Genomic DNA, 451285 nt, shown 5'->3' with positions numbered 1-451285 from the left:
ACCGTGCGAGGGCATGGACCAAGCTCAACCGGCCCTCTGTCGCCAGCACTCGGCTGACGCCGCCCAGTCCTTCGAAGCAGTCAAGCTGCCCGCGGTGTCGCTGCCGATGGTCGTGCAGGTCATCGTCCTGCCGCTGGTGCTCGAAGCCGTTGAGGCCGAAGCGCTGCCGGCAGCGTCTGCGCCTGAAGCACGTCCGCCCCCGGACCCCATCTTCCTTTCCACACTCAGACTCCGCGTCTGACCCCCCGTCGACTGACCGGCGCTGGTGCGGCTTGCCCGCTCGCCAGCGAACGCATCGTTCGTCTTCGGAGTTTCCATGTTCACGACACACATTCGCGCGGTCGCTCTGGCCGCGGCAATGCTGCCGGCACTGACGGTCTCAGCACCTCTCACGCTCCCCCAGGCGCTCGACTTGGCCGTTCAACGCTCCGAAGCGACGCGGTCGGCCCGCGCCAGCGTGACCAGCGCCTCAGAGGCAGCGCGCGCCGCCGGCCAACTGCCGGACCCGACCCTGCGTGTCGGTGTCGACAACCTTCCGGTCACGGGCGGTGACCGGCTCAGCACCACCCGCGACTCCATGACGATGAAGCGCATCGGCATCGGTCAGGAGTGGGTATCGGCTGAGAAGCGTGCCGCCCGACGGGCGGCTGCCGATGCGATGGTCAGCCGCGAGTCCGTGGCGGTCCAAGCTGCCGCGGCCGACGTGCGACTGCAGACGGCGCTCGCTTATGTCGATGCGTACTTCGCCGGCGAGACTCTGAAGCTCGCCACGGTGGCTGAACACCATTTACACGAGGAGTTGGAGGCCTCCAAAGCTCGTTTGTCCTCATCCGCCGGGAGCAGCCAGGAAGTGTTGGCCACCACCAGCGCACGCGGTATCGCCGAAGACGAGTCTGCCGAAGTAAGGCAGCAGCAGAGAGCCGCCCGTATCGTGCTTGAGCGCTGGGTCGGCGTTCAGGCTGAAGACCTGGCGGCTCCAGTGGAGCTGCCCGGACCCGACGAACAAGCCTACGTGGCCAATCACCCGATGGTCTTGGCTGTTGATTTCCATCCAGAAGTGATCCACTGACCCCGCTGATTTCCATTTAAAACTGACCCACGCAAGAACCCTAACCTGCTGCTTTGAGTGGCAGGGAGCAGTAGGAGTGATTGACGTGGCGACACTGAGTGTCATCAGGCGGTGGGCCCTGCGCGAGCAGCTGTCCATCCGCGAGATAGCCCGACGCACCGGCCTGTCTCGCAACACCATCAGGAAGTACCTTCGGGCCGGTACGGTCGAGCCCCGGTACGCGAAGCGCGCGAGCCCGAGCAAGCTCGACTCGTATGCCGACAAACTCTCGGGCTGGCTCAAGGCCGAGGCGACCAAGTCGCGCAAGCAGCGGCGAACGTTGAAGCAGATGCACGCCGACCTCGTCGTGCTCGGCTACGCGGGTTCCTACAACCGCGTCGCTGCCTTCGCCAGAGCTTGGACCGCGCAGCGGCACGAGGTCGAGCAGACCACTGGACGCGGCACCTTCGTGCCCCTGACCTTCGGCGCGGGTGAGGCCTTCCAGTTCGACTGGAGCGAGGACTGGGCCGTCATTGCCGGCGAGCGCACCAAGCTGCAGGTTGCGCACTTCAAGCTCAGCCACAGCCGGGCGTTCCTGCTGCGGGCCTACCCGCTGCAGACCCACGAGATGCTGTTCGACGCGCACAACCACGCCTTCGAGGTGCTGGGCGGCGTCCCGCGCCGCGGCATCTACGACAACATGCGCACCGCCGTCGACAAGGTTCGACGCGGCAAGGAGCGCGACATCAACGCGCGCTTCCAGGCCATGGTCAGCCACTACCTGTTCGAGGCCGAGTTCTGCAACCCCGCCTCCGGTTGGGAGAAGGGCCAGGTCGAGAAGAACGTGCGCGACGCTCGGCACAGGCTGTGGCAACCGACGCCTGCGTTCCCGACGCTGGACGCCTTGAACGACTGGCTCGAGCAACGCTGCAAGGCGCTGTGGGCCGAGATCAGCCACGGCAGGCTGCCCGGCACCGTTGCCGACGTGTGGGCGCAAGAGAAGGCGTTCCTGATGGAGCGGCCTCGCGCCTTCGACGGCTTCGTCGAGCACACCAAGCGTGTCTCGCCGACATGCCTCGTGCACTTTGAGCGCAACCGCTACAGCGTGCCGGCGTCGTATGCCAACCGCCCGGTGAGCCTGCGGGCCTATGCCGACCGGCTCGTGGTCGCGGCCGAGGGCCAGATCGTGTGCGAGCACGTTCGCATCATCGACCGGCGCCACGACACGAGCGGCCAGACCGTCTACGACTGGCGCCACTACCTGGCGGTGCTGCAGAGGAAGCCGGGAGCGCTGCGCAACGGCGCGCCGTTCGCCGAGCTGCCCGAGGGCTTCCGGCGGCTGCAAGGCTCGTTGCTCAGACAACCCGGCGGCGACCGGGAGATGGTGGAGATCCTGGCGCTGGTGCTGCACCATGACGAGCAGGCCGTGCTCGCCGCGGTGGAGCTGGCGCTGGAAGCCGGCGTGCCGACGAAGACGCATGTGCTCAACGTGCTTCACCGGCTGCTCGACGGCAAGCCGCCCGCGCCGCCGGTGACCGCGCCGCAGGCTCTGCGCCTGGTCAACGAGCCGCAGGCCAACGTGCTGCGCTACGACGCGCTGCGGGGCAAGGCCCAGGCCGCTGTGCACGCCTACGCGGCCAAGGAGAACTGCCATGCGTCATGACCCTGCGAGCGCGGCGATCGTGATCATGCTGCGCGAACTCAAGATGCACGGCATGGCGCACGCGGTAGCGGAACTGGCCGAACAAGGTGCACCCGCCTTCGAAGACGCGCAGCCGGTCCTGTCGCAGCTGCTCAAGGCGGAGACGGCGGAGCGCGAGGTGCGCTCGGTGGCCTACCAGTTGAAGCTGGCGCGCTTGCCCGTCTACCGCGACCTCGCAGGCTTCGACTTCGGGCAGAGCGAGGTCAACGAAGCACTGGTGCGTCAGCTGCACCGATGCGAGTTCCTAGAGGATGCGCAGAACGTGGTGCTCGTCGGCGGGCCGGGCACGGGCAAGACGCACCTGGCCACTGCGCTCGGGGTGCAGGCCGTCGAGCATCATCATCGGCGCGTAAGGTTCTTCTCCACGGTCGAGCTGGTCAATGCGCTGGAGCTCGAGAAGGCCACGGGCAAGGCCGGTCAGATCGCGCACCGGTTGATGTACGCCGACCTGGTCATCCTCGACGAGCTGGGCTACCTGCCGTTCAGCGCGTCAGGCGGGGCGTTGCTGTTCCATCTGCTGTCCAAGCTCTACGAGCGGACCAGCGTGGTGATAACGACCAACCTGAGCTTCAGCGAGTGGGCCAGCGTGTTCGGCGATGCGAAGATGACGACGGCGCTGCTGGACCGGCTCACGCATCATTGCCACATCCTGGAGACCGGCAACGACAGCTACCGCTTCAAGAACAGTTCAGCCCAACCAACCCAACCCAAGAAGGAGTCCAAGACCAAGAAGTTATCCACAACGTGAGCCCGCGGGGCTCAAATACGGGTGGGTCACTATTGAATGGAAAAGGCGGGTCAGGATTACGTGGAACTCAACACACTGGAAGCGCAGGAGGGGCGGCTGTTCTCGCCGTTGGCGTTCACAAAGACCTACGCGATGGCCGCAGCCGCGGGCCTCTCGGTGACGCTGGTGCCCGTCCTGATGGGCTACTTCATCCGCGGCCACATTCCGCATGAGACAGCCAATCCGGTCAACCGAGTTCTCGTCGCCATCTACCGGCCGGTGCTGGACGCCTTGCTGCGCTTCCCGAAGGCAACGCTCGTGGTCGCCGCAGCGCTGCTCGCCCTGACAGCGCTTCCAGTGATGCGACTGGGAGGCGAGTTCATGCCGGCGCTCGACGAAGGAGACTTGCTGTACATGCCGTCGGCACTGCCGGGATTGTCGGTGTCAAAGGCGTCGCAGCTGCTCCAGCAGACCGACCGGCTCATCAAGACGGTGCCGGAGGTCGAGCGCGTCTTTGGCAAGGCTGGCCGGGCGGACACTGCGACGGACCCTGCGCCGCTGGAGATGTTCGAGACGACCATCCAGTTCAAGCCTCGCGAGCAGTGGCGGCCGGGTATGACCCCGGACAAGCTCGTCGAGGAGCTTGACCGCGTCGTCAAGGTCCCCGGCCTGTCCAACATCTGGGTCCCGCCCATCCGCAACCGCATCGACATGCTGGCCACCGGCATCAAGAGTCCAGTGGGCATCAAGGTGGCCGGCGCCGACCTTGCCACCATCGACCGGTTGACCACGCAGATTGAAGCGGCGGTTAAGAGCGTGCGTGGCGTGTCGTCCGCGCTCGCCGAGCGGCTGACGGGCGGCCGATACATCGACGTCGACGTGGACCGTCTGGCTGCCGCGCGCTATGGACTGTCGGTTGCGGACGTCCAGTCCGTGGTCTCCACGGCCATCGGCGGTGACAACGTGACGGAGGTCATCCAAGGCCGAGAGCGGTACCCGGTCAATGTCCGCTATCCCCGCGAGATTCGCGACTCGCTAGAGCGACTGCGTCAGCTCCCCTTCGTCACCGAGAAGGGTGCGACTGTCCTGCTGCAGGATGTGGCGCGAGTGTCTATCGAAGACGGACCGCCGATGCTTCGCAGCGAGAACGCCCGGCTGTCCGGCTGGGTCTATGTGGACGTTCGCGGAAGAGACCTCCGCTCGGTAGTAACCGACATGCAGACTGCCGTGGCCAAGCAGGTGGCGATGCCACCCGGCTACGCCGTGTCGTGGTCAGGTCAGTTTGAGTATCTTGAGCGAGCAACGCAGAGACTGAAGCTGGTCGTTCCGGTGACGCTTGCGGTCATCTTTGCTCTGCTCTATCTGCTGTTCCGCTCGTTCGGCGATGCCGCGCTCGTGATGGCGGCTGTTCCGTTTTCGCTGGTCGGAGGCTTCTGGCTCATCTGGGCGTTGGGGCACTCCATGTCTGTTGCGACCGCGGTCGGCTTCATCGCATTGGCTGGTGTGGCCGCTGAGTTCGGCGTCGTCATGCTCATCTACCTGAAGAACGCGTTGGCGCGGCGCCTGGCCTTGGGTGAACCCGACAACGACGAGACGCTGTTGGCGGCCATTCGCGAAGGCGCGGTACTGCGGGTGCGCCCGAAAGCGATGACCGTCGCTGTGGTGATGGCAGGCCTCCTGCCCATCATGTGGGGCAGCGGCACCGGCTCCGAAATCATGACTCGCATTGCTGCGCCGATGGTGGGCGGCATGGTCACGGCGCCGCTCCTGTCCATGCTGGTCATCCCGGCCGCTTGGTACCTCTCGCGCTGCCGGTCTGGTGCGGGGCGAGTGCGTGCAGCGCTCGCGGCGCACACCGCCAGCGCGTAGGGCCATTGCCGACCGAGGGGCCTGGTTGAGGCTGAGCGTCGTAGCCTCAGGTCATGTCAATGCGAACGACACCGCCTCTCGCTCGGCGGAATGAAGCTCGACCGATGCGGCTGCGCGTAAGCCTTTATCGGTATCTCTTCTACGGCTGGCTCTTCCGGGATGCCGACGCTAGCACTGAACTTGAGCGTGCCAGCGCGTTGCGCCACAACCGAGACCAGTCCAGGTGGCTGCCCGTCTACCTTTTGCGGTGGAGCGTCATTGGTGGCGTGCTGGCAGGGTTGGAGACCCAGGCCAGGCCACTCAACGCGATGCCAGTGCTCTCAGCGGCGTTGGCTCTGGCTTTCATCTTCGTGGTCATGTACCTAATGCTGACAACGATTTTCTGGGCCTTCCTTCAGGGACGGGGTCGAACCGGCAACGACTGACAGCTAGCTCATCCATTCATCCTCGGACACTTCGACGAAACGCGAAGCGTCGCGCGGCTGCCGCCCCATCTTGGTGCTTGGGGTTCGAAAGTTCATTCGGTGGAAGTACTGTAGTTGTATCCAGTAGTTGCGCTCAAAGCGGGCGCGGGAGAGGCACCGAATACTGCTCAGGTTTAAGAAATACCGCGAGCACGCTCATTGGTGCCGGGTCCGAAACGCAGGCTCCCCTTTTATGGGGTCAGACGGCGACCCTCCTTCGCAATTGCCTGAAGCAATGTTGTTCGCCGGCGTACAGACGACGTCGGACGACGGCATCAGGCTATTGCTTCCGCACTCAGCTTGAGTGTGCGAATCGCAGCAGCACCGCCAATGGCAACCGCTCTCAAACTCGACAGGCCGCAAGTCTTCTTCCACGTGAAGGACATGACGAGCGAACGCGCCGCGGAGGCTGTTTTGAGCGCGCTCAAGAATCTGGACGTTGGCGCCACCGTACGAATCGATTTGTCGCTGCGCAGGGTCGAAATCGACTCCGAGACCGCGGAGCCTGCGGCCTTGCGGGAGGCCATCAGCAAGGTTGGATACAGCTCGGTACGGCAGTGGCCCTCCGACTGCGCGTACCTCTGGGCCTAGGCACAGACGCTTCGCTGGACCGAACCACACTGTCCTAAGAAAGCCGATATGGCGAACCAATGCGCACGTGCAACCGCGGCAGGGGAACCTACTGCGAGGCAGCCATGACTTTGATTTGCACCGCGCCAGTAGCGGGACTTTCGGGGGACTTACGCTGCTGCGCCGAGTCCGATTGGGTTGAGCGCTGTCGCGCAAGCATTGGGGAGCGAGAGCCGCTCCTTGATGCGGCAGATGTTCTGGACTTGGCGTTGACCCTTTGGGACCTGCCCCGCTGCCGGCGCCTCTTGCCGGAACTTGCTGCCCGTCTTCTGTTGGCCGACCAATTGGGCCGGATGGGGTTGGCCGACTCCGCTGGTTGACCGCGCACTGCCGCGGTGCGTTCAAGCATGAAACACGCGACCACCGACTGTCCGCTACCGCACAGACACCCGTCCAGTCATTTGATAGTTTGGTTGGCGGCCAGGGCAGCACCGCACTCGCAGAAGCCCGGCTTCGCCATAGGCGTCCAAACCAAATGTTGCATTCATTTCTCTCAAACAACCGCACCGAACTCATCGAGCGATGTCGTGGAAAGGTCTGGAAGCGGCTCCGAAGACATGCGACGGACCGGCAACTCCGGAACGGCGTCCCACTCTTCCTTGACCAGCTCATACGAACCCTCGTCGCAGAGGACTCTGGGGATGCTCAACTGAGCCTTCAGGTCTCGGGGCCTTCTGGAGGGGACGTGCTAGCTCCATCCGAAATCGGCGTCGGCGCCATAGCTCACGGCAAAGCGCTGCTCGAACTCGGCTTTTCGGTCGACCAGGTGGTCCACGACTACGGTGACCTTTGTCAGGCAATCACTGAACTCGCAGAACAGCGAGATGCACCCTTTCGAGTGGACGAGTTCCGCACGCTCAACCGCTGTCTGGACAACGCGATAGCAGATGCGGTTTCCAAGTTCAGTTCACAGCGAGACTCTGCGGTCGCTGAGAAACTGGCGACCGAGGCAAACGAGCGGCTGGCCTTCCTGGTTCACGAGATTCGCAACTCGCTGCAGACGGCCAACTTGGCCGTGCGCGCCACGGAGCTCGGCGGTTTGACGTTGGCAGGCGCAACGGGCTCGGTGCTGAAGCGAAGCCTTGCATCGATGCGCGCTCTGGTAGACGCATCGCTCGGTGAGGTACGCGCGCGCAGCACCGCTCCAATTCCTCGCACCGTCTTTTCGCTCGCCAATTTCACCATCGACGCAGGGACTGCGGCACAGCTCGAAGCCGACGTCCGTGGGTGCGCACTTATCGTCGCTACCGTCGACCCTGTGCTGCGCATTGAGGCAAATCGAGACCTGTTGCTTGGTGCGTTGGGCAATCTCTTGAGCAACGCCTTCAAGTTCACGCACCGGAATACCGCGGTGCACCTGGTGGCCTACGACATTGACGACCGCATCTATATCGAGGTCGAAGACCGCTGCGGCGGGCTTGCCTCGAATCACGCCGACACCATGTTCTTGCCATTTATCCAGCTCGGCACAGACCGCACTGGACTCGGACTCGGGCTGTCGATTGCACGACAGAACGTCGAATCGATGGGAGGAGCGCTCTCGGTCAAAGACCTTCCTGAGCTGGGCTGTGTCTTCACCATCGCTTTCCCGAGTTCGACGACCGAGCGTCGAAGCGACTACGGACATCTCGCCTGAGGCGAAACGCGCCGAACCCCCGTCGTCGCAGAGGGCAATGGTCAACCCCTCTGCTAAGTGGAAGAATATGCGGCGTCGGGCAGTCCGCGTAGCCGGTTAGCCGTCCACTCGACACTCTGAAGGCGCGCACCGCTCAATGCCGCTGCGTGACTAGCCCGGGATTTGTACCCGCCCACGGGACCAAGTGTCCATGGTGACGCTCAATTCGGCATCCTTGGTCATTTGCAGGTCCGCGAACTCCATGCTGCCTGGAACTTGCGTGGCACCGGGGTGCAGCGTTTCCGCGTCGTCTGCGGTGATTCGGTGCCGAGAGATGCGCAACTTTCCTGTTACCTCATCACGGATGAACCAAAGCCAGATTTCATTGCGGCTAAGCATCAGCTGCGTCTGGTCATTCGCAAGCGCTCTGCCGGACGATGCCGGTTCTGATTGGGGGGACTGCGGGCAACGGAACTGCATCCCACAGAATAGGGCGGCGCGCGCCCGATGTTCCGTGCGCTGGAGTACATAGCCTCCTGCATCGAACCCCCAGATGGAGAAGCGCGGCGACAAGACGGTCATGCGGAATGCGGTAGGGTTCGTTATGCCTGCGCAGGGCGTGCGGGCCCTTCCAGCAAGGTAGGTCACCGTGGAAAACGACGCAACTTCGAATCGGGCAGGCCGCCAGCGGCCCCCTAAGGCCGCCGTGGGCGCAACCCGGAGCGTTCTCGATAGGGAACTGACTGCTCCGCCCGAACTGACCGATGCTGAAGTCGTGCAGCTTCAGATTCGCGTGATTGCGTTGGAGAACCTAGTCATCGCGCTACTTGCCAACTCGCCCGAAGCGACGCGCGCCCAAGCAAGGGAGCTTGCCGACTACATTTCGCCGAGGCCCGGGTTTACGCAGCACCGGTTGACGCTCCATGCGGCGACCCAGATGACGCATCTGGTGGACCGAGCCCGCCACCTGCTTGAACTCACGCCGGGTAGCGGAAGCGGTCCCGATTGATTGCTTCCGGGCGTCCCAAGATAGAGCATCTCTTTTGGTTGGGCCGCTCAAGGTTCCAGTCGAATTTTCGGGGCACTCGCAGTGGCTAGCGCATTCCACTGCGGGACACAGCCTTGGGCGGGAAGCCGTCGACCCCGACAACTCCCACGTGCTGGTCGAAACTCGCCTGCATCTCAATCACCAGGTGGGCGCGCTCATCGAATCCAAGAATCGCCTCCAAAGCAGGTAGCACGATATGCCGTTCAACCTGGCACATAGATTGGACTGCTACAGCGAGCGCTTCCAGGCTTGCCGAGAACTGGTCTATGGATTTGAGCGCGACGAGGGTGGACGCAAGCGCTAGACCCACACCGCCGTAGGCCCCGAGCACTTGGTCGAGTGTCTTCGATGGTCCCAGCTGTCGTAGCACGGAGCTCGTTCCGTGCTCCACACTGCGTAGGTGCGCGGCCAGCACATCGGTAAGGTCGGACACGCAGGCATCGCGGGCAGCGCCGCTTTCGAGATGCCCGAGCGCAGTCAATGAACACGCGAGGTAAGCGTGGCGCTCGGCGAACAAATCGGCGAGTTCATGGGCCATGACGGTACTGCGACGTAGCACTGGTTGCGGGAATATCATGTGTACTACGACGTGTGAACCGTAGGAAAAGTTGTCTTCTCCGTGTAGGACTGGGTCCTTGTTTGCGAGTGGCACATGCTGCTGCCCCTCATGCCGTCCTGTTGACGCACGCGGGCTCTTTACCCTGTGCGAACTAGCGTAGGATTTTCCGCATGGCCTACCTTTTTGAGACCGCAGAGCAGCCTGGCATCTTTGTCGCAAGAGTTGGTGGCGAACGGCACGAACACATTGGCGAAAATTTCAGCGAGCTTTGGGAGTTCTGGTCGAGTGTTGCGGCAGCGATGAAGCAAAGTGGACTTCATCGCTTGCTTGCAGTCATCTCGGCGAGAGGGACGCTCCGAAGCCTTGATGTGCCCACGTTCTATCGGCGCTTGGGAGAAATGGGCTTCATGGCGAACATGCGCTTGGCCGTGGTCTTCGACGTGCCGGAACATGACAGGCCAGTTTTGCGACTCGGCGTCGCCGCCGCGGTGCAAGACGGATGGACGATTCGTCAGTTTTTGTCGGAAGCCGACGCAATGGAGTGGCTGTGAAGCAGGACCAAGTTCGAACGGAGCGGGCGGCGGCCAGCGTCCCTGGGCTCACCCTTGGCCAATGTCGCAAGGGAACTGATGACGGCACCCGAACTGACCGATGCTGAAGCTGTGCAGCTTCAGATTCGTGTGCTTGCACTGGAGAACCTAGTCATCGCGCTCCTTGCCAACTCGCCCGAATCGACGCGCGACCACGCGAAGAAGCTTGCCGACTACATTTCGCCAAGACCCGGTTTCACGCAGCACCGATTGACGCTCCACGCGGCGACCCAGATGTCGCATCTGGTGGACCGAGCCCGCCATTTGCGTGAACTCACGCCAGGAAACGGATGAGGTTCGGTGGATTGCTTCAAGGTGCTTTTGCGGGGGCCCAGGTTAACCTAGCAAGCGCGTAGCTCAGCTATGTTGCCTGGGACGCGCGTGCGAGGCCCGAGCAGTACTGAACCAAGTCGTCGATTTCCGTAGATTTGTCGAACACGGCTCGGGCGCCCAGTTGGTCGCACCAGCGACGGACATCGGCGGTTGCCGCATTGCTCAGCACAACGAAGTGGACATCGGGCCGAAGTTTGACCGCCCTTTGAAGAACCATCAGGCCGTTGCCTCGCTTCAAGAAGATGTCCACGATTGCCACGTCGCAGTGGTTTCCGTCGCGGGCCAACCAATCCAGCGCACTGGATTCATCCTCTGCCACGTCGACGACCGTCACGGGCGCCAACTCTTCCAGAAGTTCGGTCACTTGGGTCCGAAGCAAGGGGCTGTCTTCAACCAGAAACGCACTTATCCTTCGAGCGGGCATGGGTCAGAAGCGGGGCTGCGTTGACGAGGGATGTCGTCTCTGCGCAGTCAATTCTGCCCCACGTTGGTGCTTCGCGCCGGGACTGGGCGTCTGTTCCGTCTCAGAACGGTCGTCGTGTCTGATACGCTGACGGCACGATGCAAACCTCCATCTCCCGCCTTGAGCCTTCTCCTTCTCAAGCCGCGGACGCCAAAGCCGAGACCGAGCGCAAGGAAGCCGTCGCGGAAGCGATTTCCACTGACCTCGCTCCGGCCAGCGCCATCGCTGTCCTGGCCAAGGCCGAGACGCCACCTGACGCTCTGGATGCGGCACTGAAGCCGGTTGCAGCAGGCGTGACTGGCGCCGATGACGACAGCAAGGTCAGAGTTCAGCTGATGTTCCCAGACGGCTCTTTGTTGCCTGTCGAACTGGACCGAGCCGCTGGTGAAGCGCTGGCTGCGGGTCTAACAGAGGTCTTGAGTGAGCTGCCCCTTGCGGCAGTCGCAGAGAGCAGGGACAAGTCCTAGCGGTCCTTGAGCCCACTGCGTCCGCACTGGGCGTTACCGGTGCCGCCGAATTTCTGGTGCGCTTGCGGGAGCAGTCGTCTCACGACGACCCGAAGTGGGCCGTCTTTCAAGTCTCCTTGCTTACTTCCAGGCGCTCTGCAACCTCTTGCCAGCCAGCTCCTGAGCTTGCTTCGCCTCGGGAACTACGGCCGCCATGCCGAAGAATTCGTGTGTGGTTCCCGCGTACAGTTTGTGCTCGACCTTCACGCCCGCCTTCTTCAATGCGGTCTCCAACAAATCGGCGTCGCTGCGGAGCGGGTCAATCTGTGCATTGATGAGGGTCACCGGCGGCAGCCCCTTCAGATTGGCGTGCACGAGGTCGATGCGCGGGTCTTTCTTGTCGGCGTCGTTGCGCAAGGCGTGTTTGGCAAACCATTCCATCATTGGCTTGTTCAAGGGCTTGGCTGACGCGCTGTCGACATAGGAGGGCGTTGCCAGGTCAGTGGCTTGCGCAATCGGGTACACCGCGACCACGTGCGCAGGCTTTGCGAGATTCTGGTCGCGCGCCGCCATGGCTGTCGCGATGGCGAGATTTCCACCTGCGCTCTCGCCGGCAAGGGCCATCCGTTTCGGGTCGCCATTGAAACTGGCCGCGTTCTGCGCCGCCCACTTGTAGGTCGCAAGGGCATCGTCGTGCTGAGCTGGGAACTTCGCCTCCGGTGCGAGGCGGTAGTCCACCGAGACGACGACCGCATTTGACTGCTTCGCGAGCCCGCGAGCGCCGCCGTCGTACACATCCTTGTTGGCAATCACCCAGCCTCCGCCGTGGAAATAGACCACAACCGGGAACGGGCCCGCACCCTGAGGCGTGTAAATGCGGACGGGCAGCTGTCCAGCTGGGCCTGCAATCTCGATGTCCTTGCTCATGACGCCCGGCACCAGGGCGGTCGGGCTGGTGTCTCTGCCACGCTTCTTTAGAACGGCCATCACAGCATCCGTCGGCGTCGGCTGTTTGCGCGCCTCAGCGGGTTCAAGTGTTTCGATGGGCTTGCCATTCAACGTGCCAAGGGTGTCGAGAACCTCCTGCATGTCACGGCCAGCCTTGTACTTGGTACCGGTCTCCGGTCTCACGGCATCAGCGGCTTGTGCGCGCGAGACAAGGGTGGAAGCGGCAAGCGCAACTGCGCCAAGAAGGAAAGCGGAGCGAAGAGTGCGTGAAACTGACACGTGTGGACCCAAGTGGTTGAAGTGAGCCCAGCATGGCGGTCTGGCACGCCTGCAGTCACAGGAGAGGCGGTCGAACAGTCGTCGGACAACGGCGCGAGGCGGCTCGCAGGCAAACTGGCTCAAATGGACTACTCAACCATCAAGCTCGTTCACCAGGCAGCGGTCGCGCTCTCACTGACCGGCTTTCTTGCGAGGGGAACCGCATCGCTTTCGGGGGCAGCATGGGTGCAGCATCGACCTGCTAGGACACTCCCGCACATCATCGACACGGTCTTGCTCGCCTCCGCAATCACTCTCGCATGGAAGGCAGGTCTGAACCCCGTCGATGTGCCTTGGCTACTCGCCAAACTTCTTGGCTTGGTGGGCTACGTCGTTCTCGGAACGGTCGCGTTGAAAGCGCGGTACTGTTGGAGGACACGCGCGAAGGCGTTTGCGGGTGCGCTCGCGATAGCCGCATGGATAGTTTCTGTCGCCATCACGAAGAGCCCGTGGGGCTTCTTGTCCCCGATAGCCGGGTGAGCCGCTGTTCACCGCCGTTTTGCGTGCGGTGGTACGTCGATGAGCCAAAGCCAGGTTTCATCGCGCCTAAGCATGGGCCGCCCTTCGGACATTCCCAACCGCACCACCGGGCGCTGCCCCTTCTGATTGCCGACAAGCGAACTGCATCACTTCCAGCCCGCTTGCAGGCATTTTTCTAGTTCGGTGGGCCCCTCTATCGTCTAATTTGGAGACGCAGCCTGAACAGGCTGATGCGTTCCGCTTCGAGACGCCTTCTTGGGCGGAAAGCCGTCGATGCCGACAACCCCCACATGCTCGTCGAACATCTCCTGCATCTCAAATGCGAGGTGGATGCGGTCCTCGAATCCAAGGAACGACTCCAAAGCCGGTAGCACGATGAGTCGTTCTACCTGACACATGGATTGAACAGCTACAGCGAGCCTTTCCAGGTTCGACACGAAGTTGTCAGTGGAGTTGAGCGAGATGAGAGTATTGGCAAGCGCTAGGCCCACACCGCCATAGGCTCCGACAACTTGGTCGAGTGTTTTCGAGGGCCCGAACCAGCGCAGCACGGACGTCGTCCCATGCTCCACACTGCGCAGGTGCGCGGCCATCACACTGGTAAGGTCAGACATACACGCATCGCGGGCAGGTCCGCTTTCCAGATGCCCGAGCGCCGTCAGTGAGCACGCAAGGTAAGCGTGCCGCTCGGCGAACAAATCGGCGAGTTCGTAGGCCATGACTGGACTGCGCGGTATCACTGGTAGAGGCGATGTTGCATGTACTGCGACGTAGTAGAGCGTAGGAAATGACGTGGTCCCGGTGTAAGACCGACTTCCAAAAGGCGCCAACGTCGACATGCTCATGACGAACTGACTGGACCGGGCATGCCGCCAGGAGGCGACCTCCGTCAGCGCCCGCTGTTTTCTGGAAGAACAGCCGGAAACGCGAACTCTCGACCCACGACTGGCCTCGCGTATAAGTAGTTCTCGCGAGCGCGTTCAGACAGGTCGTCGAGGGGAACGTGACCTTCCGCGGCGCAAGGAAATAAGAGCGCCTTGCCGGGGTTAAACAGCGAAACAAACCTGATGATGTGAGAGCAGTGCAATTGACCTCCGCGGCAGTGGTTCGTTAGAACTTAACGTTGAGCACCGGGGCCTGGTTGGCATGTACCGACGGCGCGAACGAACATCGGGGTGCTCAACGCTGCGGCCGACCGAGGCGCCCGCTCAGAGGGTCGACTCCGAACACAAACTTCTGGTCCGCGACGAAGGTAAGACCTCCTGAGCAGGTGTACTTCGTCATCGCGTCGATGACAGGTTGTCGGTAAGCCGCGGGACCCGACAGAATTTCAACCGACTTCACTTCGCCGTCGACGAAGTGAGCTCGCGCCTTAACCGTCGCGGGCTTCCCGGGACGCATCAGGTCTGGGTTTAGGTCAGGCGAAACCATCTCGCATTTCTTGCCTTTGAATCCGGGCGGCGCTTGAACTGTCCGGCGTGGGTCGGATGGTGAAGAGCTCGCGCAGGCGGTCAGGACGAAGGCGACCGACATTGCCATCAGCTGCAGCGCTCTGAACGAATCAGTCCTGGCAGCCTTCCCGGAGTCAGATTGCGGCGGAGGGTTCATTGACGACTCGTGCCAAGAGCTGGTGAGCTGCCTAGCCCTCAGCCCCGAGCCTGAAGATACGACTCCACTCGGCTCGCTCGGTCGCCAACCGCCGATACCGCGGACTGAAGCTGTTCCTTCGTGACTGCGAACTTCTTGCACCAGTCGGCCACCTCGTAGCTCTCAGCGAGGTTGATTCGCGTCCTGTCTTGTCCACCGGATTTGGCCTTGTCATCTGACATGCTGGCTCCACGTTTTGACGTGACCTGATGTTGCGCTCGGCGCTTGCGATGCCTCGCCAGATGACAGCGCGCAGGACTGCCAGTTGCGTCCGACAACTCCTGTTAGTGCGACCCTCCGAGACCCTCTTGGGTGTCTGAATGGGCAGGCCAGCTGAGCTCGCCACGAATCACGGCCTCGACAGCGGCGAATGGTTCACGCCCACCATGGCGTTCGAATGCGCTGGCCGCCGCCACCCGAGCTCGACTCGAATCGCACCTGGTCTCGAACTTGAACAGGCTTGCGAACAAGGTGCACCACACCAGTCGGCGCTGGTCCGCAGCGAGTGGGGGTGCGGTCGAGTTCATGGGAATAATTTACCAAATCGAAGCCAGTTCGAGCATCGACCTTGAGCGCCGTCAAGATGTCAGCGGATTCCTACGTGAGGACATCTCGGAGCTGTCACATCAAGCGCGTAGAACAGCAAGTGTGTTTCGGCGCCCGGTTCGCGAGGTGTCCCATGGTGCGAGAGATTGACGAGCGAAATCGTTGGTGCGAGGCCTTCGCATCGCTCCTCGTCGAGGAGACGAAGGTCGGGAAGGCGGATGCGCTATTCCTGGCTGAGCAAGCGCGCGTGTGCAGTCCGTCTTTGCCGCCTTCGTATGCTGTGAAGTTGGCCTTGATGAGCCCCCACTTTTCGTCGAGGCGAGTTGTCGCCGGACGCTGGTGGGGCAGCCGACGGGGGCCTCACGACTTCCCAGGTGACGAGTCTTACGTCGGCTGGTGACGTAGGGCTTTCTGAGCTCGGGGAGGGGCGCCGGACCCGTAATCGCGGACAGTCGACTGGTGAGCCAGTAGCCCCAGGGCTGCTGCGCTTCTATAAGAAATTATTGTGGATTCTTATAATTATAAGAATCGTGAATAATTTTCTATAACGGCGCCTACGCTGAGAAGCGCTTTCAACTAGCGTTGCGCATACGCTGCCGCCGTCCGCCGTACTCGCAAGAGCTCCCCGGCTTCAAGCGCCTGAAGAGGCGTGCGCGGCTCCCCTGACGGGCCGATGTAGACGCCTTCCGTTGGTACAGGCCACGTGGGTACTTCGCCAGCCCTTGCCCGAGCAGTGGGCGAGCCGGCGAGTGGCGCTGAGAGCGAAGCTTTCGGCTTCGTGAAGAACAACCACTTGCTGCCTCCCGGTAGGTCGCCCAAGAGTGCGATGACGCTCTCAAGCTCTCGTCGGTCATAGCGGGTGTCCAGGTAGAAAGCTGGATACGCGCTTACGCCGCCGACCTCGATGCGGAAGAGATGATGAGACGCTACCGCCCTGCTTGCAGTCTCACGCGTCCAATCCATGCGCTGCAGGAATGCGTCGGTCGTCAGCAGCTCACCAGACTTGATGAGGGCGTCGAACGTGCACTGCACGAGGTTCTGAGGGGCAGTCACGGCTTTGCCAGGAGTTCTTGGCGACGCGCGTCGATGAGCTTCTGAGCTCGGTCGAATACCTCACAGGCAGGACGCGACTCCCCACCGATTTGATATTCCTGCCAAGCCTGTTCGCCGCGCGCCAAGAACTTCGCTTGCATACGCCGGTAGTTCACCGCGCAGCGGACGGCTTGCTCGACGAAGGCGCTGACGGTTTCTGCCTCACCCAGCACCGATTCGAGCTCAGCTCGAAACTCTGGCTCGACATGCACGGCCGGAAGGCTGACGGATTTCATAGCCAACAACGTAGCACAAACGTCACTCGCAGTGGTACCGCTGCGCCGCCGACGGGTGGGCCAAAGAAGCGCAGTCATCGACCTCTCGTTGCCGGACGAGCGCCACGTAGCCCTTTGCGCCGATGAAAGCGTCTCGCAACTGCTAGTCACGCGGCCGAGGCCGAGCTTTCTTTAGGGCGAACGGTCTAGCTGGCCGCCAGGCCTCACCGGTGCTAGCTTTCCAGGGTTTCTGGGGGCCAATTGCCTAGTAAGACCCACCCGAGCGCACTCGAACGCCACTGACAATGGCGGGGCAACAGGACGCCCGCCAGGTCCGCAATTTTTGCTGCGTTGCGCGTGCGTGGGCCCCAGAAGGCAAGCGACTTGTCGCCCAAGTCGCCGGAACTAAGCGGCTCGCTGGGTGAGTAATGAACTATGTTTTGCAGCGCCTCCCCTCGGCCAAAGAATCCCCCACTCTGAACCGCCGGTGGTAAGCGACCTTTTCCGGTGGGCCAGCCGAGGCACTAGCTACGGTGCGGGTTGTGAGCGGTTCCAGTCAACAACTCTGTTTCGGGCGCACACGCGACGAACGCCGCGGACGCCGCGGGCACGCCCGCCCCTCATTGGGAGCGTCGGGGCACTCGCTCCTCAGAACCGCGCGTAGAAGAGGACCACCGTGAGCGTCACCACCATCGCTGCGAAGATCGCGGCCTCCAGGTAGTTGTTGATCCGTTCCGAACGGAGGTACTCAGCGAGCGACTCATCGGCCGCTGACCTTTCTTCGTCAAGGAATGAATCGAAGCTGGCGCGTGAAGGCTGGGTAGCCGTAGGGTTTTGCATGGCGGGCCTCACAAACACGCTGCCGACTGCGGGAGGCGCCGGACATCGCTCGGGGCAAGGTAGCAAGGGACTTGGGCAAGGTCCGTGCGGTGCCGAACGCAGGCCGAAAAGATTGTGCAGCGCTGCCCGCGCGACGCGGGCGTCTGGCGCCGCCGACGGGAACGCCGCCCCGGATCAGTAGGCTTGCTGCGCGGCGTCGCCGGCGCTGGCCGTGCCGCCTGGCGCTGGCGATCGGCGCGAGACGCTGCTGGCGAACACATTGCGAATCGCCTCTGACAGTTCGGCCTGGTCGAACGGCTTCGCCAGCCGCAATGCCATCGGATCGACGCAATCGGGCAGTTCGCCGAAGCCGGTAGCCAGGATCACCGGAATGCGGGGATGATTGCGCCGCAGCCGTTCGATGAGTTCGCCGCCCGTCATGTGCGGCATGACCTGGTCGGTGATCACCATCGCCACGCCGGGGTCTCCCGCGATCAGTTCCAGCGCCCGATGGGCGGAGGTCGCACGGAGGACGTCGTGCCCGAGGTCCTCGAGCATCGCGACGGTGCCCTCCAGCACGAGCGCGTCGTCGTCCACTGCGACGATGCGCAGTGAACGCTCGGCGTCGGCAGGCGGCGCTGGCGTGGCGTTCGCTTCCGCCACGTCGGCGCCTGCGAGTACCACGGGCAACCAGAGTTCGCCGGTGGTACCGCTGCCCTCGCCGCTTCGCAGGGCGAAGTGGCCACCCGACTGAGCGGCCAGACCGTGCACCATCGGCAGGCCCAGACCGGTTCCCTTGCCGACGCCCTTCGTCGTGAAAAAGGGCTCGGTGGCACGCGCCAGCGTCGCCGGGCTCATCCCCGCCCCCGTGTCCGCGATGGACAGGCAGACATACGTCCCCAACGCCAACTTGGCCGTGCCCTTGTTCAGTTCGTCCAGTCGCGCGCCTACGCGCAGGGTGCCGCCTTGCGGCATGGCGTCGCGCGCATTCACGGCTAGGTTCAGGACCGCCAGCTCGAGTTGATGGGGGTCCACGAACACCGGTTGCAGCCCGGGCTGAAAATCGAGTTCGATGCGGATCGTCGGGCCAAGCGAACGTTCGAGCAGATCCCGCATGCCGTCGACCAGCCCCGGCACGTCCACCGCGACCGGGGCGAGTTGCTGCCGCCGGGCGAACGCCAGCATGCGCTTGGTGAGCGTCACGCCACGCTTTGCGCCCTGCACCGCGTTGTCGATCAGGTGCTGCGACCTCTCGTCGGCCTTCATCCGCCGTTTGAGCAATTCCAGGCTGCTGAGCACCACCATCAGCAGGTTGTTGAAGTCGTGTGCCACGCCTCCGGTCAGCTGACCGATGGCGTCCAGCTTCTGGGACTGGAACAGCGCTTCGCGCGCGCGCTCGAGCGCGAGCTGCGACTCGCGCTTCTCGGTCACGTCCCGAGTCACCTTGGCGAAGCCGCTCAGCTGTCCCTGCGCGTTGAAGATCGGATCGATCACCACGTTGGCCCAGAACTGGCTGCCGTCCTTGCGGACGCGCCAACCCTCGCTCTCGAACCGCCCTTCGGCCGCGGCGATACGCAGCGCCGCCGCGGGGAGTTCTGCAACGCGGTCTTCTTCGCGGTAAAAGTGGGAGAAGTGGGTGCCGATGATCTCCTGCGGCGCATAGCCCTTGATGCGCTGCGCGCCGGCGTTCCAGCTCTTGACGACGCCGTCCGTCGTGAGCATGAAGATCGCGTAGTCGGTCACGCTCTGCACGAGCAGCTTGAATTGCTCCTCGCTGTCGCGCAGCGCTTCTTCGGCCGCGCGGCGCTCGGTCAGGTCGCGCGTGACCTTGGCAAAGCCCAGCAAGGTGCCGTCCCCCGCGCGGATCGGGTCGACCACCACCTGGGCCCAGAACCGCTCGCCGCTTTTGCGCATGCGCCACGTGTCCGCCTTGAAGCGACCCTCGTTGACAGCGACGCGCAAGGTGCAGTTCGGTCCGTCGGCGCGCACGTCATCGGGCACATACAGCAAAGAGAAGTGGCGGCCGATGATCTCGTGTTCCGCATAGCCCGTCAGACGCTGCGCACCCGAATTCCAACTGACGACGAACCCGTCGGGGTCGATCATGTAGATCGCATAGTCGGTCACCGCATCGACCAACAGGCGGTACCGCTCCTCAGGGCTGAACGCTTTCAGGTGGTCATGCATCTGAACTCAATCTAGCGGACCGCATCGAGGGACCTCGTAGGACAGCGCGACACACTCGTACGGACGAGCGCGGCAACCGCCCGTGTGTTAAACCCCTCAGGATGAAACTGAGTGCCTTCATCGGGGCAAACCGCGATGCGATCGTCAACGAATGGGAGGCGTTCGCCCGAGCGCTGCCCGCAGGTCGGTCCATGACCAACCTGGCGCTGCGCGACCATTGCCGGGAGATCCTTACCGCGATCGCTCTGGACATGGAAACGAGCCAGACCCGCGAGCAGCAATCGAGCAAGTCGAAGGACGTGGCGCCGGCTGTCGGGACGCACGAGAGCGCCGCGGAGTCGCACGGCACGCTGCGGCATCTCGCCGGCTTCGACCTCGTGCAATTGGTCGCCGAGTTCAGAGCCCTGCGGGCAAGCGTCCTGTCGCTGTGGGAGCGCTCTGCGGAAACGAGCGTGCCGGGTGCGGCCATTCAGGAATCACGCGATTCAACGAGGGGCTCGACCAGGCACTGGCCGAATCCGTCGAGAGCTACTCGGCAGACCTCGCGGACTCCCGCGACCTGTTCGTCGGAGTGCTCGGTCACGATCTCAGGGGCCCGCTCTCCGTCATCACGATGTCCAATCTGCTGCTCGACAAGCCGAACCTGTCGGAGCCGGCTCGGGCCAGGGCGGTAGCGCGCAGCGCCCGCGCAGCGAAGGAGATGAATCGGCTCATCGCCGATCTGCTGGACTACACGCGAAGCCGGCTTGGTGAGGGCATCCCTCTCGAGCTGGCCGCATGCGACCTGGCGGCGGTGTGCCACGAAGCGCTGGACGCGATTCAGGCGAGTCATCCCGAGGTTCAATTCAAGTTCGAGACGTCCGGCGATTTGCGCGCGCAGGCGGACGGCCCCAAGCTGGGCCAGGCGCTGACCAATCTCCTGGGAAACGCGGTACAGCATGGCGATCGAGGAGGGGCGATCACGCTGGGCGTTGCCGACGAAGGGGACGCGATCGTGATCGAAGTGAGCAACCAGGGCGACCCCATACCACCCACCGCGCTCGAATCCATCTTCGAACCGATGACCCGCGCTCCGAGCAGCTCCGACAAGCTCAGCGCGCGGTCCCGGTCCAGCATGGGCCTCGGCCTCTTCATCGCGCGCGAGATCGTCGTCGGGCACCACGGATCGATCACCGTGGATTCCAGCCCCTCGCGAACGAGCTTCGCGATCAGGCTGCCGCGCTGGAAGAAGCCTTGAACCCCAGGGCGAAAGCCATTCTGTCCAACCTGTGCAGGTGAATGGGCGCGGTAGACCGCGAAAGCGCGGGCGGTCGGCGCCCGCCCTGCGTCTACGGAACAACAGGCGGGAGCAGGCGGTTGCCTCGCGCGTCGTTCATCGGGTTCGACACTTGAAGGGCGCCAGCCGCAAAAGATTGCTCTGACTGCGTGCGCTACCGAACAGACACGGTGGCGGCGACGGAGGATGAGTGTCGTACGGTGGCATGCGTTCTGGCGATCCTTCGGTCCGGTGCGCAATCGACGTGATCGGACCAACGCAGGCGTACGATAAGCGGAACAAGTAGTCGGGACATCAGGCCATCCATGCAGAGCGAAGAGACCGACGGCATCGCAGCCTACCTGAGCGGGTTGGCCGCGGACAGAAGTTCAGCCCAGCCAGTGGCGGAAGCGGTGGAACTGACACTCCGTTCGATCGAGCAAGTGCTGACCCCGATCGTGGGCGCGCTGGGCGTGGCCGCGCTCTACAAACGTTCGGTTCACCTGAGCCGGAGCGCTTACGGCTGGTTGCCCGACTCTCCCTCGGGCCCGGCCACGTCCATGGATGCCGGCCCGTTGGTCGCGGCACTCGCGCAGCAGAGCGCGGCCGACGCCGCGCTTGCCGGTGCGCGATTGCTGAGGAATTTCCACGATCTCTTGGTCACTTTGATCGGCCCCTCGCTGACGGAGCGCCTGCTTCGTTCGGTCTGGGTCAACTTTATGAGCGGCCCATCCGCGCAGGACAACACGCAATGACCAGCAAGGCGATCATCAACCGCTTGGCCACGGGTGTGCCCGGCCTCGACGAGATTCTGGGCGGCGGTTTGCCCGAGTTTTCGTTCAACCTGATCGCCGGGCAGCCCGGCTGCGGCAAGACGACCCTGGCCCACCAGATCATGTTCGCGCTGGCCAGCACCGAGCGACCCGCCCTGTACTTCACCGTGCTCGGAGAGCCCCCGCTGAAGATGCTGCGATACCAGCAGCAGTTCGAATTCTTCGATGCCGAGAAGATCGGCCAGGCGGTTCGATTCGTGAACCTCTCGGAAGAAGCGATGGCCGGCGATCTGGACCGCGTCCTGCAGCGGATCGTCGACGAAGTGACGGCGCACGGACCGGCGCTGGTGTTCGTAGACTCGTTCCGCTCCGTGGTGCTCGCGAGCGAGACCGTCGCCGGCAACCCGCACAACCGCCTGCAGCATTTCGTCCAGCAACTGGGCCTGCTCATGACAAGCTGGCAGGCCACGACGTTCCTGATCGGCGAATATTTCACCGAAACGGATGCGAACCCGGTGTTCACGGTCTGCGACGGCCTGATCTGGCTGCGCCAGAGCGTTCAGCGCAACTCCATGGTGCGCAAGATGGAAATCATGAAGATGCGCGGGCAACCGACCCTGCAGGGCCTGCACACCTTTCGAATCGATGCGGGCGGGGTCGAGGTGTTCGCACCGGCGACCGTTGCGGTCGGCACGCGCGCCCACGCCGGTGCGCCGCAGTCGGCCCCGCGGCTGCTGATGGGCGTGCCCGGCCTCGATGACATGCTCGGCGGTGGGTTGCCTCGCGGCTACTCGCTGCTGATCGCGGGGCCCTCGGGATCGGGAAAGAGCGTGCTGGCGGCCTCCTTCCTCGCGGAAGGCGCACGCAATGGCGAGACCAGCGTCATCGCTGCCTTCGAGCAGCATCCGAATCGCTCGCGCAGTCGCATCGTCGCGGACTTGATTGCCGAGGGCAAAGTGGGCCTGGTGGAGAGCCGATGCGCGGACTTGTCCATCGACGAGACCGTCCACATGCTGATGCGCGAGATCACTCGGCTCGGGGCGACCCGCGTGGTGATCGATTCGCTGTCAGGCTTTGAACTGGCGCTTGCACCCACGTTCCGCGAAGACTTCCGGGAATCACTGTCGAGCATGGTGACGGCGCTGGCCGGCATCGGCGTGACCGTCGTGATGACTTCCGAACTGGAAGACCGCTATACCGACTTGCGATTCAGCCCCTATGGCACGGCGTTCATGACGGACGCGATCATCGTGCAACGCTACATCGAGGTCGACAGCCGTTTGCGCCGCGTGATGGCGGTGGTCAAGGTGCGCGCGAGCGGACACTCGGATCAGTTGCGCGAGTTCGTGATCGACGATCAGGGCATTCGCATCGGCGAGATGCTGACCGACCAGGAGGGCTTGTTGGGCGGCAGGCCTACCCGAAAGACCGCGGACCAGGCGGTCCCCGCCGTCACACCCGTCACCCCGCTGTCGGCTGACTGACACGCCACCGTGGACAAGACGACCGAACTGCCCGAGGAACCGCCGGCGCCGTCGCAAGGGGGCCCGACTGACCTGAATGGTCCGGTTGCGACGATGCGTGCAGTGCTGGTGCAGTTGCTGCAGGAGGTGGTCAGGGCCGAGAGCCGACTGGACCGCAGCCAGGCAGACCAGCTCATGGAAGCCAACCAGAGCCTGATCGTGAGCGCGCTCGACGCCCAGACGAAAGCGGAAGCGGCCCATCGCGCGCTGGAGGCCGCTTCCCGGGCAAGCCGCCTCGACCCACTGACCGGGCTGCCCAATCGGATGCTGCTGTTGGACCGCTTCGAAGGCGCCATCGCGAATGCGAAGCGACATGGGCAACGTGTGGCGCTCTTGTTCCTCGATCTCGACGCGTTCAGGAAGATCAACGCGACCCTCGGCCACGGGGCCGGAGATCTCGTGCTCAAGCTCGCGGCCGATGGCCTGAAGTCCATCGTTCGCGAGACGGACACGGTAAGCCGTCACGGTGGCGATGAGTTCCTGATCCTTCTGGCGGAAGTCGCGCAGCCCGAAGATGCGGCGCAGGTCGCCAGCAAGGTGAACGCGGTCCTGGCTGCTCGAGGCTTGACCATCGGCGCCGCCGGTTTGACGGCGAGCATCGGGATCAGCGTGTATCCCGAGGACGGTGCAGACCCCAAGGGGTTGATCGAGTGCGCAGATGCGGCGATGAACCGGGCCAAGCAGCGGGGTTCCGGTGGATACGTCTTTCATGCACCGCATCCCGCGTCAGGTTCGTCACCGTCGACCCGGGCGGGCGATCTCTCGAACGATCGACCAACCCAGGACGAACTGTCGGTGCTCGCGCATGACCAGCGAAACTTGCAGCTCCGCGAGGCCAACGAAGCGCTGGTCCTGGCAGCGCTCGGCGCCCATGAGCTTCTCGCTGCCGCTGAAGCGTCGAGAGTCCGACAGGCCGAACTGTTGAACATGGTTGCAGGTGAGTTGAGCGACCCTTTCGCGCCGATTCGGCTCGCCGCGGCAACGCTGGGCATGTCAGGGACGGAAAGCGTGCTTCTTGCGCGCGTTCAGGAGGTCGTCGAGGCCCAGGCAGACAAGCTCTCGCGGATGGTCAGACAGGTGCTGGACCCCCGGGACAAAGCGGGAAGCGACGGGCCCTTGCCTTGACGTGATCGACCCCGGCGCGACCCGGGTTCAAGGACTACCCCGGGGCGCGGGGCCGGCCGCAGGATGGTCTCAGCGCCGCTTCTTCCGCTCCAGCTCCTCGATCAGCGCGCGCGCCTCGTCGCCTTCCGGGATCGGGCGCCCGCTGTCGCGCCAGGCCACGGCCTCCTTGAAGCCGGCTTCCTGCGCGAAGCGGCGGAACCACAGGCCCTCCGGGTTGTGGCGGGTGATGCCGTCGAACACGGTGGCCATCGTCTGGGCCTGCTCGAGGCCCATCGTCAGCATCACCTGGTTGACGACCATCTTGTGCATGGCCAGGTGGCTGCTGGGCACCCCGGCGATGCGTTCGGCCAGTTCGAACGTGCGCGCGTCCAGTTCCGCACCGGGTACCGAGAAGTTCGCCAACCCCCATTCGGCCGCCTGCCGGCCGTCGATCAGGTCGCCGGTGAACATCATCTGCTTCGCGCGGACCGGGCCGAGGCGGAAGGTCCACATTGCCGTGGTCGGGCAGCCCCACACCCGCGTGGGCATGTAGCCGATGCGCGCGTCGTTGGCCATCACGAGGAGGTCGCAGCACAACGCGATGTCGCTGCCGCCCGCGGCCGCGGCGCCGTGCACCTTGGCGATCGTCGGCTTGGCGCTGCGCCACAGGCTCATGAAGTCCTCGGTGAACCGCTTCATCTGGGCATAGTCCACCATCGGATCCCAGGGGTAGCGCTCCTGCTGGCAAGGGTGGTCGCGATCCTGCTCCGCGTACAGGCCGAGGTCGTAACCGCCGCAGAAGCCCTTGCCGGCGCCCTCGACGACGATGACGTGGACCTCGGCCTGCGCGTTGGCCCACTCGACGGCGGCGCGGATCTCGCGCGGCATCTCCTCGTTGATGGCGTTAAGTCGCTCGGGGCGGTTGAGCAGCAGTCGCGCGATGCGCGGGCTGCGTGCGTCCTGCTCGATCGTCAGCGTGGAAAAGCTGGGCATTGCGGGCCTCCCGTTCCTGTGAAGGCCTCACTCTATGCGCTCGGGCGCCGCGCACGCGGTCAACGCCCCGCGACCGCCCGTCGCGGGGTCAGCGCTGCGGGGCCGATGCCGGCATCGGTCCGGACTGCGCGCCGGGCTTGGCCGGCTTCTTGGTCGCGACGCCAGCGCGCGAGGCGGCTGCGTCGACCGGCGGCTTCGCGGCCTTGTTGCCCGCGGCGGCCGACGACGCGGCATTGCCGGCCGATGCCGCGGATGCGGCCGAGGCCGCGGCCATCGGCTGCTGCGCGTGGACGACGGTGACGGGAGCGAGCGCGAGCGCGATGCCTGCGGAAAGCGCGCGCAGTGAAGCGATTCCGGTGCGCGAGAGAGGGTGGTTCATGACGGTCTCCTGGGTGGGGTGATGGCCCCTACATTGACCGCACGCGGCGGCGACGGGGATCGGGCGCTTCGTCGCGGCCGCGTCGGAAGGCGCACCCGCGGCAGGTAGGTGCGCGCCTACCCGCCCCGCACCGCGTCGAACGCTTCGCGGACCTTGCGAGCCAGCGTGTCGATCTCGAACGGCTTGGCAACTAGCGACATGCCGCGTTCCAGGTAGCCGACGCGGTCAGTTCGCCACAGGCATGGCCCCCTACTGGTGCAGCATCACGTTCAGCTGGTCCACCACCCCGGCCCAGTCGGCGTCCTCGCGGATCTCGTCGCGCAGGAAGCGCGCCTGCGCGTCGGTCCAGAACGGCGCGTCGGCGAGCCGCGCGTCGTTGGGCAGGCCACGGTGCGCGTCGACGAACGCCTGGATGTCGTGCTCCTCGTTCGGCAGACCGAGCTGCGCGAACAGGTCGGCCACGCTGTGATTCGTGAGGTCCATCGTCGACTCCGTGGGTGACGTTGCAGGAGCGATCATCGTGATGACGGCGCGCGAAACGCGCAGCCGGACGGTGCCGGGTGACGCCAGAGGTGCCGTCCTACGCATCCGACCGAGGCCCGCGGCAGCCGGGGGGGTCCCATCGGGTTGACCCCGTTGACCCACCCGACGCTCTGCGTGAGACTTGGAATTGAGTTCTGACAGACGGAACAGCCGTCGCCCACCTCGTCTACGGGAGATCCCATGAAATCGACATTGATCCGGCTGACCGCGATGGTCTCGCTGCTCGTGGCCGGCGGCGTGGCCGTGGCCCAGGACATCCAGGAGCGCACGATCCGTTTCGGCCACCTGAACAACCCCGACCACCCCACCAGCACCGGCGTCAAGAAGTTCGCCGAGATCGTCGCGGCCAAGAGCGGCGGCAAGATCACGGTCAAGGAGTACCCCAGCAGCCAGCTCGGCAACGAGCTGCAGCAGCAGTCGGCGCTGCAGGGCGGCGTGCAGGAGATGCTCACGGCATCGACCACGTCGCTGACCGGCATCGTCAAGGAATTCGGCCTGTTCGACTTCCCGTTCCTGTTCAGCAACGCGAAGCAGGCCGACGCGATGGTCGACGGCCCGCTCGGCAAGATGCTCAGCGCGAAGCTCGCCGAGAAGGGCGTCGTCGTGCTCGGCTTCTTCGACCTCGGCTTTCGCAACGTCACCAACAGCAAGCGGCCGATCACCAAGGGCGAAGACCTGGAGGGCCTGAAGCTGCGCGTGATCCCGAATCCGGTGTTCCTCGAGACCTTCAAGACCTTCAAGGCCAACCCGCTGCCGATGCCCTTCGCCGAGCTCTACAACGCGCTCGAAAGCAAGGCCGTCGACGGGCAGGAGAACCCGTACTCGGTGATCCTGTCGAGCAAGTTCTACGAAGTGAACAAGTTCGTCAGCGGCACGAACCACGTCTACGCGACCAACCCGATCCAGGTCAGCAAGAAATTCTGGGACAAGCTCACGCCGGTCGAGCACAAGCTGCTGCAGGAGGCCGCGATCGAGGCGCAGAACTACCAGCGCGGCGTCAGCCGCGAGGCCGCCGGCAAGGCGCTGACCGAGTTGAAGGCGAAAGGCATGGTCTACAACGACATCGCCCCGGCCGAGATGGACCGCATGCGCGCCGCCGTCAAGCCGGTGCATGACAAGTTCGCCGCCTCGTACGAGCCGGCGGTGATGACGCTGTTCAGGAGCGAGCTGGAGCGCGTCTCCAAGCTCTGACCCGCGATGCCGTTGCTGGGGCGGGCCGCGGTGGCCATGTGGTGGGACATGGCGCCAGCACACCGTGCCGAGTTCGAGGACTGGCACGCGCACGAGCATTTCCCGGAGCGCCTGGCCATCCCCGGCTTCCGGCGCGGCTCGCGCTGGGCCAGCGCCGACGGCGCCGACGGCTTCTTCGTGATGTACGAACTCGAGTCGTACGAGACGCTGACCTCGCCGGCCTACTTCGCGCGGCTCAACAACCCGACGCCCTGGTCGCAGAAGCTGATGCCGCACCACAGCCGGATGGTGCGCAGCCAATGCCACGTGCTCGACAGCCACGGCGGCGGCCTGGCCGGTGCGCTGCTGACGGTCCGCCTGTCGCCGCAGCCCGGGCGTGCCGACGCCTTGCGGCTGCACTTGCAGGCCGTGCTGCGCGACTTGCCGCAGCGCCCCGGCATGACGGGGGCGCACCTGCTCCACACGCACACGCCGACCGCCGCCGCCACGACCGAACAGAAGATCCGCGGCGGCGCCGACGACGTGGCGGACTGGATCGTGCTGGTGAGCGGCTACGACGTCCCCGCGCTGCAAGCGATGGCCGATGACGCGCTCGGCGCGCCGCAGCTCGGCGCGGCAGGCGCGGCAGGCGCAGCGGGGGGTCCGGTCCCGGGTCTCTATCGCCTGTCGAGCTCGCTGACCCCGGCCGATCTTTGAGGGGTTCTCCGGCCTCAGTGCCGGACGCCCGCGTCCTGCGGCTCGCCCCGCTCGCCGACGAACGCCACCAGCGGTGCCAGCGCGGTCTGGATGCGCGCCATCTGCGCCTCGGTCGTCAAGTCACCCAGCACCTGCTGGAAGCGCGGCTCCAGTGCGCCGGAGACGATGTACTGCCAGCGGTAGGCGCGCAGCGTGTTGGACTCGACCGCCCCGGCGTGCATCGCGTCGACATGTGCGGTGCGGCAGAAGTACGCCGCGTCGGCCTTCGCCTGCACCTGCAGCAGGCCATCGACACCGCCGACCAGTTCGACCAGTTCGCCGACCGCGGCGTCGCGCGCTTCGGGCGCGAGCGTCGCGTCCTCGCGCCGCCATTCCAGCTCGTCCAGGATCGCGTGCTGCGATTCCTCCTTCCAGTGGAACAGGAACACGTCCTTGAACAGGTCGGACAGGCCGACCGCGCCGTCGATGCTGGCGCGGTAGTGCGCCTGCGAGAACAGCTCGATGTGGCAGGTCAGCGCCAGCACCGCCCAGCTGCACTTGCCGAGCACGAACGCGGCGACCGCGTTGCCGTCGAGCTCGAAGCGGTAGCCCGCCGGCATGGCCTCGGCCGCGAGCCGCTCGATGCGGCGGAACAGCTCCTGGTGCTTCAGCTCCTCGTCCGTCAGCCGGATCAGCGCCTCGAACGCGACCTGGTCGCCGAAGCCGTGGGTGCGGCTCACGTCGAGCATCTTCACGCCGATGTAGCGCTCGATCATGCCGAACATGTTGGCGTAGGTGCGGCCCTGCACCTGGCCGTAGAACAGGCGCTGCGCCGGCCTTAGGAACGACAGCTGGTGCGCGAGCGACAGGCCGTCGGGCAGGAACTTGTGGTCGAGGTCGAAGTGGCGGCCGCGGATCACGTCGCGGTCGATGTCCCAGCGGATGCGCTTGGAGGTATCGATGCAGCGGGCGTAACGCGCGCTGTCGGTGGGAAGCGTGGCGGTTTGCATGGTGGTGGTCCTGCGGATGCACGTCGGATCGACGTGTCCGAAGCATCGGCGCCAGCCGCCTCGCGCGCCTGAGACGACAGTCCCAGGGCGGCGCCCGGCGAGCGGGGCAGCCGCCCCAGACGCCTAGGGCCGGCCCAGGCCGGCGGTACGCGCCAACACGATCGCCTGCGGCCGGTTCTCGACCGCCAGCTTCGCGAAGATGCTGGTGATGTGGTTGCGCACCGTCTTGTCCGACAGGCCGAGCACCGCGCCGATCTGCGCGTTGTCCCGGCCCTGCGCGATCAGTTCCAGCAGCTCGCGTTCGCGCGGCGTCAGTCCGGCCAGGCGCTGCGACGGCGGCGCCGGCAGGTCCGCCGCGGCGCCCATGAACTGCGCCACTTCCTCGGTCCAGCGCTGCCAGGCCGGCTCGTGCTCGAGCATCAGGTGGTTGCGCGAATCGAGCGGCACGAAACGCGCCTGCGCGATCGCACCGGCCAGCAATCGCCCCTCGGCGAATGGCACGCGCAGGTCGCCGGTGGCATGCAGCACGAGCGTCGGGCAGGTCACGGCAGGCAGGTCCGCGGTGACGTCGATCTCGTACATGGTGGACAGCAGGCGCGCCGCGTTGGCGGGCGACGCAGAGATGCGCTCCAGCTCGTTGAACCAGCGGTGCTGCTCGGCCGTGCCGTCGGGCACGAACTGGCTGGTGAAGAACTGGCGGAACGAGGCGTCGTCGCCGCCCCAGCCGTGCTCGATCAGCTGGATCACCGCGGCGTCGAGCGCGGCGGGCGCGGACTCGTCTCCGCGTCGGCGTCGCCCGCGCGCGTACCCGCCGTGCAGGATCAGGTGCGAGACACGCTCCGGGTGCCGCACCGCGTAGGCCACCGCCACCGGCGCGCCCTGCGACAGGCCGAGCAGCGCGACGCGCGCGTGCCCGCTGGCGTCGATCACGGCGCCGAGGTCGCGCACCCAGGCCTCGAACGACAGGTCGGCCACGTTCCAGTCGGACAGGCCGTTTCCGCGCTGGTCGTAGCGCAGCAGCGTGAAGCGCTGCGCGAGCCAGGTCAACAGGTGCCCCCAGACGGGACTGGCGAGGTCGAACTCGAGGTGCGACATCCAGGTGCCGACCTTCACCAGCGCCGGCCCGCTGCCGCTCGTGGCCCAGGCGATGCGCACCCCGTCGGCGGCGGTGGCGAAGCGGATCGACTGGCGCAGCGGCGGCATGGCCCGGCCATTGTCGCGCGCGCCGCCCGGCGACGCGCGCGCCGATGTAGCCGTCGATCGCGATCCAGTCGACCAGTCCGTCGCCGGGATACGCGTCCTCGGCGCGCGCATTGGGGGCATCGTCGTGGTTGACGGCCCAGATCCACTGGACGGTTCGCGCATCGCGCCGGTCGTCGGCGGTGCCGGGGGTGCCGTCCGGGCCGGCGTTCGCGGGATGTCAGCCGCCGCTCAGCGCGAGCACGAGGGCGACGAAATCGTCGGGCCGCAGCCCGTGGTCGAGCGCGCGCACGCTGCGCCCGTTGACGAAGATGCGCATGTTCGGCCGCAGCTGACCTTGCTCGTCGACGACGCGGAAGCGCAGGCCCGGGTACTGGTGCTCCAGGTCGGCGAACAGCGCCGTCAGCGTGTCGCCCACCGCGGCCACATGCGAGACCCCCGTGTACGAACGCAGCGCGCCCGGGACGAGCACCTTCATGCCACTTCAGCCACTTCCACCGCGTAGATCTCCGGCAGGTGGCGGGCGATGTTCGACCAGCGCGCGCCCTCGTCGTGGCCGATCCACAGCTCGCCGCTGGTGGTGCCCAGGTAGAGCGCCGGGGTCGGGCGCGCATCGACCGTCATCGCCTGGCGCTTCGTCGTCCACCACGCCTGGCTCTGCGGCAGGCCGGCATCGAGCCGCTGCCAGGTGCGGCCGGCGTTGCGCGTGACGTAGGCGGCGGGGCGCCCGGCGGGGCTGGTGCGCGGCCAGACGTCGGTGCCGTCCATCGGAAAGACCCAGGCGGTGTCGGCGTCGTGCGGGTGCACCACCATCGGAAAGCCGATGTCGCCGACGCGCTTGGGCATCTTCGCGCCGATGCGCTGCCAGGTGTCGCCCGGCCGGTCGAGCCGGTAGATGCCGCAGTGGTTCTGCTGGTACAGGCGATCCGGCCGCGACGGGCACAGCCGCACGCAGTGCGGGTCGTGGAAGGTCAGCGTGGTCGGGTCGAAGCCCTCGACGACCTGCATCCCGTCGACCAGCGCCGACCAGCTGCGGCCGGCGTCGCGCGACTCGTGCACGCCACCACTGGACATCGCGAACAGCAGGTGTGCCGGGTCGCGCGGGTCGACGATGATCGAATGCAGCTTCGGCCCGTCGGGCGTGCCGTCCTGCGCCGAGCCCATCCACTCGCGGAACTGCGGGTCGTCGTTGACCGAGGGCAGCGGCGCCCAGCTGACGCCGCCGTCCTCGGAGCGGAACAGGCCTTGCGGCGAGGTGCCGGCGTACCAGGTGTCGGGCTCGTCGGCATGACCCGGCGCGAGCCAGAAGGTGTGGTCGACCGAGCGCGCCGGCAGGCCGGGCGGGTTCGCGAACGCGGGCGGCTGGCGCGCCTCCTTCCAGGTGCGGCCGAGGTCGGTGGAACGGAAGATCGTCGGCCCGAGGTGGCCGGTCTTCGCGGCGGCCAGCAGGGTGCGGCGGTCGCGCGGGTCCAGCACCACGTGGCTGATGGTGTGGCCGAGGAAGTGCGGGCCGTCGGCCACCCAGGTCTTGCGTCGCGCGTCGCCGTGGAACAGCCACGCGCCCTTGCGGGTGGCCACGAGCACGACCGGTCGGGTCGTCTTCGAGGCCGCCTTCTTCGTGGCGGCGCGGACGGGGGTGGATGCTGGGCTCATGGGGTTCCTCGACTGTGGGCGCGCAAAGGCGTGTCGATCACGACGATCGGCCGCGACCGTTCTCGACACACGCGGAAAAGCATACCCATTCCGCGCCCCCGAACTGGCTAGACTGTGCCCACCCACCCGAGGAGACCGCATGAAAATCAGGTTCGTGATCGCCGGCCAGTTCCTGATCACCGCGGCGGCGCTGTTCGCCGCCGGCACGGCGAGCGCCGCCGACAACGGGTGGCGCAACTGCGCCCAGGAAGGCCAGACCTGCGACGTGCGCGGACGGGCGGTCGTGCGCTACGGCGACCAGGGGCGCTGGAACACGCGCACCGTCAGCGGCCCGGTGGCATGCAACAACGACACCTTCGGCGACCCGGCGCCCGAGCGGCGCAAGCGCTGCCTGGTGCGCGGCGGCAACAGCCAGCCGCCCGGAAACGGCGGCGGCAATGCCGGCTGGCGGCGCTGCGCCGACGAGGGCCAGGTCTGCCGCGTCGGCGGCCGGGCGCAGGTGCGATACGGCACCGCCGGGCGCTACGTCTACCGTGACGTGGTGCGCGAAGTGCGCTGCGACACGCGCAGCTTCGGCCGCGATCCGTTCGACGGGCGGCGCAAGTCCTGCGACATCCGGCGCTGAGGCCGGCGGCGGCGACCCGGCGCCCGGCGCGTCGGCTTCGTCACGCCCGGATGCAAGCGCGTGCTTCAGTCGGCGCCGGTCGCGCCGAAATCCCGTCATCACCACGACGGATCAACCGATGTCCACGACCTACCGCACGCGCCTCGCCGCCCTCCGCGACCCTGTGGGCGTGCTGCGTCAGCTCGAGAACAAGCACATCGGCATGGACTCGTCCGAGTACCTGACGTCCGCACGCCGCATCACCGAAGCGCTGCGCGAGATGGGCGTGTTCGAGCTGGTGATCATCAAGCGCAGCCGGATGGCGGTGATCGCCGACCTGGCCGACAACGTGCTCATCGAACAAGGCATCGACCACCTCGCCGGCGACAGCGACTTCCGGCGCGACGCCCGCGAGGCCGCCGCGCTGGTCATCGCGAAGGCGCAGTACGCGCCCAGGCCGCAATGAAGTTCCGCGCCTGCGCGCCGACCTCGGCCGCGCCGGCGCCCGCCTTGTAAAGCTGCCCGCCGATGCCGAAGCCGGTCGCGCCCGCCGCGACCCACTCGGCCATGCTGTCCGGCGTGACGCCACCGACCGGCCACAGCGGTGTGCCGGGCGGCAGCACCGACCCCAGCGCCTTCAACCCCTTCGGCCCCCAGACCTCGGCCGGGAACAGCTTCAGCGCATTCGCGCCGGCGCGCAGCGCGGCGAACGCCTCGCTCGCGGTGCCGATGCCGGGCGCGCACCACATCCCCAGTTGCGCCGCGCGCGCAATCACCGCCGGGTCGGTGTTCGGCGCGACCATCATCCGCCCGCCAGCCGCATGCACCGCGTCGACATCGGCCACGCTGAGCATCGTGCCGCCGCCGATGGTCGCATCGGCCGGCGCATTCCGCGCCAGCGTCTCGATGCAGGCGAGCGCGCCGGGCCGGTTCAGCGGCACCTCGACGAGGCGGAAGCCGGCCTCGAACAACGCGGCGCCCACCGCCTCGGCCGAGTCGGGCGTGAGCCCGCGCAGGATCGCGACGAGCGGCAGGGTGTCGGTCTTCATGGGGCTCGGTTCCAGGTGCAGGCGGGCGCGCGCAGCGCCGCCAGCGCCGCGAGGTAGACAGTGCGCGGCTCCAGCCGCACGACTTCGACGCCGAACGCCGCGCCCGCGGTGACGTAATGCTCGGCAAGTGCGGGGCTGCCGATCAGCGTGATGCGCGGCGGCAACTGGCCGCCGTGGCGCAGGCGCAGCCCCTGCCACTCGGCGCCGATCAGCAGACCGCTCAGGTACGAGCGCGCGTGGGCTGCCGGCATCGCGCCGCTGACCACGCGCGCGCGGCAGCCGAACAGCGCGTTCGACAGCACCGCGCCGGCCATCGCCGCGCGCAAGCCGGCGTCGAACGCCGCCGGCACCGCGGGCGCGTCCGCGGCGCCGCTCGCCGCGGCCAGCGTGCCGTGCTGGGTCAGCAGCGCGAAAAGCTCGCCGGTCATGAAGGTCGCGAACGCCGCGATCGCGCCGTGCTGCAGACGCACCCACTTGCTGTGGGTGCCCGGGAGGACGCACCAGCCGTCACCCCGGTCCGGGTCGTCGCCGAGCGCGAGCACGCCCAGCAACTGGGTCTCTTCGCCGCGCATCACGTCGACGGCCGTCGGGTCGCGTTCGCAGTAGCCCGGCACGATGACTGCGTCCGACACGCCGGGCACCGGCACCAGGTGCTCGCGCAGCCGGGTCAGCGGCACCGCGAGGTCGAGGTACGGCGCCTCGACCCAGCCGCTGGCGCTGCCGACCATGCCGGACAGGATCGCCGGGAGCGGCGTGTCGGCGACCCCGAGCGCGGCGCGCATCGCCTGCAGCGCGGCATCGAAGCGGCCGCGTGCGGCGAGCATGCCGTCCCCATCCTCGTACTCGGCCAGGCAGCGGCCGGCGGCGTCGAGCAGGTAGCCGCGCCGGTTGGTCGTGCCCCAGTCGATGCCGACCAGCGCCGGGGGGCCGAGCAACGCGGACTCGGTGAAGTGGGAGGCAGCGGACATCAGGGCGCCAAGTGTGGCATGCCACCCCCAGCGTGCGCGTCGCGATGCGCTGGACGCCGTCCGGACGCTGAACTATGTTGGTCATTCCGGGATGCTGCTCGAGGCACGGCCCCGGCGCGCCAGCGCGCGAACCCGAAGGCCTCGATCAAGGGGCGAACCATGGCGATCGACGAAGCGAAGCTGAACGAGTTCATGGGCAATTTCGTGCGCGACATGGGGGCGGTGGCGCACGCCGCGACGGTCGTCGTCGGCGATCAGCTCGGCCTCTACAAGGCACTGGCACGCGACCCGATGACCCCGGAGCAACTCGCCGCGGCCACCGAGACCGACCCCCGCTACGTGCGCGAATGGCTGTGCGCGCAGGCCGCCGGCGGCTATGCGCAGTACGACGCCGCGACCGAGCGCTTCTCGCTCACGCCCGAGCAGGCGTTCGCGCTCGCGCAGGAGGACAGCCCGGCCTTCATCCCCGGCGCATTCCAGGCCGCGATGGCGATGTTCCACGCGGTGCCCAAATTGATCGACGCGTTCCGCAGCGGCGACGGCATCGGCTGGCACGAGCAGCACCCGTCGCTGTTCGTCGGCACCGAGCGCTTCTTCCGGCCCGGCTATGTCGCGAACCTCGTGTCGCAGTGGCTGCCGTCGCTCGACGGCGTGGTCGCGCAGTTGGAGCGCGGGGCCCGCGTGGCCGATGTCGGCTGCGGCCACGGCGCGTCGACGCTGATCATGGCGCAGAGCTACCCGAACTCGACCTTCGTCGGCTACGACTACCACGAGCCGTCGATCCGCTACGCGCGTCTTGCTGCGGTGAAGGCGGGCGTGGCCGACCGGGTCGACTTCCAGATCGCGCGCGCCCAGGACTACCCGGGGCGGGACTTCGACCTGGTCGCGGTGTTCGACTGCCTGCACGACATGGGCGACCCGGTCGGCGCGTCGCGCCACGTGCGCCAGTCGCTGAAGCCCGACGGCACCTGGATGATCGTCGAGCCGTTCGCGAACGACCGCGTCGAGGACAACCTGAACCCGGTCGGGCGCATCTTCTATTCCGCCTCCACCTGCATCTGCACACCCGCGTCACGCTCGCAGGAAGTCGGCCTGTGCCTGGGCGCGCAGGCCGGCGAGGCGCGGCTGCGCGACGTGGTCAAGAAAGGCGGTTTCGCCCACTTCCGGCGCGCCGCGCAGACGCCGTTCAACCTCGTGTTCGAGGCACGCGCCGGCTGACGGCCGGCGCCCGGAGCGCGGGCGCCGCCGCGTCGTATTTCGCGACCAGTTCCTTCGCGACCGCCGCCTCCGGCTGCATGCGCGTGCCGCCGAGCCAGAACGCGCTGGCCCGGCCCCGGCCATCGCGCTCCAGCCGAACCGGCTCGCCGTGGCTGCCGAAGCCGCCGGCCAGCGTGATCGTGCCGCGGCCGGGCGCGTCGATGCCCAACTCGGTCGCATCGAGCAGCGGGTTGGGCAGCGCCGGGTTCGCGACCAGCACCTTGCCGTCGACCGGCAGCAGGTCGACTGCGCCCCACAGGCTCCACCAGCGCCCGGTCCACGGCGCCGCGCGGCGCGACGGCGCGCCGTGCTGCCGGTAGGCGCGCAGGATGTGCAGCGCGCCGTCGACCCAGCCGTGCGAGGCGCCATCGGCCGCGTTGGTCAGCACCGACACCGTCAACCCCTGGGATGGCACGCACGCGGTGCGCGTGATCGTGCCCTGGAAGCCCCCCGTGTGGCCGTGCCATTCCCAATCGGCGAGCGTGCCGCTGATGGTGCCGAGGCCGTACCAGCGGTCGAGGCTGGAATGCGCGTCGCGCCACTGGCGGCGCCACATCTCGCGCCGGCTCGCGACGGACAGCACGCTGCGCGACGCGTCCGGCGCCAGGCTGCCGAAGAAGCGCGCCAGGTCGCCGGCCGTCCCGACGAAGCCGGTGGCGGCGGCGAGCGCGCGGGTGTCGTTGTCGCCCGGGATCACGACGCGGCGGCCCAGCGGCCACTTGGCGCTGTGGCCGCGCGCGAACGGCACGCCGGCGGCCAGCGGCGCGTCCGGCACGGTCTCGCGCAATCCGGAGGCCGCGACGATCTCGCGCGCGATCCACTCGGCGTAGCGCTCGCCGGTGATCGCCTCGATCGCCAGCCCCACCAGCGCGTAGCCGTGGTTCGAGTACTTCAGCCGCGTGTTCGGATCGATCACCGGGCCGTGGGCCAGGTCGGCACGGACGCCGGCCTCGTCCAGGAACGGGCGGCGGTCGGCCCACTGCCCCGCATCGGCGCCGTCGCGCACCAGGCCCGCGGCGTGCGAGAGCAGCTGCGCGAGCGTCGCAGAAGCGACCTGCGGGTGCAGGCCGGGCACGAACCGGCCGACCGGGTCGTCGAGCCGCAACCGGCCCTGCTCGCGCAGCTTCAGCACGGCCGCGGCGGTGAAGCTCTTGGAATGCGACGCGACGCGGAAGCGGTGGCGCGGCGTCAGCGCCTCGCCGCGTGCCAGGTCGGCGTGGCCGAACGCGGCCTCGAGCACGAGCCTGCCGCGGTACGCGACCGCGATCGCGCAGCCCGGCTGTTCGGTCAGGCGCATCTGGTGCGCCAGCCAGCGCGGGATGTAGTCGAGCGCCGAGGCGAACCAGCGGTCCATGCTCACCCCGCCCTTCTGAAATCGATGAAGCCGCGCGCCGCGTCGACGCCGACCAGCTCGACCTTCGGCTTGTCGCCGACATCCAGCCCCTCGAAGCCCTGCACCACCCGTCCCTCGGCCACCGGCCGCGTGGTCCGCACCCAGGTGCCCTTGGCCGACACGCCGGTGACGATCGCGGAGAACGTCTCGCCGATGCGCGGCGCGAGCAGCAGCGCGGCCGCCGACTTGCGCACCTGGCGCTCGACCTTGTTCGCGTTGTCCTCCTGCGCGGTGCAGTGCGCGGCGAGCTCGATCAGCTCCTCGTCGCCGTAGGGCGGCGGCTCGCCCTTCAGCGCCGCCTTCAGCAGCCGCTGCGTGATCAGGTCAGGGTAGCGGCGGTTCGGCGCGGTCGAGTGGGTGTAGTCGTTGACCGCCAGGCCGAAGTGGCCGGGTGCCCGGTGGCCGGGCCGCGACAGCATGTACTCGCCGGAGCCGAGCAGCTTGACGATGGTCAGCGACAGCTCCGCGAAGCGCTCCGGCGCGGCCAGCCGCCGCCGCGTCAGGAATGCATCCAGCGCGAGCGGGCTCGGCTCGGCCGGCAGCTCCTCGCCATGGCCGGCGGCGATCTCGCGGATGCGCTGCCAGCGCGCCGGCTCGCGCAGGAAGCGCCGCAGCGACGGGAAGCCGCGTGCGTCGAGGAAGCGTGCGGTCACGCCGTTGGCCGCGATCATGAAGCCGGCGATCAGCTCCTTCGCGCGGTTGCCTTCGTCGGCGCGCAGGTCGGTCAGCACGCCGTCGCTGTCGAACACCGGCCGCGCCTCGGGCGTGTTCAGCCCGAGCGCGCCGTGGCGCCGCCGCAATTCCTTGAGCGCCTGGCCGGCGCGGTCCTGCGCGCGCAGCTGCTCCTCGAGGCCGGGCAACGCGGCGACCTTGGGCGGCACCGGCGCCTCGCCGTCGAGCCAGGCCGCGACTGCGTTGTAGGTCAGCTGCGCGCGGTTGCGCACCACGGCGCGGTAGACCTGCGGGTCGGTCGGCGCGCCCTCGCCCGCGCCGCTGACGACACCGATCTCGATCACGACCGCCGCCCGGTCCTCGTGCTCGTTCAGCGAGCTCAGGTCGGTCGACAGCCGCAGCGGCAGCATCGGGAACACGCCGGCCGCCGTGTAGACCGAGGTGGTGTTGGTGCGCGCATGCCTGTCGATCGCATCGCCGGGGCGCACCAGCGCGTCGACGTCGGCGATCGCCACCAGCATGCGCTGCACGCCGCCGGTCTCGGGCAAGGCGACGGTGAGCTGGTCCAGGTCGCGCGAGTCGTCGTTGTCGATCGAGCACCAGAGCAGCTCGCGCAAGTCGCGCAGGGCCGGGCCGGGCGCGGCGGGCGCATCGTCCAGCGCTTCGGCCTCCTGCCGCGCGGCGGCCGGGAAGTCGGGCTGCAGGCCGCGCTGGCGCATGGCCTCGCGGGCCAGGTTCAGGAGTGAGTCCATGGGCGTGAGGTGCGATTCGGAGCGGCGATTGTGGAACACCAGCGCGCGCCCGGTGCGTGCCGCCGCGCGGCGCTACAGTGGCCGCAGCATTCCAGGAGGATCCCGATGCTGACGATCACCGTCGCGCAACTGAACTACACCGTCGGCGACATCGAGGGCAACGCGCAGAAGATGATCGCCGCCGCGCGGCAGGCCGCGCAGGCCGGTGCCGAGTTGGTCGTGTTCACCGAGCTCGGCCTGACCGGCTACTACCCGGCCGACCTGCTCGAGGAGCCGGGCTTCATGCAGCGCGTCGACGACAGCCTGGGCACGCTCCTCGACGCCTCGCGCGAGCTGCCCGCGCTGCACTGGGTCATCGGCGCGCCGCAGGGCCGCGAGGGCGCCGGCAAGCAGCTGCAGAACGCGCTGCTGGTGCTGTGCAACGGCGCGGTCGTGCGCCGCTACGCGAAGCAGCTGCTGCCGACCTACAACGTGTTCGACGAGCACCGCCACTTCGAGCCCGGCCCGGACGTGGCGCGCGTGCTGCGCATCGGCCACACCCAGGTCGGCCTGCTGATCTGCGAGGACGGCTGGAACGACGCCGGCCTGGCCTACGCGGTGAACCCGTTCGCGCGCCTGGCCGACGCCGCGCCGGACCTGGTGGTCTCGATCAACGCCAGCCCGTCGGAAGTCGGCAAGCGCGAGCAGCGCCACCAGGTCTTCGGCGCCGCGAGCCGGCGCCACGGCCTGCCGCTGCTGTACGTGAACCAGGTCGGCGGGCAGGACCAGATCGTGTTCGACGGCGCGTCGTTCGCCGTCGAACCGGAGCGCGGCGTGACCTTCGAGGCGCACCGCTTCGTCGAGGACGTGACCACGCTGCGATTCGACCAGGGCCGCTTCCTCGCCCGCGACGGCGGCGCGCTGCCGCCGGTCGACCCGCACGGCCTGCCGACGATGGCGTTCTACCGCGCGCAGATCGTGCTCGGCCTGCGCGACTACGCGCGGCGCTGCGGCTTCCGGCAGGCAGTGGTCGGCTCGTCCGGCGGGATCGACAGCGCGCTGACGCTGGCGCTCGCGGTCGAGGCGCTCGGTGCGGACAACGTCGCCGCCGTCACGATGCCGTCGGTCTGGTCGTCGACCGGCTCGGTCGACGATTCGGTCGTGCTGTGCCGCCACCTCGGCATCCCGCTCGCGACCCACCCGATCGCGGCGCTGGTCGACGACTACGCGCAGCAGTTCGAGGCCTCGTTCGGCCAGACGCTCACCGGCCTGCCGCTGGAGAACCTGCAGGCGCGCATCCGCGGCACGGTGCTGATGGAACACTCGAACGCGTTCGGCCACCTGCTGCTGACGACCGGCAACAAGTCGGAGCTGTCGGTCGGCTACTGCACGCTGTACGGCGACACCAACGGCGGCCTCGGGCTGCTCGGCGACCTGTACAAGACGGAGGTGTTCGCGCTGGCGCGCCATGTCAACGAGGCCGCGGGCCGCGAGCTGATCCCGGCCGCGATCATCGACAAGCCGCCGTCGGCCGAACTCGCGCCTGGCCAGCGCGACACCGACAGCCTGCCGCCCTACCCGGTGCTCGACGAGATCCTGAAGCTGCTGATCGAAGGCCGGCGCCTGGCGCGCGCCGAGTACGACGCGGCCTATGCGTTCGTCACCGAGCTGCGCGCGCGGCCCGAGGGCGAGGCGCTGGTGCAGCGCGTCCGCGCGATGATCGCGCGCAACGAATACAAGCGCCGGCAGGCGCCGCCGATCATCCGCGTGCGCTCGCGCGCCTTCGGAGTCGGCCGGCAGATGCCGATCGCGGCGAAGTTCGTCTGACGCATGAACGGCGCCACGCAGCCCGATGTCGCGGTCCTGGTCGGCCGCTTCCAGCCCTTCCACAACGCCCACCTCGCGCTGCTGCGGCGCGCGCTCGCGGTGGCGCCGCAGGCGATCGTCGTGATCGGCTCGGCGCACCAGGCGCGCACGCCGAAGAACCCGTTCACGTGGACCGAGCGTGCCGAGATGATCCGCCTCGCGCTGACCGACGACGAGCGTGCGCGCGTGCGCTTCCTGCCGGTGCGCGATTACTACGACCAGGCGCGCTGGTTGCGCGTGGTCAGCGCCGAGATCGACGCGCTGACCGGCGGCCACCACGCGAATGTGGCGCTGGTCGGCCACCTGAAGGATGCGACCAGCGAGTACCTGCGCGGCTTCGCCGGCTGGCCGTTCGTGCCGGTCGAGCGCCTGCCGGGTGCCGGCGGCACCGAGCTGCGTGACACGCTGTTCGCCGCCGAGCCGGACCGGCTCGACGCGACGCTGGCCGCGCTGGTCGACCAGGCGCCGGCGAGCACGCTCGAGTTCGTGCGCGCCTGGGCCGGGCTGCCGTTCATCGCCACGCTGCGGCACGAGTGGCAGATGCTGGTCGAATACCACGCGGCGTGGCGCGGCACGCCCTACCCGCCGGTGTTCGTGACGGTCGACGCGGTCGTGCGCTGCGCCGGCCACGTGCTGCTGATCCGCCGCGGCGCACCGCCCGGCGAAGGCCTGTATGCAGTGCCCGGCGGCTTCATCGATCAGCGCGAGACGGCGTATCAGTCGGCGCTGCGCGAGCTCGCCGAGGAGACGCACCTGGCGCTGCTCGGCGACACGATGCAGCGCTGCCTGCAGGCGACCGCGGTGTTCGACCACCCCGACCGCAGCCTGCGCGGCCGCACCATCACCCATGCGCACTTCTTCGACCTGGGCGACCGCGAGCTGCCCGAGGTGCGCGGCGGCGACGACGCCCGCTCGGCCGAGTGGCTGCCGATCGAGGCGGTCATGGCGCTCGAAGACCGCTTCCACGACGACCACTTCCACATGCTCGACCACTTCCTGCAGCTGACCACCGAAGGCCTCGTGCGCTGACGGCGCGGCGGCACCGCCCACGAATGCGGGTCTTTGCAGTGCGGCCCCGGCACTGCAGAATCCGGGGCCCACGATGGACGCCCCGCGTTTCCCCACCACCAAGATCCAGCCGCCGCGCTCGCGCGCCGTGCGGGTGGATCGGCCGCTGCTGGACGCCACCGTCACCGAGGCGCTGCTCGACTGCCGCCTCGTCCTGCTGCAGGCCCCCGGCGGCTTCGGCAAGACCTCGACGCTGGCCGCGCAGCTGGCGCGACTGCCGGCCGGCACCGCGCTGGCCTGGGTCTCGATGGACGAGGACGACGATCCGCGCCGCCTGCTCGCCTGCCTGGCCGCCGCGCTCGAGCCGCACGACCTGCCGTGGCGCACCTCGCCCGAGGCGCTGGTCGCGCAGCTGGTCGACGACGGCGTGACGCTGCGCCGCGCCGTCGCCGAACTCGTGAACGCGCTGGCCGGCGCCGAGGCCCCGCGCGGCGTGATCGTGCTCGACGACCTGCACCGCGTCGCGCTGGCACCGACCCACGCGATGCTCGACGCGCTGATCGCCCGGCTGCCGCCGAAGTGGACGCTGGTGCTGTCGACCCGCGTCGTGCCGCCGCTGGCGCTGGCGCGGATGCGCGTGGCCGGCGAGCTGGCCGAGTTCACCCAGGACGACTTGCGCTTCAATGCCGGCGAAGCCGCGGCGCTGGCCGGTGCCGAGGCGAGCGCCGCGGCGCGCGAGCGGGTCGACGAGCTGTTCGAGCGCACCCAGGGCTGGCCGGCCGGTCTGCAGCTGTGCCTGGCCGCGATGCGCACCCGGCCCGGCGCGGCCGGCGGGTTGGCCGCGGACAGCGGCGCGCGCATGGACCGCCACCTGTTCGAGTACCTCGCGACCGAGGTGCTCGACGACATGCCCGCCGCCCTGCACGACTTCCTGGTGCGCTGCTCGGTGCTGCCTGAACTGACCGCGGCGCGCGCCGCCGCCGTCAGCGGCGATGCGCGCGCCGCCGAGCGCCTCGACGAGATCGAGGCGCGCGGCCTGTTCGTCACCGCACTCGAAGCGCACGAGCGAACGCTGGTGCTGCACGACCTGTTCCGCGACGCGCTGCACGAGCGGCTGCGCCGCCGCTTCGCCGACGAGCTGCCGCAGTTGCTGAAGCGTGCCGCCGCCGGCGAGACCGATCCGCTGCGCCGCGTCGGCTACCTGCTGCGCGCCGACGACTGGGCCGGTGCCGAGGCCGCGCTGGTCGCGGCCGCGCCCGAACTGTTCCTGGGTGGCGGCGGCGGCGAGGTCCAGCGGCTGGTCGCGCAGTTCGAGCCGGAGTGGCGCAACGCGTCGCCGCGGCTGCTGCGGCTGGCCGGCATCGCCGCGTGCCTGCGCTGGCAGTGGACCGAGATGGCTCGTTGCATGGAGGACGCCGCGCAGGCCGCGGAGGCGGCCGGTGACACCGCCGAACGGCAGCTCGCACAGGCCTATCTGGCGCTGGCCGTCTACCCGCTCGGTCGCAACGCGCAGAGCGAGACGCTGATCGCGCAACTGCGCGATCCGGCGCAGCCGCCGTTGAACGCGGTGGCGCGCCGCGTGATGCTGATGGCCGATGCGAACCAGCGCTTCCGGCGCGGCGAGCACGCGGAGCTGCCGGGCGTGTTCGCCGAGGTGATGGATTCGCTCGAGGCCGGCGCGGGCCTGTACGACTGGTGGGAGTGCGTGCCCGCGAACAGCTGGGCCACGGTGCGCGGCATGCGGCTGCAGATCCTGCGCTACGTGCGCGGCGCGCTGGCGCGGCTCGGCGACCGCGCGCTGCCGATGCGCGGCGAGGTGCAGATCAAGCGCGCGCTGGCCGAGCTGTGGTCGGGCCGGCTCGACAACGCCGCCCGCGAAGCCGAGCGCGCCGAGGCCGACATGCACTGGCTCGCCTGCTCGGCCGAAATGGAGATCAGCGTCGAGCTGTTTCGCGTGATCGAGGCCGGCTTCCGCGGCCGCCGCGACGAGGTCGCGCGCCGGCTCGACACGCTGTTCGTCCGCGAGGATTCGAGCACCGAGGAGCGCCGCAGCCTGTGGCTGCACCAGGTCGCGATCTACGGCGTGCGCGTCACCGACGCGATCGACGGCGACCCCGCGACGCTGCGCCGCTGGGCCGCGCACCTGCTCGAACGCCCGCTCGAGGACCCGTCCAGCGACAGCGCTCGCGCGGTCGCCACGCGCGCCCGCTACGCCGCGGCCCAGGGCCGCTGGGCCGACGCGATGCCGCTGTTCGACCACCTGCTGCCGCGCGCCGACCACATGGACGTGAACGGCCAGGCGATCGAACTGCGGCTGCGCTGCGCACACGCCCGCCTGCGCTGTGACCGCCTCGACGACGCCGCCGACGCCGCGCGCCCCGCGCTGCAGCGCATGCGCGACGAGGACGAGCGCGGTCACGCGCTGATGTGCGGCGTCGCGGTGCTCGCCGCGCTGGCCGAGGCGCCGTGGGAGGCGCGCCTGGCGCCCGAGCTGCAGGACGAGTTGCGCGCCGTCGCGCGCCTGGCGGCCGAGCTGCGCGTGGAATCGACAGCGGTCATGCCCGCGGACTGCGCGAAACAGCCGTCCGCGGCGGCGGCGTCCGCCGACAGCCGCGACGATGGCCTGCTCAGCAGCCGGGAGCGCGAAGTCCTCGAACGCATCGCCGCCGGCGACAGCAACAAGTTGATCGCCCGCGCACTGGACATCAGCCCGCACACCGTGAAAAGGCATGTCGCGAACATCCTCGACAAGCTGGGGCTGGAGTCGCGCGGGCAGGCGAGTGCGTGGTTGCGCGAGCACGCGTGACGCTGCCGAGGGCCGACTCAGGCGAAGACGCCAGCGGCGCAAGCAGCCGCAGCGCGCCAGTGGCCGGCGACGAACACCGTGGTCTCTGCCGGGCGCCCGGCGGCCGAAAGGCTGAACGACATCACGTCGACACCGAGCTTGGCAACCTCGGTTGACGCTGCGCGACGGCAGCGAGAACAGGCACCGAGAGAGCGGCGGCAACCGCGATAGGTGATGCCTGTGGAGCGGTGGCGAACAGACGCCACCCTCCCGCCCCGCAAACTGATCGAGGTCAAAGTGTGTCGGCATCGGGCGCAGCATAGTTCCCGCAGAGGACACAACCATGAAGATCAAGGTTCTGGGATCGGGCTGCAGCAAGTGCCAAAGCACCGTCGGCATCATCGAGCGCACCGCCCGAGATGCAGGTGTGGAAGTCGAGATCGTCAAGGTCGAGAATCCTGACGAGATCAGGGCCTATGGTGCGCATGCCACACCGGCCGTCGTCATCGCAGACCAGGTCGTCCACAGCGGCGGCATTCCGTCGCATGAGGACGTGAAGTCCTGGCTCAAGCCCACCAGCGTCGGCTGCATCGACCACCCCACCCGACATCTCTTCTTCACCGGCAAGGGCGGCGTGGGGAAGACCTCGCTATCAACAGCCGTGGCGCTGACGCTGGCCGACTGCGGCAAGAAGGTGTTGCTCGTCAGCACCGATGCCGCGTCCAACCTGGACGAGATGCTCGGCATCGAACTGCGCAACACGCCGGTCCCCGTGCCCGGCGCACCCGGCCTGTCGGTGCTCAACATCGACCCCGACAACGCGGCCGAGTCGTACCGCCAGCGCGTGCTGGCGCAGATGGGCGCGGACGCGACCGCTGAGGAACTTTCGACGGTTCGAGAGCAGCTGTCGGGTGCGTGCACGACCGAGATTGCCTCGTTCGACGAGTTCTCGTCCCTGCTCGCCGACGGCGCGCAAGCCTGGGACCACATCGTCTTCGACACAGCGCCGACGGGGCACACCCTGCGCCTGCTCAGCCTGCCCAAGGCATGGACCGGCTTCTTGGACGGCAACGACCGCGGTGCCTCGTGTCTCGGGCCGCACTCGGGCCTGAAGATGCAGGAGGTTCGGTTCAAGGCCGCGCTGGACGCGCTGAGTGACCCCGCGAAGACCACAGTCGTCCTGGTGACCCGGCCTGAGCGCGGCGCCATTGCAGAGGCGGCGCGCACGTCTGTTGAATTGCGCGAGCTGGGCCTGAACAACCAGCGCCTGGCGATCAACGGCGTGTTCCACGCCGGTGACCGCAGCGACGCCGTGGCTCGTGCGATCGAGGACCTGGGGCAGCAGGCACTGAAGGATCTGCCCGCATCGTTGAGCGCGCTCCCGCAAGACAGGGTCCCGTTGCGCCCCTTCGACACGGTCGGGTTGCCGGCTTTGCGCGCCCTGCTGGTTCCCGGAGCCGGACCCGCGGCACTTCGGACGAAACCGCACGACGGGGATTTCGAGGCTCTTCCGGGACTCGCGACGCTGGCTGATGACCTGGCCGCGGCCGGTCATGGCCTGATCATGGTGATGGGCAAGGGCGGTGTCGGCAAGACCACCGTCGCCGCAGCCCTTGCAGTCGGCCTCGTGCAGCGCGGCAAGACCGTGCACTTGAGCACGACCGATCCGGCAGCGCACCTGATGAGCACGCTGGACGGTGACCTGCCAGGCCTGAAGTTGAGCCGCATTGACCCCAAGGTCGAGACGCAGTGCTACATCGACAAGATCATGGACGTTCGGTCCCCCCAGCTCGACGCGCAGGAGCGGGCCTTGTTGCTGGAGGATCTGCAATCGCCCTGCACCGAAGAGGTGGCGGTCTTCCACGCGTTCTCGCGCATCGTCAGCGAGGGTCGCAGTGCCTTTGTCGTGCTGGACACTGCGCCCACCGGACACTCGATGCTGTTGATGGACGCGACCGGCGCCTACCACCGGCAGACGACGCGCGAGTTCGAAGGCCATGGTGCGGCGCGCGTCGTCACGCCGCTGATGCGACTCCAGGATTCGACGTACACGAAGATCATCCTGGTCACCTTGCCTGAGGTGACGCCGGTGTCGCAAGCCGCTGCGTTGCAGGACGACTTGCGGCGCGCCGGCATCGAGCCGTATGCCTGGGTGCTCAACAAGAGCGTGCTGGCGGCGAGAACGCGCGATCCGTTGCTGCAGGCCAGGCTGGCAGGTGAACGCAAGCAGATCGCGCGCATGTCAGCAGGTCTCGCCCAGCGTCTCTACACGTTGCCGTGGTTGTCGGTACCACCAATCGGTCTTGCAGAGTTGTCGAAGCTGGTGTGCACGCCAATGCCCGCGGCCGCCGCAGCTGCCTGAATAACGGCTCAAACCGGAGGTTCACCATGTACGGATTCACCACCATGCTCACGGGCGTTTCGTTCGACGAGGCCATCTTGAAGACCACGTCCGCGCTGAAGGCAGAGGGCTTCGGCATCCTGAGCGACATCGACGTCCAGCACGCGATGAAGGAGAAGCTCGGCAAAGACATGCCGCCTTACCGGATCCTCGGGGCCTGCAACCCACCGCTCGCATACCAGGCCGTTACTGCCGTGCCCGACATCGGCCTCCTGCTGCCGTGCAACGTGATCGTCCGCGAAGAGGCGCCGGGCCGGGTCGTCGTCGGATTTCTCGATCCGCAGATCATGGTGAACTTGGTCGGCAAGCCGGAAGTCCGGTCGGTGGCCGATGCTGCCGAGCAGCGTCTGCGTCGGGTCTGCGAGGGCCTGGGCGGCAGTGCGACCGAGACCACCTGAGCGAGTTCGGCATTCGCGTAGTCGGCCGGGTCCGGATGGTGCGCCACGCGGACCGATAGGGACTGGCATGCCCCGGATCTTGGACACGCTTTGACGGAGGGAGCACTGTCAGGTCACGGGACGTTCGGGACGACGCCACAGCGGTATATCCAGGATCGTCGATCGGAAGAGGCGGTGAGAGTCCTCCAGTCGGACCAACAATCGTCCATTGCGGATGTGCGCTGGCGTGCGGCTTTTCCGATCACACATGACGGAACTGATGCGCGTCGGCTCCAGACCACGCCGGGCGCACTTGAAGCATCGCAAGGAGCCGCCCTTCGAGGCTGGTGCATCAGAAGCTGTGCCGGAGCCCCGCCTCATAGCCACTGGACGTGCCACCCGCTTTCGGCGCAGCCGAGCCGCCGGGTACGGCGAAGGTGGCGGCCCCCTTGTTGCTGATGCGAGACGCGGTCGCGTACAACGCGGAGCGCTTGGACAGGTTGTACACGTAGCCGAGCCCCCATTGGGTCGCGTCCGCCGTGCCGATGTTCGTTGCGCCGACACGGCCGTCGAGGTCGGCTTTCAGGTATGACAGCTTCAGGTCGCCGAGACCGATCGGGACCACCGCCACCAGCAGCATGTTCGTCTGGCGCGGGCTGCCGAGGCTGAACCGGCGCCACGCCGCGCTGAGCTTGACGACGCCGAAGTCGTACGAGGCGCCGAGCGTCGCGTCCTTGAACTTGTCCGCCACGGTCGCGCTGTTCTCCGTCTGCGTCAACGCAGCGCTGACGACGATCGCGCCCGACGCGTAACCGAGCCGCGCGCCCATGACCTTGTGCGTGCCGCTCGCCGCGACGGCGCCTTCGCCGGCAGCCACCATCAAGCCGCCCTCGATGCCCGCCGCATTGGCCGGCAGGATGTACTGGATCGAGTTGCTGGACCGCACCGTGGTGTTGGCAGCGCTGCCGAAGGCGGACCGGATCGGCCCGGCGGGGCTGGCGCTGACCAGATTGTTCGATCCCGCGACGCCGACATAGCTGAACGGATCGAAGCGCGTCCAGCCGACATAGGACGGGACGAAATCGCGGCCCGCTCGCAATTCGCCGAGCGTCCGGCTGGCGAGGCTCAAGGTCGCCCGCCGGTCGAAGAACTGATTGCCGCCCACGTTGCTGCCGGTATCGAGCAGCATGCCCGATTCCAGATGGAAGCCGGCGCTGAGTCCGTCCCCCAGGTCCTCGATGCCGCGAAAGCCGATGCGGCTGGTCGAGTTGCTGCCGCTGACGAGCGAACTCATCGCCGCGGCGCCCTCGTTGTGCACGCTGCGCGCCGCCAGATCGGCAATGCCGAACATCGTGACCGAAGACTGCGCCCGCGCCGACCCGGCGAGCGCGCCGAGGGCGGTGACGGCAAGGGACACGGCCAGGCGTGTGAACGGGCGATCGATCATGAGCTGTCTCCAGTTGAGTTGTTATCGGAACGGCGTTCCCGGCACGACCGCGGGATCATTCCGCCGTGAGCTTGGCCTTCTGCACGACGCCCTTCCACTTCACGAGCTCGCTTGCGACCAGCGTGCGCAGTTGTTCGGGCGTGCTGGTCGAGACATCGGCGCCGTGGTCCTCCATGCGCTTGATCACTTCCTTGTCGCTGAGGACCTGGTTGAGCGCCTTGTTCAGCTGGTCCACCACCGCCTTCGGCGTCTTGGCCGGCGCGAAGATGGCGTACCACTGCGTCACATCGACGCCATCGACGCCGGCCTCCTTGAGGGTGGGCACGTCCGGCAGGCTGGCCACGCGCTTGGGCCCCGCAACGGCCAGGGCCTTGAGCTTGCCGTTCTTGATGAACGGGTACGCCGTGAACAGGCTCGGGAACATGAACTGCGTCTGGCCGCCGATCGTGTCGCTGATTGCAGGCGCCGCGCCTTTGTACGGAACGCCGAGCATGACGACGCCGGCGTTCAGCTTGAAGAGCTCGGCCGCGAAGTGCGGCGCCGTGCCGTTGCCGGCCGACGCATAGGTGTACCGGTCGGGCTTCGCCTTGAGTTGGGCAACCAGGTCCTTCACATCCTTCACGCCGACTGCGGCATTCGCGACCATCAGCGTCGGCGAGTAGCCGACGAGCCCGATGGGCTCGAAGTCGTTCACCGGGTCGTACTTCAGCTTCTGCAACGCCGGATTCATGCCGTGCGTCGCGATGTAGCCGAGCATCAGCGTGTGGCCGTCGGGCGTGGCGCGGGCGACGAACTCGCTGGCGATCGACCCGTTGGCGCCGGCACGGTTGTCGATGATGATCGTCTGGCCGAGCAGCGGGCCGAGCTTCTGGGCGATGGTCCGCGCCATCGCGTCGTTGCCGCCGCCCGCAGCGGTCGGAACGACGATGGTGATCGTCTTGGTCGGAAAGGCCGCCAGCGCGGCCGGCGCCGTGAGAGCGGTGATCCCTGCGGCGAGCGCGGGGGCAATGAGTTGCTGCAGGTTCATGGTGTCTCCGTGGGTCGGTCTTGAGAAAACGTAGTCGGGGATATGCAGTTCCCCTTGGAAGATCTTTCGGGCGGTGCGGACCAGCGAGGCCGTGCGGATGGTCGCGGTCTCGCCGCTGCCCTCGAGCTCGACTTCGACGTCGATCTGCCCGGCGGGATGCAGCACCACGATCGCGCGCTTGCCGCTCCCGGGCCCGGGGCTGCTCGCCACCGTCCCCGGCAGGGCGAATGCGCTGGCGACGCCGATCGCGCCGGTCGCCGCATGGGAGGCATGGCATCGCCGGGGCGTGAAGTAGCGCGAGGTGATGCTGTCGCTGCCGTAGCCGTCGCTGACCAGCACCGGCTTCGGGATCACGCTGGCCGAGACGTCGCCCAGGCCCATGCGCTCGCCGGCCAGCAGCCGCAGCGCCTCGAGCCTGACGAGCAGCGCGGTGTTCGCGTCCAGCTCCGCGGGCGTCTCGGCGCCGGTGACACCCAGGTCCGCGGCCCTGACGATCATCAGCGGCATCGCCGCGTCGATGCAGGTGACCGCCGTGCCGTCGATCAGGTCGATGCGCTGGCCGGTCGGGAAGACGCTGCCGGTGACGGCGCCCCACGCGTCGAGGAAGTTGAGGCGGATCGGTGCGGCCGTGCCCGCAACGCCATCGATGCGCGCATCCCCGTCGTAGGTGATGCGCCGACCCGGCGTGTTCACCGTCACGTCGATCCGCGAGCGGGTGTTGACGTTGAACACCCGCGCCGTGGTGGTGCCCTCCGTCGCCTCGACCAGCCCCTGCTCGATGGCGAACGGCAGCACGCCCGACAGCATGTTGCCGCAATTGGGTCGCGTGTCGACCGAGCGCTGGCCGACGCCCACTTGCGCGAACAGGTAGTCCAGGTCGCAGCCTTCCTGAGCCGAGCGGGAGACGATCGCCACCTTGCTGTTGAGCGTGCTGCCGCCACCCACGCCGTCGAGCTGCAACGGGTCGGACGCGCCCACGGCGCCGATCAGCACCTCGTCGCGCGTGGCGTCGTCCTCGGGCAGCCATTCCCGCAGGAAGAACGGACCGCGCGATGTTCCGGCGCGCATCAGGACACAGGGCAGGCTCTTGTTCATGGACGGGATCATCGCGGCCAGATACTTGCCTGTGAATTGCGTAATTGGGATCGATTGATGCACACTGTCGATCACTCCGAGGGAGCGAGATGTCATGGCGATCAACTTCGATCTGAACGACCTGCAGGCCTTTCGGGCGGTGGCCGAGAGCAGCAACTTCCGCAAGGCGGCGGAGGCGATCCATATCTCGCAGCCCGCCTTCAGCCGGCGCATCGAGAAGCTGGAGCAGGCGCTGGGCGTGCGTCTGCTCGATCGCACGACGCGACGCGTCAGCCTCACCGCCGTCGGACGCGAGTTCGACCGCAAGGTGCAGACCCTGCTCGACGATCTGGACAACACCCTGCTCGGCATCCGGGGCATCGCCGCGACGCGCATGGGCGAAGTGACGATCGCTTGCGTGCCGTCGACCGTCTACTACTATCTGTCGCAGGTGATCTCGCGCCATCACGAGCGCTACCCGAAGATCCGCATCAAGGTCTTCGATGCGAGCGCGAACGAGGTGCTCTCGGCGGTGGCGCGCAGCGAGGCCGACTTCGGCCTCAACTTCATCGGCAGCCAGGAACCGGACATCGAGTTCAAGCCGCTGCTCGAGGAGCGGTTCGTCGCCGCCTGCCGGCGTGACCACCCGCTCGCGAAGAAGCGGCGCGTCTCGTGGACGGAACTCGCCGAGTACGACTACATCTCGGTCGGCAAGTCGTCGGGCAACCGGCTGCTGCTCGACCAGGCGCTGTCCGGTCTGGCCAACGGCCCGCAGATCCTGTTCGAGGCCCAGCACGTGACGACGTTGCTCGGGCTGGTGGAAGCGGGCCTGGGCGTCGCGGCGGTGCCCTCGATGGCCATGCCGGCGGCCGACCATCCGCTGCTGGTCAGCGTGCCGCTGGTCGATCCGGTCATCACGAGGCGGATCGGACTGATCCGCCGCAAGGGGCGATCGCTCTCGCCTGCCGCACTCCAGATCTACGAGTTCTTCACCGAGATGAAAGGCCAGCGGCGCGTGCGACCTCAGTGAAGTGCGCTGACCGGCAGCGTGCCGGCCGGTGCCGGGACCATGCCCGCGCCGTCTTCTTCGAGCGCCTCCTCGGTGCGGCCGTAGTCGACGCCGAGTTCACGCTGCAGGGTCTCGCGGTCGCAGGCGTTTTCCCAGATCGACACCACGATGCAGGCCACCGCATTGCTGATCGTGCTGGTCAGCGCCCGGGCCTCGGACATGAAGCGGTCGATGCCGACGATCAGCGCGACGCCGGCCACCGGCAGGTCCGGCATCACGGTCAGCGTGGCGACCAGCGCGACGAAGCCGCTGCCGGTCACGCCTGCCGCGCCCTTCGAGGTCAGCAGCATCACGCCGAGCATCGAGAAGATCTGCGCCCACGACAGCGTGATGTCGCAGGCCTGGGCGATGAACATCGAGGCCAGCGTGAGGTAGATCGCGGTGCCGTCCAGGTTGAATGAATAGCCCGTCGGCAGGACCAGTCCGACGACGCCCTTCTTGCACCCGAGACGCTCCAGCTTCACGAGCAGGCGCGGCAGCACCGGCTCGCTCGACGAGGTGCCGAGCACGACCAGAAGTTCCTCGCGGATGTAGCGCATCAGCTGCCACAGCTTGAAGCCATGCATGCGCGCCAGCAGGCCCAGCACCACCGCGACGAAGAAGATGCACGCCACGTAGAACGTGCCGATCAGCAGGCCCAGCGAACCGATCGACTTGATCCCGTAGCGGCCGACGGTGAACGCCATCGCGCCGAAGGCGCCGAGCGGGGCCAGCTTCATGATGAAGCCGAACGCGGCGAACAGCATGTGCGAGAAGCCGTCGATGCTGTCGAGCACGGGGCGTGCAGCCTGGCCGATGCGCGTCAGACCGAAGCCGCACAGCACCGCGAGCAGCAGCACGGGCAGCACCTCGCCCTCGGCGAAGGCGCCGAAGAACGAGTGGGGAATGATGTGCAGCGCGAACTCGGTGAAGCCCTGCGGCGCCTTGTTGCCGAACTTGGCGGCCACCGACGCGTCCAGGTGCGCCGGGTCGATGTGCATGCCGTGGCCCGGCTGCAGCAGCATCACCGCCGCCAGGCCGGTGAAAAGCGCCAGGATCGTCAGCACGTAGAACAGACCCATCGACTTCAGCAACGTCTTGCCGATCTCCTTCGAGTCGTTCAGCGACGTGATGCCGCTGACGATCGTGCAGAACACGATCGGCGCGATCATCATCTTGACGAGCTTGACGAAGCCGTCGCCGAGCGGCTTCAGCGCCGCGCCGAACTCGGGCCAGTAGTGCCCGACGGTGATCCCGATCGCCAGCCCGATCAGGACCTGGACGTAGAGGTGTTTGAGGTGTTTCATGGCGTTGTCTCCTGCGGCGAATGGCGTGCGACGGCGAGCCGGTCTGTGCCGGCCTGATGCCTCTCGGCGGCGTGGGTGGGCTAGCGCAACTTGCTCAGCACCCGGTCCACCATCACGCCGGACTGGCCGAGGTAGTTGGACGGATCACAGAGCCTGGCGAGCGCGGCGCGGTCGAGGTGCTTGTTGATCTCGGGGTGCTCGCACAGCAGGTCGAGCAAGGGCCGCTTTTCCTTCACGGCCACGCGGCAGATGTCGTAGACCAGGTCGTGCGCGTACTCGCGGCCGATGAAGTTGCCCAGGCCCATCATCACGGCCTCGCTCATCACCAGCCCACCGGTCATGTCGATGTTGGCGCGCATCTGCGCTTCGTCGACCTCCAGCCCGTCGAGCACGAAGCGCGTCTGCTTCAGCGCGCCGGCCATCAGGCAGAACGCCTCCGGCAGGACGATCCACTCGATCTCCCACGGGCCGGTGCTGCGCTCGTGGTCGGCGATCATCGCGTCCATCAACGCCGCCGCGTGCTGGCGCACCACGGACACCTGCGCGTGGATGTAGCAACTGCTGATCGGGTTGCGTTTCTGCGGCATCGTGCTGCTCGAGCCGCGGCCGTGCGCGAACGGCTCGAAGACCTCGCCGACCTCGGTCTGCATCATCAGCTTCACGTCCATGCTGAATTTGCCGAGCGTGCCGCCGACCAGGCCGAGGAAGCAGCCGACCTCGGCGATGTTGTCGCGGATCGTGTGCCAGGCGATGTCGGGCTGGCCGAGGCCGAGTTCCGCCATCAGCCCGGCCTGCGTTTCCATGGCCCCGGTGGCGAGCGACGCGAGCGTGCCGGCCGCGCCGGCGAACTCACCCACCAGCACGCGTGGACGCAGCTGCTCCAGTCGCGTGCGGTGCCGCTCGATCGCCGACAGCAGCCCGGCCATCTTGTAGCCGAAGGTCACGGGGATGGCCTGCTGCAGGTTGCTGCGGCCGATCATCGGCGTCAACCGGTGCTTGCGCGCCAGGTCGGCCATGGTCTTCGAGATGGCGGACAGGTCGGCATCGACGAGCGCGAGGGCCTCGCGGATCTGCAGCACGGTCGCGGTGTCGGTGATGTCCTGCGTGGTCGCGCCCCAGTGCACGTATTCACCGAGCTTGTCGCGGCACAGGGCGTTGAGCTGCGAGACGACGCCGAGGATCGGGTAGCCGATGCGCTCGGTTTGCGCGCGCAGTTTCACCATGTCGATCTGGTCGAGATGGCAGTGGCTGATGATCTCGTCGGCCGCCTCTTGAGGAATCAGCCCGAGCCGCCCCTGCACCTTGGCGAGCGCGCGTTCGATGTCGATGTACTTGCGGGTGCGGTTCTCGTCGGACCAGACTTCGCGCATCGCATCGCTGCTGAAGATGCCCTGGAAGATCGTCGAATCGATGATGGTGGATGCCATGCTTGTCTCCGTTGCTTGAAGTGGGTACGAATCAGTGGCCGCTGCGCATCAGGATGCGTTCGGCCTGCAGCACGACCGGCCGATCGACCATGCGGCCGTCGAGCCGGGCCGCGCCGGGTGAGGCGGCTTCCGCCGCGAGCACGCGCCGGGCCCATTCGATGGCCGACGCGCTCGGTTGCAAGGCGCGATGGATCGGGGCGACCTGCTTCGGGTGGATGCACAGCTTCGCGCCGAAGCCGAAGCGGCGCGCCTGCGCCAGGTCGGCCAGCAGCCGCGCCTCGTCGTCGAGTTGTGGCGTCACACCGGCCACCGGCGCAGCCAGCCCGGCCGCGCGCGATGCGACGGCGATGCGGCCCGCCGCGTAGGCCAGGCCCTCGTCGCCGGTGCCGACGTCGAGATCGAGGTCGAGCGCGAAGTCGAGCGTTCCGTACACGAGGCGGGTGACCCCGCTGGCGGCGGCGATCTGCTCGACGGCCGCGACGCCGCGCGCGGTCTCGATCAACGCCAGCACATCGGCATCCGGCAACGCGCCGCGAACCGCTGCGATCTGTGCCGGCGCTTCGGCCTTCGGCAGCATGACTCGCGTTCCGCCGGCGTGCAGCAGCGCGCGCAGGTCCATCACGCACCAATTGCTCGCGATGTCGTTGATGCGCACGACGACGCGGCCGCGCGCTTCCGGTGCCATGCCGGCCAGGTGGGCGGCAACCGCTTCACGCGCGCTCGACTTGTCGTCGGCGGCCACGGCGTCCTCCAGGTCCATCACCACGGCATCGGCCGCGCTCTCGAGCGCCTTCGGGAAGCGCTCGGGCCGATTGCCGGGAACGAACAGGTAGGTGCGGGCGACGGGAGCCTTCATGTCAGACCGCTCCGGCTGCGTGCAGCGCCCGGATCGCCGCGGCGTCGAGCCCGAGTTCCGCCAGCAGCGCGTCGGTGTGTTCCCCGAGCGCGGGCACCGGGTCCATGCGCGGCCCCTCGTCCCAGGTGCCGGGCGGCAACATCGCCGGCAGCGCGCCGGCCGGCGAGCCGACTTCGCGCCAGCGACCGCGCGCCTTCAGCTGCGGATGCGCCCAGACCTCGTGCATCGTGTTGACCCGCGCGTTCGCGATCTGGGCGGCCTCGAGCCGCTCGACCACCTGCGGCGCCGTCAGGGACGCGAAGGCCTCGGTGATCAGCGCCTTGAGCGCATCGCGGTTGGCGACGCGCCTGGCATTGCCGGTGAAGCGCGGGTCGGTCGCCACGCCAGGCTGCTGCAGCACCAGCTCGCAGAACTTCAGCCACTCGCGTTCGTTCTGGAGACCCATCATCACCGTGCCGTCGCCACCGGTCTGGAACGGCCCGTAGGGGTAGATCGTCGCGTGGCTGGCGCCGGTGCGCGGCGGCGGCGGCGCGCCGTCGAAGGCGTAGTAGAGCGGGTAGCTCGTCCACTCGGCCAGCGATTCGAGCATCGAGATGTCGATGTGCTGGCCTCTGCCCGTCTGGCCGCGCTGCAGCAGCGCGGCCAGGATGTTGGTGTAGGCGTACATGCCCGCGGCGATGTCGGCGATCGACGGGCCGGCCTTGCTGGGTTCGTCCGGCGTGCCGGTGACGGACACGAAGCCGGCCTCGCTCTGGATCAGCAGGTCGTAGGCCTTCTTGTCGCGGTACGGGCCATCGCCGCCGTAGCCGGAGATGTCGCAGACGATGATCCCCGGCTTCTTCGCGGCGAGCGCCTCGTAGCCGAGCCCGAGCCGCGCGGCCGCGCCAGGGGCGAGGTTCTGCACCACCACGTCGGCCTTCTCGAGCACCAGGCGTTCGAGCACCTTGGCGGCCTCGGGGTGCTTGACGTCGAGCGTCAGGCTCTCCTTGGAGCGGTTGGTCCAGACGAAGTGCGAGGCCAGGCCGCGCACCCGCGAGTCGTAGGCGCGTGCGAAGTCGCCGGCGCCCGGCCGCTCTATCTTGATGACGCGGGCGCCGAGGTCGGCGAGCTGCCGGGTCGCGAACGGCGCGGCGATGGCGTGTTCGAGGGTGACGACCGTGAGGCCCTTGAGGGGTTGCATGCGGGTCGCTCCTTCAACGCAGGGTGGCGGTGGCGTCCATCGTCAGCCACCCTTCATGGTCCTGCGCCCACAGGCGCACGGTCTTGCCGTCGGGCTGCAGCGCGCCGTTGACGCGCAACGGATGCGGATCGAAGGTGGGCCGGACGGCCTTGAACCGGAAGCTCGCCACCTCGGCCTGCGGCAGCTCGCGGCGCAGCAGGTCCATCAGCAGCGTGGCGATCAGCGGGCCGTGGACGATCAGGCCCGGGTAGCCCTCGACCTCGGTCACGTACTTGCGGTCGTAGTGGATGCGGTGGCCGTTGAACGTGAGCGCCGAGTAGCGGAACAGCAGCACGTCGTCCGGCACGATCTCGCGCTGCCACGGCGCGTTCGCATCGGCCTTCTGCGGCGGCGGGGTGACGTCACCGGGTCGCTGCGCCTCGCGATAGACGATGTCGTGGAACTCGACCAGCGCCGGCTCGGCGGCGCCGTTGGTGCGCACCTCATGACGGACCTTGACGAACACCAGTTGGCCGGTGCGCCCATCCTTGGTCGTCACATCGTCGATCGTGGACGTGCGCACCATCCGGTCCCCGATCCGGATCGGGGAGCGGAACTCGAACTGGCTGCCGGCCCACATGCGCCGCGGCAACGGCACCGGCGGGAGGAAGCCGCCGCGCTTGGCGTGGCCGTCCGGGCCGATGTGCGATTGCCGATGCAACGGCAGGAAGTACAGCCAATGCCACAGGGGTGGGAGCGTGCTGCCCGTGGCGAGCGTGGCGGGCGGATGATCGAGCGTCGCGGTGAGCGCCATCGCGGGCGTCGGGTAGGCGGCATCCTCGACCGTCTCGCTGCGACCAATCCATTCGGTCAACGGGCTTTCTGCGTTGTGCATGGTGTCTCCTGCTGGTGCCTTGAGGCGGCAACTCATGACACGCAGTTTGACCAGCCCATGCCCAACATGGAATTGCAAGATTCGAAATGATTGATGCGTACGGAGCATCATTGGCACGACCAGTGGCCGGGCGGGAACTCGACGCCCTCCTGCCGCGCGCGGGTCTAGCGAATCAGCATTGACACGGAAAGCCGAGGCGATCTCGTCACCGGTGTTCCGATCACGGATTGCAGGCGACCGCTTGCCGGCGCGTCAATCACCACGCGGCCAATAGCGCTGCGGCTCGACATTCCAGGCCTCCACGAGTTCTCTTCTTATGCGCTCGTACTCGTAGCAATTCAGTTCGTAGTGGTTGCCCCACGGGTCCGTCAGATTAAAAGCCCAGCACAGATCGAAATCGACGATGTGATGCAGCTCCAGTGGCTGTCCCGACGGGTTCCTGATCTCCCCGGGCAGCGAGCGGCCGAAGGCGATGAACGCATCGGCATCGAGACTGAATGCGATCCCTTGAGTCTGCGGGACCATGGGATGGTGTTCGGTGGCCTCGAACAACGCGAGCATGGTCGCGCCACCATCCGCGGAGATTTGCAATGGACCGCCTGCGACGCGGTTGGCCCAGAAGTCAAATCTGCCGACGGGTTTCAAAGCCGAGATGCTGGGCATACCAACTCGCCGCCTCAGCCCGATTGGGCACTCGAACGTGGACATGGTCGAGCCTTCCCATTCTGAATTTCGACGCGCCCATCGATGGTCCCTCTCGTTCAATCGTCAAGCACGCGTGCAGCATAAGCCGTGTGTGCTGTCCTGACAGACAGCGGGGACGGTACGCGCGCGCTCGAATGGCCGCACTCGCCGCAGTAGCGACGTCTCGCAGACTGCATGACGCCGCACAACAGCGAATGGATCCCGGCCGGCTACTGCAGCTGGACCTTGATGCCGTCGTCCAGCACCGTGATGTCGCCGATCTCGTAGGTCTTCCCTCCAAAGCTCAGTTCCTCGGACGTGAACGTGCGAAGAACTTGACCGTGCAGCAACTCCTGGGCGACCAGGCCGCCGACCTGCCGCAGCCGCTCGGCGTCCGCGCCGCTGACACCCTGCAGCTCCAGGCGCTCGGCTTTGGGCTGCTCCAGGCGCAAGGCGCGCATTGCGACGTCGTAACGCAACGCACTGCTTAGCTCCACGGTCCCACGGACCAGGCCCGCACGCAGCAGCGGACTGGCAATCGACACACGGGCCGTGATGGCCGCGCGGTTGGCCGAGGCGTTCAGTCCGAGTTGAGGGTCGCTGAGTCCCACGGTGATGATCTGAGCGTACCGCTGCGACAGCGGAAACCGCGTCGCGATCGTGGCCTGCAGTTCGGAACGCGTGGCCGTGTACTCGCTGTTCCAGAAATTGAATCCGGCCTGAGCTCGCCAAGGCAGCGTGGCGCCGAGAACGGCCACGAAGAGGCGGCGGCGGGAACAGTGCGGCATGTGGGTGCAACGGGGGATCGGCAGGCCGTCATTGTGCGTGCGGCGCCCCGACGCGAGCTAACGACTGAATGCGGGCGCGCCATCGTCAACGGGGTCCAGTCCCTTCAATCGCCCGATCACGTCGCTCACCACGGCCATGTTGTCGCGACCGAGCAACCGGCTGGACCGCAGCATCTGGTCGCGCTCCAGCTCGCGCATGCGCCACTCCAGTTCCCCTACCAGCGTCATGACTTCGGTGTAGACCTTGGGCTCCTTGAGCGACGCCAGTTCGGTCATCAGGTGCTTGGGATCCTGGGCATCGAGACCGGTGCTCGAGAAGGAAGTCTGGATTCGCACCAGGCGATTCACTCCCGAAGAGAGGACCTCCCGAAGTTCGCCATCTGCAGTGGTCAATCGCTCGTCGATCCATTCGCGCATGCTGCGAAAGCGTGACAGCGTCGCGGCCAGGCGCTCGATCCTCGGAATCGCGTCCTCCAGAGGGACCGCTTCGCTCAGTTCGACTTCTTCGTCTTCGTGCAGACGTGCGGCGGTGGCCACCGCCTGCAGCAAGACCTCGCTGAATTCCCCTGGAACGAGACGCTCCGCCATGCGCGCCCGAGCCAGCGGCGACTTTCCGGATTCCACCAGCGCCATCAGCCATTCGGCTGCTGCCAGGATCTGGCCGTCCAACGCGAACGAATGTCCTGCCACGCTGCGGGGATAGCCGAATCCGTTCAATCGCTCGTGGTGCAGCAATACGGCGGCGGCGACGGAGCGGCCCGCGCCGACCATGTCGCACAGGACACGGTGCCCGACCAGCGGATGCGTCACGATGTGGCGCCATCCTTCAGACGTGAGACGTGAACCTTTGCTGAGATAGTCGGGTGAAATGTAGAGCTCGCCGACGTCGTGGACGAGTCCGGCGGTCGCCAGCATGCGGTGGCGGTCGACCTGGTCCGGCAACAGTCGGCGCGCCAGCGCGAGCGCCAGGATCGCGACCCCGACAAAGTGGTCCAGGCGAGCCTGCTGAAACTGCGACTGCACCGTCAGCAGCGATTGCATGGGAAGCGACAGTGCCAGTGATGCGACCGATGCCGAAACCGTGCGCCCACGGCTCGACGCGCAGAGCGCATTCAGGAGCGGGTGGGCCGCCAGAAGCCGCTCCGCGACAGGCTCGAAACTCGCCGGAATGACGCCGTCGACGACCTGAACGCAATCCTCCAGCGGGAGGCGCAACTTGTGCGCCAGGAGCCGTTCGCGCGTGTTCTCGTCGAGCCGCGCCCCCTTGGCCAACAGTTTCATGCCGTTTCCCGAGACGATGTCTTCGGTGACCACGACGTCGTGGGTCTTCGACGTCGCGAGGACATGGCTCAGGTAGTGAGGATTGACGGTGTCGGCTGGGTTCTCTTTCATTGCAATGGGCAGATTGAGACGGTCATCCACCCTGTGCTTTCGGCCCTTGGTCCTCACCCTTGAGAGAATTATGATTGCAGCTGATCACTAATGACGCGCCACTGGGGAAGCCGCGCCTTTCGTCACGCTCGACCCCGTCACCGCCGCTCAGGCGGGTACGACACGGAGACAACCTCGTAGACGAGTTCAGCATCCGCGTCTTCCACCGCGCTCGGCACGACGGCCCGGAAGGTGTAACGACGCAGCACCATCCGCGAGACGTCGAGCAGCCGTGCAACGAGGATCGCGTCGTCCGCGGGCGCAAGGGCGCCCCGTGCTGCCTGAAGCGACTGGTGATCGCGCATATTAGTGGTGTGCACGGCGCAAGACCTCGCGCCGCCCAGTGCGCACAGCGCGCCCTCCTCCACGTGGCCATGCAGCGGCGAGGTCCACCCGAAGGCGTCGGTCACGCCCTTGTAGATGCTGCCGCGCAGGAACGCGACAGTGGCCTGCGTGTTGTCGAACAGGTAGAGCGGTGCATAGGTCTTGGGCTGGTCGCGGCCGGCCAGCGGCTCCGAGATCATCCAGGCCTTCCACCTGAGCCCGTGCAATCCATCGATCAAATGGCGCTTGGCCACCACGCGCTCGCGCACGGCCTCCATGGGATGGCTGGGATCGAGAGTGAAGCTGTACTGAAGCAGGTCCATGCCTCGCAGGCTAGGTGAGCGGTGCCGTCAGGTCCAGCGAGAACATCCGGGCTCAGCATTGAGATAAGCTCAATGCTGAGCCCGGTCACCCCGCCATGTCCCACCTGATTCACCCTTCCCTCCGTTCGTTCGTGGCACTGGCCCAAGGCGGCACGCTGAGCAGCGCGGGCGAAACGGTCAGCCGAACCCCTTCCGCGGTGAGCCTGCAGATCGCAGCGCTGGAACACCGCCTGGGACGAAAGCTGTTCGTCCGGGGGCTCGCGGCATGCGGCTCTCGGACGAAGGCCAGGCGCTCCTGGGGCATGCGAAGGTGCTGCTGGCCACGGCGCAGGCAGCCGAGGCGGACCTGGGGACCAAGGCGTTGTCGGGCCACGTGCGCTTCGGCATGCCCCAGGACTTCGCGTCGTCGAAGCTGGCCAGTACGCTCCAGCGCTACCGCCGGGCCCATCCTGGCGTGGGCGTCACGGCCGTCATCGAGCGAAACGCGACCATCCTGACGCTGGCGCGACGCGGCGAGCTCGACCTGGCCCTCGTGATCTCGCGACGTGCGCCTGCCCGCGCGACGATGTCGGTGGAGCGCCCGTCACACTGGTACGCCCGACGCGGCTTTGAGTGGCATCCGCCAAGCCCGCTGCCCTTGGTGCTGCTTGACGGGCCGTGCATCTATCGGGACGGCGCGCTGACCGCCCTCGAAAGCGCTGGCATCGCCTGGACGGTCGCCTTCAGTACCGCGAGCGTGACGGCGATGTGGGCGGCCGTCGCGGCCGGCGTCGGCGTCACGGCCCGCATGGACCTCGGCGCGCCGCGAACCGCCCGGCAGGTCGATGAGGATCTCGGACTGCCGGCACTGCGCAGCACGGTTCTGTCGGTAACGCGCCCCGATCCGCGGGCCTCGGAGCCCGTGAAAGCCTTGGAAGCGCTGGTGAAAGCCGCGCTGGGCGGCCTGGCCGAGGGCGGTGCGTCCCGACGGCGTCGCTAAGTGCAGCATGCGCCGGGTCGCGGCACATGCGTGCCTCTTGATTCTGCGCAGTTCGTCGCGTGTGCGCGTCATCTAGAAGACGCGGTAGCGGCGCACTGCATCGCTGGCGCCATTCGTCGGTCACCAGGATTTGAGCATGCAGATCCCTCTCACCATTGACCAATTCTTTGGCGTCATCCGTCACTACAACATTGCCGTCTGGCCCACGCAAGTCTTGCTCCTGGCGATCGCGCTCCTCGCTTTCTACTTGGCAGTCCGACCGCATCGCCACTCCGGTGTCGTCATTTCGGCCATCCTCGGTTTCCTGTGGCTGTGGACCGGTCTTGGATACCACCTGGCGTTCTTTGCGGCCATCAACCCTCTTGCCTACGTTTTCGCTGCCCCGTCAGTAATCGGTGCGAGCGTGTTCATTCGGCAAGGCGTCATTCAGCGGCGACTTCGGTTCCGCGCCACTGGCGGGGCGTGGTCAATGCTCGGAATGGGCTTGATCGTGTTCGCCCTGGCCGTGTATCCGGCGTGGTCCATTGTTGCCGGCCATCGCTACCCTGAACTGCCGACATTTGGCCTGCCTTGCCCCACCGCATTGTTTACCGTTGGGATGCTCTCCCTCCTCACTGCTCCGTACCCGCGCGCGCCTCTCGCCGTACCTTGTCGCATGGTGTTTTGTGGGGGCACAAGCGGCGCTCTTCTTCGATGTTCCTCCGGATCTGACACTCCTCGCCGCCGCCGCAGTCGGCATTGCTCTGATCTTGCGGGCTCGTCCACTCCTCACCGGGCCTGCGGAACCGCCTTCATTCAGAAGGAGCGCGGCAGGCCAAGCAGGTGCTCGGCCACGAAGCTCAGGATCAGGTTGGTCGAGATCGGTGCGACCTGGTACAGGCGGGTCTCGCGAAACTTGCGCTCGACATCGTATTCGCAGGCGAAGCCGAACCCGCCGTGAAACTGGATCGCGGCATTGGCCGCCTCCCAACTCGCCTTGGCGGCCAGGTACTTGGCCATGTTGGCCTCGGCCCCGCAGGGCTGGTGCGCGTCGAACAGGTCGCAGGCCTGCCAACGCATCAGGTTGGCGGCCTCCACCTCGATGTAGGCCTCGGCGATCGGGAATTGCACGCCCTGATTCTGGCCGATCGGCCGGCCGAACACGACGCGGTCCTTGACATAAGCCGACACCCGGTCGATGAACCAGTGGCCGTCACCGATGCACTCCGCGGCGATCAGGGTGCGCTCGGCGTTCAGCCCGTCCAGCAGGTACCGGAACCCCAGGCCTTCCTCGCCGATCAGGTTCTCCGCCGGGATCTCGAGGTTCTCGAAGAAGAGTTCGTTGGTCTCGTGGTTGACCATGTTCGGGATCGGCCGCACCGTCAGCCCCTGGCCGACCGCGTCGCGCAGATCGACCATGAAGATCGACAGGCCCTCCGTCTTCTTCCGCACCTCGGCCAACGGTGTCGTGCGCGCGAGCAGGATCATGAAGTCGGAGTGCTGCACCCGCGAGATCCACACCTTCTGGCCGTTGACGACATAGCGGTCCCCGCGGCGCACGGCGCTGGTCTTGATCCGGGTGGTGTCGGTCCCGGTCGTGGGCTCGGTCACGCCCATCGATTGCAGCCGCCACTCGCCGCTGGCGATCTTCGGCAGGTACAGGTCCTTCTGGGCCGGGGAGCCGTGGCGCAACAGCGTGCCCATGTTGTACATCTGACCGTGGCAGGCGCCGGCATTGCCGCCGCAGCGGTTGATCTCCTCCATCACCACGCTCGCTTCGGACAGCCCCAGCCCGGAGCCGCCGTAGGCGGTCGGGATCATCGCGGCGAGCCAGCCGGCCTGGGTCAGCGCAGCGACGAAGGCCTCCGGGTAGGCACGCCGGGCGTCGACGTCGCGGTGGTACGCATCCGGGAAGTCGGCGCACAGGCCGCGGATGGCGTCGCGGATTTCCGGGTGTCTCTCGGGGGTGGTTCGCATGGCGTGGCGGTTCGGGCAGAAGTGATGTCGGCTTGGGCGCGAGCATGCGGGAGTCTTGCGGCCGAGGGAAGCTCAATCAGGCACAGGGGGGTTCGTACAATTCGAAGCGGCCCGCGGCGTGCCCCTCGACGCCGTTCCACGGACTGTCCGCATGCTCCCAGACATCGACTCCCTCGCGTTGTTCGTCCGCGCCGCGGAACTCCGCAGCCTCACGAAGGCGGCCGAAGCGTCGCACATCGGCCTGGCCGCCGCGAGCCGGCGCATGGCCCTGCTGGAACACCGGTTCAAGACCGCGCTGCTCGAGCGCTCGCCGCGCGGTGTCGAGCTGACGCCCGCCGGCGCGTCGCTGCTGGTGCATGCCAAGGCGCTGCTGATGCGCATGAACCAGATGCAGGCCGAGATGAACGACCATGCGACCGGCAAGCGCGGCGCCCTGCGCATCCTCGCCAACACTTCGGCGATGACGGAGTTCCTGCCCGACGACCTGGCCGACTACTCGCGCATCCATCCCGACGTGCGGCTGGTGGTGGAGGAGCGCTGGAGCGCGGAGATCGTCAAGGCGGTCCTGTCGGCCGACGCCGACATCGGCATCGTCGTCGAGGGTCTGCGCACCGAGGGGCTCGACATCCACCCGTACCGCAGCGACCGGATCTCCGCGGTGATGCCGGCCGATCACGCGCTGGCGGCGAACGCATCGATGCGCTTCGTCGACGTGCTCGAGCACGACGTCGTCGCGCTGGAGAGCGGCTCGTCGATGATGCGGCTGCTGGCCGAACAGGCCGTCGTCGCGGAGCGGACGCTGCAGCTGCGCATCCAGGTCCGCAGCTTCGAGGCCGTGTGCCGCATGGTGCAGGCCGGCCGCGGCATCGGTCTGCTGCCCCATCAGGCGGCACTGACGCTCGGCCAGGCGATGGGGCTGGTGGTGCGGCAGCTGCCGGAGGAATGGGCCGAGCGGCAGATGCTGATCTGCGTGCGCAAGGACCGCGCGGCCAACAGCTCGGTCGAGACCCTGCTGCAGCATCTGCGTTCGAGCGCGCCGGCCGCGGCCTGACGGCCGGACGGTCAGGCGCGCATGCGCCCGGACGCCGCAGGCGCCGCGTCGATCTCGCGCGCGCGGAGCCAGACCGGGCGGTCGACCATCTTCCCGTCGACCGCCACCGCGGCGCCACGGGCCGACGCCATGGCCTCGATGACGCGCCGCGCCCAGTCCCGCTCGCCGATCGAGGGCGCGAGTTCCTCGTGAACCCACGGGACCTGGCGCGGGTGGATGCACAGCCGCGCCTTCATCCCCAGCCGCCGGGCGCGGCGGGTGTCCTCGCGCACGCGCGCCTCGTCGTCGATCGCCGGCGTCACGCCGTCGATCGGCGCGGGCCGGCCGGCCAGGCGGCTGGCGAGCACCAGGCGCGAGCGGAAGTGGAGCAGCCCGTCGTCCTCGCCCTCGATGCCGAGGTCGGCCTGGAAGTCGATCGAGCCGAAGGCCAGGCGGCGCACGGCCGGTGACCGGGCGAGCACCTCGCACCGCGCGATGCCTTGCGCCGTCTCGATCAGCGGGATCAGCCCCAGGCCATGGTCCCCGCACCGGTCGAGCAGCGCGGCCGGCAGCTCCTCCGCCTTGGGCAGCACGAACCCGGCGAGCCCGGGCCGGCCCGCCAGCGCCAACTCATGCGGGAACCAGTCGCTGTCCGCGGCGTTGCAGCGGACCCAGACAGGGCGCTCGGCGCGCAGCCAGTCGGCGACGGCCGCGCGTGCGGTGTCGCGCCGCTCGGGCGGCACCGCGTCCTCGAGGTCGAGGATCACATCGTCGGCCGGGCTGGCCCAGGCCTTGTCGAAGCGCTCGGGGCGGTCGCCGGGCACGAACAGATAGCTGCGCGGTGCAGCGATCGGGGGGGAGAAGGGCTCGGGCATGCGGTCGATCGTCCCATGCGATGCGCGCGATATGGAATTCGAGAAAGGCGATCGCGGCCTTCGAAACCGCCACCCCTGGTGCAAACCCGAAGCTCGAATTTGGACAAGTCCGGCTTGCCCAGATTCCGATGGCCGCAAGCGCGAGCGTTTTGAAAAATGCGCTCCACGTCGAGGCGACCGTCCCGGGTCACCGATCCTGTCCACACACAAGGAGACTCCGAATGAAGAAGCTGATCCGCGCGAGCGCCCTCGGCCTGGGCCTGCTGGCTGCCGCCGCGTTGGCCCACGCGCAGGGCAAGCCGGCCGAGCTGAAGATCGGCATGACGACGTTCCTGTCCGGGCCAGCCGCCGTGTTCGGCATCCCGGGCAAGGCCGCCGCGGAGATCGTGATCGACGACATCAACGCGGCCGGCGGGGTGGGCGGCGCCAAGCTCAAGCCGGTGATCATCGACGAGGGCATCGGCGGCGACAAGCTGCTGTCGGAGTACCGCCGCGTGGTGCAGGAGGAAGGCGTCAAGGTCACGCTCGCGTCGATCTCGAGCGGCAACTGCAATGCGCTGGCGCCGGTGGCCGAGGACCTGAAGGTGCTCAACGTGATGTGGGACTGCGGTACCGAGAAGGTGCTCGAGAACCGCCGCTTCAAGTACGTCGTCCGCACCCAGGCGAACGCCACGTCGGAGATGGTCGCCACCGTGCTGCACCTGCTGCGGACCAAGCCCAACTTCAAGACCATCGCCGTCGTGAACCAGGACTACGCCTGGGGCCGCGACTCCTGGGAGATCTTCATCAGCACGCTGCGCGCGATGAAGCCGGACGTGCAGGTGGTCGCCGAGATGTTCCCGAAGTTCGGCGCGACCGACTTCAGCTCCGAGATCAGCCGCCTGCAGGCGCTCTCGCCGGACGTGATCCTCAGCACGTCGTGGGGCGGCGAGCTCGACACGCTGATCCGGCAGTCCGCGCAGCGCGGCCTCATCCGCACCTCCACCTGGGTGCTGCCGCTCGCCGAGAGCTCGCTCGAGCGCGTCGGCAAGGCGCTGCCGGACGGCGTGCTCGTGGGCATGCGCGGCGACCACTACTTCCTGCACCCCGAGCTGAAGGACGACGCCAAGCACAAGGCCTTCGTGGAGAAGTACCGCGCGAAGACCGGCCAGTACCCGATCTACTCGGCCTACCACGCGGCTGCCGCGATCCAGGCCGTGGCCGATGCCTACAACGCGGCCCTCAAGGCCGGCGGCGGCAACTGGCCGAGCACCGAACAGGTGGCCGACGCGATGCGCAGCCTGAAGTTCCGCGCAATGACCCGCCCGGTGCAGATGCGCGAGGACGGCCAGGGCCTGGAGGACCAGATGCTCGGCGTCACCAAGCTGACCGCCGCCTACCCGTTCCCGGTCATCCAGGGCCTGACGATCTACCCGGGCGAGATGGTCCAGAACCCGGTGGGCACCAAGTCGCCCGACTGGGTCAAGACGCTCAAGGTCGACCTGCTGAAGGACGCGCGGATCAAGACGTTCTGACCGACCGAAGATGAACGCCTCCCTGTTCCTCCTCGCGCTGCTGGACGGCACCACCCAGGCGGCCCTGCTGTTCCTGGTGGCGTTGGGCCTGACGCTGATCTTCGGCGTGATGCGCATCCTGAATGTCGCCCACGGCAGCTTCTATGCCTTCGGCGGGTACGCGGCCGCCAAGGTCAGCGCACTGCTCGCGAACGGGGAGTCGATCCCGCTGGCGTTGCTGGCGCTCCTGCTGGGCGCGCTGGCGATGGGCGTGCTGCTGGGCGTGATCATCGAGACCGGTCTGATCCGCCGCATCCTGACCATCGACCCGGTCATGCAGCTGCTCGCGACCTTCGCCGTCTTCATGATCATGGAAGACCTGCAGCGCATGCTCTGGGGCGCCAGCCCGGTGTCGGTGACCCACGCGGTCGATGCGATGGGGACGATCAAGGTCGGCAGCGTCACCTACACCGCCTACCAGCTGCTGTTGCTGCCGGTGGCCGCGATCGCCGTGTTCTTCGGGCTGCGCTGGTCGCTGGGCCACACCCGCTTCGGCCGCCAGATCATGGCCGTGACCCACCACGGCGAGGTCGCCAGTGCGATGGGCATCAACGCCCGTCGCATCGGGCTGATCACCTTCTGCCTCGGGGCGGTGATGGGCACGCTCGGCGGGGCGCTCGCCTCGCCGACCACGGCGCTGGTGCCCGGCATCGGTGGCGACATGATGGTGCTCTCGTTCGCGGTGGTCGCGGTGGCCGGGCTCGGGCAGATCACCGGCACGGCGATCGCGGCGCTGCTGATCGGCATGGGCAAGGCGTTCGCGGTCTACCTGCTGCCCGAACTCGACGTGCTGGTGCCCTACCTGATCATGCTGCTGGTGCTGCTGTGGCGACCCCAGGGCCTGTTCGCCGTCGCCGAAGCGCGGAGGGTGTGATGCTGGTGCGCCTGTCTCCCGCAATGATCGCCGGCCTCTCGCTGGTGCTCGGACTGCTGTTCCCGTGGCTGAAGACGCCGCTCATCATCGGGCTGTCCTACGGCTTCGCGGCGCTCGGCGTGGGCATCCTGATCCGCGCCGGGCAGGTGTCGTTCGGCCACGCCGGCTTCACCTGCCTGTCGGGCTACGCGCTCGTCGCGATCTCGCGAACCTGGCCGCAGGTGGACGGCGCCCTGCTGCTGGCTGCGGGGGCCGTGGCGGGTCTGCTCAGCGGCGCGATCGTCGGCCCGTTCATGGCGCGCTACCGCGGCATCTTCTTCGGCATGCTGAACCTCGCGCTGTCGATGGTGCTGTTCGCGGTGCTCGGCAAGTTCTACAACGTCACCGGCGGCACCGACGGACTGCGCCTCGAGCGCCCGCCGTTCTTCGGCCAGGTGCTGGAGCGGGCCGGCTACGAGACGGCGCTGCTGGTGCTGAGCGCGCTGCTCGTGGTGGCCGTGTGCATGCTGGTGCGGCGCTTCTACGCCTCGCCGACCGGGCAGGCGCTGAGCGCGATCAAGACCAACGAGGTGCGCCTCGAGTACCTGGGCATCTCCGCCCGCCGGGTCTTCTACAAGGGCTACATCGCCTCCGCCGTGCTGTGCGGCTTCTCGGGCGGCATGTTCGCTCTGGTGCAAGGCATGGTGACGCCCGAGATGGGCTACTGGGTCCGCTCCGGCGAGTACGTGTTCATCGCCGTGCTGGGCGGCACGATGCAGCCGGTGGGCGCCTTCCTCGGCGCGATCGCGTTCGAGTTCCTGAAGCTGTTCGCCGCTTCGGCGCTCACCGGCGCGTGGCAGATGGTGATCGGCACCGTGTTGCTGGCGTTGATCTTCCTCGCGCCGGCCGGCCTGGTGGCCTGGCTGGTCCGCCTCGACAAGAAGCGCCCGGCGAACTGACATGGCTGCACTGCTCCAGACACGCGGCCTCACGCTCAAGTTCGGCGGGGTCGTGGCCGCCGACGGCATCGACTTCGACCTGCAGGCCGGCGAGCGGCTCGCGGTCATCGGCGCCAACGGCGCGGGCAAGACGACCTTCATCAACATGGTCACCGGCTACATCAAGCCCTCCAGCGGCGAGATCCGCTTCGACGGGGCCGAGATCACCCGCCAGCACCCGCGTCAGATCGTGCGGCGCGGCATCGGCCGCTCGTTCCAGCTGCCGCAGCTGTTCCTGGACCACACCGTGCGCCAGAGCGTCGAACTGGCGATCGCGGCGCGCCTGGGACGGATGCGCCTGTTCCGACCGATCGAGCGCTGCGTCGATCGCGCCGAGGTGGACCACGTGCTGGACGTCGTCGGGATGGCAGCGCGGGCCGACGACCGCTGCGACGGCCTGCCCGAAGGGCACCGCAAGCTGCTCGACATCGCGATGGCGCTCGTGCTGCGACCGAAGCTGCTGATCATGGACGAGCCGACCAGCGGCGTCGCCGCCGACGAGAAGCATCCGTTGATGGCCACGATCATGAAGGCGCTGTCCGAACGCAGCGTGACCGCCATCTTCGTCGAGCACGACGTCGACATCGTCAACCAGTACGCGACCCGGGTAGCCGCCTGGATCTCCGGCCGGATCGCCGCGGACGGGCCGCCCGGCGTCGTGATGAACGACCCGGAAGTCCGCACCGTGGTGCTCGGGCATTGAGGAGCCACGCATGCTGACGCTGAACAACGTGTCCGTCGACATAGCCGGCATCCCGGTGCTGCGCCACCTGACGGTCGAGATGCGGTCCGGCGCGACCTACGCGGTCGTCGGTCGCAACGGTGCCGGCAAGACCACGCTGCTGCGCACGATCATGGGCTTCACGGCCGTGCGGGAAGGCACCGTCGAGCTCGCCGACGTGGATCTGCGTGCGCAGCCGCCGCACGCCCGCGCCGGGCTCGGTGTGGGCTACGCGCCGGAGGAGCGCGTCCTGTTCCCGACGATGACCGTGCTCGACAACCTGCGCCTGCCGTGCGAGGCGATCGGCATGACCGACGCCGAGATCCAGAAGCGCGTGGCCGAAGCGGTCGAGATCGTGCCGCAGATCGAGGAGATGCTGCCGCGGTCCGCGGCGGCCCTGTCCGGCGGGCAGGGGAAGATGGCCGCACTGGCCCGCGCGCTGATGGTCGGCACCCGCCTGGTCCTGGTCGACGAGCCGTTCCAGGGACTCGCGCCGGCACTGGCGCGCCAGTACGCCGAGGCGTTGAGCCGCATGTACCGGCTGCGGCCCGAGCTGTGCATGGTCATCACGGAATCGAACCGCGCGCTGCTCGACCGGGTCGAGTGCACGACGCTCGCGCTCGAGCGCGGCGAGCTCGCCGTCGAGCCCGGACCCGGCGGCCCGGCCCGTTCCGTGGCGGCCGCCCTCGCCTTCCATTGACCCCGCGTCCCTCCAGACAGGAACCCTCATGCGTCACGACGATCCCGTCCTCTTCCCCGCTGCCGTCGGCCGGTTCGACGGGCTGCCGCTGTACCGCCACCTGATCGCCAACCAGTGGGTGGGCGGCGGCGGTGCGCCACTGACCGTGCTGGCGCCCGCCACCGCGACGCGGTTCGCCTACCTGTCGAGCGGCGGGGCGGCCGAGATCGACCGGGCCGTCGCCGCCGCGCGCGCCGCCCTGGCCGGCGACTGGGGTCGCACCACGGCCACCGACCGCGGCCGGCTGATGATGCGGTTCGCGGCGCTCGTGCTGGACCACGTCGAGCGGCTGGCATGGCTCGAGGCGCACGACACCGGCAAGCCGATCTCGCAGGCCCGCGCCGACATGCGCGCGGTGGCGCGCTACTTCGAGTTCTACGGCGGCGCCGCCGACAAGGTGCACGGCGAGGTGATCCCGTACCTCGACGGCTACAACGTCACCATGGTCCGCGAGCCGCTCGGCGTCACCGCGCACATCACACCGTGGAACTATCCGGCGCAGATGTTCGGCCGCACGATCGCCCCGGCGCTGGCGATGGGCAATGCCGCCGTGCTGAAGCCGGCCGAGGAGGCGTGCGTCGTCTGCCTCGAGCTGGGGCGGCTGGCCATCGAGGCCGGCTTTCCGCCCGGTGCGCTGAACATCGTCACCGGGCTGGGCGAGCAGGCCGGCGCGGCGCTCACGCGCCATCCGGGCATCAACTTCGTCTCCTTCACCGGCTCGCCGGAGGTGGGCAGGCTGGTGCAGGAGGCGGCGGCGATCCACCACGTGCCGGTCGTGCTCGAGCTCGGTGGCAAGTCGCCCCAGGTGGTGTTCGCCGATGCCGACCTGGAGGCCGCCGCGGCGGCGGTGTGCAAGGCGATCACGCAGAACGCCGGGCAGACCTGCTCGGCGGGCAGCCGCGTGGTGGTCGAGCGCTCGATCTTCGAGCCGTTCATGGCACTCGTCGCACAGCGCTTCGCCGACCTGCAGATCGGCCGGCCCGAGGACGATGCCGACCTCGGACCGGTGATCAACGAGGTCCAGCAGCGGCGCATCCTCGGCTTCATCGACAACGCGGTGAAGGACGGCGTACCGGTGCTGGCCCAGGTCCGCCCGGCAGCCGAGCTGGCGCACGGGTTCTTCGTGCCGCCGACCGTCTTCGGGCCGGTCGCGATCGACCACCCGGTGGCCTGCCAGGAGATCTTCGGTCCGGTGCTCGCGGCGCAGGTGTTCGACAGCGAGGACGTGGCCGTCGCGATCGCCAACGGCACGGAGTTCGGGCTCGTGGCGGGCGTGTGGACGCGCGATGGCGCGCGCCAGCAGCGACTGGCCAAGCGCATCGTCTCCGGCCAGGTCTTCATCAACTGCTACGGCGCCGGAGGCGGCGTCGAACTGCCGTTCGGCGGCACCAAGCGCAGCGGCCACGGCCGCGAGAAGGGCCTGATGGCGCTCGAGGAACTGAGCACCACCAAGACCGTCGTCAACTACCACGGCTGATGCGGGCGCACGTCCCGCGACACCCGCGACTCCACGAGGAACCCACCATGAATCAGCTCCAAGGCAAGGTCGCCATCGTCACCGGCGGCGCCGCCGGCTTCGGCGAAGGCATCGTGCGCCTGTTCGTGAATGAAGGCGCGCGCGTCGTCATCGCCGACCTCGACACCGCGAAGGGCCAGGCGCTGGCCGGCGCGCTCGGCGCGGCAACTCACTTCTTCCGCTGCGACGTCTCCAGCCGCGCCGACATCGACGCGCTGGTCGAGGCCTGCGTCGGCACCTTCGGCGCACCGGACATCGTCGTCAACAACGCCGGCACCACGCACGACAACCAGCCGATGCTGCAGGTCGACGAGAAGACCTTCGACCGCATGTTCGCGGTCAACGTCAAGTCGATCTACCACATGGCCCACGCGGTCGTGCCGCTGATGCGCGAGCGGAAGAAGGGTGTGATCCTGAACGTCGGCTCGACGGCCGGCATCCGGCCGCGGCCCGGCCTCACCTGGTACAACGGCAGCAAGGGCGCGGTCAATCTTCTGTCGAAGTCGATGGCCGTCGAGCTCGGGCCCGATGGCATCCGCGTCAACGCGATCTGCCCGGTCATGGGCGAGACGGCCCTGCTCGAGAAGTTCATGGGCATGCCCGACACCCCCGCGAACCGCGCCCGCTTCCTGGCCACGATCCCGCTCGGCCGCCTGTGCCGGCCGGCGGACGTCGCCAACGCGGCGCTGTACCTCGCCAGCGATGCGGCCGAGTTCATCAGCGGCGTCGAGTTTCCCGTGGATGGCGCCCGCACGGTGTGATCCACTCTCCCGGCACCTCAACCTTCGACGCCCATGACCATCAAACCTCTGCAAGGCATCGTCGTCGTCGCGCTCGAGCAGGCGGTGGCAGCCCCGTATTGCTCGAGCCGCCTGGCCGATGCCGGCGCGCGGGTGATCAAGATCGAACGGCCCGAGGGCGACTTCGCCCGCGGCTACGACAAGGCGGTGCACGGCGAGTCGTCGTACTTCGTCTGGATCAACCGCGGCAAGGAGTCGGTTGCGCTCGACCTGCGGCAGGAGAACGCGAAGGCGACGCTGGCCGAGCTCGTCGCCGGCGCGGACGTGTTCATCCAGAACCTCGCGCCGGGCGCCGCCGAGCGGCTCGGCTTCGGCTCGGACAGCCTGCGTGCGCGCCACCCGCGGCTGATCACCTGCGACATTTCCGGCTACGGCGAGAGCGGCCCGCTGAAGAACCTGAAGGCCTACGACCTGCTCGTGCAGGCCGAGAGCGGCCTGGTCGCGGTCAGCGGCGCGCCCGGGCCGTGGGGCCGCATCGGCGTGTCGATCTGCGACATCACGGCCGGCATGAACGCGCTGATCGGCATCCAGCAGGCCCTGCTGCAGCTGGCCCGCACCGGCACCGGCAGCGGCATCAAGGTCTCGCTGTTCGATTCGGCGGCGGAACTGATGGCCGTGCCGTACCTGCAGGCGCGCTACGGCGACAGCGCACCCGACCGCGTCGGCCTGAAGCACCCGAGCATCGCGCCGTATGGCGCGTTCACCTGCACCGACGGCCGCGAGATCGTGCTGTCGATCCAGAACGAGCGCGAGTGGGTCAGCTTCTGCACCTCGGTGGTCCGCCTGCCCGAGCTCGCCACCGATGCGCGCTTCGACAGCAACAGCCGGCGCACCGCGAACCGGGACGACCTCGAGGCCCGCATCCAGCAGGTCTTCTCGGGGCTGACCTACGCCGAGGCGGTCGACCGCCTGACCGAGGCGCAGACGGCGTTCGGTGCGATCAATTCCGTGCACGACCTGATCCAGCATCCGCAACTGCGAACCCGTGACATGGACGTCCACGGGATGACCGTCCAGGTGCCGGCGCCACCGTACGTCACCGAGTGGGACGAGCCGACCTTCGCCCCACTGCCGGCCATCGGACAACACGCCGAGCTGCCACCGCGCCGGTCCGGCGGCTGAGTCGCTCCCGACCGCGACGCGTCGCACGCAGCGAAGCGCTGCGCCCGCAATCGCCTGCCTCGCGCAGGCTTCTCGTCGTGGGCCGCACCGCGTGGATTGGGGTTGTTCCGGACTTCGAACGGCGCATAGCCCTCTTGACCAAGTTCTGATTCCAGCCGTGGCCCTTCGATTCCTAAGCTGCGCACCCGGGACATCGACAAGGAGACAAGCAGTGAAGATCAAGGTCAATGGCAAGCGCAGCGAGGTCGAGGCGACACCCGACACGCCGCTCCTGTGGGTGCTGCGCGATCACCTCCAGCTGACGGGGACGAAATACGGCTGCGGCATTGCGCAGTGCGGCGCTTGCACCGTGCATCTCGATGGCCAGACGGTGCGCTCGTGCTCGGTCCCGCTCGCGGCGGTGGGTGGTCGCTCGGTCACCACGATCGAAGGCCTGTCGAAGGCCGGCGAGCACCCGTTGCAGAAAAGCTGGGTCAAGCTCGACGTGCCGCAGTGCGGCTACTGCCAGAGCGGCATGCTGATGAGCGCCGCGGCCCTGCTGACGCGCAAGGCCCGGCCCAGCGATGCCGACATCGACGAGGCGATGGGCTCGCAGATCTGCCGCTGTGGCACCTTCAACCGCATCCGTGCCGCGATCCACGATGCTGCGGGCCAGGCCGACCCATCGGCGCGCTTCATGGCGTGGGTCGACGACGCGGTCCCGGCGGGCCCCTGCGGCGGCGCGTGCGAACACGTCGGGAGCGTCGCATGAACGCGCTCGAACACGCCTTCCGCCTGAAGCGCCAGGCCGATGCGGCGGCCCGGCTCTCGCGTCGCACGTTCCTGAAGACGGTCGGCGGCGGCGCCGGGGCGCTGTGCATCGGATTCGGCTTCGCCGAAGCGGCGCCCCGCGAGGCCGGCACGACGCAGCTCAATGCGTTCGTCCGCATCGCCGCCGACGACGCGGTGACGATCGTCATCCCGTCGTCCGAGATGGGTCAGGGCGTTGCCTCGTCGCTCGCGATGGCGCTCGCGGACGAACTCGACTGCGACTGGAAGAAGGTCGGCTTCGAGTTCGCGCCGGTCGACGCCGGCTACAAGAACCTGATCTACGGCCTGCAGCTGACGGGCGGCTCGACGACCGTTCGCAGCTTCTGGGAGCCGATGGCGAAGACCGGCGCCGCGGCGCGCCAGATGCTCGTCGAGGCCGCGGCGCAACGCTGGAACGTGCCGACGACCGAGCTCGCGACCGCGGGCGGCGTGGTCACGCACAAGGGCTCGGGTCGCAAGGCGCGCTACGGCGAACTGGCCGCGTCGGCCGCGAAGCTGACACCGCCGGCCGAGCCGGCCATGAAGGCGCCGGCCGACCGCAAGCTTGTGGGCAAGCGGGTGCGCCGCCTCGACGCGGTGGCCAAGGTCACCGGCCGCGCGACCTACGCGATGGACGTGCAGCTGCCCGGGCTGCTGGTCGCGTCGATCGCCCTGCCGCCGGTCCATGGCGCCAAGGTCAAGGGCTTCGATGCCGCCAAGGCGATGGCGGTGCCGGGCGTGCAGAAGGTCGTGCCGTTCAGCGCCGGCGTGGCCGTGCTGGCGAAAGACTTCTGGACCGCGAAGAAGGGCCGCGACGCGCTGGTCGACGCGATCCAGTGGGACGCCGGCGACATGCGTTTCCTCAGCAGCGACGCGCTGCGCGATCGCATGGTTCGCGCCGCCGAGACGCCCGGGCTGGAAGCCGCGCCGGTCGGCGACGCCGCGAAGGTGTTCGATGCGCCCGGCGCGCGCGTGGTCGAGGCCGAGTACCACGTGCCCTACGTCGCGCACTGCTGCATGGAGCCGATGAACACGACGGCGTGGGTGCGGCCCGACGGGGTCGAGATCTGGTCGCCGACGCAGTTCCAGTTCGTCAACGCCGACCAGTGCGCGAAGGTCGGCGGCGTCAAGCCCGAGCAGGTCAGGGTCCACACGACGATGCTCGGCGGCGGCTTCGGCCGGCGCTTCGGCGTCGACTTCGTCCAGTACGCGCTCGAGGTCGCCAAGGGCGCGGGCACGCCGGTGCGCCTGGTCTATGCGCGCGAGGACGACATGCGGGCGCACTTCTACCGCCCGGCGCAGTTCGCGCGGATGCGCGCGGTGCTCGGCAGCGACGGCAGCATCCAGGCGATGCACGCGCGGCTGGTGAGCAGCTCGATCTTCGCGGCGGCCGGCTTCCCGCTCGAGAAGAGCGGGCTCGACCCGTCGGCCGTCGAAGGGATCCACGGCAACGTCTACGAGCTGCCGAACCTCGCGGTCGAGTGGGTGCGCTACGAGCCGGGGCCGCACGTCTGGTTCTGGCGCTCGGTCGGGCATTCGCAGAACGGCTTCGTGAACGAGAGCTTCGTCGACGAACTGGCCGCCGCAGTGGGGCAGGACCCGGTCGAGTTCCGCCTGCGCCACCTGAAGAACAAGCCGCGCCACGCCGCGGTGCTGCGCGCCGCCGCCGAGAAAGCCGGCTGGGGCAAGCCGCTGCCGGCAGGCCGCGCGCACGGCATCGCGCTCCACGAGTCGTTCGACACGATCGTCGCCCACGTCGCCGAGGTCTCGATCGACGGCGGCAGCATCCGCGTCCACCGCGTCAGCTCGGCGGTGGACGGCGGGCGGTACATCAGTCCGGCCACGGTCGAGGCGCAGGTCGAGAGCTCGATCGCGACCGGGCTGTCGCAGGCGCTGCACATGAAGATCACGTTCAAGGACGGGCGTGTCGAGCAGAGCAACTTCCACGACCACCCGGTGCTGCGCCTGGCCGAGATGCCGAAGGTCGACGTCGTGCTCATCGAGAGCGGGGCCAAGCCCGGCGGCATGGGCGAGCCCGCCACGCCGGGCGTGGCCCCGGCGGTGGCGAACGCCGTCGCCAAGCTGACCGGCAAGCGGCAGCGCGAGCTCCCGCTGCGCGCCTGAATCCACCCGCAAGCGAACCACAACGACAACCCCTGGAGACAACATGACGACCCTGTCACCCCGATTCGCCGCGTTCACGCTGCTGGCGCTGGCCTCTGCCGCGATGGCGCAGACCTCGGCCGACCTGCTGGCCGACGGCAGGAAGACCGACAGCGTGCTCGTGCACGGCATGGGCTACGGCGCGCAGCGCCACAGCGCGCTCGCGCAGATCAACACCGACAACGTCAAGAAGCTCGTGCCCGTGTGGACCCAGAGCCTGGGCAACAACCTGGGCCAGGAGGCGATGCCGGTGCTGTACGACGGCGTGCTCTATATCCCGACCCACGACTCGACCGTCGCAATCGACGCGCTGACGGGCAAGCAGCTGTGGAAGACCGGCCTCGAGTTCGCCGCCGACGTGTCCAAGGTCGTCTGCTGCGGGCTGGTCAACCGCGGCGTGGCCCTCTACGAAGGCAAGGTCTACCGCGGCACGCTGGATGCGCACATCCAGGCGCTCGACGCCAAGACCGGCAAGCAGGTCTGGAAGGCCAAGCTCGCCGAGTACAAGGAGGGCTACTCGGTCACGGGCGCGCCGCTGATCGTCGGTGGGGTGCTGATCACCGGCATGGCCGGCGCGGAGTACGGCACGCGCGGCTTCATCGACGGCCTCGACCCGGCCACCGGCAAGCAGCTCTGGCGCCGCTACACCACGGCCGCGCCCGGCGAGAAGGGGGGCGACAGCTGGCCCGGCGACGCGCACCTCAAGGGCGGCGGCTCGACCTGGCTGACCGGCAGCTACGACGCCGAGCAGGACCTGGTGTTCTGGGGCACCGGCAACGCCGGCCCGTGGAATGCCGCGGTGCGCAAGGGCGACAACCTCTACACCGCGTCGGTGCTGGCGATCCGGCCGAAGACCGGCGAGGTGGTGTGGCACTACCAGTTCAATCCGAACGATACCTTCGACTACGACGGCACCAACGAGATGGTGCAGGCCGACATCCGGGTGGGCGGCGAGCTGAAGAAGGTCATCCTGCATGCCAACCGCAACGGCTTCCTGTACATGCTGGACCGCACCAACGGCAAGGTGCTCGCGGCGAACACGTTCGTACCGAAGGTGAACTGGGCCTCGGGCATCGACCTGACGACCGGCCGCCCTATCGACACCGAGGTGACGACCAAGGCACGCAACGGCGAGAAGACCGAGGTCTGGCCGGGCGCGCTCGGCGCGAAGAACTGGCCACCGATGTCGTTCAGCCCGAAGACCGGTCTGGTCTACCTGAACGCCATCCACGCCGGCATGCCCTACAAGACCGTGACCCCGGAGTACAAGCAGGGCGAGTTCTACCTGGCGATCGACTTCACCGGCTTCGCCTATCCCGAGGGACCGCGCGGCTTCTTCAAGGCGATCGATCCGGTCTCGGGCAAGGAGAAGTGGTCGATCCCGCGCGACATCCCCAGCTACTCCGGCGTGCTGACCACCGCCGGGGGTCTGGTCTTCACCGGCACGATGACCGGCGAGTTCGAGGCGCGCGACGCGTCGAACGGCACGCTGCTCTGGTCGTACCGCACCGGCTCGGCCTCGATGGGCCAGCCGATCACCTGGACGCATAAGGGGCGGCAGTACATCACCGCGCTCTCCGGCATTGGCGGCGTCTACCCGCTGTTCTCGGGCGACGAGCGCCTGGCCTCCGTGCCGGCGGGCGGCGCGGTGTGGACCTTCGCGGTGCCGCAGTGATGCGGGAGGCGATCCGGCGGTCGAGCGTGGCCCTCCTCGCGGCGCTCGCGCTGGGGTGGCTGCCGGCACCGCCGGCGCGCGCCCAGGCGACCGCAGCGGCGGGCTCCGAGCGCGCGACCCCGGACACGGATCTGGCGCAGGCGGGCCGGCGCCTCTACGGCCAGAACTGCTCGCATTGCCACGGCTTCAACATGGTCAACCCCGGCACCGTGTCCTATGACCTGCGCAAGTTCCCGCTCGAAGATCCGGACCGGTTCTTCCACTCGGTGCGCGAAGGCAAGGGCAGCATGCCGGCCTGGAAGAACTCGCTGACCAGCGAGCAGATCGCGAAGATCTGGGCCTACGTCCAGACGCGGGGAACGCCGTGACGCAATGCACCCGCTGGTCCGCGCTCGTCGCGTTCTCGCTGGTCGCGGCGGGCGCGCTGGCGCAGCAGGCCGCGCCGGTCCGGGTGTGCCTGCCCGAGGACAGCGAACCGTATTCCACGCTCCAGCAGGGCCAGCCGCGCGGCCTGGACGTCGCGATCCTGCAGGCCGCGGTGCAGCGGCTCGGGCGCGCGTTCCAGCCGGTCTGGTTCGAGAGCCGCTACGACAGCCAGGGCAACGACTCGCTCGACGCGCGCGCCCTGCTCGCCGCGAACGCGTGCGATCTGGTCGCCGGCGTGCCGCTTTACGAACCGCATCTCGCACCGATGATCGCCGAGAAGGCGCGCACGCCCGACTATCCGGGGGCCCAGCCCTTGCGGCAGCGCCCGTGGCAGACCCTGGTCCCCGTGACCGGCCGCGCCCCCTACCGCGCGTCGGCGCTGACCTTGATCGCACGCGAGCCGAACGACGCCGCGGTCGCTGCGCTCGAGTCGCTTCGAGGGCGGTCGGTGGCCGTGCGCGCCGGCTCGATGGCCGCGCTCGCGCTCGCGGGTTGGCGTTCGGGCGCGCTGGCCTCGTCGATCAGGGGCTACAACCTTCGCGATGATCTGCTGGGCGCCGTCGCGGCGGGCCGCGCCGACTTCGCGCTGGTGGACATCGCCGTCTGGGACCGGTACCGGGCGGCTCACCCGCAGACCGCGCTGTCCCGCACGGCGTTCGAGCATCCGCTGAAGATCAACATCGGCGTGCTGGCACGTTCCACCGACGAGCCCTTGTTGCGTGATGTCGAGACCGCCGTAGTGGCGGCACGGGCTGCTGAAGAGATCGCCGCCATGGCGAGCGCGGCCGGTGCCACCTGGATCGCGCCGGTGGCCCCCGTCGTGCGGCCGACGCTGTCGCTGCGCGACTTCCTGTCGGCAGGCGGCTAACGTACAGGGCGAACGCGCCGCCCTCGCGCCGGTCAGGCCTTCACTTCGACCACCGGTTCGAAACCCCCGAAGATCATGCGTTTGCCGTCGAAGGGCATGGGCAGGTTGCCGGGTGCGGACGGGTCCATCCGCGGGTCTTCCATCATCTTCTTCATGCCGGCGTCGCGCGTGGCCTTGTCCGGCCATTCGACCCATGAAAAGGCCACCGTCTCTTCGGCCGTGGCCTGGACGGCGCGGCGGAAGTCGGTGACCTTCCCGTCGGGGACGTCGTCGCCCCAACCCTCGACCACCCGGATCGCGCCGAGCTCGAGAAAGATCGGGTCGAGCTGGCGCGCGTGCTCGATGAACTTCTGCTTGTTGGCGGTGGGAACCGCGATCACGAAACCATCGATGTAGGACATGTCTTCACTCCTGTGAGGTTGACCGGTCGGCGCGCCCAACTGAGGGCGCCGCACATCTCATCGACGAGCGACGGGACGCCGGATCGACATCATCCGCCCGACAGGCGGCGTGCGACCATGCGAGCTTGACCTGCACGTCCACTCCCGCTCGCGCGATCTGCCCGCGCTGCCTGCGTCCGACGCCGACCTGCCTGTGCGCGCTGGCGGCGCCCACTGCCCATGTCACCGAGGTGCTGGTGCTGCAACACCCGCAGGAACAGCGCCAGGCGAAGAACAGCGTGGCGCTGCTGCGGCTGTCGCTCGCACGCTGCGAGGTCGTGGTCGGCGAGCGCTTCACGCACGACGCGTTGCAGGCGCTGCTGTGGCGCCCCGGGCGGGACACGCGGCTGCTGTACCCCGACGTGCCCGCGGCGCCGGCGCCTGCTGCAACGGCGGCGACCGCCGGTTCGACGCCCGTGCGGCTGGTGGTGCTCGACGCCACGTGGCGCAAGAGCCTGCGGATGCTGCTCGAGCACCCGGCGCTGGCCGCGCTGCCGCGACTGTCGCTCGACACACCGGCACCCACCCGCTACCGCGCAATCCGCGCGGCACGGCGCGCCGACCAGGTCTCGACGCTGGAAGCGACCGTGCACGCCCTGGCGATGCTGGAGGGTCCGTCCTTCGACGCCGCGCCCCTGCTCGACGCGTTCGGACGCTCCGTCGCCGGCGTGGCGGCTCGACAGCCGCACGACGGGCGCCCAGTCCCGGGCGTCACACCGGGTTAACCCTCGCGGTGGGCGCTTGCAATCGCCCCAGCCGGACCGTATTATTTACCGACCGGACGGTCGAATATGTTTTGTCGGGGCACTCGCAAGCCCTTTTGACCGATTCCCGGGCGCGCCGCACACTGGCTGCCTCCCCTTCCGCTGGCAAAGGTTTTCATGGGCTATTCGTTGAACAAGCAGACGACCGTCGCGGTCATCGGTGCCGGCAGCATGGGTGCCGGCATCGCGCAGCTGGCCGCACAGTCGGGCCACGCAGTGCGCCTGCATGACGCACAGGCCGGCGCCGCCGGAGCGGCGCTGACGCGAATCGGTGCCGACCTGGATGGCGCCGTCAGGCGTGGCAAGCTCGACGCCGCCGAGCGCGATGCCGTGCACGCCCGCATCACGGTGGCCGATTCGATCGCCGCGCTCGCGGGCTGCGGGCTGGTCGTCGAGGCGATCGTCGAGAAGCTCGAGGTCAAGCGCCAGGTCTTCGCGCAGCTCGAGGCCGCGCTCGGCCCCGACGCGGTGCTCGCGACCAACACCTCGTCGATCTCGATCACTGCGGTCGCGCAGGGCCTGCAGCGGCCGCAGCGGTTGATCGGCTGGCACTTCTTCAACCCGGCCACGCGGATGAAGCTGGTGGAGGTGATCGCCGGCGTCGAGACCGACCCCGCGCTGGTGCCGGCGCTGCATGCGCTGTCGAAGGCCTGGGGCAAGACCTCGGTCGACGCGCCGAACGCGCCCGGCTTCATCGTCAACCGCGTCGCGCGGCCGTACTACGCCGAGGGGCTGCGCCTGCTGGCCGAGCGGCTCGCGCCCGCGCCGGCGATCGACCGACTGATGCGCGAGGCCGGCGGCTTCGCGCTCGGGCCGTTCGAGTTGATGGACCTGATCGGGCTGGACGTGAACCTGTCAGTGACCGAGTCGGTGTTCCAGGCCACCGCCTACGACCCGCGCTATGCGCCGCACCTGATCCAGCAGGAGCTGGTGCGCAGCGGCCGCTTCGGCCGCAAGAGCGGGCGCGGTTTCTATGCCTACGGCAAGGACGTGGCCGCGCCGGTCGTCGCGACCGTGGCGCCGGCCGACGGCAACGGCACGCTCGACGTGGCAGCCGAGGCCGGCCTGCTCGCACCGCTGGTCGAGCGCCTGCTTGGCGCCGGCGTGCACATCGTTCGCCGCACCGACCTGCCGGCCGAGACGCTGGCGATCGGCGATCTGCGCATCGCGCTGACGGACGGACGCACCGCCGCCGAGCGCTGCGACGGTGGCGCGCTGATCCTGCTCGACCTGGCGCGCGACTTCTCGACCACGACGACGCTCGGCGCCACCGCCAGCCCCGCGGCCGCCGCGTGCCTGCCGGCCCTGGCAGGGCTGCTGCAGGCCGCGAAGATCGCGCTGATCGAACTCGACGACGTGGCTGGCCTGGCGCTGATGCGCATCGTCTGCTGCCTCGCGAACGAAGGCGCCGACGTGATGACCTGGACCGGCACGACCGCGAAGGACATCGACACCTCGATGGTGCTGGGCACCGCGTACCCGGTGGGCCCGCTGGCCTGGGCCGATGCGCTCGGCGCGGCGCGCGTCGCGACCGTGCTCGCGAACCTGCAGGCGCACTACGGCGAAGTGCGTTACCGGCGTGCGCCCCGGTTGTCGCGGCTGCAGCACACCGGCGCGCGCTTCCATGGTTGAGCCGCGCGACGCTCAAGCGACCGCCGAGCATGTGCGCGACGGCATGCTCGCGAACGACCGCGCGACCAAGATGCTCGGCATGACGATCGTCGAGATCGCCCCCGGCCGCGCGACGCTGACGATGCCGGTGCGCGACGACATGCTGAACGGTCACGACATCTGCCACGGCGGCCTGATCGCCACGCTCGCCGATTCGGCGTTCGCGTTCGCCTGCAACTCGTACGACGAGCTGACCGTGGCCTCCGGCTTCGCGGTCGACTTCGTTGCGCCGGGCCGCGGCGGCGACGTGCTGACCGCGCGCTGCAGCGAGGTGACCAAGGCCGGCCGCACCGGCGTCTACGACACCGAGGTCACGAATCAGCGCGGCGAACGGGTCGCGCTGTTCCGCGGCCGCTCGTACACGATGAAGGGCAAACCGGCGGTCCCCGATCGCACCGCCGGCTGACCCACGCACAGGAGACCCATCGACATGTCAGCCCGACACCCCGCGCCCGGTGAACTCGACCGGATCGAGACGGCCAGCCGCGACGAGATCACCGCGCTGCAGCTGCAGCGCCTGAAGGCGACGCTGCAGCGCGCCTACGCGAACGTGCCGCACTACAAGCAGGCGTTCGATGCGAAGGGCGTGCACCCGGACGACCTGAAGCAGCTCGCCGACCTGGCGAAGTTCCCGTTCACGGTCAAGAAGGACCTGCGCGACAACTACCCGTTCGGCCTGTTCGCGGTGCCGCGCGAAGAGGTCGTGCGGCTGCACGCGTCGAGCGGCACCACCGGCAAGCCGACCGTGGTCGGCTACACCGCGAACGACATCTCGACCTGGGCCGACCTGGTCGCGCGCTCGATCCGCGCGGCCGGCGGGCGCAAGGGCGACATCATCCAGGTGGCGTACGGCTACGGCCTGTTCACCGGCGGCCTCGGTGCGCATTACGGCGCCGAGCGTCTCGGCTGCACGGTGATCCCGATGTCGGGCGGGCAGACCGAGAAGCAGATCCAGCTGATCCAGGACTTCCAGCCCAAGATCATCATGGTCACGCCGAGCTACATGCAGGTGATCATCGAGGAGATGACGCGCCGCGGCATCGATCCGCGCGAAAGTTCGCTGAAGATCGGCATCTTCGGCGCCGAGCCCTGGACCGAGGCGATGCGGCGCGAGATCGAGACCAAGGCCGGCATCGACGCGGTCGACATCTACGGCCTCAGCGAAGTGATGGGCCCCGGCGTGGCGAGCGAGTGCGTCGAGACCAAGGACGGCCCGGTGGTGTGGGAAGACCACTTCCTGCCCGAGATCATCGACCCGGAGACCGGAGAAGTCTTGCCCGACGGCAGCGAAGGCGAGCTCGTCTTCACCTCGCTGACAAAGGAAGCGCTGCCGATCATCCGCTACCGCACCCGCGACCTCACGCGCCTGCTGCCGCCGACCGCGCGTGCATTCCGCCGCATGGGCAAGATCGTCGGCCGCAGCGACGACATGCTGATCATCCGCGGCGTCAACGTCTTCCCGACCCAGATCGAGGAGATCGTGCTCGCGCACGCCAAGCTCTCCGGCCAGTACCAGGTGCACGTGAGCCGCGAGGGGCTGATGGACGAGGTCGAGGTGCATTGCGAGATGCAGCCGGGGGCCGACGGCGATGCGAACGAGATCGCGGTCTGGGTGCAGCACCGCGTGAAGACGCTGGTCGGCATCTCGACCAAGGTGAAGGTGCTGACGCCCGATTCGATCGAACGCACGTTGACGGGCAAAGCCCGCCGCGTCATCGACAAGCGACCCAAGTAAAGGACGACGCCATGTATACGCAAGCGATGGACACGATGGGCAAGGACGAGGCGCCGAAGGCGCTGCGTTCGGCCGAGGAACTGCAGCTGCAGGAGCGCTTCGATGCCCGCATCGACGCCGGCGACTTCATCGAGGCGAAGGACTGGATGCCCGAGCACTACCGCAAGACGCTGGTGCGGCAGATCAGCCAGCATGCGCACTCCGAGATCGTCGGCATGCTGCCGGAGGGCAACTGGATCAGCCGCGCGCCGACGCTCAAGCGCAAGGCGATCCTGCTGGCCAAGGTGCAGGACGAGGGCGGCCACGGCCTGTACCTCTACGCCGCGGCCGAGACGCTGGGCACCTCGCGCGATCAGCTGTTCGACGCGCTGCACTCCGGCAAGGCCAAGTACAGCTCGATCTTCAACTACCCGACGCTGAGCTGGGCCGACATGGGCACGATCGGCTGGCTGGTCGACGGCGCGGCGATCATGAACCAGGTGCCGATCTGCCGCTGCTCGTACGCGCCGTATGCGCGCGCGATGATCCGCATCTGCCGCGAGGAGAGCTTCCACCAGCGCCAGGGCTACGAGGCGCTGCTGACGATGATGACCCACGGCACCGAGGCGCAGAAGGCGATGGTGCAGGACGCGGTGAACCGCTGGTGGTGGCCGTCGATCATGATGTTCGGGCCGCCGGACGACCAGAGCCCGAACAGCGCGCAGTCGATGCGCTGGGGCATCAAGCGCGTCAGCAACGACGAGCTGCGCCAGAAGTTCATCGACGCCACCGTCGACCAGGCGAAGCTGCTCGGCGTCACGCTGCCGGATCCCGATCTGAAGTGGAGCGAGGCGCGCCAGTCCTACGACTACGGCGCGATCGACTGGAGCGAGTTCAAGCGCGTGCTGGCCGGCGACGGACCGTGCAACAAGGAGCGCCTCGCTGCGCGCGTCAAGGCCTGGGACGACGGCGCCTGGGTGCGCGAGGCGGCCATGGTCCACGCCAACAAGCAATCGATGAAGGAGGCCGCATGAGCGCCGATCTGCAACACGAATGGCCGCTGTGGGAAGTGTTCGTGCGCAGCAAGGCCGGCCTCGACCACAAGCACTGCGGCAGCCTGCATGCGGCCGACGCGAAGATGGCGATCCAGATGGGGCGCGATGTCTACACGCGGCGCCAGGAAGGCGTGAGCGTGTGGGTGGTGCGCTCGGACCAGATCGTCGCCAGCGATCCGGCAGACAAGGCGATGTACTTCGACCCGGCCGAGGACAAGGTCTACCGCCACCCGACCTTCTACGAGCTGCCCAAGTCGCTCGACCACATGTGAGCGCGTGCCGACCATGACCGCTTCGATCCAACTCCAGCGTGCGCCCGAGGTCCAGTACCTGCTGCGCATCGCCGACACGAACCTGATCCTCGCGCAGCGCATCGCCGAATGGTGCGGCCATGCGCCGGCGCTCGAGGAAGACATCGCGCTGTCGAACATGGCGCTCGACCTGGTCGGCCAGTCGCGCGCGCTGCTGACGCGGGCCGGCGAGCTCGAAGGCCGCGGCCACGACGAGGACCAGCTCGCCTTCCTGCGCGACGAGCGCGACTACTTCAACGCGACGCTGGTCGAATTGCCGCGCGGCGACTTCGCGTTCACCGTGCTGCGCAACCTGTTCATCGCGACCTGGTCCAAGCTGCTGTGGGAGCGGCTGCTCGATTCGAGCGATGCCGAGGTGGCCGCGATCGCCGGCAAGGCGGTGAAGGAAGTGCGCTACCACCAGCAGCACGCCGCCGACTGGGTTGTGCGGCTCGCCGACAGCACCGAGGAGGCGCGCCGCCGCGTCGACACCGCGCTCGACGAGCTTTGGCGCTACACCAGCGAACTGTTCGGCGCGGATGCGGTCGACAACCACGCGCTCGCCACGGGCCTCGGCCCGCGCTGGGCCGATCTGCACGAGCCTTGGGTCGCCGAGATCACCGCGGTGTTCGACGAAGCCGGCCTCGCATTGCCCCCCGCCTCGGGCTTCCGCCCGACCGGCACGCGCGGCGTGCACAGCGAGCACATGGGCTTCATCCTGACGGAGATGCAGTACCTGCAGCGTGCGTATCCCGGAGCCGCGTGGTGAACCTCTCCACGGCGTCGCGGGTCGAGCGCGCGTGGGAGGTGCTCTCCACCGTGCTCGACCCCGAAGTCCCCGCCGTCTCGGTACGCGACCTCGGCATCGTGCGCGACGTGATCGAACACGACGACGGGCTGGAGATCGTGCTGACGCCGACTTACTCGGGCTGCCCCGCGACCGAGGTGATCGAGGCCGACGTGCTGAAGGCGATCGCCGCGGCCGGCCTCGGCGCGGCGCGCGTCACGCTGCGCCGCGCGCCGGCCTGGACGACCGACTGGATCAGCGCGGAGGGCCGCGCGAAGATGCTGGCCTACGGCATCGCGCCGCCGTCGCCGACGCGTGACGATGGCGCCGTGCCCATCCGCTTCGTCGGTCGCCCGCGCCTGAAGCCCCTCGCCTGCCCGCGCTGCGGCAGCCACAACACCGAGCAGCTCGCCGCCTTCGGCTCCACCGCCTGCAAGGCGACCTGGCGCTGCCTCGCGTGCCTGGAACCGTTCGAACATTTCAAGCCGATCTGACAAGTCCGGCGGAGACCACCTCGATGAGCGTCATCTTCCACCCGCTGCGCGTGCGCGCGATCCTGCCCGACACGGCCGAGGCGGTCGTCGTCTCGTTCGACGTGCCGGACGAACTGCGCAATGTCTTCAGCTTCACGCAAGGGCAGTACCTGACGCTGCGCAAGGAGATCGACGGCCAGGACCTGCGCCGCTCGTACTCGATTTGCGCCGGCGTCGACGACGGCGAGCTGCGCGTCGGCGTGCGCAAGGTCAAGGGCGGCGTCTTCTCCAACTGGATCAACGAGCACCTCGCGCACGGCGACACCATCAACGTGATGGCGCCGCAGGGCCGCTTCTTCGTGCCGATGGAGCCGGGAGCGCGCCGCCACCATGTCGGCATCGCCGGCGGCAGCGGCGTGACGCCGATCCTGTCGACGATGAAGACGGTGCTGGCGCGCGAACCGCTGAGCCGCTTCTCGCTGATCTACGGCAACCGCCAGCTCAAGTCCACGATGTTCAAGGAAGAGATCGAGGACCTGAAGAACAAGTACCTGACGCGCCTGACCCTGCACCACGTGTTCTCCGACGAGCACACCGACGCGCCGCTCAACATGGGCGTGATGAACCGCGACAAGATCGGCGAGTTCCTGCGCACCGTGGTGCCGGCCGAGAGCATCGACCACGCGTTCGTCTGCGGCCCGTTCCAGATGAACGACGAGGCCGAGGCGGCGCTGCTCGCCGCCGGGGTGCCAGAGGAGCGCATCCACATCGAGCGCTTCGGGCTGGCGCCGCAAGCGCAAGCCGTCGGTGCGGTGATCCACGAGGCGAAGCCGGGCGACGCCGAGACGGCGCGCGTGACGATCATCCGCGACGGCCTGTCGCGCGAGATCAGCTTCACGAAGGACCAGCCGAGCATCCTCGACGCGGCCTCGGCGGCCGGGCTCGAAGTGCCGTTCTCGTGCACCTCGGGCGTCTGCGGCACCTGCCGCGCCAAGTGCATCTCCGGCGAGGTGCGCATGGAACGCAACTTCGCGCTCGACAAGAACGAGGTCGCGAACGGCTTCGTGCTGACCTGCCAGGCGCATCCGCTGACCCCGACCGTGACGCTGTCGTTCGACGAGCGCTGATCAAACCAGGAATCGATGATGACCACCCCCACGCTTCAAAGCTACATCGGCGGCCGCTGGCTCGGCGCCCAGGCCGCGCAGGCGCTGCGCAGCGCGATCAACGGCAAGCCGGTCTACAGCACGCACGCGGAGGCGATCGACTTCGGCGAAGCGGTCGCGCACGCGCGCCACGTCGGCCTGCCCGCGCTGATGGCACTGGACTTCCAGCAGCGCGCCGAGCGTCTGAAGGCGCTCGCCAAGTACCTGAACGAGCACAAGGAGACGCTGTACGCGATCTCGGCCCACACCGGCGCCACCCGCACCGACAGCTGGATCGACATCGAGGGCGGCAGCGGCACGCTGTTCGCGTATGCGAGCGTCGGCAGCAACGAGCTGCCCTCGGGCAACCTCGTGCACGAGGGGCCGGCTGTCCTGCTCGGCAAGACCGGCCGCTTCCAGGGCACGCACATCCTGGTGCCGCGCGGCGGCATCGCGGTGCACATCAACGCGTTCAACTTCCCGGTCTGGGGCCTGCTCGAGAAGTTCGCGCCGGCCTTCCTCGCCGGCATGCCGTGCATCGGCAAGCCCGCGACCGCGACCAGCTACCTGACCGAAGCGGCCGTGCGGCTGATCCAGCAATCGGGCATCCTGCCCGAGGGCGCGCTGCAGCTCGTGATCGGCGGCACCGGCGACCTGCTCGACCGGCTCGACGGCCGGGACGTCGTCACCTTCACCGGCTCGGCCGACACCGCCGCCAAGCTGCGCGTGCACCCGAACCTGGTGCGCCACTCGATCCCGTTCAACGCCGAGGCCGACTCGCTGAACTGCGCGATCCTCGGCGACGACGTGACGCCCGACGACGAGGAGTTCGACCTGTTCGTCAAGGAGGTGGCGCGCGAGATGACCGTCAAGGCGGGCCAGAAGTGCACCGCGATCCGGCGCGCGATCGTGCCGCGCGCGCAGCTCGATGCCGTCGCGGCGAAGCTCAGTGCGCGGCTGAAGAAAATGGTGATCGGCGACCCGTCGCGCGAGGACGTCCGGATGGGGGCGCTCGCGTCGCGCGCGCAATTCGACGACGTCTCCGAGCGGGTCGCGATGCTGCTGCAGGGCGCCGAGCTCATCCACGGCGCGCGCGACGGCTTCGCGCCACTCGGCGACGGCGTGGCCGAAGGCGCGTTCTTCGCGCCGACGCTGCTGCTCAGCCGACACCCGATGACGCACGACGCGGTGCACGACGTCGAGGCCTTCGGCCCGGTCAGCACGCTCATGCCGTACGACGGCATCGACGAGGCGATCGCACTCGCGGCCAAGGGCAAGGGCAGCCTGGTCGCGTCGCTGGTCACGAAGAGCCCGGCGATCGCCGCGCGCGTGATTCCGGCCGCTGCCGCGCTGCACGGACGCTTGCTGATCCTCGACCGCGAGGCTGCCGCCGAATCGACCGGCCACGGCTCGCCCCTGCCGCTGCTCAAGCACGGCGGCCCGGGTCGCGCCGGTGGCGGCGAAGAACTGGGCGGCATCCGCGCCGTCAAGCATTACCTGCAGCGCGCGGCGGTGCAGGGCTCGCCGACGATGCTCGCGGCGGTGACCGGCGAGCACATCCGCGGCGCGAAGGTGAACGACACGCCCACCCACCCGTTCCGCAGCCACTTCGAGGACCTGAAGATCGGCGACTCGCTGCTGACCCACCGCCGCACTGTCGGCGAGGCCGACATCGTCGCGTTCGGCGGCATCTCGGGCGACTACTTCTACATGCACTTTGACGAGATCGCCGCCAAGGAAAGCCCGTTCGGCAAGCGCATCGCGCACGGCTACTTCGTGCTCTCGGCCGCCGCCGGCCTGTTCGTCTCGCCGGCGCCCGGCCCGGTGCTCGCGAACTACGGGCTGGACACGCTGCGCTTCGTCAAGCCGGTGGGCATCGGCGACACGATCCGCGCGCGGCTCACCGCCAAGCGCAAGATCGATCGCAACAAGAAGGACGCCAATGGCGTCGGCCAGGGCGTCGTCGCGTGGGACGTCGAGGTCACGAACCAGAACGACGAGGTCGTCGCGAGCTACGACATCCTGACGCTGGTGGCGAAGCGGAGTTGAGTCGAATTACCAGCGCAATTGCTCAGCTTCCAGGCCCATCGCGGCGGCCACTTTCTCGAGCGTCGCGTTGCGCGGGTTCTTGACGCGTTCCATCTGCGCATAGGCCGCCTGCGCCACGCCGATGCGCGCTGCAAGCTCGGCCTGCGTGAGCTTGAAATGCTCACGCCACGCCGCCATCGGCGACACGCCGCGTTCGTACGCCAGATTGACGACTTCGTTCGGGACCGTGCCTTTCGTGAAACCCCCTTGCATGCGCCGGAACTGATCGTAGGGAACGACCACGAATGCGGGCTTGCCGTCCGCGCCGACAATGATCTGAAATTCAGTACGTGCGTTCATCTCGCTTCCTGACTTCTTCGATGCTGACCACGCTCACGGACCCATCGAAGTCGAAGAACACCCGGTAGTCGCCGACCCGAAGCCGATATCCAAAGGGATGGTCCTTCAGCGCCTTGACGTTCCTGGCGGTGGACAGGTCGGCTAATTCGCCGGTGACTGCGGTGCGGATCTGCTTGCCGGCATGAACATCGATCTTGCGCAATTGCCTCAGCGCCTTGGGCCGCCAGTTGATCGAGTTCACGCGTCAATCATAAGCCTTCGATACGTATTGTCAAAAGAGCGCAGCGGCGGATGTTCAACGCGCCGGCGCCGTGCCGGCCACTTCATCGTCGACCGCCTGCTGCACCGCGCGATAGAACGCGTCGCGGGCCTGGCTGGCGGTGCGGTCGGTCGCGCCGCCGCCCCAATCGGCGTTCGACGCGATCACCAGTTGGCGCTTCGGGTCGATGAAGATGCCCTGGCCGAAGATGCCGCGGGCGGCGAAGCTGCCGTCGGTGTAGGTCCACCACTGGTAGCCGTAGCCGCGCCCCGGCTGGCCGATGCCGGTGCGCTCGGTGGTCGCCTCCAGCAGCCAGCCGTCGGGCACGATGCTCTGGCCGTTGACGCGCGCGCCGTTCAGGATGAACTGCCCGAGCCGCGCAAAATCGCGCGATGCCGCCTGCAGGCAGCAGCCGCTGATCTCCTTGCCGGTGCGGCTGAGCAGCCAGGTGGCCTGCTGCTCCATGCCGGCCGGGACCCAGATCTTCTCGGACAGGTAGGTCGCCAGCGGCTTCTTCACCGCCGCGGCGAGCAGCACGCCGACCAGGTTGGTCTCGCCGGTGCTGTAGTGCCAGCGCTGGCCGGCCGGCGCCTCGCGCGGCAGGCGGCGCATGTAGCTGACGAGTGAGTCGACGCCATCTTCTGCCTTGTGGTTGTTGAAACGCGCCACATCGGAATTCGGATCGGCGTAGTCCTCGTTCCAGCGCACGCCGGAGGTCATCGTCAGCAGCTGGCGCAGGCTCACGTCGTCGTACGCCGAGCCCTTCATCTGCGGCAGGTAGTCGCTGACCTTGTCGTCCATGCTGCGGATGAAGCCGTCGCGGATCGCGGCGCCGACCAGCGTCGAGGTCACGGACTTGGCCACCGAGAAGCTCGTCCATCGCCCGTCACGGTCGAAGCCGAGGCCGTAGCGCTCCAGCCTGAGCTTACCGTCGTGCAGCACCAGCAACGCGGCGCTGCGCTGGCCGGCCATGTAGGCGTCGACATCGACCGCGAGCTTGAGCGGCGGCCCGGGCGGCAGCGGCGACGGCGACGGGCCGGCCGCCACGACGTGCGACTTGGCGAGGATCGGCAACCGGTCGAGCGCGCGGAAGCCGGCGTCACGCTGCGCCTGGCTCCAGAACAGCAGGTCGCGGTTGGTCGGCAGCGTCGCGAGCAGCGCGCGGGTTTCCTTGTCGAGACTGGCCCAGCCGGCTGCGGCCGCCACGCCCAGCGCGGCGAGCAGGCCGAGCGCGATCTTCCTGAATTTCATGCGAGCCCTTTTCGCAGCGAGGAGAAGGCCGCGTCAGCGCGGCGACACCAGCACATAGCCGCGGTTTTCGACCGTGTCGAAGGTGCGCATCCCCTTGACCAGCGTCGCGGTCGGCATCCAGACCCAGCTCGCGGCGGCCGGGTTCACGTCGAGCACGAGGAACGAGTCGGAGGCGGCGTCGTAGGCGCCGAGCGGCGAGATGTGCCCGCCGCCCTTCTGCCCGACCGCCTCGCGGCGGTAGTTGACGATGGCGTAGTCGCCAGGCCGTTTCAGGTTGGCGATCAGGTCGGCGCGGATCTCGGCGTCTGGCTTCGCGTCGTCGACGACGACCACGCGAGTGGACAGCCCGTTGGCGCGCAGCATCTCGTCGAACTGGCGCAGCTGATAGCCGAAGTCGCGCGTCGTCCTGCCGTTGATCACGACCGGTTCGCCGAGGACCTGCGCGCGGGTCTTCGCGCCCTTCGCGATCACGAGGTCAGGCGTGTAGCGCGGCACGATCGGGTCGGCGCCGGTCGGGAGATGGCGCAGATCATCGGGCCGCAGCCGGTCGTGGTCGCGCGGCAGCATGGCGCTGCGGCTACTCACCGCGTTCAGCACGATCGCCGCGCTGGTCGGGCCGCAGAACGCACCGTTGATCTGCGCCTCGAACTGGTTGGCGAGCGCCGCGAAATCGGCCTTCGCGCTCGCGCGGGACAGGCGCGCGAGGCCCTCGTCGGACGCCATCGTGACCAGCGGCGCATCGGCCGCAGGCGCAGGCGGTGACGACGGTGGAGCGGCGCAGCCGAGCGCCGATGCCAGCAGCGTCGCCGCCGCGGCGCGGCTCAGCCAACCGGCGGTCATCGGCTCAGTACCCCAGCGCCAGCCCGCTGTTGCGGCGCGGGTCGTTGGCGCCGTAGTAGCGGTTCTTGCCGACGGGCTTGCCGCCGAGCGATGGCGCGCCGACCAGGATCACCGCGAGGTGGTTCACCGGCTGCGGGTTGCCGAACTTCTGGCCCCAGCCTTCGAGGATCTTGCGGGTGTCGGGGCTGAGCGCGAAGTTGTCGACGTTGGTCGCCTCCGGCAGCCACTGCTGGTGGAACTTGGGCGCGTCGACTGCCTCCTGCGCGTTCATGCCGTAGTCGATCACGTTGATGATCGTGTGCAGCACCGCGGTGATGATGCGGCTGCCGCCCGGCGTGCCGACGACCATGACCGGCTTGCCGTCCTTGGTGACGATGGTCGGGCTCATCGACGACAGCGGGCGCTTGCCCGGGGCGATCGCATTGGCCTCGCCTTGCACCAGGCCGTACAGGTTGGGCACGCCGATCTTCGAGGTGAAGTCGTCCATCTCGTTGTTCAGCAGCACGCCGGTCTTCGCGGCGGTGACCTTGGCACCGAACCAGTCGTTCAGCGTGTAGGTCACCGAGACCGCGTTGCCCCACTTGTCGACGATCGAGTAGTGGGTGGTGTTGCTGCCTTCATGCGGCGCGACGCCGGGCTTGATGTCCTTGGACACGCCGGCCTTGTTCGGGTCGATCACGGCGCGGATCTTGGCGGCGTAGTCCTTCGACAGCAGGCGGTCGAGCGGGTTCTTCACGAAGTCGGGGTCGCCGAGGTAGCTGTTGCGGTCGACGTACGCGTGCCGCATCGCCTCGATCTGGTAGTGCACCGACTGCGCCGAACGGAAGCCGAGCTCCTTCAGCGGGTAGCCCTCGAGGATGTTCAGGATCTCGCAGATCACCACCCCGCCCGAGCTCGGCGGCGGCGCCGAGACCACGCCGTAGCCGCGGTAGTTGCACTCGACCGGCTTCAGCTCGCGGGTCTTGTACTGGTCGAGGTCGGCCTGGGTGATGATGCCTTTGCCGGCCTGGCTGCTGGCGACGATCGCGGCGCCGACCGGGCCCTTGTAGAAGCCGGCCTCGCCCTGGTCGGAGATCGCCTTCAGCGTCTGCGCCAGATCCTTCTGCACAAACTTCTGGCCGACCTGGAACGGCTCGCCGTTGTTCAGGAAGATCGCGGCGGTGGCCGGGTCCTTGCCGAAGGCGTCGGTCGCGGTGACGAACATGTCCACGTCACCCTGGTCGAGCACGAACCCGTCCTGCGCGTACTTGATCGCCGGGGCGATGACCGCGGCGCGCTTCATCGAGCCGTACTTGTTCAGCGCGAACTCCAGGCCCGAGACGGTGCCCGGCACGCCGACGGCGAGGTGGCCGACCGTGCTCAGGCCCTTGACGACGTTGCCGTCCTTGTCGAGGTACATGTTGGCGGTGGCCGCCAGCGGCGCCTTCTCGCGGAAGTCGAGGAAGGTCTTGCGGCCATCGGCCAGCTGGATCGTCATGAAGCCGCCGCCGCCGAGGTTGCCGGCCGCCGGGTAGACGACCGCCAGCGCGTAGCCGACCGCGACCGCGGCATCGACCGCGTTGCCGCCGTCTTTCAGCACGTCGACGCCGACGCGGGTGGCCAGGTGCTGCGCGGTCACGACCATGCCGTTCTCGGCCGCGACCGGCGGTTGCGAAGCCGCCTGCACATTGACAATACAGACGACCAGCGCTGCAACGAGGAGCGATCGGGCGGGCGAATCGAATTTCATGGGGCGGGTCTCGGAAAGTGGAGAGCGGCCGGCCGAGCCGACGACGGACTATAGAAGCGTCCGAGCCCCGTCACGCTGGCGTTTTCACTCGGCCGCCAGCATGGCAAACGGGGCGCACGCGCCCCGTTTCTTCAGCGCGTCCGCGAGACGCGCGCGCTTGCTCTACGATCAGGCGGGCTTCTTTCGACGGCGGGCCACCCAGCCCACCACCGCCAGACCGCCGAGCATCAGCGCATAGGTCTCTGGCTCGGGGATCGCGGGCGGGATCTCGACGCCAGCGACGGTGATGCCGTCGAATGCGAGACCCGACTCGTAGTCCTGGTCGGACCAGTTCGTCACACCGAACTCCAGCACGTAGTTACCGGCTGCGCCGATGTCGTAGGTCGACTGGATCCACCCGGTGTAGCCGCAACCGGCGGCAAAGCACTGACCTGTATCGCCGCCGAGCGGTGCCCAGAGGGGGCCACCGCCGATGATCGGCACGCTCGCCGGAGTCAACGTGGCCACCGGCACCGGCAGATCGAAACCCGGGGCGATCGTGCCGCTCGGCCGGGTGCGGGCGTTGAACAGCACCGCCGCGATCGAACCATCGGAGGCGTTCAGCAGGTTTGCGTAGCCATAGTCGGCGTAGCCCGAGCCGTCGCTGGTGACGTAGTTGAACGAGAACTTCAGCGCGTCGCCGGCGGCTGCGGCGAACACCACCGAACGCAGGCTGGAGCCGTTGGTCTCGTCGCCCAGACCATAACCGGCCTTCGCGTTCGAGTTGGCGGTGGAGACCCAGCCGTAGGCGGTCGAGCCCACGATGGGGGCGAGCGTCACGACGCCGTTGGCACCCGACGTGCCGGCCGTGCCACTGGCCGTCCAGCCGGCAGGCAGCCCGCCGTTGAAGCTTTGCGCGACGGCGCCCTGACTGGCGACCACCAACAGCGCCGCGGTGATTGTCGTTATCCATAACTGCACGATGTACTCCCTGGTTGTAGCTAAAAAGCAACCAGATTGAAGCAATCGATGTAAAAACTCACAACCCCCCGCTTGTGGGGTTTCGGGCATGGTCCCCGTTGATCACGCGAACGGCGACGGATCGAACTCGCCGGCCAGCGCGCGCCAGACCCGCGGCGGCGTCAGCGGCATCTGGATCAGCTCGGCCTTGCGGCCGTGACCGGCATGGTCGAGCGCATCGATCACCGCGTTGACGACGGCCGGCGTCGCGCCGATCGTGCCGAGTTCACCGACGCCCTTGACGCCGAGCAGGTTGGTCGTGCACGGGATCGAGGTGTCGAACTCGGTGGTGAACATCCGGCTTGCGATGTCGGCGCGCGGCATCGCGTAGTCCTGGTAGCTGGCGGTCAGGATCTGGCCCGAGTCCGGGTCGTAGACGATCTGCTCGGCCAGCGCCTGGCCGATGCCCTGCACCGCGCCGCCTTCGATCTGCCCGGCGACGATCGCCGGGCTGACGACGCGGCCGATGTCGTTGACCGAACTGTACGCGACCACGTCGACATGGCCGGTGGCCGGGTCGATCTCGACCTCGCAGACGTGGCAGCCGTTCGGCCAGGTCGGCCCGCCGACCGCGCTGGTCGAGTCGACGACGATGTGCTGCTCGGGTTGCTTCGCGGCCAGCTCGAACAGGTCGATGCCGACATCGGTGCCGACGACCTTGAAGCGCCCTTCCAGGTACTCGATGTCGGCCGGTGCCACCTCGAGCACCTCGCCGGCCAGCTGCTTGCTCTTGTCGATCGTGCGCTCCGAGGCCACGCGCACGGCCGAGCCGCCGGTGAACAGCGAGCGCGAACCGGCGCTGCCGAAGCCGTTGGCGCGGTCGGTGTCGCCCTGCACGATGCGGATGCGCTCGACCGGCACGCCGAACACGTCGACCGCGAGCTGCACGTAGCTGGTCGCGATGCCCTGCCCCATCGCCTGTGTGGCCGAGACGATCGCGATGAAGCCGTCGGCCGAGATGTCGACCGTCACGTGCTCCTCGAACACGTTGCCGCCGGTCCACTCGAGGAAGCTCGCGAGGCCCCGGCCCCGCAGCAAACCCTTGGTTTCGCTCGCAGCGCGGCGGGCCGCGAAGCCGTTCCAGTCCGCGAGCGCGAGGCCGCGGTCGAGGATCTGCTCGAAGCGGCCACTGTCGTAGGTCTGCGCCATCGCGTTCTTGTACGGCATCTGCTCGGGCGCGATCAGGTTGCGGCGGCGCAGCTCGGCGGGGTCGAGGCGCATCTCGCGCGCGGCCGCGTCGAACAGGCGCTCGGTGATGTAGATCGCCTCCGGCCGACCGGCGCCGCGGTAGGCGCCGGTCGGCGTGGTGTTGGTCATCACCGCGAGGAAGTGCAGGTCGATCGTCTCGATGGCGTAGATGCTGGTCGAGACCCACGGCCCGATCAGCAGCTGGATCGCGACGCCGACGCCCATCGCGTAAGCGCCGACGTTCGCGAGCGAGCGCACCCGCATCGCCAGCACCTTGCCTTGCGCATCGAGCGCCATCTCGGCGTGGCTGACCACGTCGCGGCCGTGCACCGCGGACAGGAACTCCTCGACCCGCTCGGCCTGCCAGCGCACCGGGCGCTTCAAGTCCTTGGCCGCGTACGCGACGACGATGTCCTCCGGGTGGATGCCGGTCTTCATGCCGAAACCGCCACCGACATCGCCGACGACGACCCGGGTGTTCTCGAGCGTGAGGCCGGGAATCGCATCGACCAGCGACCCGCGCGTGCCGGTCGGCATCTGGCTGCTCAGGCGCACGGTGAGGTGGCTCGCGGCGGCGTCGAACGCGGCGACGATGCTGCGCGGTTCCATCGGGCTCGGCGCGAGGCGCTGGTTCACCAGATCGAGCGAGACGCGGTGCGCCGCGGACGCGAAGGCCGCCTCGGTCGCGGCGATGCTGCCGTGGCGCATCTCGGCAGCGATGTTGTCGGGCGCGTCCGGGCAGATGACCGGCGCGCCGGGCGCGGTGGCGCGCACCGGGTCGACGACGGCCGGCAGTTCCTCGTAGTCGACCAGCACCGCTTCGAGCGCATCCTTCGCGGCGTCGCGCGTCTCGGCGACGACCGCGGCGACCGCCTCGCCGACGAAGCGCACCGCGTCCACCGCCAGCGCGTGGCGCGCTGCCGACGCCGGCGGCTGGCCGTTCGCGCGCTGGAAGCCGGCCGCCTTCGGCATCGGCTTGACGCCGGCCGCGACGAGTTGAGCGCCGGTGTAGACCGCGATCACGCCAGGCATGCCGGCCGCAGCCGCGGTGTCGACCGAGACGATCCGCGCATGCGCGTAGGGCGAGCGCAGGAACGCGACGTGGGCCGCGCCCTCAACCGTGACGTTGTCGGTGAACTGGCCGCGACCGACCAGCAGGCTCGCGTCCTCGACGCGCTTGACGGCCTGGCCGCTGCCGAAGCGGGTGGCGTTGCCGGTGGGGGTGCTCATCGTGACTCTCTCCGTGGGTGTTCGAGGGGTGACGCTTCGCGTGCAGGCTACAGCAACTTCATCAAGGCCATCGCCAGCAGGCTCAGCACGACGCTGCTGGCGAACGGCACGAACCACTCACGGCCGAACAGGCGAAACCGGAAGTCGCCCGGCAACCGGCCGAGGCCCAGCTTCTCGAGCCACGGGCGCAGCCCGCTGAACAGGATCAACGCAATGAAGACGACGATCAGCCAGCGGATCACGATGGCACTTTCGAATGGCGCCAGCGGATCACAACGTGTGCGTCCGGTCGCCGTGCGCAAAGCCGAGCGGCGCATCGAGGAAGTCCGCGTCGCAGCCCTTCGCGAAGCCGATCACCTTGAACAGCTCGCCCATCTCGTGCTCGGCCAGCAGCTTCTGCGCGTTCGCACGAGCGATCAGGTCCGCGCCGTCAAGCAGTTCCGTCACGCCGCAGTTGAACAGGAAGTGCGCCTGCGAGGTGTAGCCCAGGACGTGCAGCCCAGCCTCCTGGGCGGCGAGCGCGATGCCGGAGAAGTCGACGTGCGCGGTGATGTCCTTGAGGCCCACGTCGACCAGCGGGTCGGTGTCGGCCTGGTGCGCGCGGTGGCACATCAGCGTGCCGCCGGTGCGCTGCGGGTGGTAGTACTCGGCCTCGGGGAAGCCGTAGTCGATGAAGAAGGCCGCGCCGCGGGTCAGGCGCTCGGCGAGCGTGGTGATGAAGGCGCGAGCCTGCGGATGAACTTCGGTCACGGTGCCCGGGACGAACGGGCCGTCTACCGGCGGGCGCAGCGTGGTCGGGCGGTCGCTCCAGCCGAACCCGCTGTCGCGCGCCATCACGCCGCGCTCCAGCCACTGCGTGCCGTCGAAGTGCAGCAGCTGCACCGGCATCGCGTCGAGCACCTCGTTGCCGACGATCACGCCGTCGATCGCGTCGGGCAGCGCGTCGACCCAGCGCACCGTCGCGCCGTGAGCGGCGAGGCGCTCCTGCTGCCGTTCGCGCAGCGTGCCCGAGAGATCGACGATCGTGTAGCGGTCGAGCGGCTGGCCGAGGTCCGCCAGCGCCTCCAGCAACTGTGCCGCGAGCGCACCCGAGCCTGCGCCGAACTCCCAGACCTCGCGCGTCCCGCCGGCCGCCAGTGCCTGCGCGATCTGGCGGGCCAGCGCGCGGCCGAACAGTGGCGACAGTTCGGGCGCGGTGACGAAGTCGCTGCCCGACTGCGGCATCAGCCCGAACTTGCGGCCGTGGTTCGCGTAGTAGCCGAGGCCCGGCGCGTACAGCGCCAGCGCCATGAAGCGGTCGAACGGCAGCCAGCCGCCGTCGCGCGCGATGGCCGCATGGATCAGCCGGGAGAGGGGCGCCGATACACTGGCGGCTTCGAGCGCTTGCATCGCCGCATTGTAGAAACCATGACCGCAGCTTCACGACCCGTCGTCCTCGTCACCGGTGCCGCCCGGCGGCTCGGTCGCACGATGGCGCTCGATCTGGCCGCGCATGGGTTCGACGTGGCGGTGCACTACCGCGGCTCGGAGGCGGACGCACACGCCACGGTCGACGATCTGCGCGCGGCCGGCGCACGGGCGCAGGCGTTCCAGGCCGATCTGTCGGACGAGCCGGCTTGTCGCACGCTGGTGCCCGCCGTCGTCGCCCACTTCGGTCGCCTCGACGCCGTCGTCAACAGCGCATCGACCTTCGAGCACGACGATCCGGCGAGCTTCAGCGTCGCGATGATGGAAAAGCACTGGCGCGCCAACACCGCACCGGCGGTCATCCTGGCGCAGGCACTGCACGATCACCTGGCCGGCGCCGACCGGCGCGGCTGCGTCGTCAACCTCGTCGACCAGAAGCTCTGGAACCCGAACCCCGACTATTTCTCGTACACGCTGTCCAAGGCCGCGCTGCAGAGTGCGACCGTGATGCTCGCGCAGGCGCTCGCGCCGCGGCTGCGGGTGTGTGGCGTGGCGCCCGGTGTCACGCTGCTGTCGGGGCCGATGAGCGCCGACGAGTTCGCGGCGGCGCACAGGATGACGCCGCTGGAGCGCTCGTCGACGCCCGAGGACATCGCCCGCGCCGTGCGCTTCCTGATCGAATCGCCCGCGATCACCGGCACCACGCTGCTGGTCGACGGCGGCCAGCACCTGAGCGCGCAGCCGCGCGACGTGCTCTACCTCGCGAAGCACTAGCCGGACCACCGCATGCAAAGCCTGCTCAGCCACCCCAGCCTGATGGACTGCCGTCGCCTGTTCCTGCGCGACTACGAGGTCTTCATCAACATCGGCGTGCACGCGTTCGAGAAGACGAAGGAGCAGCGCGTGCTGATCAATGTCGACCTGTACGTGCCGCTCGCGCTGTCGACGCCCAAGACCGACGAGCTCGACGAGGTCGTCGACTACGACTTCATGCGCCGCAGCATCGCCGAGCGCGTCGGCCGCGGCCACATCCAGCTGCAGGAGACGCTGGTCGACGACCTGCTCGCGCTGATGCTGGCGCACCCGAAGGTGCGGGCAGCGCGCGTCTCGACCCAGAAACCCGATGTCTACCCCGACTGCGTCTCGGTCGGTTGCGAGGTCTTCGGCCTCAAGGAGAAGAACGAATGAGCGCCGTGCTCGACACGCCGACGAACAAGCTGTCGGTCGAACTGCAGAAGCTCAGCAAACGCCTGCACCGCCAGGTCGGCCAGGCGGTCGTCGACTTCAACATGATCGAGGAGGGCGACAAGGTCATGGTCTGCGTCTCGGGCGGCAAGGACAGTTACGCCCTCCTCGACATCCTGATCAACCTGCGTGCGCGCGCGCCGATCCGCTTCGACATCGTCGCCGTCAATCTCGACCAGAAGCAGCCGGGCTTCCCCGAGCACGTGCTGCCGGCGTACCTGGAATCGCTGGGCATCCCGTTCCACATCGAGAACCAGGACACCTACTCGATCGTCAAGCGCGTGATCCCCGAGGGCAAGACGATGTGCAGCCTGTGCTCGCGGCTGCGCCGCGGCATCCTGTACCGCGTGGCCGGCGAGCTGGGCGCGACCAAGATCGCACTCGGTCACCACCGTGACGACATGTTGCAGACGCTGTTCATGAACATGTTCTTCGGCGCCAAGCTCAAGGGCATGCCGGCCAAACTCGTCAGCGACGACGGCAGAAACGTCGTGATCCGCCCGCTGGCCTACGTGAACGAGCTCGATCTGGAGCGCTGGGCCGTGCACCGGCAGTTCCCGATCATCCCGTGTACGCTGTGCGGCAGCCAGGAGAACCTCCAGCGCGTGCAGACCAAGCAGATGCTGCGCGACTGGGACCGGCGCTTCCCGGGCCGGATCGAAAACATGTTCAACGCGATGGCCCACGTGGTCCCGTCGCACCTGATGGACCGGAACCTCTACCCGTTCACGACGCTCCAAGCCACGGGTGTGGCCGATGCAGCAGGCGACCGCGCTTTCGACGACGAGGAGGTTTGCGCGACGCCGGTGGCGTCGACGATCAGCTTCCGGCCGCCGATCTGACCCCTGCGCCCGCGCCCGAAGGAGCCATCCATGATCCGCTTGCTCACCGCCGCCATCGTCGCCCTGGCGCTAGGCGGTTGCGCCGCCTTCAACAACCTCAGCAACGAGGTCTCGACCTACGGCGCCTGGCCGGCCGAGCGCCAGCCCGCGACCTTCGTGTTCGAACGGCTCCCCTCTCAGCAGGCACATCCGGAACGGCGCCAGCAGCTGGAAGACGCAGCCCGTGGCGCGCTCGAGGCGGCGGGTTTCCGCGCCGCCGCCGACGCGAACGATGCGCAGTACCTCGTGCAGGTCGGCGCGCGCGTGACCAGCAACGACCCCTGGATCTACAACGACCCGCTGTTCTGGCGCGGGGCCGGGTTCCACCGCGGCCCGTGGCGCTTTAACCGAGGCTACTGGGGCCCGGGCTGGGGTTGGAACTACCCGTACGAAAGCCAGAGCTTCGAGCGCGAGGTGGCACTGTTGATCCGCGACCGCCGCACCGGACAGCTGCTCTACGAGGCACGCGCCAACAACAACGGGCCGTCGCCGTCGATCGACTACCTGCTGCCGGCGATGTTCGAAGCGGCGCTGAAGGACTTTCCGAACGTCAGCCCGGCGCCGCGCAGCGTCACGACGCAGATCTCGAAGAAGCCGCCGGCCTGAGCGGCGCCCGCTACGGCGCGGCGGCCGGCTCGGCGGCCGTGGCGATCGCCCGCAGGTCGCCCTGCCAGCCGGCAAGCCGGCTCGCTGCCGTCTTGCGCTGTGCCGCGGTCGTTGCGTTGTGCAACGCGGCGGCGAACCCGCAGTTGAACTCGGTCAGGCGCTCGTAGTACCGGCGGTAGTTGTCGCGGGGCGAGCGCTCGAGGTGTTCGACATAGCCGCGCAGCATCGTCAGCGCCTGCTCGCGGCTCGCGCGGCCCTCCTGGGTCTGCAAGCGGCGCAGGCCTTGCAAGACCTCCTGCTGGCGGAAGCGGCGCTCGGCGAACCACAGCTCGGGGTCGAACGGCGAGCGCTTCAGGCCGTCGTCGATGCGCTCGCGTTGCGCGTCGTCGAGCCGGCCGTAGAGCATCTCGGCCCGGTCGACGACGCGCTTGCGGGCCTCGTCGGCGCGCTCGCGCGGGTCCGGCTGCAGGAAGTCGTCGCGGAACTCGGTGTTGACCTTGGCGTAGCGCTGCTCGATGTGGCGCACCTGCTGTGGCGTGATCGTCAGCATCAGCTCGGCGACCTGCGGGGCAATCTGGTCGAACGCGACGTGCGCGCGCCTGACCGCGTCGCCCTGCCACTCGCAGACGCGCGCCGGCGTGGTGTCCGCCAGCACCTCGGCCTGCGCCCGCGCGAGCAGCGCCGCGTAGTCGGGCACCTGGGTGCGGCGATTCCAGGCGAACCACTGCTTGATCGCCGCGCGCACCTTCGGCGTCTGCACGTCGTCGAGGTCGACATAGCGGTCGAGCCACCAGTAGACGAGATCGGGCGCTGTGGCGTAACCGATGCGCAGCGCACTGCAGCCTGACACCGCAGCGAGGAGGCAGCACAGCGCCACGATAATCAGCGACCTGGACCCGACCGTTCGAAAGAAACCCAACATGGCGCTCGACATCGTGATCATGGCCGCGGGCAAAGGCACCCGCATGCGCTCCAACCTGCCCAAAGTGCTGCACAACCTGGCCGGGCGCAGCCTATTGCAGCATGTTCTGCAAAACGTTGCCGCGCTGGGGGCAGACCGGATCGTGGTCGTCACGGGCCACGGCGCCGACGCGGTCGAGGCGGCGGTGGCCGCGCCGCAGGTGCAATTCGTGCGCCAGATGCCGCAGCTCGGCACCGGCCATGCCGTACAGCAGGCCGCACCGCTGCTGCACGACGCGGGCACGACGCTGATCCTGAACGGTGACGTGCCGCTGATCGAACCCGCGACCGCTGCCGCGCTGGTCGCCGCCTGCGGCGGCGAGCGCCTCGCGCTGCTGACGGTGCTGCTCGACGATCCGAGCGGCTACGGTCGCATCGTGCGCGGCGATCCGGCCGGCCGCTCCGCGACCGAAGGCGGGCGCGTGCAGGGCATCGTCGAGCACAAGGACGCGAGCCCCGCGCAGCGCCTGATCCGCGAGGTCTACACCGGCGTGATGGCCGCGCCCACCGCGGCGCTGAAGCGCTGGCTCGGCGCGCTGCGCAACGAGAACGCGCAGGGCGAGTACTACCTGCCCGACGTGGTGGCGCTGGCGGTGGCCGACGGCGTCGCCGTGGTCACCGAACGCGCCGCCGGCGAGACCGAAGTGCTGGGCGTGAACAGCCCGCTGCAACTGGCCGACCTGGAGCGCCGCTATCAGCGTCGCCAGGCCGACGCGCTGATGGAGGCCGGCGTGCGCCTGGCCGACCCGGCGCGGTTCGACCTGCGCGGCACCCTGGACTGCGGCAGCGACGTCGAGATCGACGTGAACGGCGTGTTCGAGGGCCGCGTCGTTCTCGGCGACGGCGTTCGCATCGGAGCGAACTGCGTGATCCGCAACGCGACCATCGCGGCCGGCGCGCTGATCCAGCCCTTCACCCACATTGACGGCGAAGCGCTCGGCGTGCAGGTCGGCGCGGGTGCGCAGGTGGGTCCGTTCGCGCGGCTGCGGCCGGGCGCGGTGCTGGGCGACGAGGTCCACATCGGCAACTTCGTCGAGGTCAAGAACTCGACGCTGGGCCGCGGCGCGAAGGCCAACCACCTCGCCTACCTCGGCGATGCGACAGTCGGCGCGCGGGTCAACTACGGCGCCGGCAGCATCACCGCGAACTACGACGGCGCGAACAAGCACCGCACCGTGATCGGCGACGACGTGCACGTGGGCAGCAACTGCGTGCTGGTCGCACCGGTCACGCTCGGCGCGGGCGCCACCATCGGCGGGGGCTCGACGATCTCGAAGGACGCACCGGCCGGACAGCTCACCGTGTCGCGTGCGAAGCAGCTCTCGCTGGCCGGCTGGAAGCGGCCGGTCAAGGCGCCGAAGTCGACGTAGCGGCGGTCGCCGCCGCGGTCTCGACCGCAAGGCACAGGTCGTCCCAGGCCTTGGCCTTGTCGACCGGGTTGCGCAGCAGGTAGGCCGGGTGGTAGGTCACGATCAGCGGCACGCCCTGGTAGCGGTGGACGCGCCCGCGCAGGCGCCCGACCGGCTCGCTGCTGCGCAGCAGGCTCTGCACCGCGAACGCGCCCATCGCGAGGATGATGCGCGGCTGCACCAGTTGCACCTGCCGGATCAGGAAGGACTCGCACTGCGCCAGTTCGTCCGGCGCGGGATTGCGGTTGCCGGGTGGGCGGCACTTCAGCGTGTTGGCGATGAACACCTGGCGCGCCGGCTCGGCCGCACCGCGCGTCAGCCCGATTGCGCGCAGCATGTTGTCGAGCAGCTGGCCCGACTTGCCGACGAAGGGCTCGCCCTCGCGGTCCTCCTGTTCGCCCGGCGCCTCGCCGACGATCATCCAGTGCGCCTGCTCGTGGCCGACGCCGAACACGGTCTGGCGCCGGCTGGCGCTGAGCGGGCACGCGGTGCAGGCGGCGACGGCCGCACGCAGGGCGGGCCAGTCGAGACCGGCCGCGACGCCGGATTCGGCCGCCACGCGCGGCGCTGCGGGCGGCGGTTCGCGACCCGGGACGATCGCGGGCGCGGCGTGCTCCCGGGCCTCGACGGCAGGCTGCTCCTCGGTGGCGACCTCGTCGTCGACCGGCCACCAGTCGTGCACGCCGATCTCGCGCAGCATCGCGCGTTGCCGCTCATCCCAGCGCATCGGGGCCTCCGGAGGCGGCGGGTTCCATCGCCAGGCTCATCACGATCGCATCCTCGCGGCGCCCGAACGGCGCCGGGTAATAGCCTTTGCGCAGCCCCACCTGCACGAAGCCGAGGTGCTCGTACAGCGCACGCGCATGCGTGTTGCTGGCGCGAACCTCCAGCCACAGCGAGCGGGCCGGCAGGGCCTGGCACAGCGCGACCAGCGCATCGATCATGCGCCGCGCGTACCCGCGCCCCTGCGCGGCCGGGGCGACCGTGATGTTCAGCAGGTGCATCTCGTCGACGCCGCCCATCGCGACGAAGTAGCCGAGGAGTGCGCCGTGCGCGTCGACCAGCGTGCGCGCCGGGTAGCCGGCGGCGAGCGAGTCGATGAAGTTGCCGCGGCTCCATGGGAACGCGTAGGCGGCCACCTCGATCGCCATCACCGCGTCGAGTTGCGCGATCGTCATCGGCACGAGCAGCGGGGCATCGCCGGCGATGCGGCGCGCCGGGCCGCGCCACAGCGCGCTCATCGCGCGGCCTCCAGCGCGTCTTTCGCGGCGCGCACGGCGGCGCGCTCCTCGGTGGTCTGCGCGACCTTGTCGCGCAGATACAGGGGCAGCGCCGCGGCCGCGTCGACCGCGCCGCCATCGGCCCACAGGGCCTGCGCGAGTGGCAGCATCGCGCCGGCGCGCGGCAACGCGTCGGGCGACCGGCGCGCCGTGCCCGTGGTCCAGGTCCGGCCCGCGAACGCGGTCAGCGCGTTGCCGGCCACATGCTCCGGCGCAAGCGCCTGCCAGCGCGCATCCAGCGCGTCGGGGCCGATCAACATCGGCGCGTCCAGCACGGTCCAGCGGCCGGCCGCCCACGCGTACTGCGCCGCGTAGACCTCGTTCATGCGCGCATCCATCGCGACCCAGACGCGCTGCGGGCGGTCCTCGCCCGCGCGCGCGTCCTCGGCGACCGCAAGCAGCGTGTCGACCGGCAACACCGGCTTGCCAGCGCCGAACGCGAGGCCCTGCGCGACCGAGCACGCCGTGCGCAGCCCGGTGAAGGCGCCGGGGCCGCGGCCGAACGCGATCGCATCCAGGTCCTTCAGCGCGATCCCCGCGCGTGCGAGCAGCGCCAGGATCGACGGGATCAACGTGGCCGACGCCTGCGCACCGCCCGCGCCCTCGTGCACGTGAACGCCGCCACCGGACAGGAGCGCGATGCTCAGGTGTTCGGTCGCGGTGTCGAAGGCCAGCAGGGTGGCCGTCATGCGCGGCGCCGGCCGGCCTCTGGAAGGGCGCCGCGGCGACGCGGCCGCAGGGACTTCTGGCTCATGGATCGAGTTTAGCCGCCGCGCCCGCATGCGATCATCGCGCATGCCTGTTTCCCGAGTCCGCCGTGCGTTGGCCGCGGCCACGCTCGCGCTGCTCGCGCCGCTGGCGGCGGCGGCGCCCGCAACGACCGCCGACGCACTCCCGGCCGCCGTGCTCGACGCCCTGGACCGCGCCAAGGTGCCGCGCGAGTCGGTCGTCGCGATCGTGCAGGAGGTGAGCGGCGCCCGCCCGCGCCTGGCCTGGCAGACGGAACAGCCGGTCAACCCCGCGTCGTTGATGAAGCTGCTCACGACCTTCGCGGCCCTCGACCTGCTGGGCCCGGCGTGGACCTGGAGCACCCCGGTGTGGCTGCAGGGCAGCGTGCGGGCCGGCGTGCTGGACGGCAACCTGGTGATCAAGGGCAACGGCGATCCGAAGCTCGTTGTCGAACGCCTGTGGCTGCTGCTGCGGCGCGTGCAGCAACTGGGCGTGCGCGAGATCCGGGGCGACATCGTGCTCGACCGCAGCGCCTTCTCGGTGCCCGAACAGGCCGCGGGCGACTTCGACGGCGAGGCGCTGCGGCCTTACAACGTGCGCGCCGATGCGCTGATGCTGAACTACCGCGCGGTCGTCTACACGTTCACGCCGGACCCGGCCCGCGGCATCGCGGTGGTCTCGGCCGACCCGCCGCTGGCCGGCGTGCGCCACGACGCGAGCGTGGCGCTCGCCGCCGGGCCGTGCGAGGACTGGCGCGGCGCGCTGCGGGCCGACTTCACCGACCCGCTGCATGCGCGCTTCGCCGGCAGGCTCGCGGCCGCGTGCGGCGAGAAGCGCTGGGCGGTGGCGCACGCCGAGCCGGCCCGCTTCAACGAGCGCGCGCTGCTGGGCATGTGGAAGGAACTCGGCGGCCGCATCACCGGCAGCGTGCGCGATGGGGCCGCACCCGACACAACGCCGACGTTCGAGTCGACCTCGCCGCCGCTCGCCGACATCGTGCGCGACATCAACAAGTACAGCAACAACGTGATGGCGCAACAGCTGTTCCTGACGCTGGGCCTGACGCAACGCGGCGCCGGCACGCCGGATGCGGCGCGCGACGTGCTGCGCCAGTGGGCGACCGCGCGTCTGGGCAGCGCGGCCGGCGCGCTGGTGCTCGACAACGGCTCGGGCCTGTCGCGCGAGGCGCGCGTCACCGCGGAGCTGCTGGCGCGGCTGCTGGTCACGGCCTGGGCCAGCCCGGTGATGCCGGAGCTGCTGAGTTCGCTGCCGGTCAGCGGCGTCGACGGCACGTTGAAGCGCTCGCGCGCGACGCTGGGGCGTGCGCACCTGAAGACCGGCTCGCTGCGCGACGTGGCAGGGATCGCCGGTCAGGTGCTCGCGAACTCGGGCCGGCGCTACGTCGTCGTGATGATCGCGAACCATCCGAACGCGAACGCCGCGCGGCCGGCGTTCGATGCGCTGGTGCAGTGGGCTGCCGGTGACGCGGCGTTGCCGGTCACCGCCGCCGAACCGGCGAACTGAAGGGGATGAAGACGTGCCGTTGACGGTGAACTCGAAGCCGAAGGTGCCGCTGTCGGCGAGGCTGTCGCCCATCATCCGGACCGACGTGATCGACGCGGCCGGGTGGTGTCGCTAGCGCCGCCACCGCACGCGGCGACAAGCACCGACACCAGCGCCGCACAGAGGCCGGACGCCCAGATCCGGATCTCTTTCATGGCATGCCCCCAAGGTCCCATGCGGCCTGCAAGGCAGCACCCACGGACGGGGTGTCCGTCTTGAAAGGGAAACTCTAGGGTGGCGTCAAATCACGTCGCGCTCGGGCAATCCCCGGCGCACGCCAGTTCCTCGCGCAACGCTTGAATACGCGGCGCGCGTGTGTTTCGCGCGCCGCTTCAACGTGCGATCAGAACGGATTGTTCTGCGATCGCGTCACGGCCAACGAGCCCAGTGCGTTCTGGCCCGCGGCGCCAAGGTGACGGTCGTCGGCCCACAGCCAGACGCTGTTGACCGCATCGGCGACCAGGGTGTTGGTCGTGCAGTTGGGCAGCGCGACCGCGCAGGCGGCTTGCGTCGTGTTGCTGTAGCTGGCGCCCGAGTACTTGTTGATCGTCGCCGTGTCGACCGCCAGCAGGTACTGGTCGAGCTGCACGAGGCCGATTTGGTGGCCATCGTTCAGGATGTTGGAGAGCAGCGCATCGTTGAACTTGGTCGACAGGCGCGTCAGCAGCGCCGGGTTCCCGTTGGTCGCCCCGGCGCTGCGGTCGCCGGCGAAGGGGGTCAACCCCATGTCGGGAATCGTCACGATCAGCACCTTCACGCCGAGGGCGGCGAGACGATTGACCTGGTCGGCCAGCGCGACACCGGCCGCGACCAGGTTCGCCGACAGCTGGTCCTCGCCGACGGCCGGGTATTGCTGGAACTGCGCGATCACGTCGTTCGCGCCGACCAGCAACGTGGCCATGTCACCGTTGACGAAGCCACCGCCGTTGGCGATGTGGTTGTCGATCTGCGCCGCGATGTCGGCCACCTTGGCGCCGTTGGCGGCGTAGATGCGGCTGACCGGGTCGGCCACGGTCGTGCCGCGGCACTCCGGGAACACGAGACCGTAGTTTGCCGCGAGCGACTGGATCCAGATCGGGTTCGCGCTGCAGTCGACCTGTGTCGTGCTGCCGCTGACCAGCGCATTGACCGTGTACTTGGTGCCATTGGCATTGATCACGCTCGACTCGTCGCCGAAGGCGAGCACGCGGCTCGGGTAGAAGCGCTGCACCTGCTCGCCGCCGCCACACGCCGCCAGCAATGCCGCCGAGGCCAGCAGGCCGGCGCCGAGGACGGCGCGGGCGGTTCGATTCAGGTTCAACTTCATTCGGGGCTCCGGAGGGTCAGGCGATCAGGCAAGGATGCGGGGAGATATCAGGCGGCGGCGGCCCGCGTGAGGCGGTCGCGCACGCCGTCCCATTCGGGCTCGGGCGGGGGCGTTTCGACCCAGATCAGCTGCGCGCCTTCGGCGTCGAGTTCGCGCAGCACCGAGAACAATTCATGCGCCACCTGCGCCGCCTGCGCGGGCATGCGGCGGTACCGCACGCCACGGGCCGCGGCCGGCGGCGCGCCGCGTGAATATACCGCCAGCTTCAGCGGCTCATCGCCGAGGACTTGCAAAGCCGTGTGAAGCATCGCGGACGACATCAGCCGCAGCCGGGCGTTCGGCGCGTAGTGCGCGGCCAGCGTGCCGGGGGCGCGCGGCGCATCGGCATCCGGAGCGCCCAGCGGCTCGCCGGCCGCCGCCTCGATCTGCGCGCGGGTCAGCGTGCCGGGGCGCAGCAGCACCGGATGCCCGCGCGAGCAGTCGACGATGGCGGATTCGATGCCGACCTCGGTCGCTCCGCCATCGAGCACCAGCAGATCGGCACCGAATTCCTCGACCACATGGGCCGCGAGCGTCGGGCTGACGCGGCCGAAGCGGTTCGCGCTCGGCGCCGCCACGCCCGGCACGCCCAGGCGTTCCGCGGCCTGCAGCAGTGCGTTCGCGACCGGATGCGCCGGGCAGCGCAGACCGATGCTGTCCTGGCCGCCCGCGGCGGCTTCCGCGATGTCGGCCCGGCGCGGCAGGATCAGCGTCAGCGGGCCGGGCCAGAACGCATCGATCAGGCGCCGCGCGACTGGCGGTACCGCGCTGGCGAACACGTCGATCTGCGCCGGGCCGGTCACGTGGACGATCAGCGGGTGATCGCTCGGCCGGCCCTTCGCCGCGAAGATCTTCGCGACCGCGTCGGCCCGGTCGGCGCGCGCACCGAGGCCGTAGACCGTCTCGGTCGGGAATGCGACGAGTTCGCCGTCGGCCAGCCGCGCGGCGGCGGCGTCGATGGCGCTCGCCAGCAACCCGTCCAGCAACACGCCTACCAGCCCTCGATGCCGAGACGCACCGCGGCCTCGCGCGCGACGGCGTCGGCCGCCTCGAGACTGGACGCGGTGACCGTCAGGTGGCCCATCTTGCGGCCGGAGCGGGCCTGCGACTTGCCGTACAGGTGCAGGTGCACGCCGGGCAGGGCGAGCACGGACGCCCAGTCGGGACCGGCCGGGCGCTCCCCGCCCTGGTCGTCGAACCACAGGTCGCCGAGCAGGTTGAGCATCACGCACGGCGAATGCAGGCGCGGCTCGGGCAGCGTCGCGCCGGTCATCGCGCGCACCTGCAGCTCGAACTGCGAGATGTCGCACGCGTCGATGCTGTAGTGGCCGGAGTTGTGCGGGCGAGGCGCCATCTCGTTGGCGATCAGGCTGCCGTCGCGCAACACGAAGAACTCGACACACAGCACGCCGACATAGCCGAGTTCCGTGGCGATCTGCCGCGCACTGGCCGCCGCACGCTGCTGCACGTCGGCCGGCACGGCCGCCGCCGGCACCTGCGTCACGGCGAGGACGCCGTCGCGATGCAGGTTCTGCTGGACCGGCAGATTCACCAGCGCGCCATCCGCACCGCGCGCGACGATCACGCTGATCTCGTGCGCCAGCGGCAGCATCTTCTCGAGCACGCAGGCGACGCTGCCGAGCGCCGCCCAGCCCGACGACAACTCTGCGCGCGTGCCGACGCGCACCTGGCCCTTGCCGTCGTAGCCCAGGCGCGCGGTCTTGAGGATGCCCGGCAGCAAGTCGCCGCGCACACCGACCAGCTCGCCGACGCCGGCCAGCACGGTGTACGGCGCGCAAGGCACGTTGCTGCGGGCGAAGTGGGCTTTCTCGGTTGCGCGGTCCTGACAGATCGCGACGGCCGCCGCCGCCGGCGCGACCGGGCGCCGCTCGGCCAGCCGCGCCAGCGCCTGCGCCGGCACGTTCTCGAACTCGGTCGTCACGGCCGCGCTCAGTTCGGCCAGTTCGTCGAGGCCATTCCCGTCCAGATAGTCGGCCCGGATATGGTGGTGCGACACGAGCCCGGCCGGACTGTCGGGATCCGGATCGAGCACCGCGGTCGCGTAGCCGAGCCGCTGCGCGGCGTGCACGAACATGCGGGCGAGCTGACCACCGCCCATGACGCCCAGGGTTGCGCCCGGCGCGATGAATGAAGCGCTCATTTCAGCTCGGCCGACATGGCCCGCGCGGCGTCGGTCTGGCGCGCGCGGAAGGCATCGAGCTTCGCGCGCAGCGCCGGATCCTCGTTGGCCAGCATCGCGACCGCGAACAGCGCCGCATTCGCGGCGCCGGCGATCCCGATCGCGAATGTCGCGACCGGGATGCCCTTGGGCATCTGCACGATCGAGTGCAGGGAATCGACACCCTGCAGATGCCGGCTCGCGACCGGCACGCCGAGCACCGGCACGGTGGTCTTGGCGGCCAGCATGCCGGGCAGGTGCGCGGCGCCGCCGGCGCCGGCGATGATCGCCTTCAGGCCGCGCGGCGCAGCCTGCTCGGCGTACGCGAACATCTCGTCCGGCATGCGGTGGGCCGAGACGACGCGGGCTTCGTGGGCGATGCCGAACTCGGCGAGAATCTCGGTGGCCGCGCGCAGGGTGTCCCAGTCGCTGCTGGAACCCATCACCACGCCGACCACCACGGGGGCGCTGCTCAAGGCTCGCTCCAGGTGCTGATGAACTTGAATTGTAGGCGGCGCGGCGCCATCTCCCCGCCTCGTGCCGCCGCTCCGGAACCTCCCGCCATGCAAGACATTTCGCTGCAGAACTTCGAATCCGACCTGATCACCGCCTCGATGCAGCAGCCGGTGCTGCTCGACATCTGGGCCCCGTGGTGCGGCCCGTGCAAGTCGCTCGGCCCGGTGCTGGAGAAGCTCGAGACCGACTACGGGGGCCGCTTCGTGCTGGCCAAGCTCAACTCCGACGAGCAGCCCGAGATCGCCGGCCAGCTGTCGCAGATGTTCGGCGTGCGCAGCATCCCGTTCTGCGTGCTGTTCAAGGGCGGGCAGCCGGTCGACGGCTTCGTCGGCGCGCTGCCCGAGGCGCAGGTGCGCGCCTTCCTCGACAAGCACGTGCCCAGTAGCGAGGCAGTCGCGGCGGCCGAGGACGTCGAGGAGGCGCAGGCGCTGCTGGCCGATGGCGACACCGACAGCGCGCTCGAGAAGCTGCAGGAGGCGGTCGCCGTCAACCCCGGCAACGACGCCGCCCGCTACGACTACCTGCGCGCGCTGCTCGGCGCCGGCCGCATCGAGGAAGCGCGCCGCGCCTACGAGCCGGTCGCGACCAAGGTGATGCTCGACGCGCGCCTGGCCGCCGCGGGCCGCTGGCTCGAGGCCTGCGAACAGGCCGGCGCAGCGCGCTCGCCCGACCAGCTCGCCGCCGCGATCGCCGCCAACAAGCGCGATTTCGACGCGCGCTTCGAGCTCGCGCAAGGCCACTTCGCGGCCCAGCGCCTCACCCAGGCGCTCGACGAGCTGCTCGAGATCCTGATGCGCGACAAGGCCTGGAAGGACGAACTCGCGCGCAAGACCTTCGTCGCGATCCTCGAGCTGATGACCAAGCCGGCGCCGACCAAGGCCGAGGCCGCCGCCGCGCCGAAGGGCAAGCTGGAACTGGCCGGCCAGGCGGCGGTGACGCCCGCCGACCCGGTCGTCGACGGCTATCGCCGCAAGCTCAGCATGACGCTGTTCTGACGCCGGCGCCGCGGCCCCGGGTGCGATCTCAGCCCGGGACGAACGCGGCGGCGTCCAGCGCCGCGATCAGGCGGGCCTGGTCGTTCTCGAGGTCCGACCACGCTGCGGCCCCCAGCGCATGCTGGCGTCGGGCGGCCGCCGAATCGCCCAGCGCCTCGAACACCTGCGCCAGACGGGTGTGGCCGGGAGCGCGGTCGCAGGCGCAGCCGGGCCGGTCGAGTGCCGCCGCCGCGGCGGTCGCGTCGGCGCGTGCCGAGACCGCATGCCGCGCCTGCAACCGGCACCAGGCCCGGTCGGCCAGCAGGATGCCGGCGACCGGCTCCATGCCCTGGCGCAGCGAATCGTCCAGATGCGCCTCGAACAGCGCCAGCGCTTCGTCGACGCGACCGAGCAGCGCGCACACCTGCGCGCGCAGGATCGGCTGCAGCGCGCTGAGGCTGCGCACGCCGACCATCGCGTCGAAATGGGCCGTCGATTCGGCGCCGAGCAGCAGGTGCATCTCGCTGTCGGCTCCTGGCGTGCCGCGCGCCGCCAGCTGGCGCCAGGCGGCCACGCGCAACGAGGCCATGTTCCACATCATCGCGCTCAAGGTCGCGTCGTCGCCGTCGGCGGTCGCATGGCGGCGCGCCTGCTGGTACCAGGGTTGGGCCCGGTCGTATCGGCCGGCCTCGTGGTACGCCTGCGCGATCACCAGCTTGACCCGGGCCAGCGCCGCGTGGTGGTCGGCCTCGGCCAGCGACAGCGCCTCGGAGGCACGCCGCACCAGCGCCGTCGCATCCATGGCCAGGTAGTCGAGGTGCGCGAGCCAGGCCGCGCTGAGCGCCTGCAGCGGCTTGAGCCCGCCAGCGGCGCTCAGCGCATGGGCACGCGCCAGCTTGTCACGGACGGCCGGCCCGAGATCGGTGTAGTGGCCGACCAGCGCCTCGGCCAGATGCAGCCAGGCGCTGATCGCGGTGCTGGGCTGCGGGCCGTAGCGCTCGCGCAGCGCCGCGATCTCGCGCCGCGCTTCGTCGAAATCGCCGAGCCGGGCCAGGTAGGCCGCGCGTTCGCAGCGCAGGCTGTCGGCGGCAAGGGGGTGGGACGCCTCCCTGATGTCGTTGTCGAGTCGACTCAGGAGGCGCGATTTCATGTGGTGAGCCGTTCCAGGGCTTCGCGGTAGCGGCCGGCGGTCTGTGCAATCACTGCGGCCGGCAGTGCCGGGGCCGGCGGGCGCTTGCCCCACGGTTGGCCGTCGACGCGGACCTGCTCGAGCCAGTCGCGCACGAACTGCTTGTCGTAGCTCGGCGGGTTGCTGCCTTCGGCGTAGCCCTCGACCGGCCAGAAGCGCGAGGAGTCGGGCGTCAGCACCTCGTCCATCAGCACCAGCGTGCCATCGGCGTCGAGGCCGAACTCGAACTTGGTGTCGGCGATGATCATGCCCTTGGTCAGGGCGAGCGCGGCGGCGGCGGTGTAGAGCTTGATCGCGGTGTCGCGCACCTGGTTCGCGAGGGCCGGGCCGACGATCTCGGTCATGCGCGCGAAGTCGATGTTCTCGTCGTGATCGCCCATCTCGGCCTTGGTGGCGGGCGTGAAGATCGGTGCCGGCAGCTTCGAGGCGTTCTTCAGCCCCGGCGGCAGCGCGACGCCGCAGACCGACTGGCTCTTCTGGTACTCCTGCCAGCCGCTGCCGGCCAGGTAGCCGCGCACCACCGCCTCGATCGGCAGCGGCTTGAGGCGCTTGACCAGCATCGAGCGGCCCCGCACCTGCTCGCGCTCGTCGGGCGCGACGACGCTCAGCGGATCGTCACCTGTGAGGTGGTTCGGCACGATGCCTTCGAGGTGCGCGAACCAGAACATCGCCATCGCGGTCAGCAGGGCGCCCTTGCCGGGAATGGGCTCGCCCATCACCACGTCGAACGCGCTGAGCCGGTCGGTGGCGACCATCAGCATGCGGTCGGTACCGACCGCGTAGTTGTCCCGCACCTTGCCGCGCGCCAGCAGCGGCAGCGAATGCAGACTGGTTTCGAGCAGCGGAGGCGTGGCGGTCAGGTCGTGGAGCATGGTCGGTTCGTGCCGCGAGGCACGCCTGGAAACGCGTGGAGGGGAGGCTCAAATTGTAGGGAGCCGGTCCGCGCGCCTCCGGGGGCACCGGATCATGCGCGGCCGACAGCGCCGCAACGATTTCTTTCAATATTGTTTGCATTGTCGTCGCGCGTTTCGCACACGACTGCACGCCCCAAGAACGAGACCCCGCCGGGGCGGGGTCTCGAAGGGCTCGGCGCGAAGCGCTGCGAGGTCAGACGACGGTCTGCGCCAGCTCCCCGGCCGCGTAGCGCTGCGCGACCTGCGGCAGGGTCTGCGCCTCGATCTTGCCCGCCTGCCCTTCGCAGCCGAACTCGACATAGCGCTGACGGCAGATCTTCCTGGCCGCCTCGCGGGCCGGCTTGAGGTAGTCGCGCGGGTCGAACTTCTCCGGGTTTTCGGCGAAGAACTTGCGGATCGCCGCGGTCATCGCCAGGCGCACGTCGGTGTCGATGTTGATCTTGCGCACGCCGTGCTTGATGGCCTCCTGGATCTCGGAGACGGGCACGCCGTAGGTCTCCTTCATGTTGCCGCCGTATTCGCGGATCACCGCGAGCAGGTCCTGCGGCACGCTGCTGGAGCCGTGCATCACCAGGTGCGTGTTGGGGATGCGCTTGTGGATGTCCTTGATGCGGTCGATCGCGAGGATGTCGCCGGTCGGCTTGCGGGTGAACTTGTAGGCGCCGTGGCTGGTGCCGATCGCGATCGCGAGCGCGTCGAGCTGGGTGCGCTTGACGAACTCGGCCGCCTCTTCCGGGTCGGTCAGCAGCTGGTCGCGGGTCATCGTGGCCTCGGTGCCGTGGCCGTCCTCCTTGTCGCCCTTCATCGTCTCGAGCGAACCCAGGCAGCCGAGCTCGCCCTCGACGGTGACGCCGAGCTTGTGGGCCATGTCGACGACCTTGCGGGTCACGTCGACGTTGTAGTCGAAGCTCGCGATGGTCTTGCCGTCGGCCTGCAGCGAGCCGTCCATCATCACCGAGCTGAAGCCCAGCTCGATCGCGCCCTTGCAGACCTCGGGGCTCTGGCCGTGGTCCTGGTGCATCACGAGCGGGATGTGCGGCCACTGCTCGACGGCCGCGAGGATCAGGTGCTTGATGAACGGCTCGCCGGCGTACTTGCGCGCGCCGGCGCTGGCCTGCAGGATGACCGGCGCGCCGACCTCGTCGGCCGCGGTCATGACCGCCTGCACCTGCTCCAGGTTGTTGACGTTGAAGGCCGGAATGCCGTAGCCGTTCTCGGCGGCGTGGTCCAACAGCTGACGCAACGAAACGAGCATGGCAGTCTCCTGTGAGCGATGAGTGGGGCCGGCGTGAAACTGCGCCGTAACTCGGCGAATTGTACCGAGCACCCTGCAACCGACCGCTCCGCGCGGGCTATCCGATTCGCTCGGCGTGGTAGCCCTGCCCCCGCATCGCGACCAGAATCTGCTCGATGTGAGCGACGCCGCGCGTCTGCACCACGACCTCGATCTGCGCCCGCTCCACCGACAGTGACGTGAACGCGCGCTGGTGCTGGACCTCGTCGATGTTCGCGCCGAGCTTGCCGAGCAGCGTCGCGACGTCGGCCAGCGCGCCGGGCACGTCGCGCACGTCGAAGCGCAACCGCGCGAGGCGCCCGGACTTGACCATGCCGCGCTCGATGATCTCGGCCAGTACCAGCGGCTCGATGTTGCCGCCGCACAGGATCAGCCCGACCTTGCGGCCCTTGAAACGATCGCCATGCTTCAGCAAGGCGGCCAGGCCGACGCCACCGGCCCCCTCGACCACCGTCTTTTCGATCTCGAGCAGCATCAGGATCGCCTGCTCGATGTCGTCCTCGCTGACGAGCACGATGTCGTCGACGCGCTGCTTGATCAACGGCACGGTCAGCGCGCCCGGCGACTTGACCGCGATGCCGTCGGCGATCGTCGCCTGCCCACTCTCGTGCGACTGGCCGTGCTTGGCGTTCCACGCGGCGGGGAAACGCTCGGTCTGCACGCCGACGACCTCGATGTCGGGCCGCAGCGCGCGCGCCGCGGTCGCGACGCCCGAGATCAGGCCACCGCCGCCGATCGCGACCACCAACGTGTCGATCGACGGCTGCTGCGCCAGCATCTCCAGGCCGATCGTGCCCTGCCCGGCGATCACCGCCAGGTCGTCGTACGGGTGCACCAGCGTCAGCCCGCGCGATTGAGCGAGCTGCAGGCCGTGCGCGCGGGCATCGTCGAACGTGTCACCCTCGAGCACCACGGTGGCGCCGAAGCCGCGCGTGCGTTCGACCTTCACCGCCGGCGCGAAGCGCGGCATCACGATCGTCGCCGGAATGCCCATGCGCTGCGCGTGATAGGCCACGCCCTGTGCGTGGTTGCCCGCCGAGACCGCGAGCACGCCGCTGGCGCGCTCGGCGGCCGTCAGCTGCGCCATCTTGTTGAGCGCGCCGCGTTCCTTGAACGACGCGGTGAACTGCAGGTTCTCGAACTTGAGGAACACCTCGCAGCCGGTCAGCGCGGACAGCGTGCGCGAGGGCATGCACGGGGTGTCGATCACTTCGCCGCGCAGGCGCTCGGCGGCGGCCTGGATGTCGGTGAGGGTCAGCGTCGGGGTCGAGTCGGTCGCGGTCATGCCGCATTGTGGCGCGGCCGGTTCACGCCACACACGCTGCCTGCGGTCCTACATACGCGCGGCAGCGGCCTCTGTAGCCTCGACCGCTTTTGCAGTTCGACCGAAGGAATCCCCATGATGTTTCGTCCCGCCTTTCCGCTCACGGCGCTGCTGCTCCTCGCGCCGACACTCGCACTCGCGCAGGCTCAGGCCACGATCAAGCCCGACGGCCAGTTCCGTTCCGCCTTCGGCGCGGGGGCGAGCTACGCCTCCGGCAACACCAGCGCGTCCAGCGTCAACCTCAGCGGCGACGCGGTGCGCGCCACCGCCGACAGCAAGTGGCAGCTCGGCGGCAAGGCGAACTGGGGCCGCACCGACGGCGTCACGACGGTCGAGAACCTGGCCCTGGGCACGCAGTACGACCAGGACATCACGCCCGCGTGGTTCGGCTTCGGCAAGGCCGACTTCCTGCGCGACAAGCCCGCCAATGTGTCGTCCCGCGCGTCACTGTTCGGCGGCGTCGGCCGGCACGTGGTCAAGACCGACACGCTGACCTTCGACCTCTCGGCCGGCCTCGGCTACACCGAGGACCGGTACGTCGACCCGGCGGACGTGAACGGCGGATTCCGCAGCCGCTACGGCCGCGCCGAGGCGCTGCTGGCCGAGGAATCGCGCCACCAGTGGACCGAGACGACCAGCTTCCACCAGAAGCTCTCGCTGTACCCGGCGCTGCGCAGCGGCGGCGGCTACCGCGGGGTGTTCGACTCGGGCCTGTCGGTCGCGATGACCAACGCGCTGAGCCTGACCGCCGGTCTGAACTACCGCTACAACAGCGACCCGGGTGCCGGCCTGAAGAAGGGCGACACCCTGTTCGTCACCGGCATTTCGGTTAAGCTCGACTGACCGACCCGCGTGGCGCGGGTCACGCCACCCGGCAGACCTTGAGCATGTTGGTGCCGCCCGGGTGGCCCATCGGCTCGCCGCAGGTGATCGCGTAGGTGTCGCCGGGGTTGAGCACGCCGCTCTGCACCAGCAGCGCCTCGGCCTCGGCCAGCGCCTGGTCGCGGTCGCTGAAGTTGGGCATCAGCATCGGCGTGACGTTGCGGTACAGCGCCATGCGGCGCTGGCTGCGCACCTGCGAGGTCAGGCCGTAGATCGGCACGTGGATGCGGTGCCGGCTCATCCACAGCGCGGTCGAGCCCGATTCGGTCAGCGCCAGGATCGCCTTGCAGCCCAGGTGGTAGGCGGTGAACAGCGCGCCCATCGCGATCGACTGGTCGATCCGCGCGAAGGTCTTGTTGGTGAAGCTCGCGTCGAGTGCGATCTCCTCGGCGTTCTCGGCCTCGACGCAGATGCTGGCCATCATCTCGATCGTCTCGACCGGGTACTTGCCGGCCGCGGTCTCGGCGCTGAGCATCACCGCGTCGGTGCCGTCGAGCACCGCGTTGGCGACGTCGCTGACCTCGGCGCGGGTGGGCACCGGGTTGACGATCATCGACTCCATCATCTGCGTTGCGGTGATGACCACGCGGTCCATCTCGCGCGCCATCTTGATCATGCGCTTCTGCAGTGCCGGCACCGCGGCGTTGCCGACCTCGACCGCGAGGTCGCCGCGCGCGACCATGATGCCGTCGCTCGCCTTCAGGATCTGGTCGAGCACCGGGATCGCCTCGCTGCGCTCGATCTTCGCGATCAGCTGCGGCTTGTGGCGCCACGGTTCGCCGGCCACGTTGGCGAGCTGGCGCGCCATCTCCATGTCGGTCGCAGTCTTCGGGAAGCTGACCGCGAGGTACTCGCACTGGAAGCTCATCGCGGTCTTGATGTCGTCCATGTCCTTCGCGGTCAACGCGGGCGCGGTCAGGCCGCCGCCGGCCTTGTTGATGCCCTTGTTGTTCGACAGCTCGCCGCCGACGACGACGGTGGTGTGGACCTCGTCGCCGCGGACCGCGTCGACCACGAGCTTCAGCAGGCCGTCGTTGAGCAGCAGGATGTCGCCGGCGCGCACATCGCGCGGCAGCTCCTTGTAGTCGAGACCGACGCGCTCGTTGGTGCCCAGCGCGGTGGTCGCGCCGTCGAGCACGAACGACTGGCCGACCACAAGCATCGTCTTGTCGCCGTCGAACTTGCCGACGCGGATCTTCGGCCCCTGCAGGTCGGCCATGATCGCGACCTCCTTGCCGCAGCGCTTGGCGATCTCGCGCACCAGCGTCGCGCGGTCGATGTGGTCCTGCGCCTTGCCGTGCGAGAAGTTCATCCGCACCACGTCCACACCGGCGCGGATCATGCGCTCCAGCACCTCGGGTGAGCTGGACGCGGGGCCGAGGGTGGCGACGATCTTGGTGGCGCGGGGCATGGGCGGAGTCTCCGTATTGTTCTGGTCGGCGGATTATCGGAGCGCCCGGCGGTTACCGCGCGATTACAGGCGCGGCACGCGGGAATGATTGTTATGCGGCCGCGCGCTTCTGCAGGATCTCGAACGCCGGCAGCGTCTTGCCCTCCAGCACCTCGAGGAAGGCGCCGCCGCCGGTAGAGATGTAGCCCACGTCCTTCTCGATGCCGTACTTGGCGATCGCCGCCAGCGTGTCGCCGCCGCCGGCGATGCTGAAGGCGTCGCTCTTCGCGATGGCGCGGGCGATGGCTTCGGTGCCGCCGGCAAAGGCGTCGAACTCGAACACGCCTACGGGTCCGTTCCAGACGATCGTGCCGGCCTTCATCAGTTGCTCGGCGAGGCGCTTCGCGGTCTCGGGCCCGATGTCGAGGATCAGGTCGTCGGGCGCCACGTCGGCCGCGGCCTTGACGGTCGCGACCGCGTCGGCCTTGAACTCCTTGGCCGTCACGACGTCGGTCGGGATCGGCACCGCGGCGCCGCGCGCCTGCATCGCGGCGATCACCGCCTTGGCGTCGTCGAGAAGCGTCGGCTCGGCCAGGCTCTTGCCGATCGGCAGGCCCGCGGCGAGCATGAAGGTGTTGGCGATGCCGCCGCCGACGATCAGCTGGTCGACGTTCTTGGCCAGCGCCTGCAGGATGCTCAGCTTGGTCGAGACCTTGCTGCCGGCGACGATCGCCACCAGCGGGCGCTTCGGGTTCGCCAGCGCCTTGGTGATCGCGTCGATCTCGGCCGCCAGCAGCGGGCCGGCGCAGGCGATCGGCGCGTACTGGGCGATGCCGTAGGTCGAGGCCTCGGCGCGGTGGGCGGTGCCGAAGGCGTCGTGGACGAAGATGTCGCACAGCGCGGCCATCTTGCGGGACAGACCCTCGTCGTTCTTCTTCTCGCCCGGGTTGACGCGGCAGTTCTCGAGCATCACGAGTTGGCCGGGCTTCACGTCGACGCCGTCGGTCCAATTGGAAACGACCGGGATCTCGCGGCCCATCAGCTCGCCCATGCGCCGGGCGACCGGGGCGAGCGAGTCTTCGGGCTTGAACGCGCCCTCGGTCGGGCGGCCCAGGTGCGAGGTCACCATCACCGCCGCGCCGGCCTTCACGGCGAGCTCGATGCACGGGATCGACGCGCGGATGCGGGTGTCTTCGGTGATGCGCCCCGCGTCGTCCAGCGGGACGTTCAGGTCGGCGCGGATGAAGACGCGCCGGCCGGCGGCCTTCCCCTGGGCAACGAGGTCTTCGAATCGGAGGACGTTCATGGTCGTGTGTCGGTAGTCGATGAAAGGGGTTGCGGCGCGGCTCTCACCAGCCGAGACCGATGCGCAGCGCCACCATCACCAGCGTGCCGGTGACGATGGTGCCGAGGATGCCACGGCGCCAGAAGAAGTACGCGGTCGCGGCGGGCACGGCATACAGGCGCGCGTCCCTGAAGGTCGTGATCAGGTGGCCTTGCGTCATCAGGACCTCGGGCGCGACGACCGCCGCGAGTGCGGCCAGCGGCGCGTAGCGCAGGCCCTGCTTCAGCCAGACAGGCAGCGGCAGTTCGCGATCGGGGTAGAGAAAGAAGCCGCGCGTACCGACCGTGATGACCGTCAGCCCGAGGATCGCCAGCACCGTCTCCCAGGTGCTCATGTGTTGTCCTCCACCGGCTTCGCCTCGGTCGGCGTGACGTGGTCCATCAGCAGCCCGATCGCCACGGCCGCGGCGATCGCGACGACGACGTTCAGCTTCAGCGGCAGCGCGACCGTCGCGACGGCCGCGGCACAGGCCACGCCGGCCGCGACCCAGCTCGCGCGGTCGGTCAGCAGCGAGTACATCAGCCCGAGCAGCGCCAGGATGCCGGCGAAGCCGAAGCCCCATTCGGTCGGGATCGAATCGGCCAGCAGCAGCCCGGCCAGGGTCGGGAACTGCCACGACGGCCAGTTGGTCGCGACGCCGCCCCAGAAGTAGGGCCGCTGCTCCGGTGAAGGCCGCGGCTCCGGGAAGCGCGACATGAAGACCACGTAGTTCAGGTCGGCCGTGAAGTAGCCGTGCAGCATGCGCTGCCACCTGGGGAGGTGCGCGAAGTACGGCCGCCACTGGGCACTGAAGATCACGAAGCGCAGGTTCACGCACAGCGCGATCGCCCAGACCATCCAGATGGGCGCGCCCGAGACGATCAGCGGCAGCGCCGCGAGCTGCGCGCTGCCCGCGAACACCAGCAGCGACATCAGGATGGACAGCGGCAGCGGCATGCCGCTCTTGGCCATCGCGACGCCCGTCACCAGGCCCCAGGCGGCGATGCCGAGCGACACGCCGACCATGTCGCGCGAGCCGCGCGCGAACTCCGGGTGGCGCCAGATCGGGCGCCGCAGAACTTCCTCACTCATTCGGACGATTGTCCTATGAGTGCGCGCGGGCTACTTCTTGGTGACCTGGCCGTGGCCGGAGATGGAGGACTTGACGACGGCATCGCCGCTGTACTTCACGTCACCGACGCCGGCGATCGAGACGTTCAGCGTCTTGCGCGCGTTGACGTCGGCATCGCCGCTGCCGGCCACGCTGACCGTCACGTCGTCTGCTTGCAGGTCGCGCGTGTCCACATCGCCGCTGCCCGAGATGGCGACGGACAGCTTGCCCGTGCGGCCGGCGAACGCGATGTCGCCGCTGCCCGAGATCCGGGCGGAGACTTCGTCGGCCGCCAGCTGTTTCAGGCGCACGTTGCCCGAGCCGCTGATCGAGACCGCGAGGCCCGGCGTCTTCAACGCGTCGCCGACCACGTCGCCCGAGCCGTGGATGGACAACGAACGCAACGTCACGAGGTCGATCGTCGCCGTCATCGGGGTGTTCGTCGACACGCTGGTGCCCTTCTTCACGCCGATCTCCAGCGTCGGTACGCCGCGATGGTCGACGACCCGCGTCTCGATCAGCGGCAACAGGTTGTTGTCGGCGCGCAGCTCGATGCCTTCCCGGCTGCCCTGGCGCAGCACCAGCTTCATCGACGAGCGCAGCGCGATCGCCTGGAAGCCGCTCACGACGCGCGACTCGGTTCCGGGCGTGCCCGAACCGGCGACGCGGTCGCCGCTGCCGAACCACGAGAAGCGGACGCCGTCGTCGGCGCGCGCCGGAGCGGCGGTCAGCAACAGCGCGGCAATGGCCGCCACGACCAGCGTCAGCAGGTAGCGCAGCAGCGGTGATGCAGGTGAGTTCATGGCGTCTCCGGGAGGGATCGGACAACGCGAATTTGCCGCCTTGCGCCCGTCACGTCACGCGCGGCGCGACGAACTGCACGAGCGTGCGACGGACTGCAGATCAGGAGTCGTGTGCCTTGGCGCTGGCGCGGGCACGCGGCTTGGCGGCGCCCTCGGCTTTCGCGCCCGGCTTGTCGGCGGCCGGCGCGTCGCGCCCGGCGTCCTCGGTCTCGACCACGGCGGCTTTCGCCCCGGCGACCTGCGTCACGAGCTGCGGTGGAACCGGGTCGATCTTGTTTTCTCGCATGTAGTCGTTCATGTCGCGCCAGCCGGCGAACACCGCGGCCTTCTCAGCCTTCTTGTTCAGCGCGTAGCAATCCTCGATCGCCCGACCGGCGTGGCGGCACGCGCCGCCGATCGCCTTGCCGTCGGCCTCGCGGGCGGCGGCCACCTTCTCGGGCGATTCGATCCCGAGCGCGCCGCCGAGCATGTCGCACCCCGCCAGCACGCTGCTGGCAAGGAGGATGGCGATGAGGGCACGGCGGGGCATGGCGGTGTGGTGCATACGGGTGGTGCCCGGTTTATCGGCGAGCCGAACGGGGACTTGAGCCCCGTGCCGGCGGCGAGCTCAGCCGCGTGCCGGCTGCGCGCGGCGCTGGGCCAGCAGCCAGTCGTACAGCGCCGGGTCGGCATAGGCCGGGTCCCAGGCGTTGTGGCCCACGTCGGGGTAGACCGTGAACTTCGGTCGACCGCCGGCAGCGCGCACGGCGTCGATCATCAGGCGGTCGGGCGCGATCGGCACCACGTCGTCGAGCGCACCGTGGAACGACCAGACCGACAGCCGCGCCAGCCTCGTCGCCAGGCTGGGTACGCCGCTCCCGCAGACCGGCGCGATCGCCGCGAGCCGGTCGGGGTATTCGACGGCGTAGTCCCAGGTGCCGTGGCCGCCCAGGCTCATGCCGGTCAGCAGCACGCGATCGGGGTCGATCGGCCCGCGCGCGACCAGGTCGGCGCGCAATGCCTCGATCGCGTCCGGGTCCCATTGCCGCTCTTCGGGCAGTTGCGGCGCGACCAGCACGAACGGGAAGCGGCGCCCGGCCGCCGCGTACTTCGGCGGGCCGTGGGCCTTGACCCGCGCGAGGTCGGTGCCGCGCTCGCCCGAGCCGTGCAGGAAGATCAACAGCGGCCAGCCGGCGGCCGGGCGGTCCGCGGCCTCGGGCATCCACACGAGGTAGCGCCATTCGACGGACTTGCGGATCACGCCGGTGAAGGTCCGCGTCTGCTCGCCGGCGAGCGGCGGCCCGGTCGCCGCGCAACCCGGCAGCAGCGCTGCCGCAGCGGTCATTCCGATCAGCACACGTCGTTTCGGCATCGGTCACCTCGCCGCGGTCGACGCGGGAAAGTCGATCTGCACGCGCGCCGGCGCGCGCGGCAGCGCGATGCGGTCGGCCGCGGTGGCGACCGGCCGACCGTCCACCGTGACGCGCGCGTTCGCCGGCCAGGGCCCGCGCAGCTCGATGCCGCCGGGCGGAAAGTCGCGGAGCGGCTTCAGCGCGAACGCGATCGTCGTCCGGCCCGCCGCGGTGCGGGCACGCGCCTGCCAGCCGAGTGCGCCGTACGGCGTGCGCAGGCCGTCGATCTTCAGGCCCGGGCCGGCCAGCCACGCCTGTGGCACGCCGGCCGCGAGCACCAGCGCACGCCGGCCTTCGTGCTCGTAGGCGAACAGGTCGAGCACCGAACGGATCTGGTCGGACGCGACCCAGCCGTGCGGCATGTCGCCGAGGAAGCGCGGCTCGCGCGGCTCGCGCAGGACCACCTCGGCCCACTGCTTCCAGCCGGCCGGGCGGCGATCGCGGTAGAAATAGTCCATGGCCTGCAACGCCCGCTCGCGCTGGCCGAGCCGCACCAGCGCGCCGACGTTGCGCCACTCGTAGGGCGTGTAGGCGCCGTCGCCGTGGCGGATGCCGGCGGCCTCGTTCTTCTGCCGCGCCTGGAAGTCCCGCCAGTAACGCTCGAAGGTGTTGCGCACCAGCGCGTCCGGCAGCGTGCCCAGCAGCCCGCCGGGGCTGAGCGCGACGGTGCTCGACGTCGGATCGACGTCGCCGCGGTCGGCCGCGCCGGGCAGCACGTCCATCCGGTGGAAGCTGGTGCTGGCAGCGAGCGAACTCGCGAGATCGGCGTTGAACTCGTCGCGCTGCGCGGCGATGCGCTTCGCGTCGTCGGGCAGGTTCAGCGCCTGCGCGAGTTCGACGGCGCTGCGGTAGCCGATCGACGCCCAGAAGTCGTCCCAGTACGAATACGCGGCCTTGTCGGAGTAGCCCTCGTGGCTGATCGACGGCGGCATCAGGCCGAAGTAGGCGGCACGCCCGGGCGTCCGGTTCCGCTCGGTGCGCTCGCTCTGGCGCAGCGTCTCCATGTGCCCGATCGCGGCGCGCACGTTCGGCCACAGCGCGCGCGCCGTGGCCTCGTCGTGCGTGTGGTGCCACAGGTCGGCGACCGCGAAGGCGAACTCGCCGTCGCTGTCGTTCTCGGGCACCGGGTCGGCGCCGCGGACGGTGGCGCAGCACGGCACCTTGCCGCTCTTGAACTGGAACGGCGCGAACCACTGCAGGAACGCGCGCGCCTCGGCGTCGTGCCCGAGGCGCAGCAGCGCCGCGGAGGTCAGCGCACCGTCGCGGATCCACGAGCGCGAATACGCACGCGCGCCGGGCTGCAGCGCGGGACCGCTGCGGTTGACGAGGATGTGGCCGAGGGCGGTGCGCAGCGTCGCGGCCACGTCGGCCACCTCGCCCGGGCCGGAGATGCGCACGCGATCGAGGCGCTCGCGCCATCGGGCCGCCACGCGTCGTTCCTCGGCCGCGAAGGCCGCGAGCGTCGGGGCGACGGGCCGGCCGCTGACCGGCAACGCAACGGCAATCCGACGCGATTCGCCGGGGCGCAACCGGAGCTCGTAGCGCAGCACGCCGCTCGCGAATCCCGCGTCGTCGACGACGCGCCGCTCGCTCATGCCTGAACGCTCGCCCGCGGCGCCAGGCAGCCATGCGGTCGCGCCGGCGGCCAAGGGTTCGAGTTGAACGCTGCTCGGCGCCACCAGCGGTTGGACGCGCGGTGCGTCATTGACGGACAACGCCTGCCCGTTCCACCCGATCGACTCGATCGCACTCGCCCCACCGGGATGGGCCAGGAACTGCGTCGGCGGGTTCGCCTGGAACGGCCGCCACGCGAGCGCGAGCGTCACGGTGCGCGCCGCCTTGCCGCGGTTGCGCACGGTGTAGCCCGCCAGCGCCTGCGCCGCGTCGGGCGTGCCGCTGCCGAACGCCTCGACGTCGAGCGAGAGGTCGCCGATCGTCCAGTGCACCGCGGGCATCGGCAGATCGCCGTCGCGCAGCGAGTGGCTGATCCGGGCGTCGGCCCAGCTCAGCACGCGGCCGTCGGCGACCAGGAACGGCTCCAATCCGCCGGCGCCCGGCACCGGCTCCAGCACGCCGTCCTCGCTCAGCAGCGACGCGACGCGCGCGCCGTCGACGCCGAGGACGGTCCAGTACGACTGCTCGCCCACGTAGGCACGCGGGTAGTGGCCGCGCGGCGCGTCCTTCGCGAGCTGCATGAAGAAGGCATTGGCGGTCGGCGCGTCGCGCGGCTCGATCGCGGCCAGTGCGGCGCGGCTGTCGGCCGCCGGCACGACACGCACGAAGCGCGCCTCCGATTCGGGCAGCCAATGCGCCTGCACGTCGCCGCGGGCGCGCTCGACGCGGCGCACGCGCCGCCACTGCACGCCGTCGTCGGACAGCTCGATGTCGTAGCGCGCCGGCGCCGTACCGGCCCGCCAGCGCACGGCCAGTGCGCCGAACTCGCGCGCGATGCCGTAGTCGACGCTCAGGCCGTCGGCGCGCAGCAACGCTGCTGGAATCGGCGGCGCGACGTCCGGCAGCTGCCGCAGCGTCAGGCGATCGAAGCACGCCGTGCCCTGGCCCGCGCCGCTGCCGGAGGCGATCACCAGTTCGATCGACGCGGTCTGGCGCAGCGCCTTGTCGGTGGTCGGCCCCCACGCGAACTCGATCTGCCGCTGGCGGAACTTCAACGTCTGCCACTCGTGCGGGAAGCGGAACTCCGGCCGCTGTCCCCACCAGACGTTCTCGCCGCTGGCATCGACCAGCTTGAACTGCAGCGCGTTGCGCGGCGCGTCGCCCTTCACGTCCAGGCTGAACTCGTAGCGCGCCGGGTACTCGATCGGCAACGCGCGCTGCGCACTGATGTAGCCGGTGACGTGGCCGAAGTCGAAGTCGATGCACAGCGCCTTGCCATGCGGGGCGTCGACGGCGCGCAGCGCGGCCTTCACATCGTCGGTCGCGCTGACCGTCCAGGCCGCCGGGTTCTCGAAATCGTCGAGAACGCGGTCTTGCGCGTGGGCGAGCGTCGCGGCCGCGAACGCGCCCGCCACGAACAGCGGCTTCATCATCCCTTCACGCTCCCGGCCATCAGCCCCGCCATGTAGTGCCGCTGCAGCGCGAGGAACACCACCAGCACGGGCAGAATCGTCACGACCGAGCCGGCCATCATCAGTTCGTTGTCCTGCACGTGCTCGCGCGACAGGCCGGCGAGCGCGACCGGCAGCGTGTGCAGCGAGTCGTCGGTCAGCACGATCAGCGGCCACATGAAGTCGTTCCAGCTGCCGAGGAACGAGAAGATCGCCAGCGTCGCGAGCACCGGCGTCAGCACCGGCACGACGATGGTCAGGAAGATGCGCCACTCGCTCGCGCCGTCGATGCGCGCCGCCTCGAGCAGGTCGTCCGGGATGCCGCGCGCGAACTGGCGCACCAGGAAGATGCCGAACACGCTGGCCATCATCGGCACCACCGCGCCGGCGTAGGTGTTGATCAACCCGAGCGGCTTGAGCATCAGGAACAGCGGGAGCATCGCGACCTGCCCCGGGATCACCAGCGCGCCGAGCAGCGTCTTGAAGATCGCGTCGCGGCCGCGGAACTTCAGCTTCGCGAACGCGTAGCCGGCCATCACGTTGAAGCTGACCGAGATGACGCTCGACAGCAGGGCCAGCGCGAGGCTGTTGGCGAAGTAGCGGCCCATGCCGATGCTGCCGAACAGCTGGCGGTAGTTGTCGAGCGTGATCTGCGTCGGCAGGATCGGTGTCGGCAGCGTGCTCGACGCGCCGGCCGGCATGAACGACACGGACAGCATCCACAGCAGCGGGAACAACGCGATGAAGGCCAACCCGCAGAGCAGGCCGTTCACCACCCACATCGCCCAGCGCGCGTTCATGACGTCGCCCCCGTCGGGTCGCGGTCGAAGCGCAGCAGCACCCAGCTGACCGCGAAGATCACGACGAACAGCAGGAACGCGACCGCGCTCGCATTGCCGAGGTTCCACCACCGGAAGCCTTCCTCGTACATGAAGTACAGGACGCTGACGGTGCTGCGCAGCGGTCCGCCCTGCGTCATCACGTACGGCTCGGCGAAGAGCTGGAAGTAGCCGGAGATCGTCATGATGCCGACCATCACCAGCGTCGGCGTCAGCATCGGGAATGTCAGGTCGGCGAACTGGCGCCAGGGCCCGGCACCGTCGACGCGCGCCGATTCGTACATCTCGCGCGGCACGGCCTGCAGCGCGGCCAGCAGGATGATCATGTTGTAGCCGAAGTTCTTCCACGCCGCGAACAGGATGATCGCCGGCATCGACCAGTGCGGGTTGCCGAGCCAGTCGATCGGGTCGATGCCGAGCGACGCGAGCCCCTGGTTGATCAGGCCGTAGCGCGTGTGCAGCAGGTAGCGCCAGATCACCGCGACCGCGACCACTGTGGTGACCACCGGCGCGAACAGCGCGGTGCGAAAGAACGGCTGCCACTTCGCAACCCGCGCATTCAGCAGCAGCGCCGCCGCGAGCGACAGGCCGATCGACACCGGCACGCCGACGACGACGAAGTAGAACGTGTTGCCCAGCGCCTGCCAGAACAGCGGCGTCTGCAGCAGCCGCGCGTAGTTCTGCAGGCCGACGAAGCGCAGCGTCGAGAGATCGGCGAGCGCGTAAAGGTCGAAGTCGGTCAGGCTGAGCGCCAGGCCGGCGGCGACCGGCACCGCGAAGAACACCGCGATCACGACGAGCGCGGGCGCGGCCAGCGCCCAGCCGACGGCGCCGACCTTCCTCATTTCGCAGCCACCGCGCGCGCACGCAGCCAGCGCCGCTTCTCGAGCAGCGCATCGACCCACGCATCGAGCTGCGCCGTCGCGGCCTCGGCGCTCTGCGTGCGCTGGACGACGCGCTGCGCCGTCTGCTGCATCTCCTGGAAGATGCGCTCCCACTCGGGGATCTTCGGCGCCGCGCGCACCCGCTCGAGCTGCTGCGCGAAGGCCTGCGACGGCCGGTCGTTGGCAAGCGCCGGCGCGCGCCACGCGCTGCGCCGCGGCGGCAGGTCGCCGGTGAGCGCGTGGAAGCGCTGCATCGTCTCGGGCTGGCTCAGGAACTCGATCAGCTGCCAGGCGGCCTGCTTGCGCGGGCTCCCCTTGAACAGCACCAGGCTGGAGCCGCCCGCGGTCGACACGCCCGGACCGTCCGGCCCCGGCAGCGGCGCGGTCGCCCAGTGACCCTGCACGGCGGCCGGCAGGCGCCGCCGGAACTCACCGATGTTCCACGGCCCGCTCACATAGAACGTGAACATGCCGCGCGCAAACTCGTCCCAGACGTTCGAGATCTGCGTGTCGGTCATCGCGGGCGCGAGGCCCTGGTGGAAGATGCCGGCGTAGAAGTCGAGGGCGCGGCGGAACGCCGGCTTCGAGAACGCGCCGCGCGTGTCGTCGTCCGCGAGCAAGGCACCTTGCTGCAGGGCCATCGCGAACAGCGGGTCCGGCTCGTTCAGCGGCATCAGCGCGCCGAAGGTGTTCGCGCCGCCGCGCGCCTTGATCGCCCCCATCGCGTCCGTCCACTCGGCCCAGCTCTGCGGCGGGCGCGCATGGCCGGCCGCACGCAGCAGATCGGTGCGGTAGAACAGCAGGCGCGTGTCGACGTACCAGGGCAGGCCGAACAGCTGGGCGCCGCGCGCGGTCGGCATCACGTTGGTGTCGAGGATGCCGGCGAAGTAGTCGGCGCGATCGATGCCGGCCGATGCGGCGAGCGCGTCGAGCGGTTCCAGCGCATCGAGCGCGGTGAACTCGGGCAGCCAGGTGTTGCCGAGCTGGCAGAGGTCGGGCAGCGCATCGCCGGCGTAGGCCGTCAGCAGTTTCTCGTGCGCGGCCGTCCACGGCAGCTGCTGCACGATGACCCGGATGCCGGGATGGCGGGCGTGGAATGCCGGCAGCAGCTCGGCGACGACCTCGGCCTCGCGCCCCATCGCCCAGAAGTGCAGCGGGCCTGCGGAATCGTCGCGCCGCCCGCAGCCGGCCAGGGCACCACCGAGCGCCAACGCGCCCAGGCCCTGCAGCGCAGTGCGTCGCGCGATTCGCATCTCAGGTCGGCTTGGGCTTGGACAGCCAGCCGCCGCTGAACCCGGCGCGCTCCAGGCCGCGGCGGATCGGCAGGCACTTGCGCATGTCGTCCCAGACCAGTTCGTTGCGGTAGTTGCAGATCATCGCGAGGATCGGGCCCTGGTCGATGCCCAGGTAGTCGTTCGCGATCCAGCCGAAGCCGGGATCGACCCGGCCATCGGTCAGCCGCGCCTCGGTCGCCGTGAAGCTGCGGTTGAACGAATCGAGGAAGCCGTACTTCTGGAAGATGTAGAAGCCGTAGCGGGCGTGCATCTCCTCGACCGCCGGGATCACGATCTCGGGCGCGAAGGGCAGCGACGAAACTGCTGCGGTCGGCGCGATCGTCCCGTCGTCCACCGTGTGGGCGCGCCCCGCGCCGCGTGCGGAATAGTCGAGAAAGCCGCGCATGCGGCCGTTGCGGTCGAACTGGCGCATCGTGCCCGGGCCGTCGCAGGCGGTGAAGCCCCAGACGTTGGCGCCGTACTCGAACCAGCCGTTCGGATTGGCGATCGCGTAGGCCCGCTGCGCGTAGACCGCGCGGCGCGTGTTCTCGAAGTAGTCGATGCCCCGCTGGCGCATCGTCGCGTCCTGCAGGCCGCGGAAGTCGATCCACACGTGCGAGTACTGGTGGCCGAACAGCGGCGCGAAGCTCAGGTGCTCGTAGCCCATGAAGCGGCCCCAGGTGCCGCGGTAGCTCTCGGACCAGGCGCTCCACGCGCCCTCCTCGACCGGGTGGGTCGGCGAGCCGAGCGCCAGCAGCACGACCAGCATCGCCTCGTTGTAGCCGTTCCAGTCGTGCGGGATGAAGCCCTTCTCGGGGTTCCAGCCCATGCTGATCAACTGGCCGCGGACCTGCGCCCATTTCCAGTCGATCCGCCAGTAGATCTGATCGACGCCGTCGCGGATCGCCACCTCGTCCGGGTGCTCGCCGTCGAAGAACGCCTGGGCATGCAGCATGCCGCCCATCAGCAGCGCGGTGTCGACGGTCGACAGCTCGCTCTTCGGCGCGCGCTGCCCCGTCTTCATGTCGAGGAAGTGATAGAAGAAGCCCTTGTAGCCGGTGGTGCCGCGCGCCTGCGGGCCCTGCGGCGCGTTGCGAAAGAAGCGCACCGTCGTCAGCACCCGCTCGCGGGCCTGCTCGCGCGTGACGAAACCGCGGTCCGCGCCGATCACGTAGGCCGTCAGCGCGAAGCCGATCGCGGCGATGCTGGCCGGCGACGGGCTGGGGTAGCGGTCCGGTACCATGCCGTTGGCGGCGTTGGCGGTGGACCAGAAGAAGTCGAAGGTGCGGCGCTCGATCGTCTCGAACAGCGGCGGCAGCGCGGTGCGTGCGGCGATGGCCGGCGGCTCGACCGGCTGCGCGGCGCCCGACGCCGCATCCACCGCCGTCGTGTCGTAGACCGGGCTGCGCAGGATCGGCAGCCGCGAGATGGATTCACAGCCGGCGAGCCCGCCGAGAAGGGCGGAGCCCCCCCAGGCGAGCAGTCGGCGTCGGGACAGGTCGGGCATTGAGAGAATCAGGCAGGAGTCGGGCGGACACCGGGAGATGCCCGCCCCGATCATCGCGGCCCCATGGCCGCGGGCTCCGCGTCAGAACGCGTAACGCATTGAAAGTTTCACGGTGCGCATCGGGCTCTGGATGTCGTTGGGCACGCCGAGGTGGGCATTGTCGCCGCCCAGGTAGTTTTGCGGATTGCCCGGGCCACCGCCCCACTCGTCGAAGCCCTTGTAATTCGTCGTGTTGAACAAGTTGATCACGTCGAGCCGGAAGGTCAGCTGGCCGCCGGCCAGCGGCACGTCCTTCGCGATCGTCAGGTCGAACTGACGGAAGGTCGGCGAGTCACCCGCCACCGACACGCAACCTGCCTGACCGTTGGCCGTGTCGAATCCCTTCGAGCAGTCGGTGATCCGGTAAGGCAGGCCCGAGCCGAGCGTCATCTTGCCCGAGATCAGCATGCCCCAGGGGAGGATGCGATCGGTGACCGCGGTCGCGACGATGCGGTGCCGCTCGACGTCCTTCGATGGGTTGTACCCCGAGGTCGACCGGCCATAGGTCCAGTTGAAGATGTCGTCGGTCCACTCCTTGTTGGTGGTCTTCGCGTCGGTGTAGGTGTAGGTCGCCGCGACACCCCAGCCCGAAGAACGGGTGTAGGGCTTGTCCAGCTTGAAGTAGATCGACGAGCTCTTGGTCTGGGTGATGAAGTCGCCCAGGATCACCGTGCCGTAGCCTTGCGGCCCACCCCACAGCGGATCGATGGGCGACTGGTTGCCCCAGCCGCCCTGCGGGTCACGATTGCCCCCGAACCAGTTGAACTGGTTGTAGCCGCGCACGTAGCTCACGCCGACCTCGCCGTTCCAGCCCATCAGCCCCTTGCGCAGACCGAGGCTGAACTGGTCGGTGTACGGCATCTTGTGGTCGTTCTTGATCAGCCAGATCTCGCCGTTCGGCACGCCGTTCTTCTGCAGCTCGTCGAGCATGTGGTTGGCGATGGTGCGGTCGTAGGCGCGCCCGAAGCCGCCGAACAGCACCGCGTCCTGGTCGCCGTTGATGTCGTACGAGAAGCCGATGCGCGGCTGGAACGCACCCTTGAAGGCCTTGCGGCTCGACCCGTTGGCGATGTAGTCGCGGATGTTGATGCCGCCGAGCGCGAGCGACTGGTCGTAGGTCTGCCCCGGTGCCACCGGGATGCCGGCCGGCGACGCGCCGCGCCCGGTCGAGACGCCGCCGGCTTGCGGTTCGAGCGAGAACAGCGCGGCCACGCGATCGGCCGGCGTCACGTACTTGTCGTTCAGCATGTTGGTTTCGTAGTCCCAACGAATGCCGGCGTTCAGTTCCAGCTTGTTGGTGACGGCCCAGTCGTCCTGGATGTAGATGCCGAACTGCTTGTTCTTGTAGTTCAACGTCGAGCCCGGCACGGCGAACGCTTGGTGGCACGAGGCCGTGTCGCTGACGCTCGCGATCGGTGCGCCCGAGGCGGCACCCGCCACGGTGGTGCAGTTGCGGGTGGCGGCGTCGTAGTACGGCAGGCCGGTGAGGTTGTCCAGGACGGCCTCGACGGTGTCGACGCTGTTGGGCGTGCCGGACAGGTTGAAGGTCACGTCCTTGAACTTGAAGCCGCCCTTGATCGTGTGGCGCAGGACCCCGGTGTAGGTCAGGTCTTCCTGGAAGTTCCAGGCCTTCTGCTGGCGGTTCTGCGCATCCGGCGAGCCCCCGGTCCACAGGAAATCGGACGAGCCGGCGAGCGTGTTGCTTTGCGATATCTTGTATTTCAGGAATGGTGTCGTGGCGCTGGAGTGCGGATTCCAGCGGTAGTCCTCGTAGCCGATCCGCGCTTCGTTGAAGAAGTCGCCGCGCGACCACTCGTGCTTCAGGTCGATGCGGGTTTCGTCGTTGCTGCGGGCCTTGTCGTTGCCAGGCACGCTGACCGTCGCGCTTTCGGGCACCTTGTCGGTCTCGCGGCGGATCTTGGTCGTCAGGATCAGCTTGTGTTCGTCCGACACGATGAAGTCGAGCTTGCCGAGCAGCAGGTCTTCCTTGAACTTGTCGACGGTCGAGCCCTGTTGCCCGAACAGCGACGGGAACAGGCCGGCCGAGCGGTCCTGGACCAGGTCGCTGCGCTGCGGGATCACCGAACGCGAGTCGTCGATGTTCTTGCCCTCGTAGGCGAGGAAGAAGTGCGCCACGTCCTTCTTGATCGGCCCGCCGAGGCTGAAGCCGTACTGGTACGCCGAGCTTGACTGACGGTCGACGCCCTGATCCTTGGCAATCTTCTCGAACGGCGAGTAGGCACGCCAGTTGGTGCCGGTGCGGTCGACGAACACGTCGCCGTGGTACTCATTGGTGCCCGACTTGGTGATCGCGGTGATCGCGGTGCTGCTCACCTGGTCGAACTCGGCCTTGTAGTTCGACGACAGCACCTTGTACTCGCCGATCGCCGACTGCGGGAAGGGGTTGCCGCGGGTCGAGTCGAGCCCGGACACGCCGCCGCGCAGGATGTAGTTCTTCTGGCCGACGCCGTCGATGAACACGTTGGTGTTGTCGCGGTTCTGTGCGCCGCCGCGCAGCGTGACCTGGCCCGTCTTCGGGTCGGTGTCGAGCCGCACGCCGGGCGCGAGGTCGGCGAATGCGAGGAAGTTGCGGCTGTTCTGCGGCAAGGCCTCGATCTGCTTCGAGGTGACGCTGGTGCCGACTTCCGAGGTCTTGCGGTCGATCGTCTGCGAACCGACCACGGTCACCGTGTTCAACTGAGTGGCGCCGGCGCGCGCCAGAGGCAGGTCGAGGTCGACGGTCTGGCCGACCAGTACCGTCAGGTCGATGGTCTGCGGCGCAAAGCCCGGGGCGTTGATGGTGATCTTGTAGCTGCCCGGCGCCAGCCCGACCAGCGTGTAGCTGCCGTCGGCGCGGCTCGTCGTGCGCGTGGTCTGCCCGGTCGCGACGTTGGTCGCGACGATCGCCGCGCCGCCCTGGGCCTTGGCGTCGGCGGTCACGTCGCCGCGTATGGTGGCGCTGCTGAGCTGCGCTGCGGCGGGAAGTGACATGGCGAGCATCGCTGCGACGGCGAGTGCGCGGAACTGGAATCGGGGGTCTTGTCTCATGGTCGGCCTTTGTGGTTAGAAAGCTCTGTCAGTGGAAGAAACCGTTCGGCCGTGGATCTCCGGTTCTGATGGCGGAACGGGGCGAAAGCGCTCAGGTGTCGGGTCGGGCGGTGGACTGGCGCACGACCAGGTCGGCGCGCAAGGTCTGGTGCAGCGGCACGCCGGGCGCGGCCTCCTCGATCTCGGAGGCGAGGCGTTCGAGCGCGAGCCCGCCGAGTTCGGTGATGCGGGCCCGCACGGTCGTGAGCGGCGGGTTGATGTAGCGGCTGACGGGCACGTCGTCGAAGCCCGCCAGCGCGATGTCGTCGGGCACGTTCACGCCGGCCTCGTTGAGCGCCGACAGGCAGCCGATCGCCATCATGTCGTTGCTCGCGAAGACCGCGCTCGGACGCTGCGTCAGGGCGACGACCTGGCTGCCGGCCCGAAATCCGGAGTCCTGCGTGAAGTCGCCCTGCAGCACGCGCTCGGCCATGCCGGGCAAGAGATCGGCGAGCGCGCTGCGGTAGCCGCGCAGGCGCTCCTGCGCCTCGAAGTTGCTTTCCGGGCCGGCGACGAACGCGATATCGCGGTGGCCGCGCTCGACCAGGTGGCGCACCATCGCGTAGGCGCCGCCGTGGTTGTCGACCGCGAACGACGAGTGCGCGCCGCCGGCGACGTGCGTGTTCATCAGTACCGCGGGCAGGTCGTCGGCGACGTTGCCCCACAGGAAATCGGCGCTGACGTGGGGCGACATGACCAGCAGCCCGTCGACCCGGCCGTTCATCGCGCGCAGCGCAGCCGCCGCCTCGGCCGCGTCGCCGTGCGAACTCGACACCAGCAGGTGCAGACCGCGCGCGCGGGCGGCAAGGTCGATGCCGCGGATCAGCTCGGAGAAGTACTCGCCGTGCAGGTCGGGCAACAGCGCACCGACGGTGTGGGTGCGGCGCGTGATCATGCTTTGCGCCGCGCTGGACGGTACGAAGCGCAGCTGCGCGACGACGCCCATCACGTGCGCACGGGTCGGCGCGGTCACGTTCGCGTGGCCGTTCAAGGCGCGCGAGACGGTGGCGACGGACACCCCGGCCACGCGTGCGACGTCCTTGATGGTGGTGGCCATGCGAGCGCTGCCGGTCAGTCGGTGTTGAGTACCGCGCCGTTCGAGGCGATCACGCTGGCGTAGAAGTGCGCGCTGTCCTTCAGCGTGCGCTCCTGGGTGTCGAAGTTGACGTGGACGATGCCGAAGCGCTTCGAGTAGCCGAGCGACCATTCGAGGTTGTCCAGCAGCGACCAGGCGCAGTAGCCGCGCAGGTCCACGCCTTGCTCGATCGCGTCGTGGATCGCGCGCAGGTGGGCGCGGTAGTAGCCCAGGCGCAGCGGGTCGGCGACCTTTCCGTCCATGGCCTTGGGCGGGTCGTAGAACGCGGCGCCGTTCTCGGTCACGTACTGCGGAATGTTGCCGTAGCGGTTCTTCAGCCAGACCAGGATCTCGGTCAGCCCTTGCGGATGCACTTCCCAGCCCGTGTCGGTGTAGGTCGATTGCGACTGCGGCACGACGGCGGTCTTGACCGGCCACGCCGTCTCCTCGTGGCGGATCATGTCGCGCATGTAGTAGTTGATGCCGACGAAATCGATCTTCTGCTTGATCAGCGCGTAGTCGGCGGCCGGCCACTCGGGCCAGGCCTCGCCGAAGATCTCCTTCATCTCGGGCGGGTAGCTGCCGAGGAAGACCGGGTCCAGGTACTGGCGGTTCATGTAGGCATCGGCGCGTTGCGTGGCGGCGATGTCTTCGGGCTTGTCGCTCGCCGGGTGCTTGGGCGCCAGGTTCACGACGATGCCCACTTCATGCTTGCCGACCGCGCGATACGCCTGCACCGCCTTGCCGTGCGCGCGCATCAGCTGGTGCGAGGCGATCGGCGCCTCGAAGCGGTTCTTGTGGCCGGGCGCGAGCGCGCCGTGAAGGTAGCCGCCGTCGGTGACGACCCAGGGCTCGTTCAGCGTGGCCCACTTCTTCACCCGGCCGTCGAGGCGCTGGTACATCACGCTCGCGTAGTCGGCGAACCAGTCGGCCACGTCGGGGTTGAGCCAACCGCCGCGGTCATCGAGCGCGGCGGGCAGGTCCCAGTGGTAGAGGGTGGCGAGCGGCTCGATGCCGTTCTCGAGCAGGGTGTCGACCAGGCGCTCGTAGAAACCCAAGCCGCCTTCGTTGACGCGGCCGCGGCCCTCCGGCAGCACGCGCGCCCAGGCGATGCTGAAGCGGTAGGCGGTGAGGCCGAGGCGCTTCATCAGCGCCACGTCGTCCTTCATCCGGTTGTAGTGGTCGCAGGCGACGTCGCCGGTGTCGCCGTTCTTCACCAGCCCCGGCGTCCGGACGAAACGGTGCCAGATGCTCGGCCCGGCGCCGTCGGCCAGGGGCGAGCCTTCGATCTGGTACGCCGAGGTGGCTGCGCCCCAAAGAAAGGATTGGGGAAATGCGTAGGTCTTCAACGGCGGCTCCCAGGCACGACTTTGGGGATGTAAACGTTATCACTGTCCGAAAAGGTACCAATACGGGTAATTGCGGTGCGCAAACCTTTGTTGACGATCCCAGCCCAGATGGCCGAAGGCGCAAAAAAGCCGCCTCGCGGCGGCTCGGTGCCGATGGCAAACCGGTGTCAGACGGCGGCGGGCGCCATCGCCATCAGGCGTGCGACGCGCTCCTCGGTCGACGGGTGCGTCGAGAACAGCCCGCGCAACCCGCCGGCGGACAGCGGGTTCATGATCATCATCTGCGCGGTCTCCGGGTGCCGCTCGGCCGCTTCGAGCGGAATGCCCTGGGCGTAGCGGTGGATCTTCTGCAGCGCCGCAGCGAGCGCGTGCGGGTCGCCGGAGATCTCCGCGCCGCCGCGATCGGCCTCGAACTCGCGGGCGCGGCTGATCGCCATCTGGATCAGGCTCGCCGCGATCGGCGCAAGGAACATCACCAGCAGTCCGACGATCGGGTTGTGCGCACGGCCCTCGCTGTCGCGCCCGCCGAACAGCATCGCGAAGTTGGCGAGCATGGAGATCGCGCCGGCCATCGTCGCGCTGACGGTGCTGATCAGGATGTCGCGGTGGCGCACGTGGGCCAGCTCGTGCGCCATCACGCCGCGCAGTTCGCGCTCGGACAGGACGCGCAGGATGCCGGTCGTGGCGGCGACCGCGGCATGCTCGGGGTTGCGCCCGGTCGCGAACGCGTTGGGCGCATCCTCGTTGATCAAATAGACCTTGGGCATCGGCAGCTGCGCGCGCTGCGCCAGGTCGCGCACCATGCGGTAGAACTGCGGCGCGGAGGTCTCGTCGACCTCCTGCGCGTTGTACATCTTCAGCACCAGCTTGTCGGAAAACCAGTAGCTGAAGAAGTTCATGCCAAGCGCCACGACGAGCGCCAGCATCATCCCCTGCTGCCCGCCGATCAACGAGCCGATGGCCATGAACAGGGCGGTGATCGCCGCCATCAGGACGGCGGTCTTCATCAGATTGAACATTGCGTGGTGACCTCGTCGGAAACGCTGGAGCCGCGTAGATGCGGGCAGCGTACGCGAGTTCAATGCGACGGGGACGCGAAGACCATGCCGGCGACAAGCGGCCGGCCCTGCACGAAGGCCGCAGCGACGAGCCGCTTGCCGCCGGGGCGCTGCAGTTCGGTAAGGCGCAGTGCGCCGGTGCCGCAGGCGACGACGATGCCGGCGTCGCTCACGCCGATCACTTGGCCCGGCGCGCCCGCGCCCGGCACCACGTCGCCGCGCCAGCACTTGACGGTCTCGCCATCGAGCTGCGTGCTGGCGCCGGGGAACGGGTCGAAGGCACGCAGGCGCCGCTCGATCGCGGCGGCATCGACGCGCCAGTCGATCGCGGCCTCGGTCTTGTCGATCTTGTGGGCGTAGGTGATGCCTTCGGTCGGCTGCGGCTGCGGGACCAGGCCGCCGCAGGCGGCGAGTTCGAGCGCCTCGACGACCAGGCGCCCGCCGAGCGGGGCGAGCTTGTCGTGCAGCGTGGCGGTGGTGTCGTCGGCCGCGATCGCGATCGACTCGGCGAGCAGCATCGGGCCGGTGTCGAGGCCGGCGTCCATCTGCATGATCGTGATGCCGGTGCGCACGTCGCCCGCCTCGATCGCGCGGTGGATCGGCGCGGCGCCGCGCCAGCGCGGCAGCAGCGAACCGTGGATGTTGAGCCCGCCCAGGCGCGGCACGTCGAGCACCCACTGCGGCAGGATCAGGCCGTAGGCGGCGACGACGAGGACGTCCGGGCGCGCGGCCAGCAACGCCGCGCGGCCATGCTCGGCTTCATCGGCAAACTTGCCGTCGAGCCGCAGGCTGCGCGGTTGCGCCACCGGGATGCCCTGCGCCGTCGCGAAGGCTTTCACCGGTGACGGGTGCAGCTTCAGCCCGCGCCCGGCGGGCCGGTCGGGCTGGGTCAGCACCAGCACGATCTCGAAGCCGGCCGCATGCAGCTGCGCCAGCGCGACCGCCGCAAACTCGGGCGTGCCGGCGAACGCGACCCTCATTCCTCGCGCGCCTTCTTGAGCATCTTGGTCTTGATGCGGTCGCGCTTGAGCTGGCTCAGGTACTCGACGAAGACCTTGCCCATCAGGTGATCCATCTCGTGCTGCACGCAGATCGCGAGCAGCCCGTCGGCCTCGAATTCCTGGGTCTTGCCGTCGCGGTCGAGCGCCCGGACCGTCACACGGGCGTGGCGCTTGACCTTGTCGTAGACCAGCGGCACCGACAGGCAGCCTTCGTCCGCGAAGGTCATCTCCTCGCTCCGCGCAATCAGCTCGGGGTTGATCAGCACGCGCGGATCGTCGCGCGCGTCGGAGGTGTCCATCACGATCACGCGCTCGTGCACGTCGACTTGCGTGGCGGCCAGGCCCACGCCGTCGGCGGCATACATGCTCTCCAGCATGTCGTCGACCAGTCGCCGGATGCGGTCGTCGACCTGGGCGACGGGTTTGGCCACCGTGTGCAAGCGTGGATCGGGGTAGCGGAGGATGTTCAGGCTGGCCATCTGGAATTGGTTTCAGTGCCGTAGTCGGCCAAGGTGTGGAACGGGCGCAACACTCGTGATCCGTGACAGGTCTCACACGACGCGCCAGACGAGGTCACTTTCGTTGCGATATCAAGGGTTTAGGGGCAGAATCTGTGAAACTGATTGAGGATTTTCGCCGAACTGTGGTTTGCCCGGCGAAGCCTGCGGACACAACCCCATCGCGCGGGCGACGATGCCGTGCATCTCCTGAGAGACCCACATGACCCGTCGTGATCGATCTGTTTCTCGTGCTCGCCGCGCCACCGGTGCCGTGTCCATCGGCGCGATGCTGGGTCTGGTCTTCGGCGCCGCGACGGTCCAGGCGGCTGATTATCCGATCACTTCACAGCAGCGCGGCACCGCGCAGAAGGTCGCGCAGGACGGCGTGCCGCTGTCCGAACTGGCGCCCAATGCGCCCGACTCCCACACCGTGAAGCGCGGCGACACGCTCTGGGACATCTCCAAGATCTTCCTCAGGAGTCCATGGCGCTGGCCCGAGCTGTGGGGCATGAACCTCGACCAGATCCGCAATCCGCACCTGATCTACCCCGGCCAGGTGCTGGTCCTGGACAAGACCGGCGGCCGTGCGCGCCTGCGCATGGGCCAGGCGGTGGGCGGCGGCACCGACAAGCTGTCGCCGCGCGTGCGCTCGTCCGACATCGGTGCCGACGCGCTCGCGTCGATCCCGTTCGGCCTGATCGAGCCGTTCCTGAACGAGGCGGTGATCTTCCAGGGCAACGAGCTCGAACAGGCGCCGCGCATCGTCGCGACGCAGGAAAACCGCGTCATCCTGGGCCGCGGGGACACCGCCTACGTGCGCGGCGACCTGAGCAACGGCACCGACTACCGGATTTTCCGCAGCCCGAAGCCACTGCTCGATCCGACCACCAAGGAACTGCTCGGCTACGAGGCCGTCTATGTCGGCGGTGCCGAGTACACGCGCCAGGGTGAGACCCGGGTCGACGCCGCCGGCAAGTCCGAGATCGTGCCGGCCACGTTCACCGTGACCAGCGTGCGCTATGAAGCCGGCGTGGGCGACCGCCTGGCGGTCGTGCCGCCGCGCGAGTACACCAACTACGCACCGCACGCGCCCCAGGGCCCGATGGAAGGCCGGATCGTCTCGCTTTACGGCGAGGCGCTCACCGCCGGCCAGAACCAGATCGTCTCGCTGAACAAGGGCGCGAAGGACGGCATGGAACGCGGCCACGTGCTGGCGCTGGTGCGCAACGGCTCCCGCGTCGTCGACACCACCGACCCGACCAAGCCGACAATCAAGCTGCCGGACGAGCGCCACGGGCTGCTGTTCGTGTTCCGCGTGTTTGACCGCATGTCGTACGCGCTGATCCTGTCGGTCAAGGAACCGGTGTCGCCCGGCGACCGCTTCACGCAACCCTGACCCGGCCCATTTCCCCGCCGGCTCCCGCCGGCCTCTCGCGTGATCGACCCCGAAGAACTTGGCGCCTGGCTGCGCCTGCTGGAGACGCCCGGCGTCGGGCGCGAGTCGGTACGCCGCCTGCTCGCGGCGTTCGGCTCGCCGCAGGCGGTGATCGCCGCGGACGCCGACGCACGACGCGCGGTGGTCGGTGCGGCGCAGGCGAACGCGCTCGTTGACGAACCGGAAGGGCTCGCGGCACTTCACGCGGCGACCCTGGCCTGGTTGCAGCAGGTCGACGCGGCAGCGCCGCGCAGCGTGATCCCGCTGGACGACGCGCGCTATCCCGCGGCACTGCTGAACTCGCCCGATCCGCCGTTGATGCTTTACGCCCAAGGCCGCGTCGAACTGCTCCAGGCCGACTCGATCGCCATCGTCGGCAGCCGCCACCCGACCGCGCAGGGCGCCGCCAATGCCGCCGACTTCGCGCGCGAGCTCAGCCGCGCGGGCTTGACCATCGTCTCGGGCATGGCGCTCGGTGTCGATGCAGCCGCACATGCTGGCGCGCTCGACGGCGCCGCGAGCACCATCGCGGTCGTGGGCACCGGTCTCGACCGGGTCTACCCCCGCCGCCATCTCGCACTGGCGCACCGGATCGCGCAGCACGGCCTGATCGTCAGCGAATACGCACTCGGCGCGCCGCCGCTGGCGACGCATTTTCCGCAGCGCAACCGGATCATCGCCGGCCTGAGCCGCGGCACGCTGGTGGTGGAGGCGGCGGTCCAGTCGGGCTCGCTGATCACCGCGCGGCTCGCCAACGAGGCCGGGCGCGAGGTGTTCGCCATTCCCGGCTCGATTCATTCGCCGCAGGCGCGCGGCTGTCACGTTCTGCTGCGCCAGGGCGCGAAGCTGGTCGAGACGGCGCAGGATGTGCTCGAGGAGCTGCGCCCGACGGTGGCGCGCGACGCGCCGGCGGCGGCCGTGGAGTCTCCATCGGACACCGATCCGTTGCTCGACGCGCTCGGCTTCGACCCGGTCACGCTCGACGCCCTTGCCGCTCGCACGGGTCTCGGCGCCGCGGCGCTCAGCGCGCGGCTGCTCGGGCTCGAGCTGGACGGCGTCGTGGCCCGCCTGCCCGGTCAGCTGTTCCAACGTGTGGCAGGCCGCTGACGGCGCTTGGCAGAACCGCGCGGACAGACCCACTGGGGTATAGTGAATCCATGTTCGATGTGCTCGTGTACCTGTACGAAAACTACTGGCGTCCCGATGCGTGCCCGGACCACGATCAGCTGACCCGCAAGCTGTCGTCGGTCGGTTTCGAATCGGACGAGATCCAGGAGGCGCTGTCGTGGCTCGACGGCGTGGCCACGGCCGCCGAGGCGTACGTCGGCGAACAGGGCGCGCACAGCATCCGCGTGTACTCGCCGGCCGAGCAGGATCACCTCGGGGAGCCGTCCATCGGCTTCATCAGCTTCCTCGAATCCGCGGGCGTGCTGCCGCCGCCGATGCGCGAAATGGTGATCGACCGCGCCAGCGCCATTCCGGGCGGTCCGATCGACCTGGAAGACCTGAAGATCATCGTGCTGATGGTCTTCTGGAGCCTGGGCGAGGAGCCCGACGCGCTGATCCTCGACGAACTGTTCGTCGACGAAGAAGACCGGTTGATCCACTAGCAGAAGCGGCTGAAGCCGCGACGGGCGGCACGGCCAAGCCGGCCGCCGCCCTTCCCGCAGGATTCAGTTCAGCAGGCGCGACGGATCCCCGTCGATCTTGGCCAGCGCGCTGCGCGTGGCTTTCACGGTCAGCGATTCGTCCTGCGCCGGCACCAGCAGCCCGGCCTGCAGGAACGCCGCGAGGCGATTCTGCTGGAACAGCACGCCCCGACCCTGCGGCGAGACAAAGAGCGTCAGCTGGCGCCGCATGCCCTGCCACGCCAACTGCATCGGCTCGTTGCGGTTGCGGTAGTCGAGCATGTACCAGCTGCCGACCTGCAGCTCGCGCGCCCACGCGACCATGGCCGGGGTCGGCATCGAGCCGCCCTCGGCGACCACTTCCAGCTCGGACGATTCGTGACCCGAGAGATCGTGGACCATCGCCTCGTCGATCTCCAGGTCGTCGGCCTCGGGGAGCAGTTCCTCGAGCGTGTCGAGCCGGGCCATCAGTTCCTCGAGCCGCTCGTGCGGGATCGCCGCGGTCTTGGCGGTGAACGCGGCGGCCAGCGAGTTGTTGAGTTGCTGGATGTGCTCGTCCTGCTTGCCGGCCGGCACGCCGGCGTTGTCCATGCCGTCACGCAGCGTCTTCAGCAGCGGTGGCAGGCGCCGGATGACCTCGGCGCGCTCTTCGCGCGAGACCTTGGCGCTGGCCGACCAGATCAGGTCGGCGGCGGCGCGCTTCATGTCCCGGGTCGCGTCGCTCTGGTTGCCATGCTTGACGGCGGCCATCGCGAGCACGTCGGCCCAGACGTGGAACAGGAACTCGCGCACGCCTTCCTGCACCGGCACCTCGTTGAGCATCTTGCGCAACTCGATCGTGTACTGGATCGCGAGCGTCTCGCGCTGCTCGACCTGCTGCGCCAGCGATACGCCCTTGCGCGAGGCCTCGTTCTCGTTCTTGAAGTAGTGCTCGAGGAATTTCTCGAACTCGACCAGCACGGTCTGGAACACGCGCCGGCCGGTGTCAGGGTAGGCCTCGACGACCTGCACGACGCGCTTGATTTCCTTCTCGATCACGTCGCCCACCGCGCGGCTGGTCGCGTCGAAGCCCATCACGCACGAGCCCATGCGGTCGATCAGCCGGCGCGCCGGGTGATCGATCGTCGCGAAGAAATCCGGCTCGCTGACGGCCACCCGCAGCACCGGCATCTGCAGTCGCGCGAACCACACCCGCACGGCCGGCGGGATGCGCTCTTCGGTCAGGATGCTCTGGAACAGCAGCGCGACGATCTCGATCGTCGCCCGCTCGACCGGCGTGGTCGCGGCCTGCTTCAGCGCCTGCTTGCGCTGGTTCAGCTCCTCGAGCAGCGCCGGCGTGCTGACGTGTCCGGCAATGGTGGCCGCGTGCTCCGCCGTGGCCATGCGCCGCGCGACCGCCTGCTGCGCGTCGTTGATCGCGTTCTTCAGCCGCGGCGCGGTCATCACCGGCCTGTCCTGCTGCGTCACACCGAAGCCCGGCAGTTGCCGCGCCACCAGGCGGTTCAGGCGCCCGAGCACCTGTTCGGCATGGCCGGCGGCGTTGGACAGCGCACCCGCCCGCGTCATCATGCGCGTCTCTTCGTTCACTTCGCCGCCGCCTGAGGCCACGAACCCGCCACTGCCGCCGCCGGTGGCCACCGGCGGCGCGCCGCCGAAACCCGTCATCGCCGAGTTGCGCGAGCGGCGGATGAACGGGCGCAGGTCGATGTCGGGCAGCACGTGGCGCTCGAGCAGGAAACGGTTGGTCTCGTGGTACGCCTCTTCGGTGAACAAGGTGAATTCCTCGTGGATCAGCCCCTGCAGCAGGCGCCACAAGTCCAGACCGAGGCCGGCCGAGCGCCACGACGCCGTCGCGACGCGCGCGATCACGTGGGGACGGATCACGTCGTTCGTGTCCATTTCCTCACGGCGTTCGAGCACGTTCATGCGCGAGCGCAGGTCGCTGAACTCCCAGGACGCGCGGTCCATCATCGCCAGCGCGAGCTTGGAGGTGATGATCTCGTGCTCGATCGTGTCGTCATCGACCAGGCTGAGCTTGGCCTGGCGACTGGCCGACAGCGGCAGCTCACCGGGGTGGGTTGCCGAGACGAGGCCGGAGCGCCGGGCACCGCCGAGCATCACACTCATGCCTTGCAGCCACAGCGGTGCGGACTTCGGGAAATCGGGAATCAGCTCGCGCCGCCGCATCACGACAGAGGGTTCGGCGACCTGGCTCAGCAGCACGCGTGAGCCCTGGTCGACCGCCTGAACCAGCCCGGGCAGGCCGGCAATCAGCGACTCGAGATACGCGCGCCTCGCCTGTCGGGCCAATGCCGTCGGGTTGGCGGGGGTCGGCATGGGTGCGGCGAATCCTGACTGAAAGTGACGGTGGGACTCTACACCACCGCCCCGGCGTTGGGATCGTCGGGATCGAGCTCTTTGGCCGGTCCGGCCTTGACCAGATCCTCGCGCTTGACGCCCAGCCACATCGCGATCGCCGCCGCGACGAACACCGACGAGTAGATGCCGAAAAGGATGCCAATCGTCAACGCGATCGCGAAACCATGAAGCGTCGGGCCCCCGAAGATCAGCATCGACAGCACCATCATCTGCGTGCTGCCGTGCGTGATGATGGTGCGGCTCATCGTGCTGGTGATCGCGTGGTCGATCACCTCGTGCGTGTTCATCTTGCGGAAGCGCCGGAAGGCCTCGCGAATCCGGTCGAAGATCACCACCGATTCATTGACGGAGTAGCCCAGCACCGCCAGCACCGCGGCCAGCACCGTCAGGTTGAATTCCCACTGGAAGAACGCGAAGAAGCCGAGGATGATGACCACGTCGTGCAGGTTGGCGATGATCGCCGCGACCGCGAACTTCCACTCGAAGCGGATCGCGAGGTAGATCATGATCCCGACGACCACCGCGAGCAGCGCATAGGCGCCGTTGACCGCGAGCTCGCGTCCGACCTGCGGGCCGACGAACTCGACGCTGCGCTGCTGCACCGGCTCGGCGGCACCGGCGGAACACGCCGGGCGGCTGACGCTCTCGCCCTTGTCGGTCGTGGTCTGGCGGACGCTGACGGTGCCACCCTCGGCCTTGCACAACGTGTCGAACACGGTCGTCGCGACCTCGGTCTGCTTCATGCCCGGCGTGATCGGCAGCCGGATGATCACGTCGCGCGAGCTGCCGAAGTTCTGCACCTGCGACTCGCCCAGGTTGAGCTTGTCGACGTTGGCCCGGATCTTCTCGACATCGGCCACCTGCGCGTAGCTCGCCTGCGTGACGATGCCGCCGGTGAACTCGATCGAGAAGTGCAGCCCGCGCGTGACCAGGAAGAACACCGCCAACGCGAACGTGACCGCCGAGATGATGTTGAAGACCAGCGCATGCCGCATGAACGGGATGTCGCGACGGATTCTGAAGAACTCCATGATGGATCCTTGTGCTGAGGTGTCGGGCCGGCGCGGGTCAGGTCTTGACCGCGGGCACGTCCGGCTGCGGCTTCCAGACCTGGCCGATCGACACGCTCTTGAGCTTCTTCTGGCGGCCGTACCAGAGGTTCACCAGGCCGCGCGAGAACACGACCGACGAGAACATCGAGGTCACGATGCCCAGGCAGTGCACGACCGCGAAGCCGCGCACCGGACCGGAGCCGAACGCGAGCAGCGCCAGACCGGCGATCAGCGTCGTGACGTTCGAGTCCAGGATCGTCGCCCAGGCGCGCTCGTAGCCGGTGTGGATCGCCACCTGCGGCGACGCGCCCGCGCGCAATTCCTCGCGCACGCGCTCGTTGATCAGCACGTTCGAGTCGATCGCCATGCCCAGCGTCAGCGCGATCGCGGCGATGCCGGGCAGCGACAGCGTCGCCTGCAGCATCGACAGCAGCGCCAGCAGCAGCAGCAGGTTGAAGCCCAGCGCCAGCGTCGAGACGATGCCGAAGAACTGGTAGTACACGCACATGAACAGCGCGATCGCCGCGAAGCCGTACAGCACGCTCTGGAAGCCCTTGGCGATGTTGTCGGCGCCCAGACTCGGGCCGATGGTCTTCTCCTCGATGATGTCCATCGGCGCGGCCAGCGAGCCGGCGCGCAGCAGCAGCGCGGTGTCATTGGCCTCGCCGGCGGTCATGCGGCCGGAGATCTGGAAGTTCGAGCCGAGTTCGCCGCGGATCACCGGCGCGGTCACGACCTCGCCCTTGCCTTTCTCGAACAACAGGATCGCCATGCGCTTGCCGATGTTGTCGCGCGAGGTGTCCTTCATGATGCGCGCGCCCTTCGCGTCGACCGTCAGGTTGACGACCGGCTCGTGCGTCTGGCCGTCGAAGCCGGGTTGCGCGTCGGTGAGGTTCTCGCCGGTCAGCACCACCTGGCGCTTGACGATCAGCGGGCTGCCGTCGCGGTCGGTGAAGCGCTCGGTCCCGAACGGCACCGGGCCGGCGCCGCGTGCGGCCACCTGCGCCTCGGCACTGTCGTCGACCATGCGCAGCTCCAGCGTCGCGGTGCGGCCGATGATGTCCTTGGCCTTGGCCGTGTCCTGCACGCCCGGCAGCTGCACGACCACGCGGTCGGCGCCCTGCTGCTGGATCACCGGCTCGGCCACGCCCAGTTCGTTGACCCGGTTGTGCAGGGTCGTGATGTTCTGGGTGATCGCGGTGTCTTGAACCCGCTTCGCCGCCTCGGGCTTCAGGCTGCCGGCGAGCCGGATGTCGGTGCCGTCCGGCGTCTCGGTCCACTGCAGGTCGGGCAGTTGGTCCTGCAGCAGGTTGCGCGCGGCGGTCATCGTCTCGCGGTCGCGGAAGCGCACGTCGACGTTGTTGCCGTCGCGGGTGATGCCGGCGTGGCGCAGGTTCTTGTCGCGCAGCAGCGTGCGGATGTCGCCGCTCAGCGCCTCGGCCTTCTTGGTCAGCGCCGACTTCATGTCGACCTGCATCAGGAAATAGACGCCGCCGCGCAGGTCGAGGCCGAGGAACATCGGCAGCGCGTGCAGCGAGGTCAGCCAGCCCGGCGAGCGCGACAGCAGGTTGAGCGCGACGATGTAGCTCGGGTTTGCCGGGTCGGGATTGAGCGCGGCGTTGAGCGCGTCCTTGGCCTTGCGCTGCGCATCCAGGTCACCGAAGCGGGCCTTGACCGAGTTGCCCTCGAATTGCACGAAGTCGGGCTTCAACTCGGCCTTGGCCAGGATCTCGGACACGCGCGGCGCCATCGAGCCGTCGAGCTTCAGCGTGGCCTTGCCGCTGCTGACCTGCACGGCCGGCGCTTCGCCGAAGAAGTTCGGCAGCGTGTAGATCAGGCCGACGAGCAGCGCGACGACCAGCAGCGCGTATTTCCAGGCGGGGTAGCGATTCATCGAAGTTCCTTCAGCGGCGCGGGTCGCGCCACGATGGCGACGGCCGCGCAGCGCCGGGGTGGGCTGCCTGCGAGCGAGCCGCGCGAGAGCGAGCGGGCGTTGGCCGCGCGGACGCGGCGGGTCTTACTTGGTGGCGACGGTGCCCTTGGGCAGCACCTGCACGACGGCGCCGCGCTGCACCTGGATCTCGACGCCGTTGGCGATCTCGACGGTCAGATAGCTCTCGCCGATCTTGGCGATCTTGCCGAGCATGCCGCCGGAGGTGACGACCTCGTCGCCCTTGGCGAGCGCATCGATCATCGCCTTGGCTTCCTTCTGGCGCTTCATCTGCGGCCGGATCATCACGAAGTACAGCACCACGAACATCAGCACCAGCGGCAGCATGCTGCCCAGGCTGCCGAACGGCGAGTCGGCAGCGGCGGCGGGCGCGGCTTGGGCAAAGGCTTCGGAAATGAACACTTGGAAATCCTCTTGTGGAGCCCGGCACGACGCCGGAAGCGAAACCCGTCGATTGTAAGACGCGCCCTCCGGGCGCTGTGCAATGCCCTGACAGGGCGCCGCGGGCGCCTCAGCCCGGCGCCGGCACCAGCCGCAGCCGGGTGATCTCGGACGGAGCGCCGAAGCGCTTCGGCGGCCCCCAGTAGCCGGTGCCGCGGCTGGTGTAGACCCACAGCCGCCGCCACCGGTGCAGCCCGGCGGTGAACGGCTGCTGGAAGCGCACGAACAGGTTCCACGGCAGGAACTGGCCGCCGTGGGTGTGGCCGGAGAGCTGCAGCTGGAAGCCGGCGCGCTCGGCCGCCTCGGCGCTGCGCGGCTGATGGGCGAGCAGCAGCTTCGCACCCGCGCCGGCCGGCGCGCCGGCGAGCGCCGCCTGCGGATCGCTGCGCTCGGCTTCGTCGAAGTGGTGCGCGCCGAAGTCGGTGACGCCGGCGACGACCAGCACCGCCCCCGCGTGCTGCAGCACCACGTGCTCGTTCATGAGCACGCGCAAGCCCAGCCGTCGCAATTCCGCCACCCAGGCCGGTGCGCCCGAGTAGTACTCGTGGTTGCCCGTGACGAAGAAGGTGCCGTGCGTGGAGGTGAGCGATGCCAGCGGTGCAACATGACCCGCGAGTTCGCGCACCGAGCCGTCAACCAGGTCGCCGGTCACCGCGACCATGTCGGCACCGATCGCGTTGACGGCCGCGACGATGCGGCCCAGGTAGGCGCGCTTGATCGTCGGCCCGACGTGGATGTCGCTGATCTGCGCGATCGTGAAGCCGTGCAGCGCGGCCGGCAGCCCCGCGATCGGCACGTCGACCGAGACGACCGCCGCCGTGCGCCGCGCGTTGACGAAGCCCCAGGCGCTGGCGGCCAGGCCGAGCAGCGGCACCGCCACGGCGCTCCAGAGCGCGAGCGCGGACGGGTCCAACGCGGCCGGCGCGGCCAGGCCGACGAGCGCAGCGACCAGCAGCAGCACGTCGCGGGCCAGCGTCAGCACGAACAGCGACGAGAACAGCCCCATCGCCAACGCGCCCGCCCAGGCCAGCCGGTCGGACCAGGGCGGGCGCACGCGTCGGGCCAGCAGCGCCATCGGCATCAGGGCCGCCGACGCGACGAGCAGCGCGACGAAGGCCGGCGTCCCCGGTCCGGACGGCAGGTCGGGCACAACGCGCCAGCCCACATAGGCGTGGACCAGCGCGGAAATCAGGAACAGCGACATCGGCAGCGGCCGGCGCGTGACCGGCGAAGAAGTGTCGCCCTCATCTGGATGCGAAACGCGCCGGCGCAAGGGCCGGCGCGCCGTCACGGCAGCCGCGTGATGCGCGTCGGGACGGGTGACCGCTCCGGCGCGCCCTTCAGGTAGGCGATCAGCGCGTCCAGATCCTGCCCCCCGCCGGTGCGGGCGGTGCCGCGCGTCAACACGGTGAACGCGTCACCGCCTTCGGCCAGGAAGCTGTTGACGGTGATCCGGTAGTCGCGGTCGGGCACGATGGCCTCGCCATTCAAGCGCATGTCGCGCACGCGCTCGCCGGCCGGAGCATCCGACTGCCAGGTGTAGGTGAATCCGGCGGAGGGCTGCAACCAGGTCGCCTCCTGTGCGCCGGGGCGCTGTTGCGACTCGAGCAGCGCCTTCAGCTGCGCGCCGGTCAGCGTCATCACGACCAGGCTGTTGCCGAACGGCTGCATCGTGAAGATCTGGCCGAAGGTCGCGGTGCAGGGCGGCGCGCCCTTGCAGTCGAGGTCGCTGCGGATGCCGCCCGGGTTCATCAGCGCGATCTGCGCGCCGCCGTCCGCCGGTGCCTGCGTGGCGGCGAGCTGCGAGTCGGCGATCAGGCGTCCGGCCGGGCTGTCCGCGCGCCCGCCGCGCGGGAAGCTGCCGCCGATCAGGCCGACCGGCTGGGCCGCCTTGGGCGCGACGACCGCGGCGTATTTCGCGACCAACTCGGCGATCGCCGGGTCGGGCCGCGCGCTGCGCAGCACGTCGCCGTACGGCTCGGGCAGCGCCGCCGCCAGACGCTCGCGCAGCGCGGGATCGGTCTGGTCGTTCAGCACCGGCAGGTTGATGGTGCGGGTCTGCGACGGGATCACCTTCTTGCTCTTCGGATCGAGCACCACGTCGACCACCGAGAGACCGCGGCCGTAGGACGTGCCCTGGATGATCACGCGGCCGTCGATGACGCAGCGGTAGCCCTGGTGGGTGTGGGCCGAGAAGATCACGTCCACGTCCCTGGTCACGCGCTTGGCGATCGCGAAGATCGGGCCGTGCGCATCGGGGCAGCTGGCATCGTTCCAGTCGCCGCGCTGGCTCGGCGGGCCGAGCTCGCCGCCCTCGTGGATCGTCATCACGATCGCCTTCACGCCTTGCGCCTTCAGATGACGCGCGGCGCGGTTGATCGCTTCGGCCTCGTCGATGAAGCGCAGGCCGGCCACGCCGGACGGCGTCACCAGGGTCGGCGTGTTGCGCGTGACTGCGCCGATGATGCCGACACGGATGCCGTCGATCTCGCGGATCAACGAAGGCGCGAACAGCGTGTGCCCGTGGCCGTCGAACACGTTGGCCGACAGGTACGGGAAGCGTGCGCCGGTGTACGGCGCCAGCGTGCACGAGGTCGCGACCGCGTCCGGCTGCGGCGGCGGGCAGCCGCCGTTCGCGATGCGCTTGAGCTCGGCCGCGCCGGCGTCGAACTCGTGATTGCCGACCGTCGACGCATCGAGCCCGATCGCGTTCATCACCTCGATCGTCGACTCGTGCCGGAACAGCGTCGACACCAGCGGCGCCGCGCCGATCAGGTCGCCGCCGGAGATCATCAGGCTGTGCGGGGCGCCGGCCCGCAGCGCCTTGACCAGCCCGCCCACGGCCGCGGCGCCGCCGACCGGCACGCGCAGCGGCCTGCCGCCTTGCGGGTCGGCCAGCGTGAGGGTGAGGTTCGCGGGCTCGAGGTTGCCGTGGAAGTCGTTGATGCCGATGAGCCGCAGCGCGACCGGTTCGGCGGCTTGCACCAGCGTGCTGGAAGCGACGGCGACCCATCCGCCGAGGAGCGCTCTGCCGAGCAACGAGCGAAGCGGGTTTGGAATGCAGAACGGTTTCATGGCCGTCATTGTCCGTATTCGATCCAGCGGATGAAACAAGTGCGCCGGCCCGTCGTGCGCTTCACCAGCAGGCTGTCCCGTGGGCCAGGGCCGGAACGCCGAGATGTCGGGCCAGCGTCTGGCCAAGGTCGGCGAAGGTGGACCGCACGCCGAGATCGCGGCCGCGCGGCGCGGCGGGGCCGGCGAACAGCATCGGCACGTGCTCGCGGGTGTGGTCGCTGCCGGGCCAGGTCGGATCGCAGCCGTGGTCGGCGCTGAGCGCGAGCAGGTCGCCGGGGCCGAGTTCGGCGAGCAGGCGCGGCAGGAAGGCGTCGAAGGCTTCGAGCGCGTCGGCGTAGCCGGCCACGTCGCGGCGGTGGCCGAACAGCATGTCGAAGTCGACCAGGTTCGAGAACACCAGGCCGCCGTCGGCGCATTCCCGCCAGGCCTCCAGTGTCTGCGCGCAGAGCTCGGCATTGCCGTCGCCCGTGCGGCTGCGGGTGATGCCGCGCGCCGCGAAGATGTCGCTGATCTTGCCGATGCCGTGGACCTCGCGGCCGGCGTGTTTCAACACGTCGAGCAGTGTCGGCGCGGGCGGCGGCGTGGTGTAGTCGTGGCGGTGCGCCGTGCGGCGGTAGCGGCCGTTCTCGCCGACGAACGGCCGCGCGATCACGCGCGCGATGTTGGCCTCGTCGAAGATCGTCTTGGCCTGCGTGCAGATGGCATAGAGCCGGTCGAGGCCGAAGTGCGTCTCGTGCGCAGCGACCTGGAACACGCTGTCGCTGCTGGTGTAGCAGATCGGCCAACCGGTGCGCCGGTGCTCGTCGCCGAGCCGCTCGATGATCTCGGTGCCGCTCGCATGGCAGTTGCCGAGCGCGCCGCCCAGCCCGCAGGCCGTGAGCCAGCGCTGCATCAGCGCCGGTGGAAAGACCGATGCGGCCGGATCGTCGGTCTTGGGGAAGTAGCCCCAGTCGAACGCCACCGGGCAACCCATCAGCTCCCAGTGACCGCTCGGCGTGTCCTTGCCGAGACTGACTTCGGCGGCGGCGCCGAATGCGCCGTCCGGCTCGGCCCGGCGCTCGACACCGGCTGGCCACTGCCCGCCGGCGGCCCGCGCCGCTTGCGGCAGGCCGAGCCGCGCGAGGTTCGGCAGCCGCAGCGGCCGACCGTTCGCGACGCACCACTGCGCGATGTGGCCGAAGGTGTCGGCGCCGACATCGCCGAAGCGCGGCGCATCCGGCGCCGCGCCGAGGCCGAACGAATCGAGCACGATGACGAGGGCCCGGCTCATGCGGCGGTCTCCGAGGTGATGCGTTCGAGGACCGCCGGCCGAAGCGCCGGCGCCGTCTCGACGATGTCGATCAGCGCCGACAGGCGCGCGGCCGCGGCCTGCGCCGACGCGGTGTCGGCGGCATGAACGATGGCCAGCGGCTCGCCCGCCTCGACGCGGCTGCCGAGCGACAACACACCGCTCACGCCGACCCGGTGGTCGACGCGGTCGCCGACGAGCCGCCGCCCGCCTCCCAGCTCGACCACCAGCACACCGATGTCCCGGGTCGCCATCGCGCCGAGCCAGCCGGCCCGTGGCGCCAGCACCTCCTGCTGCGCCGGCGCGGTCGGCAAGTACGCCGCAGGCCGCTCGACGAGGTCGGCGGGCCCGCCGAGTGCCGCGACCATGCGCGCGAAACGGTCGAGCGCACGGCCGCCGGCGAGCGCGGCGTCCACCAGCGCGAGTGCCGCGTCTTCGTCAGCGGCGAGGCGGCCGATCAGCAGCAGTTCGGCACTGAGGGCGCGTGTCACGGCGAGCAGGCGCGGCTCGCGCCGCCGGCCGTGCAGGAAGTCGATCGCCTCGTGCACTTCCAACGCGTTGCCGCCGCTGGTGCCGAGCACTTCGTTCATGTCGGTGATCAGCGCATGCGTGCGCAAGCCTGACGCGCCCGCCACGCGCACCAGCGACTGCGCAAGTGCGCGCGCCGTCGGCAGGTCGGCCGCGAACGCGCCGTTGCCGACCTTCACGTCCATCACCAGCCCCTGCAGTCCCGCCGCGAGCTTCTTCGACAGCACGCTCGCGGTGATCAGCGGGATCGACTCGACCGTCGCGGTCACGTCGCGGATCGCGTACAGGCGCCGATCGGCGGGCGCGAGCGCGGCCGTCGCGCCGACGATCGCGCAGCCGGCGGCGCGCAACGCGGCGCGCAGCTCGTCGGTCGACGGCGTGCTGCGGTAGCCGGGAATCGCCTCGAGCTTGTCGAGCGTGCCGCCGGTGTGGCCGAGGCCGCGGCCCGAGATCATCGGCACCACGCCACCGCAGGCGGCCACGATCGGCGCGAGCAGCAGGCTGACCTTGTCGCCGACGCCGCCGGTCGAGTGCTTGTCGAGCACCGGGCCGCCGAGCTGGGCACCGGCCCAGTCGAGCACGTCGCCGGACCGCGCCATCGCGCCGGTCAGCGTGGCCGTCTCGGCCGGGTCGAAGCCGCGCAGCAGGATCGCCATCGCCAGCGCGGCCGCCTGCGCGTCGCTCCACGAGCCGTCGACCAGGCCGCGCACGAAGGCGTCGATCTGGGGCGCGCCGAGCGCGTGGCCGTCGCGCTTCAGGCGGATGATTTCCTGCGCGAGCATGGCCGAAGGCTCAGTAGCTGCCCGGGGCCGCCGGCGGCCCCGCGGCCGCATGGCCCGCGAGCACCGCCTCGATATCGTTCAGCAGGCTGCTCGCGCCGATGCGCAGGCGCGGCGGCGTCAGCGCCGCGATGCCCAGCGCCTGCTCGACGAGGCCGAAATACAGCGCCGCCTCGGCGACCGTGCGGATGCCGCCCGAGGCCTTGAAACCCACCCGGTGGGCAGCGCGCGGGTCGGCGGCGATCGTGGCCAGCATCGCGCGCGCGGCGGCAGGCGTCGCGCTGACCGGCGTCTTGCCGGTGCTGGTCTTCAGGAAGTCGGCGCCGGCGTCGAGGGCGAGCTGCGCCGCGCGGCGGATCAGCGCCTCGTCGACCAGCACGCCGGTCTCGAGGATCACCTTCAAGGCCAGGCCCGGACAGGCGGCGCGCACCGCGTCGAGCAGCGCGCTCACCGCGCGCTCGTCGCCCTGCTGCAGCCGCGCGAAGGGCAGCACCACATCGACCTCCTGCGCACCGGCATCGACGATCTCGCGGGTGTCGGCCACGGCGCGCGCCCGGTCGGCGCCGCCGTCTGGGAAGTTCGCGACCGCAGCGACCGCGATGTTCGCGGGCAACTCGCGCCGCGCCAGCGCCGCGAAGCGCGGCCACACGCACACGGCCGCCACGTGGCCGTGCGGGCCGCGGGCGCGCGCGCACACCTTGACGACGTCGGCCTCGGTGTCGCCGTCGTTCAGCGTCGTGAGGTCCAGGCACGCCAGCGCCAGGCGCGCGCTGGCGATCGGGTCGAACGGGACAGGGGTCATGGGCAAGGTCGGTTCAGATCAAAGTTCGATGGCCGCGATGATGTCGGCCAGCAGGTCGCCGACCACGTCGCTCGCGGCCAGCGCCTGCGACAAGGTGTGGGCGTGGCTCAAGGACTCGTCCGACAGGCCGGCGCCCATGTTCGTCAGCAGCGAGAGTGCCAGCACCCGCATGCCCGCGTGGCGCGCGAGGATGGTCTCGGGCACGGTGCTCATGCCGACCGCGTCGGCGCCGATCTGGCGGAAGAAGCGGATCTCGGCAGGCGTCTCGAACTGCGGGCCGAGCGTCCACGCGTACACGCCCTCGTGCAGCGTCAGGTTCTGGCGGTCGGCCACCGCATGCGCCGTCTTGCGCAGCGCCGGATCGTACGCATCGAGCATGCTGACGAAACGCTCCGAGCCGCCGGCGCCGACCAGCGGCGAGCGCTGCGGCAGGTTGATGTGGTCGGCGAGCACCATCAGGCTGCCGGGGATCATCTCGGCGCGCAGGCTGCCGGCGGCGTTGGTCTGCACCAGCACCTCGCAGCCGAGTTCACGCAGCGTGTGCAGCGGGCTGCGCATGCCGGTGACTTCGCCGCTCTCGTACGCGTGCTTGCGCCCGCTCATCACCGCGACCTCGTGCGGGCCGATCCTGCCGAGCCAGAGTTCGCCGGAGTGGCCCTGCACGGTGGCCTGCGGAAAGCCGTCGAGCTGGTCGTAGCGGATGCGGCGCGCGTCGCGCACCTGTGCGGTCAGCCCACCCCACCCCGAGCCGAGCACGACGGCGATGCGCGGGCGGGCGCCGGGCGCGAGCGCGCGCACCTGGCGAGCGGCGTCGGACGACCTCGTCATGACGAAGGGTTCTCCGGCCCGAAGCTGTCGGGCAGCAGCTGCGCCAGCGTGAACTGCGCGCGCAGCGCGTGCCGGTCACCGACCAGCACCGGCGTGTCGGGCGCCGCGAACTCGCGCAGCTTCTGGCGGCAGCCCCCGCAGGGCGTGACCAGCCCCGCGCCATCGCCGACCACGGCGAGCGCGCGCACCCGCGTGCTGCCGGCCAGCACCATCGCGCTGAACGCGCCGGCCTCGGCACACACGCCCTGCGGGTACGCCGCGTTCTCGACGTTGCAGCCGGCGTGCACCCGGCCCTGGTCGTCGAGCACCGCCGCGCCGACCGCGAAATGCGAGTACGGCGCGTAGGCACGGGCCTGTGCGGCGCGCGCGGCGTCGAGCAGGCGTTGTCGGTCCAGGTCGTTCAGCATGGTGTCGTCTTCATCGGTCAGCGTTCCTTCACGTAGGGCACGCCGAGGGCTTTGGGCGCGGTCGTGCGGCCGATGAATCCGGCCAGCAGGATCACGGTCAGCAGGTACGGCAGCGCCTGCACCGCCTGCACCGGCACCTCGCCGATACCCGGCAGGCTCACGCCCTGCAGGCGGATCGCCGCGGCATCGAGAAAGCCGAACAGCAGGCAGGCCAGCAATGCCGGCACCGGCCGCCAATGGCCGAAAATCAGCGCGGCCAGCGCCATGAAGCCGCGGCCCGCCGTCATGTTCGGCGCGAACGACGCGTTCTGCGCCAGCACCAGGTAGCTGCCGGCCAGCCCGCACAGCATGCCGTTGAGCGTCAGCGCCGCGTAGCGCAGCCGGATCACCGACACGCCGGCCGCATCGACCATGTGCGGGTTCTCGCCGACCGCACGCAGCCGAAGGCCGAAGCGGGTGCGGTAGACCAGCCACCAGACGCCGCCGACCAACGCGAGCGTCAGGTAGACGAGCAGGTTGTGACTCAGCAGGCCTTCGCCGAGCGCCGGTCCGAGCGCGGCCGATGCGCCCGGCCACAACGCGTGCAGCCGCACCGTGTCGGCCACCGGCGGCGTCTGTCCGCCCTGGTGGAACCAGGCGATGCCGAGGACCACGGTCAGGCCGGCCGCGATGATGTCGATCGCCATCCCGGAGACGACCTGGTCGCCGCGGTGGCTGACGCATGCGAACCCGTGCAGCCACGACAGCGCGACCGCCACGCCCATCGCGAGCAGCAGCGCGATCACGGTCGAGCCGAACGCCGCGCCCCCCGCCGCCGCGGCGAACGCGGCGAACAGCATCTTGCCTTCGAGGCCGATGTCGACGACGCCCGAGCGCTCGGCGAGCAGACCGGCGAGCGCGCACAGGATCAGCGGCGTCGCGACCCGCAGCGTCGACGCGATCAGCGCACCGATCAGCGCCTCATCCATTCGCGGCCTCCGTCGAGGCCGCGGCGGCCGGCGCGCGCTGCGCGCCCAGGTGCACCACGCGGGCGACCGCCGGCGCGACCACGTACGCCATCGCGCCCGAGAACAGCACGATGAAGCCCTGCAGCGTGACGACCATGTCGCGGCTGAACCCGGGCACCTCGAACGCGACCTCGGCCCCGCCCTGGAACAGCGCGCCGAACAGCAGGCTCGCGAGCACGATGCCGAACGGATGGTTGCGCCCCATCACGGCCACGGCGATGCCGGTGAAGCCGGCGCCGCCGACGAAGTCGAGCAACAGCTTGCCGTTGACGCCGGCGATCTCGTTCATGCCGACCATGCCGGCCAACGCGCCGGACAGCGCCATCGCGAGGATGATCTGGCGCGTCGGGCGGATCCCGGCATATGCCGCCGCGCTCGCGCTGGCGCCGACGGCGCGCAGCCGGTAGCCTGCGCGGCTCTTCCACAGGAACGCCCAGACGCCGACCGCGGCCAGCAGCGCCAGCAGCAGGCTCAGGTTCAGCGGCGACGACGGCCAGGCGATGCCGAACCACGCGAGCGCCTCGTGCATGCCCGGCAGGTGCGCGGCCGGCCCGAACGGCACGCTCTCGACCGACATGCCGCCGGGCGCCTTCAACCGGTTGACCAGCAGGTAGACGAGCAGCGTGCTGGCGAGGAAGTTGAACATGATCGTGGTGATCACGACATGGCTGCCGCGGTAGGCCTGCAGGTAACCGGGCACGGCCGCCCACACCATGCCGAACAGCGCGCCGCCGGCCAGCATCAGCGGCAGCAGCACCGGTGCGGGCAGCTTGTCCGCGAGCCACAGCGCGACCAGCCCGGTGCCCAGGCCGCCGAGCGTGGCCTGCCCCTCGGCGCCGATGTTGAACAGGCCGCCATGCGACGCGAGCGCGACCGCGAGGCCGGTGAAGATGAAGCTGGTCGTGTAGTACAGCGTGTACGACAGGCCGCGCTCGCTGCCGAACGCACCCTTCACCAGCATCGTCATCACCTGCGCCGGGCTCTGTCCGATCAGCGCGACGACCAGCGCCGCAACGAGGAGCGCGATCGCCAGGTTGACGATCGGCAGCAGCACGACGTCGGCCCAACGCGGCAGGGCCCGCGCGCTCATGCCGCGACGCCTTCGGTCTCGACCATCAGCAGGCCGACCTTCGCCTCGGTGCACTCCGCGATCGGCAGCTCGCCCGTGATGCGGCCCTCGTTCATCACCAGCACCCGGTCGGCGAGCGCGAGGATCTCGTCGAGCTCGCTCGACACCACCAGCAGCGCGCAGCCCGCGTCGCGCAACGCGCGCAGCTGGGCGTGGATGAACTCGATCGCGCCGATGTCGACGCCGCGGGTCGGCTGGCCGACCAGCAGCACGCGCGGCCCCTGCCCGATCTCGCGCGCGAGCACGAGCTTCTGCTGGTTGCCGCCGCTGAACTTGGAACTCGCCAGCGCCGGGTTGCGCGGGCGCACGTCGAAGCGCTGCATCAGCGCCGCGGTCGCGTCGCGCATGCGGCGGTGAAGCATCCAGCCGCGCGGGCTGCTGTAGGCCGGCCGTTCCTCGTAGCCGAGCACGGCCGATTCCCACGCGCCGAAGCTCATCACCATCGCACGCGCATGCCGGTCTTCGGGCACGTGGGCGATGCCGAGCGCGCGCGCCGTGCGCGGGTCGAGCCAGCGTGCCGGGCCGAACGATTCGCCCGCCACCGTCAGGCGGCCTTCCTGCGGCGCGCGCAGGCCGGCGAGCACTTCCAGCAGCTCGCTCTGGCCGTTGCCCGCGACACCGGCGACGCCGACGATCTCGCCGGCGCGCAAGCGGATGCTGACGCCGCGCAAGCGTTCGACCTGCAGCGCGTCGCGCACCGTCAGGCCGACCGCTTCGAGCGCCACGGCGCCGGGGGCGCCCTTCGCATCGCCTTGCCGGCCCATGTGGACCTGGCGGCCGACCATCGCCTCCGCTAGACCCTGGATCGACGCGTCGGCGATGTCGGTCTCGTGCACGACGCGGCCGCCACGCATCACGGTGACGCGGTCGCACAGGCGCATCACTTCCTTGAGCTTGTGGGTGATCAGGATGATCGTCGTGCCCCGGTCGCGCAGCCGCGCCAGCACCTTGAACAGCGCCTCGGTCTCCTGCGGCGTCAGCACCGCGGTGGGCTCGTCGAGGATCAGGATCTTCGCGCCGCGGTACAGCGCCTTCAGGATTTCGAGCCGTTGCCGGTCGCCGACCGAGAGGTCGCCGACGATCGCGTCGAGTTCGACGCGCAGCCCGGTCGACGTCATCAGCGCCTCGAGCCCGGCGCGCACCACCGCGTCGGAGCGCTTGAGCAAGACATGCGGCTCGGCGCCGAGCATCACGTTGTCGATCGCGCTCAGCGTCTCGACGAGCATGAAGTGCTGGTGCACCATGCCCAGGCCGAGCGCGATCGCCTCGAACGCGTTGCGAATGCGCACCGGCGCGCCGTCGACCTCGATGTGGCCGCTGTCGGCACCGTAGAAGCCATACAGCACCGACATCAGCGTGCTCTTGCCCGCGCCGTTCTCGCCGACCAGCCCGTGAACGGTGCCGGCGCGCACGTTCAGCGTCACGTCGGCATTCGCCTGCACACTGCCGAAGCGCTTGTCGATGCCGACCATGCGGACCGCGAGCGGTGCCGGGGCGTTCGGGGCGTCGCTCATGAGGGTACGGTGCCAGTCGATTCGCGCATCAGCAATTGCGCCGGCAGGACCACTTCGCGTCCGGGCGACGGGCCGGCGCCGATGCGGTCGATCAAGGCCTGCGCTGCGGCTTCGCCGAGCGCGCGGATCGGGTGGCCGACAGTCGTCAGCGCCGGGTAGGCATAGGCGCCCAGGTCGATGCCGTCGAAACCGATCACCGACAGGGCACCCGGCACCGAAACGCCGCGCTCCGCCGCGGCGCGCAGCGCACCGATCGCGAGCAGGTCGTTGCTGGCGAAGATCGCGGTGACCGCATCGCGCGCGAGCAGCTCCGAGGCGAGCGCGTGACCGGCGGCGGCGTTGAACTCGCCTTCGAGCAACCAGCCGGGTTCGGGTGCGATCCGCGCCGCCGCCAGCGCAGCGCGCCAGCCCGCCGTGCGCGCGCGACTGACCGCAAATTCCGACGGGCCCGACAGGCACGCGATGCGCCGGTGGCCGAGCCCCAGCAGGTGCTCGACCGCGAGCCGCGCGCCGCCTTCGTGGTCGACCCGCACCAGATCGGCGCCCAGGCCCGGCACGTCGCGGTCGACGACGACCGTGGGCACGCGCATCGGCGCGAGGCGCCGCACCAGCGCGGCCGCGTCGCCGGCCGCGGCGGCCATCAGCAGGCCGTCGACCCGCCGCTCGAGCAGGGTCTGCAGGTAGCGCGACTGGCGCTGCGGATCGTCGTCCGAGTTGCACAGGAACACCGAGTAGTCGGTGCGGCGGCAGCAGTCCTCGATGCCGCGCGTCAGCTCGGCAAAGAACGGGTTCGTGATGTTGGGCACCAGCACGCCGAGGATGCAGGTCTCGCTCATCTTCAGCGCACGTGCCACGGCGCTGGGTGCATAGCCCATCTCGGCCACCGCGCGCTCGACCCGCTCGCGTGCCGAGTCGCTGACGCGGCGCGTGCCGTTCAGCACATGCGAGACGGTCGTGAACGACACGCCCGCGCGCGCCGCGACGTGCTTGATCGTGCTCACGCCGGGCCCTTTCGCGTCGGTTCAGCCGTTGCTCAGAACTTGCAGGCGTTGTCTGCCATGTAGTCGGCGACCTTCACCTTGCCGCCGATGATGTCGGCCTTGGCGGCTTCGACCTTCTTCTTCATGTCGACGCTGACGAGCTTGGCGTTGTTCTCGTCCATCGCGTAGTCGACGCCGCCTTCCTTCAGGCCGAGCACCGTGACGCCTGGCTTGAAGGCCTTGGCGGCCTCGTAGACGGCGACGTCGACGCGCTTGAGCATCGAGGTCAGCATCGTGCCGGGCTGGATGTGGTTCTGGTTGCTGTCGACGCCGATCGCGAGCTTGCCGGCGTCCTTGGCGGCCTGGTAGACACCGATGCCGGTGCCGCCCGCCGCGGCGAAGACCACGTCGGCGCCCTTGCCGAACTGCGCCTTCGCGAGTTCGCCGCCACGCGCCGGGTCGGCCCAGGCGGCGCCGGTGGTGCCGGTCATGTTCGAGAACACCTCCGCCTTCGGGTTCGCGAACTTGGCGCCCTGCTCGTAGCCGCACTGGAACTTGCGGATCAGCGGGATGTCCATGCCGCCGACGAAGCCGACCTTGCCGGTCTTGCTCGCCGTGGCGGCCATCACGCCGACCAGGAAGCTGCCTTCCTGCTCCTTGAACACGACCGACTGGACATTCGGCAGTTGCACCACCATGTCGATCAGCGCGAACTGCAGCTTCGGGAATTCCTTGGCGATCTTCTCGATCGCCGCGGCCTGGCCGAAGCCGATGCCGATGATCGGGCTCGCGCCGCGTTCCGCCATGCGGCGCAACGCCTGCTCGCGCTGGGTCTCGTTGGCGATCTCGAATTCGAGGTAGGGCTTGCCGGTCTCCTTCTTCCACTTCTCGATGCCGCGGTAGGCCGCCTCGTTGAAGGACTTGTCGAACTTGCCGCCCATGTCGTAGACGACGGCGGGCTCGGCGCGCGCGGTGGTGGCACACGCGGCCAGGGCGAGGGCCAGGAATCCGAGGCGGTGGGTGGGGGTCATGGTCTGTGCTCGCTGACGTGGGCTGCGGGTCGAGGGCTCGAACAGGAATTCTGCACCGTCACAAGGCGCAAACGTTTGCAAGACCCACTCTAAGCAGAAAGTGGGCCTGTCCGGAGAGAACTTTCCCGCGCGAGCGTTGCGGCATCATGATGGCTCGAATCCTGCGAAAGCCCGGCGATCGCCCCCAAGCACCTGCACCGATGCCGCCCTCCTCCTTCCAGACCCTGCCCAAGGCACTGCTGCATGAACACCTGGACGGTGGCCTGCGCCCGGCCACCCTACTCGACCTGGCGCACGCGCGCGGCCTGCCGGTGCCCACCGACGCGCCCGACGCGCTGGCGGAGTGGATGCACGCGAATGCCAACTCCGGCAGCCTCGAACGCTACCTGCGCGGCTTCGCGCTGACGGTCGCGGCGATGGCCTCGGCCGACGCCTGCGAGCGCGTCGCATTCGAGGCCGCCGAGGATGCGCGGCTGGATGGCTGCGTGCTCGCCGAGTTCCGCATGGCCCCGCTGCTGCTCGAACCACTGGGGCTCGCGGGCGAGGCGGTGGTCGAGGCGCTGGTGGCCGGACTGCGCCGCAGCGCGTTGCCGTGCGGCCTGATCGTCTGCGCGATGCGCACCGATTCGCCGGCCGAGACGCTGCGCGCCGCCGGTCTGGCCGCGCGGTACTCGCAACAGCGCGCGGGGCGCGGCGTGATCGGCTTCGACCTCGCGGGTGCCGAGCGCGGCTTCCCGCCGTCCGACCACGCCGCCGCGTTCGCGCACGCGCGCGACGCCGGACTGGGGCTGACCTGCCACGCCGGCGAGGCCGACGTCGGCGCGCGCGTGCTCGAAGCCGCGACGCTCGGCGCGACCCGCATCGGCCACGGCGTGCACCTCATGAGCGGCGCGACAGCCGCCGAAACCGCGGCCTGGGTGGACGCGGCGCGCACCCTCGGCCTGCATTTCGAGGTCTGCCCGAGCAGCAACGTGCACACCGGCGCTTACCCGTCGCTCGCGGCGCACCCGATCAAGGCGATGGTCGAGGCCGGGCTGTCGGTCTCGTGCTCGACGGACAACCGGTTGATGTCGGGCGTGACGCTGAGCGGCGAGCTGGCGGCGATCCACGACCAGCCGGGGCTGAGCACCGCGCAGCTGGCCGGGATGATGCGCAGCGCGGTGGTCGCGTCGTTCCTGCCCGCCGACGTGCGCGCGACCGCGATGCGCGAGATGCGCCGCTGGGACGAACTGCCTAGCGCGTGACGCCGCGGCGCGCGCTCACCGCGCGCGCCAAGCCCCGCAGCACCGGCACCGTCTGCTCGAAGCCGAGGCAGGCGTCGGTGATCGAGACGCCGCGCTGCAGCGGCACGCCGCGCGTCAGGTCCTGCCGGCCTTCGGCGAGGTGGCTCTCGATCATCACGCCGACGATGCGGCGCTCGCCACCGGCGATCTGCGCAGCGACATCGGCCGCGACCTCGATCTGCCGTCGGTATTGCTTGCTGCTGTTGCCATGCGAGGTGTCGATCATCACCTGCTCGCGCAGGCCCGCGGCGCGCAGCACCGCGCAACTCGCGGCGACGCTGGCGGCGTCGAAATTCGGCGCCTGGCCGCCGCGCAGGATCAGGTGGCAGTCGTCATTGCCGCGGGTCTCGAAGATCGCGGCCATGCCCATCTTGGTCATGCCCATGAAGGCGTGCGAGGCGCGCGCCGCGAGGATCGCGTCGGCCGCGATGCGGATGCTGCCGTCGGTGCCGTTCTTGAAGCCGACCGGGCAGCTCAGCCCGGAGGCGAGCTGGCGGTGGCTCTGGCTCTCGGTGGTGCGCGCACCGATCGCGCCCCACGCGATCAGCTCGGCGATGTACTGCGGGCTGAGCAGGTCGAGGAACTCGGTCGCGGTGGGCAGGCCGAGCGTCGTCAGTTCGAGCAAGAGGCGACGCGCCCGCTCGAGGCCCTCGTTGATCGTGAAGCTGCCGTCCAGGTGCGGGTCGTTGATGTAGCCCTTCCAACCCACCGTCGTGCGCGGCTTCTCGAAATAGGTGCGCATCACGATCAACAGGTCGCGCTGCAAGTCGTCGGCGACAGCCTTCAGGCGCTGGCCGTACTCGATCGCCTGGTCGTGGTCGTGGATCGAGCAGGGGCCGACGACCACGACCAGCCGATCGTCGCGCGCATGCAGCACGTCGGCGATCGCGCGGCGGCTGCGCTCGACCAGCGTCAGCGTGTCGTCGCGCACCGGCACCCGCTCCTGCAGCAGCGCCGGCGTGATCAGCGGGCGCACCGCGCCGATGCGCACGTCGTCGATGCGGGTGGTGTCGAGCGTGCTGTCGCGGGCGCCGACCTCGCGGTCGTGGGTGTGGTCGTCGGGGGTGGTCATGGGGTCATGTTCGGGCTTGAGTCGGATGCGGGAGTTTCTACGATTGCGCCGGCGTGCAGGCATCCGACAGGTCGGTGCGGGCAAAGGCGCGTGCGGGCAGGCCGCAGCGCTTCGCTGAGGCGGTCAACGTTGCGCGTTGACTCCCCTGCGGTGCTCGGTCTCGTGGCCCGTCGCAGAACTCTCTGCGCGAACTGCGTTCGCTCCGTTCAGACAACCGCGACGAGTCAGACCGCGAAGCGCGCGTTCACGGTCGGAGACCGGCGTCAGGAAGTTCGAGACACCACAGCGATCCCCTTGAACTGCCCCGCCGCGGGCGTGGCCGCCACCGGCTTCGGGTAACGCTCGGGCAGGAAGCGGTGCAGCAGCTCGGCCTCGCGCATCCGCGCCAGCGCGACGTTGGCGATCTTGATGTGGCCATAGCCGCGCATGCTGAGCGGCAGCGCGGCGATCTGGATCGCGCTGGGCACCCGATCGGCGCTGAGGTTCGCGGCCAGTTCGTCGACACGGCGCTCGAACTGCGTGACCAGGTCGCGCTCCATGCGGCGTTCTTCGGTGTGGCCGAAGATGTCGAACACGCTGCCGCGCAGCGCCTTGCCTTTGGCGAGCCATTTCATCGCCGGCAACATCCACGCGCCGAGCGCGATCTTCTTCGGCGGCTGGCCGTTCTTCGGTCGCGCGAGCAGCGGCGGCGCCATGTGGAATTCGAGCTTGAGGTCGCCTTCGAACTGGTCGGCGAGCTGGCGCTGGAAGCCGCCGTCGGTGTACAGGCGCGCGACTTCGTACTCGTCCTTGTAGGTCATCAGCTTCGTGAGGCTGCGGGCGACGGCGCGGGCAAACGGCAGCGTTGCATCGTGGCCGGCGCAGCCCTGCTCGGCCCGCTGCGCGCGCCGCACCGTTGCCTCGAAGCGCCGCGCCCACGCGGCGTTCTGGTAGCCGGTGAGGTGCTGGACGCCTCGGGCGATCAGGCCTTCCAGCGATTCGTCTTCGGACTTGGCCGGCGCGTCGTCGCGCAGCGCCGCCGGATTGCCGGCCGCCATCCGCCCGAGCGCGAACGACAGCAGGTTGCTCTCGACCGCGACGCCGTTCAGCTCGATCGCGCGCTGCATCGCCGCCAGGCTGATCGGCACCAGGCCGCGCTGCCAGGCGTAGCCCATCGCGAGGATGTTGGCGGTCACGGTGTCGCCGAGGAACTCCTCGGCCAGCGACTGGGCATCGAAGGTCTCGACGAACTCGTCGCCCGCCGCGAAGCGCATCTTGGCGAGCAGCAGCTCGGTCTTCAGGTCGGCGTCGGGGTTCTTCAGCGACTCGGCGACCGGGATCTCGTGGACGTTGGTGACAATGCGGGTGCGGCCGTGGCGCACGGTCTGCAGCGCCTCGGGCGACGCGCCGACGACCATGTCGCAAGCGAGCACCGCGTCGGCCTGCTGGGTGTCGATGCGCACCTGGTTCAGGCGCTCGGGCAGGTCGGCCAGGCGTACGAAGCTGAGCACCGAGCCGCCCTTCTGGGCGAAGCCCATGAAGTCGAGCACGCTGGCCGCCTTGCCTTCCAGGTGCGCGGCCATCGCGATCACCGCGCCGACCGTGACGACGCCGGTGCCGCCGACGCCGGTGACGAGCAGGTCCCACGGCCCGTCCCACTCGTGGGCCGCCGGCAGCGGCAGCGCGCCGACGTTCGCGAGGAACGCCTCCTTGCCGGCCGACAGCGCGCCGCTCTTCTTGCGCAACTTGCCGCCGGTGACGCCGACGAAGCTCGGGCAGAAGCCTTTCTCGCAGGAGTAATCCTTGTTGCACGCGGTCTGGTCGATCTTGCGCTTGCGGCCCATCGCGGTCTCGTGCGGGAGGACCGCGACGCAGTTGCTCTGCACCGTGCAATCGCCGCAGCCTTCGCAGACCGCCTCGTTGATCAGCAGGCGCTTCGGCGGATCAACCAGTTCGCCCTTCTTGCGGCGGCGCCGCTTCTCGGCCGCGCAGGTCTGCTCGTAGATCAGCACGGTCACGCCGGCGATCTCGCGCAGGCGGCGCTGCACGGCGTCGAGCTCGGTGCGATCGTGGAACTCGGTGCTGGCGGGAAATTTGGACCTGATCTCGTCGTACTTGTCGATCGCGTCGCTGACGACAACGACCTGCTTCACGCCCTCGCTCTCGACCTGACGCGCGATCGCGTCGACGCTGATGACGCCGTCGACCGGCTGGCCGCCGGTCATCGCGACCGCGTCGTTGAAGAGGATCTTGTAGGTGATGGTCGCCTTCGCGGCCACGGCCTGGCGGATCGCGAGGTACCCCGAGTGGTAGTAGGTGCCGTCGCCGAGGTTCTGGAAGACGTGCGGCGTCTTCGTGAACATCGCGTGCGAAATCCAGTCGACGCCCTCGCCGCCCATCTGGATCAGTCCGGCGGTGTCGCGATCCATCCAGTTCGCCATGAAGTGGCAGCCGATGCCGGCGCGCGCGGTCGAGCGCTCGGGCACCTTGGTGCTCGTGTTGTGCGGGCAACCGGCGCAGAAGTACGGCACGCGCTTGACGCTGTCGGACGGGTTCGCGAGCAGCTCGGGCGGCGTGAAGTCGCGCACGTGCTGCAGGTGGTAGTCGAGCACGCTGTCGTCGGGGAAGTGCGCGGCCAGCCAGTGCGCGACCAGTTCGATCAACCGCGACGGCCGCACCTCGCCGAGCGCCGAGACCAGCGGCGCGCCGTGCGCATCGCGCTTGCCGACGATCACCGGCCGCGAGTGCGCTGGCGCGTTGTAGAACAGCTCGCGCATCTGGGTCTCGACGATCGCGCCCTTCTCCTCGATCACCAGGATCTCGCTCAGGCCCTGCGCGAAGGCGCTCATGCGGGTCTGCTCAAGCGGGAAGCTCAGGCCCACCTTGTAGAGCCGCACGCCGGCCGCAGCCAGCATCGCCGGGCTGATCTGCAACCGCCGCAGCACTTCCATCACATCGAGGTGCGCCTTGCCGCAGGTGACGATGCCGACCGTCGCCTGCGGGCTCGAGATCACCTCCCGATCGATCGAGTTGACGCGTGCGAATGCGGCGACCGCAGTGAGCTTGTCGGCCAGGCGCGATTCGATCCGCAGCGACGGCAGGTCCGGCCACCGGTAGTGCAGCCCGTCGGCCGGTGCGACGTGGCCGGTGCGCGCGCGCACCGTGTCGGCGTCGACCCAGGCATCGGCCTGCGCGAGGACCGCATCGAGGTCGACCGTGCCGGCGCTTTCGACCACTTCCGACAGCGCGGTGAACCCGACCCACGCGCCGGAGAAGCGCGACAGCGCCCAGCCGTACAGGCCGAAGCTCAGCATCTCGGCGACGTTGGCCGGCGCGACGATCGGCATCTGCCAGGCCTGGAACGCGTGGTCGCTCTGGTGCGGCATCGACGACGAGACGCAGCCGTGATCGTCGCCGGCGACCACCAGCACGCCGCCGTGCGGCGACGAGCCGTAAGCGTTGCCGTGCTTGATCGCATCGCCGGCGCGGTCCACGCCCGGGCCCTTGCCGTACCACATCGCGAACACGCCCTCGACCGTGCGCTCGGGGTCGGACTCGACCCGCTGCGTGCCCAGCACCTGGGTCGCTGCGAGTTCCTCGTTGATCGCCGGCACGAAGCGGATGCCGGATTCGGTGAACTTCTGGCCCGCTTTCCAGACCGCCTGATCGACCATCCCGAGTGGCGAGCCGCGGTAGCCGCTGATGAAGCCCTGCGTGTTCCAGCCGGCCGCCGCGTCCCGCTGGCGCTGCATCACGAGCAGGCGGACGAGCGCCTGCGTCCCGGTCAGGTAGATCGCACCGCACTCGGCCCAGAGGTTGTCCGACAGGCGGTAGTCGGGGCGTTGCACGGAGGCGTCGGGCAGGGGGGCGGCGTTCATGGCGAATTGTTGCGCCGCGACGCGAGAAGAGGTTTCTCGAATGCGCTAAGGTCAACCCCTGTTTTCAGCACAAACAAGCAGCAAGATGGCCAAGAACGACGGATCTGTTCTTCTGGACAGCTACAGCCTGAAGATCCTCTCCGAATTGCAGCGCGATTCGCGCCAGACGGTGCAGCAGTTGTCCGCCGCCGTCGGCCTGTCGCCCACGCCGTGCTGGAAACGCGTCAAGGACATGGAGGCGGCCGGCGTGATCCGCGGATACACCGCGCTGGTCGACCCGGAGAAGGTGGGCCTGCACCTGACCGTGATGGTCGAGGTCAACCTGACCCACCACAACGAGGAGCTGGTGCAGCGTTTCGAGCAGGCGATCGCGGCCAGCCCCTACATTGCGCGCTGCCAGGCCACGACCGGGCAGTCCGACTACCTGATGACCGTGCTCGCGCCCGACATCAAGCACTACGAGCGCTTCCTGCACGAGACGATCTTCAAGCTGCCCGGCGTGACCCACGTGCGTTCGAGCATCGTGCTGCGCGAGATCAAGTCGGAGATCGCGCTGCCGATCGGGCTGCCTGCCTGATTCTCGGGCTGTTTCGCCGGTCAATCCCCAGGTCTGCAGCAGATTCGTCGCGGCAACGGCCATGCCAACTTGTTGACCGGCTTCCCACTTCTTGCCGCCGGGGCTGCCCATGGGTGACGAAGCGCAGGACGATGCCGTCTCCACTGCGGACAGATGCCCATGGATCTCTCGAACGAAGCGGCCGCCGATCTTGCACTGATCGAGCACTCACTGCGCTGGACCGAGGGCTTCTCCGATTGGACGCCGCAGGCACTGAAGCAGTTGGCCGCCGGCTCGCGGCTGGCCCGGCATCCGCGCCGGGAACTGGTGGCGAGCGACGCGCTGCCCCCACGCCAGACCCTGGCCGTCGTCACAGGGCAACTGATGGTCCGCACGATCGCGAGCGAGGGCACCCGCTACGCCGTGGGCCTGGTGGGTCCAGGCACGGTGCTGGCGACCGGCCGACTGCAGCTGGGTGGCAGCCCGGCGCTGGAGTTCCACGCCCACAGCGATGCCACCACGATCCACATCCCCACGGCGCTGCTGACCGGACTGCTCGATTCCGAACCGCAGCGCTGGCGGCCGATGCTGCTGATGCTGCTGCGCCAGCAACGCGATCTGAGCGCCAGCCTGATGGACCGTGCGCTCGGCGGCACCCGGCAGCGGATCGCCGCCACCGTCGACCGGCTGGCTTCGACCTACGGCCTGTCCGAAGGCGTCGACGGCAGCCTGCGCTTGCGACTGTCCCAGGAGGACCTGGCTGACCTGCTCCAGGTTTCGCGCCAGACCGTCAACCGCGAGCTCCGCGCGCTCGCAGGCAACGGCGTCCTCGCCGCCGACTACAACTCGCTGAAGATCCTCGACCGGCCCGCCCTGCAGTTCGTGGCGCGGCACGGACGCGGCCCGGACGAGCGTCAGCGGGCAGATTTGTAGGGAAAAATTCCTATTAATCGTTTTGATCTTTTTGAATCATTTGTTCAGAATTCGACACGGCCGCTGCTCTTGCGGTCGACAGCCGAAGCGCAGCCTGCTCCAGATGCGCGGTACGAGGTGCCTGATGAACAGAACACATGGTCAAAAAGACGAACGCACGCTGATCGAACGCTCATTGCGCTGGACCGAGGGCTTTTCGCGCTGGCCCGAGCGGTGCCTCAGCGATCTCTCCACCGCAGCGCAGCTCAAGCGCTACGAACGCGGCGACCTGATCGCCAGCCCCGACGCCGAGATTCCGGTCGTTCTGGCGGTGATCTCCGGCTACATGCTCGCGCGCCGCATCGACGCGGTCGGCTCCCGCTCGTCGTTCGACGTGATCGGCCCGGGGCAGGTCGTCGAGATGACCCAGGCGCTCGGCGTCCAGGACAGTTCCTATTTCGACTATGTGGCGCACAGCGACGCGGTCATCGTCCATATCCCGGCCTCCGCGCTGATGCGCGTGCTCGAGACCGACCCCTCCCTCTGGAAGGACGCCCTGCGCATGGCATTGCGCGAGCAGCGCGAGGCCTTCGACGGTCTGATCGACCGCTTCGTCGGCGGCTTGAGGCAGCGTCTGACCGCGACGATCGACCGTCTCGCCACCCAACACGGCGTGTCGGACGGCGCCAAGCAGAGCCTGCGCCTGCGCCTGACCCAGGAAGACCTGGCGGCGATGCTCCAGGTGTCCAGGCAGAGCATCAACCGCGAGCTGCAGTCCCTGCACCGCTCCGGCGTCGTCTCGCCGGACTACAACTCGCTGACGATCCTGGACCGCGGAGCACTGCGCATGGCTGCGGGCCGCTCGGCGCACGTCAATTGATCCGACTGGCACACGCACTTGTCGCCGTGGCGATGGCGGCGGGCGGCCCGGCGTTCGCGTGGGCGCAGTCGGAATCGTCTGCGCTGACGCTCCAGCGCGCGCCCGACGTGGCCTACATCGTCCGCGGCATCGTCCAGTACACGCGCTGGTCGCAGGCGATGGTGCCGGTACGTCTGTGCCTCAGCGATGCGCTCGATGCCGCGACCGAAGCCGCCTTCACCCGCGCGGTCACCGAGCCGAGAGAAGGTGCGGTCGCGATCGCGGTGTCGAGCCGGCGCCTCATGGCCGGCACGCCGATCGACGCCGCCGAGTGCCACGTCGTGCTGGTGAACAGCACCGCGCCGATGCAGTGGCGCGGCATGCTGCTGGGCGTGCTGGACCGGCCGGTGCTGACGATCGGTTTCGACGAGGAGTTCTGTTCGCTGGGCGGCATGTTCTGCCTCGACAACTCGAGCGGCAAGCTGCAGATCCGCGCCAACCTCGATTCGATCTCGCGCAGCGGCATGCGAATCAACCCGCAACTGCTGCGGCTGACCCAGCAGCGCAACGCCGCAAAATGACCATGCGTGCGCCGACCCACGTCGCCAGCCTGGTCCGTCGCGGCCAGTGGCGGATCGCCACCTTCACGATCGCCTGCGTCGGCCTGCTGCTCGCCACCGCCGGCCTCTATGCGTCGCGCGCCTACGAAGACCGGGCGATGATGCTGGTGGCCCAGTCGCTCGCCGTGGCAGGCGAGCCGGCACTGCGCTTCGACGACCGGACGGCCATGCGTGCCCTGCTCGAGCAGATGGCCGACCGCGCGCAACTGGCCGAAGTGACCATCACCGACCGGCGCGGCCGGCAATGGATGCACTTCGAGCGGCCGGTCCGCAGTGTCGGCGGGCAAGTCGCGCGACAAGTGGCGCGGTGGCTCGTGCCCGCCGCCGCGACCACCGCCTTCGGCGACGGCGAGGACACGTTGGGCACCCTCGCCGTGCGCTCCAACGGCCGCACGTTGCTGCAGTACGCGGGTTGGTCGCTGTTGTCGCTGATCGCCTGCCTGGCCGTGCTCGCCCTGGTCGTGCGCCGCTACTCTCGCAGCGTGAGCCGCGCCCTGGTCCAGCCGATCGACGCGCTGGCCACGCTGACGCGGGAGATCCGCGAGACCCGCGCATTCGATCGCCGCGCCAGCGGCAGTTCGCTGCGCGAGATCAACGCGCTCGCCGAGGACTTCAACGCGTTCCTGGCCGAGCTCCAGTCGCACCAGGAGATGATCCGCCTGAGCCATGCCGGCCTCGAACGGGCCAACGAATCGCTGCGGGCCGCGAGCCTGCACGACCCGCTCACGCGCCTGCCGAATCGCGCCTACCTGTTCGAGCACCTCGCGAGCGTCGTCGCCGAATGCGCGCTGACCAAGCGCCGCGCCGGCCTGGCCTTCATCGACACCGACCGGTTCAAGGAGATCAACGACACCTACGGCCACGCCACCGGCGACCGGGTGCTGATCGAGCTGGCCGAGCGCCTGCGCGGGTCCATCCGCCAGTCTGACTTCATCGCCCGGGTCGGCGGCGACGAGTTCGTCGTCGTGCTGAACCCGCCCGACGCCGACGTCGACGCCGCGCACCTCACCGATCGCATCAACCGGGCGCTCGAGATCCCGATCCGATTGCCGAACGGTGACCTTCACCTGATCGGCGTCAGCATCGGCGTGGCCGTCTACCCGGACCACGCCGACTCCGTGATGACGCTGATGCAGGCCGCGGACGACGCCATGTACCGCGCGAAGAACGCCGCGCGGGTCGCCCGATCCCTGCCACGCCCCGAGTCGGCTGACCATTGACCCCTGGAGCTCACGCCATGCTTCTGCGCCGTCCCGTCCATTCCCTGAACCGCCGCCACTGGCTGGCCCTGGCCGCCAGCATCGCGACGGTCGCATCGGGTTGCGCAGCGATCCCCACCGGAAAGCTCTCGTCCGAGCAGAAGGCCGCCCTCAACACGCTCGGCTTCACCGAGGGCGCGGATGCGTGGGAGTTCGATCTGGCGGCCCGCGTGCCGTTCGCGGTCGACGCCGCGACGCTGTCGCCCGAGGTGGATGCGACGCTGACCCGGATCGCGCGGATGCTGATGAGCGTCGGCATCGACGGCCTCACGGTCGACGGCCACTCCGACAACCAGGGCACCGACGAGTACAACCAGCGCCTCTCGGAGCGCCGCGCCGAGGTCGTCGCCGAGGCGTTGATCGCCCGCGGCATGTCGCGCGAGAAGACGATCAAGCGGGCTTTCGGCGCCAGCCGGCCGGTGGCTCCGAACACGACCGAGGCCGGCCGCCGCCAGAACCGCCGCGCCGTGCTGCTGGTGCCCTTCGCCTGAGGGCCGTGCGGTTCAGGTCGGCGCGTCGGGCAGCCCGGCGACCAGACCCGAGCGTCCCATCGCGCCGAGCAGCGCGGCCTGGGACACCGGCTTGCGCAGCAGGAGCACGTCCTTCGGCACGCCACCCAGCTCGGTGATGCGCGCCGGCGCCAGATTCGACACCGCGACGATCACGCGCGGGCGCCCGGTCTCGAGCGCACAGACGTGGCGCAGCATCTCCAGGCCGTCCATGTGCGGCATCATGATGTCGGTGATGAGCACGTCCGGCACCTGCCGGCCGATCGCGACCAGCGCCGCGAAGCCATCGTCGGCCTCGTCGACGGTGGCGCCGAAGAGGACGCGCACGGCCAGCGCACGCAGCAGCGCGCGGTCCTCCGGGCTGTCGTCCACGATCAGCACGGTCAGCGCGCGCGGCGCGGCGCTCCGTGGCATCGGCGTGACCTCCCCGGTCGATTTCTCGGCGATGAACGCCAGCACGCTGGCCAGTTCGATGCGGCGGTGGTGGCCGACCGTCTTCCACGCCTTCAGGTGACCGCGGTCGACCCAGCGCTGCACGGTCGGCTTGGATACGCCGAGCAGCGCCGCCGCCTCGGTGGTCGAGACGGAAGTGCGCGCGTCGGGGGCGTTGGCGTCGTTCACAGCGGCGCAGTGTAGGGGAGGCCGGTGACCGGGGCCCGGTCAGCGGGCGGCCGGGAGCGCCTGGCCGAAGCGCTCGGCGAGAAAACCCTCGCCGTGTTCGAGCGTGAAATAGCGGAACGCCTCGGCCGCCGGCGACAGCGTCTTGCCCAGGTTGTGCACGACGTGCCAGCGCCGCACCACCGGCAGGCCTTCGACATCGGGCGTTGCGATCAGGCCGCACTGCAGTTCCAGCGCGATCGTGTGGGCCGACATGAAGCCGATCCCCATGCCCGCCATCACCGCCTGCTTGATGGCCTCGTTGCTCGTCATCTCCATCGTCGCGCGCATCTCGACACGATGCTGCTGCATGTAGGTCTCGAGCAGCGCCCGGGTTGCCGAGCCCTGCTCGCGGATGATGAACGCCTCGCCGGCGAGCGCCAACGCCTGCACGCGCCCCTGGCGCACGAACGGGTGGTCCACCGCGGTGACGACGACGTGCGGGTGCAGCGCGAACGGCTCCGCGCGCGTCGCCCACTCCTTCGGCGGCCGGCCCATGATCGCGAGGTCGACCTCGTTGCCCTGCATCATCGCGACCACCTGCTCGCGCGTGCCCACGCGCAGGCACAGCGCGACGCCGGGGTGCTCGTCGCGGAAGCGCGCGAGGAACTGCGGCAGGAAGTATTCGGCCGTGCTGACCATGCCGATCGACAACTGCCCGCCGGTCAGGCCGCGAAAGCGCGCGATCGTGTCCTCCGCATCCTTCATGACGGCCAGCACGCGGCGGGCGTACGAAAGCATGTACTCGCCGGTGGTCGTGAGGCTCACGCGTCGACCGGTTCGGTCGAACAGCGGCAGGCCGACGCTGACCTCGAGCTCCTTGACCTGCATCGAGACCGCAGGCGGCGTCAGGTGCAGCGATTCGGCCGCTCGCGCGAAGCTCAGGTGCTGCGCCACCGCCGAGAAGATGCGCAGCTGCCGCATCGTCACGTTCTTCATCTTCAGCGTTCCTTACGCGAGCGGTCAAAACACGTGACTTCCCTGACGGCGAGCCTCTTTCTACAGTCCATCCAACGCACAACCACTGGAGGACGCGGCGATGAACAAACCGATCGAAGACGGCATGATGACAGACGTCAAGAAGCGATACAGCGCTGGCGTCCTCAAATACAAGCAGATGGGCTACTGGCAGCCCGACTACGTCCCGAAGGAGACCGACCTCATTGCCCTGTTCCGCATCACGCCACAGGAAGGCGTCGATGCCGAAGAGTGCGCTGCGGCCGTGGCCGGCGAATCGTCCACCGCCACCTGGACGGTGGTGTGGACCGACCGCCTGACCGCCTGCGACCTGTACCGCGCCAAGGCCTTCCGCGTCGACGCGGTGCCCAACACCGGCGTGGGCACAAAGACCGAGGCGCAGTACTTCGCCTACATCGCGTATGACATCGACCTGTTCGAAGGCGGCTCGATCGCGAACCTGACGGCGTCGATCATCGGCAACGTCTTCGGCTTCAAGGCGGTGAAGGCGCTGCGTCTGGAAGACATGCGCATTCCGGTGGCCTACCTGAAGACGTTTCAGGGCCCGGCAACAGGCGTCATTGTCGAGCGCGAGCGCCTCGACAAATTCGGCCGCCCGCTGCTCGGCGCGACGACCAAGCCCAAGCTCGGCCTGTCGGGCCGCAACTACGGCCGTGTCGTCTACGAAGGCCTGAAGGGCGGCCTCGATTTCATGAAGGACGACGAGAACATCAACTCGCAGCCCTTCATGCACTGGCGTGATCGCTTCCTCTACTGCATGGAAGCCGTCAACAAGGCGAGCGCGGCCAGCGGCGAGGTCAAGGGCCACTACCTGAACGTCACCGCAGGCACGATGGAGGAGATGTACGCACGCGCCGAGTTTGCGAAGAGCCTGGGCTCGGTGATCATCATGATCGACCTGGTGATCGGCTACACCGCGATCCAGAGCATGGCGCTGTGGGCGCGCAAGAACGACATGATTCTTCACCTGCACCGCGCGGGCAACAGCACCTACTCGCGGCAGAAGAACCACGGCATGAACTTCCGCGTGATCTGCAAGTGGATGCGCATGGCAGGCGTGGACCACATCCACGCCGGCACGGTGGTCGGGAAGCTCGAGGGCGACCCGGCGATGATCCGCGGCTTCTACGACACCTTGCTCGACACGCACACCCCGGTCCAACTGGAGAAGGGTTTGTTCTTCGAGCAGCACTGGGCCTCGCTGAACAAGGTGATGCCGGTCGCTTCGGGTGGCATCCACGCCGGCCAGATGCACCAGCTGCTGACCTACCTCGGCGACGACGTGGTGCTGCAGTTCGGTGGCGGCACGATCGGCCACCCGCAGGGCATCCAGGCCGGTGCGACGGCGAATCGCGTGGCGCTCGAAACCATGGTGATGGCGCGCAACGAAGGCCGAGACATCTGGAACGAGGGCCCGCAGATCCTGAAGGACGCCGCCAAGTGGTGCTCGCCACTGAAGGCGGCGATCGATACCTGGGGCGACATCAGTTTCAACTACGAATCCACCGACACGGCCGACTTCGTGCCGACGCCGTCGATGTCGACCTGAAAGGAGACCACACCATGATGACCAACCACGGCAACCGCGTGACGCAGGGCCAGTTCTCGTACCTGCCCGACCTGACCGACGCGCAGATCAGCAAGCAGATCGAGTACGCGCTGAAGAACAACTACGCGGTCGGCGTCGAATACACCGACGACCCGCACCCGCGCAACACGTATTGGGAGATGTTCGGCAACCCGATGTTCGACCTGAAGGATCCCGCCGGCATCCTGATGGAGATCAACAGCTGCCGCAAGACGTTCCCGAACCACTACGTTCGCGTCACGGCCTTCGATTCGACGCAGGGGGTGGAATCGCCGCGCATGTCGTTCATCGTCAACCGACCGCCGAAAGAGCCGGGCTTCGGTCTGGCGCGCCAGGAGGGCGACGGCCGGCAGGTGCATTACCGCATCTCGTCCTACGCGACCGACAAGCCCGAAGGCGAGCGTTACTAGATCGTCTGCCGACGAAGGAGCCGCGACGTGAATGCGATGTCCCAGGAAGGCCAGGCCACGTCGACCGCAGTCACCGTGAGCGATGTTCTTGCGCAAAGCCAGGTCGAAGCGGTGATGGACGAACTCGATACGGACCTGATCGGCCTCGCGCCGGTCAAGGCCCGCGTCCGCGACATCGCGGCGCTGCTCGTGATCGACAAGTTGCGTCTGAACCTCGGGCTTGCAGCCGCGGGCGGCAATGTCGCCCCGTCGTTGCACATGAGCTTCACGGGCAACCCGGGCACCGGCAAGACGACGGTGGCGATGCGCATGGCAGAGATCCTTCATCGGCTCGGCTACGTGCGCAAGGGCCATGTCGTGAGCGTGACACGTGACGACCTGGTCGGCCAGTACATCGGCCACACCGCGCCCAAGACCAAGGAAGTGCTGAAGAGGGCGATGGGCGGTGTGCTCTTCATCGACGAGGCGTATTACCTGTATCGCCCCGAGAACGAACGCGACTACGGGCAGGAGGCGATCGAGATCCTGCTGCAAGTCATGGAGAACCAGCGCGACGATCTGGTCGTCATCGTCGCCGGTTACAAGGACCGCATGGACACCTTCTTCAAGTCCAACCCCGGCTTGTCCTCGCGCATTGCGCATCACCTGGACTTTCCCGATTACGCCGAAGACGAGTTGGTGCAGATCGCCGACCGCATGCTGACCGGCATGAACTACAGCTTCGGCGACGGCGCGCGCGAGGCCTTCGCAGCTTATCTCGAACGCCGCATCGCGCAGCCGCACTTTGCGAACGCCCGCAGCGTGCGCAACGCGCTCGATCGCTCGCGCTTGCGCCAGGCGAGCCGCCTCTTCGTCGACCGCGAGCGCAGGCTGACGCGCGACGACCTGACGACGCTGCTGCCGGCCGACATTCTCGCGAGCCGTGTCTTCCAGGCCGCGTCCACGAACAAGGAATGAGGTAGAAATCACATGCATCTCGGACGCACCACGCTGTCGAAATTCCTGATCCAGCAACTGAAGAACGTCGAGGGCGCCAACGACCTCGGCGCGCTGCTGGTCGACGTCGCCGCCGCCGTCAAGGCGATCGCCGCGATGACCGCGAAGGGCGCGCTCGGCGGCTTCCTCGGCGAGCTCGACAACCGCAACGTCCAGGGCGAGACGCAGAAGAAGCTCGACGTGCTCGCCAACGAAGCCGTCATCCGCAGCTGCGAGTGGGGCGGGCTGGTGGCCGGCATGGCCTCGGAAGAACTCGACGAGCCGCACGCGATTCCCGGCGAGTACGCGCGCGGCCGCTACCTGCTGGTGTTCGACCCGCTCGACGGCTCGTCGAACACCGACGTGAACGTCTCGGTCGGCACCATCTTCTCGGTGCTGCGCCACGACGCGACCGCCGCGCCGGCGACGGCCGATTTCCTGCAGCTCGGCCGCACGCAGGTGGCCGCCGGCTACGCGATCTACGGCCCGGCGACGATGCTGGTGCTCAGCGTGGGCACCGGCACCCACGGCTTCACGCTCGACCGCGAGATCGGCAACTTCATACTCACCCACCCGCACCTGACGATCCCGGCACAGACCAGCGAGTTCGCGATCAACACCAGCAACGCCCGCTTCTGGGAGGCGCCGGTCAAGCGCTACGTGGCCGAGTGCCAGGACGGCCGCAGCGGCGAGCGCGGGCGCGACTTCAACATGCGCTGGATCGCCTCGATGGTGGCCGAGGTGCACCGCATCCTGATGCGCGGCGGCGTCTTCATGTACCCGCGCGACACCAAGGACGCGAGCAAGCCCGGCCGCCTGCGCCTGCTGTACGAGGCCAACCCGATCGCGATGCTGATCGAGCAGGCCGGCGGCGCCGCCTCGACCGGCCGCGGCCGGTTGCTCGACCTGCAGCCCGAGGGGCTGCACCAGCGCGTGCCGGTGATCCTCGGCTCGCGCGAGGAAGTCGAGCGCATCGACCGCTACCACGCCGAATTCGACGCCGGCACCGACCGCCCGTTCGCCTCGCCCCTGTTCAACGAGCGCTCGCTGTTCGGCGCGCTGGCCTGAAGACCGTCCCATGAGCACACGCCACCCCATCATCGCCGTGACCGGTTCGTCCGGTGCCGGCACCACGACCGTGATGAAGAGCTTCACGCACATCTTCCGCCGCGAAAAGATCCGCGCGCAGGTGCTCGAAGGCGATTCGTTCCACCGCTACGACCGCGCCGAGATGCGCGAGCGCGTGCGCCGCGCCGATGCCGGCGAAGGGCCGCAGATCAGCCACTTCGGGCCCGAGTCCAACCTGCTCGACACCCTCGCCGAGGTCTTCCAGGGCTACGGCGAGAGCGGCACCGGCCAGGTCCGGCGCTACATCCACGACGCCGGCGAGGCCAAGGAACTCGGCGGCGAGCCCGGCACCTTCACGCCGTGGCAACCGATGATCGACGGCAGCGACCTGCTGTTCTACGAGGGCCTGCACGGAGGCTTCGAGCACGGGACGACCGACGTGGCGCGGCATGTCGACCTGCTCGTCGGCGTGGTGCCGGTCATCAATCTCGAGTGGATCCAGAAGCTGCACCGCGACCAGAACCTGCGCGGCTACAGCCCCGAGGCGGTGACTGACACGATCCTGCGCCGCATGCCCGACTACGTGAACCACATCTGCCCGCAGTTCAGCCGCACCCATGTCAACTTCCAGCGCGTGCCGACGGTCGACACCTCGAACCCGTTCATCGCCAAGGACATCCCGAGTGCGGACGAGAGCCTGGTCGTGATCCGCTTCGCCAACCCGAAGGGCATCGACTTCTCTTACCTGCTCGGCATGCTGCACGATTCGTTCATGTCCCGACCCAACAACCTCGTCGTGCCCGGCGGGAAGATGGGGCTGGCGATGCAGCTGATCTTCACGCCGATGATCCTGCGCCTGATGGACCAGAAGCGCCGCGCCGCCTGACCTGAGAGACCCCCGAGATGACCACGACTGACAACCAGTTGCGCCGCCGCATGGCCGACGCGCTCCGCGTGCTCGCCGCCGACGCCGTCGAACACGCCAGGAGCGGCCACCCCGGCGCGCCGATGGGCATGGCCGAGATGGCCGAGGTGGTGTGGAGCCGCCACCTGCGCCACAACCCGGCCGACCCGCACTGGGCCGACCGCGACCGCTTCGTGCTGTCGAACGGTCACGCGTCGATGCTGCTGTACGCGTTGCTGCACCTGAGCGGCTACCCGCTCGCCATGGACGACATCAAGCGCTTTCGCAAGCTGCACAGCCTGACCCCGGGCCACCCCGAGGTCGACGTGACCCCCGGCGTCGAGACCACCACCGGCCCGCTCGGCCAGGGCCTGGCGAACGCGGTCGGCATGGCGCTGGCGGAGAAGCAGCTTGCGGCCGAGTTCAACCGGCCCGGCCACGCGATCGTCGATCACCTGACCTGGGTCTTCCTCGGCGACGGCTGCCTGATGGAAGGCGTCAGCCACGAAGCCTGCTCGCTCGCCGGCACGCTGCGGCTGAGCAAGTTGATCGCGCTGTACGACGACAACGGCATCTCGATCGACGGCAAGGTCGAAGGCTGGTTCACCGACGACACGCCGGCGCGCTTTCGCGCCTACGGCTGGAATGTGATCGCGATGGTCGACGGCCACGACGCCGACGCGGTCGACGCGGCGGTCCGGCAGGCGCGCGCACAGGCCGGGTCGCCGGACGGCCGCCCGACGCTGATCTGCTGCCGCACCACGATCGGCCGCGGTGCACCGCACAAGGCGGGCAGCGCGGACGTGCACGGCGCCGCGCTCGGCGCCGACGAACTCGCCGCGATGCGCGCACAGCTCGGCTGGTCGCATCCGCCGTTCGAGATCCCGGCCGAGCTGAGTGCCGCATGGGACGCCCGCGCCGCCGGCAAGGCGCTGCAGGCCGGCTGGGCCGACCGCTTCGCCGCATATGCACGCGCGCACCCGGAGCTCGGCGCCGAGTTCCTGCGCCGCATGCAGGGCGACCTGCCGCCCGGCTTCGAAGCGCAGCTCGCGCAGGTCCTGCCGCGCCTGGCCGCCGACGCCCAGGCGGTCGCCACGCGACGCGCCTCGCAGCTCGCGCTGAACGCGTTCGCGCCGGGCTTGCCGGAGCTGTTCGGCGGCTCGGCCGACCTGACCGGATCGAACCTCACCGACTTCACCGGTCACGTCGCCGCGGGCCGCGACCGCCTCGGCAACCACCTGAGCTACGGCGTGCGCGAGTTCGGCATGGCGGCAATCATGAACGGCATCGCGCTGCACGGCGGACTGATCCCGTATGCGGGCACCTTCCTGACCTTCAGCGATTACAGCCGCAACGCGATCCGCATGGCTGCGCTGATGAAGCGCCGCGTGATCCACGTCTTCACCCACGACAGCATCGGCCTGGGCGAGGACGGGCCGACCCACCAGTCGGTCGAACACGTGCCGTCGCTGCGCATCATTCCGAACCTCGACGTCTGGCGGCCCGCCGACACGCTCGAGACCGCGGTGGCGTGGGCCAGTGCACTCCAGCGGCGCGACGGCCCGAGCGTGCTCGCGCTCTCGCGCCAGACGCTGCCGGTCGCCGCCCAGGCACAACACGCGGCCGGGATCGCACGCGGCGGCTATGTCCTCAGCGACCGACAGGGCGCGCGCGCCGTGCTGATCGCGACCGGCTCCGAACTCGCGCTCGCCGTGCAGGCGCAGGCGCAGCTCGAGGCGCGCGGCGTGCCGGTACGCGTGGTCTCGATGCCGAGCACCACGGTGTTCGATCGGCAAAGCGCAAGCTACCGCAACGCGGTGCTGCCGATCCCGCTGCCCGCGATTGCCGTCGAGGCTGCGCACCCCGATTTCTGGCGCAAGTACGTCGGCCGCTCCGGCGCGGTGATCGGCATCGCGAGCTTCGGCGAGTCGGCCCCCGCCGCCGACCTGTATCGCCACTTCGGCCTGACCGCCGAGCGCGTGGTCGAGGCCACGCTGCAGTGCCTCGCCGCCGCGGAGCGCGCGGGTGCCGCCTGACGTTTCCGGGAGACCCACGATGCCGCGCCTGATCCTGTTCGACCTCGACGGCACGCTGATCGACACCGCGCCCGAGCTAGCGACGGCCGTCAATGCCCTGCTGGCGCGCCTGGGCCGCCCGCCGGTGCCGCTGGCACAGGTGCGCACCTGGATCGGTCGCGGCGCGCGCGAGCTGCTGCGCCAGGCGCTGCGCCACCACGACGTCGATGGCGGCGAGTCGCCGAGCGTGGACGCGGCCTGGGCCGGCTTCGAGCGCGACTGTGCCGCCGCGTGCGGCACGCGCAGCGCACCTTATCCCGGTGTCGTGTCGACGCTCGACGCCTTGCAGGCGCAGGGCGTGCGCCTCGCGCTGATCACCAACAAGGAGAGCGTGCTGACGCAGCGCGTGCTCGCCGCGCATCGCCTCACGAGCTACTTCGACCTGATCGTCGCGGGCGACACGCTGCCGGTGCGCAAGCCCGATCCGGCGGTGCTGCGGCATGCGCTGGACACCTTCGGCGTCGAGGCGGACGACGCGCTGTTCATCGGCGACTCGGCCATCGACGTGCAGGCCGCACGCAACGCCGGCGTGCCGGTCTGGGCCGTGAGCTACGGCTACGACAGCGCCGCGCTGCGCGACGACCATGCGCCCGACCGGCTGGTCGACAGCCTCGATGCACTGCTGACGCACCCCACGCACATCACCCTTTCCTGACTCCGATCCCACTGCATTCCATGACCATCAACGTCGCCATCAATGGCTATGGCCGCATCGGCCGCAATGTGCTGCGCGCCCACTACGAGGGAGGCAAGGCCCACGACCTGCGCATCGTCGCGATCAACGACCTCGGCCAGCCCGCCACCAACGCGCACCTGACGAAGTACGACACCGCGCACGGACCGTTTCCCGGCAGCGTCGGCGTCGATGGCGACTGCATGGTCGTCGACGGCGACCGCATCCGCGTGTTCGCGCAGCGCAACCCCGCCGAGCTGCCCTGGCACGCGCTCGGCGTCGACGTGGTGCTCGAATGCACCGGGCTGTTCACCACGAAGGAGAAGGCCTCGGCGCACCTGCGCGGCGGCGCGAAGAAGGTCGTGATCTCGGCACCGGGTGGCGTCGATGTGGATGCGACCATCGTCTACGGCGTGAACCACGGCGTGCTGAACGGCAGCGACACGGTGATCAGCAACGCGAGCTGCACCACCAACTGCCTGGCGCCGCTGGTGCAGCCGCTGCACGCGGCGATCGGCGTGGTCTCGGGTTTGATGACGACGGTGCACGCCTACACCAACGACCAGGTGCTGACCGACGTGTACCACGAGGACCTGCGCCGCGCGCGCAGCGCCACCCACAGCATGATCCCGACCAAGACCGGCGCCGCCGCCGCGCTCGGCCTGGTGCTGCCCGAGCTGAAGGGCCGGCTCGACGGCCACGCGCTGCGGGTGCCGACGATCAACGTCTCGATCGTCGACCTGAGCTTCATCGCGGCCCGCGAGACCACGGTCGACGAGGTGAACCAGGTCCTGCGCGCTGCCGCCGAGGGGTCGCTGAAGGGCGTGCTCGCGTTCAGCGACGGGCCGCTCGTCAGCGTCGATTTCAACCACCACACCGCGTCCAGCATCTACGACGGCACGCTGACCAAGGTCAGCGGCCGGCTGGTCAAGGTCTCGGCCTGGTACGACAACGAATGGGGCTTCTCGAACCGCATGCTCGACACCAGCATCGCGCTGGCCCGCGCCGGGGGCCTGCAGTGAAGGTGCTGCGCTTCAGCGAGGTCACCGCCTCGGGCTTCACGCAGCAAAAGCGCGTCTTCATCCGCGCCGACCTGAACGTCCCGCTCGACGACGCGGGCCGCATCACCGAAGACACCCGCATCCGCGCGTCGATCCCGTGCATCGAGCTCGCCTTGAAGGCCGGCGCGGCGGTGATGGTGACCTCGCACCTGGGCCGCCCGACCGAGGGCGCGTTCAAGCCCGAAGACTCGCTCGCCCCGGTCGCCCAGCGCATGGGCGAGCTGATGGGCCGCGAGATCCCGGTCGTTTCCAATTGGACTGACGGCGTCGACGTGAAGCCCGGCCAACTCGTGATGCTCGAGAACTGCCGCGTCAACCCGGGCGAGAAGAAGAACGACGAGGGTCTGTCCCGCAAGATGGCCGCGCTGTGCGACATCTTCGTCCACGACGCCTTCGGCACCGCCCACCGCGCCGAGGCCTCGACCTACGGCATCGCCCAGTACGCGCCGATCGCCTGCGCCGGCCCGCTGCTGGCGGCCGAGATCGATGCGATCACCAAAGCCCTGGGCCACCCGAAGCGCCCGCTGGTGGCGATCGTCGCCGGCAGCAAGGTCTCGACCAAGCTGAGCATCCTGCAGGCGCTGGCCAAGAACGTCGACCAGCTGATCGTCGGCGGCGGCATCGCCAACACCTTCATGCTCGCCGCGGGCCTGCCGATCGGCAAGAGCCTGGCCGAGCCGACGCTGCTCGACGACGCCAAGGCGGTGATCGCCGCGATGCAGGCGCGCGGCGCCGCGGTGCCGATCCCGACCGACGTCGTGACGGCCAAGGAGTTCAAGGCCGACGCGGTCGCGACCGTCAAGGCCGCGGCCGACGTGGCGCCCGACGACCTGATCCTCGACATCGGGCCCGAGACCGCGAAGCGCCTCGCCGAGCAACTGATGAAGGCCGGCACGATCGTCTGGAACGGACCCGTAGGCGTGTTCGAGTTCGACGCGTTTGCCGGCGGTACCGAAGCCATCGCGCGTGCGATCACCAAGTCCGACGCATTCAGCATCGCCGGCGGCGGCGACACGCTGGCGGCGATCGCCAAGTACGGCATCGAGAAGGACGTGGGCTACATCTCCACCGGCGGCGGCGCCTTCCTCGAGGTGCTGGAGGGCAAGACGCTGCCGGCGTTCGAGATCCTGCGCAAGCGCGCGGCGGGTTGACGCCCGACACAAGAAATTTCAACGTACCGAGGAGACCTTCGATGGCCCTGATTTCCCTGCGTCAACTGCTCGACCACGCCGCCGAGCACCACTACGGCCTGCCCGCCTTCAACGTCAACAACATGGAGCAGATCCAGGCCATCATGCAGGCGGCCGAGGCCTGCGACAGCCCGGTGATCCTGCAGGCGAGTGCCGGCGCGCGCAAGTACGCGGGCGAGCCCTTCCTGCGCAAGCTGGTCGAGGCCGCGATCGAGCAATACCCGCAGATCCCCGTCTGCATGCACCAGGACCACGGCGCCTCGGCCGCGGTGTGCCAGCAGGCGATCCGCAGCGGCTTCTCCAGCGTGATGATGGACGGCTCGCTGCGCGAGGACCAGAAGACGCCGGCCTCGTACGAGTACAACGTCGCGGTCACCGCGCGCGTCGTCGAGATGGCGCATGCGGTCGGCGTGTCGGTCGAGGGCGAACTCGGCTGCCTCGGCTCGCTGGAGACCGGCACCGCCGGCGAGGAAGACGGCGTCGGCGCCGAAGGCACGCTCGATCATTCGCAGCTGCTGACCGACCCCGAGCAGGCCGCCGACTTCGTCGCCCGCACCGGCGTCGATGCACTGGCGATCGCGATCGGCACCAGCCACGGCGCGTACAAGTTCTCGCGCCAGCCGACCGGCGACATCCTGGACATCGCGCGAATCGCGGCGATCCATGCGCGCATCCCCGACACCCACCTCGTGATGCACGGCTCCAGCAGCGTGCCGCAGGAGTGGCTGAAGGTCATCCGCGACCACGGCGGCGACATCCGCGAGACCTACGGCGTGCCGGTCGCCGAGATCCGCGAGGGCATCCGCTTCGGCGTGCGCAAGGTCAACATCGACACCGACATCCGCCTCGCGATGACCGGCGCGATGCGCCTGGCGATGGCGCAGCGCCCCGACGAGTTCGACCCGCGCGCGTTCCTGAAAGCCGCGACGGCGGCGGCCAAGGGCATCTGCCGCGAGCGTTTCGAGGCGTTCGGCTGCGCCGGCCAGGCGAGCAAGCTGAAGCCGCGCACGCTCGATTCGATGGCCGCCGCCTACGCGAAGCTCGCACCGAGGCTCGCAGCATGACCAGCATGCGGCAGGCCACCGTGATCGCGCCGAGCCTGCTGTCGGCGAATTTCGCGCAGCTCGGCGCGGACGTGGCCGGCGTCGTCGAGGCGGGCGCCGACTGGGTGCACCTCGACGTGATGGACCATCACTACGTGCCGAACCTGACCTTCGGTCCGATGGTGTGCGAAGCGATCCGCCCGTTCGCCGGTCGCGCGCTGATCGACGTGCACTTGATGGTCGAGCCGGTCGACGCGCTGGTGATGCCGTTCGCGAAGGCCGGCGCCGGGCTGATCTCGTTCCATCCGGAGGCCAGCCTGCATGTCGACCGCACGCTGCAGCTGATCCGCGACCAGGGCTGCCAGAGCGGCCTGGTGTTCAACCCCGCGACGCCGCTGCACTGGCTCGATCACCTGCTCGACAAGATCGACTGCGTGATGCTGATGTCGGTCAACCCCGGCTTCGGCGGCCAGAGCTTCATTCCGTCTACACTGCCCAAACTGCGGCTCGTGCGCGACCGGCTGGACGCCTACGCGCGCGGCACCGGCCGGCGCATCCGCCTCGAGGTGGACGGCGGCGTCAAGCCCGACAACATCGCCAGCATCGCGCGCGCCGGCGCCGACACCTTCGTCGCCGGCTCTGCGGTGTTCGGCAGCCGCGACTGGCGCGCGACGATCGCGACCCTGCGGCACGCGGCGGAGTGCTCATGGCCGTGTTGAAGGCCCTGATCTTCGATGTCGACGGCACGCTCGCCGAGACCGAGCGCGACGGCCACCGCATCGCGTTCAACCGCGCGTTCGAGGACGCCGGCCTCGGCTGGCATTGGGACGTCGAGCACTACGGCGCGCTGCTCGCGGTCACCGGCGGCAAGGAGCGGATCGCGCACCACTGGCACGCGATCGACCCCTACGCCGCCGGTTCGCCGCAGGCGCCGGACCGCGTCCGCGCGATGCATGCCGCCAAGACCACCCACTACCTCGACTTGGTGCGCAGCGGCACCGTGGTACTGCGCCCCGGCGTGCGCCGGCTGCTGATCGAGGCCCGTGCGCGCGGCCTGCGGCTCGCGATCGCCACGACCACCACCGAAGCCAACGTGCGCGAACTGCTGACCGCGACGATCAGCCCGCTGGCCCCCGGCTGGTTCGAGGTGATCGGCGCCGGCGACGCGGTCGCGCACAAGAAGCCGGCGCCCGACATCTACGACTGGGTGCTGGAGCGGCTGCACTTGCCCGCCTCCGAGTGCCTCGCGTTCGAGGATTCCGCGCCCGGCGTCGCCGCCGCGCGGGCCGCTGGCTTGGCGACGCTGCTGACCCGCAGCGTCTACAGCGCCGGCGAGCCCATCGACGGCGCACTCGCCGACCTCGACGGCCTCGGAAGCCACCCGCAGCCGGCGCTCGGCCTGGCGCCGACCATCGATGGCTTGCGGCCATGGCGCGGCGTGGTCGACGTCAACACGCTGCGACACTGGCATGAGATGCGGCCCCACGGACCTTCACGCCAACGGCAACTCCAGCATGAACTCCGCCCCGCCCTGCGCTGAGTTGTCGGCGCTCAGCCGGCCGCCGTGCTGCTCGACGATGCCGTAGCTGATCGACAGCCCCAACCCCGTGCCTTTGCCGACCGGCTTGGTCGTGAAGAACGGGTCGAAGATGCGGGACAGGTGCAGCGCCGGGATGCCGGGACCGTTGTCGCGGAAGCGAAGCGTCGCGCTGGTGTCGGTCACCTCCGCGGTGATCCACATCGCCGGCTGCATACCCTTGACCGAGGCCGCCGCGTCGTACGCGTTCTGGATCAGGTTCATCACCACCTGCAACAGCTGTCCGGCACTCGCGCTGACGATCATCGGCGCCGTCGGCGTCCAGTGCACGTCGAACGCCGGCGCGGTGCCCTTGCGCACCCAGTGGATCGCGCGCTCGATCACGCCGTTCAGGTCGACACGCGTGCGCTCCTCGCGGTCGACGGCCGAGAAGCGCTTGAGCCCGTTGACGATGTCGGCGGTGCGTTGCGCGCCTTCGAGCGTGCCCTCGATCAGCGACGGCAGGTCGCCCATCAGGTGGTCGATGCGCAGCTGCGCGCGCAGCGCCGACAGTTCGCGTGCGGCCCCGGTCGGCAGCGCCGGCAGCTGGGCGTGGAGCGCGCCGACATACGTCTCGAGCCGTTCGCTGTAGCGCTTCAGCGCATGCACGTTGCCGAGCACGAAGCTGATCGGGTTGTTCAGCTCGTGCGCGACGCCCGCCACCAGGCGCCCGAGCGACGCCATCTTCTCGGAATGCAGCAGCTGCTGCTGGGTGCGCTTGAGCGCCTCGTGCGCCTCGCGCAGCTGGTGATACGCGCGCTTGATCTCGCCCATCGGCCGGCCGACGAACACATGGCCGACGCGACGGCCGGTGCTGTTCAGCCGCGGCGTGCAGTTCAGGTCCACCGGCACCGGCTGGCCCAGCGCATCGCGCAGGTCGATCTCGACGACGGCGCCGGCGCGCGTCGGCGCGGTGTGCTCGATCACACCGCGGATGCGCGCGCGGCTGGCGTCGTCGGCCAGCAGCGCGTAGACGCTGGTGCCGCGCAGCGCGGAGTCGCCCTGGCCGACCAGTTCGCACAGCGCGGCATTGGTCTCCTCGATCGCGCCGTGCTCGTTGCACGCGACCAGCACGTCGCTCATCGCCGACAGCAGGCTGAAGATGAACTGCTGCGACTGCTCGAGCTCAATGTTCTTCTCTTCGAGGGCGACCTCGTCGGCGACGAGCTGCGAGTAGACCTCGTCCATCTTGTGGATCACGTCCAGCCACGCGCTTTCATCCACGCCTTCGAGCGGTGGGGAGGCCGAGCCGGCGGCGGGTGAGATGCGCGGCGGCTTGGGCGTGCGCGGCGGGCTCATCGGCGACTCGTGATCAATGCACCGTGCAGACCATGCACGGGTCGAAAGATCGGACGATGTGCTGCACCGCGACCGGCGTGGTCTCGCCGGGCTGCACCGGCGCGCCTTCGAGCGCCGCCTCGAGCGCGCCGGGCGTGCCCGCGGCGTCGCGCGGCGAGAAGTTCCACGAGGTCGGCGCGACGATCTGGTAGCTGGCGATGCGGCCTTGCTCGACCAACAGCCAGTGGCCCAGCGCACCGCGCGCCGCCTCGGTCAGGCCGACTCCCGCGCCCTGCTCCGGCAGCGGCGCGACGTGGCACCACGGCTCGCCAGGCCGCAGTGCGCGCAGCCAGTCTTCCATCAGCGACACGACGCGCGCGAGTTCGAGCAGGCGCGCGAGCACCCGCGTGTACACCGTGCCGCCGCAGCGGGCGACCGCCGCGCGCACCAGCGGATTCCCGGCGGCGAGTTGACGCGCTATCGCGCCGGTCTCGACCACGTCGCCGCCCAGCCGCGGCGCCTTGTTCCAGGTGTACGCACCGGGCTTGTCCGCATCGGGCAGCGTCACGCCCTGCGCCGGATGGCGCGGGCCTCCGGCGTCGCTCAGCCAGGCGTTGTTCGCGTCCTCGCTGATGCGCGCCAGGTCGAGCGGAGCGAGCGCGCGCGCCGCCGCGTCCCACACGCCGGGCGGCGTGACGTGGCGGCCATCGGCCTGTCGGTAGGCGCCGTAGCTCAGGTAGCGGCCGGGGCCGGCGCCGAGCGCATCGAGGCCGGTGTCGGCCGCGATGGTCAGGAACAGCCGGAAGTCCCCGCCCAGCGGATCGGCGGCGTGCCAGCGCGCCAGCGTCGCCTCGTCGTCGAGCGCGTGGATGAACTCGAGCGGCGCGCCGAACAGCGTCTGCTCGAGGAAGCTGCGGAACTCGCGCACCCGTGACAGCAGCCGGATCCGCTCGGCCGACTCGACCGGCTTCGACGAGCCGCCGGGCTGCACGCTCTGGGTGTGCGGCCATTTGCCGCCGAGCGTGCCCATGATCGTGAACCAGCGCTGACGCGCCGCGATCGCCAGCCGCGCATGCTCGCCGCGCTGCGCCTCCAGGCGCCGCAGCGTCTGCGCATGCCAAGGCCGCGCCGCGTAGACCGCGCGGGTGAAGTCGGGCATGAAGAACAGATAGAAGTGCGTCAGGTGATCGGCGAGGTTCTCGGTCGCGAGCATCAGGTTGATCACGTGAGCGCCGTTCTCCGGCACCTGCACACCCGCCAGGTCGCCGAGCGCCCGCGCCGACGCGACCGACTGCGACACCGAGCAGATGCCGCAGATGCGCGGTACGTAGACCATCGCGTCGAACGGGTCCTTGCCCTGCAGGATCTGCTCGAAGCCGCGGTACATCGGCGCGTTGACCCGCGCGCTGGCGACGCGACCATCGGCGATCTCCAACTGCACCTCGAGATCGCCCTCGACACGGTTGAACGGCCCGACCAGCAGGCGCGAGGTGGTCGTCATCACTTCAGCCGCGTCCTGCGCACCGCCGGCGCGATCACCAGATGATCCGCGGTCGCGTTGCTCTTCACGCGCTTGGGCGTCGCGCTCTTCGACAGCGACGCGAGCGCGACAAACCAGGCCTTGGGCATGTCGGTCGGCAGCCCGATCGGAATGCCGGCAATCTTCGGCGTGGCGTGGAACGCGTGGCCCGGCTCCTGGAAACCCGGCTCGGTGCAACTGATGCAGGCGTAGCCGCCGCGCGTGCACGAGCCCTCGCCGTTCCACAGCCGCGTGTTGCAGTCGGCATGCGCCTGTGTGCCCTTGCAGCCCATGTTCTCCATCATGCAGCCGGCATCGGACGACTTCTCGGCGCTGGCCTTGAACTCGTAGTACTCGTTGCGGGTGCAACCGTGGTGGACGAGCTGGTCGGCGTAGAAGCGCGGGCGGTTCAGCGGGTCGAGGTCGGCCGCGGTGAACAGGCCCGCGGCCAGCGCCATCAACGTGTCGGTGACCCAGCCGGGATGGGTCGGGCAACCGGCGATGTTGATCACCGGCAGGCCGGCGCGGCCGCGGAACTCCGCGCCCAGCAGGCCGCCGATGCGGTCGTCGTCGTACTGCAGGCCGCAGGCGTCGGTCGGGTTGTGGTGGTGGCCGCCGCCGCCCGCCGTCACGCCACCCCACGCGGCGCACGCGCCGATCGCGACGACGTGCTGCGCGACCGCCGCGAGGCGCCTGACCCAGTCGATCATCGCGATGCCGGTACCGGCCAGCACATGGAAGCGCCCGGTGCCGTTCGGCCCGCGCAGCAGCGAGCCTTCGATGCACAGCGCGTCCAGGCGCAGCCGGCCGTCCAGGCACCGGTCGAGCACGTCGATCATCTCGGCGCCACTGGCCAGCGACAGCGACGGGTGCCAGACCAGCTCGATGCCGGCATCGCGCAGCGCGCCGTTGAAATCGATCGTGTCGGCGCACAGCAGCGACATGCTGCAGCCGCCGCATCCGCCCGACTGGAGCCAAAGCACATTCATTTCGCGACCTCCAGCCCGAAGCGGATCAGTTTCGCGCGCAGCCCGACGCGCGACAGGCCCAGTTCCTTGGCCGCATGCGTCTTGTTCCAGCGCAGCCGCAGCATCACCTCGCGGAGCACCGCGGCCTCGATCGCGTCGAGCCGCTCCTGCAGCGTGCCGGTCTGCGCGATCGTCAGCGCACTCCGTTCGGCGCTGGCACCGGCCTGGCCGTGCAGCACGCGGCGCGAGAACGACTGGGCGCCGATGCGCTCGCCTTCCGTCAAGGCCACCGCGCGGCCGATCTCGTTGCGCAGTTCGCGGATGTTGCCGGGCCACGGGTAGGCCATCAGACAGGGCAGCGCGTCGTCGGCGAATCGCACGCCGGGGCGGCCAAGCTCGGCGCTCACATCCGTCAGCAGGCGCTGCGCGATCGGCGCGATGTCGCCGCTGCGTTCGCGCAGCGGCGGCACCTGCAGCGTGACGCCGGCGATGCGGTAATACAGGTCTTCGCGGAAGCGGCCGGCGCGGACCTCGTCTTCCAGTTGACGATGGGTGGCAGCGATCACGCGCACGTCGACCGCGATCGCGCGCGCGGCGCCGACCGGCCGCACCTCGCCCTCCTGAAGCACCCGCAGCAGCTTGACCTGGAAGGCCGGCGAGGTCTCGCCGATCTCGTCGAGGAACACCGTGCCGCCGTGGGCGCGCTGGAACAGACCCATGTGGTCTTCGTAGGCGCCGGTGAACGCGCCGCGCTTGTGGCCGAAGAGTTCCGATTCGAGCAGCGAGTCGGTGATCGCCGCGCAGTTCTCGAGCACGAACGGCCCGGCCGCGCGCGGCGACGCGTAGTGGATCGCGCGGCCGATCAGCTCCTTGCCGGTGCCGGATTCGCCCAGCACCAGCGCCGACAGGTCGTAGCGCGCGATCCGCCGCGCCATCTCGCAGACCGCGTCGAGCGGGCTGCCGGGGGCGCGCTCGATGCGATCGAAATCGAACACCGAGCGGGCGCGCGCGAGCTTGTCGTGGCTGCGCTGGCGCAGCACCGGCGTGCCGGCGCGGAGTTCGACATCGAGCCGGTGCAGCCCACCCTGCAGGCTGCGCGCCTCGGCCGCGGTGCGCACGGTGCCCAGCAGGTGTTCGGGCACCCACGGCTTCAGGATGTACTGGTAGATGCCGGCGTCGTTGATGCCGGCGATGATGTCCTCGCTGTCCGTGTAGCCCGAGATCACGATCCGCACCGTGTCGGACCAGCGCTCGCGCACCTCCTTCAGGAATTCGACGCCGGTCAGGCCGGGCATGCGCTGGTCGCACAGGATCACGTCGACGGCGTGGCGTTCGAGCAGCGTGCGGGCCTCGTCGGCGTGGCTCGCGGTGAGGACACGGAAGTCCTCGTCCAGCGTGCGGCGCATCGCGTCCTGCGAGCGCACCTCGTCGTCGACGACGAGGACGGTGGGCAACTCCGGTGCGGCGATCACGGTCGATGGAGCGCGAGGTGGCGCGGCGTGCGCGCGTGCGGCAGCTTGCGCACGAAGTGGTAGCGCGCGACGTGGTAGCTCGGGTCGAACCCGTAGAAGTTGCGATGCATCTGCGTAAATTCTGTCGCGCGGTAGTCGGCCAGCGGCCGGGTCGCTTCATCGTGCGCGCGCTGCGTCTGCTTGGCGCGCACCCGCTCGGCCACATTCTGCGTCGCGATCGCGGCGGCGCGCAGCAGGGTTTCCCGCTCGAAGTCACGCGCGTCGGGCGTCAGGCACCGGTCGACCAGGCCGATCTCACGGGCCTGCGCGGCCGACAGCGGCATCCGGCCCTGGGTGGTGCGGCGCGCCTGCTCGGTGCCGACGCGGCGCGGGAGTACATAGGTCCAGTACTCCGACCCATACAGGTTGCCCATGTTCTTGTAATGCGGATTCAGCAGCACGGCCTCGTGCGCCCAGACCTCGTCGGCCGCGAGCGCGAGGAAGACACCGCCGGCGCCCGCGTTGCCGCGCAGCGCCGCCACCGTGATGCGGTCGGTTGCGGTCAGCAGCTCCAGCACCACGTCGTTCATCGCCTCGATGTTGCGCAGCGACGCATCGGCCGCGCTGTCGCCCGGGTCCTGCGCCGCGGCCTCGATCGCGTTCAGGTGGATGCCGTTGCTGAAGAAGTCGGCGCCGCCGAGCAGCACCAGCACCTGGGTGTCGCGCGCCTTGGCGTGGCGCAGTGCATCGCGCAGCCGTTCGCACTGGCGCGTGGACATCGCGCCGTTGTGGAACTCGAAGCGCAGCAGCCCGATGCGGGCGCGGCCGTCGGGCGCAGGCTGTTCGGCGTAGTGGAGCTCGTCCCACTCCGCCGGGTCGTCGTGATCGAGCGCGACCGCGCACTCGGGCAACGCACCGGCCTGCACGGCGAACACCTGCGTCGCCGGCAGCTTGATCGCCGTCTGCCCGCGCGCGTCGGGCGCGGCGCGCACATGGCCGATCCACACGCCGCCGTCGACGGTGCGGCGCAACAAGGCCGGGCCGCGGCGCGCGACGACATCACCCGCCGCAGCGGCGGGAACACGCGCCAGCGTCGCCGCACTCGCCGGGTGCGCGTCGAACAGGTGACAGGGCAAGCCGAAGAGCGCATCGGCCACGCCCGGGCTGCCGTCGCCGCAGCGCAGGCGGCGCAGCGCCTCGGCGGTGGTCGCGTGGGTCCAGTCGATCGCGCGTTCGGCCTGGGGCAGCGCCGGCCACGCGCGCCCGGTGGAGGCCACCAGCGCCGGACGCTCGTGGCGACGCCAGCGCACGAGCGCCTCGACGACAGCGTGCACCGCGGCGTCGGTGACCTCGCGCCGGTACAGGCTGCTCTTGGTCGCATCGCGCATCGCGAATTCGGCATGCGCCCAGACCGGGCCGGCATCGAACTCCGCGTTCGCCTGCAGCACCGTGACGCCCCAGCGCGCCTCGCCGCGCAGGATCGCCCGGTCCAGCGCGGACGGCCCGCGGTCGCCGGCGATGCCGGGGTGCACGATCAGGCACGGGCAGCGCTCCCACACCGATGCGGGGATGCGCCGCTTCAGGAACGGCGCGACGATCACGTCCGGCCCGAACCGCGCGACGGCCTCCTCGGTCACCGCATCGGCGATGTCCAGTTCCAGCGATACGACGTGGCCGCGCGTTTGCAACTCGACGAACACCCGCTGCGTCAGGCTGTTGAAGCTGTGCGCGAGCAGCAGCACGCGCAGCGGGGCGGTGTCATGCGGCATCGGTGATCTTGCGGATCAGGGCGTCGGCGCGGCGCCGGCCCTGGTACATCACGAGCTTCTCGCGCAGCGCGTCGAGCTCGGTACCGAGCGCTTCGCTGGAATCGGCACCGAGCAGGCCGCCGAGGACGGAATCGACCTCGGGGCCGAACACCGGCGCGAGTTCGCGCAGCGCAAGCGATTTGGCGGCGCGCAGGTCGACGCTGCGGGCCGGCGGCGCCGGCTGCGGCGCGGCGTCGGCTGCCTCCGCCAGCCGCGCCACCGGCACGGCCGGCTCGATCAAGCCCATCGCGACCAGCGCCTGGAGCTTCGGCTCGGCGTCGTCGCCGATGCGCTGCGCGAGCTCGTCGGACGAGACCTGCGGCGCCACCAGGATCAGCAGGGTGCGCAACAGGCGCGGCAACCCGAGCGTACGCTCGGCGACCTCGCGGACGCCCAGTTCGGTCTTGCGATAGAACAGTCGGGGCATGCGCAACGAGAGCGAAGTCAACAGATTCGTGGCAGCTGCTCCCCGCTGAGCCAGTCGACAACGCGGCGACCGCCGAAGCGGGTGTTCATCTGCACGAAGCAGTGCGGGTCGTCGCTCACGCTGCCGATGCGCACCGCGCCCGCCCCGCACGGGTGGGCGCGCATCGCGTCGAGCACGGCGTCGGCCGCTTCGGCGCCGCAGATCGCGACGAGCTTGCCTTCGTTCGCGACGTACAGCGGATCGAGCCCGAGCAGCTCGCACGCTGCCTCGACCTGCGGCCGGACCGGGATGGCCGCCTCGTCGATCAGCATGCCGCAGCGCGACTGGCGCGCGATCTCGTTCAGCGTGGTCGCCAGGCCGCCGCGGGTCGGGTCGCGCAGCACGCGCACGCCGGAGCCGCCGGCGCGCAGCATCGCCGCGACCAGCGTGTGCAGCGCGGCCGTGTCCGAGACGATCTCGGTCTCGAACTGCAGCGACTCGCGCTTCGACAGCACCGCCACGCCGTGCTCGCCGATCGAGCCCGACAGCAGGATCACGTCGCCCGGCCGCGCGTTGGCGCCGCCCACGTCGACGCCGCGCGGCACCACGCCGACCCCGGTGGTGCTGATGAATACGCCATCGCCCTTGCCCTTCTCGACCACCTTGGTGTCGCCGGTGACGACCGGCACGCCGGCCTCGCGCGCCGCCTGCGCCATCGACTGGACGATGCGCTTCAGCTCGGCGAGCGGGAAGCCTTCTTCGAGGATGAAGCTCGCGGCCAGGTAGAGCGGCGTCGCACCGTTCATCGCCACGTCGTTGAGGGTGCCGTGAACCGACAGGCAGCCGATGTCGCCGCCGGGAAAGAACAGCGGCGAGATCACATGCGCGTCGGTCGCCATCACGAGCCGGCCGGCCGTCGGGTCGAAGCCGGGCAGCGGCAGCGTCGCGCCGTCGTTGCCCTGCCGCAAGTATTCGTTGTCGAGCGCGGCGACGAACAGCTCCTCGATCAGCTGCGCCGCGGCACGTCCGCCGGCGCCGTGGTTCATGTCAATGCGGCCGTGGCGCACATCGAGCGGGCGCACGTAGTCTGTCTTCATGCGGCCACCACCGGGATGTCGCGGAAGCGGCCGTAGGCGTAGTGCGCGGCGCAGGCGCCCTCGTTCGAGACCATGCACGAGCCGACCGGGTTCTCCGGCGTGCACACGGTGCCGAAGATCTTGCAGTCGGTCGGCTTCTTGACGCCGCGCAGGATCGCCCCGCACTCGCAAGCCTTGTTGTCGGCGACCGGCGTGTAGTCGAGCGCGAAGCGGCGCTCGGCATCGAACGCGGCGAACGCCGGGCGGATTTTCAGCGCGCTGTACGGCACCTCGCCGAGGCCGCGCCATTCGAAGTTGGGGCGCAGCTCGAACACCTCGCTGCACACCGCCTGCGCCGCCGCGTTGCCCTCGCGCGTGACGGCGCGCGTGAATTCGTTCTCCACCTCCGCGCGGCCCTCGTTGACCTGGCGCACCAGCATCAGCACCGCCTGCATCACGTCGAGCGGCTCGAAGCCGGCGATCACGACCGGCTTGGCATATTCCTCGGCGAAGTGCTCGTAGGGCTGCGAGCCGATCACGATGCTCACATGCGCCGGGCCGATGAAGCCGTCGATCGGCACGGTGCCGTACTGGCGCACCTCGGGAGACTCGAGGATGTGCGTGATCGCCGACGGCGTGAGCACGTGGCAGCACAGCACGCTGAAGTTGGCCAGCTGCTCGCGCTGCGCGCTGCGGATCACCAGCGCGGTCGGCGGCGTCGTGGTCTCGAAGCCGATCGCGAAGAACACGACCTCGCGGCCCGGGTTGTCGCGCGCGATCTGCAGTGCGTCGGCGCCGGAATAGACCATGCGGATGTCGCCGCCGCGCGCTTTGGCGCGGATCATCGACAGGCCGTTCGAGGCCGGCACGCGCATCGTGTCGCCGTAGGTGCAGACGATCACGTCGCGGTCGAGCGCGAGGCGGATCGCCAGGTCGATGCGCCCGATCGGCAGCACGCAGACCGGGCAGCCCGGGCCGTGCACCATGCGCACGTTGGCCGGCAGCAGTTCCTTGATCCCGTAGCGCGAGATCGCGTGGGTGTGGCCGCCGCAGAACTCCATGAAGCTGTAGGTGCGCGCCGGGTCGACCTCGGCCGCGATGCGCTGGCCGATGCGCGCGGCGATCGCGCCGTCGCGGAACTCGTCAATGAACTTCATGGGTCGTCTCCTGCCAGGCCGCGAGTTCACCGAAGAGCGCGAGCGTGCGTTCGGCCTCGTCCGGGTCGATCATGCCGATCGCATGGCCGACGTGGACGATCACGTAGTCGCCCTCCCGGGCCTGCGGCACCAGCGCGATGCAGACCTCCTTGCGCACGCCGCCGAGGTCGACGACGGCGAGGTCCGCGCTCTTGAGCTGGACCAGTCGGGCGGGCAGGGCTAGGCACATGGCGGGGGCTCGGTGAGGGTGTGATGGGTGACGGGCTGGCCGGCCGCCGCGGCGCGGCGCAGCTGATCGGCGGCAACCCACGCCTGGCCGAGCGCCAGCCCGGCGTCGCCGCACGACACGGTGCGGGTGCGCAGCACGCGCAGGCCGGCACACTCCAGGTGCGCGGCGAGTCGCTGCGTCAGCACGCGGTTCATGAAGCAGCCGCCCCCGAGCGCGACCGCGCCGATCGCGTGCCGTCGTGCGGCCGCGATGGCCCAGCGCGCCAGACCGGCCGCCAGGTTGACGTGGAACACCGCCGACGCGTGCGCCGGGTCGGCGTCGTGCTCGTACAGGTGCGCGAACAGCGGGCGCAGGTCGAGCTGGCCGTTGGCGAGCATCGGCGTGAGTTCGGCGAGCGGCGAGACCTCGGTGGCGGCCAGCCAGTCGGTCGCGGCGCGCTCCATCGCGATCGCCGCCTCGGCCTCCCCCGACTGGCGCACGCTCAGACCGAGCACGCCGGCGGCGGCGTCGAACCAGCGGCCCGCGCTGGTCGTGGTCGGCGTGTTCAGGCGGCGCTGCAGCATCGTGTAGAGCAGGCGCGTCGCGGCGCTGCCGACGCGCGGCGCGAAGCGCGCGGCGATGGCCGCCCCTTCGCCCATCGCGAACATCGCCGCCGCCGCCATTCGCCACGGTTCGCGCGCAGCCACGTCACCGCCGGGGAGCGCCAGCGGGCTGAGGTGGCCGAGGCGCTGCCAGCGCGCGCCGTCGACGAACAGCAACTCGCCACCCCAGGCCAGGCCGTCGGTGCCGAGGCCGACGCCATCGAGCGCGAGGCCGATCAGCGGCTCGGGCCGCGCCTGCTCGGCCTGCAGCACCGCGATGTGCGCGTGGTGGTGCTGCACGCCGATCGCCGGCACGCCCAGGCGCTGCGCGATCGCGATCGCGAGCCGGGTGCTGTGGAAGTCCGGGTGCAGGTCGTGCGCGATCGCGTCGACCGGACCGAGCATCAGCAGCCCGTCGAGCGAGCGTTCGAGCGCGAGGCAGGCCGCGGGGTCGGCGAGGTCGCCGTGCGGCGCCGACCAGCGCGCGGTCGCCCCGTCGAGCCGGCACGCGGCATTCTTCAGCCACGCGCCAACCGCCAGCACGCGCACCCTTGAGGCCGCGTTCATGCAGGCTGCCCCGCGTGCTGCAGCCAGTGCAGCCACGCGTCCATGCCCTCGCCTCGCGTGGCCGAGAGCTGGATCACCTCGATGCCCGGGTTGACGCGCCGCGCCAGTTGGATGCAGCGCGCGACGTCGAAGCTCACATGCGGCAGCAGGTCGATCTTGTTCAGCACCATCAGCGACGCGGCGGCGAACATGTCCGGATACTTCAGCGGCTTGTCCTCGCCCTCGGTGACGGACAGGATCGCGACCTTGGCGGCTTCGCCCAGATCCCACAGGGCCGGACAGACGAGGTTGCCGACGTTCTCGATGAACAGCAGCTGGTCGTTGTGGTGATGGTGCGCGTGCCGGTGCGTGTGCTCGTGCGAATGCTCATGCGCATGCAGGTGCGACCACGCCTGCGCGACCATCTCGGCGTCGAGGTGGCAGCCCTTGCCGGTGTTGACCTGTACCGCGGGCGCGCCGCTGGCGCGAATGCGGTCGGCGTCGAAGCTGGTCTGCTGGTCGCCCTCGATCACCGCGACTTGCACGCCCGGCGCGCGGGCGCGCAGCGCCGCGATCGTCGCGCACAGCAGCGTCGTCTTGCCGGAGCCGGGGCTGGAGACGAGGTTCAGCGCCGTCACCCCGTGCGCGGCGAAGTGCGCGCGGTTGTCGGCGGCGATGCGGTTGTTCGCACCGAGCACGTCCTGCTCGATCGTGATCGCACGCTCCTGGCTCATGCCCGGCACCGACACGCGCGCCGCACCGGCCCCGAAATGCAGCGCCTCGTGGCGCCCCGGTTCGGCCCTGATCACCACGTCGCCGTCACCGGCCGCACATCCACACACCACGCACATGGTTCGCTCCTGAGTCCATCAATCGATCACACGCATGTCGACCACGCGCAGCTCGGTGCCGCCGGTCGCCTGCCAACGAAAGCTCCCGCATTTCGGGCACGGGTCGGCGCGGCGCTCGATCATGACGCTGCCGTTGCACTGCAGGCACCACGCAGTGGCGGGCGGCTCGTCGATCTCGACCTCGGCGCCGTCGAGGCAGGTGCCCGGGCTCATTGCCTCGATCGCGAAGCGCAGCGCCCGCACCTCGACGCCGGCGAAACGCCCGACCTCGAGCCGCAGGTGCGTGACGCGCGCGAAGCGCTCGCGCAGCGCCGCATCCTCGGCAAGCTTCAAGATGCCGCCGGCCAGGCTCATCTCATGCATGTGCCGGCTCCTCGCGGGCTGCGACGATGCGGTGTGCGACGCACGGGTCGAACGCGGCGACCAGCCAGTCGGCGGTGTCGGTCGACTGCGTCCGCGCGAGCGCGTGCGCCAGGCCGCCGGACGGGTGGAAGTTCCAGTCGGTCGGCGACAGCACACGGCAATCGGCGACGCGGTCGCCATCCAGCCGCACCCAGTGCACGAGCAGGCCGCGCGCGGTCTCGATCCACGCCAGGCCTTCGCCGGGGCCGGTCCTGCAGGCACCGCTGTCGAGCGGGATCGCGTCGGACGCGGGCGATGCGAGTCGCGCCAGATCGACCAGCCGGCTCGCCAACCGCATCCATGCACCCTGCGTGCCGGCCGCATGCGGCGCAGCGGCGCGTGACCACGCGCCGGTGTCGGCGCAGCCCAACGCTGTCGACGGCGCGGCGACGAACGCGTCGCCCGCTGCGCCGGCCAGCGAGCGCGCGAGGTGCCGTCGCGCGGCCGGTCGATCATGCAGGCGCAGCGGCGCCGCATCGAGGTGGACGCCGCGCAGCGCGATACGACCGGCGTCGAGCGCGTACGCCGTGGGCGTCGCGGTGTGCCTGCACCAATTGCCCAGCCAGGCTTCGCCGTGGGCTTGGGCTTGCGCGAGCCACGCGGCGACCGGCATCGCAAGCACTTCGCGCTCCAGCCAGACGGCGAGCGCGGCGTCGGCCGCGTTGCCGTCGTGGGCCGGCGGCAGCGCACGCAATGCACGCAGCGCGAGCGCGGCGGGCTGGCGCGCGAGCGCGGCCCAGTCGAGCGTGACGCGGCGCACGTGCTCGCGCGCAGTGTGCCAGCGGAGCTGCGCGCGCTCGTCCGTCGACAGCGGGTCGTCCCTCCCCTGCGCCGCCGCGACCGCCAGGCGCCCGGCAAGGCGGTGCGCGTGCCCACACAGCGTGAACAGCGTGCCGAGCAGGCCGGGCAGCGCGCGCGCCGACTGGCCGCGCCACAGCCGCGACAGGCCCTGCGGTCGCTCGCGCACGATGTTCGGCAGCGGCGCGCCGGCCGTCAGTTGCAGCGAGCCGGCGAGCGAGAAGCTCATGCCGCGGCGCTCCGACCGAAGAGGAACGAGCGCCGCGCCGGCGCCGTCTCGGTCATCGAAGCCGCCGCTGCGGGGGGTGGCACCGGCGCCTCGCGCAGCGACTCCAGCACCGCCTGCGCCGTGGCCCGCGCCGCCGTCTGGTCGGCAAACTCGAACATCGGCGAGAACAGCGAACACAGCGCGTAGGCGCCGATGCCGGGCTCGTGGGCGCCGATGAACTCGAAGCGCTCGCCGCCGAGCACATGAAGCCGGGTCTCGCCGATGCGGTGCGATTCGTCGGTGGCGTCGGCCGGCAGCCAGATCAAGTTCATGAACCATGGTGCCACGAGCACGCCGACGACCCCCGACTCGCCCGCCGCATCGGCCTGCGGCTCGAAGCCGACCGCCTCGACCGACAGCGCCGGGTTCAGCACCGGCACGCCGGCCATCCGCGTGCGCGCGATGTGCTCGAACGCGGCGACGAGCCGGGGCACGCGGGTGGTCATGGCGCGTCGTCCAGCACCATGAACTGGTCGGCTTCGCCGTCGCAGGTCGGGCAGCGCCAGTGCGGCGGCAGCTCGGTGAACGGCACGCCCGGCGGCACCTGCCAGACCGGGTCGCCGAGCGCCGGGTCGTAGACCCACCAGCAGATCTTGCATTCGAGCCGCCCCGCCCGCGCGAGCTTGCTGCGGTCGCCGAGGTAGCTGCCCTCGAAGCGCGGTGCGGCGTCGTTCATGAGGTGGCGGCCGCCGCATCGAGCACGCCCTCGACCCACTGCAGCACCTCGCCGAGGCGCTCGTGCGAATCGTGCAGGTCGACATCGGCCGCGCAGGCGACCTCGGGCAGGTCGACGACCTCGACGGTGTTGAGAATCACCAGGTCCTGCGAGTTGTAGTACACGACGCGCCAGCAGTTCGGCATGCGTGTGTTGGTGATGCGGCAGTTGCCGTAGCCGCGCGACAGCACGAGCACGCGGCCGGTGCCGAGCTGGTGGTCCATGAAGCTGATGTCGGGCACGTCCATCGGCAGCAGCGTCAGGTTGATGACGTGCGGCGGGTCGCCCGGCTGCCACTTGAGCCACGCGTCCTCGATCTCGGTCAGCAGCATCGGCGAGTTCATCACGCCGGGCGGCAGCGGCGCGGACAGCGGCGGGACGCGGCGCGCGAGCACGTCGTCGCGCGCGGCCTGCACCAGCCCGGCCGGGATGCGGCCGACCTCGAGGTGGTCGGACAGCAGCGCGTCGCCGTCGAACGCCATCACCCGCCAGACGCCGGCGAACACCGACTCCTGGATCCGCCATTCGACGCCGGCCGCGCCGGCGGGGCGGCGGCCTTCGGGCGCGGCGACGCGCGCGCTGACCTCGCCCTCGCCCATCACCTGGTTGATCAGCGCCAGGTCGTCGGCGTCCAGCCCGTGCAGGTCGACGCACTGCGACGCACCGCCATGGCGCACGTTGTCGAGCGCGCGCAGCACCGCGCGCAGCGCGCGGTGCGCTCCCGCGCGGGCGGCCAGGTCCTCGGGCTCGGGCAGGACCGGCGGGCGGTAGGTCTCCATGCCCTGCGGCATGTTCATGTAGTCCAGCGTCTCGTCCTCCTCGGGCTGGCTGCCGGGGCCGAGCGCGACGACGGGAATGGGAAAGGGCTTCATCGGGGCGGCTCCTTCAGTGGCAGGACGATGCGGCGCCGCCGGCCGCGACCACCGGGATGCCGATGCCGGGCAGGCGCGAGGTCGGCATCGCCAGGGCCTGCTCGATCAGCTTCAGGTAGACGTCCCAGTCGTGCATGCCGGCGACCACGGTCACGTAGCCGCCGTCGCGCCAGAACATCAGCGCGGGCCAGCGCTGCGAGCTGAAGCGGCGCGCGACCGCGTCCTCGACCTCGCGGCGCGCCACGCCGACGATGAAGGTGCCGGGGAAGCTGCGCTGCAGCTCGGGCAGCACCACGGCCACGTCCAGGCACTCCGGGAAGCGCACCGGGTCGCCGGCGAAGAACAGCACGCGGTTGCCCGGGCCGCTCTTCCACGCGTCGACGCTCTGCTCGTCGACCCACTCGGCGCCGTGCTGCTCGACCAGGCGCTCGATCAGCGCCGGCGTGGCCGAGGCCTTGGGCGGCGCGACGCTGGAGGCGAATTCGGCAGGCGCGGCCGCGCTGGCCAATGGGAGGTTCAGTTCAATGCTCATGGTGGGGTACCGAGGCGCCGGAGAGCGCGGCGAGTTGGTCGGCGCTCATCGCCGACGGAAGCGCGAAATGGAAGTCGCCGGCCGCGCCGGCCTCGCCGCGCAGCGCGGCTTGCAGCAGGTCGAGTGCGGCGTTCACGTCGGCGGCACGCGCCGGGGTGATGCGCTCGCGCGCGGAATCGATGAACACGAGCAGCCAGTCGCCCACCGCGCAGTCGCCGACCAGCGCGGTCTCGACCTCGCGGACTTCGCCGCGCCCTTCGCAGACGGCGCGGCCCGGGCTCACTTTGATGACGCGCAGCGGAATGGCGATGCACATGGTGGGCGTCTCGGTCAGGTCGGCCAGGCCGCGGGCATGAAACGCTCGTCGCCGATGCGGCACGCGAGTTCTTCGGACGGCCGCTGCCCTTCGTAGCGCTCGATCGCCAGCAGCGAGAACGTGACCGATTCGTCCTCCGTCAGCGGCTCGCGGCGCTCAACCGGCGCGGCACCCCAGCGGCGCAGCGCGTCGACGCCGAGCGCGAGCGCGTCCTCCAGCGCCGCGCGCACGACCGGGCGCAGGCTGCCGCCGTAGTCCTCCAGCTCCTGCGGCTGGCAGCCGACCAGCAGCACCTGCTCGGGGTAGCTCTCGGTCAGCTGCGCGAGCATCAGTACCTCCTGGAAACCGGTCTGGTGCAGGCTCATCTTCTTGGCGCCCATGAAGCGCGGCACGTCGTCGTTCTCGATCAGCTTCAGCGTGCCGGGGGCGAGGCCGTAGTCGATCGCGTCGAAGATCAGCAGCGCCCGCGCCGCCTGCACATGCTGAATCAGGTACAGGCCCTGCGTGCCGCCGTCGATCAGCTGCACGTGCGGCGCGAACTGGTAGCGCCGCTGCAGCGCCTCGACACAGCGCACGCCGAAGCCTTCGTCGGCCCAGAGCACGTTGCCGATGCCCAGCACGGTGATCGTTTCCGGCGTGGTCATCTGAATCGTTCCCCGCAGGCTGTCGTCGCGCCATACGCGGCTTGCCTGCAACCGTCAGCGCGAGCAAAGGCGCGTGCGGGCAGTTCCAACGAACAGCTCCGACCGTGAATGTCGCGGCAAGGGCTGCCCGCCGGGCGCGATTTGGGTGGCGGCGAGCAGCGCAGGGCCGGGGTCGGCGCGCGCCAGCGCGCCTTGTCATCTGACTCGCCGCGGTTGTCTGAACGCAGCGAACGCAGTTCGCGGAGTGAGTTCTGCGGCGCGACCCCGGACCGAGCAGCGCAGTGCAGTCGTCGCGAAGCGGCGACCGCCACCGCATGAGCGCCCGGCGGGCAGCCCTTGCCGCGACGCGCCGAAAACGAAACCGCGAAACGAAGGAAAAGCCGATTCATCTCAGTCTTTGAAAGTGCGGTGACCCGACACCATCGTGCTGACGATGCTCTGCCGTCCCATGATGTCCTCGCGGATGGCGGCGTAGATGTGCAGGATCACGAAGCACACCATCACCCACAGGCCGACGTGGTGCCAGGTGTGCACGTCCTGCGACTGGCCGAACAGCGGGATCACCCAGCCGAACAACCGGTTCGCCCACGAGCCCGCCTGCGTGCCCTCGCCGTACAGCGCGAAGCCGGTGCACAGCATGAACACCGAGTTCAGGAAGAACACGAAGAACATCGCGAAGCGCGCCAGCGGGTTGTGGCCCACGTAGCGATTGGGCCGCTTGCTGATGAACGCGTACCACTTGATCATTGAGAGCATTTCACGCCAGTACGCGCGCTGGAAGATCGGCACGCTGAAGAGCTCGCGCGCATGGTGGTTGCCGACGAAGGCCCAGTAGATGCGCCCGAGCAGCCCGACCGCGAAGATGTACGCGGCGGCGAAGTGCGCGAACCGGATGTAGCCCATCAGGTAGTTGGCGCTGGCCTCGCCGGGCTGGGTCGGGAACGGCCGGGCGATGAAGTAGCCGGTGATGGCGAGCACGACGATCGCCAGGGCGTTGATCCAGTGCCAGATGCGCACCGGCGCCTCGTACACGTAGACCGATTTGATCGACGCGGCTCGGGCGATGTCGCTGGCGTCGACATCGCGGGCCACGGGGCGGCTGGCGGGAATGGCGGAGGACATGGTCGCGGCTCCTGGTGTGTTGGACCGCTCAGGCGCGCACGAGCAGCGCGAGCCCGGCCGCGCCCAGCAGCGTGCCGAGCGGCCACACCAGCCGGTGCATCCGCTGCAGCCGCGCGCCCAGCGCGAGCCCGCCGGCGTGCAGCGCGGCCGTGGTGACGACGAAGCCGATCGCATAGGCGGCGAACCCGGCCCCCGCCGGCGCCTCCGCACCGTGCGCCAGGCCGTGCAGCAGCGCGGCCGCGGCCACCAGCGCGAGCCCGAGCGCGGGCGCCAGGCGCTGCGCGAACACCAGCATCAGCCCGCACAGCAGCACGCTCGCGGCGATGCCCTGCTCCACGAACGGCAGCTGCAGCCCCATGACGCCGAGCGCCGCGCCCGCCACCATCGCGGCGAGGAAGGTCAGCGGGCCCAGCGCGCGCTGCGACCCGCGCAGCGCCAGCATCGACCAGACGCCGACGGCGCCCATCGCCAGCAGGTGGTCGAGCGCCAGCGGGTGTTCCAGCCCGGCCAGCAGGCCGTGCGTGCCGTGGCCGGTGTGGGCCGCGGCGCTGCCGGCCAGCGCCGCGAGCGTGGCCGCCGCGCCGAGGCGGCGAAGAGTCGAGGTCTTCATGCGGTGTCTCCTGAGGAAGGGATGGCGGTCAGCGGACCTTGACGGTGGCGAGTTCCGCGCCGTCCGGGCTCATCACGTGGGTCGAGCAGGCCAGGCACGGGTCGAACGAGTGCAGCGTGCGCAGGATCTCGACCGGCTGCTCGGGGTTGGCCATCGGCGTGTTCATCAGGCTGGCCTCGAACGCGCCGATCTGGCCCTTGTTGTCGCGCGGGCTGCCGTTCCAGGTGGTCGGCACCACGCACTGGTAGTTCTCGATCCGGCCGTCCTTGATGCGGATCCAGTGGCCGAGCGTGCCGCGCGGCGCCGCGACGGTGCCCACGCCCTTGGCCTCCTTCGGCCAGGTGGCCGGGTCCCACTTGTCGACGTTGGCGGTGCTGGTGTCGCCGGCCTTGATGTTGGCGACGAGTTCGTGGAAGTCCTCCAGCATCATCTCGGCGCAGTACTGCGCTTCGAGGGCGCGCGCCAGCGTCCGGCCGATCGTCGTCGGCAGCAGTTGCTTGGCCGTGTACTTGGTCTCGGGCAGGCCCAGCGCCTTCGGGAAGTCGCTGTTGATGATGCGGGCCGAGCTCTCGATCTGCTCCTTGACGCGCTGGCAGTACTTGTGGCCCTGCAGCGCATGCGCGTAGCCGAGGATGTAGCGCGACAGCGGCCCGACCTCCATCGCGTGGCCGCGCCAGCGCGGCGACTTGATCCACGAGTACTTGGCGCTCTCGTCCAGCTCCTGGATGTTGGTGCTGGTGCCCTTGGTCTTGGCGCCGAGCACGTAGTTGGGCTCGGTGACGCCGTCCCACGGGTGCAGGCCCTTGGATTCGTCGGCGTACTTGTACCAGCTGTGCGGCACGAACTCCTGCACCTGCTCGGGGTCGCGCGGGTCGACCGGGTGGATCACGTCCCAGTTGCCGTCGAGGATCGCGCCGCCCGGCAGCTGCTGGGTCCTGGGGTCGCCCATCACCTTCTCGTAGGTGCCGTAGTCGAGCACGTTGGTGGCCGACAGGCCGCCGCCGAACAGCCAGCCGGCGTTCTTGTAGATCGTGCCGATCGCCAGCACGTCCGGCACGTAGACGTTGTTGTTGAACTCGATCATCTCCTTGATGCGCGCCTCGACGAAGTTCAGCCGCTCCATGTTGACCGGGGCGCCGGCCGCGCCGTCTTTGTCGAGGTTGATCGCGCAGGGCACGCCGCCCACCAGGTAGTTGGGGTGCGGGTTCTTGCCGCCGAAGATGGTGTGGACCTTGACCCACTCCTTCTGCAGATCGAGCGCTTCGAGGTAGTGCGTGACGGCCATCAGGTTGGCCTCGGGCGGCAGCACATAGGCCTTGTTGCCCCAGTAGCCGTTCATGAAGGGCCCCAGCTGGCCGCTCTCGACGAACTTCTTCAGCCGGTTCTGGATGTCGCGGAAGTAGCCCGGCGAGGACAGCGGGTGCGCCGGCGAGACCGTCTGCTGCAGCTCCGAGGTCTTCTTCGGGTCGGCCTTCAGTGCCGAGACCACGTCGACCCAGTCGAGCGCGTGCAGGTGGTAGAAGTGGACCGCGTGGTCGTGCTCCTGCAGCGTCTTGGCCATGATCTCGCGGATCAGGTAGGCGTTCTTCGGGATCTTGATGCCGAGCGCGTCCTCGACCGCGCGCACCGAGGTCAGCGCATGGCAGCCGGTGCACACGCCGCAGATGCGCTCGACGAAGGCCCACGCGTCGCGCGGGTCGCGGCCCTTGAGGATGACCTCGAGGCCGCGCCACATCGTGCCGGTGGAGACGGCGTTGCGGATCACGTTGTTGCTGTCGAGGTTGACCTCGCAGCGCATGTGACCCTCGATGCGCGTGACCGGGTCGACGACGATGCGCCGGCCCGAGTTGTCCATGTTGAAGCCCTGGGTGGCGTACGCGGTCATGCCTTCTGTCCTTCCTTGTTTTGCTGGGTCGCGCGCTTGATCGCCGAGACGGCGGCATGCGCGGCGGTGGCGGCGCCGACGACGGCGGCCGCGGTGCCACCGACCTCGTCGGCGTTGGCCTCGATACCGAACTGGTGGATATTGGTCAGGCGGTCGTAGAACGAGCCCTTGTCCCAGAAGCCGTCTTCCGAGCAGCCGATGCAGCCGTGGCCGGCCTGGATCGGGAAGCTGGTGCCCTCGTTCCACCGCGTGGTCGAGCAGGCGTTGTAGGCGGTCGGGCCCTTGCAGCCAACCTTGTAGAGGCAGTAGCCCTTGCGCGCCGAGTCATCGTCCCAGGCCTCGACGAACTGGCCGGCGTCGAAGTGCGGGCGGCGGTAGCACTTGTCGTGGATGCGCTGGCTGTAGAACATCTTCGGCCGGCCTTGCCGATCCAGCTCGGGGATGCGGTCGAAGGTCAGCATGTAGGTGATCACGCCGGTCATCACCTCGGCGATCGGCGGGCAGCCGGGCACCTTGATGATCGGCTTGTCGGTGATGACCTTGTGCACCGGCGTCGCCTGCGTCGGGTTCGGCTTGGCGGCCTGCACGCAGCCCCACGAGGCGCAGGAGCCCCACGAGATGATCGCCTTCGCGTCTTTCGCGACATGGCGCAGCTGGTCGATGAACGGCCGGCCGCCGATGATGCAGCTCATGCCCTCCTGGTTCAGCGGCGGATTGCCTTCGACCGCGAGGATGTAGTTGCCCTTGTACTTGGCCATGATCTCTTCGAGGATGGCCTCGGCCTGGTGGCCCGCGGCGGCCATCAGCGTGTCGTCGTAGTCGAGCGAGATCATCGACAGCACCACGTCCTTCGCGAGCGGGTGCGCGGAGCGGATGAACGACTCGGAGCAGCAGGTGCACTCCAGGCCGTGGAGCCAGAGCACCGGCGTGCGCGGCTTGGTCTCCATCGCATGCACGATGGTCGGCACGAAGTACGGTGCGAGGCCGAGCGAGGTGGCCGTCAGCGAGCAGTACTTGAGGAAGCTGCGGCGCGAGATGCCCTGGCGGCGCATGACCTCGTAGAAGGTTTCCATCGTGGCTTGTCTCCGGTTTGGTGTGTCGCCGCCGCCACGCGCGGCAGCGATGCACCCTGGAGATCACAAGAGCCGTGCCTGTCGGCCGGCCTCGACGGGAAAACCACTAGCGGCGTGCGCAAGTGGTTGATTGAACAGCGTATTTTTCGCACCGAGGACAGGCGGTCAGTGCATGCGCTGCGACAGCCGCACAGCGCGTTGCCGCCGCGAGCGCCAGACTGGCAACTCAGCTGCCGGGCGCTGCGCGGACCTCGTCGACGTCCACGATGCGGAAGACGCGCACGACCGCCGCGAGCGTGGCCGCCTGATGCTTGAGGCTCCCGGCTGCCGCAGCGCTTTGCTGGACGAGTGCCGCGTTCTGCTGAGTCGATCGATCGAGCTGCGACACCGCATCCCCGACCTGAACGATGCCGCTGGACTGCGCCGAGGCGTCCTGCGAGATCTTGCGGATCAGTTCGCTGACGCGCCGGACCTGGGCGACGATCTCGTCCATCGACGCGCCGGCGTCCCTGACCTGGTTCGAGCCCGCCTCGATCTTCGCGACGCTCGCGCCGATCAGCGTCTTGATCTCGCGCGCGGCTTCGGCCGAGCGGCCGGCAAGGCCACGTACCTCGCTCGCGACGACCGCGAACCCGCGCCCCTGTTCCCCGGCACGGGCGGCCTCGACCGCCGCGTTCAGCGCCAGGATGTTGGTCTGGAACGCGATGCTGTCGATCAGCCCGATGATCTCGGTGATCTTGCGTGACGAGGCCGCGATGTCCTGCATCGTCGTGACGACCTGCCCGACACGGTCGCCACCCTTCACGGCCGCGACCGAAGCGGTCCTCGCCAGCTCGTCCGCACTGCCCGCCGTCTGGGCGCTGCTGCTGACCGTGCCGGACAACTGCTCCATCGACGCCGCCGTCTGTTGCAGGCTGCGCGCCTGATCCTCGGTGCGCCGGTTCAGGTCCGCATTGCCGAGGGCGATTTCCGTGCTGGCCGCTTCGATCGACGCGGTGACTTGATTGACATCGCGCATGGCCTTGGCCATCTTGGCCAGCGCGAGTTGCAGCGTCCGTGCGCTGGACGACCGGACGGGGACCGTGGACGTGTCCAGGCACAGCAACTCGCCGCGATCCAGGCTGCGCACCAGGTCGGTCAGTTCCGACGATTCGTTGGCGGCGCGCCTGAGCGCGCGCGCGAGAAAGATCTCGACGCCGGTCTGGCCCACCACGTAGGTGGCGTGCATCAAGGTCTTCAGCACGCTGGGCTCGGGCGTGCAATAGACGCCGAAGTCCATCGCCTGCAAACGATCGAACACCAGGTGATGGACTGCGAACAGCGCCGCCGTGAGCACGATCGGTCGCCAGTCGCGATAGACGAGCAGCAGGCCCAGCAGCACGAAGACCCCGAAATGGAATTCGACCGTCCCCCGGCCGAGCTGGATGTGCAGCGCGACGAGCGCGACATTGCAGACGGTCAGTACCCAGCATGCCGCCATGCGACCGCGCGCCAGAGCGAAGACCGTCAGCCCGGCGAGCAGCACCGGCCCGCCCACTGCGAGCGCCAGGGGCAGCGTGGCGTGGTACCAGCCGATGGCCACCGCGGCGAGGCATGAGCCGAGCAGCGTGAGAACCATGATCAGGTCACCGAGCCGGGCGATGCCGGTCAGATCGGCGCTGGCGGTTACCCGGCCGCTGTTCGGCGCAGGAGGGGGTGCGATCGTGATGTCGCGAAGGTTCATGGCAGCGCCCTCGAGCGGGGCGAGGGCCCGCACATGGCGGCATATCGGAGGTCGATCTGCGATCTGAATCGGCCACCTGTAGCAAACGGGACACTACCCCGGATGAGGCGACCGCACCGCGGCGGTGCGTGACTTCCGCTCGGCGCAGGAATCAATCCCACCAAACAAAACGCCGTCCACAGGGACGGCGTTTGCCAATTCGTTAGTTGTTGTTTTTGTTATTGAATTTGTGGTTGCGAGGGCAGGATTTGAACCTGCGACCTTTGGGTTATGAGCCCAACGAGCTACCAGACTGCTCCACCTCGCGACTGAGCCTGTGACTATAGCACAACTGCAAACCGCGTGTGCGATTCAGAGGCCGGCGGTTTGCAGCGTCTGCAGGAAACGCGTCGCGTCCTGGAAGCCGGCGATGCGCGCGCCGGCGATCTCGCGGCCTTGGGGATCGAAGAAGATCGTACCGGGCGGGCCGAACAGGTTGAAGCGCTTCAGCAGCGCGCGGTCGTCGGCGCTGTTGGCGGTGACATCGGCCTTGAGCAGCAGCGCGCCGGCCATCCGCTGGCGCACGGCGGGGTCGACGAAGGTGAAGCGTTCCATCTCCTTGCAGGAGACACACCAGTCGGCATAAAAATCGAGCATCACCGGGCGCTTCGTGGTTTGCAAGGCGGCGTCCAGGTCGGCGACGCTGCGCACGAGGGTGAAGGCAGGCCCCTGCTCGGTTCCCGGCCCGCCCGCGCCGCGCCACTGGGCCAGCGGCTGCAGCGGGTTGGTGCCCCCGGAAGCGGCGCCGACGAGCTGCAGCAGCCCGCAGACCGCGAGCACCGCGCCGGCGGCGAGCCGCCACAGGCTGCGGGTCCAGCCGGCCACGGCCCCGTGGCGGTGGGCGACCAGCATCACCGCCGCACTGATGGCCAGCGCGCCCCACAACGCCAGGACGAGCGACGCGGGCAGGATGGACTGCACGGTCCACAGCGCGACCCCCAGCAGCATCACCCCGAAGAAGCGTTTGACGTCTTCCATCCAGCCGCCGGCCCGCGGCAGCAACGCGCCGGCCGAGGCGCCCATCAGCAGCAGCGGCACGCTCATCCCACCGGCGAGCGAGAACAGGGCGGTGCCGCCGAGCGCGACATCGCGCGTCTGGCTCAAATAGACGAGCGCGCCGGCCAGCGGGGCCGCCACGCACGGGCTGACGATGAGGGCCGACAGGCCGCCCATCGCGAACACGCCAGCGAACCGCCCGGCAGGCAGGCGCTGCGACGCGCTCGACACCCGGCCGGTGAGCCGCGCGGGCAACTGCAACTCGTAGACGCCGAACATCGACAGCGACAGCGCCACCAGCCCGGCTGCGAACAGTGCGAGCACCCAGGGCTTCTGCAACGCCGCAGCCAGCCCCTCCCCGGCCAGGCCCGCGGCCACGCCGAACGCGGTGTAGACGAGCGCCATGCCGAGCGAATAGCTGGCCGCCAGCCCGAGCCCGCGACCGCGCGAGACCTGCGCGCCGTGGCCGACGATGATCGACGACAGGATCGGCAGCATCGGCAGCACGCAGGGCGTCAGCGAGAGCAGTAGGCCGCCGACGAAGAACACGCCGACGACCGTCCAAAATCTGCCGCTGCGCAGCGCGCCGTCGATCGCCGCGTCGTCGGCGGCGTAGGCGGGAGATGCGGTCACTGCCGCTGCGGCCGCGGTGGGCGACGCACCCGCCGTGGCCAGCGCGAGGCTCTGGTCCGCCGTCATGAGCCGCGCCGAGCCGTCACCGCCGAAGCCGGCCAGGCTCACCTCGATCCCGCGCGGCTGCGGCGGATAGCACAGGCCCTTGTCCGCGCAGCCCTGGTTGGTGACGAGGAGCTGGAACCGGCCGGCCGCCTGCTGTACCGGGATCGCGATGCGCACGGTGTCGCTGTAGGTCTCGACGTTCTTCTGGAAGGTCTCGTCGAACTTGGTCTTGCCCTGCGGCAGCACCGGCTCGCCGAGCGTGGCGTTGACCGCGGCGAACTTGAACTGCTCGCGGTACAGGTAGTAGCCGGGCACAACGGTGTAGCTGACCTCGACGGTGCGCGCATCGACGGCGCGCGCCGCGAGCTTGAACGCGACTTCGGGATCCAGGAAGTCTTCTTCGGCGCGCGCCAGCTGAAGGCCGGCGAGCAAGGTCAGCGCCGTGAACAGGCGGAGCCACAAGGACAGAACGGCGACGGGTCGGTTGCGCATGGAAACCTGATTCTCAGCGATGCCTGGAAAGACCCTCGGTCGACTGCCGGGTTCCGGTCTTTCATCGCAGACGACAAAAGGGCCAGCAGATGCCGGCCCTTCGGGTGACGCGGAAGCGGGTCAGGCCTCGGCGACGGTGTCGGTCGCAGCGGGCTCCGGACGATCGACCAGCTCGACGAACGCCATCGGCGCGTTGTCGCCGACGCGGAAACCCATCTTCAGGATGCGGGTGTAGCCGCCCGGACGCGCCTTGTAGCGCGGGCCGAGTTCGTTGAACAGCTTGGTGACGATGTCGCGATCGCGGGTGCGGTCGAACGCGAGGCGACGGTTCGCCAACGTCGCTTCTTTCGCGAGCGTGATCAGCGGCTCGACGACGCGACGCAGTTCCTTGGCCTTCGGGACCGTGGTCTTGATCGCTTCGTGCTGCAGCAGCGAATTGCACATGTTGCGCAGCATCGCCTGGCGATGCTCGCTGGTGCGGTTGAGTTTGCGGAGTCCGTGACGGTGACGCATGGTGCTGTTTCCTTTTGACTAACTTATTGACCCCAGCCGTATCAGGTACTGGGGTGTGCACATGACGAGCGGCTTACCGCTTGTCCAGGCCCTGCGGGGGCCAGTTCTCGAGGCGCGCGCCGAGCGTGAGCCCGCGCGATGCCAACACTTCCTTGATTTCGTTGAGCGACTTGCGACCGAGATTCGGGGTCTTCAGCAGTTCGGTCTCGGTGCGCTGGATCAGGTCGCCGATGTAGTAGATGTTCTCGGCCTTCAGGCAGTTCGCCGAACGCACCGTCAGCTCGAGCTCGTCGACCGGGCGCAGCAGGATCGGATCGAACTGCGTGTTGCGGGCGACCGGCGCATCGGCGAACGAGCTGATCTCGCCTTCGAGCTGCGCGAACACCATCAGCTGCTCGACCAGGATCTTGGCCGAGTTGCGGATCGCTTCTTCCGGCGTGATCGCGCCGTTGGTGTTGATCTCCATCACCAGCTTGTCGAGGTCGGTACGCTGTTCGACGCGGGCTGACTCCACCGTGTAGCTCACGCGAGCGACCGGCGAGAACGACGCGTCCAGCACGATGCGGCCGATCGACTTGGTCGGCTCGTCGCCGTAGCGGCGCATCGTGCCCGGCACGTAGCCGCGGCCCTTCTCGACCTTGATCTGCATGTCGAGCTTGCCGCCATGCGACAGGTGCGCGATGACGTGCTCGGGGTTGATGATCTCCACGTCGTGCGGGGTCTGGATGTCGCCGGCCGTGACCGGGCCTTCGCCTTCCTTGCGCAGCACCAGCGTGACTTCATCGCGGTTGTGCAGGCGGAACACGACGCCCTTCAGGTTCAGCATGATGTGAACCACGTCTTCCTGCACGCCGTCGATGGCCGAGTACTCGTGCAGCACGCCGGCGATCGTCACCTCGGTGGGCGCGTAGCCGACCATCGACGACAGCAGCACGCGGCGCAGCGCGTTGCCCAGCGTGTGGCCGTAGCCGCGCTCGAACGGCTCGAGCGTGACCTTGGCGCGGTTGCCGCCGAGCGGCTCCACATTGATGGCTTTGGGTTTCAGCAGATTGGTTTGCATTGAAGTCCTGTTCGTCTCAATACCCTCGGCTCGTTACACCGATAAGGCTGACAGACACAGCGCCGGGCGAGAGAGTCGTTGCTGTGTGCCCGGCAAAACACAGCAACCAATAGCCATGAGGGAGCGCCGGCGCAAGGCCAGCACTCCGTCGTCTGCTCGCTTAACGCGAATACAGTTCGACGATCAGCGCTTCCTTGATGTCGGCGCCGAATTCGTCGCGGTCCGGCGTCTTCTTGAAGATGCCTTCGAGCTTGGCCGCGTCGACGGTCACCCAGTTCGGCATGCCCTGGCCTTCGGCAAGCTTGACCGCATCGATGATGCGCAGCTGCTTCTTCGACTTCTCGCGCACCGCGACGACGTCGCCCGGCTTGACGAGGTACGAAGCGATGTTCACCGAGGCACCGTTCACGGTGATCGACTTGTGCGACACCATCTGGCGCGCTTCAGCGCGGGTCGAGCCGAAGCCCATGCGGTAGACGACGTTGTCCAGGCGCGACTCGAGCAGCATCAGCAGGTTCGAGCCGGTGTTGCCCTTGCGGCGCTCGGCTTCGGCGAAGTAGCGGCGGAACTGACGCTCCAGGATGCCGTACATGCGCTTGACCTTCTGCTTCTCGCGCAGCTGCAGGCCGAAGTCGGACGTGCGGGTGCCCGAGGTCCGGCCGTGCTGGCCGGGCTTGCTGTCGAACTTGACCTTGTCACCGATCGGGCGGCGGGCGCTCTTCAGGAACAGGTCGGTGCCTTCACGGCGGGAAAGTTTGCCCTTGGGGCCGAGGAAACGTGCCACGTTGATGTCCTTAGTTCAATCTGACGCAGGCTGAACGTTCAGCTTGCGCGAGTCTGGCGAGTGTTGTTTTGGGCGCTCAGACGGTGGGCTTCAACTTCCGTTGGTGGAAGTGAAAAAGTCGGCGAGGCCAACAAGGCATCGCCGACGACGAAACAGGTCGACCTCAGATGCGACGGCGCTTCTGCGGACGGCAACCGTTGTGCGGCACCGGCGTCACGTCGGAGATCGAGTTGATGCGAATGCCGAGCGAGGCCAGCGCACGCACCGACGACTCCCGGCCGGGGCCGGGGCCCTTGATCCGCACGTCGAGGTTCTTGATGCCTTGGTCCTGGGCGGCGCGACCTGCCACTTCGGCCGCGACCTGCGCAGCGAAGGGCGTGCTCTTGCGCGAGCCCTTGAAACCCTGACCACCGCTCGATGCCCAGGACAGCGCGCCGCCCTGACGATCGGTGATGGTGATGATCGTGTTGTTGAACGACGCGTGAACGTGCGCGACACCGTCCGCAACGTTCTTGCGGACTTTCTTGCGCACGCGCTGGGCGGCGGTGTTGACGGGTGACTTAGCCATGTTGACCTTTACAAATCTGTAGATGCGATGAGACGGAGACCGTCAGATCACTTCTTCACGACGCCCGACTTGCGCGGGCCCTTGCGGGTGCGAGCGTTCGTCTTGGTGCGCTGGCCGCGAACCGGCAGGCCACGGCGATGGCGGAAGCCACGGTAGCAACCCAGGTCCATCAGGCGCTTGATGTTGATCGACATCTCGCGACGCAGGTCGCCTTCGATCGTCAGGCGGCCGATTTCTTCCCGGATCTTCTCGAGATCGACGTCGGTCAGGTCCTTGACCTTGCGATCGAACGGCACATTGCTGTTCGTGCAGATCTTCTGGGCCGTGGTGCGACCGATCCCATAGATCGAGGTCAGACCGATCTCGGTGTGCTTGTGGGGCGGAATGTTGATGCCAGCAATACGTGCCATGTTCGTTCTCTCTTAACCTTGACGCTGCTTGTGACGCGGATCGGTACAGATCACGCGCACCACGCCCTTGCGGCGGATGACCTTGCAATTGCGGCACATTTTCTTGACCGACGCTGCGACTTTCATTCTCTTCTCCTAAGCCTCTACTTTGCCCGGAACACGATGCGAGCGCGGCTCAGATCGTAGGGCGTCAACTCGACAGTGACCTTGTCCCCCGGCAGGATGCGGATGTAGTGCATGCGCATCTTGCCGGAGATGTGGCCGAGCACGACGTGCCCGTTTTCCAGCTTCACTCTGAACGTTGCATTGGGCAGATTCTCGAGAATCTCACCCTGCATCTGAATCACATCGTCTTTTGCCATGTACTCAATCAGCTCGCTTTGAAGTTGGCCTTCTTGAGCAGTGACTCGTACTGCTGGCTCATCACATAACTCTGCACCTGGGCCCAGAAGTCCATCGTCACGACGACGATGATCAGCAGGGACGTGCCGCCGAAATTGAACGGCACGTTGTATTTCAGGACCAGGAACTCGGGCAGCAGGCAGACCAGCGTGATGTAGATCGCGCCGGCCAGTGTCAGCCGCGACAGGATCCGGTCGATGTGGCGCGCAGTCTGGTCGCCCGGACGGATGCCCGGGATGAACGCACCGCTCTTCTTCAGGTTGTCGGCGGTCTCGCGGCTGTTGAACACCAGCGCCGTATAGAAGAAACAGAAGAACACGATCGCGGCGGCGTACAGCATCACATAGATCGGCTGACCCGGACGCAGGAGGTCGGCCACGTCCTTCAGCCAGCGGAAGCTGTCGCCGGTGGCGAACCAGCCCACCGCGGTGGCCGGCAGCAGGATGATCGACGACGCGAAGATCGGCGGGATCACGCCCGACATGTTCAGCTTCAGCGGCAGGTGGGACGACTGGCCGCCGTAGACCTTGTTGCCGACCTGGCGCTTCGCGTAGTTGACCAGGATCTTGCGTTGGCCGCGCTCGACGAACACGACCGCGAAGGTCACGCCGAACACGAGCAACGTGATGAACAGCGCCGCGACGATGCTCATCGAGCCCTGGCTCACCAGCGTGCCGAACTGGCCCAGCGCGCCGGGCAGGCCGGCCGCGATGCCCCCGAAGATCAGGATCGAGATGCCGTTGCCCAGGCCGCGCTCGGTGATCTGCTCGCCCAGCCACATCAGGAACATCGTGCCGGCCACCAGGCTCACGACCGCCGTCATGCGGAAGCCGAAGCCGGGCGAAATCACCAGGCCCGGCGAGCTCTCGAGCGCCGTGGCGATCGCGAGCGCCTGGAACAGGGCGAGGCCCAGCGTGCCGTAGCGCGTGTACTGGGTAATCTTGCGACGGCCCGATTCGCCTTCCTTCTTCAGCGCCTCGAGCGTCGGCACCACGTAGGTCATCAACTGCATGATGATCGAGGCGGAGATGTACGGCATGATGCCCAACGCGAACACGGTGAAGCGCGACAGCGCGCCGCCCGAGAACATGTTGAACAGGCTCAAGATGCCACCGGCCTGGCTGTTGAACAGCTGGCGCAGCTGGTCCGGGTCGATGCCGGGCACGGGAATGTGCGCGCCGACGCGGTAGACCACGAGCGCGAGCAGCAGGAACGTCAAGCGGCGACGCAGGTCGCCGAACTTGCCGCTCTTCGCCAGTTGATTCGCGTTGGTTGCCACTGAGGTCCTAGAGATTCAGGTCGTTGACTTCGCCGACCTTCAGGCCAGCGAGCCGCCGGCCGCTTCGATCGCCGCCTTGGCGCCTGCGGTCGCGCCGATGCCCTTGAGCACCACGGCCGACGTCAGTTCACCCGACTTGATGACTTTCACGACCTTGGCGAGTTCACCGACGAGGCCGGCCTGCTTCAGGGTCAGGATGTCGACTTCACCGACCCCGAGCTTCTGCAGGTCGGTCAGATTGATCTCGGCGTTGAACTTCAGCAGGTGCGACTTGAAGCCACGCTTCGGCAGGCGACGTTGCAGCGGCATCTGGCCGCCTTCGAAGCCGACCTTGTGGTAGCCGCCCGAACGCGACTTCTGACCCTTGTGGCCACGGCCGGCGGTCTTGCCCAGGCCGGAGCCGATGCCGCGACCGACGCGACGCTTCGCGTGCTTGGAGCCGTCTGCCGGCTTGATGGTGTTGAGTTCCATGTTCAGAGCACCTTCACCAGGTACGAGACCTTGTTGATCATGCCGCGCACCGCGGGCGTGTCTTCGAGCGTGAACTCGCTGTTGAGCTTGCGCAGCCCGAGGCCGCGCACGGTCGCACGGTGCGACTCGCGCGTGCCGGCGATGCTGCGGACCAGCTTGACGGTCAGCGTGCCCTTGGGCTCGCTCGTCGTGGTTTGCTTGTTTGCCATCGTGTTTCTCCTGCTCGAGCGGCTCAGCCGAACAGCTCTTCGACCGTCAGCCCGCGCTTGGCAGCGATCTCGGCCGGGGTGTTGGTGTTCTTCAGCGCGTCGAGCGTGGCGCGAACCAGGTTGTACGGGTTCGACGAGCCGAGGCTCTTGCAGACGATGTCGGTCACGCCCATCACCTCGAACACGGCGCGCATCGGGCCGCCGGCGATGATGCCGTCGCCAGGCTTCGCCGGTGCCATCAGCACGCGCGACGCGCCGTGCTCGCCGACCACCTTGTGCTGGATCGTGCCGTTCTTCAGCGCGACCTTGAACAGGTTGCGGCGGGCCGAGTCCATGGCCTTGGTCACGGCGACCGGCACTTCCTTGGCCTTGCCCTTGCCCATGCCGATGCGCCCATCGCCGTCGCCGACCACGGTCAGTGCGGCGAACGACAGCGTGCGGCCGCCCTTCACCACCTTGGTGACGCGGTTGACCGCGATCATCTTTTCCTTCAGACCGTCGTCACGACCTTCGTCCTGGACGCGGGGTTGAAACTTTGCCATCTTGATTCCTTAGAACTGCAGGCCGGCTTCGCGAGCGGCTTCAGCGAGCGCCTGGACGCGGCCGTGGTACGCAAAACCTGCGCGGTCGAACGCCACCTTGTCGATGCCGGCGGCTTTCGCCTTCTCGGCGATGCGCTTGCCGATGATCGTCGCGGCAGCGACGTTGCCGCCCTTGCCGGCCGTGCCCAGTTCCTTGCGGATGTCGGCTTCGGCGGTCGATGCGCTGGCCAGCACCTTGGAGCCGTCGTCGGAGATGACGCTGGCATAGATGTGCAGGTTGGTGCGGTACACCGACAGACGTGCGACGCGCTGCACGGCGATGCGTGCGCGGGTCTGGCGGGAGCGACGAACGCGCTGATCTTTTTTGTTCAGTGACATGTCATTCGCCCCTTATTTCTTCTTGGTCTCTTTGATGACGACCTTCTCGTCGACGTAGCGAATGCCCTTGCCCTTGTAGGGCTCCGGCGGACGGATCGCGCGGACCTCGGCGGCGATCTGGCCCACCACCTGACGGTCGGAACCGGAGATGACGATTTCGGTCTGGCTCGGGCACGCCACCTTCACGCCTTCGGGCATGTCCTTGGCGACCGGGTGCGAGAAACCGATCTGCAGGTTCAGCTTGCTGCCGGCGGCCGCGGCACGGAAACCGACGCCGACCAGCGACAGCTTCTTCTCGAAGCCCTTGCTGACGCCGTTGACCATGTTCGAGACCAGCGCACGCATCGTGCCCGACATCGCATCGGCCTCGACGCTGTCGTTCGCCGGGGCGAAGTTCAGCTTGCCGTTTTCGTTCTTGATTGTGACCAGGCTGTTGACGGGACGCACCAGCGTGCCCATCGCGCCCTTGACGCTGATCTGCTCAGCGGTGACCGACACGTCCACACCCTTCGGGAGCGGCAGCGGCATTTTTCCTACGCGAGACATGACCGTTACTCCTTAGGACACGTAGCAAAGGACTTCGCCGCCGATACCGGCCTGGCGCGCCTTGCGGTCCGTCATCACGCCCTTCGGCGTGGTCACGATCGCCACACCCAGACCGTTCATCACGTTCGGGATGTCGTGGCGACCCTTGTAGACGCGCAGGCCGGGACGGCTGACGCGCTCGATGTGCTCGATCACCGGCTTGCCGGCGTAGTACTTCAGGCCGATCTTCAGCTGCGGCTTGGCCGCATCGCCTTCGATCGCAAAACCGTCGATGTAGCCTTCGGCCTTCAACACCTCGGCGATCGCGGTCTTCAGCTTCGACGCCGGCATCACCACACTGACCTTCTGAACCATCTGCGCGTTGCGGATGCGGGTCAGCATGTCGGCGATAGGATCACTCATGCTCATTTGAAATATCTCCTGATCAGGTCAGATTCGATAAGCGCGGGGCTTACCAGCTGGCCTTGACGACGCCAGGGATATCACCCTTGAACGCCAGTTCGCGAATCTTGTTGCGGCCGAGACCGAACTTGCGGAAGGTGCCACGCGGGCGACCCGTCAGCTCGCAGCGGTTGCGCTGGCGCGTCGGGTAGGCGTTGCGCGGGAGCTTCTGCAGCTCGAGGCGCGCGGCGTAACGCTCTTCGTCGGACTTCTTCGCGTCGTTGGCGGTGCCCTTGAGCTCCGCATACTTCTTCGCGTACTTGGCGACGAGCTGGGTGCGCTTGAGTTCGCGCTGGATGAGGGAGGTTTTGGCCACGGGCTCGGTCCTTCAGTTCTTGAACGGGAACTTGAACGCGGTCAGAAGCGCCTTGGCCTCTTCGTCGTTCTTCGCCGTCGTGGTGATGCTGATGTTCAGGCCACGCAGCACGTCGATCTTGTCGTAGTCGACTTCAGGGAAAATGATCTGTTCCTTGACGCCGATGTTGTAGTTGCCGCGGCCGTCGAACGCACGGCCCGAGATGCCGCGGAAGTCGCGCACGCGGGGCAGCGCGATCGTCACGAAGCGGTCGAGGAACTCGTACATCTGCACGCCACGCAGGGTGACCATGCAGCCGATGGGCACGCCGTCACGGATCTTGAAGCCGGCGATCGCCTTCTTCGACTTCGTGACGACCGGCTTCTGGCCGGCGATCTTGGTCAGGTCGCTCACGGCGTGGTCCATGACCTTCTTGTCCGACACCGCTTCCGAGACGCCCATGTTCAGGGTGATCTTGGTGATGCGGGGCACCTGCATCGGCGACTTGTAGCCGAACTTCTCGACCAGTTCCGGCGAGATCTTGTCGCGGTAGATGGCCTGAAGGCGCGCGACCTTCGGAGCGGGGGAGTTGTTGCCGGTGGAGGCAGCTTGTTGCTTTGCCATGATCTTCCCTTAGGCCTTGATCTCGGCGCCGCTGGACTTGAAGACACGCACGCGCGTGACCTTGTTCGTCTTGGCATCGGTGCCGAGCTTGATGCCGACGCGATCGGCCTTGCCGGTGGCGGCGTTGAAAATCGCGACGTTCGACTGGTGGATCGACAAGGTCTTGTCGACGACGCCGCCGGTCGTGCCCTTCATCGGGTTCGGCTTGACGTGCTTCTTCACCACATTCACGCCCTCGACGACGATGCGGTCCTCGCTCTCGCGCGACAGCACGGTGCCCTGCTTGCCCTTGTCGCGGCCGGTCAACACGATGACCTGGTCGCCCTTGCGAATCTTGTTCATGGCCTGTCCTGTATATCTGGGGCGGCGCTCAGAGCACTTCGGGTGCGAGCGACACGATCTTCATGAAGCGCTCGGTGCGCAGTTCGCGCGTCACCGGCCCGAAGATGCGGGTGCCGATCGGCTCGAGCTTGGCGTTCAGCAGCACGGCGGCATTGCCGTCGAACTTGACGAGCGAGCCGTCCTGGCGACGCACACCCTTGGCGGTGCGAACGACGACGGCACTGTAGACCTCGCCCTTCTTCACGCGGCCACGCGGCGCGGCTTCCTTGATGCTGACCTTGATCACGTCGCCGATGGCGGCGTAACGGCGCTTGGAGCCGCCCAGCACCTTGATGCACATGACGGATTTCGCGCCAGTGTTGTCCGCGACGTCGAGCCGCGATTGCATTTGAATCATGTTGTCCTGTCCCCAACTTGCGGCACCACCCTGAAGTCAGTGTGAGTGCGGCAGTCTTGGGCCCGTTCGGGCAAAGAATCGTCAGATCCGAAATCACTTGCTGGTTCGTGCGAACCGCAGCCGATTTCGGCGAAGTCTTAGATTATGCAGTACTTTTGCGCACTGCGTCAATGATCTCAGGCCAGAACTTCCTTCGCCTGCTTCAGCATCGTGTCGGCGTCACTGACTTCGAACTTGCCAGGCGCCTCGACATTGAGCGTCTTGACGACGCCGTCGACGACCAGCATCGAGTAGCGGTTCGAGCGCAGACCCATTCCGCGCGCGGTCAGGTCGAGGGTCAGGCCCGTGGCCTTGGCGAAGTCGGCGCTGCCGTCGGCCATCATGCGGACCTTGCCGGCCGTGTGCTGATCGCGACCCCAGGCGCCCATCACGAAGGCGTCGTTGACGGACACGCACCAAATCTCGTCGACGCCGGCGGCCTTGAGCGCGTCGGCCTTCTCGACATAGCCCGGCACATGCTTGGCGGAGCAGGTCGGGGTGTAGGCGCCCGGGAGCGCGAACACTGCGATCTTCTTCCCCGCGGTCGACTTCTCGAGGTCGAAGGTGTTGGGGCCGAGCGAGCAGCCGTTGCCTTCGACTTCGACGAATTCCGAGAGGCTGCCTGCGGGCAGCTTGTCGCCAACTTTCAACATGTGGGGTCTCCTGAGGTGTTCTGAAAGGAAAAACGGCCGGGCGCCAGTATCAGCAATCCGACCGTTCGATGCGCGCGCGGTGGCTTAGACCACGATCGCCTTCTGGACGAGACGGGTCACGGTCCAGGCCTTGGTCTTCGAGATCGGGCGCGTTTCCGCGATCTCGACGACGTCGCCCATCTTGTACTCGTTGTTCTCGTCGTGCGCGTGGTACTTGCTCGACTTCGCGACGATCTTGCCGTACAGCTCGTGCTTGGTGCGGCGCTCGATCAGCACGGTGATGGTCTTGCTGCGCTTGTCGCTGACGACCTTGCCGACCAGCGTGCGGGTGTTCTTCGCCGGCTTGTCGGTCGCTGCGGCGGCGGTGGCTTGCTGCTCGCTCATTTCGTCGCTTCCTTCTTCTTCTGGGCCAGCACGGTCTTGGCGCGAGCGATGTCGCGACGCGTGTTGCCCAGCTGGGTGTGGTTGCTCAGGTTCTGCGTCGCCTTTTGCATGCGCAGGCCAAAGTGGGCCTTCAGCAGGTCGCCGATCTCCTTCTTGAGGCCGTCGACGTCCTTGGCACGGAGTTCAGATGCTTTCATGAATGTTCTCCTTACGCGCCGACCTGGCGCGCGACGAAGGTGCACTTCAGCGGCAGCTTGGCTGCGGCCAGGGTGAACGCTTCGCGTGCGAGCACTTCATCGACGCCGTTGATCTCGTACAGGACCTTGCCCGGCTGGATCTCGGCGACGTAGTACTCCGGATTGCCCTTGCCGTTGCCCATGCGGACTTCGGCCGGCTTCTGCGAGATCGGCTTGTCCGGGAAGATGCGGATCCAGATGCGGCCGCCGCGCTTCACGTGACGCGAGATCGCACGACGTGCGGCCTCGATCTGGCGCGCCGTCAGGCGGCCGCGCTCGGTGGCCTTCAGGCCGAAGTCGCCGAACGAGACGGCTGCGCCACGGGTGGCGACACCGGTGTTGCGGCCCTTCTGTTCCTTGCGGTATTTTCTGCGTGCGGGTTGCAGCATGCTTATTCTCCTTTGGCGTCAGGCGTCGCCGGCGCAGCGTCGGGCGCCGCAGCCTTGCGAACACGCTTGACAGCCGGTCCCTTGGGCGCGTCGCCGGCCGGTGCGGCCGGGGCTGCTGCGGCGGTGCCGGCGTCAGCCGGGCGATCGGTGCGCGGCGCGCCCCGGTCGAAACCACCACCACCACCCGGACGGCCACCACGGCCACCCGGCGCACCGCCCGGACCCCGCGGCGGGCCGCGGCGCGGGCCACGGCGATCGTCCTCGGCGCCCGGGGGCGTCACGATGCCGGGCGATTCGCCGTTGGCCAGGCGGTCGCCACGGTAGACCCAGCACTTCACGCCGATGATGCCGTAGGTCGTCTTGGCTTCGGAGAAGCCATAGTCGATGTCGGCCTTCAGGGTGTGAAGCGGCACGCGGCCTTCGCGGTACCACTCGCAACGCGCGATCTCGATGCCGTTCAGGCGGCCCGAGGACATCAGCTTGATGCCCTGGGCGCCCAGGCGCATCGCGTTCTGCATCGCACGCTTCATCGCGCGGCGGAACATGATGCGCTTCTCGAGCTGCTGCGTGATGCTGTCGGCGATCAGCTGCGCATCGACTTCAGGCTTGCGCACTTCCTCGATGTTGACAGCGACCGGCACGCCCAGGCGACGCGTCAGTTCGGCCTTCAGGTTCTCGATGTCCTCGCCCTTCTTGCCGATCACCACGCCCGGACGTGCCGAGTAAATGGTGATGCGGGCGTTCTTGGCGGGGCGCTCGATCAGGATGCGCGAGACGGCGGCGCTCTTGAGCTTGAGCTTCAGGTACTCGCGAACCTTCAGGTCTTCGGCCAGCATGGTCGCGAAGTTCTGGTTGTTCGCGTACCAACGCGAAGACCAGTTGCGCGTGACCGGCAGGCGGAACCCGGTGGGGTGAATCTTTTGTCCCATGGTCTTTGCCTTTAGTTGCCGACGGTGATGTAGATGTGCGCGGTCGGCTTGCTGATGCGGTTGCCGCGGCCCTTGGCCCGTGCGGAGAAACGCTTCAGCGTGGCGCCTTGCTCTACGAAGATCGTCTTGACCTTGAGTTCGTCGATGTCGGCACCGTCGTTGTGCTCGGCGTTCGCGATCGCGGACTCGAGACACTTCTTGATGATGCCGGCAGCGCGCTTGGGGGTGAAAGTCAGGATGTTGAGCGCCTGGTCCACCTTCTTGCCGCGGACCAGGTCGGCCACCAGCCGACCCTTGTCGGCAGACAGGCGAACACCGCGGACGATCGATTTGGTTTCCATCGTCGTCATCCTTATTTCTTGTTGGCCTTCTTGTCGGCCGGGTGCCCCTTGAACGTGCGGGTCAGCGCAAATTCACCGAGCTTGTGGCCGACCATCTGGTCGGTGATGTAGACCGGCACGTGCTGCTTGCCGTTGTGCACCGCGATCGTGATGCCGATGAAATCGGGCAGGATCGTCGAGCGGCGCGACCAGGTCTTGATCGGCTTCTTGTCCTTGATGGCAACCGCCTTCTCGACCTTCGCCTGAAGGTGATGGTCGACGAACGGGCCCTTCTTGAGTGAACGAGTCATTGCCGTTCCCCTTACTTCTTGCGACGCGCGACGATCATCGTCTGCGTACGCTTGTTGTTGCGAGTGCGGTAGCCCTTGGTCAGCGTGTTCCACGGCGACACAGGAGCCTGGCCCTCACCGGTACGACCTTCACCACCACCGTGCGGGTGATCCACCGGGTTCATGGCGACGCCACGAACCGTCGGGCGGATGCCCTTCCAGCGGATCGCGCCGGCCTTGCCGTACTGGCGCAGCTGATGCTCTTCGTTGGAAACTTCACCGATGGTCGCGCGGCAGTCGATGTGGATCTTGCGAACCTCACCCGAGCGCAGGCGGACCTGAGCGTAGATGCCTTCGCGCGCCAGCAGCGTCGCCGAAGTGCCGGCCGAACGCGCGATCTGCGCGCCCTTGCCGGGCAGCATCTCGATCGCGTGAATGATCGAGCCCACCGGGATGTTCTTGATCGGCAGCGTGTTGCCCGCCTTGATCGGCGCCTCGGCGCCGCTCATGATGGTGGCGCCCACTTCGAGACCGCGCGGGGCGATCACGTAGCGGCGCTCGCCGTCGGCGTAGCAGACCAGCGCGATGTGCGCGGTGCGGTTCGGGTCGTACTCGATGCGCTCGACCTTCGCCGGGATTGCATCCTTGTTGCGCACGAAGTCGACGACGCGATAGTGGTGCTTGTGACCACCGCCGCGATGGCGAATCGTGATGTGACCGTTGTTGTTGCGGCCCGCGTTCTGCATCTGGGGCTCGAGCAGCGATGCCTCGGGCTTGCCCTTGTACAGGTGCGGGTGCACCACCTTCACCATGCCGCGACGGCCTGGCGAGGTCGGTTTGATCTTGATGACAGGCATTACGCTGCCTCCCCGGAGAAGTTGAGCTCTTGGCCGGCCTTCAGCGACACGTACGCCTTCTTGACGTGGTCACGGCGGCCGATCGACTTGCCGAAGCGCTTGACCTTGCCCTTCTGAATCACGGTCGAGACGAACTCGACTTCGACCTTGAACATCAGTTCAACGGCGGCCTTGATCTCGGGCTTGGTGGCGTCGCGCAGCACCTTGAACAGCACCTGGTTGTGCTTCTCGGCAGCCATCGTCGCCTTTTCGGAAACGATCGGCGCCACCAGCACTTGCGCCAGACGGTCGGCCTGGTGCTTGGGCTTCGCAGCGGTAGCAGTAGTGGTTGCGTTCATGCCAGCATCTCCTTGAGTTGCTCGACAGCCGCCTTCGTCACGAGCACCTTCTTGAAGTGCACGAGCGCGAGCGGGTCGGCGTGACGCGGCTCGACGACCAGCACGTTGATCAGGTTGCGCGAGGCGAGCAGCAGGTTGTCGTCGAGCTGGTCGGTGATGACCAGCACCGAGTCCAGGCCCATCGCCTTGAACTTGGCAGCGAGATTCTTGGTCTTCGGCGAATCGACGGTCAGCGAGTCGACGACGGCCAGGCGGCCTTCGCGGGCCAGCTGGGAGAAGATGGCCGCCATGCCGGCGCGGTACATCTTCTTGTTGACCTTCTGGGTGAAGTTCTCGTCCGGGCTGTTCGGGAAGATCCGACCGCCTCCGCGCCACAGCGGCGACGAGGTCATGCCGGCGCGGGCACGGCCGGTGCCCTTCTGGCGCCACGGCTTCTTCGTCGAGTGCTTGACCATCGTGCGGTCGAGCTGGGCACGGGTGCCCTGCCGCGCGTTGGCCTGGAAGGCCACGACGATCTGGTGCACCAGCGCTTCGTTGTAGTCACGCGCGAACAGGGTGTCCGGCGCGTCGACCTTGCTGGTCGCCTGGCCTTGTTCGTTCAGGAGCTCGAGTTGCATTACTGGGCTCCCTTCTTGGCCTTGACCTTGATCGCCGGGCTCACGACCACGTGGCCGTTCTTCGCGCCAGGGACGGCGCCACGCACCAGCAGCAGCTGGCGGGCTTCGTCGATGCGGACGATGTCGAGGTTCTGGATGCTCTTGGTCACGTCACCGCGGTGGCCGGACATCTTCTTGCCCGGAAACACGCGGCCCGGGTCCTGCGCCATCGAGATCGAACCCGGCACGTTGTGCGAACGGCTGTTGCCGTGCGACGCGCGCTGCGAGCTGAAGTTGTGGCGCTTGATCGTGCCGGTGAAGCCCTTGCCGATCGAGGTGCCCTGCACGTCGACCAACTGGCCGACCGCGAACACGCCGCCCACGGCGACTTGCGCGCCCGGCTTGTATTCGGCAGCCACGTCAGCGGCGACACGGAATTCCTGCAGGATCTCGCCGGCCTCGACACCCGCCTTCGCGAAGTGGCCCGCTTCGGGCTTGGAGACACGGGAGGCCTTGCGTTCGCCGAAGGCGACCTGGATGGCGCTGTAGCCGTCGGTCTGCTCGGTCTTGACCTGGGCGACACGGTTGTTCGACACATCGAGCACCGTCACGGGAATGGCATCGCCATCGTCCGTGAAGATGCGCATCATGCCCACCTTGCGTCCCAGCAAACCGAGGCGATGGCCTGGATTGACTGTCGTCATAAAGTTTTCTCCAGCTCCCGTCGCTTGTTCACGATGAGAGCCTTTGTTCACGAGCCCGACATCGATTGGTCGGGTTGATAAGTTTTCCGTCGTCGCGCCGCCCTTGCGGGCACGCGAACGCGGAAAAGCCTGCGATTCTAGCACCAGCGGGCGAACCCGCAAGTGCCAGGCCTCGGGCGGGGCCTTCGGGACGAGCGCCGGGCCGCCCCAAGCCGGCCCGAGTCCCCTCGGGGGATCGGCTGACGTACTCGTCAGCCGAGGGGCTCACATCTCACTGCAGCTTGATCTCGACGTCGACGCCGGCCGGCAGGTCGAGCTTCATCAGCGCGTCGACCGTCTTGTCGGTCGGGTCGACGATGTCCATCAGACGCTGGTGCGTGCGGATCTCGAACTGGTCGCGCGACGACTTGTTGACGTGCGGCGAACGCAGGATGTCGAAACGCTGCATGCGGGTCGGCAGGGGCACCGGGCCCTTGACGATCGCGCCGGTGCGCTTGGCGGTGTCGACGATTTCGAGGGCCGACTGGTCGATCAACTTGTAGTCGAACGCCTTCAGGCGGATGCGGATCTTTTGCTTTTGCATGGTGGGGTCCGCCTTACTCGATGATCTTGGCAACGACGCCGGCGCCGACGGTGCGGCCGCCTTCACGGATGGCGAAGCGCAGGCCTTCTTCCATCGCGATCGGGTTGATCAGCTTCACGGTGATGCTGACGTTGTCGCCCGGCATGACCATTTCCTTGTCCTTCGGCAGCTCCACCGCGCCGGTCACGTCCGTCGTGCGGAAGTAGAACTGCGGGCGGTAGTTGTTGAAGAACGGCGTGTGGCGACCGCCCTCTTCCTTGCTCAGGACGTAGATCTCGGCCGTGAAGTGGGTGTGCGGCTTGACGCTGCCCGGCTTGCACAGCACTTGGCCGCGCTGCACGTCTTCGCGCTTGGTGCCGCGCAGCAGGATGCCGACGTTGTCGCCCGCTTGACCTTGGTCCAGCAGCTTGCGGAACATCTCGACGCCGGTGCAGGTGGTCTTCTGCGTCGGGGTGATGCCCACGATCTCGATTTCCTCGCCGACCTTGACGATGCCGCGCTCGACGCGACCGGTCACCACGGTGCCGCGGCCGGAGATCGAGAACACGTCTTCGACCGGCATCAGGAACGCGCCGTCAACGGCACGCTCGGGCGTCGGGATGTAGGTGTCGAGGGCTTCGGCCAGCTTCAGGATCGCGCCTTCGCCGAGTTCGCCCTTGTCGCCTTCCATGGCGAGCTTGGCGCTGCCGTGGATGATCGGGGTGGTGTCGCCGGGGAACTCGTACTTGTCGAGCAGCTCGCGCACTTCCATCTCGACGAGTTCGAGCAGCTCGGCGTCGTCGACCATGTCGCACTTGTTCAGGAACACGATGATGTACGGCACGCCGACCTGGCGGGCCAGCAGGATGTGCTCACGCGTTTGCGGCATCGGGCCGTCGGCGGCCGAGCACACCAGGATCGCACCGTCCATCTGGGCCGCGCCGGTGATCATGTTCTTGACATAGTCGGCGTGACCCGGGCAGTCGACGTGGGCGTAGTGCCGGTTCTTGGTCTCGTACTCGACGTGGGCGGTGTTGATCGTGATGCCGCGCGCCTTCTCTTCGGGGGCCGCGTCGATCTGGTCGTACGCCTTGGCCTCGCCGCCGAACAGCTTGCTCAGCACCGTCGTGATCGCTGCCGTCAGCGTGGTCTTGCCGTGGTCCACGTGACCGATCGTGCCCACGTTGACGTGCGGCTTGGTCCGCTCGAATTTGCCTTTTGCCATTTCAATATCTCCAGGGAGTAAAGAGCATTGCCAGTGTGGTGTTTAAGGTTTCCATCGAGGTACTGATTCGCGCGCCACTGGCAACGCGCGATGCCCCGAAGAAGACCAGCTTGAATATTTACTTGCCGCGCGCGGTGATGATCGCGTCGGCCACGTTCTTCGGAGCCTCGCTGTAGTGCTTGAACTCCATCGTGTACGTGGCACGGCCCTGCGACATCGAACGCAGCGTGGTCGAATAGCCGAACATCTCCGACAGCGGCACCTCGGCCTTGATGACCTTGCCGCCGCCGGGCATGTCGTCCATGCCCTGCACCATGCCGCGACGCGACGACAGGTCGCCCATCACGCCACCGGCGTAGTCTTCCGGCGTCTCGACTTCCACCGCCATCATCGGCTCCAGGATCACCGGGCCGGCCTTGCGGCAGCCGTCCTTGAAACCGAGCGACGCGGCCATCTTGAACGCGTTTTCGTTCGAGTCGACCTCGTGGTACGAACCGAAGGTCAGCGTGACCTTCACGTCGACCACCGGGTAGCCCGCCAGAACGCCGGCCGGCAGCGAATCTTCGACGCCCTTCTTGACCGCGGGGATGAACTCGCGCGGCACGACGCCGCCCTTGATCGCGTCGACGAACTCGAAGCCCTTGCCCGGCTCCTGCGGCTCGATCTTGAGCACGACGTGACCGTACTGGCCCTTGCCGCCCGACTGGCGCACGAACTTGCCTTCCACATCGGACACCGCCTTGCGGATCGTCTCGCGGTAGGCCACCTGCGGCTTGCCGACGTTGGCCTCGACACCGAACTCGCGCTTCATGCGGTCGACGATGATTTCGAGGTGCAGCTCGCCCATGCCGGAGATGATGGTCTGGCCCGACTCCTCGTCGGTGCGGACGCGGAACGACGGGTCTTCCTGGGCCAGGCGGCCCAGCGCGATGCCCATCTTTTCCTGGTCGGCCTTGGTCTTCGGCTCGACGGCCTGCGAGATCACCGGCTCCGGGAAGATCATCTTCTCGAGCGTGATGATCGCTTCCGGATCGCACAGCGTCTCGCCCGTCGTCACGTCCTTCAGGCCGACGCAGGCGGCGATGTCGCCGGCCAGGATTTCCTTGATTTCCTCACGCTGGTTCGCGTGCATCTGCAGGATCCGGCCGATGCGCTCCTTCTTGCCGCGGATCGGGTTGTAGACCGAATCGCCCGACTTCAGCACGCCCGAATAGACGCGCACGAAGGTGAGCTGGCCGACGTACGGGTCGGTCATCAGCTTGAACGCCAGCGCCGCGAACTTCTCGCTGTCGTCGGCGCGACGCTCGGTCGGCTTGTCGTCGTCGTCGGTGCCGGGCACGGGCGGGATGTCGATCGGCGACGGCATGAAGTCGATCACGCCATCGAGCATGCGCTGCACGCCCTTGTTCTTGAACGCGGTACCGCAGAACATCGGCTGGATCTCGGCCGCGATCGTGCGGGTGCGGATCGCGAGCTTGATCTCGGCCTCGGAGAGGTCACCCTCTTCGAGGTACTTGTTCATCAGCTCTTCGCTCGATTCGGCCGACGCCTCGAGCATGTTCTCGCGCCACTTCTTGGCTTCCTCGAGCAGCTCGGCCGGGATCTCGCGGTAGTCGAACTTCATGCCCTGCGAGGCCTCGTCCCAGATGATCGCCTTCATCTTGATCAGGTCGATCACGCCGGTGAAGTTCTCTTCCGCGCCGATGGGGATGACGATCGGCACCGGGTTGGCCTTCAGGCGAACCTTCATCTGGTCGTAGACCTTGTAGAAGTTCGCGCCGGTGCGGTCCATCTTGTTGACGAACGCCAGACGCGGCACCTTGTACTTGTTGGCCTGGCGCCAGACGGTCTCGGACTGCGGCTGCACGCCGCCCACGGCGCAGTACACCATGCACGCGCCGTCGAGCACGCGCATCGAGCGCTCGACTTCGATGGTGAAGTCGACGTGCCCCGGGGTGTCGATGATGTTGATGCGGTGCTCGGGGAAGCCCATCTCCATCCCCTTCCAGAAGCAGGTGGTGGCCGCCGACGTGATCGTGATGCCGCGCTCCTGCTCCTGCTCCATCCAGTCCATCGTGGCGGCGCCATCGTGCACTTCACCGATCTTGTGGTTCACACCGGTGTAGAACAGGATGCGCTCGGTGGTCGTGGTCTTGCCGGCGTCGATGTGAGCCGAGATACCGATGTTGCGATAGCGCTCGATGGGGGTCTTGCGGGCCATGATGGCACTCCAAATGCGTGGGCCGCTCGCGGGTTCGTACAAACCCGAGGAGCGGCCGTGTAACGGTTGAGTAGGGCTTAGAAGCGGAAGTGCGAGAACGCCTTGTTGGCTTCTGCCATGCGGTGCACTTCATCGCGCTTCTTCATCGCGCCGCCGCGGCCTTCGACAGCCTCCAGCAGCTCGTTGGCCAGGCGTTGCGCCATCGACTTCTCGCCGCGCTTGCGGGCCGATTCCTTGAGCCAGCGCATCGCGAGCGCCACGCGGCGCACCGGGCGAACTTCCACGGGAACCTGGTAGTTCGCACCGCCGACGCGGCGTGACTTCACTTCGACCATCGGCTTGATGTTGTTCAGCGCGGTGACGAAGATCTCGAGCGGGTCCTTGCCCGACTTCTTTTCGACCTGCTCGAGCGCACCGTAGATGATGCGCTCGGCGATGGCCTTCTTGCCCGATTCCATGATGACGTTCATGAACTTGGACAGATCAACCGAACCGAACTTGGGATCGGGGAGGATGTCCCGTTTGGGGACTTCGCGACGACGAGGCATTTCTCTTCCTTTGGCTTCAGTTGGCGCAGTGCTTTCGCACCCGCCGCGGACGGCACGCTGCGGCCATCCACTTACTCGGCAGGTCCGGGATTGGCCTGCCGCATGGGGGTGAAGGCTTTAAGCCTTCCTTCTTCGGGCTGGAAGGCCTTTAGGCCTTCTTCGGGCGCTTCGCGCCGTACTTGGAACGCGACTGCTTGCGGTCTTTCACGCCTTGCAGGTCGAGCGAGCCGCGCACGATGTGGTAGCGAACACCCGGCAGGTCCTTGACGCGGCCGCCGCGCACGAGCACGACGCTGTGCTCCTGCAGGTTGTGGCCTTCGCCGCCGATGTACGAGATGATCTCGAACCCGTTGGTCAGGCGAACCTTGGCGACTTTACGCAGCGCAGAGTTCGGCTTCTTCGGCGTCGTGGTGTACACGCGGGTGCACACGCCGCGTCGCTGGGGGCCGCCTTGCAGCGCCGGCGACTTGGACTTCGTGATCTCGGTCTCGCGACCGTGACGCACGAGCTGGTTGATGGTAGGCATTGGTAACTTGTTCCCGTTTGAAGTCACTGGTTTCCGGCGAACTAGCTACTGTGACCTGTCATTGGCCCAGCAAAGAGCGCAGCAGTGTCTGCCGAAAAGCCCTCGATTGTATGCCGCTCCGGCCAAGCCCGCAAGACAGACCCTTCGGCCCGGTGACAATGCAGGCATGTCCGTCCCTGCACCGGCCGCACCGACCGTCGTCCTCGACACGAATGCCGTGCTCGACTGGCTGGTTTTTCGCAACCCGGATTTCGAACCGCTGGGCGCGGCCATTGTCGCAGGCGGCGTCCGCTGGATCGCCACCCCGTGGATGCGCGAGGAACTGGCGCATGTGCTCGCCCGCGGCCATCTCGACGCCTGGAGTCCCGACCGACGGGCTGTCGAGGCGTGTTGGGAGCGGCACTGCGCGCAGCAGCCGGCCCCGGCGCCCGCCAGCCCACAGGGCAAATTCCGCTGCAGCGACCCGGACGACCAACCCTTCATCGACCTGGCGCGCACCGCCGGCGCCAGGTGGCTGGTCAGCCGCGACCGTGCGGTCCTGAAGTTGGCTCCCCGCCTGCGCGAGCACGGCGTCCTGGTGATTCCGCCGGGGGCGTGGCGCCCGCCCGTCGCAACCGACTGAAGCGGCACGGTCCATGAAAAAGGGCGACCGAAGTCGCCCTTGGGGAGTGTGCAGCGCGCCGCTTATTCGGCAGCGGCAGCGTCGGTCGCGGCATCGACCGCCGCGAGTTGCACGGCGGCCAGTTCCTCGGCCTCCTGCATCACGATGGCCTTGCGCTCGGCGTCGTCCATGGCTTCCTTGGCCTTGCGGGCGTCGTGGAAGGCCATGCCGGTGCCGGCGGGGATCAGACGACCGACGATGACGTTTTCCTTCAAGCCGCGCAGCTCGTCGCGCTTGCCCATGATGGCCGCCTCGGTGAGCACCCGCGTCGTCTCCTGGAAGGACGCCGCTGAGATGAAGCTGTCGGTCGACAGCGACGCCTTGGTGATGCCCAGCAGCACGTCGCTGTGCGTCGCCGGCAGCTTGCCCTCGGCCAGCGCCTTGTCGTTGCGCCCGAGCAGCTCGGAACGCTCGACCTGCTCGCCCAGGATGTAGCCGGTGTCACCCGGGTTGACGATCTGCACGCGGCGCAGCATCTGGCGAACGATCACCTCGATGTGCTTGTCGTTGATCTTCACGCCCTGCAGCCGGTAGACGTCCTGGACCTCGTCGACGATATAGCGCGCCAGTTCCTCGATGCCCAGCAGGCGCAGGATGTCCTGCGGATCCGCCGGCCCGTCGACGATCGACTCGCCCTTGTTGACCACCTGGCCCTCGTGGACCACGATGTTCTTTTCCTTCGGAACGAGCTCTTCGTAGACCTTGCCTTCCGGATCGGTGATCTGCAGACGGACCTTGCCTTTGGTCTCCTTGCCGAACGACACGGTGCCGGTCATCTCGGCCAGCGTGCCCTTGTCCTTCGGCGTGCGGGCCTCGAACAGCTCGGCCACCCGCGGCAGACCGCCGGTGATATCGCGCGTCTTCTGGCCTTCGACCGGGATGCGTGCCAGCACCTCGCCCGGCATCAGGTCCTGGCCGTCGCGGATCTGGATCAGCGAGCCGACCTGGAACGCGATCGTCACCGAGTGGTCGGTGCCGGGGATCTTGACCTCGTTGCCCTGAACGTCGAGCAGCTTGACCTGCGGACGCACGACCTTGGTCGCGCCGCGGCGCTTCGGGTCGATCACGACGAGCGTGGACAGGCCCGTCACTTCGTCCAGCTGCTTGGCGACCGTCAGGCCTTCCTCGACGTTCTCGAACTTCGCCTTGCCGGCGAATTCCGTGATGATCGGGCGGGTCAGCGGGTCCCAGTTGGCCAGCACCGTGCCGGCCTTGACCTGCTGGTCGGCCTTGATGCTGAGCAGCGCACCGTACGGCACCTTATGGCGCTCGCGCTCGCGACCGTGCTGGTCGGAGATGATGATCTCGCCGGAACGCGAGATCACCACCAGCTCGCCCTTGCCGTTGGTCACGTAGCGCATCGTCGCGTTGAAGCCGATGATGCCTTCGCTCTTCGCGTCGACGCTCGAGGCCACCGCCGCACGCGACGCCGCACCACCGATGTGGAACGTGCGCATCGTCAGCTGCGTGCCCGGCTCGCCGATCGACTGGGCCGCGATCACCCCGATCGCCTCGCCCATGTTGACCAGGCCGCCGCGGCCGAGGTCACGGCCGTAGCACTTGGCGCAGATGCCGAAGCGCGTCGCGCAGGTCAGCGCGGTGCGGACCTTGACCTCGTCGACGCCCGCCGCTTCCAGCGTGTCGAGGATGTCCTCGTCCATCAGCGTGCCGGCGCCGAGCAGGGTTTCCTGGGTCTCCGGGTGCTGCACCTCGATCGCGGTGACGCGGCCGAGGATGCGGTCGCGCAGCGACTCGATCACTTCGCCGCCTTCGACCAGCGCGCGCTGGTTCATGCCATTCTCGGTGCCGCAATCGTCCTCGATCACGACCAGGTCCTGCGTCACGTCGACCAGGCGGCGCGTGAGATACCCCGAGTTGGCAGTCTTCAGCGCCGTGTCCGCGAGGCCCTTGCGGGCACCGTGGGTCGAGATGAAGTACTGCAGCACGTTCAGGCCTTCACGGAAGTTCGCCGTGATCGGCGTCTCGATGATCGAGCCGTCCGGCTTGGCCATCAGCCCCCGCATGCCGGCCAGCTGGCGGATCTGCGCCGCAGAACCGCGCGCACCCGAGTCGGCCATCATGTAGATGGAGTTGAACGACTCCTGGTCCACCGTCTTGCCGTGGCGGTCGATCGTCTTCTGCTTCGACAGCTGGCTCATCATGACCTTGCCGACTTCGTCGCCGGTCTTGCCCCAGATGTCGACCACCTTGTTGTAGCGCTCGCCGGAGGTGACCAGACCCGAGACGTACTGCTGCTCGATCTCCTTCACTTCCTTCTCGGCGCGCTCGATCAGGCCGTGCTTTTCCTTCGGCACGAGCATGTCGTCGATCGCGATCGAGATGCCGGCCCGCGTGGCCAGGCGGAAGCCCGACTGCAGCAGCTTGTCGGCGAACACGACCGTGTCCTTCAGACCGCACTTGCGGAACGAGGTGTTGATCAGGCGCGAGATTTCCTTCTTCTTCAGCGCCTTGTTGATGTTGCTGAACGGCAGGCCCTTCGGCAGGATCTCCGACAGCAGCGCACGGCCGACCGTGGTGTCGACGAGCTGGGTCGACGCGGTGAATTCGCCGGTCTCCTTGTTCTTCGTGTACTCGGTCAGGCGGACGCTGATCTTCGTGGTGATCTCGACCACGTTGTTGTCGAGCGCGCGCTGCACTTCGCCGATGTCGGAGAAGATGATGCCTTCGCCCTTGGCGTTGATGCGGTCGCGCGTCGCGTAGTACAGGCCCAGCACCACGTCCTGCGACGGCACGATCGACGGCTCGCCGTTGGCCGGGAACAGGATGTTGTTCGACGCCAGCATCAGCGTGCGGGCTTCCATCTGCGCTTCGATCGACAGCGGGATGTGGACGGCCATCTGGTCGCCGTCGAAGTCGGCGTTGAAGGCTGCGCACACCAGCGGGTGCAGCTGGATCGCCTTGCCTTCGATCAGCACCGGCTCAAAGGCTTGAATGCCCAGGCGGTGCAGCGTCGGCGCGCGGTTCAGCAGGACCGGGTGCTCCTTGATGACTTCCTCGAGGATGTCCCAGACCACCGGCGTGCCGGATTCGACTTCCTTCTTCGCCGCCTTGATGGTCGTGGCGATGCCCATCGCTTCCAGGCGCGAGAAGATGAACGGCTTGAACAGCTCGAGCGCCATCAGCTTGGGCAGGCCGCACTGGTGCAGCTTGAGCGTCGGGCCGACCACGATGACCGAACGGCCCGAGTAATCGACGCGCTTGCCCAGCAGGTTCTGGCGGAACCGACCCGACTTGCCCTTGATCATGTCGGCCAGCGACTTCAGGGCACGCTTGTTCGCGCCCGTCATCGCCTTGCCGCGGCGGCCGTTGTCCAGCAGCGAGTCGACCGCTTCCTGCAGCATGCGCTTTTCGTTGCGCACGATAATTTCCGGCGCCTTCAGTTCGAGAAGGCGGGCCAGGCGGTTGTTGCGGTTGATGACGCGGCGGTACAGGTCGTTGAGGTCGGAGGTCGCGAAGCGGCCACCGTCCAGCGGCACCAGCGGGCGCAGGTCCGGCGGCAGCACGGGCAGCACTTCCATCACCATCCACTGCGGCTTGATGCCCGACTTCTTGAAGGCTTCCATCACCTTGAGGCGCTTGGAGTTCTTCTTGACCTTCAGCTCGGAGCCGGTCATGTCGTTGCGCAGCTTGTCGATCTCGACGTCGAGGTCGATCTCGGCCAGCAGCTTGTGCACACCCTCGGCGCCCATTAACGCGACGAACTCGTCACCGAACTCGGTTCGCTTCGCATCGAAGTCGTCCTCGGACATGATGCTGAACTTCTTCAGCGGGGTCATGCCCGGGTCGACGACGACATACGCCTCGAAGTACAGCACGCGCTCGATGTCGCGCAGCGTCATGTCGAGCACCAGGCCCAGGCGCGACGGCAGCGACTTCAGGAACCAGATGTGCGCGCACGGCGCGGCCAGGTCGATGTGACCCATGCGCTCGCGGCGAACCTTGGTCTGCGTCACTTCGACTCCGCACTTCTCGCAGATCACGCCACGGTGCTTCAGGCGCTTGTACTTGCCGCACAGGCACTCGTAGTCCTTGATCGGCCCGAAGATCTTGGCGCAGAACAGCCCGTCACGCTCCGGCTTGAAGGTGCGGTAGTTGATGGTCTCCGGCTTCTTGACTTCGCCGAACGACCAGGACCGAATTTTCTCGGGGGAAGCCAGGCCGATCTTGATGGCATCGAAGTGCTCATCCGGCGTGAACTGACGGAACAGATCGAGTAAACCCTTCATGTCTGTTTCCTTCCTTCTTAGTTGCGTTCGAGTTCGATGTCGATGCCAAGGGACCTGATTTCCTTGACCAAGACATTGAACGATTCCGGCATGCCGGCTTCGATGGCGTGCTCGCCCTTGACGATCGACTCGTACACCTTGGTGCGGCCATTGACGTCGTCGGACTTGACGGTGAGCATTTCCTGCAGCACGTAGGACGCGCCGTAGGCTTCGAGTGCCCACACTTCCATTTCACCGAAGCGCTGGCCGCCGAACTGGGCCTTGCCGCCGAGCGGTTGCTGCGTGACGAGCGAGTACGGGCCGGTGGAGCGCGCGTGCATCTTGTCGTCGACCAGGTGGTGCAGCTTCAGCACGTGCATGTAGCCGACCGTGACCGGGCGCTCGAACGCCTCGCCGGTGCGGCCGTCGTGCAGCGTGGCCTGCGTACGGGTTTCGGTCAGGCCCTTGGCCTTCGCGATGTCGTCCGGGTAGGCGAGCTTCAGCATCGCGCGGATCTCTTCTTCCGCGGCACCGTCGAACACCGGCGTCGCGAACGGCACGCCCTTGCTCAGGTTGCCGGCCATCTCGACGATCTCGGCATCGCTGAGGTCGTTCAGGCGCTCGCCCTTGCCGCCCGACTTGTTGTACAGCTCGTCGAGGAACTTGCGGATCTCGGCGACCTTGACCTGCTCGCGCAGCATCGTCTCGATGCGCTGGCCGATACCCTTGCCGGCCCAGCCGAGGTGAACCTCGAGCACCTGCCCGACGTTCATCCGCGACGGCACGCCGAGCGGGTTCAGCACGATGTCGCACGGCGTGCCGTCGGCCATGTACGGCATGTCTTCCACCGGCACGACCTTCGACACGACACCCTTGTTGCCGTGGCGGCCGGCCATCTTGTCGCCCGGCTGCAGGCGGCGCTTGACGGCCAGGTAGACCTTGACCATCTTCAGCACGCCGGCGGGCAGCTCGTCGCCCTGCGTCAGCTTCTTGCGCTTCTCCTCGAACGCGAGGTCGAAGCTGTGGCGCGTCTGCTCGAGCGAGTTCTTCACGCTCTCGAGCTGGCTCGCGACGGCTTCGTCGGCCGGGCGGATGTCGAACCAGTGGTACTTCTCGACGCTGGCCATGTAGGCCTTGTCGATGACCGTGCCCTTGGCGATCTTCTGCGGGCCGCCGTTGGCGGTCTGGCCCACCAGCAGCTTCTCGATCCGGTCGAACGCGTCGGCCTCGACGATGCGCAGCTGGTCGTTCAGGTCCAGGCGGTAGCGCTTCAGCTCGTCGTCGATGATCTGCTGGGCGCGCTTGTCGCGCGGGATGCCTTCACGGGTGAAGACCTGCACGTCGATCACGGTGCCGTTGGTGCCCTGGTCCACGCGCAGCGAGGTGTCCTTCACGTCGGACGCCTTCTCGCCGAAGATCGCGCGCAGCAGCTTCTCTTCCGGCGTCAGCGTGGTCTCGCCCTTGGGCGTGACCTTGCCTACCAGCGTGTCGCCCGGGTTCACCTCGGCGCCGACATACACGATGCCGGATTCGTCGAGGCGGCCGAGTTGCTGCTCGGAGAGGTTCGGGATGTCGCGGGTGATTTCTTCCGAGCCCAGCTTGGTGTCGCGTGCCATGACCACCAGCTCCTCGATGTGGATCGAGGTGTAGCGGTCGTCGGCGATCACGCGTTCGCTGATCAGGATCGAGTCTTCGAAGTTGTAGCCGTTCCAGGGCATGAAGCCGACCAGCATGTTCTGGCCCAGAGCCAGTTCGCCGATGTCGGTCGATGCGCCGTCGGCGATGATGTCCTCGGCCGACACCTTGTCACCGCGCTTGACGATCGGGCGCTGGTGGATGTTGGTGTTCTGATTGGAACGCTGGTACTTGATCAGGTTGTAGATGTCGACGCCGACTTCACCGGCGACCGTTTCCTTGTCGTTGACGCGGATCACGATGCGGTTGGTGTCGACGTAGTCCACGATGCCGCCGCGCTTGGCGGCGACGACGGTGCCCGAGTCCTTCGCGGCGACGCGTTCGACGCCGGTACCGACCAGCGCCTTTTCGGGACGCAGGGTCGGCACGGCCTGGCGCTGCATGTTGGCGCCCATCAGCGCGCGGTTCGCATCGTCGTGCTCGAGGAACGGCACGAGCGAGGCGGCCACCGAGACGATCTGTGTCGGCGCCACGTCCATGTACTGGATGCGCTCGGCCGAGGTCAGGATCGACTCGCCGTTGTCACGCGCGGAGACCAGCTCGTCAATCAGCTTGCCTTCCGCGTCGAGCGTGGCCGAGGCCTGCGCGATCACGTACTTGCCTTCTTCGATCGCCGACAGGTAGTCGATCTGCATCGTCACCTTGCCGTCGGCCACGCGCCGGTACGGGGTTTCGAGGAAGCCGTACTCGTTCAGCTGGGCGTACAGCGCCAGCGAGTTGATCAGGCCGATGTTCGGGCCTTCCGGCGTCTCGATCGGGCAGACACGACCGTAGTGGGTCGGGTGCACGTCGCGCACCTCGAAGCCGGCGCGTTCGCGGGTCAAACCGCCCGGCCCGAGGGCCGAGACACGACGCTTGTGCGTGATCTCGGAGAGCGGGTTGGTCTGGTCCATGAACTGCGACAGCTGCGATGCGCCGAAGAACTCCTTCAGCGCCGCGGAAATCGGCTTGGAGTTGATCAGGTCGTGCGGCATCAGCGCTTCGGTTTCCGCTTGACCGAGGCGTTCCTTGACGGCCTTCTCGATCCGCGCCAGGCCCGAGCGGTACTGGTTCTCGGCCAGCTCGCCGACGCAACGCACGCGGCGGTTGCCGAGGTGGTCGATGTCGTCGACCTCGCCGCGGCCGTTGCGCAGCTCGACGAGGATCTTGACGACGTCGAGGATGTCCTCGTTCGACAGCGTCATCGCGCCTTCCGGCACGTCGCGGCCGACACGGGCGTTGAACTTCATGCGGCCGACGCGCGACAGGTCGTACGTGTCCGCCGAGTAGAACAGGCGATGGAACAGGGCCTCGACCGCGTCTTCGGTCGGCGGCTCGCCGGGGCGCATCATGCGGTAGATGGCCACGCGCGCCGCCAGCTGGTCGGCGGTTTCATCCGCGGCCAGGGTCTGCGAGATGTACGCGCCTTCGTCCAGCTCGTTGGTGTACAGCGCCGGGATTTCCTTGATGCCGGCGGCGCGCAGCTTCTTCAGCAGCGTTTCGGTCAGCTCGTCGTTGGCCTTGGCCAGGATCTCGCCGGTGTCGGCGTCGACGACGTTGCGGGCCAGCATGCGGCCCATCAGGTAGTCCTCGGGGACGCTGATGAACTGCGTCTCCGACTGCTCGATCGCGCGCACATGGCGGGCAGTGATGCGCTTGTCCTTCTCGACCACGACGACACCGTTCTTGTCGGTGATGTCGAAGCGCGCCACTTCACCGCGCAGGCGGTCGGCGACGAATTCGAGCTGCGCGCCCGAGTCCATCAGGCGGAAGTTGTCGAACACGAAGAAGTTCGCGAGAATCGATTCCGGGTTCAGGCCGATCGCCTTCAGCAGGATCGTGACCGGCATCTTGCGGCGGCGGTCGACGCGGAAGTACAGGATGTCCTTCGGGTCGAACTCGAAGTCGAGCCACGAGCCGCGGTACGGGATGATCCGGGCCGAGAACAGCAGCTTGCCGCTCGAGTGCGTCTTGCCCTTGTCGTGCTCGAAGAACACGCCCGGCGAACGGTGCAGCTGCGAGACGATCACGCGCTCGGTGCCGTTGACGATGAACGAGCCGTAGTCGGTCATGAGCGGCACTTCGCCCATGTAGACCTCTTGCTCCTTGATTTCCTTGACCGTCTTGGCCTGCGGGCTCTCACGGTCATAGATGATCATCTGCAGCTTCGCGCGCACGGCAGCTGCATATGTGAGACCACGCACCTGGCACTCGCGCGTGTCGAACGCGGGCTTGGCCATGTTGAATTCGATGAACTTCATCTCCACGAACCCGTTGTGCGAGACGATCGGGAAGGCGGAGAGGAATGCGGCCTGGAGGCCTTCGGGCTTGCGCTTTTGCGGCGGTACGTCCTTCTGCAGGAAGGCGACGTACGATTCCTTCTGCATCGTCAGCAGATAGGGGACATTGAGGACACTCTCGCGTTTACCGAAGCTCTTGCGAATACGCTTGCGCTCGGTATAGCTGTAGGGGGTTGTTTGCTGCGCCATACACACTCCGTCTCAGGGAACTCGGCCCGGCCTAGGCTCCGCTCCCGTCGGCGACTGTCTTACGAACCCAGGCTCCTGCCGCAGGAGGGGGGTTCGAAGCTTGGTGGTTGGCCACTACCAACCGCTGGCGGACAACCCCGGCGTTGCACCGGAGCCCGACCAAACCCGCTCTCTGCAGTCGGATCAGAGAGCTTTTGAAAACACTTGAAAGAACCCTCGATTGTCGAGGTTCGCGCTTTCAAGTGCTCTCACAAGGGCTTACACCCCGAGAAAGCACAAAAGGCTGGGGGCCGAAAACGGCACCCAGCCCCGTGCAAAGCATCGAATTACTTGATTTCGGCCTTCGCGCCGGCGTCAACCAGCTTCTTCAGGGCGGCATCGGCGTCGGCCTTGGCCACCGCTTCCTTCACGGCCTTCGGCGCGCCGTCGACCAGGTCCTTGGCTTCCTTCAGGCCCAGGCCCGTCAGTTCGCGCACGGCCTTGATGACCGAAACCTTGTTCGCGCCGGCTTCCAGCAGCATCACGTTGAATTCGGTCTGCTCTTCGGCAGCCGCTGCGGCCGCGCCGCCACCGCCGCCGGCAGCCGGAGCCGCCATCGCAGCGGCCGACACGCCGAACTTCTCTTCGATCGCCTTGACCAGTTCGTTGAGGTCCATCACCGACATGCTGTCGAGGGCGGTCAGGAATGCGTCTTTATCGAATGCCATTTTGATTTCCAGTTCAGTAGATAGTTACAAAGATCGATCGTTCAAGGTCAGGCGGCGGGGGCTTCCGCGGCCGGCGCTTCGGCAGCGGGTGCTGCTTCGGCGGCGGGAGCCGCAGGTGCGCCTTCGGCCTTCTTCTCGGCGATGGCTGCCAGCACGCGCGCCATGCGCGAGACCGGCGATTGCATCAGGCCGAGCAGCTGGGCCAGCAGGACTTCCTTGCTCGGAATGTTCGCGAGCGACTTGACGCCCTCGGCATTCAGAGACTTGCCTGCGTAGGCGCCACCCTTGACGATCAGCTTGTCGTTGCCCTTGGCAAAGTCCGACAGGACCTTGGCCGCGGCGACAGCGTCTTCGGAAAAACCATAGATCAGCGGGCCGACCATGCTCTCCGAGGCCACCTCGAACGGCGTGCCCGCAACGGCGCGACGAGCCAGCGTGTTCTTCAAGACATGAAGATACACACCCTTCTCGCGCGCGGTCTTGCGCAGAACGTCCAAGTGAGCCACGGTGAGGCCACGGTATTCAGCCAGCGCCAGCGTCTGTGAGCGCGCCACTTGGGCTGCCACGTCGGCCACGACGGTCTGCTTCTCGCTTTTGTTGAGACTCAAGGTCTACTCCTCACATCATGTGTTCTTCGCCTGTCGCCAGGCTCCGAACACCCCAAGGTAATCAGCGAAACAACCGAACCGGAACTCGAGAATTCCTCTTCGGTGAGCCGCCATCTGCGCTGGCTTGTTGCAAGACTCGCGTCTTGCCGTCCATTAAGCGACCACAAGGATCACACCAGCGGTCTTGGATGACCTGCGCTCGCCTTGCGGTTCGCGCAGCCCACCAAACTCATTCAGACCGACGCCAGACTCGCGTCGATCGTCACTCTTCTATTACGCGGCGACAGCCGACGCGTTGATCGACGCGATGTCGACGCGCGCGCCCACACCCATCGTCGAGCTCAGCGCGACCTTGCGCAGGTAGATGCCCTTGCTCGACGCCGGCTTGGCCTTGTTCAGGGCCTCGATCAGCGCGCGCAGGTTGCCGACCAGCTTGTCGGACTCGAACGAACGGCGGCCGATCGTGGCGTGCACGATGCCGGCCTTGTCGACGCGGAACTGCACCTGGCCGGCCTTCGCGTTGCGAACCGCCTGGGCCACGTCGGGCGTCACGGTGCCGACCTTCGGGTTCGGCATCAGGCCGCGCGGGCCGAGGATCTGGCCGAGCGTACCGACGATGCGCATCGTGTCCGGCGAGGCGATCACGACGTCGAAGTTCAGGTTGCCGGCCTTGACCTGTTCGGCCAGGTCTTCCATGCCGACGACGTCCGCGCCGGCGGCGCGGGCTTCCTCAGCCTTGGCGCCCTGGGCGAACACGGCGACGCGCTTCGTCTTGCCGGTGCCGTTGGGCAGCACGACGGCGCCGCGGACGACCTGGTCGGACTTCTTCGCGTCGATGCCGAGTTGCACGGCGACGTCGATCGATTCGTCGAACTTCGCGACCGCGCATTCCTTGACGATCGCCAGGGCGTTGTCGACCGGGTACAGCTTGGTCGTCTCGACCTTGCCGACGAGTGCCTTCTGGCGCTTGGTGAGCTTGGCCATGATCAGATCACTCCTTCCACGGTGATGCCCATCGAGCGGGCGGTGCCGGCGACGGTGCGCACGGCGGCGTCGAGGTCGGCGCCGGTCAGGTCCTTGATCTTGATCTTCGCGATCTCTTCAGCCTGCGCGCGCGTGAGCTTGCCGACCTTGTCGGTGTGCGGCTTCGGCGAGCCCTTGTCGAGCTTCAGCGTCTTCTTGATCAGCACCGACGCGGGCGGGCTCTTCAGCACGAACGTGAACGACTTGTCCGCGAACGCGGTGATCACGACCGGCAGCACGAGGCCGGGTTCCATCGACGAGGTCTGGGCGTTGAACGCCTTGCAGAACTCCATGATGTTCAGGCCGCGCTGGCCCAGGGCCGGGCCGATCGGGGGCGAAGGGTTCGCCTTGCCCGCGGGGACTTGCAGCTTGATCAAGCCGACAATTTTCTTTGCCATCTCTACTCTCCAATTCGACTCGGTCGCTGACGCGGTTGAGCCGTTGAGTCAAACGCCAAGGACTGGTTACCTTGGCTCCTCCTGCCCGGATCTCGTCCCGGGCTGGCTACGGGCGAGGCTCTGGAGCGCCTCGCCAAGCTCGTCAAACCTTTTCGACCTGCGCGAAGTCGAGTTCCACCGGGGTGGCCCGACCGAAGATCGTGACCGAGACGCGAACCTTGGACTTGTCGTAGTTGACGTCCTCGACCGCACCATTGAAGTCGGTGAACGGGCCTTCCTTGATGCGCACCAGCTCGCCCACTTCCCACTGGACCTTCGGGCGCGGTTTCTCGACACCCTCTTGCATCTGGTGGACGATCTTCAGCACCTCGGCTTCCGAGATCGGCGACGGCCGGTTCTTGGCACCGCCGACGAAGCCGGTGACCTTGCTGGTGTGCTTGACTAGGTGCCAGGTGTCGTCACCCATCTCCATCTCGACCAGCACGTAGCCGGGGAAGAAACGGCGCTCGGACACGGACTTCTTGCCGTTCTTCAGCTCGACGACCTCTTCCATCGGCACCAGGATGCGGCCGAACTTGTCCTGCAACTCCGAGCGGTCGATACGCTCGCGCAGGTTGCGCTCGACGGCCTTTTCCATGCCGGAGTAGGCGTGCACGACGTACCAGCGCTTGTTCGTGGCGGGCGCGACGGTCTCGGGCGTCACGACGGCGGTGTTGAGTTCTTCGGTCATAGGATGTGTGCCTCAGCGGGCCCTCAACGCTTCCAGCCCAGGATCAGGTCGTACAGCAGCCACTCGAGCGTCTTGTCGGTCAGGAACAGGAACAGCGCCATCACGAACACGAACGCGAACACGTAGGCGGTCATCTGCAGCGCCTCCTTGCGGGTCGGCCAGACGACCTTCTTGACCTCGCGGATCGAGTCGCGGCCGTAGGCGATCAGTTCCTTGCCCGTCTCCGAGGTGAAGAAGGTGGCGACCGCGGCGGCGAGCAGCACCATCAGCGCGCCGACGCGCACCCACAGGTCCTGCCTGGCCAGCATGTAGAACACGACCACGGCGGCCACGACCAGCACGCCGGCGACGGCCAGCTTGGCCTTGTCTGCGCCGGTGGAGATCGTTTCGACTTGTGGAGGATTGGCCATGGTGTTGATTTCGATTCGTCGCGGTGGCGGCCCCAAAAGCCGTACCGCCTACTAGCAGCAAAGCCCGCCGGCCCCTTTCAGGACTTTGCGGGCTGCTGATGGATTCGCCAGCTGCTCAGTTAGCTGGCAGGGGCGGAGGGCATCGAACCCCCAACCTCTGGTTTTGGAGACCAGCGCTCTGCCAATTGAGCTACGCCCCTGTGGAACCCTCTTACTCGATGATCTTGGCAACGACGCCGGCACCGACGGTGCGGCCGCCCTCACGGATGGCGAAGCGCAGGCCTTCTTCCATCGCGATCGGGTTGATCAGCTTCACGGTGATGCTGACGTTGTCGCCCGGCATGACCATTTCCTTGTCCTTCGGCAGCTCCACCGCGCCGGTCACGTCCGTCGTGCGGAAGTAGAACTGCGGGCGGTAGTTGTTGAAGAACGGCGTGTGGCGACCGCCCTCTTCCTTGCTCAGGACGTAGATCTCGGCCGTGAAGTGGGTGTGCGGCTTGACGCTGCCCGGCTTGCACAGCACTTGGCCGCGCTGCACGTCTTCGCGCTTGGTGCCGCGCAGCAGGATGCCGACGTTGTCGCCCGCTTGACCTTGGTCCAGCAGCTTGCGGAACATCTCGACGCCGGTGCAGGTGGTCTTCTGCGTCGGGGTGATGCCCACGATCTCGATTTCCTCGCCGACCTTGACGATGCCGCGCTCGACGCGACCGGTCACCACGGTGCCGCGGCCGGAGATCGAGAACACGTCTTCGACCGGCATCAGGAACGCGCCGTCAACGGCACGCTCGGGCGTCGGGATGTAGGTGTCGAGGGCTTCGGCCAGCTTCAGGATCGCGCCTTCGCCGAGTTCGCCCTTGTCGCCTTCCATGGCGAGCTTGGCGCTGCCGTGGATGATCGGGGTGGTGTCGCCGGGGAACTCGTACTTGTCGAGCAGCTCGCGCACTTCCATCTCGACCAGCTCGAGCAGTTCGGCGTCGTCGACCATGTCGCACTTGTTCAGGAACACGATGATGTACGGCACGCCGACCTGGCGGGCCAGCAGGATGTGCTCACGCGTTTGCGGCATCGGGCCGTCGGCGGCCGAGCACACCAGGATCGCCCCGTCCATCTGGGCCGCGCCGGTGATCATGTTCTTGACGTAGTCGGCGTGCCCGGGGCAGTCGACGTGGGCGTAGTGCCGGTTCTTGGTCTCGTACTCGACGTGGGCGGTGTTGATCGTGATGCCGCGCGCCTTCTCTTCGGGGGCCGCGTCGATCTGGTCGTACGCCTTGGCCTCGCCGCCGAACAGCTTGCTCAGCACCGTCGTGATCGCTGCCGTCAGCGTGGTCTTGCCGTGGTCCACGTGACCGATCGTGCCCACGTTGACGTGCGGCTTGGTCCGCTCGAATTTGCCTTTTGCCATTTCAATATCTCCTGTTTGGTGCCCATGGCGCGGATCGAACGCGCGACCTCTCCCTTACCAAGGGAGTGCTCTACCACTGAGCCACATGGGCACTGATCACAATCAAATCAGTACAGGTTTGGCGGCCGCGGCGACCAAACCTGTGCTGACGAGACCTTGGAGCGGGAGACGGGAATCGAACCCGCGTCATCAGCTTGGAAGGCTGGGGTTCTACCATTGAACTACTCCCGCCCGGGAGCCACTCGCTTCACCTCTTCAATACACGCTCATCCTGGTGGAGGGGGCTGGATTCGAACCAGCGTACTCGTAAGAGGGCAGATTTACAGTCTGCTGCCATTAACCACTCGGCCACCCCTCCAAGACGAACCGCGGAGTATAGCAGGGAAAAATGGCGTCGCCGGGCGCCCTCTCACCAGCGGATCGCTGATCCGCGACGAGTGGAAGCCAGAAAAGCGTTCGCCCGGCTGAAGTGCCGACAGCCGATGAACGGAACGGGCGGTCGAGTGGCCGATAGCGGTGAGGGGTGATTGGCCTCCAGCACCAGGTGGGCCGCCGGCCCGAGCCGTTCCACCAGCGCGCGCTTGCGCTGCGCCGAGGCACCCCAGAGCATGAACACCGTCGGCGCGGGTTGCGCGGCGACGCGGGCGAGCAATGCATCGGTCAGCACCTCCCAACCCCGACCCGCGTGGCTGGCCGGCGCGCCGTCTTCGACCGTCAAGGCGCTGTTGAGCAGCAGCACGCCCTGACCCGACCACGGGCTCAGATCATCGACACAGCTTGACGCAGCACCGGTGTCGGCACTCACTTCCTTCAGGATGTTGCGCAGACTGGGCGGCAATTTGCGCTGCCCGGGCGCCACCGAAAACGCCAGACCCTGCGCCTGCCCGGCACCGTGGTACGGATCCTGGCCGACGATCACGACGCGCATCGCCTCGGGGGGGCCGTACTCGAGCGCACGCAACACATGCTGCGGGTAGATGACGGCCCCCTCGTGCAGACGCTGGTCGACGAACGCAGCGAGGGCGCGGCCGGCATGGCTCTGGATGAACGGATCGGTGACATCGCGCCAGGCGGCCGGCACGCGGTCGAACACCGCCTCGAGCGGCTCGCGCAGACGGTTGTCGGGCGCGGCCTCCGTGACGAACAGGCCGGCCTGCGACACGCTCAACCGAACAGCGCCGCCAGCGCTCGGCCCGGATCGGGGGCGCGCATGAACGCCTCGCCGACGAGGAACGCGTGGACGCCGGCATCGCGCATGCGCTGCACGTCGTCCTGCGCCAGGATGCCGCTTTCGGTCACCAACAGGCGTTCGGCCGGCACGCGCGGCAGCAGGTCCAGCGTGGTCTGCAACGTCACCTCGAAAGTGCGAAGGTTGCGGTTGTTGATCCCCACCAACGGCGTCTTCAGGCGCAGTGCGCGGTCGAGTTCGGCGCCGTCGTGCACCTCGACCAGCACCGCCATGCCGAGTTCGTGGGCCTGGGCTTCCAGATCCGCCATCAGCGCGTCGTCGAGGCAGGCGGCGATCAGCAGGATGCAGTCGGCGCCCATCTCGCGGGCCTCGAAGACCTGGTAGGCGTCGACCATGAAATCCTTGCGCAGGACCGGCAGGCTGCAATTCGCGCGTGCCTCGCGCAGGTAGGCCGCGCTGCCCTGGAAGAAGTTGACATCGGTGAGCACGCTCAGCGTCGCGGCGCCATGCGTCTCGTAGCGCTCGGCGATCGCGGCCGGCACGAAGTTGGCACGCAGCACGCCCTTGCTCGGGCTGGCCTTCTTGACCTCGGCGATCACGCCGGCCCGCCCGGCAGCGATCTTGCCGCGGACCGCGCCGACGAAGTCGCGCTGCCCGCCGAGTTGCTCGGCATCGCGCCGCAGCGAGGGCAGGTCGCGCTTGCGCCGCGCCAGCGAGATCTCGTCGCGCTTGACCGCGACGATCTTGTCCAGGATGTCGCTCATGCTGCCGCCAGTTCCTTCGTCCGCGCGACGAACTGATGCATCTTGGCCAGCGCCTTGCCCGTGGCCAGCGCATCGCGCGCCATCGACACCCCGGCGAGCATCGACGGGGCGACATTCGCGGCATACAGCGCGACGCCGGCGTTGAGGATCACGATGTCGCGCGCCGGACCGGGCTCGTTGTCCAGCACCGACTGCAGCAGCGCCATCGATTGCGCCGGCGTCTCGACCTTCAGCGCCCGGTTGCTCGCCATCGTCAGGCCGAAATCCTCCGGGTGGATCTCGTACTCGTGGATGCCGCCGTCCTTGTACTCGCCGACCATCGTGGCGGCGCCAAGCGACACCTCGTCCATGCCATCGCGCCCGTAGACGACCACGGCGTGCTCGGCGCCCAGCCGCTGGAGCGCGCGGACCTGGATGCCCACCAGGTCGGGGTGGAACACGCCCATCAGGATGTTCGGCGCGTCGGCCGGGTTGGTCAGCGGCCCGAGGATGTTGAAGATCGTGCGGATGCCGAGCTCCTTGCGCACCGGCGCGACGTTCTTCATCGCCGGGTGATGGTTCGGAGCGAACATGAAGCCGATGCCCGTGTCGGCGATGCACTGCGCGATGGCAGCAGGCGGCAGCGCGAGCGAGACGCCCATCGCCTCGAGCACGTCCGCGCTGCCCGACTTGCTGCTGACGCTGCGCCCGCCGTGCTTGCTGACGCGCGCACCCGCCGCGGCGGCGACGAACATGCTGCAGGTCGAGATGTTGAAGGTGTGCGAGCCGTCGCCACCGGTGCCGACGATGTCGACCAGGTGCGTGCGGTCGGCGACCTCGACCTTGGTCGAGAACTCGCGCATCACCTGCGCCGCGGCGGTGATCTCGCCGATCGTCTCCTTCTTGACCCGCAAGCCGACCAGCAGCGCCGCCATCATCACCGGCGACATCTCGCCGCTCATGATGCGCCGCACCAGCGACAGCATCTCGTCGTGGAAGATCTCGCGGTGGTCGATGGTGCGCGTCAGCGCGTCGAGGTTGTTGATCGTCATGGCCGCAACTCCAGGAAGTTCTTCAGCATCGCATGACCATGCTCGGTCAGGATCGATTCGGGGTGGAACTGCACGCCTTCGAGCGGCGTGGCGGTGCCGGCCAACGCGCGGTGACGCACGCCCATGATCTCGCCGTCCTGCGACGTGGCAGTCACGTCGAGCGACGCCGGCAGCGTCGCGCGCTCGATCACCAGCGAGTGGTAGCGGATCACCGTGAACTCGCGCGGCAGCGCGGTGTAGACGCCGCGCTCGTCGGTCGTGATCACGTCGGTCTTGCCGTGCATCTGCGTCTGCGCGCGGATCACCTTGCCGCCCAGCGCCGCGCCGATCGCCTGGTGGCCCAGGCACACGCCGAGGATCGGCAGCCGGCCGGTGAACGCCTCGATCGCGGCGATGCACACGCCTGCTTCGGCCGGCGAGCACGGGCCCGGCGAGAGCACCAGCCTGTCGGGCTTCAACGCGCCGATGCCGGCCACGTCGATCTCGTCGTTGCGCAGCACTTTCACGTCCTCGCCGAGCTCGGCGAAATACTGCACCAGGTTGAAGGTGAAGGAGTCGTAGTTGTCGATCATCAGCAGCATGGTCGACTCCGTCAGACAGGCAAGCGCCGCTGCGGCTCGGCGCGGTGCAGATAAGCGGTGAACAGGTCCCGCGGCGGCGCGGCGGCGATGCGTTTGAGCATCTGGCCGACTTCGCCGCGGTGATAGCTGCCGTGCGTGAGCACGTGGCCGAGCATCTCCTCGCGCGTCATGCGGCCATGCTGGCCGTCGGTGAACGTGAAATCGACCGCCTGCGCCAGCTGCGGCGGCGTCATCGCATCGACGAGTTCGAGGTAGCCCTGGTCGGACGCGCGCACGGCCTCGCGCAAGGCGTCGAGTTCCGGCGTGTGCGGCGTGTTGGTCGAGGCGTATCCGTGGGCCTCGCCGCGCAGGTGGGCGGCGAAGATCCGGTCGACGACGTGGATGTGGTTCAGCAGCCGGATGATCGCGTGGCGCTCGGTGGCGTGCGCCTCGGCATCCAGCTCGCCGACCACGTCGAAGAACGCCTGGTTGATCGCCGCCTTCTGGCGGAACAACGATTGCAGCAAGCTCATGTCAGAAGCCCTCCTCGACCAGCTCGGCGGCACGGATCAGCGCGCGCGCCTTGGCTTCGGTCTCGCGCCATTCCATCTCCGGGACCGAATCGGCGACGACGCCGGCGGCCGCCTGCACGTACAGCACCTGGTCCTTGACGATACCGGTGCGGATCGCGATCGCCACGTCCATGTCACCGGCGAAGCTCAGGTAGCCGCAGGCGCCGCCGTAGATGCCGCGCTTGACCGGCTCGAGCTCGTCGATGATCTCCATCGCACGGATCTTCGGCGCGCCGGTCAGGGTGCCGGCCGGGAAGGTCGCGCGCAGCACGTCGAGGTTGGTCATGCCGTCCTTCAGCAGGCCTTCGACGTTGCTGACGATGTGCATCACGTGCGAGTAGCGCTCGACCGTGAACGCCTCGGTCACCTTGACGCTGCCGGTCTTCGCGATGCGGCCGATGTCATTGCGCGCCAGGTCGATCAGCATCACGTGCTCGGCGCGCTCCTTCGGGTCGTCCTTCAGCTCGACCTCGAGTGCCTTGTCGAGCTCCGGCGTCGCGCCGCGCGGGCGGGTGCCGGCGAGCGGTCTGATCGTGACCTTGTCGCCCTCGGGCACGCGCTCGTGGCGCACCAGGATCTCGGGCGATGCGCCGACGATCTGGAAATCGCCCATGTCGTAGAAGTACATGTACGGCGACGGGTTCAGCGAGCGCAGCGCCCGGTACAGACTGAGCGGCGACTCGGTGTAGCGCTTGCGCAGCCGCTGCCCCACCTGCACCTGCATCATGTCGCCGGCCGCGATGTACTCCTTGGCGCGCAGCACCGCGGCGATGTAGGCCTCCTTGCCGAACTCGCGCTCCACGCCGTGCGCCGCGCCGCGCTTGACTGCCGGGGCGGTGACGCTGTACTTGAGCTTGTCGCCGAGGTCGGCCAGACGCCGCTTGGCGTGGTGGAAGGCTTCGGGCTCGGCCGGGTCGGCGTAGACAATCAGGTAGAGGCGGCCGGACAGGTTGTCGATCACCGCCAGCTCTTCGCACTGCAGCAGCAGGATGTCCGGGGTGTCGACGCCACCGGTCTTCTGCGTCTTCGCGAGCTTGGGCTCGATGAAGCGCACCGCGTCGTAGCCGAAGTAGCCGGCCAGCCCGCCGCAGAAGCGCGGCATGCCCGGGCGCAGCGCGACCTTGAAGCGCTGCTGGTAGGCGGCGATGAAGTCGAGCGGGTTGCCCGCATGCGTCTCGACGACCACGCCGTTCGTCACGACCTCTGTATTGAAACCGGTCGCGCGCAGCAGCGTCTTCGCCGGCAGGCCGATGAACGAGTAGCGCCCGAAACGCTCGCCACCGACCACGGATTCGAGTAGGAAGCTGTGCTTGCCGCCGCCCGAGCCGTAGGCCAGCTTGAGGTAGAGGGAGAGGGGCGTCTCGAGGTCGGCGAAGGCCTCGGCGATCAGCGGGATGCGGTTGTAGCCCTGGCTGGCCAGGCTCTTGAATTCGAGTTCGGTGATCATGATGTTCAGGGGCCTTCCACGGGCCGGGGAGGTCGGGGCCGGCGCGGCGGCCCGGGGTGGAGTCGGCGCCCGCGTGCGTCGCGAGGCAGGCTGCCGACCGCAGCGAGTGACAGGCGCGACGCGCAGCGCGTCAGCGCAAACGGCTCAGCCCCGCCAGGGCCAGGCTCCCCGGTCGATCGACCCTGCAGCAAGCATGCGTGGAGTGAACATCGCCAAAAGTGTAGCAGGGCTAAAGTCGCATGCCGGGCCGACCGATAAGCTCTCCATCACCTCCGTTGTCCGCAGGCGCTGTCGTCCGCGGACCCACCGACCATGCGCCGATTCCTTTCGCTGCTCGCCGTTGCCGGCGCCCTCGCCCTGCCGCAGGCCGGCCGGGCCCAGACCACCGACGTCGCCGGGGTCAAGTTCGCGAACACGGCCCAGGTGGCCGGCACCAGGCTGACGCTGAACGGCGCCGGCGTGCGCTTCAAGGTCGTGTTCAAGGTCTACGCCGCCGGCCTGTATCTCGCCGAGAAGGCGGCCACGCCCGAAGCGGTGCTCGCCGCACCGGGCCCGCAGCGGCTGCAGATCGTGATGCTGCGCGACATCGATGCCAACGAACTCGGCAAGCTCTTCACCAAGGGCATGGAGCAGAACGCGGCGCGGGACGAGTTCTCCAAGTCGATCGCCGGCATCCTGCGCATGAGCGACATCTTCTCGAGCCACAAGAAGCTGCTGGCCGGCGAATCGTTCGCGGTCGAGTGGGTGCCCGGCACCGGCACGGTGATCTCGGTCAACGGCAAGCCGGAAGGCGCGCCGATCAAGGAGCCCGAGTTCCACGCCGCGCTGATGAAGATCTGGCTCGGCAAGGTGCCCGCCGATCCGCAGCTGAAGGAAGCGCTGCTCGGCCGTGCGCCGACCGCGAGCGCAGGCACCAGCTACAACTGATCGAGGCGGTCGACGACGCCGTCGGCATCGACCGCGGCGACCGGCTCGCCGTGGTTGTAGCCGTAACTGACCAGCACCACCGGACAGCCCGCAGCGCGCGCGGCGCGCGCATCGTTGCTCGAGTCGCCGACCATCAGCGTGCGTGACGGCGGCAGGCCGAGCGCCTCGCAGGTCTTGCGCAGCGGCAGCGGATCGGGCTTCTTGCGCTCGAACGCATCACCGCCGAAGACCACGTCGAAGAAACCGTCGAGTCCCTTTTTGCGCAGCAGTGGCCGCGCGAACGCGGTCGGCTTGTTGGTCAGGCAGGCGAGCTTCCAGCCGCGCGCGCGCAGGCGCTCCAGCCCGTCGACCACGCCCGGGTAGACGGCCGAGTGGTCGCCGTTGACCGCGAGGTAGTGATGCTGGTACAGCGCCCAGGCCTGGTCATAAAGCACGGGCTCCGCATCCACCTCGGCCAGCGTGCTGCGGATCAGGTGCTCCGAGCCCTTGCCGACCGTGCGGCCGACGAATTCACGCGTGACCCGGCGCAGGCCCAGCTCGTCGAGCACGGTGCCGAGCACGACGACGAAGTCGCCGAGCGTGTCCACCATCGTGCCGTCGAGGTCGACGATCGCCGCGCCGAGACTGGCCTGGTTCGGGATCGCGACCCTCATCCGCGCACCGTCGCGCGGCGCAGCTGCGCGTTCAGCGCGTCGATCTGCTCCATCAGGTCGAGTGCGAGCGCGATGCCGGGGGTGTTGACCTCCAGGTCGCGCGACAGCGAGATCGCCAGCCGGGCCCGGCGCAGCGCGGCGCCCGAGAAGCGCCAGTCCTGCGGCGTCCGGCCGGTCGGCTGAAGCACGCCCTCGACGACCCAGACCTGGACCTGTTCTTCCTGCGCGCGGCAAGCGCGGGCGAGTTCCGCGAGCGTTATCGACGGGGCGTCGTCGATCAGCGTGGCGGCCAATGAGCGGCTCATGCGTGCATCCTTTCGTTCGTCATGGCGTGGCGGCGCGCGGGTCGAACCCGCCGAACGCCGCGCCGAACTCGGTGTAGGCCACCTGGGCGGCCGGGCCTTGCGCCGGGGGCAGCGCGATCGACAGCACCGCGTACAGGTCGCCCGCGGGGTTGCCGGGAATGCCGCGACCCTTCAGGCGCAGCTTGCGCCCGGCGGCGGAGCCCGGCGGGATCGTCAGCGTGACCTCGCCGTCGGGCGTGGCCACCGGCACACTGGCGCCGAGCGCGGCCTCCCACGGCGCGAGCGGCAGGTCGACGTACAGATCACGGCCGTCGACGCGGAACCGCGGATGCGGGCGGAACACGATTTCCAGGAACAGGTCGCCGGCCGGCCCGCTGCCCAGGCCCGGGCCGCCCTGTCCGGCCAGGCGCAGGTGCTGCCCCTCGCGGATGCCCTTCGGGATGTTGACGTCGAGCGTGCGCTCGCGCATCACGCCGTGGCCCTCGTCGTCGAACGCCGGCATGCGCAGCGAGATGCTGCGCTGGGCGCCGCGGAACGCGTCTTCCAGGTCGATCATGACCTTGGCGTGGTGGTCCTGCCCAGGCATCGAGGATTCGCGACGCGGCCCGCCGCGGGCGCCGCGGGCGGCGCGGCCGAACAGGGCCTCGAAGAAGTCGCTGTGGTCGGCCCCGGCGAACGGGTCGTCCGCGCCATCGCCGCGGCCGCTGAATTCGAAGCCGGTGTCCCAGCCCGGCGGCGGCTGGAAGCCCTGCGCCCCGGCACCCCCGGCGGCACGCTGGCGCTCCCACTGGCTGCCGGCGGCGTCGTAGGCGGCACGCTTCTCGGGGTCGCGCAGCACCTCGCTGGCCTCGCCGAGCTCCTTGAAGCGGGCTTCCGCATCCGGCTCCTTGCTCACATCAGGGTGGTACTTGCGGGCCAGCTTGCGGTAGGCGCTCTTGATGTCGTCGACCGACGCATCGCGGGCGACGCCGAGGGTCTTGTAGTAGTCCTTGAACTCCATGGCAGGGTCTCGCTGATCGATCAGTGGTGGTGCGCGGATGCCGCTCCATGTGCGGTCGGCGGCGTCTCGCACAAGGTCATGAACGGTTCGCGCACGACCTGCAGCGTGACGTGGCCGATCTTGAAGCGCTCGCGCAACTGGGTGGTCGCGTGCTCGAAGAAGGGGTCGTCCGGATGGCCGTCGGGCATCACCAGGTGCGCCGTCAGCGCCACGTCGGTGGTGCCGGTGGCCCAGACATGCAGGTCGTGCACGCGCGCCACGCCGGGCAGCGCCTGCAGCGCGGCGCGCACCGCGGCCAGGTCGATGTGGTGCGGCACGCCGTCGAACATCAGCCGCAGCGACTGGCGGAACAACCCCCAGGTGCCGACCACGATCACCAGCGCGATCACCAGACTGGCCGCCGGGTCGAGCCAGGTCCAGCCGGTCCACAGCGCGAGGGCCCCGACGACGACGACGCCGGCCGAAACCAGCGCATCGCTCGCCATGTGCAGGTAGGCGCCGCGGATGTTCATGTCGTCGTGGCGGCCGCGCATGAACAGCAGCGCGGTGCCCAGGTTCACGACGATGCCGACGGCCGCGACGACCATCACCGTGCCGCCCTGCAGTGCCTCGGGCGTGTGCAGCCGGCCGACCGCCTCCCAGGCGAGCGAGCCCATCGCGACCAGCAGCAGCAGCGCATTGAAGAACGCCGCGAGGATCGACGCGCGCTTCCAGCCGTAGGTGTAGCGCGCGTCGGGCCGCAGCTTGCCGGCGAGTGCGCCGCCCCAGGCCATCACGAGGCCGGCCACGTCGCTCAGGTTGTGGCCGGCGTCGGCCAGCAGCGCCAGCGAATCGACCTTCCAGCCGTAGAACGCCTCGATCGCCACGAACAGCACGTTGACGGTGATGCCGATCGCGAACGCGCGGTCGAAGTCGGCCGGCGCGTGGTGGTGGCCGTGCGCGTGGTCGTGCCCGTGTGCATGGCCCGGTTCGTCGTGATCGTGGTGGCCGTGGCCTGAATGCGCGTGCGTGTCTGCCATGTCGACAGTGTGACTCAGCCGCGGCCGCCCCGGCGCGACGATGGACGTCGCCGGCCGGCATCGCCCCGCGGTACCGCCGGGCGCAACGCCCGATGCCGTCGCAACCGGCACTCGAAGCGCCCGATGGCGGCGGGTAATCTCGCGCCATGGACCGACCCGCACTCGACGCCTTCGCCCGCCAGCACCGCCTGACATCCGCCGCAGTCGACGCGGCGCTGGCGCTCACCGGCGCCCGCCCGGATGCGACCGCGTGGCGCGCCTTCGCCACCGCGCTGCTGCATGCGGCCGGCCTCGGCGCGCTCGGTGCCGGCGTGCTGTTCTTCGTCGCCGCCAACTGGCAGGACTACGGCGTGTTCGGCCGCTTCGCGCTGCTGCAGGGGGCGCTGCTCGCGAGCATCGCCGTCGCGCTGTGGCGGGTGCCGCCGGCCCCGGTCGGCCAGGCCGCGCTGATCCTCGCGACGCTGCTGACCGGCGGGCTGCTCGCGCTGTTCGGCCAGTCCTACCAGACCGGCGCCGACGTGCACGAGCTGTTCTTCGCCTGGGCGCTGCTGGCGCTGCCGTTCGCACTGGCGGGGCGCTGCGGCGCGCTCTGGGCGGTGTGGTGGGCGGTGTTGAACATCGCGCTGGCGCTGCTGTGCGGCTGGCTCGGGCCGGACCACTTCTTCTGGCGCTTCGTCGACGGCCGCCACTTCGATCAGGCCGTGCTGCTGATGCTGCCGAGCGTGGTGAACCTGCTCGGCGCGGCGGTGTTTCTTGCGCTGCGCGGCACCGGCGCGTCGCCGGCCGCGCCGCTGTGGCTGTTGCGCGGTCTGGCGAGCGCAGCGTTCGCCTACGGCACCGCGGCGGTGATCGCGGTCGTGAGCCGGCACCACCGCCACGGCAGCCCCGACGACGCGGTCGGTGGCGCCGATGCCGCCGTCGTGCTGCTGTTCGCGGCGATCTGCGCCGGCCTGGCGTTCGCCACCTGGCGCCGCCGACGGGACGTGTTCCCGATGGCGTTGATCGCCGCCGCGTGGATCGCGATCTCGACGACCTGGCTCACGACGACGCTGCGCCTGAACGACATCGGCGCGTTCTTTCTGATGGCGGCGTGGCTGGTCGGCACCTCGACGGCAAGCGGCCTGCTGCTGATGCATTGGGTGCGCACGTGGCGTGCGACGTCCACGACTTCACCCACCGGAGTGACCGCATGATCGCCACGACGACCGAACTCCACGACGCGCTCGTCACGCGCGGGTTGACCGAGACCACGGGGCCGGTCGCCGAATCGGAGGCCAATCCGTCAACCGCGCGGCCCTGGTACATCGGCCTGCTGCTCGGCGTCAGCGGCTGGCTGGCCGGGCTGTTCCTGCTCGGCTTCGTCGGCCTGCTGTTCCGGCCCGACACACCGCCCGCCGCCGGCCTCGCCGGCGCGGTGCTGCTTGCATCGGCCTGGGGCCTGTACACGGCGGACCGTGAAGGCGCGTTCGTCGCGCAACTGGCGCTGGCGCTGTCGATCGCCGGGCAGTGCCTGCTGCTGTTCGCGTTGAATCACGGCGCGCACGGCATCGGCGGCATCGCGGCGAGCGCCTTGCTGTTGCAGGCGGTGCTCGCGCTGCTGATGCCGAACCCGCTGCACCGCGCGCTCTCGGCCTTCTTCGCGACGATCGCGTGGGCACTGACGGTGCGGTTCGCGTTGTTCGGCGAACCGGAGTTCTGGCATGGCGATCGCGAACGTGCAGTCTCGCTCGGGCCGTCGCTGATCGGCTGGGCGCTGGCCTGGCTGCCCGTCGGCGCCGGCATCGCGCTGCTGATCCGCCGCGAGGCGGGCTGGATCGCCCGCGGCCGGGCCGGCGCGCTGCGGCCGGTGCTGACGGGGCTGATCATCGGCCTCGCGTTCGCGACCCTCGCATCGCGACCGTTCGAGTCGTTCCGCTGGTGGGGCGGCGGCGAAGTCGCGCAGGGGTGGCTGGCGCTGTGGCCGCTGTTGTCGGCCGGCGCGGCGCTTGCGGCCGTCGCCGCGGCGTTCGCGCTGGGGCAGCGGGCGCTGCTCGGCGCGGGCGCGCTCGCGGCACTGCTGCACGTCTCGCACTTCTACTACGCGCTCGGCACCGGCCTGCTGCTGAAGTCGCTGCTGATGCTGGCGATGGGCGCCGCGATGCTGCTCGCGGCACGCGTGCTCGCGCCAACGGGAGAAGCCGCATGAATATGCCTCTGGTGCGGGCGTCGATCGCCCTCGGCGGGCTGCTGGTACTCGGCGCCGTGAATCTCTCGATCATCGGCAAGGAGCGGATCCGGCGCGACGGCGAGATCGTCTACCTCGAGCTCGCGCCGGTCGACCCGCGCTCGCTGATGCAAGGCGAATACATGGCGCTGCGCTTCGCGCTGACCCGCGACCTCGACCGGCTGGACACCTTCCCGCCGGCGCGCGAGGGCGAGACGCGCCTGGCGCCGGTGACGCTGGATACGCGGCGCGTCGCCCATTCCGCCAACGGCGAGGGCGGCGCCGCGCTGAACCTGCGCTACCGCATCCGCGGCGGCCAGGTGTGGCTCGGCACGAACGCGTTCTTCTTCGAGGAGGGCGCGGCCGAGCGCTACACAGGGGCGCGCTTCGGCGAGTTCCGGGTCGATCGCGCCAGCGGCGAGGCGGTGCTGGTCGGGCTTCGCGACGCCGCGCTCGCGCCGCTGTAGCGCCGGCTCAGCGCGCGAGCTGCGCGCGCATCGCGTCGATCACCGCCTTGTAGTCCGGTTGGCCGAAGATCGCACTGCCGGCGACGAAAGTGTCGGCACCGGCATCGGCCACTGCGCGGATGTTGTCGGCCTTGATGCCGCCGTCGACCTCGAGACGGATGTCGCGGCCGCTGGCCTCGATCAGCCGGCGGATCTTCTCGATCTTCTTCAACGCGCCCGGGATGAAGCTCTGCCCGCCGAAGCCCGGGTTCACGCTCATCACCAGGATCAAGTCGAGCTGGTCGATGGTCCAGTCCAGCACCTCGAGCGACGCGGCCGGGTTGAACACGAGCCCGGCGCTGCAGCCCTCGGCGCGGATCAGCTGCAGCGTGCGGTCCACATGCAGGCTGGCTTCGGGGTGGAACAGGATGTGGTCGGCGCCGGCCTTCGCGAACGCGACCGCGAGCGCATCGACCGGCTGCACCATCAGGTGCACGTCGATCGGCACCTTGGCGCCGTCGGCGCGCACCGCGTGCTTGCGCAGCGCCTCGCAGACCATCGGGCCGAAGCTCAGGTTCGGCACGTAGTGGTTGTCCATCACGTCGAAGTGGATCCAGTCGGCGCCGGCCGCGATCACCTCGCGCAGCTCGTCGCCCAGCTTCGCGAAGTCGGCAGCAAGGATGCTCGGGGAGATGCAGTAGGTGCGTGTCGACATGAGGGTCCGTCCGGTTTCGGCGGGATTCTAGGTGGCCGCATCGCGTTGCTGCCAGAATCGCCCGCATGTCGAACGACCCCTCGAAAGCCGAACTGACCAGCACGGTCAGCGTGCGCCATCTGCCCGAACAGTCGGACCCGTCGACCGGCCGAAATGCCTTCGCGTACACCGTGACGATACGTAACACCGGGGAGGTCACCGCGCAGCTGATCGCACGGCACTGGATCGTCACCGATGCGAACGGCCAGGTCGACGAGGTGCGCGGCCTCGCGGTCGTCGGCCACCAGCCGCTGCTCAAGCCCGGCGAGACCTTCGAGTACACCAGCTGGACATTGCTCGCGACGCCGCAGGGCACGATGCGCGGCACCTTCTTCTGCATGACCGAGGACGCCCACCCGTTCGACGCGCCGGTCGAAGAGTTCGGCCTGACGCTGGCGTCGGCACTCCACTGATGGCGAAAGGCAAAGGCGGCGTCTCCCACTGGGACCTCACGGCGCTGCTCAACGCGGCCGACCCGAAGGCCGGGCTCCCCGAACGCCACCTGTGGCTGATCCGCCTGCTCGAATGGCTGCGCCACGCGCCGGTCGACGCACCGCCGCGCGCCGAGGCGACCACGCCGATGCCGGTGCTGCGCCTGAAGCACCTGCTCGGCGTGCTCGACCGCCACCCCGAGCACCACGAGCGCGTCACCGGGCTGCTGCGGCGGATCTGGGCCGAGGTCGACAACGCTGCGCTGCTGGCCGATTTCGGTTTCGCCCCGCGGATGGACCTGTGGGGCGAGCTCGGCCGGCGCCTGCGCGCCCGCGTGCTGCCACTGACGCCCGCGACCACCGACCTCGGCGAACTCTTCGCGCTGCTTTTCCCCGACAAGAACGACGCCGCCTGGCTGCTCGCGATCGACAAAGGCACGCTCGAACGCCTGCGCACCTACGTCGCGCCGGTGCGCGGCACGCTGGTGTGGCGCCATCCGTTCCTCGACGCCATCGTCTTCCTCGCGAGCGCGGTGCGGGCCGCGGGCTTCTCGCCGGCGCTGCGCCAACGCATGAGCGCCGAGCTGCTGGTGAACCAGCCGTTCCGGCAGCTCGCGCGCGTGGCCGAGCAGTTCAGCGACCACGCGCAGGCCGCCGATGCCAGCAGCGAGGCCGCGCTGCTGCAGGAAGCGCAGTACCTGCGTGCGCTGCTCGACCAATGCCGGCGTTGCGCCGAGAGCGTGCACGAGCACCTCGAAGCACACGGCGTCTCGGTGGATGTCGTGTTCGAGGTCGATCAGCTGCGCGAGCGCACCCACCGCATCGACGCGTTGCTCACCTGCGTGATCAGCCCCGAGCCGGCGCGCGAGATCACGCGGCTGATCGCCCACCTGGTGCAGGTGGCCGACGACGGGCGCAGCATCCGCGGGCTGATGTCCAGCCACTACTCGCTGCTGGCGCGCAAGGTCGCCGAGCGCAGCGCCGAGACCGGGCAGCACTACATCACCCGCGACATGCCCGAGTACCGGCGCATGCTGCGCGCGGCGGCCGGCGGCGGCTCGGTGCTGGCGGCCACCACCTTCATCAAGTTCGCCGTGCTCGCGCTCGCGCTGTCGCCGTTCTGGGGCGGCTTCTGGGCCGGCGTCAACTACGCGGCCAGCTTCGTGCTGATCCAGCTGCTGCACTTCACGGTCGCGACCAAGCAGCCGGCGATGACGGCGCCGGCGATGGCCGAGAAGCTCGCCGACCTGTCGAGCGACGAGAACGTCGAGGGCTTCGTCGACGAAGTCGCGCAGCTGATCCGTTCGCAGGCCGCCGGCATCTTCGGCAACCTCGCGCTGGTGGCGCCGATCGTGCTCGCGGTGCAGCTCGGCTGGCAGGCCGCGTTCGGTGCGCCGCTGGTCGGGCACCGGGATGCGCAGCATGTGCTGGAGTCGCTGACGTTGCTGGGCCCGACCGCGCTGTTCGCCGCGTTCACCGGCGTGTTGCTGTTCGCGAGTTCGCTGATCGCGGGCTGGGTCGAGAACTGGTTCGTCTGGCACCGGCTCGACAGCGCGATCGCGTGGAACCCGCGCATCGTCGCGCGCCTGGGCGCCCGCCGCGCGGCGCGCTGGGGCGCGTACTGGCGCGCCAACATCTCGGGCTTCGCGTCGAACACGTCGCTGGGCATGATGCTCGGCGTGCTGCCGGTCGTCGCGCTGTTCTTCGGCGTGCCGCTCGAAGTGCGGCACGTCACACTGTCGACCGGCCAGGTTGCTGCGGCGGTCGGCGCCGAAGGGGTCGGCCTGATGGCGACCGCACCGTTCTGGTGGTGCGTCGCCGGCATCGCGGTGACCGGCGTGCTGAACCTGACGGTGAGCTTCCTGATGGCCTTCCGCGTCGCGCTGCGCTCGCGCGGCATCCGGCTGGTCGACCGCAGCCGGATCTACCGCGCGATCCGGGCGCGGCTCTGGCACCGGCCGCTGTCGTTCATCTGGCCCACTCGGTGATCACGTGTCGCGATCGCGCTCGCCCTTGCTGCGCCCGTGGAACATCGTCCACCAGACGATCAGCACGAGCAGCGCGACGGCGCCGAGCGCTTCGAGAAAGAGTACCCACATGCCCCACATCCTTCGCCGCCTGACGGCGTCATTGATCATCAAGCGCCTGCTGGCGCCGGCGATTCTAGGCACGCTCGTCGCCTGCTCCACGCCGCTGCCGCCGGTCGCACCGGTGCCGCGGCCGGCCGACCCGAACGTCGTGCCGACCAACCCGTTCCCGGTGCCGATGGTCAACGCGACGATCGTGCGCGCGAAGGCGCGCTGGGTGCCGGTGGACTGGGCCGAGCTGCCGGGCTTCGAGGCCGACCGCAGCAGCGAGCTCTGGCCGGCCCTGCTGCGCGGCTGCGAGCGCCCGGCGTTCGACTGGGCGGCGCTGTGCGAGCAGGCACGGGCCGCGACCACGCCGGCGTTCAGCGACGACGCGACGCGGACCTGGCTGCGGCAACGCCTGCAGCCGTACCGCGTCGAATCACTCGACAGCGCGCCCGATGGCCTGATGACGGGCTACTTCGAGCCGCTGGTCGACGCGGTGCGCAAGCCGCGCGGCGCGTTCCGCGTGCCGCTGTACGGCCCGCCGGCCGACCTGGCGACGCGCAAGCCGTACTGGACGCGCCAGCAGATCGATTCGATGCCGGCTGCCCAGGCCAGCCTGCGCGGTCGCGCGATCGCCTGGGTGGCCGACCCGCTCGATGCGCTGATCCTGCAGATCCAGGGCTCGGGGCGGCTCAACATCGTCGAGCCGAACGGGCGCAAGACGCTGGTGCGCGTGGCGTTCGCCGGCCACAACGACCACCCGTACAAGTCGGTCGGCCGCTGGCTGATCGACCAGGGCGAGCTGTCCGCCGCGCAGGCCTCGTGGCCCGGCATCAAGGCCTGGGCGCGCGCGAACCCGAAGCGCATCAACGAGATGCTGTGGGCCAATCCGCGCACCGTCTTCTTCCGCGAGGAGCCGCTGCCCGACCCGCAGGCCGGCCCGAAAGGCGCGCAGGGTGCGCCGCTGACGCCGGGACGCTCGATCGCGGTCGACCCGCTGGCGATCCCGTACGGCACGCCGGTCTGGCTCGACAGCACCGAGCCGCTGTCCACCACGCCGCTGCGCCGCCTGGCGATGGCGCAGGACACCGGCAGCGCGATCACCGGCGCGGTGCGCGCCGACTACTTTTGGGGCTGGGGCGAGACCGCCGAGAACCAGGCCGGGCGCATGAAGCAGCCGCTGCGGATGTGGGTGCTTTGGCCGAAGCCGTGACGGCGTGAAAGATTCGCGGGCAGACTGCGACCTAAGGCCTCATTTCGAAGGAGACACGTCATGACCCGCCGCCCCCTGCTCGCCCTGCTCGGCACGTTCGGCTTTGCCGCGAGCGCCGCTCGCGCGCAATCGTCGGGGCCGAAGATCGAACCGCTGCGCCTGACCGACGCCGAGTGGCAGAAGCGCCTGGCGCCCGCCGCGTACCAGGTGCTGCGCTACGAAGGCACCGAGCGCGCCGGCACCAGCCCGCTCGACCACGAGAAGCGCAAGGGCGTGTTCCATTGCGCCGGCTGCGAGCTGGCGTTGTTCTCGTCCGACACCAAGTTCGACAGCGGCACCGGCTGGCCGAGCTTCTTCGCGCCGCTGCCCGGGGCGGTCGCGACCAAGACCGATTTCAAGCTGATCGCGCCGCGCACCGAGTACCACTGCGCGCGCTGCGAAGGCCACCAGGGCCATGTGTTCGACGACGGCCCGCGGCCAACCGGCAAGCGCTACTGCAACAACGGCGTGGCCCTGAAGTTCGTGCCGGCCTGACGCAGGTCCTCGAGCCAGCGCTCGAACGCCGCGTCGCGCTCGTCCGGCGGCGTGCGCAGCAGCGCCGACGGGTGCAGCGTGACCAGCACGCGCAGGCCGTCGGCGCGCGCCAGCCACCGGCCGCGCTCCTTCATCACCGCGACCGGCCGTCCGAGCAGCGCGCGCGCCGCGGTGGCGCCGAGCGCGACGATCGCCTGCGGCGCGACCAGGGCGATCTCGCTCTCCAGCCAGTGCAGGCACGCCGCGATCTCCTGCTGCGCCGGCGTCTTGTGGATGCGCCGCTGGCCGCGCAGCTCGTACTTGAAGTGGCGCACCGCGTTGGTCAGGTAGAGCGCGTCGCGCGGCCAGCCGAGCGCCGCGAGTGCGCGGTCGAGCAGCTGGCCGGCCGGGCCGACGAACGGGCGGCCGCGCAGGTCTTCCCGGTCGCCCGGCTGTTCGCCGACCAGCATCAGCTGCGCCTGCGCCGGCCCTTCGCCGTTGACGACCTGCGTCGCCAGCGCGCCGAGCGGGCACTCGCGGCAGTGCGAAGTCGCGTCGAACAGCGCGGGCAGCGAGCCCGGCGCATGGACCTCGACCGGGCGCTGGTCGACACGCAACGCCGTGGAGGCGGCCGGCCGCCGCCTGCTCGGCTCGCTCGCGGCCTTCTCGACCATGCGGTGGCTGCGTTCGGCGGACGACGCCGACAGCGGATGGATCAACGCGGCCTCGGGCAGGTTCTTCCAATACCGGCGCGGCATTTCCTTCTCCATCATCGCGATCTTCAGGCGCGCCGGGTTGAAGATGCTCGCGTAATAGGTGAGCCACAACTGCTCCGCGGCATCGGCCGGCGGCGCGTCCTCGCGGCGCGCGCCGGGGCCGAAGACGAGTTCGGTGCCGTCCCAGCGCACGCAGCGCTCGGGCGTCAGGATCGCCCAGTGCATCTGCGCGAAGCGGCGCGCGAAGAATGGTGCGGTCGCCTCGACGATGTGGTGCGCCGGCTCGAACCACGCGACGTGCTGCACCGCGGCGCCGCCTTCGCCGGTCGACGGCAGCGGGCGGAAGCGGACGAACGCGGTCATCTTGTGCATCTCGCGCCGCACCGTGCGCGCCATCTGCTCGACCGCCATGCGGTCGGAGTCGAGTGGATCGTCGCGCAGCGCGGGCTCATGCACCAGGCGCCAGAGCAACCGGTACAGCAACCCGAAGCGGTTCGGGTCGGCATGCAGCGCGGCGCGCTCGCACAGCGGCACGAAGAACGCGGGCACGCGGACAGTCGGTGACGGCGCGGCTGACGCCGCCGACGGCGGCTCGACGGGTGCGTCGGCGAACAGGTCGCCATCGGCACGCGACCGCACCTGCCATTCGACCCGCTCCGGTGCCACGCCGTCGACCAGCAGGCCACGCGCCGCGTCGCGAAAGCCCGCGACATCGGCCTCGCCCGCGAGCACGACGACCCGCTCGGCCATCAGAACAGCGATTGCTGCTGCGGCTTCGGCCGCAACCGAGCCGCGAGGTCGGCAGCGTCCAGGCCGTGCGCGGCGCCGTGCCCCGGCAGCGTGACGAACGGCAGCACCTGGCGCAGCGGAACGTTCAGCCGCGACAGGTCGTCCATCCGCAGGGCACGCGCGCGCCGCGCCTGCAGCAGCCGCTTGACCGAGGTCACGCCCAGCCCGGGCACGCGCAGCAGCATCTCCTTCGGCGCGCGGTTCAGGTCGACCGGAAAGCGCTCGCGGTGCGCCAGTGCCCAGGCCAGCTTGGGATCGATGTCGAGTGCCAGCATGCCGTCGACGGCACCGACGATCTCGTCGTGCGCGAAGCCGTAGAAGCGCATCAGCCAGTCGGCCTGGTACAGGCGGTGTTCGCGCACCAGCGGCGGCGCGGCCAGCGGCAGGTCGCGCGAGGCGTCGGGAATCGGGCTGAAGGCCGAGTAGTAGACGCGCCTGAGGCGGTACGAGCCATACAGCGTCGCGCTGGTGCTCAGGATGCTGCGGTCGTCGGCCGCGTCGGCGCCGACGATCATCTGCGTGCTCTGTCCGGCCGGCGCGAAGCGCGGCGGCTTCGCACGCTTCGGTTGGATGGCCGGTTGCGACGCGGCGGGCTGCGGCCTGGCGGCCTCTTTGGCGTCGTCGATGTGGATGCGCAGGCGCGCCATCGAACGGCGGATCGCCGGGCCGTCCTTCTCGGGCGCCAGCGCGACCAGACCGGTGTCGGTCGGCAGTTCGATGTTGATGCTCAGGCGGTCGGCGTAACGCCCGGCGCGCGCCAGCAACTCCGGGCTGGCCTCGGGAATCGTCTTCAAATGGATGTAGCCGCGGAAGTCGTGGTCCTCGCGCAGCACCCGCGCGACCTCGACCACCTGCTCCATCGTGTAGTCCGGGCTGCGGATGATGCCGGAGCTCAGGAACAGGCCCTCGATGCAGTTGCGGCGATAGAAGTCCAACGTCAGCGCGACCACCTCATCGACCGTGAAGCGCGCGCGCGGCACGTTGCTGGTGACGCGGTTGATGCAGTACAGGCAGTCGTACAGGCAGTGGTTGGTCAGCAGGATCTTCAGCAGCGAGATGCAGCGGCCGTCCGGCGCATAGCTGTGGCAGATGCCGGCGCCCTCGGTCGAGCCGATGCCGCGGCCGCCGCGCGAATCGCGCGTGGTGGTGCCGCTGGACGCGCACGAGGCGTCGTACTTGGCGGCGTCGGCCAGGATGGCGAGTTTGCGGTCGAGTTCCAAGGCGGGTCAGGTGAAAGCTGTACGAATATACAGTTCGAGACCGACCCTTGCCGGTGCGCGGGTTCACCGCGCGCACGCCTTCAGGCGGGCACCGAGGCCGCGTCCTTCATCGTCGAGGCGAGCACGCCGTACACGTCGATCCATGCGGTCTCGACTTCCGGCGTCCACGCGGCGCCGAGGCCTTGCTGCAGGGTCTTGAGCAGCGCGTCGCCGACAACCTCGTAGTGCTCCTCCTTCACGCCGTAGCCGGCGTGGCGCTGGCCGAGCTGGCGCAGCGCGGGCAGCAGCACCTCGGGCGCATCGAGCGTCGCGACAGCCACACCGATCATCTGCATGAGCTTGGCGCCCTGTTCGACCATGTCGCCGCGGAACAGCGCTCGCAGCACCGGATCGGCCTCGAACAGGTTCGCGTAGAACAGCTCGGCCGCCTGCGGCGCGATCGGTTCGACCAGGTCGAAGCTCTCCCGCACCAGCGAGATCGTGTGGTCGTTCATCGCAAATCCTCCGAACGGTGCGTGGGGACGGTGTCGCCGCGTTGGCATGCAAGCGCGATGCCGCCCCGGCGCGGTGCGCGGAGGAAGGTGCGTCGGGCGCGTCAGCGGGCGAGGAAGTCGCGCACCAGCGCGGTGGTCGCGCGCGGGTTCTCTTCCATGATCCAGTGGCCGGAATCGGGCACGATGCCTTCGGTCACGTTGTCGGCCCCGGCGCGCATCACGGTGGCCATCATCGGCCCGAACGACTTCTCCCCGCCGACCGCGAGCACCGGCATCTTCAACCGGTCGCGCGCCAGCCAGGCCCGGTTGTCGATCGCGTCCTGGTCGAACGCCGCGAACTGCGCGAAGCCGGCGTGCATCGCGCCCGGCTGCGCGTACAGCGCGGCATAGTGGCGGCGCGCCGCTTCGCCGAAGCGCGCCGGCGTGGCCGAGAACTCGTTCCAGAACCGGTCGAGGTAGATGCGCTCGCGGCCGGCCACGAGGCGCTCCATGTCCGGCCCGCCGAAGCGGAAGTGCCACAGCAGCGGGTTCTTCAGGATCTCTTCCCACGGCCCGACGCCGGGCACCGGCGCATCGATCAGCACCAGGCGGCGCACCCGCTGCGGATTCTGGGCCGCGAACTGGAACGCGACCATGTTGCCGATGTCGTGCGCCACCACGTCGGCCTCGCGCACCCCGTACGCCTCGAGCACGCCCGCGATGTCGACCGCCTGGGTCTTCTTGTCGTAACCGCCGGCGGGACGCGCGGAGCGGCCCATGCCGCGCAGGTCGGGGACGATCACGGTGTGGTCGCGGGCCAGGTCCGCCGCCAGCGGCACCCACATGTCGCCGGTCTCGCCGTAGCCGTGCAGCAGCACGACGGCCGGGCCGCTGCCGCCCGAGCGCACATGGAGCGTGGTGCCGTTGGTCGCGACCTCGCGCAACTTGAATCCGGTCGGGAAGGTGAAGCCGGCATCCGCGGCCGACGCCGGCATGGCCAGCGTGACGAGGCAGGCGGCCCAGAGGGACAACAGGTGGCGCATCGGATGACTCCTGAGTGATGAAACTGGCGCGAAGTCTGCGCCGCACGCTCGCGCTCGACCAGCCCGGACAGGATCCAATCAGCTTCAACCAGCGGTTTAAGATGCCGCATGGCCAACCTGCAGCACCTGATCTCGTTCGTGCAGACCGCCGAGCACGGGAGCTTCTCCGCGGCCGCACGCAGCCTGGGGCTGACGCCCGCCGGCGTCAGCAAGAACGTCGCACGGCTCGAAGCCGGGCTCGGCGTGCGGCTGTTCCACCGCAGCACGCGCCGGCTGTCGCTGACCGAGAGCGGCGAGCGCTTCCTGCGCCAGGTCGATCAACCGCTCGGTGCGCTGCGCGGCGCGATGACCGGCGTGCGCGAGCGCGACGAGGCGCCGGCCGGCACCCTGAAGGTCAGCATGGGCCAGGCCTTCGGGCGCCGCTTCGTCGTGCCGCTGCTCGGCGAGTTCCTGCAGCGCTACCCGGCGATCGTGCCCGACTGGCATTTCGACAACCGCGCCGTCGACATGATCGGCGAGGGCTTCGACGCGGCGATCGGCGGCGGCTTCGAGCTCACGCCCGGCGTCGTCGCGCGCGAGCTGGCGCGGGTGCACATCGTCGCGGTCGCGTCGCCCCGGTACCTCGCCGGCCGACCGACGCCGCGCCAGCCGGAGGACCTGGCCGACTTCGACGGCATCATGCGTCGCTCGTCGCCCACCGGCCGCGTGCGGCCCTGGACGCTGCGCTCGCGCCGCGGCGTCGATCAGCCGGTGCCGTGCCGCCCGCGCATCGTGTTCAGCGACCCGGAGGCCATCGCCGAGGCCGCGTTGCTCGGCCTCGGCGTCGCGCTGCTGCCGCTGCCGTTCGCGTTCGCGGCCATCGCCGGCGGCACGCTGGTGCGATTGCTGCCCGGCTGGTACCACGATGCCGGCGCCCTCTCGCTGTACTACCCGACCCGCCGGCTGCTGCCGGCGAAGACGCGCGTGTTCGCCGAGTACCTCACCGAGCGCTTCCGCGACGCCGGGTTCGCACGGCTGGTCGACGGCCGCTGAGGCCGGCGGACGCCGCCTCGGGAAGCGACAATCCGCGTCTGACCACCAAGGAGCAGGCGATGGCCAAGGGCTACTGGATCGCGCGGGTCGACGTGAGCGACCCCGAAGGCTACAAGGCCTACGTGGCCGCGAACGCGGCGCCGCTGCAGCGCTTCGGCGCGCGCTTCCTGACGCGCGGCGGCCGCTACGAGGCCCCGGAGGGCGCAAGCCGCAGCCGCAACGTGGTGATCGAGTTCCCGTCGTACGACGCGGCGCTCGCGTGCTGGCGCTCGGCCGATTACCAGGCGGCGCTGGCGCTGCGCCAGCCGTTCTCGACCGCCGAGGTCGTGATCGTCGAAGGCTACGACGGGCCGCAGCCCTAGGCGCGCGCCCGCAGTTCGCGCACGCCCTTGCCGAGCCGGCGGCGCAGCAGGCTGCGCAGGGTCACGCCGTCCGCATAGCCGATCTGCGCGGCGATCTGGTCGACGCTCTCGCTGCCGGTGCGCAGCAGGTGCAATGCACGCTCGACCCGCAGGTCCTGGAAGTACGACAGCGGTGTCTTGCCGAGCACGGCATGCATCCGTCGCGCCAGCGTGCGTTCGCTGGCGCCGACCGCGCGGGCCGCGTCGTTCAGCGAGAAGCCGTGCGCCAGCCGATGGCGCGCCCAGCCCTCGAAGCGTTCGACCAGCGGGTCCGCATGCGCCAGGTGATCGGGGATCACGAACTCGGCCTGCGAGCCGCGCGGCTCGACGAGCAGGTAGCGCGCGGCCAGCGCGGCCAGCGCCGGGCTGCGCTGGCGCAACACGCCGAGCGCCAGGTCGAGATGCGCCATCGCCGCGCCCGCGGTCGTGAAGCCGGCCGAGTTCACCAGCATGCGGGATTCGTCGAGCGCGACCTTCGGGTAGCGCTGGCGGAACATCGGCGCGAGCCACCAGGAGGTGGTCGCGCGCTGGCCATCGAGCAGGCCGCTCTCGGCGAGCACGAAGGTGCCGGTGCACGCTGCACCGAGCACCGCAGCCCCGCCCGACCAGCGCTGCAGCAGCGTCACCGCATCGGCAACGTCGCGCCGTGCGAGGCGCGCGGCGAGCGTGTCGGGCATCTTGGCGCCAAGCGCCGGCACCAGCACGACATCAGGCGGCGGCAGCGCGTCGGCCGGCACGACCGGCACCGTGAGCCCCTGTGCGGTGTGCACGCGCCGCCGCACGCCGGCGAACGCGAACTCGATCGGCGCCGGCGCATCGGGCAGCGTGGCGGCGAGTTCGTTGGCGGTGGCGAAGGTGTCGCCCAGCGCCGCGAGGCCGAGATCGAACACGCCGTCGAGCACGAGCAGGTGCAGTCGCATGGGTCGATCGTAACGCGGGATCCGTGGCAGGAATGACATCAACCTTGTCTTTCCTGCCACTAGGCGCCGGGGCACCGTAACCCCCAGACTGCGGGCCTCGTCAACGTTCATCGAAAGGAACACACCATGGTCAAGCTCGCCCTGTTCGTCCGCCTTGAAGCCAAGCCCGGCCAGGAGGCGGCGGTGGCCGACTTCCTCGCCGGCGCGCTGCCGCTCGCGAATGCGGAAGCCGGCACCACGGCCTGGTTCGCGCTGAAGTTCGGCCCGTCGACGTTCGGCGTGTTCGATGCCTTCGCCGACGAAGCCGGCCGACAGGCGCATCTGAACGGCCCGATCGCCGCGGCGCTGATGGCGAACGCCGCAGCGCTGCTCGCCGAACCGCCGAAGATCGAGAAGATCGACCTGCTCGCCGCCAAGCTGCCGGGTTGAGCCGGCGCCGGGGCGGGGCTCAGCGGGCCAGGTCCCAGAACATCATCGCGACCGCCACCGCCATCACCGCCACCGCCCCCCAGCCGAAGAAGCGGGTCTTGCGCTTGACCGGCAGCACGCCCATCACGGTCGGGTTGCCGGCCAGGATCATCATCGCGACCATGATCGGCACCGCGACCACGCCGTTGATCACGGCGCTCCAGTAGAGCGCCTGCATCGGGTCGATCGGCGTGAAGTCCAGGCCGGTGCCGACGATGGTCGCGATGCCGATGATCGCGTAGAAGCCCTTCGCCTCGCGCCAGTGGCGCTCCAGCCCCTCCGGCCAGCCGAAGGCCTCGGCGACCGCGTAGGCGGCGGACGACGCGAGCACCGGCACCGCGAGCAGCCCGGTCGCGATGATGCCGAGCGCGAACAGCGTGAATGCGAAGTCGCCGGCCAGCGGCCGCAGCGCCTCGGCGGCCTGCGCGGCGCTCTGCACGTCGGTGACGCCGGCGCCGTGGAGCACGAGCGCCGCGGTCAGCATCACGAAGAAAGCGATGCCGTTCGAGAAGGTCATGCCGATCACCGTGTCCAGCCGCATGCGGCGCTTGGCGCGGCGCAGCGTCTCGCGGCTCTCGCCGCCGGCCTGCACGCCATGAAGGCGCATCTCCTCGACCTCCTGCGAGGCCTGCCAGAAGAACAGGTAGGGCGAGATCGTGGTGCCCAGGATCGCGACGATCATCATCCAGAACGCCGAGGTCGGAATGATCTGCGGCAGCACCAGGTCGTGCAGCACCTTGGCCCACGGAATGTTCACCGTGAAGGCCGCCGCGACATAGACGAACAGCGTCAGCGTCAGCCACTTCAGGATCGGCGCGAGCCGGCGGTACGGCACGAACACCTGCAGCAGCAGCGTGATCACGCCGAACGCCACTGCGTGGAAATGCGCCCCGCCGCCGACCATCAGTTGCAGACCCTCGCCCATCGCCGCGATGTCCGCCGCGATGTTGATCGTGTTGGCGGCCAGCAGCAGCGCGACGATCGCGAACAGGAAGAACTTCGGCGTGTGCTGGCGCAGGTTCGCGGCGATGCCCTGACCCGACTGCCGGCCGATGCGGGCGCTGACGAGCTGGATGCCGATCATGAACGGCACGGTCAGGAACACGGTCCACAAGACACCGGTGCCGAACTGCGCGCCCGCCTGGGTGTAGGTGGCGATGCCGGACGGGTCGTCGTCGGCCGCGCCGGTCACCACGCCGGGGCCGACATGGCGCAGGAAGGACGGGATGCGGCGGTGCTGGATGGGCTGGGCACGGGACATGCGAGATGATCCCATGCAGTCGCCGGCTCCCTTCATTGCCGTGCGTAAAACTGACCCATGACGACCTCGTTGCACACCCGCGCGCTCGGTATCGCCTTCACGCTCGCCCTCGGCTGCGCCGCCGCGCCGGCCGCCGAGGTGAAGCTGCGCATCCTGGAGACCACCGACCTCCACATGAACCTGCTCAGCTACGACTACTACCAGGACGCGCCGACCGACCGGTACGGCCTGGCGCGCACGATCACGCTGATCAAGGCGGCGCGCGCCGAGGTGCCGAACAGCCTGCTGTTCGACAACGGCGACCTGCTGCAGGGCAACCCGCTCGGCGACGTGGTCGCCCAGGTCGCACCGCTGCGCGACGGCCAGGTTCACCCGGCCTACAAGGTCATGAACCGGCTCGGCTACGACGCCGCCAACCTCGGCAACCACGACTTCAACTACGGCCTGCCGTTCCTGCGCCGCGCGCTCGCCGGCGCGGCGTTCCCGTACGTCAACGCCAACGTCTATCTCGACGACGCGCAGAAGAACGGCCCGGACGCGCGCCATGCGTTCGCGCCGTACGTGCTGCTCGCGCGCGAGCTGGTCGACGCGGCCGGCGCGAGGCACCCGATCACCGTCGGCGTGATCGGCTTCGTGCCGCCGCAGATCATGCAGTGGGACAAGACGAACCTGGCGGGCCGCGTCGTCGTGCGCGACATCGCCGCGACCGCGCGTCGCTACGTGCCCGAGATGCGGGCGAAGGGTGCGCAACTCGTGATCGCGATCCCGCACTCGGGTTTCGAGCGCGTTGCCGGCGGCGACCTGGCCGAGAACGAGGTGGCCCAGCTGTCGCGCATCGCCGGGATCGACGCGATCCTGTTCGGCCACTCGCACGCCGAGTTCCCGGGCCCCGACTTCGCCGGCCGACCGAATGCCGACATCGTGCGCGGCACGATCAACGGCGTGCCCGCGGTGATGCCGGGCCGCTGGGGCGACCACCTGGGCGTGATCGACCTGACGCTCGACGACGCCGGCGGCGCCTGGAAGGTGACCGCGAGCCAGGCCTCGATCCGCCCGATCTACGACAAGGCCGCGAAACGTTCGCTGGCCGCCGCCGACCCGATGGTCGAGCAGGCGATCGGCGCCGAGCACGCGCGCACGCTCGAGCACATCCGCGGCCAGGTGGCGGTCAGCAGCGCGCCGATCTACAGCTACTTCGCGCAGGTGGCCGACGACCCGTCGGTGCAGGTGGTCGCGAACGCGCAGCGCGCCTACGTGACCCGCGCGATCCAGGGCACCGCGTACGAGAAGCTGCCGGTGCTGTCGGCGGCCGCGCCGTTCAAGACCGGCGGGCGCCAGGGCTGGGGCTACTACACCGACATCCCGGCCGGCCCGCTGGCGTTCCGCAACGCGGCCGACCTGTACATGTACCCGAACACGCTGAAGGCGGTGCTGCTGACCGGCGCGCAGGTGCGCGAGTGGATCGAGATGTCGGCCGGCCAGTTCCGGCGCATCGACCCGGCCGGCCCGCCGCGGCAGGCACTGCTCGACGAAGGCTTCCGCTCGTACAACTTCGACACGCTGGACGGCGTGAGCTACCGCTTCGACCTGACCCGGCCGGCGCGCTACGACGGCAACGGCAAGTTGCTGCACCCCGAATCCCATCGCGTGCAGGACCTGCGCTTCCAGGGCGCTCCGGTGGCGCCGGAGGCGAAGTTCATCGTCGCGACCAACAACTACCGCGCGTTCGGCGGCGGCAACGTCCCCGGCCTGGACGGCAGCAACGTCGTCGTCGACTCGCCCGACGAGAACCGCCAGGTGCTGATCGACCACCTGGCGCGGATCGGCGCGGCCACGACGGGCGGGCAGGTCAACCCGAGCGCCGACGGCAACTGGTCGATCGAGCCGGTCCCGGGCGTCGCGCTGACCTTCCGCACCGGCAGCGGGGCCTTGAAGTACCTGGCGCGCCACCCGTCGATACGGCTCGTCAAGGACAACGGCGACGGCTCGGCCACGTTCGAGATCACGCCGTGAGGGCGCCTTGCATCGGTCTCCTTCTCGCGGGCCTAATGGCCGGCTGCGCGGCACCGCAGGACCGCGGCGCGACGATCGCGCAACTGACACGCCAGGCCGACGCCTGGGACCGCGCGATCGTCGCGAAGGACCGCGCCGGCATCGCCGCCAACATGTGCGACGACTTCCGCCAGATCGGCCCCGGCGGCGAGGTCGAGGACCGCGAATCGTTCATCCGCGACCTGCTGGCACCCGAACTGCAGATCGACCCGTACACGGTCGAGGACTTCGACGTCCGTCTGTACGGCGACACGGCGCTGCTCAGCGGCACGACCCGCATGACCGGCCGCTATGCCGACAAGCCGTTCGCGAGCCACTACCGCTACATCGACGTCTATGTGCGCAGCGGCGGGCGCTGGAAAGTCTGCAGCGTGCAGACGACGCGGATCGCGAAGTGAGCCGCGCGCTGCTCAGCCCGCGCGGCGGAAGGTCAGGTTGATACGCTGCCGCCCCAGCAAGGGATGTTCGCCGTCGGCCAGCGCCAGCACGCCGTGGAAGCGCAGCCGCGAGGGGCCGCCCCAGACGACGACATCGCCGTGGCGCAGCGACAGGCGCTGGGCGCGGTCGGTGCGCTTCAACCCGCCGAACAGGAACACCGCCGGCAGGCCGAGCGACACCGACACGATCGGCGCGCCGTGGTCGCGCTCGTCCCGGTCCTGGTGCAACGACAGCTTGGTGCCGGGCACGTAGCGGTTGATCAGGCAGGCGTCGGGCGTGAAGCCGGCGAAGCCCGCGGCCGCGGCCGCCTCGCGGGCAAGTCGCATGAACGAGTCGGGCATCGGCGGCCACGGCACGCCACGATCCCGGTCGACCGCGTCGTAGCGGTAGCCGCGCCGGTCGCTGAGCCAGCCGAGCGCGCCGCAATTGGTCATCGCAACCGACATGCGCAATCCGCCCGGGGTGACGAGATGGCGCAGCGGCGCGGCAGCGATCACCGCCGTCACGTCCGCCAGCAACCCGCCCTGGACCGCACGGGCGAAGGCGCGCAACACGACCGCGCCGTCCGCGATCGGCTCGGTCGCCGGCTCGACATCGTCTTGTGCATCGAACAGATCGAAGGTCATGACGCCATTGAAGCATCGACGAAACGCCTCGCGATGTAACCCGACGTTTCCAGCGCCGCGCTAGGGATTGCGACCGGTCGACCCACGGCGAACACTGCGCCGGCTCGACGCACGCGTTCACACCGTCCAGGAGTTGCCGCATGAACCACCCGCCCCGATCCGCCGCGTTCACCCTGACCGGCCTCGCCTTCGCCTTGCTGTGCGCGCTGCCGGCCCGCGCCGTGCCGGTGACGCCGGGCGCGGGACCCGTCGCGCTCCCGGGCACCACGGTCGCCGTCGATCCGTCCCTCGCCGGCACCGTGCTGGCGGATGTGCAGTCGCACTGGGTGTCGGCGATCGATCCGTTGTACGGGTTCCCGGGTGCCGAAGGCGAACTGTTCTCGCGGGTCGTGCGCCAGACCGGCAGCGGCACGCTCGATTTCTACTGGCGCATCACCGTCGAGCCGCCGTCGTACCCGAACTTCGTGCCGACGTCGCTCGCGATCACCGGTCTCTCGCTCGCGAACTTCCTGACCGGCGCGAGCTTCGACGCGAACTACCGCACCGACGGGCTCGGCACCACGGCCCCGTCCGGTGCGTTCTCGACCGATGCCGGCAGCTTCAGCTACACCTTCAGCAACCTGAGTTTCGGGCCGGGCTCGCAGAGCTATTTCCTGCTGCTGCACTCGGCCGCCACGAGCTACGACGCCTCGGCGCTCGCGACGCTCGGCGTCACCACAGTCGCGACCTTCGCGCCGACCGCGCCGATCCCCGAGCCGCAGACCTGGGCGCTGATGGCCGCCGGCCTGGTCGCACTCGGCGTCGTGCGCCGGCGCACCGCGACGCGCGGCTGACGCCATCTGCGCCGGTCAGGCACCGGCCAGCGCCCGCCCCGCGCCGGTGCGCCGCTCGAGCGCCCGGCTCCCCAGTGCGACCGCGAGGCCGGCGAGCGTCAGCAGGGCCGCGACCCAGCCGAGCGCCGCGAGGCCCGGGCCGTGGTCGATCACCAGCCCGCCGACCCAGGCGCCGAGCGCGTTGCCGAGGTTGAACGCCGCGATGTTCAGGCTCGACGCCAGGTTCTGGCCTGCACCGGCTGCGCTGTCGAGCACCCGCATCTGCAGCGGCGCGACCGTCGCGAACGAGGCGATGCCGAGCAAACCGACGAACGCGATCGCCGTCACCGCGTGGCCGATCACGAACTGCATGCTGCCGAGCACCAGCGCCATCGCAACCAGGGTGCCGAGCACCGCCTGCCTCGGCCCGCGGTCGGCCAGCTTGCCGCCGAGCAGGTTGCCGATCGCCAGGCCCCCACCGAACAGCAGCAGGACCGGCGACACCGCGCCCTCCGACAAGCCGGTGAGCCGCGTCAGCAGCGGCTGGATGTAGGTGTAGACCGCGAACAGCCCGGCGAAGCCGAGCACCGTCATCGCCAGGCCGAGCCAGACCTGCGGCCGGGCCAGCACCGCGAGTTCGTCGCGCAGCAGCGTCGGCTGCTCGGGCGCGCCGCGCGGCACGAACGCGGCGAGCACCGCGAACGCGATCACGCCGATCACCGTGACGGCCCAGAAGGTCGAGCGCCAGCCGTAGTGCAGCCCCAGCCACGCGCCGGCCGGTACGCCGAGCAGCGTCGCCGCGGTCAAGCCGGTGAACATGATCGCGATCGCCGAGGCGCGCTTGTTCGGCGGCACCAGCCCGGTCGCGACGACCGAGCCGACGCCGAAGAAGGTGCCGTGCGCGAGCGAGGTCAGCACGCGCGCAGCCATCAGCGCCTCGTAGGTCGGCGCCAGGGCGCAGGCCGCGTTGCCCAGCACGAAGATCGCCATCAGCGCGAGCAGCACGGTCTTGCGCGGCAGCCGGCGGGTCGCGAGCGTCAGCACCGGCGCGCCGACGGCGACGCCGAGCGCATAGCCCGAGATCAGCAGGCCGGCGCCGGCGATGGAGGTGTGGAGGTCCGTCGAGACCTGCAGCAGCAGGCCCATGATGACGAATTCGGTGACGCCTATTCCGAAGGCACCGGCGGTGAGGGCGAGGAGTGCGATGGGCATGATGGGCCATACTTTGGGGCGCCCGCCTCGTGATGACTAGAATGCCCGCAGGACTTGCATCTGTGATTCCAATTCATCAATGCCGCGCCTCGACCTGAACCGCTCCGGCGAGATGGACGCCTTCGTCCAGGTGGTCGAGCGCGGCGGCTTTTCGGCGGCGGCGCGGCACCTGTGCATGACGCCGTCGGCCATCAGCAAGCTGATCGCGCGGCTCGAAGCGCGCCTGGCCACGCGGCTGCTGCACCGTTCGACCCGCAAGCTGACGCTCACGCCCGAGGGCCGCGAGTTCTACGAGCGCAGCACGCGCGTGCTCGCGGACATGGACGAGGCCGAGCGCCACGCCTCGGCCGGCGCCGCGCCGCGCGGGCGGGTCAGCGTCAACGCCAGCGTGTCGTTCGGCCAGCACGTGCTGATCCCGCTGGTGCCGCAGCTGCTGGCGCTGCACCCCGAAATCACGCTGGACATCGTGCTGACCGACCGCGTTGTGGACCTGATGGACGAGCGCACCGACATCGCAATCCGCTGGGGCCGGCTGCCGGCCTCCGACCTGATTGCGCGGCGCATCGGCGAGACCGGGCAGGCGATCGTCGCGTCGCCCGCGTACCTCGCACGCTGCGGCACGCCAAAGGTGCCGGCCGACCTCGAACCGCACAACCGGCTCGGCTCGAACTACCGGCGCCAGGTGCCAGACTGGCCGCTGCGCGTCGATGGCCGGCTGATCGCGGTGCCGCTCGTCGGCAACGTGCGCGCCGGCGATGGCGAGACACTGCGCCGGCTGGTGCTGGAAGGCGTCGGCATCGGGCGGCTCTCGCTGTACCACATCCGCGCCGATCTCGAGGCGGGCCGGCTGGTGCCGTTGCTCGAGGCCTTCAACCCGGGCGACGTCGAGCCGATCCACGCGGTCTGCCTCGGCAAGGCCGGCCGGCTGCCGGCGCGCGTGCGTGCGGTGCTCGACTTCCTGGTCGCGAACGCGGGCGTGGAGGAGCCCGCGATCAGGCGCGGACGCGGCTCCGCAGGTGGGTCAGCGGCAGCGCGGCGCCGGCCTTGACCTCGCCGAGCGAGAAACTGGTGTGCAGATCCTTCACGTGCGGCAGGTGCAGCAGCGTGTCGCGCGAGAACTTCGAGAACGCGTCGAGGTCGGTCGCCATGACCTGCAGTTCGAAGGTGCCCGAGCCGGAGATGTAGTGGCACGCGATCACCTCGGGGATGCGGCGGATCTTCTCCTCGAGCTCGCGGGTCGATGCGGCGTTGTTGCGGTCGGCGTCGATGCGCACGAACGCGAGCACGCCCAGGCCGATCTTGCGGCGATCGATCTCGGCCCGGTAGCCGGTGATGAAGCCCTGGTCCTCCAGCCACTTCACGCGGCGCCAGGTCGGCGCGGCGGACAGGCCGACCCGCGCCGCAAGCTCGGTGTTCGACAGCCGCGCGTCGTGCTGCAACTCGTGCAGGATCAGCAGGTCGTAGCGGTCGAGGTCGGCACCGTGTGCCTCGGCCGCCGGCGTCTCCAGGGCCGGAGGGGACTTACCCGAAGTCGGCCTTTTCAGCGCCATTTGCTTTCCCTTTGTCCAATCACCGCAAGATTATTGCTTGAACACCCCATTTCAGGACAAAGATAGAAAAGACACGCCGCCAGCGATTCCCTAAACTGTGCCTCGCGCACCCCGTCGCCACGAGCGGCGGCGCGTGCGCCCGAACGAACCCCGTCACTGCTGGAGTATCGAGAAGATGAACGCACCGCTGCCCGAGTCGATCCGCAAGGCCATCGAGACCGTGTCCCTCGACGACAAGTACGCCCTCGAGAACGGCCGGGCCTTGATGAGCGGGGTGCAGGCGCTGGTGCGCCTGCCGATGCTGCAGAAGAAGCGGGACGCGTTCGCCGGGCTGAACACCGGCGGCTTCATCAGCGGCTACCGCGGCTCGCCACTCGGCGGCTACGACCAGGCCCTGTGGCAGGCCAAGAAGCACCTGGCGGCGCAGAACATCCAGTTCGTGCCCGGCGTCAACGAGGAACTCGCGGCCACCGCCGTCTGGGGCTCGCAGCAGCTCGACCTGTACCCGCAGAGCAAGAAGTTCGACGGCGTGTTCGGCATCTGGTACGGCAAGGGCCCCGGCGTGGACCGCTGCTCCGACGTCTTCAAGCACGCCAACATGGCCGGCACCTCGAAGCACGGCGGCGTGATCGCGCTGGCCGGCGACGACCACATCGCGAAGAGTTCGACCGCGGCGCATCAAAGCGACCACATCTTCAAGGCCTGCGGCCTGCCGGTGTTCTTCCCTTCCAGCGTGCAGGACATCCTCGACATGGGCCTGCACGCCTTCGCGATGAGCCGCTTCGCCGGCGTGTGGTCGGGCATGAAGACGATCCAGGAGATCGTCGAATCGACCGCCAGCGTGTTCGTCGACCCGGACCGGGTCGACATCGTGCTGCCCGAGGACTTCCCGATGCCCGAGGGCGGCCTGCACATCCGCTGGCCGGACGCGCCGCTGGAGCAGGAAGCGCGGCTGATGGACCACAAGTGGTATGCGGCCCTCGCTTACGTGCGTGCGAACAAGCTGAACCACAACGTGATCAGCGGCCCGAACGACCGCTTCGGCCTGATTGCCAGCGGCAAGGCCTACAACGACACGCGCCAGGCGCTGCACGACCTGGGCCTGGACGACGCCGAGTGCAGGCGGCTGGGGATCCGGCTGCACAAGGTCAACGTGGTGTGGCCGCTGGAGGCGACGATCACGCGCGACTTCGCGCAGGGGCTGCAGGAGATCCTGGTCGTCGAGGAGAAGCGCCAGGTCATCGAGTACCAGCTGAAGGAAGAGCTCTACGGCTGGCGCCCCGACGTGCGCCCGAACGTGCTCGGCAAGTTCGACGAGGCCGAGGGCGACGACTCCGGCGGCGAATGGAGCCGCCCGAACCCGAGCCAGAACTGGCTGCTGCGCGCGCAGGCCGACCTGACGCCCGCGATCATCGGCAAGGCGATCGCCAAGCGCCTGAAGAAGCTCGGCGTCGACAGCGACACCGCCGCGCGCATGGACGCCCGCATCGCACTGATCGAGGCCAAGGAGCGCTCGATGGTCGTGCAGGCGATCGACACCAGCGACCGCACGCCCTTCTTCTGCAGCGGTTGCCCGCACAACACCAGCACCCGCGTGCCCGAAGGCTCGCGCGCCGTGGCCGGCATCGGCTGCCACTACATGACGGTGTGGATGGACCGCAGCACGACCACGTTCAGCCAGATGGGCGGCGAAGGCGTGTCGTGGGTCGGCCAGTCGGCATTCACGACCGACAAGCATGTGTTCGCGAACCTCGGCGACGGCACCTACTACCACTCGGGGCTGCTCGCGGTGCGGCAGTCGATCGCGGCCAAGGTCAACATCACCTACAAGATCCTGTTCAACGACGCGGTCGCGATGACCGGCGGCCAGCCGGTCGACGGCACGCTGAAGGTGCCCGAGATGACCCGCGAGCTCGACGCCGAAGGCGCGGTCAAGATCGTCGTCGTCACCGACGAGCCCGAGAAGTACGAGGAAGGCGACATCAAGGCGCGCCTCGCGAAAGGCGTGACGGTGCACCACCGCGACGACCTCGACGCGATCCAGAAGCAGCTGCGCGAGATCGAGGGCTGCACGATCATCATCTACGACCAGACCTGCGCGACCGAGAAGCGCCGCCGCCGCAAGCGCGGCACGCTGGTCGATCCGGCCAAGCGCGTCATCATCAACGAGCTGGTCTGCGAGGGCTGCGGCGACTGCTCGGTGCAGTCGAACTGCCTGTCCGTCGAGCCGGTCGAGACCGAGTTCGGCCGCAAGCGCCGCATCAACCAGAACACCTGCAACAAGGACTACTCCTGCGTGAAGGGCTTCTGTCCGAGCTTCATCACCGTCGAGGGCGGGCAACTCAAAGGGAAGAAGAAGGACACGTCGCGGCCGAACCCGTTCGCGCTGCCGCCGCTGCCCGAGCCCGCGCTGCCGCTGGCCGAGACGCCGTGGGGCATCGTCGTCGCCGGCGTCGGCGGCACCGGCGTGATCACGATCGGCCAGCTGCTCGGCATGGCCGCGCACCTCGAGGGCAAGGGCATCGTCACGCAGGACGCGGCCGGCCTGGCGCAGAAGGGCGGCGCGACCTGGAGCCACATCCAGATCGCGAACCGCGCCGAGGCGATCCTGACCACCAAGGTCGGGACCGCCGAGGCCGACCTGGTGATCGGCTGCGACCCGATCGTCACCGCGAACAAGAGCACGCTGGTGGTGATGCGCGAAGGCCGCACGTATGTCGCGATGAACACCCACGGCACGCCGACCGCGGCGTTCGTGACCAACCCGAACTGGCAGTTCCCGGCCGCGAACTGCGACGCCGCGGTGGCGAACGCGGCCGGCGGCAATGTCGGCACGCTGGACGCCGATGCGCTCGCGGTGCAGCTGGTCGGCGACTCGCTGTACACGAATCCGCTGATGCTCGGCTACGCGTGGCAGAAGGGCAAGGTCCCGCTGTCGCACGCCGCGATGATGCGGGCGATCGAACTGAACAACGTCCAGGTCGAGAACAACAAGCTGGCGTTCGAGTGGGGCCGGCGCGCGGCGCACGATCTCGCAGCGGTGCAAGCGCTGCTCAAGCCCACCAACGTGATCGAGTTCGTCAAGAAGACCACCAACCTCGACGACATGGTCACGAAGCGCGTCGAGTTCCTGACGGCCTACCAGAACGCCGCGTACGCCCAGCAGTACAAGGCCTTCGTCGAGAAGGTCCGCGCCGCGGAAGCACCGCTGAACACGAAGAGGCTGAGCGAGGCCGTCGCCCGCTACCTGTTCAAGCTGATGGCCTACAAGGACGAGTACGAGGTCGCGCGCCTGCAGAGCGACCCGGCCTTCCTCGCGAAGATCGCCGCGCAGTTCGAAGGCGACTACACGCTGAACTACCACCTCGCGCCGCCGCTGACCGCGAAGAAGAACGCGGCCGGCGAATTGCAGAAGTCGAAGTTCGGCCCGGCCATGCTGACCGGCTTCAAGTGGCTCGCGAAGCTGAAGGGACTGCGCGGTACCGCGTTCGATGTGTTCGGGCGCACCGAGGAGCGCAAGACCGAGCGCGCGCTGATCGACGAGTACAAGGCGTCGATCGACGAGTTGCTCGGCTCGCTGAACGCCGGCAACCTCGCACTCGCCACCGAGATCGCGCGCATTCCCGAAGACATCCGCGGCTACGGCCACGTGAAGGAGCGCCACCTCGCAGCCGCGCGCCCGAAGTGGGCCGCGCTGATGACCGAATGGCGCGCCGGCCGGCAGCAGCGCGCCGCTTGAGCGCGCCCGCGGCACTGGGCGCGCTGGTGCTCTGCGGCGCCGCGTCCGCGGCGTTCGCGCAGGCGTCGGCGCCGGCTGCCGCCGCGCCGACCTGGACGCTCGATCCCACGCACACGTTCGTCCATTGGGAGGTCGTGCACATGGGCACCTCGACCATCCGCGGCCGCTTCGACAAGGCGGCCGGCAGCGTGCAGTTCGATCCGAAGGCGCAGCAGCTCGATGTGAGCATCGCGGTCGACACCGCCTCGGTCAGCAGCGGCGTGCCGATCCTGGATGCGCTGCTGAAGGGCCCGTCGATGCTCGACACCGCGGCGAACCCCCAGGCCTTTTTCGTTGCCCGCGGCGCGACCTTCGACGGCGACCGGCCGCGCGAACTGCGCGGCGAGTTCACGCTGCGCGGCGTCAGCCAGCCCCTGACGCTGCGCGCGCTGCGCTGGAACTGCGGCCTGAACCCGCTGTTCCGCCGCACCGTCTGCGGCGGCGACTTCGAAGCGCAGATCGTGCGCAGCAGCTTCGGCATCACGCACAGCCTGCCGTTCGTCGCCGACACCGTGCGGCTGGTCGTGCAGGTCGAGGCGATCTCCCCCTGATCAGCGTGGCCAGCGCCGGGCCGCTCCCAAGCGGCACGCACCCGCCCGGCGGGTGGTGCGGTACCCCGCGCCGGGTGCTCCGTCTGCCACCCCCGGCTTGCGGGGCGGACTATCCCTAGCCTGCCGCGCAGCGTCGGCGGCTATAACCGCACACCGGCCCGCCGAGGCCAGTGCACGCGCGTTCGCGCGTCGGCGACAACAACCCGCAGGAGACTTTCAGAATGAACTTCCGCCTTTCAAGGACGTCAGCCATGTTCGTCGCGCTGGGCCTGGCCCCCGCCCTGGCGCTGGCCGCCGGCGTCGCCGTCCGCTTCGACGTGTCCGACCCGGCCGCCAGCCCGTTCCCGAGCGACCGCTTCACGCAGCCCGACTTCACGAACAACACGCTCAAGCGCGTGGCGCTGCCGAAGCCGAACTGCGCGGTGCGCGTGTCCGACTGCGCCGACATCGATGTGATCAACACGCTCGACGGCTTCAACACCCAGCCGCGCATCACGATCCCGTTCACCGGCAACATCGACATCGCCTCGGTCAACAGCAACACCGTCTACCTCGTGAACCTGGGCGACACACTCAGTGGCGCCGGCGCGGGCCGTAAGGTCGGCATCAACCAGATCCAGTGGGACAGTGCCGCGAAGACGCTGGTGGTCGAATCCGACGAGCTGCTCGAAGAGCATTCGCGCTACCTGCTGGTCGTCACCAACGGCGTGCGCGATGCCGCCGGCGACCCGATCGAGGCCGGCGACTTCGGCCGTTTCCGCCACGACCTGAACTTCGGCCAGACCAAGGACCGCGCGCTCGCCGACTACCGCAAGACGCTGCTCGATGCCGGGAACGCCTCGGGCGCGCCGCGCCAGCAGGCCGTCGCGCTCAGCGTGTTCACGACCCAGAGCATCAGCGCCGATCTGCTGAAGATCCGTGCCCAGATCCAGGCCGCAACGCCGGCGCGCGCGAACTTCATGATCGGCAACGGCGGCGCGGTGCGCGCCGTGTTTCCGGTCGCGGGGCTGCAGGGCATCCAGTGGCAGCAGCAGACCGGCACCGCACCGTCGTTCACCGCGTCCTTCGTGCCGACGCCGGCGCTGCAGGTCTATCCCGGCGCGGTCGCGAGCGTGGCGTTCGCCAAGTTCCGCTCGGCCGACTACACCAACGCCGCGAAGGTGATCCCGGTCACCGGCACGATGACCGGGGTGCCGCAGCCGCAGGGCGTCAACGACCTGGTCATGGAAGTGTTCCTGCCGAGCGGTCCGCGCCCGGCCGGCGGCTGGCCGGTCGCGATCTTCGGGCATGGGTTCACCGACAGCATGTATGGCGCGCCTTGGACCGTCGCGTCGACCTTCGCGCACTACGGCATCGCCACCGTCGCGATCAGCGTCGCCGGCCATGGCGGCGGCGCGCAGGGCGTGCTGAACGTGTTGCCGACCGGCGGCGCGCCGGTGGTCGTGCCCTCGGGCGGGCGCGGCATCGACCAGGACGGCAACGGCAAGATCGACTCGACCGAAGGCGTCGGCGCGGTCGGGGCGCTGTCGATCGTCTCCAGCCGCGACGGCCTGCGCCAGACCGTGGCCGACCTGATGCAGCTCGTGCGGCAGATCCAGGTCGGCGTCGACGTCGACGGCGACGGCGCGGCCGATCTCGATGCGAACCGCATCTACTACGCCGGCCAGTCGTTCGGCGGCATCTACGGCACGATCTTCCTCGGCGTCGAAGGTGCGGTGAAGGCCGGCGTGCCGAACGTGCCGGGCGGCTCGATCACCGAGGTCGCACGACTCGGCGCGTTCCGCGTGCTGACCGGCCTGGCGCTCGCGACGCGCCAGCCGCAGCTGCTGAACCTGGCGCCGACCGCACAGCTGCCGGTGCCGTACAACTTCAACGAGAACATCCCGCTGCGCAACCTGGCGCCGTCGATCAACGCGGTGCCGGGCGCCAGTGCGATCCAGGAGGTGCTGGAGCGCAACGAGTGGGTGCAGCAGGCCGGCAACCCGGTCTCCTACGCCGCGGCGATCCGCAAGCAGCCTTACGCCGGCAACGGGCCGAAGCCGGTGATCCTGCAATTCGCCAAGGGTGACGGCACGGTGCCCAACCCGACGACGACCGCGATCGTCCGCGCCGGCGCGCTGGCCGACCGCACGCTGCTGTTCCGCAACGACCTGGCCTATGCGGCGACCGGCGGCGCGATCCCGAAGAACCCGCACACCTTCCTGACGAACATCGGCTCGGCGGCCGGTGCGCCGTTCGCGGTGGCGGCGCAGACGCAGATCGCGCTGTTCTTCCAGTCCTTCGGCACGCTGACGATCGACCCGGACGGTGCGAGCCCGATCTTCGAGATGCCGATCGTGCCGCCGCTGCCGGAGACGCTGAACTACCTGCCGTAAGCGGCGGGCACGCACCGGTCCGTCGGTGGCCGGTGCAGCCTGTCGCACCGCCGGCGCAGGCCATCGCAGCGCGGTCGCCCGCGGCCGGCGGGCCGCCTACAGTGCGGGCCATTGCACCCTTGCGCCCCGGCCCGCTCCCATGTCCGATTTCGCCACCACCGTCGCCAGCACCTGGAAGACCGTCTCCGCCACCGCGGTCCGGCTGTTCCACCAATACGGCAACTGGCTGGTCGGCATCAGCTGGTGGCGCTTCGGCGCCTTCGCGCTGCTGCTGCTGATCCTGACCAGCATCCTGCAGAAGCTGCCGCCGTTCCGCACCTCGTGGAGCGAGATCGTCGAGGACATCCCGACGGTCACGGTGCCGCCGATCCCGCCGATCCCGCCGATCAAGGTGCCGAAGATCCGCATCGAAGCCCCGACCACGCCGTCCAGTCCGGCCAGCGGCGGCCAGGACGACGACGTGCTGATCTCGATCGACGGCAAGGGCGTGCGGATCACGTCGCGCAGCGCACCGGCGGCGGCATCGGCGCCCGCTTCGGGCGCGGCGAGCGCGGCCAGCCCGGCCCCGGACCCGGCGTCGGCGGCATCGACCGCCGCCGATGCCGGCAGCTCGATCCAGATCGCGCTGCCCGGTGCGACCCGCGAGACGATCCGCGAGGCGGTGCGGGCCGCCCGCGAGGCGGCGCGCGAGGCCACCCAGGAGGCGCGCCAGCAGGCCGAAGAGGCCCGCCGCGAAGCCCAGGAGGCGATCGAGGAGGCGCAACGCGATGCCGAGGAGGCGCGCCGCGAAGCCCAGGAGGCGCGCAAGGTCAAGCGCACCCGGGTCGTCCACCTCGGCGATTCGCTGACCGACCTGGCGTTCTTCTGGATCGTCGCGTCGGCGCTGCTGAAGGTCACCTACAAGGGCCGCATGCAGGCCGAGGTCAAGGCCGCCGAGGCGACCGAGACCGCCGAGTCCGAGCAATTGAAGCGCCAGGTCGTCGAGGCGCGGATGGCGGCGATGCAGGCGCAGGTCGAGCCGCACTTCCTGTTCAACACGCTGGCCAGCATCGACCACCTGATCGAGACCGACCCGCCGCGCGCCAGCCAGATGCAGAAGAACCTGATCGCGCTGCTGCGGGCCTCGATGCCGACAATGCGCGAGAACCACCCGGCCGCGCACAACCTCGGCCGCGAGATGGCGGTGATCCGGCCCTACCTCGAGATCCTGAAGGTGCGCATGGAGGACCGGTTGCAGACCGAGATCGCGGTGCCGGACGGATTGCTGTCGGCCGACTTCCCGTCGATGATGATCCAGAGCCTGGTCGAGAACGCGATCAAGCACGGCCTCGAGCCGAAGGCCGAAGGCGGCAAGCTCACCGTGCGCGCCGAGATCGTCCACGGCAAGCTCGCGGTGACGGTGGCGGACACCGGCCTGGGCTTCGGCCGCGCCGCGACCGCCGGCACCGGCGTGGGCCTGAACAACATCCGCGAGCGGCTGCAACTGCTGTACGGCAGCAAGGCCTCGATGACGGTCGCCGAGAACAACCCGAGCGGCACCGTCGTGACGCTGACGGTGCCGTACCAGGCCCAGACCCGTGAAGGAGAGTCCGCATGATGCTCACGCTGTTGGTGCTCCTGATCGTCGCGTTCGTGATTCCGCTGGCGGTCCTGCTGCCGCTGGCGATCGCCGCGGTGCTCGTGGTGGCCGTGCTGCTGGTCGTGGCCGGCGTGCTCGCGACGGTGTTCTCGCCGCTGATCCTGCTGGCGCTGTGCATCTGGCTGCTCGTGAAGCTAGTGCGCGGCAGCCCGCGCAGCCGCACCCCGGCGGGCGCTACGATGGCTGGATGAACACCACGCCGATCCCTTCACCGACGCGCGCCCCGCGTGCGCTGATCGCCGACGACGAGCGCCTGATGCGCGAGCAGCTGCGCGCGCGCCTGGCCGAGGTCTGGCCCGAACTCGAGATCGTCGCCGAGGCCAAGAACGGGCTGGAAGCGGTGTCGATGACCGAGTCGGAGCACCCCGACCTGGTGTTTCTCGACATCCGCATGCCGGGCATGACCGGCGTCGAGGCGGCGCGGGCCATCGCGCAGTTGCCGGTCGACGAGGAGGCCGAGGGCTGGCCCGGCTGCGAGATCGTCTTCATCACCGCGTACGACCAGTACGCGATCGAGGCGTTCGAGCAGGGCGTGGTCGACTATGTGCTCAAGCCCGCCGAGCGCGAGCGCCTGACGGTCACGGTCGAGCGCATCCGCAAGCGTCTGGCCCAGCGCGCCAGCGGCAACCCCGCCACCGACGATCCGCCGCCGGCGATGCAGCAGCTGCTGCAGAAGCTGGCCGCGAAGATGGACCCGGCGAAGGCGCCGACGCTGCGCTGGATCCAGGCGACGGTCGGCCAGAACATCCAGATGATCCCCGTCGACGAGGTGCTGTTCTTCATCTCCGACGAGAAGTACACCCGCGTGCAGACCGCGACGATCGAAGCGCTGATCCGCAAGCCGATCAAGGAACTGATCGAGGAGCTGGACGCCGACATGTTCTGGCAGATCCACCGCTCGACGCTGGTCAACACCAAATTCATTGCCGGCGTCAGCCGCGACCTGCGCGGGCGTCAGCTGGTCGCGGTGAAGGGGCACCCCGAGAAGCTCGAGGTGAGTCGCAGCTTCACCGGGCTGTTCAAGGGGATGTAGCGGGCCGCAGGGCCGCCGCGATGCACCCCTGCGCGACCCAGTAGGTCGCGAGGATCCACAACGACGCCAGCGGCAGCGCCGACGCGAACTTGTTGATCGCGAGCAGGCTGTCGGAGACCATGAACAGCGCCCCGCCGAGCGCGGCCGAGCGCGCGAGCGCCGCATCGGCCGAGCCCCGCGCGACACTGCTGCGCCACCACGCGCCCGCCTGCGCCGCCATCGTCGCCAGGCACACGACGTAGGCCACGACCGGCGCGCGCAAGGCGGTCGGGATGCCCGGCCACAGCGGCGTGAGGATCAGCGCCGCGACGCCGCCGTACACCGCGAACACCACCGGTCGCGCCCCGAGCCGCAGCGGCACGCAGAACGCCGCGATGTAGGCCAGGTGCGCGAGCAGGAAGGCGACCAGGCCAGGCAGGAAGCCCTCCTTCGGCCACAGCAGGGCCACGTCGCCCGCGAGCGACAGCACCAGCCCGACGAGCACGAGCCGGCGCTGCTTCGGCGCGTCGGTCCCGCGCGGCCAGGCGTACGCGATGACCAGGGCGGTCGTCAGCGGCTTCAGCACGAACAGCCAGGACGGCGGCAGCGTGCCCAGCGCCGCGAGGATCGCGCCGATGCCGCTCGCGAGCGCGAGCCCCGCCAGCGCCGGCAGCGCTCGCGCCGGCGTCATGCGCGGGCCTTCGCCGGCAGCTTCGTTCGTCGTCCTCATCACGTTCGGGTCTCCTCGCGCCGGGATTGTGCGTCCGTCGCGCGGGCCCCGATCCTGCTGCTTGGGAGGTGACCCCGGTTCCATGGGTGCGGGTGGTCGCAGACGGTGACAAGCGCGACCTGCGTGGTCGGTTGTGTAACCGGCGCGCGCCAGGATTCAAGCTCTTCGAAAGCAGTTGAAACGATGAATTCACCTCAAGACACGATGCTGCGCCGCTTCGGTGTCGCACTGACCTGGCGCCGGACCAGCGCACTGCTCGGCACCGCGGTATTGCTCAGCGCCTGCGGCGGCGGCAGCACCAGCGATCCGGGCAGCACCGACAGCACGCTCGCCGCCGGCACGACCGACCAGGAAGCGCTGAAGAAGCGTGCACCGGCGCCGTCTCCCGCGCCGGCACCCGCCCCCGGCCCCGCTCCCGCTCCGGCGATGACGACCGCCGATGCGGTGCGCCTCGCGGCCCAGGCGAGTTTCGGCCCGACCGAGGCGCTGGTCGCGTCGATCAGGAGCCAGGGCGCGCAGGGGTGGCTCACCGCGCAGCTGGCCTCGAGCGCATCCCGCTACAGCGGCGGCAACGGCGGCGAGGTGCACCAGTACACCGGCAGCGGCGACTTCTGCGACGGCAAGGGCAGCAACTGCTGGCGCGACTGGTCGTCGACCGAGCCGCTGCTCTGGGACTTCTACCGCAACGCGGTCAACCAGCCCGACCAGCTGCGCCAGCGCGTCGCGTTCGCGTTGCAGCAGATCGTGGTGGTCAACAACCTCGAGGTCAGCGGCACCTACGGCTTCCGCCTGTACTACAACAACCTGCTCGACAACGCCTTCGGCAACTACCGCCAGGTGCTCAGGAAGGTCGCGCTGTCGCCGGTGATGGGCGACTTCCTGAACAACGCGAACAACGACAAGGCCGCGCCGAACGAGAACTTCGCGCGCGAGCTGCTGCAGCTGTTCAGCGTCGGCACCTGCGAGCTGAACGCCGACGGCAGCCTCAAGGGCGGCGTGTGCACCGCCACCTACGGCAACGACACGGTGCGCTCGTATGCCTACGCGATGACCGGCTGGACCTACCCGGCCGGCGGCGCCACGCCGTGGGGCTGCTGGCCCAAGGGCCTGAACTGCCGCTACTACGGCGGCGACATGGTGCCGGTCGCGACCTTCCACGACACGGCCGAGCGCAAGCTGCTGTCCGGCATCACCGTCGCCGCCGGCACGGCCGCCGCGCCCGCGCTCGAAGCGGTGCTCGACAGCCTGATGGCGCACCCCAACATCGGCCCGTTCATCGGCAAGCAGCTGATCCAGCACCTCGTCGCGAGCAACCCGTCGCCGGCCTACGTGGGCCGCGTCGCCGCAGCGTTCAACGCCGGCAAGTACGGCAGCGTCGGGACCGGCGTGAAGGGCGACCTTGCCGCCACCGTCAGCGCCGTGCTGCTCGACGCCGAAGCGCGCAGCGCGACCCCCGCCCGCAACGCCGGTCGCCTGCGCGAGCCGGCGCTGATGTTCGCGGGCGTGCTGCGCGCGCTGAACGGCCAGACCGACGGTCATGCGCTGAGCTGGTGGTGGGGCGCCAGCCTGCGCCAGCACGTGTTCCGCCCGCCGTCGGTGTTCAATTTCTACCCGCCGGATTACCCGGTGCCCGGCACCGCGCTGGTCGGTCCGGAGTTCGGCGTCCACAGCGCCAACGCCGCGCTCGAGCGCCTGAACTACCTGACCTATCTGCTCGACTGGGGCGGCTCGCCACCGGAGGCGGACGTGCCGAACGCGGTCGGCAACAAGGTCGATCTCAGCGCCTTCACGACCGGCGCGGCCGACGCCGCGGGGCTGGTCGACCGGCTCTCGGTGCTCGCCACCGGCGCGCCGCTGCCGGCCGCGCCGCGCGACAAGGTGATCGCCGCCGTCGCCTGGTGGACCGATCAGAACGACCCGACGAACTGGAAGACGAACCGGGTGAAGGCCGCCGCCTACCTCGTGTTCGGCTCGCCCAACTACCAGGTGCTGCGCTGAGATGAAGACCACCTCCACGACCCCGACCCCGACCCCGACCCGCCGCCGCTGGCTGCTCGGCAGCGGCGCCACGCTCGCCAGCGCGCTTGGCGCCGGCACGCTCGCCAACCTGATGCACGCGCGCCCGGCCTACGCCGCCGACTACAAGGCGCTGGTCTGCATCTTCCTGTACGGCGGCAACGACGGCATGAACATGATCGTGCCGACCGACACCGCCCGCTACGACCAGTACGCGACGGTCCGCAAGGGCCTGGCGATCCCGAAGGCCAGCCTGGTGCCGCTGGCCGGCGTGAACTACGGGCTGCATCCGGCGATGTCCGCGCTCGCTGCCGCGTGGAGCGCCGGGCGCCTGGCGCCGGTGTTCAACGTCGGCCCGCTGGTGCAGCCGCTGACCAAGGCCCAGTACCGGGCCGCGGCGGCCAACTCCGAGGTGCTGCCGGACAGCCTGTTCTCGCACTCCGACCAGCAGATCCTGTGGGAATCCGGCACCGGCGACGCGCTGGCCCGCACCGGCTGGGGCGGGCGCGCGTCGGAGACGCTGGCCACGGTCAACCCGGTGATCTCGGTCGCCGGCAGCGCGCGCTTCGGCCTGTCGACCTTGCAGACGCCGCTGGTGCTGCCCGGCCCGGGATCGACCTTCGGCGCCTACGGCCTGCAACCCGGCGACACCTGGGCGCCGCAGCTCGCCCGCAAGGCCGCGATCGACGCGCTCTACGCCGCGCCGCAGGACGTCGCGCTGGCCGACGCCTACACCGCAGCCCAGCGCGATGCGTTCGCGATGTCGGCGCGGCTCGGCGCGCTGGTCAAGACCAAGCCCGGCGACCCGGACGCGATCGCCGCGATCGACACCGCCTTCGCGCCGATCACCGCGGCCGGCAAGATCACCAGCGGCCTGGGCAACCAGCTCTACCAGCTTGCCAAGCTGATCGCCGGCAACGCCACCGTGCAGGGCAACCGGCAGCTCTTCTTCGCGTCGATGGGCGGCTTCGACACCCACGGCAACCAGCTCGTCACCGGCAGCCCGCTGGAAGGCGACCACGCCCGGCTGCTGAAGGAACTGGGCGACGCGCTGGCCGCCTTCAACGCCGCGCTGACCAACCTGGGCCTGGCCAACGCGGTCACGACCTTCACGCAGAGCGATTTCGGCCGCACGTTCGCGCCGAACAACAGCACCGGCACCGACCACGCCTGGGGCAACCAGCACCTGGTGATGGGCGGGGCGGTCAAGGGCGGGCTGACCTACGGCAGCTATCCGGAACTGGTGCTCGGCGGGCCGAACGACGTCGGCCAGGAGGCGTGGGAGCTGCAGGGCCGCTGGATCCCGACCACCGCGGTCGACCAGTACGCCGCCACGCTGCTCGGCTGGTTCGGCGCCACCGACGCCCAGCTGGACACGGTGCTGCCGAATCTGAAGAACTTCGGGACGGTCCGGCGGCTCGCGTTCCTGTGAGTCCGCCGGCGCCCGACACCGAAATAGTTAACGGATGAATTCACATTTCCCTCAAGCGCCCGGGGGTCCGGCCGAAGACGGTTGACCGCGAGCTGCCATCGCCCCTGACGGCCGGCTCGCGGACGGCGCTCGACGCGCCGCGACTGCAACCGGGCACCAGGCGATGACTTCTTTCCCCCAGGGCAACGATCCAGCGAGCGCCATGCCGGGCACCGCCGTGCCCTCGATCAGCGCGGTGCACGGCCGCCGCCAGGCCGTCCTGCTCGCGCTGGCGCTGGTCCCGATGGTCGCGCTCTGGTGGTCCCCGGTGCGTTTGCCCGACGTCTGGGGCGGTCTGACCTACACCCAGTGGCACACCCTGCTTGAGCTCAGCTCGATGCTGGTCTGCGGGGCGATCACCGCGGTCGCGTGGAACGCCCGCGAGCTCGAGGTGCCGCGCAGCGTCAACGTGCTCGGCAGCGCCTGCGGGGGCGCGCTGCTGCTCGACCTGGCCCACACGCTGTCGTTCCCCGGCATGCCCGATCTGGCCGGCCTCAACGACGCAACCCGCGCGGCTGCGCTGTTCATGGGCGGCCGGCTGCTGATCGCGGCAGCGATGCTGTGCGTCGCGGCGCTGCCCTGGCGCGCCGACGACCAGCCGCGCTGGACGCGCCACGCACCGCTGGCGGTCGTGGCCTATGTGCTGATCGTGCTCGGCTGGGTGTTCGGCTGGCGCGAGAGCCTGCCGGCGCTGGTGATCGAAGGCCAGTCGCTGACCTTCCTGAAGCATGCCGGCGAGGGCGTGCTGGTCGCGATGTTCCTCATGGCCGCGGCGCTCCTGGTGCGTCGCACCAGGGCCGCTGCGCCGCCACCGTTCGACGTGCCCTCGCTGCTGTGCGCCGCCGCGCTGATGGCCATCGGCGAAGTGGTGTTCACGATGTTCACGCGGCTGAGCGACCTCGCGCTGGTCGCGGGCCACCTCTACAAGGTCGCGGGCTTCTGGATGGTCTACCGCACCATCGTCGCCGACAGCATCCGCTCGCCCTACCAGCGCCTGCTCGACTCGCGCCACCGCCTGCGCCACAGCGAGGAAGAGTTGCGCACGATCACCGACAACATCCCGGCGATGGTCGCGTTCGTCGACAACGAGCAGCGCTACCAGTTCGTCAACCGCAACTACCAGCGCTGGCTCGGCAAGTCGCCCGAGCAGATGCTCGGCCGCACCGCGCTCGAAATCTTCGGCGAGGAGCACTACAACATCCTGCGGCCGCACATCGAGCGCGCGCTCGCGGGCCAGACTTTCGCGATCGACCACCGGGTGACCGGCACAGAGCTGTTGCGAGGCCGTTGGTTCAACATCATGTACATGCCGAAGGTGCGCGCCGACGGCGGCGTCAGCGGCGTCTACATCCTGACCAGCGACGTGACCGACGTGATGGTCGCCGAGCGCCGCGCGCTGTTCCTGGCCGAGCACGACGAGCTGACGACGCTGCCGAACCGGGCGACCTTCCAGTTCGCGGTCGGCAAGGCGCTCGACCACAGCACGCGCGATTCGAGCCAGTTCGCGGTGATCTTCGTCGACGTCGACCGTTTCAAGGTCATCAACGACACGCTGGGCCATGCCGCCGGCGATCACCTGCTGCAGGAACTCGCGAGCCGCATGAAGCACGTGGTGCGCGGCCGCGACCTCGTCGCCCGCATGGGTGGCGACGAGATGTGCCTGTTGCTGCACGACGTGCGCGACGCGTCCCATGCGGCGGAGATCGCCGAGCGCATCCTGGGCGCGCTGCGCGTGCCGGTGGAACTGCGCAGCGGCATCCAGCACCACGTCACCGTGTCGGCCGGCATCGCGGTGTTCCCGCAGGACGGGACCGATGTCGAGACGCTGCTGCGCCACGCCGACATCGCGATGTACCGCGCCAAGGCCGCGGGCCGCGACGGCTTCGCGCTGTTCGGCGCGCACGACGGCGGGCCGGCCGAAGCGCGCCTGACCCTCGAACTCGAACTGCGCACCGCGATCGACCTCGGCCAGCTCGTGCTGCACTACCAGCCCCGCGTCGACGTGATCACCGGCCGCCCTGCCGGCATGGAAGCGCTGGTGCGCTGGCAGCACCCGGAGCGCGGCCTGCTGGCACCCGGGCACTTCATCGACATCGCCGAAGAGACCGGCCTGATCGTGCCGATGGGCGCGTGGGTGATGCGCCAGGCCGCCGCCGCGCTGCGCCGGCTGCACGAGTCCGGCGCGACAGGCCTCACGATGTCGGTCAACGTCAGCGCGCGCCAGTTCAAGAACCCGCGGCTGGTCGACGAGGTCGCCGAGATGCTGGCAATCGCCGGCTGCGCGCCGCACCAGATCGAGCTCGAACTGACCGAGAGCGCGGTGATGGACCAGCCCGACGCGGCCGAGGCAACGATGCGCCGGCTCAAGGCGATCGGCGTGCGGCTGGCGATGGACGACTTCGGCACCGGCTACTCGTCGCTGGCGGCGCTCAAGCGCTTCCCGGTCGACTGCGTGAAGATCGATCGCTCGTTCGTCAACGACATCCCCGCCGACAGCGACGACGCCGCGCTGACCCGCGCCATCATCGCGATGGGCCACTCGCTCGGCCTGCATGTCGTCGCCGAGGGCGTCGAGCGGCGCGACCAGCTCGACTTCCTGCGGCGCGAGGGCTGCGACGAATACCAGGGCTACCTGTTCGGCAAACCGATGCCCGAAGCGGCGCTGGCCTCGCTGCTGGCCCAGACGATGCGCCCCGCCCTGGTGGCGGTGAGCTGAGGCCCCGACGATGAGCCGCGCCGCCACCCTCCGCCGCTGGTGCCTTGGCTTGGGCTGGTGTGCAGCGCTGACGCTGGCAAGCGCCACGTTCGTTCCGGCGCGCGCGCAGTCGTTCGACAGCGTGACCGCCCGGATCCTCGCGCTGGAGGACAGCGGCCGCGGGCGCCCGTTCGAAGCCGCCCAGGCGCTCGAAGCGTTGCTGCCGGCGACCGCCCCGCACAGTGAGCAGCGCCTGGAGCTGTTGACCGTCCAGGGCCTCGTGCTGGCCGCCGGGGCGCCCGGCGACAGCATCGAACCCGCGGCCACCCGGCTCGAGGCCTGGGCCGGCGAGCCGGGCGCCCCGAATGCCGCCGCGGCCGGCGTCGCGGCGAAGCTGGTGCGCGCCCGCTCGATGGCGCGCGACGGCAACCTGCAGCGCGCCGACGCGATGATGCAGGACGTGATGGCCACGCTGCCGACGATGCTGCTGCCGCGCGAACGCTTCCGCTACGTCTTCACCCACGGCTACATCAAGGACCACGCCGGCCAGCTCGAAGCGGCAGTGCGGATGCATCACGAAGTGCTCGCGATCGCCGACACGCAGGACGATCCGTGGCGGCAGGCCGAGGCGCGCAGCGCGCTCGCGTACAGCTACTTCGGCGCCAAGCAGTTCGAACGGGCGCGCGCGATCGGCGACGAGGCGGTGGCGATCGCCGAGAAGGCCGACGATCCGGTGTCGCTCGGTCGTGCCCTGACCGTCGTCGGCATCGTGCTCGACAGCCTGGGCGACCAGCTCGGCGAACGCCGCTCGTTCGAGGCCGCGATCGTCGCGGCACGCCGCGCCGGCGCCAAGGCCGACGAAGCGCGCTACCTCGCGAACCTGGCCGACTTCTTCCTGAAGAACGGCGAGTACCGGATCGCCCTGGCCCGCGCCGAAGCGGCGCTGCCGCTGGCCCGCGATCTCAAGGACGCCAACGTCGAGATGGTCGCGCTGGCCAACATGGGGCTGGCGCACATCGCGCTTCAGCACCTCGAGCTCGGCAAGCGCTATGTGCGCGACGCGATCGCGATCGACGAGGGGCGCGGCTCGCTGACCGGGGTGACGGACACGCTGAACGAACTCGGCACCTACCTCGAGAAGGCCGGCGACCTCGCGGGCGCTGCCAGCGCCTACCACCAGCACCGCCGGCTGGCGACGACGTTGCTGCGCGACGACCAGCAGAAGTCCATCCTCGCGATGCAGGAGCAGTACGACGCCGACCGGCGCAGCCGTGAACTGGCCTTGCTGAACCGCGAGAACGAGATCAAGGCCGAGCAGTTGCACCGGCGCGATCTGCAGCAACACCTGTGGTGGCTGCTGGCGGCGGCGTTCGTGATGTCGTTCGCGGTCGTCGGGCTGCTGTACCGCCGCGTGCGCCAGACCAACCGGCAACTCACGACCAGCAATGAGATGCTCAAGGTGCAGGGCGAGCGCGATCCGCTCACCGGGCTGGCCAACCGCCGTCACTTCCAGAGCGTCATGCGGCAGCTCGCCGACGACGGCAAGCTGACCGGCACCGTGTACCTGGTCGACATCGATCACTTCAAGCACGTCAACGACCGCCACGGCCACAGCGCCGGCGACGCGGTGCTGGTCGAGGTCGCGAAGCGCCTGCGCGAGACGCTGCGCGAGGAGGACCTGATCGTGCGCTGGGGCGGCGAGGAGTTCCTCGTCGTCGTGCAGGCACTCGCGCCGGACCAGGTCGACACGCTGGCGCAGCGCATGCTCGGCGCGCTCGACCGCACGCCGGTGGCCTGCGAGAAACAGCGCATCGCGGTGACGGCTTCGATCGGCTACGCGACGTTCCCGATCGGCCCGGCCCAGGTGCGCGTGACCTGGGAGCGCGCCATCAACCTCGTCGACACCGCCATGTACCTGGCCAAGGCCCACGGCCGCAACCGGGCCTACGGCGTCCGCCTGCTCCATGCGCGCGACGAAGCGTCGATCGAGGCGATCACGCGCTCGCTGGAAACTGCCTGGCGCGACGGCCAGGTGGCGCTCACGCTGCTCCAAGGGCGCACCCCACTGGCGGTGGCGGCATGAAGCCGCGCCTGGCCCTGTACGCGTGCGCGCTGGCGCTGGCAGCGACGGCACTGCCCGCCGCGGCGAATGCGCCCGGCGCGGCGAAGACCACGGTGGCCACGCCCAAGGTTGATCCGGTGGCGCAGCGCATCGACGCGATCGTCACCGCCGGCTACGAACGCCCCGCCCAGGCGATCGCGACGCTCGAGGCGATGCGTCGCGACCCGGGGCTCTCGGCTGCGGCCGACCAGCGCGCGGTGCTGCTGGGCATGGGACTGGTCGAGGCGCAGACGGGCCATGCGGCGCGCGCGAGCACGATCGCCGAACAGCTTCTCGCCAGCGCTGTCGAGGACCCGCAGGGCCGCTGGATGGCGGCATCGAACCTCGTGCGCGCCGCGTTGGCGGAGAACGCCGGGCAGTTGGACGTCGCCGCGGCGCTGGCGCAATCGGCGCTGCCGGCACTGCACGCCGGTTGCCCCGGCGGGCCGCCGGCGGCGAGCACGCCCGCGCCGGAGTGCGACTACCGCGCCGCCTGGCGCGTCCTCGCCATCCTCGAAGGCCGCGCGCTCAGCCAGGGCCTGTCCGTCACCGTCCAAAGCATGGCCCAGAGCGCGCTGGAGCTCGCCGAATGGGCCGGCGATGCGCGCCGCCGCATCGCCAACCTCGGCTCGCTGGCCCTGGCGGCACAGGCACGGGGCGAACGCGAACGGGCGCAGCAACTGGTTCAGCAGGCCCGGCGGCTCGCCACCGACAGCGACGACCAGTCGCTGCAGGCGCGGGTCAGCAATGTCGAGGCCCGCCTGGCGAACATGCAGGGCGACCGCCGCGCGGGCCTGCGGCACTTCGAGGAGGCGCTGGCGCTGGCCATGCTGGCCCAGGCGCCGCGCCTGGAAGCCACGCTTCTGAACAACCTCAGCGACGCTTACGCGCGGCTGGACCGCCCGGCCGATGCGCTGCGCGCGGCCGACCGGGCGCTGATCATCGTGCGTCGGCACAACGACGTGCGCGCCGAGCGCGTGCTGCTCAACAACGCCGGCATCGCGAAGATCGGCCTCGGGCGCCTGGCCGAGGGCAAGCGCGACCTGGCCGAATTGCTCGAGCTCTGGCAGCGCAGCGGCGAGACCGGCCGCCAGGTCGGCACGCTGCAGGAGTTCGGCGAGGCCCTCGCCGCCGCGGGCGATGCGCGGGGCGCACTCGAGCTCTACCACCGCGAACGCGCCCTGAGTGCCGAAGTGATGAGCGCGAACCGCAGCATCGCGCTGAAGGAGATGCAGAGCCGCAACGATGCCGATGCGCGCCAGCGCGACATCGAACTGCTGGCCCGCGACAACGCGCTGAAGACCGAGGCGCTCGCCAGCCGCGACCTGCAGCAGCGCATCTGGTGGCTGCTCGCGGCGGTGATGCTGCTGGCGATCGTGCTGGTCGTGATCCTGTACCGGCGCGTGCGCGACACGCATGCCCGCCTCGCCGCGAGCCACGTGCAACTGCAGGCGCAGAGCGAACGCGACCCGCTGACCAACCTCGCGAACCGGCGCCACTTCCATGCCGTGATGTCCCGGCTGTGCAGCAGCGGCGGCTTCGACGGCGCACTGCTGCTGGTGGACATCGACCACTTCAAGCGCGTCAACGACGTGAGCGGCCATGCCGCCGGTGACCAGGTGCTCATCGAGGTCGCGCGGCGCCTGAACGAAGCGGTGCGCAGCGACGACCTGGTGGTGCGCTGGGGCGGCGAGGAGTTCCTGATCCTCGCGCCGCGCGCGGCCCCCGAGCAGGCCGAGCAGATGGCAGCGCGGGTGCTGCGCATCATCGGGCAGACGCCGGTGACGGTCGGCGCCCAGGCGCTGCGCGTGACGGCCTCGATCGGCTACGCGCGCTTCCCGCTGCCGCCATACGGCGCCGAGGTCCCGTGGGAGCAGGCGGTCAACCTGGCCGACATGGCGCTCTACACCGCGAAGAACCAGGGCCGCAACCGCGCGGTCGGCATCGCGTCGTCGACCGCGGCGACACGCGAGGCGCTGCACGACATCGAGTCCGACTTCGACCGCGCCTGGCGCGACGGCCGGGTGACGCTGCTGCAGACACCCGGGCCTGACCTGCGCGAGAACCTGCACGCCGCCTGACCTGCGCCGACCGCGTCAACGCAGCGGCGCCTCGGCAGCCGCCTTCTGCGCCCGCGCAGCAGCGGCCGCGCGCAAGGCCTTCAGCTTCTCGCGCGGATCTTCCTTCGCGGTGACCTCGTCGAGCTTCATCTCCTTGACGAAGCGGCTCTGCACGCCGGCGATGAACTCGCGCCCGCGCTTGCGCCGCCGCAGCACGCTCACGCCCAGCGTGGTGCGCGCGCGTGTGATGCCCACGTACATCAGCCGGCGTTCCTCCTCCAGCCGCTCGGCGGTCATGTCGTCGTCCTCGCTGCGGAACGGCAGCAGGCCTTCGTTGACGCCGGCCAGCACGACATGCGGCCATTCCAGTCCCTTGGCCGCATGCAGCGTCGACAGCGTGACGACGTTCTGGTCGTCGCCGCGCTCGGCCAGGCTGATGATCACCGAGATCGTCTGCGCGACCTCGAGCACGCTCTTCTTCTCGCTCTCGATGGCCAAGCCGCCATCGTTCTCCAGCTCGCCGCCGCAGCGCTTGGCGATCCAGTCGACGAAGTCGAGCACGTTGCTCCAGCGCGCGGCGGCGAGCTTCTCGCTGTCCTCGCCGTCGTGCAGGTGCTTCTCGTAGTCGAGGTCCTTGAGCCAGCCGGACAGCAGCACCTTCGCGTCCTCGGCACCGGTGGTCTGGCGGGCGCGGAACTCGAAGTCGTTCACGTAGCGGCCGAACTCGTGCAGCGAGCCGAGCGCGCGGCCGCTCAGCACCGAACCGAGGCTCTCGGCGAACAGCGCCTCGTACAGGCTGGTCTTCCACTTGCCGGCGAATTCGCCGAGCGCGGCGAGCGTCTGGTGGCCGATGCCGCGCTTGGGCGTCGTCACCGCGCGCAGGAACGCGGGGTCGTCGTCGTTGTTGACGATCAGGCGCAGCCAGGCGCACAGGTCCTTGATCTCGGCGCGGTCGAAGAAACTCTGCCCGCCCGAGACCTTGTACGGGATGCCGGCCTTGCGCAGCGCCTTCTCGAACACGCGCGCCTGGTGGTTGGCGCGGTACAGCACCGCGAAGTCCTTGAACTCGACGGTGCCGGCCGCCTGCAGGGCCTGGAAGCGCGCGACGACCCGCTCGGCCTCGTGCTCCTCGTTGTCGCACTCGATCACGCGCACCGGTTCGCCGTCGCCGAACGCGCTCCACAGCTTCTTCTCGAACAGCTTCGGGTTGTTCCCGATCACCATGTTCGCGGCGCGCAGGATGTGGCCCGTCGAGCGATAGTTCTGTTCGAGCGCGATGACCTTCAGGCTGGGATAGTCCTGCGGCAGGCGCTTCAGGTTGTCGATCGTCGCACCGCGCCAGCCGTAGATGCTCTGGTCGTCGTCGCCCACGGCGGTGAACATGGCCCGCTCGCCGGCCAGCGACTTCAGCATCTCGTACTGGATCGCGTTGGTGTCCTGGTACTCGTCGACCAGCAGGTAGCGCAGCGTGTCCTGCCATTTGGCGCGCACCTCGGCGTCGCGCTGCAGCAGGCGGTGCGGCAGGCCGATCAGGTCGTCGAAGTCGACCGCCTGGTAGGCGGCGAGCCGCTCCTCGTAGCGCTGCATCACGCGCTGCGCGACCTGCTCGTCGGCGTTCGCCGGTTCCACGGTGCCGCTGTGCAGGCCCTCGTTCTTCCACAGGCTGATCGTCCACTGCCAGCGGCGCGCGAGGGCGTTGTCGCTGCTCGCGCCGGCTTCCTTCAGGATGCCGAGCACGTCGTCGCTGTCGAGGATGCTGAACTGCTGCTTCAACCCGAGCTTGTCGTACTCGCTGCGCAGGATGCGCACGCCCAGCGAATGGAACGTGCTGACGACCAGGTGCTTGGCCGCGCGCGGGCCGATCAACGCCTTCGCGCGCTCGCGCATCTCCTGCGCCGCCTTGTTGGTGAACGTGATCGCGGCGATCTGGCCCGGCGCGTAGCCGGCCTGCAGCAGCCGCGCGATCTTGTGCGTGATCACGCGCGTCTTGCCCGAGCCGGCACCCGCGAGCACGAGGCAGGGTCCGCCCAGGTGGTGGACGGCGTCGAGCTGTGCAGGGTTGAGGGGGTCGGGGGCGGAGGACACGTCGTCGGTGGGGGCGGAAGGGCGCCATCATAGCTATCGCTCCCCGCGCAAATCGCTTGCGATACTCGCCGGAACATGCAAGCGATCCTGACCGTCACGATCCCGTTTTTCGCGCTGGTGTTGCTGGGCTTCGTGGCGGCGCAGCGGCGGCTGCTGCCCGAGGCCGCGATACCCGGTCTCAACGCCTACGTGCTGTACTTCGCGCTGCCCTGCATGCTGTTTCGCTTCGGCGCGAGCATGCCGTTCGCGCGGCTGATCGACCCGGCGCTGATCGCGGTCTACGCGTTGTGTGCGCTGGGGATCGTCGGCCTCACGGTCGCGCTGACGCTGCGCCGCGTGGGCTTGAAGAACGGCGCGTTCGGCGCCCTGGTCGCGGCGTTCCCGAACAGCGGCTTCATGGGTGTGCCGCTGCTCGTCGCACTGTTCGGCGACGCGGCGTCGGGCCCGGTCATCGGCACCCTGCTGGTCGACCTGTTCCTCACCAGCACGCTGTGCCTGGCACTCGCGCAGGCGCACGGACACGGCGCGCGGGGCGATGCCGCGTGGCCGGTGGTTGCCCTGCGCGCCATGCGCGGCGCGGCGACCAACCCGCAACCCTGGGCCATCGCGCTGGGGGCGCTGGCGGCGGCGACGTCGCTGCAGTTGCCCGCGGCCGCCGCGCAGGTCGTGAAGATGCTCGCCGATTCGGCGTCACCGGTGGCGCTGTTCACGATCGGCGCCGTGCTCTGGCGGGCAGGTCAGCACGCCCACAGCCGCACGCCGCTGGGCGACTACCTGCCGGCGGCGCTGATCAAGCTGCTGGTGCATCCGCTGCTGGTGGGCGCCGTCGGTCTGGGCCTGCGGGCGACGGGCGTCGATGTGCCGGCGTTCGGCCTGACCATCCTGGTGCTCGCGGCGGCGCTGCCGAGCGCCAGCAACGTCTCGCTGCTGGCCGAGCGCTACGGTGCCGACAACGGCCGCGTGGCGCGGATCATCATGGCCTCGACCGTGCTTGCGTTCGCGAGCTTCACGCTGGTGGCGTGGCTGCTGCATCCGGCGGCAGCCACTTGAGCAGGGCCGCGTAAAGATCGTCGGGTCGAAACGGCTTGATCACGAAATCGTCCATGCCGGCTTCGCGGCAGTCCTGTCGGCTCGCGTCGAACAGGTCCGCGGTCATCGCCAGGATAGGCCGGGTCGTCCACCCGGGGCAGGCACGCAGTGCGCGGGTCGCGGCCAGGCCGTCCATCACCGGCATGTGCACGTCCATCAGGATCAGGTCGTAGCGGCCGTCGCGGGCCAGTTCCACCGCTTCGCCACCGTTGCCGGCCGTGTCGACCGTGCAGCCCACGGCCTCCAGCAACTCCTGCACGACGATCTGGTTGACCTCGTTGTCCTCGGCCACCAGGATGCGTGCGCCACGGTGCCGGTCCAGCAGGGCGCGCCGAGGGTCCGCGATGTTCCTGCGGTCGGCGTCTCCGACGTCGTGGCGGATCGGGGGTCTGTCGTCGAACGCGTCCATGCTGCCACCGTGTGCGGCTCCGGAATGCCCGGGCTTGGTCGCGTTACTTTGTCACTTCTGATACACGAGATCAATAACCACCTCACTCGCCAGGCGGCGAGCGAGGATGGCGAGCCTTACTTGCCGTTCTCAGCGAACGCGAGGCGAACGGCCTGGTGAGCCTTCAGCCGCTCTGCCGCTCCCGGCAGCTTGCGCTTCACATCGCGCTTGGCGCGATGGACGTTGTCGCGGAGAACATGAAGTCGTGCTCGATTGCGTTGTGCCTGGATGGCCATGCGATTCTCCGTTGGTGGGGTCGCAGGGTAACGCATGCGGGTCGTTTGCGCGCGCCCACGAAAAAGCCCGCTCGACGCACTGCGCCGGCGGGCTTCTGATCAAGGCGGGAATTACTTGCCGCGGAACTTGCGGATCGCCGCGATCTGCGCTGCCATGGCCGCGAACTCGCCTTGCGCTTTCGCGAAGTCGATGTCGCTCTTGGCGTTCTTCATCGCGTCCTCGGCCAGGCGCTTGGCTTCGTTCGCCTTGGCTTCGTCGAGGTCGTGGCCGCGGATCGCGGTGTCGGCCAGCACGGTCACCGTGCCGGGCTGCACCTCGAGGATGCCGCCGGCGACGAACACGAATTCTTCCTCGCCATTGTCGGCACGCTCGATGCGCACCGCGCCCGGCTTGATGCGGGTGATCAACGGCGTGTGGCGCGGCAGGATGCCGAGCTCGCCGCCCTCGCCCGGCAGCGCGACGAACTTCGCCTCGCCTTCGAAGATGCTGCCTTCGGCGGAGACGACACTGACTTGCAGGGTGGCCATCGTGATGCTCCGATCAGTTGATCTTCTTGGCCTTCTCGATGGCCTCGTCGATGGTGCCGACCATGTAGAACGCCTGCTCCGGCAGCGAATCGCACTCGCCGGCGACGATCATCTTGAAGCCGCGGATGGTTTCCTTCAGCGGGACGTACTTGCCCGGCGAGCCGGTGAAGACCTCGGCAACGTGGAACGGCTGGCTCAGGAAGCGCTGGATCTTGCGCGCGCGGGCCACGGCCAGCTTGTCTTCCGGCGACAGCTCGTCCATGCCGAGCACGGCGATGATGTCGCGCAGTTCCTTGTAGCGCTGCAGCGTGCCCTGCACCGCGCGGGCGGTGTTGTAGTGGTCTTCGCCGACGACGTTCGGGTCGAGCTGGCGCGAAGTCGAATCGAGCGGGTCCACGGCCGGGTAGATGCCGAGCGAGGCGATGTCGCGCGAGAGCACGACGGTCGAGTCCAAGTGGGCGAAGGTCGTGGCAGGCGACGGGTCGGTCAGGTCGTCCGCCGGCACGTAGACGGCCTGGATCGAGGTGATCGAGCCGACCTTGGTCGACGTGATGCGCTCCTGCAGGCGTCCCATTTCCTCGGCCAGCGTCGGCTGGTAGCCTACCGCGGAAGGCATCCGGCCCAGCAGCGCCGACACTTCGGTACCGGCCAGCGTGTAGCGGTAGATGTTGTCGACGAAGAACAGCACGTCCTTGCCTTCGTCACGGAACGACTCGGCGATCGTCAGGCCGGTCAGCGCGACGCGCAGGCGGTTGCCCGGCGGCTCGTTCATCTGGCCGTAGACCATCGCGACCTTCGACTCGGGCAGGTTCTCGAGGTCGACGACCTTCGAATCGGCCATCTCGTGATAGAAGTCGTTGCCCTCGCGGGTGCGCTCGCCGACACCGGCGAACACCGACAGGCCGCTGTGCGCCTTCGCGATGTTGTTGATCAGCTCCATCATGTTGACGGTCTTGCCGACGCCGGCACCACCGAACAGGCCGACCTTGCCGCCCTTGGCGAACGGGCAGATCAGGTCGATCACCTTGATGCCGGTCTCGAGCAGGTCTTGCGACGGGCTCAGCTCGTCGTACGCCGGCGGCTTGCGGTGGATCGACATCGTCAGCTCTTGCGAGACCGGACCGCGCTCGTCGATCGGGCGACCGAGCACGTCCATGATGCGACCGAGCGTCGCGCGACCGACCGGCACCGAAATCGGCTTGCCGGTGTTCGTCACCATCAGGCCGCGGCGCAGGCCGTCGGACGAGCCGAGCGCAATGGTGCGCACCACGCCATCGCCGAGTTGCTGCTGGACTTCGAGGGTCAGCTCGCCGCCGTCCATCTTCAGCGCGTCATAGATGTGCGGCATCGCGTTGCGCGGGAATTCGACGTCCACGACAGCGCCGATGCACTGGACGATCTTGCCTTGGGTTTGCACGTCAGCCATGATTTTTCCTTTGACTCAATTCGGGATGCTCAAACCGCCGCTGCACCAGCGACGATTTCGGACAGTTCTTTGGTGATCGCGGCCTGGCGCGTGCGGTTGTAGATCAGCTTGAGTTCGCCGATCAGGTTGCCCGCGTTGTCGGTCGCCGCCTTCATCGCGACCATGCGCGCCGAGTGCTCCGAGGCCATGTTCTCGGCCAGGGCCTGGAACACGAGCGCCTCGGTGTAGCGCAGCAGCAGTTCGTCGATCACCGTGGCCGCGTCGGGCTCGTAGATGTAGTCCCAGCCGTGCGTCTGGCCGTCGGCGTTCTTGTCGACGGCCAGGCTCTCGGCCGAGAGCGGCAGCAGTTGCACGACCACCGGCTCCTGCTTGATCGTGTTGATGAACTTGGTGTAGCTGAGGTACACGGCCGACAGCTTGCCCTCGGCATACGCGTCGAGCAGCACCTTGACGGGGCCGATCAGCTTCTCGAGCGTCGGCTTGTCGCCGAGCTGCGTGGCATGCGAGACGACACGCGCGCCGATGCGGTTCAGGAAGCCGTAGCCCTTGTTGCCGATCGCGACCGCTTCGATCTTCTGGCCGGCCGCTTCGAGTTCCTTGAACTTGTTGGTGACCGCGCGCAGCACGTTGGTGTTCAAGCCTCCGCACAGGCCCTTGTCGGTCGTGACGAGGATCATGCCCGCGGTCTTCGCGGACTCGTTCTTCACCATGAACGGGTGCTTGTACTCGGGCGTGGCGGTCGACAGGTTGGCCGCCAGGCTGCGAATCTTCTCGGCGTACGGGCGCGCCGCGCGCATGCGGTCCTGCGCCTTGCGCATCTTGGCGACCGAGACCATTTCCATGGCCTTGGTGATCTTCTTCGTGTTCTCGAAGCTCTTGATCTTGCCGCGGATTTCTTTGCCTGCTGCCATGACGGCTCCTAGTTAGATCAGGCGAAGGACTTCTTGAACGCAGCGATCGCGCCGGACAGCTCGGCCTCGGCATCCTTGTCGAGCGCCTTGGTGTCCTCGATCTTCTTCAGCATCGCGGCGTGGCTGGTCTTCAGGTGCGTGTGCAGGCCGTGCTCGAACGCGAGGATCTTCTTGACGTCGATGTCGTCCATGAAGCCCTTGTTTACCGCGAACAGCGTCGCGCCCATCAAGCTGATCGGCTGCGGCGAGTACTGGTTCTGCTTCAGCAGCTCGGTCACGCGGGCACCGCGGTCGAGTTGCTTGCGGGTCGCTTCGTCGAGGTCGGAGGCGAACTGCGCGAACGCGGCCAGCTCGCGGTACTGCGCCAGGTCGGTACGGATGCCGCCCGACTGGCCCTTGATGATCTTGGTCTGCGCCGACGAGCCGACGCGCGACACCGAGATGCCCGCGTTGATCGCCGGGCGGATGCCGGCGTTGAACAGCGAGGTCTCCAGGAAGATCTGGCCGTCGGTGATCGAGATCACGTTGGTCGGGACGAACGCGGACACGTCACCGGCTTGCGTCTCGATGATCGGCAGCGCGGTCAGCGAGCCGGTCTTGCCCTTGACGGCACCGTTGGTGAACGCTTCGACATAGTCGGCGTTCACGCGCGCGGCGCGCTCGAGCAGGCGCGAGTGGAGGTAGAACACATCGCCCGGGTACGCTTCACGGCCCGGCGGGCGGCGCAGCAGCAGCGAGACCTGGCGGTAGGCGACGGCCTGCTTGGACAGGTCGTCGTACACGATCAGCGCGTCTTCGCCGCGATCGCGGAAGTACTCGCCCATCGTGCAGCCCGAGTAGGCCGACACGTACTGCATCGCGGCCGATTCGGCGGCCGACGCGGCGACCACGATGGTGTATTCCATCGCGCCGTTGGCTTCGAGCGCGCGCACCACGTTCTTGATCGACGAGGCCTTCTGGCCGATCGCGACGTAGATGCAGGTCATGTTCTGACCCTTCTGGTTGATGATCGCGTCGATCGCCACGGCGGTCTTGCCGGTCTGACGGTCGCCGATGATCAGCTCGCGCTGGCCGCGACCGATCGGCACCATCGAGTCGATGGACTTCAGGCCGGTCTGCATCGGCTGGTCGACCGACTTGCGGGCGATCACGCCCGGCGCGATCTTCTCGATCGGCATCTGCATCTTGGCGCCGACCGGGCCCTTGCCGTCGATCGGCTGGCCCAGCGCGTTGACGACGCGGCCCTTCAGCTCGGGGCCGACCGGCACTTCGAGGATGCGGCCCGTGCACTTGACCACGTCGCCTTCGGAGATGTGCTCGTACTCGCCCAGAATCACGGCGCCGACCGAGTCACGCTCGAGGTTCAGCGCCAGGCCGAAGGTCGGCGAGCCATCGGGTGCCGGCGCGAACTCCAGCATTTCGCCCTGCATCACGTCGGACAGGCCGTGGACGCGGCAGATGCCGTCGGTCACGGACACCACGGTGCCCTGGTTGCGAATGTCGGTCGCCGCGCCGAGACCCTCGATGCGGCTCTTGATCAGTTCGGAAATTTCTGCGGGATTCAGGTTCATTGCTCTCTCCGGTGGACGTCGCTCACAGGCCTCAGGCCGTGAGCGCCGCCTTCATTTGTTCGAGGCGTGCCTTCACCGAGGTGTCGAGCACTTCGTCGCCGACGACGACACGGATGCCGCCGATCAGATCGGGTTGCACCTGCACGGTGGCGTTGAGCTTGCGCTTGAAGCGCGTCTCCAGCGAGGCGATCACGTCGGCCAGCTGTGCCGGCTCGATCGGGAAGGCGCTGTAGACGACCGCGTCCGACACGCCCGAGCGTTCGCTCACCAGCGCGTGGAACTGCGCGGCGATCTCGGGCAGCACGCTCAAGCGGCCGTTGTCGATCACGGTGCGCAGCAGGTTCTTCGATGCGTCCGACAGCGGCACATTCGCCACACCGGTGATCACGTCGAACACCTGCTGCGCGCCCGATTTCGGCGCGTCGGCGAACTGGCGCAGCTGCGGATTCGCGGCGACCTGCGCGAGTGCGTCGAGCTGGGCGCTCGCCTGCTTCAGATCGCCCTTCTCGGCGACCTGGAACAGCGCTTCGGCATACGGCCGGGCAAGGGTTGCAAGCTCGGCCATCGTTCAGAGCTCGGTCTTGAGTTGCGACAGGAGCGCGGCATGGACGGTCGGGTCGACCTCCTTGCGCAGGATCTGCTCGGCACCCTTGACGGCCAGCGCGGCGACCTGATCACGCAGCGTTTCGCGTGCCTTGATCGACTCTTGCTCGGCCTCGGCCTTGGCCGACGCGATGATCTTCGCGCCCTCTTCGGTCGCACGGCCCTTGGCCTCTTCGATCATCGACTGAGCCAGGCGCTCGGCATCGGCCAGGCGTTGCGCGGCGTCCTTGCGGGCGCTCGACAGCTGCTCTTCGACACGCTTGTTGGCGTTGGTCAACTCGGCCTTGGCCTTGTCGGCGGCCGACAGGCCGTCGGCGATTTTCTTCGCGCGCTCGTCGAGTGCCTTGACGATCGGCGGCCACACGAATTTCATCGTGAAGCCGACGAGGATCAGGAACACGATCATTTGCACGATCAGCGTTGCGTTGATGCTCACGTTCTTGCCTTTATGGGAAGAAAGGGGGATTGCGAAGCGCCGGTCACGCGGCGCCGCAATGGCTTACTTCGGCAGGTTGGCGATCTGCGCCAGGAACGGGTTGGCGGTGGCGAACCACAGCGCGATACCGGTGCCGATGATGAACGCGGCGTCGATCAAGCCGGCCAGCAGGAACATCTTGGTCTGCAGCTCGTTCATCAGTTCGGGTTGGCGGGCAGCCGACTCGAGGTACTTGCTGCCCATGATGCCGATGCCGATACAGGCGCCGACGGCACCCAGACCAATGATCAGGCCAGCGGCGAGGGCAACAAAGCTAATGACTTCCATGATGACTCCAGTTGAGGTTTGTTAGAAAGGAAAAATGAAATCTCGAGAAATGAGATGCCGCGGGAAAAACCGTTTCAAGGCTCAGTGATGGTCGTGCGCCTGGCCGACATACACCAGCGTCAACATCATGAACACGAACGCCTGGAGCGTGATGATCAGGATGTGGAAGATCGCCCAGACCGAACCGGCGACGATGTGGCCGATGGTCAGCAGGATGCCGGTGGCGCTGAGCGCGAAGGCACCGCCCATCAGGGCGATCAGCATGAAGATCAATTCGCCGGCGTACATGTTGCCGAACAGCCGCATGCCGTGCGAGACGGTCTTGGCGACGAACTCGATGATCTGCATCAGGAAGTTCACCGGATACAGGAACCACTTGTCGCCGAACGGCGCCGAGAACAGTTCGTGGATCCAGCCGCCCGCGCCCTTGATCTTGACGTTGTAGATCAGGCAGACGATCAGCACGCCGAGCGACAGGCCCATCGTGATCGACAGGTCGGCGGTCGGCACGACGCGCAGGTGCGACAGGCCGAACACATGCTCGCCGATCCACGGCAGCAGGTCGACCGGCAGCAGGTCCATCGCGTTCAGCAGGAAGATCCAGACGAACACCGTGAGGGCCAGCGGCGCGACCAGCTTGCGGCTCTGCGCGTTGTGGACGATGCCCTTGGCCTGGCTGTCGACCATCTCGACCAGCAGCTCGACGGCCGCCTGGAAGCGGCCCGGCACGCCCGACGTGGCCTTGCGTGCGGCCAGCCACAGGAGCCAGCAGCCGATCACGCCGATCACGATCGTGAAGAACATCGAATCCAGGTTGACGACCGAGAAATCGGCCACACCATGCTGGTGCTGGTTCTGCAGGTGCTGCAGGTGGTGAATGATGTATTCACCTGCGGTGGGGGCATGCGCCGCGCCTTCTTTCGCCACTGCCTCTGCTGCCATCTTGTTGCTACGCCTTGTTGTCCGCACGCCGGCCACGCCACAGCAGCGCGACCCAGTTGACCTTGATGCACACGACCATCGTGACCAGCAGCGCCGGCCAACTCAGGTTCGGTACAACCCTCACGGCGATCGCCAACATCGCGATCGCCACCCCGATCTTCAGCATCTCCCAGAACATGAAACCCGCGGCCATGGCCATCGGGTTTCGCGCTCTCTTCGTCATCCCCCGCGCCAGCAAGGCACTCGGCAAGACGACAGCGGCCGCGCCGTACAGCGCCGACCAGGCCGTCACGCCTTGGCGGGTGAGTACCCAGGCGACTGCGGCACACACCAGCCCCACCACGGCCTGGGCCGCCACGACCCGCCAGGGCGATGACGACGGGTTGGACTTTCTCCAGGCCTCGGCCTCTTCTCGGGACCAGGGCTTGAATGCCGCCGCGGGCGCTTCATCGCCCCAGTCTTCGCCGGGGTCGACGGCCTTGCCATGCGCACCAGCCGTACCGATCGAGTTCATCATGGTCCAACAGGGTGCGCGCGCAGCAAAGCCTCGGAATTATATGGGGAAACCACCGAGGCTCCAGACTGCCCCACCACACCACGAGGACTTGACGGGTCAGGGCAATTGAAGGTAGCGCGCCGCGAGCGCCTGCAACGACGCTGCGGAGGCGGCCGCATCGAAATCGGCGCCCAGTTCCTGGCTCAGGATCGCGGCCACGGCGTCGGCCAGCGCGGCCGCGCGCCGCGCGTCGAGGAACAGCAACCGGCAGCGCCGGGCGAGCACGTCCTCCACGCTGCGCGCCATTTCGACCCGCGCGGCGAAGCGCACCATCGCAACGCTGAGACCGCCGCCTTCGTCGCGCCACAGCCAGTCGTCGGCACCCGGCAGTGCGCGCAGTGCCGCGAGATCGGCACCGTACTCGTGCTCGCCCGGCGCCTGCGTCAAGGTCTCGCCGGCACCGGCGGGTGCGCCCGCGAGCCGGAGGTGCTCGGTGATGCCCGCGCGACGTTGCGGCAACAGGCCGGCGGCCATGCAATGGCTCAGCACGTCTTCCGCCATCGCCCGGTAGGTCGTCCACTTGCCGCCGGTGACCGTGACGAGGCCGGACGGGTCGACGAGGACCGTGTGCTCGCGCGACAGCGCCTTGGTCTGCGTGTGGCCATCCTCGTCCTGCGGGGGGCGCACGAGCGGCCGCAGCCCGACCCAGACCGACAGCACGTCGGCGCGCGTCGGTTGCTTGCTGAGGTACTTGCCCGCCTCGCGCAGGATGAATTCGACCTCGTCCTTGAACGGCGCCGGTTCGGCGACCACGTCGTCGCGCGGCGTGTCGGTCGTGCCGAGCACGGTCTTGCCGAGCCACGGCACCGCGAACAGCACGCGACCGTCGTCGGTCTTCGGGATCAGCAGCGCGTGGTCGGTCGGCAGGAACGTGCGGTCGACGACCAGGTGCACGCCCTGGCTGGGCGCGACCATCGGCGGACGCTGCGCGGCGCCGTCGTCGGTGTCCATGTCGCGAACCGCGTCGACCCAGACGCCGGTCGCGTTGATCACGCACTTCGCGCGCAGCGCGAAGCGCTCGCCGGTCTCGGCGTCCTGCGCGACCAGGCCGCGAACCTTGCCGTCCTCGCGCCGCACTGCTGCGCAACGCACGTGATTGACGACACAGGCGCCGCGCGACACGGCGGTGCGCGCCAGCGCAACCGCGAGCCGCGCGTCGTCGAACTGGCCGTCCCAGTACTTGACACCGCCCGACAGGCCGCGCGTGCGCACGGTCGGCACCAGCGCCTTGACCTGCGCGGTGGACAGCAACTGCGTGCTGCCCAGGCCGCGGCTGCCGGCCAGTGCGTCGTAGGCCTTCAGCCCGACGCCGTAGAAGCCGCGCTCCCACCAGGTGTACCCGGGCATCACGAACGCGAGCGGCTGCGCCAAGTGCGGCGCGTTGGCCAACAGCGTGGAGCGCTCGTGCAGCGCCTCGCGCACCAGCGCGACGTTGCCCTGCGCCAGGTAGCGCACCCCGCCGTGGACCAGCTTGGTGCTGCGCGACGAGGTGCCCTGCGCGAAATCGCTGGCCTCGACCAGCACGACGCGCCAGCCGCGCGCGGCGGCATCGAGCGCGACACCGAGCCCGGTCGCGCCACCGCCGATCACCGCGACGTCCCAGGCCTCGTCGGCACGCAGCCGGGCGAGTTGCTCGTCGCGGTTCATCCGCGCACCCCGCGCCTCATCGGGCGAAGTTGACCGGCAGCCCCGGCACGTCCACGTCGAGCGCGAGTACGCACCCGGCATAGGGCTGCTCGATCAGTTCGGCCGCGGGACGGTTCTCGCGCGCGGTCGTGATGTAGAGCGTCTTCAGGTCGGGCCCGCCGAAGCACGGCATGGTCGGGCACCGGACCGGCAATTTCACCTCGCCGATCAGTTCGCCATCGGGCGACAGGCGCACCAGCCGCTGGCCCTCGAACATCGCAGCCCAATAGCAGCCTTCCGAATCCATCGCCGCGCCGTCCGGCCGACCGCCGTAGGTGGCGAGGTCCTGGCCCGGCTGCTTCGGCGCAAAGCTCGCGAACACCCGCTGCCGGCTCAGGCCCCCGGTCTGCGGATCGAAGTCGGCGGCGAAGATCGTGTGGCTGGTCGTGTCGCTCCAGTGGATCGTGCGCCCGTTGGGGCTCCAGGCGAGGCCATTGCCGACCGTCAGGCCCTCGGCCTTCCGGCTGAGCTGACCGTTCGCGAAGCAGTTGAGCGTGGCGCGCGGGGGCTGGCGCGGCTCGTAGATCGTGCTGACCCAGAACCGGCCCTGCGCGTCGCACTTGCCGTCGTTGAAACGCTCGACGCTCGGGTCGTACGGCGGTTCGGCGGCGCGCTTGCGCTCGCCGGTCGCCGGGTCGAAGCGCCAGAGTCCGTCGCGCATGGCCAGCAGCAACCGGCCGTCGACCATCGGCGCGAAACTGGACACCTCGGTGTCGAACGCCCAGTGGCGCAGCTCGCCGCTGCGCGGGTCGAAGCGTTGCAGCCGGCGGCCGGGAATGTCCGCGTAGTAGAGCACCTGTTCGCGCGGGTGCCAGACCGGTGATTCGCCGAGCACGGCAGCCGATGCAACCGCCACGCGCACCTCGCCGTGCGCCAGATTGCCCATCGTCATCAGACCACCGCGACCTCGAGTTTCATCGAGACGTCCAGGCTCTCGCCCGGCGCGACGGTGCGCAGGCCGTGTGCCGCCGGGTCGGCCATGTGGATCGCATTGGAGACGTGGCTCACCGGCTCGACGCAGAAGTAGTCGCGGTCCTGCGGCGTGAACACCACCAGGCGGTTCAGCGAGGACGTCAGCTGCAGCGAGAACTTCTCGTCGCGAATGCGCGCCGGGCCCTTCCAGCCGTCGAAGCAGTTGTCGAAATCGAGGTGCGACACGTCGCTGTCGATGCCGGGCTGCGCGACCTTGCGCACCGGCAGCTGGTTCGCGTCCGCATCCCAGCGGTCGGTCAGCTCGATGTGCAGGCGGCTGCGCGAGCGCTTGTTGAAGTACGGGTGCCAGCCCAGGCCGACGGGTTGCGCGATCTCGCCGGTGTTGGTGAACACCATCTCGACGCTCATCGATTGCGGCGTCAACGTGAAGTACTGAGTCGCCTCGAACGGGAAGGGCCAGTCGGCGTCACCGGGGTGCACGAGCCTGATCACCACCTCGAGCACGCTGCTGGAGACGATCTCCCACGGCCGCTGCCATCCCATGCCGTGCACCGAGTGCGGGCTGTCGTCGAAATTCGGCTGAGTCGTGTAGTCGTGCCCCTTCCAGCGGAACTTGCGGAACGCGAGGCGGTTCGAGTACGGCACCAGCGGGTAGCAAGCCGATGGCCGCGATGCCTGCAGCGCGTCGGGCTCGGTCGAGCGCAGGATCGGCGTGTCCCGGTGCCACAGCCCGGCGATGCAGCCGCCCAGGTCCGGGCGCAGCGCCAGGCGCAACGCGCCGGCATGGAGTTCGAACGATGGCTTGGGTTTTCCCGTCATGGCGGTTCCGGTGGTGGTGGCACGGCAGGAGTCGCGCCGACACGGCGCGCATCCGCCACGCGCCGATCCTACGCCGCCCCGTGCTCCGGACGAACCCGCGGTGCCTCAGTCCAGCTCCACCTTCAGGTAATGCGCGCCGGGAATCGGGTTGAAGTAGTAAGGCGCGCATTCCTCGAAGCCCAGGCTGGCGTAGAGCTCGCGGGCCGATTCCATCTCGTCGAGCGTGTCGAGCAGCATCGTCGAATACCCGGCGCGGCGCGCCTCGTCGAGCAGCGCCTCGGCCAGCGTGCGACCGAGGCCGAAGCGCCGGAACGCCGGGCGCACATACAGCCGCTTCATTTCGCAGGCGTTCGCATGGTCCACGTCGTCGAGGCCGCGCAGCGCGCCGCATGCCGCGAGCGCGCCATCGACATAGGCCAGCAGCAGTTGCCCGGACGGCGGCGCGTAGGCGCCCGGCAACGCGGCGAGTTCCTCGTCGAAGTTCTGGAAGCACAGGTCGATCGCGAGGCTGGCCGCGTACTCGCGCAGGATCTCGCGCGCCGGCTCGAGCCACGGCGACGCGGCGGCGTGGATCAACTCGATGCGGGGCGGTTCGTCTTCCATGCGGGAACGATCATGCCATCGACCCGGCGCCGTTCAGCCGGCCAGGCTGACGACCCAGGCCACACCGCCGGCACACAGCCCGACCAACAGCGCGGCGAGCAACCGGGTTGCGGCGTTGTCGCGCGCCGCCGGCGCGGCCACCGTCAGTTGCTTGTCGCCGTGCAGCATCGGTCGCACGAGGTCGCGGCGCTTGGCCAGCAGGTAATAGAGGATCGCGGCGATGTGCAGCACCACCATCGCGATGATCAGCCACTGCCCGTAGCCCTTGTGCCAGCGCGTCAGCGCCAGGCTGGTCTCGCCCGTCACGAAGCGGATCAGCGGGCCGGTGTTCGAGATCTCGTCGTCCGCGAACAGGCCCGTGGCGACCTGCGCCGCCAGCAGCGCGAGCAGGCCGAACACCGAGAACGCGCCGACCGGGTTGTGCCCCACCTCATGGTGCTCCTCGGGCCGGCCCCCGCCCCGCAGATAGCGCAGCGTGGTGGCCGGCGGATAGGCGAAGGTCGCGAACCGCGACCAGTGCCCCCCCACGATTCCCCACAGCAACCGGAACGCGAGCAGCGTGAACACCACGTAGCCGAGCCGGAAGTGCCAGACCATCGCGTTGCCGCCGATCCAGGCGCTGCCGATCGAGGCGAACACGCAGACCGCGAGGAGCCAGTGGAAGATGCGGGTGGGAAGATCCCAGACGCGCACGGTGGAAAGCGGCAGGCTGGCCAACGGGTCGACAGCGGTCATGGCGCGAAGATACCCGCAATCGCCGCCGCGGCAAATGCACCTCGGGGATTCCCGAGGTCGGGAATTCGCCCGCACCCCGCTGCGTACACTCGCCAGCGCCGGGTCATGGGGGGACCGCAGTGTCCCGGCGCCCCACCCGACCCACCACCGCCACCGGCGAGGAGAACCGACCGCATGAAACGCTTTGTCCCGACACTGCTGATGACCGGCGCCGCGCTGCTGGGCAGCGCCATCGCCCTGCCCGCCGCCGCCCAGTTCGCCAAGCCCGAAGACGCGATCAAGTACCGCAAGGCCGCCTTCACGGTGATGGGCACGCACTTCGGCCGCGTGGCCGCGATGGCGAACGGCCGCATCCCGTTCGACGCGAAGGCCGCGGCGGACAACGCCGAGATCGCGACCGTGATGTCCAAGCTGCCGTATGCCGGCTTCGTCCCCGGCACGGACAAGGGCGACACCAAGGCGGAGCCGAAGATCTGGACCGAGATGGACAAGTTCAACGCCGCTGCCACGAAGATGCAGGAAGAAATGGCCAAGCTGAACGTCGCGGCCAAGGGCGGCAACCTCGACGCGATCAAGGCCGCGGTCGGTGAGACGGGCAAGAGCTGCAAGGCCTGCCACGACAACTACCGCAAGGAATAGGCCGTATCGGACGCCACGGGCCTGCGTCGCGGAAGCGGCGCAGGCTTTACTTTTTGGGCCCGCCCGCGGGCCGAGGCAGGCCCCGGCCTTCCGCTAAACTCGCGCGCTGACCCGATCTGCGGTCGAGAACAACGTGCTGCCGCGACCCGTGGATCGACTCCCCGACGCAGCGATCGCGTCGGCCGCGAGCGGCCGACGCCCGATACCGAATCCGTGGCCGACACCCTCATGACAGTCTTCCGTCCTCGCTTCCCCGCCGCCCCTGGCCGTCGGCTCCTCGCCCGCCTGCTCTGCGGCCTCGCGCTCGCAGCGGGTCTCGCGCATGCTGCCGACGATCCGCAGAACGGCAGCGGCAGCTTCGGCACGCCAGGCTATTCGGGCTCGACGCAGCAGGGCGGCGCCCTGCAAGGACAGGGGCAAGGGTTGCCACTGGGAATGCCGAGCATCACAGGAGGCTCGCGCGCTTCCATCGGCTCGGCATTCGATTTCCGCGATCTGTATCGCCAATCGACACGCCCTGAACTGACGGTGCGTCGAACCGACCTGCCGCCGCCGAAGCCGGGCGAATTCCAGAAGTTCGTTGAAGGCGCGACCGGTCGACTGCTGCCTCTGTTCGGCACCAGCTTCTTCGCCGACGCGACCGACCCGTCGACACCCCTGGACAACGTGCCGGTGTCGGCCGACTACACCGTCGGGCCCGGGGACGAAGTCCTGATTCGCGCGTGGGGCTCGATCGACGTCGACTACCGCAGCACCGTCGATCGCAATGGCCTGCTCAACCTGCCGAAAGTCGGCAGCTTCAACGTCACCGGCGTGAAAGCCGCGGACCTCGAGAAGCACCTGCGCACCCAGATCGGACGGCTGTACACCAACTTCGACCTGAGCGCGTCGCTGGGACAGCTGCGCGGCGTCAAGGTGTTCGTCGTCGGCCCTGCTCAGCAGCCCGGCGTCTTCACGTTGGCGAGCCAGTCGACCTTGCTGTCGGCGGTCGTGATGGCGGGCGGCCCGGCGCCGAACGGCTCGATGCGCAAGGTGCTGCTGCGACGCGACGGCAAGGTGATCTCGGAACTCGACATCTACGAGTTCCTGGTGCAAGGGGACAAGTCCAAGGACATGCAGCTCGTTGCGGGTGACGTGGTCGTGTTCCAGCCGGCCGGCGCCCGGGTCGCGCTCAATGGCGCGCTCGACACGCCCGCGATCTACGAATTGAAGACGCCGCAGGAGCCGGTGCGCGAAGTGCTCCGCTACGCGGGAGGCACACCGACGTTGGCGAACCCCAATCGCGCGCAACTCGAGCGGATCGATGTGGCACAGCGCGCGGCCCGTTTTGTCGAGGAGTTCAAGCTCGACGGCGCAGGCCTGCTGAAGCAGCTGCGCGACGGCGACGTGCTGACCCTGTTGCCCATCTCGCCCCAGTTTGCGAATGCGGTGACCTTGCGCGGTCACGTGGCGCAACCGCTGCGCTACCCCTTCACGCCTGGCATGCGCATCCGCGACCTGATCCCGGACCGCGACGCGCTCATATCCCCCGACTTCTACCGCCGCAAGAACCTGCTGGTGCAGATCGTCGACGAGGACGTCGATCTGCGGCCCAACGACACGCGCTACCGCAACGGGCGCCCCGTGCTGGACGCCAACAATCGACCGCTGCAGAGCGGTCCCAGGATGAACGAGACGAATTCGGGCGGTCTGGCCGGAACCGCCGCTGCAGCAGCCGGCGGCGCGAACAACAACGCGTCGAACCGCAACGATGGCACGAGCGGAAACGCCCGGGACGATCAAGCCGCCGGCAACGTCCCATCGATGGACAACTCGGGCATGCAGCGCAGCCGCGCCGAGCGCCAGCGGCGGGCCGACGACCTGGCGATCGTCGCTGCGTCGAAACGCGCGCCGACGCCGCTCTTCGACGAATTGAACTGGGACTACGCAGTGATCGAGCGGCTCGACACCCGCACACTGAGCACCCAGGTCATCCCGTTCAACCTCGGCAAGGCGGTGCTTCAGGGCGACGACGCGAGCAACGTCGAGCTGATGGCCGGCGACGTGGTCACGGTCTACAGCCAGAAGGACATCCGCGTGCCGGTATCGCGCCAGACGCGCCTGGTCTCGCTCGAAGGCGAAGTCTCGTCCCCCGGCGTCTACCAATTGCAGCCGGGGGACACACTGCAAAGCCTCATCGCGCGCGCCGGCGGCTTCACCCCGCAAGCCTACCTCTACGGTCTTGAATTCAGCCGCGAGGAGACGCGGCTGCGCCAACGCGAAAACCTGACGGCGGCGATCGCCAGGCTGGAGGCGCTGTCGGCCGTACAGGCGGCGCGCGACGCGGCCAACCGGCGCGACGATGCGCAAGGCGCGGCAACCACCGCGGCAGTCAGCAATGCCGCCACGCAGGCGCAACTCGGCCGGCTGCGGAATGTGCAGCCCAACGGGCGCATCGCCCTCGAGCTGTCAGCCGAAGCCTCGACGCTGGCCGAACTGCCCGCCGTTCCTCTGGAAGCGGGTGATCGCATCACCGTGCCGGCGCGCCCGGGCTTTGTGACGGTCGCCGGCGCGGTCGTCAACAGCAATGCGTTCCTGTGGAAGCCAGGCCGGACCGCCGGGGAATACCTGAAGCTGGCCGGCGCCGACGAGGCCGCGGAGCCTGCCAACATGTTCATCCTGCGCGCCGATGGCACCGTGAGCCATGCGAACGACAACCGCGGCTTCTGGGGCCGAAACAAGCTGGAGTCGCAGGTCATGCAACCGGGCGACGCGTTGATCGTCCCGAATCAGCTCGACTTCGAGACCTGGGGTCGCGCGTTCGTGCGCAACATGAAGGACTTCGCGCAAATCTTCACAGGATTCGGGCTGGGGCTCGCCGCGATCCATTCGCTTTGACACAGGGCACTCCATGACGGGGACGACCTGCGACCCGACGCCCAGGCCGCCGGCGTCGACTGCAACGGCGGAGACCTCGGCCCCAGCGTCAGCCTGACCTATCGGCTGGTCTGGCTCGGCCAAGACAAGCGCGCGATCGCGAACGTGACGATCATCACCACGGTGGCGGCGCTACGCGGCGCTACCGCATGGTCACGCGCGATCCCCGCAGGACGAGGCCGCACGCGCGGCCCTGGCTCGCGCGTGGCGCTGGCGCAGTTGACGAGGCGCGCGAAGCGCCACTGTCGCCCTCAGCCCCCGCCCAGCACCCGCGCGAACACCGCGCTGTCGACATTGCCGCCTGTGAGCGGCAGCCCGATGCATCGACCGGCCCAGCGCTCGCGCTGCAGTAGCGCGGCGGCGAGCGATGCGGCTCCCGCGCCTTCGGCGACGTTGTGGGTGTCGGCGAACAGCACGCGCATCGCGTCCGCCACCTGCCCGTCGGTGACTGCCACCACGTCGTCGACTTCGCGGCGGATGATCGCCAGCGCCTGCTCGTCGGGCACGCGGCAGGCCATGCCGTCGGCGAGGTCGGTCGTGACCGGCGCCTCGATCGCGCGGCCCGCAAGAAACGACTGCTGGTACGCGGTCGCATGCGCCGAAACCACGCCGATGATCCTGGTCTTCACGCCCGCATGAGCGCGCGCCAAGGCGCAGGCGCAGATGCCCGAGCCCTGGCCGATCGGCACGAACACGACCTCGGGCTCGACCGCATCGAAGAACTCCAGCCAGTAGCTCGCGACACCGCGCACCAGGTCGTCGTGGTACGACGGCACCATGTGCAACCCGCGGTCGCGAGCGAGTGCCGCCGCATGCTCGCGCGCGGCCTGGAAATCGTCACCGTGCTCGATCAACTCGACGCCGAGCGCGCGCATCGCGGCGTTCTTCTCGACCGAGTTGCCGCGCGGCACGACGATGGTCGCTTGCAGGCCGTGGCGGCGCGCCGCGAAGCCGACCGACTGGCCGTGGTTGCCGCGCGTCGCACTGACGACGCCGCGCAACTGCGGCTCGCGGCGCCGCAGCGCGTCGAAGTAGACCAGCCCGCCGCGCAGCTTGAATGCACCGACGGCGGTGTGGTTCTCGTGCTTGACCCAGGCCTGCGCGCCGAGGCGCTGGTCGAGCAGGGGCCAGCGCTGCTGCGGCGTCGGCGGCATGGCGTCGCGGACGAGGCGGCGGGCGCGGTCGAGGGGATGGCGGTCGTCGTTCATCGTCAGGCGTTCAGGCGGGGTGAGCGGAGGGTGACGGCGCCGCGCGGCGTGTCCAGTTCGACGCAGAGCGGGGCCGCCTCGGCGGACCCGTCGGGGATGACCGCGCGCGGCAGCCATGCGGACAGCGTCGCCGGCCAGCCCGACACGCTCAGCGACCGCAGCACCACGCCGCTCGATGGCAACGCGTCGGTCGGGTGCGCGTCGCCCCACGCGATCAGCGCCGGCACCGCACCTTCGCGCGGGCGCCGGCCGTCGGTGCGCACGCTGATCCTCCAGCGCAGCAGGCCCTGCGGCGTCATGCGCTCGGCGTCCGTCAACTCGCCGCATTCGATGTCGCAGGCACGCAGCGCATCGCGGGTGGCGATGATGTCTTCGCAGCGCATGACCCAGTGCACGAGCTGGGGTCCGGCGCTGGCCAGCGAGCGCTGCAGCGCCGCATCGTCCAGATCGAACCAGCGCGCATGTCCCGTCGGCGCCGGCGCCTCCACGTCGATCGCGATGATCTCGGCATAGGCGCGCGCAAACGTTGCGGAGCCGATGGTGAACACGCGGTTGTGGGTGGCCATGAAGGCGTGCCGTCCGCCGGCCTCGGGCCGCACGCCCAACGTGGCCTCGCACCAGGCCACGCCCTCGGCCAGCGTGCGCGCGGCGATCACGAGGTGGTCGAGCGCGAGCGTCATCGCGTCGCCCGCGCTTACAACGTCAGCTCGCCGTGAATGCAGTCGACGCTGTGCCCGCCGACCCAGACCTGCCCGTCGACACGCTCGATGAACAGGCGGCCGCGGCGCTGCAGGCAGCTGCCCTGCGCGGCCACGTAGCGCTCGGGTGCGGCGCCGCTGGCGATCAACCACTGCGCCAAGCTCGCGTTCAGGCTGCCCGTGACCGGGTCTTCATAGCCCGGCCCTTCGCCGATCAGCGCGCGCACCTCGAACTGCGCGTCGTGGCCAGGCGCATGGGCGCCGACGACGCCGAGCTTGATGCCCTTCAGCGCCGGCCAGTCCGGCCGCAGCGCCAGCACCGCGTCGGCCGAGCCCAAGCGGATCGCGCTCCAGCCTGGGCCGTTGTCGACCCACTGGTGATCGACCACCTCCTCGCCTCGCAGGCCCAATGCCGTGGCGACGCGCGCCAGCAGTTCGTCCTCCAGCGGGCCGCTGCGCACACACGCCGGCGCCGCGAACGCGAGCCGCGCGCCGCCACGCCGCACGCGGATCAGGCCGGCACTGCACTGCTGCACGACCTCGGCGGCAGCGCGCGCCCTGCCACCGGCGGCGAGCCAGGCATGGCAGCTCCCCAGGGTCGGGTGGCCGGCGAAAGGCAGCTCGCGCTGCGGCGTGAAGATGCGCACGCGGTAGTCGGCGGCCGGATCGGTCGGCGGCAGCAGGAAGGTGGTTTCGCTGAGGTTGGTCCAGCGCGCGAACGCGGCCATCTGCGCATCGGTCAGCGCGTTGGCGTCGTGGACGACCGCGAGCGGGTTGCCGAGCAGCGCGGTGTCGGTGAACACATCCAGCTGCGTGAAGCGAAGCGTGCTCATCGGTCGCCCTTCAACGCCCGCGCCAGCAGCGCCACGCCGCGCTCGATCTCCGCCGGCGACACCGTGACGAACGACAGCCGCAACGTGTTCGGCTTCGGGTCGGCGGCGAAGAACGCGGCGCCGGGCACATAGGCCATGCCGAGGTCGACCGCCTTCGGCAGCAGCGCGGTGGCGTCGACGCCGGCGGGCAATTCGACCCAGAAGAACATCCCCCCGCTCGGCACGTTCCAGCGGCAGCCGGGCGGCAGATGCGCCTCGAGCGCCGCGCGCATCGCATCGCGCTGCTGCTTGTAGCGCGCGCGGATCGTCGGCACGTGGTCGCGCAGGAAGCCGTCGCGGATCACTTCGTGCACGACGCGCTGGTTGAAGCCGGGCGTGTGCAGGTCGGCCGCCTGCTTGGCCTGCAGCAGCTTCGGCATCATCGCCGGCGGCGCGATCACGTAGCCGAGCCGCAGGCCCGGCGCCAGCACCTTCGAGAACGAGCCGAGGTAGACCGTCCCCTCGGGCCAGCGCGACGCGAGCGAGGGCGGCGGCTCGGCGTCGAACCACAGGTCGCCGTACGGGTTGTCCTCGACGATGGGCAGCCCGATCGCGCGGGCCGCGTCGACCAGCGCGGCGCGCCGCGCCTCGCCCATGCAGCGACCGCTCGGGTTCTGGAAGTTCGGCAGCATGTACAGGAAGCGGGCGCCCTTCGCGACGGCCAGGCCGGCGGCCAGCGGGCCGTCGTCGTCGCAGGGTACCGTCACAACCTCGGGTTCGTAGGGTGCGAACGCCTGCAATGCGCCGAGGTAGGTCGGCGACTCGACGGCCACCGTGCTGCCGGCGTCGATCAGCACCTTGCCGACCAGGTCGAGGCCCTGCTGCGAGCCGGTCGTGATCAGCACCTGCGACGCATCGACGCGAAGACCCTGCGCCGCCATCTGCGTGGCGACCCATTCGCGCAGCGGCCCGTAGCCTTCGCTCGCGGCGTACTGCAACGCCTCGCGCGGGCTGTCGCGCAGCACGCGGGCGCTGGCCTCGCGCATCGCGTCGATCGGGAAGCTGTCCGGCGACGGCAGGCCGCCGGCCAGCGAGATGATCCCCGGCCGCTCCGTGACCTTCAGGATCTCGCGGATCACCGACGGGTTCATGCGCTCGGCGCGGCGTGCGAGCTGCCAGGGATTGGAAGAAGGGATCGTCATCACGGAATCCGGGGTTGGAGCGATGGGGAATGAGCCGGCATCTTCTTGCCGACGAACACGACGGCGATCACCGCCAGCGAGAACATCACGGTCACGGCGTCGAGCGTCTCGCCGAGCACCGGCACCGCGAACAGCAGCGCCAGGAACGGCTGCACCAGCTGCACCTGGCTGACGCGCACGGTGCCGCCGAGCGCCAGGCCGCGGTACCACGCGAAGAAGCCGAGCCACATCGAGAACAGCGTGACGTAGGTGAAGCCGCCCCACGCGCTGGCCCGCACCGGCGCCGTCGGCCAGGTCGCGAGCATCGCGGGCAAGGTGAGCGGCAGGCTGAGCACCAGCACCCAGCAGATCACCTGTTCGGCCGGCAGCTCGCCCGCGACACGCGCGCCGGACACGTAGCCCACCGCGGTGAAGAACACCGCCAGCAGCAGCAGCCCGTCCGCGGCGCTGACGTGCCCGGCGCCGCGGTACGTGGCGAACGCGAGCACCATCGCACAGCCCAGGCCGGCGCAGATCCAGAACCCGTTCGACGGGCGCTGGCGGAACCACAGGGCCGCGCCGACCGCGGTCGCCAGCGGCATCAGCCCGGTGACGACCGCCGCGTGCATCGCGTCGACCTGGCGCAGTGCCAGGCTCAGGAACAGCGGGAACCCGACCACCGTGCCGAGCGCCGACGTGAACAGCGCCGGCAGGTGGCGGCGCTGCACGCGTGGCGCGCCCGTGATCCAGAGGTAGCCGATGCTCAGCAGGCCCGCGACGGCGGCGCGGCCGGCGGTCACGAACAGCGGCGGCAGTTGAGGGTCGGCCGCCGGGCCGACGGCCAGGCGGGTCATCGGCAGCGTCATCGCGAAGATCACGACACCCAGCAGGCCGAGCCACAGGCCCCGGGTTTCGTCGTGCGCGGTGGTCGTGCCCATGCCGGCAGTCTACGTCCACACACCAGCACAGAACCAGTACACTTTGGGATACGTCTAGCGCATCTGTATCGGACCTGCCGGCGGCACAAGCCCCATGAACGACGCCGTCACCCTGTCGCTCCCGCTCACGCGCGCGGCCGATACCACGCTGACCGAGCAGCTGGCTGCCCGGTTCATCGAGCGCATCCGGCAACGCCTGCTCCCCCCGGGGCGCGGCTGCCCTCGGTGCGCGAATGCGCCCGTCGCCACCAGGTCAGCCCGCACACCGTGGTCGCCGCCTACGACCAGTTGCTGGCGCTCGGGCTGGTCGAGGCCCGCAAGCAACGGGGGTTCTTCGTGCGGGAATCGACGGTCGCGCGCGCCTCGAGCGTGACCGCACCGTCCGCCGGGCGGGCGCCGGCGATGCCGCTGCCGGTCAGCGCGACGGCGCTGATCCGCGGCATGTTCCAGCCGCCCGGCGCGCGCCCGATGCCAGGCCTGGGCACCCTGCCGGCCGATTGGCTCGACCTGCCGCTGCTGACCGCGGCGCTGCGCAAGGTCAGCAGCAGCGCGCAACTCGGCGCGGTGTCGCTGCAGTATGGCGAGCCGGCCGGCGAATTGCGATTGCGCACAGCCCTGTCGGCCAAGCTCGCGGATTTCGGCGTCACCGCCTCGCCGCAGCAGATCGTCACGACGATCGGCGCCACCCACGCGCTCGACGTGCTGACCCGCACGCTGCTGCGCGCCGGCGACAGCGTGCTCGTCGACGAACCCGGGTGGTCGGTCGAATACGCGCGCCTGGCGGCCCTCGGGATGCGCGTGCTGCCGGTGCCCCGCGGCGACGACGGGCCGGACCTGGTCGCGATGCAGCACCTGATCGACGCGCAGAAGCCGGCGCAGCGGCCCCGGCTGTACGTCACCGTCTCGGTGCTGAACAACCCGACCGGTGCCTCGCTGTCGCTGCAGGCCGCACACCGGGTGCTGCAACTCGCGCAGGCCAACGACCTCCACATCGTCGAGGACGACACCTACGCGCACCTGGCGCCGGCGCACCTGCCGCGCCTGGCCGCCCTCGACGCGCTGGAGCGCACGGTCTATGTCTCGGGCTTCTCGAAGATCCTGGTGCCGAACTGGCGCGTCGGCTTCATCGCAGCCCCGCATGCGCTGGTCGACCGGCTGATCGACACCAAGCTGCTGACCACACTGACCACACCCGGCCTCACCGAACTGGCGCTGGCGCACTGCCTGGAACAGGGCGGCCTGCGCCGCCACACCGAGCGCGTCGCCGACAAGCTCGCCCAGGCGCGCGAACGGGCAATCGCGCTGGTCGAGGCCCACGGTTGCAGCTTCGCGGCGCCACCGCGCGGCCTGTTCGGCTGGGTCGATGTCGGCACCGACACCGAGCGCCTGGCGCAGGTGTTGCTGGACGACTGGTTGATCGCTCCCGGAGCGCTGTTCCACGCCACGCATCGCCCGACGACCCTGATGCGCATCAACTTCGCCACGTCCCACGACCCGCGCTTCTGGCGCGCGCTGGACGCCGCGCGTCGCTGATCCGCCGGCGCGGGTGACCGGTTACATCGCAAGGTCAAAGTCGACGCGAAGTTGCGCGTAAGCAGGGGTTACAGGTGAAAATACCGTCGTGATCAAAGGTGAACTCTTCGATTCGACCATTCCGTTCGGCGAACCCGAACTGTTGAAGGCGAGCTCGTACCAGCGCTACCTCGAGGAACTCGACGCCGACTCGGTGCCGGGCAGCCCCGCGACGCGCCTGTCCCAGCTGAGTTCGTCGCTGCAAGCCGACCTCTGGCGGCATGAACAGCGTACCGGCAGTTACGAGATCGTGGAGGTGATGGCGGCGTGCCTGCGGCACTCGTCCCGCGTCACGGTCCACCTGCAATGCGGCGCCCGGGTGGTGCCATTGACGGTCTTCCCGTACGAGCGCCTCGTGCACTGCCCGATCGACCTGGACGAACTCGTCGAGCGCCACCTGCAGCACCTGCACGTGATGCATCTCGAGCCGGCCACCCTCCGGCCGCCCGGCGATCCGGTGCGCGAGTTGATCGGCGAGCCGCGCCTGTACCGATCGTTGGCCCCGCTGCTGTGGGTGCTCGCGCTGCGCGGCCCGCGTCGCGACCTGCTGCCGGAGATCGCCGGGCCCGCGGTCTACCGGGTCTCGCCGGCGCTCGACCTGGACACCGCGCCGATCAGCGGCAGCCTGCGAGCGGCGATCGAGCGCCTGCGCCTGCAGGCAATGCCCCTCAGCGCCATCGCGGCGTGGCCGGCCTTCGACCGCGAGCGCGCGGCGCGCATGCTCAACGCGCTGTACCTGCAGGCCGGGCTGATCGTCAGCCGCTCGCACCCCGACGCGGTGCGCGAGAGCTGGTTCGGCGGCTGACCGTACCGGGCGCGCTCAGCGCGCGCCGAGTTCTTCCCACCGCTCCATCGCGGCCAGCAGCTCGTCGTCGATCGCCGCAACGCGCGTCTGCGCCTTCATCGCGCGGTCGGCCTCCTTGGCGTAGGACTCGGGCTGAGCGAGGAACGTCGCCAGCTCCTTCTGCTCGGCCTCCAGCGCCTCGATGCGCTTGGGCAGTTCGTCGAGTTCGCGCTGTTCCTTGTAGCTGAGCTTGCGCGCCTTGGCGGCCGGCGCAGCGGGCGCGGGCGCGGCCGGCCTGGCGGCGGGCGGGGTGTCCTTGGCGCGGGCGGCACGGGCGGCCTGCTCGCGGATCGCGTTGGCGCGGTCGCGCTGGATCTTCCAGTCCTCGTAGCCACCTTCGTACTCGCGCCAGCGACCCGGCGCCTCGTCGCCTTCCCAGACGATCGTGCTGGTCACGACGTTGTCGAGGAAGCGGCGGTCGTGGCTGACGAGGAAGACCGTGCCCTTGTACGACTGCAGCAGCTCCTCCAGCAATTCGAGGGTGTCGATGTCGAGGTCGTTGGTCGGCTCGTCGAGCACCAGCACGTTGGCGGGCAGCGCGAACAGGCGGGCCAGCAGCACGCGGTTGCGCTCGCCGCCGCTGAGCGTGCGCACCGGCGAGTTGGCGCGCTCGGGGGAGAACAGGAAGTCGTTCAGGTAGCTCATCACGTGCTTGCGCTGGCCGGCGAACTCGACCCACTCGCTGCCCGGGCTGATCGTGTCGGCCAGTGTCGCGTCCAGGTTCAGCGTGCTGCGCATCTGGTCGAAGTACGCGACCTCGAGCTTGCTGCCCTGGCGGATCTTGCCGCTGTCGGGCTGCAGCTCGCCGAGGATCAGCTTCAGCAGCGTCGTCTTGCCGGCGCCGTTCGGGCCGATCAGGCCGACCTTGTCGCCGCGCAGGATCGTGGCGCTGAAGTCCTTCACGATGACCTTCTCCCCGAAGCGCAACGACACCTCCTTGAGTTCGGCGACGATCTTGCCGCTGGGCGCGCCGGAGTCGACTTCCAGGCGCACCTGGCCGAGCGAATCGCGGCGCTTCTGGCGCTGGTCGCGCAGCACCTCCAGGCGCTGGATGCGCGCGACGCTGCGCGTGCGGCGGGCCTCGACGCCCTTGCGGATCCAGACCTCTTCGGCGGCGAGCAGCTTGTCGGCCCGCGCATTGGCGAGCGCGTCGGACGCGAGCTGCTCTTCCTTCATGCGCTCGTAGGCCGTGAAGTTGCCGGGGTAGCTGCGGATGATGCCGCGGTCGAGCTCGATGATCCGCGTGGCCACGCCGTCGAGGAACGCGCGATCGTGGGTGATCAGCATCACGGCGCCCTTGAAACCGCGCAGCAGCTCTTCGAGCCAGGCGATCGAATCGAGGTCCAGGTGGTTGGTCGGCTCGTCGAGCAGCAGCACGTCGGGCACCGCGACCAGCGCCTGCGCCAGCGCCACGCGCTTCTTCATGCCGCCCGAGAGCTCGCTGATCTCGCGTGTGCCGTCGAGGTGGAGCTGGTGCAGCGTGGTGTCGACCCGCTGCTCCCAGTTCCATGCATCGAGCGCCTCGATGCGGGTCTGCAGCGCGTCGAGATCGACGCCGTCGGCGTGTTCCTCGTAGGCCTGGCGCGCATCACGCGCCTCGGCCACGCCCTCGCTGACCGCCTCGTAGACGCTGTGCCCGGGCTCGAAAGTCGGCTCCTGCGGCACGTAGCAGATGCGCACGCCCTGTGTCATCTGAAGCAGCCCGTCGTCGAGCTTCTCCAGCCCGGCGATGATCTTCAGCATCGACGACTTGCCGGCGCCGTTGCGACCGATCAGGCCGAGCCGCTCGCCGATCTCGAGCGAGAACGCCGCGTTGTCGAGCAGGGCCACGTGGCCGAAGGCGAGGTGGGCGTTGGAGAGGGAAAGAATGGCCATGGGGTCACGCGTGTGCCGCCGCGCATCACGCGCGCACGACTCTCAGGGAAAACGCGGATTATCCCCGTGACTCAGTTCTTCAGCGCGGACTCCAGCGCATCGACGAACATCTTCGCCACGTCGAACCCGCTCTGCTGCGTGATTTCCTGGAAGCCGGTCGGGCTCGTGACGTTGATCTCGGTCAGGCAATCGCCGATCACGTCGAGGCCGACCAGCAGCAGCCCGCGCTTCGCGAGCACCGGACCGATGGCCTCGGCGATCTCGCGGTCGCGGGCGCTCAGCGGCTGCGCGACGCCCTTGCCGCCGACCGCCAGGTTGCCGCGGATCTCGCTGCCCTGCGGGATGCGCGCGAGCGCGTGCGGCACCGGCACGCCGTCGATCACGAGGATGCGCTTGTCGCCCTTGACGATCTCGGTCAGGTACTTCTGCACCATCACGGTCTCGGCGCCGCCCTTGTTCAGCGTCTCGGTGATGCTGCCGAGGTTCAGGCCGTCGGGCCCGACACGGAAGATGCCCATGCCGCCCATGCCGTCGAGCGGCTTCAGGATGATGTCCCGGTGCTCGGCGTGGAAGCGCTTGATGTCCGCTTCGCTGCGCGTCACCAGCGTGGGCCCGATGAACTGCGGGAACTCGAGGATCGCGAGCTTCTCGGGGTGGTCGCGCAGCGCGCGCGGGCTGTTGAACACACGCGCGCCCTCACGCTCGGCCTGGCCGAGCAGGTGGGTGGCGTAGAAGTATTCGCTGTCGAACGGCGGGTCCTTGCGCATCACAACCGCGTCGACATCGGCGAGCGCGGTCACCTGCGGCTCGCCCTGCGGCTTGAACCAGTCGTAGGCGTCACCGGTGAGCGTGAACGCCCGCAGCGGCGCGCTGACCCGGCCGCCGCGCTGCCACATCACGTCCTGCGGCTCGCAAGCGAGCAGTTCATGGCCGCGCGACGCGGCCTCGCGCATCATCGCGAAGGTCGAGTCCTTGTAGGTCTTGAAGGTGTCGAGCGGATCGGCGACGAAGAGCAGTTTCATGATCGGAGACGGGAGGCGCGGGGCCGCCACTGTTGCACAAAAAGCGCCAGCGCGCCGGCGACGACGCCCCAGAACGCCGAGCCGATGCCGGCCAGGCTCACGCCGCTGAGCGTCACGAGGAAGGTGATCAGCGCGGCCTCGCGGTACGCGTCGTCGGCGAGCGCCACCGCCAGCCCGCCGCCGATGCTGCCGAGCAGCGCCAATCCCGCGATCGCGACGACGAGTTCGCGCGGGAACGCGGTCAGCACGCCCGTCACCGCGGCACCGAACAGGCCGACGATGCAGTACAGCACGCCGCACGCGACTGCGGCCATGTAGCGTCTGTCCGGGTCGGGATGCGCCTCGCGGCCCATGCAGATCGCCGCGGTGATCGCCGAAAGGTTCAACGCAAAGGCACCGAACGGCGCGAGCACCAGTGTCGCCACGCCGGTCAGCGTGATGATCTTCGAGATCGGCATGTCGTATTTCGCGGCCCGGATCGCCGCGACGCCCGGCAGGTTCTGCGAGGCCATCGTCACGACGAACAGCGGCAGCGCCAGGCTCACCGTCGCGCGCCACGTGAATTCGGGGCTCGTGAACACCGGCAAGGTCAGTCCCCACTGCACGCCGCCCAGATGCAGCCGGCCTTCGACCGCGGCATAGCCGATCCCGACCAGCAGCACCACCGGCACCGCGTAGCGCGCCCACAGGCGGCGCCCGACCAGGTAGGCCAGCAGCATCGCCAGCACGAGGCCGAAGGCCGATTTCAGCGCGACGAACGCATCGAGCCCGAAGCGCGTCAGCACGCCGGCGAGCAACGCGCTGGCGATCGGCATCGGGATGCGGCCCAGCAGCTTCTCGAACCAGCCGGTCACGCCGAACAGCGTGATCAGCGCCGCGCAGGCGATGAATGCCGCGGTCGCCTCCGCCATGCCGAAGCCGCCGGCGACACCCGCCGTCGCGAGCACCGCCGCGCCCGGCGTGCTCCACGCCACCATCACCGGCTGGCGCAGCCACAGCGACGGCAGCGCGGTGCACAGCCCCATGCCCAGGCCGAGCGCCCACATCCACGAACTGATCTGCGCCGGTGTGGCACCGAGCGCGGTCGCGGCCGAGAACACGATCGCGACCGAACTGGTGAAGCCGACGAGCACCGCGACGAAACCGGCCGTCGCCGCCGAGAGGGAGAGATCTTGGAGAGGCGAGCGCATCGGAAGGAGGATAGCGTCGGCCCGAACGGCCGGATCGTGGCGCCGCGCGGCGCCGCCGCCGGGTCAGATCTCGACCTTGGACCCCAGCTCCACCACCCGGTTGGTCGGCAGGCTCAGGAAGTCGGCCGCGGCGGCGGCGTTGCGGTGCATGCTGGCGAAGAGCTTCTCGCGCCAGTCGGCCATGCCGCCGCCGATCGTCGGCATCACGATGTCGCGCGACAGGAAGTACGAGGTGTCCATCTCGTCGATCACGCAGCCGCGACGCTCCAGCAACGCCAGCGCCTCGGGCACGTCCGGCTCGTTCTTGAAGCCGAAGTTCAGCGTGACCTGCCAGCAGTCGTGGCCGAGCGCTTCCATCTCGCAGCGCTTGTCGAAGCCGATCCACGGCACCTCGTGCTGCTTGACGGTGACGAACAGGTTGGTCTCGTGCAGCACCTTGTTGTGCTTGAGGTTGTGCAGCAGCGCATTCGGCGTGATGCCCTGGTCGCTGACCAGGAACACCGCGGTGCCCTGCACGCGGGTCGGCGGGCTCACGAACACCGCCTCGAGGAAACTCTTCAGGTCGATCGCGTCCTCGCGCAGCCGGGCCGACATGAGCTTGCGGCCCTGCTTCCAGGTCATCATCAGCGTGAACATCACGCCGCCGATCGCGACCGGGAACCAGCCGCCGTCGAACACCTTGACCACGTTGGCGCTGAAGTAGACGAAGTCGACGATGAAGAAAAAGAAGGTCGCGCCGAAACACAGCGACCACGGGTACTTCCAGCCGTAGCGGATCACGAAGAAGGTCATCGTGGTCGTGATCAGCATGTCGATCGTCACGGCAATGCCGTAGGCCGCGGCCAGCTTAGTGGTCGAGCCGAACACCACGACCGCGATCACGATGCAGACGTACAGGCTCCAGTTGATGAACGGCACGTAGATCTGGCCGGCCTCGCGAACGGAGGTGTGCAGGATGCGCAGCCGCGGCAGGTAGCCGAGCTGCGTGGCCTGCTTGGTGACCGAGAACGCCGCGGTGATCAGCGCCTGCGACGCGATGACCGTGGCGCAGGTGGCCAGCACGATCAGCGGGAACAGCGCCCACTCGGGCGCCATCTCGAAGAACGGGTTCTTCACGCGACTGGGGTGCTCGAGCAGCATCGCGCCCTGGCCAAAGTAGTTCAGGACCAGTGCCGGCATCGCCAGGCTGAACCAGGCCAGGCGGATCGGGCGCTTGCCGAAGTGGCCCATGTCGGCGTACAGCGCCTCGGCGCCGGTCACGCACAGCACGACCGAGCCCAGCGCGATGAACGCGACGCCCGGGTTGCCGACCAGGAAGATCAGCGCGTAGTGCGGGCTCAGCGCCCACAGGATCGCCGGGTTCTCGGCGATGTGGATCACGCCGAGCAGCGCCAGCACCAGGAACCACGTCACCATCACCGGGCCGAACATCTTGCCGACGCTGGCGGTGCCGTGGCGCTGCACCATGAACAGAGCCGTCAGCACCATCAGCGTGATGGGGATGACGTACTTGTGCAGCGCCGGCGCCGCCACCTCGAGGCCTTCGACCGCCGAGAGCACCGAGATCGCCGGGGTGATCACGCCGTCGCCGAAGAAGATCGCGGTGCCGAAGATGCCCAGCAGCAGCAGCTTGCGGCGCAGCGCCGGCCGACCGCGCACTGCCGTCGAAGCGAGCGCCAGCATCGCGATCAGGCCGCCCTCGCCGTTGTTGTCGGCGCGCAGGATCAACGCCACGTACTTGATCGAGACGACGACGGTCAGGGTCCAGAACACCAGCGACAGCACGCCGTAGATGTTCTCGGCGGTCAGGATCACGTGGCCGTGCGCGAACACCTCCTTCAGCGCGTAAAGCGGGCTGGTGCCGATGTCGCCGTAGACGACCCCGATGGCGGCGAGCATGAGCCCGGCCATGCCGGACTTGTGGGACGAGGAAGAGGAGCTCAAGCGGACTGCCGGAAATTCTTGTCGGGTGATTGTGCGCCCACGGCAGCGCCCAAAACGTCACGGGCCGTCGTCAGATCTGTACCTTGGTGCCGAGCTCGACCACCCGGTTCGGGGGCAGGTTCAGGAAGTCCGCGGCCGATGCGGCATTGCGGTGCATGCTGGCATACAGCTTCTCGCGCCAGGGGGCCATGCCGGCGCCCAGCGACGGAACGATCGTCGCGCGCGAGAGGAAGTACGAGGTCGTCATCGGGTCCAGCTCGAAGCCGTGGCCCTGCAGCAGCTCGAGCGCGGCAGGCACGTCGACGTCGTTCTTGAACCCGAAGTTCAGCGTGACCTCCCAGCAGCCCTTGCACAGCTGGCGCGCGCGCGCCCGTTCCGCGAACGGCACCCATGGCACGTCGTGGGTGTGCACGGTGACGAACAGGTTGAGTTCGTGCAGCACGTTGTTGTGCTTCAGGTTGTGCAGCAGCGCGGTGGGCGTCAGGTCGGCGACCGCGTTCATGAACACCGCGGCACCGGGTGCGCGCATCGGCGGGTCGGACAGCACGCTTTTCAGGAAGGGCTGGAGTTCGATCGCGTCGGCGCGCAGGCTGGCCGACAGCAGCTCGCGGCCGCGCGCCCAGGTGACCATGCCGGTGAAGATCAGCGTGCCGATCACCAGCGGGAACCAGCCGCCCTGCACGATCTTCAGCAGGTTGGCCGAGAAGAAGACCACGTCGATCGCGAAGAAGAAGCCTGTGGCCAGCAGTGCCGGCAGCAGGCTGAATTTCCAGGCGTAGCGCAGCACGTAGAACGTCAGCAGCGTGGTGATCAGCATCGTGCCCGTCACCGCGATGCCGTAGGCCGCGCCGAGCGCGGTCGAGGAGCCGAAGCCGTGCACCGCGGCGATGACCGCGACCAGCAGCGCCGCGTTGACGGCCGGCACGTAGATCTGCCCGGCCTCCTTGGCGGAGGTGTGGACGATGCGCATGCGCGGCAGGAAGCCGAGTTGGATCGCCTGCTTGGTCATCGAGAACGCGCCCGAGATCACGGCCTGCGAGGCGATCACCGTCGCGGCGGTCGCCAGCAGCACCATCGGCACCAGTGCCCAGCCCGGGAACATGCGGAAGAACGGGTTCTCGATGGCCGTCGGGTGCGCGAGCAGCAGCGCGCCCTGGCCGAAGTAGTTGAGCGCCAGCGCCGGGAGCACGAAGGCGAACCAGGACAGCCGCACCGGTCCGGCGCCGAAGTGGCCCATGTCGGCGTACAGCGCCTCGGCACCCGTCAGTGCGAGCACGACCGAGCCGAGCGCGATGAACGCCAGCCAGCGGTGATGCAGCGCAAACGCCAGCGCTTCGAGCGGATTCAGGGCCGCGAGGATCGCCGGCGCCTCGAGCAGGTGGAAGAGACCCATGCCGGCCAGCACCGCGAACCACACGACCATCACCGGCCCGAACACCTTGCCGATGCCGGCGGTACCGTGCTTTTGGAGCAGGAACAGCGCGATCAGCACCGCCACCGCGATCTCCTCGACATACGGCGTCAGCCACGGCGTCGCGAGCTTCAGCCCCTCGATCGCCGAGAGCACCGAGATCGCCGGCGTGATCACGCCGTCGCCGTAGAACAGCGCGGCGCCGAACACGCCGATCAGCAGCAGCCCGGCACGCAGGCGCGGCCGGTCGGACACGGACGAGGCGGCCAGCGACAGGAGGGCCATGATGCCGCCTTCGCCGTGGTTGTCGGCGCGCATGATCAGGGTCACGTACTTCAGCGTGACGACCACCATCAGCGACCAGAAGATCAGCGAGACGATGCCCGTCAGGTTGGCCGGCGTCAGCGCCAGGCCGTTGGCGGGGTCGAACACCGTCTGCATCACGTACAGCGGGCTCGTGCCGATGTCACCGTAGACAACGCCGAGTGCGCCGAGGGTCAGCGCCGCGGTGCGCGCCGGGCCGGGTTTGCTTTTCACGGGATGGGGCCGCGGCGGCGCGACGGACTTACTCGTAGACCTCGGCGTTCGGGTCGGTCGCTTCGAGCTCGTAACTGGCGGCCACCATGGCCAGGCGCGCGATCACGCCGTACATGTAGAAGCGGTTCGGCGCGCTCGCGCCGGGCTTGGCGCCGGGCTTGGGCAACTGGTTGTGCTCGGCGAACGCGAGCGGCGCGAAGTGCGCGCCCGGGGCGTTCAGGTTCTCGTCGATGCCGCGCTCGGCATTGACGCGGTAGAAGCCGCCGACCACGTAGCGGTCGATCATGTAGACGACCGGCTCGGCGACCGCGTCGTTGACGCGCTCGTAGGTCGGCACGCCTTCCTGCAGGATGACCTCGTGGACCTCGCGGCCGTCCTTGCCGACGCTCATCTTGTTGCGCGTGCGGCGCGACAGGTCGGCCAGGTCCTTCGGATCGCGCACGGTCATGATGCCCATGCCGTAGGTGCCGGCGTCGGCCTTGACGATGATGAACGGCTTCTCCTGGATGCCGTATTCCTTGTACTTGCGGCGCACCTTGCCGAGCAGCGCCTCGGCGTTGGTCATCAGGCATTCGTCGCCGGTGCCGTCCTCGAAGTTGACCTCGCCGCACTTGGTGTACATCGGGTTGATCAGCCACGGGTCCATGCCCAGGAGCTTGGCGAACTTCTTCGCGACCTCCTCATAGGCGTGGAAGTGGTTGGTCTTGCGCCGCATCGCCCAACCGGCATGCAGCGGCGGCAGCAGATACTGCTCGTGCAGGTTCTCCAGCACCTTCGGCACGCCGGCCGAGAGGTCGTTGTTGAGCAGGATCGTGCACGGGTCGAAGTTCTTCAGGCCGAGCCGGCCCCGGGTGCGCAGCAGCGGCTCGAGCGTCAGCGTGCTGCCGTCCGGCAGCGCGAGCTCGGTGGGCTGGGTGATGGTCTCGTCGAGCGTTCCCAGGCGCACGTTGAGGCCGGCCATGTGGAAGATCTGCATGAGCCGCTGCACGTTCGCGAGGTAGAACGTGTTGCGGGTGTGCTTCTCGGGGATCAGCAGCAGGTTCTTGGCTTCGGGGCAGATCTTCTCGATCGCGGCCATCGCGGCCTGCACGGCCAGCGGCAGCATCTCGACCGTCAGGTTGTTGAAGCCCCCGGGGAACAGGTTGGTGTCGACCGGCGCCAGCTTGAAGCCGGCGTTGCGCACGTCGACCGAGGTGTAGAACGGCGGCGTGTGCTCCATCCACTCGAGCCGGAACCAGCGCTCGATCGCGGGCAGCGACTCGAGGATGCGCTGCTCGAGTTCGTTGATCGGGCCGTTCAGGGCGGTGATGAGGTGGGGAACCATGGTGGGATTCTAGGCATCTGGGGGCGCCCATCGCGCCACGCAACCCGCGGCGCCAACGAAAAAGGGCCGCCTCGCGGCGGCCCCCGGTCACGCGCGACGCGCGTCAGTTGTGGTACGCGGTCTCGCCGTGGGCGCTGATGTCCAGGCCCTCGCGCTCGTCTTCCTCGTTGACACGCAGGCCGATGACCTTGTCGACGATGAAGTAGGCGACGATCGACACGACACCCGACCAGACGACGGTCAGCAGCACCGCCTTCAGCTGGATCCAGACCTGCGCGCCGATCGCGTTGGAGGTGACCGAGGCCGTGACCCAGTCGCCCACCAGCCCCGGGCCGCCGAGCGATTGCGCATTGAACACGCCGGTCAGCAGCGCGCCGACGATGCCGCCGACACCGTGCACGCCGAACACGTCGAGCGAGTCGTCCGCGCCCAGCATCTTCTTCAGGCCCGTGACACCCCACAGGCAGGCGAAGCCGGCGATGAAGCCGACGACGATCGCGCCCATCAGGCCGACGTTGCCGGCCGCCGGCGTGATCGCGACCAGACCGGCGACCGCACCCGAGGCCGCACCCAGCATCGAGGCCTTGCCCTTCATCAGCATTTCGCCGAGGCACCAGGCCAGCACCGCCGCGGAGGTGGCGCTGAAGGTGTTCATGAAGGCCAGGACGGCGCTGTTGCCGGCTTCGAGCGCCGAGCCGGCGTTGAAGCCGAACCAGCCGACCCACAGCAGCGAAGCACCGACCATCGTCAGCGTCAGCGAGTGCGGCGTGAACGCCTCCTTGCCGTAGCCGACGCGCTTGCCGATCATGTACGCACCGACCAGACCGGCGACGGCCGCGTTGATGTGCACGACCGTGCCGCCTGCGAAGTCGAGCGCGCCCATCTGCCACAGGTAGCCGGCCTTCGCGTTCATCGCGTCGACGACTTCCTTGCCGGTGTACGCGTCCGGGCCCATCCAGAACCAGACCATGTGCGCGATCGGCGCATAGCTGAAGGTGAACCACAACACCATGAACGCGAGCACCGCGGAGAACTTCGCGCGCTCTGCGAACGCTCCGACGATCAGGCAGCAGGTGATGCCGGCGAAGGTCGCCTGGAAGGCGGTGAACAGCATTTCAGGGATGTAGACGCCCTTGCTGAACGTCGCCCCCATCGCGAACGTACCGGTCGCAGGATCGAACAGCCCCTTCAGGAACAGCCGGTCGAAGCCGCCGATGAACGCGTTGCCTTCGGTGAACGCCAGGCTGTAGCCGTACACGCACCACAGCACGACGATCATCGAGAACGTGACCATCACCTGCATCAGCACCGACAGCATGTTCTTGCTGCGCACCAGGCCGCCGTAGAACAGCGCCAGGCCCGGCACCGTCATCATGATGACGAGCAGCGTGGCGACGATCATCCAGGCCACGTCGCCCTTGTTGGCGACCGGGGTCGAGGCGGCGGCGGCCGGGGCCGAAGCCGCATCCGCGCCGGAGGCAGCCGCCGCAGGCGCTGCGGCCGAGGCGGCCTCGGGGGCGGCGGCGGACGCAGCCGCAGGCGCCGAAGCGGCATCCTGCGCCAGCGTGACGCCGGACAGGCCCAGGGCGGCGAAGCCCAGGACCATCGAAGCAATGAGTTTTCTCATGGTTGTAGTTGTCCTGTGCTTCAGAGAGCGTCTTTGCCGGTCTCGCCGGTGCGGATGCGGACCACCTGCTCGAGCGCCGACACGAATACCTTGCCGTCGCCGATCTTGCCGGTGCGCGCCGCGCCTTCGATCGCCTCGATGACCCGGTCGACGATCGCGTCGTCGACGGCGGCCTCGATCTTCACCTTCGGCAGGAAATCGACGACGTACTCCGCGCCGCGGTACAGCTCGGTGTGGCCCTTCTGGCGGCCGAAGCCCTTGACTTCGGTCACCGTGATGCCCTGGACGCCGATGGCGCTGAGGGCTTCGCGGACTTCGTCAAGCTTGAACGGCTTGACGATGGCGGTCACCATCTTCATGGTCGAACCTCTTTCTGATCGGAGAGTGAAAGCAACGGCGGCGCAGCGGCCGCCGACCGGATTACAGGGACTTGGTCAGGGTCGCGATGAAGCGGACCTTGTTGATGTCACCGTAGAAGTCCTTCTTGTTCGCACCGACGACGGCACCGGAGATCGACACGCCCGAGCCGGCGAACTTGCTCAGGTCATAGGTCACGCCGACCTTGTAGTCGTAGTAGTTCGGCACCGAGACGTTGTTGCGCAGGTCGCTCGAGTAGCGCGTGTAGCCGACGTGGGTGTTCAGCGTCAGCGCGTCGACGAGCGGGAAGTTGGCCGACAGGTCGATGTAGCCGGTGTTGCGGCCGCTGTAGGTGCCGCCGCCCCAGCCGAAGTAGTCCTTCGACACCGTGTGGGAGTACTTCAGCGTGGCCGGGCCATAGCTCAGAGCGCCGTAGATCTCGGTCGTGTTGAAGTCGACCGTCTTGTCCTTCTGCGGGTAGTAGTACTGCAGGATGCCCACGTCGTAGGTGAACTCCTTGGTGATCTCGCCCTTGTAGCCGGCGTAGAAGTCCATCTCGACACCCGCGTTCGTGAAGCCGATGCTCGAGTTCCAGTTGCCGATGTAGAAGCCGTTGGCCGACCAGTCGAAACCGCCCTGGACAGCCGGCTTGTTGTTGCCCTGGTCCTGGCCGCGGTACTTGTAGTTGCTGGTCAGGCTGATGTTGGCGGTCAGCGGGAACGGCGCCGCCGGGTCTTCGGCATAGGCCGCGCCGGTCAGGGTCGTGGCGATCGCGAGAAAGAGAATCGACTTGGTCATCGTGGAGCTCCGTTGGGGGTTTTCTGAAGGGATGCCCCGGTTTTGCACGATGTGTGCCAGCGGCCTTGCAGCTCGTTACGGCTGGGCGGACCCGATGGCTGACCTTCTCGTGGGGCTTTTCCGCACCAAAGAGATGCATCCGACTCGACCGCACCAATTCCGCGCATTGGCTGCAGTCGAATGCATGAAAGTGCACGGCTCGCACGCACTTGACACGTCAAAAGCCCGACCTGCGACATTTCGCACCGCGGCGGGAACGGCGAGAACGCGCAACCCGATAGCTTGCCCGGGTCGCATTCCGGGTCCGCCCATGTCCCTGTCCGTCATCCACAGCCGCGCGCTGCACGCCCTCGATGCGGCCGAAGTCACCGTCGAAGTGCACCTGGCCAACGGCTTGCCCAGCTTCACGCTTGTCGGGCTCGCGGACACCGAGGTCAAGGAAGCGCGAGAACGCGTGCGGGCGGCGATCCAGAACAGCGGGCTCGATTTCCCGACCAACAAGCGGATCACTGTCAATCTGGCCCCGGCCGACCTGCCCAAGGAATCCGGCCGCTTCGACCTGCCGATCGCGCTCGGCATCCTCGCCGCCAGCGGGCAGATCGACCCGGCGCGACTCGGCGGCTTCGAGTTCGCCGGCGAACTCTCGCTCGGCGGCGAACTCCGCCCGGTGCGCGGCGCGCTCGCGATGGCGCTTGCGCTGCAGCGTCACCGCGCCGGACCCATGCGTGCGCTCGTGCTGCCGCAGGCGAGCGCGCGCGAGGCGGCGCTGGTGGACGGCCTGGTGATCCACGGCGCCGGGCACCTGCTCGAGGTCGTCGCCGCGATGCGCCCGGCGGGCGACGCGGCGCCGGTCCCGTTGCCACTCGTCGTGGCCAGCCCGCAGCCCACCATTGCGGCCGGCCCCGACCTCCGGGACGTGAAGGGGCAGGCCGGTGCCAAACGTGCGCTCGAGGTCGCCGCGGCGGGCTCGCACAGCGTGTTGATGGTCGGATCGCCCGGCACGGGCAAGTCGATGCTGGCGCAGCGCTTCGCCGGCTTGCTGCCGCCGCTGCCGCATGCACAGGCGCTGGAATCGGCAGCCGTGCTGAGCCTGGCAGGGGCGTTCGCACCCGAACGTTGGGGCCGGCGCGTGCTGCGCACCCCGCACCACACCGCGTCGGCCGCGGCGCTGGCCGGGGGCGGCTCGCCGCCGCGGCCGGGCGAGATCTCGCTCGCGCACCACGGGGTGCTGTTCCTCGACGAGTTGACGGAATTTCGCCGCGGCGCGCTGGAAGCGTTGCGCGAGCCGCTCGAGACCGGGCGCATCGTGATCTCGCGCGCCGCGCGCCAGGCGGAGTTCCCGGCGCGCTTCCAGTTGCTCGCGGCGATGAATCCCTGTCCTTGCGGGCATCTGGGCAGTGCGCTGAACAGCTGCCGCTGCACGCCCGATGCGATCGCGCGCTATCAGGGCAAGTTGAGCGGCCCGCTGCTCGACCGCATCGACATCCAGGTCGAGGTGCCCGCCGTCGCGCCCGAGGCGCTGGCCGCCGCGCCCGACGGCGAGCCGAGCGCCGCGATCGCCGTGCGCGTGCAGGTGGCGCGCGCGCGTGCCCTGGCACGCCAGGGCTGCGTCAACGCCGACCTCGCCGGCGCAGCCCTCGACGCGCACACCGCGCTCGACGAGGCCACCGCTTCGTTCCTCCGCAGTGCCGCGGCGCGCCTCGGCTGGTCGGCGCGCGGCTTTCACCGCGTGCTGCGCGTGGCGCGCAGCGTCGCCGACCTGGCGGCCAGCGAGTCGATCGGCATCGCCCACCTCGCCGAGGCGATCCAGTACCGGCGCGTGCTGGGCGCCGGTTGAACGCTCAGGTCGCCTTCAGGAACCCCAGGTCGCGCGGGAAGTTGCGCAGGTTCGGGAACACCGTGTCGAGCTGCGCGTCGCTGGCGCCGAACCACTTGCCCAGCGTGCTGCCGATCGTGTCCACCGACGTGACCGGCAAGTAGGCGTTGTTGGCCGAGTCGTTCAGGTTGAGACCGAACTGCGGGAAGCGTCCGAAGATCTCGCCGCCGTTGACCGCACCGCCGCTGACGAAGTGGTGGCTGCCCCAGCCGTGGTCCGTGCCGTCGCCGTTGCTGGTCAGCGTGCGGCCGAAGTCGGACGCGGTGAACAGCGTGACGCTGTTGCGCATGTCGCCACCGGCGAGCCCGGCGAGCGCGCCGTCGAAGTAACCGAGCGCGTGCGACAGGCGCGCCAGCAGGTCGGCCTGGTTGGCGTTCTGGCCGTCGTGGGTGTCGAAGCCGCCCATCGAAACGAAGAACACCTGCCGCTTGGCGCCCAGGCCGCTGCGCGCGCCGATGATTCGCGCGACGGTCTGGAGCTGCTGCGCCAGGCTGTTGTTCGCGAGGTTGTTGGTCGACGGTTGCACGTACTGGGTCGGTGCCGTCACGGTCGATGCGTTGTACGCGACCTGGAATGCCGCCTGCGCGTCGACCGAGCGCTTGACGATCGCGCCGTACTCGTTCGCGAACAGGTGCTGGTTGCTCGCGGTGACGATGCTCTTCAGCGTCGCGGCCGCCGTGCTCGAGCCGAACAGGTTGCCGCTGAGCCCGCCGATCTGCGTCGCGCCGCCGCTGCCGACCTGGTACTGGAACACCGTCTCGCCCGCCGAGAAGACGGCGTTGCCGGACACCGAGATGCTGGTGAACACCGTGTTCGCGTTGCTGCTCGCGACCAGGTCGCCGAGGTGGCCGCCCCAGCCGATCTTCACGCCCTCGGGGCCGAGCGCCTGCCAGGTCGATTGCTGGTCGTTGTGCGAGCCCAGCGCCTTGGGCCGCGGCAGCACATTGGCCACGTACTCGGCGCGGGTCAGCGGCTGCACCAGCGGGCCGGCGTTGGCCAGGATCGCGAGGCGGCCCGCGCCGAACAGCGTCGCGACCTCGGGCATGCTCGGGTGCAGCGCGAAAGTCAGCGGGCTGTTCTCCGCGGTGCCGGCGATGCCGGCGGTGAACTTGGGCACGATCGCGCGCACGCCGCCGAGGCGGTCCGGCGAGGCGAGCGGCGCGGTCGCGACCGGCGCGGTGCCCGGCGCCTTCAGCGCGATCGACTCCGGCGCGACCGAGCGCATGCGCGTGTACTCGTTGAACGACGCCGCGTCGGTGCGCAGCACCATGTGCGACGAGTCGTTGCCGCCGTACAGGAACAGGCAGACGATGGCCTTGTAGTCGGTCGTCTGCGCGACCGCGGTGTTCAGGCTGGCCAGGTTGAGCGCGAACGGCGCCGCGAACGGGCCGACCGCACCCGACACGACCGAGGCGGTGCGCAGGAAGCGGCGCCGGGAGGCGTCGAGGCGCGAAGTCTTGAAGATCGTCATGGCGTGTGTCCTCGTCGTCACTTCTGGATCAGGTAGTCGGGCGAGGCCAGCGACAGGTACACCGCGAGGTAGACGCGGTCGCGCTTGGCGGCGTCGATGTTGGCCTGGTTGGTCGGGGGCTGCGACGGATCCGGCGCGCTCGCGCCGGCCGGCGTCGGGTAGACGGGTGCCGGGATCGTGCGGCTCGTCACGGCCGCGGTGATCTGCGCGCGCAGCGCGTCGGGCAGCGTGCCGGAGAACAGCAGCAGGTTCATGCGCTCGACCAGGTCGGCGGGCGTCGCGGCCAGCGCAAGCTCGGCCGTGTAGTCCTGCTGGATGTCACGGTTCGCGTCGACCGTGACGAGACTGCGCATGTAGTTCATGTAGCCCGCGACCGACACGTCGTGAACGATCTGGAACTCTGGCGCGACCAGGCCCGCATCGGCGATCGGCTTGCTCGACGGCACGTAGCCCGGGCGGTAGAAGTTGAACACCGTCGGCGCGAACATCACCGTCTGGTTCAGCCGCGTGGCCGGGTCGTCGGTGTTGCCGATGCCGCTGTAGCGGCCCGACCTCGACGTTGCCTTGAACGCGCGCATGAAGTTCGCCAGCCGGATCACCGGCTCGCGCACCTTGCCGGCGCTTGGCGCGGTGTTCGCGGTGCGCGCCTCGGCGTCGAGCAGGATCGCCTTCCACACCGCCTTCATGTCGCCGCGCTGGCCGCTGCCGTTGTCGTTGAACGCGGCCGCAACGCGCGCCACGTAGGCCGGGCTCGGGTTGCTGGTGACCAGCCGCTGGATCAGCTGCTTGCCGATGAACGGGCCGACGTTGGGGTGGTTGAACAGCGTGTCGAGCGCGATCTTCAGGTCGCCGACGGTGTTCGCCGTCGTCAGCGTCTGCGCCGGGATCGTGACGCCGAGGAAGTTCTTCGCGCTGATCGAATGGAAGTTGGTGTTGGCAGCGTACTGGTTGTAGTCCTGCATCGGGCGCCAGTCGCGCTCGAGGTCGGCGTCGTTGCCGAAGAAGCGGCGGCTGGTGCGGTCGCTCGTCAGCGAACCGGCGTACCAGCTCCAGCCGGTGAAGACCTGCGACAGGCCCTCGAGGTCGGCCGACACGTAGGCCGCGACTGGTTTCCCGTCGGCGCCGAGCACCGGCGTGCCGTCGGCGTTCAGCTTGTACTGGCCGATCGTGAACAGCTGGGTGATCTCGCGCGCGAAGTTCAGGTCGGGCACGCGGCCGGTGGCCGGGTCTTCCTTCTGGTTCTTCAGGTGCGACAGGTAGACGCCCATCATCGGGTGCAGCGCGACGGCTTCGAGCAGATCGCGGAAGTTGCCGAAGGCCTTCTCGCCGAGCATGTCGTAGTACGACGCCACGCCGCGCGGCTGGCTGCGCAGCGTGCTGTCGGTGAACGAGATCACGAAGACCTGCGACAGCGCGAACGCAGCGCGCTGTCGCAGCTGGTCGTCGCCGGCGATCGCCTGGCTCCAGTACGAGTCGAAGAAGTTGGTCTGGCTGATGGTGCCGCCGGTGGCCGCGAGGTCGGCCGCGGCCTGGTTCATCGTCAGGCGATGCGAGACCTGTGGCTTCGCGAACTGCTCGTCGATCCAGGCGGCGTAGCTCATCGTCTGCAGCCGCGTGATCTCGGCCGGCGTCGGGCCGTAGGTCGCCTGGGTCAGGAAGCGCGCGGCGGCGAGCGGCGCGTTCGTCGGGCCGGCGGCCGCGGGACTGGCGGTCGGGCCGGCATCGGCTTCGCCGGAACCGCCACTGCCGCCGCCGCAAGCGGCGAGGCCGAGGAGCAGGGCCGCGGCGATCGCCACGCGGCCCGAACGGGCATGAAACACCTGGATCGTCTGCACACGCACCCCCGAAGTTGGTCTTTTCGGGGAGGATCGAACGCAGGGCATGTGCCCGGCGCAGCGCTGCCGGGGACCGTCAGGTCTGCCTTCAGGTCGTGAACGATTTGGCAGTCAGCGTGAAGCCAATCGTCGGATCAACGACATTAGTCGGACATGTTGCGAAGGAATGCTTCTGGCCGTAAGCAGGCGCAACCGCCCCGCGCGCCAGGCACGCGCACGGGTCAGAGCAACGCAGACAGCGAGCGACGCACCAGATCCGTGTCCAGCGCGCTGCGGCGCGCCCAGTCCGCCAGCTGGTCTTCGCCGATCTTGCCGACATTGAAGTACGTCGCCTCGGGGTGGGCCAGGTAGAACCCGCTGACGCTGGCCGCCGGCGTCATCGCCAGGCTTTCGGTCAGGCCCATGCCGATCTCGGCGCAGCCCAGCACGCGGAACATCTCGGCCTTGACGGTGTGGTCCGGGCACGCCGGGTAGCCGGGCGCCGGGCGGATGCCGCGGTACTTCTCGGCGATCAGTTCGGGCGTCGTCAGCTGTTCCTCGGGCGCGTAGCCCCAGAACTCGGTCCGCACGCGCTGGTGCAGCCGCTCGGCGAAAGCCTCGGCGAGGCGGTCGGCGATCGCCTTGAACATGATCGAGCTGTAGTCGTCGAGGTCGGCGAGGAACTGCCGGTCCTTCTTCTCGGCGCCGATGCCGGAGGTGACCGCGAACAGGCCGATGTGGTCGGCCACACCGGAACCCTTCGGCGCGATGAAGTCGGCAAGGCAGCGGTTGGGGCGCATCACCCCGTCGACCACCGGACGCACGCTCTGCATCCGCAGGCCGCGCCAGGTCATCAGCACCTCGCTGCGGGTGGCGTCGGTGTAGATCTCGATGTCGTCGTCGTTGACCGTGTTGGCCGGGTACAGGCCGATCACGCCGTTCGCGGTCAGCCAGCGGCCCTCGACCGCGCGGCGCAGCAGGCGCTGGCCGTCGCTGAGCACCCGGCGCGCCGACTCGCCGACGATCTCGTCGTTCAGGATCGCCGGGTACGGGCCGGCCAGGTCCCAGGTCTGGAAGAACGGACCCCAGTCGATGCTCTGCGCGATTTCAGCCAGATCGTAGTTCTTGAACACGCGGCGCCCGGTGAACTTCGGCACCGCCGGCACGAAGCTCGACCAGTCGATCGGCGTCTTGTTCGCGCGCGCCTGCGCCAGCGTGACCAGCGGCGTCGCCTTCTTGTTGGCATGCTGCTCGCGCACCCGCACGTAGTCGGCGTTCAGCTCGTCGATGTAGGCCTTGGCGCGGTCGTCGCTGAGCAGGTCGGAGCAGACGCTGACCGAGCGGCTCGCGTCCGGGACGTAGACGACCGGGCCCTCGTAGTGCGGCGAGATCTTCACCGCCGTGTGCACGCGGCTGGTGGTTGCGCCGCCGATCAGCAGCGGGATCTTCTTGATGCGGAAGTAGTCGTCGCGCTGCATCTCGCCGGCGACGTGCTGCATCTCCTCGAGGCTCGGCGTGATCAGGCCCGACAGGCCGATGATGTCCGCGCCCTCGACCTTGGCGCGCGCCAGGATGTCCTGGCACGCGACCATCACGCCCATGTTGACGACCTCGAAGTTGTTGCACTGGAGCACGACGGTGACGATGTTCTTGCCGATGTCGTGCACGTCGCCCTTGACGGTCGCGATCACGATCTTGCCCTTGGCCTTGGCCTCGCCGCCCGCCTCGACGTGCAGGCGCTTCTCTTCCTCGATGTAGGGCAGCAGGTGGGCGACCGCCTGCTTCATCACGCGCGCGCTCTTGACCACCTGCGGCAGGAACATCTTGCCCTGGCCGAACAGGTCGCCGACGATGTTCATGCCGTCCATCAGCGGCCCTTCGATCACGTGCAGCGGCCGGCCGCCCTGCGCGAGCACGCGCTGGTAGACCTCCTCGGTGTCCTGCGTGATGAAGTCGTTGATGCCATGCACCAGCGCGTGGCTCAGGCGCTCATCGACCGGCTTGGCGCGCCAGGCGAGGCGCTGGCTGTCGTCCTTGGCGGCGCCCTTCGCGTTCTCGGCCACCTCGACCAAGCGCTCGCCGGCGTCCTCGCGACGGTTCAGCACCACGTCCTCGACGCGCTCGCGCAGCTCGGGCTCCAGGTCGTCGTAGACGCCCATCATCCCGGCGTTGACGATGCCCATGTCCATGCCGGCCTGGATCGCGTGGTACAGGAACACGGTGTGGATCGCCTCGCGCACCGGGTCGTTGCCGCGGAAGCTGAAGCTCACGTTCGAGACGCCGCCCGAGACCTTCGCACCCGGCAGGTTCTGCTTGATCCAGCGGGTCGCGTTGATGAAGTCGACCGCGTAGTTGTTGTGCTCCTCGATGCCGGTGGCGATCGCGAAGATGTTCGGATCGAAGATGATGTCCTCGGGCGGGAAGCCCACCTCGTCGACCAGCATCCTGTACGCCCGCTCGCAGATCTCGGTCTTGCGCTCAAAGGTGTCCGCCTGGCCCTTCTCGTCGAACGCCATCACGACCGCCGCAGCGCCGTAGCGCTTGACGAGCTTGGCCTGGTGCTTGAACTGCGCCTCGCCCTCCTTCAGCGAGATCGAGTTGACGATGCCCTTGCCCTGGATGCACTTCAGGCCGGCCTCGATCACCTCCCATTTCGACGAGTCGACCATGATCGGAACGCGCGCGATCTCGGGCTCGCCGGCGATCAGGTTCAGGAAGCGCACCATCGCGGCCTTGCTGTCGAGCATGGCCTCGTCCATGTTGATGTCGATGACCTGCGCGCCGTTCTCGACCTGCTGGCGCGCCACGCTCAGCGCCTGCTCGAACTCGCCGTTCAGGATCATCCGCGCGAAGGCCTTCGAGCCGGTCACGTTGGTCCGCTCGCCGACGTTGACGAAGAGCGACCCTTCGCCGATCAGCACCGGCTCCAGGCCGGACAGTTTCATCGGGGGGACAGTGATCTTGGACATCGCGGGAGAGCTCGAATGAGGCCCGCGCTGCTCACCGCGGACCGTGAAAGGTCGGGTGAGCGCCGTTGTACCAGCGGCTTGCGCCACCGTGCCCGAGCCTGGCAGTCGTCGATCGACTGTCGCAACGCTCCTCGGGCGAGTCGGGATTCTAGGTCAGGCCGTCTCGGCTTCCAGCGCCAGTTCGCCGAACAACGTGCCTTTGTGCCCGCAACGCGGCTGGTACTTCCCGACCTTCTGCGCGATCGACGCGATATGCGCGGGCGTCGTGCCGCAGCAGCCGCCGGCGATGTTCAGGAAGCCCGCCTTCGCGAACTCCTCGAGCAGGCTGCCGGTGATCTCGGGCGTCTCGTCGAAGCCGGTCTCGCTCATCGGATTGGGCAGGCCGGCGTTCGGGTAGCAGCTGACGAAGGTGCCGCCGGCAATCCGCGACAGCTCCTCGATGTAGGGCCGCATCAGCGTCGCGCCGAGCGCGCAGTTCAGGCCGATCGCGAGCGGCCTGGCGTGGCGCACGCTGTGCCAGAACGCGCTGACGGTTTGGCCGGACAGGATGCGGCCCGAGGCATCGGTGACCGTGCCCGAGATGATCACGGGCAGGCGCTCGCCGGTGTCTTCCATCAGTTCGTCGAGCGCGAAGATCGCGGCCTTCGCGTTCAGCGTATCGAAGATCGTCTCGACCAGGAACAGGTCGCAGCCGCCTTCGAGCAAGCCACTGGCCTGCTCGTAGTACGCGGCCTTCAGTTCGTCGAAGGTGACGTTGCGCGCCGCCGGGTCGTTCACGTCAGGGCTGATGCTGGCGGTCCTGGGCGTGGGCCCGAGCGCGCCGGCGACGAAGCGCGGCTTGTCGGCGCTGCTGAACTTGTCGCAGGCCTGGCGCGCGAGCTTCGCGGCGGCCACGTTCATCTCGCGGGCGTAGGCGCCCAGACCGTAGTCGTCCTGCGCGACGGTGGTCGCGCCGAAGGTGTTGGTCTCGATGATGTCGGCACCGGCCGCGAGGTACTGCTCGTGGATCTCGAGGATCACCTCGGGCTTGCTGAGCTGCAACATGTCGTTGTTGCCCTTCAGGTCCTTCGGGTGATCGGCGAAGCGCGCGCCGCGGTAGTCGGCCTCGCCGAGCTTGTAGCGCTGGATCATCGTGCCCATCGCGCCGTCGAGCACGGCGATGCGCTGCTTGAGAATCTCGGGCAGTTGCGCACCGCGGGTGAAGTTCGAGCTGTTCATTGGGGTATTGTAGAAAGCATGTCAAGCCCACGCCGCACGCCAGCATGAAGCACCTGGAGCCCCGCGCCACCTGGGCTTACCTGCACACCCACCCGGACGCGCTGTTCGTCGACGTGCGCATGGAGATCGAGCACCTGTACGTCGGCCATCCGCCGGGTGTGGTGCACATCCCGTGGTACGAGTACCCGGAGATGCACGTCGATCCTGCGCGCTTTGCGTCGCTGGTCGAGCGCGAGGCCGGAGACAAATCGCGACCGATCGTGCTGTTGTGCCGCTCCGGGCGGCGCACGATTCCCGCGGCTCAGGCGCTCGAAGCAGCGGGTTTCGGCGAGGTCGTCAACGTCGTGCACGGTTTCGAGGGCGAGCTCGACGAGCACTTCCAGCGCGGCAACCTCAACGGCTGGCGCTTCGACGGCCTGCCGTGGGAACAAATGTGAGCTGACGGCACCCGCCCGGCTCAGTGCAAAAAGCCCATCCCGCGCTGCTGTCGCACCTCGGGCTTCACGCGGTGCTCGGCTTCGAGCTGCGACAGGAACTCGTCGGGCCCGAAAGCCTCGCCGAGCACGTCGATCTGCCGCTTCACCGAAGCGAAGTCGCCCGGTGCGAGTGAACCCAGCTGCGCCAGGCGCCCGGCCTGCTCGCGCGTCAGCAGCGTCACGTCGCCGCCGAGCGCCTCGGCCACGAACATGCGTTCGCGCTGCGGCGCGGTGAGCGGCTTGAACTGGACCTTGAAGGTGAAGCGCCGCAGCGCCGCCTCGTCCAGCTCCTGGAACAGGTTGGTCGTGCAGATGAACACGCCGGCGAAGCGTTCCATGCCCTGCAGCATCTCGTTGACCTCGCTGACCTCGTAGTTGCGCTCGGCCAGTCTGCGGCTGCGCAGGAAGCTGTCGGCCTCGTCCAGCAGCAGCACGGCGTTCTCGGTCTGCGCCTCCTCGAACATCCTGGCCATGTTCTGCTCGGTCTCGCCGACGTACTTGCTCATGATGTCGCTGGCCTGGCGGATCATCAGCGGGCGGTCGAGCGCCTTGGCGATGTGCTCGGCCAGCGCGGTCTTGCCGGTGCCGGGCGGGCCGTAGAAGCACAGCGTGCCGTAGGTCTTGCGGCGCAGCGCCTCCACGATCTTCGGCACCTCGAAACGCGACTCGGTGTTGACGAGGTCGAGGTCGTAGTTCGTGACGACGCGCCGTGCGCCGCGCTCGCTGCTGCTGTTGCCGAGCGCCTTGTCGGCGTTGACCAGCTGGCGCTCGATCAGCGACTGCAGGTCGTGCCCCGCCTCGGGCGTGCTCGCCAGGCGCGCGAACTTGACCGCGGTGCGGATCTGCGCCGGCGTCAGCCCCTTGCGTTCGGCCAGCTTCGCTGCGAAGCCGACTTCCACGTCGACGCCCGTGAGTGCGCGCGACACCAGCAGTTCGCGCGCGCCGGGCGGCGGGCTCTTCAACTCGAGGTGGTACTGGAAGCGGCGCCGGAACGCCGGGTCGATCTGCTCGATCCGGTTGGTGACCCAGATCACCGGCACCGGGTTGGTCTCGAGGATCTGGTTGACCCAGGCCTTGCCGCTGACGCTGCCGGTCAGCGCCGCACCGTCGCCGGTGTCCATGCGCGCCATCAGCTGCGCGGCGTCGGTCGAGATCGGCGGGAACACGTCCTCGACCTCGTCGAACAGCAACGCGACGTTCTGGCTGCCCTTCAGAAAGACCTGGCTGATCTGCAGCGAGCGGTAGCGGTCGCGGCCGCTGAGCGAGTTGCCGTCGCGGTCGGCGTATTCGACCTCGTAGAGCTCGAGGCCGGCCGCCTGCGCCGCCACCTTCGCGAGCTCGGTCTTGCCGGTGCCGGGCGGGCCATACAGCAGCACGTTGACGCCGGGCTCCTTGCGCGCGACCGCGTTGGCGAGCAGCGCGGTCATCATCTTCTGGTCGACACCGACGAAATCGAAATCGGTGATCGTCAGCTCGCTGCGCTTGGCCGGCCGCGTGAACACCGCCATCAGGTCGGACGGGCCCTCGTACTTGCGCATCAGCACCGGCGGCAGCTGCTCGCTGACCTTCATCAGGTCGGCCAGGTCGGTGATGTTGTGCTCCGAAATCAGGTTCTCGACCATGCCGATGCGCTCCAGCCGCGAACCGGCGCGCAGCGCCTCGGCCACGTCGGTCTCGCTGACGCCGGCGACGCTCGCGATCGCCGCGTAGGCCTCCTGCGCGTTCGAGACCTTGAACTCGACCAGCAGCCCGCGCAGGTCTCGCTGGTAGCGCGCCAGCGTGCCGTACAGCAGCAGCGCACGCTCGGCCGGGTTGAGCTGCAACAGGCCGGCCAGCGAATCGATGTTCTTCTGGACCAGCGTCGATTCCTTCTTCAGGCTGCGGCCCAACCAGTCGGCCGTCGCGCCCAGCACGGCCAGCAGGTCCTTGGGCGCGTCCTTGATGTACTCGTCGATGTAGAAGAACAGCGTTCCCTCCTCGTACGGGCCGCGCCAGCCGCCATGGCGCAGCATGAAGGCGTCGTCGTCCAGCAGGTCGTGGCCGCGCCAGTGCTCGTTGCCCTTGCAGCGGGTCTTGAGAAAGCCGCGCAGGCGCGTCAGCACCGAGCCGGGCCAGACGAGGTGCTTGCCGGTCAGCGACAGCAGGCTGTTCCAGTCGCGCCGCAGGTTGAAGCGGCCGGCGGCGTGCATCGTCAGCGTCAGCACGAACTGCGAGCACATCCGGTCGAGCACCGGCGCGTCCTTCAGCCCCGGGGACAGCAGCAAGCGTGCATCAGCGTGGCTCTTGACCATGACACCTCCGTGGGGGCGAGTCGGTGGACCATCTTGGCGCAGAGTGCACAGCCGGGCAAGCCCCGGCAACGCACCCTCACCACCGACCATAACGCAGCGGCGCCGTTCGCGACGACACCGCCTCGCGCACCCCGCGCGCCGCCGAGGAGACCGACGGTCAGTGCAGGATCACGGGCTGCTGCATCAGCGAGGTGAAGCGCTCGATGTAGTCGTCGATCTCTTCTTCGGTCGGCTGGGTCTGGATCAGCGCCTCGACGCCTTCCTTGAAGCTCTCGGCCATCACGCCCTGCAGGAAGATCTCCTTGCGCGCGAACTTGTCGACGATCTCGTAGCCGCCGTGGCTGAGCGGCTCGGGCGCATCTGCGACGACGGGCGCAGCATCGGGCGCGACCGCAGCGGCCACGTCGAACAGCACCACGGCGTAGCTGTCGGAGTTGTAGAGCATCTGCATTCGGTGATCCTCGGGTTCGGCGAACTGACGACTTCCTGACCACTAACCTGATGATTGCAACGCAAATATCAAGCCAGCGGACGACAGGGTCGGCCCTGCGACACGCTTTCCCCTCGACCAGGGGGTCAGCTCGCGGCCCGGACCTCGATCAGCCGCAGCTCGTAACCCTCGTCGTTCGCGCCCGACTTCTGTGTCGCGCGCACCGGCAGGTCGTGCTGCTTCGGGTCGAGCCAGACCTGCACCGCGGTGTCGTAGGGCTCGCGCGGCTCGCGCACGAACTTGATGGCGTTGACCGGCGAGCCCTGCAGGTCGACCGCCTCCGGGCCGACGCAACGGAATACCCACACTCCCGCATCGCCGTGCGCGCCGGTGACGTACATCGCGACCTTCCCGCCCGGCTTCGCGAGCTGCGGCTCGGCCGCGACGATCGCCGCGAGCTGCATCATCCAGCTGAGCCGGTCCTGCGCACCGGAACGCAGCGGAAACTCGCTCGCCGAGCCCGAATAGGTGATCTTGTCGGCCTCGCGCTGGAAGTTCGCCGCGGTCGTGCCGCGCTTGAAGCGCTGGTCCGTGAAACGCACCGGCGCGATACCCGCGGCGTCGAACGCCCCGCTGCTCGCCTGCGACAGGATCGTCAGCCCGCTGAGCCTGAAATCGAGCTTCAGCTCGTACCGATCGGCCTGCGGCCGCCAGACCAGGTCGCCGGTGCCATGCAGAAGGCCGCGACTGACCTCGTAGCGCAGCGTCGCCGGCGGCGGCATGCGGGTGCGGTAATGCGGAATCTTCTCGTCATCCTGCGACGGGGTGGGTGCACTTGCCGGCGCGGTGACCGTCGTCGAGGCCGCCAGCGCGAGTTGCATGGGCGGCTCGATCGCCGGCGCCTCGATCGCGGCCTGCGCGGGCGGCGCCTCGCGCGGCCGCACGGGTGCAGCCGCCGGCAATCTCGCGACCACGGCGCGCAAAGGCGGCCGAGCGCGACCGGGCGCCGGCGACGTCATGTCCGGCTCGGTCAACGCGGGCACGGGGAGCACGGGCGGCTCGACGAGGCGAACTTGCACAACGGCTGGCGCCTGGAAACTCGGCGGCGCGTTCGACGGCCAGGCCCAATCCGCGCCACCCAGGACGGCCGCGTGCAGCAGCACGGCGGCGGCACTCAGCACGAGGACGCGCGGCGCGTGTCGCCGAAGGGCCGTGCGCGGCGGAAGAAGCGGATCGAAGTCATGCGTCGACAATAGCGCTCCTTCGAAAACCCCGCCCCGACCCGGACATCCATGAAGCTTGCGACCTACCAAGACGGTTCGCGCGACGGCCAGCTCGTCGTCGTCTCGCGCGACCTGACCCTCGCCCACTATGCCAGCGGCGTCGCGACGCGGCTGCAGCAGGTGCTGGACGATTGGAACTTTCTGTCCCCTCAGCTCGAAGAGGTGTCGCAGACGCTGAACCACGGCAAGGCGCGGCACGCGTTCCCGTTCGATCCCGCGCTGTGCATGGCGCCGCTGCCGCGCGCCTACCAGTGGGCCGACGGCTCGGCCTTCGTGAACCATGTCGAGCTGGTGCGCAAGGCGCGCGGCGCCGAGCTGCCGGAGAGCTTCTGGACCGACCCGCTCATGTACCAGGGCGGCAGCGACGACTTCGTCGGTCCGCGCGGCGACATCGTCGCGGCCAGCGTCGAGCACGGCGTCGATTTCGAGGCCGAGGTCGCGGTGATCACCGGCGATGTCGGGATGGGCACCGGCCCGGATGCGGCCCTGGAGGGCATCCGCCTGCTGATGCTCGCCAACGACGTGAGCCTGCGCCATCTCGTGCCTGCCGAACTCGCGAAAGGCTTCGGCTTCCTGCAGAGCAAGCCGGCGACGGCGTTCAGCCCGGTCGCCGTCACGCCGGACGAACTGCTCCACGCCTGGAACGGCGGTCGCGTGCACCTGAACCTCGAGAGCACCTGGAACGGCAAGCGCGTCGGCCTGTGCAGCGCCGGCGACGAGATGACTTTCCACTTCGGCCGGCTGATCGCGCACTTGTGCAAGACCCGCAACGTGCGCGCCGGCAGCATCATCGGCAGCGGCACGGTCAGCAACAAGGACTGGAGCCGCGGCTATTCGTGCATCGCGGAGAAGCGCGCGATCGAGACGATCGAGGGCGGCGCCCCGAAGACCGAGTACATGCAGTTCGGCGACACGATCCGCATCGAGATGAAGGGGCTCGACGGCCTGAGCGTGTTCGGCGCGATCGAGCAGAAGGTCGTGCCGCTCGCCTGACGGCCGGCGCGACGAGACCGACACTTCACCCGTGGACAAGGACCTCCCGCACAGTCTGAAGCTGGTCACGGTCTGGCTGCTGCTCGGCGCGGCGGTGTTCGTGGCGATCCAGTGGTGGCAGCACCGGGCGCAGCAGACGCGCTTCCAGGTCAGCGGCGGCACGCTCGAGATCCGCCGCGGCGACGACGGGCACTACCACTGGCCGGGCCGCGTGAACGGCCGGCGCGTGGACTTCCTGATCGACACCGGCGCCACCGGGACCGCGATCCCGGCGGCGTTGGCGAGCGCGCTGAAGCTCGAGCCGATCGGCAGCGTGCGCTCGAACACCGCCGGCGGCGTCGTCACCGGCAGCGTCGTGCGGGCGGACATCGAGTTGCAGGGCGGGGTCAAGGTGGAACGGCTGCACATCGTCGCGCTGCCGCGGCTGGGCGAGAGCCCGCTGCTCGGCATGGACGTGCTCGGCAAGCTGCACTGGCAGCAGCGCGACGGCGTGCTGCGCATCGAACTCGCGGACCCGCGCTGAGCCGGCCGCGCCACCCACGACCTTTCGACTCCGACCCCATGACTCGACTGATACGCACCGCCCTCGCCCTGCTGGTCGCGCCCCTGCTGTGTGCCGGCGCGCTGGCACAAGCGCCCGCGGACTGCCCGCCGGTCGCGCCGGAACCGACCCCCGACCAGCTCGCCGCCGGCGCGCGCGATGCGCGCGACCACGGCTTCCTCTGGCGGATCAGCCGGGACGGCCGCAGCTCGTGGCTGTACGGCACGCTGCATGTGGCCAAACTGGCCTGGGCCTTCCCTGGTCCGGCGCAGCGCGACGCGCTGGCGCGCAGCGACACCCTCGCGCTGGAGCTCGACCTGCTCGACCCGACGTTGCAGGCGCGGATGGCCCAGGCGCTGGCCGCGCAGCCGAAGGTGGCGCTGCCGGCCGCGTTGCAGGCGCGGCTCGACCGGCAGGCGCAGGCCGAGTGCCTGCCGCGCCAGGCGATCGCCGCGCTCGCGCCCGAGATGCAGGTCGCGGTGCTGGCCACGCTCGCCGGCCGGCGCGACGGTTTCGATGCGGCCTACGGGATCGACGCGGTGCTGGCGGGCTACGGCCGCGCCGCGAAGCTGGACATCGTCTCGCTGGAGACACCCGAGCTGCAGGTCCGCACCTTGCAGATGGGCAGCCCCGCCGAGACGGTCGAGCTCGTCGAAGGCGCGCTGGCCGAGATGGAAAGCGGCCGCGCACGCGCCGCGCTGCGGCGGATGGCCACGATCTGGGCCGACGGCGACCTGGCCGAACTGCAGCGCTACGAGAGCTGGTGCGACTGCGTCAAGACCGCGGCCGACCGCGCCTCGCTGGTCCGCCTGCTCGACGAGCGCAACCCGAAACTGGCCGATTCGATCGCGCAACTGCACGCGGTCGGCCAGCGCGTGTTCGCGGCGGTCGGCAGCCTGCACATGATCGGACCGACAGGATTACCCACATTGATGGCCCAGCGCGGGTATCGTGTGGAGCGCATCGTGTTCCCCCAGAAGCCTCAGGAGACAAGACCATGACCGACCCATCCGCGTTCACGAAACTCGTCCCGGGCTTCGATTTCCTCCAGGGCCTCGTCAAGAACGCGGGCGCCGCGCTGCCCGGCATCGGCCAGTGGGTCGCGCCGACGATCGACCCGGCGGAACTGGAAAAGCGCATCGAGGAGCTGCGCACGGTGCAGTTCTGGCTCGAACAGAACGCGCGCATGCTGGGCGCGACGATCCAGGCGCTCGAGGTCCAGAAGATGACGCTGTCCACGCTGAAGACGATGAACGTCCAGATGGAGGGCCTGCGCGATTCGCTGCAGATCCGCATGCCGACCGCCTCGCCGGCCCCGGAGCCGGCGCCCCGGCGCGCGCCGGTCGCCTCGCCGCCGCCCGAACCGGAAGCGATGGCAGTCGAGCCCGATGCCGATGCCGCGTCGGCCGCGCCGCCGGCGGCCGGCGTCGTCGATCCGCTGCAGTGGTGGGGTGCACTGACCAAGCAGTTCACCGAGCTGGCGACGACCGCGATGAAGGACACCGCGTCCGACGCCGCGCGCAAGATGGCGGGCGCCACGCTGGGCGCCGCGCTCGACAGCCCGGCGCCCGCGACGAAGACGCCCGCCGCCAGGAAGTCGGGCGCGCGCAAGACCGGCGCCCGCGCCGCCGCCAAGAAGGCCGCGGCGCGCCGTTGACCGCGCGGGCATAGCACTCATTCGCGAAAGCGGCGCGCCGGAGCGTCCGGCGCCCTGACAATCCCACCCCGATGAACCGCTTCCTCCATGGCCACGCGACGCACCCCGACTGCCGCATGGCGCTCGCGCTCGCCGCCGCCCAGATCGACGCGCAGCGCCGCGAGCCCGGCGTCGCCGCCGAGCCGACACTCGGCTGGGTCTACCTGACCGACGCGTACGCGCCGCACGCCGCGGCGCTGCTCGAGGACCTGCGCCAGCGCTGGCCCGGCGTCGAATGGGTCGGCGCCACCGGAATCGGCATCGCGGCCGGCGGCGTCGAGTACTTCGACGAGCCGGCGCTGTCGCTGATGCTCACCGACCTCGGCACCGAGCACTTCCGCGTCTTCTCCGGCGCGCGCCCGCTTGCCGGCTTCGCGGCGCACACCGCGAACGTGCACGCGGATCCCGGCACCGCCGACCTGGCCGGCCTGATCCACGACATGAGCGCGCGCACCGCCACCGGCTACCTGTTCGGCGGCCTCGCCTCCGGCCAGTCGCGCCTGCTGCACATCGCCGGCAGCGTGCTGGCGGGCGGCCTGTCGGGCGTCGCGTTCGACCGGAGCGTGCCGCTGGTCTCGCGGGTCACGCAGGGCTGCCAGCCGGTCGGGCCCCAGCGGCGCGTGACTGCGGCCGACCGCAACGTCGTCACCGAACTCGATGGCCAGCCGGCGCTCGACTGCCTGCTGCGCGATGTCGGCCTCGACGGTGCGGAGCCACGCGCCGCGCTGCCGGCACTGCGCCAGGTGCTCGTCGGCCTCGCCGACGGCGTGCCCGAGACCGCCGCCGACGACGACCTGTCCACGCGCAGCGCCTTCGACGGGTTCAGGCAGCGCGATGCCTTCGGGGCCGATACCCGCGTGCGGCATCTGATCGGGCTCGATCCCGGCCGGCGTGGCATTGCCATCGCCGACACCGCCACCGTCGGCATGCACCTCGCGTTCTGCACCCGCGGCGTCGAGGCGGCGCGGCGCGACCTGATGCGCATCTGCGCCGAGCTGCGCGAGGAGATCGAGCCGGAGGAGCTGCCGCTGCCGGCCGCGCTGGCGCTGAAGGACGCCGCCTTCGGCGAGTCGCCCGCCGACACCTCCGGCATCGCCGGCGCGATCTACGTCAGCTGCGCCGGCCGCGGCGGTGCGCACTTCGGCGCGCCATCCGCAGAACTCGCGATCGTGCGCCACGCGCTCGGCGACGTGCCGCTGGTCGGCTTCTTCGCCGCCGGGGAGATCGCCCGGCGCCATCTGTACGGCTACACCGGTGTGCTCACCGTCTTCCGGAAGGGTCCCCAATGAACGCCCCGCTGCCCGAAGCGCTCGCGATCGAGATCGACGACCGCGCCCACCGCCAGAGCGAGGTCGTCGCGGCGCTCGCCGCGGTCCTGCCGAAGCACGCATTGCTCTGGCACCGCGAGGACACCACGCCCTACGAGTGCGACGGCCTGACCGCGTACCGCGAGCAGCCGCTGGTGGTCGCGCTGCCGGAGACCGAGGCCGAAGTCGCCGCGGTGCTGCGCGAGTGCCATCGCCTGAACGTGCCGGTGGTCGCGCGCGGGGCCGGCACCGGGCTGTCCGGCGGCGCGCTGCCGCACCGGCTGGGCGTGACGCTGAGCCTGGCCAAGTTCAACAGGATCCTGAAGGTCGACCCGACCGCGCGCACCGCGCTCGTGCAGTGCGGCGTGCGCAACCTCGCGATCAGCGAGGCCGCCGCGCCCTACGGCCTGTACTACGCGCCCGACCCGAGCAGCCAGATCGCCTGCACGATCGGCGGCAACGTCGCCGAGAACTCGGGCGGCGTGCACTGCCTGAAGTACGGCCTGACGCTGCACAACGTGCTGCGGGTGCGCGGCTTCACGGTCGCCGGCGAGGCGGTCGAGTTCGGCTCCGAGGCGCTCGACTGCGCCGGCCTGGACCTGATGACCGTGCTGATCGGCAGCGAGGGCATGCTGGCGGTCACGCTCGAGGTCACCGTCAAGCTCGTGCCCAAGCCGCAACTGGCGCGCTGCATCATGGCCAGCTTCGACGACATCCGCAAGGCCGGCGACGCGGTCGCCAACGTGATCGCGGCCGGCATCATCCCGGCCGGCCTGGAGATGATGGACAAGCCGATGACCGCCGCGGTCGAGGACTTCGTCCACGCCGGCTACGACCTCGACGCCGTCGCGATCCTGCTCTGCGAGAGCGACGGCACGCCCGAAGAGGTGGCCGAGGAGATCAGCCGCATGGAGGCGGTGCTCGACGCCAGCGGCGCGACGCGGATCGAGGTCAGCGAGAGCGAGGCGCAGCGGCTCAAGTTCTGGAGCGGGCGCAAGAACGCGTTCCCCGCGACCGGGCGGCTCAGCCCCGACTACATGTGCATGGACTCGACGATCCCGCGCAACCGCCTGTCCGACATCCTGCTCGCGATCGAGGGGATGGAGAAGAAGTACGGCCTGCGCTGCCTGAATGTGTTCCACGCCGGCGACGGCAACCTGCACCCGCTGATCATGTTCGACGCGAACGACCCGGACCAGCTGCACCGCTGCGAGCTGTTCGGCGCCGACATTCTCGAATCGAGCGTCGCGATGGGCGGCACCGTGTCGGGCGAGCACGGTGTGGGCATCGAGAAACTGTCGGCGATGTGCGTGCAGTTCGCACCCGAGGAGCGCGAACAGATGCTGGCGCTGAAGCGTGCGTTCGATCCGAAGGAATTGCTGAATCCGGGCAAGGTGATCCCGTCGCTGGCGCGCTGTGCCGAGTACGGCAAGATGCACGTGCGGCGCGGGCTGCTGCCGTTCGCCGACATCCCGCGTTTCTGACCGCGCCCCGCATGGACCACAACGACCCCGCGCTCCAACGCCTGATCGACCGCGTCACGACCGCCCGCGAGGCCGGTGCACAGCTGTGCATCCGCGGTGGTGGCTCGAAGGACTTCTACGGTGAAGCGCCGCAGGGCGAGGTGCTCGACACCCGCGTGCTCGAAGGCATCTCCAGCTACGAGCCGACCGAACTCGTCGTGACCACCCGCTGCGGCACCGCACTGGCCGAACTCGAAGCGCTGCTGGCGACCAAGGGGCAGTGCCTGCCCTTCGAGCCGCCGCACTTCGGCGATCCGAACCTGAGCCCGAAGAACCGCGGCGCGACCGTCGGCGGCATGGTCGCGGCCGGGCTGTCCGGCCCGTCGCGCGCGACCGTCGGCGCGGTGCGCGACTACGTGCTCGGCGCGACGCTGCTGAACGGCAGGGGCGAGGTGCTGACCTTCGGCGGGCAGGTGATGAAGAACGTTGCCGGCTACGACGTCTCGCGGCTGCTCGCCGGCTCGCTCGGCACGCTCGGCGTGATCCTCGAGGTCTCGCTGAAGGTGATGCCGATGGCACCCGCCACGGTCACGCTGCGGCTCGAGATGGACCAGGCGACCGCGCTCGCGAAGCTCAACGACTGGGGCGGCCAGCCGATCCCGCTGAACGCCAGCGCCTGGTGGGACGGCAACCTGATCGTGCGGCTGCGCGGCGCGCTGGCCGCGGTGCAGGCGGCGCGCGTGCGGCTCGGTGGCGACATCGTCGAGCCCGAGCACGCCAGCCCGTTCTGGGCCGGCCTGCGCGACCACACCGACGAGTTCTTTACCGCCGCGCACGCGGCGGTCGACCGCGGCGCGACGCTGTGGCGCCTGTCGGTGCCGCAGACCGCGCCGCCGCTGGCGCTGACCGGCGAACTGATGATCGAGTGGGGCGGCGCGCAACGCTGGCTGTGCAGCGCGCTGCCGGCCGCCACGGTGCGCGACGCCGCGGCCCGCGTGGGCGGCCACGCGACGCTGTTCGCTGCGCGGGACAAGGCAGCCGGCGTGTTCGCGCCACTGCAATCGCCGCTGGACCGCATCCACCGCGACCTGAAGAAGTCGTTCGACCCCTCGGGCATCTTCAATCCCGGCCGGCTCTACCCCGGCCTCTGACCCGCGCAGGATTCCACCCCACCGATGCAGACCCACCTCGCTCCCCAGTTCAAAGGCACACCCGAGGGCGACGCAGCCGAGGCGATACTGCGCAAGTGCGTGCACTGCGGCTTCTGCACCGCGACCTGCCCGACCTACCAGCTCCTGGGCGACGAGCTCGACGGCCCGCGCGGGCGCATCTACCTGATGAAGCAGGTGCTGGAAGGTGTCACGCCGACCCGCAGCACCCAGCTTCATCTGGACCGCTGCCTGACTTGCCGCAACTGCGAGAGCACCTGCCCCTCGGGCGTGCAGTACGGGCAGTTGGTGGAGATCGTGCGGCCGATGGTCGACGACGTGGTCGAGCGGCCGACGCGCGAGCGCGCCGTGCGCTGGGCGCTGAAGGAAGGCCTGACCTCGCCGCTGTTCGCACCGGCGATGAAGCTCGGCCAGGCGCTGCGCCCGCTGGTGCCGGCCGCGCTGAAGAACAAGGTGCCCGCCAGGCCCGGCGCGCGCGCCCACCAGTGGCCGACGCGCACCCATCCGCGCAAGGTGTTGATGCTGATGGGCTGCGTGCAGCCGGCGATGATGCCCAACATCAACAGCGCGACCGCGCGCGTGCTCGATGCCGCCGGTATCCAGACCGTCGTGGCCGACGAGGCCGGCTGCTGCGGCGCGATCCGCACCCACCTGAACGACATCGAGGGCGGGCTGGCCGACATGCGCCGCAACATCGACGCCTGGTGGCCGCTGATCTCGGGCGGGCCGGGCTCGCTGGAGGGCGTCGAGGCGATCGTGATGAACGCATCGGGCTGCGGCGTGACGGTCAAGGAGTACGGCCACGCGCTCGCCCGCGACCCGGCCTACGCCGAGAAGGCGGCGCGCATCAGCGAACTGACGCGCGACCTGAGCGAGCTGCTGCCGGTGCTGGTGCCGGCGCTGAAGAACAAGGTGCGGCTGCGCCAGGGGCCGATGAAGCTCGCGTTCCACCCGCCGTGCACGCTGCAGCACGGCCAGCAGCTGCGCGGCGGCGTCGAGACGCACCTGCGCGCGCTCGGCTTCGACATCGACGTGGCGCCCAGCGAATCGCACCTGTGCTGCGGCTCCGCCGGCACCTACTCGGTGCTCCAGCCCGAACTCGCCTACCAGCTGCGCGACCGCAAGCTCGCCAACCTCGCGCCCCTGGAGGCCCAGGCGATCGTGTCGGCCAACATCGGCTGCATCCAGCACCTGCAGACCGGCACCGCGACGCCGGTGCGGCACTGGGTCGAGGTGCTGGACGACGCGCTGGCCTGAGCGCGCGCGCTCAGCGGGGCGCCGGCGCGGCCGGCGGCCAGAAGCAGCAGCTGGTCCAGACCAGACTGACGATCTCGCCGAGCGTGTTCTTCGCCCCGTCGCTGCTGGTCCACCAACGCGGCCCGTCGTAGAGGCTCGGCGGCACGGCGATGACGCCCACGTCGACCGCGTCGCCGAGCGCGAGCCGGTACACCTGGCGCGAACGCCGCGCATGCACCCCGAGCGTGTAGACATCGACCGCCTCGAGCCGCACGCCGTTCAGCGCCGCCCACTCGCGCACCTGCAACGCACTGAGGTAGGTGCGCTCCTGCAGCGTCTGCGGCGCGGGCACGGCGAGCACCGGCACCGCGTTGTCCGCGTCCTCGCGCAAGATCGCCGCGGCGCGCGCGGCGTAATGGCGCCAGCCGCCGACGTCCTGGTCCGGGTCGATCGGGCCGCCGGTCGTCAGCACGCGCTGATAGTGTCCGCTGCGTCGCAATGCCCGCGCCTGCTGCAGATCGGCCCGCGACAGCCAGCCTTCGACGACCAGCGTGCGGGCGCCGGGCGCGGGCGCGTGCGGCGCCAACCAGTCGTACGCGTGGCGGCCGGTCCAGAACAGGATCGCCGCGAGGGCGGCGACCATCAGCGACGCGACGGGCAGCGTCGGCAGCCAGACAGCGCGGCGGCGGAACAGCGGCACGCGAGCCGATTCAGATGCAGCGACCGCCGTCGACTTCCATCGCGACGCCGGTGATCATCGAGGCCTCGTCGCTGCACAGGAAGCATGCGGCATGGCCCATGTCCTGCGGGGTCGAGAAGCGGCCGAGCGGAATGGTCGCGAGGAACTTGGCACGCATCTCCGGCGTGTCCTCGCCCATGAAGGTCTTCAGCAGCGGCGTCTCGCCGGCGACCGGGTTGAGCGCGACCACGCGCACGCCGAACGGGGCCAGCTCGACCGCCATCGCACGCGTCGCTGTGATGACCCAGCCCTTGCTCGCGTTGTACCAGCTCAGGCGCGGCCGCGGGCTCACGCCGGCGGTGCTCGCGACGTTCAGGATCACGCCGGACTTCTGCGCCTTGAAAAGCGGCACGACGACTTTCGCCGCGAGGTAGATCGCCTTGACGTTGATCGCGAGGATGCGGTCGAAGTCGTCCTCGCCCACCTCTTCCATCGGCTGCGGCAGGTGCGAGACGCCGGCGTTGTTGACGAGGATGTCCAGGCGCCCGAAGTGCTGCTGCGCGGCGTCGACCATCGCGCTCACGTCCGCGGCCTTGGCCACGTCGACCTGCAGCGCCCGCGCGTTCGCGCCGAGCGCCGTCGCGACGCGCGCACCGCCGGCCGCGTCGCGGTCGGCGATCAGCACGCGCGCGCCCTCGGCGACGAACTTGGTCGCGATGCCCTCGCCGAAGCCGGAGCCGCCCCCGGTGACGATCGCCACCTTGCCTTCGAGTCTCATGTCGTTCCTTGTGGTTTTCAGCCGTGGTGGATCGCGACCGTCTTCAGCGTCGAGAAGCCGTACAGCGCCTCGAAGCCCTTCTCGCGGCCGTGGCCCGAGTGGCGCACGCCGCCGAACGGCAGCTCGACGCCGCCGCCGGCGCCGTAGTTGTTGATGAACACCTGGCCGCACTTCAGCGCGCGCGCCATCCGCATCTGCCGGCCGCCGTCGCGTGTCCAGACGCCCGCGACCAGGCCGAACGCGGTGCCGTTGGCGATGTGCAGCGCCTGCGCCTCGCCGTCGAACGCGATCAGCACCTGCACCGGGCCGAAGATCTCCTGCTGCGCGAGCGCATGGTCGGCCGGCACGTCGTCGAACAGCGTCGGGCGCACGTAGGCCCCGCCGCGCGGCAGGTCGGCCGGCAGTTCACCCTGCGCGGCGATGCGCAAGCCGCTGTCGCGGCCGATCGCGAGGAAGTGCTCGACGACCTGCTGCTGCCGCTTCGAGATCAGCGGCCCCATGTCGAGATCGGCCACCGCCGGGCCGATGCGCAGCGCGCGGTAGCGCTCGGCCATCCGGTCCCGCACGGCCTCGAACACCGGCCGCTCGACGAGGATGCGCGAGGCCGCCGAGCAGGTCTGCCCGGCGTTCTGCAACCCGGCGTTGACGAGGAACGGCAGCGCGGCGTCGAGGTCGGCATCGGCGAACACGACCTGCGGGCTCTTGCCGCCGAGTTCCAGCGTCACGGGCACCGCGTTCTGCGCCGCCGCCGACTGGATCAACCGCCCGGTCGCGACCGAGCCGGTGAAGGAGATGTGGTGAATGCCGGGGTGCGCGGACAGCGCCGCGCCGGCCTCTTCGCCCAGGCCCGGCACCACGTTGAGCGCACCGGCCGGCAGCCCCGCCTCCATCGCGATCCGCGCGAACGCGAGCACCGTGAGGCACGCCTCCTCGGCGGGCTTCAACACGCAGGCATTGCCCATCGCCAGCGCGGCGCCGACGCTGCGACCGACGATCTGCATCGGGTAGTTCCACGGCACGATGTGGCCGGTCACGCCATGCGGCTCGCGCAGCGTCATTGCGGTGTAGCCGTTCTGGAACGGCAGCGTCTCGCCGTGCACCTTGTCGGCTGCGCCGCCGTAGAACTCGAGGTAGCGCGCCAGCGCGATCGCGTCCGCCCGGCCCTGCTTCAGCGGCTTGCCGACATCGAGCGCCTCCAGCATCGCGAGCAGCTCGACGTTGTCGAGCACCTTGCGGCCGATCGCGGCCAGCACGCGACCGCGCTCGGCGGCGGTCAGGCGGCCCCAGTCGCCGGCCAGCGCGGCCTGCGCGGCGGTGACCGCGGCGTCGATGTCGGCCGCGCCACCGCGCGCGATCCGCGCGAGCACGCTGCCGTCGGACGGGTTCTCGAGCGCCAGCGTCTGGCCGCCTGCCGGCGCGCGCCACGCGCCGCCGACCAGCACCGTGCCGGGGTCGAACGGAATCTCGAATCTCGTCGCTGCCACGTTGTTCTCCTGCGCCACCGCGCGGTGATGGGCCATGATATTGGAATGGGCATCTTCCTTCTCCGGCGCTTCGCGACCTTCGTCGCCACGCTGTTCGCGGCGTCGATCGTCGTCTTCGCCGTCCAGGGCGTGCTGCCGGGCAACGCGGCGCAGGTGATGCTCGGCGAGTCGGCCACGCCCGAGGCGGTCGAGGCGCTGTCGAAGAAGCTCGGCCTCGACCAGCCCGCCGCGGTGCGCTACGGCCGCTGGATCGAGGGCTTCGTGACGGGCGATCTCGGCACCAGCGTCGCCTACGAGACGCCGGTCGCGCAGCTGATCGCCGAGCGGCTCGCGGTCAGCGCGCCGCTGGCGCTGATGGCGATGGCGCTGACGACCGTGATCGCGCTGACGCTCGGCATCTACGCGGCCTCGCGCCACAACCGGCTCGGCGACGTCGGCGTGATGGCCGCGAGCCAGATCGGCATCGCGATCCCGAACTTCTGGTTCGCGATCCTGCTGATCCTGGTGTTCGCGGTGAAGCTGCAGTGGTTCTCGGCCGGCGGGTTCCCGGGCTGGCGTGTCGACGATGGCGGCGGCACGTGGCCGGCCTTCAAGGCGCTGATCCTGCCGGCCGTCGCGCTCGCGGTGGTGCAGGCGGCCATCCTCGCCCGCATCACCCGCAGCGCGGTGCTCGACGTGCTGCGCGAGGACTTCGTGCGCACCGCGCGCGCCAAGGGCCTGAGCCAGCGCCAGGTCCTGTGGCGCCACGTGCTGCGCAACGCGTTCGTGCCGGTGCTGACCGTGATGGGCCTGCAGTTCGCGAACCTGCTGACCGGCACGATCGTGGTCGAGAACGTGTTCTCGCTGCCGGGACTGGGGCGGCTGATCTTCCAGGCGATCTCGAACCGCGACATCCTGGTCGTGCAGAACGTCGTGATGCTGCTGGCCGCCGCGGTGATCGTGATCAACTTCGTCGTCGACGTGCTGTACGCGGTGATCGACCCGCGGCTCAAGGTGCACTCGGCATGACGTTCCTCCAGAGGGCCCTTCGCCACAAGAGCTTCGCGATCGGCGGTCTGCTGGTCGCGATGCTGATCGCCACCGCGCTGCTGTCGTTCGTCTGGACGCCGTATTCGCCGACCGACCTCGACATCCCCAACAAGCTGCAGCCGCCGAGCGCCGCGCACTGGCTGGGCACCGACAGCCTGGGCCGCGACATCGTCACGCTGCTGATCGTCGGCAGCCGCAACTCGATCGCGGTCGGGCTGATCGCGGTCGGCATCGGCCTGTCGTTCGGCGTGGCGCTCGGGCTGCTCGCGGCCGCGCGGCGCGGCTGGGTCGAGGAGCTGGTGATGCGCTTCTCGGACTTCACGTTCGCGTTCCCGGCCCTGCTGTCGGCGATCATGCTGACCGCGGTCTACGGCCCCGGGCTGGGCACCGCGATCGTCGCGATCGGCATCTTCAACGTGCCGGTGTTCGCGCGCATCACCCGCGCCGCGGCCAACGGCGTGTGGGCGCGCGAGTTCGTGCTCGCGGCGCGCGCCTGCGGCAAGGGCGCGTGGAGCATCACGCTGCGCCACGTGCTGCCGAACATCGCGGCGATCCTGATCGTGCAGGCGACGATCCAGTTCGCGGTCGCGATCCTGGCCGAGGCCGCGCTCAGCTACCTCGGCCTGGGCACCCAGCCGCCGATGCCGAGCTGGGGCCGGATGCTCAACGAGGGCCAGAACCTGATGTACCAGTCATGGCTGCTGGCGGTCTGGCCCGGCCTGGCGATCGTGTTCTCGGTGCTCGGGCTGAACCTGATGGGCGACGGCCTGCGCGACCTGCTCGACCCGCGCCTCGCCCGCCAACGCTGACTGGGGCACCGCCCGGCGGCCCGACCGATCAGTGGATCGGCCCGGTGGGCAGGAAGTCCATCGGCACCGTCGACATGCGGCGCGCATCGTTGCCGTCGACCTCCACCCGGTCGCGGCCGCTGTGCTTGGCGTCGTACAGCGCCCGGTCGGCCCGCTCGACCACCGCGTCGAAGGTCTCGCCCGCCGCCCACTGCGCCAGCCCGACCGACACGGTGATCGGCACCTCGCCGGCGCGGGTGCGGATCTCCGACGCGGCGACGTTGTGGCGCACCGACTCGGCGACGCGCCGCCCGCGGCTCGCATCGCACTGGCGCAGCACGATCATGAACTCCTCGCCGCCGACGCGCGCCAGGCAATCGCCGTCGCGCAGACGGGCGCCGAGCAGCGTGCCGACCGCGCGCAGCACCTCGTCGCCGACGCGGTGGCCGTGGCGGTCGTTGACCTGCTTGAAGTGGTCGACATCGACCATGCACAGCGTCACCTGCTCGCGCCCGGCGTGCACGGCCTCGGCCAGCGGCTCGGCGAAGGCGGTGACGTGACGCCGGTTGAACAGCCCCGTCAGCGGATCGCGGTGCGCGGCATGGGCCGCGGCCCGCAGCGAGCTGTCGAGCGAGGCATTCTCGGTTTCGAGCGCCTGGCGGTAAACCTGCAGCTCCTGCACCAGCGTGGCGTTCTGGCGCTCGGCGGCCAGCGCCTGCAGCAACGTCCCGTGGATGCTGAAGACGCGCAGCTGCAGCGCCACCGCGCAGACCAGCGTGCCGAGCGCGAGCAGCACCATCACGCCCGGCCCCTCCCAGACCATGAAGCCGACCAGCGGCAGCACGCTGGCCGCGACCAGCACCACGCTCGCCGGCAGCGCCGCGATGTAGGTGATGGCGAGCAGCGCGGTGGCGACGAACGCGGCATAGACCACGCAGTACTGCGACAGCAGCGAGATCGAGCCGTGCAGCGCGATCGGCGCCACGCCCCAGACCGAGGAGGCCAGCAGCACGAGCGCGTCGTAGCGCCAGTCGGAGCGCGGATCGGCCGGGTCCAGCCCGGCCAGCAGGCGACGCGCGAGCACGACGCGCACGCCGAACACCGCGGCCAGGGCGAGCCACGCGAACACACGCGGCCCCAGCGGCGCCTCGTACGCGAGCCCGAACAGCAGCAATGCGAACGAGGCCAGCGACAGCCGGCCGTTGCGCATGGACATGTCCACGTAGCGCTGCAACAGCGTCAAGCGGATCGCCGGCGGCACGTCGACGACGACCGGCGAGAGCTGGCGCAACGCGGCGCGGACCGAACGGAACTCCTGCTGGTACGGCATGGCAGATGACCCGGGCGCGCCGGGTGGCGCCGGATCGGCGCCGTGCCACAGCGGGCGGTGGACGCGGATGCTAACGCGACGGCGGCCGAAGTGGCCGGCATGGACTTCGACCGCGGGCGGCGTGACTAGTGCAGTGCCCCGGGCCGGGTGCGCTCGATGGCCGCGACCGACAGGCGCATCGCGTCGGCCGTGTCGACCTCGACGCGATCGCGCCCGGCGCGCTTGGCCTGGTACAACGCGCGGTCGGCGCGCCGCAGCGCCGACTCGAAGGTCTCGTCGACCGCCCATTGCGCGACACCGATCGAGACCGTGGCCCCGACCGGGCCGGCATGGGTCTCGATCTCGACGCCGCCGACGATCAGCCGCAATGCTTCGGCCACCCGCTGCCCGCGGCCGATGTCACAGCGCCGCAGCACCGCGACGAATTCCTCGCCGCCCAGCCGGGCCAGGCAATCGGCCTCGCGCAGGCGCGATCCGAGCAGGTCGGCGACGGCCTGCAGCACCTCGTCGCCGACGGCGTGGCCGTGCGCGTCGTTGATGCGCTTGAAGTGGTCGATGTCGACGACGCACAGCGCCACCTCCTCCACGCGCCGGCGCACCGTGTCGGCCAGCGGCGCGGCGAAGGCCTCGAGGTGGCGGCGGTTGTACAGACCGGTCAGCGGATCACGGCTGGCGGCGAGGCGGGCATCGCGCAGCGAATGGCCGAGCTGTGCGTTCTCGTGCTCCAGGCGCCGCCCGTCGCCTTGGAGTTCGCGCACCAGTTGGGCATTCGCCTGCTCCGCCGCGAGCGCGCGCAGCAGCGTGCGATGGCCGGCGAGCACGCGGGTCAGCAGCGCGCCGACGCAGATCGCCGTGGTCACCGCCAGCACGCCGGAGGTCAGCGTGCGCTGCAACGCCATGAACGTGACCAGCGGCACGACGCTGGCGGTGATCAGCACCACTGTGGCCGGCAGCGCCGAGTGGTAGCTGACCGACAGCACCGCGATCACCGCGAGCGCGCCGTACAGCACGCCGGCCAGGTTGGGCGGCGAGACGTGGCCCTGCAGCACGAACGGCGCGAAGCTCCAGCTCGTCGAGGCGGCGAGCAGCAGCAGGTCGTGCGCGAGCGTGGACGGCGGGTTCGGCGAGTCGAGCCCGCGCACCATGCGCTCGGCCAGCGCAACCCGAAGCACCAGCACCACGCTGAGCACCGCGCCGGCGACCAGGCGCGCCATCAGCGGCACCTCGTGGGCCAGGCCGAACAGCAGCAGGCCGAGCGAGATCACGCCGAGGCGGCCGTTGCGGATCGAGACCTCGACATAGCGCCGCAGCAGCAGCTGGCGAACCGGGACCGGCACGTCGACGACGACCGGGGAGCGCGCACGCAGGGCTCGTCGGACGGAGCGGAAGGAATCGTTCACGGAACTCGGCGCGGCCTGCGAAAGCCGCAAGGCTCGCGATTCGCTGGCGCAGTGGCAAGTCATGGCGCCGTTTGAGCGGCACATTCACACACCGGCGTCGCGCCGCGGCCCGGGCTGCGGGGCCGCGGCACAATGCCGGCGTGCCTGCCCCCGCCCCGACCGCCGCGCCGCTGCTCGAAGTGACGAACCTGCGCGTCGGGCTCGACACGGCGCGCGGCCCGGCCGATGCGCTGCGCGGTGTCGATCTCGCGTTGGCGCACGGCGAAACGCTCGGGCTGATCGGCGAAAGCGGCTGCGGCAAGTCGATGACGGCGATGGCGATCATGGGTCTGCTGCCGGCCGGCGCGCGGGTCAGCGGCAGCATCCGCCTGCACGGGCAGGAGCTGGTCGGCGCGAGCGACACCGCGCTGTGCCGGCTGCGCGGCAACCGCATCGGGATGGTGTTCCAGGAGCCGATGACGGCGCTGAACCCCTTGCACACGATCGGCGACCAGATAGCCGAGCCGCTGCGCCTGCACGACGGCCTCGGCCGCACGGCGGCCCGAGCCGAGGCGCTGCGCCTGCTCGAACGGGTGCGGCTGCCGCAGGCCGCGCAGCGGCTCGACGCTTACCCGCATCAGCTCTCCGGCGGGCAGCGCCAACGCGTCACGATCGCGATGGCGCTGGCCTGCGGGCCCGACCTGCTGATCGCCGACGAGCCGACCACCGCGCTCGACGTGACGATCCAGGGCGAGATCCTCGACCTGATCCGCGAGCTGGTCACCGAGTCCAACATGGCGCTGCTGATGATCAGCCACGATCTCGGCGTGATGGCCCGCACCGTCGCGAACCTGCTGGTGATGTACGGCGGCACGGTGGTCGAGGCCGGGCCGACGGCCGAGGTGTTCGCGCACCTCGCGCACCCCTACACGCGCGGGCTGTTCGCGGCCCGCCCGCGGATGGGCGCCGCGCGGGTGGACGGCCGCAAGCCGCGGCTGGCGACGATCCCCGGGCGCGTGCCGGAGCTGGTCGACATGCCCGCCGGCTGCCCGTTCGCCGACCGCTGCGCCTGGGCGATCGACGCCTGCCGGGCTGCGCCGCCGCCGCCGGTCGACGTCGGGCCGGCGCACACGGCGCGCTGCATCCGCGTCGGCGAGCTGGGTGCGCCGACATGACCGAGCCGTTGCTGAGCGTCGAGAACGTCGTCAAGCGCTACCACCTGCCGCGCGAGCGGCTGCTGCAGCCGGCGCCGGTGGTCGAGGCGTTGCGCGGCGTCAGCTTCGCGGTGCAGCCGGGTCGCAGCCTCGGGATCGTCGGCGAATCGGGCTCCGGCAAGTCGACGCTGGCGCGCCTGGTGATGGCGCTCGAGGCGCCGACCGAAGGGCGCGTCACGCTGCTCGGACGCGACCTGCACGCGCTCCCGGCGACCGAGCTGCGCGCCGCGCGGCGTGATTTCCAGATGGTCTTCCAGGACCCGTATGGCTCGCTCGATCCGCGCCAGCGCGTCGGCCGCATCGTCGCCGAGCCGCTGGTCGGCGTCGACGCGACGGCAAGGCGTGCCCGAGTCGCCGAGGCGCTCGACGCGGTCGGTCTGCGCGCCACCGATGCCGACAAGTACCCGCACGAATTCAGCGGCGGCCAGCGCCAGCGCATCGCGATCGCGCGCGCGCTGATCACGCGGCCGAAGCTGATCGTCGCCGACGAGCCGGTCAGCGCGCTCGACGTCTCGGTCCAGGCGCAGGTGCTGAACCTGCTGGCCGACCTGCAGCAGCAGTTCGGCGTCACCTACCTGTTCATCAGCCACGACCTCGCGGTCGTCGACCACGTGTGCGACGACGTGGCGGTGATGCGCAGCGGCCTGATCGTCGAGTACGGGCCGACCGAGCAGGTGCTGCAGCGGCCGGCCCATGCGTACACGCGCGCCTTGCTGGCCGCGATGCCCGAGGCGGTGGACGCGCTGCCGCGTTCCGCTAGAGTCGAATCCCCCGCCCCCGGAGAGTGAGCCGATGAAGACCTCGAACCCCCGCACCACCACTGTCGCACTGCTCGCCCTCGCCGCAGCCGCGTCGCTCGCGGCGCCTGCCGCGCAGGCGCAGGCCCGCAAGGACAGCGCCGTGCTCGCGATGGTCCTCGAGCCCGCGCCCGGGCTGGACCCGACCACGGCCTCGGCCGCGGCGATCGGCGAGGTCGTGCACTACAACATCCTCGAGGGGCTGACCAAGATCAACATGGACGGCAGCATCGTCCCGCTGCTGGCCGAGAGCTGGACGATCGACCCCGACGGCAAGAGCTACACCTTCAAGCTGCGCAGGGGCGTCAAGTTCAGCGACGGCGAGGCCTTCGACGCCAGCGACGTGAAGTTCAGCTTCGAGCGCGCCAAGGCGCCGGGCTCGACCAACAAGGGCAAGAAGGCGGTGTTCGACAACATCAGCCGCATCGACACGCCCGATGCGTACACCGTGATCGTGGTGCTGAACCAGCCCGACGGCAACTTCCTGTTCCGCATGGGCGAGAACACCGCGGTGATCCTGGACCCGAAGAGCGCCGCCACCACGGCGACCAAGCCCGTCGGCACCGGCCCGTTCAAGCTCGACAACTGGGCCAAGGGGGCGTCGATCACGCTGTCGAAGAACGACGGCTTCCGCAACCCCGCGGCGATCAAGCTGAAGAAGGTCACCTTCCGCTTCATCAACGACCCGGCCGCGCAGGTCGCGGCGCTGCTGGCGGGCGACGTGGACGGCATGCCGCGCTTTGGCTCGTTCCAGAGCCTGAAGCAGTTCCAGGGCGACCCGCGCTTCACGGTCACGCCGGGCGGCACCGAGGGCAAGACGATCGTCGCCATCAACAACAAGAAGAAGCCGTTCGACGACGTGCGGGTGCGCCGCGCGATCGCCGCGGCGATCGACCGCAAGGCGGTGATCGACGGCTCGTCCGAGGGCTACGGCAAGCCGATCGGCAGCCACATGGTGCCCAGCGACGCGGGCTACATCGACCTGACCGGCGCGAACCCGTACGACCCCGAGAAGGCCAAGGCGCTGCTGAAGGAGGCAGGCGTGGCCACGCCGCTGAACGTGACGCTGACGTTGCCGCCGCCGCAGTACGCGCGGCAAGGCGGCGAGATCGTCGCGGCGCAACTGGCCAAGGTCGGCATCGTCGCGAAGATCGAGAACGTCGAGTGGGCGCAGTGGCTCAGTGGCACTTTCAAGGGCAACTTCGACCTGTCCGTGATCAGCCACGTCGAGCCGCTCGACTTCGACCGCTATGCCGACCCCAGCTACTACTGGGGCTACAACTCCAAGGCCTACAACGACCTGTTCGCCAAGTACAACAGCACCACCGACGCCAAGGGCCGCCTGAAGCTGATCGGCGACATCCAGCGCCAGCTCGCCACCGACTCGGTCAACGTCTACCTGTACCAGCTGCCGCAGTTTGCGGTCGGCAAGAAGCAGCTGAAGGGCCTGTGGAGCAGCTCGCCGGTGTTCGCGAACGACCTGGCGGCTTTGTCCTGGCAGTGAGGCGATGACGGCGCCGCACGAACTATCGGCCGTCGAACTGCTCGCCGGCTACCGCGCCGGCACGCTGTCGCCCGTGGAGGTCGTGCGCGACGTGGTCGCGCACATGCAGTCCTGGGAGCCGCACCTGCACGCGACCTACGCGTTCGAGCCCGATACGGCACTCGCGCAGGCCGAGGCCTCGCAGGCCCGCTGGCAGCGCGGCGCGCCGCAGGGCGCGCTCGACGGCGTGCCGGTGACGATCAAGGAGAACATCGCCACGCGCGGCGTGCCGGTGCCGCTGGGCACCGCCGCGACCGAGCTCGTGCCCGCCACGGCCGACGCCCCCCCGGCGGCACGCCTGCGCGAGGCCGGCGCGGTGATCCTGTGCAAGACGACCATGCCCGACTACGGGATGCTGTCGTCCGGGCTGTCGAGCTTCCACCCGCTGACCCGCAACCCCTGGGACCTGCGCAAGAACCCCGGCGGCAGCAGCGCGGGTGCAGCCGCCGCGGCCGCGGCCGGCTACGGGCCGCTGCACGTCGGCACCGACATCGGCGGCTCGGTGAGGCTGCCGGCCGGCTGGTGCGGCATCTTCACGCTCAAGCCCAGCCTCGGGCGGATCCCGATCTTCCCGCCGTATGCCGGGCGCGTCGCCGGGCCGATGACGCGCAGCGTCACCGACGCCGCCCTGATGATGGCCACGCTGAGCCTGCCCGACGCGCGCGACACGATGAGCCTGCCGTACCAGGCGATCGACTGGCGACAGCTCGACCGCGACGTCACCGGCCTGCGCATCGGCCTGCTGATGGACGCCGGCTGGGGCCTGGCCGTCGAGCCGGAGGTGCGCGCGGCGATCGAGGCCGCGGCACGCACGTTCGAGGCCGCCGGTGCGATCGTCACGCCGATCCCGGCGTTCATGACGCGCGCGATGATCGACGGCATGGACGACTTCTGGCGCACCCGTTCCTGGATGGACATCTCGGCGCTGCCCGAAGCGCGCCGCGCGAAGGTGCTGCCCTACATCACCGCGTGGGCGCGCGGCGGCGAGGGCCTGAGCGGCGAGCGTGTGTTCCGCGGCTACGGGATGATGGGCGCGATGCGCGAGGCCGCCGTGGCCGCCACGGCACCGTTCGACGTGCTGCTGTCGCCGACCGCGCCGATGCCGGCCTTCCCGGCCGAGCATGCCGGCCCGACCAACGACCCGGCGACGCCGTTCGAGCACATCGCGTTCACGCTGCCGTTCAACATGAGCGAGCAGCCCGCCGCCAGCATCAACTGCGGCTACACCGCGGCCGGGTTGCCGATCGGCCTGCAGATCGTCGGCCACCGCTTCGACGACCTCGGCGTGCTGCAGGTCGCCCGCGCCTGGGAACAGCTGCGCGCGCCGCCGCGGCCGTGGCCGGAACCGCCGGCGCGCGCCGGCTGAGCCCGATGTTCGACCTGCGCGGCATCGCCGTCAGCACCCGCTCGGCGGAGGCGCTCGCCGCGACCGAGCGCGCCCTGTGGCGGATGATGTCGTTCTACGGCACGCCGGTCGACGACCTGCTCGCCGCCCACGCCGCCGATCCCGCCTGGGCGCTGCCGCTGGTGATGCACGCCGGCTTCCTGCTGAGCCTGACCGAGCCGTCGCTGGTCCCGGAGGCGAGTGCGCTGCTCGACCGCGCCGAGCCGATGATCGCGCGCGCCAACCATCGGGAGCGCGACCACCTCGTCGCGCTGCACACGCTGCTCGCCGGCGACTTGCACGGCGCCTGCCGCGAGTGGGAAGCGCTGCTGCTGCACGAGCCGCGCGACGCGCTCGCACTGCAGTGGGCGCACCTGTTCGACTTCTATCGCGGCGACGCGGTTCAGCTGCGCCAGCGCGTGGCCCGCGTGCTGCCCGAGTGGTCGGAGGCCGACCCGCTGTACCCGTACGCCCTGGGCCAGTACGCGTTCGGCCTCGAGGAATGCCAGCTCTACGCCCAGGCCGAGGCGGCCGGCCGGCGCGCGCTCGCCGGCGGCGCCAAGGTGCCGTGGGCGATCCACGCGGTCGCGCACGTGATGGAGATGCAGGGCCGCTACCTCGAAGGCGGGGCCTGGATGGCGCAATGGCAGGGCGACTGGGCCGAAGGCAACGGCTTTTCCGGCCACCTGGGTTGGCACCAGGCGCTGTTCGCGCTCGAGGCGCTCGATCATGCCGAGGCGCTGCGCCTGTTCGATGCGCATCTGCGCGCCGATCCGGCGCAGATCACCTTGCAGCGGCTCGACGCCTCGTCGCTGCTGTGGCGGCTGCAGCTCGTCGGTGCCGATGTCGGTGCGCGCTGGGCCGCGCTGGTCGAAGGCTGGGACCTGTCCGACCACGCCGCCGGCATCTACCCGTTCAACGACCTGCACGCGATGCTCGCGCTGATCGGCGCGGGTGACCTGACGGCTGCGCAGGACTGGGCGCGCCGGGTCGCGCTGCAGGCCGAGCGCAGCGGCGGCAGCAACCGGGCCGTGGCGCGCGACGTCGGCGGCCCGCTGATGCGCGGCGTGCTCGCGCTCGCGCTCGGGCGCTTCGACGAGGCGATCGAGACGCTCTACCCGGTGCGGGCGCTTGCGAGCCGCTTCGGCGGCAGCCACGCCCAGCGCGACCTGATCGACCAGACGCTGCTCGCCGCCGCCGCGCGCGCGACCGATCGTGCGGTCGGCCGCGCCCTGCTGAACGAACGGCGTCTCGGCAAGCCCGAGACGCCCTTGACCGACCACTGGGCGCGCCGGCTCGGCCTGCGCCACGCCCGCGCCGCGTGATCGGCGCTGCCACGGAGGAACGCGATGGCCACCCTCGACGAACAGATCGCGCAGAGCCTGCGCGAGGCGCAACGCAACGGCGAGCTGCAATCGGCCGCGAGCTGGGGCAAGCCGCTGGACCTGGACGACGGCTTCGCGCAGACACCCGAGGAACTGCGCATGGGCTTCAAGGCCCTCAAGGACGCCGGCTTCGCGCCGCCCGAGGTCGAGACGATGAAGACCATCGCCGCGCTGCGCAGGCAGATCGATGCCGAGTCCGACCCCGCCGCGGCAGACGCGCTGCGCCACCGCCTCAGCGAGCTGCAGCAGCACCTGGCGCTGCGCCTCGAGAAACTGCGGCGCACCGGCAGCCTCTGAGCGCGGCGGCGCATCCCCCACAGACCGCAGACCGCCCCGCACGCGCCGCGCTGCGGCCTTAGACTGCCAGCCATGGCCATGATCCTCTGTCCTGGCTGCGGTGAAGAGAACCCGGCCAAGTTCCGACTCTGCGGGTATTGCGGTACAGCGCTGTCGGCGGCCGCGGCACCGGCACTGCCGGCGCACGAAGTGCGCAAGACGGTGACGCTCGTCTTCTCCGACCTGAAGGGCTCGACCGCGCTCGGCGAGCGCCTCGACCCGGAGGCGGTGCGCGAGGTGATCGACCGCTACTTCACCGCGATGGCCGCGGAGATCACCCGCCACGGCGGCAAGATCGAGAAGTACATCGGCGACGCGATCATGGCGGTGTTCGGCCTGCCGCGCGCGCACGAGGACGATGCCCTGCGCGCGGTACGCGCCGCCGCCGGCATGCGCGAGGCGCTGCAGCGCGTCAATGCCGATCTGCTGCGCCGCCACGGCGTCGCGCTGGCGAACCGCACCGGCGTCAACACCGGCGAGGTCGTCGCCGACGACGACCCGAACGCGGCGCAGAAGCTCGCCACCGGCGACGCCGTCAACCTCGCCGCACGGCTCGAGCAGGCCGCGCCCGAGAACGATATCTACCTCGGCGAGACGACCTACCGCCTGGTGCGCGACGCCGTCACCGTCGAGGCGGTCGAGCCGCTCGAGCTCAAGGGCAAGGCGGAACGCATCCCGGCGTACCGCCTCGTCTCCGCCCACGGCCTGATGGGCAGCGTGCGCCGCGTCGACACGCCGGTGGTCGGGCGCGACGCCGAACTGGCCGCGCTCGCCAAGGCCTGTTCGCAGGCCCGTATGACGCGATCGAGCCGTCTGGTCACGGTGATCGGCGACGCCGGGCTCGGCAAGTCGCGGCTGGTGCACGAGGCCGTCAGCCGGGCCGGCGAAGGCGCCCGCGTGCTGCGCGGCCGGTGCCTGCCCTATGGCGACGGCATCACGTTCTGGCCGCTGCGCGAAATGGTGTTCGGCGCCGCCGGCATCACGAACGACGACGCGCCGGAGGACGCGCGCGCGAAGATGCAGGCCGTCATCGGCGAGGCCGATGTGGTCGACCGCCTCGCCGCGGCGGCCGGCCTCAGCGCCAAGCCGTACCCGCTGCCCGAGTTGTACTGGGCCACAGGCAAGTTCCTCGAGACGATGGCCGGCGACGACATCGTGCTCGCGATCGTCGACGACATCCACTGGGCCGAGCCGGCGTTCCTCGACCTGCTCGAGCACCTGCTCGATTCCGACGCCAGCGCGCCCGCCCTGCTGCTCGCCACCGCGCGCCACGACCTGCTCGAGGACAAGCCCGATTGGGGCGAACGGGATCGCTCGACCCGGCTCGTGCTGAAGCCGCTCAGCGACGCCGCCTCGGCGGCGGTCGTCGTCAACCTGCTCGGCAGCGCCAACCTGCCGGAGGACGTGGTGCAGCGCATCGTCGCGGCCGCCGAGGGCAACCCGTTGTTCGTCGAGCAGATGCTGTCGATGCTGATCGACAACCGGGCGATCCGCCAGGAAGACGGCCACTGGGTGCGCGGCGAGCGCTATGCCGAGATCGCGGTGCCGCCGACGATCCAGGCGTTGCTGGAAGCACGGCTCGACCGGCTCGGGCGCGAGGAGCGCTTCACGGTCGAGCCGGCCGCGGTGATCGGCATGCAGTTCGCCGTGCCCGCGGTCACGGCGCTGGCCCCCGAGGCGACGCGCCCGCAGATCGGCGAACGCCTGCAGACGCTGGCGCGCAAACGGTTCATCGAGTCGGCGGCGACCGCCGAGGGCGAGGTGCTGTTCCGCTTCCACCATCACCTGGTGCGCGAGACGGTCTACGGCGGGCTGCTCAAGCGTGCCCGGGCGCGCCTGCACATCGACTTCGTGCGCTGGGCCGATCAGGTCAACGCCGAGCGCGGGCGCGCGCTCGAGTTCGAGGAGATCCTCGGTTACCACCTCGAGCAGGCACACCGCTACTTCGGCGAACTCGGACCGCTGGACGAGCAGGCCATCGCCACCGGTATCGATGCGGCGCGGCGCCTGACCGGCGCCGCCCGGCGCGCATTCGCGCGTGGCGACATGCATGCCGCGGTCAACCTGTATCGCCGCTCGACCGCGCTGCTGCCGGCGGACCACGCGCAGCGGCTGGCGCTGCTGCCGGAGCTCGGCGAGACGCTGATGGAGCTGGGCGATTTCGCCGAGGCGCGGGCCGTGCTCGACGAGGCGGCGGCCACCGCCGAGCAGGTCGGCAATCAGCGGGTGCGCGCCTCGGCGCGGATCGTCCGGATGCTGGTGCGCCTGTACAGCGCCGAGCCCGGCGACTGGAGCAGCATGGCGCTGCAGGTGGCCGAAGAGACCATTCCGATCCTCGAACGCGAAGGCGCCCACGACGAACTGGCGAACGCCTGGCGCCTGAGCGGCCAGGTGCACGGGATCGCGCTGCGCTATCGGCAGATCGTCGTCGCGATCGAGAAGTCGATCGCGCATGCGCGCCTCGCGGGCGACGCGCGCATGGTCGCGCGCGCCGGGCTGGCGCTGTCCACGACCGCCCTGTACGGCCCCACGCCGGTGGCGCAGGCGATCGAGCAATGCGAGGGCATCCTGTCCGGCGGGCTGACCAACCGCCAGGTCGAGGCGATCGTGATGTGCACGCTGGCCCAGCTGCACGCGATGCGCGGTGAGTTCGACCGCGCGCGCGCGCTCTACCGCCGCGGCCGGGCGATGCTGCACGACCTCGGGCAAGGCGTGAATGCCGCGTCGACCGGCATGGACGTCGGCCGCGTCGAGTGGCTGGCCGGCGACCTCGTGACGGCGGAGCGCGAGGTCCAGGCCGATCTCGACTTCCTCGCGCAACGCGGCGAGACCTATTTCCTCTCGTCGATGGCGGCGCAGCTGTCGTGCATCGTGCGCGGGCTCGGCGACGACGCGCGGGCGCTCGAACTGTCGCTGACCGCCGAACAGGCGGCCGCCGAGGACGACACGGTCTCGCACATCATGTGGCGGGTCGCGCGGGCGCCGCTGATCGCGCGCTCGGGGGACCTGGCCGAAGCCGAGGCGCTGGCGAGCCGCGCGATCGAACTCGCGCGCAGCACCGACGCACCGATCTTCCTCGCCGACGCGCTGGTCGAACTGGGCTCGGTCCTGCGCCTGGCCGACCGGGCGGAAGAAGCGCGCGCCGCGATCGACGAGGCGATCGCCCTGTACGCCGAGAAGGGCGACACCGTCTCGACGGCGCGCGCCCGGGGTGTCATCACCAGCGGCTGACGCCGTTCTCCAGTGCGTGCAGGATGAACTGCCAGTCGCCGACATCGTCCGCCGTCGGCGCGTTCTTCTTCGTGAACTCGGTGCGCGAGAAGACGCACACCGGGCTGACCGCCGTCGGGACGCCATTCGCCGGGCAGGCCGACAGCGGGCCGAGATCCCGTCCGTCGTCGTAGTGCGAGTAGCTGACCACGGCGTTGGCAATCTTGGCGCCCTTCGCGATCGTGCTCGCATCGCGGCGGAGCTCGATCGTCGCGAACGTCCGGAAGAGCTGATCGTTGTTCGGCACCTGCACGATCGCGGTGTTGGTCGTCGTGGTGTCACCCGTGGCCCCGCCGAGCGTGACCGTCACGTCCACCTGGGCGGTCGTCAGATTCTGGCCGGGCGGAACCGCCAGCTTGACCGCCGCCGTGGGCCGCAGGTTCGTCCCGCTGGGCGGCAGCACCGAGCCGCTTCCGGTGAAGAACGTCCCGCCGAAGCTCGGGATGTAGGTGGTGAAGCCGGCGAGGATCGAATCGGTGACGGTCGTCACCAGGGCGATCGCTTCACTGCCGGTACACGGTGGAGAGGGGACCTGCATACCGTTGCAAAGGATTGACGACGGCGTGCTCGAGCTGTTGCCGCTAGCGTAGTCGAAGCTCCAGCCCAGCGCGATCGCCGCATTCGCGGCCCATTGGTTGGCAGCGGCGAGCGGCGGGGCCGAGAAGATCAGGACGAACGAATTGTTGGCACCCGCCTTCATCTGCGGGAAGCTGCACGTGACCGACGATCCGGTTCCGGTGCATGCCTGGGTGCCAATCGCCTCCACGTAGGGCGCCATGGCACCGGCATCCGCGTTCAGGGCTGTCAGGTCCCCCGTCACGACCGAGGAGGCGTCGAACCGGATCGCGTTGTTCGTGTTGCCGGACGAGTTGGTGATCGACACCTTGTAGGCGGCGTAGGTCGTGAGCCCGCTGCGACTCACCGAGACGCTGGCCGGGCTGCTGGCGCTGGCGCCCACGGGCACCACGATGACCTCGAAGTTGGCATTGGCGGCGCGCGACGCGGTCGATGCGGTGCCCAACGCGGCAGCCAGGAAGGCGAACCCCAGGCATGCGCCTGAGCGTGCAAACGAGAGACGATTCCGCACGTGCCCGCGAGCGACGCGATGCGGCCCGCCCGGGCCGAAGAGACTGAACCACATGTTTTCCTCCTGTCGGCGAGACCAGTTGCTGTATACCAACAAGCATTCCGCCAAAATTGTGATCTTCGTCACATCCACGAACCCTTGTAACCAGGAATGTCCGGGGTCGACTGCGGAATTCCCCGCATTGAAAACAGGCCGGGCCGCGCCGTCGCGGATCCCGAGACATATGCACACCCGGGCCGAGACGCACTCGGTTACGGTGCCAGACGAAAGAAATGGTTGGCAATTAATCCGGTCATCAGCATGCTCAACGACCTGAAAAATCATCTCGGCAGCTCGGTCGAATCGGTGCGGCGCCTGTTCCAGCGCCCGGCGCCTGCGGCCGCCGACGAACGTCGCGGGAGCGCCCGCGACGCGCGACTGCGAGCCCGTGAGGAACATCACCGCCGGGTGCGGCTCATGCGCCGCGAGCTCTACCAGCTGATGGAGCAGCACCCGACGTCGCGCGACCTGATGCGCCACCTCGACCTGGTCGAGCGCACGTTGCGACAGGAAGGCTTCAGCGCCGTCCAGGCCCTGCCGGTGCGTGTGATCGCGCGGGCCTTGCAGCAACTCGAACAGTTGGTCTGGGACTGGACGCCCGCGGGCCTGGCGGAGTTGCGATCGCGGCTGGCCGTGATCGTGCGGACGCGCGCGGTCGATGCGCCGGCGCGTTCGGGCGCCGCACCGTCACCCGCGCCCACCGCGAAGACCGGCGAACCCGAACTCGGCGGCGCGCTGGTCGGCCCGGCGGTCGGCGACGCGACCGAGATCGACCACGCCGAATTCGCCGAGATGGAACGCAGCTGGTCCGGCCAGATGCCGGCGGACGTTCGCGACGCACTCGCCGCGGCGCGCCCGGCCTGAGCGCCGGCGGCGACGCCGTTCAGGCGTCGTTGCTGCTGTCGCGCTCCGCCATTTCGGTCTCGATCTGGCGGAACAGGTCCGGCAGCGTCTTGCCCGGCTCGTCGCGGAAGGCCCTGTCGAGCACCTGCAGCCCGACGATGCGATCGAACCGGAAATTGCGAAAGCCGGCGCGCGCCTCGCACCAGCCGGCCAGCGTCCAGACCGCGCCCCAGTAGAAGCAGCCGAGCGGGCGCACGTCACGTTCGCTGCGCTGCGACTTCAGGTCCTCGTACGCCAGCCGCACCACACGGCGCCCTTCCGCGGCCAGGCGCAGCGTCTCGAGGTGACCGCGGGTCGACGCGTCGGGCCCGGTGGGCGGGGCGTACACCGCCAGGCTTTCCGCCGCGGCCCGCGCCGCCGGCGGCAATACCGCGAGAATCTTCGACAGCGCCACCTCGGCATGCCGACCGAGCGCGACATCGAGCCGCGACTGCGCGACGCGTACCGAGGCCACCAGGGCCTGCGCCTCTTCGTTCGTGAACATCATCGGCGGCAGGTCGAACCCTGCGTGCATGCGGTAGCCGACGCCGGCCTCCCCTTCGATCGGAACGCCCTGCGTCATCAGGTCGGCGACGTCGCGATAGACCGTGCGCTCCGACACCTCAAGCCGTTCGGCCAGGAACGCGGCCGTGCTCAGGCGCCGGCCGCGGATCAGCTGGACGATCTGGAACAGCCGCTCGGCCCTACGCATCGACGGGCACGTTCGCGCGCATCGCCGCGGCGATCACGTCCATGTCGTCGGCCGACACCTTCAGCAGCCCGAAGCGGAACGCGTAGCCCCAGTTCGTCTTGCCGTCGATGAAGGCGAGCGACTCCAACAACGGGCGGATCGGCGCTTCCTGCGCGTCGAACCAGTCGACGTCACGGCGGAACGGCTGGAAGCCGCCGCCCATGTCGCCCTGGTACAGACGCTCGTCGCGCACCGTGCCGAGCGCGGTGAAGGCCTGGCAGAAGTCCTTGCCGCCGAACACCCGCACCGGAGAGTAGTAGGCGACGCGGTCGCCGGCGTGCAGGCGCTTCAGCGGCGCGCCCTTGCCGTGTCCGACCTGCATGAAGCCGAGACGGCGCCCGATCCCCACATGCTCGGCACTCGCGACAGCGATCCAGTCGGCCATGGTGACTCCTCGTGGTTGAAAGGAGTGGATGCTGCGTTGCGGCTCCTGACAACGTCGGGTCAGGAGGCTGCTCACGTGGCGACCGTCTGCCGCACCGCGCGCTCCCAGTTCGCCATCAGCTCGGCCGCGCGATCGCGCGGCAGCGTCGGGTGGAACGTGCGCTCGACCTGCCACTGCGCGGCGAGTTCGTCGAGGTTGCGGTACAGCCCGCAGGACAGGCCGGCAAGATAGGCCGCCCCGAGCGCGGTGGTCTCGATCACCTGCGGCCGCACGACGGGGATGCCGAGCAGATCGGCCTGGAACTGCATCAGCAGGTCGTTGACGCACGCCCCGCCATCGACGCGCAGCTCGGCGACCGGCGCGCCGCCGGCGGCGACCGCGTCGCGGCTCATCGCGGCGAGCAGCGCCGCGCTCTGGAACGCGATGCTCTCGAGCGCCGCGCGCGCGATGTGCGCGACCGTGCTGCCGCGGGTCAGGCCGACGATCGCGCCGCGCGCGTCGGCGTTCCAGTACGGCGCGCCCAGGCCGGTGAAGGCCGGCACGAACATCACGCCGCCGGCGTCGGGCACGCTCTCGGCCAGGCTCTGCACTTCGCCGCTGCCCTGGATCGCGCGCAGCCCGTCGCGCAGCCATTGCACGACGGCGCCGCCGATGAAGACGCTGCCTTCGAGCGCGAACTCGGGCGTCGCCGTCGGCTGCGCGGCGCTGGTGGTGATCAGGCCGTTGGTCGAGGTCTGGAACTGCGCACCGGTGTGCATCAGCATGAAGCAGCCGGTGCCGTAGGTGTTCTTCGCCAGCCCGGCCTTGAAGCAGGCCTGCCCGAACAGCGCGCTCTGCTGGTCCCCGGCGACGCCACCGATCGGGATGCTCCCGCCCAGCCACTTCGCCTGGGTGTGGCCGAACACGTGGCTCGACGGGTGCACCGCCGGCAGCACCTCGCGCGGCACGTCGAACAGCGCGAGCAGCTCGTCGTCCCAGGCGTTGTCGTGCACGTTCAGCAGCAGCGTGCGCGAGGCGTTGCTCACGTCGGTGGCGTGCACCTCACCGCCGGTGAGCTGCCACATCAGCCAGGAATCGACCGTGCCGAACGCGAGCTCGCCGCGCTGCGCGGCAGCGCGCGCACCGGGCACGTGGTCGAGCATCCATTGAAGCTTGGTGCCCGAGAAGTACGCGTCGACGATGAGGCCCGTCCTGGCGCGGAACATCGGCTCCAGACCGCGCTCGCGCAGTGCCGCGCAGGTCGGCTCGGCGCGCCGGTCCTGCCAGACGATCGCGTTGTGGATCGGCGCGCCGGTGCGCCGGTCCCACAGCAGCGTGGTCTCGCGCTGGTTGGTGATGCCGATCGAGGCGATCTGCGCGGCCTTCAAGCCCGCCTTCGCGAGCGCCTCTTGCGCGGTGGCGAGTTGCGTGGCCCAGATCTCCTTCGGATCGTGCTCGACCCAGCCCGGCTGCGGGTAGATCTGCCGGAACTCGCGCTGCGCCATCGCGACGATGCGGCCGCGCGCGTCGAACACGATGCTGCGCGAACTCGAGGTGCCCTGGTCGAGCGCCAGGATGAAGGTCTTGTCCGTCATGGAGCGTCCTCGGTGCAGGTCACGCAGTTGACGCCGGCCTGCGCCAGCAGCGCCGGAAACGGCGCCGGTGGGGCCGCGTCGGTGAACAGCATATCGACTTGGTCGAAACGCGCCAGCTCGACCATCGCCGGCCGGTTGAATTTGCTGTGGTCGGCCGCGACCCAGACCTCGCGCGAGTGCTCGAGGATCGCCCGCGCCACCTTCACCTCGCGGTAGTCGTAGTCGCGCAGCGTGCCGTCGGCCTCGATGCCCGAGATGCCGATCAGCGCGATGTCGACCTTGAACTGCTTGATGAAATCCACCGTGACCTCGCCGACGATGCCGCGGTCGCGCGAGCGCACGATGCCGCCGGCGACGATCACCTCGCAGTCCGGGTTGCCCGACAGGATCGCCGCGACGTTCAGGTTGTTCGTGATCACGCGCAGTCCCTTGTGATGCAGCAGCTCGCGCGCGATCGCCTCCGTGGTGGTGCCGATGTTGATGATCAGCGAGCAGCCCGCCGGCACCGCCGCGGCCACCGCGCGCGCGATGCACTGCTTGGCGCGCTCGTTCAGCAGTTGGCGCTGCAGGTATTCGATGTTCTCGGTGGTCGAACTCGGCACGCGCACGCCGCCGTGGAAGCGCGCGAGCAGCCCGTCATCGGACAACAGCTTTACGTCGCGCCGCACGGTCTGCAGCGTCACCGCCAGGCGCTCGGCCAGCGCCTCCACGGACATCGAGCCGCGCGCTCGCACCTCGTCGAGCAACTGGGCCTGGCGGGGATTCGGCGTCATGGCTGCAGCGTAGCCAACGCATTTTGTTGCGTCATCGCGGATTGCTCGCTTGCGCAAGGTGGTTTGATTTGCTAAAAATGGAACACAGAAAAACATAAACGAACTCAAACGAACCCCAATACCGCCTTTTGGCGGTTCGTTCGAAGACCACCGAGGAGACCCGTGACCATCGACCGCCCCTCCGGCGCGCCCCCAGGCTGGCCCGATCCTGCCCGTCCCAGGCCGCGTGATGCGGTCGACGTGCTGGTGGTCGGCGGCGGCATCAACGGGGCTGGCATCGCCCGCGACCTGGCGGGTCGCGGGCAGCACGTGCTGCTGTGCGAGGCGGATGATCTGGCCCAGCACACCTCGTCGTCGTCGACCAAGATGATCCACGGCGGCATCCGCTACCTGGAGTACTACGAGTTCGCGCTGGTGCGCAAGGCGCTGGCCGAGCGCGAGGTGCTGCTGAAGAGCGCGCCCCACATCATTCGGCCGCTGCGGCTGGTGATGCCGCACGACCCGCTGGTCAACCCGCTGCGGCCGGTCTGGATGATCCGGCTCGGCCTGTTCCTGTACGACCACCTCGCCCGGCGCGAGGTGCTGCCGGCCTCGACGACGATCGACCTGCGCCGCGGCCCGATCGGCGAGCCGCTGAAGCCCAAGTTCAGCAAGGGCTTCGTCTATTCCGACGGCTGGGTCGACGACGCGCGCCTCGTCGTGCTCAACGCCGTCGATGCGGCGGCGCGCGGCGCCGAGGTGCTCACCCGCTGGCGCTGCACGAACGCCCAGCGCACCGCCGGCGGATGGCGCGCGACGCTGCAGTCCAGCGACGGTCGCGAGCGCGCCATCACCGCGCGCGCGCTGGTCAACGCTGCCGGCCCGTGGGCGGCGCAGTTCCTGCGCGAGCATGCCCATGTCAGCGATTCGAAGTCGCTGCGGCTGGTCAAGGGCAGCCACATCGTCGTCAAGAAGCTGTTCGACCACGACCACGCCTACGTGCTGCAGAGCCCGGACCGGCGGATCATCTTCGTGATCCCGTACGAGCGCGACTTCACGCTGATCGGCACCACCGATGTCGAGCACCACGGCTCGGTCGGCACAGCGCGCATCGACGAGGCCGAGACCGCCTACCTGTGCGAGCAGGCGAGCGGCTATCTCAAGCAGACCATCACGCCCGCCGACGTGGTCTGGAGCTACTCCGGCGTGCGCCCGCTGCTCGAGGACGAAGCCGCCGATGCGTCGGCCGTGACGCGCGACTACCAGCTAGAACTGGAGACCTCGGCCGCGCCGCTGCTGACCGTGTGGGGCGGCAAGATGACGACCTTCCGCAAGCTGGCCGAGGAGGCGGGCGACCTGCTCGCCGCGCCGCTCGGCGCGACCCGCGGCGCCTGGACCCGCGGCGCGCTGCTGCCCGGCGGCGACCTGAGCGCCTGGATCGGTCCCGCCCAGCGGCCGGACACCGACATCGCGCGCTTTGCGCACGCGCTCGCCACGCGCCACCCGGAGCTTTCGGTGGCGTTGGCGGACCGGCTCGCGCACGCCTACGGTTCGCGCGTCGAGCTGCTGCTGCAGGGCGGCCTGGGCGCCGAAGTCGCACCCGATCTGTTCGAGGCCGAATTGAACTACCTGCATGCGCACGAATGGGCCCGCAGCGCCGACGACGTGCTGTGGCGCCGCAGCAAGCTCGGCCTGCACCTGACCCCCGCGCAGCGCGGCGACGTGGCCGACTGGTGCGCCGCGCACTGGCCCGACGCGATCGCACCTGCGGCCCCGACCGCTTCCCGTCCGACCCCGGAGACCGCATGGAACTGAAGCTCGAACGCGTCGAGCAAAAGGTGGGCGCCAGCACCTGGCTGTACCCGCTCGACCTGACGCTCGTGCCGCGCGCGGTCACCGTGCTGCTCGGCGCGACCCAGGCCGGCAAGACCACGCTGATGCGCGTGATGGCCGGGCTCGACGCGCCGTCGAAGGGCCGCGTGCTCGCGGACGGCGTCGACGTGACCGGCCAGCCGGTGCGCCAGCGCAATGTCGCGATGGTCTACCAGCAGTTCATCAACTACCCGTCGCTGACGGTGGCGGACAACATCGCCTCGCCGCTGAAGCTGCGCAAGGAAGCGAACGTCGACGCACGCGTCGCGGAGCTCGCCGCCAAGCTGCACATCGAGCCGTTCCTGCAGCGCCTGCCGGCCGAGCTCTCCGGCGGCCAGCAGCAGCGCGTCGCGCTCGCCCGCGCGCTGGCCAAGAACGCGCCGCTGATGCTGCTCGACGAGCCGCTCGTGAACCTGGACTACAAGCTGCGCGAGGAACTGCGCGACGAGTTGTCGCAGTTGTTCGCGACCGGCCAGTCGACCGTCGTCTACGCCACCACCGAGCCGACCGAGGCGCTGCTGCTCGGCGGCTACACCGCCGTGCTCGACGCCGGCGAGCTGCTGCAGTACGGGCCGACCGCCGAAGTCTTCCACCACCCGAAGTCGATCCGCGTGGCGCGCGCCTTCAGCGACCCGCCGATGAACCTGATCCAGGGAACCGCCAACGCCGACGGCGTCGCGTTGCCCGGCGGCGTGCAGCTCGGGCGTTCGCTGCCGGCCGGCGCGGCGGCGGCGCTGACCGTCGGCGTGCGCGCCGCCGCGTTGCGGGTGCACGGCCGCGACGGCGACATCGCGCTGCCGGGGAAGGTCGAGCTCGCCGAGATCTCGGGCAGCGACACCTTCGTGCACGTGGCCACGCCGGTCGGCGAACTCGTCGCGCAACTGACCGGCGTGCACCAGTTCGAACTCGGCGCGCAGGTCACGCTGTACCTGGCCCCGGCGCAGGCCTATGTGTTCGGCGCCGACGGCCAGCTGCTTGTCGCACCCCAGGGGATCTGACGATGGCCCGCATCGACCTCGACCTCGCCCACGCCTACAAGGCGAACCCGCAGCGCGACGAAGACTACGCGCTGCTGCCGCTGAAGATGACCTTCGACGACGGCGGCGCCTACGCGCTGCTCGGCCCGTCGGGCTGCGGCAAGACGACGCTGCTGAACATCATCTCCGGCCTCGTCAAGCCGTCGCAGGGTGGCGTCAAATTCGACGGCGTCGAGGTCACCGGCCGCACGCCGCAGCAGCGCAACATCGCGCAGGTGTTCCAGTTCCCGGTCATCTACGACACGATGACGGTGGCCGAGAACCTCGCGTTCCCGCTGCGCAACCGGAGCGCCAGCGCCGACAAGATCAAGCAGCGGGTCGGCCGCATCGCCGAGATGCTGGAGATGAGCGGCCAGCTGAACATGCGCGCCGCCGGCCTCGCGGCCGACGCGAAGCAGAAGATCTCGCTCGGCCGCGGCCTGGTGCGCGAGGACGTGAGCGCGGTGCTGTTCGACGAGCCGCTGACCGTGATCGACCCGCACCTGAAGTGGCAGCTGCGGCGCAAGCTGAAGCAGATCCACCACGAGCTGAAGCTGACGCTGGTCTACGTGACCCACGACCAGGTCGAGGCGCTGACCTTCGCCGACCAGGTCGTCGTGATGACGCGCGGGCGTGCGGTGCAGGTCGGCAGCGCGTCGGAGCTGTTCGAGCGCCCGCAGCACACCTTCGTCGGCCACTTCATCGGGTCGCCGGGGATGAACTTCCTGCCCGCGACGGTGACGCCGGGCGCGCCGGCCGGCGCCACGCTGCTTGGCGTGCGGCCGGAGTACGTGACGCTCGCCGCGCCGCAGGCCGAGGGCGCGGTGCCTGCGACCATCACGCAGGCGCAGGACATCGGCACCTACTGGCTGCTGACCGCGAAGCTGGCGGACGGCAGCGTCGTGCGGGCCCGCCTCACCGGCGCGCAGGCCGTGCCGACCGTCGGCGCCGCGGTGTGGCTGGGTGTCAGGGGCCACCACACCTGCTACTACAAGGACGAGGTACTGCTCTCATGAAGCCCGTCAACCAGAAAGCCTGGTTCCTGATCCTGCCGGTGGTGCTGTGCGTCGCTTTCTCGGCGATCCTGCCACTGATGACGGTCGTCAACTACTCGGTGCAGGACATCATCTCGCCCGAGCGTCGCGTGTTCGTCGGCACCGAATGGTTCAAGTCGGTGATGCGCGACGACGAACTGCTCGAGGCGCTGCTGCGCCAGATCGGCTTCTCGCTGTCGGTGCTGCTGGTCGAGATCCCGCTCGGCATCGCGCTCGCGCTGGCGATGCCGGCCAAGGGCTGGAAGTCGTCGGCCGTGCTGGTGCTGGTCGCGATCTCGCTGCTGATCCCGTGGAACGTGGTGGGCACCATCTGGCAGATCTACGGCCGTGCCGACATCGGCCTGATGGGCGCCACGCTCGCCAGGCTCGGCATCGACTACAGCTACACCGGCAACGCCACCCATGCGTGGCTCACGGTGCTGCTGATGGACGTGTGGCACTGGACGCCGCTGGTCGCGCTGCTGTGCTTCGCGGGGCTGCGCGCCATACCCGACGCCTACTACCAGGCCGCGAGCATCGACGGCGCCTCCAAGTTCGCGGTGTTCCGCTTCATCCAGCTGCCCAAGCTGCGCGGCGTGCTGATGATCGCGGTGCTGCTGCGCTTCATGGACAGCTTCATGATCTACACCGAGCCGTTCGTGCTGACCGGCGGCGGCCCGGGCAACGCGACGACCTTCCTGAGCCAGTACCTGACGCAGAAGGCAGTCGGCCAGTTCGACCTCGGCCCGGCGGCGGCGTTCTCGCTGATCTACTTCCTGATCATCCTGCTGCTGTGTTTCATCCTCTACAACTGGATGCAGCGCGTAGGCACCACCGACAAGTCGGAGGCCGGCCATGAATGACAACCGCTTCAAGAAGCGCACGCTGTTCCTCATCGCGTACCTGGTGTTCGCGGTGCTGCCGGTGTACTGGATGATCAACATGTCGTTCAAGACGAACGAGGAGATCCTCAGCGTCTTCTCGATCTGGCCGCGCGCATTCACCTGGGACAACTACAAGGTCATCTTCACCGACGCCTCGTGGTACTCGGGCTACATCAACTCGATCATCTACGTCGCGATCAACACGGTGATCTCGCTGACCGTCGCGCTGCCCGCGGCCTACGCGTTCTCGCGCTACTCGTTCATCGGCGACAAGCACGTGTTCTTCTGGCTGCTGACCAACCGCATGACGCCGCCGGCCGTGTTCCTGCTGCCTTTCTTCCAGCTCTACACCACGCTCGGGATGATGGACACGCACATCGCGGTGGCGCTCGCGCACCTGCTGTTCAACGTGCCGCTGGCGGTGTGGATCCTGGAAGGCTTCATGAGCGGCATCCCGCGCGAGATCGACGAGACCGCCTACATCGACGGCTACTCGTTCCCGCGCTTCTTCCTGACCATCTTCATCCCGCTGATCAAGGCCGGCGTCGGCGTGGCGGCGTTCTTCTGCTTCATGTTCAGCTGGGTCGAGCTGCTGATGGCGCGCACGCTGACCAGCGTCAACGCCAAGCCGATCGTCGCGGTGATGACGCGCACCGTCAGCGCCTCCGGCATGGACTGGGGCGTGCTCGCCGCGGCCGGGGTGCTGACGATCGTGCCGGGCGCAATCGTGATCTGGTTTGTTCGCCACTACATCGCAAAAGGCTTTGCGATGGGTCGCGTCTGAGGAGGCACCGAGATGTTCGAGTGGATGGCCTGGACCACACCGGTCGCGGTGTTCTTCTGCAGCATCGTGCTGATGCTGATCGGCATGACGGTGTGGGAGCTCAAGTCGCCGACGGTCGAGCGCAAGGGCTGGCTGCCGATCACGACGACGCGCGGCGATCGCCTGTTCATCGGACTGCTGACCGCCGCGTGGGTCAACCTCGCGTTCGTCGCGGTCAGCGAAAAGATGATCGTGTGGTTCGGGCTCGGGAGCGAGCCGTCGATCTGGATCAGCTTCGGCATCTCGATGGCGCTGCTCGCGCTGATCATGCGCAAGGGATAGGGCTTGTTTTCAAAGGCACTCGGTCATCACTTCCCGGCCGATGTGTCACCTCAACCAACGGGAAGCGACCTTCAGGAGACCTAGACATGAAACTGCGCTTGAATGCTGTGGCCCTGGCCGCCGCCGCTCTGGCCATCGGCCAGAGCGCGTGGGCCGACGAAGCGGCTGCGAAGAAGTGGATCGACGCCGAGTTCCAGCCGTCGACCCTGTCCAAGGACCAGCAGATGGCCGAGATGAAGTGGTTCATCGACGCCGCCAAGAAGCTGCAGGCCAAGGGCGTGAAGGAGATCTCGGTCGTCTCCGAGACGATCACCACCCACGAGTACGAATCGAAGACGCTGGCCAAGGCCTTCGAGGAGATCACCGGCATCAAGGTCAAGCACGACCTGATCCAGGAAGGTGACGTGGTCGAGAAGCTGCAGACCTCGATGCAATCCGGCAAGTCGATCTACGACGGCTGGATCAGCGACTCCGACCTGATCGGCACGCACTACCGCTACGGCAAGATCATGTCGCTGACCGACTACATGGCCGGCACCGGCAAGGAGTGGACAAACCCCGGCCTCGACCTGAAGGACTTCATCGGCACCAGCTTCACGACCGCACCGGACAAGAAGCTCTACCAGCTGCCCGACCAGCAGTTCGCGAACCTGTACTGGTTCCGCGCCGACCTGTTCGCGCGCCCCGACCTGAAGGAGAAGTTCAAGGCCAAGTACGGCTACGACCTGGGCGTGCCGCTGAACTGGAGCGCCTACGAGGACATCGCCGCATTCTTCAGCGAGGACGTGAAGACGATCGACGGCAAGCCCGTCTACGGCCACATGGACTACGGCAAGAAGGACCCCTCGCTGGGCTGGCGCTTCACCGACGCGTGGCTGTCGATGGCCGGCACCGCCGACGTGGGCATCCCGAACGGCATGCCGGTCGACGAATGGGGCATCCGCGTCGGTGCCGACAAGTGCACGCCGGTCGGCGCCTCGGTCTCGCGCGGTGGCGCGACCAACTCGCCGGCGGCCGTCTACGCGCTGACCAAGTACGTCGACTGGATGAAGAAGTACGCCCCGAAGGAAGCCACCGGCATGACCTTCGGCGAGGCCGGCCCGGTACCCGCGCAAGGCCAGATCGCGCAGCAGATCTTCTGGTACACCGCGTTCACCGCCGACATGATCAAGGCCGGCCTGCCGGTCGTGAATGCCGACGGCACGCCGAAGTGGCGCATGGCGCCCGGCCCGAACGGCCCTTACTGGAAGCAGGGCATGCAGAACGGCTACCAGGACGTCGGCTCGTGGACCTTCTTCAAGGACCACGACGCCAACAAGACCGCCGCCGCCTGGCTCTACGCGCAGTTCGTGACCGCGAAGACCACCTCGCTGAAGAAGACGATCGTCGGCCTGACGCCGATCCGCGAGAGCGACATCCAGAGCAAGGCGATGACCGACATGGCGCCCAAGCTCGGCGGGCTGGTCGAGTTCTACCGCAGCCCGGCGCGCGTGGCCTGGACGCCGACCGGCACCAACGTGCCCGACTACCCGAAGCTCGCGCAGCTGTGGTGGAAGAACGTGGCGGTGGCGGTGACCGGCGAGAAGACCCCGCAGGCCGCGATGGACAACCTGGCCGAGGAGATGGACCAGGTGATGGCACGCCTCGAACGCGCCGGCATGGCCCACTGCGCGCCCAAGCTGAACCCGAAGGGCGACCCGGCCAAGTACCTGTCCGACAAGGGCGCGCCGTGGAAGAAGCTGGCGAACGAGAAGCCCAAGGGCGAGACCATCGCCTACGACACGCTGCTGAACGCGTGGAAGGCGGGCAAGGTGCGCTGATCGCTCAGCGGTGATCGGGGCCGCGAGCCGCGGTCCCGAAAACGGAAACGCCCTCGGTGCGATTCGCGCCGAGGGCGTTTTTCTTCGGTCGCCGCTCGCGCGTCAGGCCGAGGCCTTGACCCGCTTGCGTGCTGGCGTCGGCGGCGACGCCGGCCACGAACGCATCGCCATCTCGACGCTGCCCAGCAAGCTCTCGCGGCTCGCGCCGTCCTTGGCCTGCATCGACATGCCCTGGTAGACGGTCGCGTAGAAGCTCGCGAGCGCACCGGCGTCGGTGCCCGCCGGCAGTTCCCCTTCGTCGATGCCGCGCTGGATCCGCGCCTGCATCGCCGCGACGCCAAGCGCCCGGCGCTTCACCAGCGCCTTCTGGATGTGCTCGGCGGCGACCGAGCAATTGGTCGTGGCCATCACCATCATGCAGCCGAGCGGGTGGCAGTCCTGCGTGAGTTCGGCGGCCGCCTCTTCCAGCAGCCGCTGGACCGCGCGGCGCGCGGTCGGCTCCTCGTCGAGCGCACGTTGGCCGAAGCCGCCGGGGCCGTTGCCGTAGCGCTCGATCGCCTCCATGAACAGGTGCGCCTTGTCGCCGAACGCGGTGTAAAGGCTGGGCGGCGTGATGCCCATCGCGGCGGTCAGGTCGCTGATCGACGCCGCCTCGTAGCCGTGTTCCCAGAACACGTGCATCGCCTTGTCGAGCGCGGTGTCGCGATCGAACGACAGCGGTCGGCCGCGCGGTTTGGCGGGGGCTGCCGCGCAGCCCGCCGTTGTCTCTGGAGTATTTTTCATAACGATCGCTAAGAAATAGCTTGACGCGCCCTTGTGCGATGGCTACATTGTGCCACATGCCGTAGCGTTCACTACGAAATATTCGACCCCGGCCCCAGGCCTCCAGTTCCCCACGACCAGCACCGCCGAAACGCGTTTCGGCGAGTCGGGGCGAAGCCTTGCCGGGTCTCGGACGAACGTGGGACCGCCCATCGGAAAAGCAATCGGAACATCGAGGGAAATCATCATGTCGAACGACAAGCACACCACCCCGCCGACCCGCCGCAGCCTCTGGGTCGCCGGGACCGCGCTGACGGCGCTCACCGCCATCGCCACCGCCGTCTTCAGCCTGCGCACGACGAGCGCCGAGGCCTCGCCGGCAACGGCCGCACCGGTCATCGCGGTCTCGGTCGCCACCGTCGTGAAGAGCGACGTCGCGACCTGGGACGAGTTCTCGGGGCGGCTCGAGGCGGTCGAGCGGGTCGACATCCGCTCGCGCGTCGCCGGCACCGTGCAGGCGGTGCACTTTCGCGAAGGCGCGCTGGTCCGCAAGGGCGACCTGTTGCTGACGATCGACCCGGCCCCGTACGCCGCGGAGGTCGAGCGCGCAGAGGCCCAGGTCGCGGCCGCGCAGGCCCGGCAGTCGTACACGAAGAGCGAGTACGAGCGCGCGCAGCGCCTGCTCGACGAGCGCGCGATCGCCCAGCGCGAGGCCGACGAGCGCATCAACGCGCAGCGCGAGGCCGACGCCAACCTGCGCGCCGCGCAGGCCGCGTTGCAGAGTGCGCGCCTGAGCCTGGGCTACACGCAGGTGCGCGCGCCGGTCGCGGGTCGGGTCGGGCGCCTGGAGATCACGGTGGGCAACCTGGTCGCCGCCGGGCCCGGTGCGCCGGTGCTCACGACGCTGGTGTCGGTCAGCCCGATCTACGCCAGCTTCGACGCCGACGAGCAGATCGTCGCCCGCGCATTGAAGGATTTGCCGCCGGGCTCCAGCGCCCGCGCGCAACTCGAAAAGATCCCCGTGCAGATGGGCACCGCCGGCACGGCCGACACGCCGTACAGCGGCCAGCTGCAGCTCGTCGACAACCAGGTCGACGCGAAGAGCGGCACGGTTCGCGTGCGCGCGGTGTTCGACAACGCCGACGGCAGCCTGATGCCGGGCCAGTTCGCAAAGCTGCGGATGGGCCAGGTCAAGCGCAACGAGGCGCTGCTGGTCAACGAGCGCGCGGTCGGCACCGACCAGAACAAGAAGTACGTGATGGTCGTCGGCAACGACAACAAGGCGGCGTACCGCGAAGTCACGCTCGGCTCGCACGTCGACGGCCTGCGTATCGTGACCTCCGGCCTGCAGCCGCAGGAGCGGGTGATCGTCAACGGGCTGCAGCGGGTGCGGCCGGGCGCGCTGGTCGCGCCGCAGGCGGTCGAGATGCAGACCCGGGCCGACGCACCGCGCGAAGCCGCTCCACGTTCCTGAGAACAAGGCTCGTCATGAACCTCTCCAAATTCTTCATCGACCGGCCGATCTTCGCCGGCGTGCTGTCGCTGCTGATCTTCCTCGGCGGCCTGATCGCGGTGCGCGGGCTGCCGATCTCCGAGTACCCCGATGTCGTGCCGCCCTCGATCGTCGTGCGTGCCACCTACCCGGGCGCGAACCCGAAGGTGATCGCCGAGACCGTCGCCACGCCGATCGAGGAGCAGATCAACGGCGTCGAGGGCATGCTCTACATGAGCAGCCAGGCGACGACCGACGGCCTGATGACGCTGACCGTCACCTTCAAGCTCGGCACCGACCCCGACAAGGCGCAGCAGCTGGTGCAGAACCGCGTCGCGCGCGCCGAGGCGCGCCTGCCCGAGGAAGTACGGCGCCTGGGCATCACCACCGTCAAGAGCAGCGTCGACCTGACGATGGTCGTGCACCTGCTGTCGCCGAACGGCCGCTACGACATGACCTACCTGCGCAACTACGCGGTGCTGAACGTCAAGGACCGCCTCGCGCGCGTGCCCGGCGTCGGCGACGTGCAGCTGTTCGGCTCGGGCGACTACTCGATGCGCGTGTGGCTCGATCCGCAGAAGGTCGCGAACCGCGGCCTGTCGGCGAGCGACGTGGTCACCGCCATCCGGCAGCAGAACATCCAGGCCGCCGCCGGCGTGATCGGCGCGTCGCCGGGGCTGCAGGGCATCGACGTGCAGCTCTCGGTCAACGCGCAGGGCCGGCTGCAGAACGAGGAGGAGTTCGGCGAGATCATCGTCAAGACCGGCGCGGACGGCGCGGTGACCCGTCTGCGCGACATCGCCCGCATCGAGCTCGGCGCGGCCGACTACTCGCTGCGCTCGCTGCTCGACAACAAGGACGCGGTGGCGGTGCCGATCTTCGCCGCGCCGGGCAGCAACGCGATCGCGATCAGCAACGGCGTGCGCGCGACGATGGAGGACGTCAAGAAGGCGATGCCCGAGGGCGTGAGCTACGAGATCGTCTACGACCCGACGCAGTTCGTGCGTGCGTCCATCGAGTCGGTGGTGCACACGCTGCTCGAGGCGATCGCGCTCGTCGTGCTGGTCGTGATCCTGTTCCTGCAGACCTGGCGCGCCTCGATCATCCCGCTGCTGGCCGTGCCCGTCGCTGTCGTCGGCACCTTCGCGGTGATGAGCGTCTTCGGCTTCTCGATCAACGCGCTGAGCCTGTTCGGGCTGGTGCTGGCGATCGGCATCGTCGTCGACGACGCGATCGTGGTGGTCGAGAACGTCGAGCGCAACATCGAGGGCGGCCTGACGCCGCGCGAGGCCACCTACCGCGCGATGCGCGAGGTCTCGGGCCCGATCATCGCGATCGCGCTGGTGCTGATCGCGGTGTTCGTGCCGCTCGCGTTCATCAGCGGGCTGACCGGCCAGTTCTACCGCCAGTTCGCGCTGACGATCGCGATCTCGACCGTGATCTCGGCGATCAACTCGCTGACGCTGTCGCCTGCGCTGGCCGCGTTGCTGCTGAAGAGCCACGACGCGCCGAAGGACGCGCTGACCCGCGGCATGGACCGCGTGCTCGGCCGCTTCTTCCGTGCGTTCAACCGCGTGTTCCAGCGCGGATCGAGCGCCTACAGCGGCGGCGTGAAAACCGCGATCTCGCGCAAGGCACTCATGCTCGGGGTCTACGCGGTGCTGGCGATCGCGACCGTCGGCGTGTTCAAGCTGGTGCCGCACGGCTTCGTGCCGGCGCAGGACAAGCAGTATCTGATCGGCTTCGCGCAGCTGCCCGACGGCGCGACGCTGGATCGCACCGAGGAGGTCATCCGCCGCATGAACGGCATCGTGACGAAGCAGGCCGGCGTCGAGCACGCGATCGCGTTCCCGGGCCTGTCGATCAACGGCTTCACGAACAGCTCGAACTCGGGCATCGTGTTCGTCTCGCTGAAGGACTTCGACCAGCGCAAGACCAAGGACCTGTCGGCCGGCGCGATCGCGCAGAGCCTGAACGGCCAGTTCGGCCAGATCCAGGACGCGTTCATCGCGATCTTCCCGCCGCCGCCGGTGCAGGGGCTGGGCACGACCGGCGGCTTCAAGCTGCAGCTCGAAGACCGCGCGTCGCTCGGCTTCGACGCGCTCGACGCCGCGCAGAAGGCCTTCATGGCCAAGGCCTACCAGACCCCCGAGCTGGCCGGCATGTTCTCGAGCTGGCAGGTCAACGTGCCGCAGCTCTACGCCGACATCGACCGCACCAAGGCGCGCCAGCTCGGCGTCGCGGTGACCGACATCTTCGACACGATGCAGATCTACCTTGGCAGCCTGTACGCGAACGACTTCAACAAGTTCGGCCGCACGTACTCGGTGCGGGTGCAGGCCGATGCGGCGTACCGCGCGCGGGCCGAGGACATCGGCGCGCTGAAGGTGCGTTCGTCGACCGGCGAGATGGTGCCGCTGTCGGCGCTGATGAAGGTCACGCCGACCTTCGGCCCGGAACGCGCGATGCGCTACAACGGCTTCCTGACCGCCGACATCAACGGCGGCCCGGCCCCGGGCTTCTCGTCCGGCGAGGCGCAGGACGCCGTCAAGCGCATCGCCGCCGAGACGCTTCCGCCCGGCATCTCGTACGAGTGGACCGACCTGACCTACCAGGAGATCCTCGCCGGCAACTCGGCCTCGTTCGTGTTCGCGGTCGCGATCCTGCTGGTGTTCCTGGTGCTCGCGGCGCAGTACGAGAGCCTGACGCTGCCGCTGGCGATCCTGCTGATCGTGCCGATGGGCCTGCTCGCCGCGATGACCGGCGTGTGGCTGACCGACGGCGACAACAACGTGTTCACGCAGATCGGCCTGATGGTGCTGGTGGGGCTGAGCGCGAAGAACGCGATCCTGATCGTCGAGTTCGCCCGCGAGCTGGAGTTCGCGGGGCGCACGCCGGTGCAGGCCGCGATCGAGGCGAGTCGCCTGCGCCTGCGGCCGATCCTGATGACCTCGATGGCCTTCGTGATGGGCGTGCTGCCGCTGGTGCTCGCCACCGGCGCCGGCGCCGAGATGCGCCAGGCGATGGGCATCGCGGTGTTCGCCGGAATGATCGGCGTGACCGCGTTCGGCATCTTCCTGACGCCGGTGTTCTACGTGCTGGTGCGCCGCATGACGCGCAACCGGCCGCTGAAGCTGCACGGCGACGTGCCGCACGTGGACGCCGCGCACGCCATCGGCGGCGGTGGCGGCGGCGCGAGCCACCCGCTGACGCCCCAACCGGCCGCGCCGTTGCGCCTGCCGGAATGAACCTGGAAGGACACGACATGAACAAGACTTTCTTCCCGACCCGCTGGACCCTCGCGACGCTCCTGGCCGCGCTGGTGCTCGCCGGCTGCGCGTCGGCGCCGATCGTCGAGCCGGTCGCGCCGCCGGCCGCACCCGCCGCCTTCAAGGAACTCGACGGTCGCTGGGTCGCGATCCAGCCGGCCGAGGCGCAGCCGCGCGGCGACTGGTGGAAGGCTTTCGCCGACCCGCTGCTCGACGACCTGATCGCGCGCGCCGAGCGCGGCAACACCAGCCTGCAACTCGCCGCGGCGCGCCTCGCGCAGGCCCGCGCGCTGGTGAGAGCGGCCGATGCGGACCGGCTGCCGCAGGTCGGCGTCGGCGCCGGGGTGAACCGCGGCAGCGCGAGCCCGGCCTTCGGCACGACCGCACCTTCCACCGTGATCAACGCCGGCGCCAGCATCTCGTACGAGCCCGACCTGTTCGGCCGCCTCGCGAAGGCGAGCCAGGCCGCGACGCTCGACGCGCAAGCGCGCGAAGCGCTGGTGCAGAGCGCGCGGCTGCTGGTGCAGTCCGAGGTCGCACAGGCCTACTTCGGCCTGCGCGCGCTCGACGCCGAACGCGCGCTTGTGCGCCAGACCGTCGGCGCCTACCGCGACACGCTGCGCCTGACCGAGCGCCGCTTCGCGGCCGGCGACGTGGCCGAGCTCGATCTCGCGCGCGTGCAGACCGAGGTCGCGGCCACCGAGTCGCAGGCGCTCGCGCTCGACCGCCGCCGCGCCGAGCTGGAGCACGCATTGGCCGTGCTGGTCGGCGAGGTGCCGAGCGCCTTGAACGTCACCGAGGCCGACTGGGCCGGCGCGCTGCCGCAAGTGCCCCCTGGCGTGCCGGGCACCGTGCTCGCGCGCCGGCCCGACGTGGCCGCGGCGCAGCGCGCGATGCAGGCGGCGCAGACGCGCGTCGGCGTCGCGCAGGCCGCGTGGTTCCCGGACGTGTCGCTGACGGCGTCCGGCGGCTTCGCGTCGACCGACCTCGGCGACCTGTTCAAGTGGTCGGCGCGCGCCTGGGGCGTCGGCGCGCTGCTGTCGCTGCCGGTGTTCGACGGCGGCCGCCGCGAGGCCGGCGTGCGCGGCGCGAACGCAGCGTGGGACGCGGCCGCGGCCGGCTACCGCGAGCAGGTGCTGGTCGCGTTCCGCGAGGTCGAGGACCAGCTGTCCGCGCTGCGGTTGCTGGCCGACCAGGCCGCCGCGCAGACGCAGGCCGTCGACGCCGCGAGCCGCGCGACGGTGCTGTCGACCTCGCGCTACCGCAACGGCTACGTCAGCCAGCTCGAACTGCTCGACGCGCGCCGCAGCGAGCTCGCGAACCGGCGGCAGGCGCTGCAGGTGCGCGCCGCGCAGTACCAATCCACGATCGGCCTGATCCGTGCGCTCGGCGGCGGCTGGGAGGCGACAGGCGCGCGCAAGGGCTGAGCGACACTGGCGGGATGACCGCCGCACCGTTGTTCTCCGGAATCCTTTTCGCCCTCGCGGCCGGGCTGATGTGGGGCCTGGTGTTCGTCGGCCCGCTGCTGCTGCCGGAGTACCCGGCCACGCTGCAATCGTTCGGCCGCTACCTCGCGTTCGGCCTGATCGCGCTGCCACTGGCCTGGTTCGACCGCGGCAGGCTGAAGCAGCTGGCGCGTGCCGACTGGATCGAGGCGTTGAAGCTCGCGCTGGTGGGCAACATCGTCTACTACCTGTTCCTCGCCAGCAGCATCCAGCGCGCCGGCGGACCGCTGCCGACGATGATCATCGGCACGCTGCCGGTCGTGATCGCGATCACCTCGAAGCTGCGCACCGCGCGCGCGGGCGCACGCGCCGAGGCGCCGCTGGCGTGGGGCCGGCTGCTGCCGTCGCTGCTGCTGATCGGCGCCGGCATCGCACTGGTCAATCGCGTCGAGCTCGAGCACCTGCGCGCCGACCCGAACGCCGACTTCATGCGCTATGCGATCGGCGGGCTGCTGGCGATCGGCGCGGTCGCGTGCTGGACCTGGTACCCGATCCGCAATGCCGAATGGCTGCGTGCCCACCCCGAGCGCAGCCCGCGCGGCTGGGCCACCGCGCAAGGGTTGATGACGCTGCCGCTCGCGCTCGTCGGCTACGCCGCCACGTGGCTCTGGAACGTGGCGAGCGGGGATCCGTTCCCGATGCCGTTCGGCCCTCGCGCCGCGGATTTCGTGCTGCTGATGTTCGCGATCGGGCTGTTCGCGTCGTGGCTCGGCACGCTGTGCTGGAACGAGGCCAGCCAGCGCCTGCCGCCGACGCTGTCGGGCCAGCTGATCGTGTTCGAGACGCTCGCCGCGCTCAGCTATGCGTTCCTTTTGCGCAAGAGCTGGCCACAGGCGGGCACGCTCGTCGGCGTGGCGCTGCTGATCGCCGGCGTGATCTGGGCGGTGCGCACGCAACCGGCGCAGGCGACGGTGGACGCGCATCCCAACTGACGCGGCGCCTTGTCGCGCTGCGGTCTGAGGCTCTGCGGACCTCGAGCGCTCGACCTCCTCGGGGCGTGCCGTGAACCACTCGGTCGATGTGAACGACCGGTCCGGCATGCGCGCGGACGGTTCGTCGCAAACGCCTGTCGGGAAGCAGTCGACCCGCCGAAAGTGACGCCATCGATGACATCCCGTCGTCGAGCCACCCAGGAGATTCACGATGAACGACGACCAGCAACCCACCCGCTGCACCTGCGCGAACTGCACGGGAGCGTCCTGCCGCTGCGGCTGCCAGACCCGCGCCCCGCAGGTCGCGGCCCCGCCCGCCGCCCCGGCCGCTTGCGCTTGCGGCTCGTCGTGCCCCTGCGGCGCGGCCTGCACCTGCCCGAAGGCCTGACCGTCAGGCGCCCCATGGACAGCTTTGCGCTCGCCTTCATCGGCGGCATCGTCGGCGCCGTCCTGATGGACGTCACCGAGGCCGCGATGGCCCGGGTCGGCATCGGGAGCGGCGTCCAGGTCGCCCTGGTGGGCCGCTGGGTTCTGGGCCTCGCGCGGGGACGCCTGGCCCACGCCGACATCCGGGCATCGCCCGCGCTGCCGCACGAGGCCGGTGTGGGTTGGGCGTTCCACTTCCTCATCGGCGGCGGCGGCGTGGCGCTCCTGTACCCCGGCGCGCGGCTGGTCATGGGGCTGCCTGCGTCCGATGATCCGGTCCTGGGCGGTCTGGTGTTCGGTCTGGTCACGTCGCTGTTGCCCTGGCTGGTGCTGCTGCCCGCGTTCGGCTGGGGCTGGTTCGGCCGGCGCGGCCCGCCCGGCGCCCATGCGCTGCTGGCCAGCCCGCTCTCCCACATCCCGTACGGCCTCGGCCTCGGCGTCGTCATGGCGCTCGGCACCGGATACCCATGGGCCGCGCTTGGCGGTGGATCACCCTGGCCCTAGAGTCGGATCAGCACCGCCCGTCGCAACACCGTTGCCCGCCATGCCTCCGTCTAGCCTCCCCCTCGCCCGCGCCTGGCCCGACCGGCTCAAGGTCGCACTGCCCGTGATCGGCGCTGCCATCGCGTTCTGGGCCCTGGCCTCGACGCTGCTGTACGTCCTCGTGCCCGGGCTCGAAACCTACCCGCGGCTGCTGGTGTTCCATGAATGCGTCGGCCTGACCATGATGGCGTGCGTGTTCGTGCTGCTGCGCACCCGCCGCTTCGACCGTTTCAGGCCCGCGCTGCGCTGGATGCTGATCGGGTTGATCGCCATTCCGGTCGGCTACTTCGTGGGACACCAGTTCGCGTTTCTGGCGCTGGGCGAACCGATGCGCATGGTGGGCCACCAGCAGATCAGCCTGATCCCGATTCTCTTCACCGTGCTGGCGGGCGGCATCGCCCTGAACCATTTCGCGACGAGGGAGACCCTCGCGAGGGAAGCGACGGCACGCTCCGAAGCACAGCGGCTCGCGGTCGAAGCCCAGCTGCGGCTGCTCCGCGCCCAGCTCGATCCGCACATGCTCTTCAATTCGCTCGCCAATGTGCGTTCTCTGGTGCGCGAGGACGTGGACCGCGCCGAGACGATGATCGACCAGCTCATCGTCTATCTGCGCAGCGCACTGGTCGCGTCGCAAACCGAATCGGTGGCACTCAGCCGGGAGTTCGCGCAATTGCGCGCCTACCTGGACATCATGGCCGTGCGCATGGGGCCGCGCCTGAGCTATCGCCTCGAGCTGCCCGCCGCCCTGGAGCGCAGCACGGTGCCCCCGATGCTGCTGCAGCCGCTGGTGGAAAACGCCATCAAGCATGGCCTGGAACCCAAGGTGGGCCACGGCAGCATCGAGATCGTAGCGCGCGCGCTGCCCGCAGGCATCGAAATCCGCGTGAGTGACAGCGGCCTGGGACTGCCGCCCGACGCCGACGACGACCCTTCGGCGCCCTCCAGCCGGTCGGCCCCTGGCGGCTACGGGCTGCAGCATGTGCGGGATCGTCTGCGCGTGGTCTACGGCCCTGCGGCCCGCCTCCACCTCGAACGCCGAGACCCCAGCGGCATCAACGCCGTCGTATTCATTCCGACCTGATGTGCCGCCTGCGAAGGACACCTTCATGACCCCGAGCCGAACGCCGACTGCCGTGATCGCCGAGGACGAGCCGGTTCTCGCCCGCACACTCGCGCGCCTGCTGGCCCAGGCGTGGCCGGAGCTGCGCATCGTCGGCGTCGCAGACGACGGCCTCGGGGCCACCGAACTCGCCCTGACGTCGCTGCCCGACGTGATGTTCCTCGACATCAAGATGCCTGGCCGCACCGGCATCGAGGTGGCCGAGGTCGTGGCCGACGAGTGGCCCGACGACCGCGCCGAACCCCTGTTCGTGTTCATCACCGCCTACGACAACTTCGCCATCCCGGCGTTCGAACGCGCCGCCGTCGACTACCTGCTCAAGCCCGCGACGCCCGACCGCCTGCAGCAGAGCGTGGATCGGCTGAAGGCGCGGCTGGCGCAGCGGGCGGCGTCGCCCCAGGCGGGCGACATGGCGGCGCTGATGAGGCGCGTGCAAGCCATCGCCGGGCCCGAAAGCGAATCCGGCGAACGCATCAAGGTCATACGCGCGGGCGTGGGCAACACGGTGCGAATGATTCCGCTGGCCGACGTGGTCTGCTTCGAGGCCACCGAGAAGTATGTGAACGTCGTGACCCCGACCGGCGAGGCGCTGGTGCGCATGAGCCTGCGCGAACTGATGGCCCGCATCGATTCGACCGACTTCATCCAGGTGCATCGCAGCGTGATGGTCAATTCGAGCGCGATCGTCAGCGCCACGCGCGACGAGAACGGACATTACAGCCTGAGCCTGCGCGGGCTGCAGCGGCCACTGAAGGTCAGCCGCGCCTTCGGGCACCTGTTCCGGCCGATGTAGGCGGCGTCAGCGCAGGTACGGCGCGTCCGGCAACTCGTTCGGATTGGTCTCGCCGGGCGCGAGCGGGTAGTGCTTCGCGAGCAGCGCGTCGACCGCATCGATCGCCTGGTTCAGCCCCTCCTCGAATCGGCCGGCCTTGAACGCGGCGCTCATCGTCGCGGTGATGCGCGTCCACTCGACGGCGTCGACATGACGCGCGACGCCACGGTCGGCGACGAGCTCGATCGCATGCTCGGCCAGCAGCAGGTAGATCAGCACGCCGTTGTTGTGCTCGGTGTCCCAGACGCGCAGCTTGCCGAACATCATCACGGCGCGCTCGCGGGTCGGTGCGTCGCGCTTGAGGTAGCTGATCGGCAGGCCGGCCTCGATGCAGACGCGGATCTCGCCGCTGTGGCGCCGCTCGCTCGCTGCCACGCGTTGTTCGATGCGTTGCATCGCGCCGTCGCCGAGCAGGCGCTTGGCATCGCGCGCGTCCAGCCGTTGGTGCCTGAAAGTGCGCAGCCAGTCCATCACCAGCTCCCCGAGGCGCCGCCGCCGCCGAAATCGCCACCGCCGCCCGAGCTGAAGCCGCCGCCTCCGCCGCCCGATCCGCCGCCGAAGCCACCACCACCACCGCCACCCCAGATGATCGGCCCGCTGCCGCCGCGCCGCCCGCCGCCCAGGCCCAGTCCGCCGAGCGCTGCGACGATCAGCGCAATCAGCCCGGCCCCGCCGGCGATCAGCACGCTCGCCGTGATCCACCACGCAATGCCGCCGGCCAGCGCACCGGTCGCGACCGATCCGAGCCCGCGGCCCAGCATCGCGCGCAGCACCGCACCGCCGACGATCACACCGAAGAACAGGAAGATCGCGAGGTCCTGCAGGTCGAAGCCGTTGTTGCGGCTGGCCTGGCCGCCCTGGCGAGTCGGCGCGGGCAGCGCCTCGCCGGCGATCGCCTTGTCGAGCCGGTCGATGGCGGCGTTCAGGCCGCCGGCGTAGTCGTTCTTCTGGAACGCCGGCTTGATCTGCTCGTTGATGATGCGGCCGGCGAGCACGTCCGGGATCGGGCCTTCGAGCGTCTTCGCGACCTCGATGTTGATGCGCCGGTCGTTCTTCGCGACCACGATCACCAGCCCGTCGCCGACATCGCGCCGCCCGACCTTCCAGGTGTCGGCGACACGCTGCCCGTAGGCGGCGATGTCCTCGGGCGCGGTCGTCGGCACGATCAGCACCACGACCTGCGCACCGCGCTGGGTCTCGATCAGCGCGAGCTTCTGGATCAGCGCGGTGGTCTGCGCCTCGGTGAGCGTGCCGGTCTGGTCGATCACGCGGGCGCTGAGCGGCGGCACCGGCAGCACGCCCTGCGCGTGCGCCGCGGTGGCGAACCACAGCAGCGCGCCCAGCAGCGCGGCGAGCAGGCGTCGCAGCATCTCAGCGGCTCGCGCGGATCACTTCGCGGCCGAGGCCGGCTTGCTGAAATCGACGCTCGGCGGCACCGAGATCTGCGCTTCGTTCTGGACCGTGAAGTTCGGCTTGGTCTTGTAGCCGAAGATCATCGCGGTCAGGTTGTTCGGGAAGCTGCGCGCGAGCACGTTGTATTCCTCGACCGTCTTGATGTAGCGGTTGCGCGCCACGGTGATGCGGTTCTCGGTGCCTTCGAGGGTCACGCGCAGGTCCTGGAAGGCCTGGTTGGCCTTGAGCTGCGGGTACTGCTCGGCGACGACCATCAGGCGGCTCAGCGCGCCGGTGAGTTCACCCTGCGCCTGCTGGAATTTCTGGAATGCGGCCGGGTCGTTGACCAGCTCGGGCGTGGCCTGGATGCTGGTGGCCTTGGCGCGCGCCTCGATCACCTTGGTCAGCGTGTCCTGCTCGAAGCTGGCCTCGCCCTTGACGGTGGCGACGATGTTCGGGATCAGGTCGGCGCGGCGCTGGTACTGGTTCAGCACCTCGGACCACGCGGCCTTGCTCTGCTCGTCGAGCGACTGGAACGTGTTGTAGCCGCAGCCCGAGAGCGCGAGCATCGCCAGCGCGGCCAGGCCGGCGACCAGCGCGCGACCGACGGCGAACGGGCGCGATGAGAGAGCAAGGGTCATGTTCTGTTCCTCCTGAAAGATGGCGCGGCAATCCTACCCCGCAGCCGCGAGATGCGGCCGTCCGGTTCGCTTTCAATGCTGTAGGCCGCGATGCCGTGGTTACAGTGCCGCATGACCCTGCTGAATCATGCGTTGCGCGCCGGACGCACGTCGCCCCGCGCGGCGGCCGCGGCGTCGCGAGCGGCGCTCGTGGTCGGGGGCGGCGGCGCGCTCGGGTCCGCGGTGCTCGAATCGATGCTCGCGAGCCGCCGCTTCGCGCCGGTGAAGGTATTGGCGACGCGTGCGTTGACGACGGCGATGCACGGGCTCGAGCCGGTTGTCGTCGAGTCGCTCGACGCGTCTGTCGCCGAGGGCGCGCCGATCGCCGACCTCGCGATCATCGTGTTCGATCGCGAGCGGCACGCGAACGGCCGCGAGCTGGCCTTCGCGCGACCGCAGCCGCACGACCTGCTGCCGCTCGCGCGCTGGTTGATCGCACGCAGCGTGAAGCACCTGATCGTCGTGCTGCCGCACGCGCCGGCCGGGCTGCCGGACGCGCTCAAGATCGGCCTGGCCAACCTCGACGAGCAGGCCGTCGCGGCGCTCGGCTTCGAGCACCTGGTGTTCGTTCGTTCGGCGCAGAAGCCGGGCGCCGCGCGCGCCGCGCAATGGCTGCAACGCCTGGCCGACGGCGTGCTCGCGCAGATGCAGATGATGGTCGCGGCCTCGAACCAGCCGGTGCGGGCGCGCAAGGTCGCGCAGTTCGTGGTCGAGTTGGCGGCGCGCCTGCCGGGCAGCGCGGCTGGCACGCGCGTCGCGCCGCCCGAGCTGGTGTGGCAGGCCGCGCAACTGGCGGACGCGTGCCTGCTGGTCGACGCCTGGCTGGCGCGCGGTGAGGCCCCGGCCATCGTGCTGCCCCGACGCGCGCTTTGAGATCCGGCGCGGCGCGTCTAAGCTGAGCGCCCCGACGTTCCGTTTCTGCCTGCACATGCCCGCCGCTCCCGCCACCGCCCCGCACCGCGTCCAGCTCAAGCGAACCAAGGGCTGGAAGATGCCCGAGAACACCGTCAAGATCGACCGGACCACGCGCTGGGGCAATCCGTTCACGCCGGCGGCGTGCGGTTCGGTGGCGGCGGCCGTGGCGAATCACGCGGCCTGGATGAAGGGGGCGCTCGCGGCACCCGACGGTGCCGTGCCGCCGTCGGTCGAGGAGATCCGCGGCGCACTTCGCGGCCGCCACCTCGCCTGCTGGTGCGCGCTCGACGGCCCGTGCCACGCCGACCTCATGCTGAAGATCGCGAACGGTCGATGAGCGCACCGGATGCCGGGGGCTTGCGCGCGCTGACGGCTCAGTTTCCGCGCGCGGGTCGCCTGGAAACGATCCTGCTGCGGCCCGCGCGAGGGGCGCCGATGCGGGTGGTCGACACGGTCCGGGCCCTCGCCACCCGCGGCCTCGACGGTGACCGCAGCGCGGCCCTTGCCGGCGCCTCGCCACTGGGCGGCAAGCGGCAGGTCACGCTGATCCAGGCCGAGCACCTCGCGGTGATTGCGTCGCTGGCCGGCCTGCCGCACCTCGATGCCGCGCCGCTGCGCCGCAACCTCGTGGTGAGCGGCATCAACCTGCTCGCCGCGCGCACGCTGTTCAAGGACCAGCCGCTGCATCTGCATTTCGGCATGGACGTCGTGCTCGAGATCACCGGCCCGTGCGATCCCTGCTCGCAGATGGAAGCGCGGCTCGGCCCGGGCGGCTACAACGCGATGCGCGGCCACGGCGGGGTCACGGCGCGCGTGCTGCAAGGCGGGCAGCTGCGCACCGGCGATGCGGTGCGCTGCCAACTCGCCTGAAGCGGCGACCCCCTCACTCGGTCGGCAGGAACCCCTCGATCGACAGGTAGCGCTCACCGGTGTCGTAGTTGAAGCCCAGCACCGTCGCGCCGGCGGGCAGGCTGGCGAGCTTCTGGCCGATCGCCGCGAGCGTCGCGCCCGACGAGATGCCGACCAGCATGCCCTCCTCGCGCGCCGCGCGCCGCGCCATCTCGCGCGCAGCCTCGGCCTCGACCTGGATCACACCATCGAGCAAGTCGGTGTGCAGGTTCTTCGGGATGAAGCCGGCGCCGATGCCCTGGATGGGGTGCGGGCTCGGCTTGCCACCGCTGATGACCGGCGAGGCACTCGGTTCGACGGCGAACACCTGCAGCTTCGGCCACATCGCCTTCAGCACCTTCGCGCAGCCGGTGATGTGACCGCCGGTGCCCACGCCGGTGATCAGCACGTCGATGCCGCTCGGGAAGTCGGCCGCGATCTCCTGCGCGGTGGTGCGCTCGTGGACGTCGATGTTGGCCGGGTTCTCGAACTGCTGCGGCATCCAGCTGTCGGGCGTCTGCGCGAGCAGTTCGGTGGCCCGCGCGATCGAGCCGTTCATGCCCTTCTCGCGCGGCGTCAGTTCGAACTTCGCGCCGTAGGCCAGCATCAGGCGCCGACGCTCGACGCTCATGCTGTCGGGCATCACCAGGATCAGCTTGTAGCCCTTGACGGCCGCGACCATCGCCAGACCGACGCCCGTGTTGCCCGAGGTCGGCTCGATGATCGTGCCGCCCGGCTTGAGCGCGCCCGAGGCCTCGGCGGCCTCAACCATCGCCAGCGCGATCCGGTCCTTGATCGAGCCGCCCGGGTTCGAGCGTTCGCTCTTGATGTACACGCTGTGCGTGTTGCCGAACAGGCGGTTGACGCGGATGTGCGGCGTCTTGCCGATCGTGCTCAGGATGTCGTTGGCCAGCATCGGGTTCCTCCGTGGGTTGCGCCACCAATTATGGACACGCAACGGTTTGCGACAATCCCGCCATGCCTGCACCCCTGCTGAACGACAGCTTTCTGCGCGCCTGCCTGCGCCAGCCCACCACGCACACCCCGGTCTGGCTGATGCGCCAGGCGGGGCGCTACCTGCCGGAATATCGCGCCACGCGCGCCCAGGCCGGCAGCTTCATGGGGCTGGCGACCAACACCGACTACGCGACCGAGGTCACGTTGCAGCCGCTCGAACGTTACGCCCTCGACGCCGCGATCCTGTTCAGCGACATCCTGACCGTGCCGGACGCGATGGGTCTTGGCCTGTCGTTCGCGCTCGGCGAGGGCCCGAAGTTCGCGCACCCGGTGCGCGACGAGGCCGCGGTCGCGAAGCTCGAGGTGCCGGACATGGCCAAGCTGCGCTACGTGTTCGACGCGGTCGCGTCGATCCGCAAGGCGCTGAACGGCCGCGTGCCGCTGATCGGCTTCTCCGGCAGCCCGTGGACGCTGGCCTGCTACATGGTCGAAGGCGCCGGCTCGGACGACTACCGCCTGGTCAAGACCATGCTCTACAGCCGCCCGGACCTGATGCACCGCATGCTCGAGGTCAACGCCGCCGCGGTCGCGCAGTACCTGAACGCGCAGATCGAGGCCGGCGCGCAGGCCGTGATGATCTTCGACAGCTGGGGCGGCGTGCTGGCGGACGGCGCGTTCCAGCAATTCAGCCTGGCCTACACGCGCCGCGTGCTGCAGCAGCTGAAGCGCGAGCACGACGGGCAGCGCATCCCGCACATCGTCTTCACCAAGGGCGGGGGGCTGTGGCTGGAGGACATCGCCGCCATCCAGCCGGACGTGGTCGGCCTGGACTGGACCGTGAACCTCGGGACGGCGCGCGCGCGGATCGGCGACCGGGTGGCGCTGCAGGGCAACATCGATCCGAACGTGCTGTTCGCGACGCCCGACGCGATCCGTGCCGAAGTGACCCGCACGCTGGAAAGCTACGGCCGGCCGGGCGGCCATGTGTTCAACCTCGGCCATGGCATCAGTCAGCACACGCCGCCGGAAAACGTCAGCGTGCTGGTCGACACCGTGCACGAGGTCTCGAAGCGTCAACTCGCCTCCGGCTGAACGCCGGCCGGGCGCGCACGACTGGCCCGCGTTTTTCTTTTGCCGGTAAGTGAGCGCTCAGGGCTTGACTTATCCCCAAAATCGGGCATGCGTAACAGACGCAGCATTCAGTGCTGCGACGCAACAAGAGCGTTCTGTTTCTTTACGCTAAGTCGTTGATTTCATTGACTTCGTAGTGTTGCTGCTTCAGCGGGCATTCTTTGGCGATGCCAAGCGCAGCAAGCCTTTGCGGGCATTGCCGACATGGTTACGCACAAAGTTATCCACAGCAGAAGTGGAAAGTTTGGAAAGCGCTTCAAAATCATCGACTTAACGCTACTTTGTGAACGAAAGTTGAGATTTGACCGGTAACCTGCCCTGTCAGCCGGTACCCCAGGGCGCGCGCGTGCTGGTGGCGGTCGAGGCGCCGCAGCACACCGGCCTGTCCGGCCCGCTCGACTACCTGAGCGAGCACACGCTCGCGGCCGGAACGCTGGTGCGCGTGCCCTTGGGCCGACGCGAGGTGCCGGGCATCGTGTGGGGCGACGGCTCGAGCGCCGACCCCGGCGTCAACCTGCGCCTGGTCGGCGCGGCGCTGGCGGCACTGCCGCCGCTCGGTGCTGCATGGCGCGAGCTGGTCGATTTCGCGGCAGGCTACTACCAGCGCAGCACCGGAGAGGTCGCGCTGTCTGTCCTGCCGCCCGAGCTGCGCAAGCTCGACGACGCGCAACTCGCCAACCGGATCCGCAAGCTGCACAAGGCGATGGCGGCCGCGCCGGCCGGCGCGCCCCCTACCGGCGCCCCGCCGCTGACGACCGGTCAACAGGACGTGCTCGATCGCATCGCCCAGGCCGGCGCGCAGGCCCTGCCGCCCCCGGTGCTGCTGCACGGCGTGACCGGCAGCGGCAAGACGGAGGTCTACCTCGGCGCGGCCGCGCGCGCGCTGGCCGCTGGCCGGCAGGCGCTGGTGCTGGTGCCGGAGATCAACCTGACGCCCCAACTCGAAGCGCGCTTCGCCGAACGCTTCGCCGGCCGCCACATCGTCTCGCTGCACAGCGCGCTGACGCCGGCGCAGCGGCTGCGCAGCTGGCTCGCCGCGCACCTCGGTCTGGCCGATCTGGTGCTGGGCACGCGGCTGGCGGTGTTCGCGTCGATGCCGCGGCTCGGGCTGATCGTCGTCGACGAGGAGCACGACCCGTCCTACAAGCAGCAAGAGGGCGCGCGCTACTCGGCCCGCGATCTGGCGGTCTACCGCGGCCGGCTCGAGAAGGCGACGGTCGTGCTCGGCTCGGCGACGCCGTCGCTGGAGAGCTGGCAGCGCGCCGCCGAGGGCAAGTACCTGAAGCTGGCGCTGCCGGCGCGCATCGGCGGCGGCGCGCTGCCCAAGGTGCGGCTGGTCGACATGACGCAGCAGCCCAAGCTGCACGGCGTGAACACCGCGCTGTCCGCACCGCTGGTGGCGGCGCTGCAGGACCGGCTGGCGCGCGGCGAGCAGAGCCTGGTGTTCCTGAACCGCCGCGGCTACGCGCCGGTGCTGCATTGCGGCGAATGCGGCTGGAAGAGCGGCTGCCCGCACTGCAGCGCCTGGCGCGTGTTCCACAAGCTCGACCGCACGCTGCGCTGCCACCACTGCGGCTTCACCGAGCGGGTCCCGCGTGCGTGCCCCGACTGCGGCAACCTCGACATCGCGCCGATCGGCCGCGGCACCGAGCGGCTCGAGGAGCAGCTCGCCGCACTGCTGCGCACGCCCGACGACCGGCCGGCCCGCGTCGCCCGCATCGACGCCGACAGCACGCGCCTGAAGGGCGCGCTCGAGGCGCAACTGGGCGCCGTGCACGCCGGCGACGTGGACGTGCTGGTCGGCACGCAGATGGTGACCAAGGGGCACGACTTCCGGCGCATCACGCTGGTGGCCGCGGTCAATCCGGACAGCTCGCTCTTCAGCAGCGACTTCCGCGCACCCGAGCGCCTGTTCGCGCTGCTGATGCAGGCCGGCGGCCGCGCCGGGCGCGACGCCGCGCACGCCGACCGCAGCGAGCTGTGGGTGCAGACCTGGCACCCCACCCACGCGCTGTACGGCGCGTTGCGGACGCACGATTTCGACGCGTTCGCGGCGAGCCAGCTGAAGGAGCGCGAGATGGCCGGCCTGCCGCCGTTCTCGCACCTCGCGATCCTGCGCGCCGACGCGCGCACGCCCGAGGCGGCGCGCGCGTTCCTGCATGCCGCGGCCGAACTCGCGACCACGCTGCCCGGTGCCGATCAGGTCATGGTGTACCCGCCGGTGCCGCTGGGCGTGGCGCGGGTCGCCGACGTGGAGCGCATGCAGGTGCTGATCGAGTCCGCGTCGCGGGTCGCGCTGCAGCGCTTCCTGGCGCTGTGGCTGCCCGCGCTGCACGGGCTGCGGCGCGAGCGCAAGGGCGCCGACGAGCGCATCCTGCGCTGGGCGGTCGACGTCGATCCGTCAGCGATTTGACGGCCGCATGCGGCGCGCCGGCGGGCCCGAGCCGCCGACCGGGCGCGAGACGTCGGCGAGCAGCAGCGTCGCCCGCACCAGGCCTTCGACGGCCTCGGTGAGGTCTTCCGGCGGCTCGAGCGACTCGATCTCGGCGAGCAACTCGTCGGCGTCCTCGAGGTCGTCCGGCCCGAGGTGGCGGTAGACCAGCGCGAGCGGCTCGGTCAGCGCCTTCGGGTCGAGGGCCATCAAATCGGGGAACAGCTCCAGCGCGGTCGCGAAACCGGCGACCCAGGGGTAGACGGCGTCGATCGCGCCGGCGTCGCCCGGGTCGTCTTCATCGTCGTCGTCCGCCCGGGCGGGCGTCCCGGCGTCGGCATCGTCGTCGGCCAGTTCGAACACCCACGGATCGAACCACTGGCGACGCTGGATCGCGTCGTCGAGTTCGGCATGCCGGCGCAGCACCAGCGCGTGCAGCCTGGCGGCGTCGAACTTCGCCGGCAGGGCGCGGCCATCGACATCGGTGACATGCGGCATCCAGCGCGCGACGGCGATGCGGCGCGGCTGCAGCAGCACGCCGCACAGGTAGCCGTCGACCATGCTGACATCCAGCGCCTCCAGCGGCGCGGGCACGCGATCTAGCAGCGCCTGCAGTTCGTCGAGCTCGCGCTCGGTGAGCGGCTGGGCCGAACGCGGCGTCTGGCGGGGGGGTGGGGCGGCCATGCCCGGATTGTCACCGCTGCGCGCGGCGCGGCCCGTGTGACGTTTTTCACTGCGATGCGGGGCAAAAAGCAACGTCGCCGCCCGGTCCCTCGAATTGGGGATGGTGGGTGCCGGAACGCGTCCCTAGAGTGCCCTGATTGCTGTCACACGGCGTCTTCTCCGGAAGGCACGACGCATGGTTCGAAACGCCCGGCCAAGAACACCACACCGAACAGGGCGCTGAACCGGTACCGGTCCCAACGACGTCCTTTCCGAAGGACTTCCCAGCCCACCCGCTCACGCGGGTGGGCTTTTTTTCGGGCTGGCATAGACTGTCCGGCTGTTCCGCCATCACCGCTGCGAGGAGATTCACCATGGGCGCACCCGAAGCATTCACGGCCACGACCGAGGTCGGGCACCACATCGGCGGCCGCGCGGTTGCCAGCACCTCGGGGCGCCGCCAGCCGGTCTGGAACCCGGCCACCGGCGCCGTGGCACGCCAGGTCGCGCTGGCCTCGGTCGAGGAAGTGTCGGCCGCGGTCGCCGCCGCCCAGGCCGCGTTCCCGGCCTGGGCCGACACGCCGCCGATCCGCCGCGCGCGGATCATGAACAAGTTCCTCGAGCTGCTGAACCAGCACCGCGACACTCTCGCCGCGATGATCACCGCCGAGCACGGCAAGGTCTTCACCGACGCGCAGGGCGAGGTCACGCGCGGCATCGACATCGTCGAGTTCGCGTGTGGCGTGCCGCAGCTGCTGAAGGGCGACTACACGGATCAGGTGAGCACCGGCATCGACAACTGGACGCTGCGCCAGCCGCTCGGCGTGGTTGCCGGCATCACGCCGTTCAACTTCCCGTGCATGGTCCCGATGTGGATGTACCCGGTCGCGATCGCCTGCGGCAACACCTTCATCCTGAAGCCGAGCGAGCGCGATCCGTCGTGCTCGGTGTTCATGGCCGAGCTGCTGACGCAGGCCGGCCTGCCGCCGGGCGTGTTCAACGTCGTGCAGGGCGACAAGGTCGCGGTCGATGCGCTGCTGACCCACCCCGACGTCAAGGCGCTGAGCTTCGTCGGCTCCACCCCGATCGCGCAATACATCTACGAGACCGGCGCGCACCACGGCAAGCGCGTGCAGGCGCTGGGCGGCGCGAAGAACCACATGGTCGTGATGCCGGATGCGGACATCGACCAGGCCGTCGACGCGCTGATCGGCGCGGCCTACGGCTCGGCCGGCGAGCGCTGCATGGCGATCAGCGTCGCGGTGCTGGTCGGCGACGCGGCCGACAAGGTCGTGCCGAAGCTGGCCGAACGCGCCAGGGCGCTGAAGATCAAGAACGGCATGGAACTCGATGCCGAGATGGGCCCGATCGTCACGAAGCAGGCGCTGGAGCGGATCGAGGGTTACATCGGCACCGGCGTCGAGGAAGGCGCGACGCTGGTGGTCGACGGCCGCGGCCACCAGGTCGCGGGTCACGAGCAGGGCTTCTTCACCGGCGGCACGCTGTTCGACCACGTGACGCCCGAGATGCGGATCTACAAGGAAGAGATCTTCGGCCCGGTGCTCGGCTGCGTGCGCGTGCACGACCTCAAGGAGGCGGTCGACCTGATCAACGCGCACGAGTTCGGCAACGGCGTCGCCTGCTTCACCAGCGACGGCAACGTGGCGCGCGAGTTCTCGCGCCGCATCCAGGTCGGCATGGTCGGCATCAACGTGCCGATCCCGGTGCCGATGGCCTGGCACGGCTTCGGCGGCTGGAAGCGCAGCCTGTTCGGCGACATGCACGCCTACGGCGAGGAAGGCGTGCGCTTCTACACCAAGCAGAAGTCGATCATGCAGCGCTGGCCCGCCAGCATCGGCAAGGGCGCCGAGTTCGTGATGCCGACGGCGAAGTAGTCACAGGTCTTCGTGCAGGCACAAGATGTTGCCTTCGGTGTCGAGGAACCACGCGGCCTTCTCGGCACCGAGCACGCAGACATGCTCGACGGTCTTCAACCCCGGGAAGTCGTAGTCCTCGAACACCACGCCGGCCGCCTTCAGTTCCGCGATGCTGGCTGCGATGTCGGGCACGCGGAAGCTGACGGCGGTGTGATCGGCCTTGGTGCCGCCTTCTTTCGGGAAGAGCGCCAGGGTCGCGCCGCCGCAGTCGAACGTGAACTTGCCGTCGGCCTGCGCGCCGATCGGCGTCAGGCCCAGCCGGCCCTCGTAGAACTGGCGGGCCCGGGCGAGATCCTTGACCGGCAACATCGTGGTCACGGGCGCATGTGTCAACATGGTCGTCTCCTGTCGAGTGCGAGTTCATTTTGCGCCTGCAGGGCCGCCATGAACACCATCTCCGAAGGCCTCCGATGACGCATGCCGCACCTTCCGATCTCGATTCCGCCACCGCCGGCGAACTGGCCGAGGCGGTCCGCACGCGCCGCATCACCGCGGTGGCGTTGTGCGACGCGGCAATCGCGCGGATCGAGCGCCTCGACGGGCCGATCAACGCCGTCGTCGTGCGCGACTTCGACCGCGCTCGCGCGCAGGCACTAGCCTGCGACGCCCGCATCGCCGAGGGCGACACGACCGGCGCGCTGCTCGGCGTGCCGATGACGGTCAAGGAGTCGTACAACGTCGCCGGCCTGCCGACGACCTGGGGCATCGCCGCGTTCCGCGACTTCGTGCCCACCGAGGACGCGGTGCTGGTCCGGCGCCTGAAGGCCGCCGGCGCGATCATCCTCGGCAAGACCAACGTCCCGCCGTCGCTCGGCGACTGGCAGAGCGCGAACCCGATCCACGGCGTCACCGTCAACCCGCACGATGCGACCCGCACGCCCGGCGGCTCGTCCGGCGGCGGCGCCGCGGCGCTGGCGGCCGGCATGGTGCCGCTCGAGCTCGGTTCCGACATCGGCGGCTCGATCCGCGTGCCGGCGCACTTCTGCGGCGTGTTCGGCCACAAGCCGAGCTTCGACCTGCTGCCCTCGCGCGGCCACGCGCCGCCGGGCACCGATGGCGCCGGCATCGACCTTGCGGTGTGCGGCCCGATGGCACGCCGCGCCGCCGACCTGGACCTCGCGCTGGGGGTGCTCGCCGGCCCGGACGGCGACGAGGCGAACGGCTACCGCCTCGACCTGCCCGCACCGCGCGTGCCGACGATCGACGGCATGCGCGTGCTGCTGCTCGACACGCATCCGAGCGCCCGCGCCGATGCGCCGACGCGCGAGGCGCTGCATCTCCTGGCCGGTGACCTGGTGCGCGAAGGCGCCCGCATCGAGCGGTCGAGCGCACTGCTGCCCGAACTCGCGGGCGTGCACCGCCCCTACGTGCAGATGCTGATGACGATCACGACCTACGGCGCGCCGGGCGGACGCGAGGTGATCTCGGCGCACGAGTGGTTCAACCTGGTCCAGCGCCGCGCGAAGGTCCGGCGCGAGTGGCGCGCGCTGTTCGCCGAGTTCGACGTGGTGCTCGCGCCGGTGTTCGGCACGGCCGCGTTCCCGCTCACCGACGAGCCGGTCTGGAGCAAGCGGTCGCTGCTGCTGGACGGCGAGCCGACTGCCTTCGGCGACCAGCTGGCGTGGTCCGGCATGGCGACGTTCGCCGGCCTGCCCGCGACCGCCGCGCCGATTGCCGAGAGCCCTGACGGCCTGCCGATCGGCGTGCAGATCATCGGCGCGTTCCTGCACGACCGCACGACGATCGCGCTGGCGCGGCAGATCGAGGCGCTGCGCGCCGGCTGACGCTCAGGCGCCGATCACGCCGCCATCGAGGCGGCGGATCACCACCGTGGCCGAACGCGGCCGCCCGCCGCTCGGCCACTTGGAGAACTTGTTCGGCTCGGCCGGGTCGCTGCGGTCGCTCGGCGTCTCGCCGGGGTGCTGCACGTTGATGAACATCGTCGTGCCGTCGGGCGTCAGCGTCGCACCGGTGATCTCGCAGTTGACCGGGCCGGTCAGGAAGCGCCGGGCCTCGCCGGTGCCGCGGTCGAACGCGAGCATCTGGTTGTTGCCGATGCGCGCGAACTCGCCCTTATTCAACACGCTGGCATGCGCGTCGGTCTGGATCCACAACACGCCGCGGGCGTCGAGCATCAGGCCGTCGGGGCAGCCGAAGATGTCGCCCTTGATGTTGCCCTGGGCCTCGGCACGCGCGTTGGCCGGGTCGCCGGCGAGCACCAGGTGGTCCCAGCGCATCGTGGTGGCGTCGAAATCGCCGCCGGCCGCCGCGCCCTCCTTCCAGCGGATGATCTGGCCCATCGCGTTGTCGACGCGCGGGTTCGCGGCATCGACGCCGGGCTGGCCCTTCGCGCCACGCGCGGTGTTGTTGGTGAGCGTGCAGTAGACCTCGCGCGCCTGCTGGTCGATCGCGAGCCACTCGGGGCGGTCCATCTTGGTGGCGCCGAGCAGGTCGCTCGCCTGGCGGGCCTTGATCAGCACCTCGCCCTGGTCGGCGAAGCCGTTCGCCCCCGTCAACGGGCCGGTGCCGTGCACCAGCGGCATCCAGCGGCCGGTGCCGTCGGCATCGAAGCGGGCGACGTACAGCGTGCCGTGGTCGAGCAGTTCGCGGTTCGCCTGGGCCTGCGTCAGGCCGTTGCCGGCCGGCGCGATCCGGTCGCGGCTGACGAACTTGTAGATGTACTCGAAGCGCGAATCCTCGCCCGAGTAGACGACGGCCCGGCCGTCGCGCGTGACCGCGACCCACGCCCCCTCGTGCACCGCGCGGCCGAGCGCGGTGCGCTTGACCGGCGTGCTCTTCGGGTCCATCGGGTCGACCTCGACGATCCAGCCGAAGCGGTTGAACTCGTTCGGGTGCTTCGCGGCGTCGAAGCGATCGTCATGTTCGTTCCAGCGGTAGAACGCGGTCTTGCGCAGGCCCCAGCGCTGCTGGTGCGCGTCGGGCTGCGCGTCGCCGAGCGCGAAGTAGCCGTTGAAATTCTCTTCGCCGGACAGGTAGGTGCCCCACGGCGTCTTGCCGCTGGCGCAGTTGTTGAACGTGCCGAGCGCGGTGCGGCCGGCCGGGTCGGCGGCGGTCTTCATCAGCGCGTGGCCGCCGGCCGGCCCGCCGATCGCGAACGGCGTGGTCGCGGTGATGCGCCGCGCATAGGGCGACGGCCGCACCATCGTCCAGGCGTCGCCGCGGCGCTCGACCTCGATCACCGCGATGCCGTGCGCGGCCTGCGCCTTGCGGACCTTCTCGGCCGACCAGGTGGCCATGCCGTCGGCGTGCAGCAGGCCGTCGTCGGTGTACTCGTGGTTCATCGTCAACAGCCCGCGCGTGCTGCTGCCGGCCAGCGGGAAGAAGTGGATGCCGTCGTGGTGCATGCCCATCTGCACCGCCTGGTCGGCGGCGCTGGCCGAGGCGTCCTCGCGCCACGCGGGCATCTGGCCGGGCACGCCGATCGGCTCGCCCCAGGCCGCGATCACGGTGGCGACATAGCCGTCGGGCACCGTGATCCTGTCGGCCGCGCTGGCCGGGATGCCCTTGAAGCCGAGCAACGGAGCGCCGGTGCGCGCACCGGCTGCGGCGCAGCCCGCCATCAGCGGCCCGAACGCCGCACCGGCGAAAGCGGCGAGACCGCCCTGCAGCCACACGCGCCGCGCCGGATCGGACACGTCGTGGATGCTGGGATTGGAGGCGCGGTTGCTGTCCTCCATCGTGTCGAAGTCCTTGGCCATTGCGCGCCCTGCCTTCTCAGAGTTTCTCGGTTTCGCCCGTCTTGGGCTGCCACTTCATCAGCCGTTTCTCCAGCCGGCCCACCAGCGCGTCGAGCAGCAACGCGAACACGGTCAGCACCAGGATGCCGGCCATCACGGTGTTGATGTCGAACGAGCCCTCGGCCTGCAGGATCAGGTAGCCGACGCCGCGCGACGAGCCCAGGTATTCCCCGACGACCGCGCCGACGAACGCCAGCCCGACGCTCGTGTGCAGCGAACTGAAGACCCAGCTGGTCGCGCTCGGCAGGTAGACATGGCGCAGCAGCTGGCGCTGCGACGCGCCGAGCATGCGCGCGTTCGCGAGCACGACCGGACTCACCTCCTTCACGCCCTGGTAGACGTTGAAGAAGACGATGAAGAACACCAGCGTGACGCCGAGCGCCACCTTGCTCGCGATGCCCAGACCGAACCAGACCGCGAAGATCGGCGCGAGGATCACGCGCGGCATGCTGTTCAGCGCCTTGATGTACGGGTCGGTGATCGCCGCGGCCATCGGGCTCAGCGCCAGCCACAGCCCGCAGCCCAGACCCAGCACGGTGCCGATGCCGAACGCCAGCACCGTCTCGAGCAGCGTGACGCCGAGGTGCTCGTAGATGTTGGCGTTGACGACGAACCAGTCCCAGATCCGGCCGAAGATCTTCAACGGCTCGCCGAAGAAGAACGCGGCCTGCTGGTCGTTCTCGAACACGATCGGCGGGATCAGCCCCGGCTTGGTCAGCAGGTGCCACAGCACGAAGATCAGCAGCAGCAGCCCGAGCTGCCAAAACCGAAGGTACTTCATGGCCGGCGAAGGTATTTCATGCCGCCAGCTGCTGCCGGTAGCCCTTGAGCACCTCGTCGCGCAGCACCGTCCAGATGGCCTGGTGCAGCTCGACGAAGCGCGGCGTCGCCCGCACCTCGGCCACGTCGCGCGGGCGCGGCAGATCGATCGCGAACTCGCCGATCGGGTGCGAGCCGGGCCCGGCGCTGAGGCAGACGACGCGGTCGCTCATCGCGATCGCCTCGTCCAGGTCGTGGGTGATGAACAGCACCGCCTTCTTCTTCGACGACCACAGGTCGAGCACCTCGTTTTCCATCAGCTGGCGGGTCTGCACGTCGAGCGCGGAGAACGGCTCGTCCATCAGGATGATGTCCGGGTCGAGCACCAGCGTCTGCGCCAGGCTGACGCGCTTGCGCATGCCGCCCGACAGCTGGTGCGGATAGCGGTCGCCGAAGCCGCCGAGACCGACGCGCTTCAGCCACTCGTCGGCCTGCGCCCGCGCATCGGCGGCACCGCGGAACTCGAGGCCGGCCGTCACGTTCTGCGCCGCAGTGCGCCACGGCATCAGGCTCTCGGCCTGGAACATGTAGCCGGCACGGCGGTTGATGCCATTCAGCGCCTCGCCAAACACGCTGACGCTGCCGCTGCTCGGCGCCAGCAGCCCGGCGGCGACATTCAGCAGCGTGCTCTTGCCGCAGCCGGTGGGGCCGACGACGCTGACGAATTCGCCCGCGCCGACCGTCAGCGACACGTCGCGCACGGCCGTGTAGCGCTGGCCCGGATCGTCCTTGTCCGCGAAGGTGCAGCTGACGTTGCCGAGGCGGAGCGCGGCGGTGGGTTCGGCGTGAGGCATGGCCGCCGACTGTACCAATCGCCCGGCCCGGCGCGATTCGGGAACACCACAGGCGGTTCCGGACGGGCCGAGTGCCGATTCGTCGGTTGGGGATGGCACAGGCGCCGCTTCGGGCCTACGCTCGTTCGGGCTGCGCCCCGCCGGGGTCGCCCATCCGCCGTCGTGGGAACCATGGACCTGCTGCCCCGCTTCCGCCGCACGCGCTCCTGGATCGAGGCCTACGGGCTGGACGTGGCGCTGGCCGTCACGTTGATCGTCGGGGTGGTGCTGCAGCAGCGCCTGAGCGCTTGGATCCGCGGCGCGGCGGCGCCCGCGACCATCGGTCTGGACCTCTTGCTCGGCATCCGGGGCTACCTGGGCGGACTGCTGCCGGCGGTCACGCTGGTCTTCGCGGCGCGGCCGCTGCTCGCCGCGCGCGGCCCGGCACGCTGGCTCGTGCTGGCCGCGGTGGTGCTGGGGGCCAGCGTCGCCGGCTGCGCGCTGATGCTGCTGTTCCAGGGGCTGGCGTGCGGCTGCGAGACCCCGGCGATGACCTCGTTCGCGGGCCTGGCGCGGCTGCACCAGGTGCTGGTGATCACCGCCACCGTCGCCGGCGTGCACGAGTTCGTGCGCGCCCGGCAGCGCGCGGCCGACGCACTGCATGCCGAGCAGCTCGAACGGGTCGAACTCGACGGCCGGCTCGCAGCCGGTCAACTGCAGGTGCTGCTGGCGCAGATCGAACCGCACTTCCTGTTCAACTCGCTGGCGAACCTGCGCCGCCTGCTGCGAACCGACAGCGCGGCCGGCCTCGCGATGCTGGCCGACCTGAAGCGCTACCTCGAGGTCGCGCTGCCGCGCATGCGCGCGGCGCAGTCGACGCTCGGCCGCGAGGCCGAGCTGGTGCGGGCCTTCCTCGCGGTGCACCAGGTGCGGATGGGGGCGCGGCTGCAGGTCGAGGTCGACGTGCCGGCGCCGCTCGAGACGCGGCCGATGCCGCCGATGATGCTGCTGACGCTGGTCGAGAACGCGCTCAAGCACGGCCTGAACCCGCTGCCCGAGGGCGGGGCGATCCGGCTCAGCGCCAGCGCCGCCGCGGGGCGGCTGCAGATCAGCGTCGCGGACACCGGGCGCGGGCTCGTGCCCGGCAGCGGCGGCGGCACCGGGCTGGCCAACATCCGCGGCCGGCTGCGCGCGGCCTACGGGGCGGCGGCGTCGCTGAGCCTGCAGCTCAACCAGCCGCGCGGCGTGATCGCGACCATCGTGCTGCCGGAGCTCGCCGGATGAGCCTGGCCTCGCCGCTGCTGCGCTGGGTCGGCCAGGCCGCTCGGGCGTTCGGCTGGCGCGACGCGGTGCTCGCGGCCGGGTTGTCGGTGTTCGTGCTCGCCTTCGGCAACAGCGGTGGCTACGTCCTGATCTCGTTGACCGAGGGCACGAACCCGATCTTCGATCCGGCCAAGACCTACGGCAAGACCCTGCTCACCTCGTTCATCGGCCGCACCCTGCCGCTGGTGTTCACGCTGCGCGTCGCGGAGGTGGCGATCGCCGACGGGGTGCGGCCGTGGCGCGCCTACCTGGCCGCGCTGCTGGTGACGCTGGCCTGTTCGCAGGCGGTGCTCCACCTGCCGATCGGGCGGATCAACCGGGCGGCCGAGCATGTCGGCCGGCACGCGTGGTTCCTGATCACCTACGCGTTCCAGTTCGGCACGATCGTCGTGATCTATGCGTTGTGGCGCGCGAGTCAGCGCACCCATGCGCGGGTGCGTGCCAGCGAAGCCGCCCGCGCCCAGGACCTGCAGCGGCTGCAGTCGGCCGAGTTGCTCGCGCTGCAGGCACGGGTCGACCCGCAACTGCTGTTCGACGCGCTCGGCCGCGTCGGCACCTTGCAGATCCACGACCCGCCCGCGGCCGACCGCCTGCTGACCGACCTGATCGCGCTGCTGCGCGCCATGCTGCCGCGCTGGGCCGACGCCGGCTCGACGGTCGAGCGCGAGTTCGCGGTCGTCCGCCGCTGGCTGGAGGTGACGCGCGCGCTGCGGCCCGACCTGCCGCGCGTCGCAGTGACGCGGGCGGAGCGCGCCAGCCGGGCGGCGCTCGCGCCGATGCTCGCGTTGCCGATGCTGCGCAGCATGATCGACCCGCCAGGGGCCGTGCGTTGTACCTGGCAGCTCGACGCCGAAGCCGCGGGCGGCCGTCTGCTGGTGACGCTCGCGGGCAGCGGCTGCGGCACCGACCCGGGCGCGGGCGCCCCCCTCGACCTCGGCCCGCTGCACGAGCGCCTCGCGTTGTTGCACGGCGAGGCGGCCCGGCTGTGGGTCACGGCCGCGCCACCGCTGCTGGTCCTCGACCTGCCGCTGGTCGAACGAACGGGGGCCGATTCGGCCCTCGCCGACGCCGCCTGACGTCGGCGTCCACGGGAGAGCCCATGCCCACCGCGCTGATCGCCGAAGACGAACCCCTGCTGGCCGCCGAACTGCGCGAGGAACTCGCCCGCCTGTGGCCCGAGCTGGCAATCTGCGCGGTCGCGCACGACGGCCACGCCGCGCTGCACGCGATCGAGCAGCACCGGCCCGACGTGCTGTTCCTCGACGTGCAGATGCCGGGGCCGACCGGCATCGAGGTCGCACGGGTCACCGGCGTGCGCGCCCACGTCGTCTTCATCACCGCGTTCGATCACTACGCGGTCCAGGCCTTCGAGGAAGGCGCGGTCGACTACCTGCTCAAGCCGCTCGACACCTCGCGCCTGGCCCGGGCGCTGCACCGCGTGCGCGAGCGCCTGCCCCGGCCGCCGGCCGACCTCAGCCGCCTGCTGGACCAGATCCGCCAGGGCCCGGGCACCGAGCGGCTGCGCTGGATCACGGTGCTGAACGGGCGCGAGATCCGGTTGATCACGGTCGAGGACATCTGCTACTTCCGCGCCGACAGCAAGTACGTCGCCGTCGTCACGGCGGACGGCGAGGCGCTGATCTCGACGCCGCTGCAGGACCTGGTGGCGCGCCTCGATCCGGCGACGTTCTGGCGCATCCACCGCGGCACGGTCGTCAATGTCGACGCGGTGAACAGCGTGCGGCGCGGCGTTTCCGGGCGCCTCGAGCTGCGGCTCAAGCAACGCCCGGAGACGCTGCGCGTCAGCAGCGCCTACACGCATCTGTTCAAGCACATGTAGCTGCGGCCGCGGCGGCGCGACGTTCATGCCGCCGTGCGGCCGATTGGTCGGCGCCGGCGCGGGTTCGTCGGCCGACGCTTTCCATCGCTCCGCCCGCGACGTACCTTGCCGTGGCCCACATCACGATCCCAGCGGAGGCCACCATGACGACGACCCTGATCCCGCGAACCCGAACGATCCACCCTGTTCTCCCCTCGGTACTGGCCGCGCTGACGCTGGTCGCCTGCGGCGGCGGCGGCAGCAGCGCCGACAGCGGTCCCACCGCGACCGTCAATGCCGCTGCGCGCACCGGCGAGAAGGCCTACGACCTGGTGCCGCTCGGCCCGAACGTGGTCTCGACCTGGCACGCGATCGCGATCGACACGATCAACGTGCCGTCCTCGCCGACCGGCGCGACGCCCGAGGAGCGCGTCGGCGGCCCCGACATCGCGACCGTGCAGGTCGCGGTCTACGACGCGGTGATCGCGATCGCCGGCACGCATCGCCCGTTCGCGACCACGCCGACGACGCCGGCCGCCGGCGCGTCGGCGCAGGCCGCGGTCGTCGAGGCCGCCTACCGCGTGCTGAAGGGACTGTTCCCGAGCCGCGGCGACAAGTACGAGGCCGCGCACGCCAGCGCGCTCGCCGCGATCGCCGACGGCGATGCGAAGGCCCGCGGCGTGTCGATCGGCGCCGAGGCGGCTGCCGGCGCGCTGGCGCTGCGCGCGAACGACGGCCGCAGCGTCGCGCTCGGGCCGTTCGTACCGGGCACGGCCGCGGGCGACTTCCGCGGCGTCAATCCGGTGAACCGCCAGTGGCCGTTCATCCGGCCCTTCACGTTGCGCAGCGCGGACCAGTTCCGGCCGGAGCCGCCACCGGCATTGAGCAGCGACGTGTACACCCGCGACTTCGACGAGTCGAAGGCGATGGGCGGCACCGTGAGCAGCCTTCGCACTGCCGAGCAGCTCGACCTGGCGCGCTTCCACACCGAATCACCCGCAGTCGCGCCGTACCGCAATCAGCGCCGCTTCGCGACCGTCAACGCCTCGCTGGCCGACAACGCGCGGCTGCTCGCGATCCTGAGCGTCGCCCTCGCCGATGCGACGATCGGCTGCTTCGACGCGAAATACCACTACGGGTTCTGGCGCCCGACCAGCGCGATCACGCTGGCCGACACCGACGGCAACGCCGCCACCACCGCCGACCCGGCCTGGACACCGGTCGTGCCCACGCCGAACCACCCGGAATACCCGGCCGCGCACGGGTGCGTCAGTTCCGCCACCGCCGAGTCGCTGCGCGAGTTCTACGGCACCAAGAAGCTGTCGTTCGACTGGGACAGCACGGTCGCCTCGGTGGTGCAGAAGACGCGCCACTACGACTCGACCGACGCGTTCCTGCGCGACATCGTCGACGCGCGGGTCTACGGCGGCATGCACTACCGCAACTCGGGCGAGGCCGGCGTGCAGCTCGGGCGCAAGACGGCGCAGTGGGTGATGCGGTATCACTTCGAGGCGAAGTGATCCGCGTCCGGCCCTGCTACGCCTTCGGGTACTTCGCGGCCGCCTTGCGCGCGTACTCGTTGGTGTAGATCGCCGCCAGGTCGATCTTGGCGCCGGCGATCTCCGGGTCGATGCTGGCCAGCGCGCGGCGCGCGGTCTCGGCGCCGGCCTCGGGGAACAAGCCATCGGCCGACAACGCCCCCTTCGCGGCGAGGAATGCGTCGACATACACCGCGCGGTCGCCCAGCAGGTAGCTCTCGGGCACGGCCTTGATGATGTCGCCGGCGCCGGCCTGATGGATCCAGCGATCGGCGCGCACGATGGCGTTCGCGATGGCTTGCGCGGTGGCCGGGTTCTTGTCGAGGAAGCTCTGCGGCGCGTACATGCAACCGGCCGGCATCGGCCCGCCGAAGACCCGGTCGGCCTCGGCGACGACGCGGGTGTCGGAGACGATCTTCAGGTCGCCGGAGCGGGCCAGCAGCGTGATCACCGGGTCGAGGTTGCTGATCGCGTCGATCTGCCCGGCGCGCATCGCCGCGACCGCGCCGTTGCCGGCGCCGACGCCGACGATCGCCACGTCGCCCGGCTTCAAACCGGCCTTGCCGAGCACGAAGTTCGCGAGCACGTTGGTCGACGACCCGGGGGCGGTGACGCCGAGCTTCTTGCCCTTCAACTCGGCGACGTTCTTGAAGCCCGGCATGGTCTTCGGGTTGATGCCGAGCACGATCTGCGGCGCGCGGCCCTGCAGCACGAACGCGCGCAGCCGCTGGCCCTTCACCTGCATGTTGATCGTGTGCTCGAACGCGCCGGAGACCACGTCGGCGCTGCCGCCGATCATCGCCTGCAGCGCGCGCGAGCCGCCGGCGAAGTCGGCGATGGTCACGTCCAGCCCCTCCTGCTTGAAGTAGCCGAGGCTCTCGGCGATCGTCAGCGGCAGGTAATAGAGCAAGTTCTTGCCGCCCACGGCGATCGTGATCTTGGGCTTTTCGAGGTTCTGCGCGCACACGAGCGACGGCAGCGCGATCATCGCGCTGGCGGCCGCCACGAAACTTCGGCGTTGCATCGGTGGGTTCTCCATGGTTTGAAGGGTCGAATCTAGCCGCGGCGACCGCATCGCAACAGCGGGGAAACGCACCCCGTCCGACGCCGCACGGGCGCGGCCCGTAGAATGAATTTCAATGAAGTCGCTGTCCGTGTGGTCGATCCTCGCGCTGCTCTGCACGTTCGGCCTCGGGACCGGCGCGGCCGCCCAGCCCGCCGCGGCGCCCACCGCGGCGGCCTCGGCGCCGATCTCTTTGTCGGCACGCAAGGTCTACGAGCAGGCCCGCTCGCAGCTCGTGCAGATCCGCACCGTGCTCAAGGGGCGCGCGAGCCAGACCTCGGTCGGCTCGGGCTTCCTGGTCTCGGGCGAGGGCCACATCGTCACCAACTTCCACGTCGTCGCAGAGGCGGCGCTCAAGCCCGAGCACCACGACCTGGTCTATGTCACCGCCGACGGCCGCGAGGCGCCGCTGGCGATCCTGCAACTCGACGTGCTGCACGACCTGGCGCTGCTGAAGACCGCCGACCCCGGCAAGCCGGCCGCCCCGTTCGACGCGCTCGCGTTCCGTCCCGACGCGCAGCCGCTGTCGCAGGGCGAGCGCATCTACTCGCTCGGCAACCCGCTCGACGTGGGTTTCGCGGTCACCGAGGGCACCTACAACGGGCTGGTGCGGCGCAGCTTCTATCCGCAGATCTTTTTCGGCGGTGCGCTCAGCGGCGGCATGAGCGGCGGGCCGGCGCTCGACGAACAGGGGCGCGTGATCGGCATCAACGTGGCGCGGCGCGTCGACGGCGAGCAGGTCAGCTTCCTGGTGCCGGCGAGCTTCGCGGTCGCGCTGCTGGCGCGCGGGCGCGAGGCCGTGCCGATCAAGACCGCCGCGTACGGCCTCGTGACCGACCAGCTGATGCAGCACCAGGCGCTGCTGACCGAGCGCTTCATCGCGCAGGGCTGGAAGCCGATGACCCACCCGCGCTACAAGGTGCCGGTGCCGATCGACCAGTTCATGCGCTGCTGGGGCAGCAGCGAGCCGTCCCGCACCGGCGGCCTCGACCTCGAACGCTCCGACTGCGTGATGGACACGCGCATCTTCGTCGGGGACTACACGACCGGCGCGATCGGCGTGCGCCACGAGAGCTACGACGGCAGCAAGCTCGGCACGCTGCGCTTCGCGGCGCGCTACGCCGCGAGCTTTCGCAACGAGAGCTTCACGCGGCTGCGCGCGGAACACCAGACCAAGCCGCAGTGCCGCGAGGACTATGTCGACCGGGGCGGGCTGCCGCTGCGTGCAGTGGTCTGCCTGCGTGCGTACAAGAAGCTGCCGGGGCTGTACGACCTGGCCGTGCTCGTGGCCACGCTCGACCAGGCGCAGGCCGGCGTCCAGGGTCGCTTCGATGCGCAGGGGCTGAGCTTCGCGAACGCGCAGCGGCTCGCGAAGTACTACCTCGAGGCCTACCAATGGGTGAAGTAGGCCCAGCCACGCTGGCCGTGGTCGACGTGCTCGACCGCGACGGCCACCCGCGCCAGACCTTCACGGTGCACGCGTGGCCGCTGCGCATCGGCCGCGCGCTGGACAACGACATCGTGCTGGGCGACGCGCACGTCGCGCCGCACCACCTGAGCATCGTGCCCGACACCGCGGGCCTGGCGCTGGAGGTCGCCGACACGCGCAACGGCGTCGCGCTCGGGCGCCGGCACCTGGGCCGCGGAGAGCGCGCCGCGCTCGCGACCGACGGTGCGCCGATCGAGCTGATGCTGGGTCGCACGCCGTTGCGCCTGCGCCTGTCGGGCCAGGTGGTGGCGCCCGAGGTCGCGCTGGCGCCGGAGGGGTCGCTGAATCGGCGCATCGGCAGCCTGCTGCTGGCCGCCTTGCTGCTGATCGGCGGCACGCTGTTCGCGACCTACCTCGACACCGACCCCGACGGCTTGGCGCGTGCCGCCGGCAGCGCGCTGCTCGCCGGCCTGCTCGGCGCGGCGGTGTGGTGCAGTTCCTGGGCGCTGCTGTCCAAGACCTTCACGCGCCAGGCACGCTTCGGCTGGCATCTGCGCGTGTTCCTGTATGCCAGCCTCGCCTTGATGGCGGTCGCCGTGGTGCCGGCGCTGCTCGCGTTCGCGTTCTCGTGGCCATGGCTGACCGATTTCGATTTCGTCGGCTCGATCGTCGTGATCGCCACCGCGCTGTACTTCCACTTGCTCGCGGTCGAACAGACGAAGCACCGCATGCTCAAGTGGGCCGCGGCGACCTGCGCGGTCGTCGGCGTGGCCGTCGCGTTCTGGTTCAACGTGCAGCGCACCGACCAGTTCGGCGACGAGCTCTACATGAGCCACCTGTTCCCCCCCGCATTGCGGCTGGCTCGCCCGGTGCCGGTCGAGACCTTCGTCGACGCCCTCGCGACACTGCAAACCCAGCTCGACAAGAAGGCGAAGGAACCGGCGCGCGGCGATGACGGCCCGCGCGCCGACGACGAGTGACCGTCCACCCCCAAGAACACACAGGAGACCCCATGACCACGACTTCCCCATCCGCCCCCCGCACCGTCCTCGTGACCGGCGGCGGGCGCGGCATCGGCGCCGCGACGAGCTGGCTCGCCGCCCAGCGGGGCTGGGCCGTGGCGGTGAACTACACCCACGGCACGGCCGCCGCGCAAGGGATGGTCGCGCGCATCCGCGACGCCGGCGGCACGGCGCTGGCCGTGCAGGCCGACGTCGCCGACGAGGCGCAGGTGCTGGCGATGTTCGCGGCGATCGACGCCGAGCTGCCGCCCCTGGGCGCGCTCGTCAACAACGCCGGCGTCGTCGACCTGCAGACCCGCATCGACGCCATCACGATGGAGCGCCTGCAGCGCATGTTCTCGATCAACGTGTTCGGCAGCTTCATCTGCGCGCGCGAGGCGATCAAGCGGATGTCGACCACGCACGGCGGCAGCGGCGGCAGCATCGTCAACCTGTCGTCCGCGGCGGCCCGCCTCGGCGCACCGGGGCAGTACGTCGACTACGCCGCGGCCAAGGGCGCGATCGACGTGTTCACGATGGGTCTGGCCAAGGAAGTCGCGACCGAAGGCATCCGCGTCAACGCGGTCCGGCCGGGCCTGATCGAGACCGAGATCCACGCTTCCGGCGGCACGCCCGACCGCGCCAAGCAGATGGCGCCGATGGTGCCGATGCAGCGCACCGGCAGCGCCGAGGAAGTCGCCGAGGCGATCGTCTGGCTGATGTCCGACGCGTCGAGCTACACCACCGGCAGCGTGCTCGACGTGACCGGCGGACGCTGAGACACTCCGGCGGCAACACGACTCGCGTCGGCCGCCATGAACGACACCCCGGAACGGATCGCAGCGACGATCGCTGCACTCGAGGCCCAGCGCGGCCTGCTCGGCGACGTCGTGGTCGACACCGCGCTCGCGCCGCTGCGCCACGCGCTCGCGGCGCTGCAGAACGCGACGGCGCAGCAGCTCAAGCAGGTGTCGGTGCTGTTCGTCGATGTCGTCGGCTCGACTGCGATCGGCCAGAAGCTCGCGCCCGAGGACATCCACACGGTGATGGACGGCGCGCTCGAGCGCTTCACCTCGATCGTCGAATCGCGCGGCGGTCGCGTGCTGCAATACACCGGCGACGGCATGCTCGCGGCCTTCGGCACCGACGCCTCGCTCGAGGATGACGCCGAGAGCGCGGTCCTCGCGGGTCTGGGCATCCTGGCCGAAGCCAAGGCCATGGCGCCACGCGTCCGCCGCGAGCACGGCATCCCCGATTTCGACGTGCGCGCCGGCATCCACACCGGCACCGTGCTGCTGGGCGGCGGCGTCGATGCGGAGGGCAGCATTCGCGGCTCGGTCGTCAACGTGGCGGCGCGCATGGAGCAGTCGGCGCCTGCCGGCGGGTTGCGCATCAGCCTGGCGACCTACCGTCAGGTGCTCGGCGCGCTGGACTGCGAGGAGCAGGCCCCGATCGCCGTCAAGGGCGTCGAAGCGCCGGTGCGCAGCTACCTGGTGCGTGGGGTGCGCCCGCGCGCGCAGCGCGAATCCGGTCGCGGCCTGGGCGGCGTTCGTACGCCGCTGATCGGCCGCGACCGTGAACTCGGGCGGCTGCATGCCGCCTTCCGCGTCGCGGCCGAAGGCGGCCGGCTGCAGGCCGTCACCATCGTCGGCGAGGCGGGGCTGGGCAAGACGCGGCTGCTCGCGGAATTCCGTGCCGAACTGGCCCGCGAATCGCGCGCGGTTCATCTGCTTCTCGGCCAGGCCCATCCACGCAGCGCGCTGCAACCCTACGGCATGCTGCGGGACCTGCTGCTGCGTCAGCTCGACATCGCCGATACCGACAGCGCCGATGACGCGCGCAGCCGCTTCGTCGCCGGCCTCGCGCCGCTGCTGGGCGAGGCCGGCGAAGCTCCCGCGCACCTGGTCGGACACCTGATCGGCCTCGATTTCTCCGGCAGTCCCCACATCGGGCCGCTGCTCGGGGACGCGCAGCGAATCCGCGACCAGGCCTTCGCGGTGGTGGGCCAACTGGTGCGCGGCCTTGCCCGCGGCACGGGCCGGCCGGTGGTGCTGGAGGTGCTCGACGACCTGCACTGGGCCGACGGCGGCTCGCTCGCCTGCGCCCGCTACCTGCTCCAGTCGAACCGCGACACGCCGTTGCTGTTGCTGTTCCTGACCCGCCCCGAACTGTTCGAGCAGCATCCCGACTGGGCCGACGCCGACCCGTTGCACCAGCGCCTCGACCTCGCGCCGCTCGACCGCGACGACAGCATCCGGCTGGCCGAGACACTGTTGCAGCGCATCGAGCAGGTGCCCGAGGCGCTGCGCGCGCTGATCACCACCGGCGCCGAGGGCAACCCGTTCTACATGGAGGAACTGGTCAAGATGCTGCTCGACGACGGCGTGATCGTTGCCGACGCCGAGGGCTGGCGGGTGCAGGCGGACCGGCTGCTGCGCGCAAGCGTGCCGCCGACGCTGACCGGCGTGCTGCAAGCGCGGCTCGGCGCGCTCGGCCGCGCGGAGCGTTCGGCGTTGCAGCACGCGGCCGTGATCGGGCAGGTGTTCTCCGACCAGTCCCTTGCCGCCCTCGACGCCGCCGCACCTGCGGCATTGCCCGCGTTGCTGCACAAGCAGCTGATCGTCCGGCGCGACGGGTCGGGCAGCGACGGTGGGCAGGAGTACGCGTTCAAGCACAACCTGTTGCACCAGGTCGCCTACGACTCGGTGCTCAAGGGGCCGAAGCGCGCCGGGCACCGTGCGATGGGCAGCTACTGGAGCGCCCGCGCCGAGGTGCAATCGCCGCAGGCGGTGACGCCGGCCTCGTGCCGCGCGCTGGCGGAGGTGCACTACCACCGCTGCATCGCGGACCTGCCCGAGTACGTCGGCTGGTTCGACACGCAGTTCTACAACTACCTGAATGCCTACGCGGGGCCGACCCTGCGCCCGCTCGCCGAGGGCCTGATCGGCCTGTGCGAAACCCAGTTCGGCGCCGATCATGCCGAGACCGCGAAGGCGCTGACCAACCTCGCACGGGTCTGCGTGCAGCAGGGCGACGTGGCACGCGCCGAGCCGCTGCTGCGGCGCGCGATCGCGATCCAGCAGGTCGCTCCGGGGCCGGACCATCCCGATACCGCGCGCACCGTCGCCGTGCTCGGCGGCCTGTACGTCGGCCGCGGCGATCACCGGGCCGCGGAACCGGAATTCAGGCGCGCGCTCGCCATTCGCGAGCGGGCCCTGGGCCCCGAACATGCGCTGACGGTCGGCACGCTGGACCTGCTGGCCAGCACCGTCGGCGAACTCGGGCGCAACGACGAGGCCGAGCTGCTGAGCCGGCGCGTGCTCGAGATCCGCGAGCGGCTGCTCGGCTCCGATCACCCGGACACGCTGTTCGCCCTCACCGCGCTCGGCGACGTGCTGTCGAAGAAGCAGGACCACGCTGCCGCCGAACCGCTGATCCGCCGCGCGCTGACCGCGCAGCAGCGCACCTTGCCGGCCGAACATCCGAACACCGGCTTGTCGATGTGGAACCTGGCCGAGGCGCTGCGCGGGCTCGGGCGTCTGGCCGAGGCCGAACCGCTGGCGCGCGGCAGCCTGGCCATGTGGGAGAAGACGCTGGGGCCGCAGCACGAATGGACCGCCTGGAGCCTCGGCAGCCTCGCACGCCTGCGCCTCGATCAGGGTGATGCCGCCGATGCCGAAGTGCTGGCCCGGCGGGCGCTCGAAATCCACGAGCGCGCGCTCGGCAGCGAGCACGCCACCGTGGCCGAGACGCTCGTCCTGCTCGGTCAGGCGCTGCTCGCCCGCGGTGAGCGCGCACTGGCGCGGCCGCTGCTGGAGCGCGCGCTGATGATCCAGTCGACCCGCCCCGATGCCGAGGAAGCGATCCGCCGGACCCGTGCCTTGCTGACCCGGGCACGCGTCCGAGCAAGGCGCGGTTGACCGCCACAAACGGGCTTTCCCCGCGCGCGACCGCGGGGGTCAAATGCAACTTTTTGTGAAGTTCTTGGGGTATCCAAGCCGGTAGACGAGCGTCATAGTCCGCGACATCAAACGCTACCGACGTTTGCAGAGGCGGACATGAACCACGCGAACTCGGCTGCGCGCCGGCTGGCCGGCATCACCCTCGCCATCGCAGCCGCCTGGCCGCTGCAGCCCGCGCAGGCGCAGTTTTTCACGTCCAGCGGGTCGGTCTCGACCTTCCCGACCAACTTTCCCATCAACCCGGCCGCGCCAGTGCTGGACTTCACCGGCAACACGCTGTCGGTGGGCAACGCTGCGCCGGGGAGCTTCTCCGCACTGACCGGCGCCCTGCTCAAGGCCGACATGTTGACGGTCGCCAATGCCGGCAACGGGAGCGGCACGGTGACCGTCACCGGCGCCGGCACCGTGGCGCAATTCGGCGGCACGAACAACCGCCTCGAGATCGGCAACTGGGGCACCGGCACGCTCACGGTGTCGGCCGGCGCGCTGGTCGACGCGACGCTCAATGCCGCCGCCTGCAGTACCGGCTTCTGCTACGGCTTCGTCGGCAACGGCGCCGGCTCGACCGGCACGCTGAACGTCATCGGGGCCGGCTCCGAGGTGCGCACATTGCGCAACTTCGTGGTCGGCCAGGCCGCGGTGTTCACCCAGGCCCGCGACGGCTTCGACTTCGGCACACCCGGCGGCACCACCACGGCCGCGGTCAATGTCCTCAACGGCGGCACGCTGCGCACGCAGAACGTCTCGGCCGGCGTGGGACCGTACGGCGGCAGCGCCGCGCTCGGCACCGAGCAGGCGTTCGCGACGATCGTGGTCGATGGCGCGGGCTCGCAGTGGATCGCCACGCGCAACACCATCGACAACACCGGCGCGTTCTTCGCCGCGGGAAGCGGCGCCGGCGGCCATGCCGACATCACCGTGCGCAACGGCGGCCAGCTGATCGTCGACGGCACCGGCGGCGCCAGCACCAACTTCGACAGCCTGGTGCTGGGCACGAACGGCGGGCAGGGCCAGCTGACCGTGACCGGTGTCGGCTCCGCGGTGAAAGTGCAGGGGAACAACCCGAACATCGCCATCGGCGTGAACGCCGCGAGCAGTCAAGGTGCGATGAGCGTGCTGAGCGGGGCGACCGCCTCGGCCATGTTCGTGACCGTGGGGCGCAATGGTGGCAACGGAACGCTGACGATCGACGGCGCCAACTCGACGATGACGCTCAGCGGCGTGGGAACGCCGACCAGCAACGGTGCCGCGGGCATCAACATCGCACGCGATGGCGGCACCGGCCAGGTGACAGTGAGCAACGGGGGCAGCCTGCTGATCAGCGACGGCGGCGCGGACTCGAGCACCGGCAGCGGCAGCCCGTTCATGAACATCGGCCGCGATGCCGGTTCGTTCGGCGCGATGACGATCGCGGGGCCTGGCTCGCTGGTGCAGGTCACCTCGACATCGATCGCGCCGAGCGCCGGCCTGCCGGACAACTTCAACCCCTTCGTCGCGGTCGGGCGCTTCGCCGGCGCGAGTGGCAGCCTGACCGTCAGCGGCGGCGGGCAGCTGGTGCTGCAGGGCAACGCGCTGTCGACGGTCGCGAACTCGCACGACACCACGCTGCTGATCGGCGGCCAGAACGGCGCGACCGCCGGCGGCACCGGCACGGCGACGGTGACCGGCGCGGGCTCGGCGATCCGGGTGCAAGGTGTCGACGCGTTCATCGGCGTCGGCCGCGGCGCGGGCGCCAATGGCACGCTGAACGTGACGAACCAGGGCACGGTCACCGCCACCAGCCTGCTGATCGGCGACACCGGCGGCACCGGGACCGTCACGCTCAACAACGGCACAGTGGCGCTCGCCGGCGTGAGGACCGACAACGTCAACCTCGGCGCCGGCGTCACCGTCGGGCGCGGCACGGGTGGCAGCGGCCAGCTGAACCTGAGCAACGGCTCGGTGTTCACGATCACCAATCTGGTGTCGCCGGGCGGCATGGCGGTCGGCGGCGATCAGTTCGTGGGCGGCGGCACCGGCGCCGTGTCGCTGAGCGGCGGCTCGTCGATTCAGATCCTGGGGCCGGTGCCGGGTGGCGGCGTGACCGTCGGGCGAGATGGCAACGGCACGATGACGCTGGCGGGAGGGAGTTCGCTGCTGATCGGCCCGACGCGCGGGATGTCGATGGGCTCCGAGGTCGGCGGCGTCGGTACCGTTTCCGTGACGGGCGGCTCGGCGATCGTCGCCGGCGGCATGAACCTCGGCACGGTCGCCGGCGCCTCGGGCACGCTGACGATCAGCGGCGCCGGGTCGAACGTGACGCTTTCCGGTACCGGCACCAACGGCATCCCGAGCGCTGCGTTCGCGACCGTGGGCCGCGGCGGTAACGGCACCGCGACGGTCAGCAACGGCGGAGTCTGGTCGATCTCCGACGGCGGCGGCGACACACGATCGGGCGACAGCAGCCCGGGAATGAATGTGGGTCGTGACGCGGGCTCGTTCGGCAGTCTGACGATCAGCGGCCCGGGCTCGCTGGTACAAATCGCGTCGACTTCCCTGGCCCTCCCGGCCGGCGTGCCGGACAATTTCAATCCGTTCATGGCGGTCGGTCGCTTTGCGGACGCGACCGGCCAGCTGTTGGTCTCCGGCGGCGGCCAGTTGCTGATGCAAGGCAACGCCGTTTCGACGGTGGCGGACAACCGTATCACCTACCTCGGCATCGGCGGATTCAGCGACACCGTCGGTGGCGGCTCCGGCTCGGCGACGGTCACGGGCGCCGGCTCAGCGATCGCGGTGTCCGGCAGCGACGCGTTCATCTCCGTGGGGCGCGGAGCCGGTGCGAGCGGCCAATTGACCATCAACAACGGCGGTTCGGTCAGCGCGACCAACATGAACGTCGGCCGCAGCGAGGGCTTCGGGAGCCTGACGGTCAACGCCGGCACCTTGTCCATGACCGGACAGCAGACGGGGAGTGTGCTGAGCGGCGCATCGCTGTCGATCGGTAACCGCGGCGGCACCGGCACCGCGACGATTTCGAACGGCAGCACCGTCACGATTTCCAATCCGGGCTCCGCCGGCGCCAGCCTGAATATCGGTGGCACGCCGGTGAATCCCCTCGGCACCGGCACCCTCAATGTGAGCAACTCGACGATCAACGTGATCGCACAACCGGGCCTGGCGTCGATGCGGGTCGGTCACGACGGTACCGGCACCGCGACGATCAGCGCGAGCACGGTCAACATCGGCAGCCTGACTGCGACGGCCGCCGACGGCTCGGTGATCATCGCCGGCCAGCCCGGCTCGACCGGCACGCTGACGCTGAGCGCCGGGACGGTGCTGAACACGGGCTATGTCGGCGTCGGCGCCACGCCGAGCGCGGTGGTCGGCGTGCAGAACCCCGGCGGCACCGGCCAGTTGATCCTGAACGACAGCACGGTCAACACGACGACCTTCGAGATCGGCGCGCTCGGGCTGCTGAGCGGCGATGGCGGCGTGATCAACGCGAGCGGCAACGTGATCGTCGGCGGCACGATCAGCCCGGGCAACTCGCCGGGTCGCATCACGATCAACTGCAACCTGATCACGCTGGACGGCAGCCGCCTGGTGCTCGACATCCTCGACACCGGCGCGGGCTACAGCATCGACCACCTGATCATCGGCAACGATGCGACCTTCGACCTGAGCAAGCTGCAGGTGATCTTCAACTTCCTCGGCAACACCGACCCGACGGCGTTTGCCGCCAGCGGTGGTTTCGACCTCGACAACTTCATCGAGTCGCAGAACCTGCTGACCGGCGAGATCACCGGCCTGTCGACGGTGTTCGGCGCCGGCCAGGACTGGTCCACGGTGATCGACGGCAGCCGCATCGCCGCCCAGTCCGACGTGTTCGATGTCACCAGTCTGCGGCTGAGCGCCGACGGTTCATTCGCAGTCACCACCGCGGCGATCCCCGAGCCCTCGACCTGGGCACTGATGCTCATCGGCATGGCGCTGATGGGCGTGGCGGCGCGGCGCCGCGCGCTCAACGCGGCCGGCCGCTAGCTTTCTTTGCGACGCGGCGCGGCGCCGCCTTCTTGGCTGCCGTCTTCTTGGCTGCCGCCTTCTTGGCTGCCGCCTTCGCGGGCGCCTGTCGGGTCGCCTTCTCCGTTGCGGGCGGAACCGGTTGCGTCGGCGACGCGCCATTGTTCGCACGCGCATGCGGCCGATCCCGCCGCGGCGCGCGGCCGGGCTGGACGCGCTGCACCAGGTCGAGCAGCCGGGTCGCGGTGCGCGCCAGCGCCTCGTCGCCGAAGCGCAGCACCGACAGCGCATCGCACAGCCGCGACATCAGCTCCATCTGTGACACCATCGCCTCGATCTGAGATGGCTTGACGGTGATGTTCAGCATCGCGTCGGCATATGCGCGTGCGACCTCCTCGAACACCGCGCGGCCGGCCTCGCCGGACTGGCTGAACTGGCCGTCGAGCACGCGTTCGATCAGGAGCGCTTCCGGCTGCGTGACCGCGTCCCACAGGTTCGGCGTGGTGTTGAAGCCTTGCTCGGCCGCACGCCGGCACTGCTGCGCCAGTTCGACCGCGGCGCCGAGGTTGTCCGGGCTGGCCCAGTCGGTCAATGCGTCCAGCGCCAGCCGGTTCAGCGCATGGTACGGGCTGAAGCCATCGCTGCCCGGGCTGCCCTCGCCGCTCTGGTAGGCGGCGATGGCGCGCAGCAGGCAGTCCTCCATCGCATGGCGAACGGCGTCCTTCGCGGCCTCGTCCAGACCCCCGGCGAGGAGCCGGCGCGCATGGTACGTGGCCTTGTGTTTCAGCGCGCTGCCGCGCAGCGCGGCGCGCTCGCGGTGCGGCGCCAGCGCGGGCGCGCGCACGGCGTCGGAAGCGCCGGCCCCCTGGGCAGCCTCGGCCGCCTGCTCGGCGTTGCGCACCACCGCATCGAGGCCGTCGAGGCGTTCCAGCGCCACGTCCATCAGGCGCGCCGCTTCATGCGCGCCCGGTTCGCCGGCGCGTCCGGGCACGATCTCGGCCTCGGCGCGCTGCTCACCGAGCTTGATCTCGACGTTCGCGAGCTTTTCGATGTCCTGGATCGGCACCAGGCCGGTCGTGTCCACGGCCTGCACCGCGCGCAGCAGGCACTCGCGCGCCAGCTCGTACTGGCCGAGTTCGAACCAGGTGCGGCCAAGCGCCGACTGCAGCTGCGGCAGGTACTGCCAGCTTGGCGGGCAGCGCTCGCGCAGCAGCACGTCGATCGCGGTGACCTGGCTGCGGCGTTCGGCGTCGGAGAGCTTGTCGCGGCGGCGGGACAGGTCGGCGCGGCGGCGCGCCAGCTCGTCGAGCAGTTCCTCCGGCGAGACGACGGGATCGCCGCCGGCGCCGGCCGGCGTGTCGGCGGCACGCGGCTCGGCCAGCCAGCTCGGCTCGCCGTAGGCCTGGAACGCGCCCCAGGTGATGTCCTCGGGGTGCTCGCGCCAGACGGCCTCGCGCGCCTTGAACGCGGCCTCGCCGAACGGCAGCCGGTCGAGCAGCAGGCGCTCGTAGAAGCTCTGGCCGAAGAAACGCGCCGAGTCGTCGTTGACGGCCCAGCCCGCGACGATCACGCAGCGCACCCCGATCTCGATCAGCTCGCGCGCGATGCTCGCCGCCAGCTTGTTGCCGCGCCCGCCGCCGCTGTCGATCTGGCCGAGGTGGCAGCAGTTCAGGAACACGAGATCAGGGACCGTCTCCATCGCCGCGATCTCGGCGGCGGTGATGAGCAACCCGCCCGACAGCAGCACGCCGCTGCGGTGCCGGCCGTCGACATGCGGCAGGTCGAACACGCCGTGCGCCGAGATGTGCAGGATGCGCCACGGCTGCGCGAACAGCTTGGTCAGCACGTGCGCGGCCAGCTGGTCGGGGCCGATGGCGGTCTCGACCTGGTAGCCCATGCTCGCGAGCACGCCGCCGACGGCCTCGGCCTCGGCTTGCGCGCCGGAAAGCGGCGGCGGGGCCTGCGTCGGCCGGCCTTCGAACAGCGGGAACGCGTCGGTGAAGCCGGCGACCGACGGGTTGCCGATCACCAGCGCGCGCCGCTCGATGCCCTGCCGCACCTGGTTGCGGAAGGTGCCGGTGGTGAGCTGGCGAACGACCGCGGTGCGCAGCGCGAGCGGACGCTTGTCGTCGTCGGCGCGGCCGCTCTCGTCGGCCAGCATCAGCTCCCAGGGCAGGTTGGCGGTGCAGCCGTCGACGACGAGCACGACGCGCGCGAGCTGCCTCGCCGCGTCCTTGAAGTCGTGCGGCACCATCAGCTGGAACAGCATGCGACCGAAGTCCTCGTTCCAGGTCGGGTTGTGGATCTGCTCGGCGACCAGTTGCTCGATGAGCCCGGGCTGGCGCTGCAGCGCGATCGACTCCGAGCGCGCGCGCTGGCCCACGTAGGTGAAGCGCAGCCGGTCGGCAATCGGCGCCGGCATCCGCGCCAGCAGCGGCGGCGGCGCGCCCCGCGGCGGCTGGACATCCTGCTCGCCCTGGTCCGCGTCGGCAATGATCAGGCGTGGCCAGTAGCTCGAGCTGCGCTCGTCGGACAGGCGCAGCCGCATGCCCTCGCCTTGGGTGAGCTCGCTGCGGCACACCAGCATCGCGCCGTGCTTGGTGGCGAGCGTCGCGAGTTGCGGCGCGAGCTTGCGCAGCGCGTAGACGGCGCTGATCGCCGTGTCGATGTAGAGCTCCACGATGTCGAGCCGGTCGATGTGGATCGCCAGCCCCGTGGTCTCGAAGAACTTGGCGTTGGCCTGCATCACGCCACGCACCAGCGCCTCGACCGAGGCGGCCACGGTCAGGTTGGCCGACGAGTTGAAGCCGATCAGCAGCGTGGCGAGCGGCACCTTGCGCGGCGCGTTGCCGAGCACGTCGATCACCTGCAGCAGGTAGCGCAGCGCGCCGGTGCGCACCGCGTCGGTCAGGTCGAGCGGGCTCAGCGCCCGGTCGTACGAGCCGAGGCCCGTGACGACCGCCCCGCTCAGGCTGCCGCGCCGGCGCTCGAGCTCGTTCGGCACGCGCAGCACCACCGTGGCGGTGCCGCGTGCACCGGCATACATGCCCAGGCTGTAGCGCTCGCTGAGGTCGTTGTCGAGCAGCTCGCGGTCGATCAGCGATTCGGCGCCGGCGATCGGATCGCGCTCGTAATGGCCGACCATGATCGGCTGCGAGATGAAGCGCAGGTCCATCGCCCGCACGCTGACTTCGAGTCGGCGCTTCGGACGCGGCGGCACGCGGTTGCGACGCGAGCCGCCCATCAGGCCGCGCTGCAGCGCGTCGGGGTCGTCGGCGGTCGGCGGGCCGGCGTCGTAGGTGATCGGCAGCGGCTGCTGGATCGCGCGCACCGCCGGCGGGCTGGTGCTCAGCCGCGCGGTCGAGCCGGCGCTGAGCAGGTCGGCCAGCGCCTCGAAATATTCCTTGGTCGACGGCAGGTCGCCGTGGGCCGCCGGCAGGTAGTAGTAGCGGCCGATGCCGCCGATGCGGCCCGACTCCCAGCTCACGGTGCCGTCGCCACGCGTGGTGCCGACCATCTTGAGGCGCACGCCGCCCCGACCGTCGGGCTCCTCGCGCACCCCGCAGGGCGTGTTCGGCGCGACGCCGAAGACGTAGATGCTCTTGCCCTCGTACTCGGCCGGCAGCTTCGGCGTGTCCAGGCCATCGGCGGCCCACAGCCAGCTCGCCTGGTCGAGCACGTCCTGCGCCGGCGTGCCGGCGTGGTGGTCGCCGAACCAGAGATCGGTGACCTTCTCCTTCATGGCGACCCAGGTGTCGGCCTGCTGGTAGGCGTAGTGGCCGCCGCCCCCTTCCAGCCCCTGGAACATGTCGACGAAGCCGGGCTTGGGCAGCAGCTGCAGCGCGCCGCGGAAGCCGGCGACGATGTCGAGCACCTGCTGCATGTCGTGCCGCATGTCGAGCCGCACCAGCGTGCGCAGCGTGTCGCCCTTGCCGATCACGTTCTCGACCATCGAGTGCGCGCCCTGGTTCGGCGTGCCCAGCATCACGAAGCGCGCGCCGTCGCGCGCCATCAGCGCGTCGATCACCGAACGGCGCTTGTGGATCGTCGCACGCACCACCAGCCCGCCCATGCTGTGCGCGAGCAGGCGGATCGGCTGCTGCGTCTCCTTCATCAGGCGGTCGAGGAACTCGCCGAAACGCTCGGCCAGCACGTCGAGCGGCTGGCGCCAGTCGTACGGGAACGGCTCGACGCGGTGGCTCGCGGCCAGGTGCTCGCAGACCTTGCCGTAGAACATCGCGAACAGCGATTCGGCCTCGACCGACGGCTCGCCCCAGGCGATCTTCGCGAGGCCGCCGGAAGCGATGTCCAGCGGGTCGAACCAGACCCGGTCGCGCCCGGCGGCCTGCAGGTGCGAGCCCATCACGCCCGGCAGCACGACGACGACCGGGCGGTCCGCCGCCGACGCGTCGCGACTCGGCGCGGAATTGGCGAGCGCCTGGGCGAACTCGGTCGGCGTGGGCAGGCCGCGGAAGACGGTGAGCTCCGCCGGCTCGCGCACGATCAGCCAGTCGCGCAACGCCGCGCGGGTGTCGATGTTGGCGAAGTAGCGGAAATGCGAGACATCCGCACCGCGATCGAACAGCACGCGCGCCTCGGCCTTGGGCGCGATGCCGGCGAGCATCGACGTGGTGTTGACGACGAGGTCGTTGTCCTCGTTGTCGAACAGCAGGAAGTCGGTCAGCAGCACGCCCAGGCGCCTGAGCATGTTGCCGCCCTGGATGTCGCCGGCGATCACCGCCATCTGCGTGCCGGCGCGCACCGGCGCGTCGCGCAGCAGGCGGGCCATCGGCGAGTCGGGCAGCATCGCCTCGATGCCGGGCACCACGTGCGCGTTGGTGCGGTTCTTCGCGATCTCGCAGACGACGCGCTTGAATGCGGAATAGATCGGGCTGCCGAAGAAGAACGGCACCAGGCCGATCAGGCTCAGGATGCCGCTCAGGAAGACATCGAGGTTGCCGCTCGCCAGCAGCGTGCCGGCCGCAGGGCTCGCGGCGCGCACATAGCGCTGGACGGTGATCTTGCGATCGGCGAGCACGTTGGCCAACACACGCAATTGCGCCTGCTGCTCCTTGTGCGCCTTCTTCAGTTCGCCGATGACACGGCGCGCTTCCTCGGGATCGGCATCGCCGGTGCCCTTGAACGCATAGGCGTAGTGGTCGATCAGCTTGTCGAATTCGCCCAGGCACAGCAGGTCGGCGACCAGCCCGCCGCGCGAGTGCGAGACCAGGCTGACCTGCGCGCCGCGCGGCAGCGCCTTCGCGAGATCGATCGCGTTCTCGATCGGGCTTTGCGACAGCGTGCGATGCTCGAACGCGAAGATGCCGCCGCTGAAGTGGCCGGCGAGCATGCCCCACAGGTCGCGGTCGCCGCTGCGCAGGTCGCCGAAGCTGCCGAGCGTGCTCGACGCGGTGCCGTGTACGAACACCAGCATCGGTCGCTCGGCCGCCGGGCGCGGCAGCAGCGGGTCGTTGAGATCGACTGCTTCCAGGTCGGTCGGCTTGCCGGTCGCGCCGATCCAGCGGTACAGGCCGGGCGGCTGGTCGAGCCGCTTCTCGATCGCGGCCATCAGCGCCTTGGTGCCGGCCCAGGTCACGCCGAGCTCGAGCGGGTTCGGCACGTCGAGCAGCGCATCGCGGATGATCGCGTCCGGTTCCTGGCCGACCGCGAACGCGAACACCTTGCTGATCATCCCGCCGATCGCTTCGCCGAAGCCGCGCCCCGGCGCGGCGCCGTCGGCACGCAGCTTCTCGAGCAGGATCGCGCCGTCGGCGGCAATCATCTCCGGATGGGTGAGCTGCAGCGACGCGCGCAGCCGCTCGGCGCCGGTGATCAGCGTGCTGCCATCGGCGAGTTCGAGCACGACGATCTCGCCGGGCGCGGCGTCGTGCGCCTGCGGCGCCGCGTTGACCACGTCGCGTGCCGCCGGGCCGACGTCGAATGCCGCCTGCGGAAGCAGGTAGCCGTCGGGCAGGAAGATGTCGTCGGCGCGACCGGCAGCGCGCGTGCTGCGGTTCAACAGCGGCGGGCGATCGCGATCGGCGACCTGGCCGACGAGGCGGATCGGGACGGTGCGGTCGGTGGCCACAGCGCGTCAGACCGTGAACGGCTTCTGCTTCAGGAAGGCCACCGCCCGCCCGAGCACGAACAGGTTCGGCGACTGGCTGCGCGGCATGCCGCTGCGGATGTGCGCGTGGAACGCGTTGTAGTCGCCGCGGAACGCACCCCCGTCCCAGATCTTCAGCAGCTGTTCGGTGAACGCGCCGTTGTGCTCGCCGTCCATCGAGGTCTGGTTGTCCTGGCAGCCGGAGATCAGGATCACGGCCGGGTTGAACTTGCCGACCAGCGCGGTCGCCTCGGCGGCGGCGCCGACCTGCGCGAGCGCGGCGTCGGGGTCGGTGAAGGTCTTGCGCGCCGCGGCGGCGACGTCGGCCTGCAGCTTGTCGTAGAACGCCTGATGCTCCTGGTACGTGCGGCGCGCGACGCTTTCGGGCATCAGCTTGACGCGCTGGCCGACAGGCGGCGGCGGCGGCGCCAACTCGCGCGCGACGCTGCCGCTGTGGCAGCTGTCGGACAACAGCAGGACGCGCACGCCGGCCTTGAAGCGGCTGAGTTCGAAATAGAGCTCGTCGTCGATCAGCTGGCCGTCGTAGAGGCACCAGGTCTCGTCCTTCTTGTCCGGCTCGTCGTTGTTGGTGTCGGGCACCTGGCCGCCGTGGCCGGAGTAGGTGAGGAAGAAGAAGTCGCCGGACTTCAGCGCCTTCGCGGCGCTGCGCATCGCCGCGAGCAGGTTCGCGCGCGTCGCCTTCTTGGTCAGCAGCACGGTGGCCTTCATGCCCTTCTTGCGCGCGATCGCGGCCATGTCGTTGGCATCGAACTCGCACGCGGCGAGCGGGCCGTCCCAGCCGCCGTAGGCGGCGGCGCTGACGGCGTTCAGGCCGATGTTCAACGAGAGGCCGCGCGGCTTGGTGGCAGCGGACGAACCGGACGAGGTGGCAACCATGGTGAGCCTCCGAGGCGACGAGTGCGCGGCATGATCGGCGTCGCCCCAGGACACCGGAAGCCCTAGTTCATGGGGCGCCGCGAGGCGCCGCGACCAGCACGCGCGTGTCGATCCACGTGATGCGATTCGTCCGTCGCATCACCTCGCGCACGAGGTGCGCCGTGCCGCCGGGGCCGTCGCCCTGCAACGCGCCATCCCACAGGCACACGAAGCGTAGCCGCTGTACACCGTGCGCGAGCGCGGCAGCGAGTAACCAGAGGTTGCAGCGCTCGAGCGGATCGAGCTGGCTGTTCGCGTCGGCGGGCATGACGCGCGGCGGTTCGACGAGCCGGGCGCGCACCGCGTGATAGCGCGCGAGCCAGTGGTGCAGGCCCGCTGCGCCGGCGACCGAATGGGCGATGAACGCCTCCTCGGGCTCGGGCAGCATCAACTGCAGCGGCACACGGCGCGCGAGACAGGCCTCGGCAAACAGCAGATCGCCGCCGTTCGCCCCTTGCGTCAGCGCGAGGTCTGTCGGGCCGGCGTCGAGCGCCTCGAGGGCGGCCGTGATCGCCGCCGCGGCCGCATCGACGCACGACGGCGGCAGCCGCCGCGCCACGCGCCCGGGCTCGTCGACGCGATGCCCCGAGAACAGCAGCACCTGACGTGGCACCGCACCGACCGACATGCTAGGCCGCGGCTCCGAACAGGTGCGGGAGCACCGCGCGTTGCGGCGCAGCGGTGGCCGGCGGCGTCTCGATCCAGTGGAAACGGCCGGGTGGCGCACCGGCCGCAGCCTCCGCCGCAGCGGCACGGTCGGTCGTGCCGTCGATCAGGACGACGACACGCAACGGGCGCGGCGCGCGGGCGAGCGTCCCGAGCTCGAACACGCAGCCGGCGTTGCGGGCCTGGAAACCGCGCAGGTCCATCAGCACCACGTCGCTGCGCTGCACCAGGGCCCGCAACGCGTGCTGCCAGGTCGAGTCGTGGCAATAGCATTCGTTGACGCGGTAGCGGCGGTCCGCGTCGGGGGTCGCATCGAACGCGGCCAGGCGCAGCGGCACCTCGGCCGGCGTGCGGATGAAACGCGACGCGAGATCGCCGTCGAGGAACACGAACAGGTCGTCGGCGTCCAGCGTGCGGTCGGCCAGGTCGGTGCCGGCGATCAGCACGGTGGGACCGCTGAGGCGCCAGCGCTCGATGACGTGATCGAACAGCGCCTGCACCTGCGCGTCGTGCTGGAACACGCGGAGCACCAGCAGGGTCGGCGGATGGGCCGGCGCGGCCTGCGTGCGCGTGTAGAGCGCCATGGCCAGCGGCACCCACACCAGCGGCAGCAGCATCGCGATACCGGCCACGCCGGCATGGCTCGCCACCGACAGCGCCTGCAGCAGCTGCGAAATCGCCCAGATCGAGCCGAACATCACCATCAGGTCGGACAGCTGCCTGCGCGCGTAGGCCCGCGCCAGCCCGCGTCCGAGCCGCTGCACCGGCCACCAGGCGAGCAGCCACGGCAGCAGCGCGAACAGCGCGATCACCGCCGGCGCGCCGAGCCAGCCCGGCAGGCTCGCGATCCAGGGAGAGCGCCGCTCGACGAGCAGCGCGAGCACATCGACGCCAGCCATGGAGACCCACATCAGCAGCATGAACAGCGGCAGCAGCCACGGGGCGGCCGCGCGCGTGGCGCTGTGGCCGAAGATCAACGCGACGATCGCCAGGCCCGGACCGATCTCGACCGCGAGCGCCAGCAGCAGTTCGAGCGGGCGCGGCTCGATCGAACGCCACAGCATCACCGCAAAGCAGAACAGCACCCACAACGCGAGCGCGCCCAGCAGCCGCGGCCAGGACCAGCGGTGCATCAGCCCGATCGCCGGGATCACCGGCCACAGGTGCATCAGTGCCAGCACCGCCGCCCGCTTCGGTGCGAACGGTTCGCCGGGGAAGGCGAGCAACAGCCACAGCGTCGCACTGCTCGCGGCGATCAGCACCGACATCACGCCCAGCCAGACCGTGAGCCGCGCGGCGGCGCGGCGGTTGTCCGCGAACGATGCCGCGAACGGTGGCGACCACGTCCGCGCCGCTTCCGAGTCGCCGATCGGCGCCGCGCCATCGACGGCTGCGATGGCCGGTGCGCTCATCAGCCGGCGCATCGCGCTGCGGTAGCGGCGCGCCAGCGCCCACGCGCTGGCGCACGCCAGCAGCAAGGCAGCGAGCAGGATGAACGCGATCTGGGAAGTGGAGACGAGCATGAAGGCGCGGCGGAGGGCGCGCGCATCCTGGACCGCCCCCGGCAGCGCGTCAATCCCGCGCCGGGGCACGCTGCGATCAGTTCTCTTTCGCGGGCACCGGCGCGTCGTCTCGCGTGTGGGCGAGCCAGTCGGCCAGTTCGCCGGCGAGCGCCTCGCCGGCGTCCCGGCGGATCTCGACCGGCAGCACCGTGCCGCCGTCGAACAGCAACTGCAGGCGCACGCGGTCGCGGTGCTGCGAGCTGTCCTCGACGCCGACGGCGAAGCACTCCAGCGCCGGCTCCATCGTGTCTCGCGAGCGGCGCGCACGCGCCGTGGTCTGCAGCAGCGAGATCGCCACCGCGGCGGCGAGTTCGGTGGTGATCGCGATCTCGAGCGGCGAGCGCGTGTCGCCGCTGCGCGCCTGCCCGGTCACGATGATGGCGGCGCCGTCGGCGGCCGGCTGCACGTCGTGCACCGCGGCGATCGCCACGCTCAACGGCGTCGGTTCGCTCGCGCTCATGATGGTCTGCCTTCTGATCCCATGAGCGCAATTCTTCGCGTGTCGCGCCGTGGCGGGAATCCGGCGGTGGCGCATTTGCGGGTAGGTCGCGTCCGACGGCGCGGACCGCTTGCCTCAGCGCCGCTCGACGATGACCGGCACCAGCTGCAGCGCCCCGCGCACGCGCTCGGCCACGGTGCGCGCCTCGTCGCGGCGCGGGTACGGGCCGGCCTGCAGACGGAACACCGACGCGTCGTCGAACACCGCGAGCAACGGCGACAGCCAGTCGAGTTCGGCGGCGACGCGCCGCTGGAAACCCTCGGCCCCGTCGCGGGCGCGGAAGGCGCCGAGCTGCACCCAGAACCCGCGCGCCGGCACCGTGTAGGCGCGGGCGTCCGGTGCATCGGCCACCGGCGGCAGCGGTCCGGTGCTCGCGACCGGCGTCACCGCCGCGTCGGGAACGGCCACCGCGGGCATCGGCGGCGACGCATCGGCCGCGACGGCCGCGACGCCCGCAGAGGGCGCAGCAGCCGGCGGGGGCACGTCGGCGGCCAGCACCGGTTCGCCCTCGCGACCACGCCGCCATGCCCCGGTCCGGATGTCGTCGAACGTGATCCGCTGCAGCTCCACCGGCGCGACACCACGCAACAGGTCGAGCTTCAAGGCCGCGGTGTAGCTGAGGTCGACGATGCGGGTCGAGTGGAACGGCCCGCGGTCGTTGATCCGCACGACGATCTCGCGCCCGTTGGCCGGGTTGCGGATGCGCGCATAACTCGGAATCGGCAACGTCGGGTGCGCCGCCGTCATCGCGTACATGTTGTAGATCTCGCCGCTGGCGGTGCGCCGACCGTGGAACTTGCGGCCGTACCAGGACGCCAGGCCGCGTTCGGTGAACGGCGCGTCCTGGGTGATGGGCACGTAGCTCCTGCCGAGCAGTTCGTAGGGCTTGTTCGGGCCGCCGCTGCGGATCGGCTCCAGGCGCGGCTCGGCATCGGGCACACGCGCGAGGTCGGGCGGCGGATTCGCCTCCGGGCCGTCGCGGTCGGACGGGAGCGCGGGCCGCGCCGGGACGCCGCCCGGCGAGGGCGCCGGTCGCGTGGCACAGCCCGCCAGCCAGATCGCCAGCAGCACCGCGCACCACGGGCCCACGGCGCGCCAGCGCGACCGGGCGCGATGCGGCAGGGACGTCGTCATCACGCCGGTGGGCGCCGCATCCGGAACAGCTGCTCCGGCCCGATCTCGAAGTAGTCGGCCGGTCCACCGGCACGCAGGATCGGCCGCGCCGCGGCGGTGTCGTAGACGCCGTTCTTCAACAGCGCCTTGTCGATGTGCACCGCGACGACCTCGCCGAGCGTCAGCCACGTCGGCACCGGCGTGCCGTCCACGCCCTGCAGCTGCACGATCTGCGTCACCCGGCATTCGAACGACACCGGGCTCTCGGCCACGCGCGGCACCGCGATCAACCGCGACGGTGCCGGCGTGAGGCCGGCGAGCTCGAACTCGTTGACCTCCGGCGGCACCGGCGCGCAGCTCGCGTTCATGCGCTCGGCGAGCGGCCGGGTCGCGAGGTTCCACACGAACTCGCGCGTCGCCTGGACGTTGTGCAGCGTGTCCTTCGCGCCGATGCTGGCGAAGCCGACGATCGGCGGCACGTAGTTGAAGGCGTTGAAGAAGCTGTACGGCGCCAGGTTCAGCGCACCGGTCGCGTTCATCGACGAGATCCAGCCGATCGGCCGCGGCCCGACGATCGCGTTGAACGGGTCGTGCGGCAGGCCGTGGCCCAGCCGCGGTTCGTAGAAGTGGGTGTCGGAACTCATGCGCGCACTGTAGGCGTTGTGGCGGCTCGTTGCTCGACGACCCGGTTTGGCGCGACACGGCCGACCCTTGCCGCAACCTGCGTGGCAGACTCGGAGCATGTCCATTGCCGCCCTGCACGTGCTGTCGGTCATCCCGCCGATGACGCAGCTGAACACGCCCTACCCGTCGACCGCCTACCTGACCGGCTTCCTGCGCTCGCGCGGCGTCGACGCGGTGCAGGAAGATCTCGCGCTGGCGCTCGTGCTGCAGCTGTTCTCGGTCGGCGGGCTGACGCAGTTGCGCGCGGCGATCGATGCACTGCCGGCGCGCACGCCGGGGCTCGACGCGTTCGTGGCCCAGTTCGAGCGCTATCTCGCGACGATCACGCCGACGATCGCGTTCCTGCAGGGTCGCGACCCGACGATCGGCCACCGCATCGCCGGCCGCGCCTTCCTGCCCGAGGGAATGCGTTTCGACTCGCTCGATGCCTACATCGCCGAGGACGGCGAGGACCCGCTCGCCTGGGCGTTCGGCGCGCTCGGCATGCAGGACCGCGCACGGCACCTCGCGACGCTCTACCTGAACGACATCGCCGACGTGCTGCGCGATGCGGTCGACCCGCGCTTCGAGTTCGTGCGCTATGCCGAATCGCTGGCGCAGAGCCAGCCGACCTTCGAGCCGCTCGCCGCCGCGCTCGCCGCGCCGCTGAACCTGGTCGACCGCACGCTGGTCGATCTGACACGGGACGCGCTGCAGCGCCACGCGCCGCGCGTCGTGCTGGTCTCGGTGCCGTTCCCGGGTTCGGTCTACGCGGCGTTCCGGATCGCGCAGGCGGTCAAGGCGCACGACCCGACGATCGTCACCGTGCTCGGTGGCGGCTTCGTCAACACCGAACTGCGCGAGCTGACCGAGCCGCGCGTGTTCGACCACTTCGACTACGTCACGCTCGACGCCGGCGAGCGGCCGCTGCTCGCGCTGCTCGAGCATCTGCAAGGCAGGCGCTCGTCGCAGCGACTTGTTCGCACCTTCGTGCGCGATGCCCAGACGCAAGCCGTGCGCTACGTCAACCTCGTCGAGCCCGACATCGCCTTTGCGGATGTCGGCACGCCGACCTGGGACGGCTTGCCGCTCGACCGCTACCTGTCGCTGCTCGACATGCTGAACCCGATGCACCGGCTCTGGTCCGACGGGCGCTGGAACAAGCTCACCGTCGCGCAGGGCTGCTACTGGAAGAAGTGCAGCTTCTGCGACGTGAGCCTGGACTACATCTCGCGCTACGAGGGCGCGTCGGCCGCCACACTCGTCGACCGGATCGAGGCGATCGTGCAGGAGACCGGCCAGACCGGCTTCCACTTCGTCGACGAGGCCGCGCCGCCGAAGGCGCTGAAGACGCTCGCCGCCGAGCTGCAGCGGCGGCAGCTCTCGATCTCGTGGTGGGGCAACATCCGTTTCGAGAAGTCGTTCAGTCCCGGGCTGTGCCAGCAGCTCGCGGACAGCGGCTGCATCGCCATCTCCGGCGGGCTGGAAGTGGCGTCGGACCGCTTGCTGGACCTGATGAAGAAGGGTGTGTCGGTCGAGCAGGTCGCGCGCGTGACCAAGGGCTTCTCCGACGCCGGCATCCTGGTGCACGCGTACCTGATGTACGGCTTCCCGACGCAGACTGTGCAGGACACCGTCGACGCGCTCGAGTACGTGCGCCAGTTGTTCGAGGCGGGCTGCATCCAGTCCGGGTTCTTCCACCGGTTCGCCTGCACGGTGCACTCGCCGGTGGGCCAGAACCCCTCCGACTACGGCGTGACGCTGCAGCCGCTGCCGCCGGTCAGCTTCGCGAAGAACGACATCGGCTTCATCGACCCCACCGGCACCGATCACGACGCGCTCGGCGTCGGGCTGAAGAAGGCGCTTTACAACTACATGCACGGGATCGGCCTCGACGAGGACGTGCGCCAGTGGTTCGACTTCCGGGTGCCCAAGACCAAGGTGCACAGACACAGGATCTCTCGCGCCCTGGCGCTCGCGGCAGCGTGACATCAGCCGCGCCGCCGGCTCGGGGTTGACCGCGCTGGCCGCGAGCGCCTGCATCCGCTATCTTCCTCGACAGGGTCACCGATGGCCCGACACCACGAGGAGCGTTTGACATGCAATTGGGCACCTACCTGTTTTTCGACGGCCGCTGCGAAGAGGCCGCCGCGTTCTACGAGAAGGCGATCGGCGCCGAGACCGAATACATGATGCGCTACAGCGACAGCCCGGATCCGCACCCGCCGGGCATGGTGCCGCCCGGCTTCGAGAACAAGGTGATGCACATGACGCTGAAGATCGGCGACCACTCGGTGATGGCCGCCGACGATTGCACCGGTCACCCCAGGTTCCAGGGCTTCTCGCTGTCGCTCGCGGTCAAGGACGAAGCGGAGGCCGAGCGCGTGTTCGGTGCGCTCGGCGACGGCGGCCAGGTGACGATGCCGCTGACCAAGACCTTCTTCGCGCCGAAGTTCGGCATGCTCACCGACCGCTTCGGCATCGGCTGGATGGTGATGGTCGGGGACGGTTCGTGATCAAGGCCCTGGCGCTCGTCATCGTCGCGCTGGTCGCCGGCGTGCTGATCTTCGCGACCACCAAGCCGGACACCTTCTCGGTCCAGCGATCGGCCACGATCAAGGCACCGCCGGAGAAGATCTTCGCGGTGCTGAACGACTTCCACCGCTGGACCGAGTGGTCGCCCTGGGAAAAGCTCGACCCGGCGATGAAGCGCACGCTCGGCGGCGCACCCGCCGGCAAGGGCGCGACCTACGCCTGGGAAGGCAACGGCAAGGCCGGCGCGGGACGCATGGAGATCGTCGAGTCGGCGCCGGCGCGCCAGGTCGGCATCCAGCTCGATTTCATCAAGCCGTTCGAGGGCCACAACCGCACGGACTTCACGCTGACGCCGCAGGGCGACGCGACCCAGGTGAACTGGGTGATGAGCGGGCCCGCGCCGTTCGTCTCGAAACTGATGCAGGTGTTCGTCAGCATGGACGCGATGATCGGCAAGGACTTCGAGGAAGGGCTGGCGAACCTGAAGGCGTTGACGGAGAAGTAGGGACGGGTCAGTCGACCGGCCAGGGCATCGCCTTCGGCAGCGTCATCGGCTCGGGCTCGGTGGCCGGCGCCTTGGCAGTGGGTCGCGCGTCGACCTCGCGCCACCACGGCGTCACCGCCTCGGCGCGCGCCGGCTCGACGGCCTCGCCGAGCCGCGGCATCACGAGCTGCGCGTCGAACGCCGGTGCCAGCGCGAGCAGCGTCTCTGCCGGCGCGTCCCAGTCGTGCACCGCAAGCGCAAACGTGCCCCAGTGCACCGGCAGGAACGCGCCGCCGCCGAGCAGCTTGTAGGCTTCGAGCGCGTTCTCGGGGCCGAGGTGGATGTCGCCCCACGAGGGGTGGAACGCGCCGACCTCGAGCATCACCAGGTCAAACGGGCCGAGCCGCTCGCGGATCGTCGCGTACTCGCTGGTCAGGCCGGTGTCGCCGCTGAAGAAGACCGAATGCTTCGCGGTGCGGATCGCGAGCGACGACCACAGCGTCGCGTTCCGGTCCTTCAACCCACGGCCCGAGAAGTGCTGCGATGGCGCGGCGGTGATCGTCAGCTCCGAATCCGGCAGCGTGTGCGACTCCCACCAGTCCAGCTCGGTGATGCGCTCCGGCGCGACACCGAAGGCCTCCAGGTGCGCGCCGACGCCGAGCGAGGTGACGAAGGGCACGCCCATGCGCGCGAGCTCCTGGATCGTCGGGTAGTCGAGGTGGTCGTAGTGGTCGTGCGAGACCAGCACCAGGTCGACAGGCGGCAAGGCCCGCAGCGCGATCGGCACCGGCTGGAAGCGCTTTGGCCCGGCGATGCGCGACGGCGACGCGCGCGGGCCCCAGACCGGATCGGTCAGCACGCGGTGGCCGCCGATCTCGATCAGCACGGTCGAATGGCCGAGCCAGGTCGCGCGCAGGCCGGTATCGGGCGGCTTGCGCCATCCGTCGAGCGGGTTCACGGACGGCAGCGGCGCCTTCGGCAGCCGGCGCGGGCCGCCGCAGAGGAACTCGCTCAGCGTCGGTTTGGGCGCCGCGGGGTCGCGCAGCCCGGGCGCGATCGGGTGCTGGTTGCGGAACGAATCGCCGGTCCACAACGGGGACGCGCGCATGCGTTCCAGGCGGGCGCCGTCGGGCTTCTTGCCGAGTGATTTCATGGGTCGATGAGCGGGTGCCAGGTCAGCCCGCACGATACGCCGCTCGCCGCGCACGCGCCGGGCATGGCAAGATGCAGCCATGGGACAAGGCTTCGGAATCGAATCGCACGGTGCGCATCGCCACGGCGCGCACCGCCCTCCGGCCCGCTATCTGGTCGTGATCGACGCCGGCGGCGAACAAATCGCCCGCCTGTTCGACGCGCATCGCGCGCTGGTGGCCGAGTTCGACGCGGGCACCGAAGAGGTGGCGGTGATGGCCAAGGGCCTTGCGCCGCAGAACGGCGCCGATGCGGCCGAGTGGGACCAGGCCCTGGCCAGCCACAGCGCGCGCGAGCGCGCCTCGGCCGACATCTACCTGCTGGATCTCTAGCCCGTCAGACGCGCTCGACGACGAGCGCGATGCCCTGGCCGACACCGATGCACATCGTGCACAGCGCGTAGCGGCCGTTGATCCTGTGGAGCTGGTTGATCGCCGTGGTCACCAGCCGCGCGCCGCTGGCGCCGAGCGGGTGGCCGAGCGCGATCGCGCCGCCGTTCGGGTTGACGCGCGCGTCGTCGTCGTTGAG

The 451285-nt window shown here is 69.3% G+C and carries 419 protein-coding genes, 5 tRNA genes, 6 pseudogenes and 1 riboswitch (2 of these 431 only partly in view); of the genes and pseudogenes, 172 read left to right on the top strand and 258 right to left on the bottom strand.

What is annotated here, in order from left to right; all coding sequences use genetic code 11:
- The 8 genes and pseudogenes from ACWH49_RS14020 to ACWH49_RS13985 form a co-directional block, all read left to right on the top strand.
- A protein-coding gene (locus ACWH49_RS14020) for a hypothetical protein (protein ID WP_448172008.1) crosses the window boundary here: on the top strand, positions 1–241 show its 3' portion. Its footprint begins 149 nt before the window's first position; 241 of the gene's 390 nt are visible here — the last part of the coding sequence; its start codon lies beyond the left edge, outside the window; its stop codon occupies positions 239–241.
- 75 nt (positions 242–316) lie between these two features.
- Positions 317–1069 carry a TolC family protein gene (locus ACWH49_RS14015; protein ID WP_448172007.1) on the top strand — a complete coding sequence of 251 codons (753 nt, stop codon included), beginning with the start codon at positions 317–319 and terminating at the stop codon, positions 1067–1069.
- 76 nt (positions 1070–1145) lie between these two features.
- Positions 1146–2711, top strand: a complete 1566-nt coding sequence (istA, locus tag ACWH49_RS14010; protein ID WP_448170694.1) for an IS21 family transposase — start codon at positions 1146–1148, stop codon at positions 2709–2711.
- Positions 2701–3498 (top strand): IS21-like element helper ATPase IstB, encoded by a 798-nt coding sequence (istB, locus tag ACWH49_RS14005; RefSeq protein WP_448170693.1) that lies wholly within the window; start codon positions 2701–2703, stop codon positions 3496–3498. Before istA ends, istB begins: the two co-directional genes overlap by 11 nt.
- A 69-nt stretch (positions 3499–3567) precedes the next feature.
- Positions 3568–5346 (top strand): annotated as a pseudogene (locus ACWH49_RS14000) (efflux RND transporter permease subunit); the annotation flags it as partial.
- Positions 5347–5450: 104 nt separating this feature from the next.
- The gene (locus ACWH49_RS13995) at positions 5451–5771 is read left to right on the top strand and encodes a hypothetical protein (protein ID WP_448172006.1); all 321 of its coding nucleotides are present in this window, start codon (positions 5451–5453) and stop codon (positions 5769–5771) included.
- Between the two features lie 369 nt (positions 5772–6140).
- Positions 6141–6401: a heavy-metal-associated domain-containing protein gene (locus ACWH49_RS13990; protein ID WP_448172005.1), complete on the top strand. Its 261-nt coding sequence runs from the start codon at positions 6141–6143 to the stop codon at positions 6399–6401.
- A 724-nt stretch (positions 6402–7125) separates the two neighbouring features.
- The gene (locus tag ACWH49_RS13985; protein ID WP_448172004.1) at positions 7126–8076 is read left to right on the top strand and encodes a sensor histidine kinase; all 951 of its coding nucleotides are present in this window, start codon (positions 7126–7128) and stop codon (positions 8074–8076) included.
- A 150-nt stretch (positions 8077–8226) separates the two neighbouring features.
- On the opposite strand, the gene ACWH49_RS13980 is transcribed toward ACWH49_RS13985, so the two are convergent.
- The gene (locus tag ACWH49_RS13980; protein ID WP_448172003.1) at positions 8227–8637 is read right to left on the bottom strand and encodes a hypothetical protein; all 411 of its coding nucleotides are present in this window, start codon (positions 8635–8637) and stop codon (positions 8227–8229) included.
- Between the two features lie 67 nt (positions 8638–8704).
- Between ACWH49_RS13980 and ACWH49_RS13975 the strand changes: the two genes are divergently transcribed.
- On the top strand, positions 8705–9064 hold the full coding sequence (locus tag ACWH49_RS13975) for a hypothetical protein (RefSeq protein ID WP_448172002.1): 360 nt from the start codon (positions 8705–8707) through the stop codon (positions 9062–9064).
- A gap of 85 nt (positions 9065–9149) precedes the next feature.
- On the opposite strand, the gene ACWH49_RS13970 is transcribed toward ACWH49_RS13975, so the two are convergent.
- The gene (locus ACWH49_RS13970; RefSeq protein ID WP_448172001.1) at positions 9150–9641 is read right to left on the bottom strand and encodes a hypothetical protein; all 492 of its coding nucleotides are present in this window, start codon (positions 9639–9641) and stop codon (positions 9150–9152) included.
- Positions 9642–9832: 191 nt separating this feature from the next.
- Here ACWH49_RS13970 and ACWH49_RS13965 point away from each other — a divergent pair, with 191 nt between their 5' ends.
- The gene (locus tag ACWH49_RS13965; protein WP_448172000.1) at positions 9833–10213 is read left to right on the top strand and encodes a hypothetical protein; all 381 of its coding nucleotides are present in this window, start codon (positions 9833–9835) and stop codon (positions 10211–10213) included.
- 78 nt (positions 10214–10291) lie between these two features.
- On the top strand, positions 10292–10546 hold the full coding sequence (locus ACWH49_RS13960; protein ID WP_448171999.1) for a hypothetical protein: 255 nt from the start codon (positions 10292–10294) through the stop codon (positions 10544–10546).
- A gap of 67 nt (positions 10547–10613) precedes the next feature.
- Here the strand turns inward: ACWH49_RS13960 and ACWH49_RS13955 are convergent, their stop codons facing one another.
- On the bottom strand, positions 10614–11009 hold the full coding sequence (locus ACWH49_RS13955; RefSeq protein ID WP_448171998.1) for a response regulator: 396 nt from the start codon (positions 11007–11009) through the stop codon (positions 10614–10616).
- A 137-nt stretch (positions 11010–11146) separates the two neighbouring features.
- On the opposite strand from ACWH49_RS13955, the gene ACWH49_RS13950 reads away from it, so the two are divergent.
- The gene (locus tag ACWH49_RS13950; protein WP_448171997.1) at positions 11147–11515 is read left to right on the top strand and encodes a hypothetical protein; all 369 of its coding nucleotides are present in this window, start codon (positions 11147–11149) and stop codon (positions 11513–11515) included.
- Positions 11516–11635: 120 nt separating this feature from the next.
- Here the strand turns inward: ACWH49_RS13950 and ACWH49_RS13945 are convergent, their stop codons facing one another.
- Entirely contained in the window at positions 11636–12625 is a 990-nt protein-coding gene (locus ACWH49_RS13945; protein WP_448171996.1) for an alpha/beta hydrolase, read from the bottom strand.
- A gap of 219 nt (positions 12626–12844) precedes the next feature.
- Between ACWH49_RS13945 and ACWH49_RS13940 the strand changes: the two genes are divergently transcribed.
- The gene (locus ACWH49_RS13940) at positions 12845–13240 is read left to right on the top strand and encodes a SirB2 family protein (RefSeq protein WP_448171995.1); all 396 of its coding nucleotides are present in this window, start codon (positions 12845–12847) and stop codon (positions 13238–13240) included.
- 200 nt (positions 13241–13440) lie between these two features.
- Here the strand turns inward: ACWH49_RS13940 and ACWH49_RS13935 are convergent, their stop codons facing one another.
- The 6 genes from ACWH49_RS13935 to ACWH49_RS13910 form a co-directional block, all read right to left on the bottom strand.
- Entirely contained in the window at positions 13441–13959 is a 519-nt protein-coding gene (locus ACWH49_RS13935; protein WP_448171994.1) for a hypothetical protein, read from the bottom strand.
- A gap of 460 nt (positions 13960–14419) precedes the next feature.
- A complete protein-coding gene (locus tag ACWH49_RS13930; protein ID WP_448171993.1) occupies positions 14420–14848 on the bottom strand; it encodes a hypothetical protein in 429 nt (142 codons plus the stop codon).
- Positions 14849–14886: 38 nt separating this feature from the next.
- Positions 14887–15069, bottom strand: a complete 183-nt coding sequence (locus tag ACWH49_RS13925) for a DUF3606 domain-containing protein (RefSeq protein WP_448171992.1) — start codon at positions 15067–15069, stop codon at positions 14887–14889.
- Between the two features lie 1413 nt (positions 15070–16482).
- Positions 16483–16761, bottom strand: a complete 279-nt coding sequence (locus ACWH49_RS13920; RefSeq protein WP_448171991.1) for a YlcI/YnfO family protein — start codon at positions 16759–16761, stop codon at positions 16483–16485.
- A gap of 627 nt (positions 16762–17388) precedes the next feature.
- Positions 17389–17580: a hypothetical protein gene (locus ACWH49_RS13915; RefSeq protein WP_448171990.1), complete on the bottom strand. Its 192-nt coding sequence runs from the start codon at positions 17578–17580 to the stop codon at positions 17389–17391.
- 174 nt (positions 17581–17754) lie between these two features.
- On the bottom strand, positions 17755–19746 hold the full coding sequence (locus ACWH49_RS13910; RefSeq protein WP_448171989.1) for a PAS domain S-box protein: 1992 nt from the start codon (positions 19744–19746) through the stop codon (positions 17755–17757).
- Positions 19747–19847: 101 nt separating this feature from the next.
- On the opposite strand from ACWH49_RS13910, the gene ACWH49_RS13905 reads away from it, so the two are divergent.
- The 5 genes from ACWH49_RS13905 (at position 19848) to ACWH49_RS13885 (ending at position 24422) form a co-directional block, all read left to right on the top strand.
- Positions 19848–20420 carry an RsbRD N-terminal domain-containing protein gene (locus ACWH49_RS13905; protein ID WP_448171988.1) on the top strand — a complete coding sequence of 191 codons (573 nt, stop codon included), beginning with the start codon at positions 19848–19850 and terminating at the stop codon, positions 20418–20420.
- A complete protein-coding gene (locus ACWH49_RS13900) occupies positions 20306–20983 on the top strand; it encodes a sensor histidine kinase (protein WP_448174349.1) in 678 nt (225 codons plus the stop codon). Before ACWH49_RS13905 ends, ACWH49_RS13900 begins: the two co-directional genes overlap by 115 nt.
- A gap of 344 nt (positions 20984–21327) precedes the next feature.
- Positions 21328–21756, top strand: a complete 429-nt coding sequence (locus ACWH49_RS13895; protein ID WP_448171987.1) for a hypothetical protein — start codon at positions 21328–21330, stop codon at positions 21754–21756.
- Positions 21753–23258 carry an RAD55 family ATPase gene (locus ACWH49_RS13890; protein ID WP_448171986.1) on the top strand — a complete coding sequence of 502 codons (1506 nt, stop codon included), beginning with the start codon at positions 21753–21755 and terminating at the stop codon, positions 23256–23258. Before ACWH49_RS13895 ends, ACWH49_RS13890 begins: the two co-directional genes overlap by 4 nt.
- Before the next feature lie 9 nt (positions 23259–23267).
- Positions 23268–24422, top strand: a complete 1155-nt coding sequence (locus ACWH49_RS13885) for a diguanylate cyclase domain-containing protein (protein ID WP_448171985.1) — start codon at positions 23268–23270, stop codon at positions 24420–24422.
- Positions 24423–24491: 69 nt separating this feature from the next.
- On the opposite strand, the gene ACWH49_RS13880 is transcribed toward ACWH49_RS13885, so the two are convergent.
- From ACWH49_RS13880 to ACWH49_RS13870, 3 genes are all read right to left on the bottom strand, one after another.
- Positions 24492–25394, bottom strand: a complete 903-nt coding sequence (locus ACWH49_RS13880; protein WP_448171984.1) for a crotonase/enoyl-CoA hydratase family protein — start codon at positions 25392–25394, stop codon at positions 24492–24494.
- A gap of 88 nt (positions 25395–25482) precedes the next feature.
- Positions 25483–25773 carry a hypothetical protein gene (locus tag ACWH49_RS13875; RefSeq protein ID WP_448171983.1) on the bottom strand — a complete coding sequence of 97 codons (291 nt, stop codon included), beginning with the start codon at positions 25771–25773 and terminating at the stop codon, positions 25483–25485.
- A gap of 249 nt (positions 25774–26022) precedes the next feature.
- Positions 26023–26256, bottom strand: a complete 234-nt coding sequence (locus ACWH49_RS13870) for a DUF2789 domain-containing protein (RefSeq protein ID WP_448171982.1) — start codon at positions 26254–26256, stop codon at positions 26023–26025.
- Between the two features lie 240 nt (positions 26257–26496).
- Between ACWH49_RS13870 and ACWH49_RS13865 the strand changes: the two genes are divergently transcribed.
- Positions 26497–27507: a TRAP transporter substrate-binding protein gene (locus ACWH49_RS13865; protein WP_448171981.1), complete on the top strand. Its 1011-nt coding sequence runs from the start codon at positions 26497–26499 to the stop codon at positions 27505–27507.
- 6 nt (positions 27508–27513) lie between these two features.
- Positions 27514–28203 (top strand): hypothetical protein, encoded by a 690-nt coding sequence (locus ACWH49_RS13860; RefSeq protein WP_448171980.1) that lies wholly within the window; start codon positions 27514–27516, stop codon positions 28201–28203.
- A 14-nt stretch (positions 28204–28217) separates the two neighbouring features.
- Here the strand turns inward: ACWH49_RS13860 and ACWH49_RS13855 are convergent, their stop codons facing one another.
- The 4 genes from ACWH49_RS13855 to ACWH49_RS13840 form a co-directional block, all read right to left on the bottom strand.
- Complete coding sequence (locus ACWH49_RS13855; protein ID WP_448171979.1) at positions 28218–29192, bottom strand: hypothetical protein; 975 nt, start codon at positions 29190–29192, stop codon at positions 28218–28220.
- A 123-nt stretch (positions 29193–29315) separates the two neighbouring features.
- Positions 29316–30395, bottom strand: coding sequence for an alpha/beta fold hydrolase (locus ACWH49_RS13850; RefSeq protein ID WP_448171978.1), 1080 nt, complete (start codon positions 30393–30395; stop codon positions 29316–29318).
- Between the two features lie 217 nt (positions 30396–30612).
- On the bottom strand, positions 30613–30870 hold the full coding sequence (locus ACWH49_RS13845) for a MoaD/ThiS family protein (RefSeq protein WP_448171977.1): 258 nt from the start codon (positions 30868–30870) through the stop codon (positions 30613–30615).
- Positions 30867–32045 (bottom strand): WD40/YVTN/BNR-like repeat-containing protein, encoded by a 1179-nt coding sequence (locus tag ACWH49_RS13840; protein WP_448171976.1) that lies wholly within the window; start codon positions 32043–32045, stop codon positions 30867–30869. The genes ACWH49_RS13845 and ACWH49_RS13840 overlap by 4 nt, the downstream gene beginning before the upstream one ends.
- 139 nt (positions 32046–32184) lie before the next feature.
- Here ACWH49_RS13840 and ACWH49_RS13835 point away from each other — a divergent pair, with 139 nt between their 5' ends.
- Together ACWH49_RS13835 and ACWH49_RS13830 are read left to right on the top strand one after the other, a co-directional pair.
- On the top strand, positions 32185–32670 hold the full coding sequence (locus ACWH49_RS13835; RefSeq protein ID WP_448171975.1) for a hypothetical protein: 486 nt from the start codon (positions 32185–32187) through the stop codon (positions 32668–32670).
- A gap of 118 nt (positions 32671–32788) precedes the next feature.
- Positions 32789–33115 carry a hypothetical protein gene (locus ACWH49_RS13830; protein ID WP_448171974.1) on the top strand — a complete coding sequence of 109 codons (327 nt, stop codon included), beginning with the start codon at positions 32789–32791 and terminating at the stop codon, positions 33113–33115.
- Here ACWH49_RS13830 and ACWH49_RS13825 read toward each other — a convergent pair.
- The gene (locus tag ACWH49_RS13825; RefSeq protein WP_448171973.1) at positions 33078–33698 is read right to left on the bottom strand and encodes a 2-dehydro-3-deoxy-6-phosphogalactonate aldolase; all 621 of its coding nucleotides are present in this window, start codon (positions 33696–33698) and stop codon (positions 33078–33080) included. The genes ACWH49_RS13830 and ACWH49_RS13825 overlap by 38 nt on opposite strands.
- The gene (locus ACWH49_RS13820; protein ID WP_448171972.1) at positions 33695–34666 is read right to left on the bottom strand and encodes a 2-dehydro-3-deoxygalactonokinase; all 972 of its coding nucleotides are present in this window, start codon (positions 34664–34666) and stop codon (positions 33695–33697) included. The genes ACWH49_RS13825 and ACWH49_RS13820 overlap by 4 nt, the downstream gene beginning before the upstream one ends.
- 159 nt (positions 34667–34825) lie before the next feature.
- Between ACWH49_RS13820 and ACWH49_RS13815 the strand changes: the two genes are divergently transcribed.
- Positions 34826–35884, top strand: a complete 1059-nt coding sequence (locus ACWH49_RS13815; protein ID WP_448171971.1) for a class I SAM-dependent methyltransferase — start codon at positions 34826–34828, stop codon at positions 35882–35884.
- Here the strand turns inward: ACWH49_RS13815 and ACWH49_RS13810 are convergent.
- Positions 35853–37277 (bottom strand): serine hydrolase domain-containing protein, encoded by a 1425-nt coding sequence (locus ACWH49_RS13810; protein ID WP_448171970.1) that lies wholly within the window; start codon positions 37275–37277, stop codon positions 35853–35855. The genes ACWH49_RS13815 and ACWH49_RS13810 overlap by 32 nt on opposite strands.
- Positions 37278–37279: 2 nt before the next feature.
- Positions 37280–38740 (bottom strand): RNB domain-containing ribonuclease, encoded by a 1461-nt coding sequence (locus tag ACWH49_RS13805; RefSeq protein WP_448171969.1) that lies wholly within the window; start codon positions 38738–38740, stop codon positions 37280–37282.
- A 105-nt stretch (positions 38741–38845) separates the two neighbouring features.
- Between ACWH49_RS13805 and ACWH49_RS13800 the strand changes: the two genes are divergently transcribed.
- The 5 genes from ACWH49_RS13800 (at position 38846) to ACWH49_RS13780 (ending at position 47177) form a co-directional block, all read left to right on the top strand.
- Complete coding sequence (locus tag ACWH49_RS13800) at positions 38846–40546, top strand: NAD+ synthase (RefSeq protein ID WP_448171968.1); 1701 nt, start codon at positions 38846–38848, stop codon at positions 40544–40546.
- A 3-nt stretch (positions 40547–40549) separates the two neighbouring features.
- Entirely contained in the window at positions 40550–41614 is a 1065-nt protein-coding gene (locus ACWH49_RS13795; protein WP_448171967.1) for a bifunctional nicotinamide-nucleotide adenylyltransferase/Nudix hydroxylase, read from the top strand.
- A gap of 73 nt (positions 41615–41687) precedes the next feature.
- A complete protein-coding gene (locus ACWH49_RS13790) occupies positions 41688–44399 on the top strand; it encodes a LuxR C-terminal-related transcriptional regulator (protein WP_448171966.1) in 2712 nt (903 codons plus the stop codon).
- Between the two features lie 322 nt (positions 44400–44721).
- Entirely contained in the window at positions 44722–46740 is a 2019-nt protein-coding gene (arsA, locus tag ACWH49_RS13785) for an arsenical pump-driving ATPase (protein WP_448171965.1), read from the top strand.
- Positions 46741–46766: 26 nt separating this feature from the next.
- Complete coding sequence (locus tag ACWH49_RS13780) at positions 46767–47177, top strand: DUF302 domain-containing protein (RefSeq protein WP_448171964.1); 411 nt, start codon at positions 46767–46769, stop codon at positions 47175–47177.
- A 331-nt stretch (positions 47178–47508) separates the two neighbouring features.
- On the opposite strand, the gene ACWH49_RS13775 is transcribed toward ACWH49_RS13780, so the two are convergent.
- The 3 genes and pseudogenes from ACWH49_RS13775 to ACWH49_RS13765 all read right to left on the bottom strand — a co-directional run.
- Entirely contained in the window at positions 47509–48603 is a 1095-nt protein-coding gene (locus ACWH49_RS13775) for a porin (protein ID WP_448171963.1), read from the bottom strand.
- 55 nt (positions 48604–48658) lie between these two features.
- On the bottom strand, positions 48659–49630 hold the full coding sequence (locus ACWH49_RS13770; RefSeq protein ID WP_305815375.1) for a Bug family tripartite tricarboxylate transporter substrate binding protein: 972 nt from the start codon (positions 49628–49630) through the stop codon (positions 48659–48661).
- Between the two features lie 48 nt (positions 49631–49678).
- Positions 49679–50725 (bottom strand): annotated as a pseudogene (locus ACWH49_RS13765) (4-oxalomesaconate tautomerase); the annotation flags it as partial.
- Between the two features lie 94 nt (positions 50726–50819).
- Between ACWH49_RS13765 and ACWH49_RS13760 the strand changes: the two are divergent.
- Complete coding sequence (locus tag ACWH49_RS13760) at positions 50820–51734, top strand: LysR family transcriptional regulator (protein ID WP_448171962.1); 915 nt, start codon at positions 50820–50822, stop codon at positions 51732–51734.
- On the opposite strand, the gene dctA is transcribed toward ACWH49_RS13760, so the two are convergent.
- The 9 genes from dctA to ACWH49_RS13715 all read right to left on the bottom strand — a co-directional run bounded on the left by dctA (position 51728) and on the right by ACWH49_RS13715 (position 60946).
- The gene (gene dctA / locus ACWH49_RS13755; protein WP_448171961.1) at positions 51728–53059 is read right to left on the bottom strand and encodes a C4-dicarboxylate transporter DctA; all 1332 of its coding nucleotides are present in this window, start codon (positions 53057–53059) and stop codon (positions 51728–51730) included. The genes ACWH49_RS13760 and dctA overlap by 7 nt on opposite strands.
- Before the next feature lie 80 nt (positions 53060–53139).
- Positions 53140–54486 (bottom strand): 3-carboxy-cis,cis-muconate cycloisomerase, encoded by a 1347-nt coding sequence (gene pcaB, locus ACWH49_RS13750; protein WP_448171960.1) that lies wholly within the window; start codon positions 54484–54486, stop codon positions 53140–53142.
- Positions 54487–54517: 31 nt separating this feature from the next.
- Positions 54518–55342 (bottom strand): HpcH/HpaI aldolase/citrate lyase family protein, encoded by an 825-nt coding sequence (locus ACWH49_RS13745; RefSeq protein WP_448171959.1) that lies wholly within the window; start codon positions 55340–55342, stop codon positions 54518–54520.
- Position 55343: 1 nt separating this feature from the next.
- Complete coding sequence (locus tag ACWH49_RS13740; protein ID WP_448171958.1) at positions 55344–56522, bottom strand: CaiB/BaiF CoA transferase family protein; 1179 nt, start codon at positions 56520–56522, stop codon at positions 55344–55346.
- 13 nt (positions 56523–56535) lie between these two features.
- Positions 56536–57396 (bottom strand): FAS1-like dehydratase domain-containing protein, encoded by an 861-nt coding sequence (locus ACWH49_RS13735; protein WP_448171957.1) that lies wholly within the window; start codon positions 57394–57396, stop codon positions 56536–56538.
- Between the two features lie 252 nt (positions 57397–57648).
- Positions 57649–58059, bottom strand: coding sequence for a hypothetical protein (locus ACWH49_RS13730; protein ID WP_448171956.1), 411 nt, complete (start codon positions 58057–58059; stop codon positions 57649–57651).
- A gap of 251 nt (positions 58060–58310) precedes the next feature.
- A complete protein-coding gene (locus tag ACWH49_RS13725; RefSeq protein WP_448171955.1) occupies positions 58311–58838 on the bottom strand; it encodes a DUF1439 domain-containing protein in 528 nt (175 codons plus the stop codon).
- Positions 58839–58925: 87 nt separating this feature from the next.
- Positions 58926–60290: an HD-GYP domain-containing protein gene (locus ACWH49_RS13720; RefSeq protein WP_448171954.1), complete on the bottom strand. Its 1365-nt coding sequence runs from the start codon at positions 60288–60290 to the stop codon at positions 58926–58928.
- Between the two features lie 107 nt (positions 60291–60397).
- Positions 60398–60946, bottom strand: coding sequence for a DUF4865 family protein (locus ACWH49_RS13715; protein WP_448171953.1), 549 nt, complete (start codon positions 60944–60946; stop codon positions 60398–60400).
- A 95-nt stretch (positions 60947–61041) separates the two neighbouring features.
- Here ACWH49_RS13715 and ACWH49_RS13710 point away from each other — a divergent pair.
- The 3 genes and pseudogenes from ACWH49_RS13710 to ACWH49_RS13700 all read left to right on the top strand — a co-directional run.
- Positions 61042–61188 (top strand): annotated as a pseudogene (locus ACWH49_RS13710) (LysR family transcriptional regulator); the annotation flags it as partial.
- Positions 61189–61211: 23 nt separating this feature from the next.
- A complete protein-coding gene (locus tag ACWH49_RS13705; protein ID WP_448171952.1) occupies positions 61212–61925 on the top strand; it encodes a LysR substrate-binding domain-containing protein in 714 nt (237 codons plus the stop codon).
- A gap of 136 nt (positions 61926–62061) precedes the next feature.
- Positions 62062–62589: pseudogene (locus ACWH49_RS13700) on the top strand (DUF6064 family protein); the annotation flags it as partial.
- Between the two features lie 131 nt (positions 62590–62720).
- On the opposite strand, the gene ACWH49_RS13695 reads toward ACWH49_RS13700, so the two are convergent.
- The gene (locus tag ACWH49_RS13695) at positions 62721–63881 is read right to left on the bottom strand and encodes an acyl-CoA dehydrogenase family protein (protein WP_448171951.1); all 1161 of its coding nucleotides are present in this window, start codon (positions 63879–63881) and stop codon (positions 62721–62723) included.
- Between the two features lie 151 nt (positions 63882–64032).
- On the opposite strand from ACWH49_RS13695, the gene ACWH49_RS13690 reads away from it, so the two are divergent.
- Positions 64033–64932, top strand: coding sequence for a LysR family transcriptional regulator (locus ACWH49_RS13690; RefSeq protein ID WP_448171950.1), 900 nt, complete (start codon positions 64033–64035; stop codon positions 64930–64932).
- An 11-nt stretch (positions 64933–64943) separates the two neighbouring features.
- Here ACWH49_RS13690 and ACWH49_RS13685 read toward each other — a convergent pair whose 3' ends face one another.
- Positions 64944–65786 (bottom strand): HpcH/HpaI aldolase/citrate lyase family protein, encoded by an 843-nt coding sequence (locus ACWH49_RS13685; RefSeq protein ID WP_448171949.1) that lies wholly within the window; start codon positions 65784–65786, stop codon positions 64944–64946.
- 221 nt (positions 65787–66007) lie between these two features.
- On the opposite strand from ACWH49_RS13685, the gene ACWH49_RS13680 reads away from it, so the two are divergent.
- From ACWH49_RS13680 to ACWH49_RS13620, 13 genes are all read left to right on the top strand, one after another.
- Positions 66008–67300: an ABC transporter substrate-binding protein gene (locus ACWH49_RS13680; RefSeq protein WP_448171948.1), complete on the top strand. Its 1293-nt coding sequence runs from the start codon at positions 66008–66010 to the stop codon at positions 67298–67300.
- Positions 67301–67310: 10 nt separating this feature from the next.
- Positions 67311–68213 carry a branched-chain amino acid ABC transporter permease gene (locus tag ACWH49_RS13675; protein WP_448171947.1) on the top strand — a complete coding sequence of 301 codons (903 nt, stop codon included), beginning with the start codon at positions 67311–67313 and terminating at the stop codon, positions 68211–68213.
- Complete coding sequence (locus ACWH49_RS13670; RefSeq protein WP_448171946.1) at positions 68213–69151, top strand: branched-chain amino acid ABC transporter permease; 939 nt, start codon at positions 68213–68215, stop codon at positions 69149–69151. The genes ACWH49_RS13675 and ACWH49_RS13670 overlap by 1 nt, the downstream gene beginning before the upstream one ends.
- Position 69152: 1 nt before the next feature.
- Positions 69153–69893, top strand: a complete 741-nt coding sequence (locus tag ACWH49_RS13665) for an ABC transporter ATP-binding protein (RefSeq protein ID WP_448171945.1) — start codon at positions 69153–69155, stop codon at positions 69891–69893.
- Between the two features lie 10 nt (positions 69894–69903).
- On the top strand, positions 69904–70611 hold the full coding sequence (locus tag ACWH49_RS13660; RefSeq protein ID WP_448171944.1) for an ATP-binding cassette domain-containing protein: 708 nt from the start codon (positions 69904–69906) through the stop codon (positions 70609–70611).
- A 28-nt stretch (positions 70612–70639) separates the two neighbouring features.
- Positions 70640–72127 (top strand): aldehyde dehydrogenase family protein, encoded by a 1488-nt coding sequence (locus tag ACWH49_RS13655; RefSeq protein ID WP_448171943.1) that lies wholly within the window; start codon positions 70640–70642, stop codon positions 72125–72127.
- Between the two features lie 47 nt (positions 72128–72174).
- On the top strand, positions 72175–72927 hold the full coding sequence (locus tag ACWH49_RS13650) for a glucose 1-dehydrogenase (protein WP_448171942.1): 753 nt from the start codon (positions 72175–72177) through the stop codon (positions 72925–72927).
- Positions 72928–72960: 33 nt separating this feature from the next.
- Complete coding sequence (locus ACWH49_RS13645; RefSeq protein ID WP_448171941.1) at positions 72961–74088, top strand: CaiB/BaiF CoA transferase family protein; 1128 nt, start codon at positions 72961–72963, stop codon at positions 74086–74088.
- Between the two features lie 211 nt (positions 74089–74299).
- Positions 74300–74839 carry a (2Fe-2S)-binding protein gene (locus ACWH49_RS13640; RefSeq protein ID WP_448171940.1) on the top strand — a complete coding sequence of 180 codons (540 nt, stop codon included), beginning with the start codon at positions 74300–74302 and terminating at the stop codon, positions 74837–74839.
- Positions 74836–77001, top strand: a complete 2166-nt coding sequence (locus ACWH49_RS13635) for a molybdopterin cofactor-binding domain-containing protein (RefSeq protein WP_448171939.1) — start codon at positions 74836–74838, stop codon at positions 76999–77001. Before ACWH49_RS13640 ends, ACWH49_RS13635 begins: the two co-directional genes overlap by 4 nt.
- Before the next feature lie 43 nt (positions 77002–77044).
- Entirely contained in the window at positions 77045–78715 is a 1671-nt protein-coding gene (locus tag ACWH49_RS13630) for a PQQ-dependent dehydrogenase, methanol/ethanol family (RefSeq protein WP_448171938.1), read from the top strand.
- A gap of 26 nt (positions 78716–78741) precedes the next feature.
- Entirely contained in the window at positions 78742–79083 is a 342-nt protein-coding gene (locus ACWH49_RS13625; protein ID WP_448171937.1) for a c-type cytochrome, read from the top strand.
- Complete coding sequence (locus ACWH49_RS13620; protein ID WP_448171936.1) at positions 79080–80009, top strand: substrate-binding periplasmic protein; 930 nt, start codon at positions 79080–79082, stop codon at positions 80007–80009. The genes ACWH49_RS13625 and ACWH49_RS13620 overlap by 4 nt, the downstream gene beginning before the upstream one ends.
- A 32-nt stretch (positions 80010–80041) precedes the next feature.
- Here ACWH49_RS13620 and ACWH49_RS13615 read toward each other — a convergent pair whose 3' ends face one another.
- On the bottom strand, positions 80042–80410 hold the full coding sequence (locus tag ACWH49_RS13615; RefSeq protein WP_448171935.1) for a DUF1428 domain-containing protein: 369 nt from the start codon (positions 80408–80410) through the stop codon (positions 80042–80044).
- Positions 80411–80535: 125 nt separating this feature from the next.
- Here ACWH49_RS13615 and ACWH49_RS13610 point away from each other — a divergent pair, with 125 nt between their 5' ends.
- From ACWH49_RS13610 to paaZ, 10 genes are all read left to right on the top strand, one after another.
- Complete coding sequence (locus tag ACWH49_RS13610; protein ID WP_448171934.1) at positions 80536–81174, top strand: tRNA-uridine aminocarboxypropyltransferase; 639 nt, start codon at positions 80536–80538, stop codon at positions 81172–81174.
- Between the two features lie 156 nt (positions 81175–81330).
- Positions 81331–82845, top strand: a complete 1515-nt coding sequence (locus ACWH49_RS13605; RefSeq protein ID WP_448171933.1) for a 3-hydroxyacyl-CoA dehydrogenase — start codon at positions 81331–81333, stop codon at positions 82843–82845.
- Positions 82838–83290 (top strand): hydroxyphenylacetyl-CoA thioesterase PaaI, encoded by a 453-nt coding sequence (gene paaI, locus ACWH49_RS13600; RefSeq protein WP_056460656.1) that lies wholly within the window; start codon positions 82838–82840, stop codon positions 83288–83290. Before ACWH49_RS13605 ends, paaI begins: the two co-directional genes overlap by 8 nt.
- A gap of 24 nt (positions 83291–83314) precedes the next feature.
- A complete protein-coding gene (paaK, locus tag ACWH49_RS13595) occupies positions 83315–84619 on the top strand; it encodes a phenylacetate--CoA ligase PaaK (RefSeq protein ID WP_448171932.1) in 1305 nt (434 codons plus the stop codon).
- A gap of 11 nt (positions 84620–84630) precedes the next feature.
- The gene (gene paaA / locus ACWH49_RS13590; protein WP_448171931.1) at positions 84631–85632 is read left to right on the top strand and encodes a 1,2-phenylacetyl-CoA epoxidase subunit PaaA; all 1002 of its coding nucleotides are present in this window, start codon (positions 84631–84633) and stop codon (positions 85630–85632) included.
- Entirely contained in the window at positions 85629–85925 is a 297-nt protein-coding gene (gene paaB, locus ACWH49_RS13585) for a 1,2-phenylacetyl-CoA epoxidase subunit PaaB (protein ID WP_056460646.1), read from the top strand. The genes paaA and paaB overlap by 4 nt, the downstream gene beginning before the upstream one ends.
- 13 nt (positions 85926–85938) lie before the next feature.
- Positions 85939–86712 carry a 1,2-phenylacetyl-CoA epoxidase subunit PaaC gene (gene paaC / locus ACWH49_RS13580; protein WP_448171930.1) on the top strand — a complete coding sequence of 258 codons (774 nt, stop codon included), beginning with the start codon at positions 85939–85941 and terminating at the stop codon, positions 86710–86712.
- Positions 86709–87224, top strand: a complete 516-nt coding sequence (paaD, locus tag ACWH49_RS13575) for a 1,2-phenylacetyl-CoA epoxidase subunit PaaD (protein WP_448171929.1) — start codon at positions 86709–86711, stop codon at positions 87222–87224. Before paaC ends, paaD begins: the two co-directional genes overlap by 4 nt.
- Before the next feature lie 23 nt (positions 87225–87247).
- Positions 87248–88330, top strand: a complete 1083-nt coding sequence (gene paaE, locus ACWH49_RS13570) for a 1,2-phenylacetyl-CoA epoxidase subunit PaaE (RefSeq protein WP_448171928.1) — start codon at positions 87248–87250, stop codon at positions 88328–88330.
- A gap of 18 nt (positions 88331–88348) precedes the next feature.
- Positions 88349–90397: a phenylacetic acid degradation bifunctional protein PaaZ gene (gene paaZ / locus ACWH49_RS13565; protein WP_448171927.1), complete on the top strand. Its 2049-nt coding sequence runs from the start codon at positions 88349–88351 to the stop codon at positions 90395–90397.
- Positions 90398–90403: 6 nt separating this feature from the next.
- On the opposite strand, the gene ACWH49_RS13560 is transcribed toward paaZ, so the two are convergent.
- The 9 genes from ACWH49_RS13560 to ACWH49_RS13520 all read right to left on the bottom strand — a co-directional run bounded on the left by ACWH49_RS13560 (position 90404) and on the right by ACWH49_RS13520 (position 99621).
- Positions 90404–90736 (bottom strand): helix-turn-helix domain-containing protein, encoded by a 333-nt coding sequence (locus ACWH49_RS13560; RefSeq protein ID WP_448171926.1) that lies wholly within the window; start codon positions 90734–90736, stop codon positions 90404–90406.
- Complete coding sequence (locus ACWH49_RS13555) at positions 90720–90977, bottom strand: type II toxin-antitoxin system RelE family toxin (RefSeq protein WP_448171925.1); 258 nt, start codon at positions 90975–90977, stop codon at positions 90720–90722. The genes ACWH49_RS13560 and ACWH49_RS13555 overlap by 17 nt, the downstream gene beginning before the upstream one ends.
- Before the next feature lie 54 nt (positions 90978–91031).
- Positions 91032–92246, bottom strand: a complete 1215-nt coding sequence (locus ACWH49_RS13550) for a serine hydrolase domain-containing protein (protein ID WP_448171924.1) — start codon at positions 92244–92246, stop codon at positions 91032–91034.
- Positions 92247–92279: 33 nt separating this feature from the next.
- Positions 92280–93086: a phytochelatin synthase family protein gene (locus ACWH49_RS13545; RefSeq protein WP_448171923.1), complete on the bottom strand. Its 807-nt coding sequence runs from the start codon at positions 93084–93086 to the stop codon at positions 92280–92282.
- Positions 93087–93090: 4 nt separating this feature from the next.
- Positions 93091–94815, bottom strand: coding sequence for a gamma-glutamyltransferase (gene ggt / locus ACWH49_RS13540; protein ID WP_448171922.1), 1725 nt, complete (start codon positions 94813–94815; stop codon positions 93091–93093).
- A 168-nt stretch (positions 94816–94983) separates the two neighbouring features.
- The gene (locus tag ACWH49_RS13535; RefSeq protein ID WP_448171921.1) at positions 94984–95775 is read right to left on the bottom strand and encodes an NF038132 family protein; all 792 of its coding nucleotides are present in this window, start codon (positions 95773–95775) and stop codon (positions 94984–94986) included.
- Positions 95776–95877: 102 nt separating this feature from the next.
- On the bottom strand, positions 95878–98232 hold the full coding sequence (locus ACWH49_RS13530) for a xanthine dehydrogenase family protein molybdopterin-binding subunit (protein ID WP_448171920.1): 2355 nt from the start codon (positions 98230–98232) through the stop codon (positions 95878–95880).
- 47 nt (positions 98233–98279) lie between these two features.
- The gene (locus ACWH49_RS13525; RefSeq protein ID WP_056460623.1) at positions 98280–98474 is read right to left on the bottom strand and encodes a DUF2905 domain-containing protein; all 195 of its coding nucleotides are present in this window, start codon (positions 98472–98474) and stop codon (positions 98280–98282) included.
- Positions 98475–98502: 28 nt separating this feature from the next.
- Positions 98503–99621 carry a class I SAM-dependent methyltransferase gene (locus ACWH49_RS13520; protein ID WP_448171919.1) on the bottom strand — a complete coding sequence of 373 codons (1119 nt, stop codon included), beginning with the start codon at positions 99619–99621 and terminating at the stop codon, positions 98503–98505.
- A gap of 18 nt (positions 99622–99639) precedes the next feature.
- Between ACWH49_RS13520 and ACWH49_RS13515 the strand changes: the two genes are divergently transcribed.
- The 4 genes from ACWH49_RS13515 to ACWH49_RS13500 are packed head-to-tail and all read left to right on the top strand — an operon-like array spanning position 99640 to position 102371.
- Positions 99640–100413, top strand: a complete 774-nt coding sequence (locus tag ACWH49_RS13515; RefSeq protein WP_448171918.1) for an SDR family oxidoreductase — start codon at positions 99640–99642, stop codon at positions 100411–100413.
- Positions 100414–100425: 12 nt separating this feature from the next.
- Positions 100426–100827, top strand: coding sequence for a dihydroneopterin aldolase (locus tag ACWH49_RS13510; protein ID WP_448171917.1), 402 nt, complete (start codon positions 100426–100428; stop codon positions 100825–100827).
- Positions 100824–101726: a tRNA 2-thiocytidine(32) synthetase TtcA gene (gene ttcA, locus ACWH49_RS13505; protein WP_448171916.1), complete on the top strand. Its 903-nt coding sequence runs from the start codon at positions 100824–100826 to the stop codon at positions 101724–101726. The genes ACWH49_RS13510 and ttcA overlap by 4 nt, the downstream gene beginning before the upstream one ends.
- A gap of 30 nt (positions 101727–101756) precedes the next feature.
- Entirely contained in the window at positions 101757–102371 is a 615-nt protein-coding gene (locus tag ACWH49_RS13500; RefSeq protein ID WP_448171915.1) for a DUF4136 domain-containing protein, read from the top strand.
- Positions 102372–102381: 10 nt separating this feature from the next.
- On the opposite strand, the gene ACWH49_RS13495 is transcribed toward ACWH49_RS13500, so the two are convergent.
- Complete coding sequence (locus ACWH49_RS13495) at positions 102382–103221, bottom strand: DUF6279 family lipoprotein (RefSeq protein ID WP_448171914.1); 840 nt, start codon at positions 103219–103221, stop codon at positions 102382–102384.
- A gap of 70 nt (positions 103222–103291) precedes the next feature.
- On the opposite strand from ACWH49_RS13495, the gene glmU reads away from it, so the two are divergent.
- Positions 103292–104701 (top strand): bifunctional UDP-N-acetylglucosamine diphosphorylase/glucosamine-1-phosphate N-acetyltransferase GlmU, encoded by a 1410-nt coding sequence (gene glmU / locus ACWH49_RS13490; protein WP_448171913.1) that lies wholly within the window; start codon positions 103292–103294, stop codon positions 104699–104701.
- On the opposite strand, the gene ACWH49_RS13485 is transcribed toward glmU, so the two are convergent.
- The 3 genes from ACWH49_RS13485 to tsaB are packed head-to-tail and all read right to left on the bottom strand — an operon-like array spanning position 104679 to position 106709.
- Positions 104679–105467 carry a uracil-DNA glycosylase gene (locus tag ACWH49_RS13485; RefSeq protein ID WP_448171912.1) on the bottom strand — a complete coding sequence of 263 codons (789 nt, stop codon included), beginning with the start codon at positions 105465–105467 and terminating at the stop codon, positions 104679–104681. The genes glmU and ACWH49_RS13485 overlap by 23 nt on opposite strands.
- On the bottom strand, positions 105454–105981 hold the full coding sequence (rimI, locus tag ACWH49_RS13480; RefSeq protein ID WP_448171911.1) for a ribosomal protein S18-alanine N-acetyltransferase: 528 nt from the start codon (positions 105979–105981) through the stop codon (positions 105454–105456). Before rimI ends, ACWH49_RS13485 begins: the two co-directional genes overlap by 14 nt.
- Positions 105978–106709 carry a tRNA (adenosine(37)-N6)-threonylcarbamoyltransferase complex dimerization subunit type 1 TsaB gene (gene tsaB / locus ACWH49_RS13475; protein ID WP_448171910.1) on the bottom strand — a complete coding sequence of 244 codons (732 nt, stop codon included), beginning with the start codon at positions 106707–106709 and terminating at the stop codon, positions 105978–105980. The genes rimI and tsaB overlap by 4 nt, the downstream gene beginning before the upstream one ends.
- Before the next feature lie 106 nt (positions 106710–106815).
- On the opposite strand from tsaB, the gene dacB reads away from it, so the two are divergent.
- Positions 106816–108273 (top strand): D-alanyl-D-alanine carboxypeptidase/D-alanyl-D-alanine endopeptidase, encoded by a 1458-nt coding sequence (gene dacB, locus ACWH49_RS13470; protein WP_448171909.1) that lies wholly within the window; start codon positions 106816–106818, stop codon positions 108271–108273.
- Positions 108274–108276: 3 nt separating this feature from the next.
- On the opposite strand, the pseudogene ACWH49_RS13465 reads toward dacB, so the two are convergent.
- The 5 genes and pseudogenes from ACWH49_RS13465 to purE form a co-directional block, all read right to left on the bottom strand.
- Positions 108277–108467, bottom strand: a pseudogene (locus tag ACWH49_RS13465) (hypothetical protein); the annotation flags it as partial.
- Between the two features lie 188 nt (positions 108468–108655).
- Positions 108656–109618 (bottom strand): SGNH/GDSL hydrolase family protein, encoded by a 963-nt coding sequence (locus ACWH49_RS13460; RefSeq protein WP_448171908.1) that lies wholly within the window; start codon positions 109616–109618, stop codon positions 108656–108658.
- 47 nt (positions 109619–109665) lie between these two features.
- Positions 109666–110646 carry an L-threonylcarbamoyladenylate synthase gene (locus ACWH49_RS13455; protein WP_448171907.1) on the bottom strand — a complete coding sequence of 327 codons (981 nt, stop codon included), beginning with the start codon at positions 110644–110646 and terminating at the stop codon, positions 109666–109668.
- 2 nt (positions 110647–110648) lie between these two features.
- Positions 110649–111818 carry a 5-(carboxyamino)imidazole ribonucleotide synthase gene (locus tag ACWH49_RS13450; protein WP_448171906.1) on the bottom strand — a complete coding sequence of 390 codons (1170 nt, stop codon included), beginning with the start codon at positions 111816–111818 and terminating at the stop codon, positions 110649–110651.
- Positions 111815–112279 carry a 5-(carboxyamino)imidazole ribonucleotide mutase gene (gene purE / locus ACWH49_RS13445; protein WP_056462942.1) on the bottom strand — a complete coding sequence of 155 codons (465 nt, stop codon included), beginning with the start codon at positions 112277–112279 and terminating at the stop codon, positions 111815–111817. The genes ACWH49_RS13450 and purE overlap by 4 nt, the downstream gene beginning before the upstream one ends.
- Before the next feature lie 120 nt (positions 112280–112399).
- On the opposite strand from purE, the gene ACWH49_RS13440 reads away from it, so the two are divergent.
- Positions 112400–113347 carry a tetratricopeptide repeat protein gene (locus ACWH49_RS13440; protein ID WP_448171905.1) on the top strand — a complete coding sequence of 316 codons (948 nt, stop codon included), beginning with the start codon at positions 112400–112402 and terminating at the stop codon, positions 113345–113347.
- A 28-nt stretch (positions 113348–113375) separates the two neighbouring features.
- Here ACWH49_RS13440 and ACWH49_RS13435 read toward each other — a convergent pair whose 3' ends face one another.
- The 4 genes from ACWH49_RS13435 to ACWH49_RS13420 form a co-directional block, all read right to left on the bottom strand.
- Positions 113376–114476, bottom strand: a complete 1101-nt coding sequence (locus tag ACWH49_RS13435; protein ID WP_448171904.1) for a hypothetical protein — start codon at positions 114474–114476, stop codon at positions 113376–113378.
- Positions 114473–115387 (bottom strand): phosphoribosylaminoimidazolesuccinocarboxamide synthase, encoded by a 915-nt coding sequence (locus ACWH49_RS13430; protein ID WP_448171903.1) that lies wholly within the window; start codon positions 115385–115387, stop codon positions 114473–114475. The genes ACWH49_RS13435 and ACWH49_RS13430 overlap by 4 nt, the downstream gene beginning before the upstream one ends.
- Positions 115388–115622: 235 nt before the next feature.
- Positions 115623–116684, bottom strand: a complete 1062-nt coding sequence (gene fba, locus ACWH49_RS13425) for a class II fructose-bisphosphate aldolase (protein ID WP_448171902.1) — start codon at positions 116682–116684, stop codon at positions 115623–115625.
- Between the two features lie 97 nt (positions 116685–116781).
- Positions 116782–118008, bottom strand: a complete 1227-nt coding sequence (locus ACWH49_RS13420; protein ID WP_448171901.1) for a threonine ammonia-lyase — start codon at positions 118006–118008, stop codon at positions 116782–116784.
- Positions 118009–118122: 114 nt separating this feature from the next.
- On the opposite strand from ACWH49_RS13420, the gene ACWH49_RS13415 reads away from it, so the two are divergent.
- Positions 118123–118890, top strand: a complete 768-nt coding sequence (locus ACWH49_RS13415) for a DUF481 domain-containing protein (RefSeq protein ID WP_056460558.1) — start codon at positions 118123–118125, stop codon at positions 118888–118890.
- A gap of 19 nt (positions 118891–118909) precedes the next feature.
- Here the strand turns inward: ACWH49_RS13415 and pyk are convergent, their stop codons facing one another.
- The 18 genes from pyk to def form a co-directional block, all read right to left on the bottom strand.
- Positions 118910–120340, bottom strand: a complete 1431-nt coding sequence (pyk, locus tag ACWH49_RS13410) for a pyruvate kinase (protein WP_448171900.1) — start codon at positions 120338–120340, stop codon at positions 118910–118912.
- 91 nt (positions 120341–120431) lie between these two features.
- Complete coding sequence (locus tag ACWH49_RS13405) at positions 120432–121625, bottom strand: phosphoglycerate kinase (RefSeq protein WP_448171899.1); 1194 nt, start codon at positions 121623–121625, stop codon at positions 120432–120434.
- A gap of 43 nt (positions 121626–121668) precedes the next feature.
- Positions 121669–121998, bottom strand: coding sequence for an AzlD domain-containing protein (locus ACWH49_RS13400; RefSeq protein WP_448171898.1), 330 nt, complete (start codon positions 121996–121998; stop codon positions 121669–121671).
- Positions 121995–122735 (bottom strand): AzlC family ABC transporter permease, encoded by a 741-nt coding sequence (locus ACWH49_RS13395; RefSeq protein ID WP_056472894.1) that lies wholly within the window; start codon positions 122733–122735, stop codon positions 121995–121997. Before ACWH49_RS13395 ends, ACWH49_RS13400 begins: the two co-directional genes overlap by 4 nt.
- 30 nt (positions 122736–122765) lie before the next feature.
- Positions 122766–123557, bottom strand: coding sequence for a head GIN domain-containing protein (locus ACWH49_RS13390; protein ID WP_448171897.1), 792 nt, complete (start codon positions 123555–123557; stop codon positions 122766–122768).
- A gap of 100 nt (positions 123558–123657) precedes the next feature.
- A complete protein-coding gene (locus ACWH49_RS13385) occupies positions 123658–124086 on the bottom strand; it encodes a hypothetical protein (protein ID WP_448171896.1) in 429 nt (142 codons plus the stop codon).
- 78 nt (positions 124087–124164) lie between these two features.
- Complete coding sequence (locus ACWH49_RS13380) at positions 124165–124908, bottom strand: carboxylesterase family protein (RefSeq protein ID WP_448171895.1); 744 nt, start codon at positions 124906–124908, stop codon at positions 124165–124167.
- Positions 124909–124911: 3 nt separating this feature from the next.
- Positions 124912–127992: a hypothetical protein gene (locus tag ACWH49_RS13375; protein WP_448171894.1), complete on the bottom strand. Its 3081-nt coding sequence runs from the start codon at positions 127990–127992 to the stop codon at positions 124912–124914.
- Positions 127992–128813 (bottom strand): carbohydrate ABC transporter permease, encoded by an 822-nt coding sequence (locus ACWH49_RS13370; protein ID WP_448171893.1) that lies wholly within the window; start codon positions 128811–128813, stop codon positions 127992–127994. The genes ACWH49_RS13375 and ACWH49_RS13370 overlap by 1 nt, the downstream gene beginning before the upstream one ends.
- A complete protein-coding gene (locus ACWH49_RS13365) occupies positions 128810–129697 on the bottom strand; it encodes a carbohydrate ABC transporter permease (protein WP_448171892.1) in 888 nt (295 codons plus the stop codon). The genes ACWH49_RS13370 and ACWH49_RS13365 overlap by 4 nt, the downstream gene beginning before the upstream one ends.
- The gene (locus ACWH49_RS13360; RefSeq protein ID WP_448171891.1) at positions 129694–130989 is read right to left on the bottom strand and encodes a sugar ABC transporter substrate-binding protein; all 1296 of its coding nucleotides are present in this window, start codon (positions 130987–130989) and stop codon (positions 129694–129696) included. Before ACWH49_RS13360 ends, ACWH49_RS13365 begins: the two co-directional genes overlap by 4 nt.
- Before the next feature lies 1 nt (position 130990).
- The gene (locus ACWH49_RS13355; protein WP_056472876.1) at positions 130991–132517 is read right to left on the bottom strand and encodes a glucoamylase family protein; all 1527 of its coding nucleotides are present in this window, start codon (positions 132515–132517) and stop codon (positions 130991–130993) included.
- An 81-nt stretch (positions 132518–132598) separates the two neighbouring features.
- Positions 132599–135604: a TonB-dependent receptor gene (locus ACWH49_RS13350; RefSeq protein ID WP_448171890.1), complete on the bottom strand. Its 3006-nt coding sequence runs from the start codon at positions 135602–135604 to the stop codon at positions 132599–132601.
- Between the two features lie 91 nt (positions 135605–135695).
- Entirely contained in the window at positions 135696–136700 is a 1005-nt protein-coding gene (locus tag ACWH49_RS13345) for a LacI family DNA-binding transcriptional regulator (RefSeq protein WP_448171889.1), read from the bottom strand.
- A 14-nt stretch (positions 136701–136714) separates the two neighbouring features.
- Entirely contained in the window at positions 136715–138067 is a 1353-nt protein-coding gene (locus ACWH49_RS13340; RefSeq protein ID WP_448171888.1) for a GH1 family beta-glucosidase, read from the bottom strand.
- Between the two features lie 167 nt (positions 138068–138234).
- Complete coding sequence (htpX, locus tag ACWH49_RS13335; RefSeq protein ID WP_448171887.1) at positions 138235–139086, bottom strand: zinc metalloprotease HtpX; 852 nt, start codon at positions 139084–139086, stop codon at positions 138235–138237.
- Between the two features lie 59 nt (positions 139087–139145).
- On the bottom strand, positions 139146–140105 hold the full coding sequence (gene fmt, locus ACWH49_RS13330) for a methionyl-tRNA formyltransferase (protein ID WP_448171886.1): 960 nt from the start codon (positions 140103–140105) through the stop codon (positions 139146–139148).
- On the bottom strand, positions 140102–140605 hold the full coding sequence (def, locus tag ACWH49_RS13325; RefSeq protein ID WP_448171885.1) for a peptide deformylase: 504 nt from the start codon (positions 140603–140605) through the stop codon (positions 140102–140104). The genes fmt and def overlap by 4 nt, the downstream gene beginning before the upstream one ends.
- Positions 140606–140846: 241 nt before the next feature.
- Here def and ACWH49_RS13320 point away from each other — a divergent pair, with 241 nt between their 5' ends.
- Genes ACWH49_RS13320 through ACWH49_RS13310 form a run of 3 tightly spaced genes read left to right on the top strand, consistent with a single transcriptional unit; the run spans position 140847 to position 143671 of the window.
- Positions 140847–142022 (top strand): LysM peptidoglycan-binding domain-containing protein, encoded by a 1176-nt coding sequence (locus tag ACWH49_RS13320; protein WP_448171884.1) that lies wholly within the window; start codon positions 140847–140849, stop codon positions 142020–142022.
- 42 nt (positions 142023–142064) lie between these two features.
- Positions 142065–143168: a DNA-processing protein DprA gene (dprA, locus tag ACWH49_RS13315; RefSeq protein ID WP_448174348.1), complete on the top strand. Its 1104-nt coding sequence runs from the start codon at positions 142065–142067 to the stop codon at positions 143166–143168.
- A gap of 50 nt (positions 143169–143218) precedes the next feature.
- Positions 143219–143671 (top strand): DUF494 family protein, encoded by a 453-nt coding sequence (locus ACWH49_RS13310; protein ID WP_448171883.1) that lies wholly within the window; start codon positions 143219–143221, stop codon positions 143669–143671.
- A gap of 63 nt (positions 143672–143734) precedes the next feature.
- On the opposite strand, the gene ACWH49_RS13305 is transcribed toward ACWH49_RS13310, so the two are convergent.
- The 16 genes from ACWH49_RS13305 to ACWH49_RS13230 form a co-directional block, all read right to left on the bottom strand.
- Positions 143735–146026, bottom strand: coding sequence for a DUF1631 family protein (locus tag ACWH49_RS13305; RefSeq protein WP_448171882.1), 2292 nt, complete (start codon positions 146024–146026; stop codon positions 143735–143737).
- Between the two features lie 38 nt (positions 146027–146064).
- Positions 146065–147099: a protein translocase subunit SecF gene (gene secF / locus ACWH49_RS13300; protein WP_448171881.1), complete on the bottom strand. Its 1035-nt coding sequence runs from the start codon at positions 147097–147099 to the stop codon at positions 146065–146067.
- 37 nt (positions 147100–147136) lie between these two features.
- On the bottom strand, positions 147137–149014 hold the full coding sequence (gene secD / locus ACWH49_RS13295) for a protein translocase subunit SecD (RefSeq protein WP_448171880.1): 1878 nt from the start codon (positions 149012–149014) through the stop codon (positions 147137–147139).
- Between the two features lie 123 nt (positions 149015–149137).
- Positions 149138–149473, bottom strand: a complete 336-nt coding sequence (yajC, locus tag ACWH49_RS13290) for a preprotein translocase subunit YajC (RefSeq protein ID WP_448171879.1) — start codon at positions 149471–149473, stop codon at positions 149138–149140.
- Between the two features lie 109 nt (positions 149474–149582).
- Complete coding sequence (locus ACWH49_RS13285) at positions 149583–150716, bottom strand: metallophosphoesterase (protein WP_448171878.1); 1134 nt, start codon at positions 150714–150716, stop codon at positions 149583–149585.
- Between the two features lie 83 nt (positions 150717–150799).
- Positions 150800–152596 carry a bifunctional metallophosphatase/5'-nucleotidase gene (locus tag ACWH49_RS13280; protein WP_448171877.1) on the bottom strand — a complete coding sequence of 599 codons (1797 nt, stop codon included), beginning with the start codon at positions 152594–152596 and terminating at the stop codon, positions 150800–150802.
- Positions 152597–152648: 52 nt separating this feature from the next.
- On the bottom strand, positions 152649–153857 hold the full coding sequence (locus tag ACWH49_RS13275; protein ID WP_448171876.1) for a phosphopentomutase: 1209 nt from the start codon (positions 153855–153857) through the stop codon (positions 152649–152651).
- A complete protein-coding gene (deoA, locus tag ACWH49_RS13270) occupies positions 153854–155185 on the bottom strand; it encodes a thymidine phosphorylase (protein ID WP_448171875.1) in 1332 nt (443 codons plus the stop codon). Before deoA ends, ACWH49_RS13275 begins: the two co-directional genes overlap by 4 nt.
- 10 nt (positions 155186–155195) lie before the next feature.
- Positions 155196–155984 carry a deoxyribose-phosphate aldolase gene (gene deoC / locus ACWH49_RS13265; RefSeq protein ID WP_448171874.1) on the bottom strand — a complete coding sequence of 263 codons (789 nt, stop codon included), beginning with the start codon at positions 155982–155984 and terminating at the stop codon, positions 155196–155198.
- Positions 155985–156002: 18 nt separating this feature from the next.
- A complete protein-coding gene (locus ACWH49_RS13260) occupies positions 156003–156812 on the bottom strand; it encodes a purine-nucleoside phosphorylase (protein WP_448171873.1) in 810 nt (269 codons plus the stop codon).
- Positions 156809–157240, bottom strand: a complete 432-nt coding sequence (locus ACWH49_RS13255; protein ID WP_448174347.1) for a cytidine deaminase — start codon at positions 157238–157240, stop codon at positions 156809–156811. The genes ACWH49_RS13260 and ACWH49_RS13255 overlap by 4 nt, the downstream gene beginning before the upstream one ends.
- The gene (locus tag ACWH49_RS13250) at positions 157237–158187 is read right to left on the bottom strand and encodes an ABC transporter permease (RefSeq protein ID WP_056472821.1); all 951 of its coding nucleotides are present in this window, start codon (positions 158185–158187) and stop codon (positions 157237–157239) included. Before ACWH49_RS13250 ends, ACWH49_RS13255 begins: the two co-directional genes overlap by 4 nt.
- The gene (locus tag ACWH49_RS13245) at positions 158180–159316 is read right to left on the bottom strand and encodes an ABC transporter permease (RefSeq protein ID WP_448171872.1); all 1137 of its coding nucleotides are present in this window, start codon (positions 159314–159316) and stop codon (positions 158180–158182) included. Before ACWH49_RS13245 ends, ACWH49_RS13250 begins: the two co-directional genes overlap by 8 nt.
- The gene (locus ACWH49_RS13240; RefSeq protein WP_448171871.1) at positions 159313–160869 is read right to left on the bottom strand and encodes an ABC transporter ATP-binding protein; all 1557 of its coding nucleotides are present in this window, start codon (positions 160867–160869) and stop codon (positions 159313–159315) included. Before ACWH49_RS13240 ends, ACWH49_RS13245 begins: the two co-directional genes overlap by 4 nt.
- Complete coding sequence (locus ACWH49_RS13235; RefSeq protein WP_448171870.1) at positions 160866–161870, bottom strand: LacI family DNA-binding transcriptional regulator; 1005 nt, start codon at positions 161868–161870, stop codon at positions 160866–160868. The genes ACWH49_RS13240 and ACWH49_RS13235 overlap by 4 nt, the downstream gene beginning before the upstream one ends.
- Positions 161871–161902: 32 nt before the next feature.
- Positions 161903–162880 carry a BMP family lipoprotein gene (locus ACWH49_RS13230; RefSeq protein WP_448171869.1) on the bottom strand — a complete coding sequence of 326 codons (978 nt, stop codon included), beginning with the start codon at positions 162878–162880 and terminating at the stop codon, positions 161903–161905.
- 200 nt (positions 162881–163080) lie between these two features.
- Between ACWH49_RS13230 and add the strand changes: the two genes are divergently transcribed.
- Entirely contained in the window at positions 163081–164124 is a 1044-nt protein-coding gene (gene add, locus ACWH49_RS13225) for an adenosine deaminase (protein WP_448171868.1), read from the top strand.
- On the opposite strand, the gene ACWH49_RS13220 is transcribed toward add, so the two are convergent.
- Positions 164114–165235 carry a 3-deoxy-7-phosphoheptulonate synthase gene (locus ACWH49_RS13220; protein WP_448171867.1) on the bottom strand — a complete coding sequence of 374 codons (1122 nt, stop codon included), beginning with the start codon at positions 165233–165235 and terminating at the stop codon, positions 164114–164116. The two genes, add and ACWH49_RS13220, sit on opposite strands and share 11 nt — an antisense overlap.
- Before the next feature lie 263 nt (positions 165236–165498).
- The gene (locus ACWH49_RS13215; RefSeq protein ID WP_448171866.1) at positions 165499–169092 is read right to left on the bottom strand and encodes an indolepyruvate ferredoxin oxidoreductase family protein; all 3594 of its coding nucleotides are present in this window, start codon (positions 169090–169092) and stop codon (positions 165499–165501) included.
- Positions 169093–169177: 85 nt separating this feature from the next.
- Between ACWH49_RS13215 and ACWH49_RS13210 the strand changes: the two genes are divergently transcribed.
- The 6 genes from ACWH49_RS13210 (at position 169178) to ACWH49_RS13185 (ending at position 173789) form a co-directional block, all read left to right on the top strand.
- Positions 169178–169669, top strand: coding sequence for an Lrp/AsnC family transcriptional regulator (locus ACWH49_RS13210; RefSeq protein WP_448171865.1), 492 nt, complete (start codon positions 169178–169180; stop codon positions 169667–169669).
- A gap of 159 nt (positions 169670–169828) precedes the next feature.
- Positions 169829–170581 carry a Crp/Fnr family transcriptional regulator gene (locus ACWH49_RS13205; RefSeq protein ID WP_448171864.1) on the top strand — a complete coding sequence of 251 codons (753 nt, stop codon included), beginning with the start codon at positions 169829–169831 and terminating at the stop codon, positions 170579–170581.
- 124 nt (positions 170582–170705) lie between these two features.
- Complete coding sequence (locus tag ACWH49_RS13200; RefSeq protein WP_448171863.1) at positions 170706–171440, top strand: Crp/Fnr family transcriptional regulator; 735 nt, start codon at positions 170706–170708, stop codon at positions 171438–171440.
- Positions 171437–172000: a YfiR family protein gene (locus tag ACWH49_RS13195; protein WP_448171862.1), complete on the top strand. Its 564-nt coding sequence runs from the start codon at positions 171437–171439 to the stop codon at positions 171998–172000. Before ACWH49_RS13200 ends, ACWH49_RS13195 begins: the two co-directional genes overlap by 4 nt.
- Before the next feature lie 2 nt (positions 172001–172002).
- Complete coding sequence (locus ACWH49_RS13190) at positions 172003–173259, top strand: diguanylate cyclase domain-containing protein (protein ID WP_448171861.1); 1257 nt, start codon at positions 172003–172005, stop codon at positions 173257–173259.
- Positions 173260–173276: 17 nt separating this feature from the next.
- Complete coding sequence (locus tag ACWH49_RS13185; protein ID WP_448171860.1) at positions 173277–173789, top strand: OmpA family protein; 513 nt, start codon at positions 173277–173279, stop codon at positions 173787–173789.
- 12 nt (positions 173790–173801) lie between these two features.
- Here ACWH49_RS13185 and ACWH49_RS13180 read toward each other — a convergent pair whose 3' ends face one another.
- Positions 173802–174428: a helix-turn-helix domain-containing protein gene (locus ACWH49_RS13180; protein WP_448171859.1), complete on the bottom strand. Its 627-nt coding sequence runs from the start codon at positions 174426–174428 to the stop codon at positions 173802–173804.
- A 39-nt stretch (positions 174429–174467) separates the two neighbouring features.
- Positions 174468–175403 (bottom strand): LysR family transcriptional regulator, encoded by a 936-nt coding sequence (locus ACWH49_RS13175; RefSeq protein WP_448171858.1) that lies wholly within the window; start codon positions 175401–175403, stop codon positions 174468–174470.
- A gap of 100 nt (positions 175404–175503) precedes the next feature.
- Here ACWH49_RS13175 and ACWH49_RS13170 point away from each other — a divergent pair, with 100 nt between their 5' ends.
- Genes ACWH49_RS13170 through ACWH49_RS13115 form a run of 12 tightly spaced genes read left to right on the top strand, consistent with a single transcriptional unit; the run spans position 175504 to position 187969 of the window.
- The gene (locus ACWH49_RS13170; RefSeq protein WP_448171857.1) at positions 175504–176991 is read left to right on the top strand and encodes a ribulose-1,5-bisphosphate carboxylase/oxygenase large subunit; all 1488 of its coding nucleotides are present in this window, start codon (positions 175504–175506) and stop codon (positions 176989–176991) included.
- A gap of 14 nt (positions 176992–177005) precedes the next feature.
- Positions 177006–177440 carry a ribulose bisphosphate carboxylase small subunit gene (locus ACWH49_RS13165; protein WP_448171856.1) on the top strand — a complete coding sequence of 145 codons (435 nt, stop codon included), beginning with the start codon at positions 177006–177008 and terminating at the stop codon, positions 177438–177440.
- Positions 177441–177476: 36 nt separating this feature from the next.
- Positions 177477–178397: a CbbX protein gene (cbbX, locus tag ACWH49_RS13160; protein WP_056472775.1), complete on the top strand. Its 921-nt coding sequence runs from the start codon at positions 177477–177479 to the stop codon at positions 178395–178397.
- A 12-nt stretch (positions 178398–178409) separates the two neighbouring features.
- Positions 178410–179483 carry a class 1 fructose-bisphosphatase gene (locus ACWH49_RS13155; RefSeq protein ID WP_448171855.1) on the top strand — a complete coding sequence of 358 codons (1074 nt, stop codon included), beginning with the start codon at positions 178410–178412 and terminating at the stop codon, positions 179481–179483.
- Between the two features lie 10 nt (positions 179484–179493).
- Positions 179494–180369 carry a phosphoribulokinase gene (locus ACWH49_RS13150; RefSeq protein WP_448171854.1) on the top strand — a complete coding sequence of 292 codons (876 nt, stop codon included), beginning with the start codon at positions 179494–179496 and terminating at the stop codon, positions 180367–180369.
- 17 nt (positions 180370–180386) lie between these two features.
- The gene (gene tkt, locus ACWH49_RS13145; protein WP_448171853.1) at positions 180387–182423 is read left to right on the top strand and encodes a transketolase; all 2037 of its coding nucleotides are present in this window, start codon (positions 180387–180389) and stop codon (positions 182421–182423) included.
- 19 nt (positions 182424–182442) lie between these two features.
- Positions 182443–183117: a phosphoglycolate phosphatase gene (gene gph / locus ACWH49_RS13140; protein WP_448171852.1), complete on the top strand. Its 675-nt coding sequence runs from the start codon at positions 182443–182445 to the stop codon at positions 183115–183117.
- 20 nt (positions 183118–183137) lie between these two features.
- Positions 183138–184157: a type I glyceraldehyde-3-phosphate dehydrogenase gene (gap, locus tag ACWH49_RS13135; protein WP_448171851.1), complete on the top strand. Its 1020-nt coding sequence runs from the start codon at positions 183138–183140 to the stop codon at positions 184155–184157.
- Positions 184154–185347: a phosphoglycerate kinase gene (locus ACWH49_RS13130; protein WP_448171850.1), complete on the top strand. Its 1194-nt coding sequence runs from the start codon at positions 184154–184156 to the stop codon at positions 185345–185347. Before gap ends, ACWH49_RS13130 begins: the two co-directional genes overlap by 4 nt.
- 41 nt (positions 185348–185388) lie before the next feature.
- Positions 185389–186450 (top strand): class II fructose-bisphosphate aldolase, encoded by a 1062-nt coding sequence (fba, locus tag ACWH49_RS13125; RefSeq protein ID WP_448171849.1) that lies wholly within the window; start codon positions 185389–185391, stop codon positions 186448–186450.
- Positions 186451–186455: 5 nt separating this feature from the next.
- Positions 186456–187148, top strand: coding sequence for a ribulose-phosphate 3-epimerase (gene rpe, locus ACWH49_RS13120; RefSeq protein ID WP_448174346.1), 693 nt, complete (start codon positions 186456–186458; stop codon positions 187146–187148).
- Positions 187136–187969, top strand: coding sequence for an HAD-IA family hydrolase (locus ACWH49_RS13115; protein WP_448171848.1), 834 nt, complete (start codon positions 187136–187138; stop codon positions 187967–187969). The genes rpe (ACWH49_RS13120) and ACWH49_RS13115 overlap by 13 nt, the downstream gene beginning before the upstream one ends.
- Here the strand turns inward: ACWH49_RS13115 and ACWH49_RS13110 are convergent.
- From ACWH49_RS13110 to rpsL, 60 genes are all read right to left on the bottom strand, one after another.
- On the bottom strand, positions 187922–189304 hold the full coding sequence (locus ACWH49_RS13110; protein ID WP_448171847.1) for a sensor histidine kinase: 1383 nt from the start codon (positions 189302–189304) through the stop codon (positions 187922–187924). The two genes, ACWH49_RS13115 and ACWH49_RS13110, sit on opposite strands and share 48 nt — an antisense overlap.
- 13 nt (positions 189305–189317) lie before the next feature.
- On the bottom strand, positions 189318–190784 hold the full coding sequence (locus tag ACWH49_RS13105; protein WP_448171846.1) for a nickel-dependent hydrogenase large subunit: 1467 nt from the start codon (positions 190782–190784) through the stop codon (positions 189318–189320).
- A complete protein-coding gene (locus tag ACWH49_RS13100; RefSeq protein ID WP_448171845.1) occupies positions 190784–191791 on the bottom strand; it encodes an NADH-quinone oxidoreductase subunit B family protein in 1008 nt (335 codons plus the stop codon). The genes ACWH49_RS13105 and ACWH49_RS13100 overlap by 1 nt, the downstream gene beginning before the upstream one ends.
- Positions 191788–193242: a sigma-54-dependent transcriptional regulator gene (locus tag ACWH49_RS13095; RefSeq protein ID WP_448171844.1), complete on the bottom strand. Its 1455-nt coding sequence runs from the start codon at positions 193240–193242 to the stop codon at positions 191788–191790. Before ACWH49_RS13095 ends, ACWH49_RS13100 begins: the two co-directional genes overlap by 4 nt.
- Positions 193239–194990, bottom strand: coding sequence for a hydrogenase maturation protein (locus ACWH49_RS13090; RefSeq protein WP_448171843.1), 1752 nt, complete (start codon positions 194988–194990; stop codon positions 193239–193241). The genes ACWH49_RS13095 and ACWH49_RS13090 overlap by 4 nt, the downstream gene beginning before the upstream one ends.
- Positions 194980–195456: a hypothetical protein gene (locus tag ACWH49_RS13085; protein ID WP_448171842.1), complete on the bottom strand. Its 477-nt coding sequence runs from the start codon at positions 195454–195456 to the stop codon at positions 194980–194982. The genes ACWH49_RS13090 and ACWH49_RS13085 overlap by 11 nt, the downstream gene beginning before the upstream one ends.
- A 17-nt stretch (positions 195457–195473) precedes the next feature.
- Complete coding sequence (hypE, locus tag ACWH49_RS13080) at positions 195474–196532, bottom strand: hydrogenase expression/formation protein HypE (RefSeq protein ID WP_448171841.1); 1059 nt, start codon at positions 196530–196532, stop codon at positions 195474–195476.
- Positions 196529–197668 carry a hydrogenase formation protein HypD gene (gene hypD, locus ACWH49_RS13075; protein ID WP_448171840.1) on the bottom strand — a complete coding sequence of 380 codons (1140 nt, stop codon included), beginning with the start codon at positions 197666–197668 and terminating at the stop codon, positions 196529–196531. Before hypD ends, hypE begins: the two co-directional genes overlap by 4 nt.
- A complete protein-coding gene (locus ACWH49_RS13070; protein ID WP_448171839.1) occupies positions 197655–197897 on the bottom strand; it encodes a HypC/HybG/HupF family hydrogenase formation chaperone in 243 nt (80 codons plus the stop codon). Before ACWH49_RS13070 ends, hypD begins: the two co-directional genes overlap by 14 nt.
- Complete coding sequence (locus tag ACWH49_RS13065) at positions 197888–199045, bottom strand: Kae1-like domain-containing protein (RefSeq protein ID WP_448171838.1); 1158 nt, start codon at positions 199043–199045, stop codon at positions 197888–197890. The genes ACWH49_RS13070 and ACWH49_RS13065 overlap by 10 nt, the downstream gene beginning before the upstream one ends.
- Positions 199042–199875, bottom strand: a complete 834-nt coding sequence (hypB, locus tag ACWH49_RS13060; protein ID WP_448171837.1) for a hydrogenase nickel incorporation protein HypB — start codon at positions 199873–199875, stop codon at positions 199042–199044. Before hypB ends, ACWH49_RS13065 begins: the two co-directional genes overlap by 4 nt.
- 18 nt (positions 199876–199893) lie before the next feature.
- On the bottom strand, positions 199894–200238 hold the full coding sequence (gene hypA, locus ACWH49_RS13055) for a hydrogenase maturation nickel metallochaperone HypA (RefSeq protein ID WP_448171836.1): 345 nt from the start codon (positions 200236–200238) through the stop codon (positions 199894–199896).
- Positions 200231–201304: a hypothetical protein gene (locus ACWH49_RS13050; RefSeq protein ID WP_448171835.1), complete on the bottom strand. Its 1074-nt coding sequence runs from the start codon at positions 201302–201304 to the stop codon at positions 200231–200233. The genes hypA and ACWH49_RS13050 overlap by 8 nt, the downstream gene beginning before the upstream one ends.
- A complete protein-coding gene (hybE, locus tag ACWH49_RS13045) occupies positions 201301–201789 on the bottom strand; it encodes a [NiFe]-hydrogenase assembly chaperone HybE (protein WP_448171834.1) in 489 nt (162 codons plus the stop codon). Before hybE ends, ACWH49_RS13050 begins: the two co-directional genes overlap by 4 nt.
- Positions 201786–202019, bottom strand: coding sequence for a rubredoxin (locus ACWH49_RS13040; RefSeq protein WP_448171833.1), 234 nt, complete (start codon positions 202017–202019; stop codon positions 201786–201788). The genes hybE and ACWH49_RS13040 overlap by 4 nt, the downstream gene beginning before the upstream one ends.
- Positions 202016–202930: a hydrogenase expression/formation C-terminal domain-containing protein gene (locus tag ACWH49_RS13035; protein WP_448171832.1), complete on the bottom strand. Its 915-nt coding sequence runs from the start codon at positions 202928–202930 to the stop codon at positions 202016–202018. The genes ACWH49_RS13040 and ACWH49_RS13035 overlap by 4 nt, the downstream gene beginning before the upstream one ends.
- A gap of 13 nt (positions 202931–202943) precedes the next feature.
- Entirely contained in the window at positions 202944–203462 is a 519-nt protein-coding gene (locus ACWH49_RS13030) for a hydrogenase (protein WP_448171831.1), read from the bottom strand.
- The gene (locus ACWH49_RS13025) at positions 203452–203778 is read right to left on the bottom strand and encodes a HypC/HybG/HupF family hydrogenase formation chaperone (protein ID WP_448171830.1); all 327 of its coding nucleotides are present in this window, start codon (positions 203776–203778) and stop codon (positions 203452–203454) included. Before ACWH49_RS13025 ends, ACWH49_RS13030 begins: the two co-directional genes overlap by 11 nt.
- A 14-nt stretch (positions 203779–203792) precedes the next feature.
- Positions 203793–204422 (bottom strand): HyaD/HybD family hydrogenase maturation endopeptidase, encoded by a 630-nt coding sequence (locus ACWH49_RS13020; RefSeq protein WP_448171829.1) that lies wholly within the window; start codon positions 204420–204422, stop codon positions 203793–203795.
- A gap of 390 nt (positions 204423–204812) precedes the next feature.
- Positions 204813–205544, bottom strand: coding sequence for a Ni/Fe-hydrogenase, b-type cytochrome subunit (cybH, locus tag ACWH49_RS13015; protein ID WP_448171828.1), 732 nt, complete (start codon positions 205542–205544; stop codon positions 204813–204815).
- Positions 205545–205572: 28 nt separating this feature from the next.
- Complete coding sequence (locus ACWH49_RS13010; protein WP_448171827.1) at positions 205573–206154, bottom strand: HupE/UreJ family protein; 582 nt, start codon at positions 206152–206154, stop codon at positions 205573–205575.
- A 28-nt stretch (positions 206155–206182) separates the two neighbouring features.
- Entirely contained in the window at positions 206183–208039 is a 1857-nt protein-coding gene (locus tag ACWH49_RS13005; protein ID WP_448171826.1) for a nickel-dependent hydrogenase large subunit, read from the bottom strand.
- Complete coding sequence (locus tag ACWH49_RS13000) at positions 208036–209112, bottom strand: hydrogenase small subunit (RefSeq protein ID WP_448171825.1); 1077 nt, start codon at positions 209110–209112, stop codon at positions 208036–208038. Before ACWH49_RS13000 ends, ACWH49_RS13005 begins: the two co-directional genes overlap by 4 nt.
- 226 nt (positions 209113–209338) lie before the next feature.
- Positions 209339–210835, bottom strand: a complete 1497-nt coding sequence (locus ACWH49_RS12995) for a methyl-accepting chemotaxis protein (protein WP_448171824.1) — start codon at positions 210833–210835, stop codon at positions 209339–209341.
- Positions 210836–211065: 230 nt separating this feature from the next.
- A tRNA-Met gene (locus tag ACWH49_RS12990) sits at positions 211066–211142 on the bottom strand.
- A 44-nt stretch (positions 211143–211186) separates the two neighbouring features.
- Positions 211187–213040 (bottom strand): protein-disulfide reductase DsbD, encoded by a 1854-nt coding sequence (gene dsbD / locus ACWH49_RS12985; RefSeq protein ID WP_448171823.1) that lies wholly within the window; start codon positions 213038–213040, stop codon positions 211187–211189.
- Positions 213041–213160: 120 nt separating this feature from the next.
- Positions 213161–213553, bottom strand: a complete 393-nt coding sequence (rplQ, locus tag ACWH49_RS12980; RefSeq protein WP_056473184.1) for a 50S ribosomal protein L17 — start codon at positions 213551–213553, stop codon at positions 213161–213163.
- 73 nt (positions 213554–213626) lie between these two features.
- Positions 213627–214613, bottom strand: coding sequence for a DNA-directed RNA polymerase subunit alpha (locus tag ACWH49_RS12975; RefSeq protein ID WP_056473181.1), 987 nt, complete (start codon positions 214611–214613; stop codon positions 213627–213629).
- Positions 214614–214773: 160 nt separating this feature from the next.
- Positions 214774–215397, bottom strand: a complete 624-nt coding sequence (rpsD, locus tag ACWH49_RS12970) for a 30S ribosomal protein S4 (RefSeq protein WP_056473177.1) — start codon at positions 215395–215397, stop codon at positions 214774–214776.
- A 163-nt stretch (positions 215398–215560) separates the two neighbouring features.
- On the bottom strand, positions 215561–215965 hold the full coding sequence (gene rpsK / locus ACWH49_RS12965) for a 30S ribosomal protein S11 (protein ID WP_056473174.1): 405 nt from the start codon (positions 215963–215965) through the stop codon (positions 215561–215563).
- Positions 215966–216012: 47 nt separating this feature from the next.
- Positions 216013–216375, bottom strand: a complete 363-nt coding sequence (gene rpsM, locus ACWH49_RS12960; protein WP_056473171.1) for a 30S ribosomal protein S13 — start codon at positions 216373–216375, stop codon at positions 216013–216015.
- A 12-nt stretch (positions 216376–216387) separates the two neighbouring features.
- Positions 216388–216501: a 50S ribosomal protein L36 gene (gene rpmJ, locus ACWH49_RS12955; protein WP_011830995.1), complete on the bottom strand. Its 114-nt coding sequence runs from the start codon at positions 216499–216501 to the stop codon at positions 216388–216390.
- A 17-nt stretch (positions 216502–216518) separates the two neighbouring features.
- The gene (infA, locus tag ACWH49_RS12950; RefSeq protein WP_009855680.1) at positions 216519–216737 is read right to left on the bottom strand and encodes a translation initiation factor IF-1; all 219 of its coding nucleotides are present in this window, start codon (positions 216735–216737) and stop codon (positions 216519–216521) included.
- Between the two features lie 8 nt (positions 216738–216745).
- Positions 216746–218056, bottom strand: a complete 1311-nt coding sequence (gene secY, locus ACWH49_RS12945; RefSeq protein WP_056473166.1) for a preprotein translocase subunit SecY — start codon at positions 218054–218056, stop codon at positions 216746–216748.
- A 39-nt stretch (positions 218057–218095) separates the two neighbouring features.
- Entirely contained in the window at positions 218096–218527 is a 432-nt protein-coding gene (gene rplO, locus ACWH49_RS12940) for a 50S ribosomal protein L15 (RefSeq protein ID WP_056473163.1), read from the bottom strand.
- Between the two features lie 2 nt (positions 218528–218529).
- Positions 218530–218736, bottom strand: a complete 207-nt coding sequence (gene rpmD, locus ACWH49_RS12935) for a 50S ribosomal protein L30 (RefSeq protein WP_056473160.1) — start codon at positions 218734–218736, stop codon at positions 218530–218532.
- Positions 218737–218759: 23 nt separating this feature from the next.
- The gene (gene rpsE, locus ACWH49_RS12930) at positions 218760–219278 is read right to left on the bottom strand and encodes a 30S ribosomal protein S5 (protein WP_056473156.1); all 519 of its coding nucleotides are present in this window, start codon (positions 219276–219278) and stop codon (positions 218760–218762) included.
- 9 nt (positions 219279–219287) lie between these two features.
- Positions 219288–219656, bottom strand: a complete 369-nt coding sequence (gene rplR / locus ACWH49_RS12925) for a 50S ribosomal protein L18 (RefSeq protein WP_448171822.1) — start codon at positions 219654–219656, stop codon at positions 219288–219290.
- Positions 219657–219668: 12 nt separating this feature from the next.
- Positions 219669–220202, bottom strand: a complete 534-nt coding sequence (gene rplF, locus ACWH49_RS12920; RefSeq protein ID WP_448171821.1) for a 50S ribosomal protein L6 — start codon at positions 220200–220202, stop codon at positions 219669–219671.
- A 12-nt stretch (positions 220203–220214) separates the two neighbouring features.
- A complete protein-coding gene (gene rpsH, locus ACWH49_RS12915) occupies positions 220215–220610 on the bottom strand; it encodes a 30S ribosomal protein S8 (protein WP_056473143.1) in 396 nt (131 codons plus the stop codon).
- Positions 220611–220653: 43 nt separating this feature from the next.
- Positions 220654–220959, bottom strand: a complete 306-nt coding sequence (gene rpsN, locus ACWH49_RS12910) for a 30S ribosomal protein S14 (protein WP_056473141.1) — start codon at positions 220957–220959, stop codon at positions 220654–220656.
- Positions 220960–220971: 12 nt separating this feature from the next.
- Positions 220972–221562 (bottom strand): 50S ribosomal protein L5, encoded by a 591-nt coding sequence (gene rplE, locus ACWH49_RS12905; RefSeq protein ID WP_056473138.1) that lies wholly within the window; start codon positions 221560–221562, stop codon positions 220972–220974.
- A gap of 9 nt (positions 221563–221571) precedes the next feature.
- Positions 221572–221904 carry a 50S ribosomal protein L24 gene (gene rplX / locus ACWH49_RS12900; RefSeq protein ID WP_448171820.1) on the bottom strand — a complete coding sequence of 111 codons (333 nt, stop codon included), beginning with the start codon at positions 221902–221904 and terminating at the stop codon, positions 221572–221574.
- A gap of 28 nt (positions 221905–221932) precedes the next feature.
- Positions 221933–222301, bottom strand: coding sequence for a 50S ribosomal protein L14 (gene rplN, locus ACWH49_RS12895; RefSeq protein WP_025511783.1), 369 nt, complete (start codon positions 222299–222301; stop codon positions 221933–221935).
- 176 nt (positions 222302–222477) lie between these two features.
- Complete coding sequence (locus tag ACWH49_RS12890) at positions 222478–222993, bottom strand: redoxin family protein (RefSeq protein WP_448171819.1); 516 nt, start codon at positions 222991–222993, stop codon at positions 222478–222480.
- A gap of 84 nt (positions 222994–223077) precedes the next feature.
- Positions 223078–223377: a 30S ribosomal protein S17 gene (gene rpsQ / locus ACWH49_RS12885; RefSeq protein ID WP_448171818.1), complete on the bottom strand. Its 300-nt coding sequence runs from the start codon at positions 223375–223377 to the stop codon at positions 223078–223080.
- Positions 223374–223574, bottom strand: coding sequence for a 50S ribosomal protein L29 (gene rpmC, locus ACWH49_RS12880; protein WP_056473125.1), 201 nt, complete (start codon positions 223572–223574; stop codon positions 223374–223376). Before rpmC ends, rpsQ begins: the two co-directional genes overlap by 4 nt.
- 11 nt (positions 223575–223585) lie before the next feature.
- Positions 223586–224002, bottom strand: coding sequence for a 50S ribosomal protein L16 (rplP, locus tag ACWH49_RS12875; RefSeq protein ID WP_056473123.1), 417 nt, complete (start codon positions 224000–224002; stop codon positions 223586–223588).
- Positions 224003–224004: 2 nt separating this feature from the next.
- Entirely contained in the window at positions 224005–224931 is a 927-nt protein-coding gene (gene rpsC, locus ACWH49_RS12870) for a 30S ribosomal protein S3 (protein ID WP_448171817.1), read from the bottom strand.
- 11 nt (positions 224932–224942) lie between these two features.
- Positions 224943–225272, bottom strand: coding sequence for a 50S ribosomal protein L22 (gene rplV, locus ACWH49_RS12865; RefSeq protein WP_056473197.1), 330 nt, complete (start codon positions 225270–225272; stop codon positions 224943–224945).
- Between the two features lie 11 nt (positions 225273–225283).
- Complete coding sequence (gene rpsS / locus ACWH49_RS12860; RefSeq protein ID WP_056473117.1) at positions 225284–225562, bottom strand: 30S ribosomal protein S19; 279 nt, start codon at positions 225560–225562, stop codon at positions 225284–225286.
- Between the two features lie 11 nt (positions 225563–225573).
- On the bottom strand, positions 225574–226398 hold the full coding sequence (gene rplB / locus ACWH49_RS12855; RefSeq protein WP_448171816.1) for a 50S ribosomal protein L2: 825 nt from the start codon (positions 226396–226398) through the stop codon (positions 225574–225576).
- Entirely contained in the window at positions 226398–226736 is a 339-nt protein-coding gene (gene rplW / locus ACWH49_RS12850; protein ID WP_448171815.1) for a 50S ribosomal protein L23, read from the bottom strand. Before rplW ends, rplB begins: the two co-directional genes overlap by 1 nt.
- Positions 226733–227353 carry a 50S ribosomal protein L4 gene (rplD, locus tag ACWH49_RS12845; protein WP_448171814.1) on the bottom strand — a complete coding sequence of 207 codons (621 nt, stop codon included), beginning with the start codon at positions 227351–227353 and terminating at the stop codon, positions 226733–226735. Before rplD ends, rplW begins: the two co-directional genes overlap by 4 nt.
- Positions 227353–228036, bottom strand: a complete 684-nt coding sequence (rplC, locus tag ACWH49_RS12840; RefSeq protein ID WP_056473102.1) for a 50S ribosomal protein L3 — start codon at positions 228034–228036, stop codon at positions 227353–227355. The genes rplD and rplC overlap by 1 nt, the downstream gene beginning before the upstream one ends.
- 271 nt (positions 228037–228307) lie before the next feature.
- Positions 228308–228619 carry a 30S ribosomal protein S10 gene (gene rpsJ, locus ACWH49_RS12835; protein ID WP_011831018.1) on the bottom strand — a complete coding sequence of 104 codons (312 nt, stop codon included), beginning with the start codon at positions 228617–228619 and terminating at the stop codon, positions 228308–228310.
- 13 nt (positions 228620–228632) lie between these two features.
- On the bottom strand, positions 228633–229823 hold the full coding sequence (gene tuf, locus ACWH49_RS12830) for an elongation factor Tu (protein WP_448171812.1): 1191 nt from the start codon (positions 229821–229823) through the stop codon (positions 228633–228635).
- Between the two features lie 118 nt (positions 229824–229941).
- The gene (gene fusA, locus ACWH49_RS12825) at positions 229942–232044 is read right to left on the bottom strand and encodes an elongation factor G (RefSeq protein WP_056473240.1); all 2103 of its coding nucleotides are present in this window, start codon (positions 232042–232044) and stop codon (positions 229942–229944) included.
- 77 nt (positions 232045–232121) lie between these two features.
- Entirely contained in the window at positions 232122–232592 is a 471-nt protein-coding gene (gene rpsG / locus ACWH49_RS12820; RefSeq protein WP_056473237.1) for a 30S ribosomal protein S7, read from the bottom strand.
- Between the two features lie 148 nt (positions 232593–232740).
- Positions 232741–233118: a 30S ribosomal protein S12 gene (gene rpsL / locus ACWH49_RS12815; protein ID WP_047493174.1), complete on the bottom strand. Its 378-nt coding sequence runs from the start codon at positions 233116–233118 to the stop codon at positions 232741–232743.
- A gap of 166 nt (positions 233119–233284) precedes the next feature.
- On the opposite strand from rpsL, the gene ACWH49_RS12810 reads away from it, so the two are divergent.
- Positions 233285–233740 carry a PIN domain-containing protein gene (locus ACWH49_RS12810; protein WP_448171813.1) on the top strand — a complete coding sequence of 152 codons (456 nt, stop codon included), beginning with the start codon at positions 233285–233287 and terminating at the stop codon, positions 233738–233740.
- 62 nt (positions 233741–233802) lie between these two features.
- On the opposite strand, the gene rpoC is transcribed toward ACWH49_RS12810, so the two are convergent.
- The 19 genes from rpoC to trpE all read right to left on the bottom strand — a co-directional run bounded on the left by rpoC (position 233803) and on the right by trpE (position 253009).
- Positions 233803–238026: a DNA-directed RNA polymerase subunit beta' gene (gene rpoC / locus ACWH49_RS12805; protein WP_056473225.1), complete on the bottom strand. Its 4224-nt coding sequence runs from the start codon at positions 238024–238026 to the stop codon at positions 233803–233805.
- A 17-nt stretch (positions 238027–238043) separates the two neighbouring features.
- A complete protein-coding gene (rpoB, locus tag ACWH49_RS12800; RefSeq protein WP_056473222.1) occupies positions 238044–242168 on the bottom strand; it encodes a DNA-directed RNA polymerase subunit beta in 4125 nt (1374 codons plus the stop codon).
- Positions 242169–242494: 326 nt separating this feature from the next.
- Positions 242495–242875: a 50S ribosomal protein L7/L12 gene (gene rplL, locus ACWH49_RS12795; RefSeq protein ID WP_056473218.1), complete on the bottom strand. Its 381-nt coding sequence runs from the start codon at positions 242873–242875 to the stop codon at positions 242495–242497.
- A gap of 47 nt (positions 242876–242922) precedes the next feature.
- Positions 242923–243483 carry a 50S ribosomal protein L10 gene (rplJ, locus tag ACWH49_RS12790; RefSeq protein WP_056473214.1) on the bottom strand — a complete coding sequence of 187 codons (561 nt, stop codon included), beginning with the start codon at positions 243481–243483 and terminating at the stop codon, positions 242923–242925.
- Positions 243484–243756: 273 nt separating this feature from the next.
- Positions 243757–244467 (bottom strand): 50S ribosomal protein L1, encoded by a 711-nt coding sequence (gene rplA, locus ACWH49_RS12785; protein ID WP_056473211.1) that lies wholly within the window; start codon positions 244465–244467, stop codon positions 243757–243759.
- Between the two features lie 2 nt (positions 244468–244469).
- Positions 244470–244904, bottom strand: coding sequence for a 50S ribosomal protein L11 (gene rplK / locus ACWH49_RS12780; protein ID WP_056473208.1), 435 nt, complete (start codon positions 244902–244904; stop codon positions 244470–244472).
- 142 nt (positions 244905–245046) lie between these two features.
- Complete coding sequence (nusG, locus tag ACWH49_RS12775) at positions 245047–245634, bottom strand: transcription termination/antitermination protein NusG (RefSeq protein WP_056473205.1); 588 nt, start codon at positions 245632–245634, stop codon at positions 245047–245049.
- A gap of 23 nt (positions 245635–245657) precedes the next feature.
- Complete coding sequence (gene secE / locus ACWH49_RS12770; RefSeq protein ID WP_056473203.1) at positions 245658–246044, bottom strand: preprotein translocase subunit SecE; 387 nt, start codon at positions 246042–246044, stop codon at positions 245658–245660.
- A gap of 124 nt (positions 246045–246168) precedes the next feature.
- Positions 246169–246244 (bottom strand) — tRNA-Trp (locus ACWH49_RS12765).
- A gap of 11 nt (positions 246245–246255) precedes the next feature.
- Positions 246256–247446 (bottom strand): elongation factor Tu, encoded by a 1191-nt coding sequence (tuf, locus tag ACWH49_RS12760; protein ID WP_448171812.1) that lies wholly within the window; start codon positions 247444–247446, stop codon positions 246256–246258.
- Positions 247447–247462: 16 nt separating this feature from the next.
- Positions 247463–247537 (bottom strand) — tRNA-Thr (locus tag ACWH49_RS12755).
- Between the two features lie 66 nt (positions 247538–247603).
- Positions 247604–247677, bottom strand: a tRNA-Gly gene (locus ACWH49_RS12750).
- Positions 247678–247718: 41 nt separating this feature from the next.
- A tRNA-Tyr gene (locus tag ACWH49_RS12745) sits at positions 247719–247804 on the bottom strand.
- A gap of 51 nt (positions 247805–247855) precedes the next feature.
- Positions 247856–248608, bottom strand: coding sequence for a uracil-DNA glycosylase (locus ACWH49_RS12740; RefSeq protein ID WP_448171811.1), 753 nt, complete (start codon positions 248606–248608; stop codon positions 247856–247858).
- Between the two features lie 2 nt (positions 248609–248610).
- Positions 248611–249399: an indole-3-glycerol phosphate synthase TrpC gene (gene trpC, locus ACWH49_RS12735; RefSeq protein WP_448171810.1), complete on the bottom strand. Its 789-nt coding sequence runs from the start codon at positions 249397–249399 to the stop codon at positions 248611–248613.
- Complete coding sequence (gene trpD / locus ACWH49_RS12730) at positions 249396–250430, bottom strand: anthranilate phosphoribosyltransferase (protein WP_448171809.1); 1035 nt, start codon at positions 250428–250430, stop codon at positions 249396–249398. Before trpD ends, trpC begins: the two co-directional genes overlap by 4 nt.
- Positions 250427–251011 (bottom strand): anthranilate synthase component II, encoded by a 585-nt coding sequence (locus tag ACWH49_RS12725; protein ID WP_448171808.1) that lies wholly within the window; start codon positions 251009–251011, stop codon positions 250427–250429. The genes trpD and ACWH49_RS12725 overlap by 4 nt, the downstream gene beginning before the upstream one ends.
- Positions 251012–251022: 11 nt before the next feature.
- Positions 251023–251523 (bottom strand): DinB family protein, encoded by a 501-nt coding sequence (locus ACWH49_RS12720; RefSeq protein ID WP_448171807.1) that lies wholly within the window; start codon positions 251521–251523, stop codon positions 251023–251025.
- 1 nt (position 251524) lies between these two features.
- Entirely contained in the window at positions 251525–253009 is a 1485-nt protein-coding gene (trpE, locus tag ACWH49_RS12715) for an anthranilate synthase component I (RefSeq protein WP_448171806.1), read from the bottom strand.
- 312 nt (positions 253010–253321) lie between these two features.
- On the opposite strand from trpE, the gene ACWH49_RS12710 reads away from it, so the two are divergent.
- Positions 253322–253936: a chalcone isomerase family protein gene (locus ACWH49_RS12710; RefSeq protein WP_448171805.1), complete on the top strand. Its 615-nt coding sequence runs from the start codon at positions 253322–253324 to the stop codon at positions 253934–253936.
- Here the strand turns inward: ACWH49_RS12710 and gph (ACWH49_RS12705) are convergent.
- Genes gph (ACWH49_RS12705) through ACWH49_RS12690 form a run of 4 tightly spaced genes read right to left on the bottom strand, consistent with a single transcriptional unit; the run spans position 253927 to position 256913 of the window.
- On the bottom strand, positions 253927–254589 hold the full coding sequence (gene gph, locus ACWH49_RS12705; protein WP_448171804.1) for a phosphoglycolate phosphatase: 663 nt from the start codon (positions 254587–254589) through the stop codon (positions 253927–253929). The two genes, ACWH49_RS12710 and gph (ACWH49_RS12705), sit on opposite strands and share 10 nt — an antisense overlap.
- Positions 254586–254894, bottom strand: a complete 309-nt coding sequence (locus tag ACWH49_RS12700; protein ID WP_448171803.1) for a chaperone modulator CbpM — start codon at positions 254892–254894, stop codon at positions 254586–254588. Before ACWH49_RS12700 ends, gph (ACWH49_RS12705) begins: the two co-directional genes overlap by 4 nt.
- A gap of 19 nt (positions 254895–254913) precedes the next feature.
- A complete protein-coding gene (locus ACWH49_RS12695) occupies positions 254914–255894 on the bottom strand; it encodes a DnaJ C-terminal domain-containing protein (RefSeq protein ID WP_448171802.1) in 981 nt (326 codons plus the stop codon).
- 20 nt (positions 255895–255914) lie between these two features.
- Positions 255915–256913 (bottom strand): cation diffusion facilitator family transporter, encoded by a 999-nt coding sequence (locus ACWH49_RS12690; RefSeq protein ID WP_448171801.1) that lies wholly within the window; start codon positions 256911–256913, stop codon positions 255915–255917.
- 146 nt (positions 256914–257059) lie between these two features.
- Here ACWH49_RS12690 and ACWH49_RS12685 point away from each other — a divergent pair, with 146 nt between their 5' ends.
- The 3 genes from ACWH49_RS12685 to ACWH49_RS12675 are packed head-to-tail and all read left to right on the top strand — an operon-like array spanning position 257060 to position 259583.
- On the top strand, positions 257060–258106 hold the full coding sequence (locus ACWH49_RS12685) for a DUF2157 domain-containing protein (RefSeq protein ID WP_448171800.1): 1047 nt from the start codon (positions 257060–257062) through the stop codon (positions 258104–258106).
- Complete coding sequence (locus tag ACWH49_RS12680; protein WP_448171799.1) at positions 258103–259098, top strand: DUF4401 domain-containing protein; 996 nt, start codon at positions 258103–258105, stop codon at positions 259096–259098. Before ACWH49_RS12685 ends, ACWH49_RS12680 begins: the two co-directional genes overlap by 4 nt.
- Entirely contained in the window at positions 259095–259583 is a 489-nt protein-coding gene (locus tag ACWH49_RS12675; protein ID WP_448171798.1) for a GDYXXLXY domain-containing protein, read from the top strand. The genes ACWH49_RS12680 and ACWH49_RS12675 overlap by 4 nt, the downstream gene beginning before the upstream one ends.
- Positions 259584–259590: 7 nt before the next feature.
- Here ACWH49_RS12675 and rpe (ACWH49_RS12670) read toward each other — a convergent pair whose 3' ends face one another.
- The gene (gene rpe, locus ACWH49_RS12670) at positions 259591–260277 is read right to left on the bottom strand and encodes a ribulose-phosphate 3-epimerase (RefSeq protein ID WP_448171797.1); all 687 of its coding nucleotides are present in this window, start codon (positions 260275–260277) and stop codon (positions 259591–259593) included.
- 65 nt (positions 260278–260342) lie between these two features.
- Between rpe (ACWH49_RS12670) and apaG the strand changes: the two genes are divergently transcribed.
- From apaG to msrB, 4 genes are all read left to right on the top strand, one after another.
- Positions 260343–260729, top strand: coding sequence for a Co2+/Mg2+ efflux protein ApaG (gene apaG, locus ACWH49_RS12665; RefSeq protein WP_448171796.1), 387 nt, complete (start codon positions 260343–260345; stop codon positions 260727–260729).
- Positions 260729–262735, top strand: coding sequence for a site-specific recombinase (locus ACWH49_RS12660; RefSeq protein ID WP_448171795.1), 2007 nt, complete (start codon positions 260729–260731; stop codon positions 262733–262735). The genes apaG and ACWH49_RS12660 overlap by 1 nt, the downstream gene beginning before the upstream one ends.
- Before the next feature lie 109 nt (positions 262736–262844).
- Entirely contained in the window at positions 262845–264032 is a 1188-nt protein-coding gene (gene mltA, locus ACWH49_RS12655; RefSeq protein WP_448171794.1) for a murein transglycosylase A, read from the top strand.
- Positions 264033–264092: 60 nt separating this feature from the next.
- Entirely contained in the window at positions 264093–264566 is a 474-nt protein-coding gene (gene msrB / locus ACWH49_RS12650) for a peptide-methionine (R)-S-oxide reductase MsrB (RefSeq protein ID WP_448171793.1), read from the top strand.
- Here the strand turns inward: msrB and ACWH49_RS12645 are convergent.
- The 4 genes from ACWH49_RS12645 to ACWH49_RS12630 all read right to left on the bottom strand — a co-directional run bounded on the left by ACWH49_RS12645 (position 264524) and on the right by ACWH49_RS12630 (position 268786).
- A complete protein-coding gene (locus ACWH49_RS12645; protein ID WP_448171792.1) occupies positions 264524–266011 on the bottom strand; it encodes a UdgX family uracil-DNA binding protein in 1488 nt (495 codons plus the stop codon). The genes msrB and ACWH49_RS12645 overlap by 43 nt on opposite strands.
- Complete coding sequence (locus ACWH49_RS12640) at positions 266011–267270, bottom strand: putative DNA modification/repair radical SAM protein (RefSeq protein ID WP_448171791.1); 1260 nt, start codon at positions 267268–267270, stop codon at positions 266011–266013. The genes ACWH49_RS12645 and ACWH49_RS12640 overlap by 1 nt, the downstream gene beginning before the upstream one ends.
- A gap of 80 nt (positions 267271–267350) precedes the next feature.
- A complete protein-coding gene (locus ACWH49_RS12635) occupies positions 267351–267764 on the bottom strand; it encodes a globin family protein (protein ID WP_448171790.1) in 414 nt (137 codons plus the stop codon).
- Positions 267765–267865: 101 nt separating this feature from the next.
- Positions 267866–268786 (bottom strand): alpha/beta fold hydrolase, encoded by a 921-nt coding sequence (locus ACWH49_RS12630; protein WP_448171789.1) that lies wholly within the window; start codon positions 268784–268786, stop codon positions 267866–267868.
- Between the two features lie 108 nt (positions 268787–268894).
- Here ACWH49_RS12630 and ACWH49_RS12625 point away from each other — a divergent pair, with 108 nt between their 5' ends.
- Both ACWH49_RS12625 and ACWH49_RS12620 read left to right on the top strand, forming a co-directional pair.
- Positions 268895–269818 carry a LysR substrate-binding domain-containing protein gene (locus ACWH49_RS12625; protein ID WP_448171788.1) on the top strand — a complete coding sequence of 308 codons (924 nt, stop codon included), beginning with the start codon at positions 268895–268897 and terminating at the stop codon, positions 269816–269818.
- 59 nt (positions 269819–269877) lie between these two features.
- Positions 269878–270180 carry a DUF1330 domain-containing protein gene (locus ACWH49_RS12620; protein WP_056472263.1) on the top strand — a complete coding sequence of 101 codons (303 nt, stop codon included), beginning with the start codon at positions 269878–269880 and terminating at the stop codon, positions 270178–270180.
- Here the strand turns inward: ACWH49_RS12620 and ACWH49_RS12615 are convergent.
- A complete protein-coding gene (locus ACWH49_RS12615; RefSeq protein ID WP_448171787.1) occupies positions 270177–271139 on the bottom strand; it encodes a GlxA family transcriptional regulator in 963 nt (320 codons plus the stop codon). The genes ACWH49_RS12620 and ACWH49_RS12615 overlap by 4 nt on opposite strands.
- A gap of 126 nt (positions 271140–271265) precedes the next feature.
- Between ACWH49_RS12615 and ACWH49_RS12610 the strand changes: the two genes are divergently transcribed.
- A complete protein-coding gene (locus ACWH49_RS12610) occupies positions 271266–271568 on the top strand; it encodes a putative quinol monooxygenase (RefSeq protein ID WP_448171786.1) in 303 nt (100 codons plus the stop codon).
- A 19-nt stretch (positions 271569–271587) separates the two neighbouring features.
- On the opposite strand, the gene ACWH49_RS12605 is transcribed toward ACWH49_RS12610, so the two are convergent.
- Positions 271588–272868 (bottom strand): NRAMP family divalent metal transporter, encoded by a 1281-nt coding sequence (locus tag ACWH49_RS12605; RefSeq protein WP_448171785.1) that lies wholly within the window; start codon positions 272866–272868, stop codon positions 271588–271590.
- A 57-nt stretch (positions 272869–272925) separates the two neighbouring features.
- On the opposite strand from ACWH49_RS12605, the gene ACWH49_RS12600 reads away from it, so the two are divergent.
- Positions 272926–274881: a bifunctional 2',3'-cyclic-nucleotide 2'-phosphodiesterase/3'-nucleotidase gene (locus ACWH49_RS12600; protein WP_448171784.1), complete on the top strand. Its 1956-nt coding sequence runs from the start codon at positions 272926–272928 to the stop codon at positions 274879–274881.
- Positions 274878–275318: a nuclear transport factor 2 family protein gene (locus ACWH49_RS12595; protein WP_448171783.1), complete on the top strand. Its 441-nt coding sequence runs from the start codon at positions 274878–274880 to the stop codon at positions 275316–275318. The genes ACWH49_RS12600 and ACWH49_RS12595 overlap by 4 nt, the downstream gene beginning before the upstream one ends.
- A 12-nt stretch (positions 275319–275330) precedes the next feature.
- Here ACWH49_RS12595 and alkB read toward each other — a convergent pair whose 3' ends face one another.
- The gene (gene alkB / locus ACWH49_RS12590; RefSeq protein ID WP_448171782.1) at positions 275331–275984 is read right to left on the bottom strand and encodes a DNA oxidative demethylase AlkB; all 654 of its coding nucleotides are present in this window, start codon (positions 275982–275984) and stop codon (positions 275331–275333) included.
- A gap of 140 nt (positions 275985–276124) precedes the next feature.
- Here alkB and ACWH49_RS12585 point away from each other — a divergent pair, with 140 nt between their 5' ends.
- On the top strand, positions 276125–276817 hold the full coding sequence (locus ACWH49_RS12585; protein WP_448171781.1) for a PEP-CTERM sorting domain-containing protein: 693 nt from the start codon (positions 276125–276127) through the stop codon (positions 276815–276817).
- 15 nt (positions 276818–276832) lie between these two features.
- Here the strand turns inward: ACWH49_RS12585 and ACWH49_RS12580 are convergent, their stop codons facing one another.
- The gene (locus tag ACWH49_RS12580) at positions 276833–278008 is read right to left on the bottom strand and encodes an MFS transporter (protein WP_448171780.1); all 1176 of its coding nucleotides are present in this window, start codon (positions 278006–278008) and stop codon (positions 276833–276835) included.
- A gap of 79 nt (positions 278009–278087) precedes the next feature.
- On the opposite strand from ACWH49_RS12580, the gene ACWH49_RS12575 reads away from it, so the two are divergent.
- A complete protein-coding gene (locus ACWH49_RS12575; RefSeq protein ID WP_448171779.1) occupies positions 278088–279056 on the top strand; it encodes a LysR family transcriptional regulator in 969 nt (322 codons plus the stop codon).
- On the opposite strand, the gene ACWH49_RS12570 is transcribed toward ACWH49_RS12575, so the two are convergent.
- Positions 279001–279558, bottom strand: a complete 558-nt coding sequence (locus tag ACWH49_RS12570; protein WP_448171778.1) for an Lrp/AsnC family transcriptional regulator — start codon at positions 279556–279558, stop codon at positions 279001–279003. The genes ACWH49_RS12575 and ACWH49_RS12570 overlap by 56 nt on opposite strands.
- A gap of 175 nt (positions 279559–279733) precedes the next feature.
- Between ACWH49_RS12570 and ACWH49_RS12565 the strand changes: the two genes are divergently transcribed.
- The 6 genes from ACWH49_RS12565 (at position 279734) to ACWH49_RS12540 (ending at position 288934) form a co-directional block, all read left to right on the top strand.
- On the top strand, positions 279734–283297 hold the full coding sequence (locus tag ACWH49_RS12565; protein ID WP_448171777.1) for an indolepyruvate ferredoxin oxidoreductase family protein: 3564 nt from the start codon (positions 279734–279736) through the stop codon (positions 283295–283297).
- Positions 283294–283887, top strand: coding sequence for a YceI family protein (locus ACWH49_RS12560; protein WP_448171776.1), 594 nt, complete (start codon positions 283294–283296; stop codon positions 283885–283887). Before ACWH49_RS12565 ends, ACWH49_RS12560 begins: the two co-directional genes overlap by 4 nt.
- Positions 283888–284138: 251 nt before the next feature.
- A complete protein-coding gene (locus ACWH49_RS12555) occupies positions 284139–286262 on the top strand; it encodes an Ig-like domain-containing protein (RefSeq protein ID WP_448171775.1) in 2124 nt (707 codons plus the stop codon).
- A 139-nt stretch (positions 286263–286401) separates the two neighbouring features.
- Positions 286402–287859 (top strand): histidine kinase, encoded by a 1458-nt coding sequence (locus ACWH49_RS12550; RefSeq protein ID WP_448171774.1) that lies wholly within the window; start codon positions 286402–286404, stop codon positions 287857–287859.
- Positions 287856–288092 (top strand): hypothetical protein, encoded by a 237-nt coding sequence (locus tag ACWH49_RS12545; protein WP_448171773.1) that lies wholly within the window; start codon positions 287856–287858, stop codon positions 288090–288092. Before ACWH49_RS12550 ends, ACWH49_RS12545 begins: the two co-directional genes overlap by 4 nt.
- Positions 288089–288934 carry a LytR/AlgR family response regulator transcription factor gene (locus ACWH49_RS12540; RefSeq protein ID WP_448171772.1) on the top strand — a complete coding sequence of 282 codons (846 nt, stop codon included), beginning with the start codon at positions 288089–288091 and terminating at the stop codon, positions 288932–288934. The genes ACWH49_RS12545 and ACWH49_RS12540 overlap by 4 nt, the downstream gene beginning before the upstream one ends.
- On the opposite strand, the gene ACWH49_RS12535 is transcribed toward ACWH49_RS12540, so the two are convergent.
- A complete protein-coding gene (locus tag ACWH49_RS12535) occupies positions 288921–289643 on the bottom strand; it encodes a lysoplasmalogenase (protein ID WP_448171771.1) in 723 nt (240 codons plus the stop codon). The two genes, ACWH49_RS12540 and ACWH49_RS12535, sit on opposite strands and share 14 nt — an antisense overlap.
- 183 nt (positions 289644–289826) lie before the next feature.
- Between ACWH49_RS12535 and ACWH49_RS12530 the strand changes: the two genes are divergently transcribed.
- From ACWH49_RS12530 to ACWH49_RS12510, 5 genes are all read left to right on the top strand, one after another.
- Positions 289827–291641, top strand: a complete 1815-nt coding sequence (locus ACWH49_RS12530) for a DUF1800 domain-containing protein (protein WP_448171770.1) — start codon at positions 289827–289829, stop codon at positions 291639–291641.
- A gap of 1 nt (position 291642) precedes the next feature.
- Positions 291643–293091 (top strand): DUF1501 domain-containing protein, encoded by a 1449-nt coding sequence (locus ACWH49_RS12525; protein WP_448171769.1) that lies wholly within the window; start codon positions 291643–291645, stop codon positions 293089–293091.
- Positions 293092–293254: 163 nt separating this feature from the next.
- Positions 293255–295846 (top strand): bifunctional diguanylate cyclase/phosphodiesterase, encoded by a 2592-nt coding sequence (locus ACWH49_RS12520; RefSeq protein WP_448171768.1) that lies wholly within the window; start codon positions 293255–293257, stop codon positions 295844–295846.
- A 10-nt stretch (positions 295847–295856) separates the two neighbouring features.
- Complete coding sequence (locus ACWH49_RS12515) at positions 295857–297908, top strand: diguanylate cyclase (RefSeq protein ID WP_448171767.1); 2052 nt, start codon at positions 295857–295859, stop codon at positions 297906–297908.
- Entirely contained in the window at positions 297905–300007 is a 2103-nt protein-coding gene (locus ACWH49_RS12510) for a diguanylate cyclase domain-containing protein (protein ID WP_448171766.1), read from the top strand. The genes ACWH49_RS12515 and ACWH49_RS12510 overlap by 4 nt, the downstream gene beginning before the upstream one ends.
- Positions 300008–300022: 15 nt before the next feature.
- Here the strand turns inward: ACWH49_RS12510 and ACWH49_RS12505 are convergent, their stop codons facing one another.
- Positions 300023–302071: an ATP-dependent helicase gene (locus ACWH49_RS12505; protein WP_448171765.1), complete on the bottom strand. Its 2049-nt coding sequence runs from the start codon at positions 302069–302071 to the stop codon at positions 300023–300025.
- Between the two features lie 75 nt (positions 302072–302146).
- Between ACWH49_RS12505 and ACWH49_RS12500 the strand changes: the two genes are divergently transcribed.
- Complete coding sequence (locus ACWH49_RS12500; RefSeq protein WP_448171764.1) at positions 302147–303121, top strand: AEC family transporter; 975 nt, start codon at positions 302147–302149, stop codon at positions 303119–303121.
- Here ACWH49_RS12500 and ACWH49_RS12495 read toward each other — a convergent pair.
- The 16 genes from ACWH49_RS12495 to ACWH49_RS12420 all read right to left on the bottom strand — a co-directional run bounded on the left by ACWH49_RS12495 (position 303078) and on the right by ACWH49_RS12420 (position 315920).
- Positions 303078–303569: a response regulator gene (locus ACWH49_RS12495; RefSeq protein WP_448171763.1), complete on the bottom strand. Its 492-nt coding sequence runs from the start codon at positions 303567–303569 to the stop codon at positions 303078–303080. The two genes, ACWH49_RS12500 and ACWH49_RS12495, sit on opposite strands and share 44 nt — an antisense overlap.
- A 116-nt stretch (positions 303570–303685) precedes the next feature.
- A complete protein-coding gene (locus tag ACWH49_RS12490; protein WP_157615978.1) occupies positions 303686–303844 on the bottom strand; it encodes a hypothetical protein in 159 nt (52 codons plus the stop codon).
- A gap of 111 nt (positions 303845–303955) precedes the next feature.
- Positions 303956–304372 (bottom strand): F0F1 ATP synthase subunit epsilon, encoded by a 417-nt coding sequence (locus ACWH49_RS12485; RefSeq protein ID WP_056472329.1) that lies wholly within the window; start codon positions 304370–304372, stop codon positions 303956–303958.
- Positions 304373–304385: 13 nt separating this feature from the next.
- Positions 304386–305798: a F0F1 ATP synthase subunit beta gene (atpD, locus tag ACWH49_RS12480; RefSeq protein WP_056472332.1), complete on the bottom strand. Its 1413-nt coding sequence runs from the start codon at positions 305796–305798 to the stop codon at positions 304386–304388.
- Between the two features lie 29 nt (positions 305799–305827).
- On the bottom strand, positions 305828–306709 hold the full coding sequence (gene atpG / locus ACWH49_RS12475) for a F0F1 ATP synthase subunit gamma (protein ID WP_448171762.1): 882 nt from the start codon (positions 306707–306709) through the stop codon (positions 305828–305830).
- 17 nt (positions 306710–306726) lie between these two features.
- Entirely contained in the window at positions 306727–308280 is a 1554-nt protein-coding gene (gene atpA / locus ACWH49_RS12470) for a F0F1 ATP synthase subunit alpha (protein WP_056472337.1), read from the bottom strand.
- 31 nt (positions 308281–308311) lie between these two features.
- Positions 308312–308845: a F0F1 ATP synthase subunit delta gene (locus tag ACWH49_RS12465; RefSeq protein ID WP_056472340.1), complete on the bottom strand. Its 534-nt coding sequence runs from the start codon at positions 308843–308845 to the stop codon at positions 308312–308314.
- Between the two features lie 3 nt (positions 308846–308848).
- Positions 308849–309319, bottom strand: coding sequence for a F0F1 ATP synthase subunit B (locus tag ACWH49_RS12460; RefSeq protein ID WP_056472343.1), 471 nt, complete (start codon positions 309317–309319; stop codon positions 308849–308851).
- Positions 309320–309382: 63 nt separating this feature from the next.
- Positions 309383–309646, bottom strand: coding sequence for a F0F1 ATP synthase subunit C (atpE, locus tag ACWH49_RS12455; protein ID WP_047487532.1), 264 nt, complete (start codon positions 309644–309646; stop codon positions 309383–309385).
- Between the two features lie 81 nt (positions 309647–309727).
- On the bottom strand, positions 309728–310588 hold the full coding sequence (gene atpB, locus ACWH49_RS12450) for a F0F1 ATP synthase subunit A (protein WP_448171761.1): 861 nt from the start codon (positions 310586–310588) through the stop codon (positions 309728–309730).
- Positions 310589–310595: 7 nt separating this feature from the next.
- A complete protein-coding gene (locus tag ACWH49_RS12445) occupies positions 310596–311105 on the bottom strand; it encodes an ATP synthase subunit I (protein ID WP_448171760.1) in 510 nt (169 codons plus the stop codon).
- Between the two features lie 96 nt (positions 311106–311201).
- Positions 311202–312791 carry an FAD-dependent oxidoreductase gene (locus ACWH49_RS12440; protein ID WP_448171759.1) on the bottom strand — a complete coding sequence of 530 codons (1590 nt, stop codon included), beginning with the start codon at positions 312789–312791 and terminating at the stop codon, positions 311202–311204.
- A 16-nt stretch (positions 312792–312807) separates the two neighbouring features.
- Positions 312808–313722, bottom strand: a complete 915-nt coding sequence (locus tag ACWH49_RS12435) for an SMP-30/gluconolactonase/LRE family protein (RefSeq protein ID WP_448171758.1) — start codon at positions 313720–313722, stop codon at positions 312808–312810.
- Entirely contained in the window at positions 313722–314582 is an 861-nt protein-coding gene (locus ACWH49_RS12430) for an aldose 1-epimerase (RefSeq protein WP_448171757.1), read from the bottom strand. The genes ACWH49_RS12435 and ACWH49_RS12430 overlap by 1 nt, the downstream gene beginning before the upstream one ends.
- Before the next feature lie 105 nt (positions 314583–314687).
- Positions 314688–315185, bottom strand: coding sequence for a GNAT family N-acetyltransferase (locus tag ACWH49_RS12425; RefSeq protein WP_448171756.1), 498 nt, complete (start codon positions 315183–315185; stop codon positions 314688–314690).
- A gap of 33 nt (positions 315186–315218) precedes the next feature.
- Positions 315219–315920 (bottom strand): cytochrome b/b6 domain-containing protein, encoded by a 702-nt coding sequence (locus ACWH49_RS12420; protein ID WP_448171755.1) that lies wholly within the window; start codon positions 315918–315920, stop codon positions 315219–315221.
- Positions 315921–316094: 174 nt separating this feature from the next.
- Between ACWH49_RS12420 and ACWH49_RS12415 the strand changes: the two genes are divergently transcribed.
- Both ACWH49_RS12415 and ACWH49_RS12410 read left to right on the top strand, forming a co-directional pair.
- Positions 316095–316559: a c-type cytochrome gene (locus ACWH49_RS12415; RefSeq protein WP_448171754.1), complete on the top strand. Its 465-nt coding sequence runs from the start codon at positions 316095–316097 to the stop codon at positions 316557–316559.
- 228 nt (positions 316560–316787) lie between these two features.
- A complete protein-coding gene (locus ACWH49_RS12410; protein ID WP_448171753.1) occupies positions 316788–319436 on the top strand; it encodes an SLBB domain-containing protein in 2649 nt (882 codons plus the stop codon).
- Between the two features lie 290 nt (positions 319437–319726).
- Here the strand turns inward: ACWH49_RS12410 and ACWH49_RS12405 are convergent, their stop codons facing one another.
- From ACWH49_RS12405 to ACWH49_RS12385, 5 genes are read right to left on the bottom strand one after another with little or no spacing between them, the layout of a single operon-like run.
- Positions 319727–320683 (bottom strand): threonine dehydratase, encoded by a 957-nt coding sequence (locus ACWH49_RS12405; protein WP_448171752.1) that lies wholly within the window; start codon positions 320681–320683, stop codon positions 319727–319729.
- Positions 320684–320685: 2 nt separating this feature from the next.
- Entirely contained in the window at positions 320686–321363 is a 678-nt protein-coding gene (locus ACWH49_RS12400; protein WP_448171751.1) for a VOC family protein, read from the bottom strand.
- A gap of 14 nt (positions 321364–321377) precedes the next feature.
- Positions 321378–322214, bottom strand: a complete 837-nt coding sequence (locus ACWH49_RS12395) for a PhzF family phenazine biosynthesis protein (RefSeq protein ID WP_448171750.1) — start codon at positions 322212–322214, stop codon at positions 321378–321380.
- Entirely contained in the window at positions 322211–323395 is a 1185-nt protein-coding gene (locus ACWH49_RS12390; protein ID WP_448171749.1) for an aminotransferase-like domain-containing protein, read from the bottom strand. Before ACWH49_RS12390 ends, ACWH49_RS12395 begins: the two co-directional genes overlap by 4 nt.
- Positions 323395–324312, bottom strand: a complete 918-nt coding sequence (locus ACWH49_RS12385; RefSeq protein WP_448171748.1) for a DMT family transporter — start codon at positions 324310–324312, stop codon at positions 323395–323397. The genes ACWH49_RS12390 and ACWH49_RS12385 overlap by 1 nt, the downstream gene beginning before the upstream one ends.
- Positions 324313–324406: 94 nt before the next feature.
- Here ACWH49_RS12385 and ACWH49_RS12380 point away from each other — a divergent pair.
- Both ACWH49_RS12380 and ACWH49_RS12375 read left to right on the top strand, forming a co-directional pair.
- A pseudogene (locus tag ACWH49_RS12380) lies at positions 324407–325845 on the top strand (aminotransferase-like domain-containing protein).
- 88 nt (positions 325846–325933) lie between these two features.
- Positions 325934–326689 (top strand): hypothetical protein, encoded by a 756-nt coding sequence (locus ACWH49_RS12375; protein WP_235580564.1) that lies wholly within the window; start codon positions 325934–325936, stop codon positions 326687–326689.
- 15 nt (positions 326690–326704) lie between these two features.
- Here ACWH49_RS12375 and ACWH49_RS12370 read toward each other — a convergent pair whose 3' ends face one another.
- From ACWH49_RS12370 to ACWH49_RS12330, 9 genes are all read right to left on the bottom strand, one after another.
- Positions 326705–328603: an ATP-binding cassette domain-containing protein gene (locus ACWH49_RS12370; RefSeq protein WP_448171747.1), complete on the bottom strand. Its 1899-nt coding sequence runs from the start codon at positions 328601–328603 to the stop codon at positions 326705–326707.
- 71 nt (positions 328604–328674) lie between these two features.
- Positions 328675–329625, bottom strand: a complete 951-nt coding sequence (gshB, locus tag ACWH49_RS12365; protein WP_448171746.1) for a glutathione synthase — start codon at positions 329623–329625, stop codon at positions 328675–328677.
- On the bottom strand, positions 329622–330815 hold the full coding sequence (locus ACWH49_RS12360) for a benzoate/H(+) symporter BenE family transporter (protein ID WP_448171745.1): 1194 nt from the start codon (positions 330813–330815) through the stop codon (positions 329622–329624). Before ACWH49_RS12360 ends, gshB begins: the two co-directional genes overlap by 4 nt.
- 63 nt (positions 330816–330878) lie before the next feature.
- Entirely contained in the window at positions 330879–332726 is a 1848-nt protein-coding gene (locus ACWH49_RS12355; protein ID WP_448174345.1) for a potassium transporter Kup, read from the bottom strand.
- A 103-nt stretch (positions 332727–332829) separates the two neighbouring features.
- Positions 332830–334707 (bottom strand): potassium transporter Kup, encoded by a 1878-nt coding sequence (locus ACWH49_RS12350; protein WP_448171744.1) that lies wholly within the window; start codon positions 334705–334707, stop codon positions 332830–332832.
- Between the two features lie 28 nt (positions 334708–334735).
- The gene (gene gshA / locus ACWH49_RS12345) at positions 334736–336031 is read right to left on the bottom strand and encodes a glutamate--cysteine ligase (protein WP_056472402.1); all 1296 of its coding nucleotides are present in this window, start codon (positions 336029–336031) and stop codon (positions 334736–334738) included.
- A gap of 103 nt (positions 336032–336134) precedes the next feature.
- Positions 336135–337658 carry an ammonium transporter gene (locus ACWH49_RS12340; RefSeq protein WP_448171743.1) on the bottom strand — a complete coding sequence of 508 codons (1524 nt, stop codon included), beginning with the start codon at positions 337656–337658 and terminating at the stop codon, positions 336135–336137.
- 20 nt (positions 337659–337678) lie between these two features.
- A complete protein-coding gene (locus ACWH49_RS12335; RefSeq protein ID WP_056472405.1) occupies positions 337679–338017 on the bottom strand; it encodes a P-II family nitrogen regulator in 339 nt (112 codons plus the stop codon).
- Positions 338018–338078: 61 nt separating this feature from the next.
- The gene (locus ACWH49_RS12330) at positions 338079–338813 is read right to left on the bottom strand and encodes a TorF family putative porin (RefSeq protein WP_448171742.1); all 735 of its coding nucleotides are present in this window, start codon (positions 338811–338813) and stop codon (positions 338079–338081) included.
- A 310-nt stretch (positions 338814–339123) separates the two neighbouring features.
- Between ACWH49_RS12330 and ACWH49_RS12325 the strand changes: the two genes are divergently transcribed.
- Positions 339124–340650, top strand: coding sequence for a YifB family Mg chelatase-like AAA ATPase (locus ACWH49_RS12325; RefSeq protein ID WP_448171741.1), 1527 nt, complete (start codon positions 339124–339126; stop codon positions 340648–340650).
- Between the two features lie 4 nt (positions 340651–340654).
- On the opposite strand, the gene ACWH49_RS12320 is transcribed toward ACWH49_RS12325, so the two are convergent.
- From ACWH49_RS12320 to ACWH49_RS12305, 4 genes are all read right to left on the bottom strand, one after another.
- Complete coding sequence (locus tag ACWH49_RS12320; protein WP_448171740.1) at positions 340655–342160, bottom strand: DUF1501 domain-containing protein; 1506 nt, start codon at positions 342158–342160, stop codon at positions 340655–340657.
- Positions 342161–342177: 17 nt separating this feature from the next.
- Positions 342178–343980: a DUF1800 domain-containing protein gene (locus ACWH49_RS12315; protein ID WP_448171739.1), complete on the bottom strand. Its 1803-nt coding sequence runs from the start codon at positions 343978–343980 to the stop codon at positions 342178–342180.
- Between the two features lie 236 nt (positions 343981–344216).
- Positions 344217–346943 (bottom strand): methionine synthase, encoded by a 2727-nt coding sequence (gene metH, locus ACWH49_RS12310; protein WP_448171738.1) that lies wholly within the window; start codon positions 346941–346943, stop codon positions 344217–344219.
- Positions 346944–346993: 50 nt separating this feature from the next.
- A riboswitch (S-adenosyl-L-homocysteine riboswitch) is annotated at positions 346994–347082 on the bottom strand.
- A gap of 14 nt (positions 347083–347096) precedes the next feature.
- Positions 347097–348161 (bottom strand): homocysteine S-methyltransferase family protein, encoded by a 1065-nt coding sequence (locus ACWH49_RS12305; RefSeq protein ID WP_448171737.1) that lies wholly within the window; start codon positions 348159–348161, stop codon positions 347097–347099.
- 44 nt (positions 348162–348205) lie between these two features.
- Here ACWH49_RS12305 and ACWH49_RS12300 point away from each other — a divergent pair, with 44 nt between their 5' ends.
- Positions 348206–348598, top strand: coding sequence for a rhodanese-like domain-containing protein (locus ACWH49_RS12300; protein WP_448171736.1), 393 nt, complete (start codon positions 348206–348208; stop codon positions 348596–348598).
- A gap of 20 nt (positions 348599–348618) precedes the next feature.
- On the opposite strand, the gene ACWH49_RS12295 is transcribed toward ACWH49_RS12300, so the two are convergent.
- The 3 genes from ACWH49_RS12295 to ACWH49_RS12285 all read right to left on the bottom strand — a co-directional run bounded on the left by ACWH49_RS12295 (position 348619) and on the right by ACWH49_RS12285 (position 352410).
- Positions 348619–350928 carry an ATP-binding protein gene (locus ACWH49_RS12295; RefSeq protein WP_448171735.1) on the bottom strand — a complete coding sequence of 770 codons (2310 nt, stop codon included), beginning with the start codon at positions 350926–350928 and terminating at the stop codon, positions 348619–348621.
- Between the two features lie 157 nt (positions 350929–351085).
- On the bottom strand, positions 351086–351379 hold the full coding sequence (locus ACWH49_RS12290) for a BTH_I0359 family protein (protein WP_056472422.1): 294 nt from the start codon (positions 351377–351379) through the stop codon (positions 351086–351088).
- Positions 351380–351504: 125 nt separating this feature from the next.
- Positions 351505–352410, bottom strand: coding sequence for a DUF3108 domain-containing protein (locus tag ACWH49_RS12285; RefSeq protein WP_448171734.1), 906 nt, complete (start codon positions 352408–352410; stop codon positions 351505–351507).
- A gap of 240 nt (positions 352411–352650) precedes the next feature.
- Here ACWH49_RS12285 and ACWH49_RS12280 point away from each other — a divergent pair, with 240 nt between their 5' ends.
- The 8 genes from ACWH49_RS12280 to glcF all read left to right on the top strand — a co-directional run bounded on the left by ACWH49_RS12280 (position 352651) and on the right by glcF (position 361067).
- On the top strand, positions 352651–353634 hold the full coding sequence (locus tag ACWH49_RS12280) for a fumarylacetoacetate hydrolase family protein (RefSeq protein WP_448171733.1): 984 nt from the start codon (positions 352651–352653) through the stop codon (positions 353632–353634).
- Positions 353635–353665: 31 nt separating this feature from the next.
- Entirely contained in the window at positions 353666–354157 is a 492-nt protein-coding gene (locus tag ACWH49_RS12275; RefSeq protein WP_448171732.1) for a retropepsin-like aspartic protease family protein, read from the top strand.
- Between the two features lie 38 nt (positions 354158–354195).
- Positions 354196–355176: a TraB/GumN family protein gene (locus ACWH49_RS12270; protein ID WP_448171731.1), complete on the top strand. Its 981-nt coding sequence runs from the start codon at positions 354196–354198 to the stop codon at positions 355174–355176.
- Entirely contained in the window at positions 355173–355832 is a 660-nt protein-coding gene (locus ACWH49_RS12265; protein WP_448171730.1) for a PhaM family polyhydroxyalkanoate granule multifunctional regulatory protein, read from the top strand. The genes ACWH49_RS12270 and ACWH49_RS12265 overlap by 4 nt, the downstream gene beginning before the upstream one ends.
- A 71-nt stretch (positions 355833–355903) precedes the next feature.
- On the top strand, positions 355904–357160 hold the full coding sequence (locus ACWH49_RS12260; RefSeq protein ID WP_448171729.1) for an FIST signal transduction protein: 1257 nt from the start codon (positions 355904–355906) through the stop codon (positions 357158–357160).
- Positions 357157–358662 (top strand): FAD-linked oxidase C-terminal domain-containing protein, encoded by a 1506-nt coding sequence (locus ACWH49_RS12255; protein ID WP_448171728.1) that lies wholly within the window; start codon positions 357157–357159, stop codon positions 358660–358662. Before ACWH49_RS12260 ends, ACWH49_RS12255 begins: the two co-directional genes overlap by 4 nt.
- An 11-nt stretch (positions 358663–358673) precedes the next feature.
- The gene (glcE, locus tag ACWH49_RS12250; RefSeq protein WP_448171727.1) at positions 358674–359792 is read left to right on the top strand and encodes a glycolate oxidase subunit GlcE; all 1119 of its coding nucleotides are present in this window, start codon (positions 358674–358676) and stop codon (positions 359790–359792) included.
- Positions 359793–359816: 24 nt separating this feature from the next.
- Positions 359817–361067 (top strand): glycolate oxidase subunit GlcF, encoded by a 1251-nt coding sequence (gene glcF / locus ACWH49_RS12245; RefSeq protein ID WP_448171726.1) that lies wholly within the window; start codon positions 359817–359819, stop codon positions 361065–361067.
- Between the two features lie 10 nt (positions 361068–361077).
- Here the strand turns inward: glcF and ACWH49_RS12240 are convergent, their stop codons facing one another.
- Genes ACWH49_RS12240 through ACWH49_RS12230 form a run of 3 tightly spaced genes read right to left on the bottom strand, consistent with a single transcriptional unit; the run spans position 361078 to position 363987 of the window.
- Complete coding sequence (locus ACWH49_RS12240) at positions 361078–361746, bottom strand: hypothetical protein (RefSeq protein ID WP_448171725.1); 669 nt, start codon at positions 361744–361746, stop codon at positions 361078–361080.
- Positions 361747–361756: 10 nt separating this feature from the next.
- A complete protein-coding gene (locus ACWH49_RS12235; protein WP_448171724.1) occupies positions 361757–362503 on the bottom strand; it encodes a glucose 1-dehydrogenase in 747 nt (248 codons plus the stop codon).
- A gap of 17 nt (positions 362504–362520) precedes the next feature.
- On the bottom strand, positions 362521–363987 hold the full coding sequence (locus tag ACWH49_RS12230; protein WP_448171723.1) for an aldehyde dehydrogenase family protein: 1467 nt from the start codon (positions 363985–363987) through the stop codon (positions 362521–362523).
- 45 nt (positions 363988–364032) lie between these two features.
- Here ACWH49_RS12230 and ACWH49_RS12225 point away from each other — a divergent pair, with 45 nt between their 5' ends.
- A complete protein-coding gene (locus ACWH49_RS12225; protein ID WP_448171722.1) occupies positions 364033–364995 on the top strand; it encodes an ABC transporter permease in 963 nt (320 codons plus the stop codon).
- Positions 364992–365825, top strand: coding sequence for an ABC transporter permease (locus tag ACWH49_RS12220; RefSeq protein WP_448171721.1), 834 nt, complete (start codon positions 364992–364994; stop codon positions 365823–365825). Before ACWH49_RS12225 ends, ACWH49_RS12220 begins: the two co-directional genes overlap by 4 nt.
- A 28-nt stretch (positions 365826–365853) precedes the next feature.
- Here ACWH49_RS12220 and ACWH49_RS12215 read toward each other — a convergent pair whose 3' ends face one another.
- Positions 365854–367134, bottom strand: coding sequence for a diguanylate cyclase (locus tag ACWH49_RS12215; RefSeq protein ID WP_448171720.1), 1281 nt, complete (start codon positions 367132–367134; stop codon positions 365854–365856).
- Between the two features lie 125 nt (positions 367135–367259).
- Entirely contained in the window at positions 367260–368534 is a 1275-nt protein-coding gene (locus ACWH49_RS12210) for a GGDEF domain-containing protein (protein ID WP_448171719.1), read from the bottom strand.
- A gap of 140 nt (positions 368535–368674) precedes the next feature.
- Between ACWH49_RS12210 and ACWH49_RS12205 the strand changes: the two genes are divergently transcribed.
- The 7 genes from ACWH49_RS12205 (at position 368675) to ACWH49_RS12175 (ending at position 378403) form a co-directional block, all read left to right on the top strand.
- Positions 368675–369688, top strand: coding sequence for an ABC transporter ATP-binding protein (locus tag ACWH49_RS12205; protein WP_448171718.1), 1014 nt, complete (start codon positions 368675–368677; stop codon positions 369686–369688).
- Complete coding sequence (locus ACWH49_RS12200) at positions 369685–370515, top strand: ATP-binding cassette domain-containing protein (protein WP_448171717.1); 831 nt, start codon at positions 369685–369687, stop codon at positions 370513–370515. The genes ACWH49_RS12205 and ACWH49_RS12200 overlap by 4 nt, the downstream gene beginning before the upstream one ends.
- Positions 370516–370519: 4 nt before the next feature.
- Positions 370520–372028 carry an ABC transporter substrate-binding protein gene (locus ACWH49_RS12195; RefSeq protein WP_448171716.1) on the top strand — a complete coding sequence of 503 codons (1509 nt, stop codon included), beginning with the start codon at positions 370520–370522 and terminating at the stop codon, positions 372026–372028.
- A gap of 4 nt (positions 372029–372032) precedes the next feature.
- Entirely contained in the window at positions 372033–373433 is a 1401-nt protein-coding gene (locus ACWH49_RS12190; RefSeq protein ID WP_448171715.1) for an amidase, read from the top strand.
- Positions 373403–374776, top strand: coding sequence for a tetratricopeptide repeat protein (locus ACWH49_RS12185; RefSeq protein ID WP_448171714.1), 1374 nt, complete (start codon positions 373403–373405; stop codon positions 374774–374776). The genes ACWH49_RS12190 and ACWH49_RS12185 overlap by 31 nt, the downstream gene beginning before the upstream one ends.
- A gap of 24 nt (positions 374777–374800) precedes the next feature.
- Positions 374801–375133: a DnaJ family domain-containing protein gene (locus tag ACWH49_RS12180; RefSeq protein WP_448171713.1), complete on the top strand. Its 333-nt coding sequence runs from the start codon at positions 374801–374803 to the stop codon at positions 375131–375133.
- Between the two features lie 72 nt (positions 375134–375205).
- A complete protein-coding gene (locus ACWH49_RS12175; RefSeq protein ID WP_448171712.1) occupies positions 375206–378403 on the top strand; it encodes an adenylate/guanylate cyclase domain-containing protein in 3198 nt (1065 codons plus the stop codon).
- Here ACWH49_RS12175 and ACWH49_RS12170 read toward each other — a convergent pair.
- The gene (locus ACWH49_RS12170) at positions 378390–379970 is read right to left on the bottom strand and encodes a hypothetical protein (RefSeq protein WP_448171711.1); all 1581 of its coding nucleotides are present in this window, start codon (positions 379968–379970) and stop codon (positions 378390–378392) included. The two genes, ACWH49_RS12175 and ACWH49_RS12170, sit on opposite strands and share 14 nt — an antisense overlap.
- A 15-nt stretch (positions 379971–379985) precedes the next feature.
- Here ACWH49_RS12170 and ACWH49_RS12165 point away from each other — a divergent pair, with 15 nt between their 5' ends.
- Positions 379986–380432: a hypothetical protein gene (locus ACWH49_RS12165; RefSeq protein WP_448171710.1), complete on the top strand. Its 447-nt coding sequence runs from the start codon at positions 379986–379988 to the stop codon at positions 380430–380432.
- 19 nt (positions 380433–380451) lie between these two features.
- Here ACWH49_RS12165 and ACWH49_RS12160 read toward each other — a convergent pair whose 3' ends face one another.
- From ACWH49_RS12160 to ACWH49_RS12145, 4 genes are all read right to left on the bottom strand, one after another.
- Positions 380452–381162, bottom strand: coding sequence for a helix-turn-helix transcriptional regulator (locus tag ACWH49_RS12160; RefSeq protein WP_448171709.1), 711 nt, complete (start codon positions 381160–381162; stop codon positions 380452–380454).
- Positions 381155–381586: an EVE domain-containing protein gene (locus ACWH49_RS12155; protein WP_448171708.1), complete on the bottom strand. Its 432-nt coding sequence runs from the start codon at positions 381584–381586 to the stop codon at positions 381155–381157. Before ACWH49_RS12155 ends, ACWH49_RS12160 begins: the two co-directional genes overlap by 8 nt.
- 71 nt (positions 381587–381657) lie before the next feature.
- The gene (gene glpK, locus ACWH49_RS12150) at positions 381658–383160 is read right to left on the bottom strand and encodes a glycerol kinase GlpK (RefSeq protein WP_448171707.1); all 1503 of its coding nucleotides are present in this window, start codon (positions 383158–383160) and stop codon (positions 381658–381660) included.
- Positions 383157–383933, bottom strand: a complete 777-nt coding sequence (locus ACWH49_RS12145; RefSeq protein ID WP_056472492.1) for a DeoR/GlpR family DNA-binding transcription regulator — start codon at positions 383931–383933, stop codon at positions 383157–383159. Before ACWH49_RS12145 ends, glpK begins: the two co-directional genes overlap by 4 nt.
- A 162-nt stretch (positions 383934–384095) precedes the next feature.
- Here ACWH49_RS12145 and glpD point away from each other — a divergent pair, with 162 nt between their 5' ends.
- The 7 genes from glpD to ACWH49_RS12110 all read left to right on the top strand — a co-directional run bounded on the left by glpD (position 384096) and on the right by ACWH49_RS12110 (position 391643).
- A complete protein-coding gene (gene glpD / locus ACWH49_RS12140) occupies positions 384096–385727 on the top strand; it encodes a glycerol-3-phosphate dehydrogenase (RefSeq protein ID WP_448171706.1) in 1632 nt (543 codons plus the stop codon).
- The gene (locus tag ACWH49_RS12135) at positions 385718–386782 is read left to right on the top strand and encodes an ABC transporter ATP-binding protein (protein WP_448171705.1); all 1065 of its coding nucleotides are present in this window, start codon (positions 385718–385720) and stop codon (positions 386780–386782) included. Before glpD ends, ACWH49_RS12135 begins: the two co-directional genes overlap by 10 nt.
- Positions 386783–386784: 2 nt before the next feature.
- Positions 386785–387816, top strand: coding sequence for an ABC transporter ATP-binding protein (locus ACWH49_RS12130; RefSeq protein WP_448171704.1), 1032 nt, complete (start codon positions 386785–386787; stop codon positions 387814–387816).
- On the top strand, positions 387813–388697 hold the full coding sequence (locus tag ACWH49_RS12125) for a carbohydrate ABC transporter permease (RefSeq protein ID WP_448171703.1): 885 nt from the start codon (positions 387813–387815) through the stop codon (positions 388695–388697). Before ACWH49_RS12130 ends, ACWH49_RS12125 begins: the two co-directional genes overlap by 4 nt.
- Positions 388690–389502: a carbohydrate ABC transporter permease gene (locus ACWH49_RS12120; RefSeq protein ID WP_448171702.1), complete on the top strand. Its 813-nt coding sequence runs from the start codon at positions 388690–388692 to the stop codon at positions 389500–389502. Before ACWH49_RS12125 ends, ACWH49_RS12120 begins: the two co-directional genes overlap by 8 nt.
- 12 nt (positions 389503–389514) lie before the next feature.
- Positions 389515–389823: a DUF2160 domain-containing protein gene (locus ACWH49_RS12115; RefSeq protein WP_448171701.1), complete on the top strand. Its 309-nt coding sequence runs from the start codon at positions 389515–389517 to the stop codon at positions 389821–389823.
- A gap of 86 nt (positions 389824–389909) precedes the next feature.
- A complete protein-coding gene (locus ACWH49_RS12110) occupies positions 389910–391643 on the top strand; it encodes an ABC transporter substrate-binding protein (protein WP_056472511.1) in 1734 nt (577 codons plus the stop codon).
- 102 nt (positions 391644–391745) lie between these two features.
- Here ACWH49_RS12110 and ACWH49_RS12105 read toward each other — a convergent pair whose 3' ends face one another.
- Positions 391746–392426 carry a TetR/AcrR family transcriptional regulator gene (locus tag ACWH49_RS12105; protein WP_448171700.1) on the bottom strand — a complete coding sequence of 227 codons (681 nt, stop codon included), beginning with the start codon at positions 392424–392426 and terminating at the stop codon, positions 391746–391748.
- Positions 392427–392652: 226 nt separating this feature from the next.
- On the opposite strand from ACWH49_RS12105, the gene ACWH49_RS12100 reads away from it, so the two are divergent.
- From ACWH49_RS12100 to ACWH49_RS12070, 7 genes are all read left to right on the top strand, one after another.
- Entirely contained in the window at positions 392653–393879 is a 1227-nt protein-coding gene (locus tag ACWH49_RS12100; protein ID WP_448171699.1) for an efflux RND transporter periplasmic adaptor subunit, read from the top strand.
- Between the two features lie 14 nt (positions 393880–393893).
- On the top strand, positions 393894–397145 hold the full coding sequence (locus ACWH49_RS12095) for an efflux RND transporter permease subunit (protein ID WP_448171698.1): 3252 nt from the start codon (positions 393894–393896) through the stop codon (positions 397143–397145).
- A 17-nt stretch (positions 397146–397162) separates the two neighbouring features.
- Positions 397163–398593, top strand: a complete 1431-nt coding sequence (locus tag ACWH49_RS12090) for an efflux transporter outer membrane subunit (RefSeq protein WP_448171697.1) — start codon at positions 397163–397165, stop codon at positions 398591–398593.
- Positions 398594–398622: 29 nt separating this feature from the next.
- Complete coding sequence (locus ACWH49_RS12085; protein ID WP_448174344.1) at positions 398623–399603, top strand: DMT family transporter; 981 nt, start codon at positions 398623–398625, stop codon at positions 399601–399603.
- A 174-nt stretch (positions 399604–399777) separates the two neighbouring features.
- Positions 399778–400533 (top strand): DUF2938 family protein, encoded by a 756-nt coding sequence (locus tag ACWH49_RS12080; RefSeq protein WP_448171696.1) that lies wholly within the window; start codon positions 399778–399780, stop codon positions 400531–400533.
- A gap of 40 nt (positions 400534–400573) precedes the next feature.
- A complete protein-coding gene (locus ACWH49_RS12075) occupies positions 400574–401653 on the top strand; it encodes a sensor histidine kinase (protein ID WP_448171695.1) in 1080 nt (359 codons plus the stop codon).
- Positions 401654–401678: 25 nt separating this feature from the next.
- Positions 401679–402485, top strand: coding sequence for a LytR/AlgR family response regulator transcription factor (locus ACWH49_RS12070; RefSeq protein WP_448171694.1), 807 nt, complete (start codon positions 401679–401681; stop codon positions 402483–402485).
- Positions 402486–402491: 6 nt separating this feature from the next.
- Here the strand turns inward: ACWH49_RS12070 and ACWH49_RS12065 are convergent, their stop codons facing one another.
- From ACWH49_RS12065 to ACWH49_RS12055, 3 genes are read right to left on the bottom strand one after another with little or no spacing between them, the layout of a single operon-like run.
- Entirely contained in the window at positions 402492–402995 is a 504-nt protein-coding gene (locus ACWH49_RS12065; RefSeq protein ID WP_448171693.1) for a TPM domain-containing protein, read from the bottom strand.
- The gene (locus tag ACWH49_RS12060) at positions 402995–403894 is read right to left on the bottom strand and encodes a TPM domain-containing protein (protein WP_448171692.1); all 900 of its coding nucleotides are present in this window, start codon (positions 403892–403894) and stop codon (positions 402995–402997) included. Before ACWH49_RS12060 ends, ACWH49_RS12065 begins: the two co-directional genes overlap by 1 nt.
- A gap of 18 nt (positions 403895–403912) precedes the next feature.
- Positions 403913–404557: a LemA family protein gene (locus tag ACWH49_RS12055; protein WP_448171691.1), complete on the bottom strand. Its 645-nt coding sequence runs from the start codon at positions 404555–404557 to the stop codon at positions 403913–403915.
- Between the two features lie 111 nt (positions 404558–404668).
- Between ACWH49_RS12055 and ACWH49_RS12050 the strand changes: the two genes are divergently transcribed.
- The 3 genes from ACWH49_RS12050 to ACWH49_RS12040 are packed head-to-tail and all read left to right on the top strand — an operon-like array spanning position 404669 to position 406381.
- Positions 404669–405469 carry a hypothetical protein gene (locus ACWH49_RS12050; protein WP_448171690.1) on the top strand — a complete coding sequence of 267 codons (801 nt, stop codon included), beginning with the start codon at positions 404669–404671 and terminating at the stop codon, positions 405467–405469.
- 55 nt (positions 405470–405524) lie between these two features.
- On the top strand, positions 405525–405848 hold the full coding sequence (locus tag ACWH49_RS12045; RefSeq protein ID WP_448171689.1) for a DUF4326 domain-containing protein: 324 nt from the start codon (positions 405525–405527) through the stop codon (positions 405846–405848).
- Positions 405845–406381: an MOSC domain-containing protein gene (locus ACWH49_RS12040; RefSeq protein ID WP_448171688.1), complete on the top strand. Its 537-nt coding sequence runs from the start codon at positions 405845–405847 to the stop codon at positions 406379–406381. The genes ACWH49_RS12045 and ACWH49_RS12040 overlap by 4 nt, the downstream gene beginning before the upstream one ends.
- Before the next feature lie 13 nt (positions 406382–406394).
- Here the strand turns inward: ACWH49_RS12040 and cysK are convergent, their stop codons facing one another.
- Complete coding sequence (cysK, locus tag ACWH49_RS12035; protein ID WP_448171687.1) at positions 406395–407315, bottom strand: cysteine synthase A; 921 nt, start codon at positions 407313–407315, stop codon at positions 406395–406397.
- A gap of 62 nt (positions 407316–407377) precedes the next feature.
- Here cysK and hemE point away from each other — a divergent pair, with 62 nt between their 5' ends.
- Together hemE and ACWH49_RS12025 are read left to right on the top strand one after the other, a co-directional pair.
- Entirely contained in the window at positions 407378–408448 is a 1071-nt protein-coding gene (hemE, locus tag ACWH49_RS12030; RefSeq protein WP_448171686.1) for a uroporphyrinogen decarboxylase, read from the top strand.
- Positions 408449–408788: 340 nt separating this feature from the next.
- Complete coding sequence (locus tag ACWH49_RS12025) at positions 408789–410900, top strand: primosomal protein N' (RefSeq protein ID WP_448171685.1); 2112 nt, start codon at positions 408789–408791, stop codon at positions 410898–410900.
- Here ACWH49_RS12025 and ACWH49_RS12020 read toward each other — a convergent pair.
- On the bottom strand, positions 410889–411602 hold the full coding sequence (locus ACWH49_RS12020) for a YecA/YgfB family protein (protein ID WP_448171684.1): 714 nt from the start codon (positions 411600–411602) through the stop codon (positions 410889–410891). The genes ACWH49_RS12025 and ACWH49_RS12020 overlap by 12 nt on opposite strands.
- Before the next feature lie 353 nt (positions 411603–411955).
- Between ACWH49_RS12020 and ACWH49_RS12015 the strand changes: the two genes are divergently transcribed.
- Positions 411956–413476, top strand: coding sequence for a CoA-acylating methylmalonate-semialdehyde dehydrogenase (locus ACWH49_RS12015; RefSeq protein WP_448171683.1), 1521 nt, complete (start codon positions 411956–411958; stop codon positions 413474–413476).
- Here ACWH49_RS12015 and ACWH49_RS12010 read toward each other — a convergent pair whose 3' ends face one another.
- Entirely contained in the window at positions 413477–413854 is a 378-nt protein-coding gene (locus ACWH49_RS12010; RefSeq protein ID WP_448171682.1) for a VOC family protein, read from the bottom strand. It abuts the gene before it with no gap.
- Positions 413855–413928: 74 nt separating this feature from the next.
- Here ACWH49_RS12010 and ACWH49_RS12005 point away from each other — a divergent pair, with 74 nt between their 5' ends.
- Entirely contained in the window at positions 413929–415302 is a 1374-nt protein-coding gene (locus ACWH49_RS12005) for an amidase family protein (protein WP_448171681.1), read from the top strand.
- A 3-nt stretch (positions 415303–415305) separates the two neighbouring features.
- On the opposite strand, the gene ACWH49_RS12000 is transcribed toward ACWH49_RS12005, so the two are convergent.
- Genes ACWH49_RS12000 through ACWH49_RS11990 form a run of 3 tightly spaced genes read right to left on the bottom strand, consistent with a single transcriptional unit; the run spans position 415306 to position 418889 of the window.
- Entirely contained in the window at positions 415306–417237 is a 1932-nt protein-coding gene (locus ACWH49_RS12000; RefSeq protein WP_448171680.1) for a PhoX family protein, read from the bottom strand.
- Between the two features lie 16 nt (positions 417238–417253).
- A complete protein-coding gene (locus ACWH49_RS11995) occupies positions 417254–418057 on the bottom strand; it encodes an ABC transporter permease (protein ID WP_448171679.1) in 804 nt (267 codons plus the stop codon).
- A gap of 16 nt (positions 418058–418073) precedes the next feature.
- Entirely contained in the window at positions 418074–418889 is an 816-nt protein-coding gene (locus tag ACWH49_RS11990) for an ABC transporter ATP-binding protein (protein ID WP_448171678.1), read from the bottom strand.
- Positions 418890–419060: 171 nt separating this feature from the next.
- Here ACWH49_RS11990 and ACWH49_RS11985 point away from each other — a divergent pair, with 171 nt between their 5' ends.
- The 4 genes from ACWH49_RS11985 (at position 419061) to ACWH49_RS11970 (ending at position 423530) form a co-directional block, all read left to right on the top strand.
- Positions 419061–420152, top strand: a complete 1092-nt coding sequence (locus ACWH49_RS11985) for a sensor histidine kinase (protein ID WP_448171677.1) — start codon at positions 419061–419063, stop codon at positions 420150–420152.
- The gene (locus tag ACWH49_RS11980) at positions 420149–421267 is read left to right on the top strand and encodes a sensor histidine kinase (protein ID WP_448171676.1); all 1119 of its coding nucleotides are present in this window, start codon (positions 420149–420151) and stop codon (positions 421265–421267) included. Before ACWH49_RS11985 ends, ACWH49_RS11980 begins: the two co-directional genes overlap by 4 nt.
- Before the next feature lie 23 nt (positions 421268–421290).
- A complete protein-coding gene (locus ACWH49_RS11975; protein WP_448171675.1) occupies positions 421291–422031 on the top strand; it encodes a LytR/AlgR family response regulator transcription factor in 741 nt (246 codons plus the stop codon).
- Positions 422032–422174: 143 nt separating this feature from the next.
- Positions 422175–423530: a vanadium-dependent haloperoxidase gene (locus ACWH49_RS11970; protein WP_448171674.1), complete on the top strand. Its 1356-nt coding sequence runs from the start codon at positions 422175–422177 to the stop codon at positions 423528–423530.
- Between the two features lie 16 nt (positions 423531–423546).
- On the opposite strand, the gene ACWH49_RS11965 is transcribed toward ACWH49_RS11970, so the two are convergent.
- Entirely contained in the window at positions 423547–424572 is a 1026-nt protein-coding gene (locus ACWH49_RS11965; protein WP_448171673.1) for an ABC transporter substrate-binding protein, read from the bottom strand.
- Between the two features lie 115 nt (positions 424573–424687).
- Between ACWH49_RS11965 and ACWH49_RS11960 the strand changes: the two genes are divergently transcribed.
- The 5 genes from ACWH49_RS11960 (at position 424688) to ACWH49_RS11940 (ending at position 435023) form a co-directional block, all read left to right on the top strand.
- Entirely contained in the window at positions 424688–426019 is a 1332-nt protein-coding gene (locus tag ACWH49_RS11960) for a S1C family serine protease (RefSeq protein ID WP_448171672.1), read from the top strand.
- The gene (locus tag ACWH49_RS11955) at positions 426007–427020 is read left to right on the top strand and encodes an FHA domain-containing protein (RefSeq protein WP_448171671.1); all 1014 of its coding nucleotides are present in this window, start codon (positions 426007–426009) and stop codon (positions 427018–427020) included. Before ACWH49_RS11960 ends, ACWH49_RS11955 begins: the two co-directional genes overlap by 13 nt.
- Positions 427021–427052: 32 nt before the next feature.
- A complete protein-coding gene (locus ACWH49_RS11950; RefSeq protein WP_056472577.1) occupies positions 427053–427820 on the top strand; it encodes an SDR family oxidoreductase in 768 nt (255 codons plus the stop codon).
- A 36-nt stretch (positions 427821–427856) separates the two neighbouring features.
- Positions 427857–430961: a tetratricopeptide repeat protein gene (locus ACWH49_RS11945; RefSeq protein ID WP_448171670.1), complete on the top strand. Its 3105-nt coding sequence runs from the start codon at positions 427857–427859 to the stop codon at positions 430959–430961.
- A 138-nt stretch (positions 430962–431099) separates the two neighbouring features.
- Complete coding sequence (locus tag ACWH49_RS11940; protein ID WP_448171669.1) at positions 431100–435023, top strand: PEP-CTERM sorting domain-containing protein; 3924 nt, start codon at positions 431100–431102, stop codon at positions 435021–435023.
- Here the strand turns inward: ACWH49_RS11940 and ACWH49_RS11935 are convergent.
- The 7 genes from ACWH49_RS11935 to ACWH49_RS11905 form a co-directional block, all read right to left on the bottom strand.
- Positions 435004–441090: a CHAT domain-containing protein gene (locus ACWH49_RS11935; protein WP_448171668.1), complete on the bottom strand. Its 6087-nt coding sequence runs from the start codon at positions 441088–441090 to the stop codon at positions 435004–435006. The two genes, ACWH49_RS11940 and ACWH49_RS11935, sit on opposite strands and share 20 nt — an antisense overlap.
- 6 nt (positions 441091–441096) lie before the next feature.
- Positions 441097–442005: a caspase family protein gene (locus ACWH49_RS11930; RefSeq protein WP_448171667.1), complete on the bottom strand. Its 909-nt coding sequence runs from the start codon at positions 442003–442005 to the stop codon at positions 441097–441099.
- Positions 442006–442072: 67 nt separating this feature from the next.
- Positions 442073–442672, bottom strand: coding sequence for a hypothetical protein (locus ACWH49_RS11925; RefSeq protein WP_448171666.1), 600 nt, complete (start codon positions 442670–442672; stop codon positions 442073–442075).
- A gap of 1 nt (position 442673) precedes the next feature.
- Entirely contained in the window at positions 442674–444233 is a 1560-nt protein-coding gene (locus tag ACWH49_RS11920) for a hypothetical protein (protein WP_448171665.1), read from the bottom strand.
- Positions 444234–444309: 76 nt separating this feature from the next.
- On the bottom strand, positions 444310–444732 hold the full coding sequence (locus ACWH49_RS11915; protein ID WP_448171664.1) for a hypothetical protein: 423 nt from the start codon (positions 444730–444732) through the stop codon (positions 444310–444312).
- Positions 444733–444846: 114 nt separating this feature from the next.
- Positions 444847–445905: a septal ring lytic transglycosylase RlpA family protein gene (locus tag ACWH49_RS11910; RefSeq protein WP_448171663.1), complete on the bottom strand. Its 1059-nt coding sequence runs from the start codon at positions 445903–445905 to the stop codon at positions 444847–444849.
- A complete protein-coding gene (locus tag ACWH49_RS11905) occupies positions 445905–446528 on the bottom strand; it encodes a flavin reductase family protein (protein WP_448171662.1) in 624 nt (207 codons plus the stop codon). Before ACWH49_RS11905 ends, ACWH49_RS11910 begins: the two co-directional genes overlap by 1 nt.
- Positions 446529–446625: 97 nt before the next feature.
- Here ACWH49_RS11905 and ACWH49_RS11900 point away from each other — a divergent pair, with 97 nt between their 5' ends.
- From ACWH49_RS11900 to ACWH49_RS11890, 3 genes are all read left to right on the top strand, one after another.
- Positions 446626–448536: a B12-binding domain-containing radical SAM protein gene (locus ACWH49_RS11900; RefSeq protein ID WP_448171661.1), complete on the top strand. Its 1911-nt coding sequence runs from the start codon at positions 446626–446628 to the stop codon at positions 448534–448536.
- A 110-nt stretch (positions 448537–448646) separates the two neighbouring features.
- A complete protein-coding gene (locus tag ACWH49_RS11895; protein ID WP_056472603.1) occupies positions 448647–449063 on the top strand; it encodes a VOC family protein in 417 nt (138 codons plus the stop codon).
- On the top strand, positions 449060–449587 hold the full coding sequence (locus ACWH49_RS11890) for an SRPBCC family protein (protein ID WP_448171660.1): 528 nt from the start codon (positions 449060–449062) through the stop codon (positions 449585–449587). The genes ACWH49_RS11895 and ACWH49_RS11890 overlap by 4 nt, the downstream gene beginning before the upstream one ends.
- Before the next feature lie 7 nt (positions 449588–449594).
- Here the strand turns inward: ACWH49_RS11890 and ACWH49_RS11885 are convergent, their stop codons facing one another.
- The gene (locus ACWH49_RS11885) at positions 449595–450719 is read right to left on the bottom strand and encodes an MBL fold metallo-hydrolase (protein WP_448171659.1); all 1125 of its coding nucleotides are present in this window, start codon (positions 450717–450719) and stop codon (positions 449595–449597) included.
- 79 nt (positions 450720–450798) lie between these two features.
- Between ACWH49_RS11885 and ACWH49_RS11880 the strand changes: the two genes are divergently transcribed.
- Entirely contained in the window at positions 450799–451089 is a 291-nt protein-coding gene (locus ACWH49_RS11880) for a hypothetical protein (RefSeq protein WP_448171658.1), read from the top strand.
- Between the two features lie 4 nt (positions 451090–451093).
- Here ACWH49_RS11880 and pcaF read toward each other — a convergent pair whose 3' ends face one another.
- Positions 451094–451285 carry the 3' end of a 3-oxoadipyl-CoA thiolase gene (gene pcaF / locus ACWH49_RS11875; protein WP_448171657.1) on the bottom strand. It continues 1011 nt past the right edge of the window, so the window shows 192 of its 1203 coding nt (coding positions 1012–1203); its start codon lies off the right edge, out of view; it ends in the stop codon at positions 451094–451096.

The organism is Rhizobacter fulvus (genome assembly GCF_964020785.1).
Note: the sequence above shows the minus strand (reverse complement) of the source record. Positions and strands in the feature narration are given on the sequence as shown.

Excerpts from the sequence above, each read along its gene's own strand:
- ACWH49_RS12300 (WP_448171736.1), top strand. The coding sequence starts at position 348,206 with ATGAAGCACCTGGAGCCCCGCGCCACCTGGGCTTACCTGCACACCCAC.
- ACWH49_RS12220 (WP_448171721.1), top strand. The coding sequence starts at position 364,992 with ATGACGTTCCTCCAGAGGGCCCTTCGCCACAAGAGCTTCGCGATCGGC.
- ACWH49_RS12195 (WP_448171716.1), top strand. The coding sequence starts at position 370,520 with ATGAAGACCTCGAACCCCCGCACCACCACTGTCGCACTGCTCGCCCTC.
- ACWH49_RS11950 (WP_056472577.1), top strand. The coding sequence starts at position 427,053 with ATGACCACGACTTCCCCATCCGCCCCCCGCACCGTCCTCGTGACCGGC.
- ACWH49_RS12095 (WP_448171698.1), top strand. The coding sequence starts at position 393,894 with ATGAACCTCTCCAAATTCTTCATCGACCGGCCGATCTTCGCCGGCGTG.
- ACWH49_RS13865 (WP_448171981.1), top strand. The coding sequence starts at position 26,497 with ATGAAATCGACATTGATCCGGCTGACCGCGATGGTCTCGCTGCTCGTG.
- dctA (WP_448171961.1), bottom strand. The coding sequence starts at position 53,059 with ATGAAACACCTCAAACACCTCTACGTCCAGGTCCTGATCGGGCTGGCG.
- ACWH49_RS12415 (WP_448171754.1), top strand. The coding sequence starts at position 316,095 with ATGAAACGCTTTGTCCCGACACTGCTGATGACCGGCGCCGCGCTGCTG.
- ACWH49_RS13400 (WP_448171898.1), bottom strand. The coding sequence starts at position 121,998 with ATGAGCACCTGGGAGACGGTGCTGGCGATCCTCGGGCTGACGGTCATC.
- ACWH49_RS12000 (WP_448171680.1), bottom strand. The coding sequence starts at position 417,237 with ATGGCCAAGGACTTCGACACGATGGAGGACAGCAACCGCGCCTCCAAT.
- ACWH49_RS13815 (WP_448171971.1), top strand. The coding sequence starts at position 34,826 with ATGGCGATCGACGAAGCGAAGCTGAACGAGTTCATGGGCAATTTCGTG.
- ACWH49_RS12645 (WP_448171792.1), bottom strand. The coding sequence starts at position 266,011 with ATGGCCGAGCGGGTCGTCGTGCTCGCGGGCGAGGCCGATGTCGCGGGC.
- ACWH49_RS11970 (WP_448171674.1), top strand. The coding sequence starts at position 422,175 with ATGACGACGACCCTGATCCCGCGAACCCGAACGATCCACCCTGTTCTC.
- ACWH49_RS12710 (WP_448171805.1), top strand. The coding sequence starts at position 253,322 with ATGCGCCGATTCCTTTCGCTGCTCGCCGTTGCCGGCGCCCTCGCCCTG.
- ACWH49_RS13760 (WP_448171962.1), top strand. The coding sequence starts at position 50,820 with ATGGCGATCAACTTCGATCTGAACGACCTGCAGGCCTTTCGGGCGGTG.
- paaE (WP_448171928.1), top strand. The coding sequence starts at position 87,248 with ATGAGCGTCATCTTCCACCCGCTGCGCGTGCGCGCGATCCTGCCCGAC.
- rpsL (WP_047493174.1), bottom strand. The coding sequence starts at position 233,118 with ATGCCTACCATCAACCAGCTCGTGCGTCACGGTCGCGAGACCGAGATC.
- ACWH49_RS12430 (WP_448171757.1), bottom strand. The coding sequence starts at position 314,582 with ATGACGGGAAAACCCAAGCCATCGTTCGAACTCCATGCCGGCGCGTTG.
- rpmD (WP_056473160.1), bottom strand. The coding sequence starts at position 218,736 with ATGGCAAACAAGCAAACCACGACGAGCGAGCCCAAGGGCACGCTGACC.
- ACWH49_RS13285 (WP_448171878.1), bottom strand. The coding sequence starts at position 150,716 with ATGTCGCTGTTCCTGATTTCCGCGCTGGTCCACGCCTATGTGGGCTGG.
- ACWH49_RS13040 (WP_448171833.1), bottom strand. The coding sequence starts at position 202,019 with ATGAACGACGCCGCACCGCGCTTCGAGGGCAGCTACCTCGGCGACCGC.
- ACWH49_RS13395 (WP_056472894.1), bottom strand. The coding sequence starts at position 122,735 with ATGAGTGAGGAAGTTCTGCGGCGCCCGATCTGGCGCCACCCGGAGTTC.
- ACWH49_RS12610 (WP_448171786.1), top strand. The coding sequence starts at position 271,266 with ATGGTCAAGCTCGCCCTGTTCGTCCGCCTTGAAGCCAAGCCCGGCCAG.
- ACWH49_RS13215 (WP_448171866.1), bottom strand. The coding sequence starts at position 169,092 with ATGAACGCCGCCCCCCTGCCCGACGCCTCCGTGCAACGCCCCGACTAC.
- tsaB (WP_448171910.1), bottom strand. The coding sequence starts at position 106,709 with ATGACGGCCACCCTGCTGGCCTTCGACACCGCGACCGAACACCTGAGC.
- ACWH49_RS13280 (WP_448171877.1), bottom strand. The coding sequence starts at position 152,596 with ATGACGGCCATGAAACCGTTCTGCATTCCAAACCCGCTTCGCTCGTTG.
- ACWH49_RS12400 (WP_448171751.1), bottom strand. The coding sequence starts at position 321,363 with ATGACGCTCGCGCTCGACCACCTCGTGATCGCCGCGCGCACGCTGGCC.
- ACWH49_RS13860 (WP_448171980.1), top strand. The coding sequence starts at position 27,514 with ATGCCGTTGCTGGGGCGGGCCGCGGTGGCCATGTGGTGGGACATGGCG.
- ACWH49_RS12515 (WP_448171767.1), top strand. The coding sequence starts at position 295,857 with ATGAGCCGCGCCGCCACCCTCCGCCGCTGGTGCCTTGGCTTGGGCTGG.
- ACWH49_RS13000 (WP_448171825.1), bottom strand. The coding sequence starts at position 209,112 with ATGGAAACCTTCTACGAGGTCATGCGCCGCCAGGGCATCTCGCGCCGC.
- ACWH49_RS13110 (WP_448171847.1), bottom strand. The coding sequence starts at position 189,304 with ATGAGCCCGCCGCGCACGCCCAAGCCGCCGCGCATCTCACCCGCCGCC.
- ACWH49_RS12130 (WP_448171704.1), top strand. The coding sequence starts at position 386,785 with ATGGCCCGCATCGACCTCGACCTCGCCCACGCCTACAAGGCGAACCCG.
- ACWH49_RS12060 (WP_448171692.1), bottom strand. The coding sequence starts at position 403,894 with ATGCTGCGACGCCTGCTCGCCGCGCTGCTGGGCGCGCTGCTGTGGTTC.
- ACWH49_RS13870 (WP_448171982.1), bottom strand. The coding sequence starts at position 26,256 with ATGGACCTCACGAATCACAGCGTGGCCGACCTGTTCGCGCAGCTCGGT.
- ACWH49_RS13880 (WP_448171984.1), bottom strand. The coding sequence starts at position 25,394 with ATGCCCAGCTTTTCCACGCTGACGATCGAGCAGGACGCACGCAGCCCG.
- ACWH49_RS13775 (WP_448171963.1), bottom strand. The coding sequence starts at position 48,603 with ATGATCGATCGCCCGTTCACACGCCTGGCCGTGTCCCTTGCCGTCACC.
- ACWH49_RS12580 (WP_448171780.1), bottom strand. The coding sequence starts at position 278,008 with ATGCCCATCGCACTCCTCGCCCTCACCGCCGGTGCCTTCGGAATAGGC.
- ACWH49_RS13665 (WP_448171945.1), top strand. The coding sequence starts at position 69,153 with ATGGCTGCACTGCTCCAGACACGCGGCCTCACGCTCAAGTTCGGCGGG.
- ACWH49_RS12370 (WP_448171747.1), bottom strand. The coding sequence starts at position 328,603 with ATGGCCATTCTTTCCCTCTCCAACGCCCACCTCGCCTTCGGCCACGTG.
- ACWH49_RS12660 (WP_448171795.1), top strand. The coding sequence starts at position 260,729 with ATGGCGAAAGGCAAAGGCGGCGTCTCCCACTGGGACCTCACGGCGCTG.
- ACWH49_RS13030 (WP_448171831.1), bottom strand. The coding sequence starts at position 203,462 with ATGAGCATTGAACTGAACCTCCCATTGGCCAGCGCGGCCGCGCCTGCC.
- ACWH49_RS13770 (WP_305815375.1), bottom strand. The coding sequence starts at position 49,630 with ATGAACCTGCAGCAACTCATTGCCCCCGCGCTCGCCGCAGGGATCACC.
- ACWH49_RS13350 (WP_448171890.1), bottom strand. The coding sequence starts at position 135,604 with ATGAGACAAGACCCCCGATTCCAGTTCCGCGCACTCGCCGTCGCAGCG.
- ACWH49_RS13170 (WP_448171857.1), top strand. The coding sequence starts at position 175,504 with ATGAACAAACCGATCGAAGACGGCATGATGACAGACGTCAAGAAGCGA.
- rplL (WP_056473218.1), bottom strand. The coding sequence starts at position 242,875 with ATGGCATTCGATAAAGACGCATTCCTGACCGCCCTCGACAGCATGTCG.
- arsA (WP_448171965.1), top strand. The coding sequence starts at position 44,722 with ATGAAGATCAAGGTTCTGGGATCGGGCTGCAGCAAGTGCCAAAGCACC.
- dsbD (WP_448171823.1), bottom strand. The coding sequence starts at position 213,040 with ATGCGCAACCGACCCGTCGCCGTTCTGTCCTTGTGGCTCCGCCTGTTC.
- fba (WP_448171849.1), top strand. The coding sequence starts at position 185,389 with ATGGCCCTGATTTCCCTGCGTCAACTGCTCGACCACGCCGCCGAGCAC.
- glmU (WP_448171913.1), top strand. The coding sequence starts at position 103,292 with ATGGCGCTCGACATCGTGATCATGGCCGCGGGCAAAGGCACCCGCATG.
- nusG (WP_056473205.1), bottom strand. The coding sequence starts at position 245,634 with ATGACCGAAGAACTCAACACCGCCGTCGTGACGCCCGAGACCGTCGCG.
- ACWH49_RS13025 (WP_448171830.1), bottom strand. The coding sequence starts at position 203,778 with ATGTGCATCGCCATTCCGCTGCGCGTCATCAAAGTGAGCCCGGGCCGC.
- ACWH49_RS12280 (WP_448171733.1), top strand. The coding sequence starts at position 352,651 with ATGAAGCTTGCGACCTACCAAGACGGTTCGCGCGACGGCCAGCTCGTC.
- rpmJ (WP_011830995.1), bottom strand. The coding sequence starts at position 216,501 with ATGAAAGTCGCAGCGTCGGTCAAGAAAATGTGCCGCAATTGCAAGGTC.
- ACWH49_RS13930 (WP_448171993.1), bottom strand. The coding sequence starts at position 14,848 with ATGAACCCTCCGCCGCAATCTGACTCCGGGAAGGCTGCCAGGACTGAT.
- ACWH49_RS11975 (WP_448171675.1), top strand. The coding sequence starts at position 421,291 with ATGCCCACCGCGCTGATCGCCGAAGACGAACCCCTGCTGGCCGCCGAA.
- rpsK (WP_056473174.1), bottom strand. The coding sequence starts at position 215,965 with ATGGCTAAGTCACCCGTCAACACCGCCGCCCAGCGCGTGCGCAAGAAA.
- atpG (WP_448171762.1), bottom strand. The coding sequence starts at position 306,709 with ATGGCAGCAGGCAAAGAAATCCGCGGCAAGATCAAGAGCTTCGAGAAC.
- gap (WP_448171851.1), top strand. The coding sequence starts at position 183,138 with ATGACCATCAACGTCGCCATCAATGGCTATGGCCGCATCGGCCGCAAT.
- rpe (WP_448174346.1), top strand. The coding sequence starts at position 186,456 with ATGCGGCAGGCCACCGTGATCGCGCCGAGCCTGCTGTCGGCGAATTTC.
- ACWH49_RS12260 (WP_448171729.1), top strand. The coding sequence starts at position 355,904 with ATGAACCGCTTCCTCCATGGCCACGCGACGCACCCCGACTGCCGCATG.
- rpoC (WP_056473225.1), bottom strand. The coding sequence starts at position 238,026 with ATGAAGGGTTTACTCGATCTGTTCCGTCAGTTCACGCCGGATGAGCAC.
- ACWH49_RS12550 (WP_448171774.1), top strand. The coding sequence starts at position 286,402 with ATGTCCGATTTCGCCACCACCGTCGCCAGCACCTGGAAGACCGTCTCC.
- ACWH49_RS12355 (WP_448174345.1), bottom strand. The coding sequence starts at position 332,726 with ATGGCCGGGCTCATGCTCGCCGCCATCGGGGTCGTCTACGGCGACATC.
- ACWH49_RS13695 (WP_448171951.1), bottom strand. The coding sequence starts at position 63,881 with ATGCGAACCACCCCCGAGAGACACCCGGAAATCCGCGACGCCATCCGC.
- ACWH49_RS12160 (WP_448171709.1), bottom strand. The coding sequence starts at position 381,162 with ATGCGTAGGGCCGAGCGGCTGTTCCAGATCGTCCAGCTGATCCGCGGC.
- hybE (WP_448171834.1), bottom strand. The coding sequence starts at position 201,789 with ATGACCACCCGCGTGCCCCGGCTCGTCGCCGCGTTCGAGCACATCGCG.
- ACWH49_RS12100 (WP_448171699.1), top strand. The coding sequence starts at position 392,653 with ATGTCGAACGACAAGCACACCACCCCGCCGACCCGCCGCAGCCTCTGG.
- ACWH49_RS12145 (WP_056472492.1), bottom strand. The coding sequence starts at position 383,933 with ATGACGCCGAATCCCCGCCAGGCCCAGTTGCTCGACGAGGTGCGAGCG.
- ACWH49_RS13915 (WP_448171990.1), bottom strand. The coding sequence starts at position 17,580 with ATGCAAAACCCTACGGCTACCCAGCCTTCACGCGCCAGCTTCGATTCA.
- glcE (WP_448171727.1), top strand. The coding sequence starts at position 358,674 with ATGGACCACAACGACCCCGCGCTCCAACGCCTGATCGACCGCGTCACG.
- ACWH49_RS13980 (WP_448172003.1), bottom strand. The coding sequence starts at position 8,637 with ATGACCGTCTTGTCGCCGCGCTTCTCCATCTGGGGGTTCGATGCAGGA.
- atpE (WP_047487532.1), bottom strand. The coding sequence starts at position 309,646 with ATGGAAGTCATTAGCTTTGTTGCCCTCGCCGCTGGCCTGATCATTGGT.
- atpA (WP_056472337.1), bottom strand. The coding sequence starts at position 308,280 with ATGAACCTGAATCCCGCAGAAATTTCCGAACTGATCAAGAGCCGCATC.
- trpE (WP_448171806.1), bottom strand. The coding sequence starts at position 253,009 with ATGATCACCGAACTCGAATTCAAGAGCCTGGCCAGCCAGGGCTACAAC.
- ACWH49_RS13150 (WP_448171854.1), top strand. The coding sequence starts at position 179,494 with ATGAGCACACGCCACCCCATCATCGCCGTGACCGGTTCGTCCGGTGCC.
- ACWH49_RS13440 (WP_448171905.1), top strand. The coding sequence starts at position 112,400 with ATGCAAGACATTTCGCTGCAGAACTTCGAATCCGACCTGATCACCGCC.
- ACWH49_RS12615 (WP_448171787.1), bottom strand. The coding sequence starts at position 271,139 with ATGCGACTGCACCTGCTCGTGCTCGACGGCGTGTTCGATCTCGGCCTC.
- ACWH49_RS12265 (WP_448171730.1), top strand. The coding sequence starts at position 355,173 with ATGACCGACCCATCCGCGTTCACGAAACTCGTCCCGGGCTTCGATTTC.
- ACWH49_RS13360 (WP_448171891.1), bottom strand. The coding sequence starts at position 130,989 with ATGCGAATCGCGCGACGCACTGCGCTGCAGGGCCTGGGCGCGTTGGCG.
- ACWH49_RS12620 (WP_056472263.1), top strand. The coding sequence starts at position 269,878 with ATGGCCAAGGGCTACTGGATCGCGCGGGTCGACGTGAGCGACCCCGAA.
- ACWH49_RS13820 (WP_448171972.1), bottom strand. The coding sequence starts at position 34,666 with ATGTCCGCTGCCTCCCACTTCACCGAGTCCGCGTTGCTCGGCCCCCCG.
- fusA (WP_056473240.1), bottom strand. The coding sequence starts at position 232,044 with ATGGCCCGCAAGACCCCCATCGAGCGCTATCGCAACATCGGTATCTCG.
- ACWH49_RS12290 (WP_056472422.1), bottom strand. The coding sequence starts at position 351,379 with ATGCAGATGCTCTACAACTCCGACAGCTACGCCGTGGTGCTGTTCGAC.
- tkt (WP_448171853.1), top strand. The coding sequence starts at position 180,387 with ATGACCACGACTGACAACCAGTTGCGCCGCCGCATGGCCGACGCGCTC.
- ACWH49_RS13790 (WP_448171966.1), top strand. The coding sequence starts at position 41,688 with ATGGACGCCCCGCGTTTCCCCACCACCAAGATCCAGCCGCCGCGCTCG.
- gshB (WP_448171746.1), bottom strand. The coding sequence starts at position 329,625 with ATGAAACTGCTCTTCGTCGCCGATCCGCTCGACACCTTCAAGACCTAC.
- rplQ (WP_056473184.1), bottom strand. The coding sequence starts at position 213,553 with ATGCGTCACCGTCACGGACTCCGCAAACTCAACCGCACCAGCGAGCAT.
- ACWH49_RS13615 (WP_448171935.1), bottom strand. The coding sequence starts at position 80,410 with ATGTCCTACATCGATGGTTTCGTGATCGCGGTTCCCACCGCCAACAAG.
- ACWH49_RS13485 (WP_448171912.1), bottom strand. The coding sequence starts at position 105,467 with ATGCGCTGGGATGAGCGGCAACGCGCGATGCTGCGCGAGATCGGCGTG.
- ACWH49_RS11925 (WP_448171666.1), bottom strand. The coding sequence starts at position 442,672 with ATGTCGGTCGGTGCGGTGCCACGTCAGGTGCTGCTGTTCTCGGGGCAT.
- rplK (WP_056473208.1), bottom strand. The coding sequence starts at position 244,904 with ATGGCAAAGAAAATTGTCGGCTTGATCAAGCTGCAAGTCCCCGCGGGC.
- htpX (WP_448171887.1), bottom strand. The coding sequence starts at position 139,086 with ATGTTCAATCTGATGAAGACCGCCGTCCTGATGGCGGCGATCACCGCC.
- ACWH49_RS12725 (WP_448171808.1), bottom strand. The coding sequence starts at position 251,011 with ATGCTGCTGATGATCGACAACTACGACTCCTTCACCTTCAACCTGGTG.
- ACWH49_RS13250 (WP_056472821.1), bottom strand. The coding sequence starts at position 158,187 with ATGGATGAGGCGCTGATCGGTGCGCTGATCGCGTCGACGCTGCGGGTC.
- ACWH49_RS13165 (WP_448171856.1), top strand. The coding sequence starts at position 177,006 with ATGATGACCAACCACGGCAACCGCGTGACGCAGGGCCAGTTCTCGTAC.
- ACWH49_RS13005 (WP_448171826.1), bottom strand. The coding sequence starts at position 208,039 with ATGACCGCGTACGCCACCCAGGGCTTCAACATGGACAACTCGGGCCGG.
- ACWH49_RS13940 (WP_448171995.1), top strand. The coding sequence starts at position 12,845 with ATGGACTACTCAACCATCAAGCTCGTTCACCAGGCAGCGGTCGCGCTC.
- ACWH49_RS13970 (WP_448172001.1), bottom strand. The coding sequence starts at position 9,641 with ATGGCCCATGAACTCGCCGATTTGTTCGCCGAGCGCCACGCTTACCTC.
- apaG (WP_448171796.1), top strand. The coding sequence starts at position 260,343 with ATGTCGAACGACCCCTCGAAAGCCGAACTGACCAGCACGGTCAGCGTG.
- ACWH49_RS12890 (WP_448171819.1), bottom strand. The coding sequence starts at position 222,993 with ATGTTGAAAGTTGGCGACAAGCTGCCCGCAGGCAGCCTCTCGGAATTC.
- ACWH49_RS13795 (WP_448171967.1), top strand. The coding sequence starts at position 40,550 with ATGAACGGCGCCACGCAGCCCGATGTCGCGGTCCTGGTCGGCCGCTTC.
- infA (WP_009855680.1), bottom strand. The coding sequence starts at position 216,737 with ATGGCAAAAGACGATGTGATTCAGATGCAGGGTGAGATTCTCGAGAAT.
- rplC (WP_056473102.1), bottom strand. The coding sequence starts at position 228,036 with ATGACGACAGTCAATCCAGGCCATCGCCTCGGTTTGCTGGGACGCAAG.
- paaC (WP_448171930.1), top strand. The coding sequence starts at position 85,939 with ATGACCGCTTCGATCCAACTCCAGCGTGCGCCCGAGGTCCAGTACCTG.
- ACWH49_RS12125 (WP_448171703.1), top strand. The coding sequence starts at position 387,813 with ATGAAGCCCGTCAACCAGAAAGCCTGGTTCCTGATCCTGCCGGTGGTG.
- ACWH49_RS11930 (WP_448171667.1), bottom strand. The coding sequence starts at position 442,005 with ATGGTTGCCACCTCGTCCGGTTCGTCCGCTGCCACCAAGCCGCGCGGC.
- rplR (WP_448171822.1), bottom strand. The coding sequence starts at position 219,656 with ATGTCACTGAACAAAAAAGATCAGCGCGTTCGTCGCTCCCGCCAGACC.
- ACWH49_RS13385 (WP_448171896.1), bottom strand. The coding sequence starts at position 124,086 with ATGCCCCGCCGTGCCCTCATCGCCATCCTCCTTGCCAGCAGCGTGCTG.
- ACWH49_RS12440 (WP_448171759.1), bottom strand. The coding sequence starts at position 312,791 with ATGAACCGCGACGAGCAACTCGCCCGGCTGCGTGCCGACGAGGCCTGG.
- ACWH49_RS12225 (WP_448171722.1), top strand. The coding sequence starts at position 364,033 with ATGGGCATCTTCCTTCTCCGGCGCTTCGCGACCTTCGTCGCCACGCTG.
- ACWH49_RS13965 (WP_448172000.1), top strand. The coding sequence starts at position 9,833 with ATGGCCTACCTTTTTGAGACCGCAGAGCAGCCTGGCATCTTTGTCGCA.
- ACWH49_RS12215 (WP_448171720.1), bottom strand. The coding sequence starts at position 367,134 with ATGCCGTACCAGCAGGAGTTCCGTTCGGTCCGCGCCGCGTTGCGCCAG.
- ACWH49_RS13925 (WP_448171992.1), bottom strand. The coding sequence starts at position 15,069 with ATGTCAGATGACAAGGCCAAATCCGGTGGACAAGACAGGACGCGAATC.
- rpsH (WP_056473143.1), bottom strand. The coding sequence starts at position 220,610 with ATGAGCATGAGTGATCCTATCGCCGACATGCTGACCCGCATCCGCAAC.
- ACWH49_RS12405 (WP_448171752.1), bottom strand. The coding sequence starts at position 320,683 with ATGAACGACGACCGCCATCCCCTCGACCGCGCCCGCCGCCTCGTCCGC.
- ACWH49_RS12520 (WP_448171768.1), top strand. The coding sequence starts at position 293,255 with ATGACTTCTTTCCCCCAGGGCAACGATCCAGCGAGCGCCATGCCGGGC.
- ACWH49_RS12305 (WP_448171737.1), bottom strand. The coding sequence starts at position 348,161 with ATGAACAGCTCGAACTTCACCCGCGGTGCGCAACTGCCCGAGATTCTC.
- def (WP_448171885.1), bottom strand. The coding sequence starts at position 140,605 with ATGGCCAGCCTGAACATCCTCCGCTACCCCGATCCACGCTTGCACACG.
- rpsQ (WP_448171818.1), bottom strand. The coding sequence starts at position 223,377 with ATGAGCGAGCAGCAAGCCACCGCCGCCGCAGCGACCGACAAGCCGGCG.
- ACWH49_RS13500 (WP_448171915.1), top strand. The coding sequence starts at position 101,757 with ATGATCCGCTTGCTCACCGCCGCCATCGTCGCCCTGGCGCTAGGCGGT.
- ACWH49_RS13230 (WP_448171869.1), bottom strand. The coding sequence starts at position 162,880 with ATGACCCCCACCCACCGCCTCGGATTCCTGGCCCTCGCCCTGGCCGCG.
- ACWH49_RS12700 (WP_448171803.1), bottom strand. The coding sequence starts at position 254,894 with ATGAGCCGCTCATTGGCCGCCACGCTGATCGACGACGCCCCGTCGATA.
- ACWH49_RS13655 (WP_448171943.1), top strand. The coding sequence starts at position 70,640 with ATGCGTCACGACGATCCCGTCCTCTTCCCCGCTGCCGTCGGCCGGTTC.
- ACWH49_RS12445 (WP_448171760.1), bottom strand. The coding sequence starts at position 311,105 with ATGATGAACTCGATCGGTACGGCTGGTGCGCATGGCAAGGCCGTCGAC.
- ACWH49_RS14015 (WP_448172007.1), top strand. The coding sequence starts at position 317 with ATGTTCACGACACACATTCGCGCGGTCGCTCTGGCCGCGGCAATGCTG.
- ACWH49_RS12630 (WP_448171789.1), bottom strand. The coding sequence starts at position 268,786 with ATGCGCCACCTGTTGTCCCTCTGGGCCGCCTGCCTCGTCACGCTGGCC.
- ACWH49_RS13090 (WP_448171843.1), bottom strand. The coding sequence starts at position 194,990 with ATGCCGCATGACACCGCCCCGCTGCGCGTGCTGCTGCTCGCGCACAGC.
- rplN (WP_025511783.1), bottom strand. The coding sequence starts at position 222,301 with ATGATTCAAATGCAATCGCGGCTCGACGTCGCGGACAACACTGGCGCG.
- ACWH49_RS12325 (WP_448171741.1), top strand. The coding sequence starts at position 339,124 with ATGTCCCTGTCCGTCATCCACAGCCGCGCGCTGCACGCCCTCGATGCG.
- ACWH49_RS13855 (WP_448171979.1), bottom strand. The coding sequence starts at position 29,192 with ATGCAAACCGCCACGCTTCCCACCGACAGCGCGCGTTACGCCCGCTGC.
- ACWH49_RS13605 (WP_448171933.1), top strand. The coding sequence starts at position 81,331 with ATGGGCTATTCGTTGAACAAGCAGACGACCGTCGCGGTCATCGGTGCC.
- rplW (WP_448171815.1), bottom strand. The coding sequence starts at position 226,736 with ATGAACGCAACCACTACTGCTACCGCTGCGAAGCCCAAGCACCAGGCC.
- deoC (WP_448171874.1), bottom strand. The coding sequence starts at position 155,984 with ATGACCCCTGTCCCGTTCGACCCGATCGCCAGCGCGCGCCTGGCGCTG.
- ACWH49_RS12200 (WP_448171717.1), top strand. The coding sequence starts at position 369,685 with ATGACCGAGCCGTTGCTGAGCGTCGAGAACGTCGTCAAGCGCTACCAC.
- ACWH49_RS13730 (WP_448171956.1), bottom strand. The coding sequence starts at position 58,059 with ATGCCCAGCATCTCGGCTTTGAAACCCGTCGGCAGATTTGACTTCTGG.
- ACWH49_RS12065 (WP_448171693.1), bottom strand. The coding sequence starts at position 402,995 with ATGGACTGGCTGCGCACTTTCAGGCACCAACGGCTGGACGCGCGCGAT.
- metH (WP_448171738.1), bottom strand. The coding sequence starts at position 346,943 with ATGTCCAAGATCACTGTCCCCCCGATGAAACTGTCCGGCCTGGAGCCG.
- ACWH49_RS13675 (WP_448171947.1), top strand. The coding sequence starts at position 67,311 with ATGAACGCCTCCCTGTTCCTCCTCGCGCTGCTGGACGGCACCACCCAG.
- gshA (WP_056472402.1), bottom strand. The coding sequence starts at position 336,031 with ATGGTTCCCCACCTCATCACCGCCCTGAACGGCCCGATCAACGAACTC.
- ACWH49_RS12050 (WP_448171690.1), top strand. The coding sequence starts at position 404,669 with ATGACCCTGCTGAATCATGCGTTGCGCGCCGGACGCACGTCGCCCCGC.
- ACWH49_RS12690 (WP_448171801.1), bottom strand. The coding sequence starts at position 256,913 with ATGGCAGACACGCACGCGCATTCAGGCCACGGCCACCACGATCACGAC.
- ACWH49_RS12105 (WP_448171700.1), bottom strand. The coding sequence starts at position 392,426 with ATGAAAAATACTCCAGAGACAACGGCGGGCTGCGCGGCAGCCCCCGCC.
- ACWH49_RS13450 (WP_448171906.1), bottom strand. The coding sequence starts at position 111,818 with ATGAGCGCTTCATTCATCGCGCCGGGCGCAACCCTGGGCGTCATGGGC.
- ACWH49_RS12530 (WP_448171770.1), top strand. The coding sequence starts at position 289,827 with ATGAATTCACCTCAAGACACGATGCTGCGCCGCTTCGGTGTCGCACTG.
- ACWH49_RS13990 (WP_448172005.1), top strand. The coding sequence starts at position 6,141 with ATGGCAACCGCTCTCAAACTCGACAGGCCGCAAGTCTTCTTCCACGTG.
- ACWH49_RS12110 (WP_056472511.1), top strand. The coding sequence starts at position 389,910 with ATGAAACTGCGCTTGAATGCTGTGGCCCTGGCCGCCGCCGCTCTGGCC.
- ACWH49_RS12320 (WP_448171740.1), bottom strand. The coding sequence starts at position 342,160 with ATGACGATCTTCAAGACTTCGCGCCTCGACGCCTCCCGGCGCCGCTTC.
- ACWH49_RS12175 (WP_448171712.1), top strand. The coding sequence starts at position 375,206 with ATGGCCATGATCCTCTGTCCTGGCTGCGGTGAAGAGAACCCGGCCAAG.
- ACWH49_RS13650 (WP_448171942.1), top strand. The coding sequence starts at position 72,175 with ATGAATCAGCTCCAAGGCAAGGTCGCCATCGTCACCGGCGGCGCCGCC.
- ACWH49_RS13745 (WP_448171959.1), bottom strand. The coding sequence starts at position 55,342 with ATGAAGGCTCCCGTCGCCCGCACCTACCTGTTCGTTCCCGGCAATCGG.
- hemE (WP_448171686.1), top strand. The coding sequence starts at position 407,378 with ATGCCTGCACCCCTGCTGAACGACAGCTTTCTGCGCGCCTGCCTGCGC.
- ACWH49_RS12055 (WP_448171691.1), bottom strand. The coding sequence starts at position 404,557 with ATGACCCTTGCTCTCTCATCGCGCCCGTTCGCCGTCGGTCGCGCGCTG.
- rplO (WP_056473163.1), bottom strand. The coding sequence starts at position 218,527 with ATGGAACTCAACACCATCAAGCCGGCAGACGGCTCCAAGCACGCGAAG.
- ACWH49_RS13645 (WP_448171941.1), top strand. The coding sequence starts at position 72,961 with ATGACCATCAAACCTCTGCAAGGCATCGTCGTCGTCGCGCTCGAGCAG.
- glcF (WP_448171726.1), top strand. The coding sequence starts at position 359,817 with ATGCAGACCCACCTCGCTCCCCAGTTCAAAGGCACACCCGAGGGCGAC.
- ACWH49_RS11945 (WP_448171670.1), top strand. The coding sequence starts at position 427,857 with ATGAACGACACCCCGGAACGGATCGCAGCGACGATCGCTGCACTCGAG.
- ACWH49_RS13050 (WP_448171835.1), bottom strand. The coding sequence starts at position 201,304 with ATGAGCTTCTCGCTCGCCGGCTCGCTGCAACTGACGGCCGGCGCGCCG.
- ACWH49_RS12810 (WP_448171813.1), top strand. The coding sequence starts at position 233,285 with ATGTCCGTCCCTGCACCGGCCGCACCGACCGTCGTCCTCGACACGAAT.
- rplV (WP_056473197.1), bottom strand. The coding sequence starts at position 225,272 with ATGGAAACCAAATCGATCGTCCGCGGTGTTCGCCTGTCTGCCGACAAG.
- trpD (WP_448171809.1), bottom strand. The coding sequence starts at position 250,430 with ATGACGATCAACAACCTCGACGCGCTGACGCGCACCATCGACCACCGC.
- hypB (WP_448171837.1), bottom strand. The coding sequence starts at position 199,875 with ATGTGCGTGGTGTGTGGATGTGCGGCCGGTGACGGCGACGTGGTGATC.
- ACWH49_RS13805 (WP_448171969.1), bottom strand. The coding sequence starts at position 38,740 with ATGGACTCACTCCTGAACCTGGCCCGCGAGGCCATGCGCCAGCGCGGC.
- ACWH49_RS12680 (WP_448171799.1), top strand. The coding sequence starts at position 258,103 with ATGATCGCCACGACGACCGAACTCCACGACGCGCTCGTCACGCGCGGG.
- ACWH49_RS13375 (WP_448171894.1), bottom strand. The coding sequence starts at position 127,992 with ATGAAGCCGCTGTTCGTGGCGGGCGCGTTCGCGGCCGCGACGCTCGCC.
- ACWH49_RS13780 (WP_448171964.1), top strand. The coding sequence starts at position 46,767 with ATGTACGGATTCACCACCATGCTCACGGGCGTTTCGTTCGACGAGGCC.
- ACWH49_RS13185 (WP_448171860.1), top strand. The coding sequence starts at position 173,277 with ATGCTTCTGCGCCGTCCCGTCCATTCCCTGAACCGCCGCCACTGGCTG.
- ACWH49_RS13035 (WP_448171832.1), bottom strand. The coding sequence starts at position 202,930 with ATGAAGCCCTTTCCCATTCCCGTCGTCGCGCTCGGCCCCGGCAGCCAG.
- ACWH49_RS13190 (WP_448171861.1), top strand. The coding sequence starts at position 172,003 with ATGCGTGCGCCGACCCACGTCGCCAGCCTGGTCCGTCGCGGCCAGTGG.
- ACWH49_RS13680 (WP_448171948.1), top strand. The coding sequence starts at position 66,008 with ATGAAGAAGCTGATCCGCGCGAGCGCCCTCGGCCTGGGCCTGCTGGCT.
- ACWH49_RS13550 (WP_448171924.1), bottom strand. The coding sequence starts at position 92,246 with ATGAAATTCAGGAAGATCGCGCTCGGCCTGCTCGCCGCGCTGGGCGTG.
- ACWH49_RS13100 (WP_448171845.1), bottom strand. The coding sequence starts at position 191,791 with ATGAATGTGCTTTGGCTCCAGTCGGGCGGATGCGGCGGCTGCAGCATG.
- ACWH49_RS13800 (WP_448171968.1), top strand. The coding sequence starts at position 38,846 with ATGCTGACGATCACCGTCGCGCAACTGAACTACACCGTCGGCGACATC.
- ACWH49_RS11990 (WP_448171678.1), bottom strand. The coding sequence starts at position 418,889 with ATGCCTCACGCCGAACCCACCGCCGCGCTCCGCCTCGGCAACGTCAGC.
- ACWH49_RS13115 (WP_448171848.1), top strand. The coding sequence starts at position 187,136 with ATGGCCGTGTTGAAGGCCCTGATCTTCGATGTCGACGGCACGCTCGCC.
- tuf (WP_448171812.1), bottom strand. The coding sequence starts at position 247,446 with ATGGCAAAAGGCAAATTCGAGCGGACCAAGCCGCACGTCAACGTGGGC.
- secE (WP_056473203.1), bottom strand. The coding sequence starts at position 246,044 with ATGGCCAATCCTCCACAAGTCGAAACGATCTCCACCGGCGCAGACAAG.
- trpC (WP_448171810.1), bottom strand. The coding sequence starts at position 249,399 with ATGAGCGACATCCTGGACAAGATCGTCGCGGTCAAGCGCGACGAGATC.
- ACWH49_RS12335 (WP_056472405.1), bottom strand. The coding sequence starts at position 338,017 with ATGAAGATGGTGACCGCCATCGTCAAGCCGTTCAAGCTTGACGAAGTC.
- purE (WP_056462942.1), bottom strand. The coding sequence starts at position 112,279 with ATGGGTTCCAGCAGCGACTGGGACACCCTGCGCGCGGCCACCGAGATT.
- ACWH49_RS12685 (WP_448171800.1), top strand. The coding sequence starts at position 257,060 with ATGGACCGACCCGCACTCGACGCCTTCGCCCGCCAGCACCGCCTGACA.
- ACWH49_RS13950 (WP_448171997.1), top strand. The coding sequence starts at position 11,147 with ATGCAAACCTCCATCTCCCGCCTTGAGCCTTCTCCTTCTCAAGCCGCG.
- ACWH49_RS13995 (WP_448172006.1), top strand. The coding sequence starts at position 5,451 with ATGCGGCTGCGCGTAAGCCTTTATCGGTATCTCTTCTACGGCTGGCTC.
- ACWH49_RS13895 (WP_448171987.1), top strand. The coding sequence starts at position 21,328 with ATGCAGAGCGAAGAGACCGACGGCATCGCAGCCTACCTGAGCGGGTTG.
- ACWH49_RS13830 (WP_448171974.1), top strand. The coding sequence starts at position 32,789 with ATGTCCACGACCTACCGCACGCGCCTCGCCGCCCTCCGCGACCCTGTG.
- ACWH49_RS13370 (WP_448171893.1), bottom strand. The coding sequence starts at position 128,813 with ATGAACGCGCGCTGGGCGATGTGGGTGGTGAACGGCCTGCTCTGCGGG.
- ACWH49_RS13220 (WP_448171867.1), bottom strand. The coding sequence starts at position 165,235 with ATGACCACCCCCGACGACCACACCCACGACCGCGAGGTCGGCGCCCGC.
- ACWH49_RS13415 (WP_056460558.1), top strand. The coding sequence starts at position 118,123 with ATGATGTTTCGTCCCGCCTTTCCGCTCACGGCGCTGCTGCTCCTCGCG.
- ACWH49_RS13635 (WP_448171939.1), top strand. The coding sequence starts at position 74,836 with ATGAACGCGCTCGAACACGCCTTCCGCCTGAAGCGCCAGGCCGATGCG.
- ACWH49_RS12080 (WP_448171696.1), top strand. The coding sequence starts at position 399,778 with ATGACATCCCGTCGTCGAGCCACCCAGGAGATTCACGATGAACGACGA.
- ACWH49_RS13660 (WP_448171944.1), top strand. The coding sequence starts at position 69,904 with ATGCTGACGCTGAACAACGTGTCCGTCGACATAGCCGGCATCCCGGTG.
- ACWH49_RS13920 (WP_448171991.1), bottom strand. The coding sequence starts at position 16,761 with ATGAAATCCGTCAGCCTTCCGGCCGTGCATGTCGAGCCAGAGTTTCGA.
- ACWH49_RS12720 (WP_448171807.1), bottom strand. The coding sequence starts at position 251,523 with ATGAGCTTGCTGCAATCGTTGTTCCGCCAGAAGGCGGCGATCAACCAG.
- ACWH49_RS12190 (WP_448171715.1), top strand. The coding sequence starts at position 372,033 with ATGACGGCGCCGCACGAACTATCGGCCGTCGAACTGCTCGCCGGCTAC.
- ACWH49_RS13705 (WP_448171952.1), top strand. The coding sequence starts at position 61,212 with ATGCGGCTCTCGGACGAAGGCCAGGCGCTCCTGGGGCATGCGAAGGTG.
- ACWH49_RS13910 (WP_448171989.1), bottom strand. The coding sequence starts at position 19,746 with ATGCATGACCACCTGAAAGCGTTCAGCCCTGAGGAGCGGTACCGCCTG.
- rpe (WP_448171797.1), bottom strand. The coding sequence starts at position 260,277 with ATGTCGACACGCACCTACTGCATCTCCCCGAGCATCCTTGCTGCCGAC.
- hypE (WP_448171841.1), bottom strand. The coding sequence starts at position 196,532 with ATGAAGACAGACTACGTGCGCCCGCTCGATGTGCGCCACGGCCGCATT.
- gph (WP_448171852.1), top strand. The coding sequence starts at position 182,443 with ATGCCGCGCCTGATCCTGTTCGACCTCGACGGCACGCTGATCGACACC.
- ACWH49_RS12135 (WP_448171705.1), top strand. The coding sequence starts at position 385,718 with ATGGAACTGAAGCTCGAACGCGTCGAGCAAAAGGTGGGCGCCAGCACC.
- ACWH49_RS13530 (WP_448171920.1), bottom strand. The coding sequence starts at position 98,232 with ATGAGCACCCCCACCGGCAACGCCACCCGCTTCGGCAGCGGCCAGGCC.
- ACWH49_RS13200 (WP_448171863.1), top strand. The coding sequence starts at position 170,706 with ATGAACAGAACACATGGTCAAAAAGACGAACGCACGCTGATCGAACGC.
- rpoB (WP_056473222.1), bottom strand. The coding sequence starts at position 242,168 with ATGGCGCAGCAAACAACCCCCTACAGCTATACCGAGCGCAAGCGTATT.
- ACWH49_RS12235 (WP_448171724.1), bottom strand. The coding sequence starts at position 362,503 with ATGAGACTCGAAGGCAAGGTGGCGATCGTCACCGGGGGCGGCTCCGGC.
- ACWH49_RS13630 (WP_448171938.1), top strand. The coding sequence starts at position 77,045 with ATGACGACCCTGTCACCCCGATTCGCCGCGTTCACGCTGCTGGCGCTG.
- ACWH49_RS12180 (WP_448171713.1), top strand. The coding sequence starts at position 374,801 with ATGGCCACCCTCGACGAACAGATCGCGCAGAGCCTGCGCGAGGCGCAA.
- hypA (WP_448171836.1), bottom strand. The coding sequence starts at position 200,238 with ATGCATGAGATGAGCCTGGCCGGCGGCATCTTGAAGCTTGCCGAGGAT.
- mltA (WP_448171794.1), top strand. The coding sequence starts at position 262,845 with ATGCCCCACATCCTTCGCCGCCTGACGGCGTCATTGATCATCAAGCGC.
- ACWH49_RS13810 (WP_448171970.1), bottom strand. The coding sequence starts at position 37,277 with ATGGACCGCTGGTTCGCCTCGGCGCTCGACTACATCCCGCGCTGGCTG.
- ACWH49_RS12330 (WP_448171742.1), bottom strand. The coding sequence starts at position 338,813 with ATGACCAAGTCGATTCTCTTTCTCGCGATCGCCACGACCCTGACCGGC.
- ACWH49_RS13020 (WP_448171829.1), bottom strand. The coding sequence starts at position 204,422 with ATGACCACGCCGGAAACGATCACCGTGCTGGGCATCGGCAACGTGCTC.
- paaZ (WP_448171927.1), top strand. The coding sequence starts at position 88,349 with ATGACCACCCCCACGCTTCAAAGCTACATCGGCGGCCGCTGGCTCGGC.
- ACWH49_RS12605 (WP_448171785.1), bottom strand. The coding sequence starts at position 272,868 with ATGTCCCGTGCCCAGCCCATCCAGCACCGCCGCATCCCGTCCTTCCTG.
- ggt (WP_448171922.1), bottom strand. The coding sequence starts at position 94,815 with ATGAAATTCGATTCGCCCGCCCGATCGCTCCTCGTTGCAGCGCTGGTC.
- secD (WP_448171880.1), bottom strand. The coding sequence starts at position 149,014 with ATGAATCGCTACCCCGCCTGGAAATACGCGCTGCTGGTCGTCGCGCTG.
- ACWH49_RS13905 (WP_448171988.1), top strand. The coding sequence starts at position 19,848 with ATGAAACTGAGTGCCTTCATCGGGGCAAACCGCGATGCGATCGTCAAC.
- ACWH49_RS13380 (WP_448171895.1), bottom strand. The coding sequence starts at position 124,908 with ATGCCGAAACGACGTGTGCTGATCGGAATGACCGCTGCGGCAGCGCTG.
- rpsC (WP_448171817.1), bottom strand. The coding sequence starts at position 224,931 with ATGGGACAAAAGATTCACCCCACCGGGTTCCGCCTGCCGGTCACGCGC.
- rplP (WP_056473123.1), bottom strand. The coding sequence starts at position 224,002 with ATGCTGCAACCCGCACGCAGAAAATACCGCAAGGAACAGAAGGGCCGC.
- ACWH49_RS13275 (WP_448171876.1), bottom strand. The coding sequence starts at position 153,857 with ATGAGCCGGGCCCTCGTCATCGTGCTCGATTCGTTCGGCCTCGGCGCG.
- ACWH49_RS12020 (WP_448171684.1), bottom strand. The coding sequence starts at position 411,602 with ATGGCCGCCCCACCCCCCCGCCAGACGCCGCGTTCGGCCCAGCCGCTC.
- ACWH49_RS12295 (WP_448171735.1), bottom strand. The coding sequence starts at position 350,928 with ATGGTCAAGAGCCACGCTGATGCACGCTTGCTGCTGTCCCCGGGGCTG.
- ACWH49_RS13390 (WP_448171897.1), bottom strand. The coding sequence starts at position 123,557 with ATGAACTCACCTGCATCACCGCTGCTGCGCTACCTGCTGACGCTGGTC.
- ACWH49_RS13405 (WP_448171899.1), bottom strand. The coding sequence starts at position 121,625 with ATGAACGTCCTCCGATTCGAAGACCTCGTTGCCCAGGGGAAGGCCGCC.
- ACWH49_RS13960 (WP_448171999.1), top strand. The coding sequence starts at position 10,292 with ATGACGGCACCCGAACTGACCGATGCTGAAGCTGTGCAGCTTCAGATT.
- ACWH49_RS13670 (WP_448171946.1), top strand. The coding sequence starts at position 68,213 with ATGCTGGTGCGCCTGTCTCCCGCAATGATCGCCGGCCTCTCGCTGGTG.
- ACWH49_RS11955 (WP_448171671.1), top strand. The coding sequence starts at position 426,007 with ATGGGTGAAGTAGGCCCAGCCACGCTGGCCGTGGTCGACGTGCTCGAC.
- hypD (WP_448171840.1), bottom strand. The coding sequence starts at position 197,668 with ATGAAGTTCATTGACGAGTTCCGCGACGGCGCGATCGCCGCGCGCATC.
- ACWH49_RS13205 (WP_448171864.1), top strand. The coding sequence starts at position 169,829 with ATGGATCTCTCGAACGAAGCGGCCGCCGATCTTGCACTGATCGAGCAC.
- ACWH49_RS13010 (WP_448171827.1), bottom strand. The coding sequence starts at position 206,154 with ATGAAGACCTCGACTCTTCGCCGCCTCGGCGCGGCGGCCACGCTCGCG.
- rpsM (WP_056473171.1), bottom strand. The coding sequence starts at position 216,375 with ATGGCACGTATTGCTGGCATCAACATTCCGCCCCACAAGCACACCGAG.
- ACWH49_RS13260 (WP_448171873.1), bottom strand. The coding sequence starts at position 156,812 with ATGACGAGGTCGTCCGACGCCGCTCGCCAGGTGCGCGCGCTCGCGCCC.
- ACWH49_RS11965 (WP_448171673.1), bottom strand. The coding sequence starts at position 424,572 with ATGCAACGCCGAAGTTTCGTGGCGGCCGCCAGCGCGATGATCGCGCTG.
- ACWH49_RS12490 (WP_157615978.1), bottom strand. The coding sequence starts at position 303,844 with ATGGCCATCCAGGCACAACGCAATCGAGCACGACTTCATGTTCTCCGC.
- secF (WP_448171881.1), bottom strand. The coding sequence starts at position 147,099 with ATGGAGTTCTTCAGAATCCGTCGCGACATCCCGTTCATGCGGCATGCG.
- ACWH49_RS12435 (WP_448171758.1), bottom strand. The coding sequence starts at position 313,722 with ATGACGATGGGCAATCTGGCGCACGGCGAGGTGCGCGTGGCGGTTGCA.
- ACWH49_RS12410 (WP_448171753.1), top strand. The coding sequence starts at position 316,788 with ATGACAGTCTTCCGTCCTCGCTTCCCCGCCGCCCCTGGCCGTCGGCTC.
- ACWH49_RS13740 (WP_448171958.1), bottom strand. The coding sequence starts at position 56,522 with ATGCAACCCCTCAAGGGCCTCACGGTCGTCACCCTCGAACACGCCATC.
- ACWH49_RS13365 (WP_448171892.1), bottom strand. The coding sequence starts at position 129,697 with ATGAGGAAGGTCGGCGCCGTCGGCTGGGCGCTGGCCGCGCCCGCGCTC.
- cbbX (WP_056472775.1), top strand. The coding sequence starts at position 177,477 with ATGTCCCAGGAAGGCCAGGCCACGTCGACCGCAGTCACCGTGAGCGAT.
- ttcA (WP_448171916.1), top strand. The coding sequence starts at position 100,824 with ATGAGCGCCGTGCTCGACACGCCGACGAACAAGCTGTCGGTCGAACTG.
- ACWH49_RS13515 (WP_448171918.1), top strand. The coding sequence starts at position 99,640 with ATGACCGCAGCTTCACGACCCGTCGTCCTCGTCACCGGTGCCGCCCGG.
- rpsJ (WP_011831018.1), bottom strand. The coding sequence starts at position 228,619 with ATGCAAAAGCAAAAGATCCGCATCCGCCTGAAGGCGTTCGACTACAAG.
- ACWH49_RS12675 (WP_448171798.1), top strand. The coding sequence starts at position 259,095 with ATGAATATGCCTCTGGTGCGGGCGTCGATCGCCCTCGGCGGGCTGCTG.
- gph (WP_448171804.1), bottom strand. The coding sequence starts at position 254,589 with ATGAGGGTCGCGATCCCGAACCAGGCCAGTCTCGGCGCGGCGATCGTC.
- paaA (WP_448171931.1), top strand. The coding sequence starts at position 84,631 with ATGTATACGCAAGCGATGGACACGATGGGCAAGGACGAGGCGCCGAAG.
- ACWH49_RS12555 (WP_448171775.1), top strand. The coding sequence starts at position 284,139 with ATGTTCGTCGCGCTGGGCCTGGCCCCCGCCCTGGCGCTGGCCGCCGGC.
- ACWH49_RS11920 (WP_448171665.1), bottom strand. The coding sequence starts at position 444,233 with ATGCTCGTCTCCACTTCCCAGATCGCGTTCATCCTGCTCGCTGCCTTG.
- ACWH49_RS12115 (WP_448171701.1), top strand. The coding sequence starts at position 389,515 with ATGTTCGAGTGGATGGCCTGGACCACACCGGTCGCGGTGTTCTTCTGC.
- ACWH49_RS12360 (WP_448171745.1), bottom strand. The coding sequence starts at position 330,815 with ATGCGCTCGCCTCTCCAAGATCTCTCCCTCTCGGCGGCGACGGCCGGT.
- fmt (WP_448171886.1), bottom strand. The coding sequence starts at position 140,105 with ATGAGGGTCGCGTTCGCCGGCACGCCCGAGTTTGCGGCGGTCGCGCTG.
- ACWH49_RS13890 (WP_448171986.1), top strand. The coding sequence starts at position 21,753 with ATGACCAGCAAGGCGATCATCAACCGCTTGGCCACGGGTGTGCCCGGC.
- add (WP_448171868.1), top strand. The coding sequence starts at position 163,081 with ATGCCGCCCTCCTCCTTCCAGACCCTGCCCAAGGCACTGCTGCATGAA.
- ACWH49_RS13210 (WP_448171865.1), top strand. The coding sequence starts at position 169,178 with ATGGCCAAGAACGACGGATCTGTTCTTCTGGACAGCTACAGCCTGAAG.
- ACWH49_RS13430 (WP_448171903.1), bottom strand. The coding sequence starts at position 115,387 with ATGCTCCACGACCTGACCGCCACGCCTCCGCTGCTCGAAACCAGTCTG.
- rplB (WP_448171816.1), bottom strand. The coding sequence starts at position 226,398 with ATGCCTGTCATCAAGATCAAACCGACCTCGCCAGGCCGTCGCGGCATG.
- ACWH49_RS13245 (WP_448171872.1), bottom strand. The coding sequence starts at position 159,316 with ATGAGCGCGCGGGCCCTGCCGCGTTGGGCCGACGTCGTGCTGCTGCCG.
- ACWH49_RS11980 (WP_448171676.1), top strand. The coding sequence starts at position 420,149 with ATGAGCCTGGCCTCGCCGCTGCTGCGCTGGGTCGGCCAGGCCGCTCGG.
- msrB (WP_448171793.1), top strand. The coding sequence starts at position 264,093 with ATGACCCGCCGCCCCCTGCTCGCCCTGCTCGGCACGTTCGGCTTTGCC.
- ACWH49_RS11960 (WP_448171672.1), top strand. The coding sequence starts at position 424,688 with ATGAAGTCGCTGTCCGTGTGGTCGATCCTCGCGCTGCTCTGCACGTTC.
- ACWH49_RS13850 (WP_448171978.1), bottom strand. The coding sequence starts at position 30,395 with ATGCCGCCGCTGCGCCAGTCGATCCGCTTCGCCACCGCCGCCGACGGG.
- ACWH49_RS13955 (WP_448171998.1), bottom strand. The coding sequence starts at position 11,009 with ATGCCCGCTCGAAGGATAAGTGCGTTTCTGGTTGAAGACAGCCCCTTG.
- ACWH49_RS12340 (WP_448171743.1), bottom strand. The coding sequence starts at position 337,658 with ATGAGAAAACTCATTGCTTCGATGGTCCTGGGCTTCGCCGCCCTGGGC.
- ACWH49_RS13345 (WP_448171889.1), bottom strand. The coding sequence starts at position 136,700 with ATGGCCACCACCATCAAGGACGTCGCACGCGTGGCCGGGGTGTCCGTC.
- ACWH49_RS12385 (WP_448171748.1), bottom strand. The coding sequence starts at position 324,312 with ATGGGCACGACCACCGCGCACGACGAAACCCGGGGCCTGTGGCTCGGC.
- ACWH49_RS12585 (WP_448171781.1), top strand. The coding sequence starts at position 276,125 with ATGAACCACCCGCCCCGATCCGCCGCGTTCACCCTGACCGGCCTCGCC.
- ACWH49_RS13835 (WP_448171975.1), top strand. The coding sequence starts at position 32,185 with ATGAAAATCAGGTTCGTGATCGCCGGCCAGTTCCTGATCACCGCGGCG.
- ACWH49_RS12005 (WP_448171681.1), top strand. The coding sequence starts at position 413,929 with ATGACGCATGCCGCACCTTCCGATCTCGATTCCGCCACCGCCGGCGAA.
- ACWH49_RS13685 (WP_448171949.1), bottom strand. The coding sequence starts at position 65,786 with ATGCCCGAGCCCTTCTCCCCCCCGATCGCTGCACCGCGCAGCTATCTG.
- ACWH49_RS12500 (WP_448171764.1), top strand. The coding sequence starts at position 302,147 with ATGCAAGCGATCCTGACCGTCACGATCCCGTTTTTCGCGCTGGTGTTG.
- rplA (WP_056473211.1), bottom strand. The coding sequence starts at position 244,467 with ATGGCCAAGCTCACCAAGCGCCAGAAGGCACTCGTCGGCAAGGTCGAG.
- ACWH49_RS12155 (WP_448171708.1), bottom strand. The coding sequence starts at position 381,586 with ATGGCCGACTGGATCGCTGTCGCGAGTGCCGAGCATGTGGGGATCGGG.
- rplF (WP_448171821.1), bottom strand. The coding sequence starts at position 220,202 with ATGTCTCGCGTAGGAAAAATGCCGCTGCCGCTCCCGAAGGGTGTGGAC.
- rpsS (WP_056473117.1), bottom strand. The coding sequence starts at position 225,562 with ATGACTCGTTCACTCAAGAAGGGCCCGTTCGTCGACCATCACCTTCAG.
- ACWH49_RS12695 (WP_448171802.1), bottom strand. The coding sequence starts at position 255,894 with ATGGAGTTCAAGGACTACTACAAGACCCTCGGCGTCGCCCGCGATGCG.
- ACWH49_RS12465 (WP_056472340.1), bottom strand. The coding sequence starts at position 308,845 with ATGGCCGAGCTTGCAACCCTTGCCCGGCCGTATGCCGAAGCGCTGTTC.
- ACWH49_RS11910 (WP_448171663.1), bottom strand. The coding sequence starts at position 445,905 with ATGACGACGTCCCTGCCGCATCGCGCCCGGTCGCGCTGGCGCGCCGTG.
- paaK (WP_448171932.1), top strand. The coding sequence starts at position 83,315 with ATGTCAGCCCGACACCCCGCGCCCGGTGAACTCGACCGGATCGAGACG.
- ACWH49_RS12995 (WP_448171824.1), bottom strand. The coding sequence starts at position 210,835 with ATGAACCTTCGCGACATCACGATCGCACCCCCTCCTGCGCCGAACAGC.
- ACWH49_RS13840 (WP_448171976.1), bottom strand. The coding sequence starts at position 32,045 with ATGAGCCCAGCATCCACCCCCGTCCGCGCCGCCACGAAGAAGGCGGCC.
- ACWH49_RS13305 (WP_448171882.1), bottom strand. The coding sequence starts at position 146,026 with ATGCCGACCCCCGCCAACCCGACGGCATTGGCCCGACAGGCGAGGCGC.
- rimI (WP_448171911.1), bottom strand. The coding sequence starts at position 105,981 with ATGAGCGCGCTGTGGCGCGGCCCGGCGCGCCGCATCGCCGGCGATGCC.
- ACWH49_RS12075 (WP_448171695.1), top strand. The coding sequence starts at position 400,574 with ATGCCTCCGTCTAGCCTCCCCCTCGCCCGCGCCTGGCCCGACCGGCTC.
- ACWH49_RS12390 (WP_448171749.1), bottom strand. The coding sequence starts at position 323,395 with ATGACGATCCCTTCTTCCAATCCCTGGCAGCTCGCACGCCGCGCCGAG.
- ACWH49_RS11915 (WP_448171664.1), bottom strand. The coding sequence starts at position 444,732 with ATGAGCGCGAGCGAACCGACGCCGTTGAGCGTGGCGATCGCCGCGGTG.
- ACWH49_RS13155 (WP_448171855.1), top strand. The coding sequence starts at position 178,410 with ATGCATCTCGGACGCACCACGCTGTCGAAATTCCTGATCCAGCAACTG.
- ACWH49_RS13735 (WP_448171957.1), bottom strand. The coding sequence starts at position 57,396 with ATGCACAACGCAGAAAGCCCGTTGACCGAATGGATTGGTCGCAGCGAG.
- atpB (WP_448171761.1), bottom strand. The coding sequence starts at position 310,588 with ATGGCAGCAGAGGCAGTGGCGAAAGAAGGCGCGGCGCATGCCCCCACC.
- deoA (WP_448171875.1), bottom strand. The coding sequence starts at position 155,185 with ATGCTCGCGCAGGAAATCATCCGCCTGAAGCGCGACGGCCACGCGCTC.
- istB (WP_448170693.1), top strand. The coding sequence starts at position 2,701 with ATGCGTCATGACCCTGCGAGCGCGGCGATCGTGATCATGCTGCGCGAA.
- ACWH49_RS12975 (WP_056473181.1), bottom strand. The coding sequence starts at position 214,613 with ATGCAAACCAATCTGCTGAAACCCAAAGCCATCAATGTGGAGCCGCTC.
- pcaB (WP_448171960.1), bottom strand. The coding sequence starts at position 54,486 with ATGGCATCCACCATCATCGATTCGACGATCTTCCAGGGCATCTTCAGC.
- ACWH49_RS12565 (WP_448171777.1), top strand. The coding sequence starts at position 279,734 with ATGAACGCACCGCTGCCCGAGTCGATCCGCAAGGCCATCGAGACCGTG.
- ACWH49_RS11940 (WP_448171669.1), top strand. The coding sequence starts at position 431,100 with ATGAACCACGCGAACTCGGCTGCGCGCCGGCTGGCCGGCATCACCCTC.
- ACWH49_RS13715 (WP_448171953.1), bottom strand. The coding sequence starts at position 60,946 with ATGGACCTGCTTCAGTACAGCTTCACTCTCGATCCCAGCCATCCCATG.
- ACWH49_RS12575 (WP_448171779.1), top strand. The coding sequence starts at position 278,088 with ATGCCGCGCCTCGACCTGAACCGCTCCGGCGAGATGGACGCCTTCGTC.
- ACWH49_RS11895 (WP_056472603.1), top strand. The coding sequence starts at position 448,647 with ATGCAATTGGGCACCTACCTGTTTTTCGACGGCCGCTGCGAAGAGGCC.
- ACWH49_RS13355 (WP_056472876.1), bottom strand. The coding sequence starts at position 132,517 with ATGCCCGACCTGTCCCGACGCCGACTGCTCGCCTGGGGGGGCTCCGCC.
- ACWH49_RS12040 (WP_448171688.1), top strand. The coding sequence starts at position 405,845 with ATGAGCGCACCGGATGCCGGGGGCTTGCGCGCGCTGACGGCTCAGTTT.
- ACWH49_RS13875 (WP_448171983.1), bottom strand. The coding sequence starts at position 25,773 with ATGAACCACCCTCTCTCGCGCACCGGAATCGCTTCACTGCGCGCGCTT.
- ACWH49_RS13690 (WP_448171950.1), top strand. The coding sequence starts at position 64,033 with ATGCTCCCAGACATCGACTCCCTCGCGTTGTTCGTCCGCGCCGCGGAA.
- ACWH49_RS11900 (WP_448171661.1), top strand. The coding sequence starts at position 446,626 with ATGTCCATTGCCGCCCTGCACGTGCTGTCGGTCATCCCGCCGATGACG.
- rpmC (WP_056473125.1), bottom strand. The coding sequence starts at position 223,574 with ATGAAAGCATCTGAACTCCGTGCCAAGGACGTCGACGGCCTCAAGAAG.
- cybH (WP_448171828.1), bottom strand. The coding sequence starts at position 205,544 with ATGTCCTCCGCCATTCCCGCCAGCCGCCCCGTGGCCCGCGATGTCGAC.
- rpsG (WP_056473237.1), bottom strand. The coding sequence starts at position 232,592 with ATGCCTCGTCGTCGCGAAGTCCCCAAACGGGACATCCTCCCCGATCCC.
- ACWH49_RS11885 (WP_448171659.1), bottom strand. The coding sequence starts at position 450,719 with ATGAAATCACTCGGCAAGAAGCCCGACGGCGCCCGCCTGGAACGCATG.
- glpK (WP_448171707.1), bottom strand. The coding sequence starts at position 383,160 with ATGACGGACAAGACCTTCATCCTGGCGCTCGACCAGGGCACCTCGAGT.
- ACWH49_RS12485 (WP_056472329.1), bottom strand. The coding sequence starts at position 304,372 with ATGGCCACCCTGCAAGTCAGTGTCGTCTCCGCCGAAGGCAGCATCTTC.
- ACWH49_RS12625 (WP_448171788.1), top strand. The coding sequence starts at position 268,895 with ATGGCCAACCTGCAGCACCTGATCTCGTTCGTGCAGACCGCCGAGCAC.
- fba (WP_448171902.1), bottom strand. The coding sequence starts at position 116,684 with ATGCTCGTTTCGTTGCGTCAGCTGTTGGACCACGCCGCCGAGAACGGC.
- ACWH49_RS12545 (WP_448171773.1), top strand. The coding sequence starts at position 287,856 with ATGATGCTCACGCTGTTGGTGCTCCTGATCGTCGCGTTCGTGATTCCG.
- ACWH49_RS12010 (WP_448171682.1), bottom strand. The coding sequence starts at position 413,854 with ATGTTGACACATGCGCCCGTGACCACGATGTTGCCGGTCAAGGATCTC.
- ACWH49_RS13510 (WP_448171917.1), top strand. The coding sequence starts at position 100,426 with ATGCAAAGCCTGCTCAGCCACCCCAGCCTGATGGACTGCCGTCGCCTG.
- ACWH49_RS13560 (WP_448171926.1), bottom strand. The coding sequence starts at position 90,736 with ATGAACGCACGTACTGAATTTCAGATCATTGTCGGCGCGGACGGCAAG.
- atpD (WP_056472332.1), bottom strand. The coding sequence starts at position 305,798 with ATGGCTGACGTGCAAACCCAAGGCAAGATCGTCCAGTGCATCGGCGCT.
- alkB (WP_448171782.1), bottom strand. The coding sequence starts at position 275,984 with ATGACCTTCGATCTGTTCGATGCACAAGACGATGTCGAGCCGGCGACC.
- ACWH49_RS12635 (WP_448171790.1), bottom strand. The coding sequence starts at position 267,764 with ATGAACGACCACACGATCTCGCTGGTGCGGGAGAGCTTCGACCTGGTC.
- ACWH49_RS13175 (WP_448171858.1), bottom strand. The coding sequence starts at position 175,403 with ATGAAGAACGTGACGATGCGGCAGCTGCGCATCTTCTCGGCGGTGGCG.
- ACWH49_RS12070 (WP_448171694.1), top strand. The coding sequence starts at position 401,679 with ATGACCCCGAGCCGAACGCCGACTGCCGTGATCGCCGAGGACGAGCCG.
- rpsE (WP_056473156.1), bottom strand. The coding sequence starts at position 219,278 with ATGGCAAAGTTTCAACCCCGCGTCCAGGACGAAGGTCGTGACGACGGT.
- ACWH49_RS13085 (WP_448171842.1), bottom strand. The coding sequence starts at position 195,456 with ATGCCCCGACTGTTCTATCGCAAGACCGAACTGGGCGTCCGCGAGGTC.
- cysK (WP_448171687.1), bottom strand. The coding sequence starts at position 407,315 with ATGCTGGCCAACGACATCCTGAGCACGATCGGCAAGACGCCGCACATC.
- paaI (WP_056460656.1), top strand. The coding sequence starts at position 82,838 with ATGGTTGAGCCGCGCGACGCTCAAGCGACCGCCGAGCATGTGCGCGAC.
- ACWH49_RS11985 (WP_448171677.1), top strand. The coding sequence starts at position 419,061 with ATGGACCTGCTGCCCCGCTTCCGCCGCACGCGCTCCTGGATCGAGGCC.
- rplD (WP_448171814.1), bottom strand. The coding sequence starts at position 227,353 with ATGCAACTCGAGCTCCTGAACGAACAAGGCCAGGCGACCAGCAAGGTC.
- ACWH49_RS12395 (WP_448171750.1), bottom strand. The coding sequence starts at position 322,214 with ATGAGCACGCTTCGCTTCACGCAGCTGGATGTGTTCACCGACACCGCG.
- ACWH49_RS13545 (WP_448171923.1), bottom strand. The coding sequence starts at position 93,086 with ATGACCGCCGGTTGGCTGAGCCGCGCCGCGGCGGCGACGCTGCTGGCA.
- ACWH49_RS13825 (WP_448171973.1), bottom strand. The coding sequence starts at position 33,698 with ATGAAGACCGACACCCTGCCGCTCGTCGCGATCCTGCGCGGGCTCACG.
- ACWH49_RS13435 (WP_448171904.1), bottom strand. The coding sequence starts at position 114,476 with ATGAAATCGCGCCTCCTGAGTCGACTCGACAACGACATCAGGGAGGCG.
- ACWH49_RS13320 (WP_448171884.1), top strand. The coding sequence starts at position 140,847 with ATGACCCGTCGTGATCGATCTGTTTCTCGTGCTCGCCGCGCCACCGGT.
- ACWH49_RS13845 (WP_448171977.1), bottom strand. The coding sequence starts at position 30,870 with ATGAAGGTGCTCGTCCCGGGCGCGCTGCGTTCGTACACGGGGGTCTCG.
- ACWH49_RS12270 (WP_448171731.1), top strand. The coding sequence starts at position 354,196 with ATGACTCGACTGATACGCACCGCCCTCGCCCTGCTGGTCGCGCCCCTG.
- ACWH49_RS12510 (WP_448171766.1), top strand. The coding sequence starts at position 297,905 with ATGAAGCCGCGCCTGGCCCTGTACGCGTGCGCGCTGGCGCTGGCAGCG.
- ACWH49_RS12165 (WP_448171710.1), top strand. The coding sequence starts at position 379,986 with ATGCGCCGCGAGCTCTACCAGCTGATGGAGCAGCACCCGACGTCGCGC.
- paaB (WP_056460646.1), top strand. The coding sequence starts at position 85,629 with ATGAGCGCCGATCTGCAACACGAATGGCCGCTGTGGGAAGTGTTCGTG.
- ACWH49_RS13935 (WP_448171994.1), bottom strand. The coding sequence starts at position 13,959 with ATGGCCTACGAACTCGCCGATTTGTTCGCCGAGCGGCACGCTTACCTT.
- ACWH49_RS12120 (WP_448171702.1), top strand. The coding sequence starts at position 388,690 with ATGAATGACAACCGCTTCAAGAAGCGCACGCTGTTCCTCATCGCGTAC.
- ACWH49_RS12600 (WP_448171784.1), top strand. The coding sequence starts at position 272,926 with ATGACGACCTCGTTGCACACCCGCGCGCTCGGTATCGCCTTCACGCTC.
- ACWH49_RS12535 (WP_448171771.1), bottom strand. The coding sequence starts at position 289,643 with ATGAGGACGACGAACGAAGCTGCCGGCGAAGGCCCGCGCATGACGCCG.
- pyk (WP_448171900.1), bottom strand. The coding sequence starts at position 120,340 with ATGCCCCGCGCCACCAAGATCGTCGCCACCCTCGGCCCCGCGTCCAGC.
- ACWH49_RS12525 (WP_448171769.1), top strand. The coding sequence starts at position 291,643 with ATGAAGACCACCTCCACGACCCCGACCCCGACCCCGACCCGCCGCCGC.
- ACWH49_RS13070 (WP_448171839.1), bottom strand. The coding sequence starts at position 197,897 with ATGTGCCTAGCCCTGCCCGCCCGACTGGTCCAGCTCAAGAGCGCGGAC.
- ACWH49_RS12570 (WP_448171778.1), bottom strand. The coding sequence starts at position 279,558 with ATGGCGCTGAAAAGGCCGACTTCGGGTAAGTCCCCTCCGGCCCTGGAG.
- ACWH49_RS13065 (WP_448171838.1), bottom strand. The coding sequence starts at position 199,045 with ATGAACGCGGCCTCAAGGGTGCGCGTGCTGGCGGTTGGCGCGTGGCTG.
- ACWH49_RS12495 (WP_448171763.1), bottom strand. The coding sequence starts at position 303,569 with ATGGACGCGTTCGACGACAGACCCCCGATCCGCCACGACGTCGGAGAC.
- rplE (WP_056473138.1), bottom strand. The coding sequence starts at position 221,562 with ATGGCAAAGCAACAAGCTGCCTCCACCGGCAACAACTCCCCCGCTCCG.
- ACWH49_RS12090 (WP_448171697.1), top strand. The coding sequence starts at position 397,163 with ATGAACAAGACTTTCTTCCCGACCCGCTGGACCCTCGCGACGCTCCTG.
- ACWH49_RS13420 (WP_448171901.1), bottom strand. The coding sequence starts at position 118,008 with ATGACCGCGACCGACTCGACCCCGACGCTGACCCTCACCGACATCCAG.
- ACWH49_RS12420 (WP_448171755.1), bottom strand. The coding sequence starts at position 315,920 with ATGACCGCTGTCGACCCGTTGGCCAGCCTGCCGCTTTCCACCGTGCGC.
- ACWH49_RS11905 (WP_448171662.1), bottom strand. The coding sequence starts at position 446,528 with ATGAGTTCCGACACCCACTTCTACGAACCGCGGCTGGGCCACGGCCTG.
- ACWH49_RS12425 (WP_448171756.1), bottom strand. The coding sequence starts at position 315,185 with ATGGAAGACGAACCGCCCCGCATCGAGTTGATCCACGCCGCCGCGTCG.
- ACWH49_RS13310 (WP_448171883.1), top strand. The coding sequence starts at position 143,219 with ATGTTCGATGTGCTCGTGTACCTGTACGAAAACTACTGGCGTCCCGAT.
- tuf (WP_448171812.1), bottom strand. The coding sequence starts at position 229,823 with ATGGCAAAAGGCAAATTCGAGCGGACCAAGCCGCACGTCAACGTGGGC.
- rplX (WP_448171820.1), bottom strand. The coding sequence starts at position 221,904 with ATGAACAAGATTCGCAAGGGCGACCAGGTCATCGTGTTGACCGGCCGC.
- ACWH49_RS12045 (WP_448171689.1), top strand. The coding sequence starts at position 405,525 with ATGCCCGCCGCTCCCGCCACCGCCCCGCACCGCGTCCAGCTCAAGCGA.
- ACWH49_RS13460 (WP_448171908.1), bottom strand. The coding sequence starts at position 109,618 with ATGAAGTTGAACCTGAATCGAACCGCCCGCGCCGTCCTCGGCGCCGGC.
- dacB (WP_448171909.1), top strand. The coding sequence starts at position 106,816 with ATGCCTGTTTCCCGAGTCCGCCGTGCGTTGGCCGCGGCCACGCTCGCG.
- ACWH49_RS13520 (WP_448171919.1), bottom strand. The coding sequence starts at position 99,621 with ATGCAAGCGCTCGAAGCCGCCAGTGTATCGGCGCCCCTCTCCCGGCTG.
- ACWH49_RS12015 (WP_448171683.1), top strand. The coding sequence starts at position 411,956 with ATGGGCGCACCCGAAGCATTCACGGCCACGACCGAGGTCGGGCACCAC.
- ACWH49_RS13105 (WP_448171846.1), bottom strand. The coding sequence starts at position 190,784 with ATGACGACCACCTCGCGCCTGCTGGTCGGGCCGTTCAACCGTGTCGAG.
- ACWH49_RS13240 (WP_448171871.1), bottom strand. The coding sequence starts at position 160,869 with ATGAGCGACGCCCCGAACGCCCCGGCACCGCTCGCGGTCCGCATGGTC.
- ACWH49_RS12540 (WP_448171772.1), top strand. The coding sequence starts at position 288,089 with ATGAACACCACGCCGATCCCTTCACCGACGCGCGCCCCGCGTGCGCTG.
- ACWH49_RS11880 (WP_448171658.1), top strand. The coding sequence starts at position 450,799 with ATGGGACAAGGCTTCGGAATCGAATCGCACGGTGCGCATCGCCACGGC.
- ACWH49_RS11995 (WP_448171679.1), bottom strand. The coding sequence starts at position 418,057 with ATGAAGTACCTTCGGTTTTGGCAGCTCGGGCTGCTGCTGCTGATCTTC.
- ACWH49_RS12255 (WP_448171728.1), top strand. The coding sequence starts at position 357,157 with ATGAACGCCCCGCTGCCCGAAGCGCTCGCGATCGAGATCGACGACCGC.